This is a genomic window from Pseudomonas fluorescens group sp. PF-1, assembly GCF_054481335.1.
In genome coordinates, this window is the sequence record NZ_JBTMNG010000001.1 from 1,101,593 (window position 1) to 1,562,965 (window position 461,373).

The window sequence follows — 461,373 nt, forward strand, 5'->3', positions numbered from 1 at the left end:
CGTTGAGGGCCAGCAGGTTGGTTTGCTGGGAGATGCTGGTGATCACTTCGAGAATCTGCCCGATGTTCACGGTTTTGCTGTTGAGCGACTCGATATTGCTGCTGGAGGCGCTGAGCATGCTCGATAGCTGATTCATCGCGGCAATGCTGCGATCGACCACGTGCTGGCCGTCTTCGGCCAGGCTGCGGGCATCGCTGGCCTGGGTCGATGCTTGCGCGGCGTTGCGGGCGATCTCCTGGGCGGCGGCGCCGAGCTGATTGATGGCTGCCGCCACACTGTTGGTGCGTGAAGCCTGCTGGTCGGAGTTGTACATCGAGGAGTTCGAGGCCGCGACGACCCGCAACGCGACTTCGTTGACCTGCCCGCTGGCCGAACACACTTCGCGGATCGAACCGTGAATGCGCTCTACAAAGCGGTTGAAAGCGGTGCCAAGGATGCCGAACTCATCGTGGTTCACAATGGTCAGGCGTTTGGTCAGGTCACCTTCGCCGTCGGCAATATCGGCCATGGCGCGAGTCATGACGTGCAACGGCTGGATCAGGATGCGGATCAGCATGCCCAGCAGGGCGATGATGATCGCCACGGCAATGACGGTGGCAACGACTGCCGAGGCGCGGAACTCGCTGAGCGTGGAAAAGGCTTTGTCCTTGTCCACGGATAAACCGATGTACCAGTTCACCGACGATAATCCTTTGATCGGGGTGAAGGTCATGATGCGGGTTTTGCCATCGACCTGGATTTCGCTCAGGTCGCTGCTGATGGCAGGCGTCTCCTGCGGGTAAACATCCTTGAGCGATTTCATCACCATCGATTTGTCGGGGTGGACCAGGATCTTGCCGTCCGAGCTGACCAGAAAGGCGTAGCCCATGCCGCCGAAGTCCAGCGCGTTAAGCGTGTCGGCGATCACTTGCAAACTCAAGTCGCCGCCGACGACACCGATGTTTTGTCCGTCCTTGATCACACTGTCGACGATGGAAATCACCAGTTGGCCAGAGGCCAGATCAATATACGGTTCAGTCAATGCAGGGCCATTCGCGCTTTGCGCACTTTTGTACCAGGGGCGAGCGCGCGGGTCATAGCCATCGGGCATCTTGCTGTCCGGACGGATCATGAAAGAACCATCCTTGTTGCCCAGATAGGCGCCCATGAACGTCGACGTCACCGCTTTCTGCACAAGCAGATTGGAAACGTTGCCGGTATCAGGGTTCAGAGCGACGGTTTGCGACAGGTTTTCGATCAACAAGCTGCGACCGGCCAGCCAGGTCTGGATGTTGTTGGCAGTGACCCTGCCCATCTCCTGCAGATTATTGCCCAGGTCCCTTCGAATGGCGTTGCGCTGTAAGTAGTCGTTGTACAGCGTGAATGAGGCGAAGGCAGTAATGACGACGAGCGCGGCGGCAAGCAGGATTTTATGGCTGAAACGCAGATTTTTGTTCATGACTTAGGGGTCCGCTAAGGTCTTAATGTACAGCGCGTGCTTTTATAAAGAGACGCAAAATGTGCAAGGTTCAAAGCAAGTGATATTTCCGCCGCTCCTTAGAGAAATTTCTTACAGATTGTGTCTGTGTGCTTTGTAGTTATTTCTATCGGCCGTGTAGGACCAAAGATTAACCATGGGTGACCAAATGTCTGAGTCATTGCAAATCGTTATCGGCGCCGATCCCGCGGGGCAGCCGATCACCCAGGCCATGCGCCTGGCCAATCGCCACGGTTTGATCGCGGGCGCCACCGGGACAGGCAAGACCGTTACCTTGCAACGCATGGCCGAAGCCTTCAGTGACGCCGGTGTAGCGGTATTCGCCGCCGATATCAAAGGCGACCTGTGTGGCTTGGGCGCCGCCGGCAATCCCCAGGGCAAAATCGCCGAGCGGATCGCCGGCATGCCCTGGCTGAACCACAAGCCTCAGGCTTATCCGGTAACGCTGTGGGATGTTCACGGTCAGTCCGGTCATCCATTGCGCACGACCTTGAGCGAAATGGGGCCGCTGTTGTTGGGCAGTTTGCTCGAATTGACGGATAGCCAGCAGTCGGCGCTGTACGCCGCCTTCAAGGTCGCGGACCGCGAAGGCCTGTTGCTGCTGGACCTGAAAGACTTGAAGGCGCTGCTCAATCACCTCAAGGACAATCCGGCGTTGCTCGGCGACGACGCGGCGTTGATGACCACCGGGTCCAGTCAGGCGCTGTTGCGGCGCCTGGCGATCCTGGAACAGCAGGGCGCCGAAGCGCTGTTCGGCGAACCGGCGCTGAAACTCGAAGATATTCTGCAACCGGGTGCCGATGGGCGCGGACGTATTCATTTGCTCGATGCCAGTCGTCTGGTTCATGAAGCGCCGAAGGTTTATGCGACTTTCCTGTTGTGGCTGTTGGCTGAATTGTTCGAGCAATTGCCGGAGCGCGGCGATGCGGATAAACCGCTGCTCGCGCTGTTCTTCGACGAGGCACACTTGTTGTTCGCCGGTACGCCCAAGGCATTGCAGGATCGTCTGGAACAAGTGGTGCGGCTGATTCGCTCGAAAGGTGTCGGCGTGTATTTCGTCACCCAATCGCCGGGTGACCTGCCGGATGACGTACTGGCGCAGTTGGGTTTGCGCATCCAGCACGGCTTGCGCGCATTCACCGCCAAGGAGCAGAAATCCTTGCGGGCGGTGGCCGAGGGCTTCCGGCCGAACCCGGCGTTCGATGCCCTGTCGGTGCTGACCGAGCTCGGGATCGGCGAGGCGCTGGTCGGCACCTTGCAGGACAAGGGCACGCCGGAGATGGTCCAGCGGGTGATGGTGGCACCACCGCAATCGCGGATCGGGCCGCTGAGTGAAGCCGAGCGCGCGGCATTGATTGCCAGCTCGCCATTGCAGGGGCGATATGACAAACCGATCGATCGCGAATCGGCTTATGAAGTGCTAATGGGGCGCAAAGGCCTGGCGCCTGAAGCTGTACCCGGCAAGCCGGCTCCGCAAGAGCCAAGCTTCACCGAACAGGCCGGCGAATTCCTCGGCACGGCGGCAGGGCAGGCGCTGAAGTCGGCGATGCGCCAGGCGGCGAACCAGTTGGGACGGCAACTGGTGCGCGGGTTGATGGGATCATTATTAGGCGGCAGCAAACGCCGCTGATTTGAGTCAGCGCGTAAAAACGGTGGGAGCGGGCTCGCTCCCACATTGGTTTTTTATCAACCCTTGGGCCTGGCGTGCGCCGCCAATCGTTCCAGCGCGGCCCGCAGGTTCGGGTCGCTGATGCCGTCGGCTGTCGCCTGAATGGTGGCGGCGGCATCGTTGGACAAATCCATGGTATGCCCGGCGGCACCTTGCTGAACCGTAGGTGGTTGCACCTTGAACAGGATTCGCGTGAGGTTGGTGAACTCGTCGAACATCTGCAATTGCCGCTGCAGGCGCTTTTGTTGATAACGCAGTCGAGTGGCCCAATGACCGTCGGTGACAATCAGCAACAAACTGCCTTCGCGCCACGACGCTACATGACAATGCTCGCGGGCGGCCGGTTGCAGTTGGCTTTCCAGCAGCCGCTGCAGATGTCCAAGGCGTTGAGCGTGGCCGAGGATGGCCTTGAGCGGTTTGGCTTCGCGAAGCAGGACGGCGGGTGCTCTGGCCGTAAGAGGGCGAAATGCCATGATCAGACACCTGAAGTAACAGAGCCGCCATGGTAGCAGAAAGCACCGGATGCACCTGCCCCATTGCTTTTATGCAGGGTTTGCCCATTAAATCAACAAGTAACTTCTGTCGCCTATGGCTTGAAGTTCAGCCATTTGCCCCTATTTTAAGTGAGCCCCGTCACAGCGCTGTGCCAGCATCGTGGAATAACGCCACTTTCCTCACCATCGTTTCCGGGTAGAATGCTCGTTCGCATGCGGCCATGAGGGCTGCACGGGCGACTCACGGGGCCGCCCTCCATCCCTTTAGTGTGGAAGATCCTGCCGATATGTTTGCGCCTTTGTTAAAGAAACTTTTTGGAAGCAAGAACGAGCGTGAAGTCAAACGCATGCTCAAGACGGTGCAACTCGTCAATGCCTTCGAAGAGCAAATGGTGGCCCTTTCGGACGATCAATTGCGTGCCAAGACAGATGAGTTCAAGGCCCGCATCGCCAAAGGGGAAACCCTCGACAAGCTGCTGCCAGAAGCCTTTGCGGTCGCCCGCGAAGCCGGTAAGCGCGTCATGGGTATGCGCCACTTCGACGTCCAGCTGATCGGCGGCATGACCTTGCATGAAGGCAAGATCGCCGAGATGCGCACCGGTGAAGGCAAGACCCTGGTGGCGACACTGGGCGTTTACCTCAACGCATTGTCAGGCAAGGGCGTGCACGTTGTGACGGTGAACGACTACCTGGCTCGCCGCGACGCCAACTGGATGCGCCCGCTTTATGAATTCCTCGGCCTGACGGTCGGCGTGGTCACGCCGTTCCAGCCGCCGGAAGAGAAGCGCGCCGCCTACGCCGCCGACATTACCTACGGCACCAACAACGAATTCGGTTTCGATTACCTGCGCGACAACATGGCGTTCAGCATGGAAGAAAAATTCCAGCGTGAACTCAATTTTGCCGTGATCGACGAAGTCGACTCCATCCTCATCGACGAAGCCCGTACGCCGCTGATCATTTCCGGTCAGGCCGAGGACAGCTCCAGGCTGTACATCGAGATCAACAAGTTGATCCCGCAGCTGGAGTTGCATGTCGAGGAAGTCGAAGGCGAAGTCACCAAGGCCGGTCACTACACCGTTGACGAGAAGACCCGCCAGGTAGAGCTCAACGAAGCCGGTCACCAGTACGTCGAAGAAACCCTCACCCGCATCGGCCTTCTGGCTGAAGGCGAGAGCCTGTACTCGGCGCACAACCTGAGCCTGTTGACTCACGTGTATGCCGGTCTGCGTGCGCACAAACTGTTCCATCGCAACATCGAATACATCGTGCAGGATGGCCAGGTTGTCCTGGTCGACGAACACACCGGTCGTACCATGCCGGGCCGTCGTTTGTCCGAGGGTCTGCACCAGGCCATCGAAGCCAAGGAAAACCTCAACATTCAGGCCGAAAGCCAGACCCTGGCGTCGACCACGTTCCAGAACTACTTCCGTCTGTACAGCAAACTGTCCGGCATGACCGGTACGGCCGACACCGAAGCGTTCGAATTCCACCAGATCTATGGCCTCCAGGTCATGGTCATTCCACCGAACAAGCCGTTGGCCCGTAAGGATTACAACGACCTGGTGTTCCTGACCGCCGACGAGAAATACGCGGCAATCGTCGCCGACATCAAGGAAAGCATGGCTGCCGGTCGTCCGGTGCTGGTGGGTACTGCGACCATCGAAACGTCCGAGCACATGTCCAGCCTGCTCGTGAAGGAAGGCATCGAACACAAGGTCCTGAACGCCAAGTTCCACGAAAAAGAAGCCGAGATCATCGCCCAGGCCGGTCGCCCAGGCGCACTGACCATCGCCACCAACATGGCCGGTCGTGGTACCGACATCCTGTTGGGCGGCAACTGGGAAGTGGAAGTGGCTTCGCTGGAAGACCCGACCCCTGAGCAGATTGCCCAGATCAAGGCCGACTGGCAGAAGCGTCACCAGCAAGTGCTCGAGTCGGGCGGTTTGCAGGTGATCGCGTCCGAGCGTCACGAATCGCGCCGTATCGACAACCAGTTGCGTGGTCGTGCCGGTCGTCAGGGGGATGCCGGTTCCAGCCGTTTCTACCTGTCTCTGGAAGACAGCCTGATGCGCATCTTCGCCTCTGACCGGGTGAAAAACTTCATGAAAGCCCTGGGCATGCAGCCTGGCGAAGCGATCGAGCACCGCATGGTGACCAACGCCATCGAAAAGGCGCAGCGCAAGGTTGAAGGTCGCAACTTCGATATTCGCAAGCAACTGCTCGAGTTCGACGACGTCAACAACGAACAGCGTAAAGTGATCTATCACATGCGTAACACGTTGCTGGCCGCCGACAACATCGGTGAAACCATCGCCGACTTCCGTCAGGACGTGCTCAACGCCACCGTCAGCGCGCACATTCCACCGCAATCGCTGCCGGAGCAGTGGGACGTGGCCGGTCTGGAAGCCGCCTTGCAGAGCGACTTCGGCGTGGCGCTGCCGATCCAGCAATGGCTCGACGAAGACGATCACCTGTACGAAGAAACCCTGCGCGAGAAGCTGATGCAGGAACTCGTGGCGGCGTACAACGAGAAAGAAGACCAGGCGGGCGCCGAGGCGCTGCGTACTTTCGAGAAGCAAATCGTTCTGCGCGTGCTGGACGACCTGTGGAAAGACCACCTGTCGACCATGGATCACCTGCGTCACGGTATCCACCTGCGTGGCTATGCCCAGAAGAACCCGAAACAGGAGTACAAGCGCGAGTCGTTCACGCTGTTCTCCGAACTGCTCGATTCGATCAAGCGCGATTCGATCCGTGTGCTGTCCCACGTTCAGGTTCGTCGCGAAGATCCGGCCGAAGAAGAAGCCCGTTTGCGTCAAGAGGCTGAAGCACTGGCGGCGCGCATGCAGTTCCTGCATGAAGAAGCACCAGGTCTGGAGCAGCCGGAAGCGTTGGGTGAGGAGGTCGATGTGGCCCTGGCCACCGCACCGGTGCGCAGTGAGCAGAAGCTGGGCCGTAACGAGCTGTGCTACTGCGGTTCGGGCAAGAAATTCAAGCATTGCCACGGGCAGATTCAGTAACCCCGTTTCAAACGCTGAAATACCCGCGCCGCGACCGGCTCCTGCCGTCGCGGCGTTTTGCCATTTACACCACCGCTCTTCCTGAAGCGGTGCACACATCATCTATAAGGAGCGCATTCATGGCTGTTGGTCTTGGTCCTTTGCCAACGTTGCACCCGGTTGCCGGTTTTGAACTCGGTATTGCCTCGGCCGGTATCAAGCGCCCGGGGCGCAAGGATGTTGTGGTCATGCGCTGTGCCGAAGGTTCGACCGTCGCCGGCGTGTTCACCCTCAACGCCTTTTGCGCGGCACCGGTGATCCTGGCCAAGCAGCGCGTGCAAGGCCCGGTACGCTACCTGTTGACCAACACCGGCAATGCCAACGCCGGTACCGGCGAACCCGGCCTTGCCGCCGCCGCGCGCACGTGTGCCAAACTGGCCGAGCTGGCAGGTGTGGATGCCAGCCTGGTGCTGCCGTACTCCACCGGTGTGATCGGCGAGCCACTGCCGGTCGAGAAAATCGAAGGCGCGCTGCAAGCCGCCCTCGACGACCTGTCGGTCAATAACTGGGAAGCCGCTGCCACCGGCATCATGACCACCGATACCCTGCCCAAGGGTGCCAGCCGTCAGTTCCAGCATGACGGCGTGACCATCACCGTCACCGGCATCAGCAAAGGCGCGGGCATGATCCGCCCGAACATGGCGACCATGCTGGGCTACATCGCCACCGACGCCAAAGTCTCCCGCGATGTGTTGCAAAACCTGTTGCTGGACGGCGCCAACAAGTCGTTCAACCGTATCACCATCGATGGCGACACTTCGACCAACGACTGCTGCATGCTGATCGCCACTGGTCAGGCCGCGCTGCCGGAAATCACACGCGCTGAAGGCGAGTTGTTCGCCAAGTTGAAACAAGCCGTGTTCGAAGTGTGCATGGAAGTGGCCCAGGCGATCGTGCGCGACGGTGAAGGCGCGACCAAGTTCGTCACCGTTGAAGTCAACGGCGGCGCTAATCACCAGGAGTGCCTGGACGTTGGTTACACCGTGGCCCACTCGCCGCTGATCAAGACTGCATTGTTTGCTTCCGATCCGAACTGGGGTCGTATCCTCGCCGCCGTTGGCCGCGCGGGTGTACCGAATCTGGACGTGAGCAAGATCGACGTGTTCCTCGGCGACGTGTGCATCGCCAGCCGTGGCGCGCGCGCCGCGACTTACACCGAAGCCCAGGGCGCGGCGGTGATGCAGCAGGAAGAGATCACCATCCGTATCGAACTGGGACGTGGCGATTGCAGCGAAACCATCTGGACCACCGACCTGTCGCATGAGTACGTGAAGATCAACGCCGAGTACCGTACTTAAGATCGCGTCGACCCCATCGCGAGCAGGCTAGCGTCCACATCGGATTTGTGTAAACCCGAACAACTGTGGGAGCTAGCCTGCTAGCGATGGCGGCCTGCCAGTCACTGGCTAGACTGGCCTGTCCCCTTCATCAAAAGGTCCCGAACATGAGCCTTCACCTGATCATTGGCGACAAACTGCTTTCCTCCTGGTCCCTGCGCGGCGCCCTGGCTCTCGACCTGACCGGTGCCCCCTATACCGAGGAGCTGATCAAGCTCAACCAGCCGGACACCCGCGATCGGCTGCTCAAGCATTCGCCGACCGGCAAAGTACCCCTGCTCAAAACCGAACACGGCACCATTGCCGATTCGCTGGCGATTGCCGAGTACCTGGCAGAACAGTTCCCGGATGCCGATCTTTGGCCCAAGGACGTCGCCGCCCGTGCTCAGGCGCGTTCGGCGTGCGCACAGATGCATGCCGGGTTCTTCGCCATGCGCGGCAACATGCCATTCGACCTGAGCCGTGATGCGCCGCTGTCGCCGGTTCCGGCCGACGTGCAGGCGGACATTGAACGCATGTCCGCGTTGTGGGCCGAGTGCCGCGCAGCCGCGACGGAAAGCGGGCCGTACCTGTTTGGTCGGGCCACCCTGGCCGACGCGTTTTTTGCGCCCATCGCCGTGCGCCTGTGCACCTATCAGGTGAAGCTGTCCGCAGCTGACGAAGCCTATGTTCAAACCATCTACCAATGGCCAGCCTTCAAGGCCTGGCAGAAGGCCGGACTGGAGGAAATCAAGCGGTGAAACGAGTACACGTAGCCGCCGCCGTTATCCGTGATAGCAGCGGCAAGATTCTCATCGCTCGCCGTGCCGACACCCAGCATCAGGGGGGGCTGTGGGAATTCCCTGGTGGCAAGGTCGAAGCTGGCGAGTCCGTTGAAACGGCTCTTGGTCGCGAGCTTCACGAAGAACTGGGCATTGTCGTCGACGTCGCGCGACCGCTGATCAAGGTTCAACACGACTATCCGGACAAGCAAGTATTGCTGGATGTCTGGGAAGTCTCGGCGTTCACCGGCGAACCTCATGGTGCCGAAGGTCAGCCTTTGGCCTGGGTGACCGCCCGTGAGCTCTCGAATTACGAGTTTCCTGAGGCCAATCGACCTATCGTCGCCGCTGCCCGTTTGCCCGAGCAATACCTGATCACCCCGGAGGATCTGGAAACCCCGGCCTTGTTGAGGGGGATCCAGAAAGCCATCGCGGGCGGCATCAAGCTGATCCAGCTGCGCGCACCGAACGGTTACGACCCCAAGTATCGTGATCTGGCTGTGGACGCGGTGGGACTGTGCGCCGGCAAGGCGCAATTGATGATCAAGGGCCCATTCGAATGGCTGGGAGATTTCCCTTCCGCCGGTTGGCACATTACCTCGGCGCAGCTGCGCAAATACGCAGCGGCCGGTCGTCCGTTGCCGGCGTCGCGCTGGTTGGCGGCGTCCTGCCATAACGCCGAAGAACTGGCGCTGGCCGAAGAGATGGGCGTGGACTTCGTGACCCTGTCGCCGGTGCAGCCGACCCTCACTCATCCGGGCGCCCAACCGCTGGGTTGGGAACAGGCCTCGACCTTGATCGACGGTTTCAGCAAACCGGTGTTCCTGCTCGGTGGCGTTGGGCCTGCGGAGGTTCAGAAGGCTTGGGCGGCGGGTGCGCAAGGTGTGGCCGGGATTCGGGCGTTTTGGCCTGAGGCTTGATTATGCAGTGATGCTGCCGACCTCTTCGCGGGCTTGCCCGCGAAGAGGGCCTAATAGGCGACGACTAAACTTCAGGTTTCGCCGCGGGCTGCCAAAGAATCTCCGCAACCCCCTGACGCCGAGCAATCACCCGCGCCATCACAAACAGCAAATCCGACAATCGATTGATGTATGCGAGCCCCACTCCGGCCAGCGGTTCAAGCGCGTTCAAGTGCTGGCAGCGGCGCTCGGCACTGCGAGCCAGGCTGCGGCAGACGTGAGCCTGGGCAATCAGCATCGAACCGCCCGGCAGAATGAAATTCTCCAGCGGCCCCAGCTCCTCGTTCCACACATCGATCGCCGCTTCCAGGCGTTCAATTTCTGCGGCATTCAACGCTTGATACTCCGGCATTGCCAGTTCGCCGCCAAGGTCAAACAGTCGGTGCTGACAGGGCGCCAATACCTCGACCACTTCTTTCAACCCCGGATGCTCGGCGCTTTGCGCGGCCAGTCCGGCCAGTAACACACCCACCTGACTGTTGAGCGTATCGACCTCGCCTATGGCCTCTATTCGTGGATGGTCCTTGGGCACGCGGCGGCCGTCGCCCAGACCGGTTTCGCCTTTGTCGCCGGTGCGGGTGTAAATCTTCGACAAGCGAAAGCCCATGGTTACCTCGATAGCTGATTGAGTTCTTGAGAGACGAGCGGGGTGCCCGCCAATGGCAGGCGCAGGGTGAAGCAGGTACCTTGGCCCAGGGTCGATTGCACTTCCATCTGACCCTTATGGTTGTTGGTGATGATGAAGTACGAGACGGACAAGCCGAGACCGGTGCCCTGACCAATTTCCTTGGTGGTGAAGAAGGGTTCGAACGTACGTTTGCGCACGCTTTCGCTCATGCCGACGCCGTTGTCTTCGACCTGGATTTCGGCCCAGGGCGGATTCAGCCTGGTACGCAGAATGATCCGTCCCGGTTCGCTGTCGTCTTCGCGCTGGTGAATGGCTTGGGCGGCGTTTTTCAGCAGGTTGAGCAGCACCTGCTCCAGCTCGTTGGCAGTGCCGGGCACCGGGCCCAGCGCCGGGTCGAACTGGCGAATGATTGCCTGGCCCTTGAAATCGAAACCGATCGCCAGGTCGAAGTCGTTACCGGCGATTTCCACGGCTTGATCGATCAGCGCCGGTAGATCGCAAGGGGCCATTTGTCGGGTACTGCGGCGACTGAAACTGAGCATGTGGGTCACGATTTTTGCCGCTCGGGCGCCGGCTTGCTGAATGCCGTCGAGCAACTGCGGCACTTCGCGGGCTTGCAGGTAGTCATTGACCGTCGACAGTTCGACGCCGACCTGTTCGGCCTGCTCAAGGTTCTTCGGCAAATCGGGGGACAGGCGTCGACGAATGTTCTGCACGTTATGCAGGATCGCGCCCAAAGGGTTGTTGATCTCGTGGGCCATACCGGCGGCAAGGCCACCGACAGACAGCATTTTCTCCGACTGCACCATCATTTCTTCCAGGGACAGGCGCTGGGTGATGTCGTCGATCCGGATCACCACCCCACGCCCGGCGCCGCCCATCAGTGGGTAGAAGGTCAGGGCGTAGTGCTTGGGTTCATCGTCCTTGACCCAGGTCACGCGTTCGATCTTGGCCACGGTGTGTTGTTCGACGGTTTGCTTGAGTTGTGGGAGAAACGGCTTGAGCGGTTCGAAAGCGAGAAAAATTGGCTGGTTCAAGGCTTCATCGAGGCGCGTGCCGGAGAGGGCGCTGGCTTCCTGGTTCCACTGCGTGACGTAGAGCTGCTCGTCGAGGGCGATCAGGGCCGACGGCATGGAGTCGATGATGCTGTTGAGATAATTCTGAAAGCCGGTGAGTTTCTTCTCGATCTTGCTGCGCACCTGGACTTCGAGCTCCAGTTTGCGGTTGGTGTGCCGGGTTTCTTCAGCCAGCCCCTGAGCCTGGTCATAAGCGGCCTGAGAATCATCCCGCGCCCGCTTGAGTTGCTGCTCCCGGGCCTCGATGCGCGAAAGCATGGTGTTGAACGCTTCAGCGAGACTGCCGATTTCATCGTGATTTCCACGCGAGGCGCGCAAGGCGTAGTTCTCTTCCCGCGTCACTTGCCGGGAGAGTTCTTCGAGTTCGTGGATCGGCCGGGTAATCAGGCGTTTGATTTGCCGGGCGATCACCATCCACAGCAGCACGCTGAAGATCAGAATCCCGAGACTGGCGGTCAGGGTGCCGGTATAGAACGCCATCGGCAGTTCGCTGCTGGCCACCAGCAGCAAGTGGCCGGGGTCAGTCCCGGGACGGGGCAGGGTGATCACTTGATTGCTGCGAAACTCGGTGGCTTGCCAGGCTTCGATGTGCCGGTAACGCTCGGGCAGGTTCAGGTGGTCGCCATGCTGTAGCTGTGCCAGACGTACACCCTTGCCGTCATAGAGCGCGGCTGCCCGCAGCGGGGAATAGCTGTTGAGTTCATTGAGCAGGCGCTCGGCGTTTTGTGGCGATTGCAAGGCATCGGCCACCAGGCTCGGGTTGGACACCAGTCGACCAATGGTCTGCAGGGCCTGCGGGGCCATGCTTTCCTGGGAAATGTAATACGCGGCGCTGATAAAGGTCAGGTTGGCGACCAGCAGGACGGTGGTTAACAGCACCAACAGGGCGGCCAGTAGTTTCTGGCCGACAGGAAGGTTTTCAAGGCGCTGGCGCAATGGCATCAGGTTTATCGCTGCAAAGGAACAAGTGGCCAGCGTAGCCGCTGCTCAGTCGCTGGGCAATCCAAGGCTTTTCAGATGGGTGACCAGGCGCTGTTGCAGTTGATTGAGGTGCGGCAGGTTGAGCTTGTGCCTGTCCGACGCCTTGCAGGCGTAACCCAGCAAGTAACCGATTTCGGTGCGACGTCGATTGTTCACGTCCTGATGCATCGAAGAGTAGTTGGCAGCGGTGGCGTGGATCACCCGTTCCACCTCTTGCTGCAGGTTCTCGGCCGCCGCCGGCTGGCCACAGCGCTCAAGCAATTCGGTCAGTTCGCCGCAAAGGGTAGCGACTTCACAGTGATGCTCCAGCAGACCGCCATTTCGGCAATCGTGCAGCACCGTCAGCGGATTGATCGCGCAGTTGAGCGCCAGTTTGCGCCACAGTCTGGTCAGAATATCGGTGCTCCACTCATGGGGAATACCGGCGGCGCTCAAGTCCTCGAGCCAGATCGGCGCGACTGGATGGCCAACATCGCCAAGCCAGGTGAATCCATGACCGGCGAACACCACACGCCAGTCGCCGTCGCGGAAGGCGCCTTCGGTGCTTGATGCATAAATGCAGCGTGCCTGTGGTACCTGCGCTGCGACGGCGTCCTGACTGCCCAGGCCGTTCTGCAGGAGAATCAGCTCTGCACCGGGAGCCAGGCGTGATGCGACTTGCGCCACGGCTTTTTCAGCGTCGTAGGCTTTGCAGGCGATCAACAGGCGATTGATCGGCTCGATACTGTCAGGAGTTTCGGCGGGCACCGGGTAGTGCCGCGCCTCTCCGTGTTCGACCAGTGTCAGCCCGCCTGCCGTTTCGTAAGCCTGCAAGCGCGCGGTATCCCGCAAGATCAGCCGCACCGGCACTGCGGCCCGAGCCAGGCGCGTCGCCCACAACGTGCCAAGGCTTCCGGCCCCCAGGACATGCCAGGTTGTGGACATCAGCTTTTTGCTCTGTTTAAGGCGCGCATGGAAGGCTCACAGTGAATGATGGGAAAGACCCGTTATAATCAGCGCGGATTTTTACCGCAAGCCAGGTGTGCTTCATCGGCGCGCCCATTTATTGGAGAAATTACATGCCGTCGTTCGACGTGGTATCCGAACTGGACAAACACGAAGTCACCAACGCGGTCGAAAACGCCGTCAAGGAACTCGATCGTCGTTATGACCTGAAAGGCAAAGGCAGCTTCGAGTTCAAGGAAAAGGACCTGACCGTCAACCTGACCGCCGAAGCGGATTTCCAGCTGGAAGCGATGATTGAGATCCTCAAGCTGTCGCTGGTCAAGCGCAAGATCGACGTGCAATGCCTTGAAGTCAAGGATGCCTTTGCATCGGGCAAGTTGATGAAGCAGGAAGCCGTCCTCAAGGAAGGTATCGACAAAGAGCTGGCGAAGAAAATCGTCGCTCACGTCAAAGACGCCAAACTCAAGGTCCAGGCCGCCATTCAGGGCGAGCAAGTGCGCATCACCGGCAAGAAGCGTGATGACCTGCAGGAGGCCATTGCAGTGCTGCGGGCCAAGGAATTCGGCATGCCGCTGCAGTTCAACAACTTCCGCGACTGACGTAGCAAGCGGGAACCTCTCGGCGTTTTCGGCGTCCGAGGCCCAAGCAACGGTAGAAACGATTGCCCCTGAGGGGACGGTCATTTCTACCGTTTATTTTTCGTGTGCCGGATGGCCGGAAATCAGGAGAAAATAGATGGATTTGAATGCTGAAGTAGACAACCTGGTCAAGGTATCCCAGGCCTGGATCCCGATGATCATGGAATACGGCAGTCGTGTGCTGCTGGCAGTGATCACCCTGGCCATTGGCTGGTGGCTGATCAACAAGGTCACGCAAAAGCTCGGCGGTCTTTTGGCCCTGCGCAATGCGGATCTGGCCCTGCAAGGGTTCATCAGTAGCCTGGCGAATATCATTCTCAAGATACTGCTGATCGTCAGCGTGGCGTCGATGATCGGTGTGGAAACCACTTCGTTCGTGGCTGCGATCGGTGCGGCGGGTCTGGCCATTGGTCTGGCGCTGCAGGGCAGTCTGGCGAACTTTGCCGGTGGTGTGCTGATTTTGCTGTTCCGGCCTTTCCGAATCGGTGACTGGATTGAAGCTCAAGGTGTCGCCGGTACTGTCGACAGCATCCAGATCTTCCACACCGTGTTACGAACAGGTGACAACAAGACGATTATCGTGCCAAACGGCAATCTGTCGAACGGCATCATCACCAACACCAATCGCCAGCCGACCCGCAAAGTAGTGTTCGACGTTGGCGTGGATTACGAAGCAGACTTGCAAAAGGCCCGTCAAGTCTTACTGGACCTGGCCAAGGATCCGCGTGTTTTGACGGACCCCGCGCCTCAGGCGGTCATTTCGACCTTGGGTGACAGTTCGATCACTGTTTCCCTGCGAGTGTGGGTCAAAACGGCAGATTATTGGGACGTAATGTTCATGTTTAATGAACAGTCCCGTGATCGATTGAAAAAGGCTGGCATCGATATTCCATTTCCACAACGGGTTGTTCGTGTGGTTCAGGAAGCGGCAGTGCAGTAAGCCATACCAACTTAGTTGGTTATTTGTTCCGTTAGTGGCACTGGGCCCAAGAGGATAATTGCCTCTTGGGCTTTTTTGTGAGTTTTGATCAGTTCATTGAAAAAAAGACTGATGTTATGAAATGAAGTTGTTTGCTGGTTTTTCATGAATATGGCAGGCATAAAAAAACCGCCCACCTGAAGAGGTGGGCGGTTTTTTACAGTACTTGCTGTGTTACACCCGGATTAGAGGATGCTCAGCGGGTACTCAACAATCAGACGTACGTCGTTGTTGTCAGCAGTGTAGTCAGCGTTGTAGGCACCGTTTGCACGGTAAATCGCGCTACGCAGACGGAACGACAGGTCCTTGGCTGGACCTTCTTGCAGGACGTACTTGGTTTCGAAGTTGAACTCGTGTTCCTTACCTTCGGTGCCTGCAGTCGTTTCGATGTTGTCGCCGTATACGTAGCGAGTCATGAAGCTCAGACCAGGTACGCCATAGGTGGCCATGTTCAGGTCGTAACGAGCCTGCCAGGATTTCTCTTCGCGACCGATGAAGTCGGAGATCTGGATGGAGTTCGATACGAAAATGGTGCTGTTACCGTCAACGCCATACAGGTAGTTGGTGTCACCGGACGATTGCTGGTAAGCGAGGGTGAATTTATGTGCACCCAGGCTGTAGGCAGCTGCAAGGCTCCACAGTTTGTTGTCGAGCTTGCCGTACAGCGCCTGGCCCTGATCCTTGGTGCGATAGGCGTTGAGGTCGAAGTTCAGCGACTGAGAGTCATTGATCGGAAGGGTGTAGTTGGCGTTGAGGTATTGTTTCTTGAAGTAGTCATCAACGTCGGATGCAGCGAGCCCGGCTACGAAGTTATCGGTGAACTGGTAGGTTGCGCCAGCGATGTTGGCACTGGTCAGGCCCGGGGTGTGCTTCCCGTTGATACTGTCCTTGCCCATGCCAGTTTGCGAGCTCAGAGCAGTGAAACGACCGGCGCTGAGTTCAAGACCTTTGATTTCCTTGCTGGTAATCAGAGTGCCTTCAGCGACTTCTGGCAGCAGACGGCTGTCATCGGTAGCAAATACAGGGCTGGCAACGAATTGACGACCGTATTTGAGGGTGGTGTCGGAGAGGCGGAACTTAACGGCTGCGCCGCTTTTGCCCTGGCTCTTTTCCGGGTTACCGTCGCTGTCAGTGGCGAACAGGCCGTTACCGGCACGACCGGCTCCGCCGTCGAGTTTGGCGGTACCCATTACCATGGCATCGAGGCCGACGCCGACAGTGCCTTGGGTGTAGCCCGATTCGTAGTTCAGCAGTTGGCTGATACCGGTGTCTTGGCGGTAGCCCGAAGCACCGCCAGAAGTGCTGTTGCTCGCGCCATTTCTGAAATCGCGGTTCATGTATTCAAGACGGGTTTTCAGTTTCAGGCTCGAATCTTCGACGAAACCCTTGGCGTCGTCCTGGGAAGACGCTACTGCGAACTGCGAGGTACCAGCTGCAACAGCCAGTGCGATCATGCTCCACTTCATCACGCGCATCGTGATTTGCTCCTTTGGTTTTTAGAAGAGTACTGCCGTCCCACCTGTTTTATTATCTGGGCGGCTCTTTCTTTTTGTGTCGGCGCAAACTTATATCACGCCGACAATGTTGGCGATACTTGCGCATCTAACCTTTCAGCTTCTTTACGACCCTGTCGCAAACGGCTTGCTAGATGTCGCAAATTTACAGCCCCGATGCAACAGGACGGACAACTTTAATGCTGTTTCTGGGCTTGAGCATCGGTAAAAAGAGTCCCTGGTGAAACGTTTGAATCTCCATCGGGCTACCTGCCACTGTTTTTTTTTGGTCTCAAGGTTCCCGCTTCCAGCGGTGTCCTCATAGACGATGTGGGTGCTAATGCAACAAATGTGCACAAACCAGCTTTTTGCTGATCTTTTTTTCTGAATGCCTGCCTGGTGCGCCAAAACCTCATAAAACCGGGGGGTTCATGCTTCCGTTATTCGTGCTTGACGCCATGGTTTGCATCGTGTTGATCGCGATGTACGGCGGCGTGACAACCAAAAACGTTACCGGTTCACCCCGTCAGTGGGTAAATGGCGGATGTCGAAGCATTCAGCGTAGACGCATTGTGCGGTTTTGGTGCAAATAATTTTATGCGCTGTACTGAATTCGTACAGTTACGCGTTTGTCACGCCCTGAACGGATAGGTATTTGCTGGTCATTTCGCTATTCGTTTTGCTGGCATCGGGTCAGTAATGGTGCGTTTCACCATGAAATGTCTCATCTCGGGGCGCGCGTCGGCCCTTTGCAGGCTCTCGGGCGGGCTTCGGCAATGGTTGCTCGTGAAGCCGGCGACATTCGCAGGTATGCTGCCGACCAGTCGCTTGGTGCGCGATCTTTCGGGGTGGGCGCTAAGCTGAAAATTGATGACCAGGCGGGAGTGCACTCAGTGTTCGCTTTAGATCCACGACTTCAACAAGACACGTTGCCGATTGGCGATTTCCCGCTATGTCGGTTGCTGTTGTCCAATGATTCGAATTATCCCTGGTTCATCCTGGTCCCTCGTCGCGACGATATCAGTGAGATATTTCAGTTGGATGTCGCCGATCAGTTGCGGCTCTGGCAAGAAACCACTGCGCTGGCCGAGGTGCTCAAGGACTCGTTCGGCGCCGACAAGTTGAATGTCGCGGCCTTGGGCAACGTTGTCAGCCAGTTACACATGCATGTGATCGTGCGCAAGCGTGAGGACGCCGCCTGGCCGGCTCCGGTCTGGGGCAAGCACCCGGCCATACCCTACAGTGCCGAGCAGGTCGAGGCGATTCGAGATCGGCTGCGTCTGGTGCTGACCAGTAATTTTTCGTTCGTGGAGGGCTGAATCATGAGCCTGGAAGATCGCATTACCGATCTGGAGAGCCAGTTGGCGTTTCAGGATGACACCATTCAGGCATTGAATGATGTGGTGGCGGCACAGCAGCGTGCGGTTGAGCGCCTGCAACTGCAAATGGCCGCATTGCTCAAGCGCCAGGAAGAAATGGCCGGCCAGTTCGAGTCGTTCGAGGAAGAGGCGCCACCGCCACATTATTAAGGCCCAGGCGCCGGCAATAAAAAACCGCGAACAACCTGGCTGTTCGCGGTTTTTTTATGCCTTGAATCAGCGTCGCGGCAGAGCGGCGATCACATCTTCGGCTTGTAGGCCCTTGTCACGGTTCATGACGGAGAACTCCACGCGCTGGCCTTCGACCAGGACGCGGTGGCCTTCACCGCGAATGGCCCGGAAGTGCACGAAAATATCGTCACCGGAGTCGCGGGAAATAAAGCCGAAGCCTTTCGACGTGTTGAACCACTTGACGGTGCCGGTATCGCGGTTGCTCATGTCATAGCCAGGCGAAGTGGTGGCCGGTGACGATTTGTAAAAACTGACCGCCAGGTGCAAAACAACGGCAATCAGGGCAGCGACCAGGCTGAACAGAACGGCAGGTTGACCGGCGATCACCGGCATCGGTGCGATCAGCGTCAGTGTTTGCAGGACAACAGCCAGAACCAGCAGGGCGCTGACCAGGTTCTGCAATTGATGGCGCGGGCCTTTGTTCCAGTAAGGGATAACAGGAGCGAGAGTAAGGTTTAGCAGGCCGAAAAAGGCCAGGTACAGTGCGTCGGGTTGTTGCAGGTAAGGTACGGCTTCGGATCGCAGGCTAGGGATGAAGGACAGCAGCAGAGCCGCTGCGCCCATTAGCAGGTGGACGATTTTCAACATTTTGATTAACTCACGTTAAGACGGATCACAAGGAAGAGCTGATCGAGCACGGTTCGCTTCAGAACAATAAGAGGCGTTGGGCACGTACCCGTTGTCAGCCTATGCGCGGCGCCCGGAAAATATAGGCGTCAGCGACACACCGCCTATTTAACAGCAAAGCCAGTAGCTACTCAAATCAGGGAGTCCAGCGGTGCATGGGCGGCGATTTTTAGTGGGGTGAAAAGGGGAGGCAGGGCTGCAGCGGGGGGAGGGCTTGCTAGAGTGATTCTGCACCTGTCGGATGAATTTCGTCACCTCTAGGGGAAAAACATGGCAATCGATATCGGAATCAGTGAAGAGGACCGCAAGTCCATCTTCGATGGATTGTCGAGGCTGCTGTCGGACACTTACGTACTTTATTTGAAAACCCATAACTTCCATTGGAACGTCACCGGTCCCATGTTTCGGACCCTGCATTTGATGTTCGAGGAGCAATACAACGAGCTGGCACTGGCGGTCGACTTGATTGCCGAGCGAATTCGCGCACTCGGATTTCCGGCGCCTGGTGCCTATTCAGTCTATGCGCGCCTGTCTTCCATTAAGGAAGAAGAAGGTGTTCCTGCCGCCGAGGACATGATCAGGCAATTGGTCGAAGGCCAGGAAGCAGTCACACGTACGGCTCGAGGCATCTTTCCATTGCTGGAAAAAGTCAGTGACGAGCCCACGGCTGACCTGCTGACCCAGCGTATGCAGGTTCATGAGAAGACCGCGTGGATGCTGCGCTCACTGCTGGCTGAGTAACTCATTCTGTGCGCGGACGACACCCGGCGGGTGTCGTCCGCGCGCTGTCTTGTCTTTTTTCGGCAATACGCCCTGATGCTGGAATGACCCTTGTACTTGGGGGCGTAGGAAAAAGCACGGAGTAGGACGCTCTCCATGATCTGCCTTCAGTTGTTGGCTTATCCTACGTGGATGGTCATAAAGTCATCTGGATATAACTTTGCCCTCGCGGTTTTATAAGCACACAAATTGCGCTTATGAAAGCCCGGAATGGCAAAGGAGTGTCAACGGTATGGATTATGAGGACAGGCGAAACGAGCAGAGGAGCGGTCCGCTCACAGGCAAAAGGATTGATCCGTTTGTCAGCGAATTCGATATGGGGCTGGCCCGGCCCTTGTCCCGGTCGGTGCGGCTCAATGGCTTCGCCACCTGTTTGCGGCTTGAGCAGGTTTACTGGGATATCCTGGGCGATATGGCCAGGATGAACTGTTGTTCGGTCAGTGCATTGTTGTCCCACGTGGATCGCGAAGTGCATTTGCGTCATGGAGGGGTGAAGAATTTCAGCGGTCTGGTGCGTGTTGTCTGTGTCGTGCACAGTCGCAAGGAAGGGCGTTGCATGGTGATGGCCTGACTGTCTCAGTGGAACAGCGGTGTGTCGATCTGTGCAGTCTTACGGCTGCACAGGCTGCATTTAATGGATATAATCCCGCGCTTTGCCGTAAAACCGAGTGTAGACGGTAGCAATCTGATCACCGAGACAACCCTCATGCCGATGTACGATTATCAATGTGCTTCCTGTGGTCATCAGTTGGAAGCCATTCAAAAGATCAGCGACGCACCGCTGGTCGACTGCCCTGCATGCCAGGCGCCAGAGCTTAAGAAGATGCTGTCCATGCCGGGTTTCCGCCTGAGCGGTACTGGCTGGTACGAAACCGATTTCAAGACCGGTTCCAAGAAGAATCTGGCCGGCGGCGACAAAGCTGACTAGGGTCTGGACCTGAGTTGAACGACACGTGCGAGCCCTTGCATCATATGCCGACTGGTATATACGCAGGGCCTCCAACCGAATTTCGAATTACGAGAAGTGAAACCACGACCATGATGCGCAGCCATTATTGCGGCCAACTGAACGAAAGCCTGGACGGCCAGGAAATTACCCTTTGCGGATGGGTCCACCGTCGCCGTGACCACGGTGGGGTGATTTTCCTCGATATCCGTGATCGTGATGGTCTGGCCCAGGTCGTATTCGATCCGGACCGCGCTGAAACCTTCGCCGCCGCCGACCGCGTGCGCAGCGAGTATGTCGTGAAGATCACCGGTAAGGTTCGCCTGCGTCCGGCCGGTGCTACCAACGCCAACATGGCGTCGGGCATGATCGAAGTCCTCGGCTACGAACTGGAAGTGCTGAACGAGTCGGAAACCCCGCCGTTCCCGCTCAACGAGTTCTCCGACGTTGGCGAGGAAACCCGCCTGCGCTATCGCTTCCTTGACCTGCGTCGCCCGGAAATGGCCGAGAAGCTGCGTCTGCGTTCGCGCATGACCACCAGCATTCGTCGCTACCTGGACGAAAACGGTTTCCTCGACGTCGAGACGCCGATCTTGACTCGCGCCACCCCTGAAGGCGCGCGCGACTACCTGGTGCCGAGCCGTACCCACGCCGGTTCGTTCTTCGCCCTGCCTCAATCGCCGCAGCTGTTCAAGCAACTGCTGATGGTCGCCGGCTTCGATCGTTACTACCAGATCGCCAAGTGCTTCCGCGACGAAGACCTGCGTGCCGACCGTCAGCCGGAATTCACCCAGATCGACATCGAGACCAGTTTCCTCGATGAAAAAGACATCATGGGCCTGACCGAAGGCATGATCCGCAACCTGTTCAAGGAAGTGCTGGATCTGGAGTTCGGTGAGTTCCCGCACATGACCTTCGAAGAGGCCATGCGTCGTTACGGTTCCGACAAGCCGGACCTGCGTAACCCGCTGGAACTGGTTGACGTTGCCGATCAGCTCAAGGAAGTCGATTTCAAGGTGTTCAGCGGCCCGGCCAACGACCCGAAATGCCGCATCGCCGCCTTGCGCGTTCCTGGCGGTGCCAGCATGCCACGCAAGCAAATCGACGATTACACCAAGTTTGTCGGCATCTACGGCGCCAAGGGCCTGGCGTACATCAAGGTCAACGAGCGCGCCAAGGGTGTCGAAGGCCTGCAGTCGCCAATCGTGAAGAACATCCCTGAAGCCAACCTCAACGTGATTCTCGATCGCGTCGGTGCGGTCGACGGCGACATCGTGTTCTTCGGCGCCGACAAGTCGAAGATCGTCAGCGAAGCCCTGGGTGCTCTGCGGATCAAGCTCGGCCACGACCTGGACCTGCTGACCTGCAAGTGGGCGCCAATGTGGGTCGTCGACTTCCCGATGTTCGAAGAAAACGACGACGGCAGCTTTAGCGCCTTGCACCACCCGTTCACCGCGCCGAAGTGCACCCCGCAAGAGCTGGAGGCCAACCCGGCAGCCGCTCTGTCCCGCGCCTACGACATGGTTCTGAACGGTACCGAGCTCGGTGGTGGTTCGATTCGTATTCACCGCAAAGAGATGCAACAGTCGGTGTTCCGTCTGCTGGGGATCAACGAAGCCGAACAGGAAGAGAAATTCGGCTTCCTGCTCGACGCCCTGAAGTACGGCGCGCCGCCGCACGGTGGCCTGGCTTTCGGTCTGGACCGCCTGGTGATGCTGATGACCGGCGCCCAGTCGATCCGTGAAGTGATTGCTTTCCCGAAAACCCAGAGCGCGGCGGATGTCATGACTCAGGCGCCGGGGCAGGTGGATGCCAAGGCATTGCGCGAACTGCATATTCGTCTGCGCGAAACGCCTAAGGCTGAGTAAGACTGGCCTGAAGGGCGCATCTTCGGATGCGCCTTTTCTTTATAAGGGTCGAAATTTTTTTTGCCGGCCGACGCGACGCCGCGTGGCGGGTAATGTGTCAAAGAGAATTCGGAGCGAGTTATGGCAGGTCATTCCAAGTGGGCGAACATCAAGCACCGCAAAGAACGTCAGGATGCCAAGAGAGGCAAGATTTTCACCAAGTGGATTCGTGAGCTGACCGTCGCGGCCCGTCAGGGTGGCGGTGATCCGGGCTCCAACCCGCGTTTGCGCCTGGCCCTGGACAAGGCCCTGGGTGCGAACATGAGTCGCGATATCATTGATCGGGCCATTGCCCGAGGCACCGGTGCGGCAGACACTGACGATGTGGTCGAGTTGACCTATGAAGGTTACGGCCCGGGTGGTGTAGCGGTGATGGTCGAGTGCATGACCGACAACCGCAACCGCACGGCGGCGGCGGTACGCCATGCGTTCAGCAAGTGCGGCGGCAACCTGGGTACCGACGGTTCGGTCGCCTACCTGTTCGAGCGCAAGGGTCAGATCTCCTTTGTGCCTGGCGTTGATGAAGACGCACTGATCGAAGCGGCCATGGAGGCTGATGCCGATGACGTGGTGACCAATGAAGATGGTTCCATCGACGTGTTCACCTCGTTTGCCGGTTTCTATTCCGTGCGTAACGCGCTGGAAGCGGCCGGGTTCAAGGGTGATGACGCGGAAATCGTCATGCTGCCGACCACCAGCGCCGAGCTGGATCTGGAAGGCGCCGAGAAAGTCCTCAAACTGATCGACATGCTCGAAGACCTGGATGACGTACAGAACGTTTACTCCAACGCGGATATTCCAGAGTCGGTGGCCGCACAGCTCGGTTGATTTTGCCTTTGTAGGAGCGAGCCTGCTCGCGATGAGCCCGAGAGCGGCGCGCTAATTCAGTTAGCCCGCGTCATCGTTCGCGTCCATCGCGAGCAAGCTCGCTCCTACAGGTTCGACACTTGGTTTTTTTCAATACCCGCAGGCGTTATGACTTTAATTCTAGGTATCGACCCCGGTTCGCGTATCACCGGTTATGGCGTGGTGCGCGATACCGGCCGAGGCTGCGTTTACGTGGCGTCGGGCTGCATTCGCACGGGGTCGGGCGAGTTGCATGAGCGCCTGCAAATCGTTTATCGCGGCGTTCGCGAGGTCATCCAGACCTACGGTCCGGTGACCATGGGCATCGAGAAGGTGTTCATGGCACGTAACGCCGACTCGGCTTTGAAACTCGGACAGGCTCGCGGCGCGGCCATTGTCGCTGGTGCCGAAGAAAACCTGGAAATTGCCGAATACACCGCAACCCAGGTCAAGCAAGCGGTAACCGGGACGGGCGGGGCGAACAAAGAGCAGGTGCAAATGATGGTCATGCATATGCTGAAGCTGACCAGCAAGCCGCAAATCGATGCCTCGGATGCCCTGGCCATTGCCATTTGCCATGCTCACACCCGTTCCAGCCTGTTGCCCCATGGTCTGGGCACGGCACGCAGTCGTGGCGGGCGCTTGCGTCTCTGATAGCATCAACAGTCAATTTTATGGAATGAAGGTTTTTCGCCTGTGTCGTCGGCGCAAAATCCTTGTTCTGTCAGTCGCTGGCCTCGCGCTGGCCAACGCTCAAGGATCTGTAACGTGATTGGACGCTTGCGCGGCACACTGGCTGAAAAACAGCCGCCGCATCTGATTCTCGATGTAAACGGCCTGGGGTATGAGCTGGAAGTGCCCATGACTACGCTGTATCGGCTGCCGTCGGTCGGTGAACCGCTGACGCTGCATACCCATTTGGTCGTACGCGAAGACGCGCAGTTACTCTATGGCTTCGTCGGCAAGCGCGAGCGAGACTTTTTTCGCGAGTTGATCCGTCTCAATGGGGTTGGACCGAAATTGGCGCTGGCCTTGATGTCGAGTCTGGAGGTCGACGAGTTGGTCCGTTGCGTGCAATCCCAGGACACCTCGGCGTTGACCAAGGTGCCGGGCGTGGGCAAGAAAACCGCGGAGCGCCTGCTGGTCGAACTCAAGGATCGCTTCAAAGCCTGGGAAACGGTGCCGGCGATGTTTGCCCTGGTGCCGAACCAGCCAGATGGCCCGGCCCCGGTGAATACTGCTGAAAGCGATGCAGTCAGTGCGCTGATTTCCCTGGGTTACAAGCCTCAGGAAGCCAGCAAGGCGATTTCCGCGATCAAGGAGAAAGGCTTGAGCAGTGAAGACCTGATTCGTCGTGCCCTGAAGGGAATGATCTAAGTGATTGAAGCTGATCGTCTGATCGCCGCAACGGGTGGTCCCCGTGATCGCGAGGAAGTCCAGGACCGTGCGATACGTCCTGTCAGCCTGGCCGAGTACATTGGTCAGCCGACCGTTCGCGAGCAGATGGAGTTGTTCATCCAGGCGGCCCGCGGGCGCAGCGAGTCCCTGGACCACACGCTGATTTTTGGTCCGCCGGGCCTGGGTAAAACCACCCTGGCCAATATCATCGCCCAGGAAATGGGGGTTTCGATCAAGAGCACTTCTGGGCCTGTGCTGGAGCGCCCGGGTGACCTCGCCGCGCTGTTGACCAATCTTGAACCCCATGACGTGCTGTTCATTGACGAAATCCATCGACTGTCGCCGATTGTCGAAGAAGTGCTATATCCGGCCATGGAAGATTTCCAACTCGACATCATGATCGGTGAAGGGCCGGCCGCACGCTCGATCAAGCTGGATCTGCCGCCCTTCACCCTGGTCGGTGCGACCACGCGGGCGGGGATGCTGACCAACCCGTTGCGTGACCGTTTCGGGATCGTGCAGCGTCTGGAGTTCTACAGCACGGCCGATCTGGCCACGATTGTCAGTCGTTCAGCGAACATCCTCGGTTTGCCGCTGGATCCGGAAGGCGCCTTTGAAATCGCCCGCCGTGCCCGGGGTACCCCGCGAATTGCCAATCGCTTGCTGCGTCGTGTGCGGGATTTCGCCGAAGTTCGCGCCAAGGGGCACATCACCAAGCCGATTGCCGACCTGGCATTGAACCTGCTGGATGTCGATGAGCGTGGTTTCGATCACCAGGATCGACGTCTGTTGCTGACCATGATCGAGAAGTTCGATGGTGGGCCGGTCGGGGTCGACAGTCTCGCCGCAGCCATCAGCGAGGAGCGTCACACCATTGAAGACGTACTTGAACCCTATCTGATTCAGCAGGGCTACATCATGCGCACGCCGCGGGGAAGGGTGGTGACGCGGCATGCATATCTGCATTTCGGCTTGAACATTCCGTCACGATTGGGCGAGATGCCCGTGATAGACGAGTTCCTTGATGCCGTGGACGATTAATAACCTTTGCGCGCTGATTTATTCGGGCATTGTGCTGTCCTAGGACCGTACTTTTGCAAGAAAGCCGCAGAACAATGAAAAACAGTTGTCTCGCCGGATTGGCAACCTGAGGAGTAAGCACTAGAGTATGCGCGCGCAAAACGGGCTTGAGCCTTTCGCACATCGTTGTCGCGTTTATTACGAGGACACCGATGCGGGCGGCATCGTGTATTACGTTAATTACCTCAAGTTTATGGAACGGGCTCGAACCGAGCGGCTACGAGAACTGGGTTTTGCCCAATCGCAGCTGGCAGGGGAGGACCTGTTGTTCGTCGTGCATTCCAGCGAAGCGCGTTACCACGCGCCGGCGCGACTGGACGACGAACTGTTGGTAAGCGCTGAAGTAATCGAATTGAACCGTGCCAGCCTGCGCTTTAAACAGCAGGTCAGGCGGGCTACGGATAATGTGCTGCTCTGCGAGGGGCAGTTTTTGGTGGCCTGTGTGCGCACTAACAGTTTGAAACCCCGGGCCATTCCCGAAGCTCTACGAGCGGCCTTTGCCGACGTGAGCGGCGCGGGTACACACTCAAAGCAGGAGATAAAGCGTGGAAGCTAACGTCGTCGACCATTCCTCCATGTGGAGCCTGGTCAGCAATGCCAGTGTCGTGGTGCAACTGGTAATGCTGATCCTGGTAGCCGCATCGGTGACCTCGTGGATCATGATCTTTCAGCGCAGCAATCTGATACGCGCTGGCCGACGTGCCCTGGAGAGCTTTGAAGAGCGCTTCTGGTCGGGTATCGACCTGTCCAAGCTCTACCGTCAGGCCGGCAGCAACCCGGACCCGGATTCGGGTGTCGAGCAGATCTTCCGCGCCGGTTTCAAAGAGTTCTCCCGTCTGCGTCAGCAACCAGGCGTCGATCCTGAAGCCGTCATGGAAGGCGTGGCTCGTGCCATGCGTGTCGCCATTTCCCGCGAAGAAGAAAAGCTCGAGCAGAGTCTGCCATTCCTGGCCACCGTCGGCTCCGTCAGCCCGTACATCGGTCTGTTCGGTACCGTGTGGGGCATCATGAACTCCTTCCGTGGCCTGGCGACTGCTCAGCAAGCAACGCTGGCGACTGTGGCGCCCGGTATCGCCGAAGCCCTGGTCGCCACCGCGATTGGTCTGTTCGCCGCCATCCCGGCCGTTATCGCTTACAACCGCTTCTCTGCTCGCAGCGAAACCCTGCTGAGCCGTTACTACACCTTCGCCGATGAATTCCAGGCGATCCTGCACCGCAAAGTGCACACCAGCGAAGAATAAGCAGGTAATTTCCAATGGCTTTAATCGCTCGAGCTCGACACAAGCGCAAGCCGGTCGCCGAGATGAACGTGGTGCCCTACATCGACGTGATGTTGGTACTGCTGGTCATCTTCATGGTGACCGCGCCGATGCTCAATCAGGGCGTGAAAGTTGATCTGCCCAAGGTTTCCAGTGAGGCCTTGCCGCAGGACAACAACACCCAGGTCCTGACCATTTCGATCAAGGCTGACAAGACCTATTACTGGAATCTTGGCAGCGAAGTCGATACAGAGAAGCAGCAGGACAGGGCCATGACCTTGCCTCAAATGACCGATGCGGTGACCAAGATCATTCGCGCCGGCAACGAGGGCGGCAAGCACACCCAGGTCTTCATTCGCGGCGACAAGTCCGTCGATTACGGCTCTGTCATGGGCGCCATGGGCGGATTGCAGAAAGCCGGGGTCGGTAATGTTGGCTTGATTACCGAGGCGCCCTGATGCAACAACAGCGAGAGCCGTCCGCCTCGGAAAGCTACTTCTGGCCTAGTGTCTGGGCGATTGGCTTGCACGTGCTGGTGTTCGGCATGCTGTTCGTCAGTTTCGCCATGACACCGGAACTGCCGCCGGCCAAGCCGATTGTCCAGGCGACCTTGTACCAGCTGAAATCGAAAAGTCGGGCGACCACCCAGACCAATCAGAAGATTGCCGGTGAAGCGCAGAAATCTGCGGCGCGTCAGACCGAAGTCGAACAGATGGAACAGAAGAAGGTCGAGCAGGAAGCGGTGAAGGCTGCGGAACAAAAGAAAGAAGAAGCGGCTCAAAAGGCCGAGGAAGCCAAGAAGGCCGCCGAGTCTAAGAAAGCGGAAGAGGCGAAAAAGGCTGATGAAGCCAAGAAAGCCGATGAAGCAAAGAAGACCGCCGAAGCCAAGAAGGCAGAAGAGAAACAATTGGCTGATATAGCCAAGAAGAAAGCGGAAGAAGAAGCCAAGAAGGCTGCTGAAGAAGAGGCCAAGAAAGCGGCCGCTGAAGAAGCCAAGAAGAAGATTGTCGAAGACGCGAAGAAGAAAGCCGCGGAAGACGCCAAGAAGAAAGCTGAAGCTGAAGAGGCGAAGAAGAAAGTCGCCGAAGAAGCGAAGAAGAAAGCTGCTGCCGATGCTGCGAAGAAGAAAGCGCAGGACGCGGCACGTAAATCCGCCGAGGATAAAAAGGCTCAGGCCCTGGCAGATTTGCTTTCCGACACGCCGCAGCGTCAGCAGGCCTTGGCCGATGAGCAGGGCGACGAAGTCGCCGGCAGTTTCGATGACCTGATTCGGGCTCGTGCAGCGGAAGGCTGGGCTCGTCCACCTTCGGCCCGCAAAGGCATGACGGTCGTGTTGCAAATTGGCATGTTGCCGGACGGTACGGTGACTTCGGTCAGCGTGGCCAAGTCCAGCGGTGACGGTCCATTTGACGCATCGGCTGTAGCGGCGGTGAAGAATATTGGACGTTTGACAGAAATGCAGGGAATGAAGCCGAGCGATTTCGCTCCGTATCGTTCATTCAAGATGACATTCACACCTGAGGATCTAGCCTTGTGAGAAACCTTCTTCGAGGAATGCTGGTCGTTATCTGCTGCATGGCAGGGATGGCGATGGCAGATGAGAAAAACATTCTGGTCACCAGCGGCAGCGATCGGGCTACTCCGATCGCCGTTGTCCCGTTCGGCAACCAGGGCGGCAGCGTGCTGCCGGACGACATGGCCGAAATCATCGGTAACGACCTGCGTAACTCGGGTTACTACTCGCCGATTCCCAAGCAGAACATGATCAGCCAGCCAAGCCAGGCCAGCGAAATCATCTACCGTGACTTCAAGGCGCTGGGCGCCCAGTACGTCATGGTCGGTAGCATCGTTCCTGCCGGCGGTCGCCTGCAGGTTCAATACGCACTGTTCAACGTCGCCACCGAGCAGCAAGTGCTGACCGGTAGCGTGTCGGGTGGCGTCGATCAACTGCGCGACATGGCGCACTACATCTCCGACCAGTCGTTCGAAAAACTCACCGGTATCAAAGGTGCGTTCTCGACTCGTCTGCTGTACGTGACCGCCGAGCGTTTCTCCGAGAAGAACACTCGCTACACGCTGCAGCGTTCGGACTATGACGGTGCTCGCGCCGTGACGCTGCTGCAATCGCGTGAACCGATCCTGTCGCCGCGTTTCGCACCGGATGGCAAGCGCATCGCCTACGTTTCGTTTGAGCAGAAGCGTCCACGCATCTTCATGCAGAACATCGACACCGGTCGCCGTGAGCAGATCACCAACTTCGAAGGCCTCAACGGTGCGCCAGCCTGGTCGCCAGATGGCAATCGCCTGGCATTCGTATTGTCGAAGGACGGTAACCCTGACATCTACGTGATGAACCTGGGTTCGCGTCAGATCACCCGTGTCACCAACGGTCCAGGCATCAACACCGAACCGTTCTGGGGCAAGGATGGTTCGACCATCTACTTCACTTCCGACCGTGGCGGCAAGCCGCAGATCTACAAAACCAGCGTGGGCGGTGGTGGTGCCGAACGTGTGACCTTCATCGGTAACTACAACGCCAACCCTAAATTGTCGGCTGACGAAAAGACCCTGGTGATGATTCACCGCCAGGACGGTTTCACCAATTTCAAGGTGGCGGCCCAGGATTTGCAGCGCGGTAGTGTAAAAATCCTCACTGATAGCACTCTGGACGAGTCGCCCACTGTCGCGCCCAACGGCACCATGGTAATCTACGCCACCCGCCAGCAGGGCCGGGGAGTCTTGATGCTCGTGTCCATCAATGGACGCGTAAGGCTCCCGCTTCCTACCGCTCAAGGCGAAGTCAGAGAACCTTCCTGGTCCCCTTACCTGAACTGACGCGGCGCTATACGTTTTACTTAACACACTGGGGTTCATTAGGAGTTTCACGATGGAAATGCTGAAGTTTGGTAAATTTGCTGCGCTGGCTCTGGCCATGGCTGTAGCTGTAGGTTGCTCGTCCAAAGGCGGCGACAATGCCGGTGAAGGCGCTGTAGATCCAAACGCTGGTTACGGCGCAAACACTGGTGCAGTTGACGGCTCCCTGAGCGAAGAAGCTGCTCTGCGCGCAATCACCACTTTCTACTTCGAATACGACAGCTCGGACCTGAAGCCAGAAGCCATGCGCGCTCTGGACGTTCACGCCAAAGACCTGAAAGCAAACGGCGCTCGCGTTGTTCTGGAAGGCAACACCGACGAACGTGGTACTCGTGAGTACAACATGGCACTGGGCGAGCGTCGTGCGAAAGCCGTTCAGCGCTACCTGGTACTGCAAGGTGTTTCCCCAGCTCAGCTGGAACTGGTTTCCTACGGCGAAGAGCGTCCAGTTGCTACCGGCAACGACGAGCAGTCCTGGGCTCAAAACCGTCGCGTCGAACTGCGTAAGTAATTCGTCATGCGAACGTGCCGTCGTGCTGTAACTGTCCTGGCTCTCAGTCTCGCACCGCTTTCGGTGTGGGCTGCGGTTCCTGTGGTCGATAACAACTCCGGTTATAACAATAGCGGGAGCAGTTATCCGCCTGCAGGTTACGGTACGAACGGCGCCTATGCCGGGGGAGGGGTTTCGGCCCCTGTCTCGGCACAGGGCGAGCTGTTCAACCAACTGCAATCGATGCAGCAACAAATCGAGCGTCAGCAAGGCGCGATCGAGGTTCTGCAGAATGATGTAGCGCGCATGAAGCAGGAAAACCTGGAGCGATACCAGGACCTGGATCGGCGCATAGGAACCGGCGCTGCACCGGCCGCGACTCCTGAGAATTCTTCTACCGGTGGCAATTTGAACGCCCCCGTTGCAGCAGCTGGCGCAGGTGCGGGAGCGGCTGCCGCTCAAGCACCCGCCGCGGGTAGCGAACCGGCGGACCCGGCGAAGGAAAAGCTCTATTACGACGCAGCCTTCGACCTGATCAAGGCCAAGGATTTCGACAAGGCCAGTCAGGCTTTCGCCGCGTTCTTGCGCAAATACCCGAACAGCCAATACGCGGGTAATGCCCAGTACTGGTTGGGCGAAGTCAACCTGGCCAAAGGTGATCTGCAAGGCGCAGGTCAGGCGTTTGCCAAGGTTTCGCAGCTGTACCCGAAGCACGCCAAGGTGCCTGATTCGCTGTACAAGCTCGCTGACGTAGAGCGCCGTCTCGGTCACACCGACCGCGTCAAAGGCATTCTGCAGCAGGTGGTTTCCCAGTATCCGGGCACTTCCGCCGCTCAGCTGGCTCAACGCGATCTGCAGCGCATGTAAGCCTGCTTGACCCGTTTCGAAGAAACCCGCGCTTGTCGCGGGTTTTTTCGTTAGAATTCACCCCCTTTTTCTGAAACACGCTTTTTGGGATCTGCGCATTGCCGGGGTTCCTTGAAGTGCCTGACGGAGGCGGACAGCCTGTTTAGCTGTTACGCCCGTGGCGACTATGCAAGACACATTGAGAATTACCGAAGTTTTCTACTCGTTGCAGGGTGAAACTCGGACCGCCGGCCTGCCCACTGTTTTTGTGCGTCTGACCGGTTGCCCGTTGCGTTGCCAATACTGTGACAGTGCCTACGCCTTCACCGGCGGAACCATCCGCACGCTCGACGATATTCTTGAGCAAGTGGCTGGTTTCCGTCCGCGTTATGTTTGTGTCACTGGCGGCGAGCCTCTGGCACAACCCAACGCCATTCCATTGCTCAAGCGGTTGTGCGATGCCGGTTACGAAGTGTCACTGGAAACCAGTGGTTCTCTCGATATATCGGCGGTAGATTCCCGCGTCAGTCGCGTCGTCGACCTGAAAACGCCAGGTTCGAACGAGGCGCATCGCAACCGTTACGAGAACATTGAGCTGCTCACGCCCAACGATCAGGTGAAGTTCGTCATCTGCTCGCGGGAAGACTATGACTGGTCCGTGTCCAAATTGATCCAGTACGGTCTTGATCGGCGCGCCGGCGAAGTCCTGTTCTCGCCTAGTCACCATGACCTTAATGCTCGGGACCTGGCTGACTGGGTAGTGGCGGACAACCTGCCAGTGCGTCTGCAATTGCAGCTGCATAAATATCTTTGGAACGACGAACCGGGGCGCTGATATGACAGAACAACTGAACACTGCTGAAAAACGTGCAGTCATCCTGCTTTCCGGAGGTTTGGACTCGGCGACTGTCGTGGCCATGGCCCGCGCCGATGGCTACAGCTGCTACACCATGAGCTTCGACTATGGTCAGCGGCACCGTGCCGAATTGCACGCTGCCGAACGTGTTGCTCGTGATTTGGGTGTGGTCGAGCACAAGGTGATCGGACTGAACCTGAATGGCATTGGCGGGTCGGCGCTGACCGACAGCAGCATCGACGTGCCGGAAGCGCCGAGCGAAGGCATTCCGGTGACTTACGTCCCGGCACGCAACACGGTGTTTCTCTCGCTGGCGCTGGGTTGGGCGGAAGTGCTGGGCGCGCGTGACATCTTTATCGGCGTGAACGCAGTCGACTACTCCGGTTACCCTGATTGCCGTCCCGAGTTCGTCGAAGCGTTCGAGCGCATGGCCAATCTGGCTACCAAGGCCGGCGTAGAAGGGCAGGGCTTCCGCATCCAGGCGCCATTGCAAAACCTGAGCAAGGCGCAGATCGTCCAGGCAGGCGTGAAGCTCGGTGTGGACTACAGCCTGACCGTTTCCTGTTATCAGGCCGACGATAATGGTCGTGCCTGCGGTAAGTGCGACAGCTGCCGGCTGCGTGCGGAAGGCTTTGCGGCGGCCGGAATCAGCGACCCGACACCTTATTTTTAAATTATTTTAAAAAAGGTGTTGAATAGTCCTTAAAAATCAGTATTATACGCGCCACCACACAGCGGGTCGTTAGCTCAGTTGGTAGAGCAGTTGGCTTTTAACCAATTGGTCGTAGGTTCGAATCCCACACGACCCACCATTTTCAAGCTGTTTTAAAAGTCTGGAAGGCCCACGAAAGTGAGGATTTCCGGATTTTTTTTTGCCTGCGATTTAGGTCCGTCCCGTTCTTGGGCTGCACTGCGTGACGCAGGTCAGAATCATCTTTTGCATCCCCGGGATATTCTGTAGCCTTGCCCAGCTTCAACACTGTCCGTGCCTGATGAATACCCACTTTCCCGGCGGTACCCCTGAAGGGTCCGGAGCCGGGTGTATACTCGACTTTCGCGCGAATGCGCCTGCAGGTCTTGCGAACATGACGCAGATTTCCGAACGCCTTCTGGTTCAAGCCCACCTCGACGCCAAGCAGCCCAAGCCGCTGACCGCCGATGAGGAAGCCTATTACCGTGCCGCTATCGCTGCCGAGCTCAAGGCTCAGGATGCAGTGCTGGTGGCTCACTTCTATTGTGATCCGATCATTCAGGCCCTGGCTGAAGAAACCGGGGGCTGTGTCTCCGATTCGCTGGAGATGGCCCGGTTCGGCAATGCCCATCCGGCCAAGACCGTCGTGGTCGCCGGTGTGAAGTTCATGGGCGAAACCGCCAAAATCCTCAACCCGGAAAAGCGCATCCTGATGCCGACCCTGGAAGCGACTTGTTCGCTGGACCTGGGTTGCCCCGTCGACGAGTTTTCCGCGTTCTGCGATCAGCACCCCGAGCGTACGGTGGTGGTTTATGCCAACACGTCAGCAGCGGTCAAAGCCCGGGCGGATTGGGTGGTGACGTCCAGCTGCGCGCTGGAGATCGTCGAGAGCCTCATGGATAACGGCGAAACGATCATCTGGGGCCCGGACAAGCACCTGGGCACCTACATTCAGCGCCAGACCGGCGCCGACATGCTGCTTTGGGATGGTGCCTGCATCGTTCACGAGGAATTCAAATCCAAGCAGCTCGAAGACATGAAGGCGCTGTATCCCGATGCGGCGATTCTGGTGCACCCGGAATCGCCGACGTCGGTGATCGAGCTGGCGGATGCCGTTGGCTCCACCAGTCAGCTGATCGCGGCGGCGCAGAGCCTGCCGAACAAGACTCTGATTGTCGCCACTGACCGTGGCATCTTCTACAAGATGCAGCAGCTGTGTCCGGACAAGGTCTTTATCGAGGCGCCAACGGCCGGTAACGGCGCGGCATGCCGCAGTTGTGCGCATTGCCCGTGGATGGCGATGAATACCCTTGAGCGCACGCTCAAGAGCTTGAAGGAGGGGGCGAATGAGATCTTTGTTGATCCTGCGCTGATTCCACAGGCGATCCGACCGCTGAAGCGCATGCTCGATTTCACCCATGCGGCGCGGATGAAACTGGCGGGTAACGCCTGAGTTCAATCAGCGAGTAGAAAAACTGTGGGAGCGAGCCTGCTCGCGATGGCGGACTGTCAGTCACATGCATGTTGACTGATACGCCATCGCGAGCAGGCTCGCTCCCACAATGATTTGTGCGGTGCGAATTTATTTGGACTTCTTTGGAATCCGCACCAGCCGGGTATTGGAATACATGTCATGCCAACTGCGTTTCTGCTTGTCGAACAGCGACCAGAAAAAACCCAGGCCGACACATAGCAGTGATGCGATGGCCACCACGAAGCGCAGCAAAGCCTGCCACAGGCTGATGGCTGAGCCATCGGCATTCTGCACGCGGATGCACCAGACCTGCATTCCCAGCGTCTGCCCAGACCAGGTCCAGAACTTGGCGAAAAAGCCGAACAGTACGAACAGGAGCACTGTCGACAGCAATGGATCGCCATCCAGTGCGCCGGATTCGGTGAGGGCGCGCATTTTGTCTTCGCCGATGATCGCCATTTGAATCATCTTGTAGATGCCGCTGGTGACGATCAGCAGCGCGGTACACAGCAGGAAGTCGTAGAACATCGCGGCCAGGCGACGACCCAGACCAGCGACAGGAAAATCGCCCTGAGGAGTAAGCAGGTGTTTCGACATGGCAGGCTCTCGGCGAAAAAAGAAGCCATTTTACGGATTTGCGCGCACAAAAAAGCCCCTGATGTCAGCATCAGGGGCTTTTTCGTTACAGAAAATTAGGCTTCTGCGATGACTTCGTCAGCCTGCATGCCTTTCTGGCCTTGCACGGCGATGAAAGTGACTTTTTGGCCTTCTTTCAGGCTCTTGAAGCCGTTGCCCTGAATGGCGCGGAAATGTACGAACAGATCCGGACCGCTCTCTGGAGTGATAAAACCAAAACCTTTCTCGTCGTTAAACCACTTGACGGTACCGCTCTGACGTTGGGACATTTCTTATTTCCTTTGACGCTAAAATTGATGACAGCCTCCTTCTCATGAAAGAGTACTGGGGCTGGTTGCAGGAGAGTAAGAAGACGTCGAACGGGATGTAGCTAACTTGTAGGCTACTGCCCAGGTCACGATTCCAAGCGACCCATGCAAACACAGTGAACAAACTCTACGCCAACTACGGGAGAAAAAACAAGCCCCCGCAAAGCCCCCGGTTTTGCTCAGTTTGAGCAATTTTCCGGGCCGTTAGTGGCTGCGTTATTCGTTATGCTTGTTCAATTGTTTTCGATCGTTATAAGCAAAGTTCATAATCGAAGCTTAGATTCAAACAGTGCACTATTTTATGGCGGTTGCGTTACACATTAGTGCACTGTTAACGCAACCGCGTTACTTATAGGAACAGTCAATCAGCCGCGATAGTAGCGTTGTGGAACAAATGGCATTTTGCTTACAAGCAAAGGAACCTTTTTCCCACGAACAATCGCCCAGACCGGCGTATCGAGTGCGATATAAGCGCTGTCGAGGTAACCCATCGCCAAAGGACCGCCGAGGGTCGGCCCGAAACCGCCGCTGCAGACGCTGCCGATGATCTCGCCGGCTTCGTTGACGATCTCTGCGCCTTCGCGCACCGGGGTGCGTTCCTGTGGCAGCAGGCCGACACGTTTGCGGCCGACACCGGTCTGTTGTTGGGCGAATACCGTCTCGGCGCCGGGGAAGCCACCGGCCCGTGCGCCATCGGCACGGCGTGGCTTGGAGATGGCCCACAACAGGCTGGCTTCGATCGGAGTGGTGTCGGTGTTCATGTCGTGGCCATACAGGCACAGACCGGCTTCCAGGCGCAGCGAGTCGCGCGCGCCAAGGCCGATGGCTTCGACTTCAAGTTCGGCCAGCAGGGCGCGGGCCAGGGCTTCGGCGTGTTGTGCCGGCACGGAGATTTCGAAGCCGTCTTCACCGGTGTAGCCCGAGCGGCTGACAAAACACTCCACGCCCAAAAGCTTCACTCGAGTGAACTGCATGAATGTCATCTTCGCCACTTCCGGCGCCAGGCGTGCCAGGACAGTGACGGCCGCCGGGCCTTGCAGTGCGAGCAGCGCGCGTTCTTCGAACAGTGGCTCGATGGTGCACTGATCGCCGATGTGCTTGCGCAGGTGCGCCAGGTCCTGATCTTTACAGGCGGCGTTGACCACCAGGAACAACTCGTCGTCACCCAGGTTGGCGACCATCAGGTCGTCGAGGATGCCACCGCTCTCATTGGTGAACATCGCGTAGCGCTGCATGCCCACTGGCAGGTCGATGATGTCCACAGGCACGAGGGTTTCCAGAGCCTTGGCGGCATTGGCGCCGGTCAGGCGGATCTGGCCCATGTGCGACACATCAAACAGGCCGGCCTGGTCGCGGGTGTGCTGGTGTTCTTTCATCACGCCCAGCGGGTATTGCACAGGCATGTCATAGCCCGCGAACGGAACCATGCGTGCGCCGAGCTCGATGTGCAGGGCGTGCAACGGGGTTTTCAACAGTTGTTCGGTGGACATATTCAGCTCCTGAAGAAGTGTGCAGGTGAGCGCACATCAGCACTCGATAATGTTGACCGCTAGACCGCCACGGGCGGTCTCCTTGTATTTGCTTTTCATGTCGGCGCCGGTCTGGCGCATGGTGCGAATGACCTTGTCGAGGGAGACGAAATGTTGGCCGTCACCACGCATGGCCATGCGCACGGCATTGATGGCCTTGACCGAACCCATGGCATTGCGCTCGATGCAAGGCACCTGCACCAGTCCGCCAATCGGGTCGCAAGTCAAGCCGAGGTTGTGTTCCATGCCGATTTCCGCGGCGTTTTCCACTTGCTGAACGCTGCCGCCGAGGACTTCGCAAAGCGCGCCGGCCGCCATGGAGCACGCCACGCCCACTTCACCCTGGCAACCGACTTCGGCGCCCGAGATCGAGGCGTTTTCCTTGTACAGGATGCCGATGGCCGCGGCGGTCAGCAGGAAACGCACGACCCCGTCATTGTTCGCACCGGGAATAAAGCGCATGTAGTAATGCAGCACGGCCGGAATGATCCCGGCCGCACCGTTGGTGGGGGCCGTGACCACGCGTCCGCCGTTAGCGTTTTCTTCGTTGACGGCCAGGGCGTAGAGGTTGACCCAGTCCAGCACGGAGAGTGGATCGCGCAAGGCGGACTCGGGGTTGCTGCACAATTGCCGATGCAGCGCTGCCGCACGACGTTTGACCTTCAAGCCGCCAGGCAGGATGCCTTCGTTGCGGCAACCGGCGGCGACACAGTCCTGCATCACTTGCCAGATTTTCAGCAGACCGGCGCGGGTTTCCGCTTCCGGACGCCAGGCGCTTTCGTTGGTCAGCATCACCTCGCTGATCGACAAGCCATAGGTGGTGCAGTGACTGAGCAGGTCCTTGGCACTTTTGAAGGGAAAGGTCAGGGGCGTGGCATCTTCAACGATGCGGTCGGCGCCTGCAGCGTCTTCATCGACGACAAACCCGCCTCCAACCGAGTAGTACTCGCGGCTGCGAATTTGCAGGCCTGCCGCATCGAACGCGCGGAAGATCATGCCGTTAGGGTGATAGGCCAACGGCTTGCGAATCATGGCCAGGTGTTCTTTCTCGTTGAACGCAATGCTGTGTTCGCCGAGCAGGTTCAAGCGTCCGTTGCCGCGAATCTCTTGCAGGCGGGCGGTGACGGTTTCGGTGTTTACGGTGTCCGGGTGTTCGCCCTCCAGGCCGAGCAACACAGCCTTGTCACTGCCGTGGCCCTTGCCGGTGGCACCCAGCGAACCGTAGAGCTCGACCTTGACACAGGTCGTTGTTGTCAGCAGTCCATCACGGCGCAAGCCTTCGGCGAAACGCGCGGCGGCACGCATCGGGCCAACGGTATGGGAGCTGGAAGGGCCGATGCCAATCTTGAACAGGTCGAACACGCTTAACGACATGGTTGTTCTCCGGTTTCTTGTTATAGGCGCGCGCCAGCGCGCGAGCGCTAAGCGGCAAGCAACAAGCTGCAAGTTAAAACCGATCGGCTCTTTCTTGCAGCTTGAGGCTTGCCGCTAGAGGCTGCTTTTCTTAAGCGTAGCTTTCGATCGACGGGCAGGCGCAAACCAGGTTGCGGTCGCCGAACACGTTGTCGACCCGACCGACCGGTGGCCAGTATTTGCCTTCGATCAGCGACGCTACCGGATAAACCGCCTGCTCCCGGCTATACGGATGCGACCACTCGCCCACCAACTCCGCCGCCGTGTGCGGGGCGTTTTTCAGCGGGTTGTCGTCCTTGTCCAGGGTGCCGTTTTCCACCGCGCGGATTTCTTCGCGGATGCGGATCATGGCGTCGCAGAAGCGGTCCAGTTCTTCCTTGGATTCGCTTTCGGTCGGCTCGATCATCAGCGTGCCGGCCACCGGGAAGGACATGGTCGGGGCGTGGAAGCCGAAGTCGATCAGGCGCTTGGCCACGTCGTCGACGCTGATGCCGCTGCTGTCTTTCAGTGGACGCAGGTCGAGGATGCACTCGTGGGCCACCAGGCCGTTGCTGCCGGTGTAGAGCACCGGGTAGTGCTCTTCGAGGCGACGGGAGATGTAGTTGGCATTGAGGATCGCCAGCTGCGAGGCGCGCTTGAGGCCGGCGCCGCCCATCATGCGGATGTACATCCAGGTGATCGGCAGGATGCTCGCGCTGCCGAACGGCGCGGCGCACACCGCGCCTTGCTTGCGCGCCATCTGCGCGTGGCCTGGCAGGAACGGCGCCAGGTGCGACTTCACACCGATCGGGCCGACGCCCGGGCCGCCACCGCCGTGGGGAATGCAGAAGGTCTTGTGCAGGTTCAGGTGCGAGACGTCGCCGCCGAACTTGCCCGGTGCGCAGAGGCCGACCATGGCGTTCATGTTGGCGCCGTCGATGTACACCTGGCCGCCGTTGTCATGAATGATGCCGCAGATTTCGCGGATGCCTTCCTCGAACACGCCGTGGGTCGACGGGTAGGTGATCATCAGCGCGGCGAGGTGTTCGCGGTGCTCGATGGCCTTGGCGCGCAGGTCTTCGATGTCGACGTTGCCACGGGCATCGCAGGCGGTCACGACCACGCGCATGCCGGCCATGTTGGCGGTGGCCGGGTTGGTGCCGTGGGCCGAGGACGGGATCAGGCAGATGTCGCGACGGTCTTCGCCACGGCTCTGATGGTAGGCACGAATGGCCAGCAGGCCAGCGTACTCACCCTGGGAACCGGCGTTCGGCTGCAGGGAAATCGCGTCGTAACCGGTGGCGGCGCAGAGCATCGCTTCCAGTTCGTCGGTCAGTTGCTGGTAGCCGGCGCTTTGCTCGGCCGGAGCGAACGGGTGCAGGGCACCGAACTCGGCCCAGGTCACCGGGATCATTTCGCTGGCGGCGTTGAGTTTCATGGTGCACGAGCCCAGCGGGATCATGGTGCGATCGAGCGCCAGGTCCTTGTCCGCCAGTTTGCGCAGGTAACGCATCAGCTCGGTTTCCGAGTGATAGCGGTTGAATACCGGATGGCTGAGGATCGGCGACTGACGCACCAGCGCGGCCGGGAGGGTCGCTTGAGTCGAAGCGGCGAGGGCGGCGAAGTCCGGCAGGGTTTTGCCACTGGACAGCAAGGCCCACAGGGTTTCGACGTCGGCCTGGGTGCTGGTTTCGTCGAGGGACAGGCCCAGACGCTCGGCATCGACCACGCGCAGGTTGATCTGCCGGGCGTGCGCCTGTTCGTGCAGTTGGGCGGTGTTGGCGCCAGTGCTCAGGGTCAGCGTGTCGAAGAAGTGTTCCTGCTCAACGTTCAGGCCCAAAGCGCTCAAGCCCTTGGCCAGAATCGCGGTCAGCTGATGCACACGGTTGGCGATCTGCGTCAGGCCTTTCGGGCCGTGATAGACGGCGTACATGCTGGCGATGTTGGCCAGCAGCACCTGCGCGGTGCAGATGTTGGACGTGGCCTTCTCGCGACGGATGTGCTGCTCGCGGGTCTGCATCGCCAGGCGCAGGGCCGGCTTGCCGAAACGGTCCACCGAGACGCCGACCAGACGGCCCGGCATGTCGCGCTTGAACGCATCCTTGGTGGAGAAGTACGCCGCGTGCGGGCCACCGAAGCCCAGCGGCACGCCGAAACGTTGGGCGCTGCCGATGGCCACGTCGGCGCCGAATTCGCCCGGCGGGGCCAGCAGGGTCAGGGCCAGCAGGTCGGCGGCCACGGCCACCAGGGCGTTGGCGGCGTGGAAACGCTCGGTCAATGCGCGGTAGTCGAACACATCACCGTTGCTCGCCGGGTATTGCAGCAGGGCGCCGAAGAACGGCGTCACGTCGCTCAGTTCGCGCTCGTCGCCGACCACCACCTCGATGCCCAGCGGTTCGGCACGGGTGCGCAGCACGTCGAGGGTCTGCGGGTGGCAATGCACGGAGGCGAAGAACTGGTGGCTGCCCTTGTTCTTGCTCAGGCGCTTGCAGAAAGTCATGGCTTCGGCGGCGGCGGTGGCTTCGTCGAGCAGCGAGGCGTTGGCGATCGGCAGGCCGGTGAGGTCGCTGATCAGGGTCTGGAAGTTCAGCAGCGCTTCGAGACGACCCTGGGAAATTTCCGGCTGGTACGGGGTGTAGGCGGTGTACCAGGCTGGGTTCTCCAGCAGGTTGCGCAGGATCGGCGACGGCGTGTGCGTGCCGTAGTAACCCTGGCCGATGTAGGTCTTGAACAACTGGTTCTTGGCCGCGATGGATTTGATCATCGCCAGGGCGTCGGCTTCGCTCAGGCCGTCTTCCAGGCCGAGCACGCTGGTGCCCTTGATGCTGTCGGGAATCACGCTGGCGCTCAGGGCTTCGAGGGAATCGAAGCCGAGGCTGTTGAGCATCGCTTGCTCGTCGCCGGCGCGCGGGCCGATGTGGCGGGCGATGAATTCGTTGGCGGTTGTCAGGCTTACTTGAGTCATGTCAGCGCTCCTCAGGCTTAGGCGTTGGCTTTGATCAGACGGTCATAGGCGTCCTGATCCAGCAGTTGGGCAACAGCCGAGGCGTCATTTGGCTTGAAGCGGAAGAACCAGCCTTCGCCCAGCGGATCTTCGTTGACCAGCTCAGGGCTGCTGTCGAGCGCAGGGTTCACTTCCAGTACTTCACCGTCCAGTGGCATGTACACGCCGCTGGCGGCTTTGACCGACTCCACGGTGGCGGCTTCAGCGCCTTTGTCGTAGGACTGCAGCTCAGGTAGTTGTACGAAAACCACGTCGCCCAATGCGTCCTGCGCGAAAACGGTGATGCCGACAGTAACCGTGCCGTCAGCTTCGGTGCGCAGCCATTCGTGATCTTCAGTAAAACGCAACTCGCTCATGGAAACTCCTAAGGGGGCCAGACTCGTCTGGTGGACGCTATTGAATGCTTGGGCAATGCCCTGGTTTATGAAGGGTTACTAAGCAAAAACGCGGCCAATGTTAATTTCTTGTTATTAATCAATTGTTTATGGGTATTTCGAGAGGCGCGGGCAATGTGGTCTGTAGCGAAATCGCTACGGCGGGGCACAAAGAAAAAAGCCTAAGGGGATCAAAGCCTTGCAGGGCGCTGGCTGGGGACGAGTGTAGCGATATCGTTACGCTGTAGCGCTTTCAGTACAGATGAAGGTCGCTTTTAGAGTGATTTCTTGCTGGACACGAAACCCGTGGGAGCAACTCCGCTCCAACAGGGATCTGCGGTGATTCAGGCGTTGGCGGCGTCAGGGCTTGTTGGGAATGCCGTACTTGCGCAAACGGTGGGCGATCGCGGTGTGGGAGGTTTGCAGGCGACTGGCCAATTGCCGGGTCGAGGGGTAACTGACGTAGAGTTTTTCCAGCAGGTCTTTTTCGAACGCCTCCATCGCCTGTTCCAGGCTGTCGACTTCATGGTCGCTTTGGCGCGCCACCGACGTGCCGGCGATGTCGAGGTCGCCGATGTCCACCAGACTGCTTTCGCATATGGCGGCGGCGCGGAAGATCACGTTTTGCAGTTGCCTGACGTTGCCAGGCCAGCGATTACCCAGCAGTGCCGGGTAAGTGCCCGGTGCCAGGCGACAGACCGGGCGCTGGATCTGTGCGCATGCCTGCTGCATGAAATAGCGGGCCAGCAGCAGAATGTCCTGACCGCGCTCGCGCAGGGGCGGGACTTCGACATTGAGCACATTGAGTCGATAGAACAGGTCTTCACGGAACAGGCCTTCGCTGACCATTTTTTCCAGGTCGCGGTGGGTCGCGCTGAGGATCCGCACGTTGACCTTCACCTCCCGATCACCGCCGACCCGCCGGAAGCTGCCATCGTTGAGGAAGCGCAGCAACTTGGCTTGCAGGTACGGCGACATCTCACCGATTTCGTCAAGAAACACCGTGCCCTGGTTCGCCAGCTCCATCAGACCCGGTTTGCCGCCCCGTTGCGCACCGGTAAACGCGCCGGGGGCATAGCCGAACAGTTCGCTTTCGGCGAGGTTCTCCGGCAATGCAGCACAGTTCAATGCCAGAAACGGAGCGTTGTGTCGCGCACTGATGGCGTGGCAAGCCCGGGCCACCAATTCCTTGCCGGTGCCGGTTTCGCCCTGGATCAGCAGAGGCGCATCGAGGACCGCCACCCGTTGTGCGCGAACCTTGAGCGTACGAATCGCCGGCGATTCGCCCAGCAGCGCATCGAAGCCCTCGGCATGATCGTGATGCAGTGCCGACAGGCGTTCGCCGATGCGGTTCGGTTGATACAGGGTCAGCAGCGCGCCAGCGTCAGTGATGGGCGTGGCGTCCAGCAGTAATGTCTGCCCGTTGACGGTAATTTCCCGCAGTGGCAACCGGAAACCGTATTCGAGCAATGTATCGAGCAGGGCCGGGTCGCCAAACAGGTCGGCGACGCTTTCACCGGCCGGTTCACGACCGTACAGGGCAATCAGGGCCGGGTTGGCCAGCAACACCTTGCCGGCACTGTCCAGCGCCAGCACCGGATCGGTCATGGCCGCCAGCAGTGCGTCGAGCTGCAAGTGCCGACGCTGGCCGGGCAGGATGTCGACCACCGTCACCGCTTGCACCCCACGCACGCTGAACAGCGCATCACGCAGCTCTTCGAGGACTTGCGCGCTCAGGGTCGGGGCGTCGATATAAACGTTGGGCGGCACCATTTCCACCGCATCCAGATTGAGATTGCGCCCACCGAGCAAGGCCAGGACTTCCTGGGTGATACCGACGCGGTCGATGAAGCTGACGTGGATACGCATGGGACGCTAATGAATTCTGGACGGCGAGGGGGGGCAAGTATGCCTTGGCGCGGGCCAATGGTGAAATCCCGCGCACAATTTATGGGTAATGACAAACCGGGTGCGAGCCTGCTCCTGAAGGCTATCTGACCGTCACCACCACTGCGCGCGGTGGGAACCCAATTCAGAGGCCGCGATCGTCCACTGCAGGGGGGTACCGGTGATCTTCAAAGGAACCTGCAGCCGATGCGCCAGGCCCCAGGTGGTCTGCTCGAGCACAAGCCCCTGATCGCCTTCATCCTCTGCGCGCAATAACGCGTCGGTCCCGGGTCCATTGTCGATCAGCAACTTCGCCGTGCGCGCCAGCGACAACCGCGCCGTTCCACCATGGCCATTGCTCAAGCGTTCAGCCAACAGCTTGATCACACCGGCCGCCATCAGGTAGCCGGTGGCGTGATCCAGCGCTTGCAGCGGTAAAGGTGTCGGCTTGTCCGCGCACTGCCAGCGCATGCCGGCCTCGGCAATGCCGCTGCTCATTTGCACCAGGCTGTCGAAGCCTCGACGGTTTTGCCACGGACCGCTCCAACCATAGGCATTCAGGCAGACATCGATCAGGCCCGGGGCGAGTTTTTGCCGTTCGGCGATGCCGTATCCCAACCCTTCGAGCGCATCGGCGCGATAGCCGTGGAGCAGGATATCGGCATTCTTGAGCAGGTTTTCGAACACGCTGCGATCAGCCCTGTCGTGCAGATCGAGGCGCGCGCAACGTTTGCCCAAGGTCATTTCCGGCACCACGCCGGGTTCGTTCCAGGTCGGCGGATCGATACGCAAGACGTCGGCGCCGAGGCCGGCCAGAAAACGGCTGGCAACAGGGCCGGCGAGCACACGGGTCAAGTCCAGCACTTTGATCCCGGCCAAGGGCTGTGCCACTGAACCTTGCCACGGTTTGCCCTCGTGGTTGCCGTGACGGTCGAACTGGATGAGCGGTTCTGCATTGACTGCCATGCCTTGCGGGTGAGACTGCCACTGCGCCCACGTACGCATTTCAGCGGCGCAACCTCCGGCATCGACCACCGCTTGCTCCAGGTCGCCCTTGGCCCATTGCGCCACTTTGCTCGCCATCGCGGAGCGATCGGTACAGGCGCCAAGCACGGTTTCGGCGGCGGCGCGGTGATGGGGCGCATTGGTGTGCAGGCGAATCCAGCCGTCCCGGGTGGCATAGTCACCAGCGATGGGGTCCCACAACGGCGGCACACTCCAGCCCACCGGGCGGATCGAGGAGGAGAACCAGAACGAGGCTAGTCGGCGATCGACTTCAACTTCGGGCAAGCGGCCGGTTTGTTGATGCAGCAGCTCACTGATGGCCTGGCCGGCGGCGGCGATGCTGGCGCACGCCAGGTCCGTGACGGCAAAGGCCGAGGGCAGGGCGCCACTGGCGGTGAATGAGACCTGGGTGCGGGGCAAGCCGAGTGCGGCTTGAATGGACGTGAGTAGATCAGTCATCGAAGGCCCTCCGGAGCGAGAGCCCGAGCATAGAACAAACAGGGGGCAGGCCGGATGAAATCCTGTGGGAGCGAGCAAGATCGCTCCCACAGGGGGGCTCTATACGCGGAACTGATCCATCAGTTTCATCTGGTGGGTGGTCAGGTTGTTCAGCTGGCTGCTGATCTGCGCCGATTCATTGGCCTGCCCGGTCAAGGTTTCGGTGACGGTACGGATCGCCGAAACGTTGCGATTGACCTCTTCTGCCACGGCGCTTTGCTGTTCGGCAGCGCTGGCGATCTGCAGGTTCATGTCGCTGATCACGGTGACCGCGTCGCTGATCTTGCTCAGGGCCTGCACGGCTTGCTGGATCTGCCCGGCATTGCTGTGGGCCTGGGTCTGGCTCGAATGCATGGTGGCGACCACACCGCGGGTGCCGCTCTGGATACGCTCGATCACCAGGCGAATTTCCTCCACCGAGTCCTGGGTGCGTTTGGCCAGGTTGCGCACTTCGTCGGCGACCACGGCAAAACCGCGACCGCTTTCGCCGGCCCGGGCGGCTTCAATCGCGGCGTTGAGCGCCAGCAGGTTGGTTTGTTCGGCGATGCTGCGGATCACTTCCAGCACCGATCCGATTTGGTCGCTGTTCACCGCCAGGGCTTCCACTTCAGTCACGGCCTTGCTGACTTCGTCGGCCAGTTGATTGATGTCGCGGGTGCTGCGTTCGATGATCTGCATGCCTTCGCGGGCCGATTGGTCGGCGCCCTTGGCCGCATTCGCCGCGTTCGATGCGCTGTTGGCAACGTCGTGGGCCGTGGCGCTCATTTCGTTGGAGGCAGTGGCGACCTGATCGACTTCGCGGAACTGTACCAGCATGCCTTCACTGGTCTGGCGGGCGATTTCCGCAGACTGGTCTGCAGTGCCGCGAGCATCGGTAATGCTCTGCTTGATCTGCGCGATGGTCGGTTGCAGCTTGTCGAGGAAGCGGTTGAACCAGCTGACCAGTTCGCCCAGTTCATCCTTCTTGCTGTAGTGCAGGCGTTGGGTCAGGTCGCCGTCGCCGCTGGCAATCGCCTTGAGCATCTGGGCCACGCTATTGATCGGCCGGGTGACACCCGAAGCCGTCAGCCAGATCAACAGCAAGCCGATCAGGCCGGCAATGATCGCCACGCCAACGGCTTTGATCGTGCCGCTTTGCTGGGCGTCATCGAGCACCGCTTGCAGCTTCACCGAGTCGGCCAGCAACACTTGTTTGGGCAAATCGATCACCACGCCCCAGGCCTTGGCGTCAGGGATCGGGCTGACCGGGTAAACCGCACGGATCAGGTCGCCTTGCTGGAGAATTTTCGGAGCGCCACCGCTGAGCAATTGCAGAATGTCCTTGCCGTCGGCGCCCAGGGTGTCGTCGATGCTTTTGCCGACTTTGGCGGCATCGGTGCTGTAGGCAGCCATCACGCCAGTACCGGAAACGATCAGCATGTGACCGGCGCTATTGAACAGGTCACGCTGGGAGTCGACAGCCGCTGCTTGCAAGGCGTTGAGGGCGATGTCCACACCCACCACGCCGATGGACTTGCCATCCACCAGCAGCGGCGTGGAAATGGTGGTCATCAACACTTCCTTGCCACCGACGGTATCGGCGTACGGGTCGAGCAGGCAGGTACGTTTGCTGTCCCGAGGGCAGGTGTACCAGACGTTGTACGGGGTGCCACTCAGGTTCAGGGTGGTCTTGGTCATGTCCTCTTCGACCATGATCGTGTTGAGCGCTTCTCCCCCGGCACGGCTCCAGTAGGTGGCAAAACGTCCGGCTTCGTTGGACTGGCGAGCGGCGTCATTGGCGAACTCGCTGTCCTTGCCATCCAGGCCGTTGGGTTCGAACGCCAGCCAGATCCCCAGCACTTTGCTGTTGCGCTCGAACGCGGTTTTCAGGCTCTGGTTCAGTTCTTCGCGCAGGGCACCGGGCTCCAGGGAGCGTTTGGCGGCCAGGTTGCGCATGTCCTTGATCTGATCGGCCAGGGCGGTCACTACCGTCTGGGTTTCGCCGAACGTCTTCTGCACCCGCACCGCTTGCTCGGCAGCCTTGGCCTGCAGCAAATCCTGCACGCTGGTGGTGAGCATCTGGCTGCTGGAGGAGCTGACCAGCGCATTGTTCTGATTGGTCTGGTAGACGTTCATGCCCTCGATCAGCGCGACCACGCCAAGCAGGCATAGACCAGAGAGCAGGACAATTTTCAGGCGGATGGACAGTGAGTCGAACATAGGGCGAACTCGCGAATGGGTGAGGTGTTGGCAATGAGTCCGGGCCGACTCGATTCGCCAAATCCATTCAGCGCATTCAATCCACATCGGCGAGGGGTGGTCATTGCATGAGGGCGATGCCGACGAACGGTAGCTGCTAAACGTTTGCGCGGGAAAATGTACCGAAAATCGTATAAAAAACAGGAAAAACAGCGGTTTGATTCAGGGGGATTTCGGCAGTGTTTCGGGGCGCGACCAGATCCACACATTGCCCAGGCCCATGCCCGCCATCGCCAGGTAGATCGGCCAGCCATGCTCGAGCATCACCAGCATCAGCGTGGCACACAGCAGCATGCTGACGGTGGCGCTGACCTTGGCCCGGCGCGCGATGATTTTGCCGTTGCGCCAGTGAATGAGAATGGGGCCGAACAGCCGATGGTTTTCCAGCCAGGCGCTCAAGCGTGGCGAGCTTCTGGTCGCCGCCCAGGCGGCCAGCAGGATGAATTCGGTGGTTGGCAGGCCGGGTACGACAATGGCGATCAGGCCGATACCGAGGCTGACGTAGGCCAGCAGGCCGAAGAGCAGACGGGTGAGTTTTGATGAGGACGGCATATTCTCAGAGGGTGCGCGTTCGAGGCCGATCGGGATCTTACAGACTTACTCAGTGCCCTGTGGGGGCTTGACCGCGATAGTGGTGCATCAGTCGACGTAACTATTGTCCGTGATGCCGTTATCGCGGGCGAGCCCGCTCCCACAAGGGATATGTGTCGGGTCAGATAGTTGCGGTGGCGTAAGCCTGTTCCAGTAACAGGGTAAAGCGGTTGAACGCGTCGATGGCGCCTTTATCCAGTTCGGCTTCCTCCTGGGCACTGAGCTGCAGTCCATCGAGGGTTTTGACGAAGCTTTTCCAGCCTTCAGCGCGGCCACCGGCCGGTTCGCCCAGGTGGCGGGCGCCGAACGTTTCGTTCAGGCCCAGGCCGACGGCGCGCTTGATCAGGAAGGCCGCGCCGAGCTTCGATCCTTCGGACACGAAGAGCCAGCCCAGAGCCTGGGCTTTACTCGGAAGGTGCAGGGCGCCAGCGACCGGTCCCGGCACTTCGGTGTCCAGGTCCGCCAGGTCGGCCATGGCTGCTTCGGCCCGACAACGAGCAGGCAGGTCCGGGACGATGGCGGTCAAATCGGCATCGTTGTACAGCGGCACCAGTTCGGACTGGAACAGGTACTGCGCCACCACGAACCGGGCGAAGTTGGCCTGGGTTTCGAACGGTGCATGGGCTTTGACCAATGCATCGAGTCGGGTGTGAGGTTCGTGGGTGATCTGATTCAGGCGTTGCGAGCGCAATACCGGACGTTGAGCCGTTTCCTGAGTGGTCATGAGACATCCTTGAGAATAAGAAGAGCCTGGTAACGAGACGTATGAGCAGGCCCACGACAGTAAAAAAATCCTCACGAAGCCGCTTTAAATGAAGCGGCGTCGTGAGAAGGGCGGGATCAGATATCCCAGATCAGATTGACCGCGAAGTTGCGACCCGGTTGAGTGAGGCGATCAAGGTTGGCCGGTTGCGTCACCGAGGCTTCGCCGACGCTGTCGTAACCGCGCACGTCATTCCACAACCAGTACTTCTTGTCGGTCAGGTTGTAGATGCCGGCGTTGACGGTCACATCGTCGGTGACTTTGTAGAAGCCACTCAGGTCCAGCACGCCGAAGCCCGGGGTCTTGAACTGACTGCTGACGCCGTCCGGCGACTTGAAGTTGCTGTCGTCGACCCGATTTTTCTTTTTCACCAGCGTCCAGCTCAACATCCCGCCGTAGTTGTCCTGGTCGTAGCCGAGCCCGAATACACCGGTCAGCGGATTGACACTGTTGAGCGGCTCGCCGGTGTCGTCGTTGCGACCGTAGGCATACGCCACGGAACCCTGGGTGTAGAGACCTTGCGGCGCACCGAAGGCATCGAGGTTCAGGCGACCTTTGACTTCCGCGCCTTTGATGGTGGCGTGCTTGATGTTGGCGCTCTGGAAGGTCGGCTTGTCATAACCCGGCGTGATGGCATCTTCGTTGATGAAATCGCGGTACTTGTTATAGAACACCGCCACATCGAAGGAGCCTTGCTCAAAATTGCCGCGCAGGCCGGTCTCGTAGCTTTTGCTTTTTTCCGGTTCCAGGTCCGGATTTGGCTCTACGCGGTAGCCGGTAACGGTGTTATCGAAGCGCCCGTAGAGCGCCTTCGCGGTCGGGGTGCGGAATCCCTCGGCGTATTGGCCGTACCAGGTGTACTCGTCGGTCAGGGCATAGGTCAGGCCGAACTTGGGCGACACCTTGTGCCAGGTCTTGTTCTCGTCGCTGACGGTGCCGCGACCGTCGGCCGCCACGGTGTTGAGGAATTCCCGGGTAATGTGCGGCTTGAGTTCGGTGTAGTCGTAGCGCAGGCCAGGCAGGAAGGTCCACTGGTTCCAGCTGATCTGGTCCTGGGCGAACAGGCTGTAGGTGTTGATGGTCGGGTCCGGGAAGTCGCTGGATTTTTTCAGCACGTCCGCGGCACTGGTGGCGCCGACAACCCGACAGCTGCCGAAGACGGCGAGGCACGTGCCATTGCCGCTGCGTGATCCGGTGACTTTCTGTTGCTTGAGGGTGGTGCCGTAGGTCAACAGGTGTTCGGTGTCGGCAAGGCTGAATGTTTTATCCAGTTGTGCATCGAAGACCCACTGCTTTTCTTCGTAGACCGTGTCTCGGGTCCGCAGCACTTTGCGTGACATCGGGTAGTAGAACTCCTCGGTGCTCTGATCGGTCTTGGCGATCTGGTGATTCAGGCTCCACTTGACGTTGTCCACCAGCAGGCTGTCGAGTGCGAAGCTGTGTTCCAGGCCGAAGCGTTCGCGGGTGATGGTGTCGTTACCGGTGCGCCACTGGTACATGCCGCCCGGCAAGATGTTGGCCGCAATGGTCGGTTTCCCATCGAGGAACGGGCCGCCATAAGCGCTTTTCTGGTCGGTGTCGCGGTCGTCCTTGTACTTTTCGTAGACCAGGCCCAGGCGCGCGTCCTCTTTATAGTTCCAGCCTGCTTTCGCCAGCACGTTGGTGGCACGCACGTCTTCCGGGTTGGCGGCGGTACGTGCCAGCCCGGTGCCGTTGTTGCTGCCGTAGGATTCGGTTTCGTGGCCATCGCGCTGGCTGTAATGCAACAGGCCATCGAACTGATCGGCACGGCCCGCGACGGTGGCGGATTTGAGCCAGCTGTCGTCGGCGGAGCTGTAACCGGTCTTCAGCCGAGCACCGACGTCCTGGCCAGGCTTGATGATGTCGTCGGGGTCCAGGGTGAAGTAGCTGACCGCGCCACCGATGGCGTTGCTGCCGTAGAGCACCGAAGCCGGACCGCGGAGGATTTCGACACGCTTGACGATTTCCGGGTCGACGTAGTTGCGCTGGGTCTTGGCGTAAGGGCCGTTGAAGAAGCCGTCCGGTACTTCGACGCCATCGACCTGGGTCAGGATCCGGTCACCGTCGATGCCACGGATGTTATAGCCGCTGATTGCGCCGCGGGTGCCGGTACCGCCCACGGCAACGCCCGGTTCGTAACGCACCAGTTCCTTGATGGTATTGACGTTGTTGCGATCCAGCTCTTCACGCGTGTGAACGGTGACGGTGCTGGGCACGCTGTTCACGTCTTGCGCCTGGCGGGTGGCGCTGATGGTCACCTGTTGCAGGTTGAGGGTGCCGCTGTTGCCGCGCTTTTCCAGCACGATGTTGTTATTGCCCAGTTTGCGATAGCTCAGGTCGGTCCCCACCAACAGGCGATCGAGGGCTTTCTCTGGCGGCAGTGAGCCACGTACACCTGGCGACGCCACACCTTCGGCCAGCGCTGAGGGCAAGCCAACCTGCCAGCCTGTCACAGCGGTAAACGCATTGAGCGCCGGCACCAGCGACTGTGGCGCAATGGCGAACGAATAGTCGCCCATGTTGCGGCTCGGCTGTTCGGCCGTGGCGGCCATGAGCGGTGCACTGCCGGCCATCAGAATGGCGGCGGTCAGCAACGACAGTACGCGGGAAGGTGAAGAGGACTGGCGGGTAAGGCGAGAGGACATCGATAGCGCTCCGTGTCGCACGAATCTTTATAGGTGCTGATCGGCATCGAAGATGCGAATCAATTGCATTGGCTATAACGAGACGTACGAGGCTTGGCTATCGAGTAAAAATAATTCTCATTTAGTTCAGGATCACCAGCGCCGGGAACTCCTGGAGTTTGGCGGAGGTGATGTGGGCAAGGGAGCGGACGGCGTCCAGCGGCTGATCGAGGCGGTAATTCCCCGTCACCGCGACATTGGCCAACCGCTCGTTGTTGTTGATGATCCAGCCTGGATAGTAGCGACGCAGTTCCGCCAGGACCTGGCTCAGGGGGCAGTTTTCGAACACCAGTCGGCCCTGGACCCAGGCCAGTTCGGTGGCGGCATCCAGTTTGGCCGGGCGGTCGAACCCGTTGGGGCCGATACGGATGCTTTCCCCGGCGCTCAAGCGAACGCGTTCGTCGTCGCGAGTCGCCCGCAGATCGACGTCTCCGCGCTGCACTCGAACCTGTGTCACGCCATCCAGATAACGCACGGCAAATGCCGTATCCCGGACGCTCGCCGTGACCAGGCCAGCGTCGATTTCCAGCGGTTGTCCCGGATGAGGCGGCACCTCGAAATAGGCTTCGCCCTGATACAACCGCGCCACGCGTTGTTGGTCGTTGATGGTGCTGGAAAAGGCCGAGTTGGTGTTGAGCAGGACTTTCGAGCCGTCCTCCAGTTGCAGGCGCTGGCGTTCACCGACCACGGTCAGGTGATCGGCCTGCAGGCGCATCGGCAAATTGCTGAAGCTGAACAGGCCGAGGATCAGCACGGCGGCGGTGGCCAGGGGTTTACAGTGGGGGCGCAGGCGCGAGAGTACGGTGATCTTCGCCGGGCGCGCGGCCAGGCTTTGTGCGCACTGTGTGATTTGCGGACCATTCCAGATCGCCTGGGCCCTGGCGAACGCATCGGCATGCGCCGGATCGGCCGCGAGCCATTGCTGGAACTGGCGGGTCTGTTCTTCGTTCGGGCTGTCCAGCACGATCAGCCAGTCGAGGGCCTGGTCCATCGCATCTGCAGTGTCCTGCGCCGGGGAGGGCGAATGGAAGCGCTGGGTGTCCGTCACGGTATTTTCTCGGCAGGGGAGGAAATGCAGTTTCAAGCTTAAAGCTTCGAGCTGCGTCCTGCGACGCCCATACAGATTGTCATGATCAGTTTCAGCTCCTTTTGCACCGTGCTCAGCGATACACCGAGCTTTTCGGCGATCTCCAGATAGCTGTGACCGTGCAGGCGACTGAGGATGAAAATCTGCTGCTGGCGAGGGCTGAGTTGACTGAGGCGCACGTTCAAGCGCTCAAGCAATCGTTCTGCATGGACGGCATCCTCGGCATTGCCGGCCGGGGCGGCGACGCTTTGCACCACCTCCAGCGGGACGTCATCGACCATGGTTCGCGAGTGGATTCGCCGCGCACGCAGATGGTCCAGCGCCAGGTTGCGGGCAGTCTGGAATACGAAGGGTTCGAGGTGATCGATGGCCCGCTCGCTGAGCGCACGGGTCACGCGCAGGTAGGTTTCCTGCAGCAGGTCTTCGGCTGTGCTGTGGTTGTTGACCATCCGCTCCAGCGTGCGCAGCAGAGTGATTCGCTGGGTGATGAAGACGTCGTTGAAGCGCGATTGACTCACGGGAGAACCTGATCCATTTCAAGCGGATGATAATGCTTATCATCCGCTTTGGTGGTCAAGCACTGATTTGTTCCGGTTTATGCGCGATTCTGCAGATAGGTCGCGTAATCCGGAATCCGGTGCTCATGCGCCTGATCCATCAGCGGGCTGCTGAGCAGATAGTCGGCGCTGCATTCGTTGCACGCCACTGGAATGTTCCAGACCGCCGCGACGCGCAACAATGCCTTGATGTCCGGGTCGTGCGGCTGTGGCTCGAACGGGTCCCAGAAGAACACCAGCATGTCGACCCGTTGTTCGGCGATTCGTGCGCCGAGCTGCTGGTCACCGCCCAGTGGGCCGCTGATCATGCTCTCCACCGGCAGGTCGAGGCGTTGTTGCAGCAACAAACCCGTGGTACCGGTGGCGACCAGTTCGTGTCGGGCGAGTTTATCTTTCTGCCGCTCGGCCCAATCCAGCAAGAACACCTTGCAATGGTCATGGGCGACCAAGGCGATACGCTTGCGCGCCGCCAGGGTCTTTTGCGTAAAGCTGATGCCAATCATCGGTTGTTGCTCCAGAAATGACACGCACCTTGCTCGCGATGAGCTAGAGAACACTGCGGGGCATCAGGTTCCCCGCGTTATCGTTCACGACCATCGCGAGCAGGCTCGCTCCTGCAGGCTGGGGGCGTGCTGCTTATTCAGCGTTGCACAGCGCCAGGCAGTTATCGAGCATGCGGTTGGAGAAACCCCATTCGTTGTCGTACCAGGCCAGCACCTTGAGCAGCTTGCCGCTGACTTTGGTGTGGTTGGCGTCGAAGATCGACGACAGCGGGTTGTGGTTGAAGTCGCTCGAGACCAGCGGCAGGGTGTTGTAGCCGAGGATTTTCGAGTGCTGACTGGCTTCTTTTAGCAGCGCGTTGACTTCATCGGCCGACGCTTCGCGCTTGAGCTGCACGGTCAGGTCGACCAGGGAGACGTTGATCACCGGTACACGCACGGCCATGCCGGTCAGTTTGCCCGCCAGTTCCGGCAACACCAGGCCCACCGCTTCAGCGGCGCCAGTCTTGCTCGGGATCATGTTCTGGGTGGCGGAACGGGCGCGGTACGGATCGGTGTGGTAGACGTCGGTCAGGTTCTGGTCGTTGGTGTAGGCGTGAATCGTGGTCATCAGACCGCTTTCGATCCCCAGTTCGCGGTGCAGCACCTGGGCCACCGGGGCCAGGCAGTTGGTGGTGCACGAAGCGTTGGAAATAATCTGGTGCGACTGGCGCAGAATGTCGTGGTTGACCCCGTACACCACCGTGGCATCGGCCCCTTTGGCCGGTGCCGAGATAATCACTTTGCGCGCGCCGGCCGTAATATGCGCCGCAGCCTTGGCTCGGTCGGTGAACAGGCCGGTGCATTCAAACACCACATCAATCCTTTCCGCGGCCCATGGCAGGTCGGCCGGGTTGCGGATGGCGCTGACCGAAATGCGGTCACCGTTGACGGTCAGGCTTTCCTGGTCGTGTTGGACATCGGCATCGAACGTGCCGTGAACAGTGTCGTACTTGAGTAAGTGTGCGTTGATCGCGCTGTCGCCCAAGTCGTTGATCGCGACGATTTGCAAATCCTGACGATAGCCTTGGGTATAGAGTGCGCGCAGGACATTACGGCCGATACGGCCAAAACCATTGATCGCGATTCGAAGAGTCATTTGTCAGCGCCGCCGTCGTTTTGTTGTTGGAATTACAAGATTATTCGCAAAAAAATAGAAAACAAGCCTTTTTAGTGGCAATATTTTGTTCAATCTACAACGAGTGACCTGAATCAACTGGTCCGATTGATCAAGAAAGCCGTCTGTCATCCCGTCAACAACGGCTCTTGTTCAGCATAGACAATCAGGTCGCCACATCCGTTAGCCTGGAGTTCTACACATGCATCCCCGCGTCCTTGAGGTCACCGAACGGCTTATTGCCCGCAGCCGCGCCACGCGTGAGGCTTACCTTGCACTGATTCGCGGTGCGGCCAGCGACGGTCCGATGCGCGGCAAGCTGCAATGCGCCAACTTCGCCCACGGCGTGGCCGGTTGCGGCAGCGACGACAAGAACAGTTTGCGGATGATGAACTCCGCCAACATTGCGATTGTTTCGTCATATAACGACATGCTCTCGGCGCATCAGCCGTACGAGGTCTTCCCGGAGCTGATCAAAAAAGCCCTGCGTGAAATCGGCTCCGTCGGTCAGTTCGCCGGCGGCACTCCGGCCATGTGCGATGGCGTGACCCAGGGCGAGCCCGGCATGGAGCTGAGCCTGCCGAGTCGCGAAGTGATCGCGCTGTCTACAGCCGTGGCGTTATCCCACAACATGTTCGATGGCGCGCTGATGCTCGGCATCTGCGACAAGATCGTGCCGGGCCTGATGATGGGCGCGTTGCGTTTCGGGCATCTGCCGATGATCTTCGTCCCGGGCGGGCCGATGGTGTCGGGCATTTCCAACAAGCAGAAAGCCGATGTGCGCCAGCGCTACGCCGAAGGCAAGGCCAGCCGCGAAGAGTTGCTGGAATCGGAAATGAACTCCTACCACAGCCCCGGCACCTGCACCTTCTACGGCACCGCCAACACCAACCAGTTGCTGATGGAAGTCATGGGCCTGCACTTGCCGGGTGCTTCCTTCGTGAACCCGAACACGCCGTTGCGCGATGCCCTGACCCGCGAAGCGGCGCATCAGGTGACGCGCATCACTAAACAGAACGGCAACTACCTGCCAATCGGCGAAATCGTCGACGAGCGCTCACTGGTCAATTCCATCGTCGCCCTGCACGCCACCGGCGGCTCGACCAACCACACCTTGCACATGCCGGCCATCGCCATGGCGGCGGGTATTCAGTTGACCTGGCAGGACATGGCCGACCTCTCCGAGGTGGTGCCGACCCTGAGCCACGTCTACCCGAACGGTAAAGCCGACATCAACCACTTCCAGGCGGCGGGCGGCATGTCGTTCCTGATCCGTGAACTGCTGGAAGCCGGGTTGCTCCATGAAAACGTCAACACCGTACTGGGCCACGGCCTGAGCCGTTACACCCAGGAGCCGTTCCTCGACAACGGCGAGCTGGTCTGGCGCGAAGGCATTACCGAAAGCCTCGACGAAAGCATCCTGCGGCCGGTGGCTCGTGCGTTCTCGCCAGAAGGCGGCCTGCGGGTGATGGAAGGCAACCTTGGTCGTGGCGTGATGAAAGTCTCGGCGGTCGCGCTGGAAAACCAGGTCGTCGAAGCGCCGGCCATGGTGTTTCAGGATCAGCAAGACCTGGCCGATGCGTTCAAGGCCGGTTTGCTGGAGAAGGATTTCGTTGCGGTGATGCGCTTCCAGGGCCCGCGCTCCAACGGCATGCCGGAACTGCACAAGATGACGCCGTTCCTTGGCGTGCTGCAGGATCGCGGTTTCAAAGTCGCACTGGTGACCGACGGGCGCATGTCCGGCGCGTCGGGGAAAATTCCGGCGGCCATTCACGTCAGCCCCGAAGCGTACGTGGGCGGCGCTTTGGCGCGGGTGCAAGAGGGCGATATCATCCGCGTCGATGGCGTCAAAGGCACCCTGGAGCTTAAGGTGGACGCCGAAGAATTCGCAGCGCGCACCCCGGCCAAGGGCCTGCTGGGCAACAACATCGGCACCGGTCGCGAACTGTTTGGTTTCATGCGCATGGCCTTCAGCTCGGCGGAGCAGGGCGCCAGCGCCTTTACTTCTGCCCTGGAGACGCTTAATTGAAACTGGCTTTGGTCGGTGACATCGGTGGGACCAACGCACGTTTCGCGTTGTGGAAAAACCAGCAACTGGAATCGGTCCAGGTGCTGGCGACGGCAGACCACGCCAGCCCCGAAGAGGCGATCAGCCTCTACCTGAGCGGGCTCGGTCTGGCGCCGGGGGCCATCGGTTCGGTGTGCCTGTCGGTGGCGGGCCCCGTGAGTGGCGACGAATTCAAGTTCACCAACAATCACTGGCGACTGAGCCGCAAGGGGTTCTGTCAGACCTTGCAGGTGGATCAGCTGTTGCTGGTTAATGACTTCTCGGCCATGGCCCTGGGCATGACCCGTTTGCAGCCAGGCGAATTCCGCGTGGTCTGTGAAGGGACGCCGGAGCCCTTGCGGCCTGCGGTGGTTATCGGGCCGGGCACCGGTCTGGGCGTCGGTACATTGCTGGATCTCGGTGAAGGCCGTTTCGCGGCCTTGCCGGGAGAGGGCGGTCACGTCGATTTGCCCCTGAGCAGCCCGCGAGAAACCCAACTGTGGCAACACCTCTATAACGAGATTGGCCATGTCAGCGCCGAAACGGCGTTGAGCGGCGGTGGCTTGCCACGGGTGTATCGCGCGATTTGCGCGGTGGACGGTCATGAACCGGTACTCGACACCCCGGAGGCGATCACCGCTGCCGGGTTGGCGGGCGATCCGATTGCCCTGGAAGTGCTTGAGCAGTTCTGCTGCTGGCTCGGTCGCGTGGCTGGCAACAACGTGCTGACCACGGGCGCGCGTGGTGGCGTGTACATCGTTGGCGGGGTAATTCCGCGCTTCGCCGATTTCTTCCTCGAAAGCGGTTTCGCCCGATGCTTTGCCGACAAGGGCTGCATGAGCGATTACTTCAAGGGGATTCCGGTGTGGCTGGTGACGGCACCGTATTCCGGGTTGGTGGGGGCGGGAGTGGCGCTCGACCAGGCTTGAGACCGCGTCGCCTTCATCGCTGGCAAGCCAGCTCCCACAGGATTACTGGCACTTTCAGAATGTGTACATAACCCTGTGGGAGCGGGCTTGCCCGCGATAGGGCCAGAACAGGCAACAAATATTCGAAGGTCATCAGGCATAATCCGCCCCATTCAAACAACAAGGACGCCGCCCCGTGAGCTCAGTCAACAAGTCGATTTTGTTGGTCGATGACGATCAAGAGATACGCGAGTTGCTGGACACCTACCTGACCCGCGCCGGTTTCCAGGTCCGTACCACGCCGGACGGCGCCGGTTTTCGCCAGGCCTTGAACGATGAGCCCAGCGATCTGGTGATCCTCGACGTGATGCTGCCCGACGAGGACGGTTTCAGTCTGTGCCGCTGGATCCGCCAGCACCCGCGGCGGGCCCAGGTGCCGATCATCATGCTCACCGCCAGTTCCGACGAAGCCGACCGTGTCATTGGCCTGGAACTGGGGGCGGACGACTACCTTGGCAAACCCTTCAGCCCCCGTGAACTACAAGCGCGGATCAAGGCCTTGTTGCGTCGCGCGCAGTTCGGTCAGGAGCGTTCCGGCAGTGAAGTGCTGGCCTTCGATGACTGGCGCCTGGACATGGTCAGCCATCGGTTGTTTCACATCGATGGCGAAGAAGTGATTCTCTCGGGCGCCGATTTCGCCCTGCTGAAACTGTTCCTCGATCACCCGCAGGAAATCCTCGACCGCGACACCATTGGCAATGCCACCCGTGGCCGTGAGTTGATGCCGCTCGATCGGATCGTCGACATGGCGGTCAGCCGTCTGCGCCAACGCCTGCGCGACACCGAAAAACCGCCACGCCTGATCCGTACCGTGCGTGGCAGTGGCTACCAACTGGCAGCCACTGTGGTTGCCAGCAATGGTCACTGATTTTTTTCGCTCGCTGGTGGCGAAAGTGCCGGTGCCGCGCTCGCTGCTCGGGCGCATGTTGTTGCTGACCTTGCTCGCGGTGCTGTTCGCGCAGACGCTGTCCAGCGTGATCTGGGTCTCGCAACTGCGCGCCACCCAGCTGGAAGGTCTGGTCACCAGCGCCCGCAGCCTTGCCCATTCCATGACCGCCAGTGTCAGTTATTTCCGCTCCTTGCCGGTGGCGTTCCGGCCGCTGGTGCTCGACCAGCTGCGCAGCATGGGCGGCACCCGGTTCGTGGTGACGCTCAACGATAGACCGTTGGGTATGGAGGTGTTGCCGGTCACCCCGCGCAAGGCGGCAGTGATCAAAGCCGTGGACGAAGTGCTGCGTCAGTCCTTGGGCCAGGACACGGACATTTCGGTGACTTTCGTCAGCCCTGAAGACCTGCGGATTTTCAATGCCGGCCTGAAGCTCGATGAACTGCCACGCTCCTGGGCCCATTACGCGCTGACCCTGGAACCGGTGAATCCGCCCGTGCTGGTCACCCAGATCCAGATGGCGCCAGGCGAATGGCTGTATATCGCCTCGCTTCTGCCCGAGCCCTACACCAGCCTTGAAGAGCAGGGCCTGCCAGCGCAACAGATGTGGTTCATCGCCCTCACCAGCGGCTTTCTGTTGCTGTTCATCGGCCTGTTGGTGCATTGGCAGAGCCGGCCGCTCAAGCGTCTGGCGCGGGCGGCACGGGACCTGTCACTGGGCGCTGACGTCGAGCCTGTGGCCGAGGGCGGCGGCAGCGAAGTGGTGGAGGTCGGTCGCGCCTTCAACACCATGCGCGAGCGCATCAGCCGCTACCTGACTGAACGCAGTCAGTTGTTCAGCGCGATATCCCATGACTTGCGTACGCCGATCACCCGCCTGCGCCTGCGGGTCGAATTGCTTGAAGACGAAAAACTGCAAGCCAAGTTCGGCCGCGATCTGGATGAGCTGGAATTGCTGGTCAAGGGCGCGCTGCAATGCGTGAAGGACACCGACATCCACGAAAATATCGAGCAGGTCGACCTCAATCATGTGCTCGATTGTCTGGTGGAGCCCTACCTGGCGCCGAACGGCAATGGCCGCGTGACTCAGCAGGGGCGGGCACTGGCGGCGTATCCAGGTAAACCGCTGGCGCTCAAGCGCTGCATCGGCAACCTGATCGACAACGCTTTGAAGTACGGACAGAAGGCCCATCTGCACATCGATGATGACGACAGTGCGTTCGTGCTGCATGTCGACGACGAAGGGCCGGGGGTTCCGGAGCAACGACTGGAACAGGTGTTCGAGCCGCACTTCCGCCTGGCGGGGCAGCAGCAAGGGTATGGGTTGGGGCTGGGAATCGCGCGCAACATTGCCCACAGCCATGGCGGTGAAGTCAGCCTCCAGAATCTGCGTGAAGGCGGGTTGCGGGTGACGTTGCAGTTACCTCGTAGCGTTGATTAGTCAGACCGCGTCGCCTTCATCGCGGGCAAGCCACGCTCCCACAGGATTGCCTTCATTTTGAAATGTGCGCATAACCTGTGGGAGCGGGCTTGCCCGCGATGGCGTCAGCCCAATCAACGCATTCCTCAAATCAAATGTCACAGCCTGGTGACATAACTCGCCCCCTTCGTTACAAGCCCGCCGCCGCCCGTTGTTTAGACTGCCCGCAGTCAAAACAACAAAAAAGGCACCCCATGGACACCTTCCAACCGGCGTTCAGCAGTTGGCTCAACGCACCTGCCCATCAGCAATGGCTCGCTGCCGAAGGCTCGCGCCTGCTCGCATTTGCCAAGGCTTCGAAGCTTCCCGAAGGCTTCGGTAACCTCGATGAAAAAGGTCACCTGGCGGCCAACGCGCAAGCCGAAACCATGAATACCGCCCGCATGACCCACAGCTTCGCCATGGCCCATATCCAGGGCTTGCCGGGGTTCGCCGAGTTGGTGGATCACGGCATCAACGCCCTGCGCGGGCCGTTGCGTGATGCCGTTCATGGAGGGTGGTTCGCCGTCGCGGAACACCGTGACGGCAACACCGGCAAAAACGCCTACCTGCATGCCTTCGTCGCACTGGCAGCCAGCTCTGCGGTAGTGGCCCGACGTCCCGGCGCACAAGCCTTGCTCGATGAGGCCATCGACATCATCGACACGTATTTCTGGAGCGAGGACGAGGGCGCGATGCGCGAATCCTTCAACCGTGACTGGCGTGAGGAGGAGGCGTATCGCGGCGCCAACAGCAACATGCACGCCACCGAAGCCTTCCTCGCCCTGGCCGATGTCACCGACGACAACCGCTGGCTGTGCCGTGCCCAGCGCATCGTCGAGCGGGTCATCCATGGTCATGCGGCTGCCAACGATTACCTGGTGGTCGAGCATTTCGACCGCGACTGGCAGCCGTTGTGCGACTACAACCACGACAACCCGGCCGACGGATTCCGTCCCTTTGGCACTACGCCGGGCCACGGTTTCGAATGGGCGCGGTTGCTGTTGCACCTTGAAGCGGCGCGAGTACGGGCCGGGATGCTCACGCCGGGATGGCTGGCCACCGACGCGGAAAAACTCTTCGAGCACAACTGCCGCCACGGCTGGGACGTCGATGGCGCGCCCGGCATCGTCTACACCCTCGACTGGGATAATCGTGCGGTGGTGCGCCATCGCCTGCATTGGACCCATTGCGAGGCCAGCGCCGCTGCCAGTGCGCTGCTCAAGCGTACGGGCGATGAGCAATACGAGCACTGGTACCGACTCTTCTGGGAATTCTGTGACGATCATTTCATCGACCGTTGCGATGGCAGTTGGCACCACGAGCTTGACCCGTTGAACCGCCCGAGTGCCGATATCTGGGCCGGCAAACCCGACCTTTACCACGCCTGGCAAGCCGTGCTGATTCCACGCCTGCCTCTGGCCCCGAGCATGGCCAGTGCGTTGGCAAAGCTGTCCCAGAGCGGTTCTATGTAACCATGCGGTGACATTCGCGCGTCCCTTCGTTACCTGCGAAGGGGCATCCCCTGTTTAAAATCCTATGCAGCGCAAGCACCAGACTTGCATGCATAACAACAAGAAAGGTACTCCTAGATGAATGCGATTTCTCGCCTCGCTACTGTCATTTCTCTCGCCTCAATACTCCCTGTTGCTGCATTCCCCATCAGTGCCCTTGCCGCCGATTCCAAAGGGACTGTGGAAGTTGTTCACTGGTGGACGTCGGGTGGTGAAAAAGCAGCGGTCGATGTCCTCAAGGCACAAGTCGAAAAAGACGGCTTCACCTGGAAGGACGGCGCAGTCGCCGGTGGTGGCGGTGCCACGGCCATGACCGTACTGAAAAGTCGCGCAGTGGCCGGTAACCCGCCAGGCGTCGCTCAGATCAAAGGGCCGGACATCCAAGAGTGGGCGTCGACCGGCCTGCTGGACACCGACGTCCTCAAAGACGTTGCCAAAGAAGAGAAGTGGGACAGCCTGCTCGACAAGAAAGTCTCCGATACCGTGAAGTTCGACGGTGATTACGTGGCCGTGCCGGTGAACATCCACCGCGTGAACTGGCTGTGGATCAACCCGGAAGTCTTCAAGAAAGCCGGCATCACCAAGAATCCAACCACCCTCGAAGAATTCTACGCCGCCGGCGACAAGCTCAAGGCTGCCGGTTTCATTCCGCTGGCCCATGGCGGTCAGCCTTGGCAGGACAGCACCGTGTTCGAAGCCGTCGTGCTTTCGGTCATGGGTGTCGATGGCTACAAGAAAGCCCTGGTTGATCTCGACAACGCCGCGCTGACCGGTCCGGAAATGGTCAAGGCGCTGACCGAGCTGAAGAAAGTCGCGACCTACATGGACGCCGACGGCAAAGGCCAGGACTGGAACCTGGAAGCCGCCAAGGTCATCAACGGCAAGGCCGGCATGCAGATCATGGGTGACTGGGCCAAGTCCGAGTGGACCGCCGCCAAAAAAGTCGCCGGCAAGGACTACGAGTGCGTAGCGTTCCCGGGCACCGACAAGGCGTTCACCTACAACATCGACTCCCTGGCGGTGTTCAAGCAGAAAGACAAGGGCACTGCTGCCGGTCAGCAGGACATCGCCAAAGTCGTGCTGGGTGAGAACTTCCAGAAAGTCTTCAGCATCAACAAGGGCTCGATCCCGGTGCGCAACGACATGCTGGCCGATATGGGCAAGTTCGGTTTCGACTCGTGCGCCCAGACTGCGGCCAAGGACTTCCTGGCGGACGCCAAGTCCGGCGGCCTGCAGCCGAGCATGGCGCACAACATGGCGACCACGCTGGCGGTACAGGGCGCGTTCTTCGACGTAGTGACCAACTACATCAACGACCCGAAAGCCGACCCGGCCGACACGGCCAAGAAACTGGGCGCAGCGATCAAGTCGGCCAAGTAATGCTTGGCCCCTGTAGGCGCGAGCTTGCTCGCGATGGCGGACTGTCAGCCACCTGGTGTGAGAACTGACACAACGCAATCGCCAGCAGGCTGGCTCCCACAGGGAACGCACTTGTAATCCTAATTCTCTATTCTGGATTTCCCCATGAGTTCTGTTGCTGTGTTCAGCAAGGCCTCGCCGTTCGATGCATTGCAACGCTGGCTCCCTAAGCTGGTGCTGGCGCCGAGCATGTTCATCGTCCTGGTGGGCTTCTATGGCTACATCCTGTGGACGTTCGTCCTGTCGTTCACCACGTCGACCTTTCTGCCCAACTACAAGTGGGCGGGCCTGGCGCAATACGCACGGTTGTTCGACAACGACCGCTGGTGGGTGGCGAGCAAGAACCTGGCGCTGTTCGGCGGCATGTTCATCGGCATCACGCTGGTGATTGGCGTGCTGCTGGCGGTGTTTCTCGACCAGCGCATCCGTCGCGAAGGCTTCATTCGCACCATTTACCTTTACCCGATGGCGCTCTCGATGATCGTCACCGGTACCGCATGGAAATGGCTGCTCAACCCGGGCATGGGCCTGGACAAACTGTTGCGTGACTGGGGCTGGGAAGGCTTCCGCCTGGACTGGCTGATTGACCCGGATCGCGTGGTCTATTGCCTGGTGATCGCCGCTGTATGGCAGGCCTCGGGCTTCATCATGGCGATGTTCCTGGCCGGCCTGCGTGGCGTTGATCAATCGATCATCCGTGCCGCGCAGATCGATGGCGCGAGCATGCCGCGCATCTACTGGAAAGTGGTGCTGCCCAGCCTGCGTCCGGTGTTCTTCAGTGCAGTGATGATTCTGGCGCACATTGCGATCAAGAGTTTCGACCTGGTGGCGGCGATGACGGCCGGCGGCCCGGGTTACTCCTCGGACCTGCCTGCGATGTTCATGTATTCCTTCACCTTCAGTCGCGGCCAGATGGGCATGGGCTCGGCCAGTGCGATTCTGATGCTCGGTGCGATTCTCGCGATCATCGTGCCTTACCTGTACTCCGAGCTGAGGACCAAGCGTCATGACTAGTCTCGCTGCCAAACCCGCCATCAGCCTGAGTCGCATCGCGATCTATGCGGTGCTGATCTTCGCCGTGATGCTCTACCTGATTCCGCTGGTGGTCATGCTGTTGACCAGCTTCAAGACCCCCGAAGACATCAGCACCGGCAACCTGCTGAGCTGGCCGACCGTGGTCAGCGGTATCGGTTGGGTCAAGGCCTGGGCCACGGTTGACGGTTACTTCTGGAACTCGATCAAGATCACCGTTCCAGCGGTACTTATCTCCACGGCCATCGGTGCCTTGAACGGCTACGTGTTGTCGATGTGGCGTTTCCGCGGTTCGCAGTTGTTCTTCGGTCTGCTGCTGTTCGGCTGCTTCCTGCCGTTCCAGACCGTCCTGCTGCCGGCCTCGTTCACCCTCGGCAAGATGGGCCTGGCGAGCACCACCACGGGCCTGGTGTTCGTGCACGTGGTCTACGGCCTGGCGTTCACCACGCTGTTCTTCCGTAACTACTACATCAGCATTCCCGATGCGCTGGTCAAAGCTGCGCGTCTGGACGGTGCGGGTTTCTTCACCATCTTCCGCCGGATCATCCTGCCGATGTCGACGCCGATCATCATGGTCTGCCTGATCTGGCAGTTCACTCAGATCTGGAACGACTTCCTGTTCGGGGTGGTGTTCTCCAGCGGTGATTCGCAACCGATCACGGTGGCGCTGAACAACTTGGTCAACACCAGTACCGGGGCCAAGGAATACAACGTTGATATGGCGGCGGCGATGATCGCCGGTTTGCCGACCCTGCTGGTCTATGTGGTCGCAGGCAAGTATTTCGTGCGCGGGCTGACGGCCGGCGCAGTCAAGGGGTAATCATGGCTACGCTCGAACTTCGCAACGTAAACAAGACCTACGGTGCCGGCCTGCCGGACACCCTGAAGAACATCGAACTGTCGATCAAGGACGGTGAGTTCCTGATCCTTGTCGGCCCGTCGGGCTGCGGCAAGTCGACCCTGATGAACTGCATCGCCGGCCTTGAGACCATCACCGGCGGCGCGATCATGATCGGCGATCAGGACGTCAGCGGCATGAGCCCCAAGGATCGTGACATCGCCATGGTGTTCCAGTCCTATGCGCTGTACCCGACCATGAGCGTGCGCGAGAACATCGAGTTCGGACTGAAAATCCGCAAGATGAGCCAGTCGGCCATCGATGAGGAAGTCGCTCGGGTCGCCAAGCTGTTGCAGATCGAACACCTGCTCAACCGCAAGCCAGGCCAGCTCTCCGGTGGCCAGCAACAGCGCGTGGCGATGGGCCGGGCCCTGGCACGCCGGCCGAAGATCTATCTGTTCGACGAACCGCTGTCCAACCTCGACGCCAAGCTGCGGGTCGAGATGCGCACCGAAATGAAACTGATGCACCAGCGCCTGAAAACCACCACTGTCTACGTGACCCACGACCAGATCGAAGCGATGACCCTGGGCGACAAAGTGGCGGTGATGAAGGACGGGATCATCCAGCAGTTCGGTACGCCGAAAGACATCTACAACAACCCGGCCAACCTGTTCGTGGCGAGCTTCATCGGTTCGCCGCCGATGAACTTCATCCCCCTGCGTCTGCAACGCAAGGACGGTCATCTGCTGGCGCTGCTCGACAGCGGCCAGGCTCGCTGCGAATTGCCGCTGGGCATGCAGGACGCCGGTCTCGAAGACCGTGAAGTGATTCTCGGCCTGCGCCCGGAGCAGATCGTTCTGGCGAACGGCGAAACCACTGGTTTGCCGACCATTCGCGCCGAAGTCCAGGTCACTGAACCGACCGGTCCCGACACCCTGGTCTTCGTCAACCTCAACGACACCAAGGTTTGCTGCCGCCTGGCACCGGACGTTGCACCTGCCGTTGGCGAGAGCCTGACCTTGCAGTTCGATCCGGCGAAAGTGCTGCTGTTCGATGCCAAGACCGGGGAACGTTTGGGGGTGGCCGGTGTGCCGAAAGCCGAAGCGCACGCTGCCAACGTTGCGCAATTCAAAGGCCGCTGAACAACAACGGTAGGAGCGAGCCTGCTCGCGATGGACGTCAGCGATGACACTGGAAACCTGACACCCCACGGTGTTCTCAGGTGTCTCGCGAGCAGGCTCGCTCCTGCATGGGGGAATCCGTGATGCGCGGCCTGTCGTGCATCACAACCGCTGTAACCGCGTTAGAAAAAGAAAAGTTAATAACAATAAAACGAGGATGTAGGGATGAAGACGAGAAACACGGCCCGGTTGATCTGCCAGGTCTCAGCAGCGGCGGCACTGGTTCTGGCCGGTAATGCGATGGCCGATGAGGCGTTCAGCTCCGACTCCAAGTGGATGACGGGCGATTGGGGTGGCGAGCGTACCAAGCTGATCGAGCAAGGCATCGACATCAAGATGGACTATGTCGGTGAAGTGGGCGGGAACCTCCATGGCGGGTTCAACGATGACAAGACCGCGCGCTACAGTGACCAGTTCGGCCTGGGGGCGGCGCTGGATCTGCAAAAACTGCTGGGCTGGGACAACACCCAGGCCAAGATCCAGCTCACCAACCGTAACGGCGAGAACATCTCCAACGATCGTATCGGCGACCCGCGTGCCGGCACCTTGAGTTCTTCCCAGGAAGTCTACGGTCGTGGCCATATGGTCCGCCTGACCCAGTTGTGGATTCAGCATCAATTCTTCGACAACAAGCTGGACGTCAAGGCCGGTTATTTCGGTGAGGGCGAAGACTTCAACACCTTCCCGTGCGAATTCCAGAACCTGGCGTTCTGCGGCTCCCAGGTGGGTAACTGGGCGACCAACATCTGGTACAACTGGCCGGTCAGCCAGGCGGCGATCCGCGTGAAGTACAACATCAATGACGAGCTCTACGCTCAGATTGGCGCGTACAACCAGAACCCGTCGCAGCTGGAGCACGGTAACGGCTTCAAGCTCAGCGGCAGCGGTACGGCGGGCACCGTGTTGCCGGTCGAACTGGTCTGGTCGCCGAAGGTCAACAGCCTGCCTGGCGAATACCGCGTCGGTTACTACAAAAGTACCGCCCCGGCCGATGACGTGCTCGAGGACGCCAATGGCCAGAACGCCGCGACCACCGGCCAGCCTTATCGCGTCCACGATAGCAAGCACGGCTACTGGTTCGTCGCGCAACAGCAACTCACCAGCCACAATGGCGATGCTTCTCGCGGTCTGAACATCGCCGCCAACGCCACTTTCCACGACAAGGACACCAACTTCATCGACAACTACCAGTCGCTGATGTTTGTGTACAAGGGCCCGTTCGACGCGCGTCCTAAGGATGACGTGGGCATCGGTTTCGCCCGTATCCATGTCAACGATGACGTGAAGAAAAACGCTGAGTTGGTCAATGCTTCCAATGGCGTTTCGGACTACGACAATCCGGTGTTCTCGCCGATTCGTGAGACCGAATACAACTATGAGATCAACTACGGTTTCCACGTGACCAACTGGCTGACCGTGCGTCCCAACCTGCAATACATCACTCACCCTGGCGGTGTGGATGAAGTCGACAACGCATTGGTCGCCGGCCTGAAAATTCAGTCGGTGTTCTAACGCGGTTGCGATAAGCTCCTCTCTATGTGCGCATTTTTGCGGACAGCCATGGCTGTCCGCTTTTTTTTGTGCGGCCCTGTGGCGAGGGGCTTGTTGTGGCGAGGGGGCGAGCTCCCTCTCCACAAAAAAAGCGCAAACAAGCTATTTGAATAGATGAGTACACCCATGTTTTTCAGGACCGTGGCCCATGCTTGAGCATCCGCTACAACGCTTCTTCAAATCCTTGCGCGAACGACCGGTGTTTGCATGGGAGCGCTATCAGAAGCGCGACGTGTTGGTGATCGATCACCCGTTGTGTCAAGCGGTGTTCAGTCGCCAGGGCGCGCAATTGCTGCACTTTCAGCCCAAGGGTCAGAAGCCGTGGCTTTGGTGTGCGGCGAAGTGGCCGCAAGTCGGTGCCATCCGTGGTGGCGTGCCAGTGTGCTGGCCGTGGTATGGCCGTCATCCCAGTGAAAATGCCTGGCCGTCCCATGGCTGGGCGCGGCTGATCGACTGGAAGTTGATCGACAGCAGCAGTGATGATGACGGCGTGCGTTTGCACTGGCAGCTGGAGCTGTGCGACTGGCAAGTGGATCTGCATGCGCACTTGGGTGAATGCATGGATCTGCGCCTGAGTACCGAGCATCAGGACGACATGCCGTGCCAGTTGAGTCAGGCTTTGCACGCTTACTGGCGTATTGGTGATGTCGGTGAGGTAGCGCTGTCTGGGCTCGAAGGCGCGCAAGGTTACGACCAGTTGAACCGTCAGGTTTGCCAGCAGGAAGGCGAGTTGCGCGTCGATGGCGGTTGTCAGCGGGTATTCCAGCATGACGGCGAACTGCAGCTTAACGATCATGCCTGGCAACGAGCGTTGTGCATCGATACCGGCGACACGGCCGACACGGTTGTCTGGCATCCGGGCTCACGGCCGTTGCTGGGGGTGAGCTGGAACGAGATATCCGAATTCGTTTGTGTAGAGGCCGCAAGCGGCGGGACTGACAGCCTGTGCCTGAAACCGGGGGAGCGGGCGCATTTGAGTCTGCAGGCGCGGGTGGGGGCTTAGATTTGTACTGTTGCTGCCGGCCCCATCGCTGGCTAGCCAGCTCCCACAGGTTTCATTGGCGTTCGCGAATTTTAGGTTCGGCGCGGACACTGTGGGAGCTGGCTTGCCAGCGATGGGGCCGGATCTCAGTGCAAATGTTGGATCAATTGAACTCGTCACCCACCGGATACCGGCTGGCATTCAGGCTCTCTTTGATCTTGCGCAGATGCGGCTGGAAATCCACGCCACGGCGCAAGGTCATGCCGGTGGCGAGCACGTCCAGCACGGTGAGCTGAATGATCCGCGAAGTCATCGGCATGTAGATGTCGGTGTCTTCGGGCAGCGGAATATTCAGGCTCAAGGTACTGGCCTTGGCCAGCGGCGAGTTCTCGGCGGTCAAGCCCAGCACCGAGGCACCGTTTTCCCGGGCGATGCGCGCCACTTCCACCAGTTCGCGGGTGCGCCCGGTGTAGGAAATGATCACGAACAACTCGCCGGTGTGCGCCACCGAAGCAATCATGCGCTGCATCAGCACGTCGGCATGGGCAGTCACCGCCAGGTTGAAACGGAAGAACTTGTGCTGCGCATCCAGGGCCACGGGGGCCGAGGCGCCGAGGCCGAAGAAGTGGATCTGTCGGGCCTGGATCAGCAGGTCGACGGCGCGGCTGATCAGGTTCGGATCGAGGGCCTGGCAAGCGCTGTCGAGGGAGGCGATGGCGCTGCCGAAAATTTTCTGGGTGTAGGCTTCCGGATTGTCGTCGGCTTCCACCGCTCGGCTGACGTACGCCGCGCCGCTGGCCAGGCTTTGGGCCAGTTGCAGCTTGAGCTCGGGGTAGCCGCTGACGCCGAATGAACGGCAGAAACGGTTGACCGTCGGTTCGCTGACCGAAGCGGCCTGGGCGAGGGCGGCGATGCTGAAGCGAGTGGCCTGCTGTGGGTTGAGCAGGATCACCTCGGCGACTTTGCGTTCGGCCTTGTTGAGCTCTTCAAGGCGATTCTGGATCTGTTCCAGTAAATTTCGCACGCGGTCCATATGAGTTTCCTTGATTCACCGACGCCGATAAGCGCGCGGCTAATGCAAAAAGGGCCTTTGGTGTGGCCCATAACGGTGGCCTATCCTACTGATGGCTCTGACCGACCACCACTCGGAATCTGTATTTTGCGAAAATGTTGTGGTTATTACTACATTTTCCCTTGAGTGATGCCTTGAAAAAAGGTATTTGTAGCTTAACTTGATAAAAGAACAAACATCATGCCTTCGATTACGGTTGAACCGTGCACCTTCGCCTTGTTCGGCGCCCTTGGCGATCTGGCCTTGCGCAAGCTGTTTCCTGCCCTTTATCAACTCGACGGTGCGGGCCTCCTGCACGAGGACACGCGGATCATCGCGCTGGCCCGTGAGCCGGGCGATGAACAGCAGCATCTGGCGTTCATCAGCGCCGAACTGCGCCGCTACGTCGGTGCCAAAGAGCTGGACGAAGCCGTGGTCGAACGCTTCCTGGCGCGCCTGAGCTACCTGCACGTCGATTTCCTCAACGCCGACGACTATGTGGCCCTGGCTGAAATGGCTGGCAGCGCGCAGCGGGTCATTGCCTATTTCGCCACGCCGGCAGCGGTGTATGGCGCGATCTGCGAAAACCTGGCGAAGGTCGGCCTGGCGGAAAACACCCGCGTGGTGCTGGAAAAACCTATCGGTTCGGACCTGGAATCCTCGCGCAAGGTCAACGATGCCGTGGCGCAGTTCTTCCCGGAAAACCGCACCTATCGCATCGACCACTACCTGGGCAAGGAAACCGTCCAGAACCTGATCGCCCTGCGTTTCGCCAACAGCCTGTTCGAAACCCAGTGGAACCAGAACTACATCTCCCACGTGGAAATCACCGTGGCCGAGAAGGTCGGGATCGAAGGCCGCTGGGGTTACTTCGACAAGGCCGGTCAGCTGCGGGACATGATCCAGAATCACCTGCTGCAACTGCTCTGCCTGATCGCCATGGACCCGCCGGCCGACCTGTCCGCCGACAGCATCCGCGACGAGAAAGTCAAAGTCCTCAAGGCGCTGGCGCCGATCAGTCCGGAAGGCCTGACCACTCAAGTGGTGCGCGGCCAATACATCGCCGGCTACAGCGAAGGCAAACCGGTACCGGGTTACCTGGAAGAGCCAAATTCCAACACCCAGAGCGACACCGAAACCTTCGTCGCCTTGCGTGCCGATATCCGCAACTGGCGCTGGGCCGGCGTGCCGTTCTATCTGCGTACCGGCAAGCGCATGCCGCAGAAGCTCTCGCAGATTGTCATCCACTTCAAGGAACCGTCGCATTACATCTTCGCTCCCGAGCAGCGCCTGCAAATCAGCAACAAGCTGATTATCCGCCTGCAACCGGACGAAGGCATTTCCTTGCGTGTGATGACCAAAGAACAAGGCCTGGACAAGGGCATGCAGTTGCGCAGCGGTCCGTTGCAGCTGAATTTTTCCGACACCTGGCGCAGTGCACGGATTCCCGATGCCTACGAGCGGTTGTTGTTGGAAGTGATGCGCGGCAATCAGAACCTGTTTGTCCGTAAAGATGAAATCGAAGCCGCGTGGAAGTGGTGTGACCAGTTGATCGCCGGATGGAAAAAATCCGGTGATGCGCCCAAGCCGTACGCGGCCGGGTCCTGGGGGCCGATGAGCTCCATTGCTCTGATCACGCGGGACGGGAGGTCGTGGTATGGCGATATCTGATTTGAAACTGCCTCAGGGCGTCAGCGCCCGTGAGTTCAAGAACCCGGTGCAATTGGCCGAAGGCCTGGCGCTGGGCGTGGCCAAGCAATTGCGCGAGGCGATCGACACCCAGGGCACCGCAACGCTGGTGGTGTCCGGTGGTCGCAGCCCGGTGGCCTTTTTTCAGCACCTGGCCAAGCAGCCACTGGACTGGTCGAACGTGGTGGTCAGCCTGGCTGATGAGCGTTGGGTCCCGGTCGAGCACGCCGACAGCAATGCCGGCCTGCTGAAGAAGTATCTGCTGCAAGGCCCGGCGGCCAAGGCGCAGTTCCTGAGTCTGTACAGCGCCACCGCCAACCTGGAACAAGCCGCCGAGAATGCTGACCGTTTGCTCTCCGAGCTACCCGTGATTGACGTGCTGGTGCTGGGCATGGGCGACGACGGTCACACCGCATCCCTGTTCCCCAATAGCCCGAACCTTGCCGACGCCTTGAAAGCCGATGGCACGCGTCGTTGCTACCCGATGCTGGCGCCGACCGTGCCGCATCAGCGCCTGACCATGAGTCGCGCGCTGCTGGCTTCGGCCAAACATAAAGTGCTGTCGATTTCCGGTCAGTCCAAGCTGACCACCCTGAACACCGCATTGGCCGGCGATGATGTCGCCGAATTGCCGATTCGCGCATTTTTGCAACCCACGTTAGAGATTTACTGGTGCCCATGAGCCAAGGAACAGCCGCTATGAAAAACCCATCCCCGACCGTTTCCATGGCGGACAAAGTTGCCCTGATCGACGACCTCTGCGCCAGGGCGCGGATTCTGCCGGTCATCACCATCGCTCGTGAGCAGGACGTTCTGCCGCTGGCCGATGCGCTCGCCGCTGGCGGCCTGACCGCGCTGGAAGTGACCCTGCGTTCGCAGTTCGGCCTCAAGGCCATTCAGATCCTGCGTGAGCAGCGTCCGGAACTGGTGACCGGTGCCGGCACCGTGCTCGACCGCCACATGCTGGCGGCCGCGGAAGCTGCCGGTTCGCAGTTCATCGTGACGCCGGGCATTACCCGTGACCTGCTGGAAGCCAGCGTCGCCAGCCCGATCCCGCTGTTGCCGGGTATCAGCAATGCGTCGGGCATCATGGAGGGCTACGGTCTGGGCTATCGCCGCTTCAAGCTGTTTCCGGCGGAAGTCAGCGGCGGCGTCGCGGCCATCAAGGCCTTGGGCGGCCCGTTCGGCGAAGTGAAATTCTGCCCGACCGGCGGTGTCGGCCCGGCCAACATCAAAAGCTACATGGCGCTGAAAAACGTCATGTGCGTGGGCGGTAGCTGGATGCTTGATCCTGAATGGATCAAGAACGGCGACTGGGCCCGCATTCAGGAGTGCACCGCCGAAGCTCTGGCGCTGCTGGACTGATCCGCTTCACCTGACACCTCGTTGTGTGTTCTACGGCTTTTCGGTGCGCTTGGTCGGTGCACCGTTTTTTTTGCCCGCAAAAAAGCAGGTGGGAACGAGCCCGTTCGCTCCCACAGGGACATCATGCGATACATAGTTACCGCGTGACGTGTTTTGGCCAGTGCTAGCCTGCGTTCTTCTTATGGAAGAGAGAACGTCATGGACGACAACACCTCAGCAACACCTGTTTACCTGCTTTCACCGGAACAGATAGCCGGTCCCTATTTCCGCAACCCGAAACTGATCAGGCGCAATATCAGCGAAGGCGCCGACGGCATCCCGTTGGTGTTGCGGCTGGCCATAGTCGACGCCATGACCGGCCAGCCCGTTCCCGATGCGCTGGTGGATATCTGGCACTGCAATGCGCGCGGGGCATACTCCGGTTGGAGCAAGGTCAATCCGGATGTGGAAGTCGATGCCGGAGACATCGGCTCGGTCCCGCGAACCGACGACGATACTTACCTGCGCGGCGGGCAATTCACCGACAAGAAAGGCATCGCCCGGTTCACCACGATCTGTCCGGGGTTTTATGCCGGGCGTGCCTTGCATATCCACGTCGCCGTTCGCATCACCAGCGGTAACAACTATCTGCAGGAGCGGCACGTCGCCTGGGTCGGTCAGTTGTACTTCCCCGAGGTCGCCGCGCGCTCGGTGCTCAATGCCCGGGAGTACAGCGGTCGCGCCATCCCTGCATTGAGTAACGATCAAGACCTTTACTACCAGAGCATGGGCGGCGAAGCCTCGACCCTGACCGTTCACACCCTCGGTCGAGACTCGAATGAAGACGGCTTTTTCGGGCAGGTGACCATCGGCATCGACACCTTTGCAGTGTCATCCCAGATCAAGCCCGAGGACTTCGACAAGTACACGGTGTGAGTCAACTCAGTTCGGTCAGCGCCGTGATCAGTTGTGCCATGTCGGCAGCGGTGGTGGTCAGTCCCGGCGTAATGCGAATGCAGGGACCGCAGGCCGCACCGCTGCGCACCACGGTGAACAGGTTGTAGTCGTTGAGCAGCCGCTCGACCATCGACTGCTGATCGTTGTGTGCGGTGAAACGCATCGAGGTGATGCCGCAATACAGCCTTGGGTCATCCGGTGTCAGCACTTCAATGCCCGGCAGCTCACGCGCCGCTCGAACCCACAGGTTGCGCAGGTAATTGAGCCGTGTACCCTTGGCGGCGGCGCCGCCCATGGCCCAATGCTCCTCCAGCACCAGCGGCAAGGTCAGCAACGCCGGGATGTTCGGGGTGCTGTAGGGCGTACGGGCGCGAATGTCGGTTATCGGGAAATGCATCTCGCCCATGTCCGGGTCGATGTCGCCCAGGCGTTCAGGGGCAATGTAGAGGAAGCCCAGGGTCAGTGGCGCACCGATCCATTTGTGCAGGTTATAGGCCGCGAAGGCGATGCCCAGCTCCTTGAGATCGAACGCCAACTGGCCCAATGCATGGGCGCCGTCGAGGATTACGTCGACCCCGTGTTCCCTGGCTGCGGCGGCAATCGCCTTGACCGGCATCACCAGACCGGTGCGATGGGTGACATGGGTCAGGGCCATCAGCTTGAGCCGTGGATAACGCACGAAAGCTTCGCGATAGGTGGTCAGCAAACTGTCGAAACTGGCGGGATGCCGGTGTTCGATCTCGATCACTTCGACGCCACGGTGACGGGCCAGCCAGCGCATGGCGCCCTTGACCGTGTCGTATTCCAGATCACATACCAGCACCTGGTCGCCCGGCTGCAAGCGGTTGTAGTTGCGGATCAGTGACTGCAAGCCGTCCGAGGCGTTTCGTGTAAGCGCCACCGCGTCGGCGGGCACATCAATCAGTCCGGCCACCCGCGCACGGATCTTCAGGCCGTCACTCGCCTCGAAGCGCTGGCGTACATAGACCGAGTTACTGCGGTTGATCAGTTCGATGTTGCGCTGATACTCCTCGACCACCGTGCGCGACATGCGTCCGAAGTAACCATTTTCCAGGTTGATCGGGCCGGGCTGGACATCGTAGCGGTCGGCAAACGTCCGCCAGAAGGATTCATCACGGGCGCGGCGGGTGTTATCGGGCATGGGCAACTCGATGAGTGGACATTTCAGTGACGTGGCGCGGGTTTGCCGTGTTTGGCACGCAAGGGTTCGAGCAATTCAGACAAACCGTTGTGATCGATTTCCTGCATCAGGGCCAACAGACCGCCCAGTTCGCCGTGGGGAAATCCTTCCCGGGCAAACCAGTTCAGGTAGGGGCCGGGCAGGTCGGCAATGATTCGACCCTTGTATTTGCCGAAGGGCATCTGGCGAGTTATCAGCAGTTCGAGCTTTTCAGGGTTCATCAATCAATCGTCTGGATTCAATCAGTCTGGAAAATACAGGCATTCTGCATGCAGGCCAAATGACAGATCATGCAAAAGAAACGGATACAGATTTAACCGATATTCATAACCACTTGAAATAAAAGGAGTAATTGGTCGGTAGAAAGCTGGCATGCGAGGTGCAACACCTCTTGCAACTTTCATCCACCCGCAAGGAATTGAAAAATGACTGACATGAATAAAGAAGCGATTTCTGTACTCAACGACCTGATTGAAACCAGCAAGGACGGTCAGGAAGGGTTCAAGACTTGCGCTGAAGACATCAAACACCCTGAACTTAAAACCCTGTTCGTGCAACGTTCTGCAGAGTGCGCCACGGCGGCTTCTGAACTGCAAAGTGCGGTTCGTTCCATGGGCGGCGATCCGGAAACCTCCACCAGTGTCAGTGGTGACTTGCACCGTCGCTGGGTTGACGTGAAGTCGATGTTCACCGGCAAGGACGAAGAAGCGGTGCTCAATGAAGCCGAGCGTGGCGAAGACCATGCGCTGAAGGCCTACCGAGACGCCATGGAAAAAATCAACAAGCATAATCTGGTGGGCATTCGCGACCTCGTTGAGCGTCAGTACCACGGTGTGCAGCGCAATCACGATCAAGTGAAAGTCCTGCGTAACCAGGCACGCGCACGTTCATAAGCGTACGTTTGCTGTCAAAAACGCCAGCCAGTCTGGCGTTTTTTTGTGCCTGTGAATTAGCGCTGGACGGGACATCGATAGCTAACTAATAATTTGTTTCTCAAGTTTTCACCGAAGCCGTCTATCGTTAAATCGTCCTTCCAAGAGTCCCTTTCGTGCCCATCACTTTCCAGGCTTTATTGGCGCCTGACCGCCGCGCTGTGCAGTTCGCGATCAAGACCCTGATCGGCGGAGGCCTGGCGCTGTGGCTGGCCTTGCGCTGGGGACTGGAGCAACCGGCCTGGGCGCTGATGACGGCGTTCATCGTGGCGCAGCCATTGTCCGGCATGGTGCTGCAAAAGGGCCTGGCGCGGCTGTTGGGCACATTGATCGGGACGATCATGTCGGTGGTGTTCATGGGCGCTTTCGCCCAGACGCCGTGGTTGTTCCTGTTGGCCCTGGCGCTGTGGCTCGGACTGTGTACGGCGAGTTCGACCCTGCTGCGCAGCGCCTGGTCTTATTCATTTGTGCTGGCCGGGTACACGGTGGCGATCATTGCTTTGCCGGCCATTGCCCATCCGCTGACAGTGTTCGATCAGGCGGTGGCGCGATGCACGGAAATTTGCCTGGGGATTGTCTGTGCCACGGCCAGCAGTGCCTTGCTCTGGCCGATGCGGGTCGAGCTGCAACTGGCCGATCAGGCCCGTGCGGCCTGGCGCAGCGGTATGAACGCCGCGCGGGCGACCCTGGCCGGCGATGGCCAGGCGCGCAAGGACTTGCTGGAAATCCTCGGCAGAATCGTCGCGGTAGACGCCCAGCGCGAACACGCCTGGTTCGAAGGCCATCGTGGCCGGCAACGTGCGCGGGCCATCAGCGGTCTGAGCCAGAAGTTGTTGATGTTGCTGCGCATCGCCCGTTCGGTTCGTCGTCAGTGGAAGCAGTTGGAGCCCCAGGAGTCGGCGCAATTATCGCCCTGGATGCACGAAGTCCAGGAAGCGCTCGGCAGCGGCGATCCCGCGCTATTGCAAGCCTTGCGCCCACGCTTGCTGGAGGCGTCCCATGCGCGGCACATCAGCTCCGCGCAAAGTTACTGCCTGGTGCGGTTGACCTTGTTGATGGACACCGCGCTGGCGGCCGGTACCGCGTTGCAAGCGGTGGAGCAGGGGGGGGAGTCCCTCGACCCGCCAAGATCCCTGACCCCACACCGTGACCTGTCCCTGGCGCTGGTGTTCGGTGCCCGCAGCGCGCTGGCCTTTCTGGTGGTTTCGTGTTTCTGGCTCGCGACGGCATGGCCCGCCGCGGCCGGGGCGCTATTGCTGACGTGTGTGGTGTGCAGCCTGTTCGCCAGCCGCGAGAACGGCGCGCAGATCGGCATGAGTTTCATGCGCGGGATTTTTCTGGCCCTTCCGGCGGCGTTTATCGTCGGACAGATTCTGCTGCCGCAATGGAGCAGTTTCGCGATGCTCTGTCTGGGCTTGGGCGTGCCATTGTTTTTCGGAGCGCTGGGCATGGCCAAACCGCAGATTGGCGCCACGGCGACTTCGTTCTGTCTGCACTTCATTGTGCTGGTGGCGCCGTTGAATCAGATGAAGTTCGACGTCGCCGTGTTTTTCAACAGTGCACAAGCCATGGTGATAGGCGTCGGTGCGGCGGTGCTGGCGTTTCATTTACTGATCCTGCGCAACCCGACCTGGCATGCCCGACGCCTGTTGGCCGCGACCCTTGGCGACCTGGTACGCCTGACCCGGCGCAATCTTGCCGGCGCCGAGAGCTGGTTCGGCGGACGCATGGCCGACCGTTTGCTGCAATTGGCGCGGCATTATCCGGAGCTGCCTGAGCCAGCACGCAGTCGCTGGGACGATGGCTTGCTCGGCCTGGATATCGGCGATGAATTGTTGCACCTGCGCTTGAGCCTGGCAGTGGCGCAGGTGCCGGTGACCGCACCGCAACGGCACTACCTGGAGCACCTGGAAAAAGTCCTGCAACAAGGTCCGGCTGGCAGTCGCGCCGAAGCGTTGGCCGAGCCGAGCCAAGCGTTGCTGCAGTCCTTGTACGCCTTGCCCCCCGATGACGCGGTGAAGCTGGCTCAGGGCGCGGTGCTGCAATTGCAAAACAGCTGGCGTACGTGGTGCCGCCAGCAGGAGGACGTCGATGGGCTTGCGTGAGTGGTCGGTGGGCGGGGTACTGCTCAGCCCGTTTCTGATTTATGTGGTACTGGCGTTGCTGGTCACCGGCGCCTTGCGCCTGTTGTTGCGGCTGACCCCGGTGAGCCGCTGGATCTGGCATGAAGCATTGTTTGATTGCGCCTTGTACGTCTGTGTATTGACCGTGATCACCTTCGTCCTCGGTCCCTTATAAGGAGTTGAATATGCGTACCTCCGTACGTGTCGCGGTAACCCTGTGTCTGGTGGCGGTGGCGATTTTTGCCGGGTTCCATTTATGGCAGTACTACATGCTCACGCCCTGGACTCGCGACGCGCGAATTCGTGCCGATGTGGTGGTGATTTCCCCGGACGTGTCGGGTTGGGTGCGTGAACTCAAGGCGTATGACAACCAGCAGGTGAAGGCCGGCGACCTGTTGTTGAGTATCGACCGTGACCGTTTCGAAGCCGCGCTGGAAAAGGCCCAGGCGGTGGTGCAGACCCGTCAGCAGCAACTCAATCTGCGCGAGCGCGAAGCCAGCCGTCGCGCCAGCCTCGGGCCGCAAGCGATCAGCGCCGAACTGCGTGAAAACGCGCAAATCAACGCGGGCATTGCCCGTGGCGAACTGCGTGAAGCCCAGGCCGAAGCCAAGATGGCACAAATCAATCTGGACCGCAGCCAGGTCCACGCGCCGCGCAATGGCCATATCACCAACCTGCGCCTGGCCGAAGGCAATTATGTGAATGCCGGGCAATCGGTCATGGCGTTGATCGACGATTCGACCTTCTATGTGCAGGCGTATTTCGAAGAAACCAAACTGCCGCGGATTCGCGTCGGCGATCCGGTGAAGGTCTGGTTGATGAGCGCCGGGGAGGCGTTGCAGGGACATGTGGAGAGCATCAGCCGCGGGATTACCGATCGCAATACAACGCCTGATGGTCAATTGCTGGCGGAAGTGGAGCCGACCTTCAACTGGGTCAGGCTGGCGCAACGGATTCCGGTGCGGATCAAACTGGACCATGTGCCCGAAGGGCTGAATCTGAGTGCGGGCATGACGGCGAGCGTGCAGGTGCAGGAGGGTGCGCGCTAAATTGTGCCCGTGGCGAGGGAGCAAGCGCCATCGCCACGGGGCAGGGGGGATCAACCGATGCTGATGGCCGGCAACTCGGTCAGGGTTACGCTCTGCTGTTTGCGCGGCGCCAGAATTTCCGCTTCGCCATCCACCACCAGTTCATCACGCTGGTTGAACACGCGGGTGGCAATGCGCACCCGAAACTTCGGCAGCTTTTCGAGAATCTCCAGACGCACGGTCAGGGTGTCGCCAATTTTCACCGGCTTCTGAAAGCTCATCTGTTGACCGATATAAATCGTGCCCGGCCCGGGCAACTCGCAAGCCACTGCCGCACTGATCAGCGCGCCGCTGAACATGCCGTGGGCGATACGTTCCTTGAACATGGTGCTGGCGGCGTATTCGGCGTCCAGGTGTACCGGATTGTGGTCGCCCGACATCGCGGCGAACAACTGGATGTCGCGCTCTTCGACGGTCTTGCTGAAGCTGGCGGTCTGGCCGACTTCAAGGGCTTCGTAAGGGGTGTTGGTAACCTGGGTCATCTGTCTCAATTCCTGTGACGAATAAAAAAATTCACAAAAAACTATTCGGCTCGGTGTGGACGACGATGGCTCAAGACCTGGGCGATCCAGGCCAGCACATCGGCGGTCACTTCATCGCGGTTGCTTTCATTGAACAGTTCATGCCGAGCCTGCGGGTAAATAGTCAGTTGCAGGCTCTGGCTGCCGGCCTTGCGCAAGGCATTGGCCAGATCTGTCAGACGTTTGCCTTCGCTCACCGGATCACATTCGCCGCCAATCACCAGCAACGGCAGGCCCGGATCGATCTGAGCGAGATTGGACGCTTTGCTGATTTGCTGCAACCCGCCGAGCAAATCGATCCACAGCTGATTGGTGCAACGGAAGCCGCAGAGCGGATCGTTGGCGTACAAGTCGACCTCCTTCGGATCGCGGCTGAGCCAGTCGAACCGGGTACGCGCCGGTTTGAACTTCTTGTTGAACGAGCCGAATGACAACCATTCGATCAGGGCGCTGCGGCCCTTGGGGCCTTGGCGCAGGCGTTCGAACCGGGCGATTTGCCGCGCCGCGCGATAAAGCGCAACGGGCTGGAAATTCGATCCACTGAGAATTGCCCCATGCAGGCTGGCACTGTGATGCAGCAAATAAGCCTGGGCAATGTAGCTGCCCATGCTGTGACCGAGCAGCACAATCGGCATGTCGGGATGCTGCTGGCCGATGTGCTGGTTGAGGCACGCCAGATCACCCACCACTTTGCTCCAGCCATCGCTATCGGCGAAATGACCGAGGGTCCCGTGTTCGGCAGTTTTGCCATGTCCGCGCAAATCCGGCGCATACACGCCATAACCCTGTTCGCAGAGTTTTTCCGCCAGACGCGCATACCGCCCACTGTGTTCCGCCATGCCATGAGCCAGCAAAATCAATGCCTTGGGAGTGCCTGCCGGTAGCCACTGGTTGACGAAGAGACGGCTGTGATCGCTGGTGGTCAGCCAGAAAGTGTCGTGGATCATGGCGTTTCCTTTGCTGGGGCATGGTACGTGCGGCTTGCAACCCAAGTGTATAGCGCATCCTGCGTCGGGCGTCTGATCTGCTCACGCCATGGGACGAAGATTCACACGATCTATGACGATCGTGCGCGTATTTGCCTGATTCGACATAGCTGCTAGTGTCCGTGAAGCTCCGCTTTTCGCTTTCTGCTTTTAAGAAATGACAGAGACAGAAAAGTGGCCCGGATAGGTTCAGGTAAAGAGGACAAGAACAATGCAACCTGATTTCTGGAATGACAAACGCCCGGCCGGCGTGCCCCTGGACATTGATGCGGGCGCCTATAAGTCGGTGATCGAGGTGTTCGAACGTTCCTGCAAGAAGTTTGCTGATCGCCCGGCGTTCAGCAACATGGGTGTCACCCTGACCTACGCTGAGCTGGAACGCTATAGCGCCGCCTTCGCCGGTTACCTGCAAGCCCACACCGACCTGGTGCCGGGGGATCGCATCGCGGTGCAGATGCCCAACGTCCTGCATTACCCGATCGCCGTGTTCGGCGCCTTGCGCGCCGGGTTGATCGTGGTCAACACCAACCCGCTGTACACCGCGCGGGAAATGCGTCATCAGTTCAAGGACTCCGGTGCCCGGGCGCTGGTGTACCTGAACATGTTCGGTGCCAAAGTCCAGGAAGTAGTGCCTGACACCGACCTGCAGTACCTGATCGAAGCGAAGATGGGCGACCTGATGCCCGCCGCCAAGGGCTGGCTGGTCAATACCATGGTGAGCAAGGTCAAGAAAATGGTCCCGGCCTATCACTTGCCCCAGGCGATTTCCTTCAAGAGTGCACTGCGCATGGGCCGGGGCCTGGGGATCAAGCCGTTGAACGCCGGCCTCGATGACATCGCGGTGCTGCAATACACCGGTGGCACCACCGGCCTGGCCAAGGGCGCGATGCTGACCCACGGCAACCTGGTGGCCAATATGCAGCAGGCGCGGGCCTGCCTCAGTCAGACCGCTGTCGATGGCCACCCGCTGCTGCGCGAAGGTCAGGAAGTGATGATCGCGCCGCTGCCGCTTTACCACATCTATGCCTTCACGGCGAACTGCATGTGCATGATGGTGACCGGCAACCACAACGTGCTGATCACCAATCCACGGGACATCGGCGGCTTTATCAAGGAGCTGAAAAACTGGCGGTTCTCGGCATTGCTGGGGCTCAACACGCTGTTTGTCGCGCTGATGGATCACCCGGATTTCAAGACCCTGGATTTCTCCAGCCTCAAGCTCACCAACTCCGGCGGCACCGCACTGGTCAAGGCCACCGCCGAGCGCTGGGAGCAAATGACCGGGTGCCGGATCACCGAAGGCTACGGCCTGACGGAAACCTCGCCGGTGGCCTGCACCAACCCCTATGGCGACCAGTCGCGCATCGGCACGGTTGGCTTGCCGGTGCCGGGCACCACGCTGAAGGTCATCAACGATGAAGGCGTCGAGCAGCCGTTGGGCGAGCGCGGCGAGCTGTGCATCAAAGGCCCGCAGATCATGAAAGGCTACTGGCAGAAGCCCGAAGCCACCGCCGAAGTGCTGGATGCCGAGGGCTGGTTCAAGTCCGGCGACATTGCCGTGATCGACCCGGACGGGTTTGTGCGTATCGTCGATCGCAAGAAGGACATGATCATCGTTTCGGGTTTCAACGTGTACCCGAACGAGATTGAAGACGTGGTCATGGCCCACCCGAAAGTCGCCAACTGCGCGGTCATCGGGGTGCCGGACGAGCGCTCGGGCGAAGCGGTGAAGTTGTTTGTGGTGGCCCGTGAAACGGGGGTCAGCCTTGAAGAGCTGAAGGCGTACTGCAAGGAAAACTTCACGGCGTACAAAGTGCCCAAGCACATCGTGTTGCGTGAGTCGTTGCCCATGACGCCGGTGGGCAAGATCTTGCGGCGGGAGTTGCGTGATATCGCTTGATCGATGAATGACCACGCTTTGCGTGGATCCTGTAGGAGCGAGCCCGCTCGCGATGGTCTTGAACGATGACGCGTAAACTCAGATGCCCCGCAACGGCCTCCAGTTTTTCGCCAGCAGGCTCGCTCCTGCATTGATTTAAGCCCCGTTTTTCGGGGCTTTCAGCACTGTATAGAATTTTTGCTCTAAAATGACTGCTTGTCATTCTTGAGTCACAAAAGTGACCGTAGAGGCCGCTTTTGGCTCTAGTCGACCCTTGGCAAAGCTGCTACTCTCGGCGCGCTTTGTGACTTCTCGGCCTTGTAAAAAGCCAGACTCACCAATAAACACACCAATAATAATCGCATCAAATGCGGTGCTGAATTCGCGTTGCTGAGGAGTGGGCTTCCATGAACGAAGACTTTTGGAAGGATAAGTACCCAGCTGGAATTGCTGCCGACATCAATCCAGACGAGTACCCGAATATTCAGGCAGTGTTGAAGCAATCCTGCCAACGCTTCGCCAACAAGCAGGCGTTCAGCAACCTGGGCAAGACAATCACCTACGGTGAACTGTACGAATTGTCCGGTGCCTTTGCGGCTTACCTGCAACAGCATACCGATTTGCAGCCGGGCGATCGAATCGCCGTGCAACTGCCCAACGTGCTGCAATACCCGGTTGCCGTCTTTGGTGCCATCCGCGCGGGCTTGATCGTGGTCAATACCAACCCGCTGTACACCGCGCGGGAAATGGAACACCAGTTCAACGATTCCGGTGCCAAGGCCCTGGTGTGCCTGGCCAACATGGCGCACCTGGCCGAGACCGTCGTGCCGAAAACCGGCGTCAAGCACGTGATCGTCACCGAAGTGGCCGACCTGCTGCCACCGCTCAAGCGCCTGCTGATCAATAGCGTCATCAAATATGTGAAGAAGATGGTCCCGGCGTACCACCTGCCAAAAGCCGTCAAGTTCAATGATGTGTTGAGCAAGGGGCATGGCCAGCCAGTGGCGGAAGCCAGCCCGGCCAGCAGCGACGTGGCGGTGCTGCAATACACCGGCGGTACCACCGGCGTGGCCAAGGGCGCCATGCTGACCCACCGCAACCTGGTGGCGAACATGCTGCAGTGCAAGGCGCTCATGGGCTCCAACCTCAATGAAGGTTGCGAGATCCTGATCACGCCGCTGCCGCTGTACCACATCTATGCCTTCACCTTTCACTGCATGGCGATGATGCTGATCGGCAACCACAACATCCTGATCAGCAACCCGCGCGACTTGCCGGCGATGGTCAAGGAACTGTCGAAGTGGAAGTTCAGCGGTTTCGTCGGCCTCAACACCCTGTTCGTGGCCCTGTGCAATAACGAAGGCTTCCGCAAGCTGGACTTCTCGGCGCTGAAAGTGACCTTGTCCGGCGGTATGGCCCTGCAACTGGCGGCGGCCGAGCGCTGGAAAGCCGTCACCGGTTGCGCCATCTGCGAAGGCTACGGCATGACCGAAACCAGCCCGGTGGCGACAGTCAACCCGATCCAGAACATTCAGATCGGCACCATCGGCATTCCGGTGCCCTCGACCCTGTGCAAAGTCATCGACGATGCCGGTGTTGAACAGCCAATGGGCGAAATCGGCGAACTGTGCGTGAAAGGTCCGCAGGTCATGAAGGGCTACTGGCAGCGTCAGGACGCGACCGATGAAATCCTCGACAGCGAAGGCTGGTTGAAGACCGGGGACATTGCGCTGATCCAGCCGGATGGCTACATGCGCATTGTCGATCGCAAGAAAGACATGATCCTGGTGTCCGGTTTCAACGTTTACCCGAATGAACTCGAAGATGTACTGGCAACCTTGCCGGGCGTGTTGCAATGCGCGGCCATCGGCATTCCAGACGAGAAATCGGGGGAGGCGATCAAGATCTTCATCGTCGCCAAGCCAGGCGTGACGCTGACCAAGGAGCAGGTGATGGAGCACATGCGCGCCAACGTCACCGGCTACAAGGTGCCGCGCTCCGTGGAGTTCCGCGATGCATTGCCGACCACCAACGTTGGCAAGATCCTGCGTCGCGAGTTGCGTGATGAAGAGTTGAAGAAGATCAAGGCGAAGAACGCCGCTTAATCAAGAAGCCCCGCAGACGCGGGGCTTTTTGTTAGTGCTCTTGTGGTGAGGGTTATTGGCGGAACGGCGCGAAATTGACGTTGGTGCCCGCCGGGCGCATGTCCTGCAGGTACGAGTCCTTGTCGGCGCTCAGTTCCAGGCTCAATGCGGCCTTGCGCTTGCCCTGGTTGCGCACCACCAGCCCTTCGAGTTTCTCGCGAAGGAACACCGTCGGCACTTTCAGGTGCAACAGTTCGTCGGTTTCCGGGGTGTGCATCAGCAGGTGAATCCACTCGTACTGACCAATGGCCAGACGCGCGACCGGAATATCGAACCACCAGATGTTGCGGTTGCGGTTCAATTCGGTGAAGTGGCAGTTGTTGACGCCAAGCACAGCACCGCCAAGTTCCTGGTTTCTGCGGGCAATGGCCTGCTTTTTATCGAGTTTCATAACATTCCTACGGGATTGGATCTTCAGCGCCATGGCCTGAATACGTCGCGTATTCTCGGGGGTTGCCGGGCAAACATAAAGCCCAACCTGCACTGAACGATGAAGTGTCGGGCTGAAAATAAATGAAACTCCGTGCAAACGCCTCCGGTCAACCTTGTGTAACGACCTTTTTCATCGAGATGTTCACAGGAGAAACACCATGAGCAGCACTGGCGATAAAGTAAAAGGCATGGCCAACGAAGCGGCCGGTAACGTCAAGCAGGGCGTGGGCAAAGTCACCGGTAACGACAAAATGCGCGCCGAAGGCGTGATGCAGGAAAAGAAAGGCGAAGCCCAGCAAGCCGTTGGCAAAGCCAAGGATGCGTTGAAGAAAGGCATCGACAAGGCATAACCCAGCCTTTAATAAAGGTAAGAAACGGCCATCCGCGGATGGCCGTTTTTGTGTCAGCCTGAACTTGAGGGCTGAAATTGTTTCAAAGTCGCCAGCTAGAGTATTTTGAAGTAGTAAACGGCCCTTGAGTCGCCACGACTTAACCCACCATTTTGTTTGCGGCGAAAGGAGACGCTAATGATTTTCCCGGACATGAAAGGTCTGCCCTTGCACCGTGTGATGGTGCGCACGGTCACCGAGTTCATCGACGACGAGATGTCGACCTATGCCTCGGCGCTGGCCTATCAAATGCTGTTTTCGCTGTTTCCGTTCATTCTGTTCCTGATCGCCCTGATCGGCTTCCTGCACCTGCCGGACTTCTTCTCCTGGCTGCGCCTGCAATCTGAACTGGTACTGCCGCCCCAGGCCCTGGAGCAGGTGAACCCGGTGATCGACCAGCTCCAGCAGTCCAAGGGTGGGCTGCTTTCAGTGGGTATCGTGATCGCCCTGTGGACGGCCTCTGCCGGCGTGCGGCTGATGATGAGTGCGATGAACGCCGCCTACGATGTGGTCGAAGGCCGACCGGCGTGGAAGCGTTTTCCGCTGTCGATCATCTACACCGTCGGCGTCGCCGGCATGCTGTTGATCGCCGCCGCATTGATGGTCCTCGGGCCGCAAGTGATGAGCTGGATCGCGGCGCAAGTCGGCCTCGAATATTTCATTGTCACGCTCTGGACCATCGCCCGCTGGCCGGTGATCGTGATTCTGTTGATGGTTGCCGTGGCGCTGATCTACTACGTGATGCCCGACGTCAAACAGGAGTTCCGCTTCATCACCCCCGGCTCGGTACTGGCCGTGGTGGTGTGGATCATCGCGTCCCTGGGCTTCGGTTTCTACGTCAAGGAGTTCGCCAACTACAACGCCATGTATGGCAGTATCGGCGCGATCATCGTGCTGTTGCTGTATTTCTATATTTCTTCTGCGGTGCTGTTGCTCGGTGCCGAGATGAATGCGGTGATCGAGCACATGTCCAAGGAAGGCAAGGACCCGGGCGAAAAAGTCCCCGGCGAACACAGCCCGGGCATCGAACCCAAACACCATGTGTCGGGACTGGGCCGGGACCACTCGCTCAAACCGACCACTGACGAAGCCTGACCATGATCCGTGAAATTCTGAAAATGGGCGATGAACGCCTGCTGCGCATTGCCCCGCCGGTGCCGGCCGAGATGTTCGACAGCCCGCAACTGTGGCAATTGATCGACGACATGTTCCAGACCATGGAAAGCGTGGGCGGTGTTGGCCTCGCCGCGCCGCAAATCGGCGTCGACCTGCAACTGGTGATCTTCGGCTTCGAGCACAGCGAGCGTTATCCGGAAGCCGAAGCCGTGCCGCAGACGATCCTGATCAATCCCTTGATCACGCCGCTGAGTCCGACGCTGGAAGAAGGTTTCGAAGGCTGCCTGTCGGTGCCCGGTTTGCGCGGCGCCGTGGATCGTTATCAACACATCCGCTATGAAGGCTTCGATCCCAAGGGCGAGCCCGTCGTGCGCATCGCCTCGGGTTTTCATGCGCGTGTGGTGCAGCATGAGTGTGATCACCTGATCGGCCGGTTATACCCGTCGCGCATCAGCGATTTCAGCAAGTTCGGTTTTACCGAGGTGATGTTTCCGGACCTTGATCCGAACGCCGACGATTGAATCCTCAACAAGACCACTGTGGGCGCGAACATGCTCCCACAGGTGATCTCGACGCTATCGTCACTCACGCCGACTCACCGGTTACCCTGTGGCCCTGAGCAGCGGTTCCAGGCCCATGGCGATCATCGGTTTGCTGCGCGCGTAACGGCTCAGGCGCTCTGTCATGGCATAGGGCATCGGTGGATCGAAGGCAAAGCCGCGCCGCTCGTAAAACCCGCGCAAGTCCGGGTGGCAGAACAACCAGACCGGGCTTTCGGCGTCCTTCACCGCGGCAGCGATCAACGCAGCAGCGATGCCTTGCTCGCGACAGGCCGGATCGACAAACAACCCCGTCAGCCAATGCCCGCCGGACACCGGCCGCAAGCACAATGCCCCGACGATTTCGTCACGCCGGGCGACCCACAATTGCGCGTCGCGGACTGCCTTCATCGACGATTGGTGGGCGCGATAAAACTTGTTCATCAATGGCCATAAAGGCTCATCGAGCCGGGTGTACTGAGTGCTGGGCATGGGACCGGACTGTCGGTGTGCAAAGCGGGCGATTATAAAACAACGCGACCCCAAGGATAGGTGTATACCTGATCTCACATCCCGTGTGAGTGGAGTACGCATCATGTCCAAAGGTATGGATTCAAAGAAAGCAGCGAAGAAAAAACCGGCAAAAACCGCCATCGAGAAGCGTGCGGACAAGAAGGCCAAGAAAGTCGATATTTTCGGTCATTGATCCCGTGATCAGGGAGCCCGGTCCAAGGGCTCCCGCTGTTCGTCCAGTGAAGAAAAAATCTGCAAGAAACCCCGGCGTCGTTGCACAGAAGGGAAATGATCCCGATCCGGGCAACGCCATGCCTCATGACTCCGATGCTGCCCACCGATCCCTGTTTGGGATGCCTTCTCAGTCACACCAAGGCTGAACCGATTTTGTCCTCAGTGCTGGCCGACTAGTGGCCTTGCTTAGCCATGACGGCTGTCTATGCTCATCTGTAACTAACCATGTCGGTGGCTTCCGGGTGACCGGCGTTCAACCGTGAGAGTGCGCATTCCAAGGCACCCAGGCTTGGCAAAATGGAGTAATCGGGTAAAGGGAGTTTGCTTTTGAGTAGGTTAGGGCTGGCCCGAATCCGGGCGATCAAGAGAAGGATGTCTTGATAAGAGTGTCACTAAAGGGACCCTCCGATTAAACATCATTTATCACCTGACAAGTCCTTCCCGTGGAGGGGCGCGTGTACCTGTTCTGTGGAACGTAGTGGTGGATTTGAAAGATCAGCAGCTTTCATTAATCAAAAGACCGCGCTCAAGGTGGTACGAACATGTTCAACCTACATCACAAGGCTGACCTGCAGGAAATCGAACGTTTCAGCTGTGCGCTGAGCGAGGTCAATGCCAAGTTGGCCGCCATCAGCCGTTCGATGGCGATGATTGAATTTACCCCGGACGGCATTGTGCTCGATGCCAACGACAACTTTTGCAGCGCCATGGGTTACAGCGTCGAAGAAGTACGCGGCAAGCACCACCGGATATTTTGCGAAGAGGCGTTTTACCGCAGCGAAGAGTACGCCAAGTTGTGGCGCGACCTGGCCCGTGGCGAGCCCGTCAGTGGCACCTTTTCACGCTTGAACAAGAGCGGCAAGGAGATCTGGCTCGAAGCCAGCTACATGCCGGTCTACGGTCCTGATCGGCAAGTGAGCAGTGTGATCAAAATCGCCAGCGACATTTCGGCGAGGGTTTACAAAGAGCACGAAGACGAGAGCATGCTCGCCGCGATCGGGCGCTCCATGGCGGTGATCGAATTCACCCCCGAAGGCAAGGTGATCACGGCCAACGACAACTTCTTGAAGACCATGCACTACTCGCTCAATGAAATCGTCGGCCAGCATCACAGTTTGTTTTGCCACCGCAGCGAAAGTGAATCGCCCAACTACAGAGCGTTCTGGGCCTCACTCAATCGCGGCGAATATCACTCGCACCGATTCGAACGCAAGGACAAGTTCGGCCACATGGTTTATCTGGAAGCGTCCTACAACCCGCTGTTCGACACCAAGGGCCGGCTGTACAAAGTGGTGAAGTTCGCCAGCAACATCACCGAGCAGGTCACTACCCTGCAAACGGCCGCGGAATCGGCCCACAGCACCTCGGTACAAAACGATGCCTGCGCGCGCAAAGGGTCCGAAGTGGTGCAGCAAACAGTGCAGATCATCCAGGACATTTCCCGCGACTTGAACGAAGCAGCGGTGAGCATCGAGGCCGTCAGCAAACAGTCCGACATCATCGGCACCATTGTTCAGACCATTCGCGGCATTGCCGATCAGACCAACCTGCTGGCTCTCAATGCCGCCATCGAAGCCGCCCGCGCCGGCGAGCATGGACGTGGCTTCGCGGTGGTGGCCGATGAAGTGCGCAGCCTGGCCGCACGCACCAGCCAGGCAACGGTGGAAATTGTCGAAGTGGTGCGCAAGAACCACGATTTGTCAGTCAGTGCTGTGTCGAGCATGCAGTCGAGCTTGAGTCGAACCGGGCTTGGGGTAGAGCTGGCGAATGAGGCGGGGGAGGTGATTCTGGAGATTCAACAGGGCTCGCGGCACGTGGTGGACGCCATCAGCCAGTTCAATTCGACCTTGCAGTTGAATTGATTGCGGCCAAATGCAAAGGGGCCCGGTAAGAGGGCCCCTTTTTATTCCGGCGCCATTAAAGCGAAGCAAGGAACTTGTCGACCACCTGACTGCTGCCTTTACCGCTGCTGCCGTTGTCTTTCTCGGCCTGCGCCAGTTTCACTTTGTCCTGCATGCGCTCGGCGATTTCTTTGCCAATCGCCAACTGTTGCTCAGGAGGCATGGCTTTTACCTGGTCTTCCGTCAGGCCCATCTCTTTCAGAATGCTGTCGCGCAAACGCTGTTCAGGCGTTTTGCTCATATAGTCCTTGAATTCGTCGGTGGCCGAGCCGCTGCCGACCTTGCTCTGGGTGTCCGCCGGTACGCTTGCCGTCGTCGCCTGCAGATTCACGCGGGTCTTGGCGAACGCTTCATCAACGTTGTCACTGATTTTACTGGCCTGGCTGACCTGTTGCGTGGCGAGTTGTGTGGCGGATGCCTGTACCTGCTCGCTGGCTTGCGCGGTTTGCGTCTGCACATTGTTTTGCAGCGCTTGCATCATGGCGCCTTGAAGGCCGCTCTGAAGCCCGGCAGCGGCGTCGGCGTTTGGATTTTCACCGGGCCGTTTGGGCAGTGGCGTCACCTGGTTTAATTTTGCACTGACCAGCATGATAAATAGACCTTGTAGGTATTGGCGGTGCAGTGTGTTGAGCAATTAATATGCCTATAAGATAAATATCTTAAATATCAAATGCTTAATTTGTTTTGTCCGGCGAATATCGGACGTTTGCGGTCAAGCCTTGCCGTCAGGCGGCAGGGTTCGACCGCCGTGCCGACACCGATGCACACTGGCACACGGAGTGCTCAAGGCAAGCCGTTGCAGCAATGCTTGAGAAAACCGGGGTGCTGCGCCAAACGCCTGAAATACTCATCGATGGCCGGGTAATCGGGGCGCTCGATCGGTGTCATCAACCAGCGATTGACCGACAGCCCGATGACGATATCGGCCAAGGTGAATGTGGGCCCGGCCACATAAGCCTGGGTGGTTGCCAGCTGATGTTCGAGGATGCCCATCTTCTGGTTCCAGTCGCGCACACTGACGTCCAGTCGATGCGGGTCCTGGAATTCCGGGTCCTTGCGCACCAACGCCATGAATGCATGGCTCCAGGACGGATTGAGCTCAATCGCCTGCCAATCCATCCACTGTTCCACCCGGGCCCGCGCGGCCGGTTCGGTGGGCAGCAGCTCGGCATGGTGATGGTGGTGTTTGCCGGCCAGGTAGCGGCAGATGGTGTTGGATTCCCACAGCGCCCCGTTCTCATCGATGATCACCGGCACCTTTGCATTGGGATTGAGCCGCAGAAACTCAGGGCTGTGGGTCGAGGCAAAACCGCTGCCCCAATCCTCACGCTCGTAGGACAGACCCAGTTCCTCGCACGTCCACAAGACCTTGCGGACGTTGATCGACGAGGCTTTACCGAGGATCTTCAGTGCATGTTCCATGTTGCTGCTCCGTTAGCGAATCATGGCTTCGGGAAACTAATAGTGTGCCTGTCCACGAGTGACATCAAGTCGGCTCAAGACTGGGCCGGCAGGGCGGGTATAAGTCGCTTCGACATTCAGATGAACTGCACCGGAATGCCGGGTGGAAACGCTCTTGTGAAGAGGAGGTCGGCAGACCTTCGCAAGCGATGGTTTCTTGCAGTTTGTCTACGGCTAAACCGGAATCCGCTGACTTATGCCATCAGAATTTTGTCGTGTTGTTTCGCTGCCGATTCAGGGACTGGTTTTCGCCGCCTGGATACTTCAGACGCGTTACTGATATGGGGCAGGTAGTTGCAGCTCGGAATAGCATGGTTTGTATCGGAAGATCTATTTACGAAGTTTCGATTCTTGCCGAAGTAATCAGATCGTCGACGACTGCAGACCGATTTGCTTTTCGCGTGGCCAGTCCAAGTACAGCCTTGGGCCAATCAAGCCGAAGCGCTCTGTAGTGCAGGCCATCGCGATCAATTCGCTGCATTGATTCGGGTACTACCGCAATACCCATTCCCGCAGATACCAGGTTTACAGCGGACGATAGTTGGGGGGCCTGCTGGCGGATGGTCGGATTGAATCCAAATTGACGGCAGGCGGCCACGATATCTGCACTTAGCCCATAACCGGATTTGCGCGAATAGAGGATGAAATTCTCCTGCCGTAAATCAGCAAGCGACAGCTCCTTGCGTGACATTAATGAGTGTCCATCAGGCAGGACAACAATAAGTGGTTCTTCGGATAAGGTGATGAAGTCAATGTCGCCGCCCATAGCAAAGGGCGGCCTGACAAAGGCTGCGTCAATGTCGCCATGACCGAGCCTGGAAATGAGCGATTCGCTATCGTTTTCTTCCAGGTTTACCTCCACCTTGGGGTGCTGTTGCTGGTAACGCCTGATCAAGCCTGTAACGGTATCGTTAAATGAGGCGGATTCGGTGAAGCCCAGCTTCAATGAGCCAACCTCACCTCGCGCAACACGGCGCGCATTTTTTTGAGCGTCCTCGGCACGCGCAAGAATATCGTGTGCCGATATCAGAAATGCCTTACCTGCGTCACTGAGTATGACGCCGCGTCCTACACGGTGAAAAAGCGGCGTACCTATTTCATCTTCCAAATCACGTATCTGCTGCCCAAGCGGGGGTTGGGCAATTCCAAGTTGTTCGGCTGCTCGCGTGAAATTCTCGGCTTGGGCTGTGACGACGAAGTATCGTAGATGTCTGAGTTCCAATTAGGACTCCAAAAATACTAATTTGATATTTTTTAAATATTAGACATATCGTTCGTGTGGCGCCATGCTTCTTTTGAATTAAAGATGCCGTCAGTGATTCGGTCGGGATAAAGTCAGGCGGCAGGGTCTTAGTAGGTCAAGAAGTAAACCAAGTCTGCGAAATAAAGGAAGGCAACATGGATATGCAACTGATTGCAGTGGCCGGTTTGGTGGCTGTGACAATCACACTATGGGCAACACGCGGGCTTCCAGAATACCTGACTGCACTTTTGTTCTTTGCGTTCGCGATGATTCTCCATGTGGCTCCCGCCTCGTTGGTCTTCTCCGGGTTTACCTCCGCCGCGTTCTGGCTCGTTATCAGTGGCTATGTCATTGGAATTGCCATTCGCAAGACGGGTTTGGCCTCTCGATGTGCGGGGGGGCTCGCGGCTTATCTTTCCAGATCGTATGCGCAAATGGTCTTTGGTATTGTTGGCCTCACGTACATGCTTGCCTTTGTTATGCCTTCCAACATGGGGCGTATTGCACTTCTGATGCCGATTGTCCTGGCGCTTGCGGACCGAGTGGGGTTCGGGGATAAGAGTCCAGGACGTATAGGTCTCTCACTCGCTGTCGGCTTTGGAACCTTTCAGCTTTCGGCGTCCATTCTGCCTGCGAATGTTCCAAATCTTGTCATGGCGGGGGCGATCGATACCACGTACGGCCTGCAACTATCTTATTTGCCTTATCTGATATTGCACGCGCCGGTACTTGGCTTTATGAAGGGGCTTGCACTCTGTGCATGTGTCGTCTGGTTGTTTCCAGATAAAGTGAAAAAAAGCATAGCGTTGGAACCTTCTCGCCCTTGGAGTCCTGAGGAAAAGAGGTTGGGACTTCTTCTTTTGACAACGCTCGGACTCTGGCTTACCGACTCTTTGCACGGTATTTCTCCGGCATGGGTTGGTCTCGTAGCCGCTTGCCTATGCCTCCTGCCACGGGTGGGATTCGTATCCAGTGAGGAATTTGGTCAGGAGGTCAATTATCGGACCGCTATCTATGTCGCGGCAATCCTCGGACTCGCCGCACTTGTTGGGCATACCGGACTCGGTGCATTAATAGGCAAGGAAGTACTCGCCCTTGCACCTTTGGACCCGACCTCACCATTCCACAGCTATGCCTCAATCGTAGGTTTATCCACACTGCTCAATTTTGTGGTGACAGCGAATGGGGTGCCAGCGTTGTTTACGCCCTTGGCACAGTCGATGGCTACCGCGTCTGGTTTGCCATTACTGAGTGTTCTAATGATGCAAGTGATCGGCTTTTCTACGCCGCTCTTGCCTTACCAGGCTTCGCCGATTGTTCTCGCTATCGAAATGGGAAGAATTCCTTTCGTGGCAGCGTTGCGATTGAGTCTGGCGCTTGCATTCATCACGTTCGTCTTTTTAGCTCCGATTAATTATGGGTGGTTCGTCTTTCTGGGTTGGCTGCCATGATTCTCTGGTTTTTTGAAGGGAGTCATACATTAACCGGATAACCAAAATCCATACTGCAGCCGGAGTGTCGCCTTGCATACCCCAATGTTCTGCATCTTGTTCTTCGAACAGTATGAGTATCGGGGACGGCGCAATGGTCAATCTGGATAGTGGGTGATTCTTACTCCTGCCAGTTCGAACCGGGACTGATTCTGAAATGGCGGACACGGCGAATTTTTGATCCGTGTCCCCGTAGGGAATATTAAGTACTCTCGCGCACCTTCAACTCAAATCCCATGTCCTGCACCGGTTTGGCCACGGTGTTGCCGGCCATCAACGTCAGCATCTGCTCTGCCGCACGACGACCGATTGCCTCGCGCGGGGTGTTGATGCTGCTCAGGCGCGGGACCATGTGTTCCGACATGGGCAGGTCGTTGAAGCCGAGAATCGCCACCTGCTCGGGAATCTTGATCCCGCAGCGCATGGCTTCGAGCAATGCACCCTGGGCCAGGTCGTCGTTGCCGAAGAAAATCGCATCGACATCGGGGTGACTGGCGAGCAGTTGCAGGAACAGTTCGCCGCCCAGGCCGACCGAGGAGGCGCGTGGCGTCAGCACTTCCAGGGCCGGGTCATACAAACCGGCCTTTTGCAGGGCCTTGCGGAAACCTTCGCCGCGCAGCAGCGTGCGCTGGTCGAGTTGCGCACCGATGTAGGCCAGGCGCTTGCGCCCGCGGGACAGCAGGTGTTCGGCCGCCGTTTCGCCGGCAGCCAGTTGTGAAAAGCCTACGCAATTGACTCCGGCGGCGCTGTCGAGCTCCATCATGTAGACGCAGGGAATGTTGCTCGCTTCGATCATCCGCCGCGAACTTTCAGTGCGGTCGAAACCGGTCAGCAGCAAGCCGCGCGGCTGGTAGGCCATGTAGTTGCGCAGCAGGTTTTCTTCTTCGTCGCGGGAATAGTGGAAGTTGCCGATCAGCACTTCGAAGCCCTTGGGGCGCAACACCCGATGAATGGCTTCCAGGGTGTCGATGAACAGCAGGTTGGACAACGACGGCACCAACACCACCACCGAATGGCTCTGGGCCGAGGCCAGGGCGCGGGCAGCGGGGTTGACCACATAATTCAGTTCAAGCGCCGCTTGCTGGACTTTTTCCACCAGTTCGGCGGCCACGGTGCTGACGCCGCGCAGGGCGCGCGAAGCGGTAATCGGACTGACGCCCGCCAGGCGAGCAACTTCGTTGAGGGTAGGGCGGCCAGTGGTTCGTGTGTTTTTATCGTTTTTGGTTGAGGTCATCGATGGCTTGCCAAACAAAATTCAAGGCACTAAGGTAGCGCTGTCTCGATGCAGCTGCAAATGCGTGAGCGAGGGTTTGCCTGATCCTCGCTTTTTGGTGTTGGGAACGAACATGCTGCAACCCACAAAAATGACAAGAAGGCGTCGGCAACTTCTACTTTTGGTCTAGTGTCATAACTGGCAAAGGTAGCGCTGTCTGCGCGCTGAGGTGTTACATGAATCATCCCATCACCGCCCTGGTCATCATGGGCGTTGCCGGTTGCGGCAAGACCTGCGTCAGCGAAGCCCTGTGCCAGCTCAGCGGCGCCACTGCCATTGAAGGCGACTCTTTTCACCCTGCCGCCAATATCGAAAAGATGAGCGCGGGCATCCCCCTGAATGATGAAGACCGTGCCGGCTGGCTCGACAGTCTGTGCGATGAGTTGCGTCGCGTCGACGCCCTGGGCCAGCGCCCGGTGCTGACATGCTCGGCGCTCAAGCACATTTACCGCGAACGCCTGCGCAATGCCTTGCCGGGCCTGGGTTTTGTATTCCTTGAACTGACCCCGGAAGTCGCTGCCGACCGTGTCTCCCACCGGCCGGGCCACTTCATGCCGTCGACCTTGATCGACAGCCAGTTCGCCACCCTCGAGTCCCCCGTCGGCGAGCCCTTGACCCTGGCCCTCGATGCGTCGACCCACAGTGTCGATGAGTTGGCCGTGCAGGCGCACCGCTGGTGGCTCGGGCACGGCCTGAAGCGTGCCGGCTAATTTTGCTTTTAGAGATAGCGCTGTCCTTATGGCTTTCGAATTACCCGCTTCAATAACAACAACAACCAGGAGACACCCCTAATGTTTGGCATGTCCCACGAGACGTTCCTGCTGCTCGATGCAGTGGTCACGGTGATCGGGCTTATCGTTCTGATCACCCAGTTCAAGCTGCATCCCTTTCTTGCCCTGATCATCGCCGCAGCCTTCCTCGGGCTGACCTCCGGCATGCCGATCGGCACCATCATCAAGGCGTTCCAGGACGGCTTCGGTGGCGTGCTCGGTTTCGTCGGGATCATCCTCGCGCTGGGCACCATGCTCGGCAAAATGATGGCCGAGTCGGGCGGGGCGGACCAGATCGCCCAGACCCTGATCCGCGCCTTCGGCAAGGACAAAGTGCAGTGGGCAATGATGTTCGCCGCGTTCCTCGTGGGCATCCCGCTGTTCTTCGAAATCGGCTTCGTGTTGCTGATTCCGCTGGTGTTCATCGTGGCCCGGCGTACCGGCGTGTCGATCATCAAGATCGGCATCCCGCTGCTGGCCGGTCTGTCCGCCGTCCACGGGCTGGTGCCACCGCACCCGGGTCCGCTGCTGGCGATTGGCGTGTTCGGCGCCGACATCGGTAAAACCATTCTGTATGGCCTGATCGTGGCGCTGCCTACCGCGATCATTGCCGGCCCGATCTACGGTACGTTCATTGCCAAGCACATCCCTGGCCATCCGAACCAGGAGCTGGTGGATCAACTGGCACGCGAAACCGATTCGGCTGAACTGCCGAGCTTCGGCATCACATTGGTAACCGTGCTGCTGCCGGTGTACCTGATGCTGCTCAAGACCTTTGCCGACGTGGTGCTGCCCGATGGCAACTTCTTCCGCACCTTCATGGACCTGATCGGTCACCCGATCTCGGCCTTGCTGCTGGCCTTGCTGCTGTCGCTTTACACCTTCGGCTACAAGCAGGGCATCGGTTCCAGCCAAATGATGAAATGGCTGGACGCGAGCCTCGCGCCGACCGCCGCGATCATTCTGATCATCGGTGCCGGCGGTGGCTTCAAGCAGATGCTGGTGACCAGCGGTGTGGGTGACGTGATCGGCCACATGGCGGTGAACGCACAGATCTCGCCGATCCTGCTGGCGTGGCTGGTGGCAGCGGTGATCCGCATCGCGACTGGTTCGGCGACCGTGGCGACCATCACTGGCGCGGGCATCGTGGTGCCGGTGGTGGGGATGATTCCGGGCGTGAACCGTGAGCTGTTGGTGTTGGCCACCGGTGCCGGTTCGTTGATCCTGTCCCACGTCAACGACGCCGGTTTCTGGCTGGTGAAGCAGTACTTCAACATGACCGTGGCAGAAACCTTCAAGACCTGGACCGCAATGGAAACCATCCTGTCGGTGGTGGGCCTGGGCTTCATTCTGCTGTTGTCGTTGTTCGTTTAACCTAAACGCCAGACACAAAAAAACCGCAGCGATGCGGTTTTTTTTTGGGTGATTTATTTGTGGGAGCGAGCTCTCGAAGGTGTGTCAGCTGCATACACGTTAACTGACCCGCCATCGCGAGCAGGCTCGCTCCTACAGGGCTTTCTGTCAGGTGCTGGATTTGGCGATCAACCCATCGGCCCGGAACATCCCGCGAATCCCGCGCACGGCCTGACGGATCCGGTCCTGGTTTTCGATCAGCGCGAAGCGCACGTGATCATCCCCGTACTCACCAAAACCCACGCCTGGCGAGACACAGACCTTGGCTTCGGCCAGCAGTTTCTTGGCGAACTCCAGTGAACCCAGGTGGGCATAAGCCTCGGGAATCTTGGCCCAGACGTACATCGACGCCTTTGGATTCTCGACCATCCAGCCCAGCTCATGCAGGCCTTTGACCAACACGTTACGGCGCTGGCGGTATTGCTCGGCGATGTCGAGCACGCATTGCTGGTCGCCTTCGAGCGCCGCAATCGCTGCGACTTGCAGTGGGGTGAAGGTGCCGTAGTCGTGATAACTCTTGATCCGCGCCAGGGCGTTGACCAGTTCCGGGTTGCCGACCATGAAACCGATGCGCCAGCCCGCCATGTTGTAGCTCTTGGACAGGGTGAAAAACTCCACCGCAATGTCCTTGGCGCCCGGCACCTGCATGATCGAGGGGGCTTTCCAGCCGTCGTAGACGATGTCGGCGTAGGCCAGGTCATGCACCACCAGCACGTCGTACTGCTTGGCGAGTGCGATCACCCGTTCGAAGAAATCCAGTTCCACACATTGTGCGGTGGGGTTGGACGGGAAGCCGAGGATCATCATTTTCGGCTTCGGAATCGAACCCCGGATAGCCCGTTCCAGTTCGGCGAAGAAATCCACGCCCGGCACCAGCGGCACTGAGCGCACCTGGGCGCCGGCAATCACGGCACCGTAGATGTGAATCGGGTAGCTGGGGTTCGGCACCAGCACGGTGTCGCCCTGGTCGAGGGTCGCCAGCATCAAATGCGCCAGGCCTTCTTTGGAGCCGATGGTGACAATGGCTTCGGTTTCCGGGTCGATGTCGACCTCGTAGCGATCCTTGTACCAGTTGGAAATCGCCCGGCGCAGGCGAGGAATACCCTTGGACGTCGAGTAGCCATGGGTGTCTTCGCGCTGGGCGACGGTCACCAGTTTCTCGACGATGTGCGGCGGCGTGGCGCCGTCGGGGTTGCCCATGCTCAAGTCGATGATGTCTTCGCCACGGCGACGGGCGGCCATCTTCAGCTCGGCGGTGATGTTGAACACGTAAGGAGGGAGTCGATCTATGCGCGCAAAGCGGCGCGGCGAACCTTGTTCGGCCATTGTTGCCTCGGATAACGTAAGCGCCCGGAACCGTCCGAGCGACGCTGGTCACTGCGGTGACCTGGTGCGGAATTTACGGTCTGCTGTGGCAGAATGTCCAGCCTCCATGTAAACAAATTTTTCCGAAGGAACTGGAACGATGGAATTCACCAGTGGCTTTTTGCTGAGCCTTTCGCTGTGCCTGGACATTGGCGTGGCCAATATCGCCATGATCACCCTGGCGATGCAGCGCGGCTATTTTCAAGGCTTTGCACTGGGCCTGGGGACCTGCGTCGGCGACCTGATCTACGCGGTGCTGGCGCTGGCGGGCATGACGGTGTTGCTGCAGTACGAAACCGTGCGTTGGGTGCTGTGGATCGGTGGTTCGGCGTTGCTGGTGTATTTCGCGGCGAAGATGATTTATTCGGCGATCCACCATGAAGCGTTGATGGCCGAAACGGTCGAGGTGGGGCAGAACTCCCATCGCAAAGAGTTTTTTCGCGGGATCTTCCTCGCCATGTCCTCGCCCAGCGCGATTCTCTGGTTCGCTGCAGTGGGCGGTACGCTGATCGCCCGTTCCGGTGGCGGTGGGCCGCTCAGTTCGGCGCTGTTCCTCGGCGGTTTTCTCTGTGCCGGTTTGCTCTGGTCCGCCGGCCTGTGTTTTGCCGCGAGCCATGGTGGCAAGTTGCTCGGCGACAAGCTGCTACGGTACTCCTACATGGCATCTGCGGCGATCTTCTGCTATTTCGCGGTGTACGTGATCCTTTCCGGCTATAACGAGTTTGTCGGTGCGGCCGCCGTCGAGCAGTTGCACGCGTTGTAAGTGGGCGAAACGGGTTTGGCTTCTATACTCCCAGCCGAACCCCTTTTTCCTTCCAGGAGTCGAGTCATGGATGAGCAAAAAAGCGTCGAATTGTTGGAACCCCGCTTCGAACACGGACACTTCCTGCTGATTGCAGGGCTTGGCGCTCCCTTCACCCAGCAAACCATCGCAGGTATTCCCGCGCTCTGGGAAAAATTCAGTCCCCACATCGGCAATGTACCGGGTCAAAAGGGTGAAGTGACCTACGGCGTCTGCTGCAATTTCGATGGCAAGGGTGGCTTTGACTACATCGCCGGTGTCGAGATCAGCAAGCTCGACGATTTGCCCGAGCAATACCGCTGGGTTGAAATTCAGCCGCAGTATTACGCGGTGTTCGAACATAAAGGGCCGCTGGAATCCCTGTCGCAGACCTTTCGCTACATCTGCGATACCTGGCTGCCGCAGTCCGGGCATCAGGCGGCGGACGCCCCGGAATTCGAACGCTACAGCGAAGACTTCAACCCCAGGCTTAAAACCGGAACACTGGAAATCTGGCTGCCGATCAAGGTTTGATCAGCCGCATCGAGAGACGTATCGACGATTCGTCTCTCGATGTCATGGGGAGGCTGATTTATGATCCCCGGCTTTCCCATTGCTGATTCCGAGTTGCCATGAACACCGTCATCCGTCACGTCCTGCCCGCCGACCTGGACCGTTGCTACGCCATCGAAACCCTAGCCTACGAGGGCGACGAAGCCGCGACCCGCGAAAAAATCGCCACCCGCATCGCCACCTGGCCCGAAGGTTTCATCGTTGCCGAAGTGGACGGCGTGGTCGCCGGTTTCATCAATTCCGGTGCGGCATTTGAAGTGGAAATGTCGGACGAAGCGTTCAAGGAGCTGATCGGCCACGACCCGGCCGGGTCCCATGTGGTGATCATGTCGGTGGTGGTGCATCCGGATTATCAGGGGCAGGGACTGGCCAAGCGTTTGATGGGCGAGTTCATCGAGCGCATGCGCGCAATGGGCAAGGCCAGCATCAACCTGATGTGCAAGGAGCGGCATATCCCGCTGTACGCCGGGTTCGGCTTTGCCTACGTCAAGCCATCTGCGTCGGACCATGGCGGCATGGCGTGGCATGAGATGGTGCTCAGTCTCTAAACCCGACGCAGATCCCCTGTAGGAGCGAGCTTGCTCCTACAGGTGCGTGACGGACCTAGAAAACCAGTCCCATCCGCCGTTCATAGCCGATCCGCCCCTTGTACGCCTCGCCGCTGTCGACAAAACCATATTTGGCATACAGGGCAATGGCCGCGGCGTTGTCTGCATCCACCGACAACTCCAGCCCGCGAATTTCCGGCCAGGCCTGGCGGGCCGCTTCGGGCAGGTCTTGCAGGCACGCCTTGCCATACCCCTTGCCCTGGGCGCGCTGATCGACTTGCAAGGCATGCAGGGTGGCGCTGTGTTCGTCGGCCCAGGCGGGCAAGGCCGGCGGCCGTTTGAGCAGCAGGAAGGCCACGGGTATTGCTCCGTCCACCAGCGCAAATCCTTTGACGCCGGGGCCGGGTTTGGATAGCAGGGTGTGCAATGCACCATGGATGTCACCGGAAAACCTGATTTGTTCCGGGTGTACTTCGATGGCCTCGACCTGCTGGCGTTGCAACGCATTCAGGCTTTCGTAAGGCACGAGTCGGGCTGTCACTGGAGTGTCCTTTTTCCATTGGAAATGAGCCTCGGATTCTAGCGAGTTTGCGTTCTTGGATTATTTTTATTTCGGCTGTCGATTGGATGGATCGCCAGACGACTAGGGGTGTCTTCAAAACAAAAACCACGGAGAACCACCATGAACGCCACACACGAAATCCAGACCCTGATCGACACCTACCGTCAGGCGGTCATCGCCAAGGATGTCGAGAAAATCATGGCCCTGTATGCCGAGGACATCGTCTCCTATGACGCGGTCAAGGCGCTGCAGTTTCGCGGCAAGGCCGCCTACCGCGCGCATTGGCTGGAATGCATGGAAATGTGCCAGGGCCCGCATACCTTTGACTTCGACCAGATGAACATCGTGGCTGATGAACACATCGCCTTTGCCCATTGGTTGGCCCACTGCGGGGGCACCAATGACAAGGGTGAAACCCAGGCGTGCTGGATGCGCGTGACGGCCTGCTACCGGCGCGAGGCCGGACAATGGCGCATTGTCCACGAGCACTGGTCGGCCCCGTTCGACATGATGAGCGGCGCGGCCCTGTTCAACCTGCAGCCCTGAACGTCGGGCTGTTGATCGGGAGGCCGCGCGAAACGGCCAATCTACGGCCATAGTTGATCCTCGATCCTGGAGAAGCTCATGAAATATTTATGCCTGGTCTACAGCGACGAGCACCTGCTGCATTCGTTGCCGGAAAGCCCGAAGGACGCCGAGTGCATGGCGTACGCCGAGTCGATCCAGGGCAGTGGCCGAATGGTCGCCGCCGAGGCGCTGGAGTCGGTGCAGACCGCCACGACCGTGCGCATGCGCAACGGCAAGCTGTCGATCACCGACGGCCCGTTCGCCGAAACCAAGGAGCAATTGGCCGGCTTCTACCTGATCGACGCCAAGGACCTCAATGAAGCCATTCAGGTTGCCGGCGACATTCCGGCGGCCCGGGTCGGTTGTGTCGAAGTGCGCCCCGTTCGTCAGTTGAACCCTTGAAATGACGGTGTCGGTCAAGGAGCGCGTCGAGCAGGTCTATCGTGAAGAGTCGCGACGGATTCTGGCGACACTGATCCGCTTGCTCGGCGATTTCGACCTCGCCGAAGAGGCCCTGCATGAGGCGTTTTTCATTGCGGTCGAGCGCTGGCAGCGGGACGGTGTGCCGGACAATCCGCGGGCCTGGCTGGTGTCCACCGGACGCTTCAAAGCCATTGATGTGTTGCGCCGGCGCGCCCGCTTCGCCGCGTCTCGTCCGCTGTTGATTGCTCAACTGGAAGCACTGGAGCAGGCCGACTGGAGTGACGAGGACGTGGAAGACGACCGCCTGCGGCTGATTTTTACCTGCTGTCACCCGGCACTGGCGGCGGACGCCCAGGTGCCGCTGACCCTGCGGGAAGTCTGCGACCTGACCACGGAAGAAATCGCCCGGGCCTTCCTCTCGGCACCGGCCACCATCGCCCAGCGCATCGTGCGCGCCAAGGCGAAAATCCGTGACGCGAAAATCCCTTATCAGGTGCCAACCCTGGCGGAACTGCCCGAACGCCTCGACAGCGTGTTACGGGTGATTTACCTGGTGTTCAACGAAGGTTATTCGGCGTCCATCGGCGCGCAGGTGACCCGCGAAGACTTGACCCGTGAAGCCATTCGACTCGGTCGTTTGCTCATGGAGCTGTTGCCGGAGCCCGAGGTGATGGGGTTGCTGGCGCTGATGCTGTTGCACGAATCGCGGCGTCCGGCGCGCACGTCTTCGAGTGGCGAACTGATCCTGCTGGATGATCAGGATCGAACGTTGTGGGACCGCCAGATGATCGCCGAAGGCTGTGCGCTGGTGGAGCGGGCGCTGGGCACTCGGCGATTCGGCCCCTATTGCCTGCAAGCGGCGATTGCGGCGGTGCATGCCGAAGCACCGTCGGTGGAGCAAACCGATTGGGCGCAGATTGTCGGGCTGTATGACGTGTTGCTGCGCGCCGTACCTTCGCCGGTGATCGAGTTGAACCGCGCCGCGGCCCTGTCGAAGCGGGATGGGCCGCTGGCGGGACTGGCGCTGGTCGAGGCGATTCTGGATCGCGGTGAGCTGCAGGATTACCACTTGGCCCATTCGGCGCGGGCGGAGTTTTGTCGGCAGTTGGGGCGGGTGGAGCAGGCGCGGCAGGCGTATGAACGGGCGCTGGCGTTGACCCGGCAGGAGCCGGAGCGGCGGTTTATCGAGGGGCGGCTCAGGTGGTTGAGGTGATATGGGGTGTATCGGCGGCCTTTGGGCCGACCGGGCTCCTGGTTGATTGTGTACATATCCGTTGCTGCGGTAACGGCCGCCGATGGTTTCGCCCTTACGGCGACTTACTTTTTTTTCAGACGCCAAAAAAAAGATAAGCAAAAAAAGGCTCGCCCCGAGCGTCCGGCCCCTCGCTAGGGCTCGGGGATCCTTCGCTGCGGTGTCCATCCGGGGACACTGCCCTCCGGTTGGCTTCGCTTCAACCTACATGCAGCGTGTTCGACTGCGTCGAACGGCGCTGCGCGCCACTCCCCGGATGCACACCTCCACTCAGCCTCCCGAAGGGGCGGGTAGATCAAAAGCTGCAGGCGAGCTAACGCTCGGCCTGATGAGTGGTGAGGAGCAGGTGGGTGTGCGCCGCTTTGCTTTTCTGTGGGAGCTGGCTTGTCGGGGCGCCGCATCGCAGCGATGGCGGCCTGACAGCCGACCAATCACCCACAGATGTACGCCATCTCTGCACAATCAAACCCGCACGACCGTCAACTTTGCTGCCGTGTCGCCGCCATCACGATCTCGCGAATGCACACGTTCTGCGGTTGCTGGTACGCAAACGCGATGGCTGATGCGACATCTTCGGCGCTCAATACGGTACCGCCCATGTCCTGTTTCCAGGCTTGGTAACCGGTCTTGATCGCTTCATCGGTGGTGTGGCCGAGCAGTTCGGTTTCTACCGCGCCCGGTGCGATGGTGATGACTCGCACGTTATGCGGTGACAGTTCTTCCCGCAGGTTTTCCGACAGGCCATGTACCGCGAATTTGGTCCCGACGTAGGCCACGTGGTTGGGGAATGTCTTGCGCCCGGCCACCGAGCTGACGTTGATGATCGTGCCGTGTTTGCGCTCGATCATCCCGGCCACCACCGCGTGCACGCCATTTAGCAGGCCTTTCACATTGACGTCGAGCATCTGGTCCCACTGTGCCGGGTCCTGTTTGCTCATCTCGCCCAGCAGCATCACCCCGGCGTTGTTGATCAGCGCATCGGCCGGGCCGAACTGTGCTTCGGCTTCGGCCACGGCGGCGAGCAGGGTCGGGCGGTCGGTGATGTCGACGCGACGGCTGAGGGTGTTCGGCAAATCGAGCGCTTGCAGGCGTTCGACCCGCCGGGCCAGCAGTAAGAGCGGATGGCCGGCTGCGCTCAGCAAGCGAGCGGCGGCTTCGCCAATGCCTGAACTGGCCCCGGTGATGATGATCAATGGCTTACCCATGGCTGGACTCCTGAAATCAGAAAAACAAATAACTCAGCGTGACGCGCAGTATATTTATCGCTGCTGTGGCTGAAAAATGCCTTATTTCTCTGTCTGTCATCGGAACTGCCTATGGATATCCGCCACCTCACAGCCTTTCTCGCGGTGTTCGAGGAGCGCAACATCACCCTCGCGGCCCAGCGGTTGTTCGTCAGCCAGCCGACCCTGTCGGTAACCATCAAACAGCTCGAAGAGGAGTTGGGCGCCCGGCTGTTCGTGCGTCAGCCCCGTGGCGTTGATGTCAGTGATGAGGCGCGGGTCCTGTATCCGCAGGCCCTGCGGATGGTGGCGGATGCGCAAGCCTTGAGCCGGTTGTTCCTCGGCCAGGAAAACCGCACGCCGCTGACCTTGGGCATCGAAGGCGATATTGCCGAAAGTCACATCGAAGCGTTCGTGCGCATGGCCCGACAGGCACTGCCCAACCTGTTGCTGACGCTCGAAGAAGGCTGCCGCGGCGACGGGCGCCTGGCGGTGGAGGAGATGTGCTGCGAGGACGAGTTGTTCCTGCCACTGTGGGAGGAATCCTATGTGATGGCGCTGCCGGTGGGACACCCGATGGCCATCGCGCAAAGCGGACAAGCCTGGACGCCGATCAGTGACTGGATCACCTGCCCACAGCACCCGTCCCATCAACGCTTGATGGCGCTGTACGGACGTTCGCCAGACGCGGTGGCGGGGCATGCCGGCTCGTTGAAACAGGCGTTGCACATGGTGGCTGCGGGCATTGGCGTGGCGCTGTTGCCGCAGTCATTGGTGAGCGGGCAGGCACGGGTGACGACTCGTGCGATGCACTTGCCGACCCCGACGCGTCGGGTGGGTTTGTGCTACGCCGCCCAGGCGCTGGAGTTACCTGCGATGCGCGGGTTGCATGAGTTTTTTCAAATGAATCAGCCGATGCGGGTCGAGGTGGCGTGATCAGGTTCAGGTGATGGAGTGTCTGAATTGACGTCATCGCGGGCAAGTCACGCTCCTACAGCTTCCGCGCAGCGCCGAAGGACTCTCACTCCAGCATCTTGCCCAGCAGCCAACTACCCGCCGGCCCCGGTGGGTGCAGCCGCGACCACAGGGCATCGACCGACACCGTCTTCGGCCAGCCACGCACCGGCAGCTCCTGCAAGGTGCCCGGACCGAAGCGCTCCACCAGCCAGCGCGGCAACGGCGCCCAGCCGAATCCGCCCTGGGCCATCTCCAGCAGCATCAAATAACTTGGCGCCGACCAGACGCGCCCTTTGGCCCGGCTTTCATAGGGATTGACGATGGTTGCCAGGCGCAATTCACGGTGCTGCTGTAGCACGTCCTGATCAATGTATGGCAGCGCTGCCAGCGGATGTTCAGGGGACGCGAACAGCGCGATGTCCGTGCGTTCATCCACCGTCGAGCTGACCAGGTCCGGTGGGTAGCTGTCCTGCATTTCGGCGAAGGCGACCTGCGCCCGACCGCTCTGTACCAGGGCCACCAGGTCATCGCATTCGGCGATCAGGCATTCGAGTTCCAGGTCGGGATAACGCTGCTCGAAGGCGCTGAGTGCCGCTTCGAAACGGTCGGACTGGTACGTGTCGGACAGCGCCACGGTCAATTTCGCCTCGACCCCTTGGGACAGTTGGCTGGCCGCCATTTCCAGGCGACTGGTGGCGGCCAGAATGTCCTCGGCGCGCTGCAACATCACGTACCCGGCCGGGGTGAGCGTGGGTTTGCGGGTGGAGCGGTCGAACAGCGTCAGGTTGAGGTCGATTTCCAGACTGGCCACCGCCGCGCTGACGGTCGACTGGCTGCGCCCCAATTTTCGCGCCGCAGCGGAAAACGAGCCCTGAGTCGCGGCCTGGACGAAGGCCTGCAACACTTCTTGGGAGGCCATGAACTATCGCCTTGATCGATGGTTATTGGTTATGAAGTATCGGTGTGAGAAAGGATCATGGCAACCACCATCACTCAAGGAGTCTGGCCATGAGCGCCAACAAATCCATCACTGAGCGTATTTTCCAGGCCATCGGTTTCGAATTGCTGGCGATCCTGATCTGCACCCCATTGCTGGCGTGGATCATGGACAAGCCGATGCTCGACATGGGCGTCGTGACCCTGGTCATGGCCGCACTGGCCCTGGCGTGGAACGTGGTCTTCAACGGTTTCTTCGATCGGATGCTCAAGCGCCTGGCCATTGCACACAACGCCTGGGTCCGGGTGGTGCATGCGCTGTTGTTCGAAGGCGGCCTGGTGGCCCTCGGCGTACCGCTGATTGCCTGGTGGCTGAACATCAGCCTGTGGCAGGCATTTTTGCTGGATATCGGGGTGCTGCTGTTTTTCCTGCCGTACACCTACCTGTACCACTGGGTGTATGACGTGGTGCGTGAGCGGCTGGTGATGCGTGAACACATCGTCAGCATTTGACCCGAACAAGCACGAGCGGCAGGCGTTGACGTGTCAGCGATGGACGGACAAAAAAAATCCCGGCTCAGGATCGGGCCGGGACAGTTGAAACAGCGATCGAATCAGAACAGTTGGGTGAACAACCAGTACAGGCTGCCCGACAGCACAATGGCCGCCGGCAAGGTCAGTACCCAGGCCATCAGCAGATTGCGGATGGTCCTCATCTGCAGGCCGCCACCATTGGCGACCATGGTCCCGGCCACACCGGAAGACAGCACATGCGTGGTCGACACCGGCAAACCGAACATGTCGGCGGCGCCGATGGTCAGCATGGCCACGGTTTCCGCCGAGGCGCCCTGGGCGTAGGTCAGGTGGGTCTTGCCGATCTTCTCGCCAACCGTCACCACGATCCGTTTCCAGCCGACCATGGTGCCCAGGCCGAGGGCGATGGCCACCGCGATCTTCACCCATAGCGGGATGAAGCGCGTCGAGTTATCGATCTGCTGCTTGAACAGTTGCAGCTTGCCGCTGGTGTCGGCGTCGAAGTTGCCGAGCTTGTTCTTGTCCATCAGGCGAATGGTTTCGCTGGTCAGGTACATGTCGTTGCGCACGTTGCCCACGGCTTCGGCGGGGACTTTCGACAGCGAACCATACCCCTTGACCTCGGCGCCAATGCTACCGGTCAGCGCGGCGAGCGCCGGCACCAGCTGCGGTGTGGCGTCCTTGCTGCGCACGTAGTCGGACAGCACCGCCCGCGGGTCGGCCGGCGCGGGTTGCGGGGCACTTTTCACCAGGGCTTGCTGGGTGACTTCGGCCACCGCGGCAAATTGCAAGGCCTGGTCGGCGGGCATGGTGCGGTTCAGGGCGTAGGCCATCGGCAGCGTACCGACCAGAATCAACATGATCAGGCCCATGCCCTTCTGGCCGTCGTTGGAGCCGTGGGCGAAGGACACGCCAGTGCAGGTCACGATCAGCAGGCCGCGAATCCACCAAGGTGGCGGCGTGTCGCCTTTCGGTTCTTTGTACAGCGCACGGTTTTTCACAAAGGCGCGCAGGGCCAGCAGCAGCAATGCGGCGCAGCCGAAGCCGACCAGCGGCGACAGCAGCAGTGCGTAACCGATCTTGGTCGCTTGCGCCCAGTCCACGCCGCTGGTGCCATCACGGCCATGCATCAGTGCGTTGGCCACGCCAACGCCGATGATCGAGCCGATCAGGGTGTGCGATGAAGACGCCGGCAGGCCCAGCCACCAGGTGCCGAGGTTCCACAGGATCGCCGCGATCAGCAGGGCGAAGATCATCGCAAAACCAGCGGACGACCCGACCTGCAGAATCAGCTCGACCGGCAGCAGGGCGATGATGCCGAAAGCCACGGCGCCGCTGGACAGCAACACACCGAGGAAGTTGAAGAAACCGGACCAGACCACCGCGACGTTCGGCGGCAATGAGTTGGTGTAAATCACGGTGGCCACCGCGTTGGCGGTGTCGTGGAAGCCGTTGACGAATTCAAAGCCCAGAGCGATCAGCAGCGCGACGCCCAGCAGCAGAAACGGCGTCCAGGTGGTTACCACCGTGCCGAGTTCGTGCATGTCGTGCATCAGGCTGTAGGCGGTGAACAGCAAGCCGATGGCCAGTACGGCAAAAAACACCACGATGGTGAACAGTCCAGGTTTTTTATCCAATTGCGGTTTTGCGCTACTGACGGGCGCCTGGGCGGCGGAGAAGGTGGGTGTAGCCATCGCTGACATTCCTGAGGAGGGAGGTGTATCAGTGATAATCGTTGCTAATTGTTACAGGAAGACTGCTTTGGATCAGGGTTTAGGTGATTCGTGGGCCGTTTATCGGGAACCCGGATAATCCTGAGGGCTGTACAAAAAACCTGTGTCGGTGATGAGGGCGTGTCAATAATCCCGCTGCTTGCGAAACGCCCAACGCCCGGCAATCACTGTGAAGGTCGCGACCAGCGCCACCAGGATCCAGAACCCTTCCGGATCACCGGCCAGCGGAATGCCACCAACGTTCATGCCGAAGAAGCCGGCAATGATATTGATGGGCAGTGCCAGCACCGTCACCACCGTCAGGGTGAACAGCGTGCGGTTGGTCTGTTCGTTGATGTTGGCGGCGATCTCTTCCTGCAGCAGCTTGATCCGTTCGCCCAGCGCCGTGAGGTCGTTGATGATCAACGCGAACTCCTCGGTGGATTTGCGCAGCTCCTTCACGTCTTCCTTTTGCAGCCACGTCGGCGGGCGATTGAGCAGGCGCAGCAACGACCCCGGTTCCAGCGCCAGCAACCGCTGCAAGCGCACCAGCACCCGACGGTTGGCGCCCAGCTCGGCGCGGTTGGTCGACAGGCGCGAGGAGAGTAATTCGTCTTCGACCTGATCGACACTCTGGCTGGTCTTGCGCACGATCTGGGTCAGCACTTCACCCTGATCGCGCAGCAGGTGCACCAGCAGTTCCAGCGGCGAGCGAAAGCGTTCGCCGGCCTTCACCGAAGAGCGCAGCTTGTCCACCGAGTGCAGCGGTTGCAGGCGTGCGCTGATGATCAGTCGACTGCGCACGCAGACCCACAGCGTCGAAACATCCGACGAGACCATGCTGCTGAGGTTGAACACCACGTCGTTGACCACCGCCAGCAATGCCGAGTCGACATGCTCGATACGCGTCGAACGCGAGCCTTCGTGCAAGGCCTCAAAAAACTCGTCGGGCAATTCCAGATGACTTTTCATCCAGCGCTCGCACGCGGCATGGGCAAGATTCAAATGCAGCCAGAGGAATTCACCGCTGTCGTCCGGTTGCTGAAGGCACTGCAGCGCCCTGGCCGAATCGATCTCGCGACCGCGCTCGCCAGGACGAAAACTGAAGCCGTAGAGCAAGCCGAACAGGTCCGGATCGCGATGGCTTTGATCGATGCTGTGGTTCATGAGTGCTCGCAAGGTGAGGCGCCTGCTGCGGGTTTTACAGGTTCACTTGAGCCGCATCATCGCAAGCATTGATGACGTTTTTGTGACGACAAAGTGAACGCAAACGATTGCTCGGCCGATGGTCGGATTTCCCTAAAGAACCGCTCTGGCACGCCGATCTTGCTTGGGGTAAGTTGCGCGCCTTCGGCCAAAAGCCGACGCCGCAGACAAGGATGTCCGGAGACCTTTCACGCCTGAACCGGGCGTGCTTCATACCTGTCATGAGTACCGTCCGATGTTTTTGCAAAAGTCCCTGAGAGCGCAAATTCTCGCCCTGCTGAGCGGCAGTCTGATTGCGATGTTGCTGATCGCGCTGGCCTGCTTTCACTTTTTGTCCAGCGGTGTCCAGAGCTACGCCAACCTGATCGAGGGGCCGTTGCACACGTCGCAACTGATCGATGAAGCCAACCTGCAATTCAAGGTGCAGGTACAGGAGTGGAAAAACGTCCTGCTGCGCGGCAAGCAACCGGCTGACCTGGACAAATACTGGAAGCAGTTCCAGGAGCGTCAGCGCGATGTGCAGGACATCCTCGGCGAACTGGCCGGGCAGCAGGGCATCGAGCCGCAACTGAAATCGCGCATCGAACGGCTGCGCGACGAGCATCGCCAACTGGGCGCCGCGTATCAGAAGGGCCGCGATGCCTATCTTGCGGCGGGTGCCGATCCCACGGCCGGTGACACTGCAGTCAAGGGGGTGGACCGCGCGACCAGCGATCAGATGAGCGCCTTGGTCAGCGAGTTGCGCCAGCAGGGTGTGGACCAATCGAAACAGCTCAGCGCCAGTGCCCGTCGCACGGTGTTGCTGGGGATCATCGTGATGCTGGTGTCAGGGGCGCTGATCGGTCTGTTGAGCCTGTGGCTGATCAACCGCAACCTGGTCGAGCCGATTCGCCAACTGATCGAATACGTGGCGCAACTCAGCCACGGCAAATTCGCCGAGCGCGTGGCCAGCGGCCGTCAGGATGAACTGGGCAAACTGGCGATGGCGGCCAATACCTTGCGCGACTTCCTCGCTGAAACCTTCAGCCGCTTGCAACGCAGTGCCTCGGATCTGGAAAGCGCCAGCGGCGAGCTGAATTCGATCGCGACCGTGATGGCCGGCGGCACCCATGAGCAGTTCAATCGCACCGATCAGGTGGCCACGGCGATGAACGAAATGTCCGCCACCGCACAGGAAGTCGCCCGCCATGCCGCCGATGCCGCACGCGCCGCCGACGATGCGGACCATTCCGCGCAGCAGGGCGAGAAAGTCATGCAGGGCACCATTGACACCATCACCCGGATGCGCGGCGAAATCGACAACACCGCCACGGTCATTCGTCAGCTGGAAACCGACAGCGGGCGCATCGGCAAGGTACTGGAAGTGATTCGCGGCATCGCCGAACAGACCAACCTGCTGGCGCTTAACGCCGCGATTGAAGCCGCTCGCGCTGGAGAGGCCGGGCGCGGTTTTGCCGTGGTGGCTGATGAAGTGCGCAGCCTGGCCCAGCGCACGGCGGCGTCGATCATCGAAATCAAACAGATCATCCACACCGTGCAGAGCGGTGCGGTGGATGCGGCCCAGGCGATTGAAAGCGGTCAGTCGCGCAGTGAGGAAAGCGTCCGGCAAGTCACCGAGGCCGGTGCCATGCTCGAGCGCATCACTCTGGCCGTGGAAGCGATTCGCGACATGAACCGCCAGATCGCTACCGCCGCCGAAGAGCAGACGTCCGTCGCCGAAGACATCTCGCGCAATCTGACGGAGATCACCAGCATCGCCAGTGCCAACCTGGACAACGTGCAACGCACCGAAGCGGCGAGCAACAACCTGCACGGGTTGTCGGGGGAGTTGAACGAGGTGACGGCGCGTCTGAGCGCGTAATGAAAAACGGCTGTGTATCGGTTTGCTTACTGAATCGCTACACAGTCGATCTCAAGTGCTGGCTCGGTGTGTCGATCAGGGAGGGGACTTCGAACTACTTTGGATAACGCCCATGGTCAGCATCACCTCCGTTTCAATCGCCCAGCCACTGCCGAGCACGGCGACCGCTTCGACCAGCGCCACGAGCACTGAAGACACGTCCACCACCGCAGCGACCTCGACATCAGCTTCAAGCAATGACACCAAGGCTTCCGCTGGCGGTGCATCGGCATCGGGTAGCAGCAGCTCCAGCAGCAGCGAAGAATCCGACTCGGTCAAAGCACTGCGCAAGCAGATCGCCCAGTTGCAAAAGCAATTGCAGGAACAACAGCAGCAACTGCAAGCGGCCCAGGCCAGGCAGGAAAGCGCCGATGCCAAGGCGGCTGATGTGGCGGCGGCTCAGGCGCAGATAGCGACGACCTCTGCCTCATTGCAAACCGCCACCGCCTCGCTGCTGCAAGCGTTGCAGGAAGAGGGCGGCAGCACATCCGGTTCGCTGGTCAGCACATCGGCGTGAACTGAAAACGCACAAAAGCCGCACGATGGTTAGGTCGTGCGGCTTTTGTGCGTGTCGCGGTTACTTGTCTTGCTTGTTCTTCAGGACCTTGCCGGTGGCGGCATCGATGTCCACATCCCACTCGACGTTCTGCTTGTCGCGCAGTTCGATCTCATACTCGAAACCGTTGAAATGGTTATCCAGCTCGGTTTTGGTGATCGTTGCACCCGGGTGCAGGTCCAGAGCGATTTTGTTCAGCTCTTCCAACGGCTTGATCTTGCCGTCCTTGACCAGTTGCGGGATCTCGTCCACTCGAACATCGGCCTGCGCGAAACCGGCGGTCAGGGTCAAGGCAGCGGCGGTGAACAGGGCGGTCAGGGTTTTCATGGGCTTCTTTCCTTGGGTGAGCGGTTTGAGTGGGATCAGGTTAATTGTGGCAACTTAATTCAGCCTTAATTCCCGAGCATCGCTGGTTTGCCAGCGATGCGGACGCGTCGATCCCGGCTCAGAAACCGTTGTTGCGCAACACCTGTTCCACACTCGCCGCCGCCGGGCGCTTGTAGAATTTGAGCAACTCGCTCGCACGGTTGGTGAAGATGCCGTCGACGCCGGCGTCCATGACTTTCTGGAAATCCACCGCATCGTCGAGGGTGTAGACATGCACCAATAGCCCTTGGTCGTGGGTGTATTGGTTCATCCAGGGCTTCACCAAATCTGCGTAACTCTGTTCACCACCCTGGGTCAGTGCGGCAGAAGGGCCGGTGCCGATCGCGCCCTGGGCCTTGGCGTAGTCGATCCAGCGCTGGAATTCGGCTTTGTCCTTGGGTTGCTGTCGGGCGTAGTAAGCCGCTTTGTCTTTCTCGCCGGATGCGGCAAACGGCACGTTGGAGGCCGGCTCGATGTTGCCTTCGCCGACCCATAGCAGAAGGATTTTCGGCACCTGCGGCATTTCCTTTTGCAGCAACTCGAGGCTGTTCTTCTCGAAGGTTTGCAGGATCACCTTGCCAGTGCCCTGGCCGACGGCCACTTCGTTTTTTGTCGGTGTCGACCCCGGCGGGATCAGCCAGCCACGGGCCTGGAGTTTTTCTTTCAGCTCGCGTTCGATGCCGGGAAACTGCCTGGGCTCCTTGGTTTCGATGTACAGGCCGGGTTTGTGCAGCGGATTGCCTTCGGCGATGTCGATGATTTCATCGAGGGTGAGGATTTTCAGCCCGGCAAAGGCAGGCCGCGCGCGATCCGGGTAGGCGCTGTTGAACCAGCTGCCGGCATCCAGGGTTTTCAGTTCGGCGAGGGTGAATGCCGTGGCCGGGCTGTCCTTGCGCTCGGGGAACCGGGTGGCGACGTCGGTGGTGCGTTGCAGATGGTTGTCGTGCAGGGCGAACAGCACGCCATCCTTACTGCGTTGCAGGTCCAGTTCCAGGTAATCGGCGCCGAGATCGCGGGCGGTCTTGTAGGCGGCGGCAGTGGATTCCGGGGCATCAAAGGACGCGCCGCGATGGGCAATCACCGCCGGGTGCGGGATGCCCAAATGCGTCGCCAGAGCGGCGGGACCGGGTTCGCTGGCGGCATGCGCCTGGCCGAGGCCGAGCAGCAGACTCAGCAGCAAGGTGCTTTTGCTGAAGGTGACGGGCATGGTCGAAATCCTTTCGCAATGGTTGTCGAAGCCCTCTCTTGTAGCAACTGAGCGTGACAAGCGCCATCGCCGGACCGACATCCATCTGTTCAAAACGGTTTTTTGCAGTACCCTAGCCCCGGCCATTTCCCCGGCAGAGGGAAATCCACTTGCCATCCTTGCGTGTCAACCATCCATCACCTTTTGTGAGGTTTTCATGCGCATCACTTCCCAGCTCATCTGCCAGGCCGCCGACCAACTCAAAGGTTTCGTCGGGCTCAATCGCAAGACCGGCCGTTACATCGTGCGCTTCAGTGAAGACGCTTTCGGCATGGACGTGGCCGATGACGGGATCATTCCCGCCAGCGAGTTCGTCTGGGCGCCCGGCCACGAGCAGACCATGACCCTCAAGCGCGAGCTGATTCAATTGCTGCTGGATCAGAACATCGATGACCGGATCAACGTCACCGAGCCGTTGCGGGTGTACATGCAGCGCCAGGAAGTGCCGGAGATTCTGGCGGTGAGGCAATCGGTGCAAGGTTGAGTTTGTGCGGTGATTCGACTGGCCCCATCGCGAGCAGGCTCGCTCCCACCGATCCAGTGTTGGAGCGAGCTAACGCCGCATCAATTACCGTTCGAACTCATAGGCCCGCTCAACCCGGCACACCCGCGTATGGCAATGTGCATACCAGGTCGTGCGCCCCCGTTCCCGAATCGCGCTGTGCTCAGGATGCTGTTTCCACGCCAGGATCGCCGCCTCACTGGTCCAGTACGACACGGTAATCCCCAACCCGTCATCGCCCCGTGCCGACTCCACCCCGAGGAACCCTGGCTGTTGGCGGGCCAGCTCGACCATTCGCTCGGCCGCTTCGGCGTAACCCTGGTCTCCCTCGGTGCGCAGCGAGGTGAAGATCACGGCGAAGTAAGGGGCTGGCAGGGTGTTGGCGATCATGAGGGCTGCCCCGTGGAGGCCTGGATGAATGCCCGTACCAGGGGCGGCAAGGTGCCCTTGAGCGCGGCGCGTTCGGGCTGGAACAGGGTGGCGACAAAGAACGGATGACTTCGCAGTTCCAGCGCTCGCAAGCCGTGGGCCGAGTCCTGCCCGACGCTGTGAAGGTCATGCCTGAGCAGTGCTCGTTCGAACTCAGGATTCACACCGTAGTTACAGCGGTAGCCTTCACGTATTTCAGCGGTTTCGTACGCCTTGGCGATCAACGAGCCCTCATGCAAATGAATGCTGTCGATGGCTTCCACTAGCGAGCAGGCCAGCGGCGTGAGCAGCACCCGCGCAGCATTGGGTGATGTCTCGCCATGTTCGGCATCCGTCCAGCCCAGCACGTTGCGCGCATATTCCAGCACGGCGTGTTGAAAGCCGCCGCAGGTGCCGAGGAAAGGCCGCTGTTGTTCGCGGGCAAAACGAATCGCCCGCAATGCGCCGTCCATGTTGCGGTAGGGGCTCGCGGGCACGCACCAGAAACCGTCGTAGTCATCGAGCGGGGTGTCGGCGTGGATACTGTCAGTCGCCAGCCAATGCCCATGCACGTTGTGGCCACCGTGTTCGGCTGCCATCTCCAGGGCCACGGGAATGGCCTGGTGAGCGGTGACGTGCGGGTCATAGTCGCCGATCAGGGCGATGCGGATAACGCGGTTTTCCATGAGCAACCTCGGCGCTTGTTGATTCCTGGCGCTCACTATAGATTGGCGCTCACGCACTCAATATGGGCGTTTTCCCAAGTGATCAATGCAGCGGCGCACTATCGACTGGACTACCCGGACCTGGCCCTGATTCTGGCGTTGATGCGTGGCGGCTCTCTGGCCCGGGCCTCGCAGCTGTTGCGGGTGGATGTCTCGACGGTGTTTCGTGCGGTGCGTCGACTGGAAGCCGCTTTGGGTCAGCAATTGTTCGAAAAGAGCCGCGCCGGCTACTTGCCGACCAGCCTGGCGCAGGCCTTGGCCGAGCAGGCCGAGCGCGCCGAACAGGCACTTGAGGCCGCGCGCATTGGCGTGGAGCAGGGCGGTGAAGTGATCAGCGGCACGGTGCGCCTGACCTGCACCGACTCGGTTCTGCAAGGCTTATTGCTGCCGGCGCTGGCGCGGTTCATGCCCAATTACCCGGCACTGACCATCGAGCTCAGTACTTCCAACGACTTCGCCAACCTCAGCCGTCGCGATGCCGACATCGCCCTGCGCCTGACCCGCACCCCGCCCGAGCATTTGGTCGGGCGGCGACTGGCGGCTGTCTCTTACCGGGTGTGCGCCAGCGCGAGTTATCTGCAATCGGTCGATCCCCATGACCTCGCTGCATTGACCTGGATTGCCCCGGACGAATTCCTGCCCGATCACCCGACCATTGCCTGGCGTCGCCAGGCGTTACCCGGCGTGACGCCCGCTTATCGCTGCAACAGCATGCTGTCGGTGACCGAACTGGTCCGGGCAGGGTTGGGGGTGGCGGCATTGCCGGACTTCCTGATCGGCGACGGATTGCAGGCGCTGGGTGAGCCACTGCAAGGTTACGACACCGCGCTGTGGCTGCTGACCCGCCCGGATTGCCGCGCCCTGCGCTCGGTGGTCACGTTGTTTGATGAGCTGGGGCGGGCATTGAAGCTGCCTTAGAAAGCTCAGCTTTTTGATGGCGTCGAATTCAACACGTGCTGATGCATTTCCGAGGTCAGGTTTTCGATGCGTTCGCTGAGCTCCTTGGTCAGTTGAGTCAGGCGGGTGTTTTGTTCGAGCAGTTCCAACAGTTGCGCGGTGTTCTTCGCCGACTCTGCCTGTCGCTCACTGTTGGCGGTCGCCAGCGCTTCACGATGCTGGGCATCGGCATCGGACTGCGCCTTATCCCGCGCCGCCTGACGGGTCTGTGCCAGCAGAATCAGAGGTGCGGCATACGCCGCCTGCAGGCTGAACGCCAGGTTGAGCAGGATGAAGGGATAGACATCGAAGTGGGTCACACCGGAGATGTTGAGGGCGATCCACACCGCGACGATCAGTGTCTGTGCACCGAGAAAAGTCGGCGTGCCAAAGAACCGCGCAAAGGCCTCGGCACGCAGAGCGAACTTGTCATTGCCAAAGGTCGGCGCCAAGTGGGCGTGAGGGCGATGGAAGCGCAGGTGATCGACGGGGGAGGCAGTCTTGGTTTTGCTGTTCATGTTGATCTCTGGTGGAGGCTGGGACTTGGGCTCACTATAAACTCAGTATCAGTTTCATTCTGAAACACATTGCGCCGGTTTATCCGCAGCTGCCCAACGTAAGGCGGCGCCGGCACATTGTCATTTATGGCAACTGGTAGCAGGCCAGGAACATATCCAGTGCCGACTCCACGACAGAGCCCTGCATGTCTGCCGACAAGCCCGGCAACCCCATGGAAACCTGTGGCCAGAACGCGAAGGATTTGAGCAGGCCCTGAACCTGTTGCGCAGCAAACGCAGGATCGACTGCTTTCAACCGACCATCGGCCTGGGCCGCGCGAATCCACACCGTCAGGCTTTCTTCGCGCTCACCCAGGCGAGCCACCATATCCTGTGCGCGCTCAGGGGAATGGATGGTCGCCGCGATAGCCACTCGCGCCAGGTCGAGGAAATTGTCATCGCCCAGCATCTGCATTTTCGCCATCAGTTGCAGGCGCAGTTGCGCTCGGAGCGGTTGATCAGCGCGATAGGGCGTTTCTTGCTCTGCCGTTACCCGTGTCCACAATTGATTGAGGATTTCGGCGAACAACTCTTCCTTGCTGGGGAAATGGTTGTACACCGTGCGCTTCGACACGCCGGCAGTGGCGGCGATCTTGTCCATGCTGGTGATGTCGAAACCGTTGGCACGGAATTCGGCAATCGCCGCTTGGATGATGGCTTCGCGTTTTCGGTCGGTGAGGCGCTGTGGAGCTGTCATAAGTACGCTTCGGCAGAGGTGGGTGAAAAATTACACTTGGCAGTTTACTTGTGATCGGCTTTGATGCAACCTAGAAACTACACCGTGCAGTGTAATGTTTTGTTAATCCTGCCCGGTGAACAATTGAACCATCCGGCTGATGCGTGCATGCCTTGGCCATTTATCGTCCAACCTTGAGAAACCGGTTACTTGCGGTTTTTCCGGAGTCATTCAGTCATGGCCAAAACCACTTCCCCCGCGGACATCGTTGCCGCATCTGAAGCGTCCCGTCAGACCGAAGGGCAATACCTCAATCATTCACCGTTCAAACGTGAAGGCTTTCGCAAGACCCTGCGCATCCTGTGGAACATGGTCTTTCACAAGCAGCGAGACACCCGTCCGAGCGCGCCGGTCCCGGTGCAAACCCTGACCCGGGCGGCGTTGATTGCCGCGCCGAACCACAGCGTCTATCGACTTGGCCATTCCACGGTGCTGCTCAAGTTGCGGGATAAATTCTGGATCACCGACCCGGTCTTCGCCGAACGGGCTTCGCCTGTGCAATGGGCCGGTCCCAAGCGCTTTCACCAGCCGCCGATCAGCCTCGACCAGTTGCCACCGATTGAAGCGGTGATCCTGTCCCACGACCACTACGATCACCTGGACTATCAGGCAGTGCTGCAACTCGCCGACAAGGCCAGGTACTTCCTCACGCCGCTGGGTGTGGGCGACACCCTGATCAAATGGGGCATCGACGCCAGCAAGATCCGCCAGCTGGACTGGTGGCAGGACACCGAAGTCGATGGCATCCGCTTCGTCGCCACCCCGTCACAACACTTCTCCGGTCGCGGCCTGTTCGATGGCAACAGCACCCTCTGGGCTTCGTGGGTGATGATCGAAGGCAGCACACGGATCTTCTTCAGTGGCGACAGCGGCTACTTCGACGGCTTCAAACACATCGGCGAACAATTTGGCCCGTTCGACCTGACCCTCATGGAAACCGGCGCCTACAACGTCGAGTGGCCCCACGTGCACATGCAACCGGAACAAACCCTGCAAGCCCACATCGACCTCAAGGGTCGCTGGCTCTTGCCGATTCACAACGGCACCTTCGACCTGTCGATGCACGCCTGGTACGAACCCTTCGACCGCATCCTGGCCCTGGCCTGGGAGCGCAGCGTTTCGATTACCACACCGCAGATGGGCGAGGCGTTCAACCTCATGTACCCGCAGCGCGGTGACGCCTGGTGGCTGGCGCTGGAAGGGGAGAGGGATCAGGTGACTGTGCAGAACGCGTAGTGTTTTGGAATCGGGCCGCTAGCCCTGAAAGCGGCCCGTCCAAGGATCTTTACTCCACCATCGCAAAATCCGCCCGCTCCATTGGATTTGGGGTACAACCTCTCAGGTTCATTCCGCGCCCCGGTGCAAACCCCGGGAAGAACACCAGTCCCTCGGCTTCAAACCGATACGCCAGCGTCAGCCGGGTGACATCCAGCACATCCTGCTCTGATTCGAAGCGCTGAATGGCCTCCACCGAAACCCCGGATTCGCGAGACAGTTCCTCCACACTCCAACCCAGCATCGCTCGGGCCTGGGCGCAGTGGGCCGGGGTGAATTGGAAGAGGGCGATACGTTCCAGGGTGATTTTCATCGCTTGAGAGGCCATGGGGTTCTCCGGGTTCGAGAGTGTTGATCAAAAATATACTGTGTTTTTGTACAGCTGTTTTCGGCCCGGATCAATTTGATTTTTCGATTTCTGCTATTTCGCCCCCTCCAACCAGATGGATGGCGCCTGGCCCAACAGGCGTCGGAACATGGTCGAGAATGCCGCCGGGCTGTCGTAACCGAAATCCAGGGCAATGCGCGTCACCGGTTCACCGGCGACCAGCCGCGCAAGTGCCAGCACCACACAGGCGCGTTGCCGCCATTGGCTGAAACTCAAGCCGGTCTGTTGCCGAAACAGGCGATTGAACGTGCGCAAACTGACATGCAATTGATCGGCCCATTGTTGCGGCGACTGATGGGCGTCGGGCCGCTGCACAAAGGCCTGGCACAGCGCGAGCAGGCGCGCATCGAGCGGCAGCGGGATATGCAGCGGCAGGTGAGTGCTGAGCGCCAGTTCGTGCAGCAGCAAAGCGATCAGAGCGGCGTCGCGACTGTTTTCGGCGTACTCCAGCGGAATCTCCACCGCTTCCATCAACAGGTGCCGCATCAACGGCGACACGCTGATGACCTGACAGCGCTGGCCCAAATCCACCGCGCTCGGCTCGATGTACACACTGCGAGTACTCACCCCCAGCATCAAGACTTCATGCGCCACCCCCGCCGGAATCCACACCGCCCGTTGCGGCGGCACCACCCAATTGCCGTCGTGCGTGGTCACCTGCATCACCCCCGTGGCGCCGTACAACAATTGCGCGCGACGGTGTGTATGACGGGGCAACCATTGGCCGTAGGCATAATCCGTACCGATGGCAACCACTGGACGTGGCGTGGCGTCCAGCCGATCAATCGAAATATTGCGCATCTAGGCAGTCCCACAGTTGGCGTAAACGCAAACATTATTGGCCGACTTGCTGAAGCAGGCCAAGGCGCAGCGCTTTATCGTCGACTGCTCTCATCCAACGGACGACGTGCAATGTTCTATCTATGGCTGACTCTCTTCGGCTGCATGAGCGGCGTTACCGCCGTGTTGTTTGGTTTTGGCGGTGGCTTTGTGGTGGTGCCGTTGCTGTACCACATGCTCATGGCCAGGTACGGCGTGGACGATCCCATCGGCCAGGCGGCGATGCACATTGCCGTCGCCACCTCGACCTGCGTGATGATCGTCAATGCCCTGATCGCCACCGGAAAACACCACCGCGCCGGTCATCTGATTCGCCATTACCTGTGGCCGTTGGGCGGCTTCATTGGTGTGGGGGCGGCACTCGGCGCCGTGGCCGCGATGCAGGCCAGTGGCCAACTCATTCGTTTGGCCTTCATTGCCTACCTGGGGCTGACCATTTTGGATTGCCTCTTCAGAGACGGCTTTCTCACACATTCCCAGCTGCGAAATCCACGGCGATTGAGTCGGTCAGAACAATCTGGCGGCGGTGTGGGAATCGGCGTCATTGCCACCTTTCTCGGCGTGGGCGGCAGCGTCATGACCGTGCCGTTATTGCGCCGATGCGGACTGAGCATGTCCCAGGCGACGTCCATGGCCAATCCGCTGAGCTTGCCCGTGGCGCTGGCCGGAACCCTGACCTACATGGCCATGGCCGGCTTCAGTGCGTTTGATCTGGGACCGTGGTTTGTCGGTTATGTGGATCTGCTGGCGTTTGCGGTGTTGACGGTTGGATCGGTGGTGGGGATTCGCCTGGCCACGCCCTGGATCGGGCGCATACCGGATCAGATTCACGCGCGGGTGTATGTCGGGTTGCTGGTGCTGGTGATGATCAGCATGGGCCTGGGTTGAGCGCGGTCATTTTCCCTCCAGCCCCGGCGCCTCCCGCACAATAAAGTGATCCAGATTCTCAATGTTGGCACTGAACACCCCGAACGTCTGCTCGGGTTTTTTCTTGCTGGGCACCTGCTTCAGCTCCGGCGTCACGCCATAAAAGAAGCAATACAACTCGCGCCCGCTCTCGATGGCGTGCTTGATCTCTTCCAGGAACGCCTTGCGCTTGCGGTAGGTGTCGATCAGCTTCTTGCTCAGGTAAACATTGACCGAGTACGGCTTCTTCTCGAACCAGACCTTCTTCTCGAAATCGATGCGAAAACTCTGGGTGTAATCCTTGATCTGTTTGACCTTGCCCCAGTAAATCAGCCCCTTGTTGTCCTGCAGGTACTCGATCTTCTTGAAAAACGCCGCGTATGTTGCCGTGTGCTCGCCGATCTTCAACGGCATGCGCTTGAGCAAGTCCTTTTCGTCGAAGTTCGACACGAAACACTCCACCGGGTGGGCGAAGACGCTGGTCTTGTCCGGCGTCGAATCGTGGCTCGGTGGCTCGACGCCATGGGCGCCCGAAGGTGTGGCGGGCTCATCCCGTTGAGTGTCGGGCGCCACCGTCGGGCTGGACGGCTGACGCACATACGCACGCCGAGTCAGTAACAATTCCGACGGGAAATGCTCCTCGCGACTGTCATCCGTTTCCGCCTCATCCGCCTCCAGACCCGATGCGGGCGTCTTCAGGCTGACATAAGGACAACCCTCGACATGCCGCGTACTCGGCAAATTCTTGAAGTGCGGCGTACGCACGTAATTCACATTCTTGGCGTTGAACGTCCCCAACGCGTTCGCCACATCGAACGCCAAACGACAGGTATCGTTGGGGCACTGGAAGTGCTCCTTGGCGGAATCGAAGGCCATGGTCTCGTCGAAATTCAAATCGCGCACGTCATAGATCGACAGCTTGGCGTCGAGACTGAGGCAGTAGGCGAGGTTGAATTTCATGGGGGGCTCGGGTCCGTGAGGGGGCAGGGGTATTAATAGCGGGCGGCGGGGCGGGTTGCACTTACTGTTTTCAACATGCTGCAAAACCTTTGGGAGTGAGCCTGCTTGTGAATATCGGCATCCACTCATTCTCCGATCCCACATCGCCCCCGCAGCAACACATCCCTCGCCACAGATATCTATTACTCGGGAATTAGCCGGGCAACCTTCTTATAAAGCGAAGCTGTGAACTGTTCACTGTCGCTCGAATGATGACAGCGACGATGACAGTTCGGGCAAAGAGCAACCGCATTGGTGATTTGATCCGAGCCTTTGTCGGCAAGAGGTTTAACGTGGTGAACTTCCAGATAAGGCAAACCAAGCTTCTGAAACGGAGCGGGTTCGCCACAGCCATCGCAATGACCTTTGGCTTCGTTGCGCACCCAGGCCCTAACCTCGGGATCACGCACATAGACCGTGCCAGAGTTTGCTGCTCGCTTCGGTCTCTTAATGCCTTTTGGCGGTTCCTTTATCTGTTGTTTCTGAAGCAAAGCAGCGCGACGTTCTAGCGTTTCCTCATCAGCAGTCGGAGCAGTGGGATCGTCAGGTTGGATGCCTCGCTCAGTGAGCGCTTCTCGAATTAATTGCTCAACGTTCGAACCGACGTTTTTGGCCGGCTTGTACCCCTTGATGAACTCCCGATCCATCTTCATCAGAACAGTAGAAATGTTCTGCATACGGAATTCGACAGAGCCTTTAGTACGGGTGGGTAAAGCCGTTTCGCGCAGAGAAAGATTCACTTCAGTCTTAACGAACTTCTGGCCGCTCAGCTCTAACGCGAGCATCTTCAGATAGGCATCGACCGCAGCCCTAATCTCAGAAACGCTCCAGTCGCTGTCCTTTTTCTTTTCGCTCATAAGATCGCCGAGAGTTGAAACCCTCCGACGATACTGAGTGGCCACTACGGCTGTCTACGAAAATTCCTACAGAAAATAGCGACAGATCTCGCGATCTCTCCTACAAATACGCCCCTAACCCATCAAACGGCCGATATCGCGGGAGCAGAACCATGGTGGGTTTTCAAGGAGAAGGGCGTGGAGGTGGAGGTTGTGGCGGGTGAAGATCGTCGGTTTATAAGAATTGCGCATGACCGATCGGTGTGGAGTTTCTCTAGGCGAATCCTTTACCTCTACGTATGAAGTTGGACTTTTCCCTGTTTGGGATTTCACCAATGCTGAACTGGACTTTCTGGAAATCTGAATTTTTCGATTCGGCTTCATTTTCAGCGGCAACACACTAACGCAGCCGAGTAGCTCGTGACTCAGCTGACATGGGAAAAACCAGCAATCGATCATGGATTATTTTTCCAAACGGCAGGGGAGGCCTACATTAGCGCTGGCAAAAAGGAATCAATTATTTTAATGGAATGTCTTTCCATTATTGCTATGATGGGTTCGTAACGTCGACCCTGGCACTGCGTCAAGCGCCGACTCTGTGCGCAACACGTGATGCTCATACGCCAATTAGCCGGGCCCGCATCGCTTTCATCCCGGGCGGGTAGTACGCCGGACAAAGCCATGGAATACCCTAGGAGAACGTGATGTCTGAGTTGTTGATACCCAGTCCTACAGGCAATACCCGAATTTTTGCGGTTGTAGGTGATCCGGTAAAACAGGTGAAGGCTCCACAGTTACTGAACAAGGTGTTCACCGAGGAAGGCGTGGATGCGGTGATGATTGCGGTTCATGCGCGCCCTGAACAGCTCGCTACCGTGATACGCGGCCTACAAGCGATGGAAAATTTTTCGGGAATGCTGATCACCATCCCGTACAAGTTTGCCGCTCGTGAATTCGCGGATAAGGTGAGCCTCGCCGTTCAGGTCTCCGGCAGCACCAACGCATTGCGGCGCAACGAACAAGGAGTGTGGGAGGCTGATAACTTCGATGGTACAGGCTTTGTCCTGGGCATGCGGCGCAAGGGGTACGAACTGGCGGGGAAGCGTGTCGTAATAGCCGGAGGTGGTGGTGCGGGAAGTTCGATAGCTGCAGCATTACTGCAAGCAGGAATAGACCGGTTGTATCTGCAAGAACCGGATACGGTCAAAGCCCAAGAACTGCTCGCCAGGCTGGATCAACATTGGCCGGGGCGATGCGAGGTTGCTCAGCCGCAACACCTTAGGTTGGTTGACGTTGTCATCAACGCTACGCCGTTAGGGCTCTCGGATGAAGATCCACTTCCTATTGATCTCGCCGACCTGTCTCCCGGAACACTGGTGGCAGATATCATCATGCAACCCGTCGAGACTCGCCTGCTACGTGTAGCGCAAGCTGCGGGCCACCCTGTGCATCCAGGAAGCTACATGCTCAGTGAGCAATTAGGTTGCTACAAGACGTTTTTCGGGATCTGAGTCCTTCACTGCCGGGACACCAGGATTAGCGTGATTATCCTTTTTTGCGCGGCCAGGTGAGCTGACACCAACACAGCCAGGCCTTCTCTTTGGCAATGAGTCATGAGCACCCGCGACGAATGGTGGGCTGTAAAACTGAACGGTCCCTTCGTTTGCAGCCTCACAAAGATTGGAATAGTATTCCAATACATTTTTCGTCGGGAGCTCATCTCTCACAAGCTAAGGAACAACTATGAGTAATGCGTTGGAACGCGGCCTGCATGCTATTGAGCTGTTGGCCGGAAAAAGCACTGGGCTAGCCCTTCAGCAAGTAGCTGAAGCCTTGGACATTCCGCCGAGCGCTACTCACCGCATGCTTAATTGCCTGGTCGAACAGGGTTTTGTGCGCCAAGACCATCAGCACGGCAATTATGTTCTCGCCCTCAAGGTGGTCTCGCTTGCACTAAAGCACCTGTCCCAGAGCGACATGGTCGACCTCGCCAAACCGGTACTTGATCGCCTCGCCCGCCTGTCCGGCGAACTCGTGCGCTTGAGCATTGTAGATGGCGATAATTTGGTATGGATCTCCAAGGCACAAGGCACGCGCTCCGGGCTGCGCTACGATCCTGATGCTGGTGCCGAAGCCAAACTCTGTTGCACGGCGTCGGGACTTGCCTGGCTGAGCTGCCTGAGTAATGAACGCGCACTGGAGTTGGTTTACCGCCAAGGCCTGTCCAAACCCGGTGAATATGGCCCCAACGCGGCGACCACGATTGAACAGCTGCTTAATCATCTGCAGCTCGCACGTGATCAAAGCTATGCCTCAGTCGACGAAAGTTTTGAAATTGGCGCGGCGGCGATGGCTGCTGCAATCCGCGATTCGCAGCAACAAGTTATCGGCGTTATCAGTATTGCCGGTCCAAGCGTTCGCCTAACCCCTGAGCGTATGCAGTCCCTCAAAGCGGCGTTGCTGGAGGCTGCTGAAGAAATCACCGCAATCAGTCTGGACAGTCTTCCCAAGCTGTCGATGATGACCTCCCGAGTCAGCGAGCAGACCGACTGATCGGGTCCCCCGACCAAACGCGGCCTGTCGTCCTGACCTGGCCGCTTCCTCAGATGAAACCTTGATATCGAGCGCTTTTGAATAGCGCAGGATCCCTGCCGAACAAAAATCGTATGGAATGCATTTTATTTTTGGAATGATATTCCAACAATGTTATTGTCATCACCGCAGTCCTCGAATTGCTTTGGCACCCTCAGAAAAAATGCCATGGCAAGGGAAGGCGCTTTGATAAAAACAAAAAGCAGGAGTCATCTATGTCGAACTCTTTAAACCTTGATGTCAGCACCTTCATGGACTCTAGAAAGATGAGCGCCAGGCAATGGGTGGTGCTGTTCTTGGGCTTCATGGTGCTGGTCTTTGATGGCTTCGATACGACGGCGATCGGTTTCATCGCCCCCGCGCTGATCGATGACTGGGGGGTGCTGCGACATGACCTTGGACCCGTGATGATGAGCGGCCTGCTCGGACTAGCTTTTGGTTCATTGACTGCGGGTCCATTGGCTGATCGTTTTGGCCGCAGGCCAGTGATCATCGGATCAGTGCTGCTCTTCGGTTTCTGGAGCCTGGCTTCAGCCTGGTCTACCGGGATTCTCAGCCTGACAGTCCTGCGGTTTCTGACCGGGGTCGGTCTGGGTGCATCAATGCCTAATACCGCGACCCTGGTCTCCGAATTTGCACCCAAGCGTTACCGCTCTCATATGGTCTCGTTCATCTACTGCGGTTTCGCCTTTGGCGCGGCCATGGGTGGCCTGGGGAGTGAGTGGCTGATTGAACAGTTTGGCTGGCGATCGGTGTTGGTGGTCGGCGGTGTGCTACCCATTGCCTTTGCCCTCCTGCTGCTGCTCAGCCTTCCGGAGTCCATCCGCTTTCTGGCCCAGAACAGCGCTTTGAAGGAGCGTCTGATCAAGGCAATCAACAAAGTTGTCCCTGGTCTGGCCGACTCCCAGACCCGATTCCATAGCAGCGAAGCGTCGATCAAGGAGACAGGCAAGGTCAGCGCACTGTTCGCGTCCGGCTATAGCCTTGGCACCTGCATGATCTGGATCACCCTGTTCATGGGTCTGCTGACCATGTACCTGCTATCAAGCTGGCTACCTCTGCTCAGCCGCGATGCCGGGCTGAGCATGGGAGAGGCGGCACTGCTGGGCTCATTGCTGCAGATCGGCGGGATGCTGGGCAACTTCACTGTTGGCATGAAGATGGACCGCTGGGACCACCATAAGGTGGTCGGGCTGACGGTCTTTTGCGGTGGCGCCTGCGCTGTGCTCATCGCACTGCAGCAGCCGACGATGCAGGTCCTCTGCCCGTTGATCCTGCTACTGGGCTACTTCCTCAATGGCGTCAACGTCGGTGGCTACGCGCTGGCCGCCGCATTCTATCCAACCCAGATCCGTGCCACCGGGGTGTGCTGGGCAACCGGCATCGGTCGCCTGGGCGCTATCAGCGGGGCCGGCATCGGCGCGCTCATGCTCGCCGCCCAGTGGAATTTCAGCCAGGTCTTCCTGTTCCTCGCCATCCCCTCCTTGATTGGCGTCATGGCGCTGTGGATCAAAGGCCGTAAGCGCAGAACGTCGGCGATTCCCACTGCAGTCAACTAAACCCCAGTGCGCTTTTAACCCCTCTATGGAGACATGCCATGCACGCCAGCTATTCCATTGCCCAACTGACCGCTCTCGATTTCAGCCCTCCCGAAATGATCGAGCTGGCTGCCCGCACCGGCTATGACCAGGCTGGCGTGCGCCTGTTGCCGGTGGCTCCAGGGGCTGTGGCCTATTCATTGATGGATAACAAACCCATGCTGCGTGAAACGCTCGCGCGGATGAACGACACCGGGGTGAAGGTATTTGACCTGGAGTTGATTCGCCTCGATGCGCAATTCGATGTGCAACGTTACCTGCCATTTTTCGAGGTCGGTGCGCAGCTCGGGGCCAAGGCCGTACTGGTGGCCGGCGACGATCCGGAACGAGGCCGGCTGATCGAGCACTACGCTCAGCTATGCGACGCCATGCAGCCCTTCGGCCTTTCAGCAGACCTGGAATTCATGCCCTGGACGGCCGTCAACGACCTGGCCAGTGCACTCCATATTGTTGAACAGGCCGACCGAGCCAACGCAGGCATTCTGGTCGATGCCTTGCACTTTGATCGTTCCGACAGCCGCTTCGAGGATCTGCAACGAATCCCCGCGCAGTGGCTGCACTACGCCCAAATATGCGATGGCCCGGCGCTGCGGCCGGACACCCGTGAGGGGCTGATTCATGCGGCTCGCTGCGAGCGCTTGTTGCCTGGCGAAGGTGACATCGATCTGGCGAGGATCTGGCGCAGCCTCCCGGCTGAGGTTCCGGTCAGTGTCGAAATCCCGCATGACAGCAGGGTTGCGCAAGTGGGGGTGGAGGCGTGGGCCCGACAGGCATTGGCCGCCGCCAAGGCAATCATCGAGCCGCTGTAAATCATCGACGTATGTTTAAACACGCCACACTAGGAGACTGCTGAATGCATGCCGACACTTCCCTGTACGCCACGGTGGACTGCGATGTCCTGGTCATTGGCTCCGGCGCGGCCGGGCTCAGCGCAGCCGTGACCGCCGCCTGGCATGGCCTGCGGGTGATCGTGGTCGAGAAGGACGAGGTGTTCGGCGGTGCCACCGCCTGGTCCGGTGGCTGGATGTGGGTGCCCTGCAATCCGCTGGCGCAGCGTGCCGGGATCATTGAAGACCGCCGGCTACCGCGCACCTACCTCGAACATGAATTGGGCGAACACTTCGATCCGGCGATGATCGATGCCTTTCTCGAAGCTGCGCCCAACATGGTCTCATTTTTCGAGCGCCATACCGCTTTGCAATTCGCCGACGGCAACGCCATTGCCGACATTCACGGTGACACACCTGGCGCCGGCACCGGCGGCCGATCGGTGATCGCCGCGCCCTACAATGCCTACGAGGCAGGCAAACTGCTCAAGCGGCTGCGCAAGACCATGCGCGAAACTTCATTCATGGGCATGCCGATCATGGCCGGCCGTGACCTGACGGCTTTCCTCACCCTTACGCGCTCCTGGCGCTCGCTGATGCACGTGACCAAACGCTTCGGCAAACACTTGATCGACCTGGCGCTCAAGGGGCGCGCCATGTATCTGGTCAACGGCGTCGCTCTGATCGCCCGCCTGGCCAAGTCGGCCGAAGACCTTGGCGTCCAGCTATGGGAGTCGGCGCCGGCCACCGGGCTGATCCATGAGCACGACCGCGTTGCCGGGGCCGTGGTCGAAACCGCAAAGGGCCGTATCGCCATTCGTGCACGCAAGGGCGTGGTGCTGGCTGCGGGTGGCTTTGCCAATGACATCGAGCGACGAAAGGCACTATTCCCGCGCACGCCAACCGGCCATGAGCATCTGGCGTTGCCGCCGCTGAGCGTCAGTGGTGATGGTTTGCGCCTGGGCGAGAGCGTCGGCGGTCAGGTCGCCGATGACCTGGCCTGTCCTGCCGCCTGGGCTCCCGTGTCTCGAGTGCCCTACAAGGACGGTAGCTTCGGCCACTTCCCGCACATCATCGAACGCGGCAAGCCAGGAATCATCGGCGTCCTCGCCAACGGCCAGCGTTTCGTCAATGAGGCCAATGGTTACTACGACTATGTTGCAGCGATGGTCGCGGCCGCGCCCGGCACCGAGGTCGCCTCCTGGTTGATCTGCACGCACGCGTTTCAGCGGCGTTACGGGCTGGGTGTTTCCAGGCCATTCCCATTGCCAGTTGAGCCGTTCATTCGCACCGGCTACCTGAAGACCGGCCACTCCATCGAGGCGTTGGCGACGGCGTGCGGTATTGACCCCATAGGCCTCAGCCAGACCTTGGCCGAGTACAACCGCCACGCCCGCAACGGTGCAGACCCGCAGTTCGGTCGCGGTACTACTCCTTACAATCGCAAACAGGGTGATGCACAGCACAAGCCCAACCCTTGCGTCGCGCCGATCGAGCAGGGCCCATTCTATGCGGTGAAGGTCGAAGTGGGCTGCTTCGGCACCTTCGCGGGCCTCAAGACCAATGCCCATGCGCAAGTCCTCAACCGTGAAGGACAGCCGATCGCGGGTCTTTATTCAGCTGGATCCGACATGGCCAGCATCATGGGCGGCCACTACCCAGCCGGCGGTATCAACCTGGGGCCAGCCACCACGTTCGGCTATATCGCCGGCCGACACCTGGCTGGCGCCACAGCCTACGAATAACCACACGCCCAGACTACTGGCCTTAACCTTCGAGCGATTCACCATGCCGTTTGCTGCCAAGACCTTCGCCCTGACCATTGAGGAGAAATCATGATGAACACCATTAACCACATCCCCCCGCACTGGGACCAGGAAGTCGACCTGTTGGTGTTCGGCGCAGGCACCGCAGGCATGACTACCGCATTGATGGCTAACCACCACGGGCTGGACGTGTTGCTGTGTGAAAAGACAGCGGTCGTGGGCGGCATCAGTGCGACCTCGGGCGGTACCACATGGGTGCCCGGCACCACCCAAAGCCGGCGCGCCGGGGTGCCGGACACCGTGGCGGATGCCGCCACCTTCCTCAAGGCGGTGGTCGCTGAGCGCGGTGGTGAAGCCTTGCGCGAAGCCTTTCTGGCCAGCGGGCCGCAGGCAATTGATGAGTTGGAGCGTATCAGCGAAGTGAAATTCGTGGCCGCCGCCGCCCACCCCGACTACGTCAGCGGCCCAGGCGCAGCGTTCGGGGGCCGGGCCCTGGCACCGCTCGCGTTCGACGGCAGGTTACTGGGCAAAGACTTCGCCCGCGTGCGGCCACCACGCCCGGAGTTCATGGGGCTGGGCGGCATGATGGTGCCGCGCGCCGACCTGGATGCGCTGCTGTCGCCATTTGCCTCGTTGAAAAACCTGACCCGCACCCTGAGCGTGGTCGGCCGCTATTGCATCGACCGCCTGAGCCACCCCCGAGGCACAAACTTGGTCATGGGCAACGCCCTGGTCGCCCGGTTGTTTCATAGCCTGCGCCAGCGCAACGTGGCAATTCGTTTTGAAACCCCCTTGCACGAATTGATCCTGGAAAACGGCCAAGTGGTGGGCGCCGTGGTGCTGAACAACGGCCAGCCCCAGCGCATCCGCGCCCGCCGTGGCGTGGTATTGGCCACCGGCGGAGTGACCCGCCACCCGACCTTGCGTAAGCAATTGTTCCCGGCCGCGGCCCAATCCCTTTCACTGGCGCCCATGACCCATACCGGCGACGGCATCAACCGCGCGCTGAAGGTCAACGCCCAGCTCGACAACGGCCACGACAGCCCCGGTCTGTGGATGCCCTGCTCGATCCGCACAGCCAAGGATGGCTACCAGGCCGTCTGGCCACACATCCTGCTAGATCGCGCCAAACCAGGGCTGATCGCTGTGAATGGCCGGGGCCTGCGCTTCGTCAATGAGTCCGACTCCTACCACGACTTCGTCATGGGCATGCTCGCCGATGGCAGCCCCACTGCCCACCTGATCTGCGACGAAGTCTTCTTGCGCCGCTACGGCCTGGGCCTGGTGATGCCGCTACGCAGCGCCATCAATATCGCCAGCTTCGTCAAGGCCGGCTACCTGGTTAAGGGCCGCACCCTTGCCGAGCTTGCCAGCAAGCTCAAGGTCGATGCCGAGGGACTTGCGAACACGGTCGGCACCTACAACGTCGCCGCCGCACGCGGCGACGATCCGGTGTTCAAGCGTGGCAGCAGCCCCATGAACCGCCACAACGGCGACCCGCAGCAAACGCCCAACCCCTGCGTGCGCCCGCTGGGCGAAGGCCCCTACTACGCAGTCACTGTGCAACCGGCCGACCTTGCCTGCAGCGCCGGCTTGAACGGCAACGCCGACGGCCAGGTGCTCGACATCCGGGGTCAGGTGATAGAAGGGCTTTATGCCTGCGGGAATGACTTGACCTCGATTTTCCGCGGCACTTACCCAGGCCCAGGCACGACCCTGGGGCCGGCGATTGTGTTTGGCTGGCGAGTGGCCCGGCATGCGGCGGGGGTGGATGATGCCAAGGTGGACGTGGCAGAAACTGTCAAGATGGCGGCACGTTGACTACAGATTGTGGTCCACGTCTCCTCGTTGGTTTGATAGGCACATCCGAATGACGGCTTCTGGCCGATTCTGTTGAAAAAGTAGCTCACCTGTCTGGCCTGCGGCAAAACCTCTGCATGGGCCAGCAGGGAAGCACGCAGCATGATGGGACAGTTATCGAGTGGGCAGGAGCGGCTGTTTTACCACTCAATGTAACTCGAGCCGAAGCGCGCAGCGGCAGCTGACTGAAAATAACCTGATCGGCTCGACGCCCGGCAGAGTGCAGCAGCTTTTCAGTCTGCGCAGTATTTGGGCCACGCGGTAATAGTATTTAGCAGTCACTGGATTGCTGAAAAGTGGTTAGGGCGACCATGTAAACATTTGGCTGCTCAACTCCCGCTGGAATGGATCGGCAACTGGTGGGGTTCCAGGTTTTTAATGATTATCTGCAGTGTATCGAGTTCGGGTTTTATCGCTGTTAGTCTGTTTCGAGCATTCTCCGATTCTGGAGTTTCCTTTTGCTCACCTTGCTTAAGCTTTTATCAATGCAGAAAAAAGCCACCTCAGCTTGCGGCTGCGGTGGCTTTGTATTCAACGCGATGGTTTCAGCTGATCTTGAAAAAAGTTCAGTTGGTCATGAAAACCTACGCTGAGGGGGTTAATCCCAGCTCAGCGCACCACCGGTTTGGTATTCAATAACCCGCGTCTCAAAGAAATTCTTCTCTTTCTTCAAGTCCATGATCTCGCTCATCCAAGGGAACGGGTTAGTCGTCCCTGGGTACTCTTCCTTCAGACCAATCTGCGACAGGCGACGGTTGGCGATGAATTTGAGGTAGTCCTCCATCATCGCCGCGTTCATGCCCAGTACGCCGCGAGGCATGGTGTCGCGGGCGTATTCGATTTCCAGTTGAGTGCCTTGCAGGATCATCTGGGTTGCTTCTTCCTTCATTTCGGCATCCCACAGGTGTGGGTTTTCGATTTTGATCTGGTTGATCACGTCGATGCCGAAGTTCAGGTGCATGGATTCGTCGCGCAGGATGTATTGGAACTGCTCGGCGACGCCGGTCATTTTGTTGCGACGGCCCATGGACAGGATCTGGGTGAAGCCGCAGTAGAAGAAGATGCCTTCCAGAACGCAGTAGTAGGCGATCAGGTTGCGCAGCAGCTCTTTGTCGGTTTCGACGGTGCCGGTTTCGAACTTCGGATCGGAGATCGAGCGGGTGTATTTCAGGCCCCAGGTGGCTTTTTTCGCGACCGACGGGATCTCGTGGTACATGTTGAAGATTTCGCCTTCATCCATGGCCAGCGATTCGATGCAGTACTGGTAGGCGTGGGTGTGGATCGCCTCTTCGAACGCCTGGCGCAGGATGTACTGGCGGCATTCCGGGTTGGTGATCAGGCGGTACACGGCCAGGACCAGGTTGTTGGCAACCAGGGAGTCGGCGGTGGAGAAGAAGCCGAGGTTGCGCATCACGATGCGGCGCTCGTCGTCGGTCAGGCCTTCCGGGTCTTTCCAGAGGGCGATGTCGGCGGTCATGTTGACTTCTTGCGGCATCCAGTGGTTTGCGCAGCCGTCCAGGTACTTCTGCCAGGCCCAGTCGTACTTGAAGGGCACGAGTTGGTTGAGGTCGGCGCGGCAGTTGATCATGCGTTTTTCGTCAACGGCGACACGGGCGGAGGCGCCTTCGAGTTCGGCCAGACCTTCGGCGACGTCGAGAGCGTCCAGGGCAGCCTTGGCGCGCGCGACGGCGGCGGAGTCAGTGGCGGTGACGGCACGGGCTTCCAGGGCGGCGGCACCGCCTGCACTGTCGAGACGGTCCATATTGGCTTCGGTGGCGTGGCCAGCGTTGGCGCTCTTGACCGCCACTTCCGTGTCTTCTTTGTCGAATTCGTCCCAGCTCAGCATGACGTGTCGTCTCCTGCGTGAGGGCCAGATTGCCCGTGTGAAATTGATAGGTTGGTCTTTCACACGGCCGTACTGGCCGCGATGGATCTTAAGGAATCGTTTTTTGCAGCAGCTAAGGCAGGCAATAAAACAGAATTTTGTACGGGGTTCCGAGAGCCACTGACGGGCGCAGGAAGCATCGAACGCTTCTGCGGGGCTTCAGACTGGCTTTTCATCCCTGTAAGGGAATATTGCAGGCCCGTTTAAGGCCGCATTATAGGGAAGTTTTCGGTGCCGTGGGGCGGCGAAATAGCTCGCGGATCGGTCGACAGGGACCGTTTTTCGGTCGGAGCGAGGGTTTACAGGGCTTTGGCCGGTGCAGATTTTTTTTAGTAAATTTTTGCCCTGGGTTATTTTTGCTCAAGAAATAACCAGAAAAGGCTTTTTTCACTACATCTTGTGTTTCGAAGGGGGTTTCTCAGGCTCCAGACACAACTAAGCCCGACTGAAGTCGGGCTGTGAGCGACCTTCAGTGATCACCTGAAAGTAGCCGACTCGGTGCGCTCATAACCGTCTGCTGCGACAGTCGCCGAACCGGTGCGATCGTAGCCGTCAGCAGCAACGGCGGCAGAACCGGTGCGATCGTAACCGTCAGCGGCAACGGTGGCCGAACCGGTGCGATCGTAGCCGTCAGCGGCAAAGGTGGCCGAACCGGTGCGGTCATAGCCGTCGGCGGCGAAGGTGTTAGCAGCCAGTACCGAGAGGGTCAGGGCGAGGATCAGTTTGCTTTTCATGGGGGTGACTCCAAATGGGGTGGCGTTATGTGCCTTGGGTATGGGACACATGCTGCATCTGATAAATTGATTAAAATTCGCTATAAATTGCTTAAATAAATCGTATTTATAGATGTATCAGGTTCGACGCTTTATCTGCCTGCAACGTCGGGCGGCTGGGTCGAACCTTGGGGAGACGAGGGGGCGGATGAATCAGCCGCTGGAGCAGCCGTTACCCATCACGCTGTAGCGCAGGATATGACGTTGACCCTTGGAGTCGTCATATTCCATTTTCACCGGGACAACTTCGCAAACATTGGGAACTTCGCTCATGGATATAACTTTGGCGATGTCCAGGTGCATTGAGTAAGTGTAATCCTCTACTGCGGGTTGTTGCTGCGCGACATCAGCCGGGACCTCGTCTGCCATGGCGGTAGCGCACAGACTGCTGAGGGCCAGAACCAATAAAGCTTTCATTTAAATTTTACCTTTCATAGGTCGAGTGGGGTCACGCAACCTTTTTGGGGTTGCGTGTGGAGCCGAACAACTTGGTTTTTGGGTTAACTGCCTTCGTGGGGGCTGTAACGTGGTTAACTCAGTTTGCCGGGTTGGCGATGCAGATTTTAGAGGGGAGGGGTTTATTCATATAGCCATGCTTTTGATAAACACCTTTGACAGATTTCGTAACAATCCCATGTATGGGCGAACTTGCTCGCGGTGAATCGTGGGGCGCTGCGGGGTGTCAGGTTTGGCGCGTTATTGTTCAGGAGCATCGCGAGCAAGCTCGCTCCTACAAGGGGCGGCGTGATACTGGAACATTCGTTCCAGCCTTGTTTTGCGCTTACCGGGGCATTTTGTATGGGCTTGTTACTACCATCGTCGAATGGTTCTATAGGGCCGGCCCGGCTACAACGGGGTCATACAAAAACAACTATATTCCCCGAGGTAAGAAAGATGAGTGCGGCTTCCCTGTATCCCGTTCGTCCCGAGGTTCTGGCCAACACGCTGACCGACGAGGCGACCTACAAGGCCATGTACCAGCAGTCAGTCGTCAACCCGGACGGCTTCTGGCGCGAGCAAGCCAAGCGTCTCGACTGGATCAAGCCTTTCACCACGGTCAAACAGACGTCCTTCGACGATCACCATGTCGACATCAAGTGGTTCGCCGACGGCACCCTGAACGTCTCCTACAACTGCCTCGACCGTCATCTGGCCGAGCGCGGCGATCAAGTCGCAATCATTTGGGAGGGCGATGACCCTTCCGAAAGCCGCAACATCACCTACCGCGAACTGCACGAGCAAGTCTGCAAGTTCGCCAACGCCCTGCGCGGCCAGGATGTGCACCGCGGCGACGTGGTGACGATCTATATGCCGATGATCCCCAAAGCCGTGGTCGCCATGCTGGCCTGTGCCCGGATCGGCGCGATTCACTCGGTGGTGTTCGGTGGTTTCTCGCCGGAAGCCCTGGCGGGCCGCATCATCGACTGCAAGTCGAAGGTGGTGATCACTGCCGACGAAGGCATTCGTGCCGGCAAGAAGATCCCGCTCAAGGCCAACGTCGACGACGCGTTGACCAACCCGGAAACCAGCAGCATCCAGAAAGTCATCGTGTGCCAGCGCACCGGCGGTGACATCAAGTGGAACCAGCATCGCGACATCTGGTACGAAGATTTGATGAAAGTGGCGGGCACCGTGTGCGCGCCGAAAGAAATGGGCGCCGAAGAAGCGCTGTTCATCCTCTACACCTCCGGCTCCACCGGCAAGCCGAAGGGCGTGCAGCACACCACCGGCGGCTACCTGTTGTACGCGGCCATGACCCACGAGCGCGTATTCGACTACCGCCCGGGTGAGGTCTACTGGTGCACCGCCGACGTCGGTTGGGTCACTGGTCACTCCTATATTGTCTACGGCCCGCTGGCCAACGGCGCGACCACGCTGCTGTTCGAAGGCGTGCCGAACTACCCGGACATCACCCGGGTGGCGAAGATCGTCGACAAGCACAAGGTCAACATCCTCTACACCGCCCCAACCGCCATTCGCGCCATGATGGCTTCGGGCACCGCAGCCGTCGAAGGTGCTGACGGCAGCAGCCTGCGCCTGCTCGGTTCGGTGGGCGAGCCGATCAACCCGGAAGCCTGGGAGTGGTACTACAAGAATGTCGGCAAGTCCCGTTGCCCGATCGTCGACACCTGGTGGCAGACCGAAACCGGCGGCAACATGATGAGCCCGCTGCCGGGCGCGCATGCCCTCAAGCCGGGTTCGGCGGCACGTCCGTTCTTCGGCGTGGTACCAGCGCTGGTGGACAACCTGGGCAACATCATCGAAGGCGAGGCCGAGGGCAACCTGGTGATTCTCGATTCGTGGCCAGGCCAGGCACGCACGCTGTACGGCGACCACGACCGTTTCGTCGACACCTACTTCAAGACCTTCCGTGGCATGTACTTCACCGGTGACGGCGCCCGCCGTGACGCTGACGGTTACTACTGGATCACCGGTCGCGTCGACGACGTGCTCAACGTGTCCGGCCACCGCATGGGCACCGCCGAGATCGAAAGCGCGATGGTCGCTCACCCGAAAGTCGCCGAAGCGGCGGTGGTCGGTGTGCCGCATGACATCAAGGGGCAGGGCATTTATGTCTACGTCACCCTGAAAAACGGCGAAGAGCCGAACGAGCAACTGCGCCTGGAACTGAAAAACTGGGTGCGCAAGGAGATCGGCCCGATCGCTTCGCCGGATGTCATCCAGTGGGCGCCAGGCCTGCCGAAAACCCGTTCGGGCAAGATCATGCGCCGGATTCTGCGCAAGATCGCGACCGGCGAATACGATGGCTTGGGGGATATCTCCACACTGGCCGATCCGAGCGTGGTGCAGCATTTGATTGATACGCACAAGACCATGAATGTTGCGTAAGTAGCGTTCGGCGTCATCCAAAGCCCCGCCAGGTGTTGAGCCTGGCGGGGTTTTTTAATGTCGGGTGATTGTGTGGTGGCTGTGCGGGTCTCTTCGCGGGCAAGCCCGCTCCAACAGGTTTCGGTCGTGTGGCGTAAATCGCAGTCACTCCATTGATCCTTGTGGTAGCGGGCCTGCTCGCGAAGGCGGCCTGTCGGTCGCCGTCTATGCAACAGCCAATAATTATCGGTTTCCCCTGTAGGCTGTTTCCCGCTGTTACCCCTGATCCTTCAAGTTACTAAATGTGTAACCGCCCGCGCCGATACGGGGCATAGGGAAACGCCAGCCCCCGGATGAGGGCACTCAGAACGCCCCTCAAAAATAAGAACCCACGCTGCGCTTGCCGGATTTGAAGGGTTTGCTAATAATAGGCCCGCAATTTGCAATGTATATCGGTTCACTGTCTTTTGCTCTTGCATGATTTTGCAGAGCTGTCAACGTGCCAAACCGGCATTCTCAGTGCTTCTGTAACTAGTTGTCGCATTGAAGAAATATCGGCTTCGGGCCTGTCGTTAGAATGCCGATCACTCGCTCGTCGTTGCTCGTGTTGAAATTTCGCACGTGCACTGTAGGACGCAGCAAAACTATCCGGTTCCACTCATTCGCATATTGGGCTGTCGCTCACTCTGCCGTTTTAGCCCTTTACCGATGGAGTCCCAAGATGAAGAAACTCGTGCTGCTTGGCGCCCTGGCACTGTCCGTGCTGTCCCTGCCAACCTTCGCCGATGAAAAGCCTCTGAAAATTGGTATCGAAGCGGCTTACCCTCCGTTCGCTTCCAAGGCCCCGGACGGCAGCATCGTTGGTTTCGACTACGACATCGGCAACGCCCTGTGCGAAGAGATGAAGGTCAAGTGCGTGTGGGTCGAGCAAGAGTTCGACGGTCTGATCCCGGCACTCAAAGTGCGCAAGATCGACGCGATTCTGTCGTCCATGTCGATCACTGAAGATCGCAAGAAGTCCGTGGACTTCACCAACAAGTACTACAACACCCCGGCCCGCCTGGTCATGAAGGAAGGCACTCAGGTCAGCGAAGGCCTGACCGAGCTCAAGGGCAAGAACATCGGCGTGCAACGTGGTTCGATCCACGAGCGTTTCGCCCGCGAAGTCCTGGCCCCGCTGGGTGCCGAGATCAAGCCTTACGGTTCGCAGAACGAAATTTACCTCGACGTGGCCGCCGGCCGCCTCGACGGCACCGTGGCAGACGCTACCCTGTTGAATGACGGTTTCCTTAAGACCGACGCCGGTAAAGGTTTCGCGTTCGTCGGCCCTGCGTTCACTGACGTCAAATACTTCGGCGACGGCGTTGGCATCGCGGTTCGCAAGGGCGACAAGGCTGAGCTGGACAAGCTCAACGCCGCTATCGCCGCCATTCGTGAGAACGGCAAGTACAAGCAAATCCAGGACAAGTACTTCGATTTCGACATTTACGGCAAGTAAGTACGTCGCAACGAAAAGTCCGAAATGGCGCAAGCAACAGGATCTCTGAGGTTTGCGCCATTTTTTCATCCCAACTTTCGAGGACCTGAATCATGTTGAAAGGCTACGGGGCTGTCATCCTCGATGGCGCTTGGCTGACGCTTCAGCTCGCCTTGTCGTCCATGGCGCTGGCCATCGTTCTGGGCCTGATCGGCGTGGCTTTGCGCCTTTCGCCGGTGCGCTGGCTGGCCTGGCTGGGCGACCTGTATTCCACCGTGATCCGCGGCATTCCTGATCTGGTGTTGATCCTGCTGATTTTCTACGGGGGGCAGGACCTGCTGAACCGCGTCGCACCGCTGCTCGGCTTTGACGAGTACATCGACCTGAACCCGTTGGCCGCCGGTATCGGCACCCTGGGCTTCATCTTCGGTGCATACCTGTCGGAGACCTTCCGTGGCGCGTTCATGGCGATTCCCAAAGGTCAGGCCGAAGCCGGCATGGCGTATGGCATGAGCAGTTTCCAGGTGTTCTTCCGCGTGCTGGTGCCGCAGATGATTCGCCTGGCGATTCCGGGTTTCACCAACAACTGGCTGGTACTGACCAAGGCGACCGCACTGATTTCGGTGGTGGGCCTGCAAGACATGATGTTCAAGGCCAAGCAGGCGGCAGACGCCACCCGTGAGCCTTTCACCTTCTTCCTCGCAGTGGCGGCGATGTACCTGGTGATCACCAGTGTCTCGTTGCTGGCACTGCGTCACCTTGAGAAGCGCTACTCGGTAGGCGTAAGGGCGGCTGATCTATGATCTTCGACTACAACGTCATTTGGGAGGCCTTGCCGCTGTACTTCGGCGGCCTGGTGACCACCCTCAAACTGCTCGCGCTGTCACTGTTCTTCGGCCTGCTGTGTGCATTGCCGCTGGGCTTGATGCGCGTCTCGAAAAACGCTGTCGTCAACATGACGGCCTGGCTCTACACCTACGTGATCCGCGGCACACCGATGCTGGTGCAGCTGTTCCTGATCTACTACGGTCTGGCGCAGTTTGAAACCGTACGGGAAAGCTTCCTCTGGCCTTGGCTGTCGAGCGCGACCTTCTGTGCGTGCCTGGCGTTCGCCATCAACACCAGTGCGTACACCGCCGAAATCATCGCCGGCAGCCTGCGCGCCACGCCGAACGGTGAGATCGAGGCGGCCAAGGCCATGGGCATGTCGCGCTTCAAGATGTACAAGCGCATCCTGTTGCCATCGGCCCTGCGCCGGGCCCTGCCGCAGTACAGTAACGAAGTGATCATGATGCTGCAGACCACCAGTCTGGCATCCATCGTGACCCTGATCGACATCACCGGTGCGGCGCGCACGGTCAACGCCCAGTTCTACTTGCCGTTCGAGGCATACATCACCGCTGGCGTGTTCTACCTGTGCCTGACCTTCATTCTGGTGAAGCTGTTCAAACTGGCCGAGCGCCGTTGGCTGGGCTATCTGGCCCCGCGGAAGCACTGATATGGAACGCATTGATCATTCATTGCCGTGGAGCCATCTGGGCAGCGAACGCCGGATTTCGGTGTTCCGCTTCGGCACCGGCGAGCGCAAGGCTTACATTCAGGCCAGCCTGCACGCCGATGAGCTGCCGGGTATGCGCACGGCCTGGGCACTGAAAAAGCGCCTGGCCGAACTGGAAGCCCAAGGTTTGTTGAACGGCGTGATCGAACTGGTGCCGGTGGCCAATCCTTTGGGCCTCGGTCAACTGCTGCAAGGCAATCACCAAGGACGTTTCGAGGCGGGCAGCGGCAAGAACTTCAACCGCGACTTCGTCGAGCTCAGCGCGCGGGTGGCCGCGGGACTCGCCGGGCACCTGGGCGATGACCCGCACGCCAATATCCGTTTGATTCGCCAGGCCATGAGCGATGCGCTCGCCGCATTGCCTCCGGCCAGCAGCCAGTTGCAGGGCATGCAGCGCATTTTGCTCAGCCATGCCTGCACCGCCGATGTGGTACTGGATCTGCATTGCGACGCCGAAGCAGCGCTACACATGTATGCCTTGCCGCAGCATTGGCCGCAGTGGCGTTCACTGGCCGCGCACCTGAATGTGAAAGTCGGTCTGCTGGCGGAAGATTCCGGCGGCAGTTCCTTTGACGAGGCCTGTTCGCTGCCGTGGTTGCGCTTGTCGCGCCTGTTCCCGGATGCGCAGATTCCGTTGGCCTGCCTGGCGACTACCGTTGAACTGGGTGGTCAGGCCGATACCGGTCGCGCCGAGTCCGAGGCTCATGCCGAAGGCATTCTGGCGTTCCTCGCCGAGCAGGGATTGATCGGCGGTGAGTGGCCGAAACCTGCGCAGGACGCGTGCGAAGGCATGCCCTTCGAAGGCACTGAATTGCTGTTTGCGCCGCACCCCGGTGTGGTGAGTTTCCTGCGCAAGCCCGGTGAATGGGTGGACGCTGGAGACGAGATTTTTGAAGTGATCGATCCGCTGGCGGATCGGGTCAGCACGGTGTGTGCTGGTACGTCCGGGGTGCTGTTTGCCATTGAGCGGCTGCGTTACGCCCAACCCGGTTTCTGGCTGGCCAAGGTGGCGGGGCGCGAAGCGCTGCGTCACGGGCGCTTGCTCAACGACTGACTGACTGTTTTTGTGAGAACCGACCGCATGTACAAACTTGAAGTCCAAGACCTGCATAAACGCTATGGCAGTCACGAAGTGCTCAAGGGCGTGTCCCTGAAAGCGGCAGCGGGTGATGTGATCAGCATCATCGGCTCCAGTGGCTCCGGCAAAAGTACTTTCCTGCGTTGCATCAACCTGCTGGAGCAGCCGCACGCGGGCAAGATCTTGCTCAACAACGAAGAACTGAAACTGGTGGCGAACAAGGACGGCGCGCTCAAGGCTGCCGATCCGAAACAGCTGCAACGCATGCGTTCGCGCCTGTCGATGGTGTTCCAGCATTTCAACCTGTGGTCGCACATGACTGCGCTGGAAAACATCATGGAAGCGCCGGTGCATGTACTGGGCGTGTCCAAGGCCGAAGCGCGGGAAAAAGCCGAGCACTATTTGAACAAAGTGGGTGTGGCTCACCGTAAGGATGCTTACCCGGGTCATATGTCCGGCGGCGAACAGCAGCGCGTGGCGATTGCCCGTGCGTTGGCGATGGAACCGGAAGTGATGCTGTTCGACGAACCGACCTCGGCCCTCGACCCGGAGTTGGTCGGCGACGTGCTGAAGGTGATGCAGGCCCTGGCCCAGGAAGGCCGGACCATGGTGGTGGTGACTCATGAAATGGGCTTTGCCCGTGAAGTGTCGAACCAGTTGGTGTTCCTGCACAAAGGTGTCGTCGAAGAAAGCGGCAACCCGCGCGAAGTGCTGGTGAATCCGCAGTCCGAACGTCTGCAGCAATTCTTGTCCGGTAGCCTGAAGTAATCAGGGCTGCCGTTGTGCACCGGGATAGTGCATGCTTCGCAACCTAGAGATCGATCCCCGATCCCTGTGGGAGCTGGCTTGCCAGCGATAGCGGTGGGCCAGTTTGCATCTCTGGCACAGACACACCGCCATCGCTGGCAAGCCAGCTCCCACAGGGGACGATGCTGGTTTCGAGATTTGCGTTCATTTACGGGCTAGCATTGGCCCATGCCTTCATCATTGTTCTTCGTTCCGGATTGCCCGCCATGACTGCCCATCGAATTGGTTTCCTTGTTTGGCCCAGCACTAAAGCACTGACGCTTGCGCTGGCTGAGGAGGCCTTGCGTGTTGCCCAGCGTGTGCATCCGGAGGTGGTTTACGAATTGTCGTTCCTGCAGGCCGAGCCACCGGCCGAAGGTGCCTGGCAATTGCCCGGCGAAGCGTGGACCGGCAAGCTCGAGAACTTTCAGAAACTGTTCCTGCTGGCAGATGAGCCACCCACCAGCCTTGCCCCGGCGCTCAGCAGTGCGCTGAAGCAACTGGTGCGTGCCGGTTGCGTGATCGGCGGTCTGTCGGCCGGTGTCTACCCGTTGGCGCAACTCGGTTTGCTCGATGGCTATCGCGCGGCCGTGCATTGGCGCTGGCAGGACGATTTCGCTGAACGCTTCCCGAAAGTCATCGCGACCAGCCATCTGTTCGACTGGGATCGTGATCGCCTGACGGCGTGCGGTGGCCTGTCGGTACTCGACTTGCTGCTGGCGGTGCTGGCCCGAGATCACGGCGCCGAGCTGGCCGGTGCGGTCTCTGAAGAACTGGTGGTCGAACGTATCCGTGAGGGGGGGGAGCGCCAGCGCATTCCTTTGCAGAACCGTCTCGGCTCCAGCCATCCAAAGCTCACCCAGGCGGTGTTGCTGATGGAAGCCAACATCGAAGAGCCGCTGACCACCGACGAAATCGCCCAGCACGTGTGCGTGTCCCGTCGGCAGTTGGAGCGGATTTTCAAGCAATACCTCAACCGTGTGCCGAGCCAGTATTACCTGGAATTGCGCCTGAACAAGGCCCGGCAGATGTTGATGCAAACCAGCAAGTCGATCATTCAGATCGGTCTGTCCTGCGGCTTTTCCTCGGGGCCGCATTTCTCCAGCGCGTACCGCAACTTCTTCGGCGCCACGCCGCGGGAAGATCGCAACCAGCGGCGCAGCAGCAGCCCATTCGAGTTGTCCTCGGTGCCGTCGGAGCGCGGTTGATCCGCGCCTGACGGGGCTACTCGTCCGGGTCTGATTCTCCAGAAGACGACACCTCCAGCTCAGCTCGCTGGATCACTTCCTCGACCCCGAAGTCGACGTTGGTCAACTTGAAATACTCAATCAGGATTTTCAAACTGGCTTCGTTGAACGGATTGTCGCGCAGGTTGATGGGTTCGGCATCCTCCATTGGCAGCTCGAGAATATCGGTGGGTATCCGAGTGATCTGGTTACCGCTCAGATCGGCTGCGTCCAGACGCTTGAGTTGCAGCAGACCGGCAGGCAGTTCGGTGAGCTGGCAGTTGTCCAGTTGCAGGGTGGCCAGCTCGGTCAGCTGAGTGACATCCGGTGCGAGCTCCAACGGGTTGTTACTCAAATCCAGAAAGTCCAGTTGGGTCATCTCGGAAAGGTTCAGGACGCTCTGTGCCGTCAGGGTGATGTGGCAGTCCGGGAGGTTCAACGACGTCAGTTCGCCCATGCGGAAAATCGCCTCCGGGATATCGCCCAGGTGAAAGTCGCGGATGCTGAGGGTCTTGAGTTTCGGGAAGCCTTCCAGGAACCGGCTGACGTCCATGGGCAGGCCGCTTTCACTATTGAGATAAACCATCGTGACATGGCTGAAGTCTGCACTCAGTGCCGGCAAGTCACCGGTGATGTGAGTGTCCAGGCTCAAGTCGTAGCTGGGTTGCAGCAAATCGCTCATGTCTTCGGCCACGGTCTCCCGACGCCAGCATCGCAGCACGAACTGTTTGAATTCGTCTCGGGCCCAATGCTCGTTCAGCAGTTGCTGAGCGTTGAAAGGTTGTTGGGTGACGGGATGGAGAGCGGGAATGTCGGCGGTCCAGGCAGCCAGCTCGGTTTCCAGGGTGGCAAGTTCGGCTTCCAGGCGACTCAGTTCGGCTCGCCCCTCGTCCAGTGTTCCAGGCAGCGAATTCACGAACTTGCTCGCTTCTTCCTGGTCCATCATCGGATAAAGCGCTTGCGCACGTCGCAGGTCCGACGCCTCGGCATAGATACCGAAGTCCTGGCGTGTGGCCAGGTAGTGTTGCTTGAGGCGTTCGCGGGTGGCGGACGACAGTGGGTTGTTGCCCAGGTCGAATCCTTCCTGACTGTCGGGTGGCATTGAGAAAAGGGCTGTTGGCAATTCTTCGATCCGGTTGTCGTTGAGCAGTGCGGTGCTCAGGCGCGGGCGGGTCAGTAAGTCCTTGGGCAGCTCGGAAATGCCGGTGTGTGAGAGGTCGATGTAATTCAGTTTGGGCATGCCGCCGACGTCCGGTACCAGGCCCAGCGGATTGTTATACATGTCCAGTATGGTCATTTGATCCTGTGCGGCGAGCGTGGCGTGGGCCTCGGGGCTGAGGCTGATCGCGCAATCGCTGAGAATCAGTTCATCAAGTTGTAGCTGCGCGACAACATCCGGAAGGTGACCCAGGTTGAAATAACGCAGTTTCAGGGTGCGCAATCCGGTAAAACTGCGCAGAAACGCCTGCGTACCCCGCGCGGCGCTACAACCATCCATTGTCAGCGTTTGGACACGGCTGAAGTCGGCGCTCAGGGCTGGCAGCTCGCCAATTATCGGCTGGAAGAAGTTGAAATCGGTCGTGGCGAAGCCAGTCTGCGTGGGTACCCATTGACGCCGCCAGCACTCCATCAGATCGATCATGAATTGCCGTCGAGCCTGCATCTGGGTGGTCAGCTGTTCAGGCGTGAGCCTGGTCTGGGTATCAGGCAGGTACTGCGGGATGTCGTTGCACCAGGGAGACAGGGTGTCGTAGAGCCCCGAATGTTCAACCATGAGTCGATTCAGTTCTGCCCGTGGCCCTGCCGGGTGTTGTTGCAGGCGCTCGACAAACGCATCGAGTTCCTCGGCCGACAGTTGCGGGAACAACGACTGGACGCGGGCTTGCAGGGTGGGCGTACGGGTGGGAAGGAGCCGATAACCATCGCCGCCGCCCAACAGTCGCATGACCTTCGGGTCGTAGGCAGGCTTGAGATTAACCTGCCGGCCCAGCAGTGTGCGCAAGGCCTCGCGGCTCAGTGGGTGTTGGCGAATCAACTGTTTGAGCCGGGCCTCGTCGCCAATCTGGACGTTCAGCGCCATGCGCTCGCTGTCGGGCAACGCCTGCAGCAGGCTGTTAAAAAACGTGGTCGAACCGCTGAGTTCTTCTCCATCCTGATCAAACGGCTGATAGGCGCCGTCCTCGCCGAGCACCAGTATTTTGCGCAGGCTGGCGTCAGCGCTGCCGAGGCTGTCGATCAGGCGCCCGTCGGGGCTGTAGTGGCGCATTTCCAGGCGCAGTTGTCCGCTCCAGCCTGGCAGGTTTTCCAGTGAATGCAGAGCCAGGCAATCGGTGTCGATGTTGTCCTCGGTCGACGGCAACTCAAGGCCTTCGTAGGCGCGAGTCACCCGTACCTGCAACCTGGCCTCCTGGCTCAGTTCCGCCAGCCTGGGGGAAATCTTGCCGCTCTTGAGTTGTGCCAGCTCCAGGTCGTTGGCCGTTGCTGCAATCGCGTCTGCGATGGTGGTCGGTAATCCGGGTTCGGCATCGATGAGGATTTGAGTCGTGGACTGAGCGCCCTGTTCGAGTGTGCGGTAACGCTGTTCGAACAGGCTCTGTCGCTTGCGTTGGGCGAGTTGGGCCAATTTCTGGCGCAGGCTGCGCGTACGACTTTCGAGGCGAGGGGAGGGCAGGCCGAATTCTTCGCCCATCAAGGTTCTCGCTTCTTCGTCCGACAGGGCTAGCAGGAAAGTTTTGAGCAGATCGCCGTCCTTGAGTTGCGTGGCATCGATTGGCACACGCGGCACATCCGGTGCGGGACTTTGCCAAAGTATGTTCGCCTCGCCATCCGTCAGTTGCAGCCCTTTGGTTTTCGGCCAGTAACCGTTGGCGTTGAGCAATTCGAGCTGGGTGACGGGGTCTGCCCTCAGGTACAGCTCCGGCCGGTCGCTGCCGATTTGCTCGATGAAGGTTTGTATGTCCTGGTCGATCGTGAAGCGCTTGAGCGTGTCGGCCAGAACCGGCGGCAGCGGTCCTGCATGGGTGTGCATCTTGCGCAGGACGTTTTCGTGGGTGCCGCTGATGGTTAGCATGCCTTCGCGTTCGCGCTCGGAAAAGCGCTGCATGTCCGGCCCGATACGTCGAAGCAAGGTGGTCTGGTCCCAGCTCAGAGGTTGGTCGACCTCGGTTTGCCAGGTGCCGGCCCTGTTGTGTTTGAGCCTGGGTTTGTAGGCCTCGGGTCGGGTCGGATGGTCGATGCGATGTTCACCCGTCAGCGGATTTTCGCTGACGGCGTAGCGTTTGTTCTCCAGGGGTAACAGGGTTTTGTCCTGGTGACGGTGCAGCCCGAGCGTGTCCGGTTTTGATTCGTCGGGAAGCACCGCGGGATGCTCGTAGGCGGTGAGGTCGGGTTGCCAGTAGCGGGTTTCACCGTTTGGACGTTTCACTGAGTTGAAACGGTCGAAGAACTGCACGATTTCCTTGGGCAGAGCCGCGCGAAATTCTCCCGCCGCGATCACGCCACCGGCGGCAAAAGTGCCCAGCTGGACAGCGGACTCAACGACGCCCATCAAATGCCCAAAAGCCTCGCGACCTTGGCCCTCGGCCCAGTCGACGACGCTTTCGAAGGTTTCGTCGAGCAACTGGTAAGCCATATAAGCGAGCATCAGTTCGCCAAGAAACGGTACGAACGGCAAGGCAATGAAGGCGGCGACATTCAACAGTGCTGAAGCGATTTCGGTGAAGGAGTCCCATAGTGCCCAGCGAGCTCTCTGGTCGACCGTTGCCGTGGATACCGCGATGACCCGGGCATCGTTGAGAATCTTGTTGAGCTTCGACTGGTACTGGTGAGTCCACAGGTCGCCCTTGATCGGCGTTGAGGCAATGCGCAAATCGACTCGCTGGTTGGGTTGCTCGCGCCAGGTCGGGCGCGGATCACCCGGCTGAACCGGTTGCCAGATAATGGGGGCCAGTTGGCTGTTCAATTGGGCGAAGAAGTGGCCGCGATCCTCGTGGTCGATGAAGCGGCTGAAGAATTGTTGATAGGCGGGCGCGCGCAGGCGTTTGCTCAGTTCTTCGGCAAAGGCGGCGGACGATGAGTATTCCTTGATCGGATGTTCGGGGTCATCAGGGATATAGGCCACGACCCTGGCCACTTCGCGTGCGCTTTCAAGGTCCGGGGCAAATAACAGAACACCGGTCAGGCGCGCGTTCATGATGGTCAACTCATGACAGCCCCATGGCTGGCCGCGCAAACGCAGATAAGGCAGGTCGTCCAGCAGGCCAAGAATCAGTTGGTGGACATCACTGCCCAGCCGTTTTTGCATCTGCGCCATATGCAGTGCGGCGATCAGCGCGGTTTTCTGGCTGTCATGGATTTTCGGTTGCAGCAGTGCCGCCGCCACCGGGTTGCTGATGCCCAGGTTGTCCTCCAGATACTCTTTATAGCGCTGGCCGATATCCAGCTCCCGGCACAGGCGGGTAAACGCCTTGATGGGCATTTTTTCCGCCATCTGCGGCAAGGTCTCGAATCGCCCATCGGCCGAGGGCGTCGTGATGTAAGTCGAGGTGGGTTCGAAGGCGTCAGTTTCGGTTTCGGCACTTTCGAAGTTGTGCAGCGCCGCGTCCAGCAGCGACACCGTCCAGATGCGTGCAGCCCCGGATTTCAATCGTAGCCAGGGTAGGTGGGTGGGGATGTAAAGGCGCAGGAAGGTTTTGCGGACGTTCGGTTCCAGACCGAACTGGCTCTTGAGCGCCGTTTCCAGCAGTGGTCGGGCGAAGTCGGCGGGGCTTTGCAGATTGGCCATCATCTGATCGACCCGATTCTGGCTGGTCACATGACGGGCGATGAGTTTGCCCAGTTCTGCGTGCCGATGTGGCGGGGCGTCCTTGAGACTGGCCGGCAATCCCGGGGTGATATTGCTCAGTGCTTCACGCCGTTGGGGCGTTGCCTGGCGCAGCCAGGACGGGATGACGTTAGTCAGGTGCTGAAAGTGAGCGTCCGGCTTTAAGGCATCGGTCGCCAGGAGGGTAACTTGGGTAGTCATGGGGTCTAGAGCGCCATCGAAGTTTGATAAGGCCCTTAGGAAACCGCGCGAAGGCGGACGACGTGCGGTACATATTTACCTCACTCACCCAATCGCTATCGGTTACAACGGAGCAAGCCTGCCGCAAACGCTCGCCGCCAGTTAAACTGCGCCTTTGCGACCCTATATGTCGCATTGCCGTAAACCCGGGAAAATCCGGGGTTTGCGCTATAAGAAGTTGTCGCTTGGCGGCAAGGCCGGGCTGAAAACTGTCCTTACAATCCCCCCCATCGCTCGCCAGTTTCAGGCGAGTGTTCGTCTTCAGGAGACTCCGATGTCCGTTGAGCACGCTGCGGTACAACGCGCCGATTTCGACCAGGTAATGGTTCCCAACTACGCGCCTGCCGCTTTCATTCCAGTGCGTGGCGCCGGTTCCCGCGTATGGGACCAGTCCGGCCGCGAGTTGATCGACTTCGCCGGCGGGATTGCGGTAAACGTATTGGGCCATGCGCATCCGGCGCTGGTCGGTGCGTTGACCGAGCAAGCCAACAAGCTGTGGCATGTGTCCAACGTGTTCACCAATGAGCCGGCCTTGCGCCTGGCCCATAAGCTGATCGATGCCACTTTTGCTGAGCGCGTGTTCTTCTGCAACTCCGGTGCTGAAGCCAACGAGGCTGCCTTCAAGCTGGCCCGTCGCGTCGCGTTCGATCGCTTTGGCAGCGAAAAATACGAAATCATTGCCGCGCTGAACAGCTTCCACGGTCGTACCCTGTTCACCGTGAACGTGGGTGGCCAGTCGAAATACTCCGACGGCTTCGGTCCAAAAATCACCGGTATCACTCACGTCCCTTACAACGATCTGGCTGCTTTGAAAGCCGCCGTTTCCGACAAGACCTGTGCCGTGGTGCTGGAGCCGATCCAGGGTGAAGGCGGCGTACTGCCGGCCGAACTGGCCTACCTGCAAGGCGCCCGCGAGCTGTGCACCGAGCACAACGCGCTGCTGGTGTTCGACGAAGTGCAAACCGGCATGGGCCGCAGCGGCAAGCTGTTCGCCTACCAACATTACGGCGTGACCCCGGACATCCTGACCAGCGCCAAGAGCCTGGGCGGCGGTTTCCCGATCGCGGCGATGTTGACCACCGAAGACCTGGCCAAACACCTGGTCGTCGGCACCCACGGCACCACCTACGGCGGCAACCCGCTGGCGTGCGCAGTCGCGGAAGCCGTGATCGACGTGATCAACACCCCTGAAGTGCTGAACGGCGTCAACGCCAAGCACGACAAGTTCAAGGCCCGCCTGGAGCAAATCGGCGAGAAGTACGGCCTGTTTACCCAGGTGCGTGGCCTGGGGCTGTTGATCGGTTGTGTACTGAGCGATGCCTGGAAAGGCAAGGCCAAGGACATCTTCAACGCTGCTGAAAAAGAAGGCCTGATGATTCTGCAAGCCGGTCCGGACGTGATTCGCTTCGCCCCGAGCCTGGTGGTTGAAGACGCTGATATCGATGCCGGCCTGGACCGCTTCGAACGCGCCGCAGCCAAGCTGACACAAGCCTGATAGACCTTTCGACGCCTGACATTTCAGGCGTCGATCCAAATTTTTGTTTCGGGCTGGATCAAAAGTGTGGGAGCTAGCCTGCTAGCGATGAGGGCCTGATAGCCAGCATCATTGTTGCCTGACAGGACGATATCGCTAGCAGGCTAGCTCCCACAGTTGACTCTGAGTTGTTTCAGGGATGGCCCGGGATTTTTTCTTTTGTAAGTTCTGAGATTAAGGAGTGACACCATGCTGGTGATGCGCCCCGCGCAAATGGCTGATCTGGGCGAGGTACAGCGTCTGGCTGCGGACAGCCCGATTGGTGTCACTTCCCTGCCGGATGACGTTGAACGCCTGAGCGACAAGATCGCGGCAAGCGAAGCCTCATTCGCTGCCGAAGTCAGCTTCAACGGTGAAGAAAGCTATTTCTTCGTCCTCGAAGACACCGCGACCGGCAAACTGGTCGGTTGCTCGGCGATCGTCGCGTCGGCCGGCTATTCAGAGCCGTTCTACAGTTTCCGTAATGAAACCTTCGTGCACGCTTCCCGCGAGCTGAAGATTCATAACAAGATTCACGTGCTTTCTCAGTGCCACGACCTGACCGGCAACAGCTTGCTGACCAGTTTCTACGTACAGCGCGAGCTGGTGGGTTCGCCTTGGGCCGAACTCAATTCCCGTGGTCGCCTGCTGTTCGTGGCCAGCCATCCGGAGCGCTTTGCCGATTCGGTGGTGACCGAGATCGTCGGTTACAGCGATGAAAATGGCGATTCGCCGTTCTGGGACGCCATCGGTCGCAACTTCTTCGACCTCAACTACGCCGAAGCAGAGCGTCTGTGTGGCCTCAAGAGCCGGACGTTCCTCGCCGAGCTGATGCCGCATTACCCGATCTATGTGCCGTTGCTGCCGGATTCGGCGCAAGAAGCGATGGGGCAGGTGCACCCGCGGGCGCAGATCACGTTCGACATCCTGATGCGCGAAGGCTTCGAGACCGATCACTACATCGACATTTTCGACGGCGGCCCGACCTTGCATGCCCGTGTCTCGGGGATCCGTTCGATTGCCCAGAGCCGTGTGGTGCCGGTGAAAATCGGTGAGCCGGTCAAAGGCGCCGGTCGTCAGTACCTGGTGGCCAACGCCCAGTTGCAGGATTACCGCGCGGTATTGCTCGAGCTTGATTACGCGCCGGGCAAACCCGTCACCCTGGATCTGGAAGCAGCCGAAGCCCTGGGCGTCGGTGAAGGTGCCAGCGTGCGCCTGGTGGCGGTTTAACGCCTGCTTCAATGAATGCTTAGAAAGCAGCGAGTTTCGCGGGTGGCGCAAGCGACCCGATTGAGGAGATAGCATGATCGTTCGTCCCGTACGCAGCAGCGATTTACCCGCTCTGATCGACCTGGCCCGCAGCACCGGCACCGGCCTGACTACCTTGCCAGCCAACGAAGAGCGCCTGGCCCATCGGGTCGGCTGGGCCGAGAAGACTTTCCGTGGCGAAGCCGGGCGGGGCGATGCGGACTACCTGTTCGTACTCGAAGACGACGACGGTCGCGTGGTGGGCATTTCCGCCATCGCCGGTGCCGTAGGCCTGCGTGAGCCTTGGTACAACTTCCGCGTGGGGCTGACGGTCAGTGCCTCGCAGGAGCTGAAAATCTATCGCGAAATCCCGACGCTGTTCCTGGCCAACGACCTGACCGGTAACTCGGAACTGTGCTCGTTGTTCCTGCACGCCGACTACCGCAGTGGCCTCAATGGCCGCATGCTGTCCAAGGCGCGGATGCTGTTCATCGCCGAATTCCCGCACCTGTTTGGCAACAAGATCATCGCCGAGATGCGCGGCGTGTCCGACGAAGCCGGGCGTTCGCCATTCTGGGAAAGCCTGGGCCGGCACTTCTTCAAAATGGAATTCAGCCAGGCCGACTACCTGACCGGCGTTGGTAACAAGGCGTTCATCGCCGAGCTGATGCCAAAATTCCCGTTGTACACCTGCTTCCTCTCTCCAGAGGCGCGCAACGTGATCGGTCAGGTTCATCCGGACACCGAGCCGGCGCTGTCGATGCTCAAGAGCGAAGGTTTCAGCTATCAAGGCTACGTCGACATCTTCGACGCCGGCCCGGCCATCGAGTGCGAAACCGGCAAGATCCGTGCGGTGCGCGACAGCCAGGCCCTGGTGCTGGCCATCGGCACGCCGGGTGACGACGCCACGCCATTCATTATTCACAACCGCAAGCGCGAAGACTGCCGGATCACTGCCGCACCCGCACGCTTCGCCGCCGGTACGCTGGTGGTCGATCCGCTGACTGCCAAACGTCTTCAACTCAACGCCGGCGATCAAGTGCGCGCCGTTCCGTTGTCCGCTGCTCGGGAGTCGAAATAATGAAGTCGCTTTACATCGCAGGTGAATGGCTGGCCGGTCAGGGCGAAGCCTTTGAGTCGCTGAACCCGGTGACCCAACAGGTGGTTTGGTCCGGCGAAGGCGCCACCGCTGCTCAAGTTGAATCGGCCGTACAAGCGGCGCGCCAGGCGTTCCCGGGCTGGGCCCGTCGCACGCTGGAAGAACGTATCTCGGTGCTGGAGGCTTTTGCCGCCGCATTGAAGAACAACGCTGACGAACTGGCCCGCACCATCGGTGAAGAAACCGGCAAACCCCTGTGGGAAGCGGCGACCGAAGTCACCAGCATGGTCAACAAGATTGCGATCTCGGTGCAGAGTTACCGTGAACGTACCGGCGAGAAGAGCGGCCCGCTGGGCGACGCCACCGCCGTTCTGCGACACAAGCCACATGGCGTGGTGGCCGTGTTCGGTCCCTACAACTTCCCTGGCCACTTGCCAAACGGTCACATCGTGCCGGCGCTGCTGGCCGGTAACACGGTGCTGTTCAAGCCGAGCGAGCTGACGCCGAAAGTGGCCGAGTTGACGGTCAAGTGCTGGATCGAAGCCGGTTTGCCAGCCGGCGTGTTGAACCTGCTGCAAGGCGCGCGCGAAACCGGTATTGCCCTGGCGGCGAACCCAGGCATCGACGGTCTGTTCTTCACCGGTTCCAGCCGTACCGGCAACCATCTGCACCAGCAGTTCGCCGGTCGTCCGGACAAGATCCTGGCGCTGGAAATGGGTGGCAACAACCCGCTGGTGGTCGATCAGGTCGCCGACCTCGATGCCGCCGTTTACACCATCATCCAGTCGGCTTTCATATCTGCCGGTCAGCGTTGCACCTGCGCGCGCCGCCTGCTGGTGCCGCAAGGCGCCTGGGGCGACACCCTGCTGGCGCGGCTGGTGGCGGTCAGCTCGACGCTTTCAGTCGGCGCGTTCGATCAGCAGCCGGCGCCGTTCATGGGCTCGGTGATTTCCCTGGGCGCCGCTAAAGCGCTGATGGACGCACAGGCGCATTTGCTGGCCAACGGCGCCGTGTCGTTGCTGGCGATGACTCAGCCTCAGGCGCAATCCGCATTGCTGACCCCTGGCATTCTGGATGTGACCGCCGTGGCGGATCGTCCGGACGAAGAGTTGTTCGGCCCGCTGCTGCAAGTGATCCGCTACGCTGATTTTGAATCGGCGATTGCTGAGGCCAACGACACGGCCTACGGCCTGGCTGCGGGTCTGTTGTCGGATTCCGAAGCGCGTTACCAGCAATTCTGGCTGGAGAGCCGTGCCGGTATCGTCAACTGGAACAAGCAGTTGACCGGTGCTGCCAGCAGCGCGCCATTCGGCGGCGTCGGCGCCTCGGGCAACCACCGCGCCAGCGCCTACTACGCGGCGGATTACTGCGCGTATCCGGTGGCCTCGCTGGAAACCCCGAGCCTGGCCTTGCCGTCGGCCCTGACCCCCGGCGTGAAAATGGCCTGACGCCCATTCGCGAACAAGCTCGCTCCCACAGGGAAATGCACTCCAATGTGTGAGCGAGCTTGCTCGCGAAGGCCGCGCCCCGGTCTTACTGAATTGTTATCTGATGCCTATAAAAACAGATTCGTGGAGCCTCGCTGATGAAATCCTATGAAGTCAATTTTGACGGTCTAGTGGGGCCTACCCATAACTACGGTGGCCTGTCCTACGGCAACGTGGCGTCCCAGAGCAACAGTCAGCAGTCTTCGAACCCGAAGGAAGCCGCGCTGCAAGGCCTGGCAAAAATGAAAGCGCTGATGGAAATGGGCTTTCAGCAAGGCGTGCTGGCGCCACAAGAGCGTCCGGACGTGGCGGCACTGCGTCGCCTGGGCTTCAGTGGCACCGACGCTCAAGTCATCGAGCGCGCCGCCAAAGACGCCATGCCCCTGCTGGTCGCCAGTTGCTCGGCTTCGAGCATGTGGGTGGCCAACGCCGCTACCGTCAGCCCAAGTGCCGACACTGCGGATGGCCGCGTGCATTTCACCGCCGCCAACCTGAATTGCAAATATCACCGCAGCATCGAACACCCGACCACCAGCCGCGTGCTGGGGGCGATGTTCGCCGACCAGAAGCACTTCGCGCACCACGCGGCCCTGCCGGCCGTGGCGCAGTTCGGTGACGAAGGCGCTGCCAACCACACCCGTTTCTGCCGTGAGTACGGTGAGGCAGGCGTTGAATTCTTCGTCTTCGGTCGCAGCGCGTTCGATACCCGCTACCCGGCACCGCAGAAGTACCCGGCGCGCCAGACCCTCGAAGCGTCACAGGCCGTTGCCCGGTTGCACGGCCTGAGCGATGACGGCGTGGTCTACGGCCAGCAGAACCCGTCGGTGATCGATCAGGGTGTATTCCACAATGACGTGATCGCCGTGGGTAATGGCGAAGTGCTGTTCTATCACGAGGACGCATTCCTCGAGACCGAGCAAATGCTGGCCGAGTTGCAGAGCAAGCTCGCCAAGGTCGGTGGCAAATTCCAGTCGATCTGCGTTCCGCGTTCCGCCGTAACCGTTGAAGACGCGGTTCGTTCCTACCTGTTCAACAGCCAGCTGCTGTCCCGTCCCGACGGTTCCATGCTGTTGATCGTGCCCGAAGAGTGCCGTGGCAATGAGCGTGTCTGGCAATACCTGCAGGGTTTGACCAGCTCCGGCGGCCTGATCCGCGAAGTCAAAGTCTTCGATCTCAAGCAGAGCATGCAGAACGGCGGTGGCCCGGCTTGCCTGCGTTTGCGCGTCGCTCTCAACGAAACCGAGCTGGCGGCGGTCAATCCAGGGGTTATCATGACGGCACCGTTGTATGGCACGTTGACCGAATGGGTCGACAAGCACTACCGCGACCGCATGACCGAAAACGATCTGGCGGACCCGCAATTGTTGCTTGAGTGCCGGACGGCACTGGATGAACTGACACAAATCCTTAAACTGGGCTCGGTTTATCCATTCCAGATCAATTGATCGACGGCGCGCGCTCGGGCACGACCGCGCGCCGCTTCATCTCCAATGAGAGCGTAATTACATGAGCGACAAACTGCAGCTGATCCTTGAAGACACTGACGGCACGCAACTGGAAACCTCCTGCACCCGCGTCGCGGTCATGTGGCAAGGCAAGGAGCTGTGGATCCAGCACGATGGCCGTGGTCAGTTGCTGATTGGCGTGGACGTCGAAGAAGGTGACGCCGAATACGCCAACCTGCTGCTGCGCCCATTGGCGACTAATCTGGTAAGTCTGCAACTGGAAATGGAACCGGCTGAAGTCGGCGACGAAGACCACGTTCACGGCCCGGATTGCAATCACGATCACTAAGGAAACCGCTCTATGCTCGCCCTCGGCAAACTGCTTGAACTGACCCTCGCCGGCCGTGAACCGGCGGAGAAGACTCAACTGACTGTCGAAGGCGTGCGCATGCGCTGGTTGAGCGAAGGTGCGCTGGAAGTCCGGCCACCTGAAGCTCGCGACAATGGCCTGGACCTGCTGCTGTCGGCGGGTATCCACGGTAACGAAACAGCGCCGATCGAACTGCTCGATCGCCTGTTGCATGACATCGCCCGCGGTGATCTGAAACCGCGTGCACGTATTCTGTTCCTGTTCGGCAACCCCGAGGCGATTCGCAAAGGCGAGCGTTTCGTCGAGCAGGACGTCAATCGGCTGTTCAACGGCCGTCACGAACAAAGCAGCGGCTCCGAAGCGTTGCGCGCTTGTGAGCTGGAGCGTCTGGCGGCGAGTTTCTTCAGCCTGCCGGACCGCGATCGCCTGCACTATGACCTGCACACCGCCATTCGCGGCTCGAAAATCGAGCAGTTCGCGTTGTATCCGTGGAAGGAAGGTCGTCAGCATTCACGCCAGGAGCTGGCCCGCCTGCGCGCCGCCGGCATGGAGGCGGTGCTGCTGCAGAACAAGCCGTCCATCGTTTTCAGCTCCTACACCTACGACAAGCTCGGTGCTGAGTCCTTCACGCTGGAGTTGGGCAAGGCGCGGCCATTCGGGCAGAACGACGGGGTGAACGTGTCCAGGCTGGAAACACGCCTCAAACAGATTATCGAAGGCTCCGAGCCGGCGCTGAATGAAGTGGCGCTGGATGGCTTGAAGCTGTTCAGCGTTGCGCGGGAAATCATCAAGCACAGCGACAACTTCCGCCTGAACTTGCCAGCGGATATCGAAAACTTTTCGGAGCTGGAAGTGGGTTATCTGCTGGCCGAAGACATCGCCCAGACCCGTTGGATCATCGAGGAGGAGGGCGCCCGGATTATCTTCCCGAACCCCAAGGTGAAGAATGGCCTGCGTGCCGGCATCCTGATCGTGCCGACCACCGACGAAAATCTGGCCTGACCGGATAACCCCTGTGCGAGCTTGCTCACGATGGACTTGAGAACGCAGCGGGGTATCAGATACGCAGCGTTTTCGTTGAAGACCATCGCGAGCAGGCTCGCTCCTACAGGTCCTGTGTTAAACAGCGACTGCGCGCGGTTCAGTGCGACGTAGCGCACGGATCTTGTGCAGCGTATCCGCGCACGTCTTCGCCGCTTCCTGGCCTTTATGCACGAAATGCTCGAAGAAGAACTTCTGGTGTTCTTCGCCGGCATGGAAGTGGTGCGGGGTCAGGGACACCGAGAACACCGGCACTTCGGTTTCCAGCTGAACCTGCATCAGACCACTGACCACTGACTGGGCGACGAACTCGTGACGGTAGATGCCGCCGTCCACCACGAGGGCGGCCGCTACGATGCCGGCATACCGGCCGGTCTTGGCCAGCAGCTTGGCGTGCAGGGGCATTTCAAAGGCGCCGCCGACTTCGAAGAAGTCGATGTCGGATTCCTGATAACCCTGGGCAATCATTTCGCTGACGAAGCCTTTACGGCTCTGGTCAACAATATCCTTGTGCCAGCAGGCCTGGATGAACGCAACGCGTTCGCCGTGATGGTTTTTGCTTTTGCTGTCGATTGCGGTGGGTTGCATGTTCTGACTCCTGTTTGTGTGAAAAACAGGGCGTTATGAATCGAATGGGATTTAAGGGTACGCAGGCACAAGTGCCTGCGGACGGCGCTTTGGTATTGAGCCTAGGCGGCGCCAATCCCGTTCTCTCTTCATCCGGACTATGACCGTCGGCCCCGGGATCACACCGGGTCTGCTGACCTTGCCGCCAGTCACCGCCGAAGCCGTACTGTCGCCAAGCGCTCGCGGGCTATGCGCGTTGCGCGCAATTACCGCCGGTGGGGAGTTGCACCCCGCCCTGAGAACGTTTTGCCGCCAGATTTTCTGGCGGCGCAGCGTTTTTAACACATATTTCCTACGTACGCATCGATGCTTTCAGATCAATTCCATCGATTTTTTCACTGGATTACCCCGACTTTTCCTTCATCAAGGGTTGAATATTCATCGGCATGACCGTAGTAATTCTTTTCTGAAAGGGATTTCCCCTGTTTACCGAGGCCAGATTCATGAGTGTTATCGATCTTCGCAGCGACACCGTCACCCAACCCACGGCCGGCATGCTCGATGCGATGACCAGCGCCGCCACCGGCGACGACGTTTTTGGAGAGGATCCGACGGTCAATCGACTGGAAGCCGAATTGGCCCGGCGCCTGGGTTTTGCGGCGGCGCTGTTTGTACCGACCGGCACGATGAGTAATTTGCTGGGGCTGATGGCTCACTGCGAACGCGGTGACGAGTACATCGTCGGTCAGCAAGCGCACACCTATAAATACGAAGGTGGCGGCGCGGCAGTGCTCGGTTCAATCCAGCCGCAGCCACTGGAAGTGCAAGCAGATGGTTCGTTGGACCTGGCGCAGGTCGCCGCCGCGATCAAGCCGGATGACTTCCACTTCGCCCGGACCCGATTGCTGGCGCTGGAAAACACCATGCAGGGCAAGGTCTTGCCGCTGGAGTATCTGGCAAAGGCGCGCCGTTTTACCCGTGAGCATGGTCTGCAACTGCACCTGGACGGCGCGCGGCTGTTCAACGCAGCGGTCAAGCTCGGGGTCGACGCCCGGGAAATCACCCAGCATTTCGACTCTGTCTCGGTTTGTCTGTCCAAAGGCCTGGGCGCGCCGGTGGGTTCGGTGTTGTGCGGCTCGGTCGAGTTGATCGGCAAGGCTCGGCGCCTGCGCAAGATGGTCGGCGGCGGCATGCGGCAGGCCGGGATTCTGGCGGCGGCAGGCCTGTATGCGCTGGACAACAACGTTCAGCGGCTGGCTGATGACCACGCCAACGCACAATTGCTGGCCGAGGGCCTGCGCGCGGCAGGTTTTGAGGTCGAGCCGGTGCAGACCAATATGGTCTACGTGCAGATGGGCGACCAGGCCGACGCGCTCAAGGCGTTCGCCGACGCGCGCGGGATCAAGTTGAGCGCGGCCGCACGCCTGCGAATGGTCACGCACATGGACGTCAGTGCGGCGCAAATCGAGCAGGTCGTCGCGACATTCGTCGACTTTTCGCGCAAGTGATAGCGTTAGCGCTCCAATTGACTGTTTCTATCGTATAAACACGCTGTACCCCGCGCGTAGGGCCGATATAATGCGGCCCTTTGCCGTCGCTTCGTCTGTTGACGTTTCGAACAGGCCTTTGGCCGCAGCCTCCGTGGAAGAACCTAATGAAAAGCGCAGAAATCCGTGAAGCCTTCCTTCGCTTCTTCGAAGAGCAAGGCCACACCCGTGTAGCCTCCAGCTCTTTGATTCCGGGCAACGATCCAACCCTGCTGTTCACCAACGCGGGGATGAACCAGTTCAAGGACTGTTTCCTGGGCCAGGAAAAGCGCGCGTACACACGTGCCGTCAGCAGCCAGAAATGCGTGCGCGCTGGTGGCAAGCACAACGACCTGGAAAACGTCGGTTACACCGCCCGTCACCATACTTTCTTCGAAATGCTGGGTAACTTCAGCTTCGGTGACTATTTCAAGCGTGATGCCATCACCTACGCCTGGACCTTCCTGACTTCCGACAAATGGCTGAACCTGCCGAAGGAAAAGCTCTGGGTCACGGTCTATGCCAGTGATGACGAGGCGTACGACATCTGGACCAAGGAAATCGGCGTTCCCGCCGAACGCATGGTTCGTATCGGCGACAACAAAGGCGCTCCTTACGCTTCCGACAACTTCTGGACCATGGGCGATACCGGCCCGTGCGGTCCTTGCACCGAGATTTTCTACGATCACGGCGCCGACATCTGGGGTGGCCCACCGGGCTCGCCGGAAGAAGACGGCGACCGCTACATCGAAATCTGGAACAACGTGTTCATGCAGTTCAACCGCACCGCCGATGGCGTGTTGCACCCGCTGCCAGCGCCGTCGGTAGACACCGGCATGGGCCTGGAGCGGATCAGTGCCGTGCTGCAGCACGTGCATTCGAACTATGAAATCGACCTGTTCCAGAGCCTGCTGAGCGCATCGGCCAAGGCCATCGGTTGCACCAACGACGCACAGGCGTCCCTGAAAGTCGTGGCTGACCACATCCGTTCTTGCGGTTTCCTGATCGCTGACGGCGTGCTGCCATCCAACGAAGGCCGTGGCTATGTGCTGCGCCGGATCATTCGTCGCGCCTGCCGTCACGGCAACAAGCTCGGGGCCAAGGGCAGCTTCTTCTACCAGATCGTTGCGGCACTGGTTGCCGAGATGGGCGAAGCCTTCCCTGAACTGAAATCCCAACAGGCGCACATCGAACGCGTTCTGAAGGCCGAAGAAGAGCAATTTGCCAAGACCCTGGAGCAGGGCCTGAAAATCCTCGAGCAGGATCTCGCCGAACTCAAGGGCGACGTGGTGCCCGGCGATGTCGTGTTCAAGCTCTACGACACCTACGGTTTCCCGATGGACCTGACCGGCGACATCGCTCGCGAACGCAACCTGACCATCGACGAAGAAGGTTTCGAACGTGAAATGGAAGCCCAGCGCGTCCGTGCCCGTTCGGCCAGCTCTTTCGGCATGGACTACAACAGCCTGGTCAAGGTGGATGTCGATACCGAGTTCACCGGTTACCACGCCACCAGCGGTTCGGCGAAAGTCGTTGCCCTCTATAAGGACGGGCAATCGGTCGATGTATTGAGCGAAGGCGAAGAAGGCGTGGTCGTTCTGAACCAGACCCCGTTCTACGCGGAGTCCGGTGGCCAGATCGGCGATTGCGGCTACCTGCAGGCCGGTGCTTCGCGCTTCGATGTGCGCGACACCACCAAGACCGGTGGCGCGTTCCTGCATCACGGTGTGCTGGCGTCGGGTAGCCTGTTGATCGGTGCGCCGGTGGAAACCCATGTCGAGGCTGACGTGCGTCACGCCACCTCGCTGAACCACTCGGCCACTCACTTGTTGCACGCCGCCTTGCGCCAGGTGCTGGGCGATCACGTTCAGCAGAAAGGCTCGTTGGTCGACAGTCAGCGCCTGCGTTTCGACTTCAGTCACTTCGAAGCGATCAAGCCGGAACAGCTCAAAGCGCTGGAAGAGATCGTCAACGCCGAAATTCGCAAGAACTCCGCGGTTGAAACCGAAGAGACCGATATCGAAACCGCCAAGAAGAAAGGCGCCATGGCGCTGTTCGGCGAGAAGTATGGCGACAATGTTCGCGTGCTGAGCATGGGCGGTGATTTCTCCGTTGAGCTGTGCGGCGGTATTCACGCCAACCGTACCGGCGACATCGGCCTGCTGAAAATCATCAGTGAGGGTGGTGTGGCGTCTGGTGTGCGTCGTATCGAAGCGGTCACCGGTGCTGCGGCCCTGGCCTACTTGAATGCGGCCGAAGAACAACTCAAGGAAGCGGCCAGCCTGGTCAAGGGCAGCCGCGACAACCTGATCGACAAGTTGTCGGCTGTGCTGGAGCGCAACCGTCTGCTGGAGAAACAACTCGAGCAATTGCAAGCCAAGGCTGCCAGCGCCGCGGGCGACGATCTGTCGGCTTCGGCATTGGACGTCAAGGGTGTGAAAGTGCTGGCTGTTCGTCTGGACGGTCAGGATGGCAAGGCGCTGCTGGCGCTGGTCGATCAGCTGAAAAACAAACTCGGCCGCGCAGTGATCCTGCTCGGCAGTGTCCATGAGGAAAAGGTCGTACTGGTTGCAGGCGTAACCAAAGACCTGACTGGCCAACTCAAAGCCGGTGATTTGATGAAGCAAGCCGCTGCGGCAGTGGGCGGGAAGGGCGGTGGTCGTCCAGACATGGCGCAAGGCGGCGGTACCGACGCTGGCGCACTGGATGCAGCACTGGCGCTGACCGTTCCATTTGTAGAGCAGGGTTTATAAGGCAGTGCTCTCGGCCCGCAGTCTAGTGGCGGGCCGGAACGCTGTTTGAGTGATTATTTGGGCGCCCTTCATGGGCAGAGGCGGCTTTGAAATGGCTTTGATCGTACAGAAATTTGGAGGCACCTCGGTCGGCACTGTCGAGAGAATCGAGCAAGTCGCCGACAAGGTTAAGAAATTCCGCGATGCCGGCGATGACCTGGTGGTTGTGCTGTCTGCAATGAGCGGCGAAACCAACCGTCTGATCGATCTGGCCAAGCAAATCAGTGGCGACGGGCAACCGGTTCCGCGTGAACTGGACGTGATCGTTTCCACCGGCGAGCAGGTGACGATTGCCCTGTTGGCCATGGCGCTGATCAAGCGCGGTGTGCCGGCGGTTTCGTATACCGGTAATCAGGTCCGGATTCTGACGGATAGCGCGCACAATAAAGCGCGTATCTTGCAGATTGATGACCAGAAGATTCGCGGCGACCTGAAGGCTGGTCGTGTGGTCGTTGTCGCTGGTTTCCAGGGTGTCGACGAGCACGGCAATATCACGACCCTCGGTCGTGGCGGTTCTGACACCACGGGTGTGGCCCTGGCAGCAGCCTTGAAGGCTGATGAATGCCAGATCTACACCGATGTCGATGGCGTCTACACCACGGACCCGCGCGTCGTGTCCGTGGCCCAGCGCCTGGACAAGATCACCTTCGAAGAGATGCTGGAAATGGCCAGCCTCGGTTCCAAGGTGTTGCAGATCCGTGCGGTCGAGTTCGCCGGCAAGTACAACGTTCCGCTGCGCGTACTGCACAGCTTCAAGGAGGGTCCGGGCACCCTCATTACTATTGATGAAGAGGAAACCATGGAACAGCCGATCATTTCCGGCATCGCTTTCAACCGCGATGAAGCCAAGCTGACCATCCGTGGCGTGCCAGACACCCCGGGCGTGGCGTTCAAGATTCTCGGTCCTATCAGTGCCGCGAACATCGAAGTCGACATGATCGTGCAGAACGTTGCGCACGATAACACCACCGACTTCACCTTTACCGTGCACCGCAACGACTATCAGGCGGCACAATCTGTGCTGGAAAACACCGCTCGCGAGATCGGTGCCCGTGAAGTCGTGGGTGACACCAAGATCGCCAAGGTTTCGATCGTCGGCGTTGGCATGCGCTCCCACGCAGGCGTAGCCAGCCGCATGTTCGAATCCCTGGCCAAGGAAAGCATCAACATCCAGATGATCTCGACATCGGAAATCAAAGTCTCCGTAGTGATCGAAGAGAAGTACCTGGAACTGGCTGTGCGCGCCCTGCACACGGCTTTCGAACTGGACGCACCGGCCCGCCAGGGCGAGTGATGCGTTTGCCAAGGAGCGCGGTCTGACCGCGCTCTTTGTTTTTCGAACGGCGCGACCCGAAGCTGTTCTTTTGCTCGTGCTGGTCAATACTCAGGCATGCAGGCCGCGACCGTTTTGGTTGTAGGTCGAGTGCCTCTTTTTTTGCAGACTGTTGTCCCTGAAATGTAATGCGTGAGGAGAAAGGTATGCTGATTCTGACTCGTCGGTGCGCAGAAAGCCTGATTATTGGTGATGGCGAAATCACCGTGACCGTGCTCGGCGTCAAAGGAAATCAAGTGCGTATTGGTGTGAACGCCCCTAAAGAGGTGGCTGTCCATCGTGAGGAAATCTACCTGCGTATCAAGAAAGAGAAGGACGAAGAACCAAGCCATTAATTTTTATCGTTTTTATGTTTGCAAACGGGGAAGAAGCTGGTTAATATACGCCCCGTGTTGCGGAGAGCTGGCCGAGTGGCCGAAGGCGCTCCCCTGCTAAGGGAGTACACCTCAAAAGGGTGTCGGGGGTTCGAATCCCCCGTTCTCCGCCATTATTTTCGTAGTTCGTTGTAATCTGGCTTATTCGGTAAGTTGTTGAAATTACTAGAAAAAAGCGCTTTACAAACAGATTGAACGGCCTATAATGCGCGGCAACAAATGCACTCGTAGCTCAGCTGGATAGAGTACTCGGCTACGAACCGAGCGGTCACAGGTTCGAATCCTGTCGAGTGCACCATTTAAGAGTTGTTTGCAGTGATGTGGATGACTCGGCTTCAACCAGTTGTGATCTGGTATAAAAACACAAAATGCACTCGTAGCTCAGCTGGATAGAGTACTCGGCTACGAACCGAGCGGTCACAGGTTCGAATCCTGTCGAGTGCACCATACAACAGAAAGCCCGCATTTAATGCGGGCTTTTTGCCGTCTGGGATTTGGCTTTTCCTTTCGTACAGCCTCTCGCATCGAACTCTACGTTTGCGCTTCGACCTCGCTTGGTGTCGTAGCGATAACTCGTGGTCGAATTCCGAATGTTGATCTTGTCTGGTTTACCCAAGGCGCTTTCGACGTCTTGTTGGCTCATGCCGGCAACAATTCGCTGATTGATGATTGCTTCTCGGCGCTCCCTGGCGCTGATCAGGTTTCCACATTTGTCCTCTGGCTGGCCGACGACAGTCATATCGCGGTTTGTGAATGTCCTTCCCGGTGTTGCTCGAGGGTTGGCGTCCGGCATGAGCGCGACAGCCGTGCCGGGCGAGTCGGCTTGTACTTCGTGGGCCGAAAGGTGCTCGCCGGCTGCGCAGCCCATTGTCGTGAAGGTGATGCGTCCGTCAGGCGCTTCGCAGCGATGGACGGTTGTGGCGCGTACGATGAGTGGCAGGCAAAGAAGGGGGATCAGTAGAAGGCAGGATGATTTTGGTGGCATTCGACGTCCTCCGTGACGGTGCTTGTTCAAAGGTAGCTGCTACATTTTCATTTGTTGGTGTGTTTTCTTTTCGGGATGAGTCGTCGCAGTTTGAGGGATCAGGATGGCGCTCAAGATTGTTTCGCAAGCGCTTGTTTCAGCCACGATTTTTTAACGTTTAAAACCGTCGGGCGGTGTTATCATTGCGCCCGTCAGCCCCGCCGGGGCTTGTGGAATACCTCCATGGACTTACCCAGTAGTTACTTAATTTCCCGTTTTTCCAATCATGAATTGACTGATTGATACTTCCGGCGTGCCCCGCTGCTGGGAGTGGAGTTCGCCTATGTCTGAAGTTGAAGTAAAGAAAACGCAAGAAAGCTTGCAGGACCGCCTCGCTCAAGTTGTTGAGCTGTTGCAGCGCCAGCGAGTAGTTGAAGACCTGACTCATCGCCAGGAAGGCCCGCATCACGATCGGGTTGAGAACCTGGTCCACCGGCAGAATCTCGTCGAGTTGCAGCGCAAGCTCGATGATCTGCACTCCGCCGACGTCGCCTATATCCTTGAAGCCTTGCCACTGGACGATCGTCTAGCGCTTTGGCAATTGGTCAAGGCTGATCGCGACGGCGACATCCTTCTCGAAGTATCCGACTCGGTTCGTGAAACCCTGATCGCCGACATGGACGATCATGAGCTCCTGGCTGCAGCCAAGGACATGGATGCCGACGAACTTGCTGACCTGGCCTCAGAGCTGCCGCGAGATGTCGTCCATGAGCTGATGGAGACTCTCGATGGTCAGCAGCGTGAGCGTGTTCGCTCCGCATTGTCCTATGACGAGGATCAGGTCGGTGCATTGATGGACTTCGAGATGGTGACCATCCGTGAGGATGTCAGTCTCGAAGTGGTTTTGCGCTACCTGCGGCGCCTCAAGGAGCTGCCCGGCCATACCGACAAATTGTTTGTGGTTGATTACGACGGCGTCCTCAAGGGGGTGTTGCCGATCAAGCGTTTGCTGGTTAACGATCCGGACAAGCAGGTTTCTGAAGTGATGGCCAGCGATCCGGTGAGCTTTCATCCGGATGAAGAGGCCTACGACGCAGCTCAGGCGTTTGAGCGATACGATCTTATTTCGGCACCTGTCGTAGACAAAAACGGCAAGTTGATCGGTCGACTGACCATTGATGAAATGGTCGACCTGATTCGTGAAGAGAGCGAGAACGAAGTTCTCAATATGGCGGGTCTGCGCGAAGAAGAAGATATTTTCGCGTCCGTCTGGAAGTCCCTGCGTAACCGTTGGGCCTGGCTGGCGGTGAATCTGATCACTGCATTCGTTGCATCGCGGGTGATTGGTCTTTTCGAGGGCTCAATCGAGAAGCTGGTAGCGCTTGCGGCGCTTATGCCGATCGTGGCGGGTATCGGGGGCAACTCCGGTAATCAGACCATCACTATGATTGTTCGGGCGATGGCGTTGGATCAAGTGAGCACTGGCAATACTTCGCGACTGATGCGCAAAGAGTTGGCAGTTGCACTGATCAATGGCGTGATCTGGGGTGGTGTGATCGGCGTTGTTGCCTATCTTCTATACGGCAGTTGGTCGTTGGGTGTGGTGATGACCGCTGCCATGACACTCAATTTGTTGCTTGCAGCACTGATGGGAGTGCTGATTCCGATGACGCTGGCTCGGCTTGGGCGCGATCCTGCCATGGGGGCCAGTGTCATGATTACGGCCATGACTGATAGCGGAGGGTTCTTTATCTTCCTTGGTCTGGCAACGATCTTCCTGCTCTGAGATGTTTGTCCTAAAGCCCCGCCTTCCGGCGTAATGCTGTTCACTTAAGTGGAGCAGCCTTACGGTCTACTGGAAATCGGGTTTTTGAGATCTTCACCGTCCTTGGCCTCGAAGGCCTTGGACGGTGATCCAGAAACAATCCTCCAATACCTGCCCTTAACTCTGCCAAGCGTCTCCCTGTGGCTGAAATCGGGTTGGCCGCTGCCATCACAATCAATTGCACCGCGATGTACTGACAAGCCGGTTTGAAACGGATGTCCGAGGGCGCTCGGCCAAACGCCACCGCTGCCTGACTGGCTTCCCGACGAATTACGTTGTAAGCCAGCAAAAGTCCCCACACCTCCTGATAAATCAGCTCGACTTTTTTGCTGCGCAAGGTCATGGCGTTCTGTTGCATCGAACTCTTGATGTCTCTGAAGCCCAGCTCGATCTCCCAGCGTTCCTGATAAAGCTTGGCCACGGCTTTGGCGTTGTAGGTGTCAACCGGCAAGGACGTCATGACGGTCTTCACCTTGCCTTGAATTTCATAGCTGACTTCACGTACCTCCCAGTGCGATGGAAGGGCCGGATTTCGCTTTCTGGCCTGCGGCGAGACTTTCATGCGCACCAAACGATCATGCTGGCTGTAGCGGGTCACTTCTTCGCAGACCAGTCCTTTTTTTGCCGGGATCAACCAGTGACGGTTGCTACCCGCGCTGCTCAGACTCGACAGCAGCTCGGCGCCCCAGAACCCTTTGTCGAACAGCGTCACCGAGTGGTCGGGAATCTGCTGCAAAAACTCGTCGGCCAAGCGCATTTCACTGCGTCGGTAAGGGCTCAATTGCGCATCCAGGATCACATGCGAACGCACATTCATCAGCGCCACCAGACGCAGCATGGGAAACGGTGTCTGGCGCTCACTCGGAGTATTTCCCGACCCGAAGTGGTCCCGAAGCTCGGGCGTATCCGGGGTGCGTAAAAGTGCACCGTCCACCGCGAATACCTGCAGGTCGTGCCAGGCATCATCGTCGTAGCGCTCTGCCCCCCATTGAGTACCGGTCTTGCGAAACAGCCACTCAACAGGATCGGCACCGAGCCGCTTTCGCGCCTCGGTCACACCGCTGCGGGCCAACAAGTGGTCAGAAGCCAGACCTTGGGCGCAGATATTCAGGCGTCTGGCCACTTCGTGAACGGGCTCATCTCGAAATAGCGCCATCCCCAAGACCAACCAAAGCACTTGATCAGCGGGCAGACGACGCCGGCGAATGGTCGCCTGACTCGACAAATCCAGTGCAGACGCTACCCATTCAAGGGGAATGTTTTGAGTAAAAGTGCTCAGGTCGCAGAAGTTGAAAAGGTCGCCGAGGTCGAGCAGGTCCTGTTGAACAGACATAAAAAATCCGATGCCAGAGGTCTGGCATCGGATTTTCGATGAAGCCCGGTTTGGACTCAAATGCTTAAGTGAACAGCATTACGCCTTCCGGCGGGCTTTTTTATGCGTAGCATCAGTCATGATGTGTTACGCGCTGGTGTAACCAGCTCGGGGCGGCTTGGCGGGTGTCTGGGAGGCGCTGACCGGTCCTCAAGGCTCGTTTGCTGGCCAGTGAGTAACGTCCGCAAGGTGTGCGCGCCAAAAAGAACCAAAGGCGGAGCGTAGCGACTGGACATACCTAGTGGTCAGCAGTCGAGGCTGAGAGTGGCAACGATGAATGGGGCGCTTGCGCGGGGTCACAAAGGCCCATGGTCGAGCTCTCGAGCGCCAGTTTTGAATCAGGCGTTGCCGAAAAACAGGCGAAAAAAAGCCAGCGATTAGGCTGGCTTGAGATTTTCTGTGTGAATCAGGAGGCGTCCGCAGCCATTTCCGCATCATGGGCAATCAACGAAACGAGAGCGTTTTGCTGGCGGTGGGATAGCTGTCGGAAGCGCTGCAGCAATTCACGTTCGTGCAATGAGAGCTCTGGACTGTCCAGGCGCATGCTTAGTTCTTCGCCCAGTGCGCCTTCCTGAATAAGGCTCTGTTCAAGGCGCGCGATGATTTCGGAGTTCATGCTGCGATGATGATTGCGAGCCACTTCGGCAATGCGTTCACGCATTCCGTCTGGCAGACGTACGACGAACTTGTCAGCCGTACGGCTGGAATAAATTGCCTGTTTCAATGGGCGCATATATTTAACCGGTTAGTTCAGGGGAGCGGTTTTCGGGATTGACCGCAGGATGTCTGATAGGACAAGCGCTCTGGTCAAATGTTCAACCTGAATTGATAGAGGCTCGCATCATGCCTCACTGAGCCAGATCATTGGCGTCAATTCTGTGACAAATATTGAACTGGATAAAGGCATTATGCCAGCACCAATTATCAGAAATACGGACTGGTCTGGAAAGTGGTCTGGTTCCGTATTGCTGGCCGCGTCCTTTGCCCGACTGAGAGTGTCGATAATATCTGAAGGGCCTTTCGTGCGAATTCAATCGCTGTTCCTTGCTCCTACAGGATAGTGGCAAATGGCCGATTTACTAGGGCCAAGTGCATACTCAGAGCGATTTAGGATGGATGGCGACCAGATTTGTCTGATGTAGCATCCTGGAGCTGTCTGGGTGAAAGGAGCGTCAAGGGATCTTTTTTGGCTTCCTCAGCAAATTTCGCGATCCTGCGTGGCGTATGCCTACACTTAAAATGCCTAAGGACGACATGACAAAGCCATGCTTGCCCGTTAACATGCACGCCGTCCATTGCTCCGCAAATTCTTGCGGGCAGTTTGTGTCTCAGTAGCTCAATTGGATAGAGCATCCCCCTCCTAAGGGGAAGGTTGGCAGTTCGAACCTGCCCTGGGACACCATATATCCAGCCACCCTCTCATTTTTCAGCTATTGCAGTTGACCGCTCTCGGTGTCTGCTTCGGTCACTACGCCCATCGCAATGCTTATCCCTCCTTATAGCTACCAGTCCTGGATTGACGGGTATTTGCATTAATGCGCGTCGACCAGCGCCCCGGTGGTGTGCCTGGACGCCTGAATCGATGCCGGATTACCCCATATCAGGACCTGTTGCGGGCGCCGAGGCTGGTTCCGCCAAATCGGCGCCGGTAAAGCGTGACGTTCAGCGCAGGTCGTTCAACGTTGCATCCAGTCGTTCGAGCAGCAGGTCCGCATGCTCGCGGGCAAATACCAACGGTGGGCGAATCTTGAGGATGTTGGCCATGGGGCCGGTCGAGCTGATCAGCACCTGACGGCGGCGCATGCCGTTGACGACCGTCGCCGCGGCAACTGTTGCCGGGGCTTGCGTCTCGCGGTCTGCAACCAGTTCGACACCAATGAACAGCCCCTCGCCGCGTACATCGCCAATGACTTCATGGCGCTCGGCCAATTTGCGCAACCCCTCCTTGAGATAGCTGCCGACATTGCGGGCATTGGCTTGCAGGTTTTCTTCGCGCAGTACCCGCAGTACCGCGTGCGCAGCCTTGCAGGACACCGGGTTACCCCCGTACGTATTGAAATAACGTTGTTGGTGACCAAATTGGTCGAACAGCGCCGAGCGCCCGACCACCGCGGCAACTGGATGGCCGTTACCCATGGGTTTGCCCAGCGTAACCAGATCCGGAACCACTGATTCACGGGCAAACCCCCAGCGCTGCCCACCGGTGCGGCCGAACCCTGGCTGCACCTCATCGGCGATATACAGTCCGCCGGCGTCTCGCATGCATTGCGCGGCAGCGGCCAGTTCGCCGTTCGCGGGGCTGAACACACCATCGCTGGAGAAAATGCTGTCGACCAGCAGCGCCGCGGGTTTGATGCCTTGCGCCTGCATGTCTTGCACGGCCGCTTTGACGTTGGCGACGAAATCGGCGGTTCGGCGGTAGGAATCCGGGGCCTCCACCAGGCGCACATGGCTGGCGGTGGGGAGGCCCGTGGCCAGCGATGGCGATACCTCGGCCAATGCGCTGGTCACGCCGTGGTAGGCCCAGCGGGTGACAATGATGCCCGTTCCGCCGCTGTGGCATCGTGCGATGCGCAACGCCAGATCGTTGGCCTCGCTGCCGGTGCAGGTCATGGTCATGTTATCGAGCTGCGGGGGAAACTCGCTGAGCAGGTCTTCTGCGTATTCCACGATCGATGGGTGTAGATAGCGCGTGTGGGTATTGAGCAGGGCGCTTTGCTCGGCAATGGCTGCGACCACGGCGGGGTGGCAATGACCGATGGACGCTACGTTGTTATAGGCATCCAGGTAGGCGGCATTGTGTTTGTCGTACAGCCACACGCCTTCACCCCGCACCGGCGCGAAGGGTTCCTCGTAAAACAATCGATAGCTGGCGCCCAGTGCGCGTTGGCGACGGGCGAGCAATTCAGCGGCGGTGGATGAACTCATGAAGCCTCCGGTGTGCAGGCGTTGATCAGGCTTTGGGTCAGCAACCCCTCGGGCAAGGCGGTGAGGCATTGCAGATTGCGCCAGGTGGTGCGCAGGTTACGCAGGACGTAGGTGCGGTTTTCCGGATACAGGCTGGCGCGCCACTGGGCGATGGTGATGGCCATGGCCATGCGCATGGCGATCAGGTCGCCGAGTACAGCCAGCTCCTCGCGCTGCAACGGGATCTTTGCGTGGTAGGCGGCGACAAAGGCCTTGATCTGCCAGAGTGGGTCGGTGGCGTCGGCGTCGAACTGATATGAGAGAGCCGTTCCCAATTCGTTGATTAGCGGGGCGTGGAGGGCATCGCCGAAGTCGATGATGGCCGCAACGCGGCTGGCGGTTTCGCAGTCGAGCATGACGTTGTGCGGGTTTAGATCGTTATGAATCACCTGCGCACGCAGTTTGGCCAGGCGCGGTTTTACCGACGTTTCGTAGCTGTCCAGCAGGGCGCAAACCAATGGCAGTTGATCGACGTCCAGGTTATCCAGATACGGCCTGATTCGTTCCGCGTGGCCGACATCCCAGAGCAGATCGCGATGAGCGGCAGGGTGCTGGAAGTCATTGAGGGCCAGGTTGATTTCGGCCAGGGAGGTACCGAGTTCGCGCATCAGCGCAACGCTGGGCTTGCCCAGATTCTGCGAAATACCGTCCAGGTAGCTGACGGTGCGCAGTGTCAGTGTTTGCTCGCTCACCAGCACTTTCGGTTCAACCTCCCCACTGAGCGCAGGCAGCACACGCGGAACCGGCAGGTGCGCACCGTGCCGCCCGATGTGCAGCAACGCCTGGGTCTGGAAGCTGATGACGCCGGGATCTTCGGCTGGGTTGATGAATTTCAGGACGAAGGCGCCGCAGCTGGACCGGATGAGAAAGTTGGCATCGCGTTCGCCATTGAGCAGCTTCAACGTGCCTTTGAGGCCGTATACCCGATCAGCGAGTTCCAGTGCTTCGGCAGGTGACACGATTGGCGCCTGGGTGGTCATCAATTCGGTGTAGCACCCCTTGACCATGATGGCATCAGACATGCTGTCCACCATTAACGTGAATTTCCGCTCCGTTCACGTAAGAAGCGCCGCTGGTGCAGAGGAAGTAAATCAGCGAGGCGACTTCCTCCGGTTTGCCCAAGCGATTCATGGGTACCAGTCGTTCGACGATGTCGGTGGTGCCCGGAGACAGGATGGCGGTGTCGATTTCGCCGGGGGCAATGGCGTTGACCCGCACCCCGTGCGGGCCGAAATCATAGGCCATTTCCCGAGTCAGAGCCGAGAGCGCCGCCTTGGAAGTGGCGTAGGCAACGCCAGCAAAAGGGTGCACCTTGGAACCCGCAATGGACGTGACATTGATGATGCTGCCCTGGGCGGCTTTCAGTTCATCGAACAGGCCGCGAGCGAGGAGGGCGGTAGAGAACAGGTTGACGTTGAACACCTTCAACCACGTGGCGTAATCGGTTTCCAGCACGCCAAGTCGACCACCTTCCGGACTTTTTGGTGACACGCCAGCGTTGTCTACCAGCGCATCAAGCCGTCCCCCGAGTTTTTCCTTAATGGTCGCGAGGCTGGCGCTGACACTGTCGATGTCCTCAAGATCCAGATGGATATGGTTGAGCAAGCCTTCCGCCCAAGGGCATTCAGCGACCCAGCTTTGCCGGGAGGCGGTGAATACTTCCCAGCCAGCCGCATTGAAATGCTTGACCGTCGCATGGCCAATGCCGCGGCTGGCGCCGGTTAACAGTAGCTTTTTTTTCTCGCTCATGAGCACGGCTCTTCGTAATTGAAGTTTGATGCATCATGTTTTTAGGCGTGCAAGTAGTCAATAGGGGCATCAGGGATCGTTTCGTCAGCAAGCCGCTTCCTGACTGACGGCTATGAACTCCAGCATTTTTTGATTGCCGTCGAGAATGTCCGCCTGGATTGCGTGTTTGGCGGCTGCCGCATCCTGCTGACGCAGGGCATTGAGTACTTCGATATGGTGTTCAATGGCCATGGTCAGGGAGAAATGCGCATACGCCTGTGCGATCAGCGGTCCTGCGCGCATCCACAGACTGTCCAGATAGCTGCGCAGCAAAGGCATGCGTGCAGCTTCCGCGATCAAAAAGTGAAACTCGCTATTCAGGCGTAACGCTTCAGGAAGGTCGCTATTGTTGATGGCTTCGAGGTTGAGCTGAATGTTGGCGTCGATGCGTTTAAGGTCGTTTGAGGTTGCAAGCCGCGCGGCGGTTTCGGCACCAAGGCCTTCAAGATTCAACCTTAGCGTGCGGATTTCCAGATAGGCCGCACTGTCGAGCACTGGTACTCGAATGTCCTTGGGGGTCTTGAGCACCAGCGCTTTCTCTTTCGCCAGTTGCAAAATGGCGTCTCGCACGGGGGTGACGCTTGTTCCCAGCTGGCTGGCCAGCTCCCGGATGCGCAGTCGATCATCAGGCTTGAGGCTGCCCGTGATCAAGGCGTTGCGCAGTTGGGAGTAAACGTTGCTGCCCAGATAGGTGTGAGTGATCGCGTCGAAGGGGTAAGGCATGAATCACCGGATGCATGGGGCTGTTTGGCCAAAGACTATACAACATGATGCATTAAGTCTTTTGCGGAAACCGGCGTAGCAATATGGATAAAAGGCTGGGCCGGGGGGGAGGGCGGTGCTTGGTGGCGGGGACAGCGATTGATTCAGGCCAGCAGAGCTCACTGAACCGTCCGAAAAGAGACTGAGGGCTATTTCTTTTGGCGCGCCACGTCTCGGTAGTTCTTGGGTAGCTCGCCGGTCCATTGCCGAAACGCTCGGGTGAACGCGGACGGCTCGGAAAAACCCAGCATTTGGGAAATGAGGCTGATCGACATCGACGTCTGGCTCAGGTAGTGGATCGCCATGTCGCGACGCACTCCGTCCTTGAGGCGTTGAAATTGGCTGCCTTCGGCCGCGAGTTTTCGCCTGAGCGTTCTCTCGGTGAGGTGCAATTCAAGGGCGGCACTTTGAATGGTTGTTTCAGCCAGGTCCTCGGAACGCTCCAGATGATCCAGTACCCGCCGTGTATAAACCGGGTAATAGGCAGGGCGAGTGAACCAGTCGAATGGTGCCCGCTTCAAGTGATGGCCGAGGGTCTCGGGCGTTTGCACCAACGGTGCCGTGAGTATCGCGGCATCGAACACCAGGCAGGTCACGGCCTGGTCGAACTTCGCCGGGCAAGGAAACATCAAGCGGTATTCGGTCAGGTGTTTGGGTGCAGGATGGTCAAACGCGACATGTTTCAGGGAGATCCGCTGGCCAATCAACCAGCTGGGAAATCGATGCCACAGCAGCAACAGGAAACCTCTCAACAAGTAATCCTGGTCTTTGGCCGGGTCCTTGAGCGCCATCGAAAAAAACGCCTCATCGCCAACGATGTCGAGTGACAGATGCAGGGAGTCATTGATCACGTTGTAGAAGTGGCTGAGCTTGTAATACACCGAATGCAGGTTGTGCGAATGAATGACCTGCTTGGCCATGATGGCAAAGACACCCTGTGGACAGCGTTGCGAGCCCATGCCAAGAAACTCGTCGTCAGCCAGGCGCCAGACGGCCCGCATCAGGCGGCTGAATTGGTCAGGCGTGATCCGCAGATGGGCATTATCCAGCATGCGCTGGTTAAGGCCTGCTTCCTTGAGCAGCTCCGCTTCGTCGAGCTGAAGACGGTGGCCGGCATTCATCAGCATTCGGGCGAAATGGATAGAGATTGAATAGCGTTCGATGCCCATCGGAGGCAGTCCTGCAGTGTGTACGTTCAGTTTATCGCCTAAGCGCTGTCCGATTATGTCTATTTTTAGACTGGTTTCGTTATTGTCGCCGAGGGGCCTCCCGATAGAAGCTAGCCGCCACCTGTAGACGCCTGTCTGACCCGGTCAGAGCGCTGTTATTGCCTCCAAGGAAGCCCGTCCGTGCACGTGCAAGTAGTCGATGCGGTTACCGTCCGCCAGAACGTGACGGCATCCGAAACAGAGGCATCCCGCCTGAAAAACCGCACGCTAGACAAGTCGGTGCGCCACCGTTGCAGTGTGTACGTACGCCGCTGCGACGCACAGCCTTCCCGATACGCGCCAATTGCCGCGCCGGTTCCCGGGGCGGGCACGGCACCAATGAACGCCTTTGCATCTGCGACGCCGTGGTCATTACCGGCGCCACCTGGTGCGTAACGTTTGAAGCAAGAGTTCCGTGAACATGGCCAATTTAGTCGATTACCGAGTGCTATCAGCCAAGGCCTGATGTGACTCAGGTCGACACTGAAGCACGCCCGTTATTACCCAGTCGTTTGCCCCGCTGTGGCTGACACAGGCGGTCTGCCTAACGCATCGTTTTAGTGAGGAAACAAAAATGAGTGATTACACCCACCCCTACCGCGACACCACGTTCGTGCTCAAAGAACTGGTCGAGTTTGAAGCCTTGTGCGCGTCGGCCCATCTGGACGACGTCAACGATGAGCTGGTTTCCGCGATTCTGGCCGAAGCCGGTCGACTGGGCTCCGGGGTATTGGCACCACTCAATCGGATTGGCGACACCCAAGGCTCGCGCCTGAATGAGCAAGGCGTGCAGGAAGCTCCCGGGTTCGCCGACGCCTACCACCAATTCCAGGCTGGCGGCTGGCCTTCATTGACCGCCGCTGAAGCCTGGGGCGGCCAAAACCTCCCCAACGTGATTGGCACCGCTGTCAGTGAGATCTGGCACTCGGCAAATATGGCCTTCGCCCTCTGTCCGATGCTGACCCAAGGCTCGATTGAAGCGATCGCGCACCATGGCTCGCCCGCCCTGCGCGAGGCTTACCTGTCCAAATTGGTCAGCGGCGAATGGACTGGCACCATGAACCTCACCGAACCCGATGCCGGTTCGGATTTGGCCGCCATCAAGAGCCGAGCCATTCCTCAGGGTGACCACTACCTCATCAGCGGGCAAAAAATCTTTATCACCTGGGGCGACCACCAGATGACGGACAACGTTGTCCATCTGGTACTGGCCCGGCTGCCGGATGCACCGGCCGGCGTCAAAGGGATTTCCCTGTTCCTGGTGCCTAAATTCTTGCTGGATGCCAAAGGCGAGCCTGGCGCACGTAACGATGCCTGCTGCATCTCCCTGGAACATAAACTGGGCATCCACGGCAGCCCGACCTGCGTCATGAGCTTTGGCGACAACGGCGGAGCCATCGGTTATCTGGTGGGCGAACCGCACCAAGGGTTGGCTTGCATGTTCACCATGATGAACCACGCCCGGCAAAGCGTAGGCCTGCAAGGGCTGGCCATCTCGGAGCGGGCTTATCAGCAGGCGCGTCAGTACGCAAAAGATCGTCTGCAAGGCACTCGCAAGGATGGCAGCCGTTTCTCTATCATCCATTTCCCCGATGTCCGTCGCATGCTGCTTCAGATGAAGTCGTCCATCGAAGCGATGCGGGCCCTGGCGTTGGTGGCCGCTGCCGAAGTGGACCGCACTGCTCACGCGCCTGACGCCGACACGGCGAAGGTCCATCAAGGTCGCGTCGACCTGCTCACACCAATCGTTAAAGGGTGGCTGACAGAAATGGCGCAAGAGGTGACCTCGCTCGGTGTGCAGATTCACGGCGGCATGGGGTTTATCGAAGAAACCGGCGCAGCCCAGCACTACCGTGATGCCCGTATCCTGACCATTTATGAAGGCACCACCGGCATCCAGGCACTGGACTTGGTCGGGCGCAAGACCCTGCTCAACCAAGGCGAACTGCTCACCCGTTTGCTGGACGAAATCGGTGAAACCGTCGCCCTGCTACAAGGTTCGGCCACACTGGCCCATCAGGCCAAGGCACTGGACGATGCCTTGTGCGCAGGTCGCGCCGCTCTGCGCGTGCTCCTCGACAATGCCCAAAACGATGCCCACCTGGCGGGCAGCATCAGCGTCAATTTCATGATGCTGTTCGGCTACCTGAGTGGCGGCTGGTTGATGGCCCGCTCGGCACTCAGTGCTCAAGCCCTGCTGGACTCGGGCAATGGTGATCCGCAATTCCTGGGTGCCAAGCTGATTACTGCCAATTTCTATGCCGAGCAACTGCTGCCTCGCGTACACGCGCTGCTGGCGGCGATTGGCGGTGGCAGTAAAAGCATCATGGCGCTGGACGATGAGCAGTTCTGACCCTGCGCGGACCTGAGCGATCCAGGTGATGGCCCTCGCCACACGCCTTGGCGACGCCTGCCTTAATCGTCTCGGCCTTCGCTTGTGCCCAGACTAACGAACAATCCGACGAGCAGTGCCTTTCAGAGGCACTGCCCGGAATGGGCGTGATTACCGGTCGAGTGGCAGATGTCCGGTGACCCGCCTGCTATTCCCTACCTTCGAGGTTTTTTCCATGCACGCTGCGCGTATCCGGCTGGCTTCCCTGCACGACAAAATCATGAGTGCACCACAGGCCGCCCTGCTCATTAAAGACGGCATGACCATCGGCATCAGTGGTTTTGGCGGTGCCGGAGACGCCACGGCAGTCTCCCTGGCCTTGATCGAACAGGCCAAGCGCGACCCGCTGAAAATCAACCTGATCACCGGCGCCAGCCTTGGCCATGGTCTGGACGGGATGATGGCCGAAGCGGGACTGTTGGCCCGGCGCATGCCTTTTCAGGGCGACCCTGTGTTGCGCAAGGCAATCAACGAAGGGAAGGTGATGTTTATCGACCAGCACCTCTCGGAAGTGGTCGAGCAGTTGCGCGGTGGCTACCTGCCGACTCCGGATATCGCGGTTATCGAGGCAGTGTGCATCACTGAGTTGGGGCATATCGTGCCCACCTCGTCGGTGGGCAACTCGGCCAGCCTGGCACTGGCCGCCAAGCAGGTCATCGTTGAACTCAACCTGGCGAGCAGCCCTCATTTTGAAGGGCTGCATGACATCTACCAACCCCAGAACCGTCCACACCGTGGCGCGATTCCTGTTCTCCAGTCAAACAGCCGCATTGGCAGCCATGCCATCGAGATCGACCCGTCACGCATCGCCGCCATCGTTATCAGCAACACAGCTGAGGCGGCCGTTCCCATGTTGCCGCCTGACAACGACACTCAGGCCATTGCCAATCATTTGGTTCGTTTTTTCGAGAATGAGGTGGAAATGGGGCGCCTGCCGAGAAACCTGGCGCCGCTGCAAGTGGGGGTGGGCTCCATCGCCAACGCAGTGATGTGCGGCTTGATCGACGCCCCGTTTAACGACCTGGTTCAGTATTCCGAGGTATTGCAGGATTCCACCTTTGACCTGCTGGATGCCGGCAAGCTGAAATTTGCCTCGGGCTGCTCCATTACCCTTTCCAGTGCCTGTGGCGAGCGGGTCTTCAAGAACCTGGGGCAATACGCCGAGCGCCTGGTCTTGCGCCCACAGGAAATCTCCAACCACCCGGAGGTCATCCGGCGTCTAGGGATTATTGCCATCAACACCGCGCTGGAGTTTGACCTGTACGGCAACGTCAACTCCACCCATGTCGGCGGTACACACATGATGAACGGCATTGGCGGCTCGGGGGATTTTGCCCGCAACGCCCACTTGTCGATATTCGTGACTAAATCAATTGCCAAGGACGGGAAAATCTCTCGCGTAGTGCCTATGGTCAGCCACGTCGACCACACAGAGCATGACATCGATATTCTGGTAACCGAACAAGGACTGGCTGACTTGCGGGGGCTTGCGCCTCGGGAGCGAGCCCGAATCATCATTGATCACTGTGTGCACCCGGACTACCAGGAGGCACTCAACGATTACTTCACCGCCGCTTGCCGCTTGGGCGGGCATACTCCTCACGATCTCAACCAGGCGTTGAGCTGGCATATCCGCTTGAACGAAACCGGCAGCATGCAAGCGGTCCGATAGTGAGCCCGAGCCTGCGCCTCGAACCACCACCTGCTCTAGGTTCTCGTGGGCCCTGAGCGAGTGGTTTTCGAGCGTGGTCTGAATCATTTGGCCGGCTCCCAAGTGCGCATCGCCAGGGTGCGCACTTCGTCGGTCGCTACGGAAAATCCATGCCGCTGCTCGCCGCGGGTGTCATCGGGTGGACAGGCACTGGCGCCTTCCACGCAACACGAACCTACCGTGGCCACAGACTTCTTCAGGCACTGGTGATCTCTTCTATATAGAAGAGAAGGTGATCTTGCCCTGTCTTTTGCAAGTAATTGATAGAAAACCCAAATCAGTGGTTGACGGCAGATTCTGGAAGCCTATAATTCGCCCCACTTCCGGCGCAGTCGAAACGGAAAACTCCTTGGTAAACAATGAGTTATGCAGTTTTCGACAGCAGGTTGCTTCAGGTCATCGAAGTCGAAAGGAAGTTGAAAAAGAGGTGTTGACAGCAGCGAGTAACGCTGTAGAATTCGCCTCCCGCTGACGAGAGATCGAAAGCGCAAGTGGTTGAAGTTGTTAAGGAATCCTTGAAAACTTCTAAAAATAATCACTTGACAGCAAATGAGGCTGCTGTAGAATGCGCGCCTCGGTTGAGACGAAAGATCTTAACCAACCGCTCTTTAACAACTGAATCAAGCAATTCGTGTGGGTGCTTGTGGAGTCAGACTGCTAGTCAACAGATTATCAGCATCACAAGTTACTCCGCGAGAAATCAAAGATGTAACCAACGATTGCTGAGCCAAGTTTAGGGTTTTCTCAAAACCCAAAGATGTTTGAACTGAAGAGTTTGATCATGGCTCAGATTGAACGCTGGCGGCAGGCCTAACACATGCAAGTCGAGCGGATGAAGAGAGCTTGCTCTCTGATTCAGCGGCGGACGGGTGAGTAATGCCTAGGAATCTGCCTGGTAGTGGGGGACAACGTCTCGAAAGGGACGCTAATACCGCATACGTCCTACGGGAGAAAGCAGGGGACCTTCGGGCCTTGCGCTATCAGATGAGCCTAGGTCGGATTAGCTAGTTGGTGAGGTAATGGCTCACCAAGGCGACGATCCGTAACTGGTCTGAGAGGATGATCAGTCACACTGGAACTGAGACACGGTCCAGACTCCTACGGGAGGCAGCAGTGGGGAATATTGGACAATGGGCGAAAGCCTGATCCAGCCATGCCGCGTGTGTGAAGAAGGTCTTCGGATTGTAAAGCACTTTAAGTTGGGAGGAAGGGTTGTAGATTAATACTCTGCAATTTTGACGTTACCGACAGAATAAGCACCGGCTAACTCTGTGCCAGCAGCCGCGGTAATACAGAGGGTGCAAGCGTTAATCGGAATTACTGGGCGTAAAGCGCGCGTAGGTGGTTTGTTAAGTTGGATGTGAAAGCCCCGGGCTCAACCTGGGAACTGCATTCAAAACTGACAAGCTAGAGTATGGTAGAGGGTGGTGGAATTTCCTGTGTAGCGGTGAAATGCGTAGATATAGGAAGGAACACCAGTGGCGAAGGCGACCACCTGGACTGATACTGACACTGAGGTGCGAAAGCGTGGGGAGCAAACAGGATTAGATACCCTGGTAGTCCACGCCGTAAACGATGTCAACTAGCCGTTGGGAGCCTTGAGCTCTTAGTGGCGCAGCTAACGCATTAAGTTGACCGCCTGGGGAGTACGGCCGCAAGGTTAAAACTCAAATGAATTGACGGGGGCCCGCACAAGCGGTGGAGCATGTGGTTTAATTCGAAGCAACGCGAAGAACCTTACCAGGCCTTGACATCCAATGAACTTTCCAGAGATGGATTGGTGCCTTCGGGAACATTGAGACAGGTGCTGCATGGCTGTCGTCAGCTCGTGTCGTGAGATGTTGGGTTAAGTCCCGTAACGAGCGCAACCCTTGTCCTTAGTTACCAGCACGTAATGGTGGGCACTCTAAGGAGACTGCCGGTGACAAACCGGAGGAAGGTGGGGATGACGTCAAGTCATCATGGCCCTTACGGCCTGGGCTACACACGTGCTACAATGGTCGGTACAGAGGGTTGCCAAGCCGCGAGGTGGAGCTAATCCCACAAAACCGATCGTAGTCCGGATCGCAGTCTGCAACTCGACTGCGTGAAGTCGGAATCGCTAGTAATCGCGAATCAGAATGTCGCGGTGAATACGTTCCCGGGCCTTGTACACACCGCCCGTCACACCATGGGAGTGGGTTGCACCAGAAGTAGCTAGTCTAACCTTCGGGAGGACGGTTACCACGGTGTGATTCATGACTGGGGTGAAGTCGTAACAAGGTAGCCGTAGGGGAACCTGCGGCTGGATCACCTCCTTAATCGACGACTCAGCTACTCCATAAGTTCCCACACGAATTGCTTGATTCATTGAAGAAGACGATAGAAGCAGCCCGAAATTGGGTCTGTAGCTCAGTTGGTTAGAGCGCACCCCTGATAAGGGTGAGGTCGGCAGTTCGAATCTGCCCAGACCCACCAATTTTGTGTGGGAAACCTGTAGAGATACGGGGCCATAGCTCAGCTGGGAGAGCGCCTGCCTTGCACGCAGGAGGTCAACGGTTCGATCCCGTTTGGCTCCACCACTACTGCTTCTGAAGTTTGAAAGCTTAGAAATGAGCATTCCATCGAAGGATGGTGAATGTTGATTTCTAGTCTTTGGCTAGATCGTTCTTTAAAAATTTGGGTATGTGATAGAAAGATAGACTGAACGTTACTTTCACTGGTAACGGATCAGGCTAAGGTAAAATTTGTGAGTTGCTCTTAATTGAGTAGCGCGAATTTTCGGCGAATGTCGTCTTCACAGTATAACCAGATTGCTTGGGGTTATATGGTCAAGTGAAGAAGCGCATACGGTGGATGCCTTGGCAGTCAGAGGCGATGAAAGACGTGGTAGCCTGCGAAAAGCTTCGGGGAGTCGGCAAACAGACTTTGATCCGGAGATGTCTGAATGGGGGAACCCAGCCATCATAAGATGGTTATCTTAAGCTGAATACATAGGCTTAAGAGGCGAACCAGGGGAACTGAAACATCTAAGTACCCTGAGGAAAAGAAATCAACCGAGATTCCCTTAGTAGTGGCGAGCGAACGGGGACTAGCCCTTAAGTGGCTTTGAGATTAGCGGAACGCTCTGGAAAGTGCGGCCATAGTGGGTGATAGCCCTGTACGCGAAAATCTCTTGGTCATGAAATCGAGTAGGACGGAGCACGAGAAACTTTGTCTGAATATGGGGGGACCATCCTCCAAGGCTAAATACTACTGACTGACCGATAGTGAACTAGTACCGTGAGGGAAAGGCGAAAAGAACCCCGGAGAGGGGAGTGAAATAGATCCTGAAACCGTATGCGTACAAGCAGTGGGAGCAGACTTTGTTCTGTGACTGCGTACCTTTTGTATAATGGGTCAGCGACTTATTTTCAGTGGCGAGCTTAACCGAATAGGGGAGGCGTAGCGAAAGCGAGTCTTAATAGGGCGTCTAGTCGCTGGGAATAGACCCGAAACCGGGCGATCTATCCATGGGCAGGTTGAAGGTTAGGTAACACTGACTGGAGGACCGAACCGACTACCGTTGAAAAGTTAGCGGATGACCTGTGGATCGGAGTGAAAGGCTAATCAAGCTCGGAGATAGCTGGTTCTCCTCGAAAGCTATTTAGGTAGCGCCTCATGTATCACTGTAGGGGGTAGAGCACTGTTTCGGCTAGGGGGTCATCCCGACTTACCAAACCGATGCAAACTCCGAATACCTACAAGTGCCGAGCATGGGAGACACACGGCGGGTGCTAACGTCCGTCGTGAAAAGGGAAACAACCCAGACCGTCAGCTAAGGTCCCAAAGTTATGGTTAAGTGGGAAACGATGTGGGAAGGCTTAGACAGCTAGGAGGTTGGCTTAGAAGCAGCCACCCTTTAAAGAAAGCGTAATAGCTCACTAGTCGAGTCGGCCTGCGCGGAAGATGTAACGGGGCTCAAACCATACACCGAAGCTACGGGTATCACTTAGGTGATGCGGTAGAGGAGCGTTCTGTAAGCCTGTGAAGGTGAGTTGAGAAGCTTGCTGGAGGTATCAGAAGTGCGAATGCTGACATGAGTAACGACAATGGGTGTGAAAAACACCCACGCCGAAAGACCAAGGTTTCCTGCGCAACGTTAATCGACGCAGGGTTAGTCGGTCCCTAAGGCGAGGCTGAAAAGCGTAGTCGATGGAAAACAGGTTAATATTCCTGTACTTCTGGTTATTGCGATGGAGGGACGGAGAAGGCTAGGCCAGCTTGGCGTTGGTTGTCCAAGTTTAAGGTGGTAGGCTGGAATCTTAGGTAAATCCGGGATTCTAAGGCCGAGAGCTGATGACGAGTGTTCTTTTAGAACACGAAGTGGTTGATGCCATGCTTCCAAGAAAAGCTTCTAAGCTTCAGGTAACCAGGAACCGTACCCCAAACCGACACAGGTGGTTGGGTAGAGAATACCAAGGCGCTTGAGAGAACTCGGGTGAAGGAACTAGGCAAAATGGCACCGTAACTTCGGGAGAAGGTGCGCCGGTGAGGGTGAAGTACTTGCTACGTAAGCCCACGCCGGTCGAAGATACCAGGCCGCTGCGACTGTTTATTAAAAACACAGCACTCTGCAAACACGAAAGTGGACGTATAGGGTGTGACGCCTGCCCGGTGCCGGAAGGTTAATTGATGGGGTTAGCTAACGCGAAGCTCTTGATCGAAGCCCCGGTAAACGGCGGCCGTAACTATAACGGTCCTAAGGTAGCGAAATTCCTTGTCGGGTAAGTTCCGACCTGCACGAATGGCGTAACGATGGCGGCGCTGTCTCCACCCGAGACTCAGTGAAATTGAAATCGCTGTGAAGATGCAGTGTATCCGCGGCTAGACGGAAAGACCCCGTGAACCTTTACTATAGCTTTGCACTGGACTTTGAATTTGCTTGTGTAGGATAGGTGGGAGGCTTTGAAGCGTGGACGCCAGTTCGCGTGGAGCCATCCTTGAAATACCACCCTGGCAACTTTGAGGTTCTAACTCAGGTCCGTTATCCGGATCGAGGACAGTGTATGGTGGGTAGTTTGACTGGGGCGGTCTCCTCCTAAAGAGTAACGGAGGAGTACGAAGGTGCGCTCAGACCGGTCGGAAATCGGTCGTAGAGTATAAAGGCAAAAGCGCGCTTGACTGCGAGACAGACACGTCGAGCAGGTACGAAAGTAGGTCTTAGTGATCCGGTGGTTCTGTATGGAAGGGCCATCGCTCAACGGATAAAAGGTACTCCGGGGATAACAGGCTGATACCGCCCAAGAGTTCATATCGACGGCGGTGTTTGGCACCTCGATGTCGGCTCATCACATCCTGGGGCTGAAGCCGGTCCCAAGGGTATGGCTGTTCGCCATTTAAAGTGGTACGCGAGCTGGGTTTAGAACGTCGTGAGACAGTTCGGTCCCTATCTGCCGTGGACGTTTGAGATTTGAGAGGGGCTGCTCCTAGTACGAGAGGACCGGAGTGGACGAACCTCTGGTGTTCCGGTTGTCACGCCAGTGGCATTGCCGGGTAGCTATGTTCGGAATAGATAACCGCTGAAAGCATCTAAGCGGGAAACTAGCCTCAAGATGAGATCTCACTGGGACCTTGAGTCCCCTGAAGGGCCGTCGAAGACTACGACGTTGATAGGTTGGGTGTGTAAGCGCTGTGAGGCGTTGAGCTAACCAATACTAATTGCCCGTGAGGCTTGACCATATAACACCCAAGCAATTTGAGCTTAAGAGCCAGATTGCGGTGTGTGAAGACGCAATGAACCGAAAGTTCGCAACCATTCACAAAAGCCGCACAAACTATCGCATACCCAATTTGCTGAAGCGTCGAAAGACGGTTCAGTACCCGAATTTCTTGACGACCATAGAGCATTGGAACCACCTGATCCCATCCCGAACTCAGCAGTGAAACGATGCATCGCCGATGGTAGTGTGGGGTTTCCCCATGTGAGAGTAGGTCATCGTCAAGATTAAATTCCGAAACCCCTATCTGCGTATGCAGGTAGGGGTTTTGTTTTTGTCCGCAGGAAAGTACTGCGCCGGAAATGGCCGCGGCAGCGATGGTTTCTGGCTCCTGGGGGGGGAATACCTATGAGGCCTTTTTCTCAACGAAAAGGCGCGATAGACCTTTTGCCGCTTCAAGAGAACGCCACCTCTGGCCGATAACCGTATGGCAACAGTGAACTTTATTTCTCGTATCTTCCGAACCGTCGTTTGGTTTGAGAGAAATCACTTGCTAGCTAATGGCTACTAGCTATCATCTGCGCGCCAAAAGAGGCAATGAAGCTGATCTTTTTCGCGTATTGGCCTTTTGATTCTTCTTCTTAAATTGCCTGGAAATCTTCGATGCTGTCGTATCACCAAAAGAGTTTTCTGATCGTCGATGATTTTTCGGATTTCCGCAGTTCGGTCAGGTCCATGCTGCGGGAACTGGGTGTGAAGGATGTAGATACTGCCGATTCCGGTGAGCAAGCACTGCGTATGTGCGCGCAGAAGTCCTATCATTTCATCCTGCAGGATTTTCATCTCGGCGATGGCAAGAAGAACGGTCAACAAGTCCTCGAAGACCTGATGATCGAAAAGCTGATCAGCCATGAAAGTGTATTCGTCATGGTCACCGCCGAAACCAGCCAGGCCATGGTACTCAGCGCCCTGGAACACGAGCCCGACGCGTACCTGACCAAACCCTTCAACCGCTCCGGCCTGGCCCAGCGCCTGGAGCGCCTGGAACAGCGCAAAACCTTGCTTAAGCCGATCCTGCAAGCTCTCGATCGGGACAAGCCTCTTGAAGTGCTAAACGCCTGCATCGCCCTGTGCAAGCAAGATATCCGCTACTCGCCATTGTGCCTGCGCTATCGTGCCGACGCCCTGCGTGACCTCAACCAGAATGAGGCGCTTGAGCGTCTTTACGACAGCATCATTGCAGATCGTCCTTTGCCCTGGGCCTTTGCCGGGCTTGGGCAATTACTGTTCAAGCGGGGTCAGGTTGCACAAGCTAAAGGTGTCTACGAAAAAGCACTGAAAGTGTTCCCGATGATGCCGGCGCTGTACGACGGTATGGCGGATGTGCTGGTCGCCGAAGGTGACACCAAGGCGGCGCAGGCGGTATTGGAAGAAGCAATTCGCTTATCGCCATTGGCTGTGCGCCGACAAGCGCAGTTAGGCAAATTGGCGATGACCAATGAAGATTTTGACACAGCCTCCAGAGCCTACCGTCAGGCTGTTAGCCAAGGCGCCCAGTCACGTTTCAAGGATGCGGAAAGTAACCTCGGGCTGGCCCATGCCTTGATCAGCAAAGGGAGTGAAAAGGGCCTGGATACCCGAACGCGGCTGGAGATCAATACGACGCTGAGCGCTGTGGCCAAAGAGAATCCGTCCGACCCCGGTCTGCAAATTCGTGCCCGGTTGATGAAGGCGACCAGTCTTTTGCTCAACGACAGTGAAACCGCCGAAAAGCTTACCGAGCAAGCGATGATGCGCCTCGATGGCATGGAGCAATTCATGAGCGCGGAAGCGGCACTCTTGGTGGCCAAGCAACTACAAATGCTCGGACAACCCAGTGCGGGCGCGTCGATGTTGAAAAACTGTGCGGAAATCTACGGTGATGACCCCGCTGTCATGAAGGGCATCGCCAAGTTGACCGATGATCCGACCATCCTCAACTCCGGCAACGCCGCCGCTGACCTCAACCGGCAAGGCGTACGCGTGTACAAGACCGGTAATCTGGTAGAGGCCCGGGACGTTTTCCGCAAGGCCCTGGCGCTACAGCCGAAAAACATCAGTATCGCGTTGAACATGGCGCAGGCATTGCTGCATGGCACTGATACCAATGTGCCGTCGGCCGAGCTCGAAGAATGTCGAACCTGTCTGAAAATGGTTGGTTTGATGCCTGACACCGATGCTCGTTATCCGCGTTATCAGAAGCTTAAAAGCAAGGCGTTTGGCGAATGAACGACAACCAGCAAGCATTGGATTTCTCTACGGTGATTGCTTCAACCGTACACGACATGAAGAACTCATTGGCGATGCTGATGCGGGCCCACAGCCAATGGTTGGCAAACCTGCCCGGCCCGTCCCGTCAATCTGCGGAGCAGGGCGTGATCGAGTTCGAGTTCGCTCACCTCAACGGCATGCTCGTGCAGTTGCTGGGGCTGTACAAGTTGGGCGTCAATCAAATGCCCCTGCAGCCGGCCTACCATGAGCTGGATGACTTCATTGAAGCGCAATTGGCGTGTCACCAGGACGTGTTCGCCAGCCGTGGTATTGCCGCTTCTTTCGAGGTGGATCCGCTGAGCCCTTTGGGTTTCTTCGATCGGGAGCTGATTGCTTCGGTATTGGCCAACAGCATCAACAACGCCATTCGTTATGCCCGGCATGCGCTATTGATCACCGTCAGCGATGAGGCTGGGCAACTGGTGCTGACCATCAACGATGATGGTGAAGGGTATCCGTGCGAGATGATCGAGCGACAGGCTGATTATGTGCAGGGTATCAATCAAAGTAGCGGTAGTACCGGGCTGGGTTTGTACTTTGCAGGGCGGATCGCGGCCTTGCATCAGCGAAACGGCGTCGGGGGGCACACCAGAATCAGCAACGGCGGCCCATTGGGTGGAGGCGTATTCAGTCTTTACCTGCCTTGAGCCTTTCTCTGGCCGCAGACCTTTTTGATTAACACTGCTTGATATTCTGAACACGCGGAGTCTATTTTGTACGCGTCGCCGTTCACGGCTCGCACAACAACAAGGATTGCGTCATGAAAGCGGATGACCTCAGTTCACTCGCGCAGCGATTGACGGGTATTGATGAGATTGAATGCGTCACACCGGACTTGAATGGCGTGCCACGGGGCAAAGTGATGACCGCCGAGGGCTTTCTCGACGGACGCCGTTTGCAGATGGCGCGCGGTGTGCTGCTGCAATGCATCATGGGTGGGTATCCGCCAGCACGCTTTTATGGAAGCGATGATGGAGACCTCGCGCTGGTGGCAGATCCCGCGCAGATCCATCGCTTGCCCTGGACCCAGCAGCCACGGGCATTCGCCATTTGCGACGCGGATGAGCTGACCGGCGCCAGCTCCAATCTTTCGACTCGTGGTCAACTCAAGGCGGTTATCGCACGTTACGCGGCGCTTGGCCTCGCGCCGGTGGTGGCAACCGAGCTGGAGTTCTTTGTCTTTGCACCTAATACCGATCCTTCTCAACCCTTCCAGCCTCCAACAGGACTGGACGGACGTCGCGAGGATGGTCATTCGGCGTTCAGTGTCAGCTCCAACAACGGTCTGCGCCCGTTCTTCAGTGAGGTCTACGCCTGCATGGCGGCGTTGGGTTTGCCGCGCGATACGTTCATGCACGAAATGGGCGTCAGTCAGTTTGAGATCAACCTGCTGCACGGCGATCCGCTGCTATTGGCCGACCAGACATTCCTGTTCAAACATTTGCTCAAAGAGGTGGCGCTCAAGCATGGCCTGATCGTTGTCTGCATGGCCAAGCCATTGGCGCATACGCCGGGCAGTTCGATGCATATCCACCAGAGCATCGTCGATATCGATAATGGGCATAACGTATTCAGTGCTGGAGACGGCCAACCGACGGCGACCTTCCATCATTTCATTGCCGGACAGCAGGCCTGCATGGCCGACTTCACCGCGCTGTTTGCGCCGAACGTGAACTCGTATCAGCGCTTGTGCCATCCCTTCGCATCACCGAATAATGCTTGTTGGTCCCATGACAACCGGGCAGCAGGCTTGAGAATTCCGGCCAGTTCGCCGGTCGCTCGTCGGGTCGAGAATCGCTTGCCGGGGGCTGATGCCAACCCTTATCTGGCAATTGCCGCTAGCCTGGCGGCGGGACTCTATGGCATTGAACGACGACTGGAACCGAGCGATCCGATCCAGGGCGAATTTGAGGTGCCGGACAATCTTTCGCTACCCTGTACCTTGCATGCTGCTCTCGAGCGTCTGAAACGTAGCCAACTGGCAAAGGAACTGTTCAGTAAAGAGTTCATCGAAGGCTACATCGCTTCGAAGACCATGGAGTTGACCAGTTTTTATGATGAAATTACTCCCTGGGAGCGGCGTGTTCTAGCAGCCCAGGCCTGACGAAATGTCGACACCGGGCTATCGTTTGGATAGTCCGTTTCTCACTGCAAGGAGCCGCTCGGAACGCCGATGCGCCAAATCTGGAAATCCTTTCGAGCGCTTTATTTCGCCTCGCTGATGATGTTGATCGGCTCAGGCCTTTTGAGTACTTACCTGGCATTGCGTCTGGCTGCCGACCATGTCGACAGTCTGTGGGTCGGTGCGTTGATGGCTGCCAACTATTTTGGCCTGGTACTGGGTGGCAAGATCGGCCACCGGTTGATTGCCCGGGTCGGCCACATTCGAGCTTATTCGGCCTGTGCCGGGATCGTCGGCGCGGCGGTGCTAGGCCATGGTCTGGTGAACTGGTTGCCTGCCTGGCTATTCCTGCGGGTAATCGTCGGTCTCGGCATGATGTGTCAATACATGGTCATCGAGAGTTGGCTCAACGAACAGGCTGACACCAAGCAACGCGGGGTGGTGTTTAGCGGCTACATGATTGCGTCGTATCTGGGGTTGGTGCTGGGTCAGTTGATTCTGGTCATGCACCCGGGGCTGGGGCTCGAGTTACTGATGTTGGTCGCCCTGTGCTTTGCTTTGTGCCTGGTGCCGGTGGCCCTGACCCGACGCATTCACCCGGCGCCGTTGCATCCGGCACCGATGGAGCCGAGGTTCTTTATCAAGCGTGTGCCGCAGTCGTTGAGTACGGTGTTGGGGGCTGGGCTGATCGTCGGTTCGTTTTATGGCTTGGCACCGCTGTATGCCTCTCAGCAAGGGTTGTCCACCGAGCAGGTCGGTTTGTTCATGGGCAGCTGCATTTTTGCCGGGCTGCTGGTGCAGTGGCCTCTGGGGTGGTTGTCCGATCGCTATGACCGGGCGCTGTTGATCCGCAGCTTTGCTTTCAGCCTGGCTCTGGCCGCTTTGCCGTTGGCGATCATGGAGCGGGTTCCGCTAGAGGTATTGTTCATCGCCGGTTTTCTCTGCTCATTGGTCCAGTTCTGTCTGTATCCGCTGGCAGTGGCATTTTCCAACGATCACATCGAGGGGGATCGTCGTGTATCGCTGACCGCCATGTTGTTGGTGACCTACGGGGTCGGCGCCAGTATCGGACCGCTGGTGGCCGGGGTGCTGATGAAGTTGTTCGGCAGCCAGATGCTTTATGCATTCTTCAGTTTTTTCGCGTTGATCCTGGTGTGGCGAATCCGTCCGAAAGCGGTAACCAACCTGCATCAGGTGGACGATGCGCCTCTGCAGCACGTCGCCATGCCGGATAGTATGTCGAGCTCGCCACTGGTGGCGGCACTCGATCCGCGGGTCAATGAGCAGGTGGTGCAGGACCAGATGCAGAACCCGATACCTTCCGAACCAGGGGCCGAATCGGAGCCTGAAGACGATACACCTCGTGAGCAGCCGGACGCGGGGAGTGAAAAAAGTTTTACCGAAGCCAGGCCATAACACTGAGGCAAAAAAACGGGCAGTCACCGCAAGGGGCTGCCCGTTTTTATTGAAGGACTGTCTCAGAAGTCGTCTTTGTCGAAGCGACGCGCTTCGCGTTGCAACTGATAGACGAACCGCTCGACCTGCCGTTGCACCAGTCCGCTCATGTTATGGAAGCGCACACCGGCGAAGGTGGTGGAGATCTTTTCTTCAAAGTGCAGGTAACGCAACTCGACCGGGGCTGTCATCTTGCCAAAGGGCAGGGCGGCCACGAAGCGGTCATAGACTTGACCCAATTGCAGTCGGTCAGTGATGTCGCCAGAAAAGCGTAACTTGCAACCGGTAGCCGAGATGTCCAGCAGCTTGCCGCTGATCGGTGCCTTGATTTTCTCGCCATCAAGGTCGACGTCGACCAGTTGTGCCAGCTTCAACGCCGCGCGAAACGCATTGCGGCGCTGGTGGTAGACCACTTCATCGGGCAGCGTGCCGCGATAGCAACGACTATCGCCGGATTCGTCGATAGTCAGCGGACCGTTGCTTTCCCAGGCAATGCGCACGCCTTCGTGGAAGCCTTCGACTTTGAAGGGTTCGCCGGCCAACAGGAAACGCTCGCCGTCGCGGGGAATCATTTCGTCCAGGGCAATCATGTTGGTTTCACGATCAATGTCCACCAGATAGCTCTGGAAACGCTGGCTGCGCTCGTGGAACGTAATGATCAGTGGGTCATGACTTTCTTGCAGCTGGCGCAGGTTGCTGGAGATTTCCAGAGGCGTGCTAAGCACCTTGGGTGGCTGCGGAGCATCATCCGCATTTAAGGCATTGGACACGGTTAATCAATCTCCAGACAAATTTTGACTACGGCTAGCGGGCATTTTGCCAGCATGTTTCGCGTCTTGATAGAGCGTGCTCATCGACAAGCTTAAGCCTGACTGAGCGGGCGCGGTTTCACAAGCTTGGAGAATGATCCGCTGGCATCGTAGAGCGCGGGAGGTTCGCCGCCGGTAAGAATTTTCAGCTGGGTAGCCGTAGCGGCCTGCTGTATCAGGATCGACTGTCCGTTGCTGGCATTGGTCGTGTGGCACTGGGCCAGGAGGTTGGTCAGCACATCGCTTTGCGCCAGCAATGCTTCGCCAACGCTTGACTGGCTGGCCAATTGTTCCAGGCCGCTGCGGTTGGCAGGCAGGTTGAGGCTGGCGAGGATCTCGCTGCGCTTGCGGCCATGCTGTTCGAGCAAGATGATCAATGCCTGTTTCTGCGCCAGAACGTTTTCGAGCAGAGGCATGTCGCGACCATGCAAGGCGAGGGACTCGGTCTGCAGTAACTCCAGCAATTGTTGCGCTGGAGCAAAATCGTCGATGATCAGTTGCAGTAAATTAGTGTCTTGCATGGCTGGCCTTGGGTTTTAAGCGTCCAAAAGCCTGGCGCAGGCCTTGGGCCTAGCGCTGGGCTTCGAAGTTGAGCAGTTTGCTGGCTATACGGTTGCTGTCGACTTTGTAGCTGCCATCGGCAATCGCTGCTTTCAACGCAGCCACGCGGGCGTTGTCGACGACAGGTTGATCGCGCAGCGTATCAGTGACCTTTTGCAACTGTTGAGCCTCATTGCTGAGATGTACCGATTCCCCGCTTTTGACGGTACTGGCCTGTTCGGCCGGGGTATTCAGCGACGCGGATTTATCGGCCTCGGCCGCTGCCTTGCTTGCGCTGGTACGTGTACTGCCCGTAAGTGACGAGGAACTGTTCAAACGGCTGAAATCGATGACCATGATAAAAAACCTCTGGGAATTTGGACGCTTGCCATGGTTTCGGCCATTCCCTGAAAAACTTTAGGCCCGTTTATCAATGAGCTTGCGCGCGTCAGTGCCCGCCCTGAATGGGGAACAGTTTAGGGAACAGCCTTGGTTAGCGCCATCCTCTTGAGCCGCGAGCGCCAGGAATAGAGAACCCTACATGGACACTTCCACCTGACCTGGCGCGGTGACCTGCGCCTTGATGACTCGCTGGGAGTTGAGGTTCTTGACCCGGATCTGTTCGTTCAGGCCACCGCTGGCCAGTGCCTCGCCAGGCATTCTCACACTGAGCGTACCGCTGCGCGCGGTAATCACCACCTGATCGCCCTTGCGAATGACTTCGGCCTGCTCGATGTGCACCAGGGTAATGACCTGGTCAGTGACCGTTGGTCGGGTCAGTCTTTGTCCGATCGCCTGATCCACCGATGTCAGATAGCCCTGGCTGATCAGGCTGATGTCACGCTCTCGCAAGGTGACGTCGCCAGGCTCGACAATGCCGGCACGGCGCAGCGGTCGAGTGGTGGTCACGACGTCGCGAAACAGGCGTACTTGAGCGGGTACGAACACCGTCCAGGGCGAAGCGCCTTCGCAGCGAACCTTGACCGTTACCCGCCCCAACGGCTTGGCCGGACTCTCCAGCGAGGCTGTCAATTCCTTGTCGCACATTGGCATGCGCAATCGGGGATCAAGCTGATTGACCTGGATTTCGTAGCGACCTTCCGTTTGACTGGTGGCCAGATAGTCTTCTACGGTGAACTCAAGAAAGCCCTGAGTGACGCCGATAAGCATGTCAGGCAAGGTAACCGCGTCAGCAAGGGCAGGGCTGCCAGCGTTGAACAGGCATACGGCCGCCAACACGCCGAGCAATTTGCGGTAGGGTGTGGTCAGGCGTCGAAAAAATGTCGGTTCTGTGTTCATAGAGAGATAAAAAGCAAGCGCCGTGCCGTTTAGAGATGAATGTGCGTCGCAACAACACTTAGCGTTGGTGTAGGAGTCTGGGCATGGCTGGTGTAATGGATTCGGTAAACCAGCGCACGCAACTGGTGGGGCAGAATCGCCTTGAGCTGTTGTTGTTCCGTCTTGACGGCCAGCAGCTGTATGGGATCAACGTATTCAAGGTTCGGGAGGTGCTGCAATGCCCCCAATTGACGCTGATGCCCAAGTCCAGTCCTGTCGTGTGCGGCGTGGCGAATATTCGGGGGGCGACCATTCCGATCCTTGATCTGGCGATGGCGACCGGCTCGGGTGGTTTGAAAGACAAGAACAATCCCTTCGTGATCATCACGGAGTACAACACCAAGACTCAGGGGTTCCTGGTGCGCTCGGTGGAGCGGATCGTGAACATGAACTGGGAGGAGATTCATCCGCCACCCAAGGGCACTGGCCGCGATCACTACCTGACGGCGGTGACTCGGGTCGACAATCAGCTCGTCGAAATCATCGATGTCGAAAAGGTGCTGGCGGAAGTGGCGCCGACACCGGAAGCGATCTCCGCAGGCGTGGTGGACGTCGAAACCCAGCACAAGGCGCTCTCTTTGCGTGTGCTGACGGTCGATGACTCGTCGGTGGCGCGCAAGCAGGTTACGCGTTGCCTGCAAACGGTGGGTGTCGAAGTGGTGGCGCTCAACGACGGTCGGCAAGCGCTGGATTACCTGCGCAAACTGGTCGACGAGGGCAAGAAGCCGGAAGAAGAGTTCCTGATGATGATCTCCGACATCGAGATGCCGGAGATGGACGGGTACACCCTCACGGCGGAGATCCGCAGCGACCCTCGCATGCAAAAGCTTCATATCATCCTGCATACTTCGTTGTCGGGTGTGTTCAATCAGGCGATGGTCAAGAAAGTCGGTGCCGATGACTTCCTCGCCAAATTCCGTCCTGATGACCTGGCATCCCGGGTAGTCGACCGGATCAAAGCAGCAGACATTAGCTAGGGGCGTTCGGCCCCCGGCAGTCAACACGATTTAAGAGGCGGCAGCATTGTCAACGGGTAATTTGGATTTCGAACAGTTCCGGGTATTCCTGGAAAAAGCCTGTGGCATTTTGCTCGGTGAAAACAAGCAGTATCTGGTCTCGAGCCGTCTCAACAAACTGATGGAGCAGCAGGGTATCAAGTCGTTGGGTGAGCTTGTCCAGCGCATGCAGACCCAACCGCGCAGCGGTTTGCGCGAGCAGGTGGTGGACGCCATGACCACCAACGAAACCCTGTGGTTTCGTGATACCTACCCCTTTGAAGTCTTAAAGAACAAGGTACTGCCCGAAGCGATCAAGGCCAGTCCCGGCCAGCGTCTGCGCATCTGGTCGGCGGCATGCTCGTCGGGTCAGGAACCGTATTCGCTGTCGATGTCCATTGACGAGTTCGAGCGGGTCAACATGGGCCAGTTGAGGATGGGCGTGCAGATCGTTGCCACCGATCTTTCCAGCACCATGCTCACCAACTGCAAGACCGGCGAGTACGACAGCCTGGCCATTGGTCGCGGCCTGTCACCTGAGCGACTGCAGCGATATTTTGACCCGAAAGGGCCGGGGCGCTGGGTCATCAAGGCTCCGATCAAGAGTCGGGTGGAGTTCCGCTCGTTCAATCTGCTGGACAGTTACGCCAGCCTGGGCAAGTTCGACATCGTGTTCTGTCGCAACGTCCTGATTTACTTCTCTGCCGAAGTGAAGAAGGACATCCTGTTGCGGATTCACAGTACATTGAAGCCCGGTGGTTATCTGTTCCTTGGTGCTTCGGAAGCGCTCAATGGATTGCCGGATCATTACCAGATGGTCCAGTGCAGTCCGGGGATCATTTACCAGGCGAAGTGATTCGTTGCTGGACTGAAAACGGGAGACCTCAGAGGGCTCCCGTTTTTTTATGCCCGGCGTATTCCTGCCGACACCTCGAGCCCGCTCCCAAGAACGCGTGTGTTTGCCAATGGGCAAGCGGCAGAAAAGCGGCAGGCGGCGGAAAACGGTTGCCGCTTTTCTGGCATTGCCGCGTTGCCACTGCTCGCAAAGCCCCGGTTTACGGGGCTTCATGAGTTGGCATGACGCTTGCTAAGTTCATCGTACGAAAAATCAGGTCACCCGAAGGTTTCCCGACATGAGCATCAGCTTCGATAAAGCGCTCGGTATTCACGAAAAGGCTCTGGGCTTTCGCGCTCAGCGCGCCGAAGTTCTGGCCAACAACATTGCCAACGCCGACACCCCGAACTACAAGGCTCGGGATCTGGAGTTCTCGAAAGTGCTTGAGGCGCAGAGCGATAAAGCCAAGAACGGCACGTTCGCCTTGAACATGACCAACAGTCGTCATATCGAAGCCGAAGGCCTGGGTAATGGTGACGAGTCGCTGATGTATCGCACGCCGATGCAACCGTCGATCGACCAGAACACCGTTGACGCTCAACTGGAACAGTCGAACTACGCGGAAAACGCAGTCGGCTTCCAGGCCAGCTTCACGCTGCTCAACAGCAAATTCAAAGGGCTGGTGTCAGCCTTGCGCGGAGAGTAAGTCATGTCCCTGTCCAGTGTTTTCAACATTGCCGGTAGCGGCATGAGTGCGCAAACCACTCGTTTGAACACCGTTGCTTCGAACATCGCCAACGCCGAAACCGTCTCGTCGAGCATCGACCAGACCTATCGCGCGCGTCATCCGGTATTCGCCACCATGTTCCAGGGCGGCCAGAGCGGCGGCAGCGATTCGCTGTTCCAGAACCAGGACGCCGCCGGTCAAGGCGTGCAGGTCATGGGCGTGGTCGAAGATCAGAGCAACCTCGAGGCGCGTTACGAGCCGAACCATCCGGCTGCCGATGCCAAGGGCTACGTCTACTACCCGAACGTCAACGTAGTGGAAGAAATGGCTGACATGATTTCCGCGAGTCGTTCGTTCCAGACCAACGCTGAAATGATGAACACCGCCAAAACCATGATGCAGAAAGTCCTGACCCTCGGTCAGTGATAAGGGGCGACTCAGATGAGTGTTAGCGATTCCACCAGCGGTTTGAGCCTCAAGGATGTCTTGGCCAATTCTTCGGTCAAGACCAGCACCACGAAGGGCAGTCTGGGATCGGCGGTCAGCGGCTCCACAGGCAACCAGTCCCTGGGCAAGGACGCGTTCCTGCAGTTGCTGGTGACGCAACTGAAAAACCAGAACCCGCTGGACCCGCAGGACAACAGCGCGTTCGTGGCTCAATTGGCACAGTTCAGTAGCCTGGAAGGAATTACCACGCTCAACGATACGGTCAGCGGCATTGCCGGCAACTACAACTCGTCTCAAGCGTTGCAGGCTTCTTCGCTGGTAGGTCGTTCTGTTGTTGCCCAGACCGACACCGCAGTGGTCGACACCTCCAAGAGTTTCAACGGTACGGCGGTCGTACCTGCCTCGACGAATCCGGTGACGATCAAGATCACTGATACCGATGGCAAAGTTGTTCGCACCATCGACCTGGGCAGCCAGCAAGCCGGTAACGCCAGTTTCATCTGGGACGGCAAAAACGATGCGGGCGAGGTGGCCAAGGCCGGCACGTACAAGTTTTCGGCTACCGCGACTTACGACAGCCAGGCGACCTCGCTGGTGACTTACCTGCCGGCCACCGTCAACAGCGTGACCATCAGCCAGACCGGCGGTGAGTTGATGCTGAACCTGGCAGGCCTGGGCAGTGTTGCCCTGTCCAAAGTACAGACCATTGGTATATAGAGCCGACTAACACGGCACAAAGGAGTGGAATATGTCTTTCAATATCGGCCTTAGCGGTCTCTATGCAGCCAACAAACAGCTGGACGTAACCGGCAACAACATCGCCAACGTCGCGACCGCCGGTTTCAAATCGTCCCGTGCAGAATTCGAAGATGTGTACTCGGCCACGCGCCTGGGTACCGGTAGCAAGACTGTCGGCAACGGCGTGCGTCTGGCCAACGTTTCCCAGCAGTTTGGCCAGGGCGACGTGAACAACACCGGCAACGTGTTGGACATGGGTATCCAGGGCAACGGTTTCTTCATCCTCAGCGACAACGGCTCCTTGAGCTACACCCGTGCCGGCGCGTTCAAGACAGACGCCCAGAACTACGTGGTCGACAACAACGGCAACCGTCTGCAGGGTTATGGCGTCGACTCCAATGGCAAGATCATCAACGGTGTGTTGACTGACTTGAAGATTGATACGTCGAGCCTGAAGCCGAATCCGACTACCAAGGTTGATCAGACGATGAACCTGAACTCGGCGGAAACAAATCCTACCGTGGCCACGTTCAGCCCGACAGATACTAATAGCTATAACAAGACTATCTCCACCAAGGTCTACGACAGCCAGGGTAACGAGCACACCATGGACCAGTACTACGTGAAAACGGGTACCAATGCCTGGCGTGTCTATACCTACATGGACGGCCGTACCCCTTCGGATCCGGCCAACAATACCCTGACTCCTTTGACCGCTGACATCACTTTCAACTCCGATGGCAGCATTAACACGCTGACGGCGGGTGCCGGCTGGACCAAGACCGGTAACACGTTGACCATGACTGGTTGGGTGCCTGGTGCCATTACAAACGCCGCAACGATTCCTGTGACCTGGGGCCCGAACGGTTCCGTCGCTGCCACTGGCGGTATTGCGTTCAACATGGCGCTGACCACTTCTTACAACTCGCCAACCGCCCGTACCGCCCAATACCAGGACGGCTACGCCACCGGCCAGATCTCCAGCCTGACCATCGACGAAAGCGGTGTCATGACCGCCAACTTCAGCAACCAGCAAACCAAGGCCATCGGACAGGTAGCGGTTGCCAGCTTCGCCAACGAGCAAGGCTTGCAGCCAATCGGCGGTACCCGCTGGAAAGAAACCTACGCCTCGGGCGTGGCCGGCGTTGATGCACCGAAAACCGGTACCCTCGGCGCGGTGGTTTCCAACTCCCTGGAAGAGTCCAACGTTAACCTGACCAACGAACTGGTCGACCTGATCAAGGCGCAGAGCAACTACCAGGCGAACGCCAAGACCATCTCCACCCAGAGCACCATCATGCAGACCATTATTCAGATGACCTGATGCCGGTTGGCTGAAAGCGCTGCACAAAAAGCCCCTCGCAGAGGGGCTTTTTAGTTTGGGTCGGTCCGGTAGGAGCGAGCTTGCTCGCGACGGGCGTTAACGATCACGTGTTCTGGCTGAATAACCGTGTGGTTTTCACCTGCATCGCGAGCACGCTTTCGCCTGCAAGAGCCAAAAGAAAACCCCCGATCAGCCAGTGGCTCATCGGGGGTTTCAGGAAAGCGTCTTGCGACGCTGACCAGCTCAGCTTATTGGCAAGCTTCGCAATCCGGCTCGTCGATGGCGCAGGCCTTCGGCACTGGCGCCGGACCTGCTGGCGCAGCCAGGACCGAGTCGTCGCCATGGTTGCCGCCGCTGGAAACAGCGTTCAGCTTGCCGGTGTTGATGGTCGACTTCTCGGTGCTGGTCGCGGCCAGGGCACGGAGGTAGTAAGTGGTTTTCAGACCACGGTACCAGGCCATGCGGTAGGTCACGTCCAGCTTCTTGCCCGAAGCGCCGGCGATGTACAGGTTCAGGGACTGGGCCTGGTCGATCCACTTCTGACGACGGCTTGCCGCGTCAACGATCCACTTGGTGTCCACTTCGAAGGCGGTCGCGTAGAGCTCTTTGAGCTCTTGCGGGATGCGCTCGATTTGCTGCACGGAACCGTCGTAGTACTTCAGATCGTTGATCATGACCGAATCCCACAGACCGCGAGCTTTCAGATCGCGAACCAGGTACGGGTTGATCACGGTGAATTCGCCCGACAGGTTCGATTTCACATAGAGGTTTCTGGTAGGTCGGTTCGATCGACTGCGAAACGCCAGTGATGTTGGCGATGGTCGCGGTCGGTGCGATGGCCATGATGTTGGAGTTACGAATGCCTTTCTGTACACGGGCGCGCACAGGGGCCCAGTCCAGGGTTTCGTTCAGGTCAACGTCGATGTACTTCTGGCCACGTTGTTCGATCAGGATCTGTTGCGAATCCAGCGGCAGGATGCCCTTGGACCACAGAGAGCCCTGGAACGTCTCGTAGGCACCGCGCTCGTCAGCCAGGTCGCAGGAGGCCTGGATCGCGTAGTAGCTGACCGCTTCCATCGACTTGTCGGCAAACTCGACTGCTGCGTCGGAACCGTAAGGGATGTGTTGCAGGTACAACGCGTCCTGGAAGCCCATGATGCCCAGGCCGACCGGACGGTGCTTGAAGTTGGAGTTCTTCGCTTGCGGCACCGAGTAGTAGTTGATGTCGATCACGTTATCGAGCATGCGTACTGCCGTGTTCACGGTGCGTTGCAGCTTGGTGGTGTCCAGCTTGCCGTTGACGATGTGGTTTGGCAGGTTGATCGAGCCCAGGTTGCAAACGGCGATTTCGTCCTTGTTGGTGTTCAAGGTGATCTCGGTGCACAGGTTCGAGCTGTGGACCACGCCGACGTGCTGCTGCGGGCTGCGCAGGTTGCACGGGTCTTTGAAGGTCAGCCATGGGTGGCCGGTTTCAAACAGCATGGACAGCATTTTGCGCCACAGGTCTTTGGCCTGGATGGTCTTGAACAGCTTGACCTTGCCTGGGTACTCGGTCAGGGCTTCGTAGTACTCGTAGCGCTCTTCGAAGGCCTTGCCAGTCAGGTCGTGCAGGTCTGGAACTTCGGACGGCGAGAACAGGGTCCACTTGCCATCATCGAAGACACGCTTCATGAACAGGTCAGGAATCCAGTTGGCGGTGTTCATGTCGTGGGTACGACGACGGTCATCACCGGTGTTCTTGCGCAGTTCGATGAACTCCTCGATGTCCATGTGCCAGGTTTCCAGGTAGGCACAGACAGCGCCCTTGCGCTTGCCACCCTGGTTAACGGCGACGGCAGTGTCGTTCACCACTTTCAGGAACGGTACGACGCCCTGGGATTTGCCGTTGGTGCCCTTGATGTACGAACCCAGTGCACGAACAGGCGTCCAGTCGTTGCCCAGGCCGCCGGCGAATTTCGACAGCATGGCGTTGTCGTGGATCGCGTGGTAGATGCCCGACAGGTCATCCGGCACGGTGGTCAGGTAGCAGCTCGACAGCTGCGGACGCAGGGTGCCGGCGTTGAACAGCGTCGGGGTCGAGGACATGTAGTCGAAGGACGACAACAGGTTGTAGAACTCGATCGCACGGTCTTCCTTTTGCTTCTCTTCGATCGCCAGGCCCATGGCTACGCGCATGAAGAAAATCTGCGGCAGTTCGAACCGCACGCCATCCTTGTGGATGAAGTAACGGTCGTACAGGGTTTGCAGGCCCAGGTAGGTGAACTGCTGGTCGCGCTCGTGGTTGATCGCCTTGCCCAGTTTTTCCAGGTCGAAGTCGGCCAGAACCGGGTTCAGCAATTCGAATTCGATACCCTTGGCGATGTAGGCAGGCAGGGCCTTGGCGTACAGGTCGACCATTTCGTGGTGGGTGGCGCTTTCGGCGACGCCGAGGAAGCCCAGGCCTTCGGCACGCAGGGTGTCCATCAGCAGGCGCGCGGTGACGAACGAGTAGTTTGGCTCACGCTCGACCAGCGTACGGGCAGTCATCACCAGGGCGGTGTTGACGTCGGTCAGGGCCACGCCGTCGTACAGGTTTTTCAGGGTTTCGCGCTGGATCAGGTCGCCGTCGACTTCCTCCAGGCCTTCGCAGGCTTCGGTGACGATGGTGTTCAGGCGGCCCATGTCCAGCGGCGCCAGGCTGCCGTCGGCACGGGTAATGCGGATCGAAGGATGAGCGTTGACCGCATCTTCGGCCGGGGCGCGTACGGCGCGTTCCTTGGAACGGGCATCACGATAGATCACGTAGTCGCGAGCAACTTTCTGCTCGCCGGCGCGCATCAGGGCCAGTTCGACCTGGTCCTGGATTTCTTCGATGTGGATGGTGCCGCCCGATGGCATGCGACGCTTGAAGGTCGCGGTGACCTGTTCGGTCAGGCGTGCAACGGTGTCGTGGATTCGCGACGAAGCGGCAGCGGTGCCGCCCTCAACTGCGAGAAACGCTTTGGTGATGGCGACGGTGATTTTGTCATCGGTGTAAGGAACGACAGTGCCGTTACGCTTGATCACGCGAAGCTGGCCCGGCGCGGTGGCGGACAGATCCGAATTCGAATCAGCGGCCTGAGGCAAGGTGCCCTGCGGGTTCTCGCGAGTTGTGTCGGTTTGCATGGGTGTCTCCACGTTCTCTATGTTTGTTTGGGCACCATCACGGTGCCCACCGTTCTGTCCTGAAGCACTACAACCGGCGAATGCCGGGAATAACAACTTCGGGACAGTAGGAAGGGGGCTATTGGGGCGCCGCTTCCATGCCGAAGTCTTTGGTCTCACGCCTTGGGCGGGAGGCCGGGGTCCTTTGAGGTGACAGTTGGGGACTGCAACACCCGTACCGTTTTCACCCTTATGGGCCGAAATACAGTAACCATCCGCACGCGCGGTTTTGGCTGTCGAAAATACGTTTGGTTCAACCGGAGGGTGGCAAGAAAAGCGCTTGAAATTGGTGTCCGGTTTGTGTTTGGTCTTTTGCGCAAAACCCTACATCTAGGGTTTTTTTGGCGCCGAGGTACAAGATAATGCGTTTTGGGGGGGGATTGCAACGTACTACCTGTGGATAAGCCTGTGCGTAAATTGTGTGTGAAAGAGCGAATCGGCGTGTAGGCCGCAATGCTGCTGGACCGGACCTTTTTTCATCAATTTTCAATGATCGAAAACGGCCGGGTGGATTTTTAAGGGCGCGAACCCTATCACAAAAAACCGTCTTGTCCGAACGCATTTAGCGGCTTGTGTTCTGCGCGAGCGACGTTTATACAATCGGCCAGCCTGTAGGCAATTTATCCTCCCCAATCGTTACAAAAAGACGGGCGGATCCTTCCTTATTAGAGTTACTGGCAAGAAGAGGTCACCCGTGGAGCAAGAAGCCTGGCAGGTATTGATTGTCGAGGACGACCAGCGTCTGGCCGAGCTGACCCGCGATTACCTGGAAGCCAACGGCCTGCGAGTGTCGATCGAAGGCAATGGTGCCCTCGCCGCTGGCCGCATCATCAAGGAAAAACCGGACCTGGTAATCCTCGACCTGATGCTGCCCGGCGAGGACGGCTTGAGCATTTGCCGCAAAGTCCGCGACCGCTATGACGGGCCGATCCTGATGCTCACCGCGCGGACCGACGATACCGACCAGATCCTCGGCCTCGACCTGGGCGCCGACGACTACGTATGCAAACCCGTGCGTCCGCGTTTGTTGCTGGCGCGCATTCAGGCGCTGTTGCGGCGCAGTGAAACACCAGAAGCCGCGCCGGAGAAACAACGGCGGCTGCAGTTCGGTCCGTTGGTCGTGGACAACGCTTTGCGCGAAGCCTGGCTTAACGACCATGGCATCGAACTGACCAGCGCCGAATTCGATCTGCTCTGGCTGTTGGTAGCCAATGCCGGACGCATTCTGTCCCGGGAAGAAATCTTCACGGCGCTGCGTGGCATCGGCTATGACGGCCAGGATCGCTCCATCGACGTGCGCATTTCACGCATCCGTCCGAAAATCGGCGATGACCCGGATCACCCTCGTCTGATCAAGACCGTGCGCAGCAAAGGCTACCTGTTCGTTCCTGAGGCCTGCGTAGACTCGCCGCTGTGAACTCGATCTTCCTGCGTATCTACGGCGGCATGTGCGCCGCGCTGGTTCTGGTGGCGGTGCTCGGTGTGCTGGCGTTACACATGCTCAACCAGGTACGCAGCGAGCAGTACCGCGAGCGCCTGGCCCATGGCACGTTCTCGTTGATGGCCGACAACCTGCAACCGATGAACGAGACCGAGCGCCATCGTGCCTTGTTAGTGTGGGAACGCCTGCTGGGGATTCCGCTGGCGCTGAAAACCTTCAACCAGACGGACCTTGACCTGACCCAGCGCACCCGTGTGCTGCACGGGCAAGCGCTGGTGGAGCAGACCGGTCCGCATGCGGCGAAGGTTTACCGGCTGGTCAGCGAAAAGGAACAACTGGTACTCACGGGGGAAGTCCAGCAGATCAGTGAGCAACTGGCGCGGGCGACGATTTACCTGTTGACCGATGAACTGGTGCGCGTGCCGGTGGCCGAGCAACCCCAGCGCTTGGCGCAACTGAAGCAGGACAAGGGTTTTGGCTTCGACTTGCGTCTGGTCACGGTCGATGAGGCGGACATGGACGAGGACCAGAGTCGTCGAGTGTCCGAAGGTGACACGGTGATGGCGCTGGGCAAGGAGGGCGATTCGATCCGCGTGTTCGCTGGCATGGTCGGGACGCCATGGGTCCTGGAAATCGGCCCTTTGTATCAGATGAATCCTTATCCGCCGGAATGGCTCGTGCTGATTGCCGCACTGGGCCTCACGCTGATCGGGTTGATCGTTTACTTGCTGGTTCGCCAACTGGAGCGCCGCTTGCGCGGTCTTGAGGCAGCGGCCACGCGCATCGCCAGGGGTAGCCTGGAAACCCGTGTGCCGGCGCGCGGTGCGGACTCGGTGGGGCGTTTGGCGTCGGCGTTCAACGGCATGGCCGAACACTTGCAACAATTGCTGGCAATCCAGCGCGAACTGGTGCGCGCCGTTTCCCACGAGCTGCGTACGCCGGTGGCGCGCCTGCGTTTCGGTCTGGAGATGATTGGTTCGGCCACCACGCCGCAAGCCCTGGAAAAGTACTGTGAAGGCATGGACCACGACATTGAGGATCTCGACCGACTGGTCGACGAAATGCTCACTTACGCAAGGCTCGAGCAGGGCTCGCCGGCGCTGAACTTCCAGCGCATCGACCTGGATGCGCTGGTCAATCAGGTGATCGAGGAGCTGGCGCCTTTGCGTGCCGACGTCACGGTGCAGCGCGGGTTGTGCCTGTCGGCGGCCGATTGCGACGACGCCTGGGTCGAGGCTGAGCCGCGCTACCTGCATCGGGCGCTGCAGAACCTGGTGAGTAATGCCATGCGTCACGCGCAATCACGGGTGACCATCAGCTATCAGGTTGGGCAGCAACGCTGTCGGGTCGATGTCGAGGATGACGGGCCGGGTGTGCCGGAAATCGCCTGGGAGAAAATCTTTACCCCGTTCCTGCGGCTGGATGACAGCCGCACCCGTGCGTCGGGTGGACATGGCTTGGGGCTGTCCATCGTGCGGCGCATTATCCATTGGCACGACGGCCGGGCGTTGATCGGCAAGAGCAAGAGCCTTGGGGGGGCCTGTTTCAGTTTGAGCTGGCCGCGCAATCAGGAGAAGCGCTGAGAGCTTGGTTGTCTGGGCAATCGCCTCTGCGAGCACTACACATACAGGCACTGGAGTTTTCAGGCCTGGAGACTGACGAGGCTCAACAACTGCCCGTCCTTGACCCCGAACTGCGCATCCAGCTCGGTGCCATTGCGCCACTCGGCGGACAGGTCTGTCAGTAATCGCAGCCGCACCTCTCCACTCTCAGTCCACTCCAGCACTTCGGCGTGTTCAAAATAGAAACGCTGCCGGACGATCGGATAGAGCGCCTTGAACAGGCTCTCTTTCACGGAAAATATCAGGGTTACCCATAGCGCCAGTTGATCGTGATGGCCGGCGGCCATGCGCTGCAGTTCCGGCGGGGTGAGGATCTCTGCGGCCAGGCGCTCGGCCCGTTCGGCGTTGAGCAGGTTTTCCAGGTCCATTCCCAGTCCGCGCCAATGGCTTTTTTTTGCGACGATAGCGGCGGCACGGCCCGTGCTGTGGGTGATCGAGCCGGTAATGTGTGCCGGCCAGACGGGGGCCCGGTCTTCGCCGATGGCCGGGCTGACGTTCAGACCTTCCAATTGTTGCAGCGCGGCACGGGCGCAGACACGGCCGGCGAGAAACTCTGCCTGACGCTTGGCGACCGAGCGCTGGATGGTCGCTGGCGCTTCAATGGCGCTGCGCTGAAAATCATCACTGACCAGTTGCGAGGTATTGAAGTGCGTGCTCAACAGTATGGTATCGGGCAGCACATGGGGCAGCGGCCAATGGGCATCAAGTGGGGTGCAAAAAGCGGGCAGGACGGGGAGTGGTTTCATGTCTGGCATTTTGCCGGGTTGGATTGGCGCTGGGTAGTAGTCGAGGGTTTTGTGGCGAGGGAGCAAGCTCCCTTGCCACAGGGATGCTCGGCTCCCGATGTTGGGCGTGTCAGCTGAAAATCTTTTTGAAAAACGCCTGCATGTCCGCCCACGACTTTTCATCCGCCGGCTTGTTGTAACCGATGTCCGGCCCACCATGATCGCCGTGGCTCAAGCGATCGGCATCAGGGTTGCTGAAGCCATGCTTGGCACCGTCGAGGCTGACGAATGTGTAGTCGGCGCCGGCCTTGTCCATTTCGGCTTTGAACGCAGCGACATTTTCGGGAGTGATCATGCTGTCACGGGCGCCGTGTTCGACGAGGATTTTCGCTTTCACGCTGCCTGGCGTAGCGGGGGTATTGGTTGCCAGTGCGCCGTGGAAACTGACGACACCTGCCAAGGGCACACCCTGACGTGCCGCATTGAGCACCACGCCACCACCGAAGCAGTAGCCGATGGCGGCCATTTTATTGGGGTCGGTTTGCGGCTGTTTCTTCAGCAGATCGAGCCCGGCCTGGAACCGTGCGCTGGCCACCGCGCTGTCTTTCAAAACGGCTTGCATGAAAGCCATGGCGTCCTTCGGATGTTCGGTGTTCTTGCCGTCACCATACATATCGATGGCCAGTGCGCTGTAGCCCAGACCGGCCAGATCCCGGGCACGTCGTTTGGCGTAGTCGTTGAGCCCCCAGAACTCATGCACGACCACAACACCGGGTCGCGGTCCCTTGATCGCGTCGTCGTAGGCGTAATAGCCGATCATTTTCGTGCCGTCGGCAGTTTGGTAGGGGATTTCCTGGGTCTTTATGGCGGCCTGGCTGAGCCCGCTCAAGGCCAGCAAGAGGACAGCGAGGAACATGCGCATGGTCGAATCTCCTGTTGAAACTCTTGGAAACACTCGGGAGGAGTTGGTTCAGCTTAGGTTAAGGGCGCGTTCAGGGGGAGTTCAGGGCGACGTAAGTAGTCTTGCCCCGTAGCCAATAAACAAGCAACTCACTAGGAGTTTCACTATGACTGGATTCAAAAAACTGCTTCTGGCATTCACCGTTTTGGGCGCAAGTACGACAGCGTTCGCGTCCGACGACACTTTCGGTAGCCTGACTTTAGGGCAGACCAGCGACAAGATCAAAAAGTCCCACGCCCTGAACGACAACCTTAATCGTCCGAACGCTGACGGCGTGATTGGCAAGGACACAACCTGGGGTGTGCGTCTGGGCCAGCAAAACAGCCAAGGGCGCTACTACGCCACTTACGACAACGTGTCGGGCTCGCACAATGGCATTAAACTGCGTCAGGAGAACCTCTTGGGCAGCTACGATCTGTTCTACCCGGTAGGCGGCACTACCAAACTCTTCGGCGGCGCCTCGGCGGGATTGACCAAAATGACTCAGGAATCGCCAGGTTTCAGTCGCGACAGCAATATCGGTTACGCGCTGGGTGGTCAGGCGGGAGTTCTACAGCAGATTTCGCGAAATACGTCAGTTGAACTGGGGTACCGTTACCTGCGAAGCAATGCCAGCACCGAGATGAGCGAGCACGGTGGCAGCAAACAGGGTTCGCTGAGACTGACCAGCAGCGCCCAGACTTACGTTTCCGCCAACTACGCTTTCTGAAATAAAACGTTCGCGACGGGCCGGCACCGGATCAGCCATGAGGTTGAACCGGTGCCGGCCTGTACACTATCGAGGTGCGCTGTTCGTACCTCTGGAGACATTGATTTGCCTGGGAGCGTGTTATGAAACTGCTGGTCGTCGAAGATGAGGCGCTACTGCGCCATCACCTGCAAACCCGCCTGACGGATAGCGGACACGTAGTCGAGTCCGTGGCCAATGCCGAAGAGGCTTTGTACCAGACCGAACAGTTCAATCATGACCTGGCGGTGATCGACCTCGGTCTGCCGGGTATGGGCGGGCTCGACCTGATTCGTCAACTGCGCTCGCGGGGCAAGACCTTTCCGATCCTCATCCTCACGGCGCGTGGCAACTGGCAGGACAAGGTCGAAGGCCTCGCTGCCGGTGCTGATGACTATGTGGTCAAGCCGTTCCAGTTCGAAGAGCTCGACGCCCGGCTCAATGCCTTGCTGCGTCGGTCCAGCGGTTTCACCCAGTCGACCATTGTCGCCGGGCCGTTGCTGCTTGATCTGAATCGCAAGCAGGCATCGCTCGACGAGCAGCCACTGGCACTGACGGCATACGAGTACCGCATCCTTGAATACCTGATGCTCCATCACCAGCAAGTGGTGGCCAAGGATCGCCTGATGGAACAGTTGTACCCGGATGACGACGAGCGTGATCCGAACGTGATCGAAGTGCTTGTCGGCCGCCTGCGGCGCAAGCTGGAAGGGCCGGTCGGGTTCAAACCGATCGATACCGTAAGGGGCCTCGGCTACCTGTTCAATGAGCGCTGCAGTTGATTCGTTCTCTACGCGTTCGCTTGATGCTCGCCGCCACCATCCTGGCGGTGTTGTTCATGCTCGCGTTGCTGCCGGCCATGCAGGGGGCGTTCAGCCTGGCTCTGCAGGACTCCATCGAACAGCGTCTGGCATCGGATGTGACGACGCTGATCTCCGCCGCCCGGGTGGAGAACAATCATCTGCAGATGCCGGCGCAATTGCCCGACGAGCGCTTCAACCTCACCGACAGCCGTTTGCTCGGTTATATCTATGACCGTGAAGGTCATCTGGTCTGGCGGTCGAAGGGCACTCAGGAGGAAAACATCAATTACAAGCCGCGCTACGATGGGCGCGGTAACGAGTTCGCAAGAATCAACGAAGCCAATGGCCAGGAGTTCTTCGTCTATGACGTCGAGGTCAAGCTGCTGGGTGGTAAAAGCGCGGCTTTCAGCATTGTCGCGCTGCAGCCGGTGCGCGAATACGAACACACCCTTGAAGGCCTGCGGGAAAACCTCTACCTGGGCTTCGGTGCGGCATTGCTGGTATTGCTGGCCTTGCTGTGGATCGGTCTGACCTGGGGCTTGCAGGCGTTGCGCCGGCTCAGTCAGGAGCTGGATGAGATCGAAGGCGGTACCCGCGAAAGTCTCAGCGAGCAACACCCGCGCGAACTGCTGCGCTTGACTGGTTCCCTGAACCGCTTGCTACACAGCGAGCGTGAGCAGCGCAGCCGTTATCGCGACTCCCTTGATGACCTGGCGCACAGCCTTAAAACCCCTTTGACGGTGTTGCAAGGCGTCAGCGAAGACATGGCGCAACGCCCGGAAAATCGTGAGCAAGCCCGGGTCCTGCAAACCCAGATCGAGCGCATGAGTCAGCAGATCAGCTATCAATTGCAACGCGCCAGCCTGCGCAAAAGCGGTCTTGTGCGCCATCAGGTGCAACTGCAGCCCGTGTTGCAAAGTCTGTGTGACACTTTGGATAAGGTTTATCGCGACAAGCGCGTGCGAGTCGCCATGGACTTGCCGCCGCAGTGTTATGTGCCCATCGAGCAGGGCGCCTTGCTGGAGATGATGGGGAACCTGCTGGAGAACGCTTATCGCTTGTGCCTTGGTGAAGTACGAATCAGTGTTCGCCAGACTTTGAGCGGTATCGAGTTGTGTGTCGAAGACGACGGCCCCGGAGTCCCCACCGACCAGCGCGCGCGAATCCTGCAGCGCGGTGAGCGTCTTGACCGCCAGCACCCGGGGCAGGGCATCGGCCTGGCAGTGGTCAAGGACATCATCGAAAGCTACAGCGCCAAACTGACCCTGGGCGACTCACCCTTGGGCGGAGCGGCGTTCCGGATTCATTTCCCGGCGGTTTGATCCTGGTTTCCTACAGGTTATTCCTTCAATTCTCCTGCGCGCGGTACGCCCCCGGCGTCAGCCCCGTCCACTTCTTGAACGCCCGATGAAACGCCGAGGGCTCGGAAAATCCCAGCTGCTCGGCAATCTGTTGCAACGACAGGTTGGCGCGGCTCAAATGATAAATCGCAATGTCACGTCGCAACTGGTCCTTCAACTCCTGAAAACTGCTGCCTTCTTCGCGCAAATGGCGGCGCAAGGTTTGCGGGCTGATGTGCAGGTGCGCGGCCACGGCTTCCAGATCCGGCCAGCGCGTACTGTCGCGACTGAGCAGCCGCCGCAGCTGACTGCTTAAACTGTCGCCATCGTCAGGGCGCGATAGCAGATCGGCAGGAGAGCGCTCAAGAAAAAGCTTGAGCGTCCGCTCGTCCTGCAACAGCGGCATGTTCAAGTAGCGGCTGTGAAACAGCAGGCTGCTGTGCAGGGTGGAAAACTCAAGCGGACAGGAAAATAGCAAATCGTATTCGGCCCCATGCTCCGGTCGCGGATAGCTGAACGTGGCTTGTTCCAATCGAATGCGCTGGCCGATCAGCCAGCTACCGAAGCGGTGCCAGATCACCAGCAGGCTTTCGGTGAGGAAATGGTCCGGATCCCACAGATGCGCATCGTCCAGGCTCAGGCGGATCATTTCATCTTCACGCGTCAGGGTCAGGCGCGGGGCATCGGGGAATAGGCTATAAAACAATAAGCCACGGTTGAGTGCCTTATCCAGATTTCGGCAGTGGATCACGGCATGACACATCATTGCGAAGCTGCCCGGCTTGCTCTGGCCTTTTCCGAAACCCAGGTACTCGTCGTCCAGTGCCAGCCAAAGTGCCTGGATCAGTCGAGCGAACTGTTCCGGAGCGATACGCGCCCGCGGCTCGTCGAGCAATTCGGGGCTGATCCCCAATTGCTGCAACAGAGCCGAATAGTCATAACCACGCCGTTGCGCGCCACCGAGGGCGGCACGGGCGAAATGACTGGCGATGGTGCGTTCGCGCATGACAGGCAAATCCATTTATTGAGCGACGGATGGTAGCGGCGGCACTTCCCAATGAACAGGGCGGATATCCGCCAAATTGCAGGATGAGATCCGGTCGATGGGCGGAAATCCGCCACTGCAATCTATCCGCCGGATAAACAGAAAATGCTTGCAACCCTTGCTGTCAAAAGGCTTGCAGGGTTTTCGCGGAAGGTGGCATGGGCCTTGCGATACAACGAGCAGATGCCTGCCGTCGCGGGGCTCGAAAAAACAAATCCCTCCAGTGCAGGAGGGTTCGCAATTCAGGTGCCGTGGATAACAGATGGATGTTGTCACCGTGCACTCTTGAGGAACTTTGCAATGACGACTCGTCAGCCACTGTACAAATCCCTGTATTTCCAGGTGATCGTTGCAATTGTCATCGGTATTTTGCTCGGTCACTACTACCCACAGCTCGGTGTGGCCGTTAAGCCGCTGGGTGACGGGTTCATCAAGCTGATCAAAATGATCATCGCCCCTATCATTTTCTGCACCGTCGTCAGCGGTATCGCCGGCATGCAGGACATGAAGTCGGTCGGCAAGACCGGTGGTTACGCACTGCTCTACTTCGAAATCGTTTCGACCATCGCCCTGCTGGTGGGTCTGGTTGTGGTCAACATCGTGCAGCCAGGCGCTGGCATGCACATCGACGTCAGCACGCTGGACGCCTCCAAAGTCGCCACCTATGTTGCGGCCGGTGCCGATCAAAGTGTCGTCGGCTTCCTGCTCAACGTGATCCCGACCACCATCGTCGGCGCGTTCGCCACAGGCGACATCCTGCAAGTGTTGATGTTCTCGGTGATCTTCGGTTTCGCCCTGCATCGCCTGGGTGCCTACGGCAAGCCGATCCTCGACTTCATCGATCGCTTCGCCCACGTGATGTTCAACATCATCAACATGATCATGAAGCTCGCGCCAATTGGGGCCTTTGGTGCCATGGCGTTCACCATCGGTGCCTACGGTGTCGGGTCGCTGGTGCAACTGGGTCAGTTGATGGCCTGCTTCTACATCACTTGCCTGCTGTTCATTCTGATCGTGCTGGGCGCTATCGCTCGCGCTCACGGTTTCAGCGTGCTGAAAGTGATCCGCTACATCCGTGAAGAACTGCTGATCGTGCTGGGTACTTCGTCCTCGGAATCGGTACTGCCGCGCATGCTGATCAAGATGGAGCGTCTGGGGGCGCAGAAATCCGTGGTGGGTCTGGTAATCCCGACCGGTTACTCGTTCAACCTCGACGGCACTGCGATCTACCTGACCATGGCGGCCGTGTTCATTGCCCAGGCCACCGATACTCACATGGATATCACGCACCAGATCACCTTGCTGGTGGTACTGCTGCTGTCCTCCAAGGGCGCTGCGGGCGTGACCGGCAGTGGTTTCATCGTACTGGCCGCCACCCTGTCCGCCGTGGGTCACCTGCCGGTTGCCGGTCTGGCGCTGATCCTCGGTATCGACCGTTTCATGTCCGAAGCCCGTGCGCTGACCAACCTGGTGGGCAACGCCGTTGCCACATTGGTGGTGGCCAAGTGGGTCAAGGAACTGGACACCGACGTGATGCACGCCGAGCTGGCCTCGGGCGGTCGCGGCATTGCCGATGAACCTAAGGACGATGTTCTGGGCCACGTCGAAGGGGCAACCCCGACTAACGCCAAGTAAACCTTGTCATGATGAAAAAACCCGCTTCGGCGGGTTTTTTTTGCCCGCGACCTGAGCACAAGGGTCACCGTCACTGGCACATTAGGTGATTGCCCCTGAGCGTCTGGCTGCCTAGTCTGGGGCATCGTCTAGGGAGAACATTCATGGTTGGTCCACTGGCATCACTCAAGGTTCTGGATTTTTCGACACTACTGCCCGGGCCGTTCGCCTCGTTGCTGCTGGCGGACATGGGCGCCGAGGTCCTGCGCATCGAGTCGCCGACTCGCATGGACCTGCTGCGCGTGTTGCCGCCCCATGACCGGGGCGTTTCCGCCAGTCATGCCTACCTCAATCGCAACAAGCGCAGCCTGGCGATGGACCTCAAGCAACCCGAGGCGCTGGACGTGATCAAACAGCTGTTGCAGGACTACGACATCGTCCTGGAGCAATTTCGCCCAGGCGTCATGGAACGATTGGGCCTGGGCTATGAAGCCTTGAAAGCGATCAATCCGAAGCTGATTTACGTGTCGATCACCGGTTACGGGCAGACCGGCCCCTACAAGGATCGCGCCGGACATGACATCAACTACCTGGCCCTGGCTGGGCTATCAAGCTACACCGGCCGCGCCGACAGTGGGCCGCTGCCCTTGGGCGCCCAGGTGGCGGATGTCGCCGGTGGCTCGCTGCACGGGGTGATCGGCCTGCTGGCGGCGGTGATCGCTCGGCAGCAAACCGGTCTGGGGCAATACCTGGATGTGAGCATGACCGATTGTGCGTTCAGCCTGAACGCCATGGCCGGAGCCGGGTATCTGGCCTGTGGCGTTGAGCCGGGTCGGGAAGACCAGATGCTCAATGGCGGCAGTTTCTACGACTATTACCGCTCGCGGGATGGGCGCTGGTTGTCGGTGGGCAGCCTGGAACCGGACTTCATGAAACGGCTGTGCACGGCCTTGGGGCTGGAGGCACTGGCCAACCTCGGCTTATCGCCGCAACCGGCCCAGCAAAAGCGCCTCAAGGACGCGCTGAAGGTCGAGTTCGAAAAGCATGATTTTGCCGAGTTGTGCGCAATGTTTGCCGGGCTGGATGCCTGTGTCGAACCGGTGTTGAGTCTGAGCGAGGCGGTGCAGCATCCACAAATGCAGGCGCGGGAACTGGTGACCGAGGTGCCACGGGGGGATGGTACGAGCCAGCTGCAGATGGCGTGTCCATTGAAGTTTTCGCAAGGTTTGCCGCAGCCCGGACATGTTGGCGCGACACTGGGGCAGCATACGGATCAGGTGTTGGATGAGTTGGGGTATAGCGTTGAGCGGATTGCTGAATTGCGGCGTGCCAAAGTGGTTCTCTAGCGTCCACTACTCGACCCGCATTTCCCCGCTGAACACCAACGTGCTTCGACACCGCCGACACAAATACCGTCGGCCCTGTCGTACCAGGCTATGGCGCTGCGCCGAAAACGGAAAGTCACTCTCTGCGCACGGGCATTTATAGATGTAACGGGTCACGCTGCGGCGTTTGACGTCATAGGTGTGGCAGCGGTTGGGCGGCAGTTCGTATACGCCACGCATGATCAATTGCCATTCTTCGCCATGGGGCTGGATGCGGTCGCCGAACAGTTGATGGGCAATCAGGTGCGCGACTTCGTGGGCTACCGTCTGCTTGAGGAAATCTTCGGTGTTTTCCCGATACAGTTGCGGGTTGAAGCGCAGCAGATTCTCGTGCAAATGCGCGACACCGGCTTTTTGCCCGCGCAGCTTGAGGCTTACCACGGGGCGTTTGAAAGTTCGTTTGAAAAAGAATTCGGCTTGTTGGAAACAGTCTTCGACGCGGATATTGAGTTGCTCGGGCATGCTTGATGGATCTCCAGAGGTGTCGAGTATGCCGCAACCCTCGAGCCTTGCGAATCGCCGAAGCGCCGAATGGTTGTTGCCGTTGTCTGTACTGGAGGCATTAAAAGGCCGCCTTGCGGCGGCCGGTGTGTCGGCAGATCTAGTTTTTGGAGGGGGTGTTGCTAATTGGTATAGATCGGCCCCACGCCGAGTCCCCAGACGATCACGGTGAACGCCATGATGGCCACCAGCACCACCAGGCCTACGGCAAGTACTGAACTGGAAAACAGAAAGCCTTCGTCGGATGGAATGTTCATGAACGTCGGCAAGCCGACATACAACAGGTAAACGGTGTAGCAGATCGCCGCAGTGCCGACGATCATTCCCAGCCACATGTGCGGGTACAGCGCCGCAAGGCCGCCAATGAACAGCGGGGTTGCGGTGTAGGTGGCAAATGCAACGCAACGTGCCAGGCTTGGATTGGCATCATAGGTGCGGGCCATCCAGTGGATGAACGCGCCCATGACTGCCACGCCGCCCAGCATGGCCAGGTACGACATGATGGTCATCCATAGCGCGCTCTCTTGGGTCAGCATCACCGGCGCTCGATTGCCGATGACCCAGCCGACCTGTGTGGTGCCGATAAACGCCGACACCGCGGGAATCGCCGCCAGAATCAGTGTGTGGGTCAGGTACATGTGGCTGATGCTTTCCTCCTGGTCGCCACGGATTTCTTTCCATTCCTGATCAGGGTGGGTGAAAAGCCCCACTACGTGATGGATCATGCCAGTCACTCCTCTTGTTTTTACCGTCGCCCCCCAGTGGAGCGCTTACGGGCCAAATTGGCCAAGTAAGTTACAGGTCTGGATATGAATGCGACCTTATGTCGCAGTATAGGAAGGAGTTTCCCTTGAGGGAGTAAGGGTATTAGAGCAAATCGCGCTGTAAACGCGCGTCTTAATCGCCGTAGAGTCTGTGCAGGACCGATTTTACGGGGAGGGAGCTGGCTCCCTGGCCACATGAGCCCCGAGGGCCTTCGCCAGCGGAGTGTTTTTGCGTAAAATGCCGGCCTTTCGTCACACCTCACGGATTTCGCGTCATGGGCACTCTTACGGTCAACCAGAACAAACTGCAAAAGCGCCTTCGCCGTCAGGCCGGTGAGGCTGTTGCCGACTTCAACATGATTGAAGACGGTGACAAAGTCATGGTCTGCCTGTCCGGTGGCAAGGACAGCTACACCATGCTCGATGTGCTGATGCACTTGCAGAAGGTGGCGCCGATCAAGTTCGAGATCGTGGCGGTGAACATGGATCAGAAGCAACCGGGCTTCCCTGAGCACGTGCTGCCGGCCTACCTCAAAGAGCTGGGCATCGAGTACCACATTGTCGAGAAAGACACTTACTCGGTGGTCAAGGAGCTGATTCCGGAGGGCAAGACCACCTGCTCGCTGTGCTCGCGCCTGCGTCGCGGCACGCTCTATACCTTCGCCGACGAAATCGGCGCGACCAAAATGGCGCTCGGCCACCATCGTGACGACATTGTCGAGACGTTTTTCCTGAACATGTTCTTCAACGGGTCGCTCAAGGCCATGCCGCCAAAACTGCGCGCCGACGATGGCCGCAACGTGGTGATCCGCCCGCTGGCCTACTGCAACGAAAAAGACATCCAGGCCTATTCGGACCTCAAGCAATTTCCGATCATCCCGTGCAACCTCTGTGGCTCCCAGGAAAACCTGCAGCGTCAGGTGGTCAAGGAAATGCTGCAGGACTGGGAGCGCAAGACCCCGGGTCGTACCGAGAGCATTTTCCGCAGTCTGCAGAACGTGATCCCGTCGCAATTGGCGGACCGCAACCTGTTCGACTTCACTAGCCTGCGTATCGACGAAAGCGCTGCATCCCGCTTCGTCAATGTGGTCAACCTGTAACCACAATTACGGTGGGAGCGAGCTTGCTCGCGATTGCGTCCAGTCAGTCGACAGCATTGCCGGCTGACACATCGCCATCGCGAGCAAGCTCGCTCCCACTTTTGGTTTTTGTTTCATTCCTCAGGAGAGGGCATGCGCGACTACAAGTGGCTGAACGAATACTGCTTGAACCGTTTCGGTTCGGCGGCTGAACTGGAAGCCCATCTGCCCGTTCCCAAGACCCCGGCGCAATTGCGCAAAATCAGCGACGATCGCTACCTCTCGACCATGGCATTGCGTGTATTCCGCGCCGGGCTCAAGCACAGCCTGGTCGACGCCAAGTGGCCGGCCTTCGAAGAGGTCTTCTTCAAGTTCGACCCGGAAAAAGTCGTGCTGATGAGCGCCGAACACCTTGAGCGCTTGATGCAGGACGCGCGGATCATCCGCCACCTGGGCAAGCTCAAGAGCGTGCCGCGCAATGCGCAGTTCGTGCTGGATGTGGCTCATGAAAAGGGCAGTTTCGGCGCGATGATCGCCGATTGGCCGGTGACCGATATCGTCGGGCTCTGGACCTTCCTGAAAAAGCGTGGCCATCAGTTGGGCGGTCTGTCGGCGCCGCGTTTTCTTCGCATGGTTGGCAAAGACACTTTTGTGCCGAGCTATGACGTGGTGGCGGCATTGAATGCGCAGAACATCATTGACAAGGTGCCCAGCAGCCAGCGGGATCTGGCGTTGGTGCAGGGTGTGTTCAACCAGTGGCATGAGGAAAGTGGCGGACGGCCGATGAGTCAGATTTCGATGATGCTGGCCTACACCGTGAATCATTGAGACCGAGTCGACCTATCGCGGGCAAGCCCGCGATGGCTTCATATCAGGCGGCAGAGATTTCGCCTTCGCCCGCCAGCTTGCGGTTCAACTGATACCGCCAGCGCACATACAACAGTGCCGAGCAGAACACGGCCAGGCTCGCGCCCATCTCCAGCAAGCCGAAAATCTGCCGGTTCGGGTCATAGGCAGCCAACGCGCCCTTGATGAAATACAGGTTCACCACAAAGCACATCCATGAATGTCCACGGGCGCTGCCGACGATCATTCCCGGCGCCAGCAACAGCAGCGGCACCAGTTCGATCAGCAGGATCACCCAAGGCCGCGCACCGTGCAGATCGGCGACCGCCAGGTAGTAGACGCAAAGCAGCCCCACCAGCCCGAAAAAGCACAGCAGGCTGATGACGCGCATGGCCCGGACCCGGGGGGCGAGCCACTCGATGGAAGGCAGGATCTTCGGTTTCTTGGCCACTTCAGCGCTCCAGCTTCTGGGCAGTCTTGGCCAGGCGTGAGCCCAACGCGCGGCACAGCGCCACTTCATGGGCATCCAGAGCGCTTTTGCCGTCGGCACCCGCATGGTGGCTCGCGCCATACGGCGTGCCGCCACCCTGGGTTTCCAGCAGCGCCGATTCGCTATACGGCAGGCCGGTAATCAGCATGCCGTGGTGCAGTAGCGGCAGCATCATTGAGAGCAGGGTGGTTTCCTGGCCGCCGTGCAGGCTCGCTGTGGAAGTGAAGACACCAGCCGGTTTGCCGACGAGGGCGCCGGTCAACCACAGGTTGCTGGTGCCGTCGAGAAAGTACTTGAGCGGCGCCGCCATGTTGCCGAAGCGGGTGGGGCTGCCCAGCGCCAGGCCAGCGCAGTTCTTCAAGTCATCGAGGCTGGCGTAGAGCGCGCCTTCGTCCGGAATCTCTGGCGATACGGCTTCGCATTCGGTGGAGATCGCCGGCACGGTGCGCAACCGCGCCTCAAGGCCGGCCTGCTCGACGCCCCGGGCAATCTGCCGGGCCATTTCGTTGGTCGAGCCACTGCGGCTGTAGTACAGCACCAGAATGTAGGGCGCAGTCACGGCAGCAGCTCCAGAATCTGCTCCGGCGGACGGCCGATGACGGCTTTGTCGCCGACTTCGAGAATCGGTCGCTCCATCAGTTTAGGGTGAGCGGCGATGGCGGCGATCAATTGCGCCTCGCTCAGGCTGCTGTCGGCCAGGTTGAGGCTCTTGTACTCGTCCTCGCCAGTGCGCAACAGTTGTCGGGCGCTGATCCCGAGTTTGCCCAGCAGGCTCTGGATTTGTGCGGCGTCCAGTGGCGTTTCGAGGTAGCGCACCACCGACGGCGTCAGGCCACGGGATTCAAGCAGTTCGAGCGCACCGCGGGATTTCGAGCAGCGCGGGTTGTGATAAAGCGTCAGATCGGTCATGAGCGGGTCGCATCTTGCGTAAGGTGGCGGCTATTCTAACTGTGCAGCGCGCATTCCTGAACCGCGAGAGGCGATGGGTCGCAGGCGCATTCAATTTTTGACAAGGAACACGACATGACAAGGCGACTGGCAGCGGCATTGACGATCATCGGGGCGTTGATGCTGGGGGGTTGCGGTAATGACTACGGCATTGACCAGAACGGACAGAAAGTCGCCGCCGATCGTCTGGACGGTAAATGGCTGGTACTCAACTATTGGGCGGAATGGTGCGGCCCGTGCCGCACCGAGATTCCGGAATTGAACCACTTGGCCGACCAACTCAAGGACAAGAAGATCGGTGTGTTCGGGGTCAATTTCGACAATGTACAGGGCGAAGATCTGAAAGGTGCCAGCGAGAAACTCGGGATCAAGTTCACCGTGTTGGCGCAGGATCCAGCCGATTTGTTCGAACTACCACGCAGCGAGGCGTTGCCGGTGACTTACATCATCGATAACAAGGGCAAGGTGCGCGAACAATTGATGGGCGAGCAAACGGCGGCGGGGGTGATGGCGAAGCTGGAGGCGTTGCAGGCTAAAAACTGACTTCAACGATGTGAACGCTTGTGGCGAGGGGCTGTCGGATCGCCGCACCCTCGCCACAGTCATTCACATGAGCGGGACAGGGTGTTGATCAACCTTCTTCAAGCCACCAGCGCAGCGGCTTGCCTTCAGCCGGCCAGAAGCGCATCTGGTCAATCGGCGAAACGTCCCAACGCTGTACATTCTCCAGCGCCTGGAGGAAACGTTTTTCTTGCTCCATCAACGCCGGCGCGCAGAGTTTGCGGGTGCTGCCGACTTTGCCAAAACTGAGCTTGTCGCCTTCGAGCGTGTACGGCGCGAACCAGTGGTTGCAGCCGCCGCTACCGTAGGCCCGACCGTCGTCAGCGAGGGTGATGGTCAGGTGGCTGTAATCCATCAGGGGACGTTCGCCGATCCACTCCAGGATGTAGCTACGATTTTGTTGCAATTGCACCGGCTCGGCGGCGCAGCCAAACAGGCTGGCACCGACCATCGCGGTCAGAGCGAGGCGTTTCATCAAGCGGGCTCCTGGCATTTCGGGCACAGGTGTTTCTCGCCAACGGACTTCCAGCCCAGCTCGGCAATCCGCGCAGTGGCCGCAGGTTTTTCCGCTTTATTGCCCAGTTTGGCGTCGACCGCGAACTCGAAACTCAATTCTTTGGCGCAGCTGTCACAGTTCACTTGCCAGGTGTGGATCGCCAATTCACCGAACACCGGACCACTGGCCACCGCGACCCATTGGCCGGGCGGGTTGATCAGGTGGCGAACCGTTTCGACGGTCAGGCGCATGGACAAGTCCTTGGCGCCTTTGAGGGTCACGATCAGCACGTCGTTGTTACGAATCGAGCCGCCGTTGCCGGTGACTTGATAACGCCCCGGCACCAGGGCGCGGCATTCGGTGAGGGTGTGTTGCGGGTTCATCAGGTTGTAGCGGAAATCGTGTTCGACCATGGGTCCTCCAAATATGCGCGATATGCTAGCACGGGCATACACGCAGCATGGCGCGGGCATATGACCTTCGATCAGGTTCAGTCGCCCTCGACCCGATTTTCGGGGTTGCCTGCCATCCATGCCGCGATGTTCTGCAGGGTGGTCGCGGCAATCGCGCCCAGGGCTTCGCGGGTCAGGAACGCCTGGTGCGCGGTCACGATCACGTTGGGGAACGTCAGCAGTCGCGCCAGCACATCGTCCTGCAATGGCAAGTCGGAACGGTCTTCGAAGAACAGCTGCGCTTCCTCCTCATAGACATCCAGCCCCAGATAACCCAATTGACCATCCTTCAAGGCATCGATCAACGCAGGTGTATCCACCAGGCCACCGCGTCCGGTGTTGATCAGCATCGCGCCCGGCTGCATGTGCGCCAGTGATTCGCGGTTGATCAAATGTTTGCTCTCTTTGTTGAGCGGGCAATGCAAGCTGATGATCTGCGACTCGGCCAGCAGTTGCGGCAAGCTCAGATAACGAGCGCCCAGTGCTTCGACTTCGGGGTTGGGAAAAGGGTCGTAGGCCAACAGCTTGCAACCGAAGCCGTTCATGATTCTGGCGAAGGTCGCGCCGATTTGCCCGGTGCCGACCACGCCGACAGTCTTGCCCACGAGGTCGAAGCCGGTCAGCCCGTGCAGGCTGAAATCGCCTTCGCGGGTGCGGTTGTAGGCGCGGTGCAAGCGGCGGTTGAGCGCCAATATCAGTGCCACCGCATGTTCGGCCACCGCGTGCGGCGAATAGGCCGGGACGCGCACAATCGCCAGCCCCAGGCGTTTCGCCGCCGCCAGGTCGACATGGTTGTAACCGGCCGAGCGCAGGGCGATCAGCCGGGTGCCGCCCGCAGCAAGGCGTTCGAGCACCGGGGCGCCGAGGTCATCATTGATGAAGGCGCAGACCACCTCGTGCTGCTCGGCCAATGCCACCGTATCGAGGCTCAGGCGTGCCGATTGAAAGTGCAGCTCGATATCGGCGGGCAGGTCTGCGGCGAGAAAACTGTCGCGGTCGTAGGTCTGGCTGCTGAAAAGAATCGTGCGCATGTTGTCCTCCTGGAAAGTGCATCAGGCGTTGATACGCGCCTGGACGGCCAGGCGATTGATTGCCCGGTCGAGTTCTTCGAGAGCGCCAAAGGCCCTCGGGTCCTGTTGCTTGAGCAGGGTTTCGCTGCGCTGGCAGGCGGCGCGCAGTTGTGGAACGCCGCAATAGCGGGTGGCGCCATGCAGACGATGGACCCGTTCGATCAGGGCATTGTGGTCGTGGCTTTCCTGAGCCTGACGGATCGCTTCACGGTCAGCTTCCAGCGAGGCCAACAGCATCGCCAGCATGTCCGCCGCCAGGTCGGCCTTGCCCGCCGCCAGGCGCAAACCCTCATCGTGATCGAGCACCTGCAACTCAAAGGCACTGCCGTGGCTGTCGCCCAAGCGCTCCGGATGCTGGTTGCGCAGCGCCAGGCCACTCCATTTCAGCACCACTTGCGCCAGTTGCCGCTCGCTGATCGGTTTGGTCAGGTAGTCGTCCATGCCGCTTTGCAGCAACGCCCGTTTTTCGTTGGCCATGGCATGGGCGGTGAGGGCGATGATGGGCAATGGCGTGCAATGACGATCGCTCTCCCACTGACGGATCGCTTCGGTGCTCTGGCGCCCATCCATGCCGGGCATCTGCACGTCCATCAGCACCAGATCGAACGTCTCGCTCTGCACCGCCTTGATCGCGGCATAACCACTTTCCACCGCGAGCACCTTGGCGCCCATGTCTTCGAGCAGGGTTTGCACCAGCAGCAGATTGGCCGGGTTGTCGTCGACGCACAGCACCTTTGGCGCGCGGCTGGAAACCGGTTCTTCGGGTTCGCTGCGCAGTTGGCGCGGGTTGATCAGATCGGATAGCGCACGACGCAGTTTACGGGTGCAGGCCGGTTTGGCCTGCAGTTGACTGTGAGGGTTGGGTACCGAGAGATGGAACAGCGTCTGCTCAGTGGTCGGGCACAGCACCAGCACTTTGCAGCCCAGGTGCTCGAGGTCCCAGATGTACTGGTTCAGGCGTTCCGGCGGCATGTCATTGCTGGTGACACCCAATACCGCCAGATCGATCGCCTGTTCGGTCTGGTGGGCGCCGGTCACGCCGTTGGTCAGGCTTTCCAGGGTGTTGAACGGTGTGACGTCGAGTCCACAGTCTTCCAATTGGTGCTGCAACGCCTGGCGGGCCAGTTCGTGGTTTTCCAGTACCGCCACGCGTCGTCCCATCAGTGGTGGGCCGGGCAGGTCTTCGGCATCGTCGCGGGTCTTGGGCAAGCTGAGGCTGATCCAGAATTCCGACCCCTCTCCCGGCGTGCTGTCGACGCCGATCTCTCCGCCCATCTGTTCGATCAGGCGCTTGGAAATCACCAGCCCCAGACCGGTGCCACCCGGTTGCCGCGCCAGCGAATTGTCGGCCTGACTGAAGGCCTGGAACAGCGCGCGCACGTCCTGGTTAGACAGACCGATGCCGGTGTCCTGAATACTGATGCGCAGTTGCACACTGTCTTCGTGTTCGTCTTCGAGCATGGCCCGGGCGACGATGGTGCCTTCGCGGGTGAACTTGATCGCGTTGCTCACGAGGTTGGTGAGGATCTGCTTGAGCCGCAGCGGATCGCCCACCAGCGACAGCGGTGTGTCGCGGTAGACCAGGCTCACCAGTTCCAACTGCTTGGCGTGGGCGGCGGGGGCGAGGATGGTCAGGGTGTCCTGCAGCAGGTCGCGCAGGTTGAACGGAATATGGTCGAGCACCAGTTTGCCGGCCTCGATTTTCGAGAAGTCGAGAATCTCGTTGATGATCCCCAGCAGGTTGTCGGCTGATTTTTCGATGGTACCCAGGTAGTCGAGCTGGCGCGGGGTCAGTTCGCTTTTTTGCAGCAGATGAGTGAAACCGAGAATGCCGTTGAGCGGCGTACGAATTTCATGGCTCATGTTGGCCAGGAACTCGGATTTGATCCGGCTCGCCTCTAGCGCTTCCTTGCGCGCCAGATCGAGTTCGATGTTCTGGATTTCGATGGTTTCGAGGTTCTGACGCACGTCTTCAGTGGCCTGATCGATGCTGTGCTGCAATTCTTCCTGGGCATTTTGCAGGGTGCCAGCCATGCGGTTGATCCCTGACGCCAGCTCGTCCAGCTCCTGGCTGCCGAGGGGGGGCAGACGGGTTTCCAGATGCCCATCCTTGAGCTGAGCCACGGCTTGCTTGATCTGAGTCAGCGGTCGATTGATGGTGCGGCCCATGCGCAATGCCAGCAGCGCCGCGCCACTCAGGCCGGCCGCAATCATCAACAGGCTGGCAAACAAGCTGCGATAACCGCGCAGCAACATACCGTTGTGGGACAGTTCGAGTTCGACCCAGCCCAGCAGGCGGTCGGCTTCATCGGGAATCAGGTCGCCGGCCAGGTTACGGTGCTTGCCGAATACCGGAAGCAGGTAACGCGTTGCGTCGCTGCCACTGCGGCGCAGCATTTGCGAGCCATCACCCAGCGGTGCCGGGTTGAGCATGGTCGGGCCCGCGTGGGCCAATGGCGTGCGGTCCGGCGCGAGGAAGGTCACCGCACGCACATCCGGTTGTTCCAGGGACTGCGTGGCGATGCGCTCAAGCAACTCACTGTTCTTGTGCCCCATGGCCGGAGCCACCAGCGGTGCCAGTTGCTCGGCGATCATTTCGCCGCGCTGCATGAGTTGGGTTTGCAGGTCGGATTGCTGCATCCAGGTAAAATAACCGCCCAGAACCAAGGCCATCAGGCTGGTCGGCAACAGGGTCAGCAACAGCACGCGGCCTTTAATTCCCAGTTTCTTGAGCACGCATCTCTCCTGCATCCCGCTATTTATAGAGCTGCACGTGCATCCGGCACGTACCACTTGCGCAGTGTAGCGATTTGCAGGCGGGCAATCTTTGTAAAATTGATGTCGTCATTCGTCGGTCAGCCCGACACTTTTGCGTTGAGGACATGGCCTCGGGTTGCCGTCGTCGGCGCAATCTTGAATAATTGCCAACTGAGAATTATTTGCAGATACTCATGACGCCCATTGCAGCTGGCTCCCCCCGCATCCTTTCCATTGAAGACGACCTCGTCCTTGGTGCTTATGTTCATGAGCATCTGGGCCGTAGCGGCTTTCAGGTGACCTGGTGCCAGAACGGCCAGGAAGGCCTGAACGCGGCCCGCGAGCAAGCGTTCGATGTGGTGCTGATGGATATTTTGCTGCCGGGGCTGGATGGATTGTCGGTGCTGACGCAACTGCGCCGGAGCCATTCCACTCCAGTGTTGTTGATGTCCGCGCTCGGCGCCGAGGCGGATCGGATCAGCGGCTTTCGTTTGGGTGCCGATGATTACTTGCCCAAACCCTTCAGCATGGTCGAGTTGCGGGTGCGAATCGAGGCGATCCTGCGCCGGGTCGCACTCGACCGGCGGCCGATGCCGGAAGCGATTGCTCCTGCGGTGGACAGTCTGCGTTTCGATGATGAGCGCTTCGACGTCATTTATGGCGGGCAGGCTGCCGGCCTGACCCGTAGCGAATATCGGCTGCTGGAAACCCTGAATCGCAATGGCGACGAAGTGTTGAGCAAGGCCTTCCTTTATCAGCATGTGCTGCAACGCGGCTACGCAGCCCATGATCGTAGTCTGGACATGCACATCAGCCAGATTCGCCGCAAGCTCAAGGCCATCGATTACAGCGAGCGGGAAGTGCGCACGGTCTGGGGCAAGGGTTACACCTTGAGTCTCAGTGATGACCTATAACTTGCCGGGCCGGCATTCGCTGTTCTGGAAACTGGCTTGCCTGTTAGTGGCGTTCTGTTTGCTGATGATCTGGTTGAGTTGGTCCTGGGGGCGCTATATGGAAGAGCAAAACCAGTATCTGTCAGATGAGGCACGCAGCACCTTGAACCGCTATGCCTCCGAAGCCGAGCAGGCGTGGCAGCAGGGGCGGCAGGCGGGCGTCGATGGCTGGTTGAAAAATATGCAACTGCAGGAGTCGGGCTGGGTTGGCGTCATCGATGGAGATTTGCAGTCGCTGAGCAGCCAGCCTCTGACCGACGAGGAAGTCCAGCACCTGACCTTTCTGCGTCGTGTCGATTGGCCCATTCACCGCAAGGGCCTGCCGTGGCTGCGTCTGCCGTTTCCCGGCGATCCGTACGCCGGCAGCCTGGTCATCGAGTTGCCCCAGCGGTTCATGCCGGGGCGCTACAAAGTCTTCTGGCGTGTGATCACCAATGGGGTGATTCCGGGGCTGTTCACATTACTGCTGTGTGTCGGCCTTTACCGCCTGCTGGTGGTGCCGCTCAATCACCTGCGTGAACAGGCCAATGCCTGGCGTGCGGACCAATTAAATGTGCGGCTGTCGAGCAGCACCACCAATCGTGCGGATGAATTGGGCGAGCTGGGCAGGGCGTTCGATCACATGTCCGAGCGCCTGCAAAGCACGGTGGCCTTGCAACAGCAATTGCTGCGCGATCTGTCCCATGAATTGCGCACGCCGCTGAGCCGCCTGCGCGTGGCCAGTGAAAGCGAACACAGTCTGACGCAACTGCGCGAACGCATAGGACGCGAAGTCGACGGTATGCAGCGCCTGGTCGAAGACACATTGCAATTGGCCTGGTTCGACACCGAACGCACCCGACTGCCCGATGAAGCGATCCAGGTTCAGGCGCTGTGGGAAATGCTCGCGGAAAACGCCTGCTATGAAAGTGGCTGGCCGGCGCATCAACTGCAGTGCACGGTGGATGCGTCCTGTTGGGTTCGCGGACATCTCAATACTTTGGCTCAAGCGCTGGAAAATACGCTGCGTAATTCGATTCGCCATTCACCTTCCAGTGGCATTGTCCGGCTTGCCGGGCAGCGTGACGGTGATTATTGGCATCTGTGGCTGGAGGATCAGGGTAGCGGCGTGGCGGAAGCCGATCTGGAGCGGATCTTCCTGCCATTTACCCGCCTCGACGGCTCGCGGCCAGGGGATGGAGGTTTTGGGTTGGGATTGAGTATTGCGAGGAATGCGGTGCAACGTCAGGGAGGGAAACTTTGGGCGCAGAACACCAAGCACGGGTTGCGAATTAATATGCGGTTATTGGCTGATAAAACGCCAGTTTAATATGGCAAAAGCCGGATTTGGGTTGTGCTCATACAACTGACTCGGAGATATCCTACATCGAGAGAAGTACTTGGTGTATGAAAGTTCTGAAATGAGAAAAGCAACCTCAAGGCTTTAATGTGATGGGCGATACCTACCTTGCAGATCAATATCAAGGAGGACCGCTAATGGATGTCATAATAAGAACACCCGCCCTATCAATGCAGGCTGATGCCTATGTCATCAAGAATCCTTACGAAACAAAAAATGCTCATGCAATAACCAAAGCCGCTGATGCTGCTGATGTATTGAATTTGACAAGCGAGTCTGAAATAGAGGCGTTGAAAGAATTGATAAAGGGATGCGATTTTACGTCGATAAGTACCAACCAGCTCGCAAGGATTGGATCAAGGCTCAGTGAGCTTGATTTGATAGATGAACACGTGGTTTGCGCTTTTATATCGGGGAATAGGGCATTTGATAAAAATGGTCATCAAACTGAGAAGGACGTCAAGTATAATGCGATTGCCATGTTTAATCAGATGCTGGGTGATAACAAGGCGTACGCCCGCGAATGGCCTATGTATGCTCATCAGGAGTCATTCAAGATCGTGACGAGAAAGCTGCTGGGTGCCAATCAGGTGATCAACGCGCTCTCCTATTTTGCGAACTCATCTGGAAATGATCTGTTCATCAGCGTTCAGGCTTGAGTAAATCGGTACCCGGCAGTATTGACGGGTACCGGCAAGCTATTGCTCATCGAGCATAACGTGTGGTTCCAGAATATTGTCTATCCACGTTAAGTTTGTTTGAGTGACGAATTCTGTAGGTTCCCAGCGGACCCAGTACCGAAGCGGTATTGCCACTACCGCCGGCGACTTCGGTCCAGGTTGTTCCCGTTAGTCTGTCAATGTATAGCTTAGGGGGAGAACCGGCGCCTACAGCAGTAATTGTGGAGGAAATGTTTGCTTGTTGACATCCATTTGTAGCGTTAATAGTAAAGGGACCCTGAGCAATAACATCTGTGTTGGCGGGTACGGAACCGTTGTAGGTATTAAGAATGCTAATACATGCTGCTGAGGCTTGAGTGCTCGCCAGAATCAGGCTGGCGAGGGAAAGCGAAAAAAGTGTTTTCATCTAAGTGCTCATTTGAAGTAGTTGCCAATGTGATGGGTGTCGCGAAACCGTATGAAGTGCATATTTCGCGTTACAAAAGACTATCCATGAAAAGCATTGCCAACTAGTTCATGCATGTCGTCATGAGTTGCAGGAAATTTCTGATGGAGTGAGTTTTTCGGTGATAGGGGTCGAGGGCGAATAATGGCTATTTAATGACATCCGCCCTGTGCCTGTTCCCGTCAAAACGCGGGAGTCAAAACCATCCTTATACCCATAAGCCATAAGCACCACACTTTGCGTGATATGGCCTGACCCGGTTTGCCGGTATGATAGGCGCCCCCGCAGTCTGGATTGCGAATACGCCATGACCTTGCAGTACCCAACCATCGCCGATTGCGTCGGCAACACTCCGCTGGTCCGTTTGCAGCGCTTGCCCGGCACTACCAGCAACACCCTTTTGCTCAAGCTCGAAGGGAACAACCCGGCGGGTTCGGTCAAGGACCGTCCGGCGCTGTCGATGATCACTCGCGCCGAGCTGCGCGGGCAGATCCACGCCGGCGATACGCTGATCGAGGCGACCTCGGGTAATACCGGAATCGCGCTGGCCATGGCCGCCGCGATCAAGGGTTACAAGATGATCCTGATCATGCCGGACAACTCCAGCGCCGAACGCAAGGCGGCCATGACCGCCTACGGTGCCGAACTGATTCTGGTCAGTCAGGAAGAAGGCATGGAAGGCGCCCGCGACCTTGCTCAGCGCATGGAGGCCGAAGGCCGTGGCAAGGTGCTGGATCAGTTCGCCAACGGCGACAACCCCGAGGCGCACTACACCACCACTGGCCCGGAAATCTGGCGTCAGACCCAGGGCACCATCACCCATTTCGTCAGCTCCATGGGCACCACTGGTACGATCATGGGCGTCTCGCGCTATTTGAAAGAGCAGAGCGAGAGCGTGCAGATCATCGGCTTGCAGCCAATGGAAGGCTCGGCGATCCCGGGCATCCGTCGCTGGCCCCAGGAGTATCTGCCGAAGATCTACCAGGCCGATCGTGTGGACCGTATCGTCGACATGGCCCAAAGCGAAGCCGAAGACGTGACCCGTCGCCTGGCCCGCGAAGAAGGCATTTTCTGCGGCGTATCCTCGGGCGGTGCCGTGGCGGCAATGCTGCGTCTGTCCAAAGAAGTTGAAAACGCGGTGATCGTCGCGATCATCTGCGACCGTGGCGACCGTTACCTGTCGACCGGCATATTCGACGCGCCCAACTGATGGCCAAGCACGAGAGAGGCCTGCGCTTCCAGCCCACCGGCGGCAGCAAGGCCCCGCAAGTCCCGACCGGCAAAAAGCAGCGCCTGACCATCGAGCGCCTGGCCAATGACGGTCGCGGTATCGCGTTTTTCGAAGGCCGCACCTGGTTCGTCATCGGCGCGTTGGCCGGTGAAGAAATCGAGGCGCGCGTGCTCGGTGCCCACGGCAAAGTGGTCGAGGCACGCACCGAACGGGTGTTCAAGGCCAGCGAGCTGCGCCGCCCGATGCCGTGCGCCCATGCAGGGCGTTGCGGTGGCTGCAGCGTGCAGCATTTGCCACACAACGAACAACTTGCCCTGAAACAGCGCATGCTCGCCGAGCAATTGTCTAAGGTCGCTGGCGTCGAACCCGAAGAATGGGCGCCTCCTTTGAGCGGTCCGGAATTCGCTTATCGTCGCCGTGCCCGAGTGGCTGTGCGCTGGGACATGAAGGCGAAAAAACTCGAAGTGGGTTTCCGCGCCGCCGGCAGCCAGGACATCGTCGCCATCGATCAATGCCCGGTGCTGGTACAACCCTTGCAGCCCATCATGACCGGCTTGCCGGAAATGCTGCGGCGTTTGAGCAAACCCCAGGCGCTTGGCCATGTGGAGTTGTTCAGCGGTTCATCGCTGGCCGTATTGCTGCGGCACATGGCGCCGTTGTCCGAAAGTGACATGACCATCCTCAAGGATTTCTGCGCGCTGCATGAAGCCCAGTTGTGGCTGCACGGTGACGGCGAGCCGCAACCGGTCGAGGCCGGCCAGTCGTTGGGCTATCGCCTGGAATCGTGGAATCTGGAGCTGGCCTATAGGCCCGGGGATTTCATTCAGGTCAACGCCGGAGTCAACGAAGCGATGGTTGCCCAGGCGCTGGAATGGTTGAAGCCGACAGCGGATGAACGGGTTCTCGACCTGTTCTGTGGCCTGGGCAACTTTGCCTTGCCGCTGGCGCAGTCCGTACGTGAAGTGGTGGCAGTGGAAGGTGTGCAGGTGATGGTCGAGCGGGCAGCCGCGAACGCCGTTAGCAACAATCTGCATAACGCGAAGTTTTTTCAGGCCGATTTATCCCAGCCTTTGACCGACGCCGAATGGGCCGCCGAAGGCTTTTGTGCGGTACTCTTGGACCCACCGCGTGACGGTGCTTTCGAGGTTGTGCGCAAGATCAAATCTCTGGGCGCCGAACGGTTGGTGTATGTGTCTTGCAACCCGGCAACTCTGGCGCGCGACACGGTCGAATTGATCAAGCAGGGCTACCGGTTAAAACGTGCCGGGATTCTCGATATGTTTCCTCAGACGGCGCATGTCGAGGCCATGGCGTTATTTGAAGCGAGCTAGGATGCTCGTCTGGTCCGACTGGCCCGCCTGTGCAGCCGCGCACCAGCCCCGCGTGGGCTCACGGGCAACGAAGGTCAGCGATTTTGACGCATTGAATCTGCGTCGTAGGGAAGGTAAGCAAGATGGTACAGGTGAGAGCACACCAGCCGATCAACACCGACGGCAGTATCAATCTCGAGGCTTGGCTCGATCATGCGGTCAGTGTCGATCTGGCACTGGATCGCGAAGCCTTGAAAGAAGCCTGCGAGTACGCTCGCGAGGCCGAACAACAAGCCAATGCGGCGAAGAACCTGTGGTCGGAAGGAAACTCGAGTTTCCGCACCGGCCTTGAGATCGCCGAGATTCTCGCCGACCTCAAACTCGATCAGGATTCGCTGGTCGCCGCGGTCTTGTACCGTGGCGTACGCGAAGGCCAGATCCAATTGCCAGCGGTCAGCCAGCGCTTCGGTCCGGTGGTGGCCAAACTTATTGACGGCGTGCAACGCATGGCGGCGATCAGCGACAGCCTGAGCCCACGTAAATCCATGGTGATGGGCGCTCAGGGCCAGGTGGAAAACCTGCGCAAAATGCTCGTGGCCATGGTCGATGACGTTCGCGTCGCGCTGATCAAACTGGCGGAACGTACCTGTGCGATTCGTGCGGTAAAAACCGCCGATGACGAGAAGCGCAACCGCGTGGCACGTGAAGTCTTCGACATCTACGCGCCGCTCGCCCACCGTCTGGGTATCGGTCATATCAAATGGGAACTGGAGGACTTGTCCTTCCGTTACCTCGAGCCCGATCAGTACAAGCAGATCGCCAAGCTGCTCCATGAGCGGCGCCTGGATCGCGAGCGCTTCATCAGCGATGTGATGAGCCAGTTGAAAAACGAATTGCAGGCCACCGGTGTCGAGGCCGACATCAGCGGTCGGGCCAAACACATCTATTCGATCTGGCGCAAAATGCAGCGCAAGGGTCTGGAATTCAGCCAGATCTACGATGTGCGCGCCGTTCGTGTGTTGGTCCCGGAAATGCGCGACTGTTACACCGCGCTGGGTATCGTCCACACCCTGTGGCGGCACATTCCGAAAGAGTTCGACGACTACATCGCCAACCCCAAGGAGAACGGGTACCGCTCGCTGCACACGGCGGTGATCGGCCCGGAAGGCAAGGTGCTGGAAGTACAGATCCGCACCCACGCCATGCACGAAGAAGCCGAACTGGGTGTTTGCGCGCACTGGCGTTACAAAGGCACCGACGTCAAATCCGGTTCCAACCACTACGAAGAGAAGATTTCCTGGCTGCGTCAGGTGCTCGAGTGGCATGAAGAACTGGGCGACATCGGCGGCCTGGCGGAGCAGTTGCGGGTCGATATCGAACCCGATCGGGTCTACATCTTCACCCCTGACGGTCACGCCATCGACTTGCCGAAGGGCGCGACGCCGCTGGACTTCGCCTACCGCGTGCACACCGAGATCGGTCACAACTGCCGTGGCGCCAAGATCAACGGGCGCATCGTGCCGCTCAACTACAGCCTGCAAACCGGTGAGCAGGTCGAGATCATCACGAGCAAGCACGGAACTCCGAGCCGGGACTGGCTGAACCCGAACCTGGGTTACGTCACCACGTCACGGGCGCGGGCGAAGATCGTTCACTGGTTCAAACTGCAGGCGCGCGACCAGAACGTCGCCGCCGGCAAGACCCTGCTGGAGCGTGAACTCAATCGCCTCGGCCTGCCGCAGGTGGACTTCGACAAGCTGGCCGACAAGGCCAACATGAAGACGGCCGAGGACATGTTCGCCGCGCTTGGCGCCGGCGATCTGCGCCTGGCGCAACTGGTCAACCTGGCGCAGCAACTGGTCGAGCCGGAGCGTGGCAACGAGCAGCTGGAACTGATTCCGCGCAAGGCCACCGGTTACAAGCCGGGCAAGCGCGGCGATATCCAGATCCAGGGCGTCGGCAACCTGATGACCCAGATGGCGGGTTGCTGCCAGCCGTTGCCGGGCGATGCGATTGTCGGTTACATCACCCAGGGCCGTGGCGTGAGCATTCACCGCCAGGACTGCGCCTCAGTGCTGCAACTGGCCGGGCGCGAGCCAGAGCGAATCATCCAGGTCAGCTGGGGGCCGGTGCCGGTGCTCACTTACCCGGTGGACATCGTCATTCGCGCTTACGACCGCTCCGGTCTGCTGCGTGACGTTTCGCAGGTGCTGCTCAACGAGCGCATCAACGTGCTGGCGGTCAACACACGCTCGAACAAAGAGGACAACACTGCACTGATGTCCCTGACCATCGAGATTCCGGGCCTGGATGCGCTGGGGCGGTTGCTGGGGCGGATTTCCCAGTTGCCGAACATTATTGAGACCCGGCGTAACCGTACGCCATAAAACGGGAGCGCTTTACTGTAGGAGCGAGCCTGCTCGCGATGGACATTAACGATGACGCGTGCTGTCTGGATGAACGCACCGTCCTCTGATCCATCGCGAGCAGGCTCGCTCCAACAGGGAGCGGACAGAGATTGAACGATGTATTCACTCGAAGACCTGCTGCACCTCATGAACCGCCTGCGCGACCCGCAGTACGGTTGCCCGTGGGACATCAAGCAAACCTACGCCACCATCGTTCCACATACCCTTGAGGAAGCCTACGAAGTCGCCGACGCCATCGAACGTGGTGACTTCGATCACTTGCAGGGTGAGTTGGGCGATCTGCTGTTCCAGGTGGTTTATTACAGCCAGCTGGCCCGGGAAGAAGGGCGCTTCGAATTCGCCGGTGTGGTCGACAGCATTACCCGCAAGCTGATTCGCCGGCATCCACACGTGTTCCCCACCGGTGATCTGTATGCGCCCCTGGATGTCCCGCGCCTGAATGAAGAGCAGGTCAAACAGCGCTGGGAGGCCATCAAGGCTGAAGAGCGTGCGGAAAAATCTTTGGCGCCCGAACAACTGTCCTTGCTCGACGATGTCCCGGCTGCACTGCCGGCATTGTCCCGCTCCGCCAAATTGCAGAAGCGAGCAGGGCAGGTCGGTTTCGACTGGCCGGATGCCTTGCCGGTGCTGGACAAAGTCCGTGAAGAGCTCGATGAAATCCTGGAGGCGATGGCTGACAATGACCCCGCAGCGATTGCCGATGAAGTCGGCGATCTGTTGTTTTCAGTGGTGAATCTGGCGCGCCATCTCAAGGTCGATCCGGAAACCGCACTGCGGAGCGCCAACGGCAAGTTCGAAAGACGTTTCCGTTTTATCGAACAGGCATTGCGCGACACCCATCGTCCCATGGAAGATTGCACCCTCGAAGAGTTGGACGCCCTGTGGGGTGAAGCCAAACGCCAGGAAAAGAATTTGCCCAACTGCGGTTGAGCCGTTGCCTAAGTGAGTAATAAGCACCATGAGCATTTCCCTTCGCGACCAGTTGCTCAAAGCAGGGCTGGTCAACCAGAAGCAAGCCAAGCAGGTCAGCAAGGACAAGCAGAAGCAGCAGCGCCTTGCCCACAAGGGCCAGATTGAGCTCGACGACTCCCAGCAACGCGCGGCACAGGAAGCCATGGCCGAGAAAGTCAAGCGCGACCAGGAGCTCAACCGTCAGCAGCAGGAAAAGGCTGAGGCCAAGGCCCGTGCCGCACAGGTCAAGCAATTGATCGAAGTCTCGCGCCTGCCGAAACTGACGACCGAGGATTACTACAACTTCGTCGACGACAAGAAGGTCAAGCGCATCTCCGTCAACACCCTGATGCGTAACAAACTCAGCAGCGGTTCGTTGGCCATCGTTCATCATGCCGGTGGATATGAAGTGATTCCGCGCGAAGCAGCGCTGAAGATCCAGGAGCGCGACCCACAACGCATCGTGCAGTTGAACGTGCAAACCGAAGAGGTCAGCGTTGAAGATGATCCGTACGCAGCGTACAAGATTCCTGATGATTTGATGTGGTAATCGATTCGTAGTTCTATTGGCTTTAAATGTTTGCTGGTAATTTGCGTCATTAATACATTGAGCCCGAAAGATTGTATCGATACGATCTTTCGGGTTTTCTTTTGCCCAAAAGTAACCTTCGTTAAATGGCGTTCGTCGACGGCTCTCGCTTTGAGAACGCGACGGCAGTTATAGGTGTGGGCGTGCTGTGTGGAAGGGAACAAATGGAATGAACTAAAATAAACAAGGATTTATCAATGCAAGTCAGTATTGCTTCATTACGCCAGCCAACTTTTAAGTCGCAGTTCTCCAAGGCGCGAAAGCCTGGGCAGGTCATAGACGATTATCTGACCAGTGAACTGGATGCCCGGATTGAATATCTACGACGCAAGATACGGATCGCCGCCAAGGCAGCCCGTGCAGATCATGCCGGCACCGACTGGCTTTTCTTTACGTTACCGGAGTTTTTCTGGAACGTGCCATGGCGCGAGGTTCGCAGCGAAGCAGAACTCCATCAGTTGAACTCGGCCTATCTGGACAAGATCCCTGAGTATGTCGTGTCTTTAATGAAAGATCTGCCGGCTGAGCAATACGGCAAGATGGTTTTTCTGGGGGGGAGTTGTGCGACCCTCATCAAGGTCGGTGAGGGGGAGTCTGGTTACTACGAGGTCATTAATTATTTGCTGGCGATGAGTAATAAAGAATATGAAGTTGACGTTCCTTTAATTTCGATGTGGCCAAAGCGTTATGTGTCAGGTATCGATTTCGGCAAAAATGTCGGATCCAGGGACGGTTACTGGCTCTTTAAACTCTTCGATGAAGTCGTCGTCAGGGTAAAAAATGTCAGTAGCGTGCGAGCCGAGCATAGTTATTTCGGCGGGTATGAAGGCAAGTTCATTAACAGTCTGGTACCGGGGTGCCCGTTCGGTATTAACCTGTGCCTGGATTACGCCGCGTTGAAAGGCGGGGAGCGCGAGAAAGAGATTGAACTGACAGGGGTGAAAATCGACTTTTTGATTGCCTGTGGCATGGATTTCGACTTCAACAAGCGTCACCCGTCCTCGGTCCAGTACTCGATCCGCAATGACGGCATGGGGGGCGGAGAGTGCGAAGTGGTGAAGCTTGAGGGTGGTCGGATCGTCAGTATTGTCCCTTCGGTAGTCATTGACGACTCCCTTCATCTGTCGGTGCTTCACATTGAATGAGTCGTGTCAGCTGGTTACAGCCTGCCCGGAAAGGGCAGGCTGCACGACGTTGGCGTCTGACTTCAACCGATTGCGAGCTCGCGTTTGCGCTCCAGCGATTCCAGTTCGGCTCTGTAGTTTTGTGCGTCGGTCTCGGAGTGGAACATCCCGACCAGCATGTCTTGTTGGTGTACATCCCACATCCGGATTCCGGCGGCTACGCCTTCGTGGGATTTATGTGAATCGTCGCGTTCAGTTACTTTGACAGTCATCTGCTAGCTCCAATCTCGGTTATCTGCAGCAAGGCGTGTGCAGGGCTTTGTTATATGTTTTGTTAGCTTGCTAAGTAAATGACAAAATTCGGTAACAGTCTTTTGCAAAATCAGACAAAGTCTCGCAGGCCTTGCAGTCTGCGACATTCAGCCGCAGCCCCTTGAGTTTCATGACAAAAGCTTCATGTTCGCCTTGAAGAAAAGCGCTGTTTAACGCTGACCAAAATCCTCTGGGGGACCGAGCTCGCGGGTGTTGAGGGCGTGTCAGTCGACATCATTGTTGCGTGGCTAAACCGCATCGCCAGCAAGCTCGCTCCTGCAGGTGTTTACGTTTTCCAGGCAAAAAAAACGCCCCGAACCAGTCGGGGCGTTTTCGTGTGCGTCGAAGCGACGGGGTATTACTTACCCTGCCAGCGCTTCAGTACCAGCGTGGCGTTGGTGCCACCGAAACCGAAGCTGTTGCTCATGACGGTGTTGACCGCGACATCTTCGCGAGTTTTGGTCAGGACTGGCAGGTCAGCCACTTCTGGGTCCAGCTCGTCGATGTTGGCGGAACCCGCCATGAAGTTGCCTTCCATCATCAGCATGCAGTAGATCGCTTCGTGAACGCCGGCGGCGCCCAGGGAGTGACCTGACAGGCTCTTGGTAGAGCTGATGGCCGGCGCCTTGTCACCAAAGACTGCGCGCACACCTTTCATTTCCGCGACGTCGCCGACCGGAGTCGAGGTGCCGTGGGTGTTCAGGTAGTCGATCGGAGCATCAACGGTGGACATCGCCATCTGCATGCAGCGGATGGCGCCTTCGCCGCTTGGGGCGACCATGTCGTAGCCGTCGGAGGTCGCGCCGTAGCCAACGATTTCCGCGTAGATCTTCGCGCCACGGGCCAGAGCGTGTTCCAGTTCCTCCACCACGACCATGCCGCCACCACCGGCGATCACGAAACCGTCACGGTCGGCGTCGTAGGCACGGGAGGCTTTTTCCGGGGTGTCGTTGCGCTTGCTGGACAGTGCGCCCATGGCGTCGAACAGGAACGACTGGCTCCAGTGTTCTTCTTCACCGCCGCCGGCGAACACGATGTCCTGCTTGCCCATCTGGATCTGTTCCATGGCGGTACCGATGCAGTGAGCACTGGTGGCGCAGGCGGAAGCGATGGAGTAGTTCAGGCCCTTGATCTTGAATGGCGTGGCCAGGCAAGCGGAAACGGTGCTGCTCATGGTCCGCGTTACGCGGTACGGGCCGACACGCTTGACGCCTTTCTCGCGCAGGATGTCCAGCGCTTCCATCTGGTTCAGCGTGGAGGCGCCACCGGAACCGGCGATCAGGCCGGTACGCGGGTTGGACACTTGCTCTTCGGTCAGGCCGGAGTCAGCGATGGCATCTTTCATGGCCAGGTAGGCGTAAGCCGCCGCGTGGCCGACGAAGCGATAGATCTTGCGATCGATCAGCTCTTCGAGGGGAAGGTCGATGGAGCCGGAAACCTGGCTACGCAGACCCATTTCAGCATATTCCGGGTTGAACCGGATGCCAGGGCGGCTTGCACGCAGGTTAGCGGAGACGGTCTCTTTGTCATTGCCCAGGCACGAAACAATGCCCAGACCAGTGATAACGACGCGGCGCATGCGGATAACCCTTAGAAGTTGTCAGTGGAGGTGAAAACGCCGACCCGGAGGCCTTCGGCGGTGTAGATCTCGCGACCGTCGACAGTGACCGAACCATCAGCGATGGCCAGGTTCAGCTTGCCCTTGAGCACGCGTTTGATATGGATGTTGTAGGTCACTTTCTTGGCGGTCGGCAGGACCTGACCGAAGAATTTCACTTCGCCCGAACCCAGGGCGCGACCGCGGCCCGGCAGGCCTTGCCAGCCGAGGAAAAAGCCGACCAGTTGCCACATGGCGTCAAGGCCCAGGCAGCCTGGCATCACCGGATCACCTTCGAAGTGGCAGGCGAAAAACCACAGGTCCGGAGTGATATCCAGCTCGGCGACCAATTCACCTTTGCCGTACTTGCCACCCTCTTCGCTGATCAGGGTGATGCGATCAACCATCAGCATGTTGGGGGCGGGCAGTTGCGCGTTACCTGGGCCGAACAGCTCACCGCGACTGCAGCGCAGCAGGTCTTCCCGGGTAAAGGCTTTTTGTTTGGTCATGCGAGCTCCTCAATAGTCCCATGCGGCAGGTGGGGCAAATCTTCCCGGCCGATCGAAGCGTTCATGCCTCGAGCCGGCAGCCTACTCATAGACTATTGCGTTGTGGTGAAAGTCACAGCACCAAGGACATGAATGTACACTTGTGCACTGAAATTTTTATTCAAGCCCCTTTTCGGGCTTGTTCGGGTGCCTAAGACTGCCGCACTTTCGCGTTTCACGCCAGTCGCAGATGCTTCAAAGGCCTGTACTACTGCACCCAGCGCTGCAGAATTTGCTGAAGATCAACACGTTTGAAGGGCTTGGCCAGGTAATCGTTCATCCCTGCCGATAAACAGGCTTCCCGGTCGCCCTGCAAGGCATTGGCGGTCAGGGCGATGATCGGCAGGTCGGAACAGCCGGGCAGTTGGCGGATCTGTCGGGTGGCTTCGTAGCCGTCGATGATCGGCAGTCGGCAGTCCATCAGGATCGCTTCGAAGATCAGGCTCTCGGCACTGCGAACAGCTTGCGCGCCATCGACGGCGACGCTGACGGTAAAGCCCAGGCTGCGCAACATGGCTTCGATGACGGTCTGATTGACCGGGTTGTCCTCGACCAGCAACACATTGCGTCCTTCACCATCGCCATTGCCACTCGGCGCGCGCGAAGACAGTACGGGCAGCGGCTGTTGATAGAGCGCCAGCGGGATTTCCAGGGTGAACACCGAGCCTCTACCTTCTTCGCTCTGGGCACGCAAGGTGCCGCCCATGCGTTCGGCGAGGGTGCGGGCTATTGGCAAGCCCAGGCCGGTGCCGCCGTAACGCCTTGATATAGAACTGTCTGCCTGCTGGAACGCATTGAACATCAATTCCAGGCTTTCGGGCGAAATGCCGATCCCGCTGTCGCGAACGGTGCAGGTGAACCACAACAATTGGTGATCCAGTGATTGCCACTGGGATTCGATGGTCACCCGGCCCTGCTCGGTGAACTTCAACGCGTTGCCGACCAGGTTGACCAGAATCTGCCGGATGCGCGTCGGGTCGCCCTGTACCTGCAACCCCCGCATGTCTTCGGGGATCTGCAGCTGCAGATCGAGCCCGCGCTGCGCGGCGCTGTGCTGGAACGACTGGGCGCACGCAGCGATCAGGTCCGCGAGGTTGAACGGAATATGTTCCAGCTCCAGTTCCGAGCGTTCTATACGTGAGAAATCCAGAATGTCGTTGATGACTTTCAACAGGTGTTCGGTGGATTCCGAGGCCAGTGCCGCGTATTCGACCTGCTCTTCAGTCATGTCAGTGGTTTCCAGCAACTGCAGCATGCCCAGCACGCCATTCATGGGCGTGCGCAGTTCGTGGCTCATCATCGCGAGGAAATCCGACTTGGCATTGTTGGCCTTTTCCGCTTCTTCGCGGGTCTGGATCAGTTGCGCCATTGCCTGTTGCTGTTTGCGGCTGGCCTGTTCGAGGCCGCTGGCGAGGTTGTTGATGTGTTGTGACAGGGCGCCCAGCTCGGTGTCATCGACGATGGGCAGGGGTGTTTTGAAGTCGCCGTTCTGAATCGCCTTGACCGCATCGCCGATGTCGCGGATCGGTTGCGACAGGCTCCCTGCCAGACGCCGGGCGATCAGGAAGGTAAACAACAGTGCGAACAGCGCCAGGATGCCGGCCTTGAGCAAGATTTCCTGCTGGCGTTGACTGAATGCATCACTGGACAGACCGACGATGACCCGGCCCAGATAGTCTTCGGAGGGAGCCGTAGCCGTGCTCTTGCCACTCTGGAAAAAATCATTGTGCAGCGGCACCTGTTGCAGCCGCACCGGTGCCTGGAACACATCGACCTGATGCGGGCGATTGTGGCTTTCCGACGGTTGTTCGACGTACGCCAGAATCCGGTTGGCGCTGTCCTGAATTTCCAGGAAGCGCACATGGGGCGTGGCCAGCGAGGCCTTGAGCAGGCTTTCGAGCACCTCGTTGTTGCCGGAAATCACTCCGTATTCGGTCGCCGGGGCCAGTTGGTTGGCGATCAACTGGCCGGTGTGGTTGAGCTCCTGGCGCAGGTCCTGGATCCGCACGAACGTGAAGAAGGTGATTAACAGCAATGTCAGCAGCAGGGCAGGGCCGAGGCTGATGAGCTGGGTTCGGGTATTGATGTCCCAGCGACGGCGGAAGCTCATGGGTGGCGTTCTCCTTCAGCCAACAGGGCTGCGACAGACGCTTCATTGATCTGTTCAATACCTAGCGAGCGAGCCACCTGTGCGTTGCTTGAAACTTTGAAGCGCGACGGGTAGTGCGAGCGTGGCCAACTGGCGGGTGGCTGGTCGAGCAGGTTGTCGAGGGTCGCCAGCCAATCGCTCTGATCACTGTAGGTGCTGGCCAGGCTCCCGGCCTTGACGAACCCGGCATTGGGGCCGATCAGCGCCAGTTGCCGGGCATAGCTGCTGAGTAACAGGTTTTTCGCGGTTTTCGGGTTGTACAGGTCGGGATCGTCGAGGCCCAGCAACACATCGCTGTTTTTCAGCAACGCTTGCAGCGGATGGCTGTCGTGGGTGTTGTCCCAGCGCTCGGTGACTACCTCGAGGCCCAGTGGCAGAGCCGCCTGGCGCAACTCTTTAAGCAGGAATTCACTGTGGTTGTCGTACAGCACGCCAATCCGTTTGACCTGAGGCAGGAGGATTCGGGCCAGGCGCAATTGGCGACCCGGCGGGGGGTCGCTCCAGAGCAGGCTGAGGCGGGGCGCCGGGGTGTCACCCAGTCGTTGCTGTGCTTGCAGTCGGCTGATGCGCAGCACCAGCGTCGGTGGGCCTTGGGTATCTTGCAGGCGCCAGTCGAGGCTCGGCAGGTCGAGCAGAATCAAGCGGATATCGCCGTGAAGCTCGCCCGGTGGCGGAAGCTCGGCCACTGGTTGAAAGCGTACGTTGTCGCCCGGTCGCACTTCGCGCAGGGCCTGGGTGAAGGATTGCACGCCGGGGCTGCCTTCAATACCGGTCAGCAGAATGTCTGCGGCCTGGACCATCGGGCTGTTCAGCCAGCCACTGACCACCAGGCACAGCAGGGCCAGCAGGTGGCCGAAGGTGGGCGGCTTGCGGGTCCGGGCAGGCAGCATTTAAAACGCCAGCTCCGCACTGAAGTACATCGCTCGACGCTCGTCGTCGTAGAACAGCTTCATATCCATGGCCAGGCTCCATTCGGCGAAAAAACCGTTATAGCCCAGTTCGCGGGAGCGCATGTGTTCTTGATCGAGGTTGCCGGCGCCGCGCGTCTGGACGAAATAGCGGGCGCTGGACCGGCCATAGGCTGCAGGTGGGTGACCCGGTAGCGCCGGTTGACGTGGTTTTTGAACAGGTCCGGCGAGCTGAAGGCCAGCGCCAATACCCGCGGTGAGCGAGGTGAAGGGGAACCCAGGGGCACAACACTTCCTTGTTAGCGAGTGATGGCGCGCATGTTAACCGAGCCGTACGACTTTTCTACTCACGATGTCAGCGTCTTCCACGGTTTTATCGGACTTTTTTGTACGTGCGCCGCTAAATGACGCGGGGGCTGGCCGCCACCGGGCCGCTCCGTATAATGCCGACATCGCCACTGGTATGGATTAACGGATTGCATATGACTGAACAGCGCCCGATTGCGGTCCTGGGAGGCGGAAGTTTTGGTACCGCCGTGGCTAATCTGCTGGCCGAAAACGGTCATCAGGTCTTGCAGTGGATGCGTGACCCCGAGCAGGCCGAGGCCATCCGGGTCAATCGTGAGAACCCGCGTTACCTCAAAGGCATCAAGATTCTGCCCGGCGTGACACCGGTCACCGATCTGCAAGCCACCCTGGACGCCTGCGACCTGTGTTTCGTCGCGCTGCCGTCCAGCGCGTTGCGCTCGGTGCTGGCCCCGCATGCCGAGCGTTTGTGCGGCAAGTTTCTGGTCAGCCTGACCAAAGGTATCGAAGCCCACACCTTCAAACTGATGAGTGAGATCCTCGAGGAAATCGCTCCGCAAGCACGCATCGGCGTGTTGTCCGGGCCGAACCTGGCCCGCGAAGTCGCCGAGCACGCACTGACCGCCACCGTGGTCGCCAGTGAAGACGAAGAGCTCTGCCAGCGGGTTCAGGCGGCGTTGCACGGGCGCACCTTTCGCGTATATGCCAGTGCCGATCGTTTCGGTGTGGAGCTGGGCGGAGCGTTGAAAAACGTCTACGCGATCATCGCCGGCATGGCGGTGGCGCTGGGCATGGGCGAAAACACCAAGAGCATGCTGATCACCCGGGCATTGGCGGAAATGACCCGCTTCGCGGTGAATCAGGGTGCCAACCCAATGACGTTCCTGGGCCTGGCGGGGGTCGGCGATTTGATCGTCACCTGTTCATCGCCGAAAAGCCGCAACTATCAGGTCGGTTTCGCCCTCGGCCAGGGTTTGAGCCTGGACGAGGCGGTCAATCGCCTGGGCGAGGTCGCTGAAGGCGTCAACACCCTGAAAGTGCTCAAGGCCAAGGCTCAGGAGGTTGGCGTGTATATGCCGCTGGTCGCCGGGCTGCATGCGATCCTGTTCGAAGGGCGCACGCTGGAGCAGGTGATTGAGCTGCTGATGCGCGCCGAGCCGAAGACGGACGTCGATTTCATTTCCACCAGTGGCTTCAACTAAGCCCTCTATGTAACAGGAACGGAGCGAGACATGAGCGATCAAAAAGTACAAGCCAAATACGAGTCCATCCTGTTGCGGGTGCTGTGGATGGTCGTCTTCGTACTGGTCTGGCAAGTGGCGCAGTTCATCCTTGGCGCGGTGGTGCTGGTGCAGTTGATCTATCGTTTGATTTACGGCGCCCCGAACGCAACCTTGATGAATTTCGGCGACAGTCTGAGCCAGTTCCTGGCGCAGATCGGTCGTTTCGGCAGTTTTCACAGCGATCAGAAACCCTGGCCGTTCGCCGACTGGCCAACACCGCGTACGCCGGAAGGTGAAGCGCCGCACGCCGTGCCGCCAGCCCCGCATCCGGCTCGAGATGAGGAACCCAAGCTATGAAACTCTGGGTATTGCGTCATGGTGAGGCTGAACCTCACGGTTCCAAATCCCATGATTCGGAGCGGGCACTGACCGCTCACGGCCGTGAAGAAGTCCTGCGCAGCGCTGCGTTGTTGATCGGCCAGCCGCTTACCGCTATCTATGCCAGCCCTTATCTGCGAGCGCAGGAAACCGCGCAGCTTGTACGCGACGCACTGGGTTTCGAGCCGGAGATCCGTACCGTCGAGTGGCTGACGCCGGAAACCGATCCGGACAAGGTCGCCGAACAACTGGTGTCGGTGAGCAATGTCCTGCTGGTCAGCCACAACCCGCTGGTGGGTCACTTGCTGAGCTACCTGCAACATGGCGCCGGGTATCCGCCGGAGAAGGTCGGCACTGCCGGACTGGCGGAAATCAGCGGCGATGAGCTGCTGATCGGGTCGATGAAGCTCGCGGGCATTAAGCATCCGTAATGGCGTTGCTTTGCTTTATAGGCGCAGGGCTTCGAAGCAGCATGAAAAATTTTGTATGAAATAGCTAACCAAGCACTTGCTTGGTTAGCTACGCTTGCTCCAGAACAAAAATAAGGAGCGAGTCTCATGTCTGCTGCTTTTCGTTTGCCGCTGGATGTCTTCTACGAACGTGAGGCCCGTCATCCCCGACAGCGCTTTTTGGTTCAACCCATCGGCGGCGGACAGGTCGAGACACTGACATGGGCCGACGTCGGCCATCAAGCCCGCTGCGCCGCCCATTGGTTGCGTGCGCGGGAATTGCCCCAGGGCAGTCACATCGCGCTTATTTCGAAAAACTGCGCCCACTGGATCATTGCCGACCTGGCCATCTGGATGGCCGGCCATGTTTCCGTGCCGCTGTACCCCAACCTCACCGCCGAGTCTGTGGCCCAGGTGCTCGATCATTCGGAAGCGGCACTGGCCTTTATCGGCAAGCTTGACGACTGGCCGGGCATGTCCCGTGGGGTCCGCGAAGATTTGCCGACGATCAGTCTGCCGTTGCATCCACCGGGCACCTTCGATTTCAGCTGGGCCGATCTGCAGCGCAGTTCGCCGATCCAGGACGACCCCAAACCTGCCGCCGATCAACTCGCGACCATCATTTACACCTCCGGCACCACCGGCATGCCCAAAGGCGTGATGCACAGTTTCGCCAACCTGGGATTTGCCACTACCCGAGGCACCCAATTATTCGGCCTCAATGAGTCGGACCGCTTGTTGTCCTACCTGCCGTTGTGCCATGTCGCTGAACGGATGTTCGTCGAACTGGCATCGATTTACACCGGCCAGACAGTGTTCTTTGCTGAAAGCCTCGACACCTTTCTCGACGACCTGCGTCGCGCACGGCCGACCGCGTTGTTCGGTGTGCCGCGAATCTGGACCAAATTCCAGATGGGCGTCTACAGCAAGATTCCGGCAAGACGCCTGGATTTTCTGCTCGGCCTGCCGATCGTCGGCAAACGAGTCGGGCACAAAGTCCTCGCCGGCCTGGGGCTGGATGCCTTGCGCGTGGCGCTCTCCGGCGCGGCGCCAGTGCCGCAGGCCTTGCTGTCGTGGTACCGCAAGCTCGGGCTGGATGTGCTCGAGGTCTATGGCATGACCGAGAGCTGCGGTTATTCGCACATTGGCCTGCCGGGTCAGGACAAGCCGGGCTGGATCGGCAAGCCCTGTCCGGAGGTCGAAGTGCGCATCGAAGATTCGGGCGAGGTCCTGGTCCGCAGCGGCGCGACCATGCTCGGCTATTTCAAGGAGCCGCAGAAAACCGCCGACACCATCACCGAGGATGGCTTCCTGCGCACCGGCGACAAGGGCGAGCAAGACGCCGAAGGCAACCTGCGCCTGACCGGGCGCCTGAAGGAAATCTTCAAGACCAGCAAAGGCAAATACGTGGCCCCGGCTCCCATCGAAAATCGTCTGGCGGTGCATTCGCGCATTGAGCAGGTGTGTGTAGTCGGCGATGGCCTGATTGCGCCACTGGGGTTGTGCGTACTGTCGGCGGTCGGGCAGCAGGATGCGGGCGGCGCGGCGCGCGCCGGCCTGCACTCAAGCCTGGAAAAACTTCTGGATGAGGTCAATGGCGCCCTCGACAAGCACGAACGCTTGCGGCGCCTGGTGGTGGTCAAGGATAGCTGGGCGGTGGAAAACGGCTTCCTTACGCCAACCTTGAAAATCAAGCGCAACGTGATCGAAGCAGCTTATGGCGCCCGTTTCGAGGAATGGAGCGAGCGTAGCGAGGCAGTGCTGTGGCAGGATTGAGTCACGAACAAAACCAACAAAGGAAGTCAGCGATGAGTTTGTGGCGCACCACTCCCAACATCGAGCAATTGAATGCCATCCAGAAAAACACCATTGGCGAAGTGCTGGATATCCGCTTTGAAGCCTTTGATGACGAGTCCCTGACGGCGAGCATGGTCATCGATCATCGCACCCATCAGCCTTACGGTCTTTTGCACGGCGGCGCTTCTGTGGTGCTGGCCGAGACGGTCGGCTCCATGGCCAGTTACCTGTGTATCGATACCAGCAAGTTTTACTGCGTGGGCCTGGAAATCAATGCCAACCATCTGCGTGGCCTGCGCAGCGGGCGGGTGACAGCGGTGGCCAAGGCGATTCACATCGGCCGCACGACCCATGTCTGGGACATTCGGCTGACCAGCGATGAGGGCAAGGCCAGTTGCGTGTCGCGGTTGACCATGGCAGTGGTGCCGCTGGGGCAAAATCCGCCGGCGCGTTGATCCAGGCATTGTGGCGAGGGAGCTTGCTCCCGTTGGGTCGCGAAGCGGCCCCAGTCACCTTCACTCGTGACATCTGCCCATGACGGCTGTTATGCAGCCGAACGCGAGCAAGCCAGGGCTTCATGGGTTTGACCGGACTGTCATCATTCCTGTCAGTTACGGTCATTGCTGCATGGCGCGGACTTACGGACAATCGAGCTCTGTTTTCGTTGATGGATCGTCGGTATGTCGCAGCAGATATTTTTCGCCCACGCCAACGGCTTTCCTTCGGGAACGTATGGCAAGTTGTTCGCGGCGCTGGCGCCCGAGTATCAGGTGACGCATCTGGAGCAGCACGCCCATGACCCGCGGTTCCCGGCGGATGACAATTGGTACAACCTGGTGGACGAATTGATCCATCATCTGGAGCAGCAGCCCGAACCGGTGTGGGGCGTCGGCCACTCCTTTGGCGGCGTACTGCATCAGCACGCGGCGTTGCGCTGCCCTCATCTCTATCGTGGCGTGGTGATGCTCGATTCGCCGGTGCTGACCCGTACCGACCAGTGGGTTATCCGGGCCGCCAAGCGCTTCGGTTTCATCGATCGCCTGACCCCGGCCGGTCGCACCCTGGGACGGCGTGAAGAGTTTGCCGATCTGGAAAGCGCCCGGCGCTATTTCGCCGGCAAGACCCTTTTTCGCGGCTTCGATCCGGACTGCTTCGACGCCTATCTGCAACATGGTTTGCACAAGGTGGGCGACAAGCTGCGCCTGCGCTTCGACCCGGCCACGGAAATCAGTATCTACCGTGGCGTTCCCCACACCAGCCCTGGCCGAACACGGCAATTGAAAGTGCCGCTGGCGGTGGTTCGCGGGCGCAGCAGTCGGGTTGTGATGCGTCATCACGCCAGCTCGGTCGGGCGCATGCCATTGGGCGAATCCTTGACCGTGCCCGGTGGCCACATGTTTCCTCTGGAACGTCCGCAAGACACCGCGATGCTGCTGAAAAACCTGTTCAGCCGCTGGGACCGGCGCCGCCAACAGGATTGCGCATGAACCATGTCGTCGAAGAAGTACGCCTGACCCTGCCGCACATCGAACTGGCGGCGCACCTGTTCGGCCCCGAGGACGGCTTGCCGGTCATCGCCCTGCACGGTTGGCTGGACAACGCCAACAGCTTCGCGCGCCTGGCGCCCAGGCTCAAAGGTTTGCGCATCATCGCGCTGGACATGGCCGGGCACGGTCATTCCGGGCATCGACCGGCGGGGGCCGGTTATGCAATGTGGGACTACGCCCACGATGTGCTGCAAGTCGCCGAACAGCTTGGACTTAACCGGTTTGCGCTGTTGGGGCATTCCATGGGCGCGATCGCTTCCTTGATCATCGCCGGAGCGCTGCCGGAGCGCGTGACTCATCTGGCGTTGATCGACGGTGTCATTCCCCCTACAGACAAAGGCGAAAATGCCGCCGAGCGCATGGGCATGGCCCTGCAAGCGCAACTGGATCTGCGAGACAAACGCAAACCGGTTTACGCCACCCTCGATCGGGCCATCGAGGCGCGAATGAAGGGATTGGTAGCGGTCAGTCGCGAAGCCGCCGAACTGCTGGCGCAACGAGGGCTCATGCCCGTGCCGGGAGGTTACACCTGGCGCACGGACAACCGCCTCACGCTGCCATCGCCGCTTCGTCTCACTACCGAGCAGGCCATGGCGTTCGTTCAGCGGGTCAGTTGTCCCGCCAAGCTGGTGGTTGCCGCCGATGGCATGCTCGCCAAACATCCTGAGCTGCTGGAGCGTCTACCCTTTAGCCGTGAACAGCTGCCAGGCGGCCACCATTTGCACCTGAATGACGCGTCCGGTGCCGATCTTGTCGCAGACTGTTTCAATCGGTTCTTCGCCGTTCCTTGACTTGCACCGGGCAACTGTCGAGGCTGGGCGGGTTGAAATGGGAGACAACCATGATAGATCTCTACACCGCTGCGACCCCGAATGGCCACAAGGTCTCTATCGTGCTCGAGAAACCCGACCTGCCCCGCACAGTGCAAGCGTCGAGTTTCAGCAAGGACAAGAAGGAACATAAGTCTGCACACTTTCTCAAGATCAACCCCGATGACGCCAGTGTCGTCAAGGGCGCCCAGGCCATGCTGATCCGATGAGCCTATCGATGCGTTCCCTCAACCTGCTGGCGCTTTGCTGTTTCAGTCCCCTGTTGTTTGCCGCCGATGTTCCAGGCAGTCAGGACCTGCCGATTCTGTCGCGCATGACCGATGCGCAGATCGTCGACTATCGCCCCGCAGCCGAACTCGAGCGGGTCTATCCGCTGGGTTCGATACGCAAGATCAGCGGTCAGTTGCGTTTTGACGGTCAGGTCAGCGCCCGTGGTAACGCCACGTCGGTGACCTACGAGTTGCCACCGGAACACTCGGCGACACAAGCCTTTACCGACGCCCGCGAAGCTTTGCAGAAGCAGGGCGCCCAGTTGCTGTTCTGGTGCCAGGCCCGTGATTGCGGCGAGAGCAGTCTGTGGGCCAACGAAGTGTTCGGCAACGCCAAACTCTATGGCTCCGATAACGAACAGGCGTATTTGCTGCTGCGACTGGCGGCTCCGAAGGACAATACCCTGGTGGCGCTTTACAGCATCACGCGGGGCAATCGCAAAGCCTATCTGCATGTCGAACAGTTTGACGCCACGGGTCCGCTGGGCGATTTGCTGCCGACATCCGCAACCTTGCTGCGCGAACTCAAAAGCACCGGCGAACTTGATTTCCCCAAACTGACAGACGTGCCTGACGAGGCCTGGCTGCGCTTGATCTCTCGTGGCCTGAATCTGGACACGACCCAGCGGATCAGTCTTTCCGGGCCAAAAGCCGAAGCCTGGCGTCAGGCATTGATCGAGCAGGGTGTACGGGCGGCGCGGATGGAAACCGGCAGCATCGAAGGCTCTGGCCTGCATATTGAGCTGCTGCGTTAAGCTTGATCGGGTGAACGCGTTCTGCGCGTTCGCCTACTCTTTTGCGAACTGACTTTTCTTGAGATTTCGATGATCAATAACGACCGGCTGTTGGTGCAGATCCTGCTCCTGGTGCTGTTTGGCGCAAGTTTCTGGGTAATGGCGCCGTTTTGGTCGGCGTTGTTCTGGGGCGCGGTGCTGGCATTTGCCAGTTGGCCACTGATGCGTTTGCTGACGCGCTGGCTTAACGGTCGCGAGTCCCTGGCGGCAGCCATGTTGACCGTCGGCTGGATGTTGCTGGTGGCGGTGCCGTTGGTGTGGCTGGGGTTCAACCTGGCGGACCACGTGCGTGATGCCGTGTCATTCTTCAAGGACGTGCAGGTCGATGGCTTGCCTGAAGCCCCCGCCTGGCTCGGCAGTGTGCCCTTGGTGGGCACGCGACTGGTCGGAATCTGGAACAGTATCGATCAACAGGGCGCGGCGATGATGGTGTCGCTCAAACCTTATTTCGGGCAGGTCGGAAACTGGCTGTTGGCGCGTAGCGCGCAGATCGGCAGCGGCATCCTCGAGCTGACCTTGAGCATTGTCTTCGTGTTCTTTTTCTATCGGGACGGGCCACGATTGGCGGCGTTTGTTCATGGCTTGCTGGAGCGCCTGATCGGCAAGCGGGCGGGGTATTACATCGAACTGGTGGCGGGCACGGTGCAACGGGTGGTGAACGGGGTGATCGGGACGGCTGCGGCCCAGGCGGTTCTGGCGCTGATCGGGTTCCTGATTGCCGGCGTACCCGGGGCCCTGGTACTCGGTATCGTGACCTTCCTGCTCAGCCTGATTCCCATGGGCCCGCCGCTGGTGTGGATTCCGGCCACGGCCTGGCTGGCCTGGAAAGGCGAGTACGGGATGGCGGTGTTCCTGGGCATCTGGGGTACATTCATCATCAGCGGCGTGGACAACGTGCTCAAGCCGTACCTGATCAGCCGAGGCGGCAATCTGCCGTTGGTGATTGTATTGCTGGGGGTGTTTGGCGGGTTGATTGCCTTCGGCTTCATCGGCCTGTTCATTGGCCCTACGCTGCTCGCGGTGGCGTACAGCTTGCTGACCGACTGGAGCAAAAGCCACTCCCGGGTCGAGGATCGTCGCTGATTCGAAAGGGATGGCGGGGGAGGAGAACACAGACTCGCGTTGGTCCATCGCACGGATGATGGGGGACAGACAAACCAACGCCAGGCTGTAAAGGCGGCTCGGGCTTCCTTGCCCGAGTCGTATGGCGGGGAATCAGAACTTGGCTTCGGCATCCAGTTGCAGAGTGTTGATGTCCGAATCTTTCTTGTTGATGCTGGCGTTGGTGTAGTCGGAGTTCGCCATGTAGTAAGTAGCGCCGACGTTGAAGTTCTTGTCCAACTCGTAGCTCACTTTCAACTTGCTGCCACGCGAACCGGTGAAACCGTTGGCGAAGTCGGAGTCGGTGAAGGCACCGACCACGGCGTTTTGCTGTACATCGCGGTAGTTGTAGTCGATAGCGAAGCCGTAGACCTTGGTCTTGACGCCGGCCAACCAGCCAGTGTCCTGGCTGTTGCTGGCTTCGGTGTTGTTCACGTATTGACCGTAAAACGACAGCGGCACTGGCAGACCGCTGACATCCAACTGACCAAAGCCTTCGTACAGTTTGAATTCTTCACGCGGGCTGTTGCCGTTGACGGCCAACGCGCACGGCGCAGTGACGGTGCCAGTGCCAGGGCAGGCGCTGCTGTCAGCGTTGTCATAGGCGTAGATACTGCCGCCCAAGGTCATTTTCAGGTTATCGGTCAAAGCGAAGCGACCGCCCAACTGACCGGCGTACAGACGCAGGTCGTGTTTGAACTGCACGCCCTCGCCGTCGACGTTGTCCTTGAGGGTGTAGTGACCGGCGCTACCGAACAACTCGGTGCTGCCGCTCAGCGGGTATTTGTAAGACACCGACAGACCTTCGGGACTGATATCGCTATCCCAGATGATGTCGCCCATGCTTACCCATTGCTGTGGCATCTTGCCGCCCACCAGGTGCAGGTTCTTGATCGCATCCGGGTGGTAGTCGACGTAGCCCTGATCCAGCCAGATCTGCTTCTTGTCGAAGTAGTTGTTCAGGTCCTGGTTGGTGGAACGCGCGTCATCGTTGCTGCCGGTGGCAACGCGAATACCGGTGTCAACTTGCGGGTTGATTTCGCTGTAGGCACCCAGGCGGGCACGAATGCGCTGACGGTTCTGGTCCTTGTTGTTCGATACGCCGTCGTTTTGAACGGTTTCCTGACGGAAGCGCACGTCACCCTTGAACTGGGTCTTGGCAGCCCAGGCCAGTTTCTGATCGAAAGTGCTCAGTTCGTTGGTTTTCTTGGCGGTCACCGCGATTTGTTCGTTGGTTTCCTGTTGAGCCTGGCGGGCGATTTGTTGTTCCTTCTGATCCCTGGCCAACTCTGCTTGCAGTTCGCTGTACTGCGTGTTGGTAATCGAACCGTTAGCCTTGAGCATGTCGAGCAGTTTGGCGTCGACTGCGGCACTGGCCGGAACACTCATGGCCAGCAGCAAACCACCACACAGGGCCGCCGCAGTTTTCGTGGAAGCAACACGCATATCAATCTCCGAAGATGAGAGTGGATGGCTGAGCCATCCAGGGCACAACCGACCATTGATGGACGGAAAACAGGGCCGGGCTATTCCCCGGCGTTCTAAAAACAGGCGCCAGTATCGCGATGGTTTATGACAGTGAGGTGGCAATGCGGTGGCAAGTCGATGACGATACAAAATCGTCCTGAACTATTGAGATAGAGCGCTGTCGGCGATTTGATCGTGTGCAAAGGATGGCGATCGGCGATACTCGACAGGCTTTTTAAGCCATGAACGAGTGAGGATGGTGATGCCGTTGCAACGCCTGCAAAGTCTGTCCGAAATCGCCGCGCAAACGTGGGACGCCCTGGTGCCCGAGACGCAGCCGTTTTTGCGCCATGCATTTTTGAGCGCACTGGAAGACAGTGGCAGCGTCGGCCCCCATTCCGGCTGGCAACCCGAACATTTGCTGCACGTCGAAGGTGATCGTTTGATCGCCGCCTTGCCGAGCTACCGCAAATGGCATTCCTATGGTGAGTATGTGTTCGATCACGCCTGGGCCGATGCCTGTGAACGCGCCGGTATCGATTACTACCCCAAGCTGTTGACCGCTGTGCCGTTCAGTCCAGTCAGTGGTCCGCGCTTGCTGGCGGCCAGGGTGGAGGACGGCTTCGAATTGCTCAAAAGCCTGCCGGGTTATCTGGAGATCGAACAGCTTTCCAGCGCTCATATCAATTTCACCGATCCGTTCACCGACGCGGCACTGGCCGAACAGCCAGGCTGGTTGCAACGCATCGGCTGTCAGTACCACTGGCAGAACCGCGGTTATCGGGATTTCCAGGACTTCCTCGAAGCCCTCAGCTCACGTAAACGCAAACAGATGCGCAAGGAGCGCGAGCAAGTGGCGGGGCAGGGCTTTGATTTCGAATGGCTGGAAGGTTGGCAACTGACAGAAGCACAGTGGGATTTTGTTTACGCGTGCTACGCCAATACTTACGCGGTGCGTAGACAAAGGCCGTATCTGACGCGGGAGTTTTTCAGTCTGCTGGCTGAGCGCATGCCGCAATCGATTCGCGTGGTGTTTGCCAGGCAAGGCTCCCGGCCGGTCGCCATGGCGTTCAGCCTGGTGGGGGGCGACAGTTTCTATGGTCGTTACTGGGGGTGCCTGGCCGAATTCGATCGACTGCATTTCGAGACCTGCTTTTATCAGGGCATGGATTATGCGATTGCCAACGGTTTTCAACGCTTCGACGCGGGTGCCCAGGGCGAGCACAAGTTGATTCGTGGGTTCGAACCGGTGATCACCCACTCCTGGCATTATCTGCGCCATCCGGGCTTGAAAGCAGCAGTCAAAGACTTCCTGCAGCAGGAGAGGCAGGGTGTGCTGGCGTATGCCGAGGAGGCGCGGACGGCTTTGCCTTATCGGCAGGCCTGATGTTCACCACAAAACGGTGGGCACAAGCTCCCACCGTTTTGTGGTGCCGCCGAGAGTCAATCGATTCCGACGAACCCACCGGTCTGATGCTGCCACAGCCGCGCATACAAACCGCCCTGGGCCAGCAGTTCAGCATGGCTACCGGTTTCGGCAATCTTGCCATTCTCCAGTACCACCAACCGGTCCATGCGGGCGATGGTCGAGAGCCGGTGCGCGATGGCGATCACGGTTTTGCCCTGCATCAGGGTTTCCAGGCTTTCCTGGATCGCGGCTTCGACCTCCGAATCCAGGGCTGAAGTGGCCTCGTCCATGATCAGGATCGGCGCGTCCTTGAGCAGCACACGAGCGATGGCGATACGCTGGCGCTGACCGCCCGAGAGTTTGACCCCGCGTTCACCGACATGGGCATCGAAACCGGTGCGGCCTTCGGCGTCCGAGAGCGTGGGAATGAAACCGTCGGCGCGCGCCTTGTGCACCGCCTCCCATAGCTCGGCGTCGGTCGCGTCGGGTTTGCCGTAAAGCAGATTGTCGCGGATCGAGCGATGCAGCAAGGACGTGTCCTGGGTGATCATGCCGATGCGCTCGCGCAGGCTTTCCTGGCTGACCTCGGCGATGTTCTGCCCATCGATCAGAATCCTTCCGCCTTCCACGTCGTAGAGGCGCAGCAGCAAGTTGACCAAGGTCGACTTTCCCGCACCGGATGGCCCGATCAGGCCGATTTTTTCGCCGGGCTTGATGTTCAGGTTGAGACCGCCAATGATCCCGCTCCGTTTGCCGTAGTGAAAGTCCACGTTCTCGAAACGCACTTCGCCACGGGCCACGGTCAAGGGTTTGGCCTGGTCGCGGTCGGTCACCGAGACGGGTTGCGAAATACTCTGCAAACCGTCCTGAACCATGCCGATGTTTTCGAAGATCCCGGTGACCACCCACATGATCCAGCCGGACATGTTGACGATGCGGATCACCAGGCCCGTGGCCAGGGCAATGGCGCCCACAGTGATCAGCGATTGCGTCCACAGCCACAGCGCCAGGCCGGTGGTGCTGACGATCAGCAAGCCGTTCATGCTGGTGATGACCACGTCCATGCTGGTCACCACGCGGCCGGCCAGTTGGGCTTTTTCAGTCTGTTCCTTGATTGCCTCGCGGGCGTATTGCTGCTCGAAGTGGGTGTGGGCGAACAGCTTCAGGGTGGTGATGTTGGTGTAGCCGTCGACGATGCGCCCCATGAGTTTGGAGCGCGCATCGGAGGACACGACCGAACGTTCCTTGACCCGTGGCACGAAGTAGTAGAGCGCGCTGATGAAGGCGACGATCCAGGTCAGCAGCGGGATCATCAGGCGCCAGTCGGCCTCGGCGAACAGCACCAGGGAACTGATGGCGTAGATCAGCACGTGCCACAACGCATCCACCGCCTGCACGGCTGAATCGCGCAGGGAGTTGCCGGTCTGCATGATGCGTTGGGCGATGCGTCCGGCGAAGTCGTTCTGGAAGAAGTTAAGGCTCTGTTTGAGCACATAACTGTGGTTTTGCCAGCGGATCAGGCTGGTCATGCTGGGGCTCAGGGTCTGGTGCACCAGCAAGTCATGCAGGCCGACGAATACAGGGCGCAGGACCAGCGCCACCACGACCATCCAGGTCAGCTCAAGGCTGTGTTCCTTGAAGAAATTGACGTTCGGCGTGCCTTGGGCCAGGTCGATGATGCGGCTCAGGTAGCTGAACAACGCGACTTCGATCAGCGCGCCAACCAGGCCGACGATCAACAGGGCCGCGAAGCTCGGCCAGACCTGCTTGAGGTAATAGGTATAAAACGGCAGTACCCGATCCGGCGGAGCGGGCGTCGGGGCGTCGCGGAAGACGTCGATCAGTTTTTCAAAACGGCGATAAAGCATGGGGTTTTCACCCGCGAACGGGCTCTCCTTTAAACGGTTTGAGCGTTGCCGGCATGACCGGCAACGGCTCGGACATCCTTGTCCAGCTTAGTCTCAGTCGATGCGCTTGGCCGACTTGATGAACACCGGATCGGCCGGCACGTCTTTCATGCCACTTTTGGTTGTTGTTTGCGAGTTGACGATGATGTCGACCACGTCCATGCCTTTGACCACTTTGCCGAACACGGCGTAGCCGTCACCGCTGTCGAGGAAATCGTTGTCCTTGACGTTGATGAAAAACTGGCTGGTGGCCGAATCCGGCACCGAGGTGCGGGCCATGGACAGGGTGCCACGAACATTATGCAGGCCGTTCTTCGACTCGTTCTTGATCGGCGCCTTGGTTTCTTTCTGCTGCATTTGCGAAGTGAAACCGCCGCCCTGGACCATGAAGCCCGGAATCACGCGGTGGAAAATCGTGTTGTTGTAGAAGCCGCTGTCGACGTAATCGAGGAAGTTCTTGGTACTGATCGGGGCCTTGATCGGGTCCAGTTCGATCTCGATCTGGCCGTTGGTGGTGTCCAGCAGTACATGGGGCGCCTTGGCAGGCGTTGCCGCCATCAGGTTGGCGGCAAACAGAACGGAGCCAGCGACGAGGGCGATTTTTTTCAGCATGGGTCAGTGATCCTGAGGGTGGTGGTATCGACGGCGGCAAGAAACTCGAGCAGCGTCTGGTTGAAGTGTTCGGGCTGGTCCAGCGGGGTGGCGTGACGCGAATCGGCAATCACCACCAGCCGCGCATCGGGCAGCAGTTTTACGTAGTTTTCCTTCAGCGAGACCGGCGTGTAGTCATGGTCGGCGCTGACGATGAGGGTTGGACAGGATACCTTCGACAGTCGTTCCTGAACGCCCCATCCCACAATGGCATCGAAGCTGGCGAGATAAGCATGTTTGTCGTTTTTTGCCCAGCGTTCGGCCATTTTTTGTCGCAGGTCCGCCTGCTCGGGCTTGGGGAACAATTTGCCGCCCAGGGCTTTGCCGATGGTGCCAAGACTGAGGACGCGCATCAGGCTCCAGCGCTTGAACCATTGCCAGTAATCGTCGCGGCTGCGCAGTTTGACTTCGGGCGCACTGTTGACGATGCACAGGCTTTTGAGCAATTTGGGCTGATCCACAGCCAGTTGAAAGCCGATCATGCCACCCATCGAAAGCCCCACATAGTGAGTCGGGCCTAGATTCAGATGCTCGATCAACGCGATCAGGTCGGCGCTGAACCCGGCGATGCTGTAGCGTTCGCGGGGTTTGTCCGAGCGACCATGGCCGCGCACGTCCGGGACGATCACCCGGTAACGGGCAGCCAGCGCGGGGATCTGTTTCTCCCAGTCCAGGGTGCTCGAACCCAGGCCGTGGACCAGCAGCAACGGCGTACCGTGGCCATATTCCTCATAGTGAAGGTTGCAACCATCGTGTTCGAAATAGGCCATGCGTGCACTCCGTGTCAGGCTTGTTCAGGGGCGGCGAAGGGTGCGTCCAGTGGTGCGGTATCGAAGGTGCGCAGCAGTTCGATGAGAATCTGCGTGGCGGGTCCGAGTGGTTTGTCTTTGTTCGAATACAGGTAAAAATTCGGATTACGGCTGCCACCCTGATCCAAAGGTAGCAGCTTGAGCGTGCCTTCCTTGAGTTCCCGTTCGATCGTGTGCCTTGGCAACCAGGCGAAACCCAGGCCACTGCTGACAAACGTAGCGGCGGTGGCCAGGCTACCGACAGTCCAGCGCTGTTCGGCGCCGAGCCAGCCGACGTCCCGGGGCTGTTGCCGGCCGGAGTCGCGAATCACCACTTGCATCTGGCTTTCCAGATCCTGGAAATTCAGCTCGCGATTCAGGCGATGCAACGGGTGTTCGGGGTGGGCGACCGCGACGAATTCGACGTCGCTCAATTCCGTCCCCAAATAACCGGGAATGCTGAACCCGGTAATGGCCAGGTCGGCCACGCCTTCGAGCAACACCTCTTCGACCCCTGACAACACTTCCTCGCGCAAGCGCACCCGGCAGCCACGGCTTTGCGGCATGAACGCGGTCAAGGCGCGGACCAGGCGGGCGCTTGGGTACGCCGCGTCGACCACCAGCCGCACCTCGGCTTCCCAGCCTTGCTCCATGTGGTGGGCCAGGTCTTCCAGCTGGCTGGCTTGTTTCACCAGTTGCCGGGAGCGACGCAGCAGCACGCCGCCGGCCTCGGTCAACACCGCTTTGCGGCCGTCGATGCGCAGCAGTGGCACGCCGAGCTGGTCCTGCATGCGCGCCACGGTATAGCTGACCGACGACTGCGAGCGGTGCAGCGCCTCGGCGGCCTGGGCGAAACCACCGTGATCGACCACGGCCTGCAACGTTCGCCATTGATCAAGGGTCACGCGGGGCGCTTTCATGATGAGCTCCTCTTGTCCTAAGCTGGCAGCCCTTATTGGAGACTGCTGAATGAAAAAATTCTGTTGTGTGGTGCTGGCGATGCTGCCGCTGACCGCGTTTGCTTATCAGATTGATGTCGAAAAGCAGCTGAACGGCTTGAGCATTGACTACAACGCGTATGACACCGATAGCGATATCGCCACCCTTCAGGTGAACAATTACGGCAGCACCGATGCGATCTGTAAGGTGGTGTTCAACAACGGCCCGGAAGCGCCGCGCACTCGCAATATCGAAGTGGCTGCTGGCAAACACAAAAATGCGACGGCCAAATTCAACCGTTCCATCATCAAAATGCGTATCCAGCTCACCTGCACCCCGAAATGACTGTAGGAGCCAGCTTGCTCGCGACAGTGTCGGGGCAGTCGACAGCCTTTTTCACCCGTCGCTGTCGCGAGCAAGCTGGCGCCTGCAACGCATGATTCGCTTATAAACGAATTTATCGATAGTTTATAGCAGTTATTTGCGCTTTTTCATCGATATGGCAATGTTTAACCTTCACTCCATCGACTTACAGCATTCTCAGATGGAGGTTACATCCCATGTCCCGCGTTCTGATCATCGAAAGCAGCGCACGTCAGCAAGACTCGGTTTCCCGTCAACTGACCCAGACCTTCATCAAACAGTGGCAAGCGGCTCACCCGAAGGACGAAATCACCGTTCGTGACCTGGCCGTCAACCCGGTGCCGCATCTGGACATCAACCTGCTGGGTGGCTGGATGAAGCCTGCCGATCAGCGCAGCGACATCGAACAGGTTTCCCTGGAACGTTCCAACCAATTGACCGACGAACTGCTGGCCGCCGATGTGCTGGTGATGGCCGCACCGATGTACAACTTCGCCATCCCGAGTACCCTCAAGGCCTGGCTTGACCATGTGCTGCGTGCCGGCGTGACGTTCAAGTACACCGAAACCGGTCCCCAAGGTTTGCTCACCGGAAAGCGCGCTTACGTATTGACCGCTCGTGGCGGGATCTACGCTGGCAGCGCCGCGGATCACCAGGAACCCTACCTGCGTCAGGTCATGGGCTTCATCGGCATCCACGACGTCACGTTCATCCACGCCGAAGGCATGAACCTGGGGGGGGACTTCCAGGAAAAAGGCTTGAACCAGGCGAACGCCAGGCTTGCTCAAGTGGCCTGACCCTTTAATCGCCAGATAATCGCTGGATGGTCTAGTGACCTGGCGCTACCCCTTCAAGCCTGTACGCGCATCGACCTCCCTTTGCACTTGTTGCTCCTGAGTGCTGCCGCCCGATTGAACGCTTTAGCGAGATCGGGCTTTTTTTTGCCCGGAATTTTGTATCGTTTGAGTGTTCGCGATCACCGGCAAAAACCGCTATCTTCGCCGCCATTCGAAACGAGGCGAGCATGGGCTATCTACTTTTTGTCACGCTGATCCAGGCGTTTTCCTTCAGTTTGATCGGCGAATACCTGGCCGGTCATGTCGACAGTTACTTCGCGGTACTGGTGCGTGTGCTCCTGGCGGGGCTGGTGTTCATTCCGCTGACGCGCTGGCGCTCGGTAGAGCCTGCGTTCATGCGCGGCATGTTACTGATTGGTGCGCTGCAGTTTGGCGTGACCTACGTTTGCCTGTATCTGAGCTTCCGTGTGCTGACGGTGCCTGAAGTGCTGCTGTTCACGGTCCTCACGCCACTGCACGTGACCCTGATCGAAGATGCGCTGAACCGACGGTTCAATCCATGGGCATTGGTGGCGGCATTGGTGGCGGTGGCCGGGGCTGCGGTGATTCGCTATGACCGGATCAGCCCGGACTTCTTCATGGGGTTCCTGCTGCTGCAACTGGCCAACTTCACCTTTGCCGCCGGGCAGGTGCTTTACAGGCGCCTGGTGGCACGCCATCCGAGCGATCTGCCGCATTACCGGCGCTTCGGTTATTTCTACCTGGGTGCACTGGCAGTGGTGTTGCCGGCGTTTCTGCTGTTCGGCAAACAGAACTTCTGGCCGCAAGCGCCGCTGCAATGGGGCGTCTTGGTGTTCCTCGGCCTGGTTTCGACCGCGCTGGGTCTGTACTGGTGGAACAAGGGCGCCTGCCTGGTGAATGGCGGGACGCTGGCGGTGATGAATAACCTGCATGTGCCCGTGGGGCTGCTGCTCAATCTGCTGATCTGGAATCAGCATGAGGATCTGGGGCGGTTGCTGCTGGGTGGGGCGGTGATTCTGATGGCGGTGTGGATCAGTCGGTTGGGTATTCAAAAACCGGTGGCCGTGCGCTAAGCCTCTGGAAATGGCTGCCCCATTGCCCCCGGTGATTGCCCCCTGGGCTTTCACCGGGGGCTTGACTGATCGGCATAAGCCCGGGCGGTCGGAAGGGAGCTTATTGCTCCCATTGTTCAAGCAGAATTGAAACAAATTTTTCCGCTGCTGGAGATAACGATGCTCCCCGTCGATAAACGAGTCCCAATGATCGGTTCACAATGGGTTCTATCAAAGGGATGCTGACCAGGGTTGGATGATCCACGGCAGGCATTGCCAGGCTTGGCATTGCTGACACCCCCAATCCAGCTTCGACCAGGCCCAGCGAAGTCGAAAGATGTTGCACCTCATAGAACCACTGTGGACGCCAGCTCAAGCCCGACAAGGCATGGTCAAGCAACATCCTGTTGCCACTCAGGCGACCGACCCCGATAAGACGGTAATTGCTGAGTTCGGACCAGGTGACCGAATTGCGCTCCGCTAACTCATGATCGCGACGGCAAGCCAATACAAAAGGCTCGTTGACCAAGGGGACGAACTCTATGTCGGGGTGCTGGCCGCTCATCATGTTGATGCCGAAGTCGGCTTCTCCCCGCAGCACGGCCTCCAGCCCTTCGTTCGCACTGAGATCCAGCAGGCGGATGCGGATTTGCGGATAGCGCTCGTTGTAGAGACGGATTACCGACGGGAGGAAGTAGAAGGCGGCGGTCGGGATGCAGGCAAGGGTTACACGTCCGCTCTGTCGTTCCGCCAACTCTCGGATGTTAAGTATCGAGTCGTCGAAGTCATCCAGCAAGCGTCGTGCCTTGGGTAGAAAGTCCCGCCCTACGCTAGTGAGACTCACTCTTCTTGTCGTGCGATCAAGGAGTGCTGTTCCCAATCCCTCTTCCAGCTTTTTCATCCTCCGGCTTAACGCTGGCTGGGACAGGTGCAATGCATCGGCAGCCTCGTGGAAGCTACCAAGTTCGGCGATTTTCACGAAAGATCGTATGTCATTGAGCTCATAATGCATGTGTATGTCTCAGCAGAAGAGGGCGATTAAGCGTAAATCATCCTAGGTAAATCATTCGTCAAACGCAATAATCAGGCTGATATTTGCATTGGAAACATTTTTTAAAGCCTGCGACTCTTGCTCCCAAGACATCAATTACCCCGATTGATCAACAAGAGTCAGTTTTCATGCAACGAATTCCCTGTGTGCTTATGCGCGGTGGTACTTCCAAGGGCCCAGTATTTCTCGCTTGGGATCTACCCGTTGCGATCGAAGAGCGTGACGAGCTGCTCCTCAATCTAATGGGCTCTGGCCATGAGCTAGAAATTGACGGTATCGGTGGCGGTAGCCCACAAACCAGCAAGGTCGCCATTGTGAGCCCGTCGTTGCACCCCGATGCGGATGTCGACTATTTGTTTGTCCAGGTCATGGTTTCCCAGCGTCGCGTCGATACAGCGCCCAATTGCGGCAACATGCTGTGCGCCGTCGGCCCGTTTGCCATCGAGCAAGGGTTGGTTAAAGCCTCCAAAGATTTGACTTGTGTGCGTATTCGCAACCTCAACACCGGGACGTTTGTGAACGCAGAGGTACACACTCCCCGCGGGACAGTCAGCTATGAAGGCGACACCTCCATCGATGGTGTGCCGGGCACTGCCGCTCCCGTGCAACTGACCTTCCTTGATGCCGCAGGCAGCAAGACCGGCAAACTTTTCCCCACTGGACAGACCCAGGACTTGATAGACGGTATCCCGGTGACTTGCATCGACATGGCGATGCCGATGATGATCGTCGAGGCCGGTCATATGGGTAAACGCGGTGATGAAAGTCCTGCTGAATTGGACGCCGACAAAGAGTTCCTGCGCCGTCTTGAGTCCCTGCGACTGCAAGCCGGCCTGGCAATGGGCCTGGGTGATGTCAGTGACAAAGTGATCCCTAAGCCAGTACTGGTGTCACCGGCCAAAGCTGGCGGCACCATTCAGGTGCGCTATTTCATGCCACACAACTGCCATCGTGCATTGGCTATTACGGGCTCGATTGGCTTGGCCACCGCATGCGTCACCGAAGGCAGTGTGGTTGCTCAATTGCTTGGTGGGGTGAGTGAGCCTCGCCTGAAGCAAGTACGGATTGAACATCCGAGTGGCGCAATAGACGTCGTATTGTCCTACACCGGTGCCCAGGGTGAGACAATTCGTGCCTCGGTAGTGCGTACATCGCGCAGGTTGTTTTCCGGTTATGTCTACGCCGCAGCTTCCCAACGACTCGCCGGGTAATTTCCCCTGGTCATTGCCGTTTCTGCATCAGCACAATTCTAAAAATGGGTGATGCCATGAAGTTTGTAAAATCGCTCTACTTCCAGATTCTCTTCGCCGTATTGTTGGGTGTGCTGGTCGGTCATTTTTGGTCACAACAGGCCATTGCCTTGAAGCCGCTGGGTGATGCCTTCATCAAACTGATCAAGATGATGATCGCTCCGGTGGTGTTCTGCACGATCGTCACCGGTATCGCCGGCATGAGCGACAAACGCTCACTCGGGCGTCTGTTGAGCAAGACCATGCTGCTGTTCCTGGCGCTGACGGTGATCAGTCTGATTATCGGACTGGTGTCGGTCTATCTCTTCAAGCCTGGGGTGGGGATGAACATTGATCCCTCCCAGTTGAGCACCAAGGGGCTGTCGCAATACACCGATTCTGCCGCGAAGCTGGGAGTGGTCGAGTTTTTCATGCACATCATCCCGGACACCTTCATCGGTGCTTTCAATAAAGGTGAAGTGCTACCGGTGTTGTTCATTGCCGTACTGTGCGGTTTTGCCCTCTCGGCTATCGGCGAGCGCGGCAAGCCGGTACTGGATGTACTGGAAGCCGCCTCGCACATGGTGTTCAAGATCTTCTCCTACCTGATGCGCTTCGCTCCGATCGGTGCGTTTGGCGCCCTGGCGTTCACTGTAGGACAGTACGGCATTACCTCGCTGGGCTCGTTGGCCAAACTGATCATGACGTTGTACATCGCCTGCGCTTTCTTCGTCTTTGTGGTGCTGGGGAGCATTTGCCGAGCGCATGGTTTCAGTCTTTGGAAGTTGCTGCGCTACTTTCGCGAAGAGTTCCTTGTGGTGCTGGGGACTTCTTCGACCGAGCCGGTGATGCCGCGGATGCTGGAAAAGCTACAGGCCCTGGGCTGCAAAAAAGGTGTCGTGGGGCTGGTGCTGCCAACGGGTTACTCGTTCAACCTCGATGGTACGGCGATCTACCTGTCGCTGGCTGCGGTGTTCATTGCACAGGCCTGCAACATCGATCTGAGCCTGACCCAGACCGTGACCATGCTGGCAATCATGCTGTTGTCCTCCAAGGGGGCAGCAGGGGTCACCGGCTCAGGTTTTGTCGCGCTGGCCTCGACGCTGACTGTGATCCATGACATTCCCTTGGCCGGTCTTGCCCTGCTGATCGGTATCGATCGCTTCATGTCGGAAGCCCGGGCTTTGACCAGTCTGGCAAGCAACGCCGTGGCCACCGTGGTGATCTCCATCTCGGAGAACGCCTGCGATCGCGAAACGCTGGTGCAGACTCTGAACGGTAATCCTTCGCCCGCTGCGACCCCAACCCAAGTCCAGAACCCGGACTGGGAAGGCTCGAAGGTCACCGAACACGTCTAACGGGTCGCGGCTGGATCGAGACTCCCTAAACACTTCAATGACACCCCCCGCCAGGCACCTTTGATCGTGCCAACTGGCGGGGACGGGGTCGTGCGCCTGTGCGTCGGCCACGCTAACTATAAGAACAAGAGAACTAACCTATGCTCGCATTGCTTGGCTTGGCCATGGTGGTGGTCTTCACCTTCCTGATAATGACCAAACGGTTGTCGCCGATTGTCGCCCTGACGGTGGTACCGATTGTCTTTGCCGTCATTGGTGGTTTCGGCGGCACTACCGGCAAGATGATGCTCGATGGCCTGAAAATGGTCGCGCCTTCGGCTGCGCTACTGCTGTTCGCGATCTTGTTTTTCGGCTTGATGATCGATGCCGGCCTGTTCGACCCGCTGATTCGCAAGATCCTCAAGCGCGTCAACGGCGACCCGATGAAAATCGCTGTCGGCACAGCGTTGCTGTCGCTGGTGGTGGCCTTGGATGGTGATGGCACCACCACCTACATGATTACCTGTGCAGCAATGCTTCCCCTTTACAAGCGTATCGGCATGAATCCGATGATTCTGGCAACCATTGCCATGCTTTCTCTGAGCATCATGAGTGGCATGACCCCTTGGGGAGGGCCTGCGACTCGTGCGATCGCAGCGCTGGGCCTGGATGCCGGCGCCTACTTCGTCCCGTTGTTGCCGACCATGATTGGCGGTGCGATGTGGGTGGTGTTCACCGCGTTTCTGCTGGGCCGTGCCGAGCGCAAGCGTATCGGTAACGTTCAGTTGGAGAGCGGCGGCGGTAACTGCTACATCAACGCAATACTCGAGGACACTCCACACAAGCGGCCGAAACTGGCCTACGTCAACCTGCTGTTGGTAATCGCGGTGATGGTCGCGCTGGTGATGGGGATCATGCATTCGGCCATCCTCTTCCTGATCGGCTTCGTGCTGGCGCTGATGATCAACTATCCACAACTGGACATTCAGAAAGAACGCATCCTGGCCCATTCGGGCAACGCCATGACCGTGGTGCTTTTGGTGTTTGCCGCAGGCATCTTTGCCGGGATTTTCTCCGGAACGAAAATGGTCGATTCTCTGGCGCAAACCCTGGTTGACTGGATTCCGCCTTCTTGGGGACATCTGTTTCCTCTGGTTGTAGCGATTACCAGCATGCCGCTGACGTTCGTCCTGTCCAATGATGCTTACTACTTCGGTGTGGTGCCCATCCTGGCTAACGCCGCTGCGGCCTATGGCATCGATCCGGTGGAGATCGCTCGCGCCTCGATTCTGGGGCAACCGGTACACCTGATGAGTCCGTTGGTTGCCTCAACCCTGTTGTTGGTCGGTATGGTCGATCGCGATATCGGCGATTTCCAGAAAGCCACCGTCAAATGGGCCGTCCTCACCTCATTGGTCATTACTGCGATAGCCCTGTTGACCGGGGCGATCAGTCTCTTCACCTGATTCAACCCAGGCACCTGTTTTTTCCAGACGCGCCTCATGGGCGAGGTGCGCGATGTCCTGCACTCCAAATAACAACAAAGAGTCGTTTGCTATGAACACTTCGTACACCCAATGGGCGCTGTTTTCAGTTCTTGGTTTGTTGCCGCTGGCCAGTGCCAGTGCGGAAGGATTTCTCGATGACAGTCAGCTCAAGCTGCAATTACGCAACGTCTATTTCAATGAAAACTTCCGCGACGAGCATGGCTTGAGTGCGAAAGCGGCCAGGACGGCCAAAAGCGAACGAACCGAGTGGGCCCAGGGGTTCCTGCTGGATTATCAGTCGGGGTTTACCCCCGGCACGATCGGGTTTGGTGTTGATGCCCTTGGCCTGGTCGGAGTCAAGCTTGACTCTGGCCGGGGGCGCAGCGGTACTGGCTTGTTGCCCGTCCATGGTGACGGTCGTGCGGCTGACGAATTCGCAAGCCTGGGGATGACTGCCAAAGCGCGACTGGCCAAGACCACGGTCAAATACGGCACCTTGCTCCCCAAGACTCCGGTGCTGATCTACAACGATGCGCGCCTATTGCCGCAAACCTACCAAGGCACACAGATCAGTAGCGTCGATATCCAGAACCTCACCCTCACCGGGGGCTATCTGGATCGATTCAAACTGCGTGATTCCAGCGACAGCATGCCGATTGTCCCTGACGGCTACAGCGGTGATAAATCCGGAGATTTCAGCTATGCCGGCGCCGAATACAAGCTCGGGAAAAACATCCGTTTGAGTTACTTCTACGGTGAGTTGGAAAACTTTTACCGTCAGAATTTTGCAGGTATCCAGCACGATCTACCCTTGGGCGGTGGTGTGCTGACCAGTGATTTACGCTACTTCAACAGTGTCGACACCGGCTCCGCCTATGGCGGCAAGATCGATAACAACATGCTGAGCGGGCAACTGTCCTACGCCATCTCCGGCCACACCTTTGGTGGCGGATACCAGGCCCTCAGCGGCGATGCGGGTTTGCCCTTCATCAGTGGCGCGACTGTCTACTCGTTCAGCAACGCCGGGATAGGTAAATTCATCGAGGAAGACGAGAAGACCTGGATGCTTAACTACGGTTACAACTTCGCCGCCGCAGGTGTGCCCGGTCTGACATTTTCCACCCGCTACTTGAGCGGTAACGACGGTAAATCCAACACCACGGTCAAGGAGTGGGAGCGTGACGCCGAACTCGCTTACGTAGTGCAACAGGGGACCTTCAAAGGCCTGGGGGTGCGGTTGCGTAACTACGTTTACCGCTCTGATTATTCCCGTGGCCGGGATAGTAACCGGATCTACTTCACCTACGACATCGCACTCTGGTGATCCTCTGATCGCGGTCACGCGATGTTCGCGGGCCGCCTTTTCAGCGGCGGCTTTAAGGGAATGGGTCAAGGAATTCAATGATGTCGTTCAAAACCAAAATACTGCTGCTGACCTTATTGCCGGTGATGCTGTTTGCTCTGGTTTTAGGCTTGAGCACCCGCGGCACTTTGCAGTCTCAGGCCGAGCAGGAAATCGCTCAGACCCGCGAGCGATTGCTTGAGGAGAGCCGCACCCGGCTCAAGGATTACGCGAGCATCGCTCGCACTTCCATCGCTGAACTTTATGATCGAGCGGCCCCTGGAGAGACCTCCGGCCGAGTCTTGGCGATCAGCCGTTTATCCAAAGTGAAGTATGGTGATGACGGTTATTTCATCGGTTATGACAGCCAGGTTGTACGCCTGTTTCGCGGTGACAGCAGCGAAGGCGTCGGCACCAATATGAGTGACCGCAAAGACGTCAACGGGAAGTACTTGAACCGCGAAATGGTCGAAGCGGCAAAAAATGAAACTCACTTCGTCACCTATTCAGGCGGCGTGGTCAACACCGATAAGGTGGTGCCGAAGCTGGCTTACAGTTTCTATTTGCCCAAGTGGGACATGGTGGTGGTCACCGCGATCAATCTGGACAGCATTGAACTTCAAGTCGCCAAGGTGCGGGCAGATGTTGATCGTCGGGTTCGCAACTTGATGTACAGCATTGCCCTCATCGCTACCGCGCTGATTGGCATTATCGGGGCACTGGCGCTTGTGCTGGTCAAACGCAGTTTACGTCCCTTGACCTTAATTCGAGCTCATCTTGACGAAATTGCTGCGGGCGAGGGTGATCTGACGCGGCGGCTGCCGCTGGTGAGTCGAGACGAACTGGGACAACTGGCCGGTTCGTTCAATGCGTTTATCGAAAAGATTCACAGCCTTGTCAGCCAGATTGTTGCCATGAGCGAGCAGTTGAACGGATCCGTTAGTCGTGTGGCCGATCAGAGTCGACAAATTGATCGTGCCATGGACAAGCAGCGTCAGGAAACAGACCAGGTGGCGGCGGCGATCAACCAGATGTCGGCGGCGGCGCAAGAAGTGTCGGTCAGTGCACAAAATGCTGCAGAGGCAGCCGTCGAGACCGACAAACAGTCCCGAAAAGCCAGGCAAATTGTCGATGGCAGCATCTCTCGAATTCAGGCATTGACCGTTGAGCTTGATGAGAGCGGTATCTCCATGAATCATCTTCAAAGCGATGTAACGTCTATTGTCGCCGTGCTGGATGTCATTCGCTCCATTGCTGAACAGACCAATCTTCTGGCTCTCAATGCGGCAATTGAAGCCGCCCGTGCCGGCGCTGCCGGGCGCGGGTTTGCGGTGGTTGCTGATGAAGTGCGAGCGTTGGCCAGTCGTACCCAGCGGAGCACCCAGGAAATCCAAGCGATGGTTGAGCGCCTCAAGAGCGCTACCGGGGGGGTGGTCAATGCAATGCACCAATCCACCGAAGCCGCTCAAGGCGCTAACGCTCAGGCCGACCAGGCGGGTGAGTTCCTGGGCAACACTGTCGAGCTGATCGCGACGATCAATGCGATGAACGCACAGATCGCCAGTGCTGCCGAGGAACAGACCTCGGTGGCGGAAGAGATCAATCGCGGGGTGCATCAGATTGCGCGCGCAATTGACGCCGTTGCCAACCAGACTCAGCTCGGGGTCAAGACTGTCGACGAGATGTATATGATCGGCAATCGCCTGCAAAGCTTGCTGGGGCAATTCAAAATTTGATGCCGTCTTGCCCGGCGCTTATCAGGACGCTGGGGGCAGGGTGTTGGACAGGACGGGGGCGTGGCAGGCCTGCATTGATACGAAAGACGTGTCAATGCAGGCAAGGGCGGGCGATTTATTCAGCGAAAAAACCTGAACGCCAACGAAACCTCTCGTTGATCAGGCGTTGACTGTCACTGCTTTTTGCCGGCGATACAAGATCGTCGTCGCTGTGAATCCACAAAAAGCGGCAAACATCAGCCAGTAGGCAGGCGACGCCTTGTCACCGGTTGCCTGCACCAGGATGGTGGAGATGGCGGGTGTGAAGCCGCCAAAAACAGCGGTCGCCAAACTGAATGCCAGGGAAAATCCCACGACTCGTACGTTCTGAGGCATCACTTCAGTCAAGGCCGCAACCATCGCGCCGTTGTAAATGCCAAAGAAGAAAGAGAAGTACAACAGCACGGCGAGCAGGCGTTCAAAACTTGCCGCTGCGGCCAGCCAGTGCATGGCGGGATAAGCGGTGAACAGGCACAGCAAGGAAATCGCCAGCAACAAGGGGCGACGGCCGATGCGGTCGGAGAGTGTGCCGCCGATGGGCAGCCAAATGAAGTTGCTCAGGCCGACGAAGAGCGTGACCACCAGACTGTCGGTGGTGCTCAGGTTCAGTACAGTCCTTCCGAAGGTGGGGGTGTAGACGGTAATCAGATAGAACGTGGTGGTGGTCATTGAGGCCAGCAAGCCACCCGCCAGCACTGTGCGCCAGTTGTCTCGCATCGAACGGAACACTTCATTGGCACTTGGGTGGTGCGTGCGTGCTTTGAACGCATCGGTTTCCTGTAGCGAACGGCGAATGATGAAGATGAACGGAATAATCACGCAACCTATAAAGAAGGGGATCCGCCAGCCCCAGGCGGCCACTTCGGCAGCTTCCATGGACGCGTTGATCGTGTAGCCCAAGGCGGCTGCAAGAACGATCGCCACCTGCTGGCTGGCCGACTGCCAGCTGGTGTAGAAACCGCGGCGGCCCGGCGTGGCGATTTCAGCCAGATACACTGAAACGCCACCCATCTCCGCGCCTGCGGAGAAACCCTGCAACAGTCGTCCGATCAATACCAGTACGGGTGCCGCGATGCCAATGCTGGCATAGCCTGGCACGAGGGCAATCAAGACCGTTCCCGCGGCCATGATCGACAGCGTCACAATCAACCCCTTGCGCCGTCCCACCTTGTCGATGTAAGCCCCCAGCACGATAGCGCCCAGTGGGCGCATCAGGAATCCCGAGCCGAATACGGCGAAGGTCATCATCAGCGAGGCGAACTCGCTGGTGGCAGGAAAGAACGTCTGGGAGATGTAGGTCGCGTAAAAACCGAACAGAAAGAAGTCAAACTGTTCGAGAAAGTTGCCGCTGGTGACCCGTAGAATGGCGCCCAGCTTCGACCCCTTGGATCGGCTGTCTTGAGTGGTTGTTTTCATTATGGTTACCCGGTTGATCAATATTGTTATTGGAATGAGTGGTTCTACGATCAGTCGCTTCCGGCGTTAATCGGATTGGGTTGGCGTTTTTCGATGGAGTACTTGAGCAGCGCGGCGCTGCGGAAGATGCCATGGGCGAATTTGCTGTAGGGCATGGTCAGGAAAAACGCCATGACCAGGCCGAGATGGATCGCCAGCAACAGGCCCAGGGCTGCGGTTTCACGGAACGCCAGGAGTGCCAGGCCGCTGGCGCTGACCAGCAACAGCAGCGCGATAAAGCCGCGATCCATGGGTTTCTGTTTTTCGTCGCCGTGTTCGGGGTTGCGACGCAGGTTCAACCACAACAGGCCCGCGGGGCCGACCAGCAAGCCGAGCCCACCGCTGATGCCCAGCATCACCGGCAAACTCAAGACGGGGTAGGGCGCCGACCAGTCCAGCAGGAAATGGTAGAGCGTGGCGACCCCAGTGGCTGCGAAGCACAGCATGAAGCCGTAGAAGGTGAAGTGGTGGAAGCGCCGCCGCCACAAGGTGAATCGATCATCAGCGTTATTGCAGCCTTCGCCATGACCACCGTCCAGGAATTTGAGCCGGGCGACGTTGGCCGTGGCTTCCAGTGCGGCCGCTGTTTTTACCTGCGCGGGCGCGTCGGCCGGTGAAACATTGCGCCAGAAGCGCCGCACGCCAAGGGTCAACGCGAGTACCGCGAATCCGAAAACCGCACCAAACATTACGGCCAGGGTGTTGTGCGGGAAGATCCCGTAGAAATTTCCCCCGGGCATCGCGGTGAACAAGTTGCCCATCACCATCAACGTAAGACACAGGAACAGTGCCAGCCCGGTACCGGCCGACAGCGCCAGAGTCAGTCCGTTGCGCCGGTACAGCGTGCCCATCACCTGTGGCCAGGCGTACTCGGCGTAAGTGTCGAGGCGGACTTTGGCCATGGCCTTGGGCACATTGATTTCGAATTCGTGAGGTGCGGCGTACTGGCAGGCATGCAGGCATGCGCCGCAGTTATGGCAAAGGTTCGCCAGGTAATGGATATCGGCCTGGGAAAACTCCAGGCGTCGTGTCATGGCCGGAAATACAGCGCAGAAGCCCTCGCAATAACGGCAGGCATTGCAAACGGTCATTTGTCGCTGAACTTCGCTTTCATCAAGGTTGAGCACCGGAATCAAATCGCTCGGTGCCTTGGGATCAAACAGCTGCATGTCTAAATTCCGTTTGTGAAAGAGAAACAAAGCCTGCCGAAGCGGCTGCCTGTACACCGGCAATCCGACCGAAGGCAGTACCAATGGCCATGCCGATGCCGGCGGTGTAGCCCTTGCCCAATACATTGCCCGCCATCATTTCTCCTGCGACAAACAGGTTGGGGCTAGGCTTGCCGTTGAAGTGAACGGCGGCGGTGTCGTCGGTAGCGAGGCCTAAATAGGTGAAGGTCACGCCGGGCTTAAGCGGGTAGGCGCAGAAGGGGGGCTTTACCAGTGGGCGGGCCCAATGGGTTTTGGCGGGCGTCAAACCCTCGGTGTGGCAATCGTCCAGCGCGGTGTGGTCGAACGTGCCGACGCGGCAGGCCGCGTTGTATTGCTCGATGGTGTTGACGAATTGCGTAACGGGAAGCTTCAACTGGCGGGCCAGATCTTCCAGCGAGTTGGCTTTAGTGCCCGGAAATACCGGCGGCATGAACCGGCCGAGGGCTTGTTGGTCGATGATCGAGTAGGCCTGTTGACCGGGTTGTCCCGCGACCAGGCGACCCCAGATCGCATAGCGCTTGGGCCAGAAGTCTTCACCCTCGTCATAGAAGCGTTCGCCGTCGCGATTAACCACCACGCCCAGCGATACGCAATCGATACGGGTACAGATACCTCCGTCATACAGGGGGGCGCGGGCGTCGATGGCCACCATGTGTGCTTGCGTCGGGTCACCAATGAAATCGGCGCCCAGGTTCTGCATGCGCCGAAGCAGTACGCCGGTATTGAAACGCGTCCCGCGAATCAAAAAATTGTCTGAAGGCCATTCTCCGCGCTCGTTTTGACCCCAGGCCTCACGGAGCCATTCGCGGTTGGATTCGAATCCGCCGGCAGCCAAGACACAGGCCTTGGCCTGAATACGCTCGGCGGGAAAACGTTGTCCATCGACATCGCGCTCACTGATGTGGGCGGCGATGAATTTTCCATCCTTCAATTCGATATCAGTCACTTGAGCGTCATAGCGAATTTCGACGCCCAGCTTCTCGGCGCTGCGGAAGTAAGCGTTAACCAGTGCTTTGCCGCCACCCATGAAAAATGCATTGGTGCGCGCAACATGGAGGGCACCGGACAGCGACGGCTGGAAATGCACGCCATGGGAGCGCATCCAGTCACGGCAGTTCGATGAGGCGCGGATGACAAGACGTGCAAGCTTCTCGTCGGTAATCCCACCGGTGACCTTCAGCAGATCCTGCCAATATTCTTCTTCGGGATACGCATCGACCAGGACATCTTGCGGCGCGTCGTGCATGCAGCGCAGGTTTCGGGTGTGTTGCGAGTTGCCGCCGCGCCAGGCTTTTGGTGCACCCTCCAGCAACATGACGCTAGCGCCGGCCTCCCGAGCCATCAAGGCTGCACACAAGGCCGCATTGCCGCCGCCAATTACTAATACGTCGATCATCATCACTCCTCAATCGCAAGGAGGCATGAACGAAAAACTCCTCGCGAGTAGGGAGACCTTAGGGCAGACAGTTTTGTGTCGAAAGGCGCATTACCGCTTGGGGTGTTTAGTTTTTATAAAGGCTTTGCCGATTGGCGCTCATCGTAACGCCGGGGTAGGGGGGCATCGAGATCATGGCGCGACGTCGTCGATCCACGAGGCACCTGGCCACTGATGACCAATCACCAACTGTCGCGCGACATCGGTGATGACCAGTCGCGCCGCCAGGGCTGCGGGAGCCAGTTCATCATCAGGCAGCGTCGCCAACAGGTTTCGTCTGCCTGCGTGAGTGTCGGAAATTTCCACCACTGAAAGTCCCGACTCGCCTTTGAGCGCCGCCGCTGCACCGGGCTGGATGGTGGCGGCATGACCTGCGCGTACGGCATTCATCAATACGGCAAGACCATCCACTTCCATGATGATGTTGGGAGCCAATCCCACGCGTTCAAATGCAGTCATCAGCGTTGAACGCAACCCGTGTTGCGCACTCGGCATCACCAGCGGAAGTTGACCGAGATCCGCCAGCTGCACGCAGGTACCTCGTGGAGCGTGGGGCAGGAGAGGTGAGCTGATGACAAATAGTTTCTCGTCGAGCAGCGGTGTAACGCTCCAGCGCTTTCCACCTTCAAGTTGAAACAAAATAGCCAAGTCTATCTGGCGTGCATTGAGTTGCGTGGCCAAGTGCCCGGACAGCATCTCAACCAGATGCAATTGAATATCCGGATAGCGCTCTCGCATCGCGTTGATCAATGGCAGGGCAAGCACAGTGGCAGTCGTAGGCGGCAAGCCGACGGTGACATACCCACTCATACGCCCACGGTGAGCCGCCATGATCGCATTCTCGGATTGCCGCAAGCACAGCTGGGCATGGTGCAGGAACGCCATCCCGGCGCTGGTCGGTGTGACGCCGGTAGTGGTGCGATTCAGAAGTCGGGTTGCCAGTTCGTTTTCAAGTTTCGCGATCTGTTGGCTGAGAGCCGACACGCCGACGTCCAGCTCAAGCGCTGCGCGTCCCAGGCTCCCTTGCTCGACGATTTTTACGAAATAGCGCAGTTGTCTTAATTCCAAACGTTACTGCTCCACTTCAATTGACACTGGAAGGCCTGATGGACGGGACGGAAAAATGTTGGCCGCCACGCGTTGCACGGGCGGCACAACAGTTATCCAGCCTGAGAGGTTATGCCTCGGCAGTCAACTTTCCACTCAGGGTGCGGGGACACTTGTATCGTTACACCCAACCAGAAAGGCACTGGAAGGGCCGTCAAGCCCTAACCCCATCTTCCGGATCGACTACAGGGTGTACGAAATACCGACTTGAACGGTTCTCGGTTCACCCGGGTAAGCGTAGACATTGCCGAAGGCGCCTTCTTCATAGTCGCGGTCGAACACGTTCTTCACATCGAGATTAAGCCTGACCTTGTCGTTGATCTTATAAAAGCCGAGCAAATCGACGACGGTGTAACTGCCCATCGAAAACGCTGTGTTAGCAGTCTGGCCTGCACGTTCGTCGACGTACTTGCTACCCACACCCAAGCCCAGCCCTTTGAGGTTGCCATCCTGGAATTCATACACGTTGAGCAGGCTGAAGCTGTTCTTCGGGATGTTCAACAGCCGAGTGCCCGACTGGATCACATTGTCCTGGGTGACTTCGGCGTCGACATAGGCATAGCCGCCAATCACTCTCCATTCCGGGGTTACATTGCCTGCCACGTTCAAATCAAAGCCCCGGCTGCGGACTTCGCCAGCCGCCACGCTGAACGTCGAGTCCACGGGGTCGGTGGTGAGGACGTTTCGTTTTTCAATCTGGTAGATCGCCGCGTCAACATTCAACTGACGATCCAGCGCCTCCCATTTGATCCCCATCTCATAGGACTGACCCTTTTCCGGCTCAAAGCCACCCCCCTGTCGACTCGCGCCCGTGTTGGGTTTGAACGAGCGCGCGGTATCGGCATACACCGCGACAGTATCGGTAAGGTCATAAAGGACTCCGAGACGCGGGGTCACCGCGTTGTCGCTCGCCTCCCAGCTCCTGGCCCCCGGCACAAAGGTTTCATAGTCATGCTCGAAACGCTCAAAACGGGCGCCAGCCAAAACTTTCAAGCGCTCGGTCAATGCCACCTGGTCCTGGACGAAGGCGGCGTATGTCTTGAGATTTTCCTTATCGTGGGTCGGCGTGCGGGTCAGGGCCGGACGAGGCTGGCCGTACACCGGGTTGAAGAGATCAATCGGGTAGGCACTCACTGCACCACTGGAACGCTGGATGATGGACTTGTAGTCGTAATCTTCGTATTCGACACCGGTCAACAAGGTGTGATCGAAGCCGCCGGTGGAGAAATGCCCGGTAAGGTTCAGCTGAGTGTCCTTGTCTGTCCACTCCAGCTTGCGATAGTTGAAGTTGCGCCCCAGCGTGCGCCCGTCGGCCGCGACGCCGTTGGCTTCAATGGCATTGCCCTGCAAGGTGCCATCGAGCCATTGGAAACCGCCACCCAATGTCCAGTTGTCACTCAGGAAGTGCTCGAAACGCAATTGGGCCATGTTGTTGTCGTTGTGCAACTTGCCGACGTCTTTTTCACCGAAGAACGTATCACGCGACGCGGTGCCGATCTGGTTGGGATAGCGGGTCACACCGCGATCCAGCGGGTGATTGTTGCGCATGAAGTCACCCTCGAAAATCACCTTGGTGTCATCGGTGGCCTGCCAGGAAAGCACCGGCGTCACGCCGTAACGTTCGCTCTCGACATGATCGCGGAACGTATCGCCGCCCTCACCTACCACGTTCAAGCGATAGGCCAGGCGGCCTTCTTCATCCAGCGGGCCGGAGGCGTCCAGTGTGCCGCGCTTCATCCCCTGGTCATCGAGTTGGCTGCCCAGCGTGACGGTTGGCACGGCCAGAGGCTGTTTGGAGACCACGTTGAACGTGCCCCCCGGGTCGCCTCGACCGTAGAGCATGGTCGCCGGCCCTCGTAGCACTTCGAGCCGCTCGATGGTATTGGCATCGGGCATGTTCGGATAACCGCGGTTGATCGGAAAGCCGTTTCGATAGAACTCGCCAGTGGTAAATCCACGCACGGTGAAAGTGGTCAGCCCTTGGCCGCCGAAGTTGTTGGCGCGTCCCACCCCGCCGGCATAGTCGAGTGCTTCTTGAAGGCGTGTAGCCCCAATGTCCTCTACCACCTCTTTGGTCACCACGCTGATGGATTGCGGAGTTTCATGAATCGGCGTGTCGGTTCGCGTCGCGCTGGCGGATCGCGTTGCGCGGTAACCCTGCACTGGCCCTTGAGCCGTTTCGTACTCGGCCGTACCGACGATTTCGGTCGCTTGCAACTCTAGACTGGGGGTATCGGTTGTGGGTTGCGCCCAAGAGGGAGCGGAAAACACATTAAGGACACAGATAGAGACCAGCGTACGACGCATCGGGAAAGCCTTGAGAAAATAGCCAAAGGGGACGGCATACGTGCCAATAGTTCGCGGCGCATGGTATATCAAATTATTTGCCGTTGATACGTATTCGCATTTGTAGGTCGTGAACGCCACTTCCGCTTGTACTCATTTGCTGACCAAATGATTTCAGATCACACCGCTTGAGGTCGGGCGGCCAACGAATCCCGGACACCCATTTAGGTGAGAATGCCAGCCAGTTAGAGGCTTTGAATTAGACTCGGGGACAAATCAGGCAACAAAAAAGCCACTGTTTGCTGTCGTTTGCATAAAGAAACTCGGCCTGAGCGCTCGAAACCGTTACCCTATGCAGCTGTTTTTTTGCATTTCTTCGAGGTAGCACCCGTGTTTTCCCAATTCGCCCTGCACGAACGCCTGCTCAAAGCCGTGGCCGAGCTGAAATTTGTCGAGCCAACGCCTGTGCAAGCAGCGGCCATTCCGCTGGCGCTCCAAGGGCGTGACCTGCGGGTGACAGCGCAAACCGGTAGCGGCAAGACCGCTGCATTCGTCTTGCCGATCCTCAACCGCCTGATCGGTCCGGCCAAGATCCGCGTCAGCATCAAGACCCTGATCCTGCTGCCGACCCGCGAGCTGGCCCAGCAGACCCTGAAAGAAGTCGAACGCTTCTCGCAGTTCACCTTCATCAAGTCGGGCCTGATCACTGGTGGTGAAGACTTCAAAGTCCAGGCCGCCATGCTGCGCAAGGTGCCGGACATCCTGATCGGTACGCCGGGCCGGATGATCGAGCAACTGAACGCTGGCAACCTCGACCTGAAAGAAGTCGAAGTGCTGGTGCTCGACGAAGCTGACCGCATGCTCGACATGGGCTTTGCCGACGACGTCCAGCGCCTGGTGGACGAATGTACCAACCGTCAGCAAACCATGCTGTTCTCCGCCACTACCGGCGGTTCTGGCCTGCGCGAGATGGTCGCCAAGGTGCTGAACAACCCTGAGCACTTGCAGCTCAATGCGGTCAGCCAGCTGAACGAGACCACCCGTCAGCAAATCATCACCGCCGACCACAACCAGCACAAAGAGCAAATCGTCAACTGGCTGCTGGCCAACGAGACCTACCAGAAGGCCATCGTGTTCACCAACACCCGGGCCATGGCTGACCGTATCTACGGCCGCCTGGTGGCGCAGGAATACAAGGCGTTCGTGTTGCACGGCGAGAAAGACCAGAAGGATCGCAAACTGGCGATCGACCGCCTGAAGCAGGGCGGGGTGAAAATCCTCGTGGCGACCGACGTCGCCGCTCGCGGCCTGGACGTGGACGGTCTGGACCTGGTGATCAACTTCGACATGCCACGCAGCGGTGACGAATACGTGCACCGTATTGGTCGTACCGGTCGCGCGGGCAACGATGGCCTGGCCATCTCGCTGATCTGCCACGGCGACTGGAACCTGATGTCGAGCATCGAGCGCTACCTCAAGCAGAGCTTCGAGCGCCGCACCATCAAGGAAGTCAAAGGCACCTATGGCGGACCGAAAAAGGTCAAGGCTTCGGGCAAGGCTGTTGGCGTGAAGAAGAAAAAGACCGACGCCAAGGGCGACAAGAAAAAAGCCGCCGCCAAGACCCCGACCAAGCGCAAGAGCGCCAACCGGCCGAAGAGCGATTCCCTGGTCAGCAAGGATGGCATGGCCCCGCTCAAGCGTCGCAAGCCGGAAGCGCCGGCTGCTGAATAAAGCAGCCGTAGCGATCCCCATGAAAAAACCGGACCCAGGTCCGGTTTTTTTATGTCCGCCAATAGTCGCCACCACACAGCTCCCACAGGCGTTGGCTTGTCGCAAGGCCGCGCCCCGGCCCTTGTGTTTCATCCCCCATGGCAGCAGCTCGCTGGGGCTTTTTCCTCATACCGATCGTGATGCCGCACCCATTCCATGATTTCCTCTTCATTCCTGCCCTTGGGCGTCAGATCAAGGTAGTTGTAGGCGCCGACCAGCATGTCCAGGCCTCGGGCATAGGTGGAGTAAGTGTGGAAAATTTCTCCGGCTTCATTTCGATAAAAAACACTGAGTCCGGGGAGTTCTTCCTCGGAACCGTCGGTTTTTTCGTAGTTGTACGTAGCCGTTCCGGCGGCGACCTCTTCGGCTCGAGCGCTGACGCCAAAGTCATAATTGAAATCGCTGCCGGCTGACGATACCCAGTCGAATTTCCAGCCCATGCGGCGTTTGAATGCCTGGAACTCGGCGAAGGGTGCATGGGAGACTGCCACCAGCGCGATGTCATGGTGGGCCAGGTGCTGGTTGGCGCCGTCGATGTGATCGCTGAGAAATGAGCAACCGGGGCACCCTTCATCCCAGCCTTCGGCGAACATGAAGTGGTAAATGACCAGCTGACTGCGCCCGCCGAACAGATCAGCCAGTTTCAGTTCGCCGCCTGGCCCCTGGAAGCGGTAGTCCTTGTCGATTTTCACCCAAGGCAGAGCGCGGCGTTCGGCGCTGAGTTTATCCCGTTCCCTGGTGAAGGCTTTTTCGTGGGCCAGATGGTGTTGGCGGGCGACCAGCCATTCTTCCCGCGACACGACGGGATGATTCTGAATGTTCATGGGTTTTTCTCCTGCGCGATGCTTGGAGGTGACTGACACAGCTTAGTCGTTTGGTCCCTGCCCAATTCGACATACCGCCGGTCGGTGCTGTCGGAAACCCCGGCTGAACGGCTGCCGGCCGTGCCGGTCACAACCTATGAAGGCCCCTCACTCACGGGCACCGGAGGTTGAATCAGGATGACGACTTATAACTGGGATTTAATTGAGCGTTTGCTGCACGAGGTGCAAAACGGAGCGAGCAGTTTCACGCCTCGACCCTATGCCGAGCAGTACGCGGCGCAGAAGGCTGCGGAAGGTGAGCAGACCGAAAACCTGGATCACCTGAAAGCGGTGGCCGGCGAATACGAAAAGTTGCTGCTGGCGCGGGGTTACATCGAGCCTCGGCCCGATGAGCAAGGCGGTAGCGGTTCCAATTATATTTTGACACCTCGTGGCTCAAGCCTGTTGAGCCTGATCGACAGCAGCATTCCGGGCAACGAGCATCCACGTCAGGTCTTGGATGAACAGGAGGATGCGCTGGCTGAGGAGACGTTTGATGCGCTGGCGGCGAAGGCGCAGATTGCCTGAAACAAAAGATCGCAGCCGTTTGTCGGCTCTGCCCAAGGCTGCGATCCGTCTACCCCTGTTTTGCCGCCTTCAAGCATTTCAAATCGCTGAAATCCTTGCGCACACCCTCAATTTTCTTCAGCAAACGCTGACGTTGTTCCCGTGTGCTCTCTGCCATCAAATCCACAAATAGCGAGCGCGCCTGGGCTTCGGTGTTGGCGAAGGCCAGGCGGTATTGCGGTGTCCACAAACGTTCTCGATCGACCAGTAGCGTCTCGATTTGTTGTGGGAACTGTGGGCTCTGACGTTGCGCCACAGCCTCACTGAACTGTTTCTGCCAGTGCGCGCGGTTGGCGATCCATTGGGTGTTTTGGTCGCCCAGCGCGGTCGACCAGGCCATCACTCGTTGTTCCTGGCTGACGCTCAACGGGCCGAGCCAATCGGTCAGGCGCTTGTCCATGCGCGCACCGCGTTCGGCAATTTGCTGAGCCAGCGGCGGTTTGACGTATTCCTTTTCACGTTTGCGCAGATCCTTGGCGAAGGCGTCGTTCATCTCGGCGACTTGCTTGTCATCCAGTCCCTGTAGCAACTCGATGGCCGAAGGCGTGATCTGGCGAGCGGTATCAGCGATAGCCTTTTTGGCTTCCGAGGTTCGCGCTTGTAGCGCCGCGTCGGTCACCTGATTGGTTTCGACCATGCTCTGCAAGCGATCCAGCCATTCGAGGTAACCCGGCAATTGTGTGGTGCAGTGCCAGTTCAGGTGTTTCTTGAGGCGCTCGTTGAGCCAGTCCTTTTGCTCGCCGTTCATGTCCAGGTAGTCGCTGAGCGTCCACGGAATGATTACGTCGAGGTTGCGATAGGCCAGGCCAACGCGGCTGCAGGCGCCGAGGGCGAGGGTGAAGACCAGCAGGGTGGCGATGTGCTTGAACCAGCGAGACATGGGCGAATCCTTGCGAGGCCGGGCGTCTGATTCTCATGTGAACGCAGGATGAGCCGGGCAGTTCAGCCAATCAATAGAATGCGCGCTCGGCCTTGAGCGTCACCAGGCCATCACACTGGCTGTTGTGCCCGGAATACGCCGAGCACTCGCTGCCGCTGAGGTTGGAGTTGCTGTAGATCAAGTCAAGGTCGATGCCCATGAGCGGGCGTGAAAACTTCACCGACCAATCGGTGAAACTGCTGACGTAACCACCGCCCACCGAAACCGGCGAGTTCAACTGATGGGTGGTGTATTTCATGCTGATCCCGATGCCGAACGGTTGATTGCCGCCAAGGTCGGCGAATAGCGTGTTGTTCTGTTTGTCCGGATCGTTGCTGAAAGCCACGCCGAAGCGGCTACTGAGCAGGGTCAGGCCGCCGAACAGTTCCTGGCTGTCGAGGGTGTCCACCTTGGGATAGCTGTAGTGGATCATCCCGACTTCGTAGCCGAGAGTTTGGTCGAAGGGTTGTTTAAAACCGATGTAGGAATCGATTTCTAGGTTCTTGCCCGACGAGATGCCCATGCTCGGTGCGTATTGGCCGAAATACAGGCCACTGTCGTGGCTGAGGTCGAGGCCACCGTGAAAGGAGCCGACCGCCGAGGGCTTGACCAGCCCCTGGGCCATGCTGCGGCTGGGGGTGGTTCCGAGTTTGAGGTCGAAGTCGCCGAGCTCGCGCTGGAAAATTTGCGCGTGCGCCGATGAGCCGGCCAGCAGGCCTGCAAGCAATAAGCAGGTGGATTTGAGCATGCGTCACTCCATGAACAGCGAGCGCAGGGCTTCGGGCCCGCTGAAACGCTTGATCTAGACGCGTGCAAGGATACCGGCGATTCATCGGGGTCGATGGCCGTTCGTCGATTTTTGCGGATTAATTAAACAGAAGAGGTGTGGCGCGGGTGCCAGTCCAGGCGCTTCGAAGCTCAAAGCGCCTCAGGACGGGTGTATTACCGGTATTACTTCTTGCCCAGGGTGATCTGCTTGGACGGGCCGAACGTCTGGCCGCTGACGCCTTTGGCAATTTGCTGGATTTCACCACCGGATTTGAGGAACGCAGCAATCTGGTTGTTGATCGATTCGCTGGTTTCGACGGCTGGAGCTGGCTTTGCTTTGCTGTTGGATGCTTTTACGCGCATGGCGGCCATTAACCTGTAGAAAATTAACTTGGCCAGGCATCGTACAGGAAAGGCCGGCTATTTGCTTGGTAAATATCCCTTGAAGGGCAGCGTGCGAGGGCGAGGTCAAGCGCAAGTTATTATCTTGATTAATCTCCTAACCTGCTGTTTTAACTAAGAACAAGGGCGAAAAAATGACTGCTTTGCCTGGCGCAGACAACGGTTGAAATCGCGGGAATGGACTGACGAGCGGCCTCGCCATGCCTTGGGACCCATGGAAATCTGGGCTTTCAGCGAGATTTTCCCGTGCCAGCGGGCGGGGCACCGAACGCGCCCGGTAAAACCGGGTAGAATGCGCCCACGCAATGAGGGTATTGAACATGGCTTTAGTCGGGCGTTACAACAGTTTGCAAGTGGTTAAACACACTAACTTCGGTTTATATCTGGACGGTGGTGCGGATGGCGAAATCCTTCTGCCGAATCGTTATATTCCAAAAGATATTCCCAGCGAAGATGAAGACTGGCTCAATGTTTTTGTTTATCTGGACAGCGATGACAAACTCATCGCAACTACAGAAAAGCCGAAAGTTCAGGTGGGTGAATTCGCCAGTTTGAAAGTTGTTGAAGTCAACAGTATTGGCGTATTCCTCGATTGGGGGCTGCCGAAGGATCTGTTGCTGCCGTATTCCGAAGAAAAGCGGCAGATGACTGCGGGCGAATACGTCGTGGTGCATGTCTACCTGGATAAGCACACCCGCCGCATCACCGCGACGGCGCGCCTGGACCGTTACCTGGACAAGACGCCGGCCAACTACACCGCAGGCCAGGAAGTGGACTTGCTGGTTGCCGAAGCCACCGACATGGGCTTCAAGGCGATCATCAACAACAAGCACTGGGGCCTGATCCACAAGAACGAAATCTTCAAGTTCATGCGCGCCGGTAAAGAAGAGAAGGGGTTCATCAAGGAAGTTCGCGCCGACGGCAAGATCAGCCTGAGCCTGCAACCGGTTGGCCAGGAAGCAGCCAGCAGTCTGAACTCGAAGATCCTCGCCAAGTTGCGCGAGAACAATGGCACCCTGGCGGTCAGTGACAAGAGCGATCCCACGCTGATCACCAGCCTGTTCGGTGTCAGCAAAGGCAACTTCAAGAAAGCCATTGGTGCCTTGTACAAGAATGGCCAGATCGTCATTCATGCCGATCGCATTGAACTAAGCTAAGCGCTTGCCAGCCCCATGCAGGAGCGGCCCGAACCGGCGGCGGCTCCTGTAAGGGCGGGATGATGAAAAAAACACTCATAGCCTATGTCGCCACCCTGGCGGCGTTTCTCGTACTCGATGGCCTCTGGCTGGGCGTCCTTATGGCGTCGACTTATCGGGAGCTGCTCGGTTCGTTGATGCTCGAGCAACCGCGGTGGGCCCCGGCCGCTGTGTTTTACCTCCTCTATGTCATCGGTTGTGTGGTGTTTGTGGTGTTGCCGGCGCGGAGCTGGACACACGCAGCACGTCTGGGGGCATTGTTGGGCGCGGTGGCGTACGGCACCTATGACTTGTCCAACTGGGCAACCCTGCAAGGGTGGTCGGCGCGGTTGGCATTGATGGACATGGCGTGGGGCGCGGTGGCAAGTGCCGTTGCCTGCATTGTGGGGTTTCGTGTGGCGAATGCGCTGGCTGCAAGCAAGTCATGAACGGTGTTGGCCGGGCGAATGTCATCGCGAGCAGGCTCGCTCACCCCTTTGGGCCTGCGCAACGGTTCAAGAATCAGATTTGGCCCAATAACGATTGACTGAGCAGCAGTCCGCTATTTCTCTCTGTATACATGACATGTGCACCGTTTGCAGGCGACAGTGCCCTTTTCATGGGCATCTCTGAGCAAAAATCGCCGTTTATCTGCCTGCATAAAACGCCCGTAGAACCGCGATTTGTCACACATTTATCGTCTATGGCACGCATTCTGCGTAGCAACTCGTATACAAACAATGACAGCTCCCGTACGCAGTGTGATGTTGGCATCACGTCGGGAGTGTTTTCGAGGAGCTACGCAATGACCGAGCAAATGCCCGACGGCTACAGCCCGCGCCTGTACAACCAGGACTTGGGACCGCTGCCGCAGAAATGGAATTGGTACAACATTTTCGCCTTCTGGATGAGTGATGTGCACAGCGTCGGCGGTTATGTATTCGCCGCCAGCCTGTTCGCGCTGGGGCTGGCCAGTTGGCAGGTGTTGATTGCCTTGCTGGGCGGGATTTGCATTGTGCAGTTGATCGCCAACCTGGTGGCCAGGCCGAGTCAGCAAGCGGCCGTGCCGTATCCGGTGATCTGCCGGTTGGCGTTCGGGGTGTTCGGGGCGAACATTCCGGCGGTCATTCGCGGGTTGATCGCGGTGGCTTGGTACGGGATTCAGACGTACCTCGCGTCCAGCGCGTTGATCATTGTGGTGTTGCGCTTCTTTCCTTCGATGGCGACCTACGCAGAACCACATTTTGCCGGTTTGTCCTACCTCGGCTGGTTCGGTTTCCTCAGCCTGTGGTTCGTTCAGGCGTTGGTGTTCTGGGCAGGCATGGAGTCGATCCGCCGTTTTATCGATTGGGCTGGCCCGGTGGTGTACGGCGTGATGTTCATGCTCGCCGGGTGGATTGTCTGGCAGGCCGGTTGGAGCAATATCAGTTTCACCCTCGCGGAAAAGTCCCTGTCGGGTTGGGAAGCATTCGGACAAGTGATCGTGGCCATGGCCCTGGTGGTGTCGTACTTTTCCGGGCCGACCTTGAATTTCGGCGATTTCAGTCGCTACTGCCGGAGTATGAAGGACGTGCGTCGCGGAAATTTCTGGGGACTGCCAGTGAATTTTCTGGCGTTTTCCCTGGTGACCGTGGTGATTGTCTCCGGCACCTTGCCTGTCTTCGGTGAAATGCTTCACGACCCGATTGCCACCGTGGCGCGGATCGACAACAGCGTGGCCGTGCTGCTCGGCGCGTTTGCCTTCGTCACCGCCACCGTCGGGATTAACATCGTCGCCAACTTCGTGTCCCCGGCATTCGATTTCGCCAACGTCTCCCCGAGTAAAATCAGTTGGCGTGCCGGAGGCATGATCGCGGCCGTGGCGTCGATCTTCATCACCCCGTGGAACCTGTTCAACAACCCCGAAGTGATTCACTACACCCTTGATGTGCTGGCGGCGTTCATTGGCCCGTTGTTCGGGATTCTGCTGGTGGATTTCTACCTGATCAAAAAACAGCAGATCGACGTTGATGCGCTGTTCAACGATGGCCCGACCGGGCGCTATTACTACAGCGGTGGAGTCAACTGGACGGCGGTCAAGGCACTGATTCCGGCGACGTTGATGGGCGTGGCGATTACGTTCACCCCGGTCCTGCAACCGATGGCCAACTTTGCCTGGTTCACCGGTTGTTTCCTCGGGGGCGCACTGTTCTTCGTGCTGGCCAAGCGTGAGCAGGTGCAGCGATCTCTCCCGCTGGTCACGGCGGGATGACGCAAGCGGGAATTTAAAGGTCTCTATCAGGCGGAAATTTCTGGCCGTCTGGTTAATAATCGACAGCATAATTTTTCGCCCCGACGCCGCTTGTTCGACAAGCCGCTCGGGGCTTTGCTTTTACTGTCGAGTCACTGCCATGTTGTGTGTTGTTTTTGAGGTCGTGCGGTGAGCGTCGCCCGGCGTAGCGCCGATGGATTTGCCCTGCAAGTGATGCTGGGGTTGTGCCTGATCTGGGGCATTCAGCAGGTGATGATCAAGTGGGCGGCACCTGACATCGCACCGGTCATGCAGGCTGCGGGGCGTTCGGGCATGTCCGCGTTGCTCGTCGGGTTGTTGATCTGCTGGAAGGGCGGCTGGGATCAAGTCGGCACCACCTGGCGCGGCGGCTTGTTGGCCGGGGCTCTGTTTGGCCTGGAGTTTTTCTTCATCTCCGAAGGCCTGCAACTGACCACGGCGGCCCATATGTCGGTGTTCCTCTACACCGCGCCGATTTTTACCGCGTTAGGTGTGCATTGGCTGTTGCCGAGCGAGCGCTTGAGGCCGGTGCAATGGTTGGGAATCTTCCTCGCCTTCGTCGGCATTGCCGTTGCGTTTGCCGGTGGCGTGTCCTGGGCCAACCTTGATCACCGTATGCTGATGGGCGATGCGCTGGGGGTATTGGCGGGTGCCGCCTGGGGGGCCACCACGGTGGTGGTGCGTGCTTCGCGATTGTCGGAAGCGCCGGTGACCCTGACCTTGTTTTATCAGTTGATCGTCGGCTTCGTCGGGCTGCTGTTGATCGCGCTCCTCAGCGGTCAGATCACCCACGTCAGCCTGACCACCGTGGCGGTGGCCAGCGTGTTGTTTCAAGGCCTGGTGGTGTCGTTCTTCAGCTATCTGACCTGGTTCTGGCTGTTGCGCCGGTATCTGGCGGCGAACCTGGCGGTTTTTTCGTTCATGACGCCGTTGTTCGGCGTCACGTTCGGCGTGGTGCTGCTGGGCGAAAAGCTCAGCCTCAACTTTGTCATCGGGGCAGTGCTGGTGCTGCTGGGCATCACGTTTGTCAGCGCTGAGCAGTGGGTGCGTCGCCGTTTGCGCAAAGCGCTTGGCCAGCCCTGACCGGGCTCAGGAGCAACCCGCCGGCCAGCAGCAAACCGCTGCCGGCGATCACCAGCGCAGGTTGCAAGCCACCGCTGAAATGGCTGCTCAATGCTGCCAGCAACGGCCCGCTGAGCTGGCCCACGGCAAAGCAGGCGGTCAGCAGCCCGGCGTTGCGTTGGCTGGCGTGGGGCGCCAGCTCCCGTGAACGTTGCATCACCAACTGCATGCAGGCCAGGAATGGTGTGCCACACAAGATCACTCCCAGCACGAGCCCCGGACCATTGCCCAGCAGGCAAGCGAAGACCCCGGCGGCTTGCATCCATAAGGTCAGCGTCAGCCATTGACGCGTGGTATTGGCCGCTTGTCGACGCAGACTCACCAACACCACGCCAATCGCCGCTGCCAGGCCGAAGCACGGCCAGAACAGATCGGCCTGCCAATGCCCGTGGAACTGCGCGTTGGCCATTTGCGACAGAAAAGTGGCCGGGATGATGTAGCCCAAACCGTACAACCCATAGACCACGCCTAAACGGCCGATGCCTCGATGGGATGAGCTTGCGACGCTGGCAGCGGCAGGTGCGGTCGAGGTGGGCCGGGGCAGAAATCGCAGAACCCCCAACAACATCAACAGGGCGACGGCGGCATACACCAGCCACAACGTGGCGGACGTCTGGCCCAAGAGGTTCGCGACCAAGGCCAGCACCCCGGTCAGAAAAATTCCCAGACCCGGTCCGGCAAATACCACGGCGCCGAGCCGCGGGCGCCCGGTGGCAGCCGCCAGTGGCTGACTCAGCGCAGTAATCATCACCAATACCCAGGCGCTGGCTACGCCGGTGCCAAAGCGCAGCAACAGATGCGACCAGAACCCGTTGGCCCAGAACGACGCCAGGGTCAGCAGCACACACAGCCACAGACCGCCCAGCAGGCGGCGGCGCACTTGCTCGGGACGACGAGAGAACATCGCGTCCACGGCACCGACGAAATAGCCCAGATAATTGGCAGCGGCAATCAGTCCGGCGTCGGTCAGGTCGATCTGGCCTTCGCTGAGCAGATGCGGCAGTTGCGGCGTCAGGGCAAAACGGCCGATGCCCATGGCCATCATTAATGCGACAAAACAGGCAAGCAAGCGGATCAAGGGAGACATGGTCGGAGTTCCACCAGAAGATCAATGACCGTCAGGCTAGGACCGATTGACTTTCTTTAAAAATGAATAATAGTGAGTAACTTGTTCTTGTTTGGAGAATGCCGTGGAATTCAGTCAATTGCGAATTTTCCAGGCTGTGGCGGAGGAAGAGTCCATCACCCGTGCTGCTGAACGCCTGCACCGAGTGCCGTCCAATTTGTCGACCCGGCTTAAACAGCTGGAAGAGCAACTGGGTGTCGAACTGTTCCTGCGCGAGCGTCAGCGTTTGCAGCTATCGCCTGCGGGAAAAGTCCTGCTGGACTACACCACCAAGTTGTTTGCCTTGCACGATGAAGCTCACGCTGCCGTACAGGGGGGGCAACCGGCCGGCGACTTCGTGCTCGGCACCATGTACAGCACGGCTGCGATTCACCTTCCGGCGCTCTTGGCGCGTTATCACCGAACCTACCCGGCGGTGAACCTTCAGGTGCAATCCGGGCCCAGTGGCGAATTGCTTGAGGGCTTGCTGACCGGCCGGCTCGATGCGGCGCTGGTGGACGGGCCACCGGAGCTGGCGGGATTGGACGGTGTGCTGTTGTGCGAAGAGAAACTGGTACTGGTCAGCGAAGCCGACCACCCACCGGTGCTCAGCGCGCGGGATGTGGAAGGGCGTTCGGTGTTCACCTTTCGTCAGGGCTGCTCTTACCGGATGCGCCTGGAGTCGTGGTTTTCCCATGATCACGCAGCGATGGGGCGGGCCATGGAGATCGAGTCCTATCCGGGGATGCTTGCGTGCGTGATTGCCGGTTCCGGGGTGGCGCTGATGTCGGAGTCGATGCTCGCCAGTCTGCCGGGCCGTGAAAGCGTGGCGGTACACCCGCTGGCCGAACCTTTTGCCACGGCGACCACGTGGCTGATGTGGCGCAAGGGCATGGTCGGGGCCAACCTGAATGCGTGGATCGAGCAGCAACAGGCGGTCTATCCGTCGGCGCAGATTCAGGCGCGTGCGATTGCCTGAGTTGACATTGGTCAATTGTGATCGATTCAGTAACAGATCATTGCCAATTTGATTGAGCATTGCACAGCACTTCAGACTATTATCAGTGCGAAGGGGCTACAGAATTCCGGCCGCTCGGCACTACCCTGAAGGGGGCATCATGAAAGAGAAAATTCAGAACTGGCTGCATGACCTGGGTGTCGCACTCGGTTTGATCGAACCGCCTCTACAACCTGTGCCAATTCGCACGGACGACGAACAACGCCGACGCCAACCGCGTCGCCGGTAATCCTGTAGGAGCGAGCCCGCTCGCGATGGACGTTAACGATCACGCTGATTGTCTTGAAGTACGCGTCGCCTGGAAGTTTTTGCGAGCAACCTTGCTCCTGCAGGGGCGCGTACGGATTGTTTCAACCGGCAATCATGATTGTTAATGCCTGCCAATTTCCAGCAAAAACCGACTCAAGTCTCTGGCCGTCCTGGCCGTCTTGAGCAGTTGGTCCTCCTCGGCGGTAAACGCCGTCAAGCCGAACTCGTCTTCCAGATGGAAGATCAACTCTTCGATATCCGTTTTATCCAATCCCAACTGCGCCAGGCTGGCGTTGTCGTCGAAGTCGTCCTGACTCTCCAGCAGTCGGCTGATGAAGTGATGCACGGCGGCACGAACGGCAGCTTTTTTCATGATGGTTCTTCGAGGGCGATCTTGTTGTTGTCCCTGCGTTGAATGTCCTGAGGATGAGTACAGCAGGCTTCAGCCGTGGCAGCGTTGCCACTCGTCAATCATGTGGCGCAAATGCTCTCCGGAAAAACTGCCGAAATGACCGCCATGTACCGTGCGGATCGGCAGGCGGCGCAAGCGTTGCAGGCTGCGCGCGTAGTCGTCGAGGTTGGAATGGTAGGCGTCTTCGATCAACGGTCCGTCGTAAATGATGTCGCCGCTGAACAGGGTCTCGGTCGCCGCTTCGTACAGGCAGATGCCGCCCGGTGAGTGTCCTGGCGTGTGCACGACCTGCAATACTCGATTGCCCAGATCCAGCACATCTCCGTCTTCGACAAAACCCGTGGCTGGCGCGGCCTTGACGCTGTACTCGGCGTAACAAAGCGGGCAGTCCGGATGCGCCTCGAACATATCGTCACCGACAAAAGCCCTGCTCAAGTCGTTTTCGCCGTCCGGTGCGGCGAGGATGTCCGCCTCGGCGGGATGCACCAGGCGCTCGGGAAATTCGTGATGCCCGGCAATGTGATCGAAATGGCAATGACTGGCCACCGCCACCAGCGGCCGCTCGGTGATCCACGGCAACTGTTCGCGCAGGCTGACCAGCCCTGAGCCGCTGTCCAGCAGCAGGTCCTTGTCACGGCCCTGGATGTGCCAGAGGTTGCAGCGGTAGAAGGGCCGGATGTACGGCTCGTGAATCAGGCGAATGCCATCACTGAGCTGTTTGACTTCGAACCACTGATCGCGGCTGACGATTTTCATAAGCAGTTTCCTTCAGACGAAAAAAACGGGTGTGGCAACCGACGCCACACCCGCCGAAGAAAGCATCAAGTCGTTATATTCAGCTTAGGCGGCGCTTGCCAGTGTCACCGGGCGACGGGACATCAGGCTGACAATCACGAAGCTCACCAGGCCTACGCCCAGGCTGTAGTAGATCGGGGTGTTGGCGTCCAGACCATCCTTGATCATGAACAGCAGGGCAGTGGCGAAGCCCAGGCCCATGCTGGCGATGGCGCCGGCGGTGGTTGCGCGTTTCCAGAAAATCGCGCCGATCAACGGGATGAGCATGCCGCCTACCAGCAGGTTGTATGCCAGGGTCAGCGCACTGATCACGTCGTTGACCACCAGGGCGATACCCAGCACCACGATGCCGGTCAACAGGGTGACCAAGCGGTTCAGGTCCAGGCTCGACTGCTTGCCGCCGCGCAGTTTTGGCAGCAGGTCTTCGGTCAGGGTGGTGGCAGCGGCGAGCAGGCCGGCGCTGGCGGTGGACATCATGGCGGCCAGTGCAGCAGCGATCACCAGGCCACGGATACCGTCCGGCAGGGACAGTTTGACGATGGCGGCGAAGGCGTTGTTGACGTTGTCCAGATCCGGGATCAGTACGTGAGCCGCCATGCCGATCAGGGCGCAGGCCAGGCCGTAGATGATGCAGTAGATGCCGGCAGCCGTACCGGCGACCTGAGCGACTTTCGCGGTCTTGACGGTGAACACCCGTTGCCAGATGTCCTGACCGATCAGGATGCCGAAGAAGTAGATCATGAAGTAGGTGATGATGGTGTCCCAGCCGATGGTGGTGAAGCTGAAGCTTGCCGCCGGCAGTTTCAACACCAACTCATCCCAGCCGCCCACGCGGTACAGGCAGATTGGCAACAGGATGAACATCAGGCCGATGGTCTTGATCACGAACTGGACAATGTCGGTCAGGGTCAGGGACCACATGCCGCCAATGGCCGAGTAGATCACGACCACGCCACCGCCCAGAAGTACCGACACCCAGAACGGCAGGCCGAACAACACTTGCAATACGGTGCCGATGGCCAGGATCGACGTCACGCCGATCATCAGCGCGTACGCCAGCATGATCGCCGCGCTCGCGGAGCGGGCCATCGGGTTGTAGCGCTTCTCCAGCACCTGGGTAACGGTGTAGATCTTCAGTTTCAGCAGCGGTTTGGCCAGGAACAGGTTCAGTGCGACGATCCCGCAACCCAGTGCGGCGCACAGCCAGAAGCCGGAAATGCCATGTACGTAACCCAGACGCACGGTGCCCACGGTGGACGCGCCGCCGAGAACGGTAGCCGCCATGGTGCCCATGTACAGGCTCGGGCCGAGGTTACGACCGGCGACCAAAAAGTCTTCGTTGGTCTTGGCTTTGCGCATGCCGTAGTAGCCAAGAAGCAGCATCGCGGCGGCGTAGATGAGTACGACGAATAAATCCAATGCCATGATGGCGTGTCTCCGATTGTCTTTTTTATGGTGAAGCGAAAATCAATTCCTGCGGGAACATCAATCCTTGTGGGAGCGTGGCTTGCCCGCTCCCACAGGTCGTGCGTTGGCCGAAGGTAATGCGTTTGATCAGGCGACTTGTCGAGCCGCCGATTTACCGAGTGAATTCGAACCCTTGCTGCGTGCATCCTGCGGGCCGAACACTTCCCGTGATTCCGGGAACAGGCTGAGCAACGTCAGGTACACCACCGACGCCAGGCCGAGGGTGACCGGCAGGCTGATGTCGATTCCGCCGGCCATTTCGCCCAGCGGCCCGACAAATTGCCCCGGCAGGTTCACGAAGCACAGGCCGACGGCCGCACTCGGGATCCAGGCACCCAGGCCACGCCAGTTCCAGCCGTGGGTGAACCAGTAGCGGCCACCTTTTTCGCCGCGGGTAAACACTTGCAGGTCATCCGGGCAGTAGAAACCGCGGCGTACCAGCAGGCCGATGATCATGATCACCATCCACGGGGTGGTGCAGGTGATGATCAGCACGGCGAAGGTCGACACGCTCTGTACCAGGTTCGCCGCGAAGCGCCCGATGAAGATGAAGGCAATCGACATCACACCGATCAGCAGCGTGGCCTTGACCCGTGACAGCACTCGCGGGAACACGCTGGACATGTCCAGCCCGGTGCCGTAGAGCGACGTGGTGCCGGTGGACATGCCGCCGATCACTGCGATCAGGCACACCGGCAGGAAGAACCAGTTCGGCGAGACTGCCAGCAGACCGCCGACGTAGTTGTTGGCCGCGATGTAGTCCGGGGCCTTGATCGCTACGATGGTGGCGGTGGCCAGGCCGAACAGGAACGGGATGAAGGTTGCGATCTGCGAGATCACCACTGCGGCCATGATCCGGCGCTTGGAGGTTTCACGCGGGATGTAGCGCGACCAGTCGCCGAGGAATGCGCCGAAGGAAATCGGGTTGCTCATGGCCACCAGTGCCGCACCGATGAACGCGGCCCAGAAACCTGGCTGGCCCATGTTGACGGTGCCGGCGTAGTTCACATCGAAAGGGCCGGCGAAGGCGAAGAGGCCCAACAGGAACAACAGGCTGGCACTCCATACCGCGATCTTGTTGACCCACAGCAGGAAGCGGAAGCCATAGATGCATACCGTGAGCACCAGGATCGCGAACAGACCGTAGGCCAGGCCCAGGGTCAGGTCGGTTTCCGGAAGGCCGATCAGGCGTTTGGCGCCACCGATCAGCGCATCGCCCGAACTCCACACCGAAAGCGAGAAGAAGGCGATGGCGGTCAACAGCGACAGGAACGAACCGACGATCCGCCCGTGCACGCCGAAGTGCGCACCGGAAGACACGGCGTTGTTGGTGCCGTTGATCGGGCCGAACAGGCCCATGGGCGCGAGGATCAGCGAACCCAGCAACACGCCCAGCACAATCGCCCAGACGCCTGCCTGGAAAGACAGGCCGAACAGCACCGGGAAGCTGCCGAGTACGGCGGTAGCAAAGGTATTCGAACCACCGAAGATCATCCGGAACAGGTCCGTCGGGCCTGCGGTGCGTTCGTTATCCGGGATCTGTTCGACCCCGTGGGTTTCTATTTGCGTAAGGCTTTGGTCGTTGTTTTTGTTATTCATGATCTGCTCCGATCATAAAGGCGCGCTCATCGTGCGTGAGGCGTCGCCTGTTTGGCTAAGGGGGTGGCAGCCCTTCCGGCATGGCGGACAAATGTTCGTGGCAGGCCAGCCATAGGCCTTGTTGTTCTTGGCCAGACGCTTGTTTTTTGAAAACAATCGTCTCGCGCTCCTGGCTGAAATGTTGCTCCCCTTGCATGCGCAGCTCGGTGGCTACGTCATGGATGAAAATCGCCACATCACCTTGCAGGCTGACGAAGGCGTTGCTCGAGGTGCACGACAGCACCTCGAAACCATCCTCGGCACGCCAGCTGTCCCACAATGCCTGATAGGCATCGCGCGACAGCAGGGGCTGTTCGAGGGTGTAGAAGACGAAGCTGGCGTCAGAGCTAAAGGCACCGAAGTAGGCTTCGCGATCGTTACGAGCGAAGGCAGACACCAGATCGGCGGCGGCTTGCAATACCTGATCACGTTCGTTCATCACCAATCCTCAGCGATGGACCACGCCAGGCAGTACGCAGAGCATCTCGTACAGCAGGTTGGCGGCCAGCAGCGAGGTGTTGCCGGTGGTGTCGTAAGCGGGCGAGACTTCTACCAGATCGCAACCGACCAGGTCGAGGCCTTGGCAGCCACGCACGATCTCGATGGCCTGAATGGTCGTCAGACCGCCGATTTCCGGGGTGCCGGTCCCTGGTGCCCAGGCCGGGTCGATGCCGTCGATGTCGAAACTCAGGTACACCGGGCCACCGCCGACTTTCTCGCGAACTTCGGCCATCAGCGGTGCCAGGGATTTGTGCCAGCACTCTTCGGCTTGAACCACGCGGAAGCCCTGGTTGCGGCTCCAGTTGAAGTCGTCAGCGGTGTAGCCCTGGGCGCGCAGACCGATCTGCACAACACGGTCCGGATCCAGCAGGCCTTCTTCAACGGCGCGACGGAAGGTGGTGCCGTGGGCGATTTTCTCGCCGAACATGTGATCGTTCACATCGGCGTGGGCGTCGATGTGCACCAGGCCGACCTTGCCGTGCTTTTTATGGATGGCGCGCAGGATCGGCAGGGTGATGGTGTGGTCACCGCCCAGGGTCAGCGGGATCACGTCGTGTTCAAGGATGTTGTCGTAGGATTCTTCGATGATCCGTACGGCATCCAGCAGGTTGAAGGTGTTGATCGCGATGTCGCCGATGTCGGCAACCGACAGCGAATCGAACGGTGCCGCGCCAGTGGCCATGTTGTACGGGCGAATCATGACCGATTCAGCGCGGATTTCGCGAGGCCCGAAACGGGTGCCTGGGCGCAGGGAGGTGCCAATGTCCAATGGCACGCCTACGAAGGCAGCATCCAGACCGGCAGCGGTATTCAAGTGGGGGAGTCGCATCATGGTGGCGATGCCGCCGAAGCGCGGCATTTCGTTGCCGCCCAGTGGTTGGTGAAGAATCTTGTCCACGGGTAAGGCCTCATCGTCGTTGTTTTATTTATGTCGGATACACCGTTCTCATCAGGCACGGGCACCGCTGGGAGCCGATTCTGCGAAATGTCGTGACGGGGAAGAATCGCTCCGCGCAAATACTTAGTTCAGATTTTTCTAAACTAATGGCGGTGGCAGCGATAGACTTCACGCCAACGCAAACGATGCCAGGTTCTCTATTGATTCGAGCATTGCGCGCCCCCGGTTTTCGGAGTCTTCCATGGCCAACGCTTTACCCGACTTGAAACTATTGCGCATTTTCGTCAGCGTGGTGCGTCATCAGGGCTTCGCCAACGCCCAGCAAGAGCTCAATCTCTCGACGTCGGCCATCAGCACTTACATGAGCCAGCTCGAAGCGGCGCTGGGCCTGGTGCTGTGCCATCGCGGCCGTGGCGGTTTCAGCCTCACCAGCAAGGGGGAGCTGTTTCATCAGGAAACCTTGCGGTTACTGGGCGAGCTGGAGGGCTTCGAACAATACGCCGCCGCGCTCAAGGGCGAGTTGCGCGGCACGCTGAACCTGGGGGTGATCGACTCCACCGTCAGCGACAAGGCCTTGCCGTTCGCCGAAGCCATTGGCGCCTACAGTCAGGAACACCCGGCGGTGCATTTGCACTTGTCGGTCATGAGCCCCTACGAATTGCAACTGGGTGTGCAGGACAATCGACTCGATCTGGCCATCGGTGCGTTCTCCACGCGCATGAGCGGCCTGGTCTACATGCCGCTCTACCGCGAACAACATTGGTTGTATTGCAGTGCCCGGCATCCGCTGTTCAATGAGCGGCGTATTCCCGAGCAGGTCATCACCCAGCAACGCATGGTCGGTCGCGGTTACTGGAGCCAGGCCGAACTGGCGCGGCACGGCTTCAAGCACAGCGCCGCCACCGTGGAGAGCATGGAGGCGCAGCTGATCCTGGTGCTGTCCGGCGCCTACATCGGTTACTTGCCCGAGCATTACGCCCAGGCCTGGGCGGACAAGGGCGACTTGCGGGTGTTGCTGCCGGCGACCTTCGGTTATCAGGCACCGTTCTCGATGATCGTGCGCCGTGGACGCAGTCGCGAGCCGCTGATCCAGACCTTCCGCGATCTGCTCAAAGCGCAGCTCAACCAGGCCGCTTAAGGAAACGTTGCGATGTCCCGAATTCAATGTCCCCGCTGCCTGCGTCCGCAAAGCCATTGCTTGTGTCCGTTGGTCCCGAGCCTCGACAGCCGCACCCGTGTGTTGTTGCTGCAACATCCGAGTGAAGTGAATCATGCGCTGAACACCGCGCGCCTGGCTGCGTTGGGCTTGAACAATGCCGAACTGATGGTCGGCGAGGTGTTTGAGGATTTACCGGTGCTGTTGAATCAACCGGGGTATCAGGCGCGGTTGCTGTTTCCCGGCGAAGACGCGCAGCCGATTCAAACCTGTGCCGTCACCGATGAGCCGTTATTGCTGGTGGTCCCGGATGGCACTTGGCGCAAGGCTCGCAAGCTATTGCACCTCAACCCGCTGCTGGCGGCGTTGCCGAGGGTGACCCTGGCCGAGGGGGGCGTGTCCCGCTACCGGCTGCGCAAGGCTCCCGGGCCGGGGGCGTTGTCGACGATCGAGGCCATTGTCCAGGCACTGGAAACCCTTGAGGCACCAACGTCGTTCGAGCCGTTGCTCAGGCCGTTCGAAGCGCTGATCGAGGGGCAGATTGCGGCGATGGGGGAGGAGACGTACCAGAACAATCACGGGCCGAAATAAGCGTCGTTCGTGCCGGCCTCTTCGCGGGCAAGCCCGCTCCCACAGGGAACCGTGTCGAACACAAGGAGTGTGAACGCTACACAACATTGTGGGAGCGGGCTTGCCCGCGAAGACGGCGGATCAATCACCGCAGCTCTCAAGACATGACTACCTTTCGCGCATCGCCTCGGTCCGCGCTTTCAGCACCGGTTTGAGCAGGTAATCCAGCACACTTTTCTCCCCGGTGATGATATCCACCGTCGCCACCATCCCCGGAATGATCAACAGCGGTTTCGCATCCCCGCCCAGGTGGTTTTTATCGGTACGCACCTGGATCAGATAGAAGCTGTTGCCCTTGTCGTCGGTGATGGTGTCGGCGCTGATCAATTCCAGCTTCGCGCTCAGGCCGCCGTAGATGGTGTAGTCGTAGGCGCTGAACTTGACCATGGCTTTCTGGCCTGGATGCAGGAACGCCACGTCTTGCGGCCGCACTCTGGCCTCGATCAGCAGGTTGTCTTCCAGCGGCACGATTTCCACCATGTCGCTGCCCGGCTGGACCACGCCGCCGATGGTGTTGACCTTCAGCGTTTTGATAATCCCGTGAACCGGCGAGACGACCGTGGTGCGCGTCACGCGGTCGTCGATGGCGATGCTCGATGCGGTGATTTTAGACAGGTCGGTGCGTTTCTCATTCAACTCTTTGGCGGCCTCCGAACGGAAGGTTTGTTCGGACTCGTCAATCTTGCTCTTGATCTCGTTGATCGCCGATTCGGCGCGGGGAATGGCCAGGGTGGTGGCGTTCAGCGAGCCGCGAATTTCCACCGCGCTGCGTTTGAGGCGCAGGATCTCCACCGGTGACACCGCCCCCGTGCCCACCAGTGGCGTGGACATGTTCATCTCCTGCTGCAGCAGTGCCAGGCTTGAGCTGTATTGCCCCTGTTTTGAGCGAAACTCCGCCAGTTCCTGAGTTTTTTGCCGAAGTTGTTCGCTCAGGGTGCGTTGTTCGCTGGCCAGTCGCCGTTGCCGTTGTTCATACAACGAACGTTCGTCTTCGGCCACCTGGGGCGCTTTGGCGATCACTTCGTCCGACAGCTTGAACGGCCGGCCTTCGGCCTCCGCCGACAGGCGTTCGACCTGTGCGGTCAGTGCATAGCGATCAGCCTCGCTTTCACCCTTGTTCGACAGATAGCGCGTGTCATCCAGGCGCAGCAAGGTATCGCCCTTGTTCACCATTTGCCCTTCACGCACGAAGATTTCGGTGACGATGCCGCCTTCAAGGTTCTGGATCACCTGAACCTTGCTCGACGGAATCGCCTTGCCTTCGCCCATGGTGACTTCTTGCAGCACCGCGAATTTGGCCCAGACCAGCGCGCTGATCAACAAGCCTGCCGCCAGCCATACGGTGATCCGCGACCAGCGCGGTGAGTCCTGCAGTGAAGCGCCGGCGGTTTCCGGCATGAATTCGCTTTCGGCGCTTTTGGCGAAGCTGCCGAAGTAACCCCGCCCCTTCGAATGGGCAGGCGACTTGTCGGATGATGAACGAGCCATGAGTCGCTCCTAGACGGCCGAAGAGCCGACACGGCCCTTGCGCAGTGCATCGATGACCGCTTCTTTGGGCCCGTCGGCGACGATCCGCCCGTTGTCCAGTACCACCAGCCGATCCACCAGGCTGAGCATCGAGGTTCGGTGGGTGACCAGCAGCACGGTTTTGCCCTTGACACAGTCATGGAGTTTTTGCCGCAAAACGTCTTCGCTGCTGTTGTCCATGGCGCTGGTGGGTTCGTCGAGCAGCAGGATCGGCGGGTCGAGCAACAACGCCCTCGCCAGCAACACGGCCTGACGCTGGCCACCGGACAGCAATTGACCCCGCTCGCCCACGGGGCGGTCGAAGCCTTGCGGGTGTTGCCGGGCCAGTTCGGTGACACCGGTGAGTTCGGCCACTTCGAGCATGCGTGAGTCGCTGATGTAGCGCGCGCCGAGGGTAAGGTTATCGCGCAGGCTACCGGCCAATAGTGGCAGGTCGTGGGCGACGTAACCGATTTGATGACGCAGGTCGGCGACGTCCAGTTGTCGCAAGTCCAGGCCATCGAGCAACAGCTGGCCTTCTTCCGGTTCGTAAAAACCCATCACCAGTCGCGCCAGGGTGCTTTTGCCCGAGCCGCTGCGGCCGATGACGCCGATCCGCTCGCCGGGCTTGACGCTAAAGCTGACATTGGCCAGCGCTGCATTGTTCTGGCCGTTGTAGTGGAAGGTCACGCCGACGATATCCAGCGCGCCCTGCAGTTGCGTGCGCTCCAGCGGCCGTTGTTTGGCATCGCGTTCCTGTGGCAGCGACATCAGCGCGTCGGTGCTTTTCATGGTCAGTTGCGCTTGCTGGTAGCGGGTGATCAAACCGGCGATCTGGCCCAGTGGTGCCAACACGCGGCTGCCGAGCATGTAGCTGGCCACCAGTGCGCCGACGCTGAGGTTGCCGGCGATGATGCTATAGACACCGGCAACGATGGTCGCCATGCCGGAAAATTGCTGGATGAACAGCGTACCGTTGGTGGCCAGCGCCGAGAGGTTACGCGCATGGCTGTCGAGGCGGGTGAGGGCGCCATGGGTACTTTCCCACTTGTGCTGGCGCTCGCTTTCGGCGCTGCAGGCCTTGAGGGTTTCCAGGCCGCCGAGGGTTTCGATCAGCAGGGCCTGGCGTTCGGCACCGAGGCTGAGGCTCTTCTGCACGGTGTCGCGCAGCCGCACCTGTATCACCATGGCGAAAATGATCGTGATCGGAAACGCCAGCACCGGAATCACCACCAGCCAGCCACCGAGCAGGCCGATCACCACCAGCATGAGCACTACGAAGGGCAGGTCGATGAGGCTGGTGAGGGTGACGGCGGTGAGGAATTCCCGCAGGCCCTGGAAGTCATGAATGCTCTGGGCAAAACCACCGATGGTCGCCGGCCGCGCTTTCATCGACATGCCGGTGATGCGTTCGAACAGGGTCGCCGACAGGATCACATCGGTTTTCTTCCCGGCGGTGTCCAGCAGATGGGCGCGCACCACCCGCAACACCAGTTCGAAACCGGTGCCGATCAGCAAGCCGATGGACAGCACCCACAGGGTCGAGGTGGCTTGGTTGGGCACCACGCGGTCGTAGGTCTGCATCACGAACAACGGCACCATCAGGCCCAGCAGGTTGATCAGGAAGCTCGCCAGGATGGCATCGCTGTACAGCCATTTCGACAGCTTCAGGGTGTCGCGGAACCAGGCCTGCACACGAGGCACGAGGGGGGAGCGCAAGTCTTCCAGTTCATGCCGTGGTCGGGCGAACAAGGCCTGGCCGGAATAATGCGCTTCAAGTTCCTCCGGGCTGATCCATTGTTCACCGCCGTCGGCTTCGCTGGGCAGAATCAGCACCCGACCGTCATCGCCAATACGTCGCAAAACCGCGGTACGACCGCTATCGAGCAACAGCAGGACGGGCAAGTTGAGCGCGGAGATGTCTTTAAGCTCGCGACGCAGCAAGCGCGCCTGCAAACCGGCCCGGGCCGCTGCACGAGGCAGCAGGTCCAGGCTCAGGCGTTGGTGTGCCATTGGCAGCCCGGCACTCAGGCTGGCGCGACTGACCGTCGCGCCATGAAGTTTGCAGAGGATCAATAGACCGTCCAGAAGCGGGTCATCAAAGCTCAGACGCGGATCGACACCGATGTTGCCGGGTTCCATGCTGGTCAAATTGGTCGCTCCAGGTACTACTTCAGTTCAGGCAGACGAGCTTGGTTTTTCACCTCGTTCCGGGCGACTGCATCGGCGGGCAGCACTACCCGCTGTTTGCTCAGTAACTGGCCCATGTTCGCCAGTACACGGTACATCGAAAACTCCTCGGTGTAGCGTACTTCGGTGTAGCGGCGGTTGGCGTTGTAAAGCTCGTTTTCACTGTCGAGCAGGTCGAGCAAGGTGCGTTGGCCAAGGCCGAACTGATCCTGATAGGCCACGCGCACGCGTTTACTGGTCTCGGCATACTCACGGGCGGTCGGGGTCTGTTTCTTGGCGTTGACCATGGCGTTCCAGGCCAGGTGGATGTTTTCGTTGAGCTGGCGCAGGGCATTGTTCCGAATGTCCATCGCCTGATTGATCTTGTGCGCATCGGAGGCCATGCGAGCCTTGTCGCTGCCGCCGCGGAACAGGTTGTAGTTCATCACTACGCCCACGCGCCATTCGTTGTCATGGCCTTCTTCGCCGGCAATGTTGTTGTTCGCTCCGACGGCGGCTTCAGCGTCGAAGCGCGGGTAGAACGGCGACTTGGCCACTTCGTATTGGCTTTCGGCGGATTGCACGTCAGCCTGGGCGGATTTCAGGTAAGGGTTGTTCTCCACCATGCTCTGCTGCGCTTCCTGCAGCGATGCAGGCACTTCGCCTCGGGTCGACGGCGGTGTTTCAAGCTCATCGGGCATGCGCCCCACGACGCTGTAGAAGTTCGACTCGGCGTCGGCCAGATCGACTTCGGCGGTGTCGAGGTTGTTCTCTGCCAATGCCCGGCGAGCATTGGACTGGTCGGCGTCGGCGTTGCTGCCGACACCGCGCTGGGTGCGCAGGCCGATCTGGTCGTTGACCCGCAAGTGCGCCTGCAGGTTGTTCTTGGCCAGTGTCACCAGTTCGCGGCGCTTGAGCACATCGAGGTAGACCTCGATGGTGCGCAGGGCCAGATCCTGGGCGGTGCCCTGAGCGTAATAGGCCCGGGAGTTGACCACGCCCTTGGTGCGTTCGACTTCGTTGGCGGTGTTGAACCCGTCGAAGAGCATCTGCCGCAGGCGCAGTTCCGATTGGGTGTAGTTCAGGATTGCCGTGTGGTGGTTGCCGAGGGCCCGGGTGTTGGTGTTATCGCTGTACCCGCGCCCGTACGCGGCATTCAGGTCGACCGATGGATAAAAGCCCCCCTTGGCGACGTTGACGTCTTCATCAGCCGACAGACGGCTGTCTACCCGCGACGCCAACTCAGGATGGGTCGCGATGGTGCTCTGGATCGCCTCGGTCAATGACATGGCCTGCACTTGAGAAGTGCAGGTCATGGCCAGCAGAACCGCGCTGCAGAGGGGGGTTAAGAGGCGCATGGGTACATCTCCCTGATTCCTGATGGTGCTTTATCAGTCGCCAATTATTTGACGACTTTTTATAGTAAACCGTTTCATTGTTTTAACATCAGAGCTAAGAACATTCTGGGAAATAGCTAAGAACTATTTCTCATAATGGTTATTCCAAAAAAAACTTATGCACTCCGCAAAATCCAGCACATTGTTCAATGCGAAAGCCCTTGATTTATGAGCTTTAGGGCGATCTTCGGGCTTTGAGGAAAGTTCCAATCCACTTATCGACAATGGACGGAGAAGTGCTGGAGGGGAGGGACGCGTAGCAGACTGGTGTGACGGTTTTTTGTCACTTGTGTGGTTCAGGATCGTTACGCTGTGCTCGCTGGACAGGTTGGGCTGGATTTGGATCCCGATGCCATTGATTGCAAACGGGTTTGTCCAGATACGCGAACAATGTCCGTGAGTTTCACGCTGGGCGAGAATGTCGCCAGAGGACGGTGGTCTACTCAGGTAAATCCGCTGACCCGCAGGCAATCCGCCAGGCAACCCGCCTGAGCCATCGAGCATGTTCTCCGTGATAAATCAGGGTGCCGACAGCGGTTGGCAGCGGAGGAAATGCACATGGCTACGCTCATCGGTATCGTCAGTAAAGTCATCGGTCAGGTATTCGCGGTGGCGGGCGACGGCACACGTCGTGTCCTGGTCGAGGGGGACCGGTTGTTCGCCGGCGATCAACTGAATACCGGGGCCGAAGGCGCAGTAGCGGTGCATTTGCAAAATGGCCATGAGCTGACCCTTGGGCGCGGCAGCAGCCTGCAAATGACCCCTCAATTGCTGGCTGATCAGTCGCCCCATGTGGTGGACACGACTGAGTCGGTGACCCCGAGCCAGGCGCAGCTTACCGACGTCGAGCAACTGCAAAAGGCCATCGCTGCCGGTGACGACCCGACGCAAACCGCTGAAGCGACCGCGGCCGGCCCGGGGTCGACCGGACCTGCCGGTGGCGCGCTGGGCGGCGGTCACAGTTTTGTCATGCTCGAAGAAGTGGCGGGACGGGTCGATCCAACCATTGGCTTCCCCACCGCCGGCTTCAATGGCATTCCCGAGTTTCCCGAGGTGCGGCACAACGCCGATACCAATAATGGGTTAGACGGCGCGGGTACTTCGGCGCCAGTCGTCACGCCACCGGACATCACACCCCCAATCAATAACCCGGTCACCCTCAACGGCCTGTCTATCGAGGGCGGTGAACTGACCGTCAACGAAGCCAGCCTCGTCGATGGCTCGGCCAGCAATCCTGGTGCGCTGACCCAGAGCGGCACGTTTACCGTCACGGCGCTCGACGGGCTCACCAGTCTGAGCGTCGGCGGAATCAATGTGGTCAGCGGCGGTGTGGCTGCAGGTTTTCCCCAGTCGATCACCACACCGCTGGGCAGCACCCTGACCATCACCGGATATAACCCGGCCACCGGTGTGGTGAGTTACAGCTACACCCTCAATGGCAGCGAAAACCACGCGTCTGGGGACGGCACCCAACTCAGCGAACACTTCACAGTGGTCGCCGGCGACAGCAACGGCGACAGCGCCACGGGTTCGCTGGACGTCAACATCAGCGATGACGTCCCTAAAGCCGTCGATGACAGTAACGCGGCCACGGCGTCAGAAACCCATCTGACCCTGAATGGCAGCGTACTGACCAACGATGTGCAAGGCGCCGACCGCATCCCCACCGGACCGGAAAGCGGCCCCGTGGTGGGTGGCACTTTCATCGGGACTTACGGCACGTTGGTGCTCAATGCCAACGGCACGTACACCTACACCCTTGATACCAGTGATGCGGATTTCAAGGCCCTGCAGGGCGGTGGCAACGGGACCGAAACGTTTACCTACACGCTTAAGGATGCTGACGGCGATACCAGCACGGCGAATCTGGTTCTGCAGATCCACAACAACGACGACCCGGTGACAATTGGCGGACTGAACGTCGAAGGTGGCGAGCTGACGGTTTACGAAAAAAACCTCACTTACGGCAGCAATCCGAATGCGGCGGAGCTGACCCAAAGCGGCACCTTCACGGTCAATGCGCCGGACGGTTTGCAAAGCCTGACCGTGAGTGGCGTCTCGATAATCAGCGGTGGCGTTCCGGTGGGCTTCCCGCAATCGGGTAGCACTGACACGGGCGCGACCTTCACCATCACCGGTTATAACCCGACGACCGGGGTAGTGAGTTACAGCTACACCCTGAACTACACCGACACTCATCCGAATGCCAGTGGCGCCAACAGCATCACCGAGCATTTCGAAGTCGTCGCCACCGATACCGATGGCAGCACGGCGCACGCGCAAATCGACGTCAACATCGTCGATGACGTGCCCAAGGCCAATGCCGATACCGCCTCGGTCGCCGAGGGCGGTGTGGTCACCGGCAACGTGCTGGCGAACGACGTCGGCGGTGCCGACGGCCCGGCGGCTGGTGGTGGCGTGGTCGGCGTGCGTGCTGGCTCGGACACTTCGACCCCGGTCGTGGGCGGGTTGAACAGCCAGATCAACGGCACCTACGGTTACCTGACCCTGGACGCCCACGGCAATGCCGAATACCACAGCTACCCCAACAGCGTGAACGGCCCGGGTGCGACCGACACCTTCACCTACACCCTGCGTGACGGCGACGGCGATCAAAGCACCACGACCATTACCATCGACGTGAACAACAGCTGCATCAAAGCGGTCAGCGACAACGACGTGACCGTCTACGAAAAAGCCCTCGACGACACCAAGGACGGCCAGGACCTGGCGGCCGGCTACGCCACCGGCAGCGATCCCCATAACGCGGGCGAGACCGCCAGCGGCACATTGGTCGGCGCGGTCACCGGCGCCACCGGTGCGATCAGCTACAGCCTGGTCGGCAGCGCCCAGGGCCATTTCGGGCTGATCCAGCTCAACTCCGATGGCACCTACACCTATACCCTGACGACACCGGCGAACACCACGCCGCATGCGAACGACGGCGCCAACACCGTCACCGAAACCTTCACCTACCAGGCCACCGATTCCCTGGGCAACGTGGTCACCAGCACCATCGTGGTCAACATCGTCGATGACGTGCCCAAGGCCAATGCCGATACCGCCTCGGTCGCCGAGGGCGGCGTGGTCACCGGCAACGTGCTGGCGAACGATGTCGGCGGTGCCGACGGCCCGGCGGTTGGTGGTGGCGTGGTCGGCGTGCGCGCCGGCTCGGACACCTCGACCCCGGTCGTGGGTGGCCTCAACAGCCAGATCAACGGCACCTACGGCTACCTGACCCTGGACGCCCACGGCAACGCCGAATACCACAGCTACCCCAACAGCGTGAACGGCCCGGGCGCGACCGACACCTTCACCTACACCCTGCGTGACGGCGACGGCGATCAAAGCACCACGACCATCACCATCGACGTGAACAACAGCTGCATCAAGGCGGTCAGCGACAACGACGTGACCGTCTACGAAAAAGCCCTCGACGACACCAAGGACGGCCAGGACCTGGCGGCCGGCTACGCCACCGGCAGCGATCCCCATAACGCGGGCGAGACCGCCAGCGGCACATTGGTCGGCGCGGTCACCGGCGCCACTGGTGCGATCAGCTACAGCCTGGTCGGCAGCGCCCAGGGCCATTTCGGGCTGATCCAGCTCAACTCCGATGGCACCTACACCTATACCCTGACGACACCGGCGAACACCACGCCGCATGCGAACGACGGCGCCAACACCGTCACCGAAACCTTCACCTACCAGGCCACCGATTCCCTGGGCAACGTGGTCACCAGCACCATCGTGGTCAACATCGTCGATGACGTGCCCAAGGCCAATGCCGATACCGCCTCGGTCGCCGAGGGCGGTGTGGTCACCGGCAACGTGCTGGCGAACGACGTCGGCGGTGCCGACGGCCCGGCGGCTGGTGGTGGCGTGGTCGGCGTGCGTGCTGGCTCGGACACTTCGACCCCGGTCGTGGGCGGGTTGAACAGCCAGATCAACGGCACCTACGGTTACCTGACCCTGGACGCCCACGGCAACGCCGAATACCACAGCTACCCCAACAGCGTGAACGGCCCGGGCGCGACCGACACCTTCACCTACACCCTGCGTGACGGCGACGGCGATCAAAGCACCACGACCATTACCATCGACGTGAACAACAGCTGCATCAAAGCGGTCAGCGACAACGACGTGACCGTCTACGAAAAAGCCCTCGACGACACCAAGGACGGCCAGGACCTGGCGGCCGGCTACGCCACCGGCAGCGATCCCCATAACGCGGGCGAGACGGCCAGCGGCACGTTGGTCGGCGCGGTCACCGGCGCCACCGGTGCGATCAGCTACAGCCTGGTCGGCAGCGCCCAGGGCCATTTCGGGCTGATCCAGCTCAACTCCGATGGCACCTACACCTATACCCTGACGACACCGGCGAACACCACGCCGCATGCGAACGACGGCGCCAACACCGTCACCGAAACCTTCACCTACCAGGCCACCGATTCCCTGGGCAACGTGGTCACCAGCACCATCGTGGTCAACATCGTCGATGACGTGCCCAAGGCCAATGCCGATACCGCCTCGGTCGCCGAGGGCGGTGTGGTCACCGGCAACGTGCTGGCGAACGACGTCGGCGGTGCCGACGGCCCGGCGGCTGGTGGTGGCGTGGTCGGCGTGCGTGCTGGCTCGGACACTTCGACCCCGGTCGTGGGCGGGTTGAACAGCCAGATCAACGGCACCTACGGTTACCTGACCCTGGACGCCCACGGCAATGCCGAATACCACAGCTACCCCAACAGCGTGAACGGCCCGGGTGCGACCGACACCTTCACCTACACCCTGCGTGACGGCGACGGCGATCAAAGCACCACGACCATTACCATCGACGTGAACAACAGCTGCATCAAAGCGGTCAGTGACAACGACGTGACCGTCTACGAAAAAGCCCTCGACGACACCAAGGACGGCCAGGACCTGGCGGCCGGCTACGCCACCGGCAGCGATCCCCATAACGCGGGCGAGACCGCCAGCGGCACGTTGGTCGGCGCGGTCACCGGCGCCACCGGTGCGATCAGCTACAGCCTGGTCGGCAGCGCCCAGGGCCATTTCGGGCTGATCCAGCTCAACTCCGATGGCACCTACACCTACACCCTGACCTCGGCACCGAAAACCACCCCAGGTGCCAACGATGGCACCAATACCCTGAGTGAAAGCTTTACCTACAAAGCCACCGACGCGGCGGGCAACACCACCACCAGCACTATCGTGGTCAACATCGTCGACGACGTGCCCAAGGCCGTGGGTTCGGAGCGCTCAGTGACAGCTGTTGAGATCGACTCCAACCTGCTGCTGGTGGTCGACGTGTCTGGCAGTATGGCCGACCCCTCTGGCGTACAAGGTCTGTCGCGGCTGGATCTGGCCAAGCAGGCGATCAGCGCCTTGCTCGATAAGTACGACGACCTCGGCGACGTCAAAGTGCAGATCGTCACCTTCAGCGGCGGTGCTACCGACAAGACCCCGATCTGGGTGGATGTCGCAACGGCCAAATCGATCATCTCCGGCCTGGCGGCGGGCGGTAACACCAACTACGACGCCGCCGTGGCTGCGGCGAAAACGGCATTCGACACCAGTGGCAAACTGACAGGGGCGCAAAACGTCGGCTATTTCTTCTCTGATGGCAAACCCAACGAAGGTGCTATCGGGTCGCAGGACGAGGCCGCCTGGAAGGCATTCCTTGAATCCAGGGACATCAAGAACTATGCGATTGGCCTGGGTGACGGTGTGGGCAATGCCAACCTCGATCCGCTGGCGTATGACGGCACCACCACGCCTGGCAACAACACCAACGCGGTAGTGGTCAGCGACCTCAATCAACTGAGTTCGGTACTGTCGGGCACGGTGATTGGCGCACCGGTTACCGGTTCGCTGTTGGGCGAAGGCGGAACGTTCGGTGCCGACGGTGGCTTCATCAAATCGATTACCGTTGATGGCACCACCTACACCTATGACCCGAAAGGCAACCTCAACCAGGGTTCCCTGAGCTTCAGTGGTGGCGCCAACCACGGCACTTTCAACACGGTCGACAACACCCTGAGCATCGCCACCGACAACAAGGGCACCCTGGTGGTGAACCTCGACACCGGTGAATACAACTACGTGTCGCAGAAGGCCACGTCGGTGGTGATCACGGAAAACATCGGCTTCACCGTCAGCGACAACGACGGCGATCTCGCCAGTTCGAACCTGGTGGTCAAAGTCGTTCCGAACGCGCCACCCGTGGCGGTCGATGATCACATCATCACCAACGTACTGTCGGGCAGTGTGACGGTGCCGGGTGAATTGCTGCTGGCTAACGATACTGACGCCAATGGTGATCCGCTCACGGTGTCGCCGACGACCTACAACACCGGCTGGATCTCCAAGGCAGTGGACTTCACCGGTACCGGCGCGATCAACTTCAAGGGAACCAACGCCAACAACAGCGCTAACCAGAACCTGGCCGATGTGCGCAGTTCGTTCTCGGCCAATGCCGCCACCATGACAGCGGTGCTGGTGGTCAGCGGTTACCTCGGTGCGGTGAGCAATGCCCACGCCAATGATGAGGATCGCATTACCGTCAATCTGAAACAGGGCGAAACCCTCAACCTGGATCACAATCTGGCAGCCGGCCATGTGGCCATGGAATATTCGGTCGACGGCGGAGCCTGGATTGCCCTTGCGGACGGGCAAACCCTGACGGCAACGTCGGATGCGACCTACCAGATCCACATTATCAACATCACCAACACCAGTGGCAGCAACTCCAACGGGGCGGAAAACTACCAACTGACCATGACCGTCAACTACGCCGGTGCCCATGACATTGCCCCGGACTACCACGGCACCTATACCGTCAACGACAACCATGGCGGCAGTGACAGCGCCAACGTAACCATCAGCTATCAGGACAGTCATATCCTCACCGGTACCACGGGCAACGACACACTGGTGGCGGGCAATGGCGACAACATCCTCAATGGCGGTGACGGCAATGACATCCTCACCGCAGGCCCCGGCAATAACGAGCTGCACGGCGGCGCCGGCAACGACTTGCTCTACAGCGGTCCGGGCAATGATCTGCTCGACGGTGGCATCGGCAACGACACCGCCAGCTACGCCCATGCCACGGCCGGCGTCACGGTCGACCTGAGCCTGCTCGGCGCTCAGAACACCATTGGCGCCGGCACCGATACCCTGACCGGCATCGAAAACCTGACGGGCTCCAACTACAACGACACCCTCACCGGCGACAACAACAGCAACATCATCAATGGCGGATTGGGTAACGATGTGCTCAATGGCGGGGGCGGCGATGATTTCCTGATTGGCGGCCTGGGCAACAACACCCTCACCGGCGGAGCCGGGGCCGACACTTTCGAGTGGCTCAAGGGCAACAGCGGTCACGACGTAGTGACCGACTTCGCACCAGGCACCGACAAACTGGACCTGTCGCAACTGCTGCAAGGTGAAACCAACACGGCGGCATCGCTGGATGACTACCTGCACTTCACCGTCAGTGGCAGCGGTGCGTCAGTGGTGACCAGCATCGACGTCAGTGCATTGGCCGGCGCAGCGCCGAACCAGACCATCGATCTGGCCGGCGTCAACCTGGCCAGCCATTACGGGGTGACACCGGGGGCGGGCGGGGTGATTGCCGGGGCAGATACGGCGACCATTATCAACGGGATGCTCAATGATCATTCGTTGAAGGTGGATACCGTTTGATCTGAAAAAGGTCGCAGCCTCCGGTAGCTCCTGCCTGGGATCGTCTGGATCCTGTAGGAGCCGCCGAAGGCTGCGATCTGTTGATCTGCTGGCTTCACTTCGGTTCAGGCGCGCCGATCAATCTTCCCATTACCCCAAACACCCCCAGTTCCTTGATCGTTTCCAGCTCACCCTGAGTCTCGACCATTTCTGCAATCAACGGCAGGTCAATGCTGTTGGTGGCCCTGAAGATCGCCTCGATGAACAGCCGTTTATCTCGTTGCTCATCGATGTGCCTGATGTAGGCTCCATCGATTTTCAAGTAAGCCAGACCCAGTTGCGTCAGATTGCCGATCTGGCTGAAGCTGCCGCCAAAATGCTGCAAGCCGATGCGATAACCGGTGTTGAGCACACTGTGACTCAGCCGTTGCAACTCGTCCGCGGGCGGCAGTTGGCATTCGTCGATTTCCAGGGTCAGCAGCGGTGCCAGATCCGGCAGCGATTCAAGCATGTCGAGGATCAGTCGCAGCTGCGCCCGGTCGCGCAGGGTGCTGCCGGACAAGCTCAGCGCCAGTGGCCAGCGGTTGGCGGCGAGGTATTCGAGGGTGGCGTCGAGCATCGCCAGATCGAAGCGTGCCGACCAGCCCAGACGCTCGATCCACGGCAGGAAATGTCCGGCGACAATCGCTTCGCCCTGGGGGGCGATCAGGCGCGCGAGGACTTTGTGGTGCAGCACCTGACGGGTGTCAGCGCATTGCACCACCGGCTGAAAATACAGCTGCAATTTGCCTTGGGTCAGGGCGTCGTCGAGCCAGGCACGCCAGTCATGTTGAGGCTGATTCGGTAGGGTCTCGTGGTGCCCCAGCAGCATCCAGGGGCGGTCGGAGCGTTGCCGGGCTTGAGTCAGTGCATGGTCCAGGCGCAGTAGCACGTCGCTGGCCGGCTCACCGGGGTGATAGGCGACAATGCCCAAATGGGCGACGGGCGTGCAATCGCTGGCGCCGGTCAGACGCAGGTTTTCCAAGGGGGCGCTAATCTCGGCGGCCAGTCGCTCGGCGCCCTCGGTGTTCAGTCCCGGCATCAGCAGACTGAATTCGCCGCCACGGTTGCGTGCCGCCAGCCAGGCCCGCCGTTCGGGCAGTTGAGTCAAGCGCTTGAGCAATTCGCCCGTCGCGCTGATCAACGCATCGGTGCGTTGCCCGCCAAAACGTTGATTGAGTCCCACCAGATCGTTGATCTGCAGCATCAGCAAATGGCCGTCGCTGTTTTGTTCATCGACCAGTAAGTAATCGGCCAGTTGCTCATCCAGCAAGCGACGGTTGGCCAACCCGGTCAGGCTGTCCTGATAAGACTCGCTGCGTAGTTTTTCACTGCGTTCGGCTTCTTCGGCGAATAACGCTTTGAGTTTCTCGACCATCTGGTTCATTGCCAGCACGACCCGTTTCAATTCCGGTGTGCGTGGCACTTTCGGCAGGGTCAGGAACTCATGCTTGCTGATGGCTTCGGCCTGTTTGACCAAGGCGTCCAGCGGGCGAAATTGCCGACGCAGCAACCAGCCACCGAAGACGGCACTGAGCAATCCGCATATCAGCAGCCAGATCAGGCTGCCAAGGGTGCTGTCCCAGAGTTTGGCCAGGGCGAATTGCGGGTTGCTCAGCACTTCCACGCGCGCCGCTTGCTCCCAGCCGCGCATGATCAGCGCGTCGCCCCCCTCTATACGCAGGTTCACCAGGCTGACGAACCACCCCGGTACGCCCTCGATACGCCCGGCAACGTTACGCTCTACCAGTACCTGCTGATTCTCGACATCGATAATGCGAATGCTGTTGAAGTAGCCACTGTCGAAAATTGAACTGACCATCAGCTCCATCATGGCCGGATCATCGATCTGTGCCGTCAGCGACAAGCCCAATGCAGTGGCGGCGTCCTGGGCATGGGAGCGCAGTTGACCGAGCATCTGTTCGCGGGAGCTTTCCAGGCTGACAAAGAAACTGCCACTGAACGCCACCAGCAGGAACAGGCAGATAGCGAGAAACAATTGGTTGCGCAGTTTCATCGAACGCTCCTTGCTGTGGCCGTTAACCGTTGCCCACGGAGAACCCCTCGGCCTGCATCTTTTTCAGGACGTCTTGCCAGCGCGACAGTTTTTTCGAGTCGCTGCTGCGATTGCCGCCCTTGGCACCGGGTAGGTAGAGGCCTTCGGCATTGAAGGCATACACCGGCAACAAGTCTTTGCGTTGGGAGGCGGGGCGGATGTCACCGATCAGGTTATCCAGCACCAGCGGGTCGGCGGCAGGGCTGCTGTAGAAGGTCAGCACCATATGCGCCTGGTTCCGGGTCAGCGCCTTGACGTAAGTGATGCGCAGTTTTTCGCTGGGAATGCCGAGTTGGCGCAGGCTGAAATATTTCGCCAGTGCGTAGTCTTCGCAGTCCGCGGCACCCTTGATCAGGGATTCGGCGGGCGTGGCCCAGTAGTCGGCCTGATGCCAGACGCGGCTATCGTCCTGAAAATTCAGTTGTTGATTGAAGAAGCGATTGACCGCATTGAGTTGTTCGCCCTCAGGCGCGTTGCGTTCGCCCTGGAGCATTTGACTCCAGGCCACGATACGTCTCTCTTCAAGGCCGAGGGGGCCGTAACGCTGTCCGACGCTTTCAAGAATCTGTGCAAAATCCCAATAGGCCGAGGCGCTGGTCAGGCCGATCAGCAGAAAAGCGGCCAATAGCAGTCGCCCGCCGATCCGAAGTCGGAACGTTGGCCATCCTGGACTTCGCTGGCTGCGGGACATGTCCGGCTGCTCGTGTGTTGAGTGTTGAAGTCTAGGTGGTGTTTGCCGCGAAGAGGGGCAGGTCGTCGGATGAAGGTGCTACGCAGAACGGCCTGCGTGGCGAAGGCGCCACAGACGTTCAGGATTTGTGCAGGGTTTTCTGGCGAAGGATATAGATCGTCACCAGCACCGCGCTGGTCAGCATGAAGCCGCGAGCCCAAGGCAGGGGCACGAGATAGCAGGAGAACAGGATGCTCGCCCACATCAGGCCGATGGCGTAGACCTTGCCCTTGAGCGGAATGCCGTTGCCGTCGAGGTAGTCGCGAATCCAGGGCCCAAGGTGCCGATGCTCCACCAGCCATCGATAAAAGCGCGGCGAACTGCGGGCGAAACAGGCGGCCGCCAGCAGCAGGAAGGGCGTGGTGGGCAATACCGGCAGGAAAATCCCGATCACCCCCAGCGCTACGCTGAGCCAGCCGATGGCCAGCAACACGTAACGCAACATCAGGGGGCGGTTGCCTATGGGGGCGTCCATAGGCAGGACCTTAATGGTGACGTGGCTTGAGGATCGCCGGTTTTTCGTCTGGCGCGTTGCACAGCAGGTACAGCGCGGTCAGGGCTTCCGGGATCTGTACGATCATGTCGTCCATCAGGTTGGCGTCGGCGGCGATGTCGGAGAACTCCGGTTGCTCGTCGAACAGGCCCGAACCGACCATGATCGGCAGCAACATTTCGCTGACTTCATCTTCGGCGGTTTCGAACCAGGCTTCTTCGCGCAGGAACACGCCTTCCATGAAACCGATGCACCAGCCGCGCAGTTCTGAATCGTCCGGGTCATCGCCCAGGTCCAGGTCGCAGGGCAACTCGAACTCTTCATCAGAGGCCAGTTGACGGGCGATGTGCGCCTTGAGGGCCAGCAACGTGGATTCGATCGCTTCGCGCTCGGTGTCGTCGGCGTAATGCGGCTCTTCGGCGAAGAGCGCGTCGATCCACTCACGATCCGGTACGACTTCGGAACAGATCGACAGCGCGGTGAGGTAGCCGTGGGCGGCCACGTAGTCCAGCGCCTCGTCATGCAGTTCATCGGCGTCGAGGAAGACTTGCAGGCGGGTTAGTTGCTCAGCGAAGGACATTAAAGGACTACCTTGGGGAATTAACAGATGCGGGAATTCTAGGCCTTCTTGAGCGCTCAGGCCAGCCGCGCGGCATATTTGCACCGCATTCCCTGTGGGAGCGAGCCTGCTCGCGATGAGGTCGTCGCATCCAGCATCGTCGCTGCCTGATCCGCCGCCATCGCGAGTAAGCTCACTCCCACAGGATTTGTACGGTGTTGTTGGAGTGTCTTATCAGCGGCGCCCTGTGCCGGACAGTGCTCGGGTATACTCGCGCGTTTTGTGATGCCCTGCTGGCGTCCCGGCTGAAATGTGAAGCGACATGCAACGCGCACTTACGATTTGTCGGTGTGGTGCTGGCGCTTCTGAACCAGCCTTGCAGGGATGTTTCGGTGATTTTTGGAGTTTTTATGCTCGAACAGGCTCAACGCGTCCTCAAGGACATCTTCGGCTACGACAGTTTCCGTGGCCGTCAGGGTGCAATCATTGAGCGCGTGGCCAGCGGCGGCGATGCCCTGGTTCTGATGCCTACCGGTGGCGGCAAATCCTTGTGCTTCCAGGTACCGGCGCTGTTGCGCGATGGCCTGGCCGTCGTGGTGTCGCCGCTGATTGCCTTGATGGACGATCAGGTCGCGACGCTCGAAGAGCTGGGCGTGGCCGCCGCCGCATTGAACTCTACCCTCAGTGCCGAGCAACAGCGCGACCTGGCGGCCCGCATCAAGCGCGGCGAAGTGAAAATGCTCTATCTCGCGCCGGAACGGCTGGTCCAGCCACGCATGCTGGCGTTCCTGCAAGGGTTGAACATCGCTCTGTTCGCCATAGACGAAGCACACTGCGTGTCGCAATGGGGCCATGATTTCCGTCCGGAGTACCTGCAACTGGGCCAGTTGGCGGAAATGTTCCCCGATGTGCCACGCATCGCCCTGACCGCCACCGCCGACAAACGCACCCGGGAAGAGATTGTCACTCGCCTGCACTTGCAGAACGCCGAGCGCTTCCTGTCGAGCTTCGATCGACCGAACATCTTTTATCGCATCGTGCCCAAGGAGCAGCCGCGCAAGCAGTTGCTGGCGTTTCTCGCCGAACGGCGCAGCGATGCCGGCATTGTGTATTGCCTGTCGCGCAAAAAGGTCGAGGAGGTGGCGGCATTCCTCAGCGAGCAAGGCTTCCCGGCGCTGCCCTACCACGCCGGGCTGCCCAACGATTTGCGCGCCTACCACCAGAAGCGCTTCCTCAACGAGGAAGGCTTGATCATGGTCGCCACCGTGGCGTTCGGCATGGGCATCGACAAACCCAACGTACGTTTTGTCGCACACCTCGATCTGCCGAAATCCCTTGAGGCCTACTATCAGGAAACCGGTCGCGGCGGGCGTGACGGCCTGCCGGCAGACGCCTGGATGGCCTACGGCCTGCAAGACGTGGTGATGCTCAAGCAGATGCTGCAGAACTCTGAAGGCGACGAACGCCACAAGCGCCTGGAGCAGCACAAGCTCGACGCCATGCTCTCGTTGTGCGAAGAAACCCGCTGCCGCCGCCAGACCCTGCTGGCCTATTTCGACGAGGACATGCCCGAGCCCTGTGGTCACTGCGACAACTGTGTCGACGGCGTGCAGACCTGGGACGCCACCGAGCCCGCCCGTCAGGCGCTTTCGGCGATCTACCGCACCGGCCAGCGCTACGGTGTCGGGCATTTGGTGGATGTATTGCTGGGCAAGGACAACGAAAAAGTCCGCAGTTTCGGTCATCAGCATCTGTCGGTTTACGGTGTCGGCAAAGCGATGGCCGAAGGCGAATGGCGCTCGTTGTTCCGACAACTGGTTGCCCGGGGGCTGGCGGATATCGACCTGGAAGGTTACGGCGGCTTGCGCCTGAGTGACAGCTGTCGGCCGCTGCTCAAGGGTGAAGTGACCCTGGAGCTGCGCCGCGACCTCAAGGCGCAAACCACGACCAAAAGCAGCAAGAGCCAGGCGAGCCAACTGGTGCGCGGCGAAGAACGCGAACAGTGGGAAGCCTTGCGTGCCCTGCGACGCAAACTCGCCGAAGAACACGGTGTGCCGCCTTACGTCATCTTCCCGGATTCCACCTTGCTGGAAATGCTCCGCAGCCAGCCCACTTCCCTGGCGGAAATGGCCACGGTCAGTGGCGTCGGCGCGCGCAAGCTGGAACGTTATGGCGAGGCCTTCCTCGAAGTTCTCGGCGGCCAGGTCGAAGCACCGAAGGTGGTGGCCGATGTGCGCCACGAATTGATCACCCTGGCGCGCGCCGGCATGACGCCGCTGCAGATTGCCGGTCAGCTGCAATGCTCGGAAAAGAACGTCTACACCATGCTGGCCGAGGCCATTGGCAAGCAGCAGCTGTCGCTGGAACAGGCACTGGATTTGCCCGAGGACTTGATGGGCGAAGTTCAGGATGCGTTCCTCGACGGCGAAGGCGAGTTACCGCCAGTGTCGGAGATTTCCGCGCTGTTTGCAGGCCGGGTGCCGGAAGGTGTTTTGTACTGTGTACGGGCTGCATTGCAGTCCGAATTCGAGATTTGAGTGATCTGTCGTGCAGATGTAACGATTCAGTACAGATCAAGCCTTGCCTCAGGGCAAGGCTCATGCTTAGCTGACTAATTATTAGGTTTTCTCTATTTCAGTCTAATCATGAGTGTTTTATGCCGTTAACCGATCAACACCGCTTTGGCATGCAATTGGCCCAGATGTCACGCGGCTGGCGTGCCGAACTCGACCGCCGACTGGCCGGGCTCGGACTGTCCCAGGCGCGTTGGCTGGTGCTGCTGCACCTGGCGCGTTTCGACGATGCCCCGACACAACGTGAACTGGCGCAAAGCGTCGGCGTGGAAGGACCCACCCTGGCCCGCCTGCTCGATAGCCTGGAAAGCCAGGGCCTGGTGCAGCGTCAAGCGGTGCTGGAAGACCGTCGAGCAAAGAAGATCGTCCTCTGCGCCCCGGCGCTCCCCCTCATTGAACAAATTGAAACCATTGCCACGCAACTGCGCCACGAGCTGTTCGAAGGCGTGGATGAGGCGGATTTGGCGGTGTGCATGCGGGTTCATGGGCACATACTTGGCAACCTTGAAAAATCTTGAGGCATAACCCCGCGCCAGACTGGTGAGAGGCCGCATTGAGCAGACTATAAGAACTACTGCGCGATATCGTGTTCGTACCGGATGTGCGAACACGTGCAGGTTGGTTCTGGTTACTAAGGGATGCTCATGCTTGAGAGTCGGCTTTTCGTTGTACGCTGTTGCACCCGATTGTTGCTGGTCGGTGCCGTTGTCACTTACTCGGCATTGGCGTCAGCGCTGGGGCTCGGTGAAATGACCGTTCACTCGGCATTGAATCAGCCGCTGCGAGCCGACATTGCGCTGATGGATGCCGCAGGCCTGGAGGAGGGCGAACTGTCGGCCAGCCTCGCGACAGCGAACGAATTCAGCCGGGCCGGTGTCGAGCGGGTGCTCTTCCTTGATAACCTGAAGTTCACCGCTGTCCTGCGGGGCAACCGTCGCCTGATCCAGGTGACATCTAACAAACCGGTCAATGAACCCTTCCTGAATTTCCTCGTACAGCTCAATCAGCCCAACGGCCGGTTGCTGCGTGAGTACACGGTGCTGATCGACCCTCCAGGATCACCCAATATTGTGCCGGCAACGGATGAACCGCTGATCGGCCGACCCTCTTCCGAATTTCCGAGTGTCCAGCCTGCCACCGCGCCACTTCCTGCGCGCAAGGAGCCGCCCAAGCCTGCCGCCGCTCCAGTGATTGATCCGTTTGATGAACAATTGGCCGCCAGCGTGCTGCAAAACCAGCAGTTGCAGGCAAGCGTTGACGGGCTCAAGGCGAAGCTCCTGGCACAGGGCGAACAGATCGCCGCTGGGAAAAAGCAGGTAGCCGAGTTGCAAACCCGGTTGGCAGAAGTTCAGCTGTCGGCAGCAGAGCCGGATGAGCCTGCGGTGGTGACGCCGACGCCTGTCGTTGCGGCAGAGCCCGGGAGGGATTTATCGCTGATGTTCGGGCTGCCGGCGCTGGTGGTGTTGGGGCTGCTGGGATGGTTCGTTCGGCGTCGCCGCCAGCCATTACAGACCGCCCCCGAACCTGCGGCCAAGCAAGAGCCGGTACTGAACCGATCGCTGGAACCATGGCAGGACGCTCTGGGCAAGCAAGGTGAAATCGCGGCCCATGACGCGCAACAGGCCAGCCTGCGCAGTTCCGGGTTTGCCCCACAGGAATTTCTGGAAATCCGTGCACGTCATCCCGGGTTGAGCCCTGTCGCATCAGCCGCAGTGCCCGTGGCGGCAGCGTCTGGCAACGAGTTCCAGTTGAACCTGGATGACCTGTCGATGGGGGCGAGTGGGGGCTTGATCGACGCCACCGCATCGCCATCGAGTGCCTCTACGTTGCCGCAGCCCGACATTGAATGGGAACTCGAACCCGTTTCCCGATCAATGGACGGCAGCTTTCTCGTCGAGTTCGCAGAGCCGGTTCCATCGCCGGACCTTGAACCACCGAAACAGGCGGCCCGCAGTTAATTTGCCGTCACCCGATAACCTTGGGTGTAGGGAACTATTGTGGCGAGGGAGCAAGCTCCCTCGCCACAGATGTGATGTGTTGTAAGCTGGAGCGCATTCAAGCGTCAGTCTTTATGCCTCAGGGAACCTGTCTTTCATGGCCGCGAGCAAACCGGAAATCGTCATCACTTATTGCACCCAATGCCAGTGGTTGTTGCGCGCTGCGTGGCTGGCCCAGGAGCTGCTCAGCACGTTCGGAGACGATCTGGGTAAAGTGTCCCTGGTACCCGGCACGGGTGGCGTCTTTCACATTTCCTGCGACGAGGTGCAAATCTGGGAGCGCAAGGTTGACGGTGGGTTTCCCGAGGCCAAGATTCTGAAACAGCGGGTCCGCGATCAAATCGATCCGGACCGGGATCTCGGACACAACGATCGCACTCAGTGAGAGGCGGCCTCGGCGGCGACGGCTTTCTTGCTCGAACCGTTCGCAAGCCTGCTGGACACCACAATCGCGACGATGATCAACGCACCGCCCAGCAACATGCGCAGGGTCGGGTTTTCATCGAATAACAGCCAGGCCACGGTGATGCCGTAGACCGGCTCCAGGGCGAAGACCACGGCGGCGGTCCGGGCCTTGATCACGGCGAGGCTGGCGACGAACAGGCTATGGGCAACGCCGGTGCAGAACACCCCGAGCAGGCTGATCCACAGCCAGTCGATAGCACGCACCTCGCTCAATTGCGGCGCCGCCATCGGCAACAGGCACAGGGCGACCACAACGTTCTGATACAGCGCTGCCTGCACCGGCGGAATGCGGCCGGAACTGACGCGGTTGGTCAGCGACAGCAGGGCGAACAACAAACCGGATGCCACGGCCCAGAGCAGGCCCGTGGTAGCGCCGCTGGCCAGATCGAACGCTGGCGTCACCAGCACCAACCCGACGCTGACCAGTACGACCAACAGGATCTCATTGGCGCGAATGCGTTCGCGGAAAATCAGGCCTTCGAGGATGACGGTAAAGGCCGGGAAACTGGCAAAGCCGAGCGTTGCGATCGCCACGCCAGCCACTTTCACCGCAATGAAGAAACTTACCCAGTGCCCGGCCAGCAACAGGCCGCTGAGCAACAGTCGACGCCAGTCCACGGCTTCAAGTGTTTGCCAGCGGCTCTGGCGGGCGAATCGTGCAAAAAATGCCAGCGCCAGCACTGCGAATGCCGCGCGGCCGAAAACGATGATGGCCGGTGAGGCTGCGGCGAGTTTTCCGAATACGCCGGTCAGGCCGAACATCAGTGCGCCGATATGCAGGGCGCCAAGGGCGGTACGGGGAGTCATTGCAGTCCTTGATAAACATCGTGAGCCGGACCATTTAACCGCACCCGCTACCGTCGTGTCTGTCGTCAGACTCTCACTGTTTGTCGCCAGCCTCGCGTCGCAGTTTGCCCGGTGATGTGCCGAACTCGCGCAGCACCGCGGCGGCGAATGCACTCTGGGAGCTGTAACCGACGCGACAGGCAATCTCGCCTATGGGCAGCATCGATTCGCGCAACAAGGTAACGGCCTTATGCAGGCGGCGACTGCGGATGTAATCCATCGGCGTCTGCCCGCATTCGGCAACGAACCGGGCATGCAGACGAGCACTGGAGAGGCCGGCCACGCGTGCCAGATCGGCGACTTGCAGCGGGTAGGCGGCGTATTGGTCAATGTGCGCATTCAATGCAGCGTAGGGCAGGCGCCGAGTACCGACGCTGTCAGGTCTTGCGTTGTTCAGACTGGCCAGCAACAGCACCGCACCCTGTTGCGCAATCAGCGGATCCTCGACCGGGCTGTTGGCCAGCCAGGCGACCAGTTGGCTTTGCCCGGCATCCAGCGACAGCCGTCCAGCGTTGTCGAGCAAGCGTCGGCTGGATTCGGCATGATCGCCCAGGGACTGAGAGACCCATTGATCACCGGGCACGTCCAGTACCAGGCAATGGCTGCCATTGGCGCTGCCGCACGCATGGTGCGCGCCGGATGGCACCACGGCGAAACTCTGCTGAACCACCTGGCTGCCACGCCCGTCGATCTCGAAATCCAGCGCGCCCGACAGCCCGAACACCAATTGTGCGTGCTCATGGCTGTGGATGATCAGGTCGTGGCTGTACTGACGAAGGGTGAGAATCGGTCTCATCGCAGGGCTCCGGGGACTGGGCGGCAGTTTACACCGAGGCGGCTCGTTCGCGTTGTCACAAGACTGACTTGCCGCTGTCATGGGCTATTAATCCACCCGGCGCAAGCTGGCGAAAACCAGTCCTGAGGGTTGTCCATGACCAGCGCCGAGCTCGCCAAACCCAGCCGTAAGCAACGTGTGCGGACCCTATGGATTTCCGACGTGCATTTGGGCACGCGCGATTGCCAGGCCGAGCATCTGTCGCAGTTTCTCAAGGGTTACCACGCAGACAAGATCTATCTGGTGGGCGACATCATCGACGGCTGGAAACTGCGCGGCGGCATGTACTGGCCGCAGGCGCACACCAACGTGATCCGGCGCTTGCTGACCATGGCCAAGCGCGGTACCGAGGTGATCTACGTCACCGGCAACCATGACGAATTCCTGCGCCGCTATTCGAAGCTGATTCTGGGCAATATCCAATTGGTGGATGAAGCGGTGCACGTGACCGCTGACGGCAGGCATTTGTTGGTGATCCACGGTGACCAGTTTGACGTGATCACTCGCTATCACCGCTGGCTGGCCTTTCTCGGCGACTCGGCCTACGAATTCACCCTGACCCTCAATCGTTGGCTCAACCATTGGCGCGCCCGTTATGGCTATGGCTACTGGTCGCTGTCGGCGTACCTCAAGCACAAGGTGAAAACCGCCGTCAGCTTCATCAGCGATTTTGAAGAAGCCATCGCCCACGAGTGTGTCAAACGCGAGCTGCATGGCGTGGTGTGCGGGCACATTCACCATGCCGAGATTCGAAAGGTCGGCGAGGTGGATTACCTCAATTGCGGGGACTGGGTGGAGTCTTGCACGGCGCTGATCGAGCATTGGGATGGCACGATCGAGTTGTATCGCCTGGCTGATGCCCAGGCGCGGGAGGCGCAGTTGAAGGCTTTGAAAGTCGCCGAGCCGGCTTGAACATTGCGCTGATTGCAGTGGCCTCATCGCGAGCAGGCTCGCTCCCACCATTTGATCGTTTTTCCTGAAAGAACGCGGTCCCCTGTGGCCTGTCAGGCGGGTGAGTATTCTTCCATCGCCGCCTTGTAGATCGAGTGCTTCGGCTGCGCAAACAGCCGCGCCATCATCGGTTCAAAGAAGCTCAGCGGCAGGGTGTCATATGCCGGATCAAACGCCGCCGCGTCGTACCTGGCGCAGAATTCGATGGTTGCCAGGTACTGCGGGTGATCGCTGAATTGCTCGCGCAGGTGTCGGTCCATGCCCAGGTGATGGAAAAAGTAGTAGCCCTGGAAAATCCCGTGTTTTTCCACCATCCACAAATGCTCGGCGCTGACGAACGGCTTGAGGATGGCGGCCGCGATGTCCGGGTGGTTGTAGGAGCCAAGGGTGTCGCCGATGTCGTGGAGCAGGGCGCAGACCACATACTCTTCATCGCGGCCGTCGCGCCAGGCGCGGGTGGCGGTTTGCAGGGAGTGGGTCAGGCGGTCCACTGGAAAGCCACCAAAATCACCCTCCAACAACTTCAGGTGCGCCGCGATTCGTACCGGCAGTTGACGGGCGTAGGCACTGAAGTCCGCAGCAATGATCGCCCAGTCTTCCTGGGTGCCGTCCTTCATGTGGGTGAAACGGGCGTTTGCATTCATCGGCAATCCTCCTGTGTTCTAGAACGGCACGCGGCCCAGAATCATGTCGCGATACATGACGAAATCGCCGAGCAGGCTATAGAAGGGATGTTGGAAAGTTGCAGGGCGATTCCTTTCGAAGAAGAAATGTCCGACCCAGGCGAAGCTGTAACCGGCCACCGGCAAAGCCCACAACAGCATCCAGGTGCCCCGACCAATGGTCAGCGCCAGAATGAAAATGACCAGCGTCGTGCCGATGAAGTGCATTCGTCGGCAAGTGCTGTCGCTGTGCTCGCTGAGGTAATACGGGTAAAACTCAGCGAAGCTGTTGAATCGTTTGACGTTTTCCACGACCGCGATCTCTGTGGTTATTGTTCTGACTGCAAGTTGTTCTGCGGGTAGCTTATTTGAGTCTAGAGTGATCAATGGCATCGGCCAGTGACAATAGGCGCCACTTTAGTATCCTTCGGAAATTGGCCGTGACATTGCGGCTCATCATGTAAGAACCCGACATGAGCGAACGAACGACTTCTGCAAGCTGGGCGATGGGGATTGTCAAAGCACTGGAAATGGACGGCCTGGATTGCCGGGTTCTGTTCAAACAGCTGGGGCTCGACTATGCGGCACTGGATGATCCGGATGCGCGCTTCCCGCAAGACTCCATGACACGGCTCTGGCAACGCGCGGTTGAGCTGTCCGGCAACCCGGCGATTGGCCTGAACATGGGCAAGGTGGTACGACCCGCGCAGTTCCATGTGACCGGCTACGCCTTGATGTCCAGTCAGACCCTGGCCGAAGGCTTCAAGCGACTGGTGCGTTACCAGCGGATCATTGCTGAAAGCGCGGACCTGAGTTTCCGCCTGCTGGATGAGGGGTATGCGCTGATTCTGACGGTTCACGGCGATCATTTGCCGCCCACTCGTCAAAGCGCCGAAGCCTCACTGGCCTGCGCCCTGGCGCTGTGCGGCTGGCTGACCGGTCGCACGCTGCACCCGCGCAAGGTGCTGGTCCAGGGCGATCAACCGGCCAATCTCGAACCTTATAAACAGGCTTTCCATGCGCCGCTGGTGTTCAACGCACCTTACGATGCGCTGATTTTCGAGCGTTCGGACATGGAAGCGCCATTGCCGACGGCCAACGAGGCCATGGCGTTGCTGCATGACCGCTTTGCCGGTGAATACCTGGCACGGTTTTCCGAGGGGCGCGTGACCCACAAGGCGCGGCAGGTGCTATGCCGTTTGCTGCCACAGGGCGAACCCAAGCGCGACACCGTGGCGCAAACGCTGCACCTGTCGCAACGTACGTTGCAGCGACGCTTGCAGGAAGAGGGCACGAGTTTTCAAACATTGCTCGACGACACCCGGCGCGAATTGGCCGAGCAGTATCTGGCGCAACCGACCATGACCCTGCTGGAAATTGCCTACCTGCTGGGGTTCGCCGATCCGAGCAACTTCTTCCGCGCCTTCCGGCGCTGGTTCGATGCCACGCCCGGCGAATACCGGGCGCGATTGATGGAAGCGCCACCGACGGTCAGTGACGCCAGAACGCTGGAATGCACAGAACAAATACCGTAATGATCTCCAGTCGGCCCAAGAGCATGCCGAACGAGAGAATCCACTTGGCGGCGTCGGGCAGCGAGGCGAAGTTGCCGGCCGGGCCGATGGTTTCACCCAGGCCGGGGCCGACACCGGACACGGTGCTGGCGGCGCCGGTGAGCGCGGTCATCCAGTCCACCCCGAGCAGCGAAAGCAACAGCGCGATCACGCAGATGGTGATGGCGAAGAAAAACGAAAAGGTCAGAATCGAACGCACGATCTCTTCATCGAGCCGGTGACCGTTGTACTTCTGCTTGATCACCGCGCGCGGATGAATCAATTGATTAAGGTTGGCCTTGAGCAGAATGTAGGCCACCTGGAAGCGGAAAATCTTGATCCCGCCAGCCGTCGAGCCGGAACAGCCGCCGACAAAGCCCAGATAGAAGAACAGCATCAGCGAGAAATTGCCCCAGAGGCTGTAGTCCCCCAGTGCGAAACCGGTGGTCGTCACCACCGACGTCACGTTCAGCGCCACATGCCGCAGCGCTTCCAGCCAATGCAGTTTGGTGGTCCACCAGTACCAGGTGCCAAGCACCAGCCAGGTCACCAGCAACATGCCGAGCAAACCTTGGACCTGTTGATCCTTGATCAGCGCCCGGCGGTTGCCGCGCAGGGTCGCCACGTACAGGGTGAACGGCAGGCTGCCGAGAATCATGATGACGATCGCCACCCAGTGCACCGCCGGTTGTGTCCATTTGGCCAGGGACTGGTCGGAGGTGGAGAAACCACCGGTGGAAATCGCCGACATCGCATGGTTGATCGCATCGAACAGGCTCATCCCGGCCCACCAGAACGCCAGGCTGCCGACAATGGTAATGCCGACGTAGGCCGCTACGATCAACCGCGCCACCATGTGCGAGCGGGGCATGACTTTTTCGGAACGGTCCGACGACTCGGTCTGAAACAGCCGCATGCCACCGATGCGCAGCAGTGGCAGAATCGCCACCGCCATGCCGATAAAGCCGATGCCGCCGATCCAGTGCAACAGCGAGCGCCACATCAGAATGCCGGGGGACATGGTGTCCAGGCCACTGAGTACCGTTGAGCCAGTGGCGGTGATGCCGGACATGCTTTCAAAAAACGAGTCGGTGTAGCTGATGCGCTGGGTCAACAGAAACGGCAGTGCGGCAAAGATGCACACCACCAGCCAGCTGCTGACGGTCAGCAGGTACATGTCCCGTGGGCGCAGGTGAATGTGCTCGGGTCGTCCCGGAATGACCAGCGCCAGGCCGGCGACAAAGGTGATCATGCTGGCCCAGAGGAACGACGGCAGGTCATGGGTGCGGTCGAAGATCACCAGCGTGGCCATGGGCACGACCATGGCGATGGCCAGGGTTATCAGGAAGATGCCGATGATGAAACCAATGATCCGTAAGGTCGGCAACGCCATGAGGTCCGCTCGGCTGAATGTGGGAAGGGCGCCATTCTACCTGCGGTGCAGGGCATGTAAACCGGCACTCCGGCGGTAGATACCGCTAGAATAGCCGCACCAATTTTTCAGGAGGTGGCCGATGCAGGCTCTCGACGTATTGCTCAACCGTGTTTCCGTCCCACGCCTGGTCGAGCCGGCTCCCACGCCAGAGCAGCGCGAGGCGCTGTTTGCCGCCGCCATGCGTGCACCCGATCACGGTCACTTGCAGCCGTGGCGTTTCTTGACTGTCGAAGGTGCTGCGCGCGAGCAAATGGGCGAGTTGCTGGCCGAAGCCGCGAAGCTGCAGGATGGCGAAGCCAGCGAGGCGGCCATCGACAAGGCGCGCAACGGTCCGCTGCGGGCACCGCTGGTGGTGGTGGTGATTGCGCGCTTGCAGGATCACGTCAAATATCCCAAGTCCGAGCAACGGCTCGCGGCTGGCTGCGCGGCCCACGGGATTTTGCTGGCGGCCTATGCGCAGGGCATTGGCGCGGTGTGGCGTACGGGTGATCTGGCCTATTCGCCGCAGGTGGCCAAGGGGTTGGGATTGGCCGAAGGCGAGGAGGTGATTGCGTTTCTGTACCTTGGCACGCCGCAGAAAGAACCGCGCGTTGCGGAGAAAGTTGATCTGGCCGAGTTCGTCAGCGCCTGGCCCGGTAAAGCCTGACGACCTCGATCAAAAGTGGGTTCAGGGTTGGACCACTGCGCCTGGGACGAGTGGCAGTTCCAGACTGGCAACAAACCCGCCTTCCGGGTGATTGGCCAGCACCAGGCTGCCGCCATGTCTCTCCGCTGCCCGCCGTGCAATGGCCAATCCCAAACCGTGGCCTGCCGCAGTCTGCCCCGGCGCGCGGTAGAAGGGTTCACCGAGTTGATTCAAGTGTTCGGCGTCAACGCCCGGCCCATGATCGCGCACGCTCACCACGATCCGATCTCCCTGACGCAATGCCAGCATTTCGATCGGTTGCCCGCTCACCGGATTGAAGCGCTGGGCATTGCGCAGCAGGTTGTCCACGGCGCGTTCGATCATGGTCGGCCAGCCTTTGAGGTTCAATTGCGCCTCAGCCTCCAGCCTTACGCTTTGTTCCGGTGAAGCCATTTGCGCATCTCGTTGCAGCGTTGCGAGCAACGCGTTGAGATCCACCTCCTCAGCGCTGGCGTTATCGGCATCGACCCGCGCCAGCACCAGAATTTCGCTGATCAGCGCTTCGAGTCGGTCGCATTCGCGCGTCAGGCGCGGCCAGAGCTTTTGCCGTTCTTCCGGTGACGCCCGTTCGGCCAAGGCCAGGGCAATGCGCAGCCGGGCGAGGGGAGAGCGCAGTTCGTGGGACACATCGCGCAGCAACTGCCGCTGGCTGCCGATCAGGCTTTGCAGGCGTGCACCCATGCGGTTGAAATCAGTGGCCAGTACGCCAAACTCATCGCGGCGGTTGGCCAGTTTGACCAGGCTGTTTTGTTGGTAAGTGGTTTGCCCCAGATCATGCACCGCGCCGCGCAAACGGCTGAGCGGACGGGTAATGGAAAGGGTCACGAACAAGCTGAACAGGGTCAGCACCACCAGGGCGATCCCCAGTGCACTCAGCGGCCAGAGCAGGCTTTCGCGGTGCCAGGCATCCAGTTCCGGGTGTGGAATGCGATAGATCAGCAGGTAGGTGTCGCCGGTTTTTTCGCTGGTGTATTCCGCGGTCAGACGACGCCATGGCAGGCGCCGGTCATCATTGTTCTGGCGTGCTTCGAAGGCCGCCGCGCGACGTGGGAAGGTGCCGCGCACCACCGGGTCGCCGCTTTCGTTGAGCACCTGAACATCGATGTGATATTGGCGTTTGCGTTGTTCGAGAATGTCCTGAGCGGCGTCCTCGCCCTGGGTCTCATAGGTTTGAGTCCACTCCTCGGCCAGGGTGTTGAGGCCGGGATGACGACTGAGAATCCACGCGTCCTGATTGAGCATGTGCCCCAGCAGAATGGAGAGCCCGGCAACCAAAGCGATCGCCAGCCAGAAGCTGGCCAGAATACGCCAGAACAATGAGCGCACAGAAAATCCTCAAACAATCACGGAATCACCTGTAGGTGCGAGCCTGCTCGCGAAGAACGAATAGACAACACGTGCTACCTGTTGCCGCGCGTTATCGTTGACGTCCATCGCGAGCAGGCTCGCTCCTACAGTAAAAGCAGCAGACCCAATGGGGTGAGCCATTGGGTCCGGGGTTAACGCATTATTGCGCTTTTTGCGGTTGTTGCGCTTTCCAGGCCTTGAATTCGGCCCATTCGGCGCGGCGCTCAGCCTGTTGCTTCTGGATCTCGTCGAATTTCTTCTGTTGATCCGGTTTCAGCAGCGCGCGGACGTCGGCTTCGGCTTTCTTGTGGTTGGCGGCCATTTCGTCCTTCATGGCTTTCTGGTCGGCTGGCGAGAGTTTTTCCAGGTACTTGTCTACCAGTTGCTGACGCTCGTGCATTTGCTCGCCCATGATCTTGCGGATCTGATCGCGCTGTTCGCGGCTCAGGTCCAGTTGGCTGTACGGGCCTTTGCCGTGCATGCCGTGCATCTGACCGCCGTGGCGCGAACCGTCCATTGGCCCACCCATCGGGCCTGTGCCTTCAGGCATGGCCATGGCAACGGTCGGCAGGGCGGCGGCGAACATCAGAGCGATAAGAGTCTTGCGCATGGTGAATCTCCTTGTCTCATTCCCGGTACGTTCCGGATGAGTACAGATTACGGAGATCAAGGTCAGCGGCGGTCAGTGGAGCGTAAAGCTTGGGTAAAGATGGTTTTGCGCCGAGCTGACATAACGTCATTTGGGGCGCCGGGCTGCGAAGCGGCCCCAACAGCGGGACTGCTGCGCAGTCAACGGGCGCAAGCTCCCTCGCCACAGGTTGCAGTCGGCCAGCTCTTTCTCGGTTTACAGGCTGTAGTAGTAACCACGACTGCGCAGCGCGACGATGCGCGGACGGCCATCGGGGTGCGGGCCGATCTTCTTGCGAAGGTTGCTGACGTGCATGTCCAGGCTGCGGTCGTACAGCGTCAGTTTGCGACCGAGGGCGATTTGCGCCAGTTCCTGTTTGTCCAGTGGCTCGCCGGGCTGCTTGAGCAAGGCTTCCAGCAAGCGGCTTTCGGAGACGGTGAGGGTGAATTCCTGTTCGTCGATGCTGACTACGCCGCGCACCGGGCTGAAGCAAAGATCACCCAGTTCCAGCTGGCTGGAAACGGCCGCCGGGTGGCTGCGGCGTAGCACCGCTCGCAGGCGGGCGGTCAGTTCCCGCGGGTCGCAGGGTTTGGCCAGGTAATCGTCGGCACCCAGTTCCAGGCCGAGGATGCGGTCCAAAGGTTCACCGCGGGCCGAAAGCATCAGTACCGGCAAGTCCGGGTGATCGCTGCGCAGTTGCTTGAGCAGTTCCAGGCCGCTGCCATCCGGCAACATCACATCCAGCACGACGGCTGCCGGAGACGTTTCGGCCAGTGCACGACGGGCGCTCTGGCCATCGTGACAGGCACGGACTTGAAAGCCTTCCTGGCTCAGCCAACTGCTCAGGAGCTCGCACAACTCCTGGTCATCATCAATAAGTAACAGCTCGCTCATGACTCACTCAATTTAGCCATTGTCGACGTTTTCGACTTGCACCACTGGCGAAGATACCGCAGAGCAGGGCCAATAGCGCAACTCCGGCGCCGATGACGAACCATTGTTGCTGATCGGTCAGCAAACGCGGCAGCGGGCTACTGGCCTGGGCCTCCTTGAGCTGCAGCTTCAAGCGCTGGTTCTCCTGGCGCAATCGGGCCAGCACGGGGCTTTCGCGCTCGCCATCGGCATTTTGCAGTTGTTTGCTCAGTTCTTCCCGTTGCCGCTCGCTTTCCTTAAGACGCTGTTGCAACTCGGTGATCTGGCTGCCAGCGCTCAGTGACAGCGGCGTCGAACTACCGCCACTGGCGCTTTCTTCACCGTGGGCGGGGGCCACGATCGACAACGTGACCAACATCAGACACAACGGACCCTTGCGCATCACGACTCCTGATTCCAATACGAGTATTGGGAAGTTGTCGGCAGGCAAACGAGAATAATGAGCGATTGAGAGCGCGATGAACCGAGAAGGTTCATCGCGAGGGGGACGAATTACGGCAGGACTTGCTTGAACGGCTTGACCGAAACGTTGGCGTAGACGCCTGCGGCGATATACGGATCGGCGTCGGCCCAGGCCTGGGCAGCGCTCAGGGAGTCGAATTCGGCGACGATCAGACTGCCGGTGAAACCCGCCGCGCCCGGATCATTGCTGTCGACCGCCGGATGCGGGCCGGCCAATACGATGCGACCTTCGCCCTTGAGCGCTTGCAGACGCTCAAGGTGCGCTGGCCGGGCGGCCAGGCGAGCTTCCAGGGAGTTGGCGACGTCTGTGGCAATGATTGCGTAAAGCATGTCAGTCCTCGGTTTTTGGCGTGGTGGTATCGGCATCGTGCAAGTGGCGGGACAGGTAGATACCTTGACCGACCAGGAACAGTAAAGTCATGCCCAGGCTGCCGAAGACCTTGAAGTCGACCCAGTAGCTCTGGAAGGTGAACGCGACAAAGAGATTGGCGGCACCGCAAAACAGGAAGAACACGATCCAGGCGATGTTCAGGCGGGTCCAGATGGCGTCAGGCAGGGTCAGCGCGTGGCCCATGATGCGTTTGATCAGCAACTGCTCACCGACGAAATGGCTGCCAATGAACGCGAGGGCGAACAGCCAGTTGACCACCGGGGCCTTCCATTTCAGGAAGGTCTCGCTGTGGAACGCCAGGGTCAGGCTGCCGAAGACCAGGCAGGCGATCAGGGTCAGCCACTGGCTCTTCTCCAGCTTGCGCTGTTTGATGAACAGCGTGCCGTAGACCACCAGGGAGCTGATGATGAGCATCGCGGTGGCGCTGTAGATGCCGCCTACAGTGACCTCGTGGCCGGCAATGTCGACGACCCTTGGATCAATCTTGAAGACGATGAAAAACAGCAGGAGGGGGATGAAATCGATGAATTGTTTCACAGTGGCAGCCAGAAGCAGGATGTGGCGGCATAATAACAAACATATGGGCGCGCGATAGCGCCAGCTGATTTGAGGTTACAAAGCCCCGTGAATGTTGATTTGCACTGCCATAGCACGGCCTCCGATGGCGCCCTGGCGCCTGCGGTTCTGGTTGCGCGTGCGTTCGAGAAAGGCGTGCGAGTCCTGGCCTTGACCGATCACGATACCCTCGAGGGCCTCGACGAGGCCCGCAACGCAGCGAACGCGCTGGGGATGCAACTGGTCAACGGTGTCGAATTGTCCTGTACCTGGGGCGGTGCGACCATTCATGTCTTGGGCTACGGTTTCGACGTCAATGCCGCGCCGTTGGTCGAGGCAATCGCCAAATTGCATGACGGTCGCTGGTTGCGATCCGAAGAAATCAGCCGAAAACTGGCGCTCAAAGGCATGCCGGGCGCGCTGGAAGGCGCACGGGAGATCCAGCAGGAATTGGGTGACAGCGGCAACGCGCCGGCCCGCCCGCACTTTGCCGATTGGATGGTGCGCGAAGGTTTCGTCAAGGATCGCGCCGAAGCGTTCCGCAAATGGCTGGGTGCCGGCAAGCTGGGCGACGTCAAGCTACATTGGCCGACCCTGGAAGATACCGTTGAAACGCTGCGCGCAGCCAACGCCTGGGTCAGTCTGGCGCACCCCTGGCATTACGATTTCACTCGCAGTAAACGTCGCCGCCTGATTGCCGACTATATTCAAGCAGGGGGCCACGCAATTGAAGTGGTCAATGGCCATCAGCCCGCCGAGCAAGTGGGCAGCCTGGCCATTCTCGCCCGGGAGTTTGGTCTGCTGGTCAGCGCCGGCAGTGATTTTCATGGCCCTGGAGGCTGGTCCGAGATCGGTGAGTACCGCCCGGTCCCGGAGGATCTGCCACCACTGTGGTGTCGATTCAAACATGACCCAATTATTGCCGCCGTCTGAACAGGTAGAGAATGTGAGTCAATTTTTCCAGATTCATCCGGAAAACCCGCAAGCGCGCCTGATCAAGCAGGCGGTCGAAATCATCCGCAACGGCGGGGTGGTGATTTATCCCACAGACTCGTCCTACGCCATTGGTTGCCAGATCGGCGACAAGAATGCCGTGGAGCGCGTGCGCCGGTTGCGCGGGCTGGATGACAAGCACAATTTCGCGCTGATTTGCAGCGACCTTTCGCAATTGGGACTGTTTGCCAAGATCGACACGGGCCTTTTTCGCTTGCTCAAGGCCCATCTACCGGGCCCGTACACCTTCATTCTCAACGCCACCCGTGAAGTGCCGCGCCTGCTGTTGCACCCGAAAAAACGCACCATCGGCCTGCGGGTGCCGAGCCATCCGATTGCCTTGGCGCTGCTTGAAGAACTCGGCGAGCCGCTGATGAGCGTGACTCTGATCCTGCCCGGCGAAACCGACCCGATGACCGATCCCTATGAAATGCGCCAGGTGCTTGAGCATCAGGTTGACCTGATCATCGACGGCGGTTTCGGCGGGGTCAAGGCGTCCACCGTGATCAACCTCGCCGACGGCGAGCCGGAAGTGATCCGCGTCGGTTGCGGCGATCCCACGCCGTTCATGGCCGAGGCCTAGATGTCTGCAGTAGAACCCGTCGACAGTCAGGCCGGAGCCCAGCAAGAGCTGCCCTTCGCCATGGTCTATGGCCAGGCGGTCATGGAAATGCCGCTGGACCTTTACATTCCGCCGGATGCGCTCGAAGTCTTTCTCGAAGCCTTCGAAGGCCCCCTCGATCTGCTGCTGTACCTGATCCGTAAACAGAACATCAATATCCTCGACATCCCGGTGGCGGAAATCACCCGTCAGTACATGGGGTATGTCGAGTTGATGCAGTCGGTGCGCCTGGAGCTGGCCGCCGAGTACCTGGTGATGGCCGCGATGCTGGCCGAGATCAAGTCGCGGATGCTGCTGCCACGGGCCGAAACCGTCGAAGACGAGGAAGAAGACCCGCGCGCCGAGCTGATCCGCCGCTTGCAAGAGTACGAGCGCTTCAAGGCCGCTGCCGAAGGCATCGATGGTCTGAGTCGCGTCGGTCGCGATGTGCTGGTGCCCAAGCTCGACGCCCCGGAAGCCCGGGCGCGCAAGCTGCTGCCGGACGTGCGGCTGTCGGAACTGCTGCTGTCCATGGCCGAAGTGCTGCGTCGCGGCGACATGTTCGAAAGCCACCAGGTCAGCCGCGAGGCGCTGTCCACCCGCGAACGCATGAGCGATGTGCTGGAACGGCTCAAGGGCGGCGGGTTTGTGCCGTTCGTCGAGCTGTTCACCGCCGAAGAAGGACGTCTGGGGGTGGTGGTGACCTTTATGGCGATCCTCGAGCTGGTCAAGGAATCCTTGGTCGAGTTGGTGCAGAATGAGCCGTTCGCAGCGATCCACGTGCGAGCCCGAGCCGAATAACGAGTTGAATCATGAACTTGAGTGAACCCCGCGAGCTTGCACCCTTGCTCGAAGCCTTCCTGTTGGCCTCGGGAAAACCGCAATCCCTGGAGCGCCTGTTCGAACTCTTCGAAGAGGGCGAGCGGCCGGAGCCACCGGTTTTCAAGAAAGCGTTGACGATACTTGCCAAGTCCTGCGATGGCCGCGCCTTTGAACTGAAGGAGGTCGCGTCCGGGTATCGCCTGCAAATCCGCGAAAAGTTTTCGCCGTGGGTCGGCCGCTTGTGGGAGGAGCGCCCGCAGCGCTATTCCCGCGCCATGCTCGAGACCATCGCCCTGATCGCCTACCGCCAGCCGATCACCCGTGGCGAGATCGAGGACGTGCGGGGTGTGGCGGTCAACAGTCAGATCGTCAAAACGCTGATGGAGCGCGAGTGGATTCGCATCGTCGGATACCGCGACGTGCCGGGCAAGCCGGCGATGTTTGCCACCACCAAGGCGTTTCTCGATCACTTCAACCTGAAAAACCTCGACGACCTGCCGCCGCTGGCCGAATTGCGCGAACTGGAGCCCGATCCGGTGCTCGATTTCGACGATGCGCCCGTACCGCCGGGCCTGCAGGAACTGGCGGATGCCAGTGCCGAGCCGGAAGAGCCCAAGGAAGAAACCAGTTTCCATACGCTGTTGCTGGAATTGGACAGCATGGAGGAGGGGATCAAGACCGATTTCGATGATTTGTTGCGTGATAGCGAGGTATCCGTGACTGATCCGGAGTTCGCTGACGTTCAGCCGGACACCGAAGCCGTGCAGATCGAGCCGGCGCCTGACCTTGAAGCGGAGCCCGAACCAGGCATCGAGTCGGAACAGGAAGACGACATTCTCGGTGTCGCCGAAGCCCGGGAAAAACTGCTGGCGGCGGTTGCTGCCCTGGAACAGCCAAAACCCGAGCTGAGTGATGAAGAGGCCGAAGCCTTGGCTTTAGCCGAAGCCATCGAAGCCGAACGCCGCGAATTCGAAGACTGATCTTGACCCTGTAACTGGCCAATACCCCTGTGGGAGCGGGCTCTGGTCAATCATCACAAAATCACCGGCTGGCGGAAAAGCCAATAAGCTTGGGCGGATCAACTAGTCTCTGATGCGCAAACGCCCTGATGAGCGTATGATTCGCGACCCTTCGGCGATCCCTTCGCCCAAGTACACAGATTTGCAACGTTCCAGGCCACGCCTGGACAGATCACACCGGGAGGTGCCCAGATGAGTATCAACGACCAGCAAGACGACCAGCCAATCGGCCCAGCAGGCGAAAAACTGCAGAAAGTCCTCGCCCGTATCGGCGTCGGCTCGCGCCGTGACGTGGAAGCCTGGATCAGCCACGGCCGCATCAAGGTCAACGGCAAAGACGCCACCCTTGGCCAGCGCGTCGACATGCACGACGCCATCACCATCGATGGCAAGGTGATCAAGCGCGAAGAAGCCGCCGAGTCGGTACGCCGCGTGATCATGTACAACAAACCCGACGGCGAAATCTGCACCCGTGTCGATCCGGAAGGGCGTCCGACCGTGTTCGACAAGCTGCCGCGTCCGAAAGAAGGGCGCTGGATCAACATCGGTCGCCTGGACATCAACACCACGGGGTTGCTGATGTTCACCACCGACGGTGAGCTGGCCAACCGCCTGATGCACCCGTCCTACGAGATGGACCGCGAATACGCCGTGCGTGTACGTGGCGAAGTCGATGACGAGATGATCGAGCGCCTGAAAGCGGGTGTCGTGCTCGAAGACGGCCCGGCGCGTTTCACCGATATCCAGCAGGCTCCAGGTGGAGAAGGTTTCAACCACTGGTACCACTGCGTGGTGATGGAAGGTCGCAATCGCGAAGTCCGTCGTCTGTGGGAATCCCAAGGGCTGGTGGTCAGCCGTCTGAAGCGCGTGCGTTTTGGTCCGGTGTTCCTCAACTCCGACCTGCCGATGGGCCGCTGGCGCGAAATGAGCCAGTACGAAGTCGACATTCTTAGTGCCGAAGTTGGTTTGACCCCGGTGGCCATGCCGCAACTGAACGCCAAAAGCAAAGACAAGCTTGAGCGTATGCAGCGCAAGTCGTCGCGTCCGATGGCCAAGACCGAGCGCGTACGTACCCTGCGTCCGGCTGCTGGCGCGCCTGCCGCACCGCGTGAAAGCCGCGAGCCGCAGATCGAAGGTGAGCGTCCGGGGCGCAAGCCTGTTGCACGCCAGGATGGCGAGCGCGGTCCACGCACTCCGCGTCCGGCCAATGGCCGCACCGAGCGTGGTGAAGGTCGCGGTGCTCCAGCCGGTCGCGGTACGCCGGTCGCCGATCGCCCAGTCGACACCAAGCGTCCGGCCAAGCCGGCACCAAAGCGTCCGGGGATCAAGCTGGTCGAGGGTGACAAGCCTTCCGGCAAGCGTCGTGGCGCGCCGGCCGGTTCAGGTCAGCGTCCGGGCTTTGGTCGTCGTAAGCCGGAGTGATCGGTAAGCGCTTCATAAAAAGCGCCAACCCTCGGGTTGGCGTTTTTTTTTGCGCCTGGTTTCAGTGTTGTGCTGATTTTGGGTGCCTCTTCGCTGGCAAGCCAGCTCCCACAGGGTTATCGAGTGTACATAAAATGGGCGGCGCCAAGATCAAGGTGGGAGCGCGCTTGCCCGCGAAGGCGTCAGGCGCAACACCGTCATGCCGGAAATGGAAATCCGACGTTACGCCCTGTAACGATTTTTTGACGAATTCCGCCGATTACCCCCGTGCAATCCTCACTTCCCTGATGCTGTAAGAAAATTCTTCCACTTCGCGACCCTTTCAGTCTCGGCCGAGGGCTCTAACCCGCTTGTCTCAACGCCTCATGCAGGGTGTCATGCGCGCCATGCCTGTCGTGCAGGTGCATAACAAAAAGGAGGCGCAATGAACGCCGCAATCCGTTTTCACCTCTCTGCGTGGGGCAATTTTTCTGCTGCCCCCGTCAATGACCCGCAAAGGTCTGAGCTCTTTTTTACAGCCGCCCGAGCCATTCGGAGTGGACACAGGCAATCCCGGCAACCGACACGCTGACTCAGCGGTGTCTGGCGGCAGGGGGTTAGCGGTGTACAATGCGCCGCGTTTTACCTGTGACCTCCTGCGCATCTGCGCAAACCTCGAGGCTATCCGCCTTGTTCACTCCGCCGCGTCACGAGCGTGTCGGGTTCGATTTCGTCACAGATAAAAACAAACAGGTGACGCATGACCGTTGTAAATACGCTGAACTCCTGGTGCCTGCGCTGGGGTTTGATCGGTGCCGCTTAACGCCTTTGCTGAGCAGCAACGTCTACTGAACATCATCAAACCTTGCGTGAGACCCTTTTCATGAGTGGACAAAACTCGCATTCAGGCGAGCTGAAACGCGGCCTGAAAAATCGCCACATTCAACTGATTGCCCTCGGTGGCGCGATTGGTACCGGTTTGTTCCTCGGCTCGGCCGGGGTACTGAAATCCGCCGGCCCGTCGATGATCCTCGGCTATGCCATTTGCGGCTTCATTGCCTTCATGATCATGCGCCAACTGGGCGAAATGATCGTTGAAGAGCCGGTGGCCGGTTCCTTCAGTCACTTCGCACACAAGTACTGGGGCGGTTTCGCCGGCTTCCTGTCGGGCTGGAACTGCTGGATCCTGTACATTCTGGTGGGCATGTCGGAGCTGACCGCCGTCGGCAAATACATTCACTACTGGGCGCCGCACATCCCGAGCTGGGTCACGGCTGCTGGCTTCTTCGTGCTGATCAACCTGATCAACCTGGCCAACGTCAAAGTCTTTGGCGAGGCCGAGTTCTGGTTCGCGATCATCAAGGTCGTGGCGATCGTCGGCATGATTGGCCTGGGCAGCTACCTGCTGGTCAGCGGTCACGGCGGCCCGCAAGCCTCGGTGAGCAACCTGTGGTCCCACGGCGGCTTCTTCCCGAACGGCGTCAGCGGTCTGGTGATGGCCATGGCGATCATCATGTTCTCCTTCGGTGGCCTGGAAATGCTCGGCTTCACCGCAGCCGAAGCCGACAAGCCGAAAACCGTGATCCCCAAAGCCATCAACCAGGTGATCTACCGCATCCTGATTTTCTACATCGGTGCGCTGGTTATCCTGCTGTCGCTGACCCCGTGGGACAGCCTGCTGCAGACCCTGAACGCATCCGGCGACTCCTACAGCGGCAGTCCTTTCGTCCAGGTGTTCTCGATGCTGGGTAGCAACACCGCCGCGCACATCCTCAACTTCGTGGTTCTGACGGCGGCGTTGTCGGTGTACAACAGCGGCACCTACTGCAACAGCCGCATGTTGCTGGGCATGGCTGAGCAGGGCGACGCGCCGAAAGCGCTGGCGAAGATCGACAAGCGCGGTGTGCCGGTGCGTTCGATCCTGGCCTCGGCTGCCGTGACGCTGATCGCGGTGCTGCTGAACTACCTGATCCCGCAAAACGCGCTGGAACTGCTGATGTCACTGGTGGTGGCTACCCTGGTGATCAACTGGGCGATGATCAGCTTCTCGCACTTCAAGTTCCGCCAGCACATGAACAAGACCCGCCAGACGCCGCTGTTCAAGGCCCTGTGGTACCCGTACGGGAACTACATCTGCCTGGCGTTCGTGGTGTTCATTCTCGGCGTGATGCTGTTGATTCCGGGGATCCAGATCTCGGTGTATGCGATTCCGGTCTGGATCGTGTTCATGTGGGTCTGCTACGGCATCAAGAACAAGCGCAGTGCGCGACAGGCGCTGCAGGCTGCCAGCGCGAAGTAAGCGTGGAACGCAGAAACAACAAACCCGGCCATGTGCCGGGTTTTTGTTCTTGATGTTCTGATTTCACGATTGCGATGAAGTCTGGTTCCTACAAAGTCGAGTATCGTTTACTACAGTCATTTCGGAACTTTTAATAAAACGGATTAATTCGGAACGGGCCTACAGCCTGCCTGCTCCTGTTTGCCCTAGACTCGGGCGCTCCAATTAAACAAGGAGTGCTGATTGTGGCGAGTCAAAGTTACATGAGTATCACCGGTAAACGACAAGGCTTGATTTCAGCGGGTTGTTCAGGCCAAAGCTCTATCGGCAACAAATGCCAACTCGGCCATCAGGATGAAATCACGGTGTTGGCTTACTCGCACGATATGCTCACGGGTAATGATGGCAGTGTCACAAGCGGTCGCGGCAAGCACATGCCGATCATGATTACCAAAGCCATCGACAAGTCATCGCCTCTGCTGGCGAGCGCGCTGCATACTGGTGAAGAACTGGACTGCATCATCAATTTATACCGAACCTCCTCGACCGGAGGTCAAGAGCGATATTATTCGATACACCTCACCGATGCGCGTATTGCGCATATCAGCCAGCAGGTTCCCCATGCCATTCGCATGAATGATGCCGAGCCGCAAGAGTTGGTGTCTATCCGATACAGGAATATTGCCTGGGCGCATGTTCCAGCGGCGACCAGTGCTTATAGCACCTGGATGAAAGAGGATGAATGAATCTTCCTGCGATATTCATGATGTAACCAGATCTGCTTCTGATCTGGTTGCAGCGGGGTGCGCCATTGGCATGGCGCATATTCCTGACGGTTTTGCACGGCTTCGATTTGGTTCGATGGTCGCCGCCTATGTTGATGAAGTGATTCAGGCGGTAGATGAGGGGGTTATTAGTGCGTGGCAGGGCGTGCAGGAAATAAGGGCCGAATATGAAGACTTGGCGTCAAAGGCGCGCTTTTATCTTCAAAATGGTGTTGGAGTTGTTGCGGGGGTGATGCAGGTTCGAACGGGGTTTACGATTATCGGAACTCCGGGAGGTCTCGGTGTGATTCCGGGCACCCTCATGGTTGGGCATGGAGCAAATAATATCTATGAAAGCTTCGGAAATATTTATCGTGGGCCGGGTGCTCCGAGCACGGTTGGGCCTGTTAGATCCGCCTATAGAGCTATGTCCAATGATGGCGATGGAGATATGGTGTATTACTCTGTGGATTTGTGGCTCTCGGCGTATGGTCTGTTTAGATATGTACAGAAACCAGGTACGGTGGAATTATTTAGGCGTGATCCGATTAACTATGAAGTGGCTTTTCGACAGGCCGGGAAATTGGCGTTGTCTCTTGAGGTGTTGGTTGATTTGTTAACGATAGATGCAATGTTTTCAAGAGATGTTGTCGAACATTAAATGGGGTGGGTGGTTTTTATATTATTCCGCGCATTCTAGGGATGTGGAATCGTAAACCCCAGAAAACGATAATTGTGTATGTTGCAATAGAAGCGATGTGTCGATGTTTTTCATTAAGGTCAAAGAGTTTTGTTATTCCTAATGCGATGAGGCCGGCAGGCAGAACGGAACAGGCAAAAACTAATAAAATTACTGATGTGTAATATCGAATATCTTCTAGATTCATTTCTGTGTTTTCTGTGTTTTCTGTGTTTTCTGTGTTTTCTGTGTTTTTGAGTTGGGGGTGTTAAGGGGTGCTGATTGTTTGGTGTGGGGTTATGTATGTCCTCGCATTCTAGGTATGTAAAAGCGCAGTCCAATTAAAACAAGTGCTGTATATGTTATAAAGTATGCGATTTTAAGATGTTCTTCATTGATGTGAATTGCTTTATTTATGCAGAATACAATGGCGAGTGTGGGTAATCCCGATGACCCTAAAACCAACAGAGTAACTGCAATATGGTATCGAATATTCTCAAGATTCATTATCTAAGTATTCAGCTTGGTGTGAAGCCTTAGATTAGTGTGGTCACTGGAAACAATGCAACGTCCCTTTTGTAAATCCGACAACGCTGTAGGAAAAGTCTGGCAGGGCTTTTTCGATCTCACTTGGACCTGTGATTGTCCCCTATTCAAAACGCTATCGCGGTATCCTGAACGCTCCCGACCCCGGACCCCTTTTCCATGCTGGTGATTTCCAACAACGTGCATATACCGGATGCCGAGATCGAGTTGACCGCCATCCGCGCCCAGGGCGCCGGTGGGCAGAACGTCAACAAGGTCTCCAGCGCGGTGCACCTGCGCTTCGACATTGCGGCCTCGTCCTTGCCCGAGTTCTACAAGGAGCGGCTGCTGGCGTTGCGCGACAGTCGTATCACCGGTGAAGGTGTGTTGATCATCAAGGCCCAGCAATACCGGACCCAGGAACAGAACCGGGCCGATGCGCTGGCGCGTTTGACCGAGCTGATCCTCAGCGCCACCAAGGTCGAAAAGAAACGCCGCCCGACCAAGCCGACCCTCGGTTCGAAGACTCGTCGGCTCGAATCCAAGAGCAAGCGCGGCAACATCAAGGCCGGGCGCGGCAAGGTTGACTTTTAGCTGGATTCTCGCGCTTCGCGCTGTTTCGGCGCCTGCCGGTACAAGTAGATGCTGAGCATCAAACCGGTTAAAGCGGCCAGGGCGGCGAACAGGAAGATAGAGGCAAAACCGAAGCCGGCCGCAATCGCGCCGGCCAGTGGTCCGGTGATCCCCAGCGACAAGTCGATGAACAGCGAATAAGCCCCGACCGCCGCGCCACGGCTGGACGCGGGCACGAGGTTGACCGCTTCGACCCCCAGCGCCGGAAACACCAGTGAGAAGCCAAAGCCACTGAGCGCCGCGCCCGCGAGCGCCCAGTGCGCGTCAGGTGCCAGCCACAGCAGCAACAGCCCCAGGACCTCCACCGACAGGCAGGCAATCGCCACGCGGAAGCCGCCGAGGCGGTTGATCAGGTTGCCGAACAACAGTCGTGCACCAATGAAGCTGGCACCAAACAGGCTCAGGCACAGCACCGCGTTGTCCCAGTGCCGGGTGGCGTAATACAGGGTGATAAACGTGGCGATGGTACCGAAACCGATGGAGCCCAAGGCCAGTCCGCAACCGTGGGGCAGCACCCGACCGAGTACATGCATGAACGGCAAGCGCTCACCGGTCACGATCGGCGCAGCGGTTTTCGGCCATGCCAGCAACAGGCCCAGGGCGGCCAGCAACACGATACTCACGCCCATGCTCCACAAGCCCATTTGATTGACAAGCAGCACCCCCAGCGGCGCGCCGACCGCCAGTGCGCCATAACTGGCGATGCCGTTCCAGGAGATGACCTTGGCGGTGTTCGCCGCGCCAACCCGGCCGATGCCCCAGCCAATCGAACCGGAGCCCACCAGGCTTTCCGCACTGCCGAGCACCAGGCGACCGACCAACAGGCTGATCAGACTCAATATCGGCAGGCTTTGGGTCCAGGCTGAAAGCAGCATGAATACGCCACTGAGCCCGCAACCGGCCAAGCCGTACATCACGGCCAATTTGCTGCCCTTGTTATCGATGATTTTCCCGGCGTACGGACGGCTGAGCAGGGTGGCAAGGTATTGCACGCTGATCACCAAACCGGCGATCACCGCGCCGAAGCCGAGGTCGCTGTGGACGTAGCCGGGCAATACGGCCAGGGGAATACCAATGTTCAGGTAGCCGATAAAGGTAAACAGGACGATGGAGACAACTTGCAGCGTGACCGCCAGGGGGCGCTGGTTTTCAGACATGGGTCAAAGGTCCACGGGATAGCAGATAGATAGGCTGCTTATGATAACGGCGTAGGCGGTCGTGGGTTGAGAAAAAGTAAAACTAATTGCCGAACGGGATTAATCAGGGCTTGGCGGGCGCCAACAGTTGCGTGGTGACCAGGGCGGCCAGCGCATTTTCTTCGCTGCCGAAGCGGGCCAGCAATGCGGCTTGTTTTTCAGAAGACAGACGAGTCCAGATCTCGATCATTTTCTCGGCGGTGCCGATCAGAACGCTGGCCTGCAGTGCTTCATCAAAAGGAGGAGTGACGTTGTCGGTCATGGTGCGGGACTCACGGTTCAGGCGGTGTGGAAAGCGCATGTTAGCGCTTTCCACACGGTCTGTACGGCGGGTGTTTCAGTCTTCGCTGTCAACCTTGCGGCTGCCAGTGGCTTCTTTCGGCTCGGGCTGTTGGGCGCCGGCTTGTTGCGTGGTCGTCTGCTCAGGTTCGTGCAGGCTTGGGAAGGGGAGATTAGGAATCTCGTGCATAGTCGCGCTCCTCGCTAAGTCTGTTGATAGATCTGGTAGATCCGCGCTTTTAAAAAAGCCTGGGCAGGATACAGCAGGGGAAATGACAAACAGACTTTTATATCCATTTGTTTCGACGAATGGGATTGTCTAGACAGGTCTGTTGTATTGACGCAGGCCCTTTGTAGGAGCGAGCCTGCTCGCTCCTACGGGGGGGACAGTGTTTGGGGGTTACTTGCAGACGTCAGCAATCGCCTGTGCCAGCAGATCCAGACGCGTCGCATCAATCCCCGCCACGTTGGCCCGACCGGAACTGACCATGTACACGCTGTGATGGTCGCGCAGGTTTTTCACCTGTTCAGGGGTCAAGCCGGTGTAGGAAAACATTCCGCGCTGCACACCAATGTGCGCAAAACGCTCGCGTAAACCGTGGGGTTCAAGGGCTTCCACCAGTCCGCTTCGCAGTTGGGCAATACGCAAGCGCATGGTTTCCACTTCGTCGGCCCACAAGCGCTTCAACTCTGGATCGCCGAGGATGGTTGCCACCACCGCAGCACCGTGATCCGGTGGCGTCGACCACAGGTTGCGGGCGATGTTGGCCAGTTGGCTGCGGATATCCACCAGCTTGTCGGCGGTTTTCGCGCAGACAATCAAAGCGCCGGTGCGGTCGCGATACAGGCCGAAGTTCTTCGAGCAGGAGCTGGTGATCAGCACTTCCGGCAACTCGGCGGCGAACAAACGGGTCGACCATGCGTCCTGTTCCAGCCCATCGCCGAAGCCCTGGTAGGCGAAATCGATCAGCGGCAGCAGTTCACGCCGACGCACCACTTCCAACACACGGCGCCAGTCGTCATGGGACAGATCGAAACCGGTCGGGTTGTGGCAGCAGGCGTGCAGCAGCACCACGTCACCCTTTGGCGCGTCATTGAGCACGGCGAGCATGGCATCGACGTCGAGACGATTGTCGCTGCCCACGTAGGGGTAATGACTGACCTTGACCTTGGCCGCCGCGAAAATGGTTTCGTGGATCGGCCAGGTCGGATTGCTCAACCAGATGCCACGGCCCGGCAGGCACTGGGCGATGAAGTCCGCACTCAGGCGCAACGCTCCGGTACCGCCCGGTGTCTGGGTGGCGCCGGCGCGATGTTCGCTGATCAGTTTTGAATCGGCGCCGAGCACCAGCTCACTGATGAGTTTGCCGAAGGCCGGTTCGCCATGACCGCCGATGTAGGTCTTGGTGGTCTGGCGATCGACCAGGCGCGCCTCGGCGAGTTTCACGGCCTGGGGAATCGAGGTCAGGCCCTGGGCGTCTTTGTAGACACCCACGCCGAGGTCGAATTTGCGCGGGTTGGGATCCTGCGCATAGGCCTCCATCAGGCCGAGGATCGGATCGCCGGGCACCCGGCCGATGGCGTCGAAATGCATTATTTTCGGCCCTCGGCGTCCTTGGCCACTTCGTCCGTGCGCGCGGCCATGATGAAGTCGTTACGGTGCAGGCCTTTGATCGAGTGGCTCCACCAGGTGACGGTGACTTTGCCCCACTCGGTCAGCAGGCCTGGGTGGTGACCTTCGGCCTCGGAGATTTCACCGACGGCGTTGGTGAACGCCAGGGCGTGCTTGAAGTTTTTGAACAGGAAGACTTTTTCCAGCTGCATGATGCTGTCGCGTACTTCGATGTTCCAGTCCGGGATCTGCTTGATCAGTACCGGCAGTTCTTCGTCGCTGACTTGCGGAGCATCGGCGCGGCAGGCTTCGCAGTGGGCTTGGTTCAATGTGGACATGGTGTGTTCCTGAAATCGAATGTTTGGAATTCGGCCGTCATGTCACCACGCTAAAGCAAAGCGTCGGTTCCGGACAGGCTCACTTGGTTCTAAAAGCTGCGGATCACGCGGCTTTTGGTTTTGGCGGAAATTTCGGTGCATGCAGGCCCATCTGCATCGCTTGCTTGACCATGCCCATGATGTCTTCGTGGGCGAGGTCGAACAGGCGCTTGAGATCTGGCAAGACGAAATACAGTGGCTGCAGGATGTCGATGCGGTAAGGCGTGCGCATGCACTCCAGCGGATCGAACGCCTGATGTTCAGGTTCGCCCGACAGGCAGTACACGGTCTCTTTCGGCGAAGACAGGATGCCGCCGCCGTAGATGCGCCGGCCTTGCGGAGTTTCCAGCAGGCCGAACTCGATGGTCATCCAGTACAGGCGCGCCAGGTACACGCGTTCTTCCTTGGAGGCCTGCAGGCCGAGTTTGCCGTAGATATGGGTAAATTCCGCGAACCAAGGGTTGGTCAGCAACGGACAGTGGCCGAAGATCTCGTGGAAAATGTCCGGCTCTTGCAGGTAATCCAGTTCTTCGCGGGTGCGAATAAAAGTGGCAACCGGAAACTGCTTGTTGGCGAGCAATTCAAAAAAGGTCTGGAAGGGGATCAGCGCCGGAACCCGGGCGACCTGCCAACCGGTGGTATCACCGAGCACCTTGTTGATTTCGCCCAGTTGCGGAATGCGGTCGTGGGGCAGACCGAGCTTTTCGATACCGTCCAGGTATTCCTGGCACGCACGCCCTTCGATCACTTTCAACTGGCGAGTGATCAGCGTGTTCCACACCGCGTGTTCTTCAGCCGTGTAGTCGATAAAACCTTGCGCATCGGGCTCGCGAGCCACGTATTGCGTCTGCTTCATGCTGCTCTCCTGCGAGGGGACTTCGTTCTTGTTATGTCCAGCTATGGACCTAGAAATAACCCATGAATTGCAGTGGTGCAGCAGGCGTTCAGCGGCGAATGTAGGAAAAATCCGCAATTATCGTAAAGTTTTCGTTACGTATTGGCCGGCGTCGCGCAGTTATTGAGATTTGCCGGTTTGAAAAGCGCTCTGGGTGTCACATAATCTTGACGACTATCTAGGCGCCTAATCAGAAAAATCGGGCGCTATCCCTGTGGGAGCCAGCCTGCTGGCGATAGCGGTGCGTCATTTGACATCAAAATCGCCTGTTGCGACGCCATCGCCAGCAGGCTGGCTCCCACAGGTCAATCATCGTTTATCAGGCCTTTTATATGCGTATCAAAGTCCACTGCCAGAACCGCATTGGCATCCTGCGCGACATTCTCAACTTGCTGGTGGGGTACGGGATTAACGTCGCTCGTGGGGAAGTGGGCGGTGAGCATGGCAACGCCATCTACCTGCATTGCCCGAACCTGATCAACATTCAGTTCCAGGCGTTGCGTCCGAAATTCGAGGCCATCGCCGGGGTTTTTGGCGTCAAGCGCGTAGGGCTGATGCCCAGCGAGCGTCGGCACATGGAGCTCAATGCCTTGCTCGGCGCCCTGGAGTTTCCGGTGCTCTCGATCGACATGGGCGGCTCCATCGTGGCGGCCAACCGCGCAGCTGCGCAATTGCTCGGGGTGCGCGTCGATGAGGTGCCGGGGATACCGCTGTCGCGTTACGCCGAAGATTTCGACTTGCCAGAGCTGGTGCGCGCCAACAAATCGCGGATCAATGGGCTGCGGGTCAAGGTCAAGGGCGACGTGTTTCTGGCTGACATCGCGCCGCTGCAATCGGAGCATGACGACAGCGAAGCCATGGCCGGTGCGGTATTGACGCTGCATCGCGCCGACCGGGTGGGTGAGCGTATTTATAACGTGCGCAAGCAGGAGCTGCGCGGCTTCGACAGCATCTTTCAAAGCTCGAAAGTGATGGCGGCGGTGGTGCGTGAGGCGCGGCGCATGGCGCCACTGGACGCACCGCTATTGATAGAGGGCGAAACCGGTACCGGTAAAGAATTGCTGGCACGCGCCTGCCATCTGGCCAGTCCTCGTGGTCAGTCACCGTTGATGGCACTCAACTGCGCCGGTCTGCCGGAGTCCATGGCCGAGACTGAATTGTTCGGCTACGGCCCCGGCGCTTTCGAAGGTGCGCGGGCTGAAGGCAAGCTCGGCCTGCTGGAGCTGACGGCGGGCGGTACGCTGTTTCTCGATGGCGTTGGGGAAATGAGCCCGCGTTTGCAGGTGAAACTTCTGCGCTTCCTGCAGGACGGTTGCTTCCGTCGTGTAGGCAGTGATGAAGAGGTTTATCTCGATGTGCGAGTGATTTGTGCGACCCAGGTCGATTTGTCCGAGTTGTGCGCCCGCGGAGAGTTTCGTCAGGACCTGTATCACCGCTTGAACGTGTTGTCGCTGCACATCCCGCCGCTGCGCGAATGCCTCGACGGTTTGGCGCCGCTGGTGGAACACTTCCTCGATCAAGCCAGTCGACAGATCGGTTGCCCGTTGCCAAAACTCGCGCCGGCGGCCATGGAACGACTCAGTCATTACCATTGGCCGGGCAACGTTCGGCAGTTGGAAAACGTGCTGTTTCAGGCGGTGTCGCTGTGTGAAGGCGGCACGGTCAAGGTCGAGCATATTCGCTTGCCTGATTACGGTGTGCGTCAGCCCCTTGGCGATTTTTCCCTCGAAGGTGGGCTGGATGAGATTGTCGGGCGTTTCGAAAAGGCAGTGCTGGAGCGGCTGTATTCCGAGCATCCGAGCAGTCGGCAATTGGGCAAGCGGTTGGGGGTTTCCCACACCACCATTGCCAATAAGTTGCGTGATTATCAGGTTGGCAAAGACAACGCCTGATCCTGTGGCGAGGGAGCTGGTGGTGGTCCTTGCAGGCCGGCCATTGCCACCCACCGGCATAACACCGCCGGTTTTTCGTCTCTGATACAAACCCTCCGCGCCTGCTCAATCCCCCAAGCCCTTTGTTTGCCGGGTCTTGCCGTGCCAGGGACAAGTTGGTCTGCAAATTGCTTGTGGCTCATCAGTACAGCAGTGGGCGGCAAACGTCCGGCAGGCAGAGGAAAGATTGTGGACAAGTACCTTTATGTGGCAATGACCGGCGCCAGCCAGAATGCCCTGGCGCAAAAGGCTCATGCCAACAACCTGGCGAACATCTCCACCAACGGCTTCCAGAAAGACCTGGAGCAGGCGCGTTCGATGCCGGTGTTCGGTGACAGCTTTCCGGCGCGTGCGTTTGCGATGTCCGAACGCCCGGCCACGGACTTTTCACCGGGTGCCCTGGTGGAAACCGGTCGCGACCTCGATGTCGCCGTGCAAGGCAACGGCTGGCTGGCCGTGCAGAACCCTGATGGCGGTGAAAGCTATGTGCGCACCGGCAGTCTGGTGGTTGACGCCCTGGGCGTATTGCGGGCCGGCAACGGCATGCCGGTGATCGGCAATGGCGGGCCGATTGCCGTGCCGCCAGAGCAGCAGATCGAAGTGGGCGAAGACGGCACCATCAGCATTCGCGCGATGGGTGAAGGCCCTCGCGTGATGGCCGAAGTCGACCGCATCAAGCTGGTCAATCCGGACATCAAGAACATGACCAAAGGCCTGGACGGTTCGATCCACACCAAGGACGGTCAGCCGGCGCAAGCCGATGCCAACGTCAAGCTGGTGTCCGGGTTCCTCGAGTCGAGCAACGTCAACGCCGTGGAAGAGATGACCTCGGTGCTGGCCTTGTCCAAGCAATTCGAGCTGCACATCAAGATGATGAATACCGCCAAAGACGACGACCAGGCCATGGCTCGGGTCTTGCAGATCAGCTAACTATCAGAACGTCGCGCCGTAAAACAGGCGCACGAGGAGAATCGAATGCTTCCGGCTCTATGGGTTGCCAAAACCGGTCTGTCCGCCCAGGACACCAACCTGACCACCATCTCCAACAACCTGGCCAACGTGTCGACCACGGGTTTCAAACGTGACCGCGCCGAGTTCCAGGATCTGCTCTATCAGATCAAGCGTCAGCCAGGCGCCCAGTCGACCCAGGACAGCGAACTGCCGTCGGGCCTGCAACTGGGTACCGGTGTGCGCATTGTCGGCACCCAGAAGAACTTCACCGCCGGCAGCCTGCAAACCACCGAGCAGCCGCTGGACATGGCCATCGATGGTCGCGGTTTCTTCCAGATTCTGCAGCCTGACGGCACAACGTCCTACACCCGTGACGGTACCTTCCACCTGGACTCCAATGGCCAGATCGTCAACGCCAGCGGGTTTGCCCTGGAGCCGGCCATCGTCATTCCGAACGATGCCCAGACCTTCACGGTCGGTCGCGATGGCACCGTGTCCATCACCGTTGCCGGCAACCCGGCTGCCCAGGTGATCGGCAACCTGCAAACCGCCGACTTCATCAACCCGGCCGGCCTGCAGGCCGTGGGTAACAACCTGTTCCTGGAAACCGCCGCCAGTGGTGCGCCGCAAGTCGGTACGCCAGGCCTGGCCGGTTTCGGCACCACGCTGCAGAACACGCTGGAAACGTCTAACGTCAGCACCGTTGAAGAGATGGTCAACATGATCACCACTCAGCGCGCCTACGAGATGAACTCCAAGGTGATCTCCACCGCCGACCAGATGCTCTCGTTCGTAACGCAGAATCTGTAATCAAGTCTATGAGGCGGCCATGAGGCCGCCTGCAACACCGTGAGGTAGGGTCATGAATCGCTTCGTTTCCGTTCTGGCATTGACTGGAGTCACCGTGCTCGCGGGCTGTGTGCCGTCGACACCCAAGCCCAATGATCCCTACTACGCCCCGGTGTTGCCGCGTACGCCGCTGCCGGCTGCCGCGAACAACGGCTCGATCTACCAGGCCGGTTTCGAACAGAACCTCTACAGCGACCGTAAGGCGTTTCGGGTTGGTGACATCATCACCATCACCCTGAACGAGAAGACCCAGGCCAGCAAGAACGCCAACTCGCAGGTGGCCAAGAACAGCAAGACCGGCATCGGCCTGACGTCGCTGTTCGGTTCTACGCCCAACACCAACAACCCGTTTGGTAGCGGCGACCTGAGCCTGAGCGCCAGTTACGAAGGCGACCGCGCGACCAAGGGCGACAGCAAGGCAGCCCAGGGCAATACCCTGACCGGCTCGATCACCGTGACCGTCGCCGACGTGTTGCCCAATGGCATCATTGCCGTGCGAGGCGAGAAGTGGATGACCCTCAACACCGGGGATGAGCTGGTGCGGATCGCAGGGCTCGTGCGTGCCGATGACATCGCGACCGACAACACTGTTTCGTCGACTCGCGTCGCCGATGCGCGCATCACCTATTCGGGCACCGGTTCGTTTGCCGATGCGAGTCAGCCAGGCTGGTTCGACCGTTTCTTCCTCAGCCCGCTGTTCCCTTTCTAGGTGGCTTTTTTGGTGAGCAAGTTGAACTTCAAGCACCTGATCGCAGCTGCGCTGTTGATGTCCTTGTCGCTGGGTGCTCAAGCCGAGCGGCTGAAGGATATCGCCAGTATTTCCGGCGTGCGTTCCAACCAATTGATCGGTTACGGCCTGGTGGTCGGGCTTAACGGCACCGGTGACCAGACGACGCAAACCCCGTTCACCCTGCAGACCTTCAACAACATGCTCTCGCAGTTCGGTATCAAGGTACCGCCGGGATCGGGCAACGTGCAGTTGAAGAACGTCGCGGCCGTGTCGATCAGTGCTGATTTGCCAGCGTTCGCCAAGCCGGGACAGCAGGTCGACATCACCGTTTCGTCCATCGGTAACTCCAAGAGCCTGCGTGGCGGTACCTTGCTGCTGACGCCGCTCAAGGGTATCGACGGTAACGTCTACGCCATTGCCCAGGGCAACCTGGTGGTGGGCGGTTTCGATGCTGAAGGCCGCGACGGTTCGAAAATCACCGTCAACGTTCCGTCGGCCGGTCGCATCCCCGGCGGAGCCTCGGTCGAGCGAGCGGTGCCGAGCGGTTTCAACCAGGGCAACAGCCTGACGCTGAACCTCAACCGTTCCGACTTCACCACCGCCAAGCGCATCGTCGACAAGATCAACGACATGCTCGGCCCTGGCGTGGCCCAGGCCATCGACGGCGGTTCGATTCGCGTCAGTGCGCCGCTGGATCCGAGTCAGCGGGTCGACTACCTGTCGATCATCGAAAACCTCGAAATCGATCCGGGCCAGGCGGTGGCGAAAGTCATCATCAACTCCCGTACCGGCACCATCGTGATCGGTCAGAACGTCAAGGTTTCACCGGCCGCCGTGACCCACGGCAGCCTGACCGTGACCATCACCGAAGACCCGATCGTCAGCCAGCCGGGGCCTCTGTCCAATGGTCAGACAGCGGTCGTGCAACGTTCCAAAGTCAATGCCCAGCAGGAAGCCAAGCCGATGTTCAAATTCGGCCCCGGCACCACCCTCGACGAAATCGTGCGGGCGGTGAATCAGGTCGGCGCGGCCCCGGGTGACTTGATGGCGATCCTCGAAGCCCTGAAGCAGGCCGGCGCGTTGCAAGCCGATCTGATCGTGATCTGAGGACGGCATCGTGGATATGCGCAAGAGCGGTCTGGTCAGCAGCAGCGATTCGGGTTCCTACTCGGACCTCAATCGTCTGAACCAGCTCAAGGTCGGCGACAAGAACAGCGACGGCAATATGCGCAAGGTTGCGCAGGAATTCGAGTCGTTGTTCCTCGGTGAAATGCTCAAGTCCATGCGCTCGGCCACCGAGGCGCTCGGTCAGGACAATCCGCTCAACACGCCAGCGGCCAAGCAATACCAGGAAATGTACGACCAGCAGTTGGCCGTCTCCATGTCCCGCGAGGGCGGTGGTATCGGTTTGGCCGACGTGCTGATGCGGCAGATGTCGAAGAACAAGCCGATGGCTCCCGGTGAGGCGGCCGCCGCGTCGGCGGCCAAGCAGGAAGCGGCAAAGGCCGCAGCGCAGACACCGGTGGCCGCCGGTACGGTCGCAACCGGTGGGCCGCTTTCGCGGGTCAACGGCCAGCGTCCATTGTGGGCTTCGCGGTCGGTCCATGCGCCGACGGGCGAAGGCGAGCATCGCAACGACATGGCGATGATCAATCAGCGGCGCCTGGCCTTGCCGCCGAAACTGGCTGACCGCTTGCTGGCGGGTCTGGTGCCTTCGGCCACGACGACCGCTGCGACCGCCACCACGGTGCAGAACAAAATCCAGTTGCCGCAGAGCACTCGCAGCGGTGCCGGCCCTTTGTACAACGGCGACTGGCTCGCTTCGCAAACGGACACGGCTTCCGGTGGAGGTATGCAGATTTACGGTCGTGCCATGGCGCAGATTCCGCTCGCGCCGGCGAAAAAAGCCTTCAGCTCCGCCGACGAATTCGTCAACACCATGCTGCCGATGGCCAAGGAAGCCGCCGCGCGCATCGGCGTCGACCCGCGTTACCTGGTGGCCCAGGCCGCCCTGGAAACCGGTTGGGGCAAATCGGTCATGCGCGCCCAGGATGGCAGCAGTAGTCACAACCTGTTCGGCATCAAGGCCGGCAGCAGTTGGAAGGGGGATTCGGCGCGGGCGATCACCAGCGAATTCAGGAATGGCGAGATGGTCAGGGAGACGGCCCAGTTCCGTTCCTACGATTCCTACAAGGACAGCTTCCACGACCTTGTGACTTTGCTGCAGACCAACAATCGCTATCAAGATGTCGTGAAGTCGGCCGATAACCCAGAACAGTTTGTACGCGAGTTGCAAAAGGCCGGTTACGCAACCGACCCAGACTACGCAAGCAAGATTTCGCAGATAGCCAGGCAGATGTCGAGTTACCAGAACTACGCTGCGGCGGGCGTTTCAACGAATTTATAAGGTCTGAACCATGAGTTTGCTCAATATCGGGATGTCGGGTTTGTCCGCTAGCCAGTCTGCATTGATGACTACCGGCAATAACATTTCCAATGTCGACACCGCCGGTTATTCGCGCCAGCAAACCGTGCAGGGCTCCAAGGCGTCGATTCAGTACGGCAACGTCTACATCGGCACCGGCACGACACTGGCCGATGTGCGCCGGGTGTACAACAGCTACCTCGACGCACAGTTGCAGACCACGACGTCGCTCAACAGTGATTCGGCTGCCTACCTGGGCCAGGTCACGCCGCTCGACAAGTTGCTTTCCGACAGCGGCACCGGCCTCAACGGCGCACTGACCAAGTTCTTTGCTTCGGTGCAGAACGTCAATGCCAAGCCCGGCGACGACGCTTCCCGTCAGTTGCTGCTCAGCGATGCTCAGGCCCTGAGCAACCGCTTCAACTCGATCTCCAGCCAGTTGAACTCGCAAAACGCCGACATCAACGGCAACCTGACCAGCATGGCTGATCAGGTCAACAAGCTGGCTACTACCATGGCGCAGTTGAACAAGAAAATCAGCGAAGTCTCCGCTTCCGGCGGTGCGCCAAATGACCTGCTGGATGCTCGCAACGAAACCATGCGTCAGCTTTCAACCTTTACCGGTGCACAGTTTGTTGAGCGTGAAGGAAACGTAGACATCTATTTGGGCAGCGGTCAGCCGTTGGTGATTGGCAATACCGTCAACAAACTGGAGGCGGTGCCAAGCAAGGATGACCCGGGACGTATCTCGCTGCAGGTCAATCGTGGCTCGAGCACCATCGACATCACATCGATCATGACCGGTGGTGAAATCGGCGGGCTGCTGCGTTATCGCAGCGAAGTACTCGATCCGGCCATGAACGAGTTGGGTCGTGTGGCGCTCACCGTCGCCGATCAGATGAACACCATCCAGGCCCAAGGCATCGACAAGAACGGAAATTTCGGCGGCAATCTGTTCAACTCCATCAACACTGCCACGAACATGGCTCAGCGCAGCATTGCGACGATCGGCAACAGCGCCGGCTCGGGCAACTTCGATGTCAGCATTCAAGACAGCGGCAAGCTGACCACCAACGATTACAAGGTGACGTTCACCAGCGCCACAGACTACACCGTGCAACGTCTGCCGGATGGCTCCGCCGTGGGCGCCTACAGCACCACCACCAACCCGCCACCGGTGATCGAGGGCTTTGCGCTGACGCTCAACGGCGGGGCAGCCGCGGGCGACAGCTTCAAGATCACCCCGACCCGTAATGCCGCGGCGAACATCCAGACCGAGATGACCGACTCCAAGCGTCTGGCCATCGCGGCACCGCTGGGCGCGGCCATCGCCCCGGGTGGTAGCGGGACGCTGACCATTCCTGCCAGCGGTCAGCCGACCCTGACCACGAAATTCGATATCTACGATTCGGCTACTGCCACTGCCATGCAGAACGGCCTGAAAAACTCGACGCCGACCAAGGTCGTATTTGGCGATGTTTCCGCCGACGGCACCAGTCAGACCTACCAGTTCCTGGATGCCAAAGGTGGTGTCATCAGCAGCGGCACCATCAAGCCCGGTGAAAACAACACCCTGAGCCTGACGGTGCCACTCAAGGATGCCACGGGTGCGCCGATCCCTCCTGCACCCGCTACTCAGTACACCGCAAGTTTTGATATGACCGTAGCCGGCTCTCCGGGTAAAGGCACCGGGATCAACGTAACGCTCAGCCAGCCAGGTACGCTGGACAATCGTAACGGCACGGCGCTGGCGGGCTTGCAGACCCAGCAAACCGTGGACACCGGTTCGGCAAGCAAAGGCATTTCCCTGACTGATGCTTACGGAAAATTGGTCGAGGGTGTCGGCGCCAAGGCGGCTCAAGGCAAGCTCGACAGTGCCGCGACCTCGGCCATTCTGGCGAACGCCAAGAGCGCACGTGACTCGCTTTCGGGGGTCGACCTCGATGAGGAGGCCGGCAATCTGGTCAAGTATCAGCAGTACTACACGGCCTCTTCGCAGATCATCAAGGCTGCGCAAGAAATCTTCAGCACACTGATTAACAGTCTTTAAGGAGTCGTAGCCCATGCGCATTTCCACCGGCCAGTTTTACGAGTCCTCAGCGGCAAACTACCAGCGTAACTTCGCCAACGTGGTCAAGAGCAGCGAAGAGGCCAGTAGCCTCGTTCGCGTCAACACTGCGGCAGATGATCCGGTCGGCGCCTCGCGCTTGCTGCAACTGGGTCAGCAGGCTTCGATGCTCGATCAGTACGATGCCAACAGCAACACCATCAAAGGTACCCTTGGCACTGCCGAGGCGGTCATGACCAGCATCAACAACGTCCTACAGCGTGCCAAAGAGCTGTCGGTGAGTGCCGGGAACGCCGGTTACACGGACGCTGACCGTCAGGCCACGGCTTCCGAGCTGGGCCAGATCGAAGAGCAACTGCTGAGCTTGATGAACAGCAAGGACGAGAACGGCAAATACATCTTCTCCGGTTCCAAGGGCGACACCGCGCCATTCAGCCGCAATAACGACGGAACCTACAGCTACAACGGCGATCAGGTGACGCTTGATCTGGCTGTTGGCGACACCATGAAAATGGCCACCAACACCACTGGCTGGGAAGCCTTTCAGCAAGCGACCAACACCAGTCGAAGCCAGGTCACCATGACAGCGCCAGCGGTCGATGACGGTCGCATCAATCTGTCCAACGGCCAGGTGTCGTCGAGCGTCAGCTACAACAGCAAATTCCGCAGCGGCGAACCCTACACTGTGGATTTCGTGAGCGGCACTCAACTGAAGATTACCGACGCGGCGGGTAATGATGTGACGGCTGAAGCCAGCCAGGGTGGCGCGTTCGATCCGACCAGCAAAACGGCGCAGACGGTCAGTTTCCGTGGCGTGGATCTGAACCTGAACATCAACCTGCAATCGGGCGATGTCCCGGGCACCGTATTGCCGGGCCATAGTTTCACCCTGGCGGCCAAGCCAGACACGTTCACCAGCTCTCGTAGCCCGGGTAACCCGTCTTCGGCCCAGATCACCGGCAGCAACATCACCAACTCGACAGACTACAAAGCCAGTTTCCCCTCCGGATCGGCTGTCATAAAATTCACCAGCGCCACCGATTTCGATCTGTACGCCGCGCCGCTGACCGCTGACAGCAAGCCGGTTTCTAGCGGCACCATGGTCGGCAATGTGGCCACCGCGTCGGGTGTGAGCTTCACCATGACCGGCACGCCGGGCGCCAACGATCAGTTCAGCGTCGCCGTCAACACCCACGAAACCCAGAACATTCTGGACACCGTGAACCAGCTTAAGAACGTGCTGAATACACCCACCAACGGCGATCCGGTAGCGATTCAGAAATTGCAGGCTGGCCTGGCATCCGGTCAGGGCAACCTGTCCAGCGGTATCGATCAGTTGTCCAGCGCGATCAGCTCGGTCGGTGGTCGCGGTGCTGCGCTGGATACTCAGAACGACACCAACCAGGCGCTGAAATTGGCCAACACCCAAACGCAATCATCGATCCGCGATTCCGATTCGGCCGAAGTGATGACACGTCTGACCCTGCAGCAAACCATGTTGCAAGCTTCGCAACTGGCCTTCAGCAAGATCGCTCAGCTGGGCTTGTTCAACAAGATCTAAGCTGTGCCTGTCGAGCTGCCAACCGTCTTTTCCTAAGCGGTTACAGGGGCTCTGCCTGAAAAGGGCAGAGACCCACCGCTCGAGAGTTTCCCGCCGTGAATCAACACCCCCTCGTCAGTATCGTCATCCCTGCGTTCAATCCGCGTTTTTTCGACCAAGCATTGATGAGTGCGCTCGCGCAGACTTACGAAAACGTCGAAATCGTCATTTGCGATGACTCGGCCGATGAGCAGATTCGTGAAGTCGTCGAGTCGTTCGCCCAGCCTGCACACCCCATTCGTTATCTGCGTAATCCGCAGCGCCTGGGTTTGCAGAAAAACGTCTTGCGGTGTGTCGAAGAGGCCCGGGGCGAATTCATCAAAGTGTTGTGCGATGACGATCGTCTGTTTGCCCCGAGCATCGCACTGCAGGCGCGGGTGCTGATCGAGCATGCCGATGTCAATCTGGTGGTGGCTTTGCGCATGCTCAGCGATGCCGGTAATTTCCTGTTGCCGCCGCGTGTCGGCAACTGCCGTTTTTGCCCCGCTGATGCGTTGCTCAAGGGTGACGACATGCTGGCGATCTTCGAGTCTACGCCGATGAACTTTATCGGTAACTTCAGCGCTGCCCTGATGCGTCGCGCGGATGTGCTGGAGTTGCTGCCAGCGCTGATCCAGGAGGGTACGGGCTTCATTGCCATGCTCGACTTTGCCTTGTTCGTCTGTCTGATGCGCCGGGGCAATCTGGGTGCGCTCAGTACGGTGCTCAGTACCGAGCGGCTTCACCCGGAGCGTCTTGGCAAAACGCCGGAGATGCTCAGAGCCGCAAAGGTCGAATGGGACTGGCTCGCGCAAATGCTGGCGGCACGCAGTGGTGAAGCCGCACCGGCAGCGGGTTGGGTTCGCTACATCAACCTGGACAAGGTCAATGGGTTGCCGCACGCCTGGCAGGAGCTGTGCGTCACACGCATCCTGGGCAATCGCAACACCGTGGTCAGCGGTCGGGTCGGTGCCGACAGCGACAGTTATGCCGATTTCTACCGCGAGTGGTTGGCGATCCGCTGCTTTTCCGAGGTCGAGCAGCGACTCATGCCGCAGCGGATCGCCAGTTGGCCGATGCGTCCGCAAATCGTTCCTGTCGTGATCGACAGTGCCGCTGATCGTGCTGCGCTGGACGTTACGTTGCAGAGCCTTGAGGCCCAGCTCTATGCGCCGCAGGCCGTTTTTGTGTTGTCGGATGCACAATGCGCGGTCCAGGAGCGAGTGTTGCAGTTGCCGTTTCAGGCTGATTGGGTAGATCAACTCAATGCGCTGATTCCGCAACTGGAGGGCGCCCACTGGTTTTACCTGCTGCGAGCCGGCGACACCCTGCGCGAGTCGGCGCTGTTGATTCTGGCGGAGCGCATCGCCGGAACGCCGGGCCTGCTGTGTGCCTACAGTGACGAAGGCGCGCTGATCGAGGGCGAGTCTTGCGAGCCGGTGTTCAAACCGGATTTCAATCTCGATCTGATGCGCGCCTACCCTTATACCGGGCGAGCGTTGGCTTTCGATCGTCAACGTTTCATCGAACTGGGTGGTTTTGATCCTGAGCATGGCGAACTTGCTCCGCACGATCTGCTATGGCGTCTGGTGGAGCAGAATGGCCCGCAGACCATCGGGCACATTGCCGAGATTCAGCTTGAATCAAGCCTGACCTACGCGCAGTGGCTGTCGTTGCCCGAGGTTATCGAAAGCAACCCGGGCACGGTCAGGGCGCACTTGGGGCGAATCGGCGTGGATTGCACCATCCGCCATGAAGAAATGCCGCTGATCAACCGTGTTGACTATCGACATGCCGGCCGGCCGCTGGTGTCGATCATCATTCAGGCCGGTGATTCATTGCGCGCCTTGCAACGCTGTACCGAAAGCCTGATCGAGTGCACCGCTTATACCAGGTACGAAATCCTGATCGTCGACAGCGGCGTCAGTGACCCGGTGATGCGCGACTGGCTGGCCGCCATGGAGCAGATGGGGGCCGAGATGCTGCGGGTATTGCGTTTCGCGGGTGACAACAATATCGGCGCGATCCGTAATTTCGCCGCCGGGCAGGCTCGAGGGGACTATCTCCTGCTGCTCGATGCGCAGGCGGTCATTGGCGAAAGCGACTGGCTCGACGAACTGCTCAATCATGCCCTGCGCCCTGAAGTCGCGATGGTGGGCGCGCGATTGCTCGATCCAGCCGGGGTGATCGTCAGTGCCGGTTTGATCCTGGGGCTGGCCGGACCGGTCGGCTCGCCATTTGCCGGTGAGCCCGCCAGCAGCCGTGGTTACATGCAACGTCTGCATGTGACCCAGAACTGGAGCGCGGTCAGCAGTCAGTGCCTGATGGTGCGCAAGCAGGTCTTTGAAGAGCTCGGGCAGTTCGATGCGGTGACGTTCACTCAAGGCCTGAGTGATGTCGATCTGTGTTTGCGGGTCGGCCAGGAAGGCTATCTGGTGGTCTGGACACCTTATGCCAGTGTGGTGATTGCGCCCGTGGCCGGGGTCGATCCCGTCGTCGTCCCCGAGCCGGAGCAAGAGGTGTTCCATCGCAAGTGGATGTCGAAGATCATCAAAGATCCGGCCTACAGCCCGTCGCTCAGTCTTGGCGTGTCGAGCTTCAGTCTGGAGCCGTCTCTGCGCAATAACTGGAACCCGTTCTGTACCCGTGCCTTGCCACTGATTCTCGGCTTGCCCGTCAACAGTTCGGCGGTCGGTCATTATCGTGTGACCGGTCCATTGGCAGAGCTTGAAGCGGGTGGCCGGGCCATTGGCCGTTGGGCTTACGAATCGCCTTCGACCGTGGAAATCGAGCGTCTGGCCCCGGACACCATCATCCTGCAATGTCGGTACAGCGAAGGTGCGGTCAGCGACATTTTGCGGATAAAGACGTATTCAAGTGCCCTGCGGGTCTTCGAGCTCGATGACTATGTGATCAGCGCGCCGAAGAAAAATACCCACGCACGCAACAAGCCAGCCAATACCGAGCAAATGCTGCGAGAGGGCATCGCGCTGTGTGATCGCCTGGTGGTGACCACTCAGCCGCTGGCGGACGCGTTGTCGAGCATGCACAGTGAAATCCGCGTTGTGCCTAACATGCTGACACCGGACCCCTGGGCGACACTCACCAGTCACCGTCGTACTTCCAGCAAGCCACGGGTGGGCTGGGGGGGCGGTACCAGTCATACCGGTGATCTGGAGATTATTGCCGATGTGGTGCGTGAGCTGGCGAACGAAGTGGAGTGGGTGTTTTTTGGCATGTGCCCGGACGAATTACGCCCTTACGTCCACGAGTTCCACTCGACGACCAGCTTGCAACAGTACCCGTTCAAGCTCGCGAGCCTGAATCTGGATCTGGCGTTGGCACCGCTGGAATTCCATATCTTCAATGACTGCAAGAGCAACTTGCGCCTGCTGGAGTACGGCGCCTGTGGGTATCCGGTCATCTGCACGGACACCGAGGCCTATCGTGGTCATCTGCCGTGCACCAAGGTCTACAGCAACAGTACCGCAGAATGGTTGCAAGCCATTCGCATGCACTTGGCTGATCCAGATGCCAGCTACCGCATGGGCGATGAGTTGAGAGAGGCGGTGCACCGAGATTTCATGCTGCGTGGTGACAACCTCAACCACTGGTTGTGGGGTTGGTTGCCGGACTGAACCGTTTTGGTGATGGCGATGAAAAACGCAGGCAACTTCAGGGTTGCCTGCGTTTTTTTTGGGGTTCTTCACGCCGCTGTCGACGTAGCGTTCATGGAGCTGGCGCGTTTCCTGCAAGTCCCCCTCAAATCGCCATAAAACGAGCGCTCGCGATCATCGCAGCGGCGCCCGAAGCGGCAAAGATTCAGCCGGAAGGCACGCGAAGCTCAAGAAAGCCATGCGCAGCCCGGTGACGAACGAAAGGGGAGACGATGAAGGCAGTTATTTTGGCGGGTGGCCTGGGCACGCGCATCAGTGAAGAGTCGCACCTCAAGCCCAAGCCGATGATTGAGATCGGTGGCAAGCCAATACTCTGGCACATCATGAAGCAGTATTCCGCCCACGGGATTCACGACTTCGTGATTTGCCTCGGCTACAAGGGGTATGCGATCAAGGATTTCTTCGCCAACTACTTCCTGCACACCTCCGACGTGACCTTCAACATGCGGGAAAACCGCATGGACGTGCACCAGAACTACAGCGAGCCGTGGAGCGTCACCCTCGTCGAAACCGGTGAAGAAACCATGACGGGTGGTCGTCTCTTGCGTACCGCCCCTTATCTGAAAGACGAAAAAGCTTTTTGCTTCACCTACGGCGACGGCGTCTCCGATGTCGATATCAGCAACCTGATCAGGTTTCATGAAGCTCACGGCAAAATGGCGACGGTCACCGCCGTGCAGCCGCCGGGACGCTATGGCGCACTGCAGCTGATGGGTGATCAGGTGCTGGGATTCACCGAAAAACCCCGTGGCGATGGCGGCTGGATCAATGGCGGCTTCTTTGTGCTTTCGCCAAAGGTATTGCCTTTCATTGCCGGTGACGCGACCAGTTGGGAGGCGGAGCCGCTGATGCGCCTGGCCGAGCTTGAGCAATTGCATGCTTACGAGCATTCCGGTTTTTGGCAGCCAATGGACACCCTGCGCGACAAGAACCACCTCGAAGCGCTGTGGCAGAGCGGGGAGGCCCCATGGAAGCAGTGGGCCTGAGTGCGGATTTCTGGCGCGGCAAGCGGGTTCTGGTCACCGGGCATACCGGTTTCAAGGGCAGTTGGTTGACGCTGTGGTTGCAGAGCCTTGGCGCCGAGGTCAGCGGCTTTGCCCTTGATCCGGCCACCGAACCGAACCTGTATGACCTGGCGCGAGTGCATGAAGGCATCAACGATGTGCGCGGAGACTTGCGTGATCTGGGGGGCTTGCTTGAAATCATCGCCGAGACCGAGCCTGAGATCGTTCTGCACCTGGCCGCTCAGCCGCTGGTGCGAGAAGGCTATCGCGATCCGCTCGGCACCTATTCCAGCAACGTCATGGGCACCCTCAACCTGCTCGAAGCGATTCGTCAGGTCGGCTGCGTGCGCGCCTGCGTCCTGGTGACCACCGACAAGGTCTACGCCAACAAGGAATGGCTGTGGCCCTACCGCGAAGACGAAGCCCTCGGCGGCCACGATCCCTACAGCAGCAGCAAGGCATGTTGTGAGCTATTGGCGCAGTCTTACGCGGCTTCGTTCTTCCCGGCCGACAAGTACGACGAGCACGGCCTGGCCCTGGCCACCGCGCGCGCCGGCAACGTGTTGGGCGGCGGTGATTTCGCCCCCGAGCGACTGATTCCCGACGTGCTCAAAGCCTGGTCAGCGGATGAGCCGGTGACCCTGCGCTACCCGCAAGCCGTGCGCCCGTGGCAACACGCGCTGGAGCCGCTGGCCGGTTACCTCCAACTGGCCGCCGGTCTCTATGAACAAGGCCCGGAGTATGCCGGTGCCTGGAACTTCGGCCCGGGTGAGGCGGACATGCGCAGCGTCGGCGAAGTGGTCGAACTGCTCGCCCATCGCTGGCCACAGGCTCGCGGTCTGCGCGTCGAAAAAAGCGAACTGCACGAGGCCGGTCTGCTGCGCCTGGACAGCAGTCGCGCCCGCCAGGTGCTGGGCTGGCAGCCGCGCTGGTCGTTGCAGCAGTGCCTGACCCAGACCCTCGACTGGCATCTGGCGTGGCAGAACGGCGATGACATGCGCGCCGTCACCCTCGGCCAACTGAGCCTGTACCGAGGCGGGCTGTGAGGGAGTTTTCATTGAAGGCGTTGCCGCTGGCCGGACTGTTCAGCGTCCAGCACAAGCGTTTTGAAGATCAGCGCGGGCACTTCGCCCGGTTGTTTTGCGAAGGCAGTCTGACGGCGTTTGGCGCCGAGTTTCATATCCGCCAGATCAACCATTCCTGCACCCGCGAGAAGGGCAGTGTGCGAGGTCTGCATTACCAGAACGCCAACGCGCCGGAAGCCAAGCTGATTACTTGCCTGCGTGGTGAGGTGTGGGACGTGGCGGTGGATCTGCGCCCCGATTCCGAGACCTTTCTGCACTGGCACGCCGAGCACCTGAAGGCTGGCGACGGTCGCAGTTTGTTGATTCCAGCCGGTTTCGCCCACGGTTTTCAAACCCTGACCGACGACGCCGAACTGCTTTACCTGCACAGCGCCGATTATGCGCCGGAGCACGAGGGCGGTCTGTCGGTCAGCGATCCACGGCTGGCGATTGCCTGGCCGTTGCCTGTCAATAATTTGTCAGCGCGTGATTCCAGCCATCCTGCGCTCGATCAACACTTTGCCGGAGTGCGTGTATGAACTGCCGTGGGTGCGCAGCACCTTTGAGCCTGCCGCTGATCGACCTCGGCACTTCGCCGCCGTCCAATGCCTATGTGCACGCCGACCGCCTGGAACAGGCCGAGCAATGGGTGCCGCTGAAGGTCGCCGTGTGCCAGCAATGCTGGCTGGTGCAGACCGAGGATTACACCAGCGCCGACAGCCTGTTCGACGCCGAGTACGCTTATTTCAGTTCGTTCTCCAGCACCTGGCTGGCCCACGCCGAACGTTACGTGGCCGAGATGGTCGAGCGCTTCGACCTGACGGCTGACAGTCGTGTGGTGGAAGTGGCCGCCAACGATGGCTACCTGCTGCAATACGTCGCCGGTCGCGGTATCGCATGCCTGGGCGTCGAACCCACTCGCAGTACCGCGCAGGCAGCCCGGGAAAAAGGCCTGGAGATTCGGGAACTGTTCTTCGGTCGTGATACCGCCGCGCAGTTGAAAAACGAAGGCTGGGGCGCCGACCTGATGGCCGCCAACAACGTGCTCGCGCACGTGCCGGACATCAATGATTTCCTCGGTGGTTTCGCCACCTTGCTCAAGCCAACCGGCGTGGCCACGTTCGAGTTTCCGCAACTGTTGACGCTGATGGCGGGTGCGCAGTTCGACACGCTCTATCACGAACACTATTCCTACCTGTCGCTGACCGCCGTACAGACCCTGTGCGAGCGCAACGGACTTGAGGTGTTCGACGTCAGCCAGTTGAGCACGCATGGCGGATCGTTGCGGGTGTTCGTTCAACGCAAGGACGGCGAACGCCGTGCGGTGCAAGCGGCGGTGCAACAGCAGTTGCAGGCCGAACTCGACGCCGGGGTGAAAACTGCCGAGTACTACGCGACCCTCGCGCCTGCTGCCGAACGCATCAAACATGACCTGCTGCGTTTCCTGTTGCAGGCCAAGGCCGATGGCAAGCGTGTGGTCGGTTACGGCGCGGCGGCCAAGGGCAACACCTTGCTCAACTACGCCGGAGTGAAACCGGACTTGCTCGCGTGGGTGGCCGATGCCAACCCGCACAAGCAGGGCAAGTTTTTGCCGGGCAGCCGCATTCCGATTGTGGCGCCAGCACAGATCGATATCGAGAAACCGGATTACGTGCTGGTGTTGCCGTGGAACCTGCTGCACGAAGTCAGCCAGCAACTGGCACAAGTGCGTCAGTGGGACGGTCGCTTCGTGATCGCCGTGCCTGAGTTGAGCGTGCTGTGAAGGTTCTGGTGACCGGAGCCACGGGCTTCGTCGGTCGGCATCTGGTCGCGGCGCTGTTGGCGCGCGGTGGCGAGGTGCGTGCGGTGGCGCGCAACGCAAACACTGCGCAGGGCATGCCGTGGATCAAGGACGTCGAGTTTATCGCGGCGGATATTCACGCCGCCGATGTCGATGTCGTCGCATTGACCGAGGGCGTCGATGTGCTGGCGCATCTGGCATGGCCGGGGCTGCCGAACTATCAGGGGCTGTTCCATTTCGAGCACAACCTGATGGCCGACTACCGCTTTATCAAAAGCGTGGTCGAGGCGGGTGTGAAACACGTATTGGTGACCGGCACCTGTTTCGAATATGGCCTGCAGAGCGGGCCGCTCAGCGAGCAGGTCGAGCCGCAACCATCCAATCCGTATGGGCTGGCCAAGCACACACTGCGCCTGTTTTTGCAGAACCTTGCGCAGGAACATCCGTTCACTTTGCAGTGGGCGCGGTTGTTCTATCTGCACGGCGAAGGGCAGAACCCCAACAGCCTGCTGGCGGCGCTGGACCGGGCGATCGATGCCGGCGATGCGCAGTTCAATATGTCGATGGGTGACCAGCTACGCGACTATCTGGAGATCACCGAGGCCGCGGCGCAGTTGGCAACGCTCATTGCCCGACCCGATGTCGGCGGTGTGATCAACTGTTGCAGTGGCCGACCTGTATCCGTGCGGGCGCTGGTCGAGGCGCGCGTGAGGCAGCGCCAATCCTCCATAACGCTGAACCTGGGGCATTACGGTTACTCCGCCCATGAGCCCATGGCTTTTTGGGGTATTGCCCAGCGAATTTCCCAATTGAGGGGTGAAGAACATGCAGCATGAACTCTATCGAGCGAGCGGGCTCCCGGTGCTGCAAAACCGTACGTTCGCCACTGCCGAACAGGCGAAGGCGTCGGGCAGTGCCGACATCGTGCTGGTGCAGGACAGCCAGAGCGGGCTGATCTTCAATCAGGCTTTCGACGCCAGCCAACTCAGTTATGACGTCGACTACCAAAATGAACAGGCCCACTCGGTGCAGTTCCAGCATCACTTGAATGACGTAGAGGCGATTCTGGCCCGGCATTTCAAAGGCCGCGAGCTGATCGAGGTTGGCTGCGGCAAGGGCTATTTCCTCGAAATGCTGCGTGAGCGTGGCTATGCCATCACCGGTATCGACCCCTCCTATGAGGGCGACAACGTCGATGTGATCAAGGCGCCGTTCACCCGTGAACTGGGTCTTGCCGCCGATGCGATCGTGCTGCGCCATGTGCTGGAGCACATTCAGGACCCGGTCAGCTTTCTGGCTGACATTGCCTCGGCCAACCGTGGCGGACAAATCTACATCGAGGTGCCGTGCTTCGACTGGATCGTCGAGCACAACGCCTGGTTCGACGTGTTCTACGAACATGTGAACTACTTCCGTCTTGCCGATCTGCGAGGCCTGTTCGATACGGTGCATGAAGCCGGGCACCTCTTTGGCGGGCAGTACCTGTACATCGTCGCCGACCTTTCCACATTGCGCCGCGTGCCATCTGCCGCACCGCAATTGCTGGCGCTATCGGACAATTTTACCGCCAGCCTTGAACGTACCGTGCAAATCATTCAAGCCGCGCCGCAACAAGGGTCGGCCATTTGGGGCGCATCGTCCAAGGGCGTGATCTATTCGTTGTTCCTGCAGCGCGCGGGCGTGGCGGTGGATCATGTGGTGGACATCAACCCCGCCAAACAGGGGCGTCATCTGCCTCTGAGCGGTGTTCAGGTGTCGTCGCCGCAAGAGGCTATGGATGCGTTGCCCGAAGGCGCCAACCTGTTTGTGATGAACTCCAATTACCTCGAAGAGATCAAGCGGATGACCGGTGGACGCTACGTCTATCACGCCGTCGACAGTGCTTCGTTCCAGTGAACCCAGAGAAATTTCAGATGACCGACAACAACATCCACGCAGCTTTCGAGGCCGAGTGCCAGGCAGAGATCGCCCGTCAGGGTGACGACCAGAAAGTCGTGGGCCTGGCCCGTGACTTCTTCAACGAATCAGCCCGCCACAAGTACAGCTACCACTTTTCGTGGATGGGCCGTCCGATCATCCAGCTGCCACAAGACATGATGGCAATGCAGGAGATCATCTGGCAGGTCAAGCCGGACCTGGTCATCGAGTGCGGCATCGCCCACGGCGGTTCGATCATCTACTACGCCTCGCTGCTGGAGCTGCAAGGCCACGGCGAAGTGTTGGGCATTGACCTCGATATTCGCCCGCACAACCGTGAAGCCATCGAAAGCCATCCGATGGCCAAGCGCATCAAGATGATCGAAGGTTCGAGCATCGACCCGGCCATTGCCGCTCAGGTACAGGCCGCGGCCAAAGGCAAGAAAGTCATTCTGGTTCTCGACTCCAACCACACCCACGATCATGTGCTGGAAGAGCTGCGTCTCTATGCACCACTGGTGTCGGTAGGCAGCTACTGCGTGGTCATGGACACCGTGGTCGAAGACATGCCGGCCGACTTTTTCCCGGATCGTCCATGGGGACCGGGCGATAACCCGAAAACCGCTGTATGGAAATATCTGGAAGAGAACAAGGATTTCGAAATCGACCGGCAGTTGCAAAACAAGCTGTTGATCACCGTGGCGCCTGACGGTTATCTGCGTCGCGTTCGTTAATCAAAGAACAGTTTCAGGCATCAGGTAACTGGCCGGTTGTGGGGATAGGAAAATGCAGGTTCAAAGCAACAATCAGATCAACGGGAGACCGCTGAACGAAATGTTCACTGTAGTGGTCATCACCCACAACCGTACCGCATTTCTGCGTCGTACCTTGCAGTACTACAGCAATTACGACGCCAAGGTCCTGGTGCTGGATTCGTCCGCGCAGGGCGATGAAGGCGTTGCGATTGACTATCCATCGGTCGACTACCGGCATTTGCCGCAGTACACCTACAAGGGGTTGCAGGAAAAACTGACCTGGGGCGTCAGTCAGGTAACCACGCCCTATATGGTGTTTGCCGCGGACGATGACTTTCTGATCCACGACGCGCTGACGGCCTCGGTTGAGTTTCTTCAGGCCAATCCTGACTATGGACTGTGCCATGGCTACGGGATGATGTACCTCGCCCGCGCCACAGAAGTGACCTACTACCGCCGCGATAAGCGTGTGCAGGAAGACTACAACTCGCCGCAGGCTGAAACTCGGATCATGGACTTCATGGGGCGGTTTCTGCCGCCGTTCTACGCCGTGACTCGCACCGATCTGCTGCAACAGTGGTATCGCCAGTTACCGCCGGGTACCAGTTTCGAATGGCAGGAAATCGGTCACACGTTCTATCTGCTGGCTTGCGCCAAGGCGCGCATCCTGCCGATTCCGTTTGCCGTGCGTGAGGTGAATTATGGTGGTTCGGACCACAACACCAACGTGTTGACCGTCCTTGCGTATCAAGACCCGAAAACCATTGCCGAGCGTGAACGGTTTGCCGAGTTCCTGGCCTCGATTCCGACACAACTCAGTGATCAGGAACCGGCGGCCATCAAACAGATTGCGCTGAACAGCTTTGCCCACATGGCCAATTGTTTGCTCAAAGGTGTTTCGCTGGCAGGTGCGCCGATCTTCCGCTCTGCCTGGATCGAATGTGACAAGGACCCGGTTCGATCGTTTTCGCCCGAGCAATTCGTGGAGATGCCGTTCTATAACAAGCCGATGTTCGACTTGTTGACCGAGTTCGAATTCCTGCTGCATGCAATGCCCGCCGGTCGTGTGCAGTTGCAGGAACTGGAAGGTGTCCTGCTGCGTCAGCATGAATTGTTGCGAGTTCACCCCAACGACAATGAGCGCACAATTCGTGCGCGGTTGTGGGAGGCACTGACGCTGAACATGTTCAACCGCGAAGTCGTCAGGCGCCTGGTCGAGTCATTGCTGGGCACTGAAGAACACGACGAGGGGCTGAAACTGCAAGCCTGGCTCGAGCGTTTGAATTCGGTACCGGGGCAGACGGATCGCAAGCTGTTCGAAAACATGCCAACGGGACGTCTGCTTGCCTGGCTGGAGGCGCGTAGCCCTTCTGCCGCGCAACTCCCAGCGATCACCAAACATCTGGCGAACCACGACGCAGCACCGCAGTTCGGCGTCCTTTTGCTGGATCTGGACGCCGATATGGCCAAGCTCCAGGCTACGTTTGACAGTTTGGTCGGTGGCCACTGCAAGGCATTCAAACTCGTGGTGTTCACCACGGGTGACTTGCCTGCCACCACCACAGTGCGCGATACCGTGCATTTCGTGAAGGTCACCACGGCCAACTATGTGGAACGAATCAATCAGCTCATGCCGCAAATGAGTGTCGACTGGTTGGTGATGGCCGAGGCCGGTGACGAGTTCACCGCCAGTGGTCTGTTGCGCGCCAGCCTTGAGCTGATGGGCGTCGAAGGCGTGCGTGCGGTCGCGATGGATGAGATCCAGCGTCAACCCAGTGGTGCGCTGACGGATGTGTTCCGTCCCGGCGTCAGTCTGGATCTGCTGCAAACGGTGCCGGGTTTGATGGCGCGGCATTGGCTGATCCAGCGCGAAGTACTGGTTCAGGCCGGGGGCTATGCGAGTGACTGTAGCGAGGCTCTGGAATTCGATCTGCTGTTGCGTCTTATCGAAAACGGCGGTCTGGCGGGTCTGGCGCATCTGGCCGAACCGCTGCTGATCTGCAACGCAGCGAAATCTGAAGAGAACGCCCATGAGCGTCAGGTGCTGACCCGTCATCTGGTCCGTCGAGGCTATCGCGCTCAGGTCAATTCGACGTTGCCGCAAACCTGGCAGATTGACTACCAGCATGCGGAACGGCCGCTGGTATCGATCATCCTGCTCAGTCAGGACAACCTGGAACGACTGCAAGCGACACTGGTCAGCCTGCTGCAACGTACACGCTATCAGCGTCACGAAATTCTGCTTGTCGACAATCACAGCCAATCGCCGGAACTGGCTCAGTGGCTGGCCAGCCTGGAGGGCAAGGGCGAGCGGGTCCGCGTGCTGCGCAGCGCCCAGCACTTAAGTGAGTCGGCGCTGTATAACCTTGCGAGTGCCGAAGCCAAGGGCGAGTACCTGGTGCTCTTTTCTGCCGAGGCCGAAGTGGTCAATGCCAACTGGCTCGACGCCTTGCTTAACCAGGCGCAACGTCCGGAAGTCGGAATCGTTGGGGCAAAACTGGTGGACGCCCGTGGCGTTACCACTCAGGGCGGTTTGATTCTGGGGCTCAATGGCTCGATTGGCGCGGCGTTCTCGGGTGAAAGCAAAGAGGCCTGGGGCTACTTGTTCGGCAATCAGGTCGAGCAAAACTATTCAGCCGTGTCTGGTGCCTGCCTGATGATCCGCAAGGCGTTGTTCCAGGCGCTTGGCGGTCTGGACGAAGAGCATTTCGATGCGGCATTCGCCGACGTTGATCTGTGTCTGAAAGCCGCTGATGCCGGGTATCTGACGGTCTGGTGCCCGCAGGCACAGATTCAGCATCCGGGCCTGCTGCCGGACGCAGCACAAACGGTCGCCGCCCTGCGCGACAAGTGGCAGGCGCGCTTCGCCTATGACGTCGCCTACAACCAGAACCTTTCCCTGACCGGCAAGGGCTTTACCCTCGGCGAAGCCTCCAGTGTCGACTGGGCACAGTTGCTCGCCTGAGCCGACGTACGGGAAACAGGACTCAAGACATGTTCAACGGTAAATCGATTTTCATCTCGGGCGGCACCGGCTCCTTTGGTCGCAACTTCATCCGTCGTCTATTGGAGCAATACCAGCCCAAGCGCGTGGTGGTGTTCTCCCGGGATGAGCTCAAACAATACGAAATGCAGCAAACGTTCAATGCGCCCTGCATGCGTTACTTCCTCGGTGACGTACGCGACGCCGATCGTTTGCGTCAGGCGATGCGCGGCATCGACTACGTGGTGCACGCGGCGGCGCTCAAGCAGGTGCCGGCGGCGGAGTACAACCCGACCGAATGCATTCGCACCAACGTCAATGGCGCGGAGAACATCATCGCCGCGGCCATCGACAACGGCGTGAAGAAAGTCGTGGCGCTGTCGACCGACAAGGCGGCGAGCCCGATCAACCTGTACGGCGCAACCAAGTTGCTGTCGGACAAACTGTTTGTCGCCGCCAACAACATCGCCGGTGAGCAACAGACGCGTTTTTCCGTGGTTCGCTACGGTAATGTGGCCGGCTCGCGTGGGTCGGTGGTGCCGTTCTTCAGCAAGCTGATCAACGAGGGCGCCAAAGAGCTGCCAATCACTGACGAGCGCATGACCCGGTTCTGGATCACGCTTGATCACGGCGTGCAGTTCGTCCTCGACAGCTTTGCGCGGATGCATGGCGGCGAAGTGTTCGTGCCGAAGATCCCGTCGATCCGCATCGTCGATCTGGCCTTGGGCATGGCTGAGCACCTGCCGCACAAAAACGTCGGGATTCGTCCGGGGGAAAAACTCCATGAGTTGATGGTGCCGCTGGACGATGCGCGGATGACGCTGGAGTTCAAGGACCACTACACCATCCAGCCATCGATTCGCTTCACCAGCGTCGATGTCGACTTCGCCGTCGACAAAATCGGCGAGCGCGGCTACCCGGTGAGCGAAGACTTCGAATACCGTTCCGACACCAACCCGCATTACCTGTCGGTCGGGCAGATCGCCGACCTGCACGCGAAGCTGTCGGCATGATTCCGTATGGTCGGCAAAGCCTTGATCAGGCGGACATCGACGCGGTGGTCGAGGTGTTGCAGTCCGACTGGCTGACCCAGGGCCCGACCATCGAGCGTTTCGAGCGGGCGATGGCCGAACGTTGCCAGGCCGATTTCGCGGTGGCGGTGTGCAACGCCACGGCGGCGTTGCACATTGCCTGTCTGGCGGCCGGGCTCGGGCCGGGGGATCGCTTGTGGACGACGCCCAACACCTTTCTGGCCTCGGCCAACTGCGGCCGTTACTGCGGCGCCGACGTCGACTTCGTGGACATCGATCCGCTGACCTGGAACCTCGATGCCTTCGCCCTCGAAGCGAAACTCGATCAGGCCGAGCACGACGGTACGCTGCCCAAAGTGCTGGTGGCCGTGGCGTTCTCCGGGCAGAGCTGCGACATGCGCCGCATCGCCGAACTGGCCGAGCGTTATGGCTTTACGGTCATCGAAGATGCATCCCACGCGGTCGGAGCGTCCTATGCCGGTCGTCCGGTAGGTTGCGGTGAGTTTGCGGCGATGACGGTGTTCAGTTTCCATCCGGTGAAGATCATCACCAGCGCCGAAGGCGGGATGGTGCTGACCAACCGCCCGGACCTCGCCGAGCGCCTGCAACGCTTGCGTAGCCACGGTATGACCCGGGATCCTGCGCAGATGACCGAGCCCAGCCACGGCCCCTGGTACTACCAACAGGTCGAGCTGGGTTTCAACTATCGCATCACCGATCTGCAAGCTGCCCTGGGGTTGTCGCAGTTGGGCAAGCTTAATGCGTTCGTCGCGCGTCGGCGTGAGCTGGCGGTGCGTTATGACCGGTTGCTGGCGGACCTGCCGCTGACATTGCCCGGTGCACAGGCAGACGCTGAATCGGCGTGGCATCTGTACGTGGTGCGTCTGCAACTCGACCGAATCAAGCTCAGCCATCGACAGGTGTTCGAAGGGTTGCGGGCCGCCGGGGTGGGGGTGAATCTGCATTACATCCCGGTGCATTTGCAGCCGTACTATCGGGACCTGGGTTTCCTTGAAGGTGACTTCCCGCAGGCCGAACGTTACTACGCAGAAGCGATCAGCCTGCCGTTGTTTCCGTTGCTGACTGATGAACAACAGGACGCTGTGGTCGCGCAACTGCGACAGCTGACCGAGTAACTGCCGCACAGCGGCTAATGGAAATGTGTAATGCGTGAACTGAGCGAACAGGAAAAATTCTGGCAAGGCGACTTTGGCAATCAGTACGTCGGGCGTAACGTTGGGCAACCGCTCGTCGCGGCCAACCTGGCGTTGTTTGCCAAGGCGTTGATGCGGGCAGGTCGTATTGAAAGTCTGTTGGAACTTGGGACCAATGCCGGGAACAATTTACAGGCATTGCACCAGTTGTTGCCGCAATGTGAATTGTTCGGTGTCGAGATCAACGCCAGCGCCTGCGCTGAGGCCCAGGCGCTGGGCATAGGGCAGATCTGGCACGGCTCGCTGTTCGATTTTCCCCGCGAGCGCAGCTTCGACCTGACCCTGAGCAAGGGCGTGCTGATTCACCTGGCTCCGCATCTGTTGCCGGTGGCTTATGAGCAGCTCTATGAATTGAGCCAGCGCTACATACTGATCGCCGAGTATTACAATCCCTCGGCGGTTGAAGTCTTGTATCGAGGCAACAGCGGCAAGTTGTTCAAGCGTGATTTTGCTGGCGAAATGCTCGACCGTTATGACGACCTGCAACTGCTCGATTACGGTTTCGGCTACCACCGCGATCGACAATTTCCGTTGGACGATATCACCTGGTTTCTTCTGGAAAAACGCTCTTGAACAGCGTCGCGATCATCCCGGCTCGCGGTGGCAGCAAACGCATACCGCGCAAGAACCTCAAGCCGTTCGACGGCGTGCCTATGATTGCCCGCTCAATTCAGACTGCCATTGATTCGGGATTGTTCTGCGAGGTGGTGGTCAGTACCGACGACGAAGAAATCGCCGAACTGGCGCGCACGCAGGGTGCTCGGGTGCCGTTCATCCGCCCGGCCGCCCTGGCCGACGATTTCACCGGCACCGCTGCGGTGATTGCCCATGCGCTGCGAACCCTAAGTGAGCAAGGCGACCTGTTTGATTATGCCTGCTGCATTTATGCCACGGCGCCACTGTTGCAGGCGCGCTTTCTCCAGCAAGGTCTGCAGTTGCTGGAGGAGCATCCGGACAAATCCTTCGCGTTTTCCGTGTGCGACTTCGGCTTTCCCGTGCAGCGAGCCCTTACGGTTGACGAGCAGGGCGCCCTGGCCGCGCTTTATCCGGAGTTTCGGGACACCCGCTCACAGGATTTGCCCGTGGCGTATCAAGACGCCGGGCAGTTCTATTGGGGACACAGCAAGGCCTGGTTGAACGGTGAGGTGCTTTATTCACCGGCAAGCCTGCCAGTCATCCTGCCGCGTTATCTGGTTCAGGACATCGACACGCCTGAGGACTGGAAGCGCGCCGAATACCTCTACGCCGCGCTCAAGGCTGGCGGAGAACTGCAGTGAGAGTGCTGATCCGTGCCGATGCCTCGCCGACCATTGGCAGTGGCCATGTCGCCCGTTGTCTGACGCTGGCGCGAGTGTTGCGCGCGCAGGGCAGTCACGTTGCGTTTGCCTGTCGGCGTCTACCGGGGCACCGCCTCGACGCGCTGAATGCCGAAGGTTTCGAGACCTTTGCGCTGCCAGATCACTACCCCGCTGAAGACCCGCAGCAAGCCATCGAATCGATGCTGCCGTGGCAGGCAGATATCGATGCACTGGCATTGCGGCTGGAGGGGCACGCCGGCTTCGACTGGATCATCGCCGACCATTATGGCCTTGACCATCACTGGCAGACCGCCGCCCGACGCTGGGCGCCACGTATCGCGGCGGTGGATGACCTCGCCACGCGGTGCTACAGCGTCGATTTGTTACTCAATCAGAACCTGTCCGGCCTTACCGCAGACTATGCGCCGCTGCTACCCGAAGGTTGCCGCCTGCTGCTCGGGCCGCGCTACGCCATGCTGCGTGAAGAGTTCAATTGCCCGGCCATTGAGATCAAGCCCAGAGCGCGACGGGTGCTGGTGAACTTCGGTGGTTTCGATGCAGCCATGCAAACCCATCATGCGATGCTGGCGCTGGCTGATTTCACGGAACTGGAGGTGGATTTCGTCGCCGGTGCCGAAAACCCGGCGTGGGCGCAAATGCAGGCATTGGCCGAAACACGACCGAATTGGCGCTTGCACAGTTTTGTCAGTGATTTTCACCGCCGCATGACCGAGGCCGATCTGTTTATCGGCGCTGGCGGTGGCACCAGTTGGGAGCGTGCGGCCCTGGGCCTGCCGACCCTTTGCATCGCAGTCTCGAACAACCAGCAGGCCAACGGTGAAGTGATGGCAGCGGCAGGGGCGCATGTGTTTATGGGGGCCTGTGAGCAGGTTGGTGTCGAGCAGTTGCGCAATGCCATCGGCTTTGTCGTCGACAATTTTTATCTGCGTCAAAGCCTGGCCGAGCGTTCGCGGCAGCTGGTTGATGGGCGCGGTGCGTTGCGGGTAGCGGCGGCGCTGGCCGGTGCGGTGCTCAAACTGCGGATGGCGACTCAGGACGATGCGCAGTTGTTGTTCGATGGACGCAATGCCGAGGCGGTACGCTGCTGGTCGTTGGACCGCGGCGTGATCGAATGGCCGCAGCATCTGAACTGGCTGAAGGCAAGTCTGCGCAATCCGCAGCGACTGTTGTTGATCGCCGAGGCTGACGATGGCCCGGTGGGGGTCTTGCGCTATGACGTGCGCGGCTTTGAGGCCGAAGTGTCGATTTATCTGCTTGAAGGGCGTTTCGGTCTCGGCTGGGGCAGGGCGCTGCTGGCGGGTGGTGACGCGTTCGTCAGCGCACACTGGCCGCAATTACGCGCAATCACGGCTCAGGTCCTGCCGAACAATCGTCCCTCTTTGAATGTGTTTCGTGACGCCGGATTCACCCAGAGTGACTGTGTGTTCACCAAAATTTTGAAGGATCATCGCGATGAGTAGTTTCAAGATTGGCGACCGCCTGATTGGTGCCGAGGCGCCGCCCTTCATCATTGCCGAGATGAGCGGCAACCATAATCAGTCGCTGGACACCGCCCTGCAAATCGTCGAAGCCGCCGCCCGGGCCGGTGCCCATGCATTGAAACTGCAAACCTACACCGCCGAGACCATGACTCTGGACCTGGCCGAGGGCGAGTTTTTCATCAAGGACCCGAACAGTCTGTGGGCCGGCACTTCGCTGTACGATTTGTACGAGAAGGCCCACACCCCGTGGGAATGGCATGCGCCGATTTTCGCCCGGGCCAGGGAGCTGGGGATGCTCGCGTTCTCGACGCCGTTCGATGACACGGCCGTGGACTTTCTCGAAAGCCTCGACGTACCGGCCTACAAGATCGCCAGTTTCGAAAACACCGACCTGCCGTTGATCCGCCGCGTGGCCGCGACTGGAAAACCGCTGATCATTTCCACCGGCATGGCCAGCATCGCCGAGCTCGATCAAACCGTACGCGCAGCCCGCGAAGCCGGCTGCAAGGATCTGGTGTTGCTCAAGTGCACCAGCACCTATCCGGCGACGCCGCTCAACAGCAATGTGCGGACGATCCCGCATCTGCGTGAGCTGTTTGGTTGTGAAGTAGGGTTGTCCGACCACTCGATGGGTGTCGGCGTATCCGTAGCCGCTGTGGCGCTCGGGGCAACAGTGGTGGAAAAACACTTCACTCTGGACCGCGGCGCGGGTGGGGTGGACGCCAGTTTTTCCCTGGAACCGTTGGAGCTGGCCAGTCTGGTGGTGGAAACCGAGCGCGCCTGGCAGGCCATGGGGCAGGTGCATTACGGCGTCACCGAGGCCGAGCGCAAGTCGCTGGTTTACCGCCGTTCGCTGTACGTCACTGCCGACATGGCCGCTGGCGAGCCCTTCACCCCGGCCAATCTGCGCGCCATTCGCCCCGGTCTCGGTTTGCCGCCCAAGCACACCGATTCCATTCTCGGTCGCCATGCTGGTCGGGCGATCAAGCGCGGTACACCGCTGGACTGGTCGTTGGTCGAATAACCCGATCTGCAACCGATTCGGCAAAATAGCGTGACCTGCGAGTCATAACGCGCATCTTCACTGTATTGTATTGACCGGGGAGATGGCGCCTGGCCCGTTATCGGTTCCAGTGATAGCTCTTTGCGATCCCCGTGGCTGCCTGTCGGGGCGGCCATTTTTGGTATGTCGGCGCCCCTCGAATCCTTGCGAGCGGTGGTATTGGGCTGTTTTTTATTGGGAAGCCGTAATGATTGGCATAAAAAGCATTGCGAGCTACGTTCCTGTAGCCGGCGTGGACAATTACGCACAAGGTGCAAAATTCGGGAAGGATGAAGAATTCATCCTCGGAAAGATCGGGTCGGCGTTCCTGCCGCGCAAAGATGCTGATCAGGAAACCTCCGATCTGTGTGTGGAAGCGGCCAACGCGCTGTTTGCCAGCAACCCTGAACTGAAACGCGAGTCCATCGACGTGCTGATCGTCGTTACCCAGAACGGTGACGAAGAAGGCCTGCCGCATACCGCAGCGATCGTCCAGGACAAACTCGGCCTGTCGACCAATGTTGCGGCGTTCGACATCTCCCTGGGTTGTTCCGGTTACGTCTACGGCATTTACGCGATCAAGGGCTTCATGGAAGCTGCGGGCCTGAAGAATGGCCTGCTGATCACTGCTGACCCGTATTCGAAAATCGTCGACCCGGAAGATCGCAATACCACCATGCTCTTTGGCGATGCCGCGACGGCCACCTGGATGGGTGAAGACCCGGTCTGGGCACTGGGCAAGGCCAAGTTCGGCACCGACGGTTCCGGCGCGCCGCACCTGAAGGTCACTGATGGCGTGTTCTTCATGAACGGTCGTCAGGTGTTCAACTTTGCGCTGCTCAAAGTTCCGGCACATTTGCATGAGCTGCTCGACGACTCCGGTCTCAAGGCCGATGACATCGATGCGTTCTGCATTCACCAGGGCAGTGCGGCGATCGTCGATGCCGTGGCGCGGCGCTTCGAAGGCGAGCCAGAGAAGTTCATCAAGGACATGGTCGAGACCGGCAACACCGTTTCGTCGAGCATTCCCTTGCTGCTGGAGAAACACGCCCTCAGCGCTGAATGGCAGCGCGTGGCGATCAGCGGTTTTGGTGTTGGCCTGTCGTGGGGGTCGGCGATTATCTATCGTCCTTGACCCCGCGCTTTATCGGTAAATCGCGGCACAAAATAGCGCCCAGGGTGTAACCTTGAGCGCTATTTTTTTGCCCGAATCACAGCGAGACGCCATGAGCGAGCTTTTTCAATTGAATGTCGAAGTCATCCAGCGTCGCTGGCCGGCGGTGGCTGCACGTTTGTTGGCGGAAGATCCTTCTTCGTTGCAGGCCGATCTGGTGGAAGGACTGGGCTCGACGTTGAGCATCAACGGCATTCAGTTGACCAGCCGTCATGACCGGACTCGCGAGGCTCAAGTCCAGGCCGCGAGTCTGGCTGATGACAGTCCTGTATTGCATGTCTATGGCACGGGGCTGGGTGATTTGCAGTTGGAGTTGTTGAATCGTCCGCAGCTCCAGCAGTTGCATGTGCATCTGCTCAACGGCGCAGTGTTTGCGTGGGTGCTGCAATTGCTCGATCAGCAACCGTGGCTCTGTGATTCGCGAGTCCAGTTGCATTACAGCGGAGACTTCGCGGAAATCTGCCTGCCGTTTTTCGCCTTGCCATCGGAATTAGTATTGGCTGATGACTACAACGCCAAGATTCGCGACCGCTTGATCAGCGAAACGCACTTGACGTTCAACAACCGTGAATTCGATCCGCAATCGCCGGAGATCGTCGAGCGTCTGCTGGCCAGTCAGGCGCTGGTAAAGGGCGACGCCGATGTGGCCGAACTCTTCGGTTCAAGTGTGGGGCGCGAGGCGTTTGTGATCGCCACCGGCCCAAGCCTGGAGCAGCATTTCGAGCGCCTGCGGGCGATTCGTGAGCAGCCTGAACGACCGCTGTTCATTTGTGTCGACACGGCGTTCCGGCCATTGCTGGGGCACGGTATCCGGCCTGACATTGTTGTCACCATTGACCAGCGTATTTCGTCGAGGCACTTGCCGCCTGCCGATACGGAGGCGATCAAACTGGTGTATATGCCGATGGTCGATCCGTCCGTGCTCGAAGCCTGGCAGGGGGCGCGTCATGTCGCGTACTCGGCAAGTCCCATCTACCAATCCATGCGCCAGAAATTTCCCAAGGCTCAGCTTTACAGTGGAGGCAGTGTGATTCATCCCGCAGTGGATCTGGCAGTGAAGGCAGGGGCGGTGCAAATTACTCTGTTCGGCGCCGATTTCGCATTTCCCGGCGACAAGACTCATGCAGGCTGGGGAGACGGAGATCTGGGGCCGCAACTCGGCGCGGCGAAGCACTGGGTGCTTGATGGGCATGGCCGGAGAATCAAGACTCAACTCAATTTCCGTAGCTATCTGTGCGAACTGGAGCGTTACATCGCCGGGCATTCGCATCTGCGTTTCTACAACAGCAGTCGGGCGGGCGCGATGATCGCTGGAACGGCTTTTCATCCGGAGTTGACGGTATGACGGAGTTGTTTGTCGCTCGGGCGCAACAATGTGCTACGAAATTTCGGCTGGGCCATGATGTGGAAGCGGGGCTGATCATGATTGATCTGGCCGGGGAGTTGCAGCCTTGCTTTGATCGGGCATCGTTGGAAGCCAGGCAACAGTGGCTGCATGTTCTCGGTTTGATGCTTCAGTGTCAGGAAGTGCAAAACTGGTTGGCGCTCGCGGACTATCTCGAGTACGAACTGGTTCAGTTGATCTCCGACAGTCTGTCGTTTTAAGCCATTCTCCCTTGCGCCGGTCGCGACGAGTTCTCGTTGTTAAGTTGCTGGCGTATTCCTGACGTCATTTTTTTCGCTGTTCTGGTGCTGCCAAGTCCTTGGTTTACGGGGGGGTGGCAACCTGATGGCAAAATTTTTCGAAAATCCCCTAAAGCAAGTTGCAATCCCGACGATAACTATTACGAAGGTTCTCTAGGCCATACCCGGCGGTTGCCAGGGCCGGAAGCCGCAGTACCCAACCAACGAGGAATTCGTCATGGCTTTAACAGTAAACACTAACGTTACATCGTTGAACGTTCAGAAAAACCTGAACCGCGCTTCCGACGCTCTGTCGACTTCGATGACTCGCCTGTCTTCCGGCCTGAAAATCAACAGCGCTAAAGACGACGCCGCCGGCCTGCAAATCGCTACCCGTATGACTTCGCAGATCCGTGGTCAGACCATGGCGATCAAAAACGCCAACGACGGTATCTCGATCGCTCAGACCGCTGAAGGCGCGATGCAAGAATCGACCAACATTCTGCAGCGTATGCGTGAACTGGCTGTTCAAGCACGAAACGACTCCAACGGTACTGATGACCGTGCCGCTCTGAACAAAGAATTCGCGACCATGTCGGACGAGCTGACTCGTATCGCCAAGTCGACCAACCTGAACGGTAAAAACCTGATCGACGGTACCGCTGGCACCATGACCTTCCAGGTCGGTTCCAACACCGGTTCTACCAACCAGATCACCATCACCCTGGCAAGCGGCTTCGACGCTGCTACCTTGAGCGTAGGTTCCGCAACTATCGCTGTTACTGGTACTGACAGCACTACCGCTGAAGCCAGCACCAAAGCCGCCATCGACGCAATCGACAAGGCTCTGAAAACCATCAACTCCAGCCGTGCGGACCTCGGTGCTGCCCAGAACCGTCTGACCAGCACCATCTCCAACCTGCAGAACATCAACGAAAACGCCAGTGCTGCACTGGGTCGCGTACAAGATACCGACTTCGCTGCTGAGACTGCACAGCTGACCAAGCAACAAACTCTGCAACAAGCTTCCACCGCAGTTCTGGCTCAGGCCAACCAACTGCCATCCGCTGTACTGAAGCTGCTTCAGTAATCGCCGATGATTTTTGGCGGGGGGGTGCGCTTGTCGCGCTCTCTCGCTTTTTACTTTTTTAAGAGGTGACGGACATGGATATGAGCGCCAAGCTGAACTTGTCTTATCCTGCGGCCAGGCAGGCGACGACGGTTGCCGAAAAGCCTGCGGAAACGCCTCGCCCGGTGGTTGCCCAGGTAACCGCTGACAAGGAAGAAAGTAAAAGCGTTCCGACCGATCAGGAAAAACTGAAGATGGCCGTACAGGAAATCGAAAAGTTTGTGCAGTCGGTCAAGCGCAATCTGGAGTTCTCGATCGATGAGCCTTCAGGCAAGGTAGTTGTCAAAGTCATTGCCAGTGATTCGGGTGAGGTGATCCGTCAGATCCCCAACGAAGAAGTCTTGAAGCTGGCAAACAGTTTGAATGATGCAAGCAGCCTGTTGTTCAGCACGAAGGTCTGACAGCTGGCACGAATTTTGTTGCTATGTTCTTTTGGGCGTTGTAGTGGTCAAAAGGCCGGCGACACACTGAAGGGAGTTCCACATGGCAAGTCCAATTCTACCGGGAACGGGTCTGGGTTCCGGTCTTAATATCGGTTCGATCGTCACAGCCTTGGTAGACGCTGACAAAGCGGCCAAGCAAGGTCAAATTGACCGTGGGACTAAGACCAACACCGCGAGCATTTCCGGTATTGGTACCCTGAAGTCCTTGATGGCGGCTTTCACTAAAACCCTGACTGATCTGGGCAGCACAACGAACCCTCAGTTTCCAGGGTACGCAGCGACCACGTCTGACGCGAAAATTCTAGGCGCTACCGCCAGCAACAGTGCGGTAAGCGGTAACTACGTTGTCAACGTGAAGAACCTTGCGACCGCCTCCAAGGTCACCAGCGCTGCGTTCTCCGGTGGCAGCACCAGCGCGATCACAGCGGGCACGTTGAGCATTAAGCAGGGCACCGGCAGCACTTATAATGTCGACATCAAGCCCGGCGCGACTTTGCAGTCGGTGCGCGACTCGATCAACGCCGATACCTCGCTGAAATTGGCTGGCATCAGCGCCAACATCGTCACCGACTCCTTCGGTTCTCGTCTGGTGTTGGGCTCCACCACCACTGGCGCAGGTTCGGATATTTCTGTCACTGGCATTCCCGAGCTGGCGATTAATGGCGGCACAGTCGTGGGGACTGACAGTTCTCCGATGACGGCTGCTTCGGCAGGTTCCATCGGCGCACTGGCGATCGACGCCAGCTTCACGATCGATGGCATGGCGCTGACCAGCAACAGCAATACAGTCGACAAGGCTGTTTCCGGACTCACTTTGAGCCTGGTGGCCACTGGCACTTCGACGGTCACTGTCGCCAGTAACAACGATGGATTGAAGACCTCGATCCAGAAGTTCGTTGATGCCTACAACGCGCTCGCCAACGGCATCACATCGCTGACCAAGCCTTCGCTCGATGCTGACGGCAAGTTGACGGTTTCGGCGGCACTGACAGGCGATGCATTGCCGCGTTCGATTCTGTCGGCAATTCGTAACCCTCTGTCGGAAACAGGTGCCGGCGACAAGCTGACCGTTCTGGCGCAATTGGGTATCACCACTGATCAGAAAACCGGTGCACTCAACTTTGACAGCACCAAGTTCAGCGCCGCGATGAACGACAAAAAACTGGGCGGTGAAGTCCAGAAGATGTTTGTCGGCGATTCAGGCAGCGACAATGGCCTCCTCAAGCGCATGCAGAAAGCGCTTTCACCTTTTTCTGATACCGGTGGTGTCCTTGATCAGCGCACCACCAGCCTGAATAAGACCAAGACCAAGCTGACCAACGATCAAGCCGCCCTTGATCGTCGCGTCGAGACCTTGACCGCTGTACTGACCAAAAAGTACAACGACATGGATACTTTGGTCGGCAAGCTGAAGGCCACCGCCAGCAATATCACTTCGATGTTCGACGCGTTGACTGCTCAGCAGAAGGGCTAAGGCCTAAAAGCGCCAAAAGCCCGGCAGCGTTTTTCCACGCTCCGGGCTTTTGGCATTTTAATCTAAAGTTTTTTGACGCGTCGTCGATACACTCGATATGCGAATCACAGAAATCTGATGAGGTAGAACATGAATCCGATGTTAGCCCTTCGCCAATACCAGAAGATCGGCGCCCAGGCCCAGACTTCCGAAGCCAGTCCGCACCGCCTGGTGCAGATGCTGATGGAGGGCGGGCTGGATCGTATCGCCCAGGCCAAAGGCGCGATGGAGCGCAAGGACATCCCGAACAAGGGCATCCTGATCGGCAAGGCCATTGGCATTATTGGCGGTTTGCTCGAAGGACTCGATCTGGACAATCAGTCCGATACCGTGGGGGAACTGGCCAATCTGTACGAATACATGATGAAGCGCCTGACCGAAGCTAACGCCAAGACCGATCCGAAGATCCTCGACGAAGTCGCGGACCTGCTGCGTACGGTCAAAGAAGGTTGGGATGCCATCGGCACGCCGGCTCCACAGTTCTGAAGGAGATCGCCATGAGTCTTGTACTGCAGCGAATTGAAGAAACCCGCGACGCTCTGGTCGATGCTCTGGCCGAGCGCAACTGGGAGGCTATAGGCGAGTTGGATCTGGCTTGCCGTTCCTGCATGGAAGACGTCATGAGTGAGGCCGCGGTGGACGAGGTCGCGTTGCGCGACAACCTTGAGGAACTGCTCGGGGTTTACAAGCAATTGCTCGATGCGGCCACCGGGGAACGTCAGGCGATAGTCGATGAGATGTCGCAGATCACCCAAGCGCAAAACGCGGCAAAGGTTTACCATCTGTTTGGATAATTAATCCCCGGTTAATCCAGACATGTGCGCCATAAATTTGACTGTGCACGGTTTTTTGACTTAACTAGTGGCTGTTTTCAGATTTCAGGCGTCTACAGGCACATGGTGTCCTGCAAGCGTCTCGCTTGCCCCTTATTTCGGGCATTGAGTTGACTAGGGAAGTTGCTATTGCATGTGGCGTGAAACCAAAATTCTGCTGATTGATGACGATAGCGTCCGCCGCCGCGACTTGGCGGTGATTCTAAATTTTCTCGGTGAAGAAAATTTACCCTGCGGTAGCCATGACTGGCAGCAGGCTGTCGGTTCGTTGGCATCCAGTCGTGAAGTAATCTGCGTCCTCATCGGGACGGTCAATGCTCCAGGCGCGCTTCTGAGTCTGTTAAAGACACTCTCCACCTGGGATGAGTTCCTTCCGGTTTTGTTGATGGGCGATAATTCTTCCGTTGACCTGCCGGAAGACCAGCGTCGCCGAGTGCTTTCGACCCTGGAAATGCCTCCCAGCTACAGCAAGTTGCTCGATTCCCTGCACCGTGCCCAGGTCTATCGTGAGATGTACGACCAGGCCCGTGAGCGCGGTCGTCACCGCGAGCCCAATCTTTTCCGTAGCCTCGTCGGCACCAGCCGGGCGATTCAACATGTCCGTCAGATGATGCAGCAAGTCGCCGATACCGATGCCAGCGTGCTGATCCTCGGTGAGTCGGGGACTGGCAAGGAAGTGGTTGCGCGTAACCTGCATTACCACTCCAAACGCCGTGATGCGCCGTTCGTACCGGTCAACTGCGGGGCAATCCCCGCGGAGCTGCTGGAAAGCGAATTGTTCGGCCATGAGAAGGGCGCCTTTACCGGTGCGATCACCAGCCGTGCCGGGCGTTTCGAACTGGCCAATGGCGGCACCCTGTTCCTCGACGAAATCGGCGACATGCCGTTGCCGATGCAGGTCAAATTGTTGCGTGTGTTGCAGGAGCGCACTTTCGAGCGCGTGGGCAGCAACAAGACCCAGAGCGTCGATGTGCGCATCATCGCGGCCACTCACAAGAATCTCGAAAGCATGATCGAGATCGGCACCTTCCGCGAAGACCTGTACTACCGCCTGAATGTGTTCCCGATCGAGATGGCGCCGTTGCGCGAGCGCGTCGAGGACATTCCGCTGCTGATGAACGAGTTGATCTCGCGCATGGAGCACGAAAAGCGGGGTTCGATCCGTTTCAACTCGGCGGCAATCATGTCGCTGTGCCGTCACGGCTGGCCGGGTAACGTCCGCGAGCTGGCGAACCTGGTGGAGCGCATGGCGATCATGCATCCGTACGGCGTGATCGGCGTGGTCGAATTGCCGAAAAAATTCCGCTACGTTGACGACGAAGACGAGCAGTTGGTCGACAGCCTGCGCACTGACCTGGAAGAGCGCGTGGCCATCAACGGCCATACGCCCGACTTCAGTGCCAATGCCATGCTGCCGCCGGAAGGCCTGGACCTGAAGGATTACCTCGGTGGTCTGGAGCAAGGCTTGATTCAGCAGGCCCTGGACGATGCCAACGGCATTGTCGCGCGAGCTGCCGAACGCCTGAGAATCCGTCGGACCACCCTGGTGGAGAAGATGCGCAAGTACGGTATGAGTCGTCGTGACGGTGATGAACAGGCGGATGATTGACGCCTGTTTTTCAACTCCTTCATTTATAGGCGGTTTTTTTTCGGCACGGGTATTGCTACATCCCTCGCAACGTTCCGTTTCACTGACGGTCAGCCAAGCGAGAGAGCACGATGCCCCAAGCCGCCCAGATGTCTCCTGTCTCAGATGCTTTTGGGAATACCCTGGGGCAACCGTCGTCGGTAGAGCAGGCAAGCCGGCAGGGTCTTGAGCAGGCTTTTGCCCTGTTCAACCAAATGTCGAGCCAGTTGACCGACTCCTACAGCATGCTCGAGGCCCGGGTCACTGAACTCAAGGGTGAGCTGGCAGTGGTCAGTGCCCAGCGCATGCAGGAGTTGGCGGAAAAAGAACGCCTGGCCAACCGTCTGCAAAACCTCCTCGATCTGTTACCCGGCGGTGTCATTGTCATTGATGGCCTGGGCATCGTGCGCGAGGCCAATCCGGCGGCTTGCGAATTGCTTGGGCTGCCTCTTGAGGGTGAGCTGTGGCGGCATGTCATTGCCCGTTGCTTTGCCCCCCGTGAAGACGACGGCCATGAAGTGTCCCTCAAGGACGGTCGGCGTTTGTCGATTGCCACGCGCTCGCTGGATGCAGAACCCGGTCAGTTGGTGTTGCTCAACGACCTGACTGAAACCCGTCATTTGCAAGATCAACTGGCCCGCCACGAACGCCTGTCGTCCCTGGGGCGAATGGTCGCGTCGCTGGCTCATCAGATTCGTACGCCATTGTCTGCCGCGTTGCTGTATGCAAGCCATTTGACCGAGCAGGCGTTGCCGGTCGAGACCCAGCAGCGTTTCGCCGGGCGACTCAAGGAGCGCCTGCATGAGCTGGAGCACCAGGTGCGCGATATGCTGGTGTTTGCCCGCGGCGAGCTGCCCTTGACCGATCGTGTAACCCCCAGGCAACTGATGCAGTCGCTGCAAGCGGCCGCGTTGACCCATGTGCAAGACCTGCCGATCCGCTGGCAGTGTGACAGCCATGTCGGCGAGTTGCTGTGCAGTCGCGACACCCTGGTCGGGGCCATTCTCAATCTCATCGAAAACGCCATTCAGGCCAGCGGCGGTCATGTCCGTCTGAAGGTTCATCTGTACACCCGCGAAAACACTCTGCGCCTGTGTGTCAGCGATAGCGGCAGCGGTATCGACGACGCCGTGCTGGCGCGTTTGGGTGAGCCGTTTTTTACCACGAAATCCACCGGGACCGGCCTGGGCCTGACGGTGGTCAAGGCGGTTGCGCGTGCCCATCAGGGCGAGTTGCAGTTGCGCTCGCGGCTGGGGCGCGGCACTTGCGCGCAGGTGAGCCTGCCGCTGTTTTTCGGTGAAAAAACCAGCGCTCAGAGAGCCGAGTAAAGGTCATGGGTATCAAGGTTCTACTGGTCGAGGATGACCGCGCACTACGCGAAGCACTGGCTGACACGCTGTTGCTCGCCGGACACGATTACAAAGCCGTCGGTTCGGCGGAAGAAGCATTGGCCGCCGTGGGGGGCGAGGCGTTCAGCCTGGTGATCAGCGACGTCAATATGCCGGGCATGGATGGCCATCAATTGCTCGGCTTGCTGCGCGTGCGTCAGCCGCAATTGCCGGTGTTGCTGATGACCGCGCACGGTGCCGTGGAGCGGGCAGTCGATGCGATGCGCCAGGGTGCTGCGGATTATCTGGTCAAGCCGTTCGAGCCCAAGGCCTTGCTCGATCTGGTGGCCCGGCATGCCTTGGGCAGTCTGGGCGCGCCGGAGAACGAAGGGCCTGTCGCGTTCGAACCGGCCAGTGCGCAGTTGCTCGAACTGGCTGCGCGGGTCGCGCGCAGCGACTCCACGGTGCTGATTTCCGGTGAATCGGGGACGGGGAAAGAAGTGCTGGCACGCTATATTCATCAGCATTCTCATCGCGCCAGCCAGCCGTTCATTGCGATCAACTGTGCGGCGATCCCCGACAACATGCTGGAGGCCACGCTGTTCGGTCACGAAAAAGGTTCGTTTACCGGTGCCATAGCGGCGCAAGCCGGCAAGTTCGAGCAGGCCGATGGCGGGACTATCCTGCTCGACGAAATTTCCGAGATGCCCCTGGGGCTTCAGGCGAAATTGCTGCGTGTGCTGCAAGAGCGCGAGGTTGAGCGAGTCGGCGCACGCAAGCCGATCACCCTGGACATTCGTGTCGTCGCCACCACTAACCGTGATCTGGCCGGGGAAGTGGCGGCGGGGCGTTTCCGTGAAGACCTTTATTATCGCCTGTCGGTGTTTCCGCTGGCCTGGCGTCCGTTGCGTGAGCGCCCCGCCGACATCCTGCCGCTGGCCGAGCGTCTTCTGGCCAAGCACGTCAATAAAATGAAGCATGCCGTGGCGCGACTGTCCCCCGAGGCGCAGGCTTGCCTGGTCGGTTATCCGTGGCCGGGTAATGTGCGTGAGCTGGATAACGCGATCCAGCGTGCTCTGATCCTGCAGCAAGGTGGCTTGATTCAGCCTCAGGATTTCTGTCTGAGCGGCCCGGTCGCCTGCGCGCCCCTGCCGGCCTTGGCGTCGGTGCCCGTGAGGGCAGTGGAGGTCGAAGCCGAAACGGGCGGAGCGCTGGGGGATGACCTGCGCCGCCGTGAGTTCCAGATGATTATCGACACGCTGCGTACCGAGCGTGGCAGGCGCAAGGAGGCGGCTGAGCGGCTGGGCATCAGTCCGCGTACCTTGCGCTACAAATTGGCGCAAATGCGCGATGCGGGAATGGACGTGGAAGCCTGTTTGTTCGCCACCTGACGCAGTTCCTGTAGGAGCGAGCCTGCTCGCGATGGTCGTTAACGATTACTCGGGGTTTCAGGATAAACGCGGTGCTCTTGAGATCATCGCGAGCAGGCTCGCTCCTACAGGACGAAGTTCGGATTAGGGTCGGGGATGGCTTTTGTTGGGCGCAGCCACGGAGCTGGCACCCTTGTTGCTAACACCTCATTACCCGCCGAGTGAGTGTCAAAAAAATTGCGGGACGCCAACGACGTAGTTCGTCAAAGAGAGAAGTCATGAGCCAAGGTATTGAATTCAACCGATTGATGCTGGATATGCGCGCCATGCAAATGGATGCCATGTCTGCGCCGAAGTCGTCTGCCGCAGTCCCTGAACTGAGTGGCACCAGCTTTTCCGACATGCTCGGTCAGGCTGTCAATAAAGTGAACGACACCCAGCAGGCTTCCACTCAATTGGCCAACGCCTTCGAGATTGGCAAGAGCGGCGTCGACCTTACCGACGTGATGATTTCCTCGCAAAAGGCCAGCGTGTCTTTTCAAGCGTTGACCCAAGTGCGTAACAAGCTGGTTCAGGCTTACCAAGACATCATGCAGATGCCGGTTTAAGGACGAGATTGAGTCATGGCAGAAGCAGTCGCCGATAATGTTCCGGCCAAGGCCACACCGATAGACGGCAAGCCGCCGCTGTTCGGCCTGTCCTTCCTGGAAAATCTTTCCGAGATGACCATGCTGCGTCAGGTAGGCCTGTTGGTCGGCCTGGCCGCGAGCGTGGCGATTGGTTTTGCCGTGGTGTTGTGGTCCCAGCAACCGGACTATCGGCCGCTGTACGGCAGCCTTGCCGGTATGGACGCCAAGCAGGTCATGGATACCCTGGCCTCCGCCGATATTCCCTACACCGTTGAACCCAATTCCGGTGCCTTGCTGGTCAAGGCCGATGACCTGTCCCGCGCGCGGCTCAAACTCGCGGCTGCTGGTGTCACTCCCAGCGACGGCAACATCGGGTTTGAAATTCTCGACAAAGAGCAGGGGCTGGGCACCAGCCAGTTCATGGAGGCGACCCGCTACCGTCGCGGTCTTGAAGGTGAACTGGCGCGCACCATCTCCAGCCTGAACAACGTCAAGGGTGCCCGTGTGCACCTGGCGATTCCGAAGAGCTCCGTGTTCGTGCGCGACGAGCGCAAGCCAAGCGCTTCGGTCCTGGTTGAACTCTATTCCGGCCGCTCTTTGGAGCCTGGCCAGGTCGTGGCCATCATCAACCTGGTGGCGACCAGCGTTCCCGAGCTGAGCAAGTCGCAGATCACCGTCGTCGACCAAAAGGGCAACCTGCTCTCCGATCAGGCGGAAAACTCCGAACTGACCATGGCCGGCAAGCAGTTCGATTACAGCCGTCGCATGGAAAGCATGCTCACCCAGCGCGTGCATAACATCCTGCAGCCGGTGTTGGGCAATGACCGCTACAAAGCCGAAGTCTCGGCCGATGTGGATTTCAGTGCCGTCGAATCGACTTCCGAGCAGTTCAATCCCGACCAGCCGGCGTTGCGCAGTGAGCAGTCGGTCAACGAACAGCGTACCGCCAGCAATGGCCCGCAAGGCGTACCGGGTGCCCTGAGCAACCAGCCGCCGTCGCCGGCCTCGGCACCGCAAACCACCGGTGGCGCCACGGCGTCGGCCGGCATGGTGCAGCCAGGCCAGCCATTGCTCGATGCCAACGGCCAGCAAATCATGGACCCGGCCACCGGTCAGCCGATGCTGGCTCCGTACCCGGCGGACAAGCGTCAACAATCCACCAAGAACTTCGAACTCGACCGTTCCATCAGCCACACCAAGCAGCAGCAGGGTCGTTTGAATCGCCTGTCGGTGTCGGTGGTGGTGGATGATCAGGTCAAGATCAACCCGGCCAACGGTGAGACCACCCGTGCGCCATGGAGCGCCGATGAATTGGCGCGCTTCACTCGTCTGGTGCAGGACGCTGTCGGTTTCGATGCCAGCCGTGGCGACAGCGTCAGCGTGATCAACATGCCGTTCTCTGCCGAGCGCGGTGAAGTGATTGCCGATATTCCGTTCTACTCCCAGCCGTGGTTCTGGGACATCGTCAAACAAGTGCTGGGTGTCTTGTTCATCCTGGTGCTGGTGTTCGGTGTACTGCGTCCGGTGCTCAACAACATCACCGGTGGCGGCAAAGGCAAACAGCTGGCCGGCATCGGCAGCGACGTCGAGTTGGGCGGCATGGGCGGCCTGGACGGCGAACTGGCCAACGACCGCGTCAGCCTCGGTGGCCCGACCAGCATCCTGTTGCCGAGCCCGAGCGAAGGCTATGACGCACAGTTGAACGCAATCAAGAGTCTGGTGGCAGAAGATCCGGGTCGTGTGGCCCAGGTCGTGAAAGAGTGGATTAACGCAGATGAGTGATAACCGAGCCGTTGCCGCCAAACTGTCCAAAGTCGACAAAGCCGCGATCCTGCTGCTGTCCCTGGGCTCGACCGATGCCGCTCAGGTACTGCGCCACATGGGGCCCAAGGAGGTCCAGCGTGTCGGTGTGGCCATGGCGCAGATGGGTAACGTGCACCGCGAGCAGGTCGAGCAGGTGATGAGCGAGTTCGTCGACATCGTCGGCGACCAGACCAGCCTGGGTGTTGGCTCCGACGATTACGTGCGCAAAATGCTCACCCAGGCCCTGGGCGAGGACAAGGCCAACGGCCTGATCGACCGGATTCTGCTGGGCGGCAACACCAGTGGCCTCGACAGCCTGAAGTGGATGGAGCCGCGCGCCGTCGCCGACGTGATCCGCTACGAGCACCCGCAGATCCAGGCGATCGTGGTGGCCTATCTCGATCCGGACCAGGCCGGTGAAGTGCTCGGTAACTTCGACCACAAGGTGCGACTGGACATCATTCTGCGGGTTTCCTCGCTCAACACCGTGCAGCCGGCAGCCCTGAAAGAACTCAACCAGATTCTCGAGAAGCAGTTCTCCGGCAACTCGAATGCTTCGCGTACCACCCTGGGCGGTGTCAAGCGCGCCGCCGACATCATGAACTTCCTCGACAGTTCGATCGAAGGTCAGCTCATGGACTCGATCCGCGAAGTCGACGAAGACCTGTCCGGTCAGATCGAAGACCTCATGTTCGTGTTCAACAACCTGGCCGATGTCGACGACCGTGGTATCCAGGCGTTGCTGCGCGAAGTGTCCTCCGACGTGCTGGTGCTGGCCCTCAAGGGCTCGGACGAAGGGGTCAAGGAAAAGATCTTCAAGAACATGTCCAAGCGTGCGGCCGAACTGTTGCGCGACGACCTCGAGGCCAAGGGCCCGGTGCGCGTCAGCGACGTGGAAACCGCGCAGAAAGAAATCCTCACCATCGCCCGCCGTATGGCCGAAGCCGGGGAAATCGTTCTCGGCGGCAAGGGCGGCGAGGAAATGATCTAACACCATGGCCAAGCATGATGAGTCGCCCACTGACCTGATCCGGGCCAGGGATGTCGGTGGTTTTGATACCTGGGCGCTGCCCAGCTTCGATCCGCCTGCACCCGAGCCTGAGCCTGAGCCGGAGCCCGAACCACCGGAAATGGAAGAAGTGCCGCTGGAAGAAGTCCAGCCACTGACCCTCGAAGAGCTCGAAAGCATTCGCCAGGAAGCCTACAACGAAGGCTTCGCCACCGGTGAGCGAGAGGGATTCCACAGCACCACGCTGCGGGTTCGTCAGGAAGCCGAAGTGGCGCTGGCGGCGAAGATTGCCGGTCTGGAACAACTGATGGCGCATCTGTTCGAGCCTATTGCCGAGCAGGACACACAGATCGAAAAGTCTTTGGTCGACCTTGTCCAGCACATCACCAAACAAGTGATTCAGCGCGAACTGGCCATCGATTCCACGCAGATCGAACACGTGATGCGCGAGGCCCTCAAACTCCTGCCGCTGGGTGTCGGCAATGTGCGGTTGTACATCAATCCGCAGGATTTCGAGCAGGTCAAAGCCCTGCGTGAGCGTCATGAGGAAACCTGGCGCATCGTTGAAGACGAAGCGTTGCTGCCGGGCGGTTGCCGGGTCGAGACGGAGCACAGCCGCATCGATGCCACGATCGAAACCCGCGTTACACGGGTGATGGACAAGCTGTTCGATCAACTGCACGAACAGGCCCTGCACCCGGCCGCCCCCGACCTGAGCCTGGAACTGCCGGTCGAAGCCAAGCCGGCCATTGCGCCAGCGCCGGACGTTCCCGATGCGCCTTGAACGCACCAGTTTCGCCAAGCGCCTGGGCAGTTATGCCGAGGCCACGGAACTGGCCGGCGCGCCGATCCTCGAAGGGCGCTTGCTGCGCATGGTCGGGTTGACCCTTGAAGCCGAAGGCTTGCGCGCCGCCATGGGCAGCCGTTGCATGGTCATCAACGACGACAGCTATCACCCGGTACAGGTCGAAGCCGAAGTCATGGGCTTCTCCGGCAGCAAAGTCTTTCTGATGCCGGTCGGCAGCGTCGCCGGCATTGCGCCCGGCGCCCGGGTCGTTCCCCTGGCGGATGCCGGTCGCCTGCCGATGGGCATGAGCATGCTCGGGCGAGTACTCGATGGTGCCGGGCGTGCGCTGGACGGCAAGGGCGGGATGAAAGCCGAAGACTGGGTGCCGATGGACGGCCCGACCATCAACCCGCTCAAGCGCGAACCGATCAGCGAGCCGCTGGATGTCGGCATTCGCTGCATCAACGGTATGTTGACGGTCGGTCGCGGTCAGCGGCTCGGGCTGTTCGCCGGTACCGGCGTCGGTAAATCCGTTTTGCTGGGCATGATGACCCGCTTCACCGAGGCCGACATTATCGTCGTCGGGCTGATCGGTGAGCGGGGTCGTGAAGTCAAGGAGTTCATCGAGCACATCCTCGGTGAGGAAGGGCTCAAGCGTTCGGTGGTGGTGGCGTCGCCAGCGGACGATGCGCCACTGATGCGTCTGCGCGCAGCCATGTATTGCACGCGAATTGCCGAATATTTCCGTGACAAGGGCAAGAACGTCCTGTTGCTGATGGATTCGCTGACCCGTTTCGCCCAGGCCCAGCGGGAAATTGCCCTGGCCATCGGCGAACCGCCGGCGACCAAGGGTTATCCGCCCTCGGTGTTCGCCAAGTTGCCGAAACTGGTGGAACGGGCCGGTAACGCCGAGAAGGGCGGTGGTTCGATCACCGCGTTCTACACCGTACTGTCCGAAGGCGACGATCAGCAGGACCCGATTGCCGACTCGGCGCGCGGCGTGCTCGATGGCCACATTGTGCTTTCCCGGCGCTTGGCCGAAGAGGGGCATTACCCGGCGATCGACATCGAGGCGTCCATCAGCCGGGTCATGCCGGCGGTGGTGTCGCCGGAGCACATGGCCCGTGCGCAGTATTTCAAACAGTTGTGGTCGCGCTATCAACAGAGTCGCGATTTGATCAGCGTCGGTGCCTATGTTGCCGGTGGTGATCGCGAGACCGATCTGGCGATTTCCCTGCAGCCACGGTTGGTCACATACCTGCGCCAGGGCCTCAACGACAACGTCAGCCTGGGCGAAAGCGAGGCCTATCTAGCCTCGATCTTCGCGCCTGCGGCGGGCGGTTAACCGGTCATGGCCCAGACCCGTGCAGGGCGCCTGGCCCCCGTGGTGGGCATGGCCGAAAAGGCCGAGAAAACCGCAGCCCAGCGTCTGGGGCACTTTCAGGGGCAGGTGCGTCTGGCGGAAAGCAAACTCGCCGACCTCGAAGCCTTTCGTCTCGATTATCAAGAACAATGGATCGTGCGCGGCAGTGGCGGCGTGTCGGGCCAATGGCTGCTGGGCTATCAAGGCTTTCTGGCGCAACTGGGCACGGCCATCGATCAGCAGCGCCAAAGCCTGGCCTGGCACCAGAACAACCTGAACAAGGCCCGGGAAACCTGGCAGCAGGCATTTGCCCGGGTCGAAGGTTTGCGCAAACTGGTGCAACGCTACGCGGATGAAGCGCGGGTGCTCGAAGACAAGCGCGAACAAAAGCTGCTGGATGAGTTGTCCCAGCGCTTGCCGCGCCAGGATGCGTATTGAAAAGATGAGCCGCGATGGCGATCTGATGGACGGCAACTTTTTCCGGCCTTGCCCCAACCCTTACCAAATGCTAAACCTTGTACAAGCAGGTTCCCCAATGACAAGGAAGCCATGACATGTCAGTTGTTACAGAAATCTCTGCGGATGGACAAAAGCTGACGATATCGGTCAAGGGACGATTCGATTTCGCCAAGCATCAGGAATTTCGTGAATCCTATGACCTCGCCGATCGCGCCATGCCGAGTTCCGTTGTCGTCGACCTCAAAGAAGCGACTTATCTCGACAGTTCGGCACTGGGGATGTTGTTGCTGCTTAGGGATCATGCCGGTGGCGAAAACTCCGATATTCGCGTCGTCAACAGCAGTTCCGATGTGAAGAAAATCCTCGCGATTTCCAATTTCGACAAACTGTTCGACATCAGTTGAACGCCGTGCAGCCTGCACTCGAATCGCTGACGATTCTGATTGCCGAAGACAGCGCGGCAGATCGCATGCTGTTGTCGAGCATCGTTCGTCGCCAGGGGCATCAGGTGCTGACCGCGGCCAACGGTGCCGAAGCGGTCGAAGTCTTTCGCCTGCAATGTCCGCAACTGGTGTTGATGGACGCGATGATGCCTGTGATGGATGGCTTCGAAGCCGCCCGGCAGATCAAGGCGCTGGCCGGTGAAACCCTGGTGCCCATCATCTTCCTGACGTCATTGTCCGAAAGCGAAGCCCTGGCCCGTTGCCTGGAAGTGGGCGGCGACGACTTTCTGGCAAAGCCTTACAACCAGGTGATTCTCTCGGCCAAGATCAAGGCGATGGACCGATTGCGACGATTGCAGGCCACCGTGCTGCAACAGCGCGATCAGATCGCCCGGCACCACGAGTATTTGCTCAACGAGCAGCGGGTGGCGAAGGCCGTGTTCGACAAGGTGGCCCATTCTGGCTGCCTCAACGCCCCTAATATCCGTTACCTGCAATCGCCCTATGCGCTGTTCAACGGCGATCTGTTATTGGCCGCGTTCACCCCGGCGGGTGACATGCATGTGCTGCTCGGCGATTTCACCGGCCATGGTTTGCCGGCTGCCGTCGGTGCGATGCCCCTGGCTGAAGTCTTTTACGGCATGACCGCCAAGGGCTATGGCCTGGCGGAAACCTTGCGCGAGATGAATGCCAAGCTCAAACGCATCCTGCCGGTGGACATGTTCTGCTGCGCAACGCTGCTGTGCCTGAGTGTTCAGCGACGTTCGGTGGAGGTCTGGAATGGCGGCATGCCGGACGGCTACCTGCACAGCATGGCCACTGGCGAACGAACGCCCCTGACTGCCCGCCATTTGCCCCTCGGCGTGCTGAGTCCGCAAGCGTTTGATGATCGCACTGAAGTGTTTCCGATGGCGCTCGGGGATCGGGTATTCCTGCTCTCCGACGGTGTGATCGACACCTGCGATGCCAACGAACAGCTGTTTGGCGTGCAGCGACTGCAAGAGGTGTTTGCGCTCAATCGTCAGCCGGATGCACTGTTCGAAGAGATCGAGCGGGCGCTGCGGGACTTTGGCGGCGAAGCGCGCGACGACGTGAGCATGGTCGAAATCAGCATGTTGGAGCCCGCACGGCTGAATCCGCCCGCCGTGGTCTACTCCGACAGCGGTCAATCCTGCCCGCTGGACTGGTCGGTGAGTTTCGAATTTCGTGCCGCCACCCTCAAGCGCTTCAACCCGTTGCCCTATTTGCTGCAATTGCTGCTGGAGGTTCACGGTCTGCGGGCACAAAGCGGGGCGCTCTACAGCGTGCTGGCCGAGTTGTATTCCAATGCGCTGGAGCATGGTGTGCTTGGCCTGGATTCTGGCCTCAAGCGCGATGCTTCGGGTTTTACCCGCTACTACCAACAGCGCAATGTGCGCCTGGATGAGTTGAAGGACGGTTTTGTCCGGGTGCATTTGCAGGTCACGCCAGAGGGCGAGGGCGGTTGCCTGGCGATTTGCGTCGAAGACAGCGGCAAGGGATTCGATGTCGAGCGGGTGCTGGAACGTCCCCTGGATCCTGTCCGTCTGTCGGGACGCGGAATCAGTCTGATCCGCCAGCTGGGGCGCAATGCCAGCTGGTCCGACGATGGTCGTAGTGCCCGCGTGGAGTTTTACTGGGAGGCTCTGGCATAATCCGCGCATTCTTGATCAAGGAGTGAGCAAGTGGCAGATAAACATCTCGACCCGGACGTGCTTAGCGCGTTGCAAGAGGTCATGGAGGGCGAGTATCCGATCCTGGTGGATACCTTTCTCGCAGATTCCGAACAGCGCTTGCAGCTGCTGAAACAGGCCGCCAACGCTACGCAGTTCCTTGAGACGGCCCACAGCTTCAAGGGCAGCAGCAGCAACATGGGCGCGATTCGCCTGGCTGACCTGTGTCATGAGCTGGAGCTGAAGGCTCAAGGGAAAAATCTTTCAGGCGCTGAGGCGCTTGTCGCGGAAATCGATCGCGAATTCGCGTTCGTTCGACCGCTCTATGAGGAGGAGCGACGGCGTTCGCTCTCCGCCAGTTTGATCATTCGGCGCCAGTAACGGCGCCGTTTGAACAAAACTGGCGCGACCCTTGCAGTAATCTCCCCCAACTGTACCTACGATCCCAGTGCAGCGGAGACCGTTTCATGCCCGTTACCCCCAATTCACTTCTTCAGGCCGCCGCGCAGGCCAAGACTCAAGCTGCCGCCAATTCCACGGCGCCAACCGCTGAGCCCGGGGACAAGGCCTCCAGCTTCGCGCAGCTCTACGCCAGGCAAGCCGAGAACAAACCCGTTGCAGCGGCAGACGGACCGGCCAAGCCGGCACGCGAAACAACGCCCGACAAAGCCGGAAAAAAAGACATCGCCGGCGATAAATCTGCCGCCCCGGAACCGACGGTTGCCGATAGCGGCAAAACCTTGCCCGCCGATAAACCGGCGCAGGGCGGTGACAAGGCCGCCAGCGATAATGCTTCGGATGCCGCGCAGACCCTGGCTGCCGATACAGCGCCAGTTGACCCGGCGCTCGATCCGGCCATGATGCAGGCCGTGCAGCCGGTGGTGACCGCCCCTGTGTTGACAACGCCGCCAGTGGCTGAAACTGTACAGCCATCGGTTGAAGCGCCAGTCGCCGCAGCGGTCACAGCGCCAGCGACAACGACAACTGCGGCCGCCGCGACCACGCCCCCCGATTTCGATCCCGAAGCCGATCCCCTTGACGCGTTACCGGCTGTTCGCATGGCGATGGAGCAGAGCGGCCACGTTTCCGCATCCAGTCAGGCGCAGCCGAAAGCGGCATCGACCTCCGCTCAGGCGCAGGCTGATGGAGAGCCGACCTCGGCACAGAGTTTTGCCGCCGGCATGGCGAGCATGCTTGAAGTGCAAGCCGACAAGGACAGCACCAGCCAGGGTGGGGACAAGGCGTTCAGTGGCCTGATCGATGACGGTCTGAAGGATCTCAAATCCGCCAGCAGCGACACTCGGGTTGATGATTTCGCCAACCGTTTGGCGGCGTTGACTCAGGCCGCCACGCCGAAAACCGCCAACGCATTGCCCGTGAACCAGCCGATCGCGATGCATCAGAGTGGCTGGACCGACGAAGTGGTCAATCGTGTCATGTACCTGTCGAGTGCCAATCTGAAGGCGGCTGACATTCAGTTGCAGCCGGCGGAACTGGGGCGCCTCGACATTCGGGTCAACATGGTGCCGGATCAACAGACCCAGGTGACGTTCATGAGCGCTCATCCGGCTGTTCGCGAAGCGCTCGACGGGCAGATGCATCGGTTACGCGACATGTTCGCGCAGCAGGGCATGGGGCAGGTCGATGTCAACGTGTCCGATCAGTCCCGTGGATCGCAGCAAGGACAGGATCAGGCCCATCAAGGGCAGAGTGGGCGTACCAGTGTCAGTGGTGGCCGCCTCGACTCCGTGGATGACGATATCGCCTCGAGCGTGGCTGAAGTGGCTGCGACAACGACCAGCGTGATCGGCTCCAGTGCCGTTGACTACTACGCCTGATTAACCGCAAAACCCTTGCAGGAGCGAGCTCGCTCCGGGTGGCGTTCCGACGATGGGCGTCAACGATAACGCGCCAGACCCCGCGTCCGGCGACGTTCCCGGTTTTTTCGCGAGCAGGCTCGCTCCTACATGGCATAACACTTGCTCTTGCCTTGCCGTGCGACTGTGAAAACCCGAATAGTGACGGATTATTGGCATGGCGAAGAGCGACGCAGCAGTAAAAGACCCCGCAACCAAAGGCAAACTCAAGCTGATTATCTTGATCGTGGTGGCCCTGCTGCTGGCGATCGGCTTGTCCGTGGGGGCGACCTGGTACTTCATGCACAGTAACCAGAGCAAGCCTGTTGCCGTGGCTGAAACCGCCCCGGTCGGCAAGCAGCCCGCGATTTTCGAATCCATGGCGCCGGCGTTCGTGGCCAACTTCAACCAGAACGGCCGTCAACGCTACATGCAGGTGAGCATCACCATGCTGGCCCGCAACCAGGCTGATCTGGATGCGCTCAAGGTTCACATGCCAGTGATCCGCAATAACCTGGTCATGCTGTTCTCCGGGCAAGACTTCGCCACGCTCGCGTCGCCGGTCGGCCAGGAAATGTTGCGCCAGAAGGCCACGGCCAGCGTCCAGGAAGTGGCGCAGAAAGAACTTGGCAAAGTGGTCGTCGAACAGTTGCTTTTCACTAATTTCGTACTGCAGTAGGAACACGACATGGCCGTGCAAGACCTGCTGTCCCAGGATGAGATCGACGCGCTGTTGCATGGCGTCGACGATGGTCTGGTACAGACCGATACCGTTGCCGAACCCGGCAGCGTCAAAAGCTATGACCTGACCAGCCAGGATCGCATCGTCCGTGGACGCATGCCGACCCTGGAAATGATCAACGAGCGTTTCGCCCGCTACACACGCATCAGCATGTTCAACATGCTGCGCCGCTCGGCAGACGTGGCGGTCGGTGGTGTGCAGGTGATGAAATTCGGCGAATACGTGCACTCGCTGTACGTGCCGACCAGTCTCAACCTGGTCAAGATCAAGCCGCTGCGCGGTACCGCGCTGTTCATCCTCGACGCCAAACTGGTGTTCAAGCTGGTGGACAACTTCTTTGGTGGGGACGGCCGTCACGCGAAGATCGAAGGTCGTGAATTCACCCCGACCGAGCTGCGTGTCGTGCGCATGGTGCTGGAACAGGCCTTCGTCGATCTGAAGGAGGCCTGGCAGGCGATCATGGAAGTGAACTTCGAGTACATCAACTCGGAAGTGAACCCGGCCATGGCCAACATCGTCGGTCCGAGCGAAGCCATTGTGGTCTCGACCTTCCATATCGAACTCGATGGCGGTGGCGGTGACCTGCACGTGACCATGCCGTACTCGATGATCGAGCCGGTGCGCGAAATGCTCGACGCCGGTTTCCAGTCGGACCTCGACGATCAGGACGAGCGTTGGGTCAATGCATTGCGCCAGGACGTCATGGATGTCGACGTGCCAATCGGCGCCACGGTCGCCCGTCGCCAGCTGCGCCTGCGCGACATCCTGCACATGCAGCCGGGGGACGTGATCCCGGTGGAAATGCCGGAAGAGATGATCATGCGCGCCAACGGTGTGCCGGCCTTCAAGGTCAAGATGGGTTCGCACAAAGGCAACCTCGCGTTGCAGGTGATCGAGCCGATCGAACGCCGCTGACAGGCGCCCTAAACATTCGCTTTTAACTGACGGCTTCCAATCGAATGGTTGCCTGCCGAGGAACACGAGATGGCAAACGACATGAATACCCAGGACGACCAGGCGCTGGCGGACGAATGGGCTGCGGCCCTGGAAGAAACCGGTGATGCCGGGCAGGACGACATCGATGCCTTGCTGGCCGCCGATGCGGCCAGTTCGTCATCCAATCGCTTGCCCATGGAAGAGTTCGGCAGCTCGCCGAAAAGCAACGAGCCGGTCAGCCTCGAGGGTCCGAACCTGGACGTGATTCTCGACATTCCGGTGTCGATCTCCATGGAAGTCGGCAGCACCGACATCAACATCCGCAACCTGCTGCAGCTCAACCAGGGTTCGGTGATCGAGCTCGATCGTCTGGCTGGTGAGCCTCTGGACGTGTTGGTCAACGGCACGCTGATTGCCCACGGCGAAGTGGTGGTGGTCAACGAGAAGTTCGGCATCCGCCTGACCGACGTGATCAGCCCAAGCGAACGCATCAAGAAGCTGCGCTGAGTGAAAAGGCTTCTGGGGTTTGTGCTGGCGTTGCCGCTCAGCGTGCTGGCGGCCGAACCGGTGGCGACGGTTGCGAACGCCGCTGCCGTACCAGCGGTCGGCAGCGGTGTGGCCGGGCAATTGACGCAACTGGTATTCGGCTTGCTGCTGGTGCTGGGGCTGATTTTTTTCCTCGCCTGGCTGTTGCGTCGGGTCCAGCAGGCTGGGCCGGCCGGCAAGGGGCAGGTGATCGAACTGATCGGTTCCCGTGCCCTGGGCCCGCGTGACCGTTTGATGCTGGTGCAAGTCGGCAACGAGCAGATTCTTCTGGGTCTGAGCCCTGGCACCATCACGGCGTTGCATGTGCTCAAGGAGCCGGTGCAGGTGCCCAATACCGAGTCGACGACCCCCGAGTTTGCCCAGCGCCTGATGGAGCTGTTGGGCAAGGATCAGAAGGATAAGAAGTAATGGGTGCGTTACGCATCGTCTTGACGCTGGCGCTGATGCTGGCCGCGCCGCTGGCGTTCGCCGCCGATCCGCTATCGATCCCGGCGATTACCCTGGGCACCAATGCCCAGGGCGCGCAGGAGTACTCGGTCAGCCTGCAGATCCTGCTGATCATGACCGCGCTGAGTTTCATCCCGGCGTTCGTCATGCTGATGACCAGTTTCACCCGGATCATCATCGTCTTTTCGATCCTGCGTCAGGCCCTGGGCCTGCAGCAGACACCGTCGAACCAGATTCTCACGGGCATGGCGCTGTTCCTGACCCTGTTCATCATGGCGCCGGTGTTCGATCGCGTTAACCAGGATGCCTTGCAGCCGTACCTGGCAGAGAAACTCACCGCCCAGGATGCCGTGGCCAAGGCCCAGGTGCCGATCAAGGACTTCATGCTCGCCCAGACCCGTACCAGCGATCTGGAGCTGTTCATGCGCCTGTCCAAGCGCACCGACATTGCCACGCCTGATCAGGCGCCACTGACCATCCTGGTGCCGGCATTCGTGACGTCGGAGCTCAAGACCGCGTTTCAGATCGGCTTCATGATCTTCATTCCGTTCCTGATCATCGACCTGGTCGTGGCCAGTGTGCTGATGGCCATGGGTATGATGATGCTGTCGCCGCTGATCATTTCCCTGCCGTTCAAAATCATGCTGTTTGTACTGGTGGATGGCTGGGCGTTGATCATCGGCACCCTGGCCAGCAGTTTTGGCGGTGTGTCGCCATGACGCCTGAAGTCGCCGTCGATATCTTCCGCGAAGCGCTGTGGTTGACCACCATGATGGTGGCCGTGCTGGTCATCCCCAGTTTGCTGGTGGGTCTGTTGGTGGCGATGTTCCAGGCCGCCACCCAGATCAACGAACAGACCCTGAGCTTTTTGCCGCGTCTGTTGGTAATGCTGGTGACGCTGATCGTTGCTGGTCCGTGGTTGGTGCAGACCTTCATGGAGTACATCCAGCAGTTGTACGGCAGCATTCCGCAGGTCATCGGTTAAACCATGTCGCTGCTCGCATTGACCGACACCCAGATCAGTACCTGGGTGGCGGCATTCATGTTGCCGCTGTTTCGCGTGGGGTCGCTGCTGATGGTCATGCCGGTTTTCGGCACGACCCTGGTGCCCCGGCGGGTACGCCTGTATTTCGCCGTGGCGATCACCGTGGTCATCGCGCCGGGCTTGCCCCCCATGCCGCCGGTGCATGCGCTGGACCTGAGCGGGTTGCTGCTGATCGCCGAGCAGATCCTCATCGGTGCGGTAATGGGCTTCTCGTTGCAGTTGTTCTTTCAGGCCTTCGTCGTGGCGGGGCAAATCGTCGCCATTCAGATGGGCATGGGTTTCGCGTCCATGGTCGACCCCACCAACGGTGTGTCGGTGGCGGTGATCGGGCAATTCTTCACCATGCTGGTGACGCTGTTGTTCCTCTCGATGAACGGCCATCTGGTGGTGTTCGAGGTGCTCACTGAAAGCTTCACCACGCTGCCTGTCGGTAGTGGCTTGACGGTCAATCATTACTGGGAGTTGGCCGGCAAGCTCGGCTGGGTGCTCGGCGCGGCATTGCTGCTGGTGTTGCCGGCGATCACGGCGTTGCTGGTGATCAACATTGCCTTTGGCGTGATGACCCGGGCGGCGCCGCAATTGAACATTTTCTCCATTGGTTTTCCACTGACGCTGGTGCTCGGGCTGTTTATCGTCTGGGTCGGGCTGGCGGACATTCTCAACCAGTATCAACCGATGGCCTCCGAGGCCTTGCAGTTTTTACGCGAACTGGCACAGGCGCGCTGAGTCATGGCAGAGAGCGAAAGCGGTCAGGACAAAACAGAAGACCCCACGGAGAAAAAGAAAAGGGACGCCAGGGAGAAGGGCGAGATTGCCCGCTCCAAGGAGCTCAACACCCTGGCCATCATGCTTGTCGGTGCCAGTGCGCTGCTGATTTTCGGCGGGGTCATGGCGCAAGACATGATGGAGCTGATGCGCCTGAATTTCTCGCTGCCGCGGGAGGTGATTCTGGATCAGCGATCCATGGCCACCTACCTCATGCATTCAGGGAAAATCGCGCTATGGTCGATTCAACCCTTCATGATTGCGATGGTGCTGGCGGCGATTATCGGACCGATTTCACTCGGTGGCTGGTTGTTCGCCGCGGGGTCCATGGCGCCCAAATTCAGTCGCATGAACCCCGGTCCGGGTCTCAAGCGCATGTTTTCCGCCAAGGCGCTGGTGGAGCTGCTCAAGGCCCTGGCCAAGTTCATCATCGTCCTGTTCGTGGCCCTGGCGGTGTTGACCTCCGACATCGACGACTTGTTGCGCATCGCGCATGAACCGCTGGAAATGGCGATCATCCACAGTCTGCAAGTGGTGGGCTGGAGCACCTTGTGGATGGCTTGCGGGCTGATCATCATCGCCGCCGTGGATGTCCCGGTACAGCTTTGGGAAAGCCACAAGAAGCTGCTGATGACCAAGCAGGAAATCCGCGACGAACACAAGGATCAGGAAGGGCGCCCAGAGGTCAAACAGCGGATTCGCCAGCTGCAGCGCGATATGTCCCAGCGGCGGATGATGGCGGCAATTCCCCAGGCGGACGTGGTCATCACCAACCCGACCCACTACGCCGTGGCGCTCAAATACGATCCGGACAAGGGCGGGGCGCCGATGCTGATCGCCAAGGGCAGCGACTTCCTGGCTCTGAAAATCCGGGAAATCGCGGCGGCCAACGAGATCCTTTTGCTGGAATCGCCGGCATTGGCGCGGTCGATTTATTACTCCACCGAGCTTGAGCAGGAAATTCCAGGTGGGCTCTATCTGGCCGTCGCGCAGGTGCTGGCGTATGTCTATCAGATTCGCCAGTACCGGGCCGGCAAAGGCAAGCGGCCGGAGCCGCTCAAGGATGATCTGCCGATTCCGCCGGATTTGCGGCGCGACGCCTGATTTTCAACGTTGCGTTTTGGTTTTTGGCAGCATTGCAGCGAGGATGTTGTCCTTGTCGATAAATTGGTGCTTCAACGCAATCAAGATATGCCCGCCGACCAGTGCGCCACAGAACCACGAGGTCCAGGTATGAGTGTATTTGGCCAGGTCGTAGAGATCGGGATCGGGATTCACCAGTGAAGGCAGAGTAAACAGGCCCGCCACCAGGATGGGTTTGCCTGCAACCGAGCTCCAGTACCAGCCTGAAAGGGGCAAGGCAATCAGGGCTATTGCGTAGAGCAACGCATGGCCGATCATTGCGCCGCGTTTCATCAGTGCAGACATGCTGTGCGGCAAGGCAGGCGGTTGGTGCATCAGTCGCCACGCAACGCGCATGACAATCGCAAAGAGCAATGTACTGGCCAGCGCCTTGTGCAAAAAGGTGAGCCCGTGTTGAGGGTTCAGCTCATCACGCCAGTGCGTGGCCAAAATACCTATCGCCCAACTGATCATCCAGACCAGCGCCATGCCCCAGTGCAACCCCTTGGCGGTGCGGGTGTATTCAGTTTTCTTGATGTCCTGCATTGCCGTTTCCTTCCTGTTTCAAGGCCTTATCGATATTCGTTGCCTGGCCGCAGTTTGCAGGGGCTGCATTAACCGGGGGTTAGTCGTCGCACCGATGGTTGCGCAAGAAGTGTTGCCAAAGCGCAAACCCGTGAGCACGTCCGTCCAGGCCATCCATATCCCCCTGAAAAAAAACATCTGTTTCTCCCTTCGCAAAAGTTGGAAGGCTTCTTGCAGTAGCCGCTCTGCGCCCGCTTCAGGCGTCAAAAGTTTGCTTTAAAGGAACGGGGAAAACCGGTGGATCGCTCTCAGTTAATCAACAGTGCCCGCAGCAATATCGCTGACCTCAGTCGAGGCAATCTGGGTGTGCCGCTGTTGCTGCTGGTCATGCTGGCGATGATGATGTTGCCGGTGCCGCCGTTCCTGCTCGACGTGTTCTTCACTTTCAACATTGCCCTGTCGATCGTCGTGCTGCTGGTGTGCGTGTACGCCTTGCGGCCGCTGGATTTCGCGGTGTTCCCGACCATTCTGCTGGTGGCGACGTTGTTGCGGCTGGCGTTGAACGTGGCCTCCACGCGGGTGGTGATGCTCCATGGTCAGGACGGCCACGCCGCTGCCGGTAAGGTGATCCAGGCTTTCGGTGAGGTGGTGATCGGCGGTAACTACGTGGTCGGTATCGTGGTGTTTGCGATTCTGATGATCATCAACTTCGTCGTGGTGACCAAGGGTGCCGGACGCATCTCCGAGGTCAGCGCGCGTTTCACCCTGGACGCGATGCCCGGTAAACAGATGGCCATCGACGCCGATCTCAACGCCGGCCTGATCGATCAGAATCAAGCCAAGCTGCGCCGGATGGAAGTGGCCCAGGAAGCCGAGTTCTACGGTTCCATGGACGGTGCCAGCAAGTTTGTTCGCGGTGACGCCATTGCCGGCCTGCTGATTCTGTTCATCAACCTGATCGGCGGCATGGCGGTCGGGATCTTCCAGCACAACATGAACTTTGCCGATGCCGGCAAGGTGTACGCGCTGTTGACCATCGGTGACGGTTTGGTGGCGCAATTGCCATCACTGTTGTTGTCGACCGCTGCCGCGATCATGGTGACCCGTGCTTCCGGTTCGGAAGACATGGGCAAGCAGATCAATCGCCAGATGTTCGCCTCGCCCAAGGCGCTGGCGGTGGCCGCTGGCTTGATGGCGGTCATGGGCCTGGTGCCCGGCATGCCGCATTTCTCGTTCCTGAGCATGGCGGCCCTGGCGGCAGGCGGCGCCTACCTGTTCTGGAAGAAGCAGAACGTGGCCAAGGTCCAGGCGCTGCAAGAGGCCAAGCGTCAGCAAGAACTGTTGCCTTCGCCGGCTCGCGCCCAGGAAACCAAGGAGCTGGGTTGGGACGATGTGACGCCTATCGACATGATCGGCCTGGAAGTGGGTTATCGCCTGATTCCGCTGGTGGACCGAAACCAGGGTGGTCAGTTGCTCGCGCGAATCAAGGGCGTGCGCAAGAAGCTCTCTCAGGACCTCGGGTTCCTGATGCCCACCGTGCATATACGTGACAACCTCGACCTGGCACCCAGTGCCTATCGCTTGACCCTCATGGGGGTGATCCTGGCCGAGGCGGAGATTTACCCGGAGCGCGAGTTGGCGATTAACCCGGGGCAGGTCTACGGGACGCTCAATGGCATCACCGCCAAAGATCCGGCTTTTGGCCTGGAGGCGGTCTGGATCGAAATCAGCCAGCGTGCACAGGCGCAATCGCTCGGCTATACCGTGGTCGATGCCAGTACAGTAGTGGCAACCCACTTGAACCAGATTTTGTACAAGCATTCGAGTGAGCTGATCGGCCACGAAGAAGTGCAGCAACTCATGCAGTTGCTGGCCAAAAGCTCGCCAAAACTGGCAGAAGAGCTGGTGCCGGGCGTGGTTTCGCTGTCGCAGTTGCTCAAGGTGCTGCAGGCGCTGTTGGCCGAGCAGGTGCCGGTGCGGGACATTCGCAGCATCGCCGAAGCCATCGCGAACAATGCCGCCAAGAGTCAAGATACTGCCGCCTTGGTGGCCGCCGTGCGCGTCGGCGTATCCCGCGCCATCGTCCAAAGCATTGTAGGCACTGAGTCGGAGCTACCGGTTATCACTCTGGAGCCAAGGTTGGAACAAATATTGCTCAATAGTCTGCAGAAGGCAGGACAAGGCTCTGAAGAGGGCGTTCTGCTGGAGCCAAGCATGGCTGAGAAGCTGCAGCGCTCGTTGATCGATGCGGCACAGCGTCAAGAGATGCAAGGTCAACCGGTGATTCTGCTGGTCGCTGGTCCGGTTCGCGCGATGCTTTCGCGATTTGGCCGGCTGGCAGTCCCGGGTTTGCACGTGTTGGCTTACCAGGAAATTCCTGACAACAAGCAAGTGACCATCGTTGCGACAGTAGGGCCCAACGGCTGAGGTAGTGGTTTATGCAAGTTAAGCGTTTTTTCGCCGCCGATATGCGTCAGGCCATGAAGCTGGTTCGTGATGAGCTGGGCGCCGACGCCGCCATCATTGGCAACCGCCGTATCGCCGGTGGTGTCGAACTCACGGCTGCCCTGGATTACAAGCTGTCGGCGCTGGCCCCGCGTGTGCCGAACATGGAGCTTGAGGACGAGCTGCGCAAGACGCAATCGCGGATCGTCACCGCCCAGGCTGAATTGAGCCTGCGAGGCGATGGCGAGAGCGACATTGGCACCAATCGTCAATTGTTCGCCGGCTTGCCGTTGACCGCTGCCGAGCCGTTGATCGAACCGACGTATGCCGAACCCCGTCGTCCTGCACCCGCTGCTGCGCCAGCGTCCAGTGGTGTGGACCCGCGGGCGTTGGACTCCATGCGTTTCGAACTCAACAGCTTGCGTGAGCTGATGGAAGTACAGCTCGGCTCCCTGGCCTGGAACCAGCTGCAAGGCAGCCGTCCGGATCAGGCGAACCTGTGGCGCCGTTTGCAGCGCATCGGCCTGTCCGGCCCGTTGTCACGGGATCTGCTGGCGCTGATCACCGATATCGACGAACCCCGTCAGGCCTGGCGCATGCTGCTGGCGCACCTGGCGCGGATGATCGCTACGCCGGAAATGGAGCCGCTGGAAGAGGGCGGCGTGATTGCCATGGTCGGCCCCGCCGGCATGGGCAAGACCACCACCCTGGCCAAGCTGGCCGCCCGTTACGTGCTCAAGTACGGCCCGCAGAACATCGCGCTGGTGAGCATGGACAGCTTCCGCATCGGTGCCCAGGAGCAGCTCAAGACCCTTGGTCGGATTCTCAATGTGTCGGTGACCCATGTCGATCCGGGGCAATCGCTGGTGCAGGCGCTGGATCCATTGCTGCGCAAGCGCGTGGTGCTGATCGATACCGCCGGCCTGCAGGCCAGTGATCCGGCCCTGCGCATGCAGCTCGAAAGCCTGGCCGGTCGGGGCATCAAATCGAAAAATTATCTGGTTCTGGCAACCACCAGCCAGAAACAGGTTCTAACCGCCGCTTATCACAGTTACAAGCGCTGCGGGCTCGCCGGCTGCATCCTGACTAAACTGGATGAAACGGCCAGTCTGGGCGAGGTGTTGAGCCTGGCCATCAGTCATGAACTGCCGGTGGCCTACCTGACCGATGGCCCGCGGATTCCGGATGATTTGCATCTGCCGCGTCGTCATCAGTTGGTCAGTCGCGCCGTTAGCGTGCAAATGCAGGAAGAACCCAGCGAAGAAGCCATGGCTGACATGTTCGCTGACATCTACCACAGTCCGACCAAACAGGTTGGCTGAGGTAAAAATGAATAGTTTTTGTACCTACATCGATGGTCTGCCATGCATTGTTCCGGTTGAGAACGCGCAGCCAGTAATGTGGCCTCCGTCTATGCAAGACAAGGTAAAGAAATAACATGGGCAGCATGCATCCCGTACAGGTGATCGCGGTGACCGGCGGCAAAGGTGGCGTCGGGAAGACTAACGTGTCAGTGAACTTGTCCCTGGCTTTAGCTGAGCTTGGCCGTCGCGTCATGCTGCTGGACGCCGACCTGGGGCTGGCGAACGTCGACGCTCTCCTGGGCCTGACACCCAAACGTACCCTGGCCGACGTAATCGAAGGCCGCTGCGAGCTGCGTGACGTCTTGTTGCAGGGGCCGGGCGGCATCCGCATCGTGCCGGCCGCGTCCGGCACCCAGAGCATGGTTCATCTGAGTCCGGCACAACACGCCGGCCTGATCCAGGCCTTCAGCGACATCGGCGACAACCTCGACGTACTGGTGATCGACACCGCTGCGGGCATTGGTGACTCGGTAGTCAGTTTTGTCCGCGCGGCGCAGGAAGTCTTGCTGGTGGTCTGCGATGAGCCGACTTCGATCACCGACGCCTATGCCTTGATCAAATTGCTCAACCGCGATTACGGCATGAACCGTTTCCGGGTCCTGGCCAACATGGCGCAGAGCCCGCAGGAAGGCCGCAATCTGTTCGCCAAACTGACCAAGGTCACGGATCGCTTTCTTGACGTCGCCCTGCAATATGTCGGTGCCGTGCCTTACGACGAAAGCGTACGCAAGGCGGTACAGAAGCAACGTGCCGTCTACGAAGCGTTCCCGCGCTCCAAGTGCTCGCTGGCGTTCAAGGCTATCGCCCAGAAAGTCGACACCTGGCCGCTGCCTGCCAACCCGCGTGGACACCTGGAGTTTTTCGTTGAGCGCCTCGTGCAACAAACGGCAGGACCCGTGCTATGACCGCCAGCGGTTACAACCTTTACAAGAAGTCGGCACGTGACGCGCAGTACGAGTTGATCGAGCGTTACGCGCCACTGGTTAAACGCATTGCCTACCATTTGCTGGCGCGTCTGCCGGCCAGTGTCCAGGTCGAAGACCTGATCCAGGCCGGGATGATCGGCCTGCTGGAAGTGTCGGCCAAATACGACGCCAGCAAAGGCGCGAGTTTCGAAACGTACGCGGGCATACGAATCCGCGGCGCCATGCTCGATGAAGTGCGCAAGGGGGACTGGGCGCCTCGTTCGGTTCACCGCAACACGCGCATGGTCAGCGACGCAATTCGCTCGATTGAAGCTAAAACCGGCCGTGACGCTAAAGATCACGAAGTTGCGGCCGAACTCCAATTGAGTCTCGATGATTATTACGGGATTTTGAACGACACCCTGGGCAGCCGGTTGTTCAGCTTCGACGATCTGTTGCAGGACGGCGAACACGAAGGGCTGCACGAGGATGGCGCGAGTGCTCATCTCGAGCCGTCACGCGATCTGGAAGATGAACGCTTCCAGGCGGCGCTGGCGGATGCGATTGCCAATTTGCCGGAGCGCGAGCGACTGGTGTTGGCGCTGTACTACGACGAAGAGTTGAATCTCAAGGAAATCGGTGAGGTCCTGGGGGTTAGCGAATCTCGGGTCAGCCAGTTACACAGCCAGTGCGCGGCCCGCTTGCGGGGGCGTTTGGGAGAGTGGCGAGCGCGCTGAAGGCAGTGTGGGGGCACTGCGACGTGACTGGTGGGGTATTAACCGCGCCGGTCTCGATCCGTTGTACTCCAGACTGTCATTGAGTGCTTTGCCAGATTGATTGAAATGGCGCGTCCAGGTGCTGGGCGCGTTTTAGTCTGCTTGGAGGTCGAATTGGACAAGAACATGAAAATCCTCATCGTTGATGACTTCTCAACGATGCGGCGGATCATAAAAAACCTGTTGCGTGACCTTGGGTTCACCAACACGGTCGAGGCCGACGATGGCACTACTGCCATTCCGGTTCTCAACAGCGGGAGCATCGACTTTCTGGTGACGGACTGGAACATGCCTGGCATGACCGGTATTGATCTGCTGCGCCACGTGCGTGCCGATGAAAAACTCAAGCATCTGCCCGTGTTGATGGTGACCGCTGAAGCCAAGCGCGAGCAGATCATCGAAGCGGCCCAGGCGGGCGTTAACGGCTATGTGGTCAAACCCTTCACGGCCCAGGCGTTGAAAGAAAAAATCGAGAAGATTTTCGAACGCATTGGTTGAACTGCGCCACGGGGGAGCTATGGGACATAACGAATCATCGCAGGGCGATTTCGAATCGACCCTGAAAAAACACGCCGTCGAACTGGTCGCGAGCCTTGAAAAAGGCAGGTTTGGCGATGCTGTGCAATTGATCCATGAGCTCAACCAGACCCGTGACCGCGGCCTGTACCAGGAAGTGGGCAAGCTCACCCGCGAGCTGCATAGTGCGATCGTCAATTTCCAGATTGACCCGCACATGCCGCAAGCCGAGGAGGTGTCACAGATCACCGACGCCACCGAGCGTCTGGGGTATGTGGTCAAGCTGACCGAGGCCGCAGCCAACCGCACCATGGACCTGGTGGAAACCGCCACACCGCTGGTCAACAGCCTGGCTGATGAAGCCCAGGCCTTGAGCACGGACTGGGGGCGGTTCATGCGTCGCGAAGTCGGGGCTGAAGAGTTCCGCGAGCTGGCCCGGCGAGTCGACGGGTTCCTGTCGCGCAGCAGCGCAGACAACCGCGCGGTGTCGAGCAACCTGAACGACATCCTGCTTGCCCAGGATTACCAGGACCTCACAGGTCAGGTGATCAAGCGTGTGACCCTTCTGGTCACCGAAGTCGAAAGCAACCTGCTCAAGCTCGTGCTCATGGCCAGTCAGGTGGACCGCTTCGCGGGCATCGAACATGACCGTGAAGCGATGCTTGCAGAAAAAGATCCACAAAAACATCTCTCTCAGGGTGAAGGTCCGCAGATTCATGCCGATAAAAGAGAAGACGTTGTGTCCGGTCAGGACGATGTGGACGATTTGTTATCCAGCCTGGGATTTTAGCGTTTTAGAATTTTAGGTTTTTTGGGTTTTTAGACCTGTAGGAGCACCCCCTTAATGAGCTTCGGCGCCGATGAAGAGATCCTTCAGGATTTCCTGGTTGAGGCCGGCGAGATTCTAGAGCAACTGTCCGAGCAACTGGTCGAGCTGGAAAGCCGGCCGGATGATGCGGACTTGCTCAATGCAATTTTTCGCGGTTTTCACACTGTAAAAGGGGGCGCCGGCTTCCTTCAGCTCAATGAGCTGGTGGAGTGCTGTCACATCGCCGAGAACGTGTTCGACATCCTGCGCAAGGGCGAGCGTCGCGTTGACTCGGAATTGATGGACGTGGTTCTCGAAGCACTGGACGCGGTGAACGGCATGTTCGGCGAAGTCCGTGAGCGCAGTCCGATCACGGCGGCCACACCCGAATTGCTGGCGGCGCTGGCCCGTCTGGCCGAGCCGCAATCGGCTGACGAGGCGGCTCCCGCGCCTGTCGCCGAAGTGATGGAAGAGCCCGTTGCCGAAAGCGACTCGGGCGACATCACCGACAACGAATTCGAACAACTGCTGGACTCGCTGAATGCCGTCAAGGCCCAGGCTGAAGCGCCAGCTGCTGCTCCAGTACCGGACGACGCTGCCGCCGCCAGTGACGAAATCACCGATGCCGAGTTCGAGTCGTTGCTCGATCAACTGCACGGTAAAGGTCAGTTCGCCGTCGATGCGGTGGCGACGCCTGCTGCGTCCACGGAACCGCAAGCCCCGAAAGAGGCGGGCGACAGCTCCGATATCACCGACGACGAATTCGAAGCCTTGCTCGATCAGTTGCACGGCAAGGGCAACTTTGCTGTCGATGCGCTGGAGTCGGCCATCGCTTCGGTACCGACGCCAGCAGCGCCAAACGCCGCGGCGGCGGGCAGTGATCTGATCAGCGATCACGAGTTCGAATCGCTGCTCGACGAATTGCACGGCAAAGGCAAGTTCACTGAAGTCGGTACTGCTACCGGCGCCAGTGCTTCGGTGGCGACGCCCGTGGCCAAGGCCGCGGCCCCGAAACCGGTGGCGAAGGCTAGCGAGCCCAAAGCCGAAGCACCGGCGCCAGCCGCAGCACCCGCGCCAGCCGCTGCCCCGGCTCCGGCCCGTGCCCCGGCCTCGGCCCCGGCGCACGAAAAGCCGGCCAGTGAAGCAGAGACAACCGTGCGGGTCGACACCGCACGTCTCGACGAAATCATGAACATGGTCGGCGAATTGGTGTTGGTGCGTAACCGCCTGGTTCGCCTGGGTGCCAACAGCGCCGATGAGGCCATGTCCAAGGCTGTGTCGAACCTCGATGTGGTCACCGCCGATCTACAGACCGCGGTCATGAAGACCCGGATGCAACCGATCAAGAAAGTCTTCGGGCGCTTCCCGCGTCTGGTTCGCGACCTGGCTCGCCAGCTCAAGAAAGAAATCAACCTGGAGCTGGTCGGCGAAGAAACCGACCTCGACAAGAACCTCGTCGAGGCCCTGGCCGACCCGTTGGTCCACTTGGTACGCAACGCAGTCGACCACGGTATCGAGTCGCCGGAAGAACGCGAAGCCTCGGGCAAGGCCCGCGGTGGCAAGGTGATCCTGGCCGCGGAACAGGAAGGCGACCACATCCTGCTGTCGATCTCCGATGACGGCAAGGGCATGGACCCGAACGTCTTGCGTTCCATCGCGGTAAAACGCGGTGTGATGGACAAGGACGCGGCCGATCGCCTGAGCGACACCGAGTGCTACAACCTGATCTTCGCCCCGGGCTTCTCGACCAAGACCGAGATCTCCGACGTGTCGGGTCGTGGCGTGGGCATGGACGTGGTGAAAACCAAGATTTCCCAGCTCAACGGCTCGATCAACATCTACTCGGCCAAGGGCCAGGGTTCGAAGATCGTCATCAAGGTGCCATTGACCCTGGCGATCATGCCGACGCTGATGGTCATGCTCGGCAACCAGGCGTTCGCGTTCCCGCTGGTGAACGTCAACGAAATTTTCCACCTCGACCTGTCGACCACCAACGTCGTGGACGGCCAGGAAGTGGTGATCGTGCGGGACAAGGCGCTGCCGTTGTTCTACCTCAAACGCTGGCTGGTCAGCTCCGCCGCTCACGAAGAGCAGCGCGAGGGCCATGTGGTGATCCTTTCGGTGGGCACTCAGCGGATCGGCTTCGTCGTCGATCAACTGGTGGGCCAGGAAGAAGTGGTCATCAAGCCATTGGGCAAAATGCTCCAGGGAACCCCAGGCATGTCGGGCGCCACCATTACCGGTGACGGTCGCATCGCGCTGATTCTCGATGTTCCGAGCATGCTCAAGCGTTACGCCACGCGGCGTATTTGATTCTGATGGAGCGGGGCAACTGAGCCTCGCTCTGTCTAATGGAGTGTTTATGGCAGTCAAAGTCCTGGTGGTGGATGATTCGGGGTTTTTCCGCCGCCGCGTCTCGGAAATTCTTTCAGCGGATTCGAATATCCAGGTCGTCGGTACGGCGACCAACGGAAAAGAGGCGATCGATCAAGCGCTGGCCCTAAAGCCGGACGTGATCACCATGGACTACGAGATGCCGATGATGGACGGCATCACGGCCGTGCGGCACATCATGCAGCGCTGCCCGACCCCGGTCTTGATGTTTTCCTCGCTGACCCACGAAGGCGCCCGGGTCACCCTGGATGCCCTGGACGCCGGTGCGGTGGATTTCCTGCCGAAGAATTTCGAAGACATTTCGCGCAATCCCGAGAAGGTCAAGCAACTGCTGTGCGAGAAGATTCTTAGCATCTCGCGCAGCAATCGTCGTGTCAGCACCTACAGTGCTCCGGCGCCCGTCGCTGCCCCGGCCCCGACACCCGCGCCATCAAGCGCCAGCAGCTACGGCAGCAACGTGCCTGCGCGTCCGGCACCGGCTCCGATTCCGGCTCGTGCTGCGCACGCGCCTTCGTCGCCGGCGCCAAAACGCAAGGCCTACAAACTGGTCGCCATCGGCACCTCCACCGGCGGTCCGGTTGCGCTGCAACGGGTATTGACCCAGTTGCCGGCCAATTTCCCTGCACCGATCGTGCTGATCCAGCACATGCCCGCAGCCTTCACCAAGGCATTCGCCGAGCGTCTGGACAAGCTCTGCCGCATCAGCGTCAAGGAAGCCGAGGACGGCGATATCTTGCGTCCGGGCCTGGCGCTGCTGGCGCCGGGTGGCAAGCAAATGATGATCGATGGTCGTGGCGCGGTGAAAATCCTGCCGGGCGACGAGCGACTGAACTACAAGCCTTGCGTGGATATCACCTTCGGTTCCGCCGCCAAGTCCTACGGTGACAAAGTTCTGGCGGTCGTATTGACCGGCATGGGCGCCGACGGTCGTGAAGGCGCGCGCCTGCTCAAGCAGGGCGGCAGTTCGATCTGGGCCCAGGATGAAGCCAGTTGCGTGATCTATGGCATGCCGATGGCCATCGTCAAAGCCGAACTCGCCGACGCGGTGTATAGCCTCGACGACATTGGCCGGCACTTGGTCGAGGCGTGTGTCTGATGGACGTTCTCAGCCTGATCGGGATCATTCTGGCGTTCGTTGCCATCATTGGTGGCAACTTCCTCGAAGGCGGTCACCTCGGTGCATTGGCCAACGGCCCGGCGGCGTTGATCGTACTCGGCGGGACCTTCGGCGCGGCGTTGCTGCAATCCCCGATGAGCGCCTTCAAGCGCGCCATACAGATTCTGGCGTGGATTCTATTTCCGCCGCGCATCGATCTGGCCGGTGGCGTCGACCGTGTCGTCAACTGGAGCCTGACCGCGCGCAAGGAAGGCTTGCTCGGGCTGGAAGGCATGGCCGACACCGAACCCGACAACTACTCGCGCAAAGGCCTGCAACTGCTGGTCGATGGTGCCGAACCCGAGGCGATCCGCAGCATTCTGGAAGTCGATTTCTATACCCAGGAAAGCCGTGACATCGAAGCCGCCAAGGTCTTCGAAAGCATGGGCGGTTACGCCCCCACCATCGGCATCATCGGTGCGGTGATGGGCCTGATTCATGTCATGGGCAATCTGGGTGATCCGTCGCAACTGGGCAGCGGAATCGCCGTGGCCTTCGTCGCCACCATCTATGGCGTGGCCAGTGCCAACCTGGTGCTGTTGCCGATTGCCGCGAAACTCAAATCCATCGCGCTGCGCCAATCGCGTTATCGCGAAATGCTGCTGGAAGGCATCCTGTCGATCGCCGAAGGTGAAAACCCTCGCTCCATTGAGTTGAAGCTTCAGGGCTTCATGGATTGATGGGGGTAATGAACTATGGCACGTCGTCGCCAGCATGAAGAGCATGTAAACCATGAACGTTGGCTGGTTTCCTACGCCGACTTCATCACCTTGCTCTTTGCTTTCTTCGTGGTGATGTACTCGATCTCTTCGATCAACGAAGGCAAGTACAAGGTTATTTCCCAAGCGCTGATCGGTGTCTTCACCGACGCCGATCGCTCCTTGAAACCCATTCCGATCGGCGAGGAACGGCCCAAGACCGTGACCCCGGCCAAGCCACTGGTCCAGGACAGCGATCAGGTCGATGCCGGTGTCGCTGGCACCAGCGATCCACTCAAAAGCATCGCCGACGACATCAGTGCGGCGTTCGGCGACTTGATCAGCTCCAATCAAATGACTGTGCGCGGCAACGAGTTGTGGGTCGAGATCGAACTCAATTCCAGCCTGTTGTTTGGCAGCGGCGACGCCATGCCCAGTGACATCGCGTTCAACATCATCGACAAGGTCGCGGCGATTCTGAAGCCGTTCGACAACCCGATTCATGTCGAGGGTTTCACCGACGATCAACCGATTCGCACATCGCAGTACCCGACCAACTGGGAACTGTCTTCGGCCCGTTCGGCCAGTATCGTGCGCATGCTCGCGATGCAGGGGGTCAACCCGAGTCGTCTGGCGTCGGTGGGGTATGGCGAATTTCAGCCAGTGGCTAATAACGCCACGGCGGAAGGCCGGGCGCGCAATCGTCGGGTGGTGCTGGTGGTGTCGCGCAATCTCGATGTGCGACGCAGCCTGACCGGCACGGGGACCGCTCATGCACAACCGGATGCGGCGTTGAAGCGTGCTGGCACACAAACTGCACCGACCCCGGTCAAGTCGCCGGGACGAGAGGGTGCCGTCAATTCTCCGTCACCCGCATTAACACGTTGAGCTATTTCTCGGTCGATCCAATCGACCGGGAGGAACAATCCGAATGAGAGTCTGGGCAGTCGCCAATCAAAAGGGTGGTGTCGGTAAAACCACTTCCTCTATCGCTTTAGCCGGATTGCTGGCTGAGGCGGGCAAGCGCGTGGTCGTGGTCGATCTCGACCCACACGGCTCCATGACCAGCTATTTCGGTTACGACCCCGACACCCTGGAACACAGCAACTACGACCTGTTCCTGCACAAGGGCAGCGTGCCTGAGGGCTTGCCCGGCCAGTTGTTGCTGTCCACCAGCGACGAACGCATTTCCCTGCTGCCATCGAGTACGGCGCTGGCGACCCTTGAGCGTCAGTCACCGGGCCAGAGTGGCCTGGGCCTGGTGATTGCCAAGAGCCTGGCGCAATTGTGGCAAGACTTCGACTACGCGGTGATCGACAGCCCGCCGTTGCTGGGCGTGCTGATGGTCAATGCCTTGGCGGCGAGCCAGCAGCTGGTGATCCCGGTGCAGACCGAACACCTGGCGGTCAAAGGCCTGGAGCGTATGGTCAACACCCTGGCGATGATCAACCGGTCACGCAAACAGGCATTGCCGTTCACCATCGTGCCGACTTTGTTCGATCGTCGAACGCAAGCGTCTATGGGCACGCTGCGTGTCCTGCGTGACAAATTCCCTGATGACATCTGGCAAGGCTACATTCCGGTGGACACGCGATTGCGCGATGCCAGCCGGGCAGGGCTGACGCCTTCGCAATTCGACGGGAAAAGCCGGGGCGTTCTTGCCTACCGTGCGTTGCTCAAGCATTTGCTGGCGGCGCAACTTGTTCCGCAGGTGGCGTGAGATGAATCCAGTCCCTGTAGGAGCGAGCTTGCTCGCGATGGATGACAACGATAACGCGGGCTTCCTGGAGATGCGCGGCGCTCATACCTTCATCGCCAGCAAGCTCGCTCCGGAAAGGGGGCAGCCATGAACCGGCCGGTGAAGACCACCTCGCGTCCGCAACTGGCGCTCCAGTCTTATCTGGACAGCTTGCTGATGGAGGCGACCGAAGAACTGCCGGTTGAAGTTCAAGCGCTTGCTGAAATCGTCGAAGTTGTCGAAGCGATTGAAGTCGAAGCTGCATTGGATGAGTTCCAGGCCGCTGTGCTCGAAGAACAGGCCCGTGATGCACAGAAAGCCGCCGTCGCTGCCGCCCCGGAACTAACACCTTCAGTACCGAAGCCGGCAGTCGCCGTGCTCGAAGCACCGGCCCCCGTTCTGGCGCCGGTATCGACCATCGCGCCGTTGCTGCAGGCACTGGTTCCGCCGCCCGTTGAAATGCACCAAGCCTTGGTGCCGCCGGTCGTCGAAGTGCATCTGCCGCCGGTCACACCGCCACCGGAGGAAACCGATGGCCGTCCGTCCTGGGCCGCCGAACCGTTCGAATGCCTGCTATTCGATGTCGCTGGGTTGACCCTGGCGGTGCCGCTGGTGTGCCTGGGGTCGATCTACCCGCTGGCGGGGCACGAACTGACGCCGTTGTTCGGCCAGCCGGAGTGGTTCCTTGGCATCCTGCCGAGCCAGGCGGGCAATCTGAAGGTGTTGGACACTGCGCGTTGGGTCATGCCCGACCGTTATCGCGATGACTTCCGCCAGGGCCTGCAATACGTCATTTCGGTCCAGGGCTACGAGTGGGGGTTGGCGGTGCATCAAGTCAGTCACTCGTTGCGCCTGGACCCGAACGAAATCAAATGGCGCAGCCATCGTGGCCAACGGCCATGGCTGGCGGGCACCGTGATTGAACACATGTGTGCATTGCTCGACGTTTCCGCGCTGGCCGAGTTGATCGCCAGCGGTGGGGCCAAGCACATGGGCGGCAGCAAGCCGGCTCACAAACCTACATAACAGAACAATACCGCTAGGGCGGTTTCTTGAGGGGTCAGGGTATGAATGATAAGGCGACGGCGGCAAAGGGTTCCGAAGATCCGATCCTGCAATGGGTAACCTTCAAACTGGACAACGAAACCTACGGCATCAACGTGATGCGCGTTCAGGAAGTCCTGCGCTACACCGAAATCGCTCCGGTTCCGGGTGCACCGAGCTACGTGCTGGGCATCATCAACCTGCGCGGTAACGTGGTCACCGTGATCGACACCCGTCAGCGCTTCGGCCTGATGAACGCCGAAATCAGCGACAACACCCGTATCGTGATCATCGAAGCCGACAAGCAAGTGGTCGGGATCATGGTCGACAGCGTGGCCGAAGTGGTTTACCTGCGTCAGTCGGAAATCGAAACCGCGCCGAACGTGGGTAACGAAGAATCCGCCAAGTTCATTCAAGGCGTGTGCAACAAGAACAACGAACTGCTGATCCTGGTCGAACTCGACAAGATGATGAGCGAAGAAGAATGGTCGGAACTGGAGAGTATCTGATTGATTCTTGAGGTGGCGGTCATTGTCCTGTTCCTGTTTTGGGCAGGCACGCTGGCAATGTTTCTGGCGTACATTCGCGGTCAGCGGTTGATTGCTGCGCAACAGGCCCAGAGTGATGCGCTGCGTGATCAGCGCATCAAGGAGCTGGCCAAGCGCGTCGACAATTACCAGAACGGTAGCGTGCGCATGGGTGAAGACCTGCACGAACTGCGCGCGATCGTCGCGCCTTTGCCGGACAAACTGGCCCAGCTGGAACAGCGCGACCCTTCCAGCCTGTCGTTCGCCCAGGCGGCGCGACTGGTCGGCATGGGCGCAAGCGTCGACGAACTGACCCAGTCCTGCGGCTTGACCCAGGCCGAGGCAGAGTTGATGAGCAAGTTGCACAAGAGCAGTTAAAAGCCAGTAGGAGCGAGCCTGCTCGCGATGGGCGTTAACGATGACGGGTGCTTTCTGAGTCAGCGCGTCGCGCTTGAGTCCATCGCCGTTATTCAACGACGCTTGGTTGAGTGAATTTCAATGCCAGGGAGGCATATGTACGACATTTTGCGTGGTACACCGCTGTGGGTTTATGCGGTCTTTTTTATCCTGACTTACTGCGGTGTGCGCGGCTGTTTCAAGAGTCATGAATCGAAAAGGTCGCTGCAGTTCACTCCGGCGGTATTTGTCGCCATTTCCCTGGTTTCGTTGAATTTCACCCAAGGCGCTGCAATCCCGCTCTTGGTATATGCGTTGGGAATGCTGGCAGGCTGGGTTCTGGCACTGCGCTTTTATTCGTATCAAGGCGTAGTACGCGATGGAGAACGTCTAGTGCTGAATGGCACCGCCAAGGTGCTACTTGTGTATTGGGGGTTCTTTGCCTGGCGTTATTACTGCGGATATCAAGAGGCCATGTACCCGGAACTCGCTGATGGCGTGTCGGCGGTCGCAACGTCCGCACTGGCGTCAGGCATCATCAACGGTCTGATCGTTGGTCGCAGCCTCAGGCTTTTGCGTTTTTTCAAGGCCGATACCGGTGCGAGGGTGCCGTTGTAGGAGCGAGCCTGCTCGCGATGGGCGTTAACGATGACGCGGGCTCTCTGAATCAACGCGGCGAGCTTGAGTCCATCGCGAGCAGGCTCGCTCCTACAGTGGTTTAGGTCGTGCCCGCTGCCTCTGTGGTCGTGACTTGCTCGCGATGGCGTCAGTAATCATCCCCGCGTTCAGTGACATCCTTCTCGACCATGGGCGCGTCCGGAATGTGTCCGGCCGGGAACTTGCCCTTCAGATTCCACGCAAACGCAATGATCTCGGCAATCGTCAGATAGAGCTCCTGCGGAATGCTGTCCCCCAATTCCATGCGCGCCAACAATTTCACCAGCTCGGCGTTTTCGTAGATTGGCACTTCATGATCGCGAGCGATCCGTAGGATTTCTTCCGCGAGTTCTTCATCGCCCTTGGCCGTGAGGGAAGGGGCGTGGGTGCCGTCGTATTTGAGGGCGATGGCCTGGCGTGGGGCGTTGGGGTTTTTCATGCGTTTTCGTCGACCCAGCGTTGTTCGAGGCGGGTTTGGGGGCCTTGGGGCGGTGTGCCGAGGTGGCAATCGAGATCACCGACGTTCAGTCCGGATGCCAGCAAACGTTCGCGCAATGCCGACAGGTTGCTTTCGATCAGGCTGGCGGTGTAGGGCCGCTCGGCCCACAGTTGGCTCGACAGGCTGCCTTTGATCAGCTGTGCCTGAACCAGCAGCGGCCCCAAGGGTTCCATGTCGAATGCAAGGTCGACGCGCCACAGTTGCTGTTTGGGCTCGCGTTCCTCGCGGCGTTCCTGTTGCGATTCTTTTTCGGGGGCTTCTTCTCGTTGGAACTTGACCTGCAACGGCACGATGTCCTGCAGGTTGCGCATCGGGATTTCCAGTTGCCAGGTGCTCACCAGGCGCCCGTCGGCGGTCACGCCGGTCTGTTCCAGACTCGACAATTGATGGCTCTGCAGGCGTGAAACCGCAGCGGCGGCCAGGCGCAGCAGATGTTCGAGGTCATCTTCCCCCTCGGCATTTTGCAGCAGGCGTTCGGGTAACGGGAAACTGGTCGGCGGCGGTTTGGCGCTGACCTGGCCGAGCATGCCCAGGGCGTTGCGCACGAAATTCGGCATGGCCTGGACCAGCGTATTCGCCGCGATGATCGCGCTGAGGTTGGTGTTGGCTTGAGGCCCTGGCGTCAATTGCGCGATCAGCTTCAGCAGGTCGGCCTTCAGGTCAGGCGCCAGTGTCGGGTTCTGCCCGGCCAGCAGCTTGGTCTCGAGAAACGTACCGCTGTTGAGTAACGCCTGGGCCAGGCCTTTGGCCGTACTCAGTTGCTGAACATCGGGCAGGCCGGCAAGCAGCCGGGAAGCGGCGGAGCGCAACTCGACGGAGGTCTGGTCGGAATCCGGCAGGTCTTGCAGGAGTTTGAGCAAACCGTCCAGCGAGCCTTGGCGACTTTGCTGGTCGAGCAGTTGATGAGTCACCGCCAGTTGTTCCTGACGAGTGCTCAAGGGCACGAATTTCAGTGTCTGAGTGTCTTGCACCTGTGCGCTCAGCAGGGTGCCGATGCCCAATGGCTGCGGGCTTTCGATGCTCAGGGTAGTGCCACTCAGGACGGTATTGAGCAGGCTCACCATCGAGCGAAACACCGCTGGTTGGCCAGGCACCTGCGGCAACGCCTGGGAGGTCAGCACTTTGCCTTGCAGCAGCGTGCCGACCGGCAGTTGCGCCGTGTCGATACGGGTGAGGGTGGCGACGCTGGAGGCAATGGCTTGTTGCACGGTGACCGCCAGGTTGCTCGCCGACGGCTGAGTAACCACCATGCGGGTGCCTTGGGCCACCGGTTGGTTGCTGGTGGCCTGGACGGTGGTCTGACGGCCGCTGTCGAGGGTGACCTTGAGCAGCAATTGAAAAGTCTGATCCGCCTGCTTGAGCGACAGCACTTCGGCCGTGGCGGTCTGACCGGCGGTGATCAGGCCCTCCATCGGCGTCAGCAGCTTGATCAGCTCGCCGCTGACCGTCAGCGGACGTGCGGTCGCCGGTAGGGTCTGCGGTAGAGGTGGAGTGTTCATTTCGACTGTCATACGCGGTCACAACCTTGGGAAAATGCGCTCTTTAGAGTAGGAAATGGCATGTATAATGCGGCCCCGTTGTCTACAGGGCGGCCGAAACAATGAAATATTTGACCCAGCTCTCTGGTTCGGGCTGCCAATACCTTTATTCTGCCTCTCTTTAACGGCCGTGCCAGAGCCGACTTGAACCGTATAAGGCCCTTGAACCCTTGATCAGTCCTGTCCTGCAAACCGTTGCCCTTGCCTGTGAGCGAGACCTTCGGCTGCTCTTCGAAAATCTCGATTTGAGACTGGCCAGTGGCGAAATGGTACAGATCAGTGGCCCTAATGGCAGTGGTAAGACCAGCCTGCTACGCCTGCTTTCAGGCCTGATGCAGCCGACCGACGGTCAAGTTCTGCTCAATGGTCAGCCGCTCAACGAACAGCGCACGGAGCTGGCGCGTAACCTGCTGTGGATCGGCCATGCCGCCGGGATCAAGGACCTGCTGACCCCGGAAGAGAATTTGAGCTGGCTCTGCGCTCTGCATCAGCCGGCCTCCCACGACGCCATCTGGCAGGCCCTGGCAACCGTCGGATTGCGCGGTTTCGAAGATGTTCCCTGTCACACCCTGTCCGCTGGCCAGCAACGCCGTGTGGCGCTGGCCCGGTTGCACCTGGACTGTCCACCGCTGTGGATCCTCGATGAGCCGTTCACCGCCCTCGACAAGCAGGGCGTGGCCCAACTCGAAGAGCACCTGGCTGCGCATTGCGAGCGCGGCGGCGTGGTCGTATTGACCACACACCACACCCTGAGCCGGATGCCGGCCGGTTATCGCGACATTGATCTGGGGAAATGGGCCGTATGAGTGTTTTCGGCCTGTTGGTCGCCCGTGAGGCCCGTCTGCTGTTCCGCCGTCCGGCGGAGTTGGCCAATCCGCTGGTATTCTTCGCCATCGTCGTTTCGTTGTTCCCCTTGGCGGTGGGTCCCGAGTCTCAATTGTTGCAAACCTTGTCTCCGGGACTGGTCTGGGTCGCAGCCCTTTTATCGGTTTTGCTCTCGCTGGACGGGCTTTTCCGCAGTGATTTCGAAGATGGCTCACTGGAGCAGTGGGTCCTTTCGCCGCACCCCCTGGCTCTTCTGGTTTTGGCCAAGGTGCTGGCACACTGGGCGTTTTCCGGCCTGGCACTGGTTTTGCTCGCACCCTTGCTGGCGTTGATGCTCGGTTTGCCTGCCGCCTGTCTGCCGGTGTTGCTGCTTTCTTTATTGCTGGGTACACCGGTGCTGAGCCTGCTCGGTGCGGTGGGCGCGGCCCTGACGGTGGGTTTGAAGCGCGGCGGCCTGTTGCTGGCGTTGCTGATACTGCCGTTGTACATCCCGGTGTTGATTCTTGGCAGTGGCGCCTTGCAGGCGGCCTTGCAAGGCATGCCGGCGACCGGTTATCTCCTGTGGCTTGGTAGCCTGACCGCCCTGGCGATAACCCTGACACCTTTTGCAATAGCTGCTGGCCTGAAGATCAGCGTCGGCGAATAATGAGGTCTGGTTAAAAAATAACCAGTAAAGACCCTTTGGCTGACTCGTGATAACGAGCGGCAACCGTGATGGAAACAGTATGAACTGGACGTGGTTTCACAAGCTCGGCTCGCCCAAGTGGTTCTACGGCATCAGCGGCAAAATGCTGCCATGGCTGAGTGTCGCGGCGTTGCTGCTGATCGGTGTTGGCGTGGTCTGGGGCCTGGCCTTCGCACCGCCCGACTACCAGCAGGGCAACAGTTTTCGCATCATCTATATCCACGTTCCAGCCGCCATGCTGGCGCAGTCCATCTATGTGATGCTGGCCGTGTGCGGCATCGTCGGGCTGGTCTGGAAGATGAAACTGGCCGACGTCGCCCTGCAATGCGCGGCGCCCGTCGGCGCCTGGATGACCGCCGTGGCACTGGTCACCGGCGCGATCTGGGGCAAACCGACCTGGGGCTCGTGGTGGGTCTGGGATGCCCGACTAACGTCCATGCTGATTCTGCTTTTCCTGTACTTCGGTCTCATTGCGCTGGGCAACGCCATCAGCAATCGTGACAGCGCGGCCAAGGCGTGCGCGGTGCTGGCCATTGTCGGCGTGATCAACATCCCGATCATCAAGTACTCGGTGGAGTGGTGGAACACCCTGCACCAGGGCGCGACCTTCACCCTCACCGAAAAACCGGCCATGCCCGCCGAAATGTGGCTGCCATTGTTGCTGACGGCGCTGGGTTTCTATTGTTTCTTCGGTGCGGTGTTGCTGTTGCGCATGCGCCTCGAAGTGCTCAAGCGCGAGGCGCGGGCCACTTGGGTGAAGGCCGAAGTGGAAAACAGCCTGGAGGTCGTTCGATGAGTTTTGCTTCATTCGGCGACTTCATCGCCATGGGCCATCATGGCCTGTATGTCTGGTCAGCCTATGGCATCTGCCTGGCGGTTCTGGCCCTCAACGTGGCGGCGCCGATCCTGGCCCGCAAGCGCTATCTGCAACAAGAGGCGCGTCGTCTGCGCCGGGAGAACGGCAAGTGAATCCCCTGCGTAAAAAGCGTCTCATCATCATTCTCGGGATCCTGGTCGGTGTCGGCGCTGCCGTCGGCCTGGCCCTGAGCGCCCTGCAGCAGAACATCAATCTGTTTTACACCCCGACCCAGATCGCCAACGGCGAAGCCCCCCATGACACGCGCATCCGCGCCGGCGGCATGGTCGAGAAGGGGTCGCTGCAACGTTCCAGCGACTCCCTGGACGTGAAGTTCATCGTCACCGATTTCAACAAGTCCGTCACCATCACCTATCGCGGCATCCTCCCGGACCTGTTCCGCGAAGGGCAGGGCATCGTCGCCCTGGGCAAACTCAACGCCGACGGCGTGGTGGTGGCCGATGAAGTGCTGGCCAAGCACGATGAGAAATACATGCCACCGGAAGTGACCAAGGCCCTCAAGGACAGTGGTCAAACCGCTCCAACACCTGCGAAGGAGGGTTGACCCATGACGTCCGCAATCTTCATCCCGGAACTGGGCCACCTGGCCATGATCCTGGCACTGTGCCTGGCGCTGGTTCAGGCCGTGGTGCCGCTGCTCGGCGCCTGGCGCGGCGACCGCTTGTGGATGAGCCTGGCCCAGCCTGCCGCCTGGGGGCAGTTCGCCTTTCTGGTATTTGCCTTCGGTTGCCTGACCTACGCCTTCATGACGGACGACTTCTCCGTCGCCTACGTGGCCAGCAACTCCAACAGCGCGTTGCCCTGGTACTACAAATTCAGCGCCGTGTGGGGCGCGCACGAAGGTTCGTTGCTGCTCTGGGCGCTGATCCTCGGCGGCTGGACCTTCGCGGTGTCGGTGTTCTCCCGGCAGTTGCCGCAAGTGATGCTGGCGCGGGTGCTGGCGGTCATGGGCATGATCAGCACCGGTTTCCTGCTGTTCCTGATCCTCACGTCCAACCCGTTCTCGCGGATCCTGCCGCAGATTCCGGCGGACGGTCGTGACCTCAATCCATTGTTGCAAGACATCGGCCTGATCGTGCACCCGCCGATGCTGTACATGGGCTATGTCGGCTTTTCCGTGGCCTTCGCCTTCGCCATTGCCGCATTGCTGGGCGGTCGTCTCGATGCTGCGTGGGCTCGTTGGTCGCGCCCCTGGACCATCGTGGCCTGGGCGTTCCTGGGTATCGGCATCACCCTGGGCTCGTGGTGGGCCTACTACGAACTGGGTTGGGGTGGCTGGTGGTTCTGGGACCCGGTGGAAAACGCTTCCTTCATGCCGTGGCTGGTGGGCACTGCGCTGATTCACTCCTTGGCGGTCACGGAAAAGCGTGGCGTGTTCAAGAGCTGGACCGTGTTGCTGGCCATCGCCGCTTTCTCGCTGAGCCTGCTGGGGACCTTCCTGGTGCGTTCCGGAGTGCTGACCTCGGTGCACGCCTTTGCGTCCGATCCCGAGCGCGGCGTGTTCATCCTGATTTTCCTGTTGTTTGTGGTCGGTGGCTCGCTGACGCTGTTCGCCCTGCGCGCACCGGTGGTCAAGAGCCAGGTTGGCTTCAACCTCTGGTTGCGGGAAACCCTGCTGTTGGGCAACAACCTGGTGCTGGTGGTCGCGGCTTCGATGATCCTGTTGGGCACCTTGTATCCCTTGGTTCTGGATGCGATGACCGGCGCCAAGCTGTCGGTCGGCCCACCGTATTTCAACGCACTGTTCATTCCGTTGATGGCGTTGCTGATGCTGGTGATGGCGGTCGGCGTGATCGTGCGCTGGAAAGACACCCCGGTGAAATGGCTGGCAGGCATGCTGACCCCGGTGTTGCTCGGCAGCACCGCGCTGGCTGTGGTGGCCGGTGTCGCGTATGGCGATTTCAACTGGGCGGTGCTGGCGACCTTCCTGCTCGCCGCCTGGGTATTGCTGGCCGGTGTGCGTGACATCTTCGACAAGACTCGCCACAAAGGCCTGATCAAAGGCCTGCCGACCCTGACCCGCAGTTACTGGGGCATGCAGGTGGCGCACCTGGGCATCGCGGTCTGCGCCCTCGGCGTGGTGCTGTCGAGTCAGAACAGTGCCGAGCGCGACCTGCGCCTGGCACCCGGCGAGTCGATGGACCTGGCCGGTTATCACTTCATCTTCGAAGGCGCCAAGCACTTCGAAGGCCCGAACTTCACGTCTGACAAGGGCACCATCCGGGTCATCCGCGACGGTCGCGAAGTCAGCGTGCTGCACCCGGAAAAACGCCTTTACACCGTGCAGAACTCGGTCATGACCGAAGCCGGGATCGACGCCGGCTTCACCCGCGACCTCTATGTCGCACTGGGTGAGCCGCTGGGCGATGGCGCCTGGGCCGTGCGCGTGCACGTCAAACCGTTCGTGCGCTGGATCTGGTTCGGCGGCTTGCTCACCGGCCTGGGTGGTGTGCTGGCGGCGCTGGATCGACGGTATCGGGTCAAGGTGAAAAGCCGAGTGCGTGAAGCACTGGGCCTGTCGGGAGCCACTGCATGAGACGCTGGTTGATGCTGTTGCCACTGGTGATTTTTCTGGTGGTCGCTGTTTTCCTGTATCGCGGTCTGTACCTGGACCCGGCCGAGTTGCCCTCGGCCATGATCGACAAACCATTCCCGGAGTTTTCCCTGCCCGCGGTGCAGGGCGACAAGACCCTGACCCGCGCCGACATTCTGGGTAAACCGGCGCTGGTCAACGTGTGGGGCACCTGGTGCATTTCCTGCCGGGTCGAGCACCCGGTGCTCAACAAACTCGCCGAGAAGGGCGTGGTGATCTACGGCATCAACTACAAGGACGTCAATGCCGACGCCCTGAAGTGGCTGAGCGAGTACCACAACCCTTACCAGCTCGACATCCGCGATGACGAAGGCACCCTGGGCTTGAACCTCGGCGTCTACGGCGCGCCGGAAACCTTCTTCATCGACGCCAAGGGCATCATCCGCGACAAGTTCGTCGGCGTGATCGACGAGCAGGTCTGGCGCGAAAAACTGGCGGCCAAATATCAGGCGCTGGTCGACGAGGCCAAGCCATGAAGCGCTGGATCGCTGCCGTCATTTTGGGTTTGAGCCTGGTCGGTGTGGCGCAGGCGGCCATCGACACCTATGAGTTCGCCAAGGAAGGCGATCGCGAGCGTTTTCGCGAGCTGACCAAGGAGTTGCGTTGCCCCAAATGTCAGAATCAGGACATCGCCGACTCTAACGCCCCCATCGCCGCCGACCTGCGCAAAGAGATTTTCCGCATGCTCGGCGAGGGCAAGGACAACCAGCAGATCATCGATTTCATGGTTGATCGCTACGGTGACTTCGTCCGCTACAAACCCGCTCTCAACGCCAAGACTGCACTGCTCTGGTTCGGCCCGGCCGGCCTGCTGCTGGGCGGTGTCGTGATCATCGCGGTGATCGTCCGCCGTCGTCGCGTGCAACGCGCCGCCACCCCGGGCTCGCTTTCTGCCGAGGAGCGCGAGCGCCTCGACCACCTGTTGGATAAAAACCAAGAATGATTGATTTCTGGCTCGCTGCAGGTCTGCTGCTTCTGGTGGCCCTGAGTTTTCTGCTGATCCCCGTTCTGCGCAGTCGTCGCGCCCAGCTCGAAGAGGATCGTACCGCCCTGAACGTGGCGCTGTATCAAGAGCGCGTGGCTGAGTTGCAGACTCAGCAGGAAGAGGGCGTGCTCGATGCGGCGCAAATGGACGCCGGTCGCGCCGAAGCGGCCCGTGAATTGCTCGCCGACACCGAAGGCGTCGCCGCGCCACGGGTGTCGCGCCTGGGCAAGCCGGCACCGTTGCTGGCAGCCGTGCTGGTGCCGGTGCTGGGTCTGGGTTTGTACCTGCATTTCGGTGCCAGCGACAAAGTCGAGCTGACCCGGGAATTCTCCCAGCCACCGCAGTCGATGGAAGAGATGACCCGGCGTCTGGAGCGTGCGGTCGCGGCGCAGCCCGATTCCGCTGAAGCCTTGTATTTCCTCGGTCGTACTTACATGACCCAGGATCGTCCAGCCGATGCCGCGAAGATTTTCGAGCGCACGGTGAACCTGGCCGGTCGTCAGCCGGAACTGCTCGGGCAATGGGCTCAAGCCCAGTATTTCGCCGATGGCAAGCAGTGGTCGGAGAAAATTCAGGCACTGACTGACGAAGCGCTCAAAGCTGATCCGAAAGAAGTCACCAGCCTCGGGCTGCTGGGTATCGCGGCTTTCGAAGGTCAGCGTTATCAGCAAGCCATCGATTACTGGAATCGCCTGTTGGAGCAATTGCCGCCGGACGACCAATCCCGCGTGGCGCTGCAGGGCGGCATTACCCGCGCCACCGAGAAACTGGTGGCCAGCGGCGGCAAGGTGGCCGAGGCGCCCGTAGCCAAACCGGCTGCGCGGCTCAAGGTTCATGTGGACCTGGCGGCCGAGCTGAAGGGCAAGGTCCAGCCGGGCGACAGCGTCTTCATCTTTGCTCGCGCCACTTCAGGCCCACCTGCGCCGTTGGCGGCCAAGCGCCTGACCGTGGCCGACTTGCCGGTAACCGTCGAACTCAGCGATGCCGATGCAATGATGCCGCAGTTGAAACTGTCGAACTTCCCTGAAGTCCAACTGGTTGCGCGCATCTCCCGTGCCGGTCAACCGACGGCAGGTGAGTGGGTCGGTCGCAGCCAGCCTTTGGCCAGCAGCACCACCGCGCCGCAGACACTGACCATCGACAGCCCGGACAAATAACAGGAAACGCCACCATGACCGTCACCGCTCGTATCACCTTGCTCAGCGTTATTTTGGGGCTGAGCGCTTGTGCGGTCCAACGGCCACCCGAACATCAGGCCCCGCCACCGATCCCGTCGTCGCAGCCGGGCACCAAGCCGGCGCCTTCGACCGCGCCGGGTAAATCGACCACCCCGGCCAAACCCGCGAAACCGCTGCCACGTACCTCGGCCAGCTTCGCGCCACCGCCGGGTGGCAACAGTCATTGGGACCCGAAACTGGGTGTCTATGTGCTCGATGATCAACCGAACACGTTCTATCGCCAGCGCACCTACTACCGCTGGGATAACGGCTGGAGCCGCTCGATCAGCCCGAAAGGGCCGTGGGAAGAGACGGATATCCACGGTGTGCCGGGCGGTTTGGGGCGGCAATTCGGGCAGTGACGCAAAGGCGACCTCAGGGGTCGCCTTTTTTGTGCGCCCTGCTGGCGACGACAGAGCGTCAGACGACTTCAACGCCGGATGGACGGAGCCCCGAACCCCGTGCGCGGCGGATTGCACTGGAGTAATGTGGCGGCCTTCGACGTGGCGGCCGGGGTTGAACCGCCGTGGCGAGCATGCACGGGTTTCGCGTGCAGCCCTTTGTCCGGACGGGCTGCCGTGGGTACAACGAATCAGGCGACATGCAAGAAGGTATTTTGATGGCGGGCAGGTTGATCTATCTCATCGGACCTTCCGGCTCAGGCAAGGACAGCCTGCTGGAGGCCGCACGAGCACGGCTTGCCGAACGTGGCTGCCGAATCGTGCAGCGGGTCATCACTCGCTCGGCGGAATCGGTGGGGGAATCGGCGCTGGGTGTCAGCATGCAACAGTTCGCCGAAATGGAGGCCAAGGGCGCCTTTGCCCTGAGCTGGCGCGCTAATGGTCTGGCCTATGGCATTGCGCGCGACATCGACGACTGGCTGGCGGCAGGGGAGGACGTACTGGTCAATGGCTCTCGCGGGCACCTGCAGAACACTCGCGAGCGTTACCCCGACCTGATCGTGCTCTTGCTGACCGTGGATCTGGCCGTGTTGCGCCAGCGCCTGCTGGCGCGCGGGCGTGAATCGGTGGTCGAGATCGATCGCCGACTGGCCCGCAATGCCCGTTTCAATGAGCGCTTGCTGGCCGATAGCGAGCCCGCCGTGCATCTGCTCGACAACTCCGGCCCGCTGGATTACACGGTTGAACGCCTGCTGGTCTGCATCGACAAATCAGGCGCGTGAGCCCGTTGACCTTGGCGCAGGTCGGGTCAATTCAGAGCGCCTTTGTCAGCAAGCCCTGACGGTGCCATTGGCCAACTCCGTGGCCATTCAGGCCATGGCCAGGGAGGGTTGATTTGGCACCGTCAAAAACCGCAGCAACGCCAGCAGCGGAAACGCACTGCCCACCACCACGATCCACAACCAGCCACCTTGTTCGTACACCAGGCTCGCCACCGACGAACCGAACGCACCGCCGATGAAGATGCTGGTCATGTACAGCGCATTGAGTCGGCTGCGGCTTTTGGCGTCGAGAGCGTAGACCGCGCGTTGGCCGAGGACCATGTTCATCTGCACGCAAAAATCGAGTACTACACCGGTCACCGCCAGACCGATCACGCTGTAGGCCGGATGGATGAAGGCCGGCAGGAAGCTCAGGCTGGCAAACAACAGGGCCAGCAAGGACGCGACGCGGGTGTGGCCGGCATCGGCCAGGCGACCGGCGATGGGCGCGGCGATGGCGCCGATGGCACCGACCAGCGCAAAGATCGCAATCTGGCTTTGCGACAGGCCATGGTTACGCGCCAGCTCCAGTGGCACCGCGGTCCAGAACAGGCTGAACGTGGCGAACATGCATCCCTGGTAAAACGCGCGCTGACGCAACACCGGTTGTTTACGTAACAGCGTCCACAGCGAGCCCAGCAACTGGCCGTAAGAAGCATTGTGGTCAGGCTGACGCTTGGGGATGGTCAATGCGAGCACAACGCTGATGGCGACCATCAACAGCGCCGCGATGACAAACATCGCCCGCCAGCCGAAATGGTCCGCCACCACGCTGGACACCGGCCGCGCCAGCAGAATCCCCAGCAGCAAACCGCCCATGATCCCGCCGACCACACGACCGCGAGACTCTTCCGGCGCCAAATGCGCGGCCAGTGGAATCAGGATCTGCACCGACACCGAACTGAAGCCCACCAGCAGCGAAATCAGCAAAAACACGTTCGGCTGATCGGTGAACGCCGCGCTCAGCAGGCTGGCAATCGCCACCACCGTAGTGATGATCATCAGCCGACGGTTCTCCAGCAAATCACCCAGTGGTACCAAAAAGAACAGGCCCAGCGCATAACCGATCTGGGTCAACGAAACGATCAGGCTGGCCATGGTGTTGGTCAGGCCGATGTCCGGGGCGATCAGGCCGATGATGGGTTGCGCGTAGTAAATGTTGGCCACGATGGCGCCACAACAGAAAGCGAACAGCAGCACCATGCCTCGGGTCATTGTCGCGGTGCCGTGGGGCACTTGAGTTGCCTGGTTCATAACGTGTCTCGCTGAACAAAAGGGGATGCGCGCAGGCTAATGGCCTGATGGGTACGGCGGAAGAGTGATTGGAGTGATAGCACTCATTTCATTGCGGAATGAGTGACGGGATCCTGTGCCGTCGGCCCGTGAACCCTGCGTCGAAATCTTGAGGGCTGATGATACATTCACTTACATCTTGTTCGATAGCATGCTTATGTTCGCCGCTTAACTTCCTGACTTTAGCGAAAGTCAGATCCATGATTTTCTGCGGCAATTTGAGCTGAAATGGCAAGCCCAACAGGAGCGAGTTTTTTCGCGAAAATCCGGATGACCAGTGGCGCACTTGGGTTTTTCGCGAGCAGGCTCGCTCCTACAGGGGGTTGGCGGTGTATAACGAAAAAGGCGACCTGCTGAGGTCGCCTTTTTCATTACTGCCAGGGTTTACTGCGCGTAAATCTGATCGAAGACCCCGCCATCATTGAAGTGGGTTTTCTGCACGGTGCGCCAGTCGCCGAAGGTCTTCTCCACCGACAGGAAGTCGACTTTCGGGAAGCGGTCGGTGTACTTGGCCAGCACGGCCGGGTCACGCGGGCGCAGGTAGTTGGCGGCGGCGATTTCCTGTCCTTCCGGCGACCACAGGTACTTCAGGTACTCCTCGGCGGCGGCGCGGGTGCCTTTCTTGTCGACGGTTTTGTCGACCACCGACACCGGCGGCTCGGCTTCGGCGGAGACGCTCGGGTAGATGACTTCAAACTGGTCGCGGCCGAACTCGCGGGCGATCATTTCCGCTTCGTTTTCGAAGGTCACCAGCACATCGCCGATCTGGTTGGTCATGAAGGTGGTGGTCGCGGCACGACCACCGGTATCGAGCACGGGTGCCTGTTTGAACAGTTTGCCGACGAAGGCTTTGGCCTTGTTCTCGTCGCCGCCGTTCTTCAGCACGTAGCCCCACGCCGACAGGTAGGTGTAGCGACCGTTACCCGAGGTTTTCGGATTAGGGACGATGACTTGCACGCCATCCTTGAGCAGGTCCGGCCAATCCTTGAGGGCTTTCGGGTTGCCCTTGCGGACGATGAACACGGTGGCCGAGGTAAACGGCGCGCTGTTATTCGGCAGGCGCGTCACCCAGTTGTCCGGGACCAGTTTGCCGTTGTCCGCCAGGGCGTTGATGTCGGTGGCCATGTTCATGGTGATGACGTCAGCCGGCAGGCCGTCGATGACCGAGCGCGCCTGCTTGCTGGAGCCGCCGAAGGACATCTGCAGGGTGATGTTTTCGTTGTGCTCGGCTTGCCAGTGTTTCTGGAACGCAGTGTTGTAGTCCTTGTAGAAATCGCGCATCACGTCGTAGGAAACGTTGAGCAGGGTCGGTGCGGCCTGAGCCACACTGGTCAGTGCCAGGCCAGCGGCCAGAAGTGAGGCGCCAAAGAGTTTTTTCACTGCGCAATCCTTGTTCTGAAAGTTTGTTTTTAAAAAGTGAGGCCATTTGCCAGCGACTATAGCCGGGCGCGCATAGACCTTTAAAGATTAAAAAGTGCTTTGCTTATTCCAGTTTTTTGAACAATGCATTGCCGCAACGAGAGCAGAACGCGGCGTCGGGTTCGTGGCTGTTTTTCCGACACACCGGGCAAGGGTGCTGCAGGGTGTCGCCACGCATGGCATTGGCCAGTTCGGCAGTAAAAATACCGGTCGGCACGGCGATGATCGAGTAACCGGTGATCATCACCAGCGAGGAAACCACCTGTCCCAGCGGCGTCTTCGGCACGATATCGCCGAAGCCAACGGTGGTCAGGGTCACGATAGCCCAATAGATGCCTTTGGGAATGCTGGTGAAGCCATGTTCCGGGCCTTCGATCACGTACATCAAGGTACCGAAGACCGTCACCAGCGTGCAGACGCTGACCAGGAACACCACGATTTTCTGCTTGCTGCCGCGCAGGGCGGACATCAGGTAGTTGGCTTGTTTCAGGTAAGGGCTGAGCTTGAGTACGCGGAAAATCCGCAGCATCCGGATGATCCGGATAATCAGCAGGTACTGCGCATCGCTGTAATACAGCGCGAGGATGCCGGGTACGATGGCCAGCAAATCCACCAGCCCATAAAAGCTGAAGGCGTAGCGCAGCGGCTTGGGTGAGCAGTACAGGCGCAGGCCATATTCGATGGCGAAGATGACCGTGAAACCCCATTCGATATACGCCAGTAGATCGGCGTAGTTCTGGTGCACCGCATCGATGCTGTCGAGCATCACGACCACCAGGCTGGCGAGGATGATCAACAGCAAAATGCCGTCGAAACGCCGACCGGCCTTGGTGTCGGTCTGGAAAACCATGACGTAGAGTTGTTCACGCCAATTTTTAGTGCTGCTGTCCATGGATAACGCCTGACTCGAGAATCAGCGCAGCCTAGGTCGATTCTCCCCGGGAACGCAAGGCACCGAGGCATCCATGGTGTTGCCGAACACTTGAGCCACCGAACGGACCAGCCAGCCGGCGAGGATGAACGGCGCGGTCAGCGTGGGCAGACCGATCGCGGCGAACACCGGCGTCAGCAGCAGTGCCAATACAATGCCGGCCAGTGGCAGCCACGGCTGCTGGCGCTGGGCACTGAAGGCGAGGGCGACGAGCACGGCGTTATAGCCACCGAGGCCGAGCAGTGCGGTATAGAAGTCATGGTGCAGCAGGCTCCAGCCCATGCCCGCGACAGATGCCAACAACGCCCAGCAGAAGGCGCGACGGTCAGCCATCAGCAAGCCGGCGGCGATGATCGCACCGGCCAGCGGCTGACCGAGGAACATCACCTGACCGAAGCCTTTGAGTGGTGCAGCGAGCATGTTCAGCGTGTTTATTTCGATCAAATGCGCCTGGGTCGAGGGCGTAGCAAAGCACAGCAACACCCAGCTCAAGACCACGAAGGGTGCGGTGTAGGCGGGCAGGCATTGGCTGAACCGGGCACGCTTGAGCCACTGTTGAGTGAGCATCGCGCTCAGCCCGCCGCAGGCGATGATCACCAGCGGCAGCATGGCCGACCAGGGGAAATAGAGGCTCAGCATCAACCCGAGCAAAACGCCGTTGTAACTGAACAGCCCGGCCTGGCGATCGGCCTTGGCGTAGCCACGACGTTGCGCGGTGAGTAACCCGGCGACGCCGCCGAGCAGCGCGCCGCCGAGCAGGGCGGGTGCGGTAAACAGAATGGCGAGCAGGCACAGCAGACCGAACAGCGGATGACGCTGAAGGAATATCTGACTGAGGCCGTTGAGCAAGGCTGTCGCCCAATCGGGGCAATGGGTGTTGAAGTGGTTGGCAGGCATGGCAGTTCTGAAAGTCAAAGGGAGCGAGTCGGTCGAGCGCGACCCCGGCCGATCGCCAGCAGGCTGGCTCCCACACTGAATCTCTGTTCAGTATTGATTTCGTGATCGACACAAAACCCATGTGTGAGCCAGCCTGCTGGCGATGAGGCCGGTCTGGGCGCTCTAGATCAACGTCTCGATGCGCAAAGAGTTAGTCGATCCCGGCTGCCCAAACGGCACACCCGCCGTGATCAACAACGTGTCGCCACGCTGGGCCATGCCCTGGGCCTGGGCGATCTCCAACGCCGTCGAGCAGACTTCATCGACCTGGCGCAGCCGATCGTTGACCACCGAGTGCACGCCCCATGCCACGCTCAGGCGACGGGCGGTTTGCAGGTTCGGCGTCAGGTTGAGGATCGGCACCGTCGGCCGCTCCCGTGCCGCTCGCAGGGTCGACGCGCCGGACTCGCTGTAATTGACCAGCACCGCCACCGGCAGCACATTGCTGATTCGACGGATCGCGCAGCTGATCGCATCGGAAACGGTCGCTTCGGCTTTCGGTCGGCTGACGTCCAGCTGGGTCTGGTAGTCCGGCCCGTTTTCCACCTGGCGGATGATCTTGCTCATCATCTGCACGGCTTCCAGCGGGTATTCGCCAGAGGCGGTTTCCGCCGACAGCATCACCGCGTCCGCACCTTCGGCCACGGCGTTGGCCACGTCTGTGACTTCGGCGCGGGTCGGGGCCGGCGAGAAACGCATCGACTCGAGCATCTGCGTTGCTACCACCACCGGTTTACCGAGCTGGCGACACGTGCTGATGATGTTTTTCTGGATCTGCGGCACGCTTTCGGCCGGCACCTCCACGCCGAGGTCGCCGCGGGCAACCATGATCGCGTCGCTTAACTCGGCGATTTCCCGCAGTTGGGTGACCGCCGACGGTTTCTCGATCTTGGCCATCAAGAACGCTCTGTCGCCGATCAGCGCGCGGGCTTCACGGATGTCTTCCGGCCGTTGCACGAACGACAGTGCCACCCAGTCCACACCGAGTTCGAGACCGAAGCTCAAGTCGCGGCGATCCTTGGCGGTCAACGGGCTGAGATCGAGTACCGCTTGCGGCACGTTCACCCCTTTGCGATCCGACAGTTCGCCGCCATTGAGCACGGTGGTGTCGATGGCGTCGGCGTATTTGGTGACCACGCGCAGGCGCAGCTTGCCGTCGTCCAGCAGCAGGTCCATGCCCGGCTCCAGCGCGGCGATGATCTCCGGATGCGGCAGGTTGACCCGGCGCTCATCGCCCGGCGTGGTGTCGAGGTCCAGGCGCAGGGCCTGACCGCGTACCAGTTGCACCTTGCCCTGGGCGAACTTGCCGACCCGCAGTTTCGGGCCTTGCAGGTCCATCAGGATGCCCAGCGGATAATTCAGCTGGCGCTCGACTTCACGGATCCACTGATAGCGCTGGGCGTGGTCGGCGTGATCGCCGTGGCTGAAGTTCAGGCGGAAGATATTGACCCCGGCCTGCACCAGCTCGCGGATGTCGTCGATTCCGTCGGTGGCAGGGCCGAGGGTGGCGAGGATTTTGACCTTTTTGTCAGGCGTCATGGTTTTGGGCTCTCGAGAATCAGAATGGCGCGGAAGTCGTTGACGTTGGTGCGGGTCGGCTCGGTGACGATCAGTGCGTCCAGCGCCTCGAAGTAGCCGTAACCATTGTTGTTGTCCAACTCGTCGCTGGCGCTCAAGCCCAGGGCAGCGGCACGCTCGTAACTGTCCGGGGTCATGATCGCGCCGGCGTTGTCTTCGGAACCGTCGATGCCATCGGTGTCACCGGCCAGGGCGTAGACACCGGGCAGGCCCTTGAGGCTGTCGGTCAGGCTGAGCAGGAATTCGGCGTTGCGTCCGCCCCGGCCATTGCCGCGCACGGTCACGGTGGTTTCGCCACCCGAGAGAATCACGCACGGCGCCGGCAATGGCTGCCCGTGCAGGACCACTTGGCGGGCGATGCCGGCGTGGACTTTGGCCACTTCGCGGGATTCGCCTTCCAGGTCGCCCAGAATCAACGGGCTGAAGCCGGCCTGTCGGCATTTCACGGCCGCTGCCTCCAGCGATTGTTGTGGGCGGGCGATCAACTGGAAATGACTGCGGGCCAGGCTGGGATCGCCGGGCTTGACCGTCTCCGATTCCGGGCTTTGCAGCCAGGTGCGCACGGACGCCGGCACTTCAATGGCGTAGCGCTTGAGAATCGCCAGGGCCTCGGCCGAAGTACTCGGGTCGGCCACGGTGGGGCCGGAAGCGATGACCGTGGCGAGGTCGCCCGGTACATCGGAAATCGCGTAGGTATAGACCGTGGCGGGCCAACAGGCCTTGCCCAGGCGACCGCCCTTGATCGCCGAAAGGTGCTTGCGCACGCAGTTCATCTCGCCGATGGTCGCGCCGGATTTGAGCAGGGCTTTGTTGATCGACTGCTTGTCGGCCAGGGTGATGCCGGCGGCGGGCAGCGCGAGCAACGCCGACCCCCCGCCCGAGAGCAGGAAAATCACGCGGTCGGCTTCGGTCAGGTTGCTGACCAGTTCGAATACCCGTTTGGCTACGGCCTGACCGGCTGCATCCGGTACCGGGTGCGCGGCTTCGACCACTTCGATTTTTTCACAGGGCGCGCCATGGCCGTAACGCGTCACGACCAGGCCGGACACTTCACCCTGCCAGCAGCGTTCGACCACCTGGGCCATGGCCGCCGCGGCTTTGCCAGCGCCGATGACGATCACCCGACCGCTGCGATCTTTGGGCAAATGGGCTTCGAGGACTTGCTGCGGATGGGCGGCGTCGATGGCTGTGGCGAACAGCTCGCGCAGGAATTGTTGCGGATCGACCGACATGGCGGGCTCCCGGAATTCTTGTTATTGGAGTAGGGCGAAAGCAGGTGTTTCGACTCGGTCCCTGTGGGAGCTGGCTTGCCAGCGATGCAGGCGCCGCGGTCTTACAGGCAGACCGAGGCGATGTCATCGCGGGCGAGCCCGCTCCCACAGGTATTGCGGCGAATGTTACTTATCTCGAATCGAGAAGTTCGCCATGTGCTCCAGGCCTTTGATCAGTGCCGAGTGATCCCAGTTGCTGCCACCGATGGCTGCGCAGGTGCTGAACACTTGCTGGGTGTTGGCGGTGTTCGGCAGGTTGATGTTCAGCTCCTTGGCGCCTTGCAGGGCCAGGTTCAGGTCCTTCTGGTGCAGGCTGATGCGAAAGCCCGGATCGAAGGTACCCTTGATCATGCGCTCGCCGTGCACTTCGAGGATTTTCGACGAGGCAAAACCGCCCATCAGCGCTTCACGCACCTTGGCTGGATCGGCACCGTTTTTCGAGGCGAACAGCAGGGCTTCGGCCACGGCCTGGATGTTCAGCGCCACGATGATCTGGTTGGCCACTTTCGCGGTTTGACCGTCACCATTGCCACCGACCAGGGTGATGTTCTTGCCCATGGCCTGGAACAGCGGCAAGGCGCGTTCGAAGGCATCGGCGTCGCCACCGACCATGATGCTCAGGGTCGCCGCCTTGGCGCCGACTTCACCGCCGGACACCGGCGCGTCGAGGTACTGGGCGCCTTTCTCGTTGACCTTGGCAGCGAAAGCCTTGGTGGCGGTCGGCGAGATCGAGCTCATGTCGATCACGATTTTGCCTTTGCCAACGCCGGCGGCAACGCCATCGGCGCGGAACAGTACGTCATCGACCTGTGGGGTATCCGGCACCATGACGATGATGAATTCGGCTTCCTGGGCCACTTCTTTCGGGTTCGCCAGGGCAACGGCGCCAGCGGCGACCAGGTCGGCAGGCGCGGCGTCGTGGTGCGCCGACAGGAACAGGCTGTGACCGGCTTTCTGCAGGTTCGCCGCCATTGGGTGGCCCATGATGCCGGTGCCGATAAATCCGATTTTAGCCATGAGAAAATCCTCTTGTTTTTGTCTTGCTCAAGCAAATAGGGAACTGCTTTTTGTGGGAGTGAGCCTGCTCGCGACAGCGGTGTGCCAGGCAACATAGATGTTGAATGTGCCGGCCTCTTCGCGAGCAGGCTCGCTCCTACAGGTAATAGGTCAAATTGCGTTATGGGTTTTCAACCAGCCCAGGCCCGCTTCAGTGGTGGTCAGCGGTTTGTATTCGCAGCCAACCCAGCCCTGATAGCCGATACGGTCCAGGTGTTCGAACAGGAAGCGGTAGTTGATTTCACCGGTGCCTGGTTCGTTGCGCCCCGGGTTGTCCGCGAGCTGCACGTGGTTGATCTCGGCCAGGTGCGATTGCAGGGTGCGGGCCAGATCGCCTTCCATGATTTGCATGTGATAGATGTCGTATTGCAGGAAGAGGTTGGCGCTGCCGACCTGCTCGCGAATCGACAGGGCTTGCGCCGTGTTGTTCAGGTAGAAGCCCGGGATGTCGCGGGTGTTGATCGCTTCCATCACCAGTTTGATGCCCGCCGCCTGCAGTTTGTCGGCCGCGTACTTGAGGTTGGCGACGAAGGTTTTTTCCACGGTGGCATCGTCGATGCCTTGTGGGCGAATCCCGGCCAGGCAGTTGACCTGGGTGTTGCCCAGTACTTGTGCGTACGCGATCGCCAGGTCGACGCCGGCGCGGAACTCTTCGACCCGGTCCGGCAGGCAGGCAATGCCGCGTTCACCCTTGGCCCAGTCACCGGCCGGCAGGTTGAACAGCACTTGGGTCAGCCCGTTTGCGTCGAGCTTGGCCTTGATTTCGGCGGAGCTGAAGTCGTACGGAAACAGGTATTCCACGCCAGTGAAACCGGCCTTGGCGGCGGCTTCGAAGCGGGCGAGGAAATCCTGTTCAGTGAACAGCATGGACAGGTTGGCTGCGAAACGCGGCATGGTGGTCTCCGTAAATCTGTGAGTGCCCCCTGTAGGAGCCGGCTTGCTGGCTCCTACAATGGAACGATCAATAGTCAATCAAGCAACGAAATCGCCGTCGGTGCGTCGTTGCCGACCAGCGCCAGGTCTTCGAATTCGTTGACGGCGTTGATCTCTGTACCCATGGAAATGTTGGTCACGCGCTCCAGGATAATCTCAACGATCACCGGCACCTTGAACTCTTCGATCAGCTCCTGGGCCTTGCGCAGGGCAGGCTGGATCTGAGCCGGTTCGAATACGCGCAGCGCCTTGCAGCCAAGGCCTTCGGCAACCGCGACGTGATCGACACCGTAGCCGTTGAGTTCCGGCGCGTTCAGGTTATCGAAGGACAGCTGCACGCAGTAGTCCATGTCGAAACCGCGCTGCGCCTGACGGATCAGCCCCAGGTACGAGTTGTTAACCACGACGTGGATGTAGGGCAGCTTGAACTGCGCGCCCACCGCCAGTTCTTCGATCATGAACTGGAAATCATAGTCGCCCGACAGTGCGACAACCTTGCGGTCCGGGTCGGCCTTGACCACGCCCAGCGCCGCCGGAATGGTCCAGCCCAACGGGCCGGCCTGACCGCAGTTGATCCAGTGACGCGGCTTGTAGACGTGCAGGAACTGCGCGCCGGCAATCTGCGACAGACCGATGGTGCTGACATAGCAAGTGTCCTTGCCGAACACCTGGTTCATCTCTTCATACACGCGCTGCGGTTTGACCGGCACGTTGTCGAAGTGAGTCTTGCGCTGCAGGCTGGCCTTGCGCTGCTGGCAATCCTGCAACCAGGCGCTGCGGTTTTTCAGCTTGCCGGCGGCTTGCCATTCGCGAGCGACTTCGATGAATACGGTCAGCGCGGCAGCGGCGTCGGAAACGATGCCCAGGTCCGGGGTGAACACGCGGCCGATCTGCGTGCCTTCGATATCGACGTGAATGAACTTGCGGCCTTCGGTGTAGACATCCACCGAACCGGTGTGACGGTTGGCCCAGCGGTTACCGATACCCAGCACCACGTCGGATTTCAACATCGTGGCGTTGCCGTAGCGGTGCGAAGTCTGCAAGCCAACCATGCCGACCATCAGCGGGTGATCGTCCGGGATGGTGCCCCAGCCCATCAGGGTCGGGATGACCGGGATGCCGGTCAGTTCAGCGAACTCAACCAACAGATCGCTGGCATCGGCGTTGATGATGCCGCCACCGGCCACCAGCAATGGACGCTCGGCCTGATCGAGCAGGGCCAACGCTTTCTCGACCTGAACACGGGTCGCCGTCGGCTTGGCCAGCGGCAGTGGCTGGTAGGCGTCGATATCGAATTCGATTTCGGCCATCTGTACGTCGAACGGCAGGTCGATCAGCACCGGGCCAGGACGGCCGGAACGCATTTCATAGAACGCTTTCTGGAACGCGTAAGGCACTTGGCCCGGCTCCAGGACCGTGGTTGCCCACTTGGTGACTGGCTTGACGATGCTGGTGATGTCGACAGCCTGGAAGTCTTCCTTGTGCATACGGGCGCGGGGTGCTTGCCCTGTGATGCACAGAATTGGAATCGAGTCGGCCGAGGCGCTGTAGAGCCCGGTGACCATGTCGGTGCCGGCAGGGCCGGAAGTGCCGATGCACACGCCGATGTTGCCGGCCTTGGTGCGGGTGTAGCCCTCGGCCATGTGCGACGCGCCTTCAACGTGGCGGGCGAGGACGTGATCGATGCCGCCGACCTTTTGCAGGGCGGAGTACAGCGGGTTGATGGCGGCACCGGGGATGCCAAAAGCGGTATCAACCCCTTCGCGGCGCATCACCAGAACGGCGGCTTCGATTGCTCTCATTTTGCTCATGGTTTTGTGCCTCTTTACGTTTTGTAATTGTATACAAGTGGCTTTGCGCAGAGTGTATTCACGGCGGACGGCGCAGGTCAATCCATTTTCTCAAGCGGTTGTTTCATTCGTCGGAAGCCCTGTTTAGTGTGGCTTTTCGTCGCATGTGGCGCTTTTCTATAATTATTGTATACAAAAATATAATTCATTGTGTTCTATTTGTTGCATCGGGCTGCAGTACATCGAAGCAGTCCAACGGCTTTCCGAAAAACAAAATGAGGACGGCACCATGAGCGCTTTAACCTTGAAAGTCGCAGTCAACCTGGTCAACGAGGCCATCACCGCGGGGCGTGCAATCAGCGCGGCACCGTTGACCATTGCGGTACTGGATGCCGGTGGGCATCTGATCACCCTGCAACGCGAAGACGGCGCCAGCCTGCTGCGCCCACACGTTGCCATCGGTAAAGCCTGGGGCGCCATTGCGCTGGGCAAAGGCTCGCGCCTGCTGGCGCTGGACGCGCAACAACGCCCGGCGTTTATCGCTGCGTTGAACAGCCTGGGGCAAGGCAGCGTCGTGCCGGCACCGGGGGGTGTGCTGGTTCGGGATCAGGAAGGGAAAGTGCTGGGGGCGGTAGGGATCAGCGGCGATCTGTCGGATGTCGATGAGCAGTGTGCGATCACTGCGATTGAGGCGTCGGGGTTGAGAGCGGATGCGGGGGTAGTGGCTTGATCTTCAGCGTTTGATCGAAAGTCATCGCTGGCAAGCCAGCTCCCACAGTTTTTATGTAAATTTTGTGAATGACATAAACCCTTGTGGGAGCTGGCTTGCCAGCGATGGCGGCCTGCCTGACACAGCAAGAAAAAAGACTAGCCCAGCCAAATAGATCACTGAGGTCTAGCCTTCTGATGAACTCATCATCAAGGGGCAATGGATTGTCTGGTCTTCCCGCTTCAAGTCGTCTGCGAACTGGCCGTTATGCGGAGCCAAATCGAATCTATCTACTGACAACCAACACACTTCGTCGTGAACCGATCTTTTCCGACTTTGCTCTGGGCAGATTGGTGGTTCATCAATTTCGCCGAGCACAAAATATTGGGTTGGCGAACTCTCTGGCATGGGTCGTCATGCCCGACCATTTCCATTGGCTGGTCGCATTGGAAAACTGCTCCCTGCGCAGACTGATGCGTGAGACGAAGTCTCTGATTACTAGAGAGTTGAACTTATACAGTGGCAGGAGCGGGGCGCTTTGGCAGCAAGGGTTTCATGACCGAGCGCTGCGGCGGGATGAAGATTTGGTGAAAATGGCACGGTATGTGGTGGCTAACCCGTTGCGAGCAGGATTGGTCGAGAAGCTTGGCGACTATCCACTATGGGATGCCATTTGGGTTTGAGGCAGCACCGAGTCGCCTTCATCGCTGGCAAGCCAGCTCCCACAAGTATTTGTGTCGTTTACAGAGTTTGAATTCAACACAGAATCCCGTCGGAGCAGGCTTGCCTGCGGTGGCAGCACCACCATCCCTCAGTCCGGCTCACACCCTTTGAGCACCAAGCGGATGATCGTCTGCGCCGCCGCTTCATAATCTTCTTCATCCAGCTTGGCCTTGCCGGTGATGGCGGTGATTTGCCAGTCGAAGTCGGCGTAGGTCTGGGTCGCGGCCCAGATGCTGAACATCAGGTGGTTGGGGTCGATCGGGGCGATCTGGCCGCGGTCGATCCAGGTCTGGATGCAGTCGATGTTGTGTTTGGCCTGGCTGTTGAGTTGTTCGACCAAATCAGCGCTCAGGTGCGGGGCGCCGTGCATGATTTCGCTGGCGAACACTTTGGAAGCAAACGGCAGGTCGCGGGAGATGCGGATTTTCGAGCGGATGTAGTTGCTCAGCACTTCGCTGGGCACGCCTTCGGGGTTGAAGGGGGTCGAAGCCTGCAGGATTGGCTCGATGATGCTTTCCAGCACTTCGCGGTAGAGGTTTTCCTTGGATTTGAAATAGTAGTAGACGTTGGGCTTGGGCAATCCCGCCTTGGCTGCGATGTCGCTGGTTTTGGTCGCAGCGAAGCCTTTGTCGGCAAACTCTTCACTGGCGGCACGCAGGATCAGTTGTTTGTTGCGCTCGCGGATAGTGCTCATAAACCAGGTGGTTCCTTGCCTGTTCTGGCGGTTGCGCATGGTAGCACCGGCCTTTGGCGACGCTCAAGAATGCGCCGTGTGGCACTGGGCCGCGCTATGCTGCACGCCATTCATTCAAGAAGGAAATCCGATTCATGGCAGGAAGCAGTTTGCTGGTGCTGATCGACGACATCGCCGCCGTACTCGATGACGTGGCGTTGATGACCAAGATGGCCGCCAAGAAGACCGCCGGCGTGCTCGGGGACGATCTGGCGCTCAATGCCCAGCAGGTCAGCGGTGTGCGTGCCGAGCGGGAAATTCCGGTGGTATGGGCGGTTGCCAAGGGCTCGTTCATCAACAAGCTGATCCTGGTGCCATCGGCGTTGGCCATCAGCGCGTTCATTCCCTGGCTGGTCACGCCATTGTTGATGGTGGGCGGTGCTTACCTGTGTTTCGAAGGTTTCGAGAAACTCGCCCATAAGTTCCTCCACAGCACTTCTGAAGACCAGGCCGAGCACGCCGAACTGGTTGAGGCGGTGGCAGACCCTGCGGTCGACCTGGTGGCGTTCGAAAAGGACAAGATCAAGGGCGCCGTTCGTACCGACTTCATTCTGTCGGCGGAAATCATTGCCATCACCCTCGGCACCGTGGCCGGTGCGCCGCTGACCCAGCAAGTGATCGTGCTCTCGGGTATTGCCATCGTCATGACCATTGGCGTCTACGGGCTCGTGGCGGGCATCGTCAAGCTCGATGATCTGGGCCTGTGGCTGACGCAAAAGCCCGGGCAGATGGCCAGACGCATCGGTGGCGGTATTCTGCGCGCGGCGCCGTACATGATGAAAAGTCTGTCGGTGATCGGCACGGCGGCGATGTTTCTCGTCGGTGGCGGCATCCTGACCCATGGTGTGCCGGTGGTGCATCACTGGATCGAGGAGGTCGGCGCGGGGGCGGGCGGTGCCGGTTTTATCGTGCCAGCGTTGCTCAATGCGGCGGCAGGGATTGTGGCAGGGGCGGTGGTGTTGGCGGGTGTGATGGCTGTCAGCAAAATCTGGAAATGGCTGAAGGGCTGAAGCCAGGATTCCTTTCACCAGAAACATCTACGACTGAGGGAGCGAGCTCGCTCCCTCAGTCGTTTGTAGCGCCTGGATTACTCGGCAATCTGCAACTTGCGCGACTCGGTGTACACGTAGCGTACCTTCTCGTATTCGAACGGCGAGTTCAGTTGGCCATAGCGGAAACTGGTCTGATAGCGCTTGTCGATGGCGCGCAGCACCCAGATTTCCGGATGGTTGGAGCTGACTTCTGAGACGTTCAGGTAGTTGATCGCCGACTCCGCACTGAAGTCCACCACCAGTCCGCCGGTATCACGCAGGTTCGACGGGCCAAGGATCGGCAATACGAAATACGCACCGCCTGGCACGCCATAGAAGCCCAGGGTCTGACCAAAGTCTTCGTTCTTGCGAGGTAGCCCCATGGCGGTGGCTGGATCCCACAGGCCGGCGATGCCGATGGTAGTGTTGAGCAGCAGTCGCCCGGTGATTTCCATCGAACGTTGGCCCTTGAACTGCAACAGGCTGTTCAGCAGGTTCGGTACATCACCGAGGTTGTTGAAAAAGTTGCTGACACCCGTGCGCAAGAAACCTGGTGTGACGTAGCGATAGCCGTTGACCACTGGCAGGAACACCCACTGATCGAACCGATAGTTGAAGTGGTAGACGCGGCGGTTCCACTCTTCCAGCGGGTCATACACGCTCAATGCGCTGAGCGTGGATCGTTCGAACTCGCGCTGATCCAGGCCTGGGTTGATCTTGAGTTTGCTCAGGGGCTCTTTGAAGCCGTCACTGTCGACCACCACCGGGGCGTTGGCTTTGCTGTTGTCGGCGTTGGCCACGCCTGCACAGAGTAACGCAGCGATAAGCAGGAGGTATTTAGCCACGGAAGAACTCCAGCATGGCGTCGCTGTTGACGCGGTAGTTAAGGTTGCCGCAGTGGCCGCCCAGCGGATAGAGCGTCAGGCGATCGCCAAAGGTCTTGCGCAGGAAGCCGAGGTCGCCAGGGCCGAGGATCACGTCGTCGGCGTTATGCATGACGGCGATTTTCGGGCTGTTGTGCAGGTAGTCCTTCAGCGCGTACAGACTGACCTGATCGATCAGTTGCAGCAGGCTGCCGCCATCGGTGCGGGCGCGCCACATCGGAATCACCTGCTCGGTGATGTAGCAGTCGAAGTCGCACTGCAGTGCGCGCTTAAGGAACGGCGTAAGGCTGGTGCCCTCGGTGATCGGGTACTTGGGTGGGGTAATCAGGCCGCGGCGGTTGATCAGGTCAGAGGTAAAGGCGATGTCGGCCGCCGAGAAGCGGAACGAAGTGCCGATCAACATGGCCATCTGTTCGTTGCTCAGGTGCTGCTTGGACTGCTGGAAGTCGTAGAGCAGTGCATCGTTGAGATCGATGTAGCCTTTCTGCTGGAAGTAGCGGGTCAGTTTGTTCAGCACCAGCTCGTAGAACGTGGTGGTGTTGTTGATGCCCTTGACCTCGGTCTGCACCAGCTTGTCGAGGTTGGTGATCGAGGTGTAGAGATTCACCGGCGGATTGAGCAGAAGGACTTTCTTGAAGTTGAAGCTTCGGCGGGTCTCGTCCAGGTGCGCGACGAAGGCCGCATCCAGGGCGCCCAGGCTGTAGCCGCTCAGGTAGTAATCGGTGACGGGGACGCCGGGGTTTTGTGCACGAACGGCTTGCATCACCCGGTACATATCTTCGGCATCTTCCTTGGTGATGCCCGGCGTCGCGAAGCGTGAGGCGGCACTGATGAAGTCGAAGCTGGTGGGCGACGACAGTTGCACCACGTGATAGCCGGCCTTGTAGTAGAGCTTTTTCAGGTACTCGTTAATGCTGCTGTCATAGCGTGCGCCGGTGCCGGCGATCAGGAAGATCAGCGGTGCGGCTTTATCCTGGGTGGCAATGCGGTAAGTGAGTTTCTTTACCGCCCAGAAGTTGTCCGGCAAATTGAATGCCCGCTCCGGGCGCAAGGTCATGCTGCGATCCGACTGATGGATGTCGTCGTCCAGCGGCAGCTCGGGACGCAAGTCCGGAGGCGTCGTGGCGATGGTCGCCTCGAACGGGTTGGTCAAGGGGTAGCCATAACTGGCGGCGTCGATATCGACCGCCATTGCGGACGCACTTAATATCAGGCCGCCAAACAGGGCAGCGAAGCGCAAGGAACGGAGCATGACTGGATCCCTTAAAAAAGGTGTCGAATGAAGTTCGCAGGCTATGACCATTGAATTTGCGCCAAAGTGCCACGCATCGGCACCAAACAGGCCTGATTTCGAAGTAATAGTAGTCGGACGATACACTTTGCAGCGATTGAATGGCCAGTTAACTGTTGTTAGCGCTTGCGTAAGGCTGTCGGGCGATTAAGCTGGCCGCCGTTTTTCGCTTATTGGAGTGCTTCATGTCCCGTCGTCTGCCCGTGATTTTGCTGCTTGTTTTGCTGCCTGTATGGCTGGCCGCCAGTTATGGCGCGCGTTACGGCTTCATGGAGGATGCGCAATGGGTAGGCATCTGCGTGGATGAGGCGAGTCGTTGGGAATGCCAGGTCCGTTCGAATCTGGGTCTGATGATTCACTTCAACGTATTGGGCTGGAGTGCGCTGGCGGCTGCGGTGATCGGCTTCTTGCTGCCGGGCCGGGCAGGGTGGTGGTTGGCGGTGCTGGCGCTGGTGTTCGGGTTTCCGGCGCTGGCGCTGTACAACACGACCCTGGCGGTTTTTGCGGTAGTGATTGCCGGGTTGCGGTTGGTGCGTGCATCGCGCACTGCCTGATAAATCGTCAGCGCGGGCAAGCCCGCTTCCACAGTGGGTTTCAGTGAATACAGAGTCTACGTAAGACAAAGATTCCTGTGGGAGCGTGGCTTGCCCGCGATGAGGCCAATAAAGGCGCTAAAGATCAGCGTTTGCGTACGCGCAAGCAGCGCCACAACGCGGCTACCATCAACACGCTCACCAGCGCCCAGCCCCAGGCCTGCTGGTTCTGCAAACCCTCGCGATACAGTTGTGGCGCAATACCGGCACCGATGATGAAGGTCAGCAGGGCGATTTCGCGGCGCGGCACATTGACTGGACGGCACAGATAAACCAATGCTGGCACGATGAATGCGACGCTCGGGAAGCTGCGATAGCGTGGGTCGAACACCATTTCCAGCATCATTACTGCAGCAGCAAACCCTGTGGTCGCCACCCACCAACCCGCTCGTCGTTCCAGCGCATTGAACGCCCATCCACGCCAACCGGTGCGCGGGCTCAGCGTCAGCGCCGCATGGGCCAGCGCCAACAGATTCAACGCTGTCAGCAAGGCAACCCAAAGCCATTCACTGCCAAAACGCGTGGTAACCCGCGCCAGGTCGCCCCAGGCACCTATCGCGCAAGCGGCCAGGGCCCCCAGCAGCGGCAATACCAGCGCAGCGCGAGTGCTGCGCACGCGACCGCCAAGGATCAGCGTACCGAGGAAGATCAAGCCACCCACCACCAGCCACTGCGACCAGTACGGTACGTTCGTCACCGGCCCGGCCAGCACGCCCTTGTCCTGGCGATCGGCATCGAACAGTCCCCAGTAGCCGCCGACCGCTCCTTCGCTGGCGCGCTTCCACGGTTGGTCGAAGGCTTCGATCAGGTTGTAGTGCCAGCCCTGTTGTTCGGCCATGGCGACGAAACCGCGAATGAACTTGGCTTCATTGACCCGGCTCGGTAAGGCGGTTTCACGCTGGCGGCCTTCGCTTGGCCAGCCCGTCTCGCCAATCATCACGTCCTTGGGCGCGAATTTGTTGCCGAACACCTGGCGCACTTCGGCCACATGTTGCAGGGCGGCGTCGATGTTCGAAGGATCGTCCTCCCAATAGGGCAGCAAATGGATGGTGAGGAAATCCACGGCTGGCGCGATTTCCGGGTGCTTGAGCCAGAACTCCCAAACGTCGGCATAAGTGACAGGCTGTTTGACCTGGCTTTTGACTTTATTAATAAGCTTCGCCAGCTGCGCGCCGGTGACTTCCTTGCGCAGCAGGGTTTCGTTGCCGACGATCACCGCCGTGACCACGTCCGCGTTGGCGTTGGCCGAGGCGATCAACAGGTCGACTTCTTTTTCGGTGTCCACCGGATTGCTGTTGACCCAGGCGCCGATCATCAGCTTCAACCCGTGCTTGCGCGCCAGGTCCGGCAGCGCCTCAAGACCGGTCATCGAGTAGGTGCGAATGCACTCGAAACGGGTCGCCAGCAGGGCGAGGTCGGCGTCCATGCGCTCGGGGCGCAGTTTGAACGGCTGATCGAACGGCGACTGGTCCTTGTCGAAGGGGGTGTAGGAAGCGCATTGCAGCTTGTGCGTCGCGCTGGCGACGTCCGGCAGAATCACCGGTTTGCCGAGGCCGTACCAGAAACCACAGAGGGCAAAGATGCCCAGCAGGCAGGCGAATAGATAAGCGAAAAAAGGGAAGCGGGATGTCGCAGGCATGATCAGGCCGTCTGGGAGCAAAGCGGCGCATGTTACCTGCATTTGCCGTGTGCTTGGTGGCCCGCATGATTTTGACATGCAAAGTTCGGGCGGATTGATCGGCGAGTGTGCGGTGCCACGGATTAATGGCTTTCTGATGTCGTTTCTCGATGTCTTGAGGTCGCTGGCAGAGCAGGTCGCCCTTGTCGTCAGGTTGATTATCGGAGGCGTCAGTACCCTCGTTGATAAACGCGCTGATGATCGAACGGGTTTGCGGTGGGCGTGATGGGGGCGCTGTGCACCATAACAATACGTTGACGCGACTCGGCACCCGTCGAGCGCAGCACTTTCGGGGAAGTAACGATGAAGATGCGACGACTTTTAGGTGCAAGTGCCGCTCTGGTACTTGCGATTGGCTCCACATTCGCCAATGCCGAGAGCAAGACCCTGAGCATCGGTTACGTTGACGGTTGGTCCGACAGCGTCGCGACCACTCACGTAGCGGCAGAAGTGATCAAGCAGAAACTCGGTTATGACGTGAAGCTGCAAGCCGTTGCGACCGGGATCATGTGGCAGGGCGTGGCAACTGGCAAACTCGACGCCATGCTGTCGGCCTGGCTGCCGGTGACCCATGGCGATTACTGGGCCAAGAACAAAGATCAAGTGGTCGACTACGGTCCGAACTTCAAGGACGCGAAAATCGGTCTGATCGTGCCGGAGTACGTCAAGGCCAAGTCGCTGGCTGATTTGAAAACCGATGAAAGCTTCAAGAATCGCATCGTCGGCATCGATGCAGGATCGGGTGTCATGCTCAAGACCGAGCAGGCGATCAAGGACTACGACCTGACGGGCTATCAACTCAAGGCCAGTTCCGGCGCCGGCATGATTGCCGAACTGACCCGTGCCGAGAAGAAAAACGAATCCATCGCCGTCACCGGTTGGGTGCCGCACTGGATGTTCGCCAAATGGAAACTGCGCTTCCTGGAAGACCCGAAGGGTGTTTATGGCGCGGCTGAAACCGTGAACAGCATCGGCAGCAAGGAACTGGCAACTAAAGCACCTGAAGTGGCCAAGTTCCTGAAGAACTTCCAATGGGCCTCGAAAGACGAAATCGGTGAAGTGATGTTGGCGATCCAGGATGGTGCCAAGCCAGAAGTCGCCGCAAAAGAATGGGTGGCGAAACACCCGGAGCGTGTTGCCGACTGGACCAAGTAATAGCCAAGCAAGCGTCTAATCCGCGCATTGCAGGGTCGCCCGATATCCATGTCGGGCGGCCCTTTTTATTTCTGAGGGACTAACGTTGTGTGACGGCTGTTTTTTATCGGCCGGAAATTGGCGAAAACGTCATGTCGTTCTAAGACTAAGGTCGTCTGGAACCTGGCTCGCAGCCGCTTACAGTGGATATCGTTCCAACTAAATCTGTGCTGCGAGGATAAAAACAATGAACGACAGCATTTACCTCTCGATTCAAAACAGCCCGCGATTCAAGGAGCTGGTTAGCAAGAGAGAACGATTCGCCTGGATTCTTTCGGCGATCATGCTAGGGCTTTACTCCGGATTCATCCTTTTGATTGCCTATGGGCCGCATATTCTGGGTGCGAAAATGAGCCCGGAATCTTCGATTACCTGGGGCATACCGATTGGCGTCGGGCTGATTGTTTCGGCCTTTGTCCTGACCGGCATTTACGTACGACGCGCCAATGGCGAATTCGACGACCTGAACAATGCGATTCTCAAGGAGGCTCAGCAATGATCCGGCGTCTAATGGCTCTATTGAGCATCGCAGCGTTTGCACCTGGCGCCTGGGCAGCCGAAGCCCTGACCGGCGAAGTGCATAAACAACCGCTGAACGTTCCCGCGATTCTGATGTTCGTGGTGTTCGTTGGCGCGACCCTGTGCATCACCTACTGGGCTTCCAAGCGCAACAAGTCGGCGGCTGACTACTATGCGGCGGGTGGCAATATCACCGGTTTGCAGAATGGTCTGGCGATTGCCGGTGACTACATGTCCGCAGCGTCCTTCCTGGGTATTTCCGCCCTGGTGTTCGCCTCCGGCTACGATGGCCTGATCTACTCGATCGGCTTTCTGGTGGGCTGGCCGATCATTCTGTTCCTGATCGCCGAGCGCCTGCGTAACCTGGGTAAGTACACCTTTGCCGACGTGGCGTCCTACCGCCTCGGGCAAACCCAGATCCGCACGCTGTCTGCTTGTGGTTCGCTGGTGGTGGTGGCGTTTTACTTAATCGCGCAAATGGTCGGTGCCGGCAAGCTGATTCAGTTGCTGTTCGGTCTCGACTACTACGTTGCAGTGATCCTGGTGGGCATCCTGATGTGCATGTACGTGCTGTTTGGCGGCATGCTGGCGACCACCTGGGTACAAATCATCAAGGCAGTGTTGCTGCTGTCCGGCGCCTCATTCATGGCACTGATGGTGATGAAGCACGTCAACTTCGACTTCAACATTCTGTTCTCCGAGGCGATCAAGGTTCACCCTAAAGGTGAAGCGATCATGAGCCCGGGCGGACTGGTGAAGGATCCGATCTCGGCGTTCTCCCTCGGCCTGGCACTGATGTTCGGTACCGCTGGCCTGCCGCACATCCTGATGCGCTTCTTCACCGTGAGTGACGCGAAAGAAGCTCGCAAGAGCGTGCTGTACGCAACGGGCTTCATTGGCTACTTCTACATCCTGACCTTCATCATTGGCTTCGGCGCGATCCTGTTGGTCAGCACCAATCCTGCGTTTAAAGATGCGGCTGGTGCGCTGTTGGGCGGCAACAACATGGCGGCGGTGCACCTGGCCAACGCGGTCGGTGGCAGTATTTTCCTGGGCTTCATCTCGGCGGTAGCCTTCGCGACCATTTTGGCAGTGGTGGCCGGTTTGACACTGGCCGGTGCTTCGGCGGTGTCTCATGACCTGTACGCCAGTGTGATCAAGAAGGGCAAGGCCAACGACAAGGACGAAATCCGGGTCTCGAAAATCACCACCGTCATTTTGGGCGTGCTGGCGATCGGTCTGGGTATTCTGTTCGAAAGCCAGAACATCGCATTCATGGTCGGCCTGGCGTTCTCCATTGCGGCGAGCTGTAACTTCCCTGTACTGCTGCTTTCGATGTACTGGAAGAAGTTGACCACTCGGGGTGCGATGGTCGGTGGCTGGTTGGGGCTGATCAGTGCAGTTGGTTTGATGGTGCTCGGTCCAACCATCTGGGTGCAGATCCTGCACCACGAGAAGGCCATCTTCCCTTACGAGTACCCGGCGTTGTTCTCGATGATCATTGCCTTCATCGGCATCTGGTTCTTCTCGATTACCGACAAGTCGGCAGCGGCGGACAACGAACGGGCGCTGTTCTTCCCGCAATTCGTTCGCTCGCAGACCGGTCTGGGTGCGAGTGGGGCGGTTTCGCACTAAGGCTTGATGCTTTTATATAAGTAACGCAGTTGTAAAAGATGCCCCGGTCGAAAGATCGGGGCATTTTTATTGGGCGGTGATCGCACGATTCCGTGAATATTCTCCCAATAGGAATGTAGGTGCGAGCTTGCTCGCGAAAACGTACGGATAGTTCGGGCAGCCAGACAGGGCGAGTTATCGTTGGTGTCCATCGCGAGCAGGTTCGCTCTTGCAGGGGGCGGTTAATTTCCCGGGCTGTCCCACCATTGCTGGCGAGTCAGCTCCCACGGAGGTGACGTTACGGCAAGGGCGGGAGCAAGAGTGCCTGGTGACTGGGGCGCCTGTTGTAAGGGGGGAACCCGGGGTGGCCGTCGCCGAAGAAATGGATATGTACACAACAAGCGCACAAACAAAAACGGCCTCTATTTTCATAGAGGCCGTTTGCGGGACGGTCAAGACGCTACAGCAAGACAGGTCTTACTTGCGGTCTTCCAGCTTGGTGATGTCACGCGACTCGTAGCCGGTGTACAGCTGGCGCGGGCGGCCGATCTTGTACGGGCTGGAGAGCATTTCTTTCCAGTGGGAGATCCAGCCGACAGTCCGCGCCAGGGCGAAGATCACGGTGAACATGCTGGTTGGAATGCCGATTGCCTTGAGGATGATCCCCGAGTAGAAGTCGACGTTCGGGTACAGCGAGCGCTCGATGAAGTACGGGTCGGTCAGGGCGATCTCTTCCAGGCGCATGGCCAGTTCGAGTTGCGGATCGTTCTGGATACCCAGTTCCTTCAACACTTCGTCGCAGGTTTTCTTCATGACGGTAGCGCGTGGGTCGCGGTTTTTGTAAACGCGGTGACCGAAGCCCATCAACTTGAACGGATCGTTCTTGTCCTTGGCCTTGGCAATGAACTTGTCGATGTTGGAAACATCGCCAATTTCATCGAGCATGGTCAGAACGGCCTCGTTGGCGCCGCCGTGGGCAGGGCCCCACAGTGCAGCGATACCGGCGGCGATACAGGCGAACGGGTTGGCACCCGAAGAACCGGCAAGACGTACGGTAGAGGTCGATGCGTTCTGCTCGTGGTCGGCGTGGAGGATGAAGATCCGGTCCATGGCCTTGGCGAGTACCGGGCTGATCGGTTTGATCTCGCACGGAGTGTTGAACATCATGTGCAGGAAGTTTTCCGCGTACGTCAGGTCGTTGCGCGGGTACATCATGGGTTGACCCATGGAGTACTTGTAAACCATCGCTGCCAGGGTTGGCATCTTGGCAACCAGGCGGATCGCGGAAATTTCGCGATGCTGCGGGTTATTGATGTCCAGGGAGTCGTGGTAGAAGGCCGAGAGGGCGCCGACTACACCGCACATGACGGCCATCGGGTGAGCGTCGCGACGGAAACCGTTGAAGAAGGTCTTCAGCTGTTCGTGAACCATGGTGTGGTTCTTGACGGTGCTGACGAACTGGGCCTTTTGTTCTGCGGTCGGCAATTCGCCGTTGAGCAGCAGATAGCAGGTTTCCAGATAGTCCGACTTTTCAGCCAACTGCTCGATCGGATAGCCGCGGTGCAGCAGAATGCCGTTGTCGCCGTCGATATAGGTGATCTTCGACTCGCAGGAGGCGGTCGACATGAAACCAGGGTCAAAGGTGAAACGGCCCGTGGCCGTCAGGCCCCGAACATCGATAACATCGGGACCAACGGTGCCGGTTAAAATGGGCAGCTCGACGGGGGCTGCGCCCTCGATGATCAACTGCGCTTTTTTGTCAGCCATGTGGCCTCCTATTTATGCTTGAAATCATCAGACAGACCCCCCACGCAGGGCCCGCACCACTATAGTGAGATAAATTCGAATGTCAATTTGCCTAAAGTCTTGCTCCAGAAGGCTTTAACCGGACTTTTTTCTCGAAATTGCCTGCCATTTACGCCTTTTATGTCAGATGCGCAATCCGCTGTTTGGGTGAGGCGATTGCGTTGTCATTAGTAGCCTAACTGTCTATACTCGGCCACCGACCGCCAAGGGCTTTTGGGCTTGCTTTATTGGGGGTCGCCTCCCTGGGTGGTGGTTACCTGACCAGTGCACTCCCCAACAACTTTGCCCTGATTGTTAGGGGCTCTTCAGTGTGAAAAAAAAGCCGTGAAAAGCCAACGACCTGTAAACCTAGACCTAAGGACCATCAAACTCCCAGTCACTGCTTACACGTCCATTCTTCACCGTATATCCGGCGTCATCCTCTTCGTGTGCCTTGCCATCATGCTTTACGCATTGGACAAGTCGCTGAGCTCCGAGGAAGGCTTCGGTCAGGTGAAAGCGTGTCTGACCAGTCCGCTAGCGAAGCTAGTGATTTGGGGCATTCTGTCCGCTCTGCTGTATCACTTGGTTGCCGGTGTGCGCCACTTGATCATGGACATGGGCATCGGTGAGACGCTGGAAGGCGGCAAGCTGGGCTCGAAAATCGTTATCGCCATTTCCGTGGTGGTAATCGTTCTGGCAGGAGTTTGGATATGGTAACTAACGTCACGAACCTGTCGCGTTCGGGCCTCTATGACTGGATGGCGCAACGTGTGTCTGCGGTCGTTCTCGCGGCTTACTTCATCTTTCTGATCGGATACGTCGTTGCCCACCCGGGCCTCGGCTATGCCCAGTGGCATGAACTGTTCGCCAACAACTGGATGCGTATCTTCAGTCTCCTGGCCCTCGTTGCCCTTGGCGCTCACGCCTGGGTCGGCATGTGGACCATCGCGACCGACTACCTGACGCCAATGGCGTTCGGCAAGTCCGCGACTGCTATACGTTTCCTTTTCCAGGCAGTATGCGGCGTTGCGATGTTCGCTTACTTCGTCTGGGGTGTGCAGATTCTCTGGGGTATCTGAGTCATGGCTAACATTCCAACGATTTCTTTCGACGCCATCATCATTGGTGGTGGCGGTGCTGGCATGCGCGCTGCGCTGCAACTGGCACAAGGCGGTCACAAGACTGCCGTAATCACCAAGGTTTTCCCGACGCGTTCGCACACCGTATCGGCACAGGGTGGCATCACCTGCGCCATCGCGTCTGCGGATCCGAACGATGACTGGCGCTGGCACATGTACGATACCGTCAAGGGTTCCGACTATATCGGTGACCAGGACGCTATCGAATACATGTGTCAGGAAGGCCCGGCTGCGGTTTTCGAACTGGACCACATGGGTCTGCCGTTCTCCCGTACCGAAACCGGCCGCATCTACCAGCGTCCGTTCGGCGGTCAGTCCAAGGACTACGGTAAGGGCGGCCAGGCTGCACGTACCTGCGCGGCATCCGACCGTACCGGTCACGCCCTGCTGCACACCCTTTATCAGGGTAACCTGAAAGCCGGTACCACGTTCCTGAACGAGTACTACGCTGTCGATCTGGTCAGAAACCAGAAAGGCGAGTTCGTCGGCGTTATCGCCATCTGCATCGAAACCGGTGAAACCACCTACATCCGTGCCAAGGCTACCGTTCTTGCCACTGGCGGTGCAGGTCGTATCTACGCGTCCACCACCAACGCCCTGATCAACACCGGTGACGGCGTTGGCATGGCTCTGCGTGCTGGCGTTCCGGTGCAAGACATCGAAATGTGGCAGTTCCACCCGACCGGCATTGCCGGCGCCGGTGTACTGGTGACCGAAGGTTGCCGTGGTGAAGGTGGTTACCTGATCAACAAGCACGGCGAGCGTTTCATGGAGCGTTATGCTCCGAACGCCAAAGACCTGGCGGGTCGTGACGTTGTTGCCCGTTCGATGGTTAAAGAGATCATTGCCGGCAACGGCTGTGGCCCGAACGGCGACCACGTGATGCTCAAACTCGACCACCTGGGCGAGGAAGTGCTGCACAGCCGTCTGCCAGGCATCTGCGAACTGTCGAAAACGTTTGCTCACGTTGACCCGGTGGTTGCTCCGGTTCCGGTTGTTCCGACCTGCCACTACATGATGGGCGGCGTTGCCACCAACATTCACGGTCAGGCGATGACTCAGGACGCCAACGGCGTAGATACCATCATCCCTGGTCTGTTCGCTGTAGGCGAAGTGGCTTGCGTATCGGTTCACGGTGCCAACCGCCTGGGCGGTAACTCGTTGCTCGACCTGGTGGTTTTCGGCCGTGCGGCCGGTCTGCACCTGGAAAAAGCGCTGACCGACGGTATCGACTACGACGACGCCACCGACGCCGACATCAATGCGGCCTTGGCTCGTCTGTCCGCTCTGAACGCGCGTACCGATGGCGAAGACGTGGCAACCCTGCGTCGCGAGCTGCAAAGCTGCATGCAGAACTACTTCGGTGTATTCCGTACTGGCGAATACATGCAGAAGGGTATTGCCCAGCTGGCTGATCTGCGCAAGCGCATCGCCAACGTCAAGATCAACGACAAGTCGCAGGCGTTCAACACTGCGCGTATCGAAGCTCTGGAACTGCAAAACCTTCTGGAAGTGGCTGAAGCTACCGCCATCGCTGCCGAAGTGCGTAAAGAGTCCCGCGGTGCTCACGCCCGTGAAGACTTCGAAGACCGTGACGACGAAAACTGGCTGTGCCACACCCTGTACTTCCCGGGTGAGAAACGCGTCGCCAAGCGTGCCGTAAACTTCTCGCCGAAAACTGTTCCGACTTTTGAACCTAAGATTCGGACTTATTAAGGGTGGCCGCCATGTTGCAAGTCAGTGTTTATCGTTACAACCCTGATCAGGACGCTGCGCCGTTCATGCAGGATTTCCAGGTTGATACCGGTGGTAAAGACCTGATGGTGCTGGACGTACTGGCCCTGATCAAAGAGCAGGACGAAGGTTTCTCCTATCGTCGCTCTTGCCGTGAAGGTGTTTGCGGTTCCGACGGCATGAACATCAACGGCAAAAACGGTCTGGCGTGCATCACGCCGCTGTCTGCCGTTGTAAAAGGTAACAAGTTGATCATTCGTCCTCTGCCAGGTTTGCCGGTTATCCGTGACCTGGTCGTCGATATGAGCATCTTCTACAAGCAATACGAGAAGGTTAAGCCTTACCTGCAGAACGACACGCCGGCTCCGGCCATCGAACGTCTGCAGTCCCCTGAAGAGCGTGAAAAGCTCGACGGTCTGTACGAGTGCATCCTGTGCGCTTGCTGCTCGACCTCTTGCCCGTCCTTCTGGTGGAACCCGGACAAGTTCCTGGGTCCAGCTGCACTGCTGCAAGCGTATCGCTTCCTGGCAGACAGCCGTGACACCAAGACGTCCGAGCGTCTGGCTTCGCTGGATGACCCGTTCAGCGTATTCCGCTGCCGCGGGATCATGAACTGCGTCAACGTTTGTCCGAAGGGCCTGAACCCGACTAAGGCCATCGGTCACATTCGTAACATGCTGCTTTCCAGCGGCGTGTGATTCAGCTGCTGTACCCGTAGGACCGCTGTACCCGTGGATGCTACGGTGCAGGCTTCAACCGGCACCGTAGTTTTAACCTGAGCAGCAGCTCATAAAGCTGCCGCTCTTATTTTGAAGAAATGAGACAAGCAGGGGCATCCGGGCTGGTACCCGGACTATCAGTGTGATCCTAGTGGCTTGTTTTGGTCGCTGCATTCGGACTTCTGCAAGTTTGCTCGGCGTCGACACCGATGGTGTTCCCCTAACCGAGGGTGACCAAGCATGCAAGAAAGCGTGATGCAGCGCATGTGGAACAGTGCCTACCTATCCGGTAGTAACGCTGCCTATGTGGAAGAGCTCTACGAGCTTTACCTGCACGACCCTAACGCTGTGCCAGAAGAGTGGCGCACCTACTTCCAGAAGTTGCCTGCTGACGGCAACTCTTCCACCGATGTTTCGCACTCCACAATTCGCGATCATTTCGTCTTGCTGGCAAAGAACCAGCGCCGCGCTCAACCGGTTTCCGCCGGCAGCGTGAGCAGTGAGCACGAGAAGAAGCAAGTTGAAGTGCTGCGATTGATCCAGGCCTACCGTATGCGTGGCCACCAGGCAGCCCAGCTTGACCCGCTGGGGCTGTGGCAGCGTCCTGCACCTGCAGACCTGTCGATCAATCATTACGGCTTGACCAATGCCGATCTTGATACGACCTTCCGTGCCGGCGACCTGTTCATCGGCAAAGAGGAGGCGAGCCTACGCGAAATTCACGAAGCGTTGCAGCAGACATATTGCCGCACCATCGGCGCTGAATTTACGCATATCACCGATTCCGAGCAGCGCCAGTGGTTCCAGCAGCGTCTGGAAAGCGTACGCGGCCGTCCAACGTACTCCGCTGACATCAAGAGCCACTTGCTTGAGCGCGTGACTGCCGGTGAAGGCCTGGAAAAATACCTGGGCACCAAATACCCGGGCACCAAGCGTTTCGGTCTGGAAGGCGGCGAGAGCCTGATTCCGATGCTTGACGAGCTGATCCAGCGTTCCGGTTCCTACGGCACCAAGGAAATCGTCATCGGCATGGCCCACCGTGGCCGTCTGAACGTGCTGGTCAATACCTTCGGCAAGAACCCGCGCGAGCTGTTCGACGAGTTCGAAGGCAAGAAGAAGGTCGAGCTGGGTTCCGGTGACGTTAAATACCACCAGGGCTTCTCGTCCAACGTGATGACCACCGGTGGTGAAGTTCACCTGGCCATGGCCTTCAACCCGTCCCACCTGGAAATTGTTTCTCCAGTGGTCGAAGGTTCGGTCCGTGCCCGTCAGGATCGTCGCAACGACCCTACCGGCGAGAAGGTTCTGCCGATCTCCATCCACGGTGACGCTGCAATTGCAGGTCAGGGCGTGGTCATGGAAACCTTCCAGATGTCGCAGACCCGCGGTTTCAAGACCGGCGGTACCGTGCACATCGTGATCAACAACCAGGTTGGTTTCACCATCAGCAACCCGCTGGACTCGCGCTCCACCGAGTACGCCACCGACGTTGCGAAAATGATTCAGGCGCCGATCCTCCATGTGAATGGTGATGATCCGGAAGCCGTATTGTTCGTGACCCAGCTGGCCATCGATTACCGCATGCAGTTCAAGCGCGACGTGGTGATCGACATGTTCTGCTACCGTCGTCGCGGCCACAACGAGGCGGACGAGCCAAGCGGCACCCAGCCGATGATGTATCAGCAGATCACCAAGCAGCGCACCACCCGTGAGCTGTACGCTGATCGTCTGACCCAGAGCGGTGTGCTGGACGCAGAGCGTGTTCAGGCGAAGGTCGACGAATACCGCAACGCGCTGGACAACGGTCTGCACGTAGTGAAGAGCCTGGTCAAAGAGCCGAACAAAGAGTTGTTCGTGGACTGGCGCCCGTACCTGGGTCACGCCTGGACTGCGCGTCACGACACTCGCTTCGACCTGAAAACCCTGCAGGAACTGTCCGCCAAGCTGCTGGAAATTCCGGAAGGCTTCGTGGTTCAGCGCCAGGTTGCGAAGATCTACGAAGACCGTCAGAAGATGCAAGCCGGCGGCCTGCCGATCAACTGGGGTTACGCTGAAACCATGGCGTACGCGACCCTGGCGTTCGAAGGTCACCCGATTCGCATGACCGGTCAGGACATCGGCCGCGGTACGTTCTCGCACCGTCACGCTGTTCTGCACAACCAGAAAGACGCCGGCACCTACATTCCGCTGAAAAACCTGTACGAAGGTCAGCCACGCTTCGACCTGTACGACTCGTTCCTGTCGGAAGAAGCGGTACTGGCATTCGAATACGGCTACTCGACCACCACGCCGAACGCGCTGGTGATCTGGGAAGCCCAGTTCGGTGACTTCGCCAACGGTGCGCAGGTTGTTATCGACCAGTTCATCACCAGCGGCGAGCACAAGTGGGGCCGTCTCTGTGGTCTGACCATGCTGTTGCCACACGGCTATGAAGGTCAGGGGCCGGAGCACTCCTCTGCGCGTCTTGAGCGTTACCTGCAGCTGTGCGCCGAGCACAACATTCAGGTGTGCATGCCGACCACCCCGGCTCAGATCTACCACTTGCTGCGCCGTCAGGTGATTCGCCCGCTGCGCAAGCCACTGGTCGTCCTGACGCCGAAGTCGCTGCTGCGTCACAAGCTGGCCATCTCGACTCTGGAAGATCTGGCCGAAGGTTCGTTCCAGACCGTGATCCCGGAAATCGATGCCCTGGACCCGAAAAAGGTCGAGCGCATTGTTCTGTGTAGCGGCAAGGTCTACTACGACCTGCTGGAAAAACGTCGTGCCGAAGGCCGTGACGATATCGCCATCGTGCGTATCGAGCAGCTGTACCCATTCCCTGAGGACGACTTGAAAGAAGTCCTGGCTCCTTACACCAACGCCAAGCATGCCGTCTGGTGTCAGGAAGAGCCGATGAACCAGGGCGCCTGGTACTGCAGCCAGCACCACTTGCGTCGCAGCATCAGCAACCTCAACAAGTCTCTCGTACTCGAGTACGCGGGCCGCGAGGCTTCTGCTGCCCCAGCATGTGGTTACGCTTCGATGCACGCCGAGCAGCAGGAAAAACTGCTGCAAGACGCGTTTACCGTTTAACGCCTTCGCGCACCTGAAACCGAATTTAAGGAACCACAGATAATGGCTATCGAGATCAAAGCCCCCACTTTCCCGGAATCGGTTGCCGATGGCACCGTTGCCACCTGGCACAAAAAACCGGGCGACGCCGTCAAACGTGACGAACTGATCGTCGACATCGAAACCGACAAAGTCGTACTGGAAGTGCTGGCCACTGCCGACGGCGTGCTGGGCGCTATCGTCAAGAACGAAGGCGACACCGTTCTGTCCGACGAAGTCCTGGGCTCCATCGTTGAAGGCGGCGCTGCTGCCGCTGCTCCAGCCGCTGCCGCTCCGGCCGCTGCCCAGGCTGCTGCTCCAGCTGCCGAAGGCGAAGACGATCCGGTCGCTGCTCCAGCCGCTCGCAAGCTGGCTGAAGAGAACGGCATCAACATCGCGTCCGTTGCCGGTACTGGCAAAGGCGGTCGTGTGACCAAGGAAGACGTGGTTGCAGCCGTTGCTGCCAAGAAAGCCGCTCCAGCCGCCGCGCCTGCCAAGGCTGCCGCACCTGCCGCTGCTGCTCCGGTGTTCGCTGCCGGTGACCGCGTTGAAAAACGCGTTCCGATGACCCGTCTGCGTGCCAAGGTTGCCGAGCGTCTGGTTGAAGCTCAATCGAACATGGCGATGCTGACCACTTTCAACGAAGTCGACATGACCGAAGTCATGGCGCTGCGTTCGAAGTACAAGGATCTGTTCGAGAAGTCCCACAACGGCGTGCGCCTGGGCTTCATGTCGTTCTTCGTGAAAGCGGCCACCGAAGCGCTGAAGCGCTTCCCGGCAGTCAACGCGTCGATCGACGGCTCCGACATCGTTTATCACGGCTATGCTGACGTCGGTGTGGCTGTTTCGAGCGACCGCGGTCTGGTTGTGCCGGTTCTGCGTAACGCCGAACTGATGAGCCTGGCTGAAATCGAAGGCGGCATCGCCACTTTCGGCAAGAAAGCCCGTGACGGCAAACTGTCGATGGAAGAGATGACCGGTGGTACGTTCACCATCACCAACGGTGGTACCTTCGGTTCGATGATGTCGACTCCGATCGTCAACCCGCCGCAAGCAGCTATTCTGGGCATGCACAACATTCTGCAGCGTCCAATGGCGATCAACGGTCAGGTCGTTATCCGTCCGATGATGTACCTGGCTCTGTCCTACGATCACCGTCTGATCGATGGCAAAGAAGCTGTGACCTTCCTGGTGACCATCAAGAACCTGCTGGAAGACCCGGCTCGTTTGCTGCTGGATATCTGATAGAAGCAGTCGCGAGCTGCAAGTTTCAAGCTGCTGGTAAAGGCAGTTTGGCTTGCAGCTTGCGGCTTCAAGCTTTTCGCTAAAGAGGATTTTTTGAATGTCGCAGAAATTTGACGTAGTAGTGATCGGTGCGGGCCCTGGCGGCTACGTGGCTGCCATCAAGGCCGCTCAACTGGGCCTCAGCACTGCCTGCATCGAGAAGTACACCGACAAGGAAGGCAAACTGGCCCTCGGCGGTACTTGCCTGAACGTCGGCTGCATTCCATCCAAGGCGCTGCTGGACAGCTCCTGGAAGTTCCACGAAGCGCAAGATGGTTTCGCGATCCACGGCATCAATCACGCCGGCGTGACCATGGACGTGCCAGCGATGGTCGGCCGCAAGGCCAACATCGTCAAAGGCCTGACCTCCGGCGTTGCGACCCTGTTCAAAGCCAACGGTGTGACCTCTATCCAGGGTCACGGCAAGCTGCTGGCCGGCAAGAAAGTCGAAGTCACCAAGCCTGACGGTTCGGTTGAAGTCATCGAAGCCGAAAACGTGATCCTGGCTCCTGGCTCGCGTCCGATCGACATTCCGCCGGCTCCGGTCGACCAGAATGTAATCGTCGATTCCACCGGTGCCCTGGAATTCCAATCCGTACCCAAGCGTCTGGGCGTGATCGGCGCTGGCGTGATCGGTCTGGAACTGGGTTCGGTCTGGTCGCGTCTGGGCGCGCAAGTGACTGTCCTTGAAGCACTGGACACATTCCTGATGGCAGCGGACACCGCTGTTTCCAAGGAAGCGCTGAAAACCCTGACCAAACAAGGTCTGGACATCAAGCTGGGCGCGCGCGTTACCGGTTCCAAAGTGAACGGCGACGAAGTCGTTGTGAACTACACCGATGCCAACGGCGAACAGAACATCACGTTCGACAAGCTGATCGTAGCCGTTGGTCGCCGTCCAGTGACCACTGATCTGCTGGCCGCCGATTGCGGCGTGACCCTCGACGAGCGCGGTTTCGTGCACGTTGATGATCACTGCGCTACCACCGTACCGGGCGTCTACGCCATCGGCGACGTGGTTCGTGGCATGATGCTGGCTCACAAGGCCTCGGAAGAGGGCATCATGGTTGTCGAGCGCATCAAGGGCCACAAAGCCCAGATGAACTATGACCTGATCCCTTCGGTTATTTATACTCACCCGGAAATTGCATGGGTGGGTAAAACCGAGCAGGCCTTGAAAGCTGAAGGCGTTGAAGTTAACGTCGGCACCTTCCCGTTCGCAGCCTCTGGCCGTGCCATGGCTGCCAACGATACCGGTGGTTTCGTCAAGGTCGTCGCAGATGCCAAGACTGACCGCGTGTTGGGCGTCCACGTGATTGGCCCGAGTGCTGCAGAACTGGTTCAACAGGGCGCAATCGGTATGGAATTCGGCACCAGCGCTGAAGACCTGGGCATGATGGTTTTCTCCCATCCGACCCTGTCTGAAGCCTTGCACGAAGCAGCTCTGGCAGTGAATGGCGGCGCCATCCACATCGCCAACCGCAAGAAGCGTTGAAGGCAATTTGAAAACGTAGCGAGCGAAGGAAAGACAAGGCAAAAACAGGTGAGGAAGCGGAGTTGACGTCAGTCAATGAGCATTCCGAGCCTGTTTTTAACGCAGTATTTCCTAGCGCAGCAGTTTTCAAATGCCTGAAAAGACAATAAGAAACCACGGCGGTTGCGGCCCGTCGTGAGCCTTGCATGCAAGACTCACCGCGGAATGTCCGCCGGACGCAGTCTTGCGTAGCTCAGCTACGCAAGCAGCAGTCACAGGTGGTGCGGCACTTCAACAAGTGCAGCACCGAATGCGCAGTACCTAACGAAGACGGTAAAAAGCATGAATCTTCACGAGTATCAGGGTAAGCAGCTGTTCGCTGAGTACGGCCTGCCGGTATCCACCGGTTACGCGGTAGACACCCCGGAAGCAGCAGCAGAAGCTTGCGATAAAATCGGCGGCAGCGAGTGGGTTGTAAAAGCCCAGGTTCACGCCGGTGGTCGCGGTAAAGCGGGCGGCGTCAAGCTGGTTCGCAACAAAGAAGACGCCAAAGCCTTCGCACAGCAGTGGCTGGGCAAGCGTCTGGTGACCTACCAGACTGACGCCAATGGTCAGCCAGTCACCAAGATCCTGGTTGAATCGTGCACTGATATCGCTAAAGAGCTGTACCTGGGCGCTGTCGTTGACCGTTCGAGCCGTCGCATCGTGTTCATGGCTTCCACCGAAGGTGGCGTGGACATCGAGAAAATCGCTCACGACACTCCAGAAAAAATTCTGAAAGCCACTATCGATCCACTGGTTGGCGCTCAGCCATTCCAGGGTCGCGAGCTGGCATTCCAGTTGGGTCTGGAAGGCAAGCAAGTTGCCCAGTTCGCCAAGATCTTCGTAGGTCTGGCCAAACTGTTCCAGGATCACGATCTGGCCCTGCTGGAAGTGAACCCGCTGGTGATCAAGGCTGACGGCGATCTGCACTGCCTGGACGCCAAGATCAACATCGACGCCAACGCGATGTACCGTCAGCCTAAGCTGAAGACTTTCCACGATCCGTCGCAAGACGATCCGCGCGAAGCGCACGCTGCCAAGTTCGAACTGAACTACGTAGCACTGGAAGGCAACATCGGTTGCATGGTCAACGGTGCCGGCCTGGCCATGGGTACCATGGACATCGTCAACCTGCACGGCGGCAAGCCAGCCAACTTCCTCGACGTAGGTGGTGGTGCTACCAAAGAGCGCGTGACCGAAGCATTCAAGATCATCCTGTCCGACACCAACGTCGCTGCAGTACTGGTCAACATCTTCGGCGGCATCGTTCGTTGCGACATGATTGCCGAAGGCATCATCGGCGCCGTGAAAGAAGTCGGCGTGAAAATCCCGGTTGTTGTTCGCCTTGAAGGCAACAACGCTGAGCTGGGCGCTAAAGTACTGGCAGAAAGCGGTTTGAACATCATCGCTGCTACCAGCCTGACCGACGCTGCTCAACAAGTTGTCAAAGCTGCGGAGGGCAAATAATGAGCGTCCTGATCAATAAAGACACCAAAGTTATCTGCCAGGGTATTACCGGTTCGCAAGGTAGTTTCCACACCCAGCAAGCCATCGAGTACGGCACCAAGATGGTTGGTGGTGTAACGCCTGGTAAAGGCGGCACCGAGCACCTGGGTCTGCCAGTGTTCAACACCGTGAAAGACGCTGTAGCTGCCACTGGCGCCACCGCCAGCGTGATCTACGTTCCGGCTCCTTTCTGCAAGGACTCGATCCTGGAAGCTGCTTTCGGCGGTATCAAGCTGATCGTGTGCATCACCGAAGGCATTCCTACCCTGGACATGCTGGACGCTAAAGTTAAGTGCGACGAGCTGGGTGTTACCCTGATCGGCCCTAACTGCCCAGGCGTGATCACTCCAGGCGAATGCAAGATCGGCATCATGCCTGGTCACATTCACTTGCCAGGCAAGGTCGGTATCGTTTCCCGTTCCGGCACCCTGACCTACGAAGCTGTGAAGCAAACGACTGACGCCGGTTTCGGCCAGTCGACTTGCGTCGGCATCGGTGGTGACCCGATCCCGGGTTCGAACTTCATCGACATCCTGAAGCTGTTCCAGGAAGACCCGAAGACCGAAGCGATCGTGATGATCGGTGAGATCGGCGGTTCGGCTGAAGAAGAAGCGGCTGCCTACATCAAGGCACACGTGACCAAGCCGGTTGTTTCCTACATCGCTGGTGTGACTGCTCCTCCGGGCAAGCGCATGGGCCATGCTGGCGCAATCATCTCTGGCGGCAAAGGCACTGCAGACGAGAAATTCGCTGCGCTGCAAGACGCAGGCGTTAAAACCGTGCGTTCGCTGGCAGACATCGGCAAGGCCCTGGCCGAGCTGACTGGTTGGGCAGTCAAGTAAGCTTCGCGCTTAGCTGACGTTTTACCAAACAAAGGCCACCTTCGGGTGGCCTTTGTCGTTTCTGGTTCTTTGGAAACGCTTGAGGCTTTTTTGTGGCGAGGGGGCTCATGAAATTTAGATACGTGAACACGACACGGGAGTGTCGTGTATCGGATAGTTCGCCCCTTAACAGTGCGCTTGACGCTCAAATTCGTTAGGATACGCGCCATTTTTGCGTCTGCGGCCCACAAGGCAGCGACGCGCTAAACGGGTCAGTCTCATACGGACCGACAGCATTTCCCTCACCCATAGGGAAATCCCTCTCTAAATTCCGATTCAGTAGTGTGGTATTTCCTTAATGAAAGTGTTGAAAGGCCAGGACATCCTGGCACTTGGTTTTATGACGTTCGCCCTGTTTGTCGGGGCTGGCAACATCATCTTCCCGCCTATCGTCGGTTTGCAGTCCGGGCCTAATGTCTGGATGGCGGCGCTGGGTTTCCTGATCACCGCCGTTGGTCTGCCGGTGATCACCGTTGTCGCACTGGCCAAGGTTGGTGGCGCGATGGATACATTGAGCAGTCCGATCGGTAAAGTCGCCGGTGGACTGTTGGCGGCTGCGTGCTATCTGGCCGTTGGTCCGCTGTTCGCGACGCCACGTACCGCGACCGTATCGTTCGAAGTGGGCCTGGCGCCCTTGACCGGCGAAAGCCCGCTGGCGCTTTTCCTGTATAGCTCGGTCTACTTCCTGCTGGTGTTCTTCATTTCCCTGTACCCGGGCCGCTTGCTGGACACGGTTGGACGCTTCCTCGCACCGTTGAAGATCATTGCCCTGGCTGTGCTGGGCATCGCGGCATTCACCTTGCCGGCCGGTGATATCGGGCATGCAACACCTGAATACGTTGCGGCGCCGTTTTCCCAAGGCTTCATCAATGGTTACCTGACCATGGATACCCTGGGCGCCCTGGTGTTCGGCATCGTTATCGTCAACGCTATCCGCTCCCGCGGTGTCGAATCGCCGGTCCTGATCACCCGTTACGCAATCATCGCCGGATTGATTGCCGGTGTGGGTCTGGCGCTGGTTTATGTCAGCTTGTTCCGCCTGGGTTCGGGCAGCCATGAAGTGGCGGCTGGTGCGACTAACGGTGCGGCGGTACTGCATGCCTACGTACAACACACCTTTGGCTCGCTCGGCAGCGGTTTCCTCGCGGTACTGATTTCTCTGGCGTGCCTGGTGACCGCGGTTGGCCTGACCTGCGCCTGCGCCGAGTATTTCAGTCGTGTATTGCCACTGTCCTACAAAACGCTGGTCATCATCCTGGCTGCGTTTTCCCTGTTGGTGTCCAACCTGGGCCTCACCAAGCTGATCGCGTTTTCGATCCCAGTGCTGACAGCGATCTACCCGCCGTGCATCGCCCTGGTGGCACTGAGCTTCTGCAAGGACTTCTGGCACGAGCAAGGTCGCATCGTCGGCCCGGTGATGCTGGTGTCGTTCATCTTCGGCCTGATCGACGCCCTTAAGGGCGCGGGTCTTGCGGACTGGATGCCCTCCCAATTGGCCCACTTGCCGCTGAGCGAGCAAGGGCTGGCCTGGCTGGTGCCATCGGTGATGACCCTGGTGGTCGCCGTGGTCTGTGACCGTATGTTGGGCAAGCGCGAGGAAGCCTTGGCCTAAGCTTATCCGGCCTGTCACGAGCAGGCCGATCGAGCATGAAACCGAAATGCCCCGTATCAATCGATACGGGGCATTTTTATGGGTTTGAGGCAGTGTCTTTTTCCCCGACACAACGTCGAAGCATTGCAGAACCCCACAGGGTTTCGGTATTCCTCCTGCACATCACAAGGACCTGCATGTCGTTCATCCACGCCAACCTGATCCACATTCTCGCCGCCCTCTGGTTCGTTATCTGCTGGGGTGGCTACACCCGTTACGCAACATGGAAGGGCCGCGACACCGCGTGCCTGGCCAGCGTGTTGCACCTGTACCGTGAAGACTGGATGCGCCGCATGTTGCTGCGTGACAACCGCATTGCCGATGCCAGCGTGATTGGAAATCTGGAGCGCAATGCATCGTTCTTCGCCTCCAGCACGCTGATTATCCTGGCCGGTATCCTCACGGTACTTGGCGCGTCGGAAAGAGCGGTGTCGCTGCTGGCGGATATCCCGATGGTGCAACAGGCTTCCCAGGGGATGTCGGAAATCAAGTTGCTGTGCCTGGCGCTGGTGTTCGTCTACGCGTTCTTCACGTTCAGCTGGTGCATGCGCCAATACAACTTCGCGGCCGTTCTGGTGGGTTCCGCACCCATGGTCGGTGAACGCCATGTGTCCGAGCAGGAGCGCAAAGCCTTCGCGTCCCGGGCTGCCCGGGTTATCTCCATGGCGGCCAACCAGTTCAACTTTGGTCTGCGTTCCTATTACTTCGGCATGACCATGCTGGCGTGGTTCGTCAGTCCCTGGTTGTTCATGTTGATGAGTGCCGGTGTCGTGTTTGTGTTGTATCGCCGGGAATTTCACTCCGACGTTCTCGACGTGATGGTCTATACCCCTACAGAGGCACCATTGCCTGACGTGAACAAAGAGGCGGCTTGATGAGTATTCCGTTCTGGTGTGTGTTTATCAGTGCGTTGCTGATTTACGTGGCGCGTATGCCCGTGACCAAGGCCATGAAAGAGCAGGGCGGTTACAACAATCACCTGCCGCGCCAACAGCAGGCGCAACTTACGGGCCTGGGGGCCCGCGCAGTGGCCGCGCACCAGAACAGTTTCGAAGCGTTCATATTGTTTGCCGTGGGTGTGTTGATGGCGCATACCACGCAGACAGCGGGCTGGCTCATTGACTTGTTGGCGATCATCTTTGTGATCGCGCGAATTATCTATTTGCTGTGCTACTGGAAAGACCTGACATGGCAGCGCAGTCTGGTTTGGCTGGTGGGTTTAATCTGTTCATTGTTGTTGATGATTAGTCCGACTTTTCGAACGATTTTGCTCTAACGAGGTTACGGCTAATCAAATTGCAGGCAAAAGAAAACCCGCATTTGGCGGGTTTTCCTTTTCACACTAAAAACCGTTTCAGTTTTTAGGCGCGGCTTCTTTTGCCGCTGCTTCGTTCGATTCAGCCTGAGCTTTGGCAGCTTCAGCGTTTTCTTTCGCAGCGTCGTTCACTTTATCCTGAGCTTTGTTCATGTCTTGCTGAGCTTGCTCAGCATGTTTGTTGGCATCTTGAGCTTTGTCCTCGGATTTTTTATCGCAGGCAGCGAGACCGAGGGAAGCGGTCAACATCAAGGCAATAGCTAAAGTCTTACGCATGGGGTGTTTCTCCTTATGGAAAATATCTACTGGCCTTTCGAGCACAGCCATCAGGGTTAAGTTCCTCAAATCGTTCAGATATATAAGTTTGTTCTAACGCGGAACTTTTGCCGGGGCCGTTACTTCACGGCACGAATTTTTAAATATGAGTTTCTATCAAATGGCCGAAAACCCCGTTTTTGAGCGCGCTATACGATTTCTGTCGGCACTGCGCCATTGCCAGGTCCTTGGGCTGCGTGTTCACAGCGCCAGCAGCGAAGGGCTCACGGTGGTGC

The 461,373-nt window shown here is 59.2% G+C and carries 416 protein-coding genes, 7 tRNA genes, 3 rRNA genes, 9 pseudogenes and 1 riboswitch (2 of these 436 only partly in view); of the genes and pseudogenes, 281 read left to right on the forward strand and 154 right to left on the reverse strand.

Features of this window, described 5'->3' with window-relative positions; translation table 11 throughout:
* Both ACX3YD_RS05265 and ACX3YD_RS05270 read right to left on the reverse strand, forming a co-directional pair.
* Positions 1-313 carry the start of a methyl-accepting chemotaxis protein gene (locus tag ACX3YD_RS05265; RefSeq protein ID WP_371919898.1) on the reverse strand. The gene continues 452 nt to the left of window position 1, outside the view, so only the first 313 of its 765 coding nucleotides appear in the window; the start codon lies at positions 311-313; its stop codon lies beyond the left edge, outside the window.
* 93 nt (positions 314-406) lie between these two features.
* Positions 407-1,438: pseudogene (locus ACX3YD_RS05270) on the reverse strand (HAMP domain-containing protein); the annotation flags it as partial.
* A gap of 187 nt (positions 1,439-1,625) precedes the next feature.
* Here ACX3YD_RS05270 and ACX3YD_RS05275 point away from each other — a divergent pair.
* Positions 1,626-3,107 carry a helicase HerA-like domain-containing protein gene (locus ACX3YD_RS05275; protein ID WP_458959412.1) on the forward strand — a complete coding sequence of 494 codons (1,482 nt, stop codon included), beginning with the start codon at positions 1,626-1,628 and terminating at the stop codon, positions 3,105-3,107.
* Positions 3,108-3,163: 56 nt separating this feature from the next.
* On the opposite strand, the gene ACX3YD_RS05280 is transcribed toward ACX3YD_RS05275, so the two are convergent.
* Positions 3,164-3,619, reverse strand: coding sequence for a DUF721 domain-containing protein (locus tag ACX3YD_RS05280; RefSeq protein ID WP_047532534.1), 456 nt, complete (start codon positions 3,617-3,619; stop codon positions 3,164-3,166).
* Positions 3,620-3,927: 308 nt separating this feature from the next.
* Here ACX3YD_RS05280 and secA point away from each other — a divergent pair, with 308 nt between their 5' ends.
* The 4 genes from secA to ACX3YD_RS05300 all read left to right on the forward strand — a co-directional run bounded on the left by secA (position 3,928) and on the right by ACX3YD_RS05300 (position 9,720).
* Positions 3,928-6,663: a preprotein translocase subunit SecA gene (secA, locus tag ACX3YD_RS05285; protein WP_047532533.1), complete on the forward strand. Its 2,736-nt coding sequence runs from the start codon at positions 3,928-3,930 to the stop codon at positions 6,661-6,663.
* Between the two features lie 119 nt (positions 6,664-6,782).
* Positions 6,783-8,000, forward strand: coding sequence for a bifunctional glutamate N-acetyltransferase/amino-acid acetyltransferase ArgJ (argJ, locus tag ACX3YD_RS05290; protein WP_103403964.1), 1,218 nt, complete (start codon positions 6,783-6,785; stop codon positions 7,998-8,000).
* Between the two features lie 146 nt (positions 8,001-8,146).
* Entirely contained in the window at positions 8,147-8,779 is a 633-nt protein-coding gene (locus ACX3YD_RS05295) for a glutathione S-transferase family protein (protein ID WP_458959413.1), read from the forward strand.
* Positions 8,776-9,720, forward strand: a complete 945-nt coding sequence (locus ACX3YD_RS05300; protein WP_458959414.1) for a Nudix family hydrolase — start codon at positions 8,776-8,778, stop codon at positions 9,718-9,720. Before ACX3YD_RS05295 ends, ACX3YD_RS05300 begins: the two co-directional genes overlap by 4 nt.
* Before the next feature lie 64 nt (positions 9,721-9,784).
* On the opposite strand, the gene ACX3YD_RS05305 is transcribed toward ACX3YD_RS05300, so the two are convergent.
* The 3 genes from ACX3YD_RS05305 to ACX3YD_RS05315 are packed head-to-tail and all read right to left on the reverse strand — an operon-like array spanning position 9,785 to position 13,368.
* Positions 9,785-10,366, reverse strand: a complete 582-nt coding sequence (locus ACX3YD_RS05305; protein WP_103403967.1) for a cob(I)yrinic acid a,c-diamide adenosyltransferase — start codon at positions 10,364-10,366, stop codon at positions 9,785-9,787.
* Positions 10,367-10,368: 2 nt separating this feature from the next.
* Complete coding sequence (locus ACX3YD_RS05310) at positions 10,369-12,405, reverse strand: sensor histidine kinase (RefSeq protein ID WP_047532523.1); 2,037 nt, start codon at positions 12,403-12,405, stop codon at positions 10,369-10,371.
* A gap of 45 nt (positions 12,406-12,450) precedes the next feature.
* Positions 12,451-13,368, reverse strand: a complete 918-nt coding sequence (locus ACX3YD_RS05315; RefSeq protein WP_103403968.1) for a putative 2-dehydropantoate 2-reductase — start codon at positions 13,366-13,368, stop codon at positions 12,451-12,453.
* Positions 13,369-13,502: 134 nt separating this feature from the next.
* Here ACX3YD_RS05315 and ACX3YD_RS05320 point away from each other — a divergent pair, with 134 nt between their 5' ends.
* Together ACX3YD_RS05320 and ACX3YD_RS05325 are read left to right on the forward strand one after the other, a co-directional pair.
* Complete coding sequence (locus ACX3YD_RS05320; protein WP_047532521.1) at positions 13,503-13,988, forward strand: YajQ family cyclic di-GMP-binding protein; 486 nt, start codon at positions 13,503-13,505, stop codon at positions 13,986-13,988.
* A 136-nt stretch (positions 13,989-14,124) separates the two neighbouring features.
* Positions 14,125-14,967 (forward strand): mechanosensitive ion channel family protein, encoded by an 843-nt coding sequence (locus tag ACX3YD_RS05325; RefSeq protein ID WP_047532520.1) that lies wholly within the window; start codon positions 14,125-14,127, stop codon positions 14,965-14,967.
* A 224-nt stretch (positions 14,968-15,191) separates the two neighbouring features.
* Here the strand turns inward: ACX3YD_RS05325 and ACX3YD_RS05330 are convergent, their stop codons facing one another.
* The gene (locus ACX3YD_RS05330; protein ID WP_458959415.1) at positions 15,192-16,481 is read right to left on the reverse strand and encodes an OprD family porin; all 1,290 of its coding nucleotides are present in this window, start codon (positions 16,479-16,481) and stop codon (positions 15,192-15,194) included.
* Positions 16,482-17,392: 911 nt separating this feature from the next.
* Between ACX3YD_RS05330 and ACX3YD_RS05335 the strand changes: the two genes are divergently transcribed.
* Positions 17,393-17,818 (forward strand): HIT domain-containing protein, encoded by a 426-nt coding sequence (locus ACX3YD_RS05335; RefSeq protein ID WP_458960385.1) that lies wholly within the window; start codon positions 17,393-17,395, stop codon positions 17,816-17,818.
* A gap of 3 nt (positions 17,819-17,821) precedes the next feature.
* Positions 17,822-18,028: a SlyX family protein gene (locus ACX3YD_RS05340; RefSeq protein ID WP_047532516.1), complete on the forward strand. Its 207-nt coding sequence runs from the start codon at positions 17,822-17,824 to the stop codon at positions 18,026-18,028.
* A gap of 66 nt (positions 18,029-18,094) precedes the next feature.
* Here ACX3YD_RS05340 and ACX3YD_RS05345 read toward each other — a convergent pair whose 3' ends face one another.
* On the reverse strand, positions 18,095-18,697 hold the full coding sequence (locus ACX3YD_RS05345; RefSeq protein WP_047532515.1) for a cold-shock protein: 603 nt from the start codon (positions 18,695-18,697) through the stop codon (positions 18,095-18,097).
* 309 nt (positions 18,698-19,006) lie between these two features.
* On the opposite strand from ACX3YD_RS05345, the gene ACX3YD_RS05350 reads away from it, so the two are divergent.
* From ACX3YD_RS05350 to nadA, 19 genes are all read left to right on the forward strand, one after another.
* On the forward strand, positions 19,007-19,477 hold the full coding sequence (locus tag ACX3YD_RS05350) for a Dps family protein (RefSeq protein WP_458959416.1): 471 nt from the start codon (positions 19,007-19,009) through the stop codon (positions 19,475-19,477).
* A 271-nt stretch (positions 19,478-19,748) separates the two neighbouring features.
* Complete coding sequence (locus tag ACX3YD_RS05355; protein ID WP_458959417.1) at positions 19,749-20,087, forward strand: ribbon-helix-helix domain-containing protein; 339 nt, start codon at positions 19,749-19,751, stop codon at positions 20,085-20,087.
* Positions 20,088-20,222: 135 nt separating this feature from the next.
* Complete coding sequence (locus ACX3YD_RS05360) at positions 20,223-20,444, forward strand: FmdB family zinc ribbon protein (protein WP_007977333.1); 222 nt, start codon at positions 20,223-20,225, stop codon at positions 20,442-20,444.
* A gap of 110 nt (positions 20,445-20,554) precedes the next feature.
* Positions 20,555-22,330 (forward strand): aspartate--tRNA ligase, encoded by a 1,776-nt coding sequence (gene aspS / locus ACX3YD_RS05365; protein ID WP_458959418.1) that lies wholly within the window; start codon positions 20,555-20,557, stop codon positions 22,328-22,330.
* Positions 22,331-22,450: 120 nt separating this feature from the next.
* On the forward strand, positions 22,451-23,197 hold the full coding sequence (locus tag ACX3YD_RS05370; RefSeq protein ID WP_047532511.1) for a YebC/PmpR family DNA-binding transcriptional regulator: 747 nt from the start codon (positions 22,451-22,453) through the stop codon (positions 23,195-23,197).
* Between the two features lie 147 nt (positions 23,198-23,344).
* The gene (gene ruvC, locus ACX3YD_RS05375) at positions 23,345-23,869 is read left to right on the forward strand and encodes a crossover junction endodeoxyribonuclease RuvC (protein ID WP_034149140.1); all 525 of its coding nucleotides are present in this window, start codon (positions 23,345-23,347) and stop codon (positions 23,867-23,869) included.
* Between the two features lie 114 nt (positions 23,870-23,983).
* Positions 23,984-24,592 (forward strand): Holliday junction branch migration protein RuvA, encoded by a 609-nt coding sequence (gene ruvA / locus ACX3YD_RS05380; protein ID WP_047532510.1) that lies wholly within the window; start codon positions 23,984-23,986, stop codon positions 24,590-24,592.
* Positions 24,593-25,654: a Holliday junction branch migration DNA helicase RuvB gene (gene ruvB / locus ACX3YD_RS05385; RefSeq protein ID WP_047532509.1), complete on the forward strand. Its 1,062-nt coding sequence runs from the start codon at positions 24,593-24,595 to the stop codon at positions 25,652-25,654. It abuts the gene before it with no gap.
* A gap of 127 nt (positions 25,655-25,781) precedes the next feature.
* Positions 25,782-26,249 (forward strand): tol-pal system-associated acyl-CoA thioesterase, encoded by a 468-nt coding sequence (gene ybgC, locus ACX3YD_RS05390; RefSeq protein ID WP_047532508.1) that lies wholly within the window; start codon positions 25,782-25,784, stop codon positions 26,247-26,249.
* Positions 26,239-26,934 carry a protein TolQ gene (tolQ, locus tag ACX3YD_RS05395; RefSeq protein ID WP_047532507.1) on the forward strand — a complete coding sequence of 232 codons (696 nt, stop codon included), beginning with the start codon at positions 26,239-26,241 and terminating at the stop codon, positions 26,932-26,934. Before ybgC ends, tolQ begins: the two co-directional genes overlap by 11 nt.
* A 23-nt stretch (positions 26,935-26,957) precedes the next feature.
* Complete coding sequence (gene tolR / locus ACX3YD_RS05400; protein WP_161793955.1) at positions 26,958-27,410, forward strand: protein TolR; 453 nt, start codon at positions 26,958-26,960, stop codon at positions 27,408-27,410.
* On the forward strand, positions 27,410-28,489 hold the full coding sequence (gene tolA / locus ACX3YD_RS05405; protein ID WP_047532505.1) for a cell envelope integrity protein TolA: 1,080 nt from the start codon (positions 27,410-27,412) through the stop codon (positions 28,487-28,489). Before tolR ends, tolA begins: the two co-directional genes overlap by 1 nt.
* A 17-nt stretch (positions 28,490-28,506) precedes the next feature.
* The gene (gene tolB / locus ACX3YD_RS05410) at positions 28,507-29,787 is read left to right on the forward strand and encodes a Tol-Pal system beta propeller repeat protein TolB (protein ID WP_162842395.1); all 1,281 of its coding nucleotides are present in this window, start codon (positions 28,507-28,509) and stop codon (positions 29,785-29,787) included.
* Positions 29,788-29,839: 52 nt separating this feature from the next.
* Positions 29,840-30,337, forward strand: a complete 498-nt coding sequence (pal, locus tag ACX3YD_RS05415; protein WP_003178634.1) for a peptidoglycan-associated lipoprotein Pal — start codon at positions 29,840-29,842, stop codon at positions 30,335-30,337.
* Positions 30,338-30,343: 6 nt separating this feature from the next.
* Positions 30,344-31,183, forward strand: a complete 840-nt coding sequence (gene ybgF, locus ACX3YD_RS05420; RefSeq protein WP_090464623.1) for a tol-pal system protein YbgF — start codon at positions 30,344-30,346, stop codon at positions 31,181-31,183.
* A gap of 166 nt (positions 31,184-31,349) precedes the next feature.
* A complete protein-coding gene (gene queE / locus ACX3YD_RS05425) occupies positions 31,350-31,997 on the forward strand; it encodes a 7-carboxy-7-deazaguanine synthase QueE (protein ID WP_047532495.1) in 648 nt (215 codons plus the stop codon).
* A gap of 1 nt (position 31,998) precedes the next feature.
* On the forward strand, positions 31,999-32,691 hold the full coding sequence (gene queC, locus ACX3YD_RS05430) for a 7-cyano-7-deazaguanine synthase QueC (protein WP_103406786.1): 693 nt from the start codon (positions 31,999-32,001) through the stop codon (positions 32,689-32,691).
* A 63-nt stretch (positions 32,692-32,754) separates the two neighbouring features.
* A tRNA-Lys gene (locus ACX3YD_RS05435) sits at positions 32,755-32,830 on the forward strand.
* A 273-nt stretch (positions 32,831-33,103) separates the two neighbouring features.
* Positions 33,104-34,162, forward strand: coding sequence for a quinolinate synthase NadA (gene nadA / locus ACX3YD_RS05440; protein ID WP_047532491.1), 1,059 nt, complete (start codon positions 33,104-33,106; stop codon positions 34,160-34,162).
* A 129-nt stretch (positions 34,163-34,291) separates the two neighbouring features.
* On the opposite strand, the gene ACX3YD_RS05445 is transcribed toward nadA, so the two are convergent.
* The 17 genes and pseudogenes from ACX3YD_RS05445 to gap form a co-directional block, all read right to left on the reverse strand.
* Positions 34,292-34,780: an RDD family protein gene (locus ACX3YD_RS05445; protein ID WP_103406785.1), complete on the reverse strand. Its 489-nt coding sequence runs from the start codon at positions 34,778-34,780 to the stop codon at positions 34,292-34,294.
* A gap of 95 nt (positions 34,781-34,875) precedes the next feature.
* A complete protein-coding gene (locus ACX3YD_RS05450) occupies positions 34,876-35,088 on the reverse strand; it encodes a cold-shock protein (RefSeq protein ID WP_010220199.1) in 213 nt (70 codons plus the stop codon).
* A gap of 404 nt (positions 35,089-35,492) precedes the next feature.
* Complete coding sequence (gene gcvT / locus ACX3YD_RS05455) at positions 35,493-36,617, reverse strand: glycine cleavage system aminomethyltransferase GcvT (RefSeq protein ID WP_458959419.1); 1,125 nt, start codon at positions 36,615-36,617, stop codon at positions 35,493-35,495.
* Positions 36,618-36,653: 36 nt separating this feature from the next.
* Positions 36,654-38,030, reverse strand: coding sequence for an L-serine ammonia-lyase (locus tag ACX3YD_RS05460; protein ID WP_458959420.1), 1,377 nt, complete (start codon positions 38,028-38,030; stop codon positions 36,654-36,656).
* 130 nt (positions 38,031-38,160) lie between these two features.
* Positions 38,161-41,013 (reverse strand): aminomethyl-transferring glycine dehydrogenase, encoded by a 2,853-nt coding sequence (gene gcvP / locus ACX3YD_RS05465; RefSeq protein ID WP_458959421.1) that lies wholly within the window; start codon positions 41,011-41,013, stop codon positions 38,161-38,163.
* Between the two features lie 17 nt (positions 41,014-41,030).
* Positions 41,031-41,408 (reverse strand): glycine cleavage system protein GcvH, encoded by a 378-nt coding sequence (gene gcvH, locus ACX3YD_RS05470; RefSeq protein WP_103406735.1) that lies wholly within the window; start codon positions 41,406-41,408, stop codon positions 41,031-41,033.
* A gap of 378 nt (positions 41,409-41,786) precedes the next feature.
* On the reverse strand, positions 41,787-43,295 hold the full coding sequence (locus ACX3YD_RS05475) for a sigma-54-dependent transcriptional regulator (protein WP_047532479.1): 1,509 nt from the start codon (positions 43,293-43,295) through the stop codon (positions 41,787-41,789).
* Positions 43,296-43,427: 132 nt separating this feature from the next.
* Positions 43,428-44,777: a CoA transferase gene (locus tag ACX3YD_RS05480; RefSeq protein WP_458959422.1), complete on the reverse strand. Its 1,350-nt coding sequence runs from the start codon at positions 44,775-44,777 to the stop codon at positions 43,428-43,430.
* A gap of 99 nt (positions 44,778-44,876) precedes the next feature.
* Positions 44,877-45,632: a methyl-accepting chemotaxis protein gene (locus ACX3YD_RS05485; RefSeq protein ID WP_371919943.1), complete on the reverse strand. Its 756-nt coding sequence runs from the start codon at positions 45,630-45,632 to the stop codon at positions 44,877-44,879.
* A gap of 102 nt (positions 45,633-45,734) precedes the next feature.
* A pseudogene (locus ACX3YD_RS05490) lies at positions 45,735-47,102 on the reverse strand (methyl-accepting chemotaxis protein); the annotation flags it as partial.
* A 114-nt stretch (positions 47,103-47,216) separates the two neighbouring features.
* The gene (locus ACX3YD_RS05495) at positions 47,217-47,606 is read right to left on the reverse strand and encodes a YbaN family protein (protein WP_458959423.1); all 390 of its coding nucleotides are present in this window, start codon (positions 47,604-47,606) and stop codon (positions 47,217-47,219) included.
* Positions 47,607-47,766: 160 nt separating this feature from the next.
* Positions 47,767-48,369, reverse strand: a complete 603-nt coding sequence (locus tag ACX3YD_RS05500) for a biliverdin-producing heme oxygenase (protein ID WP_458959424.1) — start codon at positions 48,367-48,369, stop codon at positions 47,767-47,769.
* A gap of 116 nt (positions 48,370-48,485) precedes the next feature.
* Positions 48,486-51,074 (reverse strand): TonB-dependent receptor, encoded by a 2,589-nt coding sequence (locus ACX3YD_RS05505; RefSeq protein ID WP_458959425.1) that lies wholly within the window; start codon positions 51,072-51,074, stop codon positions 48,486-48,488.
* Between the two features lie 121 nt (positions 51,075-51,195).
* Entirely contained in the window at positions 51,196-52,161 is a 966-nt protein-coding gene (locus ACX3YD_RS05510) for a FecR family protein (protein ID WP_103406749.1), read from the reverse strand.
* Between the two features lie 38 nt (positions 52,162-52,199).
* On the reverse strand, positions 52,200-52,718 hold the full coding sequence (locus ACX3YD_RS05515) for an RNA polymerase sigma factor (protein WP_047532469.1): 519 nt from the start codon (positions 52,716-52,718) through the stop codon (positions 52,200-52,202).
* 77 nt (positions 52,719-52,795) lie between these two features.
* Complete coding sequence (locus ACX3YD_RS05520; RefSeq protein ID WP_047532468.1) at positions 52,796-53,260, reverse strand: methylglyoxal synthase; 465 nt, start codon at positions 53,258-53,260, stop codon at positions 52,796-52,798.
* A gap of 133 nt (positions 53,261-53,393) precedes the next feature.
* Complete coding sequence (gene gap / locus ACX3YD_RS05525; protein WP_047532466.1) at positions 53,394-54,395, reverse strand: type I glyceraldehyde-3-phosphate dehydrogenase; 1,002 nt, start codon at positions 54,393-54,395, stop codon at positions 53,394-53,396.
* A 220-nt stretch (positions 54,396-54,615) separates the two neighbouring features.
* Between gap and edd the strand changes: the two genes are divergently transcribed.
* The 11 genes from edd to ACX3YD_RS05580 all read left to right on the forward strand — a co-directional run bounded on the left by edd (position 54,616) and on the right by ACX3YD_RS05580 (position 68,314).
* Positions 54,616-56,442: a phosphogluconate dehydratase gene (edd, locus tag ACX3YD_RS05530; protein WP_458959426.1), complete on the forward strand. Its 1,827-nt coding sequence runs from the start codon at positions 54,616-54,618 to the stop codon at positions 56,440-56,442.
* Entirely contained in the window at positions 56,439-57,389 is a 951-nt protein-coding gene (locus ACX3YD_RS05535) for a glucokinase (RefSeq protein ID WP_090464591.1), read from the forward strand. Before edd ends, ACX3YD_RS05535 begins: the two co-directional genes overlap by 4 nt.
* A gap of 175 nt (positions 57,390-57,564) precedes the next feature.
* The gene (locus tag ACX3YD_RS05540; protein ID WP_047532461.1) at positions 57,565-58,296 is read left to right on the forward strand and encodes a response regulator; all 732 of its coding nucleotides are present in this window, start codon (positions 57,565-57,567) and stop codon (positions 58,294-58,296) included.
* Positions 58,286-59,755 carry an ATP-binding protein gene (locus tag ACX3YD_RS05545; RefSeq protein WP_047532460.1) on the forward strand — a complete coding sequence of 490 codons (1,470 nt, stop codon included), beginning with the start codon at positions 58,286-58,288 and terminating at the stop codon, positions 59,753-59,755. The genes ACX3YD_RS05540 and ACX3YD_RS05545 overlap by 11 nt, the downstream gene beginning before the upstream one ends.
* A 233-nt stretch (positions 59,756-59,988) precedes the next feature.
* Entirely contained in the window at positions 59,989-61,248 is a 1,260-nt protein-coding gene (locus ACX3YD_RS05550; protein WP_458959427.1) for a D-mannose isomerase, read from the forward strand.
* Between the two features lie 117 nt (positions 61,249-61,365).
* Positions 61,366-62,667, forward strand: coding sequence for an ABC transporter substrate-binding protein (locus ACX3YD_RS05555; protein ID WP_090464585.1), 1,302 nt, complete (start codon positions 61,366-61,368; stop codon positions 62,665-62,667).
* Between the two features lie 144 nt (positions 62,668-62,811).
* A complete protein-coding gene (locus tag ACX3YD_RS05560) occupies positions 62,812-63,720 on the forward strand; it encodes a carbohydrate ABC transporter permease (protein ID WP_034149180.1) in 909 nt (302 codons plus the stop codon).
* Positions 63,713-64,558, forward strand: coding sequence for a carbohydrate ABC transporter permease (locus ACX3YD_RS05565; protein ID WP_458959428.1), 846 nt, complete (start codon positions 63,713-63,715; stop codon positions 64,556-64,558). Before ACX3YD_RS05560 ends, ACX3YD_RS05565 begins: the two co-directional genes overlap by 8 nt.
* Before the next feature lie 2 nt (positions 64,559-64,560).
* Positions 64,561-65,721, forward strand: a complete 1,161-nt coding sequence (locus ACX3YD_RS05570; RefSeq protein WP_458959429.1) for an ABC transporter ATP-binding protein — start codon at positions 64,561-64,563, stop codon at positions 65,719-65,721.
* Positions 65,722-65,925: 204 nt separating this feature from the next.
* Positions 65,926-67,272 carry a carbohydrate porin gene (locus ACX3YD_RS05575; protein ID WP_103406748.1) on the forward strand — a complete coding sequence of 449 codons (1,347 nt, stop codon included), beginning with the start codon at positions 65,926-65,928 and terminating at the stop codon, positions 67,270-67,272.
* 187 nt (positions 67,273-67,459) lie between these two features.
* Positions 67,460-68,314 carry a D-hexose-6-phosphate mutarotase gene (locus tag ACX3YD_RS05580; protein WP_458959430.1) on the forward strand — a complete coding sequence of 285 codons (855 nt, stop codon included), beginning with the start codon at positions 67,460-67,462 and terminating at the stop codon, positions 68,312-68,314.
* A 142-nt stretch (positions 68,315-68,456) separates the two neighbouring features.
* Here the strand turns inward: ACX3YD_RS05580 and ACX3YD_RS05585 are convergent, their stop codons facing one another.
* On the reverse strand, positions 68,457-69,317 hold the full coding sequence (locus ACX3YD_RS05585; RefSeq protein ID WP_170948639.1) for a MurR/RpiR family transcriptional regulator: 861 nt from the start codon (positions 69,315-69,317) through the stop codon (positions 68,457-68,459).
* A 228-nt stretch (positions 69,318-69,545) separates the two neighbouring features.
* Here ACX3YD_RS05585 and zwf point away from each other — a divergent pair, with 228 nt between their 5' ends.
* The 4 genes from zwf to ACX3YD_RS05605 all read left to right on the forward strand — a co-directional run bounded on the left by zwf (position 69,546) and on the right by ACX3YD_RS05605 (position 73,313).
* Positions 69,546-71,015, forward strand: a complete 1,470-nt coding sequence (gene zwf, locus ACX3YD_RS05590) for a glucose-6-phosphate dehydrogenase (protein WP_090464576.1) — start codon at positions 69,546-69,548, stop codon at positions 71,013-71,015.
* Entirely contained in the window at positions 71,002-71,715 is a 714-nt protein-coding gene (gene pgl, locus ACX3YD_RS05595; RefSeq protein WP_458959431.1) for a 6-phosphogluconolactonase, read from the forward strand. The genes zwf and pgl overlap by 14 nt, the downstream gene beginning before the upstream one ends.
* A 17-nt stretch (positions 71,716-71,732) precedes the next feature.
* The gene (locus ACX3YD_RS05600; protein ID WP_090464570.1) at positions 71,733-72,398 is read left to right on the forward strand and encodes a bifunctional 4-hydroxy-2-oxoglutarate aldolase/2-dehydro-3-deoxy-phosphogluconate aldolase; all 666 of its coding nucleotides are present in this window, start codon (positions 71,733-71,735) and stop codon (positions 72,396-72,398) included.
* A gap of 198 nt (positions 72,399-72,596) precedes the next feature.
* A complete protein-coding gene (locus tag ACX3YD_RS05605) occupies positions 72,597-73,313 on the forward strand; it encodes an intradiol ring-cleavage dioxygenase (RefSeq protein WP_458959432.1) in 717 nt (238 codons plus the stop codon).
* 1 nt (position 73,314) lies between these two features.
* Here the strand turns inward: ACX3YD_RS05605 and ACX3YD_RS05610 are convergent, their stop codons facing one another.
* Positions 73,315-74,496 carry an aminotransferase class V-fold PLP-dependent enzyme gene (locus ACX3YD_RS05610; RefSeq protein ID WP_458959433.1) on the reverse strand — a complete coding sequence of 394 codons (1,182 nt, stop codon included), beginning with the start codon at positions 74,494-74,496 and terminating at the stop codon, positions 73,315-73,317.
* 23 nt (positions 74,497-74,519) lie between these two features.
* Positions 74,520-74,756 (reverse strand): DUF3820 family protein, encoded by a 237-nt coding sequence (locus ACX3YD_RS05615; protein ID WP_008056784.1) that lies wholly within the window; start codon positions 74,754-74,756, stop codon positions 74,520-74,522.
* A gap of 204 nt (positions 74,757-74,960) precedes the next feature.
* On the opposite strand from ACX3YD_RS05615, the gene ACX3YD_RS05620 reads away from it, so the two are divergent.
* From ACX3YD_RS05620 to ACX3YD_RS05635, 4 genes are all read left to right on the forward strand, one after another.
* Positions 74,961-75,428: a ferritin-like domain-containing protein gene (locus ACX3YD_RS05620; protein WP_090464560.1), complete on the forward strand. Its 468-nt coding sequence runs from the start codon at positions 74,961-74,963 to the stop codon at positions 75,426-75,428.
* A 155-nt stretch (positions 75,429-75,583) separates the two neighbouring features.
* Complete coding sequence (locus ACX3YD_RS05625; RefSeq protein ID WP_458959434.1) at positions 75,584-77,572, forward strand: FUSC family protein; 1,989 nt, start codon at positions 75,584-75,586, stop codon at positions 77,570-77,572.
* Positions 77,559-77,765 carry a DUF1656 domain-containing protein gene (locus ACX3YD_RS05630; protein WP_047532442.1) on the forward strand — a complete coding sequence of 69 codons (207 nt, stop codon included), beginning with the start codon at positions 77,559-77,561 and terminating at the stop codon, positions 77,763-77,765. Before ACX3YD_RS05625 ends, ACX3YD_RS05630 begins: the two co-directional genes overlap by 14 nt.
* A 10-nt stretch (positions 77,766-77,775) precedes the next feature.
* The gene (locus ACX3YD_RS05635) at positions 77,776-78,639 is read left to right on the forward strand and encodes an efflux RND transporter periplasmic adaptor subunit (protein ID WP_103406528.1); all 864 of its coding nucleotides are present in this window, start codon (positions 77,776-77,778) and stop codon (positions 78,637-78,639) included.
* A 50-nt stretch (positions 78,640-78,689) separates the two neighbouring features.
* On the opposite strand, the gene ACX3YD_RS05640 is transcribed toward ACX3YD_RS05635, so the two are convergent.
* A complete protein-coding gene (locus ACX3YD_RS05640; RefSeq protein ID WP_007974451.1) occupies positions 78,690-79,160 on the reverse strand; it encodes a MaoC family dehydratase in 471 nt (156 codons plus the stop codon).
* A 41-nt stretch (positions 79,161-79,201) separates the two neighbouring features.
* Positions 79,202-80,146: an alpha/beta hydrolase gene (locus ACX3YD_RS05645; RefSeq protein WP_458959435.1), complete on the reverse strand. Its 945-nt coding sequence runs from the start codon at positions 80,144-80,146 to the stop codon at positions 79,202-79,204.
* 250 nt (positions 80,147-80,396) lie between these two features.
* On the opposite strand from ACX3YD_RS05645, the gene fadD2 reads away from it, so the two are divergent.
* Both fadD2 and fadD1 read left to right on the forward strand, forming a co-directional pair.
* Positions 80,397-82,085 carry a long-chain-fatty-acid--CoA ligase FadD2 gene (gene fadD2, locus ACX3YD_RS05650; protein WP_458959436.1) on the forward strand — a complete coding sequence of 563 codons (1,689 nt, stop codon included), beginning with the start codon at positions 80,397-80,399 and terminating at the stop codon, positions 82,083-82,085.
* A gap of 386 nt (positions 82,086-82,471) precedes the next feature.
* Positions 82,472-84,169 (forward strand): long-chain-fatty-acid--CoA ligase FadD1, encoded by a 1,698-nt coding sequence (gene fadD1, locus ACX3YD_RS05655; protein ID WP_458959437.1) that lies wholly within the window; start codon positions 82,472-82,474, stop codon positions 84,167-84,169.
* A 52-nt stretch (positions 84,170-84,221) separates the two neighbouring features.
* Here fadD1 and ACX3YD_RS05660 read toward each other — a convergent pair whose 3' ends face one another.
* The gene (locus ACX3YD_RS05660) at positions 84,222-84,599 is read right to left on the reverse strand and encodes a hypothetical protein (RefSeq protein ID WP_090324700.1); all 378 of its coding nucleotides are present in this window, start codon (positions 84,597-84,599) and stop codon (positions 84,222-84,224) included.
* Positions 84,600-84,798: 199 nt separating this feature from the next.
* On the opposite strand from ACX3YD_RS05660, the gene ACX3YD_RS05665 reads away from it, so the two are divergent.
* The 3 genes from ACX3YD_RS05665 to def all read left to right on the forward strand — a co-directional run bounded on the left by ACX3YD_RS05665 (position 84,799) and on the right by def (position 86,666).
* A complete protein-coding gene (locus ACX3YD_RS05665) occupies positions 84,799-84,990 on the forward strand; it encodes a CsbD family protein (protein ID WP_090324694.1) in 192 nt (63 codons plus the stop codon).
* 177 nt (positions 84,991-85,167) lie between these two features.
* The gene (locus ACX3YD_RS05670) at positions 85,168-86,124 is read left to right on the forward strand and encodes a YihY/virulence factor BrkB family protein (protein ID WP_458959438.1); all 957 of its coding nucleotides are present in this window, start codon (positions 85,168-85,170) and stop codon (positions 86,122-86,124) included.
* A 2-nt stretch (positions 86,125-86,126) separates the two neighbouring features.
* Positions 86,127-86,666, forward strand: coding sequence for a peptide deformylase (def, locus tag ACX3YD_RS05675; RefSeq protein ID WP_103406533.1), 540 nt, complete (start codon positions 86,127-86,129; stop codon positions 86,664-86,666).
* Positions 86,667-86,747: 81 nt separating this feature from the next.
* Here def and ACX3YD_RS05680 read toward each other — a convergent pair whose 3' ends face one another.
* Positions 86,748-87,176: a GNAT family N-acetyltransferase gene (locus ACX3YD_RS05680; RefSeq protein ID WP_458959439.1), complete on the reverse strand. Its 429-nt coding sequence runs from the start codon at positions 87,174-87,176 to the stop codon at positions 86,748-86,750.
* A 797-nt stretch (positions 87,177-87,973) separates the two neighbouring features.
* Here ACX3YD_RS05680 and ACX3YD_RS05685 point away from each other — a divergent pair.
* A pseudogene (locus ACX3YD_RS05685) lies at positions 87,974-88,750 on the forward strand (PAS domain-containing protein); the annotation flags it as partial.
* A gap of 129 nt (positions 88,751-88,879) precedes the next feature.
* A pseudogene (locus ACX3YD_RS05690) lies at positions 88,880-89,293 on the forward strand (methyl-accepting chemotaxis protein); the annotation flags it as partial.
* A gap of 55 nt (positions 89,294-89,348) precedes the next feature.
* Here the strand turns inward: ACX3YD_RS05690 and ACX3YD_RS05695 are convergent.
* The 3 genes from ACX3YD_RS05695 to ACX3YD_RS05705 form a co-directional block, all read right to left on the reverse strand.
* On the reverse strand, positions 89,349-89,921 hold the full coding sequence (locus tag ACX3YD_RS05695; protein ID WP_458959440.1) for a hypothetical protein: 573 nt from the start codon (positions 89,919-89,921) through the stop codon (positions 89,349-89,351).
* 194 nt (positions 89,922-90,115) lie between these two features.
* Complete coding sequence (locus ACX3YD_RS05700) at positions 90,116-90,754, reverse strand: glutathione S-transferase family protein (protein WP_458959441.1); 639 nt, start codon at positions 90,752-90,754, stop codon at positions 90,116-90,118.
* A 373-nt stretch (positions 90,755-91,127) separates the two neighbouring features.
* Positions 91,128-92,015 (reverse strand): LysR family transcriptional regulator, encoded by an 888-nt coding sequence (locus tag ACX3YD_RS05705; RefSeq protein ID WP_103406538.1) that lies wholly within the window; start codon positions 92,013-92,015, stop codon positions 91,128-91,130.
* 176 nt (positions 92,016-92,191) lie between these two features.
* On the opposite strand from ACX3YD_RS05705, the gene ACX3YD_RS05710 reads away from it, so the two are divergent.
* Entirely contained in the window at positions 92,192-93,487 is a 1,296-nt protein-coding gene (locus ACX3YD_RS05710; RefSeq protein ID WP_458959442.1) for an SLC13 family permease, read from the forward strand.
* Between the two features lie 241 nt (positions 93,488-93,728).
* Here the strand turns inward: ACX3YD_RS05710 and gntR are convergent, their stop codons facing one another.
* Positions 93,729-94,760 carry an HTH-type transcriptional regulator GntR gene (gntR, locus tag ACX3YD_RS05715; RefSeq protein WP_458959443.1) on the reverse strand — a complete coding sequence of 344 codons (1,032 nt, stop codon included), beginning with the start codon at positions 94,758-94,760 and terminating at the stop codon, positions 93,729-93,731.
* Positions 94,761-94,975: 215 nt separating this feature from the next.
* Here gntR and ACX3YD_RS05720 point away from each other — a divergent pair, with 215 nt between their 5' ends.
* Together ACX3YD_RS05720 and ACX3YD_RS05725 are read left to right on the forward strand one after the other, a co-directional pair.
* On the forward strand, positions 94,976-95,509 hold the full coding sequence (locus ACX3YD_RS05720; protein ID WP_458959444.1) for a gluconokinase: 534 nt from the start codon (positions 94,976-94,978) through the stop codon (positions 95,507-95,509).
* Positions 95,510-95,590: 81 nt separating this feature from the next.
* Positions 95,591-96,943 carry a GntP family permease gene (locus tag ACX3YD_RS05725; RefSeq protein ID WP_458959445.1) on the forward strand — a complete coding sequence of 451 codons (1,353 nt, stop codon included), beginning with the start codon at positions 95,591-95,593 and terminating at the stop codon, positions 96,941-96,943.
* 147 nt (positions 96,944-97,090) lie between these two features.
* Here ACX3YD_RS05725 and alaC read toward each other — a convergent pair whose 3' ends face one another.
* Complete coding sequence (alaC, locus tag ACX3YD_RS05730) at positions 97,091-98,308, reverse strand: alanine transaminase (protein ID WP_103406541.1); 1,218 nt, start codon at positions 98,306-98,308, stop codon at positions 97,091-97,093.
* A 139-nt stretch (positions 98,309-98,447) separates the two neighbouring features.
* Here alaC and ACX3YD_RS05735 point away from each other — a divergent pair, with 139 nt between their 5' ends.
* The 3 genes from ACX3YD_RS05735 (at position 98,448) to ACX3YD_RS05745 (ending at position 100,249) form a co-directional block, all read left to right on the forward strand.
* Positions 98,448-99,110 (forward strand): LysE family translocator, encoded by a 663-nt coding sequence (locus ACX3YD_RS05735; RefSeq protein ID WP_090464530.1) that lies wholly within the window; start codon positions 98,448-98,450, stop codon positions 99,108-99,110.
* Positions 99,111-99,176: 66 nt separating this feature from the next.
* Positions 99,177-99,662 carry a GyrI-like domain-containing protein gene (locus ACX3YD_RS05740; RefSeq protein WP_458959446.1) on the forward strand — a complete coding sequence of 162 codons (486 nt, stop codon included), beginning with the start codon at positions 99,177-99,179 and terminating at the stop codon, positions 99,660-99,662.
* A 98-nt stretch (positions 99,663-99,760) separates the two neighbouring features.
* Positions 99,761-100,249 carry a GNAT family N-acetyltransferase gene (locus tag ACX3YD_RS05745; protein WP_458959447.1) on the forward strand — a complete coding sequence of 163 codons (489 nt, stop codon included), beginning with the start codon at positions 99,761-99,763 and terminating at the stop codon, positions 100,247-100,249.
* Between the two features lie 55 nt (positions 100,250-100,304).
* Here the strand turns inward: ACX3YD_RS05745 and ACX3YD_RS05750 are convergent, their stop codons facing one another.
* Positions 100,305-100,790, reverse strand: a complete 486-nt coding sequence (locus ACX3YD_RS05750) for a GNAT family N-acetyltransferase (protein WP_458959448.1) — start codon at positions 100,788-100,790, stop codon at positions 100,305-100,307.
* A gap of 141 nt (positions 100,791-100,931) precedes the next feature.
* Between ACX3YD_RS05750 and ACX3YD_RS05755 the strand changes: the two genes are divergently transcribed.
* The 3 genes from ACX3YD_RS05755 to ACX3YD_RS05765 all read left to right on the forward strand — a co-directional run bounded on the left by ACX3YD_RS05755 (position 100,932) and on the right by ACX3YD_RS05765 (position 103,014).
* Positions 100,932-101,357, forward strand: a complete 426-nt coding sequence (locus tag ACX3YD_RS05755; RefSeq protein ID WP_103406545.1) for a YybH family protein — start codon at positions 100,932-100,934, stop codon at positions 101,355-101,357.
* Positions 101,358-101,435: 78 nt separating this feature from the next.
* Positions 101,436-101,780, forward strand: a complete 345-nt coding sequence (locus ACX3YD_RS05760; RefSeq protein WP_047532413.1) for a YciI family protein — start codon at positions 101,436-101,438, stop codon at positions 101,778-101,780.
* Between the two features lies 1 nt (position 101,781).
* Positions 101,782-103,014, forward strand: coding sequence for an RNA polymerase sigma factor (locus ACX3YD_RS05765; protein WP_458959449.1), 1,233 nt, complete (start codon positions 101,782-101,784; stop codon positions 103,012-103,014).
* Positions 103,015-103,532: 518 nt separating this feature from the next.
* Here ACX3YD_RS05765 and ACX3YD_RS05770 read toward each other — a convergent pair.
* Positions 103,533-104,258 carry an SDR family oxidoreductase gene (locus ACX3YD_RS05770; protein ID WP_103406750.1) on the reverse strand — a complete coding sequence of 242 codons (726 nt, stop codon included), beginning with the start codon at positions 104,256-104,258 and terminating at the stop codon, positions 103,533-103,535.
* Between the two features lie 111 nt (positions 104,259-104,369).
* Here ACX3YD_RS05770 and ACX3YD_RS05775 point away from each other — a divergent pair, with 111 nt between their 5' ends.
* On the forward strand, positions 104,370-105,212 hold the full coding sequence (locus tag ACX3YD_RS05775) for a LysR family transcriptional regulator (protein WP_458959450.1): 843 nt from the start codon (positions 104,370-104,372) through the stop codon (positions 105,210-105,212).
* An 85-nt stretch (positions 105,213-105,297) separates the two neighbouring features.
* Here ACX3YD_RS05775 and ACX3YD_RS05780 read toward each other — a convergent pair whose 3' ends face one another.
* On the reverse strand, positions 105,298-106,152 hold the full coding sequence (locus ACX3YD_RS05780; RefSeq protein ID WP_458959451.1) for a LysR family transcriptional regulator: 855 nt from the start codon (positions 106,150-106,152) through the stop codon (positions 105,298-105,300).
* 89 nt (positions 106,153-106,241) lie between these two features.
* On the opposite strand from ACX3YD_RS05780, the gene ACX3YD_RS05785 reads away from it, so the two are divergent.
* On the forward strand, positions 106,242-106,682 hold the full coding sequence (locus tag ACX3YD_RS05785) for a multidrug/biocide efflux PACE transporter (protein WP_458959452.1): 441 nt from the start codon (positions 106,242-106,244) through the stop codon (positions 106,680-106,682).
* A gap of 101 nt (positions 106,683-106,783) precedes the next feature.
* On the opposite strand, the gene ACX3YD_RS05790 is transcribed toward ACX3YD_RS05785, so the two are convergent.
* Both ACX3YD_RS05790 and ACX3YD_RS05795 read right to left on the reverse strand, forming a co-directional pair.
* Complete coding sequence (locus ACX3YD_RS05790; RefSeq protein WP_047532406.1) at positions 106,784-108,397, reverse strand: inorganic phosphate transporter; 1,614 nt, start codon at positions 108,395-108,397, stop codon at positions 106,784-106,786.
* A 162-nt stretch (positions 108,398-108,559) separates the two neighbouring features.
* Positions 108,560-109,582, reverse strand: a complete 1,023-nt coding sequence (locus ACX3YD_RS05795; RefSeq protein ID WP_047532405.1) for a transporter — start codon at positions 109,580-109,582, stop codon at positions 108,560-108,562.
* Between the two features lie 274 nt (positions 109,583-109,856).
* On the opposite strand from ACX3YD_RS05795, the gene ACX3YD_RS05800 reads away from it, so the two are divergent.
* Both ACX3YD_RS05800 and ACX3YD_RS05805 read left to right on the forward strand, forming a co-directional pair.
* Complete coding sequence (locus ACX3YD_RS05800; protein ID WP_458959453.1) at positions 109,857-111,482, forward strand: methyl-accepting chemotaxis protein; 1,626 nt, start codon at positions 109,857-109,859, stop codon at positions 111,480-111,482.
* A gap of 112 nt (positions 111,483-111,594) precedes the next feature.
* Positions 111,595-112,038, forward strand: a complete 444-nt coding sequence (locus ACX3YD_RS05805) for a hypothetical protein (protein WP_103406756.1) — start codon at positions 111,595-111,597, stop codon at positions 112,036-112,038.
* Between the two features lie 60 nt (positions 112,039-112,098).
* Here the strand turns inward: ACX3YD_RS05805 and ACX3YD_RS05810 are convergent, their stop codons facing one another.
* The gene (locus tag ACX3YD_RS05810) at positions 112,099-112,404 is read right to left on the reverse strand and encodes a PepSY domain-containing protein (protein ID WP_103406757.1); all 306 of its coding nucleotides are present in this window, start codon (positions 112,402-112,404) and stop codon (positions 112,099-112,101) included.
* A 118-nt stretch (positions 112,405-112,522) separates the two neighbouring features.
* A complete protein-coding gene (locus ACX3YD_RS05815) occupies positions 112,523-113,650 on the reverse strand; it encodes a glycerophosphodiester phosphodiesterase (protein WP_458959454.1) in 1,128 nt (375 codons plus the stop codon).
* 196 nt (positions 113,651-113,846) lie between these two features.
* Here ACX3YD_RS05815 and ACX3YD_RS05820 point away from each other — a divergent pair, with 196 nt between their 5' ends.
* A complete protein-coding gene (locus ACX3YD_RS05820) occupies positions 113,847-114,173 on the forward strand; it encodes a DUF2025 family protein (protein ID WP_103406759.1) in 327 nt (108 codons plus the stop codon).
* 84 nt (positions 114,174-114,257) lie between these two features.
* Here ACX3YD_RS05820 and ACX3YD_RS05825 read toward each other — a convergent pair whose 3' ends face one another.
* Positions 114,258-114,581: an antibiotic biosynthesis monooxygenase family protein gene (locus tag ACX3YD_RS05825; protein ID WP_458959455.1), complete on the reverse strand. Its 324-nt coding sequence runs from the start codon at positions 114,579-114,581 to the stop codon at positions 114,258-114,260.
* Positions 114,578-115,285 carry a CTP synthase C-terminal region-related (seleno)protein gene (locus tag ACX3YD_RS05830; protein WP_458959456.1) on the reverse strand — a complete coding sequence of 236 codons (708 nt, stop codon included), beginning with the start codon at positions 115,283-115,285 and terminating at the stop codon, positions 114,578-114,580. The genes ACX3YD_RS05825 and ACX3YD_RS05830 overlap by 4 nt, the downstream gene beginning before the upstream one ends.
* A 15-nt stretch (positions 115,286-115,300) precedes the next feature.
* On the opposite strand from ACX3YD_RS05830, the gene ACX3YD_RS05835 reads away from it, so the two are divergent.
* Positions 115,301-116,242: a LysR family transcriptional regulator gene (locus ACX3YD_RS05835; protein ID WP_458960386.1), complete on the forward strand. Its 942-nt coding sequence runs from the start codon at positions 115,301-115,303 to the stop codon at positions 116,240-116,242.
* A 5-nt stretch (positions 116,243-116,247) separates the two neighbouring features.
* On the opposite strand, the gene ACX3YD_RS05840 is transcribed toward ACX3YD_RS05835, so the two are convergent.
* Entirely contained in the window at positions 116,248-116,778 is a 531-nt protein-coding gene (locus tag ACX3YD_RS05840; protein WP_103406763.1) for a DUF1003 domain-containing protein, read from the reverse strand.
* A gap of 124 nt (positions 116,779-116,902) precedes the next feature.
* The gene (locus ACX3YD_RS05845; protein ID WP_103406764.1) at positions 116,903-117,514 is read right to left on the reverse strand and encodes a TetR/AcrR family transcriptional regulator; all 612 of its coding nucleotides are present in this window, start codon (positions 117,512-117,514) and stop codon (positions 116,903-116,905) included.
* A 216-nt stretch (positions 117,515-117,730) separates the two neighbouring features.
* Here ACX3YD_RS05845 and ACX3YD_RS05850 point away from each other — a divergent pair, with 216 nt between their 5' ends.
* A complete protein-coding gene (locus ACX3YD_RS05850; protein WP_458959457.1) occupies positions 117,731-118,789 on the forward strand; it encodes an MBL fold metallo-hydrolase in 1,059 nt (352 codons plus the stop codon).
* 49 nt (positions 118,790-118,838) lie between these two features.
* On the opposite strand, the gene ACX3YD_RS05855 is transcribed toward ACX3YD_RS05850, so the two are convergent.
* Both ACX3YD_RS05855 and ACX3YD_RS05860 read right to left on the reverse strand, forming a co-directional pair.
* Entirely contained in the window at positions 118,839-119,156 is a 318-nt protein-coding gene (locus tag ACX3YD_RS05855) for a helix-turn-helix domain-containing protein (RefSeq protein WP_103406766.1), read from the reverse strand.
* Between the two features lie 93 nt (positions 119,157-119,249).
* On the reverse strand, positions 119,250-120,017 hold the full coding sequence (locus ACX3YD_RS05860; RefSeq protein ID WP_458959458.1) for an AraC family transcriptional regulator: 768 nt from the start codon (positions 120,015-120,017) through the stop codon (positions 119,250-119,252).
* A gap of 111 nt (positions 120,018-120,128) precedes the next feature.
* On the opposite strand from ACX3YD_RS05860, the gene ACX3YD_RS05865 reads away from it, so the two are divergent.
* Positions 120,129-120,944, forward strand: a complete 816-nt coding sequence (locus tag ACX3YD_RS05865) for a sulfite exporter TauE/SafE family protein (RefSeq protein WP_458959459.1) — start codon at positions 120,129-120,131, stop codon at positions 120,942-120,944.
* 6 nt (positions 120,945-120,950) lie between these two features.
* Here the strand turns inward: ACX3YD_RS05865 and ACX3YD_RS05870 are convergent, their stop codons facing one another.
* The 3 genes and pseudogenes from ACX3YD_RS05870 to ACX3YD_RS05880 form a co-directional block, all read right to left on the reverse strand.
* On the reverse strand, positions 120,951-121,922 hold the full coding sequence (locus tag ACX3YD_RS05870; protein WP_458959460.1) for a hypothetical protein: 972 nt from the start codon (positions 121,920-121,922) through the stop codon (positions 120,951-120,953).
* 182 nt (positions 121,923-122,104) lie between these two features.
* Positions 122,105-122,818 (reverse strand): HNH endonuclease, encoded by a 714-nt coding sequence (locus ACX3YD_RS05875; RefSeq protein ID WP_458959461.1) that lies wholly within the window; start codon positions 122,816-122,818, stop codon positions 122,105-122,107.
* A 117-nt stretch (positions 122,819-122,935) separates the two neighbouring features.
* A pseudogene (locus tag ACX3YD_RS05880) lies at positions 122,936-123,049 on the reverse strand (BRO-N domain-containing protein); the annotation flags it as partial.
* Between the two features lie 452 nt (positions 123,050-123,501).
* On the opposite strand from ACX3YD_RS05880, the gene ACX3YD_RS05885 reads away from it, so the two are divergent.
* The 7 genes from ACX3YD_RS05885 to ACX3YD_RS05915 all read left to right on the forward strand — a co-directional run bounded on the left by ACX3YD_RS05885 (position 123,502) and on the right by ACX3YD_RS05915 (position 132,033).
* Positions 123,502-124,308, forward strand: a complete 807-nt coding sequence (locus ACX3YD_RS05885) for a shikimate dehydrogenase family protein (RefSeq protein WP_458959462.1) — start codon at positions 123,502-123,504, stop codon at positions 124,306-124,308.
* 232 nt (positions 124,309-124,540) lie between these two features.
* A complete protein-coding gene (locus tag ACX3YD_RS05890) occupies positions 124,541-125,350 on the forward strand; it encodes an IclR family transcriptional regulator (protein ID WP_090464437.1) in 810 nt (269 codons plus the stop codon).
* Positions 125,351-125,604: 254 nt separating this feature from the next.
* Positions 125,605-126,948, forward strand: coding sequence for an MFS transporter (locus ACX3YD_RS05895; protein ID WP_458959463.1), 1,344 nt, complete (start codon positions 125,605-125,607; stop codon positions 126,946-126,948).
* A 38-nt stretch (positions 126,949-126,986) separates the two neighbouring features.
* Complete coding sequence (locus tag ACX3YD_RS05900; protein ID WP_458959464.1) at positions 126,987-127,796, forward strand: sugar phosphate isomerase/epimerase family protein; 810 nt, start codon at positions 126,987-126,989, stop codon at positions 127,794-127,796.
* Between the two features lie 44 nt (positions 127,797-127,840).
* Positions 127,841-129,559 (forward strand): FAD-dependent oxidoreductase, encoded by a 1,719-nt coding sequence (locus ACX3YD_RS05905; RefSeq protein ID WP_458959465.1) that lies wholly within the window; start codon positions 127,841-127,843, stop codon positions 129,557-129,559.
* 90 nt (positions 129,560-129,649) lie between these two features.
* Entirely contained in the window at positions 129,650-131,401 is a 1,752-nt protein-coding gene (locus ACX3YD_RS05910; RefSeq protein ID WP_458959466.1) for an FAD-dependent oxidoreductase, read from the forward strand.
* Positions 131,402-131,898: 497 nt separating this feature from the next.
* Positions 131,899-132,033: a hypothetical protein gene (locus ACX3YD_RS05915; protein ID WP_279627442.1), complete on the forward strand. Its 135-nt coding sequence runs from the start codon at positions 131,899-131,901 to the stop codon at positions 132,031-132,033.
* A gap of 5 nt (positions 132,034-132,038) precedes the next feature.
* On the opposite strand, the gene ACX3YD_RS05920 is transcribed toward ACX3YD_RS05915, so the two are convergent.
* The 3 genes from ACX3YD_RS05920 to ACX3YD_RS05930 form a co-directional block, all read right to left on the reverse strand.
* Positions 132,039-133,286 (reverse strand): ribonucleotide-diphosphate reductase subunit beta, encoded by a 1,248-nt coding sequence (locus tag ACX3YD_RS05920; RefSeq protein ID WP_047532384.1) that lies wholly within the window; start codon positions 133,284-133,286, stop codon positions 132,039-132,041.
* A 515-nt stretch (positions 133,287-133,801) separates the two neighbouring features.
* Entirely contained in the window at positions 133,802-134,059 is a 258-nt protein-coding gene (locus ACX3YD_RS05925; RefSeq protein ID WP_103405941.1) for a hypothetical protein, read from the reverse strand.
* 192 nt (positions 134,060-134,251) lie between these two features.
* Complete coding sequence (locus ACX3YD_RS05930) at positions 134,252-134,515, reverse strand: DUF2790 domain-containing protein (protein ID WP_047532382.1); 264 nt, start codon at positions 134,513-134,515, stop codon at positions 134,252-134,254.
* 477 nt (positions 134,516-134,992) lie between these two features.
* Here ACX3YD_RS05930 and acs point away from each other — a divergent pair, with 477 nt between their 5' ends.
* From acs to argR, 7 genes are all read left to right on the forward strand, one after another.
* Positions 134,993-136,948, forward strand: a complete 1,956-nt coding sequence (acs, locus tag ACX3YD_RS05935; protein WP_458959467.1) for an acetate--CoA ligase — start codon at positions 134,993-134,995, stop codon at positions 136,946-136,948.
* A gap of 700 nt (positions 136,949-137,648) precedes the next feature.
* Positions 137,649-138,425 (forward strand): ABC transporter substrate-binding protein, encoded by a 777-nt coding sequence (locus ACX3YD_RS05940; protein ID WP_047532380.1) that lies wholly within the window; start codon positions 137,649-137,651, stop codon positions 138,423-138,425.
* Positions 138,426-138,517: 92 nt separating this feature from the next.
* Positions 138,518-139,207, forward strand: coding sequence for an ABC transporter permease (locus tag ACX3YD_RS05945; RefSeq protein WP_047532379.1), 690 nt, complete (start codon positions 138,518-138,520; stop codon positions 139,205-139,207).
* On the forward strand, positions 139,204-139,902 hold the full coding sequence (locus ACX3YD_RS05950; RefSeq protein WP_103405943.1) for an ABC transporter permease: 699 nt from the start codon (positions 139,204-139,206) through the stop codon (positions 139,900-139,902). Before ACX3YD_RS05945 ends, ACX3YD_RS05950 begins: the two co-directional genes overlap by 4 nt.
* A 1-nt stretch (position 139,903) precedes the next feature.
* Entirely contained in the window at positions 139,904-141,016 is a 1,113-nt protein-coding gene (locus tag ACX3YD_RS05955) for a M14 family metallopeptidase (protein WP_458959468.1), read from the forward strand.
* 27 nt (positions 141,017-141,043) lie between these two features.
* Positions 141,044-141,808, forward strand: coding sequence for an ABC transporter ATP-binding protein (locus ACX3YD_RS05960; RefSeq protein WP_007971015.1), 765 nt, complete (start codon positions 141,044-141,046; stop codon positions 141,806-141,808).
* Positions 141,809-142,053: 245 nt separating this feature from the next.
* Positions 142,054-143,034, forward strand: a complete 981-nt coding sequence (gene argR, locus ACX3YD_RS05965) for a transcriptional regulator ArgR (RefSeq protein WP_047532376.1) — start codon at positions 142,054-142,056, stop codon at positions 143,032-143,034.
* A gap of 16 nt (positions 143,035-143,050) precedes the next feature.
* Here argR and ACX3YD_RS05970 read toward each other — a convergent pair whose 3' ends face one another.
* Complete coding sequence (locus tag ACX3YD_RS05970; protein WP_458959469.1) at positions 143,051-148,075, reverse strand: dermonecrotic toxin domain-containing protein; 5,025 nt, start codon at positions 148,073-148,075, stop codon at positions 143,051-143,053.
* Positions 148,076-148,388: 313 nt separating this feature from the next.
* On the opposite strand from ACX3YD_RS05970, the gene ACX3YD_RS05975 reads away from it, so the two are divergent.
* From ACX3YD_RS05975 to astE, 7 genes are all read left to right on the forward strand, one after another.
* Entirely contained in the window at positions 148,389-149,609 is a 1,221-nt protein-coding gene (locus tag ACX3YD_RS05975) for an aspartate aminotransferase family protein (protein WP_047532374.1), read from the forward strand.
* A gap of 228 nt (positions 149,610-149,837) precedes the next feature.
* The gene (gene aruF / locus ACX3YD_RS05980) at positions 149,838-150,857 is read left to right on the forward strand and encodes an arginine/ornithine succinyltransferase subunit alpha (protein ID WP_025112905.1); all 1,020 of its coding nucleotides are present in this window, start codon (positions 149,838-149,840) and stop codon (positions 150,855-150,857) included.
* A gap of 73 nt (positions 150,858-150,930) precedes the next feature.
* A complete protein-coding gene (gene astA, locus ACX3YD_RS05985) occupies positions 150,931-151,956 on the forward strand; it encodes an arginine N-succinyltransferase (RefSeq protein WP_047532373.1) in 1,026 nt (341 codons plus the stop codon).
* Positions 151,953-153,422, forward strand: coding sequence for a succinylglutamate-semialdehyde dehydrogenase (gene astD, locus ACX3YD_RS05990; protein WP_458960387.1), 1,470 nt, complete (start codon positions 151,953-151,955; stop codon positions 153,420-153,422). The genes astA and astD overlap by 4 nt, the downstream gene beginning before the upstream one ends.
* A 137-nt stretch (positions 153,423-153,559) precedes the next feature.
* The gene (astB, locus tag ACX3YD_RS05995) at positions 153,560-154,906 is read left to right on the forward strand and encodes an N-succinylarginine dihydrolase (protein ID WP_458959470.1); all 1,347 of its coding nucleotides are present in this window, start codon (positions 153,560-153,562) and stop codon (positions 154,904-154,906) included.
* A gap of 61 nt (positions 154,907-154,967) precedes the next feature.
* The gene (locus ACX3YD_RS06000) at positions 154,968-155,255 is read left to right on the forward strand and encodes a hypothetical protein (protein ID WP_047532370.1); all 288 of its coding nucleotides are present in this window, start codon (positions 154,968-154,970) and stop codon (positions 155,253-155,255) included.
* A gap of 12 nt (positions 155,256-155,267) precedes the next feature.
* On the forward strand, positions 155,268-156,278 hold the full coding sequence (gene astE, locus ACX3YD_RS06005) for a succinylglutamate desuccinylase (protein ID WP_047532369.1): 1,011 nt from the start codon (positions 155,268-155,270) through the stop codon (positions 156,276-156,278).
* A gap of 117 nt (positions 156,279-156,395) precedes the next feature.
* On the opposite strand, the gene ACX3YD_RS06010 is transcribed toward astE, so the two are convergent.
* Positions 156,396-156,905: a 6,7-dimethyl-8-ribityllumazine synthase gene (locus tag ACX3YD_RS06010; protein ID WP_047532368.1), complete on the reverse strand. Its 510-nt coding sequence runs from the start codon at positions 156,903-156,905 to the stop codon at positions 156,396-156,398.
* Positions 156,906-157,020: 115 nt separating this feature from the next.
* A riboswitch (FMN riboswitch) is annotated at positions 157,021-157,191 on the reverse strand.
* Between the two features lie 196 nt (positions 157,192-157,387).
* On the opposite strand from ACX3YD_RS06010, the gene ltaE reads away from it, so the two are divergent.
* The 7 genes from ltaE (at position 157,388) to ACX3YD_RS06045 (ending at position 163,356) form a co-directional block, all read left to right on the forward strand.
* Complete coding sequence (gene ltaE / locus ACX3YD_RS06015) at positions 157,388-158,392, forward strand: low-specificity L-threonine aldolase (protein WP_458959471.1); 1,005 nt, start codon at positions 157,388-157,390, stop codon at positions 158,390-158,392.
* A 146-nt stretch (positions 158,393-158,538) separates the two neighbouring features.
* A complete protein-coding gene (gene alaS, locus ACX3YD_RS06020; RefSeq protein ID WP_458959472.1) occupies positions 158,539-161,163 on the forward strand; it encodes an alanine--tRNA ligase in 2,625 nt (874 codons plus the stop codon).
* 91 nt (positions 161,164-161,254) lie between these two features.
* Positions 161,255-162,496, forward strand: a complete 1,242-nt coding sequence (locus tag ACX3YD_RS06025; protein ID WP_007934911.1) for an aspartate kinase — start codon at positions 161,255-161,257, stop codon at positions 162,494-162,496.
* Positions 162,497-162,681: 185 nt separating this feature from the next.
* Positions 162,682-162,870: a carbon storage regulator CsrA gene (csrA, locus tag ACX3YD_RS06030; RefSeq protein ID WP_002554426.1), complete on the forward strand. Its 189-nt coding sequence runs from the start codon at positions 162,682-162,684 to the stop codon at positions 162,868-162,870.
* 61 nt (positions 162,871-162,931) lie between these two features.
* Positions 162,932-163,022: transfer RNA gene (locus ACX3YD_RS06035), tRNA-Ser, on the forward strand.
* A gap of 108 nt (positions 163,023-163,130) precedes the next feature.
* A tRNA-Arg gene (locus tag ACX3YD_RS06040) sits at positions 163,131-163,207 on the forward strand.
* A 72-nt stretch (positions 163,208-163,279) separates the two neighbouring features.
* Positions 163,280-163,356, forward strand: a tRNA-Arg gene (locus ACX3YD_RS06045).
* Positions 163,357-163,375: 19 nt separating this feature from the next.
* Here ACX3YD_RS06045 and ACX3YD_RS06050 read toward each other — a convergent pair.
* Positions 163,376-163,894, reverse strand: a complete 519-nt coding sequence (locus ACX3YD_RS06050) for a cell envelope protein SmpA (protein ID WP_458959473.1) — start codon at positions 163,892-163,894, stop codon at positions 163,376-163,378.
* A 322-nt stretch (positions 163,895-164,216) separates the two neighbouring features.
* Here ACX3YD_RS06050 and mgtE point away from each other — a divergent pair, with 322 nt between their 5' ends.
* On the forward strand, positions 164,217-165,659 hold the full coding sequence (gene mgtE, locus ACX3YD_RS06055; protein ID WP_047532344.1) for a magnesium transporter: 1,443 nt from the start codon (positions 164,217-164,219) through the stop codon (positions 165,657-165,659).
* Between the two features lie 40 nt (positions 165,660-165,699).
* On the opposite strand, the gene ACX3YD_RS06060 is transcribed toward mgtE, so the two are convergent.
* Positions 165,700-167,031 carry an IS4 family transposase gene (locus ACX3YD_RS06060; protein WP_458959474.1) on the reverse strand — a complete coding sequence of 444 codons (1,332 nt, stop codon included), beginning with the start codon at positions 167,029-167,031 and terminating at the stop codon, positions 165,700-165,702.
* A 445-nt stretch (positions 167,032-167,476) separates the two neighbouring features.
* Positions 167,477-167,803 (reverse strand): Arc family DNA-binding protein, encoded by a 327-nt coding sequence (locus tag ACX3YD_RS06065; protein ID WP_003178899.1) that lies wholly within the window; start codon positions 167,801-167,803, stop codon positions 167,477-167,479.
* A 592-nt stretch (positions 167,804-168,395) separates the two neighbouring features.
* Between ACX3YD_RS06065 and ACX3YD_RS06070 the strand changes: the two genes are divergently transcribed.
* Positions 168,396-168,472: transfer RNA gene (locus ACX3YD_RS06070), tRNA-Arg, on the forward strand.
* A 260-nt stretch (positions 168,473-168,732) separates the two neighbouring features.
* Here ACX3YD_RS06070 and ACX3YD_RS06075 read toward each other — a convergent pair.
* The 5 genes from ACX3YD_RS06075 to ACX3YD_RS06095 form a co-directional block, all read right to left on the reverse strand.
* On the reverse strand, positions 168,733-169,998 hold the full coding sequence (locus ACX3YD_RS06075; RefSeq protein ID WP_458959475.1) for an aminotransferase class III-fold pyridoxal phosphate-dependent enzyme: 1,266 nt from the start codon (positions 169,996-169,998) through the stop codon (positions 168,733-168,735).
* Complete coding sequence (locus ACX3YD_RS06080; protein ID WP_458959476.1) at positions 169,995-171,059, reverse strand: phosphotransferase; 1,065 nt, start codon at positions 171,057-171,059, stop codon at positions 169,995-169,997. Before ACX3YD_RS06080 ends, ACX3YD_RS06075 begins: the two co-directional genes overlap by 4 nt.
* On the reverse strand, positions 171,052-171,786 hold the full coding sequence (locus tag ACX3YD_RS06085) for an SDR family NAD(P)-dependent oxidoreductase (protein ID WP_047532313.1): 735 nt from the start codon (positions 171,784-171,786) through the stop codon (positions 171,052-171,054). The genes ACX3YD_RS06080 and ACX3YD_RS06085 overlap by 8 nt, the downstream gene beginning before the upstream one ends.
* A gap of 84 nt (positions 171,787-171,870) precedes the next feature.
* Positions 171,871-172,548, reverse strand: a complete 678-nt coding sequence (locus ACX3YD_RS06090; protein WP_103405954.1) for a GntR family transcriptional regulator — start codon at positions 172,546-172,548, stop codon at positions 171,871-171,873.
* A 188-nt stretch (positions 172,549-172,736) separates the two neighbouring features.
* Positions 172,737-173,756: an AraC family transcriptional regulator gene (locus tag ACX3YD_RS06095; RefSeq protein ID WP_103405955.1), complete on the reverse strand. Its 1,020-nt coding sequence runs from the start codon at positions 173,754-173,756 to the stop codon at positions 172,737-172,739.
* Positions 173,757-174,369: 613 nt separating this feature from the next.
* On the opposite strand from ACX3YD_RS06095, the gene ACX3YD_RS06100 reads away from it, so the two are divergent.
* From ACX3YD_RS06100 to ACX3YD_RS06150, 11 genes are all read left to right on the forward strand, one after another.
* Positions 174,370-176,148: an acyl-CoA dehydrogenase gene (locus ACX3YD_RS06100; RefSeq protein ID WP_458959477.1), complete on the forward strand. Its 1,779-nt coding sequence runs from the start codon at positions 174,370-174,372 to the stop codon at positions 176,146-176,148.
* A 214-nt stretch (positions 176,149-176,362) separates the two neighbouring features.
* Entirely contained in the window at positions 176,363-177,859 is a 1,497-nt protein-coding gene (locus tag ACX3YD_RS06105) for a succinate CoA transferase (protein WP_458959478.1), read from the forward strand.
* 802 nt (positions 177,860-178,661) lie between these two features.
* Positions 178,662-180,198, forward strand: a 16S ribosomal RNA gene (locus ACX3YD_RS06110).
* An 80-nt stretch (positions 180,199-180,278) separates the two neighbouring features.
* A tRNA-Ile gene (locus ACX3YD_RS06115) sits at positions 180,279-180,355 on the forward strand.
* 28 nt (positions 180,356-180,383) lie between these two features.
* Positions 180,384-180,459 (forward strand) — tRNA-Ala (locus ACX3YD_RS06120).
* Between the two features lie 247 nt (positions 180,460-180,706).
* A 23S ribosomal RNA gene (locus tag ACX3YD_RS06125) occupies positions 180,707-183,598 on the forward strand.
* Between the two features lie 149 nt (positions 183,599-183,747).
* Positions 183,748-183,863 (forward strand): 5S ribosomal RNA (gene rrf, locus ACX3YD_RS06130).
* The 16S, 23S and 5S rRNA genes sit together here with 2 tRNA genes alongside, the layout of an rRNA operon.
* A gap of 376 nt (positions 183,864-184,239) precedes the next feature.
* Entirely contained in the window at positions 184,240-185,844 is a 1,605-nt protein-coding gene (locus ACX3YD_RS06135; RefSeq protein ID WP_103406859.1) for a response regulator, read from the forward strand.
* Positions 185,841-186,533 carry a sensor histidine kinase gene (locus ACX3YD_RS06140; RefSeq protein WP_103406858.1) on the forward strand — a complete coding sequence of 231 codons (693 nt, stop codon included), beginning with the start codon at positions 185,841-185,843 and terminating at the stop codon, positions 186,531-186,533. The genes ACX3YD_RS06135 and ACX3YD_RS06140 overlap by 4 nt, the downstream gene beginning before the upstream one ends.
* A 215-nt stretch (positions 186,534-186,748) precedes the next feature.
* Positions 186,749-187,990, forward strand: a complete 1,242-nt coding sequence (locus ACX3YD_RS06145) for a glutamine synthetase family protein (RefSeq protein ID WP_458960388.1) — start codon at positions 186,749-186,751, stop codon at positions 187,988-187,990.
* A 69-nt stretch (positions 187,991-188,059) separates the two neighbouring features.
* Positions 188,060-189,424, forward strand: a complete 1,365-nt coding sequence (locus ACX3YD_RS06150) for an MFS transporter (protein ID WP_047532298.1) — start codon at positions 188,060-188,062, stop codon at positions 189,422-189,424.
* Between the two features lie 62 nt (positions 189,425-189,486).
* Here the strand turns inward: ACX3YD_RS06150 and ACX3YD_RS06155 are convergent, their stop codons facing one another.
* From ACX3YD_RS06155 to flgA, 4 genes are all read right to left on the reverse strand, one after another.
* On the reverse strand, positions 189,487-190,233 hold the full coding sequence (locus ACX3YD_RS06155; RefSeq protein ID WP_103406856.1) for a flagellar brake protein: 747 nt from the start codon (positions 190,231-190,233) through the stop codon (positions 189,487-189,489).
* 92 nt (positions 190,234-190,325) lie between these two features.
* Complete coding sequence (locus ACX3YD_RS06160) at positions 190,326-190,793, reverse strand: flagella synthesis protein FlgN (protein WP_103406855.1); 468 nt, start codon at positions 190,791-190,793, stop codon at positions 190,326-190,328.
* A 49-nt stretch (positions 190,794-190,842) separates the two neighbouring features.
* Positions 190,843-191,169: a flagellar biosynthesis anti-sigma factor FlgM gene (gene flgM, locus ACX3YD_RS06165; protein ID WP_047532293.1), complete on the reverse strand. Its 327-nt coding sequence runs from the start codon at positions 191,167-191,169 to the stop codon at positions 190,843-190,845.
* Between the two features lie 180 nt (positions 191,170-191,349).
* Complete coding sequence (gene flgA, locus ACX3YD_RS06170) at positions 191,350-192,111, reverse strand: flagellar basal body P-ring formation chaperone FlgA (RefSeq protein WP_047532291.1); 762 nt, start codon at positions 192,109-192,111, stop codon at positions 191,350-191,352.
* 83 nt (positions 192,112-192,194) lie between these two features.
* Here flgA and ACX3YD_RS06175 point away from each other — a divergent pair, with 83 nt between their 5' ends.
* The 6 genes from ACX3YD_RS06175 (at position 192,195) to flgE (ending at position 197,216) form a co-directional block, all read left to right on the forward strand.
* Positions 192,195-193,127, forward strand: a complete 933-nt coding sequence (locus tag ACX3YD_RS06175; RefSeq protein WP_090464367.1) for a chemotaxis protein CheV — start codon at positions 192,195-192,197, stop codon at positions 193,125-193,127.
* Positions 193,128-193,173: 46 nt separating this feature from the next.
* Positions 193,174-194,001 carry a protein-glutamate O-methyltransferase CheR gene (gene cheR, locus ACX3YD_RS06180; RefSeq protein ID WP_047532288.1) on the forward strand — a complete coding sequence of 276 codons (828 nt, stop codon included), beginning with the start codon at positions 193,174-193,176 and terminating at the stop codon, positions 193,999-194,001.
* 277 nt (positions 194,002-194,278) lie between these two features.
* Positions 194,279-194,686 carry a flagellar basal body rod protein FlgB gene (gene flgB / locus ACX3YD_RS06185; protein WP_047532287.1) on the forward strand — a complete coding sequence of 136 codons (408 nt, stop codon included), beginning with the start codon at positions 194,279-194,281 and terminating at the stop codon, positions 194,684-194,686.
* Positions 194,687-194,689: 3 nt separating this feature from the next.
* Complete coding sequence (gene flgC / locus ACX3YD_RS06190; protein WP_034146132.1) at positions 194,690-195,133, forward strand: flagellar basal body rod protein FlgC; 444 nt, start codon at positions 194,690-194,692, stop codon at positions 195,131-195,133.
* A 15-nt stretch (positions 195,134-195,148) separates the two neighbouring features.
* Complete coding sequence (gene flgD / locus ACX3YD_RS06195) at positions 195,149-195,871, forward strand: flagellar hook assembly protein FlgD (RefSeq protein ID WP_458959479.1); 723 nt, start codon at positions 195,149-195,151, stop codon at positions 195,869-195,871.
* A 31-nt stretch (positions 195,872-195,902) separates the two neighbouring features.
* Positions 195,903-197,216 (forward strand): flagellar hook protein FlgE, encoded by a 1,314-nt coding sequence (flgE, locus tag ACX3YD_RS06200; protein ID WP_458959480.1) that lies wholly within the window; start codon positions 195,903-195,905, stop codon positions 197,214-197,216.
* A gap of 248 nt (positions 197,217-197,464) precedes the next feature.
* Here flgE and ACX3YD_RS06205 read toward each other — a convergent pair.
* Positions 197,465-200,360: pseudogene (locus ACX3YD_RS06205) on the reverse strand (ribonucleoside-diphosphate reductase subunit alpha).
* Positions 200,361-201,093: 733 nt separating this feature from the next.
* Here ACX3YD_RS06205 and ACX3YD_RS06210 point away from each other — a divergent pair.
* A complete protein-coding gene (locus tag ACX3YD_RS06210; protein WP_458959481.1) occupies positions 201,094-201,816 on the forward strand; it encodes a winged helix-turn-helix domain-containing protein in 723 nt (240 codons plus the stop codon).
* The gene (locus tag ACX3YD_RS06215; protein WP_103404897.1) at positions 201,813-203,423 is read left to right on the forward strand and encodes an ATP-binding protein; all 1,611 of its coding nucleotides are present in this window, start codon (positions 201,813-201,815) and stop codon (positions 203,421-203,423) included. The genes ACX3YD_RS06210 and ACX3YD_RS06215 overlap by 4 nt, the downstream gene beginning before the upstream one ends.
* A 59-nt stretch (positions 203,424-203,482) precedes the next feature.
* Here ACX3YD_RS06215 and ACX3YD_RS06220 read toward each other — a convergent pair whose 3' ends face one another.
* Both ACX3YD_RS06220 and ACX3YD_RS06225 read right to left on the reverse strand, forming a co-directional pair.
* Positions 203,483-204,208: a 4'-phosphopantetheinyl transferase family protein gene (locus ACX3YD_RS06220; RefSeq protein ID WP_458959482.1), complete on the reverse strand. Its 726-nt coding sequence runs from the start codon at positions 204,206-204,208 to the stop codon at positions 203,483-203,485.
* Positions 204,209-204,317: 109 nt separating this feature from the next.
* The gene (locus tag ACX3YD_RS06225) at positions 204,318-205,109 is read right to left on the reverse strand and encodes a dienelactone hydrolase family protein (protein WP_090464358.1); all 792 of its coding nucleotides are present in this window, start codon (positions 205,107-205,109) and stop codon (positions 204,318-204,320) included.
* Positions 205,110-205,254: 145 nt separating this feature from the next.
* On the opposite strand from ACX3YD_RS06225, the gene ACX3YD_RS06230 reads away from it, so the two are divergent.
* The 3 genes from ACX3YD_RS06230 (at position 205,255) to ACX3YD_RS06240 (ending at position 208,000) form a co-directional block, all read left to right on the forward strand.
* On the forward strand, positions 205,255-205,857 hold the full coding sequence (locus ACX3YD_RS06230) for a hypothetical protein (protein ID WP_103404898.1): 603 nt from the start codon (positions 205,255-205,257) through the stop codon (positions 205,855-205,857).
* 122 nt (positions 205,858-205,979) lie between these two features.
* Positions 205,980-206,657 carry a response regulator gene (locus ACX3YD_RS06235; RefSeq protein ID WP_047532275.1) on the forward strand — a complete coding sequence of 226 codons (678 nt, stop codon included), beginning with the start codon at positions 205,980-205,982 and terminating at the stop codon, positions 206,655-206,657.
* Positions 206,654-208,000 carry an ATP-binding protein gene (locus ACX3YD_RS06240; protein ID WP_458959483.1) on the forward strand — a complete coding sequence of 449 codons (1,347 nt, stop codon included), beginning with the start codon at positions 206,654-206,656 and terminating at the stop codon, positions 207,998-208,000. Before ACX3YD_RS06235 ends, ACX3YD_RS06240 begins: the two co-directional genes overlap by 4 nt.
* A 25-nt stretch (positions 208,001-208,025) precedes the next feature.
* On the opposite strand, the gene ACX3YD_RS06245 is transcribed toward ACX3YD_RS06240, so the two are convergent.
* Positions 208,026-209,024: an AraC family transcriptional regulator gene (locus ACX3YD_RS06245; protein WP_458959484.1), complete on the reverse strand. Its 999-nt coding sequence runs from the start codon at positions 209,022-209,024 to the stop codon at positions 208,026-208,028.
* 339 nt (positions 209,025-209,363) lie between these two features.
* On the opposite strand from ACX3YD_RS06245, the gene ACX3YD_RS06250 reads away from it, so the two are divergent.
* Together ACX3YD_RS06250 and ACX3YD_RS06255 are read left to right on the forward strand one after the other, a co-directional pair.
* Entirely contained in the window at positions 209,364-210,698 is a 1,335-nt protein-coding gene (locus ACX3YD_RS06250; RefSeq protein ID WP_047532270.1) for a dicarboxylate/amino acid:cation symporter, read from the forward strand.
* Between the two features lie 143 nt (positions 210,699-210,841).
* Positions 210,842-212,023 carry a CaiB/BaiF CoA transferase family protein gene (locus ACX3YD_RS06255; RefSeq protein ID WP_458959485.1) on the forward strand — a complete coding sequence of 394 codons (1,182 nt, stop codon included), beginning with the start codon at positions 210,842-210,844 and terminating at the stop codon, positions 212,021-212,023.
* A 6-nt stretch (positions 212,024-212,029) separates the two neighbouring features.
* On the opposite strand, the gene ACX3YD_RS06260 is transcribed toward ACX3YD_RS06255, so the two are convergent.
* Together ACX3YD_RS06260 and ACX3YD_RS06265 are read right to left on the reverse strand one after the other, a co-directional pair.
* Positions 212,030-212,524, reverse strand: a complete 495-nt coding sequence (locus ACX3YD_RS06260; protein ID WP_458959486.1) for a SprT family zinc-dependent metalloprotease — start codon at positions 212,522-212,524, stop codon at positions 212,030-212,032.
* A gap of 161 nt (positions 212,525-212,685) precedes the next feature.
* Complete coding sequence (locus ACX3YD_RS06265) at positions 212,686-213,288, reverse strand: Yip1 family protein (protein ID WP_047532264.1); 603 nt, start codon at positions 213,286-213,288, stop codon at positions 212,686-212,688.
* A gap of 314 nt (positions 213,289-213,602) precedes the next feature.
* Between ACX3YD_RS06265 and ttcA the strand changes: the two genes are divergently transcribed.
* On the forward strand, positions 213,603-214,427 hold the full coding sequence (gene ttcA / locus ACX3YD_RS06270) for a tRNA 2-thiocytidine(32) synthetase TtcA (protein ID WP_103404903.1): 825 nt from the start codon (positions 213,603-213,605) through the stop codon (positions 214,425-214,427).
* Positions 214,428-214,559: 132 nt separating this feature from the next.
* Positions 214,560-215,234: a DNA-3-methyladenine glycosylase I gene (locus ACX3YD_RS06275; protein ID WP_047532259.1), complete on the forward strand. Its 675-nt coding sequence runs from the start codon at positions 214,560-214,562 to the stop codon at positions 215,232-215,234.
* 43 nt (positions 215,235-215,277) lie between these two features.
* On the opposite strand, the gene ACX3YD_RS06280 is transcribed toward ACX3YD_RS06275, so the two are convergent.
* From ACX3YD_RS06280 to arsC, 3 genes are read right to left on the reverse strand one after another with little or no spacing between them, the layout of a single operon-like run.
* The gene (locus ACX3YD_RS06280; RefSeq protein ID WP_458959487.1) at positions 215,278-215,703 is read right to left on the reverse strand and encodes a DUF2069 domain-containing protein; all 426 of its coding nucleotides are present in this window, start codon (positions 215,701-215,703) and stop codon (positions 215,278-215,280) included.
* A gap of 1 nt (position 215,704) precedes the next feature.
* Positions 215,705-216,301 carry an NAD(P)H:quinone oxidoreductase gene (wrbA, locus tag ACX3YD_RS06285; protein WP_103404905.1) on the reverse strand — a complete coding sequence of 199 codons (597 nt, stop codon included), beginning with the start codon at positions 216,299-216,301 and terminating at the stop codon, positions 215,705-215,707.
* Entirely contained in the window at positions 216,298-216,651 is a 354-nt protein-coding gene (gene arsC, locus ACX3YD_RS06290; protein WP_103404906.1) for an arsenate reductase (glutaredoxin), read from the reverse strand. Before arsC ends, wrbA begins: the two co-directional genes overlap by 4 nt.
* 114 nt (positions 216,652-216,765) lie before the next feature.
* On the opposite strand from arsC, the gene ACX3YD_RS06295 reads away from it, so the two are divergent.
* Entirely contained in the window at positions 216,766-217,233 is a 468-nt protein-coding gene (locus tag ACX3YD_RS06295) for a TlpA disulfide reductase family protein (protein WP_047532251.1), read from the forward strand.
* Positions 217,234-217,321: 88 nt separating this feature from the next.
* Here the strand turns inward: ACX3YD_RS06295 and ACX3YD_RS06300 are convergent, their stop codons facing one another.
* The 4 genes from ACX3YD_RS06300 to ACX3YD_RS06315 all read right to left on the reverse strand — a co-directional run bounded on the left by ACX3YD_RS06300 (position 217,322) and on the right by ACX3YD_RS06315 (position 222,005).
* Positions 217,322-217,726, reverse strand: a complete 405-nt coding sequence (locus ACX3YD_RS06300) for an META domain-containing protein (protein ID WP_047532250.1) — start codon at positions 217,724-217,726, stop codon at positions 217,322-217,324.
* On the reverse strand, positions 217,726-218,160 hold the full coding sequence (locus tag ACX3YD_RS06305; RefSeq protein WP_090464336.1) for a hypothetical protein: 435 nt from the start codon (positions 218,158-218,160) through the stop codon (positions 217,726-217,728). The genes ACX3YD_RS06300 and ACX3YD_RS06305 overlap by 1 nt, the downstream gene beginning before the upstream one ends.
* Positions 218,161-218,237: 77 nt before the next feature.
* Positions 218,238-219,230, reverse strand: coding sequence for a 2-hydroxyacid dehydrogenase (locus ACX3YD_RS06310; protein WP_047532247.1), 993 nt, complete (start codon positions 219,228-219,230; stop codon positions 218,238-218,240).
* Between the two features lie 21 nt (positions 219,231-219,251).
* Positions 219,252-222,005: a response regulator gene (locus tag ACX3YD_RS06315; RefSeq protein ID WP_103404908.1), complete on the reverse strand. Its 2,754-nt coding sequence runs from the start codon at positions 222,003-222,005 to the stop codon at positions 219,252-219,254.
* Between the two features lie 215 nt (positions 222,006-222,220).
* Here ACX3YD_RS06315 and ACX3YD_RS06320 point away from each other — a divergent pair, with 215 nt between their 5' ends.
* The 3 genes from ACX3YD_RS06320 (at position 222,221) to ACX3YD_RS06330 (ending at position 224,977) form a co-directional block, all read left to right on the forward strand.
* Positions 222,221-222,940 carry a response regulator transcription factor gene (locus ACX3YD_RS06320; protein ID WP_103404909.1) on the forward strand — a complete coding sequence of 240 codons (720 nt, stop codon included), beginning with the start codon at positions 222,221-222,223 and terminating at the stop codon, positions 222,938-222,940.
* Complete coding sequence (locus tag ACX3YD_RS06325) at positions 222,930-224,288, forward strand: histidine kinase sensor domain-containing protein (protein WP_458959488.1); 1,359 nt, start codon at positions 222,930-222,932, stop codon at positions 224,286-224,288. Before ACX3YD_RS06320 ends, ACX3YD_RS06325 begins: the two co-directional genes overlap by 11 nt.
* 122 nt (positions 224,289-224,410) lie before the next feature.
* Positions 224,411-224,977, forward strand: coding sequence for a hypothetical protein (locus tag ACX3YD_RS06330; RefSeq protein ID WP_458959489.1), 567 nt, complete (start codon positions 224,411-224,413; stop codon positions 224,975-224,977).
* A 46-nt stretch (positions 224,978-225,023) separates the two neighbouring features.
* On the opposite strand, the gene ACX3YD_RS06335 is transcribed toward ACX3YD_RS06330, so the two are convergent.
* Positions 225,024-225,404 carry a hypothetical protein gene (locus ACX3YD_RS06335; protein ID WP_458959490.1) on the reverse strand — a complete coding sequence of 127 codons (381 nt, stop codon included), beginning with the start codon at positions 225,402-225,404 and terminating at the stop codon, positions 225,024-225,026.
* 346 nt (positions 225,405-225,750) lie between these two features.
* On the opposite strand from ACX3YD_RS06335, the gene cysM reads away from it, so the two are divergent.
* From cysM to ACX3YD_RS06365, 6 genes are all read left to right on the forward strand, one after another.
* Positions 225,751-226,653, forward strand: coding sequence for a cysteine synthase CysM (gene cysM / locus ACX3YD_RS06340; protein WP_047532238.1), 903 nt, complete (start codon positions 225,751-225,753; stop codon positions 226,651-226,653).
* Positions 226,653-228,005, forward strand: coding sequence for a 23S rRNA (uracil(1939)-C(5))-methyltransferase RlmD (gene rlmD, locus ACX3YD_RS06345; protein ID WP_458959491.1), 1,353 nt, complete (start codon positions 226,653-226,655; stop codon positions 228,003-228,005). Before cysM ends, rlmD begins: the two co-directional genes overlap by 1 nt.
* Positions 228,006-228,127: 122 nt before the next feature.
* Complete coding sequence (gene relA / locus ACX3YD_RS06350) at positions 228,128-230,371, forward strand: GTP diphosphokinase (RefSeq protein ID WP_103404913.1); 2,244 nt, start codon at positions 228,128-228,130, stop codon at positions 230,369-230,371.
* Between the two features lie 138 nt (positions 230,372-230,509).
* Positions 230,510-231,343 carry a nucleoside triphosphate pyrophosphohydrolase gene (gene mazG, locus ACX3YD_RS06355; RefSeq protein WP_047532232.1) on the forward strand — a complete coding sequence of 278 codons (834 nt, stop codon included), beginning with the start codon at positions 230,510-230,512 and terminating at the stop codon, positions 231,341-231,343.
* A 28-nt stretch (positions 231,344-231,371) separates the two neighbouring features.
* Positions 231,372-231,914 carry a DUF2058 domain-containing protein gene (locus ACX3YD_RS06360; protein WP_007988773.1) on the forward strand — a complete coding sequence of 181 codons (543 nt, stop codon included), beginning with the start codon at positions 231,372-231,374 and terminating at the stop codon, positions 231,912-231,914.
* 236 nt (positions 231,915-232,150) lie between these two features.
* The gene (locus ACX3YD_RS06365) at positions 232,151-233,098 is read left to right on the forward strand and encodes a hypothetical protein (RefSeq protein WP_458959492.1); all 948 of its coding nucleotides are present in this window, start codon (positions 232,151-232,153) and stop codon (positions 233,096-233,098) included.
* A 62-nt stretch (positions 233,099-233,160) separates the two neighbouring features.
* On the opposite strand, the gene ACX3YD_RS06370 is transcribed toward ACX3YD_RS06365, so the two are convergent.
* The 6 genes and pseudogenes from ACX3YD_RS06370 to ACX3YD_RS06395 form a co-directional block, all read right to left on the reverse strand.
* Positions 233,161-233,349 (reverse strand): hypothetical protein, encoded by a 189-nt coding sequence (locus ACX3YD_RS06370; protein WP_047532226.1) that lies wholly within the window; start codon positions 233,347-233,349, stop codon positions 233,161-233,163.
* Positions 233,350-233,747: 398 nt separating this feature from the next.
* Entirely contained in the window at positions 233,748-234,968 is a 1,221-nt protein-coding gene (gene fabB, locus ACX3YD_RS06375; RefSeq protein WP_047532224.1) for a beta-ketoacyl-ACP synthase I, read from the reverse strand.
* Between the two features lie 11 nt (positions 234,969-234,979).
* Positions 234,980-235,495 (reverse strand): 3-hydroxyacyl-[acyl-carrier-protein] dehydratase FabA, encoded by a 516-nt coding sequence (gene fabA, locus ACX3YD_RS06380; protein ID WP_047532222.1) that lies wholly within the window; start codon positions 235,493-235,495, stop codon positions 234,980-234,982.
* Positions 235,496-235,742: 247 nt separating this feature from the next.
* Positions 235,743-237,644, reverse strand: a complete 1,902-nt coding sequence (locus ACX3YD_RS06385; RefSeq protein ID WP_103404916.1) for an ATP-binding protein — start codon at positions 237,642-237,644, stop codon at positions 235,743-235,745.
* The gene (locus tag ACX3YD_RS06390) at positions 237,641-238,573 is read right to left on the reverse strand and encodes an ABC transporter substrate-binding protein (protein ID WP_458959493.1); all 933 of its coding nucleotides are present in this window, start codon (positions 238,571-238,573) and stop codon (positions 237,641-237,643) included. Before ACX3YD_RS06390 ends, ACX3YD_RS06385 begins: the two co-directional genes overlap by 4 nt.
* Before the next feature lie 42 nt (positions 238,574-238,615).
* A pseudogene (locus tag ACX3YD_RS06395) lies at positions 238,616-238,830 on the reverse strand (TonB-dependent receptor); the annotation flags it as partial.
* A gap of 243 nt (positions 238,831-239,073) precedes the next feature.
* On the opposite strand from ACX3YD_RS06395, the gene ACX3YD_RS06400 reads away from it, so the two are divergent.
* The 10 genes and pseudogenes from ACX3YD_RS06400 to ACX3YD_RS06445 all read left to right on the forward strand — a co-directional run bounded on the left by ACX3YD_RS06400 (position 239,074) and on the right by ACX3YD_RS06445 (position 247,267).
* Positions 239,074-240,099, forward strand: coding sequence for an NAD(P)H-dependent glycerol-3-phosphate dehydrogenase (locus ACX3YD_RS06400; protein ID WP_458959494.1), 1,026 nt, complete (start codon positions 239,074-239,076; stop codon positions 240,097-240,099).
* 30 nt (positions 240,100-240,129) lie between these two features.
* Entirely contained in the window at positions 240,130-240,477 is a 348-nt protein-coding gene (locus ACX3YD_RS06405) for a DUF4389 domain-containing protein (RefSeq protein ID WP_047532212.1), read from the forward strand.
* Complete coding sequence (gene sixA, locus ACX3YD_RS06410) at positions 240,474-240,929, forward strand: phosphohistidine phosphatase SixA (protein ID WP_047532211.1); 456 nt, start codon at positions 240,474-240,476, stop codon at positions 240,927-240,929. The genes ACX3YD_RS06405 and sixA overlap by 4 nt, the downstream gene beginning before the upstream one ends.
* A gap of 126 nt (positions 240,930-241,055) precedes the next feature.
* Positions 241,056-242,723, forward strand: coding sequence for an AMP-binding protein (locus tag ACX3YD_RS06415; RefSeq protein WP_458959495.1), 1,668 nt, complete (start codon positions 241,056-241,058; stop codon positions 242,721-242,723).
* A gap of 32 nt (positions 242,724-242,755) precedes the next feature.
* Positions 242,756-243,199 carry a hotdog fold thioesterase gene (locus ACX3YD_RS06420; RefSeq protein WP_103404920.1) on the forward strand — a complete coding sequence of 148 codons (444 nt, stop codon included), beginning with the start codon at positions 242,756-242,758 and terminating at the stop codon, positions 243,197-243,199.
* Positions 243,200-243,424: 225 nt separating this feature from the next.
* Positions 243,425-244,231 (forward strand): alpha/beta fold hydrolase, encoded by an 807-nt coding sequence (locus ACX3YD_RS06425; RefSeq protein WP_047532205.1) that lies wholly within the window; start codon positions 243,425-243,427, stop codon positions 244,229-244,231.
* The gene (locus ACX3YD_RS06430; RefSeq protein WP_103404921.1) at positions 244,228-245,082 is read left to right on the forward strand and encodes an alpha/beta hydrolase; all 855 of its coding nucleotides are present in this window, start codon (positions 244,228-244,230) and stop codon (positions 245,080-245,082) included. Before ACX3YD_RS06425 ends, ACX3YD_RS06430 begins: the two co-directional genes overlap by 4 nt.
* Positions 245,083-245,132: 50 nt before the next feature.
* Positions 245,133-245,285: pseudogene (locus tag ACX3YD_RS06435) on the forward strand (thioredoxin domain-containing protein); the annotation flags it as partial.
* Between the two features lie 53 nt (positions 245,286-245,338).
* Positions 245,339-246,145: a DUF4892 domain-containing protein gene (locus tag ACX3YD_RS06440; RefSeq protein WP_458959496.1), complete on the forward strand. Its 807-nt coding sequence runs from the start codon at positions 245,339-245,341 to the stop codon at positions 246,143-246,145.
* A gap of 69 nt (positions 246,146-246,214) precedes the next feature.
* Complete coding sequence (locus ACX3YD_RS06445; RefSeq protein WP_103404923.1) at positions 246,215-247,267, forward strand: AI-2E family transporter; 1,053 nt, start codon at positions 246,215-246,217, stop codon at positions 247,265-247,267.
* 132 nt (positions 247,268-247,399) lie between these two features.
* On the opposite strand, the gene ACX3YD_RS06450 is transcribed toward ACX3YD_RS06445, so the two are convergent.
* Entirely contained in the window at positions 247,400-248,731 is a 1,332-nt protein-coding gene (locus ACX3YD_RS06450) for a putative porin (protein WP_458959497.1), read from the reverse strand.
* A 283-nt stretch (positions 248,732-249,014) separates the two neighbouring features.
* Between ACX3YD_RS06450 and ACX3YD_RS06455 the strand changes: the two genes are divergently transcribed.
* Positions 249,015-250,139 carry a GNAT family N-acetyltransferase gene (locus ACX3YD_RS06455; RefSeq protein WP_103404960.1) on the forward strand — a complete coding sequence of 375 codons (1,125 nt, stop codon included), beginning with the start codon at positions 249,015-249,017 and terminating at the stop codon, positions 250,137-250,139.
* Positions 250,140-250,195: 56 nt separating this feature from the next.
* Here ACX3YD_RS06455 and ACX3YD_RS06460 read toward each other — a convergent pair whose 3' ends face one another.
* The 4 genes and pseudogenes from ACX3YD_RS06460 to ACX3YD_RS06475 all read right to left on the reverse strand — a co-directional run bounded on the left by ACX3YD_RS06460 (position 250,196) and on the right by ACX3YD_RS06475 (position 254,426).
* Entirely contained in the window at positions 250,196-252,028 is a 1,833-nt protein-coding gene (locus ACX3YD_RS06460) for an ABC transporter ATP-binding protein (RefSeq protein WP_103404925.1), read from the reverse strand.
* 93 nt (positions 252,029-252,121) lie between these two features.
* Positions 252,122-252,679, reverse strand: a complete 558-nt coding sequence (locus tag ACX3YD_RS06465) for a peptidylprolyl isomerase (RefSeq protein WP_458959498.1) — start codon at positions 252,677-252,679, stop codon at positions 252,122-252,124.
* 3 nt (positions 252,680-252,682) lie between these two features.
* Positions 252,683-253,488 (reverse strand): annotated as a pseudogene (locus ACX3YD_RS06470) (alpha/beta fold hydrolase).
* Between the two features lie 14 nt (positions 253,489-253,502).
* On the reverse strand, positions 253,503-254,426 hold the full coding sequence (locus ACX3YD_RS06475) for a LysR family transcriptional regulator (RefSeq protein WP_103404928.1): 924 nt from the start codon (positions 254,424-254,426) through the stop codon (positions 253,503-253,505).
* A 49-nt stretch (positions 254,427-254,475) separates the two neighbouring features.
* Between ACX3YD_RS06475 and ACX3YD_RS06480 the strand changes: the two genes are divergently transcribed.
* The 3 genes from ACX3YD_RS06480 (at position 254,476) to ACX3YD_RS06490 (ending at position 256,699) form a co-directional block, all read left to right on the forward strand.
* Positions 254,476-254,790, forward strand: a complete 315-nt coding sequence (locus ACX3YD_RS06480) for a hypothetical protein (protein WP_047532185.1) — start codon at positions 254,476-254,478, stop codon at positions 254,788-254,790.
* A 215-nt stretch (positions 254,791-255,005) separates the two neighbouring features.
* On the forward strand, positions 255,006-255,605 hold the full coding sequence (locus ACX3YD_RS06485) for an FMN-dependent NADH-azoreductase (protein WP_047532183.1): 600 nt from the start codon (positions 255,006-255,008) through the stop codon (positions 255,603-255,605).
* Between the two features lie 227 nt (positions 255,606-255,832).
* Positions 255,833-256,699, forward strand: coding sequence for a carboxylate/amino acid/amine transporter (locus tag ACX3YD_RS06490; RefSeq protein WP_458959499.1), 867 nt, complete (start codon positions 255,833-255,835; stop codon positions 256,697-256,699).
* A 100-nt stretch (positions 256,700-256,799) separates the two neighbouring features.
* On the opposite strand, the gene ACX3YD_RS06495 is transcribed toward ACX3YD_RS06490, so the two are convergent.
* The gene (locus ACX3YD_RS06495; protein ID WP_103404931.1) at positions 256,800-257,690 is read right to left on the reverse strand and encodes a LysR family transcriptional regulator; all 891 of its coding nucleotides are present in this window, start codon (positions 257,688-257,690) and stop codon (positions 256,800-256,802) included.
* 167 nt (positions 257,691-257,857) lie between these two features.
* On the opposite strand from ACX3YD_RS06495, the gene ACX3YD_RS06500 reads away from it, so the two are divergent.
* The 5 genes from ACX3YD_RS06500 to ACX3YD_RS06520 all read left to right on the forward strand — a co-directional run bounded on the left by ACX3YD_RS06500 (position 257,858) and on the right by ACX3YD_RS06520 (position 264,860).
* Positions 257,858-258,940, forward strand: coding sequence for a 4-oxalomesaconate tautomerase (locus ACX3YD_RS06500; RefSeq protein ID WP_103404932.1), 1,083 nt, complete (start codon positions 257,858-257,860; stop codon positions 258,938-258,940).
* A 44-nt stretch (positions 258,941-258,984) separates the two neighbouring features.
* A complete protein-coding gene (locus ACX3YD_RS06505) occupies positions 258,985-260,316 on the forward strand; it encodes a dicarboxylate/amino acid:cation symporter (RefSeq protein WP_103404933.1) in 1,332 nt (443 codons plus the stop codon).
* Positions 260,317-260,456: 140 nt separating this feature from the next.
* A complete protein-coding gene (locus ACX3YD_RS06510; protein WP_458959500.1) occupies positions 260,457-261,761 on the forward strand; it encodes a CitMHS family transporter in 1,305 nt (434 codons plus the stop codon).
* Positions 261,762-261,852: 91 nt separating this feature from the next.
* Positions 261,853-263,106, forward strand: coding sequence for an OprD family porin (locus tag ACX3YD_RS06515; RefSeq protein ID WP_103404935.1), 1,254 nt, complete (start codon positions 261,853-261,855; stop codon positions 263,104-263,106).
* 80 nt (positions 263,107-263,186) lie between these two features.
* A complete protein-coding gene (locus tag ACX3YD_RS06520; protein ID WP_103404936.1) occupies positions 263,187-264,860 on the forward strand; it encodes a methyl-accepting chemotaxis protein in 1,674 nt (557 codons plus the stop codon).
* A 159-nt stretch (positions 264,861-265,019) separates the two neighbouring features.
* Here the strand turns inward: ACX3YD_RS06520 and tcuC are convergent, their stop codons facing one another.
* The 5 genes from tcuC to ACX3YD_RS06545 all read right to left on the reverse strand — a co-directional run bounded on the left by tcuC (position 265,020) and on the right by ACX3YD_RS06545 (position 272,414).
* Entirely contained in the window at positions 265,020-266,315 is a 1,296-nt protein-coding gene (gene tcuC / locus ACX3YD_RS06525) for an MFS transporter (protein WP_103404937.1), read from the reverse strand.
* A gap of 50 nt (positions 266,316-266,365) precedes the next feature.
* A complete protein-coding gene (gene tcuB, locus ACX3YD_RS06530; protein ID WP_458959501.1) occupies positions 266,366-267,523 on the reverse strand; it encodes a tricarballylate utilization 4Fe-4S protein TcuB in 1,158 nt (385 codons plus the stop codon).
* Positions 267,510-268,961: an FAD-dependent tricarballylate dehydrogenase TcuA gene (gene tcuA, locus ACX3YD_RS06535; protein WP_047538994.1), complete on the reverse strand. Its 1,452-nt coding sequence runs from the start codon at positions 268,959-268,961 to the stop codon at positions 267,510-267,512. Before tcuA ends, tcuB begins: the two co-directional genes overlap by 14 nt.
* 171 nt (positions 268,962-269,132) lie before the next feature.
* Positions 269,133-270,068, reverse strand: a complete 936-nt coding sequence (locus ACX3YD_RS06540) for a LysR family transcriptional regulator (protein WP_458959502.1) — start codon at positions 270,066-270,068, stop codon at positions 269,133-269,135.
* Positions 270,069-270,290: 222 nt separating this feature from the next.
* Complete coding sequence (locus ACX3YD_RS06545) at positions 270,291-272,414, reverse strand: TonB-dependent siderophore receptor (RefSeq protein ID WP_458959503.1); 2,124 nt, start codon at positions 272,412-272,414, stop codon at positions 270,291-270,293.
* 369 nt (positions 272,415-272,783) lie between these two features.
* On the opposite strand from ACX3YD_RS06545, the gene ACX3YD_RS06550 reads away from it, so the two are divergent.
* Positions 272,784-274,124: a DEAD/DEAH box helicase gene (locus ACX3YD_RS06550; protein ID WP_103404941.1), complete on the forward strand. Its 1,341-nt coding sequence runs from the start codon at positions 272,784-272,786 to the stop codon at positions 274,122-274,124.
* A gap of 128 nt (positions 274,125-274,252) precedes the next feature.
* On the opposite strand, the gene ACX3YD_RS06555 is transcribed toward ACX3YD_RS06550, so the two are convergent.
* Positions 274,253-274,987: a DUF899 domain-containing protein gene (locus ACX3YD_RS06555; RefSeq protein WP_458959504.1), complete on the reverse strand. Its 735-nt coding sequence runs from the start codon at positions 274,985-274,987 to the stop codon at positions 274,253-274,255.
* A gap of 177 nt (positions 274,988-275,164) precedes the next feature.
* Here ACX3YD_RS06555 and ACX3YD_RS06560 point away from each other — a divergent pair, with 177 nt between their 5' ends.
* Entirely contained in the window at positions 275,165-275,554 is a 390-nt protein-coding gene (locus ACX3YD_RS06560; protein WP_047532160.1) for a hypothetical protein, read from the forward strand.
* A 49-nt stretch (positions 275,555-275,603) separates the two neighbouring features.
* Here ACX3YD_RS06560 and ACX3YD_RS06565 read toward each other — a convergent pair whose 3' ends face one another.
* From ACX3YD_RS06565 to ACX3YD_RS06575, 3 genes are all read right to left on the reverse strand, one after another.
* Positions 275,604-276,473, reverse strand: a complete 870-nt coding sequence (locus tag ACX3YD_RS06565; protein WP_458959505.1) for a DUF6279 family lipoprotein — start codon at positions 276,471-276,473, stop codon at positions 275,604-275,606.
* Between the two features lie 70 nt (positions 276,474-276,543).
* Positions 276,544-277,260 (reverse strand): TorF family putative porin, encoded by a 717-nt coding sequence (locus ACX3YD_RS06570; protein WP_103404945.1) that lies wholly within the window; start codon positions 277,258-277,260, stop codon positions 276,544-276,546.
* 203 nt (positions 277,261-277,463) lie between these two features.
* Entirely contained in the window at positions 277,464-277,652 is a 189-nt protein-coding gene (locus ACX3YD_RS06575) for a hypothetical protein (protein WP_017337097.1), read from the reverse strand.
* 350 nt (positions 277,653-278,002) lie between these two features.
* Between ACX3YD_RS06575 and ACX3YD_RS06580 the strand changes: the two genes are divergently transcribed.
* The 4 genes from ACX3YD_RS06580 (at position 278,003) to ACX3YD_RS06595 (ending at position 282,209) form a co-directional block, all read left to right on the forward strand.
* Entirely contained in the window at positions 278,003-278,839 is an 837-nt protein-coding gene (locus ACX3YD_RS06580; protein ID WP_103404946.1) for a CvfB family protein, read from the forward strand.
* Between the two features lie 62 nt (positions 278,840-278,901).
* Positions 278,902-279,306, forward strand: a complete 405-nt coding sequence (locus ACX3YD_RS06585; protein WP_458959506.1) for a DUF2177 family protein — start codon at positions 278,902-278,904, stop codon at positions 279,304-279,306.
* 356 nt (positions 279,307-279,662) lie between these two features.
* Entirely contained in the window at positions 279,663-281,108 is a 1,446-nt protein-coding gene (locus tag ACX3YD_RS06590; protein ID WP_458959507.1) for an NCS1 family nucleobase:cation symporter-1, read from the forward strand.
* 168 nt (positions 281,109-281,276) lie between these two features.
* Positions 281,277-282,209 (forward strand): DMT family transporter, encoded by a 933-nt coding sequence (locus ACX3YD_RS06595; protein WP_103404949.1) that lies wholly within the window; start codon positions 281,277-281,279, stop codon positions 282,207-282,209.
* Here ACX3YD_RS06595 and ACX3YD_RS06600 read toward each other — a convergent pair.
* Positions 282,154-283,335 (reverse strand): MFS transporter, encoded by a 1,182-nt coding sequence (locus ACX3YD_RS06600; protein ID WP_458959508.1) that lies wholly within the window; start codon positions 283,333-283,335, stop codon positions 282,154-282,156. The genes ACX3YD_RS06595 and ACX3YD_RS06600 overlap by 56 nt on opposite strands.
* A gap of 103 nt (positions 283,336-283,438) precedes the next feature.
* Here ACX3YD_RS06600 and ptrR point away from each other — a divergent pair, with 103 nt between their 5' ends.
* Positions 283,439-284,332, forward strand: a complete 894-nt coding sequence (gene ptrR / locus ACX3YD_RS06605; protein ID WP_047532146.1) for a putrescine utilization regulator PtrR — start codon at positions 283,439-283,441, stop codon at positions 284,330-284,332.
* A 139-nt stretch (positions 284,333-284,471) separates the two neighbouring features.
* Positions 284,472-284,600: a PA1414 family protein gene (locus tag ACX3YD_RS06610; RefSeq protein WP_003184145.1), complete on the forward strand. Its 129-nt coding sequence runs from the start codon at positions 284,472-284,474 to the stop codon at positions 284,598-284,600.
* Between the two features lie 141 nt (positions 284,601-284,741).
* Here ACX3YD_RS06610 and ACX3YD_RS06615 read toward each other — a convergent pair whose 3' ends face one another.
* From ACX3YD_RS06615 to speB, 6 genes are all read right to left on the reverse strand, one after another.
* Positions 284,742-284,993, reverse strand: a complete 252-nt coding sequence (locus ACX3YD_RS06615) for a phosphopantetheine-containing protein (protein ID WP_047532144.1) — start codon at positions 284,991-284,993, stop codon at positions 284,742-284,744.
* Between the two features lie 69 nt (positions 284,994-285,062).
* Entirely contained in the window at positions 285,063-285,788 is a 726-nt protein-coding gene (locus ACX3YD_RS06620; RefSeq protein WP_458959509.1) for an MBL fold metallo-hydrolase, read from the reverse strand.
* Positions 285,789-285,872: 84 nt separating this feature from the next.
* Positions 285,873-287,252 carry a sodium:solute symporter family protein gene (locus ACX3YD_RS06625; RefSeq protein WP_458959510.1) on the reverse strand — a complete coding sequence of 460 codons (1,380 nt, stop codon included), beginning with the start codon at positions 287,250-287,252 and terminating at the stop codon, positions 285,873-285,875.
* Between the two features lie 129 nt (positions 287,253-287,381).
* A complete protein-coding gene (locus ACX3YD_RS06630) occupies positions 287,382-288,893 on the reverse strand; it encodes a purine-cytosine permease family protein (RefSeq protein WP_103404954.1) in 1,512 nt (503 codons plus the stop codon).
* Positions 288,894-288,948: 55 nt separating this feature from the next.
* Positions 288,949-289,371 carry a YybH family protein gene (locus ACX3YD_RS06635; protein WP_047532135.1) on the reverse strand — a complete coding sequence of 141 codons (423 nt, stop codon included), beginning with the start codon at positions 289,369-289,371 and terminating at the stop codon, positions 288,949-288,951.
* 9 nt (positions 289,372-289,380) lie between these two features.
* Positions 289,381-290,331, reverse strand: coding sequence for an agmatinase (gene speB / locus ACX3YD_RS06640; RefSeq protein WP_047532133.1), 951 nt, complete (start codon positions 290,329-290,331; stop codon positions 289,381-289,383).
* 241 nt (positions 290,332-290,572) lie between these two features.
* Between speB and ACX3YD_RS06645 the strand changes: the two genes are divergently transcribed.
* On the forward strand, positions 290,573-291,469 hold the full coding sequence (locus ACX3YD_RS06645) for a LysR family transcriptional regulator (protein ID WP_047532131.1): 897 nt from the start codon (positions 290,573-290,575) through the stop codon (positions 291,467-291,469).
* 12 nt (positions 291,470-291,481) lie between these two features.
* Positions 291,482-292,078: a tRNA-uridine aminocarboxypropyltransferase gene (locus tag ACX3YD_RS06650; protein WP_458959511.1), complete on the forward strand. Its 597-nt coding sequence runs from the start codon at positions 291,482-291,484 to the stop codon at positions 292,076-292,078.
* Positions 292,079-292,225: 147 nt separating this feature from the next.
* Here ACX3YD_RS06650 and ACX3YD_RS06655 read toward each other — a convergent pair whose 3' ends face one another.
* From ACX3YD_RS06655 to ACX3YD_RS06665, 3 genes are read right to left on the reverse strand one after another with little or no spacing between them, the layout of a single operon-like run.
* Positions 292,226-293,605, reverse strand: a complete 1,380-nt coding sequence (locus ACX3YD_RS06655) for an HlyD family type I secretion periplasmic adaptor subunit (protein WP_103404957.1) — start codon at positions 293,603-293,605, stop codon at positions 292,226-292,228.
* 9 nt (positions 293,606-293,614) lie between these two features.
* Complete coding sequence (locus ACX3YD_RS06660) at positions 293,615-295,774, reverse strand: type I secretion system permease/ATPase (RefSeq protein ID WP_458959512.1); 2,160 nt, start codon at positions 295,772-295,774, stop codon at positions 293,615-293,617.
* Positions 295,775-295,791: 17 nt separating this feature from the next.
* Positions 295,792-297,150 (reverse strand): TolC family outer membrane protein, encoded by a 1,359-nt coding sequence (locus tag ACX3YD_RS06665; protein WP_458959513.1) that lies wholly within the window; start codon positions 297,148-297,150, stop codon positions 295,792-295,794.
* 597 nt (positions 297,151-297,747) lie between these two features.
* Here ACX3YD_RS06665 and ACX3YD_RS06670 point away from each other — a divergent pair.
* The gene (locus ACX3YD_RS06670) at positions 297,748-304,902 is read left to right on the forward strand and encodes a retention module-containing protein (protein ID WP_458959514.1); all 7,155 of its coding nucleotides are present in this window, start codon (positions 297,748-297,750) and stop codon (positions 304,900-304,902) included.
* Between the two features lie 94 nt (positions 304,903-304,996).
* Here ACX3YD_RS06670 and lapD read toward each other — a convergent pair whose 3' ends face one another.
* The 4 genes from lapD to ACX3YD_RS06690 all read right to left on the reverse strand — a co-directional run bounded on the left by lapD (position 304,997) and on the right by ACX3YD_RS06690 (position 308,779).
* A complete protein-coding gene (gene lapD, locus ACX3YD_RS06675) occupies positions 304,997-306,937 on the reverse strand; it encodes a cyclic di-GMP receptor LapD (protein ID WP_458959515.1) in 1,941 nt (646 codons plus the stop codon).
* A 22-nt stretch (positions 306,938-306,959) separates the two neighbouring features.
* The gene (gene lapG, locus ACX3YD_RS06680; protein WP_103406369.1) at positions 306,960-307,667 is read right to left on the reverse strand and encodes a cysteine protease LapG; all 708 of its coding nucleotides are present in this window, start codon (positions 307,665-307,667) and stop codon (positions 306,960-306,962) included.
* A gap of 118 nt (positions 307,668-307,785) precedes the next feature.
* Complete coding sequence (locus ACX3YD_RS06685; RefSeq protein WP_103406370.1) at positions 307,786-308,181, reverse strand: YbaN family protein; 396 nt, start codon at positions 308,179-308,181, stop codon at positions 307,786-307,788.
* A gap of 10 nt (positions 308,182-308,191) precedes the next feature.
* Positions 308,192-308,779, reverse strand: a complete 588-nt coding sequence (locus ACX3YD_RS06690) for a UPF0149 family protein (protein WP_103406371.1) — start codon at positions 308,777-308,779, stop codon at positions 308,192-308,194.
* Between the two features lie 389 nt (positions 308,780-309,168).
* On the opposite strand from ACX3YD_RS06690, the gene recQ reads away from it, so the two are divergent.
* From recQ to ACX3YD_RS06710, 4 genes are all read left to right on the forward strand, one after another.
* Positions 309,169-311,295: a DNA helicase RecQ gene (gene recQ / locus ACX3YD_RS06695; protein WP_047532109.1), complete on the forward strand. Its 2,127-nt coding sequence runs from the start codon at positions 309,169-309,171 to the stop codon at positions 311,293-311,295.
* Positions 311,296-311,414: 119 nt separating this feature from the next.
* Entirely contained in the window at positions 311,415-311,849 is a 435-nt protein-coding gene (locus tag ACX3YD_RS06700) for a MarR family transcriptional regulator (protein WP_103406372.1), read from the forward strand.
* 126 nt (positions 311,850-311,975) lie between these two features.
* Entirely contained in the window at positions 311,976-313,289 is a 1,314-nt protein-coding gene (locus tag ACX3YD_RS06705) for a type IV pilus assembly protein FimV (protein ID WP_458959516.1), read from the forward strand.
* Positions 313,290-313,425: 136 nt separating this feature from the next.
* Positions 313,426-313,713: an Rdx family protein gene (locus ACX3YD_RS06710; RefSeq protein ID WP_047532104.1), complete on the forward strand. Its 288-nt coding sequence runs from the start codon at positions 313,426-313,428 to the stop codon at positions 313,711-313,713.
* Here ACX3YD_RS06710 and ACX3YD_RS06715 read toward each other — a convergent pair.
* On the reverse strand, positions 313,707-314,600 hold the full coding sequence (locus ACX3YD_RS06715) for a DMT family transporter (protein WP_047532102.1): 894 nt from the start codon (positions 314,598-314,600) through the stop codon (positions 313,707-313,709). The two genes, ACX3YD_RS06710 and ACX3YD_RS06715, sit on opposite strands and share 7 nt — an antisense overlap.
* A 73-nt stretch (positions 314,601-314,673) precedes the next feature.
* On the reverse strand, positions 314,674-315,435 hold the full coding sequence (locus ACX3YD_RS06720; RefSeq protein ID WP_458959517.1) for a helix-turn-helix transcriptional regulator: 762 nt from the start codon (positions 315,433-315,435) through the stop codon (positions 314,674-314,676).
* 135 nt (positions 315,436-315,570) lie between these two features.
* On the opposite strand from ACX3YD_RS06720, the gene ACX3YD_RS06725 reads away from it, so the two are divergent.
* Entirely contained in the window at positions 315,571-316,386 is an 816-nt protein-coding gene (locus tag ACX3YD_RS06725; protein WP_047532099.1) for a UDP-2,3-diacylglucosamine diphosphatase, read from the forward strand.
* A 92-nt stretch (positions 316,387-316,478) separates the two neighbouring features.
* Here the strand turns inward: ACX3YD_RS06725 and ACX3YD_RS06730 are convergent, their stop codons facing one another.
* Entirely contained in the window at positions 316,479-317,069 is a 591-nt protein-coding gene (locus ACX3YD_RS06730; RefSeq protein WP_458959518.1) for an HD domain-containing protein, read from the reverse strand.
* Positions 317,070-317,087: 18 nt separating this feature from the next.
* Positions 317,088-317,399, reverse strand: a complete 312-nt coding sequence (locus ACX3YD_RS06735) for a DUF962 domain-containing protein (protein WP_047532095.1) — start codon at positions 317,397-317,399, stop codon at positions 317,088-317,090.
* A 161-nt stretch (positions 317,400-317,560) separates the two neighbouring features.
* Between ACX3YD_RS06735 and ACX3YD_RS06740 the strand changes: the two genes are divergently transcribed.
* Complete coding sequence (locus ACX3YD_RS06740) at positions 317,561-318,622, forward strand: AraC family transcriptional regulator (protein ID WP_090464243.1); 1,062 nt, start codon at positions 317,561-317,563, stop codon at positions 318,620-318,622.
* Here ACX3YD_RS06740 and ACX3YD_RS06745 read toward each other — a convergent pair.
* A complete protein-coding gene (locus ACX3YD_RS06745) occupies positions 318,579-320,033 on the reverse strand; it encodes a TrkH family potassium uptake protein (RefSeq protein ID WP_103406376.1) in 1,455 nt (484 codons plus the stop codon). The two genes, ACX3YD_RS06740 and ACX3YD_RS06745, sit on opposite strands and share 44 nt — an antisense overlap.
* Before the next feature lie 121 nt (positions 320,034-320,154).
* Here ACX3YD_RS06745 and ACX3YD_RS06750 point away from each other — a divergent pair, with 121 nt between their 5' ends.
* Positions 320,155-320,721, forward strand: coding sequence for an NAD(P)H nitroreductase (locus ACX3YD_RS06750; protein WP_458959519.1), 567 nt, complete (start codon positions 320,155-320,157; stop codon positions 320,719-320,721).
* A gap of 21 nt (positions 320,722-320,742) precedes the next feature.
* Here the strand turns inward: ACX3YD_RS06750 and ACX3YD_RS06755 are convergent, their stop codons facing one another.
* The 6 genes from ACX3YD_RS06755 to ACX3YD_RS06780 form a co-directional block, all read right to left on the reverse strand.
* Positions 320,743-322,086 (reverse strand): sensor histidine kinase, encoded by a 1,344-nt coding sequence (locus ACX3YD_RS06755; RefSeq protein WP_458959520.1) that lies wholly within the window; start codon positions 322,084-322,086, stop codon positions 320,743-320,745.
* Between the two features lie 181 nt (positions 322,087-322,267).
* A complete protein-coding gene (locus tag ACX3YD_RS06760) occupies positions 322,268-322,717 on the reverse strand; it encodes a Spy/CpxP family protein refolding chaperone (RefSeq protein ID WP_130203823.1) in 450 nt (149 codons plus the stop codon).
* Positions 322,718-322,951: 234 nt separating this feature from the next.
* On the reverse strand, positions 322,952-323,629 hold the full coding sequence (locus tag ACX3YD_RS06765) for a response regulator transcription factor (RefSeq protein ID WP_027922300.1): 678 nt from the start codon (positions 323,627-323,629) through the stop codon (positions 322,952-322,954).
* A gap of 7 nt (positions 323,630-323,636) precedes the next feature.
* A complete protein-coding gene (locus ACX3YD_RS06770; RefSeq protein WP_090464234.1) occupies positions 323,637-324,050 on the reverse strand; it encodes a translation initiation factor 2 in 414 nt (137 codons plus the stop codon).
* A 110-nt stretch (positions 324,051-324,160) separates the two neighbouring features.
* A complete protein-coding gene (locus ACX3YD_RS06775) occupies positions 324,161-324,460 on the reverse strand; it encodes a YciI family protein (RefSeq protein WP_047532085.1) in 300 nt (99 codons plus the stop codon).
* Position 324,461: 1 nt separating this feature from the next.
* Positions 324,462-325,058, reverse strand: coding sequence for a septation protein A (locus ACX3YD_RS06780; RefSeq protein WP_103406380.1), 597 nt, complete (start codon positions 325,056-325,058; stop codon positions 324,462-324,464).
* Positions 325,059-325,145: 87 nt separating this feature from the next.
* Here ACX3YD_RS06780 and ACX3YD_RS06785 point away from each other — a divergent pair, with 87 nt between their 5' ends.
* The 9 genes from ACX3YD_RS06785 (at position 325,146) to arfB (ending at position 334,752) form a co-directional block, all read left to right on the forward strand.
* Complete coding sequence (locus tag ACX3YD_RS06785) at positions 325,146-326,009, forward strand: PHP domain-containing protein (RefSeq protein ID WP_103406381.1); 864 nt, start codon at positions 325,146-325,148, stop codon at positions 326,007-326,009.
* 13 nt (positions 326,010-326,022) lie between these two features.
* Positions 326,023-326,652: an L-threonylcarbamoyladenylate synthase gene (locus ACX3YD_RS06790; protein ID WP_103406401.1), complete on the forward strand. Its 630-nt coding sequence runs from the start codon at positions 326,023-326,025 to the stop codon at positions 326,650-326,652.
* A gap of 60 nt (positions 326,653-326,712) precedes the next feature.
* The gene (locus ACX3YD_RS06795) at positions 326,713-327,471 is read left to right on the forward strand and encodes a segregation and condensation protein A (protein ID WP_174552501.1); all 759 of its coding nucleotides are present in this window, start codon (positions 326,713-326,715) and stop codon (positions 327,469-327,471) included.
* A gap of 11 nt (positions 327,472-327,482) precedes the next feature.
* Positions 327,483-328,472 carry an SMC-Scp complex subunit ScpB gene (gene scpB / locus ACX3YD_RS06800; protein WP_458959521.1) on the forward strand — a complete coding sequence of 330 codons (990 nt, stop codon included), beginning with the start codon at positions 327,483-327,485 and terminating at the stop codon, positions 328,470-328,472.
* Positions 328,473-328,703: 231 nt separating this feature from the next.
* Positions 328,704-329,933, forward strand: a complete 1,230-nt coding sequence (rluB, locus tag ACX3YD_RS06805; protein WP_047532076.1) for a 23S rRNA pseudouridine(2605) synthase RluB — start codon at positions 328,704-328,706, stop codon at positions 329,931-329,933.
* An 862-nt stretch (positions 329,934-330,795) separates the two neighbouring features.
* On the forward strand, positions 330,796-332,211 hold the full coding sequence (locus tag ACX3YD_RS06810; protein ID WP_103406383.1) for an amino acid permease: 1,416 nt from the start codon (positions 330,796-330,798) through the stop codon (positions 332,209-332,211).
* Positions 332,212-332,435: 224 nt separating this feature from the next.
* Entirely contained in the window at positions 332,436-332,936 is a 501-nt protein-coding gene (locus tag ACX3YD_RS06815; RefSeq protein WP_103406384.1) for an Hcp family type VI secretion system effector, read from the forward strand.
* The gene (locus tag ACX3YD_RS06820; protein WP_458959522.1) at positions 332,929-333,615 is read left to right on the forward strand and encodes a DUF4225 domain-containing protein; all 687 of its coding nucleotides are present in this window, start codon (positions 332,929-332,931) and stop codon (positions 333,613-333,615) included. Before ACX3YD_RS06815 ends, ACX3YD_RS06820 begins: the two co-directional genes overlap by 8 nt.
* Before the next feature lie 723 nt (positions 333,616-334,338).
* Positions 334,339-334,752 carry an alternative ribosome rescue aminoacyl-tRNA hydrolase ArfB gene (arfB, locus tag ACX3YD_RS06825; RefSeq protein WP_103406386.1) on the forward strand — a complete coding sequence of 138 codons (414 nt, stop codon included), beginning with the start codon at positions 334,339-334,341 and terminating at the stop codon, positions 334,750-334,752.
* Here arfB and ACX3YD_RS06830 read toward each other — a convergent pair.
* The 6 genes from ACX3YD_RS06830 to phhA all read right to left on the reverse strand — a co-directional run bounded on the left by ACX3YD_RS06830 (position 334,749) and on the right by phhA (position 339,111).
* Entirely contained in the window at positions 334,749-335,948 is a 1,200-nt protein-coding gene (locus ACX3YD_RS06830; RefSeq protein ID WP_458959523.1) for an MFS transporter, read from the reverse strand. The genes arfB and ACX3YD_RS06830 overlap by 4 nt on opposite strands.
* A gap of 103 nt (positions 335,949-336,051) precedes the next feature.
* Positions 336,052-336,288: a hypothetical protein gene (locus tag ACX3YD_RS06835; protein ID WP_178083164.1), complete on the reverse strand. Its 237-nt coding sequence runs from the start codon at positions 336,286-336,288 to the stop codon at positions 336,052-336,054.
* A gap of 36 nt (positions 336,289-336,324) precedes the next feature.
* On the reverse strand, positions 336,325-336,456 hold the full coding sequence (locus tag ACX3YD_RS06840; protein WP_458959524.1) for a hypothetical protein: 132 nt from the start codon (positions 336,454-336,456) through the stop codon (positions 336,325-336,327).
* 210 nt (positions 336,457-336,666) lie between these two features.
* Positions 336,667-337,860, reverse strand: a complete 1,194-nt coding sequence (locus tag ACX3YD_RS06845; protein ID WP_458959525.1) for an amino acid aminotransferase — start codon at positions 337,858-337,860, stop codon at positions 336,667-336,669.
* Positions 337,860-338,216, reverse strand: coding sequence for a 4a-hydroxytetrahydrobiopterin dehydratase (locus ACX3YD_RS06850; RefSeq protein WP_017337151.1), 357 nt, complete (start codon positions 338,214-338,216; stop codon positions 337,860-337,862). The genes ACX3YD_RS06845 and ACX3YD_RS06850 overlap by 1 nt, the downstream gene beginning before the upstream one ends.
* A gap of 103 nt (positions 338,217-338,319) precedes the next feature.
* Complete coding sequence (gene phhA, locus ACX3YD_RS06855) at positions 338,320-339,111, reverse strand: phenylalanine 4-monooxygenase (RefSeq protein ID WP_458959526.1); 792 nt, start codon at positions 339,109-339,111, stop codon at positions 338,320-338,322.
* A gap of 371 nt (positions 339,112-339,482) precedes the next feature.
* On the opposite strand from phhA, the gene ACX3YD_RS06860 reads away from it, so the two are divergent.
* The 52 genes from ACX3YD_RS06860 (at position 339,483) to flhB (ending at position 395,615) form a co-directional block, all read left to right on the forward strand.
* Positions 339,483-341,042, forward strand: coding sequence for a sigma-54-dependent transcriptional regulator (locus tag ACX3YD_RS06860; protein ID WP_103406390.1), 1,560 nt, complete (start codon positions 339,483-339,485; stop codon positions 341,040-341,042).
* 228 nt (positions 341,043-341,270) lie between these two features.
* Positions 341,271-342,011 carry a flagellar basal body rod protein FlgF gene (locus ACX3YD_RS06865; RefSeq protein WP_047532062.1) on the forward strand — a complete coding sequence of 247 codons (741 nt, stop codon included), beginning with the start codon at positions 341,271-341,273 and terminating at the stop codon, positions 342,009-342,011.
* A 45-nt stretch (positions 342,012-342,056) separates the two neighbouring features.
* Positions 342,057-342,842: a flagellar basal-body rod protein FlgG gene (flgG, locus tag ACX3YD_RS06870; RefSeq protein ID WP_047532060.1), complete on the forward strand. Its 786-nt coding sequence runs from the start codon at positions 342,057-342,059 to the stop codon at positions 342,840-342,842.
* A 52-nt stretch (positions 342,843-342,894) separates the two neighbouring features.
* A complete protein-coding gene (flgH, locus tag ACX3YD_RS06875; RefSeq protein WP_449106071.1) occupies positions 342,895-343,590 on the forward strand; it encodes a flagellar basal body L-ring protein FlgH in 696 nt (231 codons plus the stop codon).
* 57 nt (positions 343,591-343,647) lie between these two features.
* Complete coding sequence (locus tag ACX3YD_RS06880) at positions 343,648-344,718, forward strand: flagellar basal body P-ring protein FlgI (RefSeq protein ID WP_458960389.1); 1,071 nt, start codon at positions 343,648-343,650, stop codon at positions 344,716-344,718.
* A gap of 10 nt (positions 344,719-344,728) precedes the next feature.
* Complete coding sequence (gene flgJ / locus ACX3YD_RS06885) at positions 344,729-346,018, forward strand: flagellar assembly peptidoglycan hydrolase FlgJ (RefSeq protein ID WP_458959527.1); 1,290 nt, start codon at positions 344,729-344,731, stop codon at positions 346,016-346,018.
* Positions 346,019-346,028: 10 nt separating this feature from the next.
* Positions 346,029-348,086: a flagellar hook-associated protein FlgK gene (flgK, locus tag ACX3YD_RS06890; protein WP_458959528.1), complete on the forward strand. Its 2,058-nt coding sequence runs from the start codon at positions 346,029-346,031 to the stop codon at positions 348,084-348,086.
* A 13-nt stretch (positions 348,087-348,099) separates the two neighbouring features.
* Positions 348,100-349,665 carry a flagellar hook-associated protein 3 gene (locus ACX3YD_RS06895; protein ID WP_458959529.1) on the forward strand — a complete coding sequence of 522 codons (1,566 nt, stop codon included), beginning with the start codon at positions 348,100-348,102 and terminating at the stop codon, positions 349,663-349,665.
* A gap of 95 nt (positions 349,666-349,760) precedes the next feature.
* Complete coding sequence (locus tag ACX3YD_RS06900; RefSeq protein ID WP_458959530.1) at positions 349,761-353,321, forward strand: glycosyltransferase; 3,561 nt, start codon at positions 349,761-349,763, stop codon at positions 353,319-353,321.
* A 251-nt stretch (positions 353,322-353,572) separates the two neighbouring features.
* A complete protein-coding gene (gene rfbF / locus ACX3YD_RS06905; RefSeq protein WP_458959531.1) occupies positions 353,573-354,346 on the forward strand; it encodes a glucose-1-phosphate cytidylyltransferase in 774 nt (257 codons plus the stop codon).
* On the forward strand, positions 354,328-355,410 hold the full coding sequence (gene rfbG / locus ACX3YD_RS06910; RefSeq protein WP_458959532.1) for a CDP-glucose 4,6-dehydratase: 1,083 nt from the start codon (positions 354,328-354,330) through the stop codon (positions 355,408-355,410). Before rfbF ends, rfbG begins: the two co-directional genes overlap by 19 nt.
* A complete protein-coding gene (locus tag ACX3YD_RS06915; protein ID WP_458959533.1) occupies positions 355,407-355,967 on the forward strand; it encodes a dTDP-4-dehydrorhamnose 3,5-epimerase family protein in 561 nt (186 codons plus the stop codon). The genes rfbG and ACX3YD_RS06915 overlap by 4 nt, the downstream gene beginning before the upstream one ends.
* On the forward strand, positions 355,964-357,190 hold the full coding sequence (locus tag ACX3YD_RS06920; protein WP_458959534.1) for a methyltransferase domain-containing protein: 1,227 nt from the start codon (positions 355,964-355,966) through the stop codon (positions 357,188-357,190). The genes ACX3YD_RS06915 and ACX3YD_RS06920 overlap by 4 nt, the downstream gene beginning before the upstream one ends.
* Positions 357,187-358,044, forward strand: a complete 858-nt coding sequence (locus ACX3YD_RS06925; RefSeq protein ID WP_458959535.1) for an NAD-dependent epimerase/dehydratase family protein — start codon at positions 357,187-357,189, stop codon at positions 358,042-358,044. Before ACX3YD_RS06920 ends, ACX3YD_RS06925 begins: the two co-directional genes overlap by 4 nt.
* On the forward strand, positions 358,034-359,104 hold the full coding sequence (locus tag ACX3YD_RS06930) for a class I SAM-dependent methyltransferase (protein ID WP_458959536.1): 1,071 nt from the start codon (positions 358,034-358,036) through the stop codon (positions 359,102-359,104). The genes ACX3YD_RS06925 and ACX3YD_RS06930 overlap by 11 nt, the downstream gene beginning before the upstream one ends.
* A gap of 17 nt (positions 359,105-359,121) precedes the next feature.
* Complete coding sequence (locus ACX3YD_RS06935; RefSeq protein ID WP_458959537.1) at positions 359,122-359,859, forward strand: cephalosporin hydroxylase family protein; 738 nt, start codon at positions 359,122-359,124, stop codon at positions 359,857-359,859.
* A 52-nt stretch (positions 359,860-359,911) separates the two neighbouring features.
* The gene (locus tag ACX3YD_RS06940; protein WP_458959538.1) at positions 359,912-362,845 is read left to right on the forward strand and encodes a TIGR00180 family glycosyltransferase; all 2,934 of its coding nucleotides are present in this window, start codon (positions 359,912-359,914) and stop codon (positions 362,843-362,845) included.
* Between the two features lie 29 nt (positions 362,846-362,874).
* Positions 362,875-363,876, forward strand: a complete 1,002-nt coding sequence (pseB, locus tag ACX3YD_RS06945; RefSeq protein ID WP_458959539.1) for a UDP-N-acetylglucosamine 4,6-dehydratase (inverting) — start codon at positions 362,875-362,877, stop codon at positions 363,874-363,876.
* Positions 363,873-365,030 carry a UDP-4-amino-4,6-dideoxy-N-acetyl-beta-L-altrosamine transaminase gene (gene pseC / locus ACX3YD_RS06950; protein ID WP_458959540.1) on the forward strand — a complete coding sequence of 386 codons (1,158 nt, stop codon included), beginning with the start codon at positions 363,873-363,875 and terminating at the stop codon, positions 365,028-365,030. The genes pseB and pseC overlap by 4 nt, the downstream gene beginning before the upstream one ends.
* Positions 365,031-365,060: 30 nt before the next feature.
* Entirely contained in the window at positions 365,061-365,681 is a 621-nt protein-coding gene (locus tag ACX3YD_RS06955; RefSeq protein WP_458959541.1) for a pseudaminic acid biosynthesis-associated methylase, read from the forward strand.
* Complete coding sequence (pseF, locus tag ACX3YD_RS06960) at positions 365,678-366,385, forward strand: pseudaminic acid cytidylyltransferase (RefSeq protein ID WP_458959542.1); 708 nt, start codon at positions 365,678-365,680, stop codon at positions 366,383-366,385. The genes ACX3YD_RS06955 and pseF overlap by 4 nt, the downstream gene beginning before the upstream one ends.
* Positions 366,382-367,887 (forward strand): UDP-2,4-diacetamido-2,4,6-trideoxy-beta-L-altropyranose hydrolase, encoded by a 1,506-nt coding sequence (gene pseG / locus ACX3YD_RS06965; protein WP_458959543.1) that lies wholly within the window; start codon positions 366,382-366,384, stop codon positions 367,885-367,887. Before pseF ends, pseG begins: the two co-directional genes overlap by 4 nt.
* Positions 367,880-368,932 carry a pseudaminic acid synthase gene (pseI, locus tag ACX3YD_RS06970; protein ID WP_458959544.1) on the forward strand — a complete coding sequence of 351 codons (1,053 nt, stop codon included), beginning with the start codon at positions 367,880-367,882 and terminating at the stop codon, positions 368,930-368,932. Before pseG ends, pseI begins: the two co-directional genes overlap by 8 nt.
* 226 nt (positions 368,933-369,158) lie before the next feature.
* A complete protein-coding gene (locus tag ACX3YD_RS06975; RefSeq protein ID WP_047532022.1) occupies positions 369,159-370,085 on the forward strand; it encodes a ketoacyl-ACP synthase III in 927 nt (308 codons plus the stop codon).
* Positions 370,086-370,176: 91 nt separating this feature from the next.
* Entirely contained in the window at positions 370,177-371,469 is a 1,293-nt protein-coding gene (locus ACX3YD_RS06980) for a motility associated factor glycosyltransferase family protein (protein ID WP_458959545.1), read from the forward strand.
* Complete coding sequence (locus ACX3YD_RS06985) at positions 371,466-371,729, forward strand: hypothetical protein (protein WP_458959546.1); 264 nt, start codon at positions 371,466-371,468, stop codon at positions 371,727-371,729. The genes ACX3YD_RS06980 and ACX3YD_RS06985 overlap by 4 nt, the downstream gene beginning before the upstream one ends.
* 256 nt (positions 371,730-371,985) lie before the next feature.
* Entirely contained in the window at positions 371,986-372,837 is an 852-nt protein-coding gene (locus ACX3YD_RS06990) for a flagellin domain-containing protein (protein WP_458959547.1), read from the forward strand.
* Between the two features lie 74 nt (positions 372,838-372,911).
* Positions 372,912-373,277 carry a flagellar protein FlaG gene (locus ACX3YD_RS06995; protein ID WP_458959548.1) on the forward strand — a complete coding sequence of 122 codons (366 nt, stop codon included), beginning with the start codon at positions 372,912-372,914 and terminating at the stop codon, positions 373,275-373,277.
* An 82-nt stretch (positions 373,278-373,359) separates the two neighbouring features.
* On the forward strand, positions 373,360-374,793 hold the full coding sequence (fliD, locus tag ACX3YD_RS07000) for a flagellar filament capping protein FliD (protein ID WP_458959549.1): 1,434 nt from the start codon (positions 373,360-373,362) through the stop codon (positions 374,791-374,793).
* 129 nt (positions 374,794-374,922) lie between these two features.
* Entirely contained in the window at positions 374,923-375,318 is a 396-nt protein-coding gene (fliS, locus tag ACX3YD_RS07005; protein WP_047532010.1) for a flagellar export chaperone FliS, read from the forward strand.
* Between the two features lie 11 nt (positions 375,319-375,329).
* Positions 375,330-375,626, forward strand: a complete 297-nt coding sequence (locus ACX3YD_RS07010) for a flagellar protein FliT (protein ID WP_090464142.1) — start codon at positions 375,330-375,332, stop codon at positions 375,624-375,626.
* 172 nt (positions 375,627-375,798) lie between these two features.
* Positions 375,799-377,274 (forward strand): sigma-54 dependent transcriptional regulator, encoded by a 1,476-nt coding sequence (locus ACX3YD_RS07015; protein ID WP_047532006.1) that lies wholly within the window; start codon positions 375,799-375,801, stop codon positions 377,272-377,274.
* Positions 377,275-377,402: 128 nt separating this feature from the next.
* Positions 377,403-378,620 carry a sensor histidine kinase gene (locus ACX3YD_RS07020; RefSeq protein ID WP_458960390.1) on the forward strand — a complete coding sequence of 406 codons (1,218 nt, stop codon included), beginning with the start codon at positions 377,403-377,405 and terminating at the stop codon, positions 378,618-378,620.
* A 5-nt stretch (positions 378,621-378,625) separates the two neighbouring features.
* Positions 378,626-380,011, forward strand: a complete 1,386-nt coding sequence (fleR, locus tag ACX3YD_RS07025; RefSeq protein WP_458959550.1) for a sigma-54-dependent response regulator transcription factor FleR — start codon at positions 378,626-378,628, stop codon at positions 380,009-380,011.
* Between the two features lie 257 nt (positions 380,012-380,268).
* Complete coding sequence (fliE, locus tag ACX3YD_RS07030) at positions 380,269-380,598, forward strand: flagellar hook-basal body complex protein FliE (RefSeq protein ID WP_130203792.1); 330 nt, start codon at positions 380,269-380,271, stop codon at positions 380,596-380,598.
* A 15-nt stretch (positions 380,599-380,613) separates the two neighbouring features.
* Complete coding sequence (gene fliF, locus ACX3YD_RS07035; RefSeq protein ID WP_047532002.1) at positions 380,614-382,401, forward strand: flagellar basal-body MS-ring/collar protein FliF; 1,788 nt, start codon at positions 380,614-380,616, stop codon at positions 382,399-382,401.
* Positions 382,394-383,413 (forward strand): flagellar motor switch protein FliG, encoded by a 1,020-nt coding sequence (gene fliG / locus ACX3YD_RS07040; protein ID WP_458959551.1) that lies wholly within the window; start codon positions 382,394-382,396, stop codon positions 383,411-383,413. The genes fliF and fliG overlap by 8 nt, the downstream gene beginning before the upstream one ends.
* A gap of 4 nt (positions 383,414-383,417) precedes the next feature.
* Positions 383,418-384,215 (forward strand): flagellar assembly protein FliH, encoded by a 798-nt coding sequence (gene fliH, locus ACX3YD_RS07045; protein ID WP_090464139.1) that lies wholly within the window; start codon positions 383,418-383,420, stop codon positions 384,213-384,215.
* Entirely contained in the window at positions 384,205-385,563 is a 1,359-nt protein-coding gene (fliI, locus tag ACX3YD_RS07050) for a flagellar protein export ATPase FliI (RefSeq protein ID WP_448647314.1), read from the forward strand. The genes fliH and fliI overlap by 11 nt, the downstream gene beginning before the upstream one ends.
* 6 nt (positions 385,564-385,569) lie before the next feature.
* The gene (fliJ, locus tag ACX3YD_RS07055; protein ID WP_103402478.1) at positions 385,570-386,019 is read left to right on the forward strand and encodes a flagellar export protein FliJ; all 450 of its coding nucleotides are present in this window, start codon (positions 385,570-385,572) and stop codon (positions 386,017-386,019) included.
* Between the two features lie 116 nt (positions 386,020-386,135).
* The gene (locus ACX3YD_RS07060) at positions 386,136-386,444 is read left to right on the forward strand and encodes an STAS domain-containing protein (RefSeq protein ID WP_103402479.1); all 309 of its coding nucleotides are present in this window, start codon (positions 386,136-386,138) and stop codon (positions 386,442-386,444) included.
* 5 nt (positions 386,445-386,449) lie between these two features.
* Positions 386,450-388,156, forward strand: coding sequence for an ATP-binding SpoIIE family protein phosphatase (locus ACX3YD_RS07065; protein WP_458959552.1), 1,707 nt, complete (start codon positions 386,450-386,452; stop codon positions 388,154-388,156).
* A gap of 30 nt (positions 388,157-388,186) precedes the next feature.
* Entirely contained in the window at positions 388,187-388,555 is a 369-nt protein-coding gene (locus tag ACX3YD_RS07070) for an Hpt domain-containing protein (RefSeq protein WP_458959553.1), read from the forward strand.
* Between the two features lie 86 nt (positions 388,556-388,641).
* Positions 388,642-390,012 carry a flagellar hook-length control protein FliK gene (locus ACX3YD_RS07075; RefSeq protein ID WP_458959554.1) on the forward strand — a complete coding sequence of 457 codons (1,371 nt, stop codon included), beginning with the start codon at positions 388,642-388,644 and terminating at the stop codon, positions 390,010-390,012.
* A gap of 196 nt (positions 390,013-390,208) precedes the next feature.
* Positions 390,209-390,709 (forward strand): flagellar basal body-associated protein FliL, encoded by a 501-nt coding sequence (gene fliL / locus ACX3YD_RS07080; RefSeq protein WP_103402482.1) that lies wholly within the window; start codon positions 390,209-390,211, stop codon positions 390,707-390,709.
* 9 nt (positions 390,710-390,718) lie between these two features.
* Positions 390,719-391,687, forward strand: coding sequence for a flagellar motor switch protein FliM (fliM, locus tag ACX3YD_RS07085; RefSeq protein WP_047531984.1), 969 nt, complete (start codon positions 390,719-390,721; stop codon positions 391,685-391,687).
* A gap of 69 nt (positions 391,688-391,756) precedes the next feature.
* Positions 391,757-392,215: a flagellar motor switch protein FliN gene (gene fliN / locus ACX3YD_RS07090; RefSeq protein WP_103402483.1), complete on the forward strand. Its 459-nt coding sequence runs from the start codon at positions 391,757-391,759 to the stop codon at positions 392,213-392,215.
* Entirely contained in the window at positions 392,216-392,662 is a 447-nt protein-coding gene (gene fliO / locus ACX3YD_RS07095) for a flagellar biosynthetic protein FliO (protein WP_103402484.1), read from the forward strand. It abuts the gene before it with no gap.
* Entirely contained in the window at positions 392,662-393,420 is a 759-nt protein-coding gene (gene fliP / locus ACX3YD_RS07100) for a flagellar type III secretion system pore protein FliP (RefSeq protein ID WP_090324267.1), read from the forward strand. Before fliO ends, fliP begins: the two co-directional genes overlap by 1 nt.
* Positions 393,417-393,686 (forward strand): flagellar biosynthesis protein FliQ, encoded by a 270-nt coding sequence (gene fliQ / locus ACX3YD_RS07105; RefSeq protein WP_103402486.1) that lies wholly within the window; start codon positions 393,417-393,419, stop codon positions 393,684-393,686. The genes fliP and fliQ overlap by 4 nt, the downstream gene beginning before the upstream one ends.
* A 3-nt stretch (positions 393,687-393,689) precedes the next feature.
* Positions 393,690-394,472, forward strand: coding sequence for a flagellar biosynthetic protein FliR (gene fliR, locus ACX3YD_RS07110; protein ID WP_103402487.1), 783 nt, complete (start codon positions 393,690-393,692; stop codon positions 394,470-394,472).
* Between the two features lie 3 nt (positions 394,473-394,475).
* Positions 394,476-395,615, forward strand: a complete 1,140-nt coding sequence (gene flhB / locus ACX3YD_RS07115) for a flagellar biosynthesis protein FlhB (RefSeq protein WP_458959555.1) — start codon at positions 394,476-394,478, stop codon at positions 395,613-395,615.
* Positions 395,616-395,618: 3 nt separating this feature from the next.
* Here flhB and ACX3YD_RS07120 read toward each other — a convergent pair whose 3' ends face one another.
* The gene (locus ACX3YD_RS07120) at positions 395,619-396,179 is read right to left on the reverse strand and encodes a cytochrome b (protein ID WP_458959556.1); all 561 of its coding nucleotides are present in this window, start codon (positions 396,177-396,179) and stop codon (positions 395,619-395,621) included.
* A gap of 276 nt (positions 396,180-396,455) precedes the next feature.
* Between ACX3YD_RS07120 and flhA the strand changes: the two genes are divergently transcribed.
* The 15 genes from flhA to ACX3YD_RS07195 all read left to right on the forward strand — a co-directional run bounded on the left by flhA (position 396,456) and on the right by ACX3YD_RS07195 (position 411,543).
* On the forward strand, positions 396,456-398,585 hold the full coding sequence (flhA, locus tag ACX3YD_RS07125) for a flagellar biosynthesis protein FlhA (RefSeq protein ID WP_458959557.1): 2,130 nt from the start codon (positions 396,456-396,458) through the stop codon (positions 398,583-398,585).
* Between the two features lie 11 nt (positions 398,586-398,596).
* Entirely contained in the window at positions 398,597-399,925 is a 1,329-nt protein-coding gene (flhF, locus tag ACX3YD_RS07130) for a flagellar biosynthesis protein FlhF (protein ID WP_047531967.1), read from the forward strand.
* A gap of 116 nt (positions 399,926-400,041) precedes the next feature.
* Positions 400,042-400,872: a flagellar synthesis regulator FleN gene (fleN, locus tag ACX3YD_RS07135; RefSeq protein ID WP_458959558.1), complete on the forward strand. Its 831-nt coding sequence runs from the start codon at positions 400,042-400,044 to the stop codon at positions 400,870-400,872.
* The gene (fliA, locus tag ACX3YD_RS07140) at positions 400,869-401,609 is read left to right on the forward strand and encodes an RNA polymerase sigma factor FliA (RefSeq protein WP_047531963.1); all 741 of its coding nucleotides are present in this window, start codon (positions 400,869-400,871) and stop codon (positions 401,607-401,609) included. The genes fleN and fliA overlap by 4 nt, the downstream gene beginning before the upstream one ends.
* A 165-nt stretch (positions 401,610-401,774) precedes the next feature.
* Positions 401,775-402,146 (forward strand): chemotaxis response regulator CheY, encoded by a 372-nt coding sequence (locus tag ACX3YD_RS07145; RefSeq protein WP_003183998.1) that lies wholly within the window; start codon positions 401,775-401,777, stop codon positions 402,144-402,146.
* Positions 402,147-402,165: 19 nt separating this feature from the next.
* The gene (locus tag ACX3YD_RS07150) at positions 402,166-402,954 is read left to right on the forward strand and encodes a protein phosphatase CheZ (RefSeq protein WP_047531959.1); all 789 of its coding nucleotides are present in this window, start codon (positions 402,166-402,168) and stop codon (positions 402,952-402,954) included.
* A gap of 54 nt (positions 402,955-403,008) precedes the next feature.
* Entirely contained in the window at positions 403,009-405,285 is a 2,277-nt protein-coding gene (locus tag ACX3YD_RS07155) for a chemotaxis protein CheA (RefSeq protein ID WP_458959559.1), read from the forward strand.
* Between the two features lie 49 nt (positions 405,286-405,334).
* Entirely contained in the window at positions 405,335-406,462 is a 1,128-nt protein-coding gene (locus ACX3YD_RS07160) for a protein-glutamate methylesterase/protein-glutamine glutaminase (protein ID WP_090464119.1), read from the forward strand.
* A complete protein-coding gene (locus ACX3YD_RS07165; RefSeq protein WP_090464116.1) occupies positions 406,462-407,202 on the forward strand; it encodes a flagellar motor protein in 741 nt (246 codons plus the stop codon). Before ACX3YD_RS07160 ends, ACX3YD_RS07165 begins: the two co-directional genes overlap by 1 nt.
* Positions 407,203-407,217: 15 nt before the next feature.
* Positions 407,218-408,108, forward strand: a complete 891-nt coding sequence (gene motD / locus ACX3YD_RS07170) for a flagellar motor protein MotD (RefSeq protein ID WP_103402494.1) — start codon at positions 407,218-407,220, stop codon at positions 408,106-408,108.
* A 43-nt stretch (positions 408,109-408,151) separates the two neighbouring features.
* A complete protein-coding gene (locus ACX3YD_RS07175; protein WP_288098737.1) occupies positions 408,152-408,940 on the forward strand; it encodes a ParA family protein in 789 nt (262 codons plus the stop codon).
* A gap of 126 nt (positions 408,941-409,066) precedes the next feature.
* Positions 409,067-409,984: a CheW domain-containing protein gene (locus tag ACX3YD_RS07180; protein ID WP_458959560.1), complete on the forward strand. Its 918-nt coding sequence runs from the start codon at positions 409,067-409,069 to the stop codon at positions 409,982-409,984.
* A 41-nt stretch (positions 409,985-410,025) separates the two neighbouring features.
* On the forward strand, positions 410,026-410,511 hold the full coding sequence (locus tag ACX3YD_RS07185; RefSeq protein WP_007980742.1) for a chemotaxis protein CheW: 486 nt from the start codon (positions 410,026-410,028) through the stop codon (positions 410,509-410,511).
* Entirely contained in the window at positions 410,512-410,907 is a 396-nt protein-coding gene (locus ACX3YD_RS07190; RefSeq protein ID WP_103402497.1) for a DUF2802 domain-containing protein, read from the forward strand. It begins immediately after the preceding gene.
* Positions 410,908-411,042: 135 nt separating this feature from the next.
* Entirely contained in the window at positions 411,043-411,543 is a 501-nt protein-coding gene (locus ACX3YD_RS07195; RefSeq protein ID WP_458959561.1) for a hypothetical protein, read from the forward strand.
* 148 nt (positions 411,544-411,691) lie between these two features.
* On the opposite strand, the gene ACX3YD_RS07200 is transcribed toward ACX3YD_RS07195, so the two are convergent.
* Together ACX3YD_RS07200 and fliK are read right to left on the reverse strand one after the other, a co-directional pair.
* Entirely contained in the window at positions 411,692-412,021 is a 330-nt protein-coding gene (locus ACX3YD_RS07200; RefSeq protein ID WP_130203770.1) for an EscU/YscU/HrcU family type III secretion system export apparatus switch protein, read from the reverse strand.
* Entirely contained in the window at positions 412,018-413,592 is a 1,575-nt protein-coding gene (fliK, locus tag ACX3YD_RS07205; protein ID WP_458959562.1) for a flagellar hook-length control protein FliK, read from the reverse strand. Before fliK ends, ACX3YD_RS07200 begins: the two co-directional genes overlap by 4 nt.
* 197 nt (positions 413,593-413,789) lie before the next feature.
* Here fliK and ccmA point away from each other — a divergent pair, with 197 nt between their 5' ends.
* The 11 genes from ccmA (at position 413,790) to phnN (ending at position 421,984) form a co-directional block, all read left to right on the forward strand.
* Positions 413,790-414,425, forward strand: a complete 636-nt coding sequence (gene ccmA / locus ACX3YD_RS07210; protein WP_103402501.1) for a cytochrome c biogenesis heme-transporting ATPase CcmA — start codon at positions 413,790-413,792, stop codon at positions 414,423-414,425.
* Positions 414,422-415,090 (forward strand): heme exporter protein CcmB, encoded by a 669-nt coding sequence (gene ccmB / locus ACX3YD_RS07215; RefSeq protein WP_007980754.1) that lies wholly within the window; start codon positions 414,422-414,424, stop codon positions 415,088-415,090. The genes ccmA and ccmB overlap by 4 nt, the downstream gene beginning before the upstream one ends.
* Positions 415,091-415,169: 79 nt before the next feature.
* The gene (locus ACX3YD_RS07220) at positions 415,170-415,925 is read left to right on the forward strand and encodes a heme ABC transporter permease (RefSeq protein ID WP_103402502.1); all 756 of its coding nucleotides are present in this window, start codon (positions 415,170-415,172) and stop codon (positions 415,923-415,925) included.
* Positions 415,922-416,098, forward strand: coding sequence for a heme exporter protein CcmD (ccmD, locus tag ACX3YD_RS07225; RefSeq protein ID WP_007980758.1), 177 nt, complete (start codon positions 415,922-415,924; stop codon positions 416,096-416,098). Before ACX3YD_RS07220 ends, ccmD begins: the two co-directional genes overlap by 4 nt.
* Complete coding sequence (ccmE, locus tag ACX3YD_RS07230) at positions 416,095-416,550, forward strand: cytochrome c maturation protein CcmE (protein WP_047531942.1); 456 nt, start codon at positions 416,095-416,097, stop codon at positions 416,548-416,550. Before ccmD ends, ccmE begins: the two co-directional genes overlap by 4 nt.
* Before the next feature lie 3 nt (positions 416,551-416,553).
* A complete protein-coding gene (locus ACX3YD_RS07235) occupies positions 416,554-418,542 on the forward strand; it encodes a heme lyase CcmF/NrfE family subunit (protein WP_458959563.1) in 1,989 nt (662 codons plus the stop codon).
* Complete coding sequence (locus tag ACX3YD_RS07240) at positions 418,539-419,075, forward strand: DsbE family thiol:disulfide interchange protein (RefSeq protein WP_047531938.1); 537 nt, start codon at positions 418,539-418,541, stop codon at positions 419,073-419,075. Before ACX3YD_RS07235 ends, ACX3YD_RS07240 begins: the two co-directional genes overlap by 4 nt.
* Positions 419,072-419,542 (forward strand): cytochrome c-type biogenesis protein, encoded by a 471-nt coding sequence (locus ACX3YD_RS07245; protein ID WP_458959564.1) that lies wholly within the window; start codon positions 419,072-419,074, stop codon positions 419,540-419,542. The genes ACX3YD_RS07240 and ACX3YD_RS07245 overlap by 4 nt, the downstream gene beginning before the upstream one ends.
* A complete protein-coding gene (gene ccmI / locus ACX3YD_RS07250; RefSeq protein ID WP_458959565.1) occupies positions 419,539-420,741 on the forward strand; it encodes a c-type cytochrome biogenesis protein CcmI in 1,203 nt (400 codons plus the stop codon). Before ACX3YD_RS07245 ends, ccmI begins: the two co-directional genes overlap by 4 nt.
* 14 nt (positions 420,742-420,755) lie before the next feature.
* Positions 420,756-421,163 carry a hypothetical protein gene (locus ACX3YD_RS07255; protein ID WP_103402505.1) on the forward strand — a complete coding sequence of 136 codons (408 nt, stop codon included), beginning with the start codon at positions 420,756-420,758 and terminating at the stop codon, positions 421,161-421,163.
* A 257-nt stretch (positions 421,164-421,420) separates the two neighbouring features.
* Entirely contained in the window at positions 421,421-421,984 is a 564-nt protein-coding gene (phnN, locus tag ACX3YD_RS07260) for a phosphonate metabolism protein/1,5-bisphosphokinase (PRPP-forming) PhnN (protein ID WP_458960391.1), read from the forward strand.
* 87 nt (positions 421,985-422,071) lie between these two features.
* On the opposite strand, the gene ACX3YD_RS07265 is transcribed toward phnN, so the two are convergent.
* The 9 genes from ACX3YD_RS07265 to gcl all read right to left on the reverse strand — a co-directional run bounded on the left by ACX3YD_RS07265 (position 422,072) and on the right by gcl (position 433,251).
* The gene (locus tag ACX3YD_RS07265) at positions 422,072-423,277 is read right to left on the reverse strand and encodes an MFS transporter (protein ID WP_458959566.1); all 1,206 of its coding nucleotides are present in this window, start codon (positions 423,275-423,277) and stop codon (positions 422,072-422,074) included.
* Between the two features lie 423 nt (positions 423,278-423,700).
* A complete protein-coding gene (locus ACX3YD_RS07270; protein WP_130203762.1) occupies positions 423,701-424,696 on the reverse strand; it encodes a sulfate ABC transporter substrate-binding protein in 996 nt (331 codons plus the stop codon).
* Between the two features lie 103 nt (positions 424,697-424,799).
* A complete protein-coding gene (locus tag ACX3YD_RS07275; protein WP_103402510.1) occupies positions 424,800-425,627 on the reverse strand; it encodes an ion transporter in 828 nt (275 codons plus the stop codon).
* A 21-nt stretch (positions 425,628-425,648) separates the two neighbouring features.
* Positions 425,649-426,563 carry an urea transporter gene (locus ACX3YD_RS07280; RefSeq protein ID WP_458959567.1) on the reverse strand — a complete coding sequence of 305 codons (915 nt, stop codon included), beginning with the start codon at positions 426,561-426,563 and terminating at the stop codon, positions 425,649-425,651.
* A gap of 162 nt (positions 426,564-426,725) precedes the next feature.
* The gene (pyk, locus tag ACX3YD_RS07285) at positions 426,726-428,141 is read right to left on the reverse strand and encodes a pyruvate kinase (RefSeq protein ID WP_458959568.1); all 1,416 of its coding nucleotides are present in this window, start codon (positions 428,139-428,141) and stop codon (positions 426,726-426,728) included.
* A complete protein-coding gene (locus ACX3YD_RS07290) occupies positions 428,138-429,412 on the reverse strand; it encodes a glycerate kinase type-2 family protein (protein ID WP_103402513.1) in 1,275 nt (424 codons plus the stop codon). The genes pyk and ACX3YD_RS07290 overlap by 4 nt, the downstream gene beginning before the upstream one ends.
* Positions 429,413-429,577: 165 nt before the next feature.
* Positions 429,578-430,468: a 2-hydroxy-3-oxopropionate reductase gene (locus ACX3YD_RS07295; RefSeq protein ID WP_103402514.1), complete on the reverse strand. Its 891-nt coding sequence runs from the start codon at positions 430,466-430,468 to the stop codon at positions 429,578-429,580.
* A gap of 150 nt (positions 430,469-430,618) precedes the next feature.
* Positions 430,619-431,401 (reverse strand): hydroxypyruvate isomerase, encoded by a 783-nt coding sequence (gene hyi, locus ACX3YD_RS07300; protein WP_103402515.1) that lies wholly within the window; start codon positions 431,399-431,401, stop codon positions 430,619-430,621.
* A gap of 74 nt (positions 431,402-431,475) precedes the next feature.
* Positions 431,476-433,251 carry a glyoxylate carboligase gene (gcl, locus tag ACX3YD_RS07305; RefSeq protein ID WP_047531913.1) on the reverse strand — a complete coding sequence of 592 codons (1,776 nt, stop codon included), beginning with the start codon at positions 433,249-433,251 and terminating at the stop codon, positions 431,476-431,478.
* A gap of 268 nt (positions 433,252-433,519) precedes the next feature.
* On the opposite strand from gcl, the gene ACX3YD_RS07310 reads away from it, so the two are divergent.
* Together ACX3YD_RS07310 and ACX3YD_RS07315 are read left to right on the forward strand one after the other, a co-directional pair.
* Positions 433,520-433,960, forward strand: coding sequence for a GlcG/HbpS family heme-binding protein (locus ACX3YD_RS07310; protein WP_090464081.1), 441 nt, complete (start codon positions 433,520-433,522; stop codon positions 433,958-433,960).
* A gap of 203 nt (positions 433,961-434,163) precedes the next feature.
* Positions 434,164-434,622, forward strand: a complete 459-nt coding sequence (locus tag ACX3YD_RS07315; protein WP_458959569.1) for an REP-associated tyrosine transposase — start codon at positions 434,164-434,166, stop codon at positions 434,620-434,622.
* A 128-nt stretch (positions 434,623-434,750) separates the two neighbouring features.
* Here the strand turns inward: ACX3YD_RS07315 and ACX3YD_RS07320 are convergent, their stop codons facing one another.
* On the reverse strand, positions 434,751-435,356 hold the full coding sequence (locus ACX3YD_RS07320; RefSeq protein WP_090464078.1) for a TetR/AcrR family transcriptional regulator: 606 nt from the start codon (positions 435,354-435,356) through the stop codon (positions 434,751-434,753).
* A 134-nt stretch (positions 435,357-435,490) separates the two neighbouring features.
* On the opposite strand from ACX3YD_RS07320, the gene ACX3YD_RS07325 reads away from it, so the two are divergent.
* Complete coding sequence (locus ACX3YD_RS07325) at positions 435,491-436,405, forward strand: DUF808 domain-containing protein (protein ID WP_458959570.1); 915 nt, start codon at positions 435,491-435,493, stop codon at positions 436,403-436,405.
* A 77-nt stretch (positions 436,406-436,482) separates the two neighbouring features.
* Here the strand turns inward: ACX3YD_RS07325 and ACX3YD_RS07330 are convergent, their stop codons facing one another.
* Complete coding sequence (locus ACX3YD_RS07330) at positions 436,483-437,271, reverse strand: MlaA family lipoprotein (protein ID WP_103402518.1); 789 nt, start codon at positions 437,269-437,271, stop codon at positions 436,483-436,485.
* Complete coding sequence (locus ACX3YD_RS07335) at positions 437,264-438,562, reverse strand: serine/threonine protein kinase (RefSeq protein WP_458959571.1); 1,299 nt, start codon at positions 438,560-438,562, stop codon at positions 437,264-437,266. The genes ACX3YD_RS07330 and ACX3YD_RS07335 overlap by 8 nt, the downstream gene beginning before the upstream one ends.
* A 224-nt stretch (positions 438,563-438,786) precedes the next feature.
* Between ACX3YD_RS07335 and ACX3YD_RS07340 the strand changes: the two genes are divergently transcribed.
* Positions 438,787-439,155, forward strand: coding sequence for a hypothetical protein (locus ACX3YD_RS07340; RefSeq protein WP_047531899.1), 369 nt, complete (start codon positions 438,787-438,789; stop codon positions 439,153-439,155).
* 124 nt (positions 439,156-439,279) lie between these two features.
* Here ACX3YD_RS07340 and ACX3YD_RS07345 read toward each other — a convergent pair whose 3' ends face one another.
* Positions 439,280-440,875 (reverse strand): glycoside hydrolase family 17 protein, encoded by a 1,596-nt coding sequence (locus tag ACX3YD_RS07345; RefSeq protein WP_458959572.1) that lies wholly within the window; start codon positions 440,873-440,875, stop codon positions 439,280-439,282.
* Positions 440,876-441,175: 300 nt separating this feature from the next.
* Between ACX3YD_RS07345 and ACX3YD_RS07350 the strand changes: the two genes are divergently transcribed.
* From ACX3YD_RS07350 to ACX3YD_RS07360, 3 genes are all read left to right on the forward strand, one after another.
* Complete coding sequence (locus ACX3YD_RS07350; protein ID WP_090464064.1) at positions 441,176-442,027, forward strand: glycine betaine ABC transporter substrate-binding protein; 852 nt, start codon at positions 441,176-441,178, stop codon at positions 442,025-442,027.
* Between the two features lie 226 nt (positions 442,028-442,253).
* On the forward strand, positions 442,254-442,565 hold the full coding sequence (locus ACX3YD_RS07355; RefSeq protein WP_458959573.1) for a DUF485 domain-containing protein: 312 nt from the start codon (positions 442,254-442,256) through the stop codon (positions 442,563-442,565).
* Positions 442,562-444,220 carry a cation acetate symporter gene (locus tag ACX3YD_RS07360; protein ID WP_458959574.1) on the forward strand — a complete coding sequence of 553 codons (1,659 nt, stop codon included), beginning with the start codon at positions 442,562-442,564 and terminating at the stop codon, positions 444,218-444,220. The genes ACX3YD_RS07355 and ACX3YD_RS07360 overlap by 4 nt, the downstream gene beginning before the upstream one ends.
* A 456-nt stretch (positions 444,221-444,676) precedes the next feature.
* On the opposite strand, the gene gltA is transcribed toward ACX3YD_RS07360, so the two are convergent.
* Positions 444,677-445,966, reverse strand: coding sequence for a citrate synthase (gene gltA / locus ACX3YD_RS07365; protein WP_008032658.1), 1,290 nt, complete (start codon positions 445,964-445,966; stop codon positions 444,677-444,679).
* Between the two features lie 363 nt (positions 445,967-446,329).
* Here gltA and sdhC point away from each other — a divergent pair, with 363 nt between their 5' ends.
* The 12 genes from sdhC (at position 446,330) to ACX3YD_RS07425 (ending at position 460,783) form a co-directional block, all read left to right on the forward strand.
* Positions 446,330-446,704: a succinate dehydrogenase, cytochrome b556 subunit gene (gene sdhC, locus ACX3YD_RS07370; RefSeq protein WP_103402524.1), complete on the forward strand. Its 375-nt coding sequence runs from the start codon at positions 446,330-446,332 to the stop codon at positions 446,702-446,704.
* A complete protein-coding gene (gene sdhD, locus ACX3YD_RS07375; RefSeq protein WP_047531886.1) occupies positions 446,698-447,066 on the forward strand; it encodes a succinate dehydrogenase, hydrophobic membrane anchor protein in 369 nt (122 codons plus the stop codon). The genes sdhC and sdhD overlap by 7 nt, the downstream gene beginning before the upstream one ends.
* A 3-nt stretch (positions 447,067-447,069) precedes the next feature.
* The gene (sdhA, locus tag ACX3YD_RS07380) at positions 447,070-448,842 is read left to right on the forward strand and encodes a succinate dehydrogenase flavoprotein subunit (protein ID WP_103402525.1); all 1,773 of its coding nucleotides are present in this window, start codon (positions 447,070-447,072) and stop codon (positions 448,840-448,842) included.
* A gap of 11 nt (positions 448,843-448,853) precedes the next feature.
* On the forward strand, positions 448,854-449,558 hold the full coding sequence (locus ACX3YD_RS07385) for a succinate dehydrogenase iron-sulfur subunit (RefSeq protein ID WP_047538970.1): 705 nt from the start codon (positions 448,854-448,856) through the stop codon (positions 449,556-449,558).
* A 261-nt stretch (positions 449,559-449,819) separates the two neighbouring features.
* Positions 449,820-452,651, forward strand: a complete 2,832-nt coding sequence (locus tag ACX3YD_RS07390; protein ID WP_103402526.1) for a 2-oxoglutarate dehydrogenase E1 component — start codon at positions 449,820-449,822, stop codon at positions 452,649-452,651.
* A 42-nt stretch (positions 452,652-452,693) separates the two neighbouring features.
* Positions 452,694-453,914, forward strand: coding sequence for a 2-oxoglutarate dehydrogenase complex dihydrolipoyllysine-residue succinyltransferase (gene odhB / locus ACX3YD_RS07395; protein ID WP_103402527.1), 1,221 nt, complete (start codon positions 452,694-452,696; stop codon positions 453,912-453,914).
* 97 nt (positions 453,915-454,011) lie between these two features.
* Positions 454,012-455,448, forward strand: coding sequence for a dihydrolipoyl dehydrogenase (gene lpdA / locus ACX3YD_RS07400; protein ID WP_458959575.1), 1,437 nt, complete (start codon positions 454,012-454,014; stop codon positions 455,446-455,448).
* 321 nt (positions 455,449-455,769) lie between these two features.
* Positions 455,770-456,936 carry an ADP-forming succinate--CoA ligase subunit beta gene (sucC, locus tag ACX3YD_RS07405; protein WP_003223015.1) on the forward strand — a complete coding sequence of 389 codons (1,167 nt, stop codon included), beginning with the start codon at positions 455,770-455,772 and terminating at the stop codon, positions 456,934-456,936.
* Positions 456,936-457,817: a succinate--CoA ligase subunit alpha gene (gene sucD, locus ACX3YD_RS07410; RefSeq protein ID WP_003223019.1), complete on the forward strand. Its 882-nt coding sequence runs from the start codon at positions 456,936-456,938 to the stop codon at positions 457,815-457,817. The genes sucC and sucD overlap by 1 nt, the downstream gene beginning before the upstream one ends.
* A gap of 337 nt (positions 457,818-458,154) precedes the next feature.
* On the forward strand, positions 458,155-459,468 hold the full coding sequence (brnQ, locus tag ACX3YD_RS07415) for a branched-chain amino acid transport system II carrier protein (protein WP_458959576.1): 1,314 nt from the start codon (positions 458,155-458,157) through the stop codon (positions 459,466-459,468).
* Between the two features lie 176 nt (positions 459,469-459,644).
* Positions 459,645-460,382 carry a DUF599 domain-containing protein gene (locus ACX3YD_RS07420; protein WP_103402529.1) on the forward strand — a complete coding sequence of 246 codons (738 nt, stop codon included), beginning with the start codon at positions 459,645-459,647 and terminating at the stop codon, positions 460,380-460,382.
* Positions 460,382-460,783 (forward strand): MAPEG family protein, encoded by a 402-nt coding sequence (locus ACX3YD_RS07425; protein ID WP_103402530.1) that lies wholly within the window; start codon positions 460,382-460,384, stop codon positions 460,781-460,783. Before ACX3YD_RS07420 ends, ACX3YD_RS07425 begins: the two co-directional genes overlap by 1 nt.
* Positions 460,784-460,861: 78 nt before the next feature.
* Here ACX3YD_RS07425 and ACX3YD_RS07430 read toward each other — a convergent pair whose 3' ends face one another.
* Complete coding sequence (locus ACX3YD_RS07430; RefSeq protein ID WP_047531867.1) at positions 460,862-461,098, reverse strand: hypothetical protein; 237 nt, start codon at positions 461,096-461,098, stop codon at positions 460,862-460,864.
* 160 nt (positions 461,099-461,258) lie between these two features.
* On the opposite strand from ACX3YD_RS07430, the gene ACX3YD_RS07435 reads away from it, so the two are divergent.
* Positions 461,259-461,373, forward strand: partial view of a PaaI family thioesterase gene (locus ACX3YD_RS07435; RefSeq protein WP_458960392.1) — the start only. 362 nt of this gene lie beyond the right edge of the window; the window shows 115 of its 477 coding nt (coding positions 1-115); its start codon is at positions 461,259-461,261; its stop codon lies off the right edge, out of view.

Coding starts and splice junctions, on each gene's coding strand:
- ACX3YD_RS05275 (WP_458959412.1), top strand. CDS start 1,626: ATGTCTGAGTCATTGCAAATCGTTATCGGCGCCGATCCCGCGGGGCAG.
- ACX3YD_RS05280 (WP_047532534.1), bottom strand. CDS start 3,619: ATGGCATTTCGCCCTCTTACGGCCAGAGCACCCGCCGTCCTGCTTCGC.
- secA (WP_047532533.1), top strand. CDS start 3,928: ATGTTTGCGCCTTTGTTAAAGAAACTTTTTGGAAGCAAGAACGAGCGT.
- argJ (WP_103403964.1), top strand. CDS start 6,783: ATGGCTGTTGGTCTTGGTCCTTTGCCAACGTTGCACCCGGTTGCCGGT.
- ACX3YD_RS05295 (WP_458959413.1), top strand. CDS start 8,147: ATGAGCCTTCACCTGATCATTGGCGACAAACTGCTTTCCTCCTGGTCC.
- ACX3YD_RS05305 (WP_103403967.1), bottom strand. CDS start 10,366: ATGGGCTTTCGCTTGTCGAAGATTTACACCCGCACCGGCGACAAAGGC.
- ACX3YD_RS05310 (WP_047532523.1), bottom strand. CDS start 12,405: ATGCCATTGCGCCAGCGCCTTGAAAACCTTCCTGTCGGCCAGAAACTA.
- ACX3YD_RS05315 (WP_103403968.1), bottom strand. CDS start 13,368: ATGTCCACAACCTGGCATGTCCTGGGGGCCGGAAGCCTTGGCACGTTG.
- ACX3YD_RS05320 (WP_047532521.1), top strand. CDS start 13,503: ATGCCGTCGTTCGACGTGGTATCCGAACTGGACAAACACGAAGTCACC.
- ACX3YD_RS05325 (WP_047532520.1), top strand. CDS start 14,125: ATGGATTTGAATGCTGAAGTAGACAACCTGGTCAAGGTATCCCAGGCC.
- ACX3YD_RS05330 (WP_458959415.1), bottom strand. CDS start 16,481: ATGCGCGTGATGAAGTGGAGCATGATCGCACTGGCTGTTGCAGCTGGT.
- ACX3YD_RS05340 (WP_047532516.1), top strand. CDS start 17,822: ATGAGCCTGGAAGATCGCATTACCGATCTGGAGAGCCAGTTGGCGTTT.
- ACX3YD_RS05345 (WP_047532515.1), bottom strand. CDS start 18,697: ATGTTGAAAATCGTCCACCTGCTAATGGGCGCAGCGGCTCTGCTGCTG.
- ACX3YD_RS05350 (WP_458959416.1), top strand. CDS start 19,007: ATGGCAATCGATATCGGAATCAGTGAAGAGGACCGCAAGTCCATCTTC.
- ACX3YD_RS05355 (WP_458959417.1), top strand. CDS start 19,749: ATGGATTATGAGGACAGGCGAAACGAGCAGAGGAGCGGTCCGCTCACA.
- ACX3YD_RS05360 (WP_007977333.1), top strand. CDS start 20,223: ATGCCGATGTACGATTATCAATGTGCTTCCTGTGGTCATCAGTTGGAA.
- aspS (WP_458959418.1), top strand. CDS start 20,555: ATGATGCGCAGCCATTATTGCGGCCAACTGAACGAAAGCCTGGACGGC.
- ACX3YD_RS05370 (WP_047532511.1), top strand. CDS start 22,451: ATGGCAGGTCATTCCAAGTGGGCGAACATCAAGCACCGCAAAGAACGT.
- ruvC (WP_034149140.1), top strand. CDS start 23,345: ATGACTTTAATTCTAGGTATCGACCCCGGTTCGCGTATCACCGGTTAT.
- ybgC (WP_047532508.1), top strand. CDS start 25,782: ATGCGCGCGCAAAACGGGCTTGAGCCTTTCGCACATCGTTGTCGCGTT.
- tolA (WP_047532505.1), top strand. CDS start 27,410: ATGCAACAACAGCGAGAGCCGTCCGCCTCGGAAAGCTACTTCTGGCCT.
- tolB (WP_162842395.1), top strand. CDS start 28,507: ATGCTGGTCGTTATCTGCTGCATGGCAGGGATGGCGATGGCAGATGAG.
- pal (WP_003178634.1), top strand. CDS start 29,840: ATGGAAATGCTGAAGTTTGGTAAATTTGCTGCGCTGGCTCTGGCCATG.
- ybgF (WP_090464623.1), top strand. CDS start 30,344: ATGCGAACGTGCCGTCGTGCTGTAACTGTCCTGGCTCTCAGTCTCGCA.
- queE (WP_047532495.1), top strand. CDS start 31,350: ATGCAAGACACATTGAGAATTACCGAAGTTTTCTACTCGTTGCAGGGT.
- queC (WP_103406786.1), top strand. CDS start 31,999: ATGACAGAACAACTGAACACTGCTGAAAAACGTGCAGTCATCCTGCTT.
- nadA (WP_047532491.1), top strand. CDS start 33,104: ATGACGCAGATTTCCGAACGCCTTCTGGTTCAAGCCCACCTCGACGCC.
- ACX3YD_RS05445 (WP_103406785.1), bottom strand. CDS start 34,780: ATGTCGAAACACCTGCTTACTCCTCAGGGCGATTTTCCTGTCGCTGGT.
- ACX3YD_RS05450 (WP_010220199.1), bottom strand. CDS start 35,088: ATGTCCCAACGTCAGAGCGGTACCGTCAAGTGGTTTAACGACGAGAAA.
- gcvT (WP_458959419.1), bottom strand. CDS start 36,617: ATGTCCACCGAACAACTGTTGAAAACCCCGTTGCACGCCCTGCACATC.
- ACX3YD_RS05460 (WP_458959420.1), bottom strand. CDS start 38,030: ATGTCGTTAAGCGTGTTCGACCTGTTCAAGATTGGCATCGGCCCTTCC.
- gcvP (WP_458959421.1), bottom strand. CDS start 41,013: ATGACTCAAGTAAGCCTGACAACCGCCAACGAATTCATCGCCCGCCAC.
- gcvH (WP_103406735.1), bottom strand. CDS start 41,408: ATGAGCGAGTTGCGTTTTACTGAAGATCACGAATGGCTGCGCACCGAA.
- ACX3YD_RS05475 (WP_047532479.1), bottom strand. CDS start 43,295: ATGCGTATCCACGTCAGCTTCATCGACCGCGTCGGTATCACCCAGGAA.
- ACX3YD_RS05480 (WP_458959422.1), bottom strand. CDS start 44,777: ATGACTGATCTACTCACGTCCATTCAAGCCGCACTCGGCTTGCCCCGC.
- ACX3YD_RS05485 (WP_371919943.1), bottom strand. CDS start 45,632: ATGCTGGTACAGTTCCGCGAAGTCGATCAGGTCGCCACTGCCTCCAAC.
- ACX3YD_RS05495 (WP_458959423.1), bottom strand. CDS start 47,606: ATGCCGTCCTCATCAAAACTCACCCGTCTGCTCTTCGGCCTGCTGGCC.
- ACX3YD_RS05500 (WP_458959424.1), bottom strand. CDS start 48,369: ATGACCACTCAGGAAACGGCTCAACGTCCGGTATTGCGCTCGCAACGC.
- ACX3YD_RS05505 (WP_458959425.1), bottom strand. CDS start 51,074: ATGTCCTCTCGCCTTACCCGCCAGTCCTCTTCACCTTCCCGCGTACTG.
- ACX3YD_RS05520 (WP_047532468.1), bottom strand. CDS start 53,260: ATGATTGGCATCAGCTTTACGCAAAAGACCCTGGCGGCGCGCAAGCGT.
- gap (WP_047532466.1), bottom strand. CDS start 54,395: ATGACTCTTCGAATCGCGATCAATGGTTTTGGCCGTATCGGCCGTAAT.
- edd (WP_458959426.1), top strand. CDS start 54,616: ATGCATCCCCGCGTCCTTGAGGTCACCGAACGGCTTATTGCCCGCAGC.
- ACX3YD_RS05545 (WP_047532460.1), top strand. CDS start 58,286: ATGGTCACTGATTTTTTTCGCTCGCTGGTGGCGAAAGTGCCGGTGCCG.
- ACX3YD_RS05550 (WP_458959427.1), top strand. CDS start 59,989: ATGGACACCTTCCAACCGGCGTTCAGCAGTTGGCTCAACGCACCTGCC.
- ACX3YD_RS05555 (WP_090464585.1), top strand. CDS start 61,366: ATGAATGCGATTTCTCGCCTCGCTACTGTCATTTCTCTCGCCTCAATA.
- ACX3YD_RS05560 (WP_034149180.1), top strand. CDS start 62,812: ATGAGTTCTGTTGCTGTGTTCAGCAAGGCCTCGCCGTTCGATGCATTG.
- ACX3YD_RS05565 (WP_458959428.1), top strand. CDS start 63,713: ATGACTAGTCTCGCTGCCAAACCCGCCATCAGCCTGAGTCGCATCGCG.
- ACX3YD_RS05570 (WP_458959429.1), top strand. CDS start 64,561: ATGGCTACGCTCGAACTTCGCAACGTAAACAAGACCTACGGTGCCGGC.
- ACX3YD_RS05575 (WP_103406748.1), top strand. CDS start 65,926: ATGAAGACGAGAAACACGGCCCGGTTGATCTGCCAGGTCTCAGCAGCG.
- ACX3YD_RS05580 (WP_458959430.1), top strand. CDS start 67,460: ATGCTTGAGCATCCGCTACAACGCTTCTTCAAATCCTTGCGCGAACGA.
- zwf (WP_090464576.1), top strand. CDS start 69,546: ATGCCTTCGATTACGGTTGAACCGTGCACCTTCGCCTTGTTCGGCGCC.
- pgl (WP_458959431.1), top strand. CDS start 71,002: ATGGCGATATCTGATTTGAAACTGCCTCAGGGCGTCAGCGCCCGTGAG.
- ACX3YD_RS05600 (WP_090464570.1), top strand. CDS start 71,733: ATGAAAAACCCATCCCCGACCGTTTCCATGGCGGACAAAGTTGCCCTG.
- ACX3YD_RS05605 (WP_458959432.1), top strand. CDS start 72,597: ATGGACGACAACACCTCAGCAACACCTGTTTACCTGCTTTCACCGGAA.
- ACX3YD_RS05610 (WP_458959433.1), bottom strand. CDS start 74,496: ATGCCCGATAACACCCGCCGCGCCCGTGATGAATCCTTCTGGCGGACG.
- ACX3YD_RS05615 (WP_008056784.1), bottom strand. CDS start 74,756: ATGAACCCTGAAAAGCTCGAACTGCTGATAACTCGCCAGATGCCCTTC.
- ACX3YD_RS05620 (WP_090464560.1), top strand. CDS start 74,961: ATGACTGACATGAATAAAGAAGCGATTTCTGTACTCAACGACCTGATT.
- ACX3YD_RS05630 (WP_047532442.1), top strand. CDS start 77,559: ATGGGCTTGCGTGAGTGGTCGGTGGGCGGGGTACTGCTCAGCCCGTTT.
- ACX3YD_RS05635 (WP_103406528.1), top strand. CDS start 77,776: ATGCGTACCTCCGTACGTGTCGCGGTAACCCTGTGTCTGGTGGCGGTG.
- ACX3YD_RS05640 (WP_007974451.1), bottom strand. CDS start 79,160: ATGACCCAGGTTACCAACACCCCTTACGAAGCCCTTGAAGTCGGCCAG.
- ACX3YD_RS05645 (WP_458959435.1), bottom strand. CDS start 80,146: ATGATCCACGACACTTTCTGGCTGACCACCAGCGATCACAGCCGTCTC.
- fadD2 (WP_458959436.1), top strand. CDS start 80,397: ATGCAACCTGATTTCTGGAATGACAAACGCCCGGCCGGCGTGCCCCTG.
- fadD1 (WP_458959437.1), top strand. CDS start 82,472: ATGAACGAAGACTTTTGGAAGGATAAGTACCCAGCTGGAATTGCTGCC.
- ACX3YD_RS05660 (WP_090324700.1), bottom strand. CDS start 84,599: ATGAAACTCGATAAAAAGCAGGCCATTGCCCGCAGAAACCAGGAACTT.
- ACX3YD_RS05665 (WP_090324694.1), top strand. CDS start 84,799: ATGAGCAGCACTGGCGATAAAGTAAAAGGCATGGCCAACGAAGCGGCC.
- ACX3YD_RS05670 (WP_458959438.1), top strand. CDS start 85,168: ATGATTTTCCCGGACATGAAAGGTCTGCCCTTGCACCGTGTGATGGTG.
- def (WP_103406533.1), top strand. CDS start 86,127: ATGATCCGTGAAATTCTGAAAATGGGCGATGAACGCCTGCTGCGCATT.
- ACX3YD_RS05680 (WP_458959439.1), bottom strand. CDS start 87,176: ATGCCCAGCACTCAGTACACCCGGCTCGATGAGCCTTTATGGCCATTG.
- ACX3YD_RS05695 (WP_458959440.1), bottom strand. CDS start 89,921: ATGCTGGTCAGTGCAAAATTAAACCAGGTGACGCCACTGCCCAAACGG.
- ACX3YD_RS05700 (WP_458959441.1), bottom strand. CDS start 90,754: ATGGAACATGCACTGAAGATCCTCGGTAAAGCCTCGTCGATCAACGTC.
- ACX3YD_RS05710 (WP_458959442.1), top strand. CDS start 92,192: ATGGATATGCAACTGATTGCAGTGGCCGGTTTGGTGGCTGTGACAATC.
- gntR (WP_458959443.1), bottom strand. CDS start 94,760: ATGACCTCAACCAAAAACGATAAAAACACACGAACCACTGGCCGCCCT.
- ACX3YD_RS05720 (WP_458959444.1), top strand. CDS start 94,976: ATGAATCATCCCATCACCGCCCTGGTCATCATGGGCGTTGCCGGTTGC.
- ACX3YD_RS05725 (WP_458959445.1), top strand. CDS start 95,591: ATGTTTGGCATGTCCCACGAGACGTTCCTGCTGCTCGATGCAGTGGTC.
- alaC (WP_103406541.1), bottom strand. CDS start 98,308: ATGGCCGAACAAGGTTCGCCGCGCCGCTTTGCGCGCATAGATCGACTC.
- ACX3YD_RS05735 (WP_090464530.1), top strand. CDS start 98,448: ATGGAATTCACCAGTGGCTTTTTGCTGAGCCTTTCGCTGTGCCTGGAC.
- ACX3YD_RS05740 (WP_458959446.1), top strand. CDS start 99,177: ATGGATGAGCAAAAAAGCGTCGAATTGTTGGAACCCCGCTTCGAACAC.
- ACX3YD_RS05745 (WP_458959447.1), top strand. CDS start 99,761: ATGAACACCGTCATCCGTCACGTCCTGCCCGCCGACCTGGACCGTTGC.
- ACX3YD_RS05755 (WP_103406545.1), top strand. CDS start 100,932: ATGAACGCCACACACGAAATCCAGACCCTGATCGACACCTACCGTCAG.
- ACX3YD_RS05760 (WP_047532413.1), top strand. CDS start 101,436: ATGAAATATTTATGCCTGGTCTACAGCGACGAGCACCTGCTGCATTCG.
- ACX3YD_RS05765 (WP_458959449.1), top strand. CDS start 101,782: ATGACGGTGTCGGTCAAGGAGCGCGTCGAGCAGGTCTATCGTGAAGAG.
- ACX3YD_RS05770 (WP_103406750.1), bottom strand. CDS start 104,258: ATGGGTAAGCCATTGATCATCATCACCGGGGCCAGTTCAGGCATTGGC.
- ACX3YD_RS05775 (WP_458959450.1), top strand. CDS start 104,370: ATGGATATCCGCCACCTCACAGCCTTTCTCGCGGTGTTCGAGGAGCGC.
- ACX3YD_RS05780 (WP_458959451.1), bottom strand. CDS start 106,152: ATGGCCTCCCAAGAAGTGTTGCAGGCCTTCGTCCAGGCCGCGACTCAG.
- ACX3YD_RS05785 (WP_458959452.1), top strand. CDS start 106,242: ATGAGCGCCAACAAATCCATCACTGAGCGTATTTTCCAGGCCATCGGT.
- ACX3YD_RS05790 (WP_047532406.1), bottom strand. CDS start 108,397: ATGGCTACACCCACCTTCTCCGCCGCCCAGGCGCCCGTCAGTAGCGCA.
- ACX3YD_RS05795 (WP_047532405.1), bottom strand. CDS start 109,582: ATGAACCACAGCATCGATCAAAGCCATCGCGATCCGGACCTGTTCGGC.
- ACX3YD_RS05800 (WP_458959453.1), top strand. CDS start 109,857: ATGTTTTTGCAAAAGTCCCTGAGAGCGCAAATTCTCGCCCTGCTGAGC.
- ACX3YD_RS05805 (WP_103406756.1), top strand. CDS start 111,595: ATGGTCAGCATCACCTCCGTTTCAATCGCCCAGCCACTGCCGAGCACG.
- ACX3YD_RS05810 (WP_103406757.1), bottom strand. CDS start 112,404: ATGAAAACCCTGACCGCCCTGTTCACCGCCGCTGCCTTGACCCTGACC.
- ACX3YD_RS05815 (WP_458959454.1), bottom strand. CDS start 113,650: ATGCCCGTCACCTTCAGCAAAAGCACCTTGCTGCTGAGTCTGCTGCTC.
- ACX3YD_RS05820 (WP_103406759.1), top strand. CDS start 113,847: ATGCGCATCACTTCCCAGCTCATCTGCCAGGCCGCCGACCAACTCAAA.
- ACX3YD_RS05825 (WP_458959455.1), bottom strand. CDS start 114,581: ATGATCGCCAACACCCTGCCAGCCCCTTACTTCGCCGTGATCTTCACC.
- ACX3YD_RS05830 (WP_458959456.1), bottom strand. CDS start 115,285: ATGGAAAACCGCGTTATCCGCATCGCCCTGATCGGCGACTATGACCCG.
- ACX3YD_RS05840 (WP_103406763.1), bottom strand. CDS start 116,778: ATGAACAGCAAAACCAAGACTGCCTCCCCCGTCGATCACCTGCGCTTC.
- ACX3YD_RS05845 (WP_103406764.1), bottom strand. CDS start 117,514: ATGACAGCTCCACAGCGCCTCACCGACCGAAAACGCGAAGCCATCATC.
- ACX3YD_RS05850 (WP_458959457.1), top strand. CDS start 117,731: ATGGCCAAAACCACTTCCCCCGCGGACATCGTTGCCGCATCTGAAGCG.
- ACX3YD_RS05855 (WP_103406766.1), bottom strand. CDS start 119,156: ATGGCCTCTCAAGCGATGAAAATCACCCTGGAACGTATCGCCCTCTTC.
- ACX3YD_RS05860 (WP_458959458.1), bottom strand. CDS start 120,017: ATGCGCAATATTTCGATTGATCGGCTGGACGCCACGCCACGTCCAGTG.
- ACX3YD_RS05865 (WP_458959459.1), top strand. CDS start 120,129: ATGTTCTATCTATGGCTGACTCTCTTCGGCTGCATGAGCGGCGTTACC.
- ACX3YD_RS05870 (WP_458959460.1), bottom strand. CDS start 121,922: ATGAAATTCAACCTCGCCTACTGCCTCAGTCTCGACGCCAAGCTGTCG.
- ACX3YD_RS05875 (WP_458959461.1), bottom strand. CDS start 122,818: ATGAGCGAAAAGAAAAAGGACAGCGACTGGAGCGTTTCTGAGATTAGG.
- ACX3YD_RS05885 (WP_458959462.1), top strand. CDS start 123,502: ATGTCTGAGTTGTTGATACCCAGTCCTACAGGCAATACCCGAATTTTT.
- ACX3YD_RS05890 (WP_090464437.1), top strand. CDS start 124,541: ATGAGTAATGCGTTGGAACGCGGCCTGCATGCTATTGAGCTGTTGGCC.
- ACX3YD_RS05895 (WP_458959463.1), top strand. CDS start 125,605: ATGTCGAACTCTTTAAACCTTGATGTCAGCACCTTCATGGACTCTAGA.
- ACX3YD_RS05900 (WP_458959464.1), top strand. CDS start 126,987: ATGCACGCCAGCTATTCCATTGCCCAACTGACCGCTCTCGATTTCAGC.
- ACX3YD_RS05905 (WP_458959465.1), top strand. CDS start 127,841: ATGCATGCCGACACTTCCCTGTACGCCACGGTGGACTGCGATGTCCTG.
- ACX3YD_RS05910 (WP_458959466.1), top strand. CDS start 129,650: ATGATGAACACCATTAACCACATCCCCCCGCACTGGGACCAGGAAGTC.
- ACX3YD_RS05920 (WP_047532384.1), bottom strand. CDS start 133,286: ATGCTGAGCTGGGACGAATTCGACAAAGAAGACACGGAAGTGGCGGTC.
- ACX3YD_RS05925 (WP_103405941.1), bottom strand. CDS start 134,059: ATGAAAAGCAAACTGATCCTCGCCCTGACCCTCTCGGTACTGGCTGCT.
- ACX3YD_RS05930 (WP_047532382.1), bottom strand. CDS start 134,515: ATGAAAGCTTTATTGGTTCTGGCCCTCAGCAGTCTGTGCGCTACCGCC.
- acs (WP_458959467.1), top strand. CDS start 134,993: ATGAGTGCGGCTTCCCTGTATCCCGTTCGTCCCGAGGTTCTGGCCAAC.
- ACX3YD_RS05940 (WP_047532380.1), top strand. CDS start 137,649: ATGAAGAAACTCGTGCTGCTTGGCGCCCTGGCACTGTCCGTGCTGTCC.
- ACX3YD_RS05945 (WP_047532379.1), top strand. CDS start 138,518: ATGTTGAAAGGCTACGGGGCTGTCATCCTCGATGGCGCTTGGCTGACG.
- ACX3YD_RS05950 (WP_103405943.1), top strand. CDS start 139,204: ATGATCTTCGACTACAACGTCATTTGGGAGGCCTTGCCGCTGTACTTC.
- ACX3YD_RS05955 (WP_458959468.1), top strand. CDS start 139,904: ATGGAACGCATTGATCATTCATTGCCGTGGAGCCATCTGGGCAGCGAA.
- ACX3YD_RS05960 (WP_007971015.1), top strand. CDS start 141,044: ATGTACAAACTTGAAGTCCAAGACCTGCATAAACGCTATGGCAGTCAC.
- argR (WP_047532376.1), top strand. CDS start 142,054: ATGACTGCCCATCGAATTGGTTTCCTTGTTTGGCCCAGCACTAAAGCA.
- ACX3YD_RS05970 (WP_458959469.1), bottom strand. CDS start 148,075: ATGACTACCCAAGTTACCCTCCTGGCGACCGATGCCTTAAAGCCGGAC.
- ACX3YD_RS05975 (WP_047532374.1), top strand. CDS start 148,389: ATGTCCGTTGAGCACGCTGCGGTACAACGCGCCGATTTCGACCAGGTA.
- aruF (WP_025112905.1), top strand. CDS start 149,838: ATGCTGGTGATGCGCCCCGCGCAAATGGCTGATCTGGGCGAGGTACAG.
- astA (WP_047532373.1), top strand. CDS start 150,931: ATGATCGTTCGTCCCGTACGCAGCAGCGATTTACCCGCTCTGATCGAC.
- astB (WP_458959470.1), top strand. CDS start 153,560: ATGAAATCCTATGAAGTCAATTTTGACGGTCTAGTGGGGCCTACCCAT.
- ACX3YD_RS06000 (WP_047532370.1), top strand. CDS start 154,968: ATGAGCGACAAACTGCAGCTGATCCTTGAAGACACTGACGGCACGCAA.
- astE (WP_047532369.1), top strand. CDS start 155,268: ATGCTCGCCCTCGGCAAACTGCTTGAACTGACCCTCGCCGGCCGTGAA.
- ACX3YD_RS06010 (WP_047532368.1), bottom strand. CDS start 156,905: ATGCAACCCACCGCAATCGACAGCAAAAGCAAAAACCATCACGGCGAA.
- ltaE (WP_458959471.1), top strand. CDS start 157,388: ATGAGTGTTATCGATCTTCGCAGCGACACCGTCACCCAACCCACGGCC.
- alaS (WP_458959472.1), top strand. CDS start 158,539: ATGAAAAGCGCAGAAATCCGTGAAGCCTTCCTTCGCTTCTTCGAAGAG.
- ACX3YD_RS06025 (WP_007934911.1), top strand. CDS start 161,255: ATGGCTTTGATCGTACAGAAATTTGGAGGCACCTCGGTCGGCACTGTC.
- csrA (WP_002554426.1), top strand. CDS start 162,682: ATGCTGATTCTGACTCGTCGGTGCGCAGAAAGCCTGATTATTGGTGAT.
- ACX3YD_RS06050 (WP_458959473.1), bottom strand. CDS start 163,894: ATGCCACCAAAATCATCCTGCCTTCTACTGATCCCCCTTCTTTGCCTG.
- mgtE (WP_047532344.1), top strand. CDS start 164,217: ATGTCTGAAGTTGAAGTAAAGAAAACGCAAGAAAGCTTGCAGGACCGC.
- ACX3YD_RS06060 (WP_458959474.1), bottom strand. CDS start 167,031: ATGTCTGTTCAACAGGACCTGCTCGACCTCGGCGACCTTTTCAACTTC.
- ACX3YD_RS06065 (WP_003178899.1), bottom strand. CDS start 167,803: ATGCGCCCATTGAAACAGGCAATTTATTCCAGCCGTACGGCTGACAAG.
- ACX3YD_RS06075 (WP_458959475.1), bottom strand. CDS start 169,998: ATGAGTTCATCCACCGCCGCTGAATTGCTCGCCCGTCGCCAACGCGCA.
- ACX3YD_RS06080 (WP_458959476.1), bottom strand. CDS start 171,059: ATGTCTGATGCCATCATGGTCAAGGGGTGCTACACCGAATTGATGACC.
- ACX3YD_RS06085 (WP_047532313.1), bottom strand. CDS start 171,786: ATGAGCGAGAAAAAAAAGCTACTGTTAACCGGCGCCAGCCGCGGCATT.
- ACX3YD_RS06090 (WP_103405954.1), bottom strand. CDS start 172,548: ATGCCTTACCCCTTCGACGCGATCACTCACACCTATCTGGGCAGCAAC.
- ACX3YD_RS06095 (WP_103405955.1), bottom strand. CDS start 173,756: ATGGGCATCGAACGCTATTCAATCTCTATCCATTTCGCCCGAATGCTG.
- ACX3YD_RS06100 (WP_458959477.1), top strand. CDS start 174,370: ATGAGTGATTACACCCACCCCTACCGCGACACCACGTTCGTGCTCAAA.
- ACX3YD_RS06105 (WP_458959478.1), top strand. CDS start 176,363: ATGCACGCTGCGCGTATCCGGCTGGCTTCCCTGCACGACAAAATCATG.
- ACX3YD_RS06135 (WP_103406859.1), top strand. CDS start 184,240: ATGCTGTCGTATCACCAAAAGAGTTTTCTGATCGTCGATGATTTTTCG.
- ACX3YD_RS06140 (WP_103406858.1), top strand. CDS start 185,841: ATGAACGACAACCAGCAAGCATTGGATTTCTCTACGGTGATTGCTTCA.
- ACX3YD_RS06145 (WP_458960388.1), top strand. CDS start 186,749: ATGACCGCCGAGGGCTTTCTCGACGGACGCCGTTTGCAGATGGCGCGC.
- ACX3YD_RS06150 (WP_047532298.1), top strand. CDS start 188,060: ATGCGCCAAATCTGGAAATCCTTTCGAGCGCTTTATTTCGCCTCGCTG.
- ACX3YD_RS06160 (WP_103406855.1), bottom strand. CDS start 190,793: ATGCAAGACACTAATTTACTGCAACTGATCATCGACGATTTTGCTCCA.
- flgM (WP_047532293.1), bottom strand. CDS start 191,169: ATGGTCATCGATTTCAGCCGTTTGAACAGTTCCTCGTCACTTACGGGC.
- flgA (WP_047532291.1), bottom strand. CDS start 192,111: ATGAACACAGAACCGACATTTTTTCGACGCCTGACCACACCCTACCGC.
- ACX3YD_RS06175 (WP_090464367.1), top strand. CDS start 192,195: ATGGCTGGTGTAATGGATTCGGTAAACCAGCGCACGCAACTGGTGGGG.
- flgB (WP_047532287.1), top strand. CDS start 194,279: ATGAGCATCAGCTTCGATAAAGCGCTCGGTATTCACGAAAAGGCTCTG.
- flgC (WP_034146132.1), top strand. CDS start 194,690: ATGTCCCTGTCCAGTGTTTTCAACATTGCCGGTAGCGGCATGAGTGCG.
- flgD (WP_458959479.1), top strand. CDS start 195,149: ATGAGTGTTAGCGATTCCACCAGCGGTTTGAGCCTCAAGGATGTCTTG.
- flgE (WP_458959480.1), top strand. CDS start 195,903: ATGTCTTTCAATATCGGCCTTAGCGGTCTCTATGCAGCCAACAAACAG.
- ACX3YD_RS06220 (WP_458959482.1), bottom strand. CDS start 204,208: ATGAAACCACTCCCCGTCCTGCCCGCTTTTTGCACCCCACTTGATGCC.
- ACX3YD_RS06225 (WP_090464358.1), bottom strand. CDS start 205,109: ATGCGCATGTTCCTCGCTGTCCTCTTGCTGGCCTTGAGCGGGCTCAGC.
- ACX3YD_RS06230 (WP_103404898.1), top strand. CDS start 205,255: ATGACTGGATTCAAAAAACTGCTTCTGGCATTCACCGTTTTGGGCGCA.
- ACX3YD_RS06235 (WP_047532275.1), top strand. CDS start 205,980: ATGAAACTGCTGGTCGTCGAAGATGAGGCGCTACTGCGCCATCACCTG.
- ACX3YD_RS06245 (WP_458959484.1), bottom strand. CDS start 209,024: ATGCGCGAACGCACCATCGCCAGTCATTTCGCCCGTGCCGCCCTCGGT.
- ACX3YD_RS06250 (WP_047532270.1), top strand. CDS start 209,364: ATGACGACTCGTCAGCCACTGTACAAATCCCTGTATTTCCAGGTGATC.
- ACX3YD_RS06255 (WP_458959485.1), top strand. CDS start 210,842: ATGGTTGGTCCACTGGCATCACTCAAGGTTCTGGATTTTTCGACACTA.
- ACX3YD_RS06260 (WP_458959486.1), bottom strand. CDS start 212,524: ATGCCCGAGCAACTCAATATCCGCGTCGAAGACTGTTTCCAACAAGCC.
- ACX3YD_RS06265 (WP_047532264.1), bottom strand. CDS start 213,288: ATGATCCATCACGTAGTGGGGCTTTTCACCCACCCTGATCAGGAATGG.
- ttcA (WP_103404903.1), top strand. CDS start 213,603: ATGGGCACTCTTACGGTCAACCAGAACAAACTGCAAAAGCGCCTTCGC.
- ACX3YD_RS06275 (WP_047532259.1), top strand. CDS start 214,560: ATGCGCGACTACAAGTGGCTGAACGAATACTGCTTGAACCGTTTCGGT.
- arsC (WP_103404906.1), bottom strand. CDS start 216,651: ATGACCGATCTGACGCTTTATCACAACCCGCGCTGCTCGAAATCCCGC.
- ACX3YD_RS06295 (WP_047532251.1), top strand. CDS start 216,766: ATGACAAGGCGACTGGCAGCGGCATTGACGATCATCGGGGCGTTGATG.
- ACX3YD_RS06300 (WP_047532250.1), bottom strand. CDS start 217,726: ATGAAACGCCTCGCTCTGACCGCGATGGTCGGTGCCAGCCTGTTTGGC.
- ACX3YD_RS06305 (WP_090464336.1), bottom strand. CDS start 218,160: ATGGTCGAACACGATTTCCGCTACAACCTGATGAACCCGCAACACACC.
- ACX3YD_RS06310 (WP_047532247.1), bottom strand. CDS start 219,230: ATGCGCACGATTCTTTTCAGCAGCCAGACCTACGACCGCGACAGTTTT.
- ACX3YD_RS06320 (WP_103404909.1), top strand. CDS start 222,221: ATGACGCCCATTGCAGCTGGCTCCCCCCGCATCCTTTCCATTGAAGAC.
- ACX3YD_RS06325 (WP_458959488.1), top strand. CDS start 222,930: ATGACCTATAACTTGCCGGGCCGGCATTCGCTGTTCTGGAAACTGGCT.
- ACX3YD_RS06330 (WP_458959489.1), top strand. CDS start 224,411: ATGGGCGATACCTACCTTGCAGATCAATATCAAGGAGGACCGCTAATG.
- ACX3YD_RS06335 (WP_458959490.1), bottom strand. CDS start 225,404: ATGAAAACACTTTTTTCGCTTTCCCTCGCCAGCCTGATTCTGGCGAGC.
- cysM (WP_047532238.1), top strand. CDS start 225,751: ATGACCTTGCAGTACCCAACCATCGCCGATTGCGTCGGCAACACTCCG.
- rlmD (WP_458959491.1), top strand. CDS start 226,653: ATGGCCAAGCACGAGAGAGGCCTGCGCTTCCAGCCCACCGGCGGCAGC.
- relA (WP_103404913.1), top strand. CDS start 228,128: ATGGTACAGGTGAGAGCACACCAGCCGATCAACACCGACGGCAGTATC.
- mazG (WP_047532232.1), top strand. CDS start 230,510: ATGTATTCACTCGAAGACCTGCTGCACCTCATGAACCGCCTGCGCGAC.
- ACX3YD_RS06360 (WP_007988773.1), top strand. CDS start 231,372: ATGAGCATTTCCCTTCGCGACCAGTTGCTCAAAGCAGGGCTGGTCAAC.
- ACX3YD_RS06365 (WP_458959492.1), top strand. CDS start 232,151: ATGCAAGTCAGTATTGCTTCATTACGCCAGCCAACTTTTAAGTCGCAG.
- ACX3YD_RS06370 (WP_047532226.1), bottom strand. CDS start 233,349: ATGACTGTCAAAGTAACTGAACGCGACGATTCACATAAATCCCACGAA.
- fabB (WP_047532224.1), bottom strand. CDS start 234,968: ATGCGCCGCGTCGTTATCACTGGTCTGGGCATTGTTTCGTGCCTGGGC.
- fabA (WP_047532222.1), bottom strand. CDS start 235,495: ATGACCAAACAAAAAGCCTTTACCCGGGAAGACCTGCTGCGCTGCAGT.
- ACX3YD_RS06385 (WP_103404916.1), bottom strand. CDS start 237,644: ATGAGCTTCCGCCGTCGCTGGGACATCAATACCCGAACCCAGCTCATC.
- ACX3YD_RS06390 (WP_458959493.1), bottom strand. CDS start 238,573: ATGCTGCCTGCCCGGACCCGCAAGCCGCCCACCTTCGGCCACCTGCTG.
- ACX3YD_RS06400 (WP_458959494.1), top strand. CDS start 239,074: ATGACTGAACAGCGCCCGATTGCGGTCCTGGGAGGCGGAAGTTTTGGT.
- ACX3YD_RS06405 (WP_047532212.1), top strand. CDS start 240,130: ATGAGCGATCAAAAAGTACAAGCCAAATACGAGTCCATCCTGTTGCGG.
- sixA (WP_047532211.1), top strand. CDS start 240,474: ATGAAACTCTGGGTATTGCGTCATGGTGAGGCTGAACCTCACGGTTCC.
- ACX3YD_RS06415 (WP_458959495.1), top strand. CDS start 241,056: ATGTCTGCTGCTTTTCGTTTGCCGCTGGATGTCTTCTACGAACGTGAG.
- ACX3YD_RS06420 (WP_103404920.1), top strand. CDS start 242,756: ATGAGTTTGTGGCGCACCACTCCCAACATCGAGCAATTGAATGCCATC.
- ACX3YD_RS06425 (WP_047532205.1), top strand. CDS start 243,425: ATGTCGCAGCAGATATTTTTCGCCCACGCCAACGGCTTTCCTTCGGGA.
- ACX3YD_RS06430 (WP_103404921.1), top strand. CDS start 244,228: ATGAACCATGTCGTCGAAGAAGTACGCCTGACCCTGCCGCACATCGAA.
- ACX3YD_RS06440 (WP_458959496.1), top strand. CDS start 245,339: ATGCGTTCCCTCAACCTGCTGGCGCTTTGCTGTTTCAGTCCCCTGTTG.
- ACX3YD_RS06445 (WP_103404923.1), top strand. CDS start 246,215: ATGATCAATAACGACCGGCTGTTGGTGCAGATCCTGCTCCTGGTGCTG.
- ACX3YD_RS06450 (WP_458959497.1), bottom strand. CDS start 248,731: ATGCGTGTTGCTTCCACGAAAACTGCGGCGGCCCTGTGTGGTGGTTTG.
- ACX3YD_RS06455 (WP_103404960.1), top strand. CDS start 249,015: ATGCCGTTGCAACGCCTGCAAAGTCTGTCCGAAATCGCCGCGCAAACG.
- ACX3YD_RS06460 (WP_103404925.1), bottom strand. CDS start 252,028: ATGCTTTATCGCCGTTTTGAAAAACTGATCGACGTCTTCCGCGACGCC.
- ACX3YD_RS06465 (WP_458959498.1), bottom strand. CDS start 252,679: ATGCTGAAAAAAATCGCCCTCGTCGCTGGCTCCGTTCTGTTTGCCGCC.
- ACX3YD_RS06475 (WP_103404928.1), bottom strand. CDS start 254,426: ATGAAAGCGCCCCGCGTGACCCTTGATCAATGGCGAACGTTGCAGGCC.
- ACX3YD_RS06480 (WP_047532185.1), top strand. CDS start 254,476: ATGAAAAAATTCTGTTGTGTGGTGCTGGCGATGCTGCCGCTGACCGCG.
- ACX3YD_RS06485 (WP_047532183.1), top strand. CDS start 255,006: ATGTCCCGCGTTCTGATCATCGAAAGCAGCGCACGTCAGCAAGACTCG.
- ACX3YD_RS06490 (WP_458959499.1), top strand. CDS start 255,833: ATGGGCTATCTACTTTTTGTCACGCTGATCCAGGCGTTTTCCTTCAGT.
- ACX3YD_RS06495 (WP_103404931.1), bottom strand. CDS start 257,690: ATGCATTATGAGCTCAATGACATACGATCTTTCGTGAAAATCGCCGAA.
- ACX3YD_RS06500 (WP_103404932.1), top strand. CDS start 257,858: ATGCAACGAATTCCCTGTGTGCTTATGCGCGGTGGTACTTCCAAGGGC.
- ACX3YD_RS06505 (WP_103404933.1), top strand. CDS start 258,985: ATGGGTGATGCCATGAAGTTTGTAAAATCGCTCTACTTCCAGATTCTC.
- ACX3YD_RS06510 (WP_458959500.1), top strand. CDS start 260,457: ATGCTCGCATTGCTTGGCTTGGCCATGGTGGTGGTCTTCACCTTCCTG.
- ACX3YD_RS06515 (WP_103404935.1), top strand. CDS start 261,853: ATGAACACTTCGTACACCCAATGGGCGCTGTTTTCAGTTCTTGGTTTG.
- ACX3YD_RS06520 (WP_103404936.1), top strand. CDS start 263,187: ATGTCGTTCAAAACCAAAATACTGCTGCTGACCTTATTGCCGGTGATG.
- tcuC (WP_103404937.1), bottom strand. CDS start 266,315: ATGAAAACAACCACTCAAGACAGCCGATCCAAGGGGTCGAAGCTGGGC.
- tcuB (WP_458959501.1), bottom strand. CDS start 267,523: ATGCAGCTGTTTGATCCCAAGGCACCGAGCGATTTGATTCCGGTGCTC.
- tcuA (WP_047538994.1), bottom strand. CDS start 268,961: ATGATCGACGTATTAGTAATTGGCGGCGGCAATGCGGCCTTGTGTGCA.
- ACX3YD_RS06545 (WP_458959503.1), bottom strand. CDS start 272,414: ATGCGTCGTACGCTGGTCTCTATCTGTGTCCTTAATGTGTTTTCCGCT.
- ACX3YD_RS06555 (WP_458959504.1), bottom strand. CDS start 274,987: ATGAACATTCAGAATCATCCCGTCGTGTCGCGGGAAGAATGGCTGGTC.
- ACX3YD_RS06560 (WP_047532160.1), top strand. CDS start 275,165: ATGACGACTTATAACTGGGATTTAATTGAGCGTTTGCTGCACGAGGTG.
- ACX3YD_RS06565 (WP_458959505.1), bottom strand. CDS start 276,473: ATGTCTCGCTGGTTCAAGCACATCGCCACCCTGCTGGTCTTCACCCTC.
- ACX3YD_RS06570 (WP_103404945.1), bottom strand. CDS start 277,260: ATGCTCAAATCCACCTGCTTATTGCTTGCAGGCCTGCTGGCCGGCTCA.
- ACX3YD_RS06575 (WP_017337097.1), bottom strand. CDS start 277,652: ATGGCCGCCATGCGCGTAAAAGCATCCAACAGCAAAGCAAAGCCAGCT.
- ACX3YD_RS06580 (WP_103404946.1), top strand. CDS start 278,003: ATGGCTTTAGTCGGGCGTTACAACAGTTTGCAAGTGGTTAAACACACT.
- ACX3YD_RS06585 (WP_458959506.1), top strand. CDS start 278,902: ATGAAAAAAACACTCATAGCCTATGTCGCCACCCTGGCGGCGTTTCTC.
- ACX3YD_RS06590 (WP_458959507.1), top strand. CDS start 279,663: ATGACCGAGCAAATGCCCGACGGCTACAGCCCGCGCCTGTACAACCAG.
- ACX3YD_RS06600 (WP_458959508.1), bottom strand. CDS start 283,335: ATGTCTCCCTTGATCCGCTTGCTTGCCTGTTTTGTCGCATTAATGATG.
- ACX3YD_RS06610 (WP_003184145.1), top strand. CDS start 284,472: ATGAAAGAGAAAATTCAGAACTGGCTGCATGACCTGGGTGTCGCACTC.
- ACX3YD_RS06615 (WP_047532144.1), bottom strand. CDS start 284,993: ATGAAAAAAGCTGCCGTTCGTGCCGCCGTGCATCACTTCATCAGCCGA.
- ACX3YD_RS06620 (WP_458959509.1), bottom strand. CDS start 285,788: ATGAAAATCGTCAGCCGCGATCAGTGGTTCGAAGTCAAACAGCTCAGT.
- ACX3YD_RS06625 (WP_458959510.1), bottom strand. CDS start 287,252: ATGGCATTGGATTTATTCGTCGTACTCATCTACGCCGCCGCGATGCTG.
- ACX3YD_RS06630 (WP_103404954.1), bottom strand. CDS start 288,893: ATGAATAACAAAAACAACGACCAAAGCCTTACGCAAATAGAAACCCAC.
- ACX3YD_RS06635 (WP_047532135.1), bottom strand. CDS start 289,371: ATGAACGAACGTGATCAGGTATTGCAAGCCGCCGCCGATCTGGTGTCT.
- ACX3YD_RS06645 (WP_047532131.1), top strand. CDS start 290,573: ATGGCCAACGCTTTACCCGACTTGAAACTATTGCGCATTTTCGTCAGC.
- ACX3YD_RS06650 (WP_458959511.1), top strand. CDS start 291,482: ATGTCCCGAATTCAATGTCCCCGCTGCCTGCGTCCGCAAAGCCATTGC.
- ACX3YD_RS06655 (WP_103404957.1), bottom strand. CDS start 293,605: ATGGCTCGTTCATCATCCGACAAGTCGCCTGCCCATTCGAAGGGGCGG.
- ACX3YD_RS06665 (WP_458959513.1), bottom strand. CDS start 297,150: ATGCGCCTCTTAACCCCCCTCTGCAGCGCGGTTCTGCTGGCCATGACC.
- ACX3YD_RS06670 (WP_458959514.1), top strand. CDS start 297,748: ATGGCTACGCTCATCGGTATCGTCAGTAAAGTCATCGGTCAGGTATTC.
- lapD (WP_458959515.1), bottom strand. CDS start 306,937: ATGAAACTGCGCAACCAATTGTTTCTCGCTATCTGCCTGTTCCTGCTG.
- lapG (WP_103406369.1), bottom strand. CDS start 307,667: ATGTCCCGCAGCCAGCGAAGTCCAGGATGGCCAACGTTCCGACTTCGG.
- ACX3YD_RS06685 (WP_103406370.1), bottom strand. CDS start 308,181: ATGGACGCCCCCATAGGCAACCGCCCCCTGATGTTGCGTTACGTGTTG.
- ACX3YD_RS06690 (WP_103406371.1), bottom strand. CDS start 308,779: ATGTCCTTCGCTGAGCAACTAACCCGCCTGCAAGTCTTCCTCGACGCC.
- recQ (WP_047532109.1), top strand. CDS start 309,169: ATGCTCGAACAGGCTCAACGCGTCCTCAAGGACATCTTCGGCTACGAC.
- ACX3YD_RS06700 (WP_103406372.1), top strand. CDS start 311,415: ATGCCGTTAACCGATCAACACCGCTTTGGCATGCAATTGGCCCAGATG.
- ACX3YD_RS06705 (WP_458959516.1), top strand. CDS start 311,976: ATGCTTGAGAGTCGGCTTTTCGTTGTACGCTGTTGCACCCGATTGTTG.
- ACX3YD_RS06710 (WP_047532104.1), top strand. CDS start 313,426: ATGGCCGCGAGCAAACCGGAAATCGTCATCACTTATTGCACCCAATGC.
- ACX3YD_RS06715 (WP_047532102.1), bottom strand. CDS start 314,600: ATGACTCCCCGTACCGCCCTTGGCGCCCTGCATATCGGCGCACTGATG.
- ACX3YD_RS06720 (WP_458959517.1), bottom strand. CDS start 315,435: ATGAGACCGATTCTCACCCTTCGTCAGTACAGCCACGACCTGATCATC.
- ACX3YD_RS06725 (WP_047532099.1), top strand. CDS start 315,571: ATGACCAGCGCCGAGCTCGCCAAACCCAGCCGTAAGCAACGTGTGCGG.
- ACX3YD_RS06730 (WP_458959518.1), bottom strand. CDS start 317,069: ATGAATGCAAACGCCCGTTTCACCCACATGAAGGACGGCACCCAGGAA.
- ACX3YD_RS06740 (WP_090464243.1), top strand. CDS start 317,561: ATGAGCGAACGAACGACTTCTGCAAGCTGGGCGATGGGGATTGTCAAA.
- ACX3YD_RS06745 (WP_103406376.1), bottom strand. CDS start 320,033: ATGGCGTTGCCGACCTTACGGATCATTGGTTTCATCATCGGCATCTTC.
- ACX3YD_RS06750 (WP_458959519.1), top strand. CDS start 320,155: ATGCAGGCTCTCGACGTATTGCTCAACCGTGTTTCCGTCCCACGCCTG.
- ACX3YD_RS06760 (WP_130203823.1), bottom strand. CDS start 322,717: ATGCGCAAGACTCTTATCGCTCTGATGTTCGCCGCCGCCCTGCCGACC.
- ACX3YD_RS06765 (WP_027922300.1), bottom strand. CDS start 323,629: ATGAGCGAGCTGTTACTTATTGATGATGACCAGGAGTTGTGCGAGCTC.
- ACX3YD_RS06770 (WP_090464234.1), bottom strand. CDS start 324,050: ATGCGCAAGGGTCCGTTGTGTCTGATGTTGGTCACGTTGTCGATCGTG.
- ACX3YD_RS06775 (WP_047532085.1), bottom strand. CDS start 324,460: ATGCTTTACGCAATCATTGCCACAGACGTCGCCAACTCCCTGGAAGCT.
- ACX3YD_RS06795 (WP_174552501.1), top strand. CDS start 326,713: ATGGTCTATGGCCAGGCGGTCATGGAAATGCCGCTGGACCTTTACATT.
- scpB (WP_458959521.1), top strand. CDS start 327,483: ATGAACTTGAGTGAACCCCGCGAGCTTGCACCCTTGCTCGAAGCCTTC.
- rluB (WP_047532076.1), top strand. CDS start 328,704: ATGAGTATCAACGACCAGCAAGACGACCAGCCAATCGGCCCAGCAGGC.
- ACX3YD_RS06810 (WP_103406383.1), top strand. CDS start 330,796: ATGAGTGGACAAAACTCGCATTCAGGCGAGCTGAAACGCGGCCTGAAA.
- ACX3YD_RS06820 (WP_458959522.1), top strand. CDS start 332,929: ATGAATGAATCTTCCTGCGATATTCATGATGTAACCAGATCTGCTTCT.
- arfB (WP_103406386.1), top strand. CDS start 334,339: ATGCTGGTGATTTCCAACAACGTGCATATACCGGATGCCGAGATCGAG.
- ACX3YD_RS06830 (WP_458959523.1), bottom strand. CDS start 335,948: ATGTCTGAAAACCAGCGCCCCCTGGCGGTCACGCTGCAAGTTGTCTCC.
- ACX3YD_RS06835 (WP_178083164.1), bottom strand. CDS start 336,288: ATGCGCTTTCCACACCGCCTGAACCGTGAGTCCCGCACCATGACCGAC.
- ACX3YD_RS06840 (WP_458959524.1), bottom strand. CDS start 336,456: ATGCACGAGATTCCTAATCTCCCCTTCCCAAGCCTGCACGAACCTGAG.
- ACX3YD_RS06845 (WP_458959525.1), bottom strand. CDS start 337,860: ATGCATTTCGACGCCATCGGCCGGGTGCCCGGCGATCCGATCCTCGGC.
- ACX3YD_RS06850 (WP_017337151.1), bottom strand. CDS start 338,216: ATGTCCACATTGAACCAAGCCCACTGCGAAGCCTGCCGCGCCGATGCT.
- phhA (WP_458959526.1), bottom strand. CDS start 339,111: ATGAAGCAGACGCAATACGTGGCTCGCGAGCCCGATGCGCAAGGTTTT.
- ACX3YD_RS06860 (WP_103406390.1), top strand. CDS start 339,483: ATGCGTATCAAAGTCCACTGCCAGAACCGCATTGGCATCCTGCGCGAC.
- flgG (WP_047532060.1), top strand. CDS start 342,057: ATGCTTCCGGCTCTATGGGTTGCCAAAACCGGTCTGTCCGCCCAGGAC.
- flgH (WP_449106071.1), top strand. CDS start 342,895: ATGAATCGCTTCGTTTCCGTTCTGGCATTGACTGGAGTCACCGTGCTC.
- ACX3YD_RS06880 (WP_458960389.1), top strand. CDS start 343,648: ATGTCCTTGTCGCTGGGTGCTCAAGCCGAGCGGCTGAAGGATATCGCC.
- flgK (WP_458959528.1), top strand. CDS start 346,029: ATGAGTTTGCTCAATATCGGGATGTCGGGTTTGTCCGCTAGCCAGTCT.
- ACX3YD_RS06895 (WP_458959529.1), top strand. CDS start 348,100: ATGCGCATTTCCACCGGCCAGTTTTACGAGTCCTCAGCGGCAAACTAC.
- rfbF (WP_458959531.1), top strand. CDS start 353,573: ATGAAGGCAGTTATTTTGGCGGGTGGCCTGGGCACGCGCATCAGTGAA.
- rfbG (WP_458959532.1), top strand. CDS start 354,328: ATGGAAGCAGTGGGCCTGAGTGCGGATTTCTGGCGCGGCAAGCGGGTT.
- ACX3YD_RS06920 (WP_458959534.1), top strand. CDS start 355,964: ATGAACTGCCGTGGGTGCGCAGCACCTTTGAGCCTGCCGCTGATCGAC.
- ACX3YD_RS06930 (WP_458959536.1), top strand. CDS start 358,034: ATGCAGCATGAACTCTATCGAGCGAGCGGGCTCCCGGTGCTGCAAAAC.
- ACX3YD_RS06935 (WP_458959537.1), top strand. CDS start 359,122: ATGACCGACAACAACATCCACGCAGCTTTCGAGGCCGAGTGCCAGGCA.
- ACX3YD_RS06940 (WP_458959538.1), top strand. CDS start 359,912: ATGCAGGTTCAAAGCAACAATCAGATCAACGGGAGACCGCTGAACGAA.
- pseB (WP_458959539.1), top strand. CDS start 362,875: ATGTTCAACGGTAAATCGATTTTCATCTCGGGCGGCACCGGCTCCTTT.
- pseC (WP_458959540.1), top strand. CDS start 363,873: ATGATTCCGTATGGTCGGCAAAGCCTTGATCAGGCGGACATCGACGCG.
- ACX3YD_RS06955 (WP_458959541.1), top strand. CDS start 365,061: ATGCGTGAACTGAGCGAACAGGAAAAATTCTGGCAAGGCGACTTTGGC.
- pseI (WP_458959544.1), top strand. CDS start 367,880: ATGAGTAGTTTCAAGATTGGCGACCGCCTGATTGGTGCCGAGGCGCCG.
- ACX3YD_RS06975 (WP_047532022.1), top strand. CDS start 369,159: ATGATTGGCATAAAAAGCATTGCGAGCTACGTTCCTGTAGCCGGCGTG.
- ACX3YD_RS06980 (WP_458959545.1), top strand. CDS start 370,177: ATGAGCGAGCTTTTTCAATTGAATGTCGAAGTCATCCAGCGTCGCTGG.
- ACX3YD_RS06985 (WP_458959546.1), top strand. CDS start 371,466: ATGACGGAGTTGTTTGTCGCTCGGGCGCAACAATGTGCTACGAAATTT.
- ACX3YD_RS06990 (WP_458959547.1), top strand. CDS start 371,986: ATGGCTTTAACAGTAAACACTAACGTTACATCGTTGAACGTTCAGAAA.
- ACX3YD_RS06995 (WP_458959548.1), top strand. CDS start 372,912: ATGGATATGAGCGCCAAGCTGAACTTGTCTTATCCTGCGGCCAGGCAG.
- fliD (WP_458959549.1), top strand. CDS start 373,360: ATGGCAAGTCCAATTCTACCGGGAACGGGTCTGGGTTCCGGTCTTAAT.
- fliS (WP_047532010.1), top strand. CDS start 374,923: ATGAATCCGATGTTAGCCCTTCGCCAATACCAGAAGATCGGCGCCCAG.
- ACX3YD_RS07010 (WP_090464142.1), top strand. CDS start 375,330: ATGAGTCTTGTACTGCAGCGAATTGAAGAAACCCGCGACGCTCTGGTC.
- ACX3YD_RS07015 (WP_047532006.1), top strand. CDS start 375,799: ATGTGGCGTGAAACCAAAATTCTGCTGATTGATGACGATAGCGTCCGC.
- ACX3YD_RS07020 (WP_458960390.1), top strand. CDS start 377,403: ATGTCTCCTGTCTCAGATGCTTTTGGGAATACCCTGGGGCAACCGTCG.
- fleR (WP_458959550.1), top strand. CDS start 378,626: ATGGGTATCAAGGTTCTACTGGTCGAGGATGACCGCGCACTACGCGAA.
- fliE (WP_130203792.1), top strand. CDS start 380,269: ATGAGCCAAGGTATTGAATTCAACCGATTGATGCTGGATATGCGCGCC.
- fliF (WP_047532002.1), top strand. CDS start 380,614: ATGGCAGAAGCAGTCGCCGATAATGTTCCGGCCAAGGCCACACCGATA.
- fliG (WP_458959551.1), top strand. CDS start 382,394: ATGAGTGATAACCGAGCCGTTGCCGCCAAACTGTCCAAAGTCGACAAA.
- fliH (WP_090464139.1), top strand. CDS start 383,418: ATGGCCAAGCATGATGAGTCGCCCACTGACCTGATCCGGGCCAGGGAT.
- fliI (WP_448647314.1), top strand. CDS start 384,205: ATGCGCCTTGAACGCACCAGTTTCGCCAAGCGCCTGGGCAGTTATGCC.
- fliJ (WP_103402478.1), top strand. CDS start 385,570: ATGGCCCAGACCCGTGCAGGGCGCCTGGCCCCCGTGGTGGGCATGGCC.
- ACX3YD_RS07060 (WP_103402479.1), top strand. CDS start 386,136: ATGTCAGTTGTTACAGAAATCTCTGCGGATGGACAAAAGCTGACGATA.
- ACX3YD_RS07075 (WP_458959554.1), top strand. CDS start 388,642: ATGCCCGTTACCCCCAATTCACTTCTTCAGGCCGCCGCGCAGGCCAAG.
- fliL (WP_103402482.1), top strand. CDS start 390,209: ATGGCGAAGAGCGACGCAGCAGTAAAAGACCCCGCAACCAAAGGCAAA.
- fliM (WP_047531984.1), top strand. CDS start 390,719: ATGGCCGTGCAAGACCTGCTGTCCCAGGATGAGATCGACGCGCTGTTG.
- fliN (WP_103402483.1), top strand. CDS start 391,757: ATGGCAAACGACATGAATACCCAGGACGACCAGGCGCTGGCGGACGAA.
- fliP (WP_090324267.1), top strand. CDS start 392,662: ATGGGTGCGTTACGCATCGTCTTGACGCTGGCGCTGATGCTGGCCGCG.
- fliQ (WP_103402486.1), top strand. CDS start 393,417: ATGACGCCTGAAGTCGCCGTCGATATCTTCCGCGAAGCGCTGTGGTTG.
- fliR (WP_103402487.1), top strand. CDS start 393,690: ATGTCGCTGCTCGCATTGACCGACACCCAGATCAGTACCTGGGTGGCG.
- flhB (WP_458959555.1), top strand. CDS start 394,476: ATGGCAGAGAGCGAAAGCGGTCAGGACAAAACAGAAGACCCCACGGAG.
- ACX3YD_RS07120 (WP_458959556.1), bottom strand. CDS start 396,179: ATGCAGGACATCAAGAAAACTGAATACACCCGCACCGCCAAGGGGTTG.
- flhF (WP_047531967.1), top strand. CDS start 398,597: ATGCAAGTTAAGCGTTTTTTCGCCGCCGATATGCGTCAGGCCATGAAG.
- fleN (WP_458959558.1), top strand. CDS start 400,042: ATGGGCAGCATGCATCCCGTACAGGTGATCGCGGTGACCGGCGGCAAA.
- fliA (WP_047531963.1), top strand. CDS start 400,869: ATGACCGCCAGCGGTTACAACCTTTACAAGAAGTCGGCACGTGACGCG.
- ACX3YD_RS07145 (WP_003183998.1), top strand. CDS start 401,775: ATGAAAATCCTCATCGTTGATGACTTCTCAACGATGCGGCGGATCATA.
- ACX3YD_RS07150 (WP_047531959.1), top strand. CDS start 402,166: ATGGGACATAACGAATCATCGCAGGGCGATTTCGAATCGACCCTGAAA.
- ACX3YD_RS07155 (WP_458959559.1), top strand. CDS start 403,009: ATGAGCTTCGGCGCCGATGAAGAGATCCTTCAGGATTTCCTGGTTGAG.
- ACX3YD_RS07160 (WP_090464119.1), top strand. CDS start 405,335: ATGGCAGTCAAAGTCCTGGTGGTGGATGATTCGGGGTTTTTCCGCCGC.
- ACX3YD_RS07165 (WP_090464116.1), top strand. CDS start 406,462: ATGGACGTTCTCAGCCTGATCGGGATCATTCTGGCGTTCGTTGCCATC.
- motD (WP_103402494.1), top strand. CDS start 407,218: ATGGCACGTCGTCGCCAGCATGAAGAGCATGTAAACCATGAACGTTGG.
- ACX3YD_RS07175 (WP_288098737.1), top strand. CDS start 408,152: ATGAGAGTCTGGGCAGTCGCCAATCAAAAGGGTGGTGTCGGTAAAACC.
- ACX3YD_RS07180 (WP_458959560.1), top strand. CDS start 409,067: ATGAACCGGCCGGTGAAGACCACCTCGCGTCCGCAACTGGCGCTCCAG.
- ACX3YD_RS07185 (WP_007980742.1), top strand. CDS start 410,026: ATGAATGATAAGGCGACGGCGGCAAAGGGTTCCGAAGATCCGATCCTG.
- ACX3YD_RS07195 (WP_458959561.1), top strand. CDS start 411,043: ATGTACGACATTTTGCGTGGTACACCGCTGTGGGTTTATGCGGTCTTT.
- ACX3YD_RS07200 (WP_130203770.1), bottom strand. CDS start 412,021: ATGAAAAACCCCAACGCCCCACGCCAGGCCATCGCCCTCAAATACGAC.
- fliK (WP_458959562.1), bottom strand. CDS start 413,592: ATGACAGTCGAAATGAACACTCCACCTCTACCGCAGACCCTACCGGCG.
- ccmB (WP_007980754.1), top strand. CDS start 414,422: ATGAGTGTTTTCGGCCTGTTGGTCGCCCGTGAGGCCCGTCTGCTGTTC.
- ACX3YD_RS07220 (WP_103402502.1), top strand. CDS start 415,170: ATGAACTGGACGTGGTTTCACAAGCTCGGCTCGCCCAAGTGGTTCTAC.
- ccmD (WP_007980758.1), top strand. CDS start 415,922: ATGAGTTTTGCTTCATTCGGCGACTTCATCGCCATGGGCCATCATGGC.
- ACX3YD_RS07235 (WP_458959563.1), top strand. CDS start 416,554: ATGACGTCCGCAATCTTCATCCCGGAACTGGGCCACCTGGCCATGATC.
- ACX3YD_RS07240 (WP_047531938.1), top strand. CDS start 418,539: ATGAGACGCTGGTTGATGCTGTTGCCACTGGTGATTTTTCTGGTGGTC.
- ACX3YD_RS07245 (WP_458959564.1), top strand. CDS start 419,072: ATGAAGCGCTGGATCGCTGCCGTCATTTTGGGTTTGAGCCTGGTCGGT.
- ccmI (WP_458959565.1), top strand. CDS start 419,539: ATGATTGATTTCTGGCTCGCTGCAGGTCTGCTGCTTCTGGTGGCCCTG.
- ACX3YD_RS07255 (WP_103402505.1), top strand. CDS start 420,756: ATGACCGTCACCGCTCGTATCACCTTGCTCAGCGTTATTTTGGGGCTG.
- phnN (WP_458960391.1), top strand. CDS start 421,421: ATGGCGGGCAGGTTGATCTATCTCATCGGACCTTCCGGCTCAGGCAAG.
- ACX3YD_RS07265 (WP_458959566.1), bottom strand. CDS start 423,277: ATGAACCAGGCAACTCAAGTGCCCCACGGCACCGCGACAATGACCCGA.
- ACX3YD_RS07275 (WP_103402510.1), bottom strand. CDS start 425,627: ATGGACAGCAGCACTAAAAATTGGCGTGAACAACTCTACGTCATGGTT.
- ACX3YD_RS07280 (WP_458959567.1), bottom strand. CDS start 426,563: ATGCCTGCCAACCACTTCAACACCCATTGCCCCGATTGGGCGACAGCC.
- pyk (WP_458959568.1), bottom strand. CDS start 428,141: ATGACGCCTGACAAAAAGGTCAAAATCCTCGCCACCCTCGGCCCTGCC.
- ACX3YD_RS07290 (WP_103402513.1), bottom strand. CDS start 429,412: ATGTCGGTCGATCCGCAACAATTCCTGCGCGAGCTGTTCGCCACAGCC.
- ACX3YD_RS07295 (WP_103402514.1), bottom strand. CDS start 430,468: ATGGCTAAAATCGGATTTATCGGCACCGGCATCATGGGCCACCCAATG.
- hyi (WP_103402515.1), bottom strand. CDS start 431,401: ATGCCGCGTTTCGCAGCCAACCTGTCCATGCTGTTCACTGAACAGGAT.
- gcl (WP_047531913.1), bottom strand. CDS start 433,251: ATGAGCAAAATGAGAGCAATCGAAGCCGCCGTTCTGGTGATGCGCCGC.
- ACX3YD_RS07310 (WP_090464081.1), top strand. CDS start 433,520: ATGAGCGCTTTAACCTTGAAAGTCGCAGTCAACCTGGTCAACGAGGCC.
- ACX3YD_RS07320 (WP_090464078.1), bottom strand. CDS start 435,356: ATGAGCACTATCCGCGAGCGCAACAAACAACTGATCCTGCGTGCCGCC.
- ACX3YD_RS07325 (WP_458959570.1), top strand. CDS start 435,491: ATGGCAGGAAGCAGTTTGCTGGTGCTGATCGACGACATCGCCGCCGTA.
- ACX3YD_RS07335 (WP_458959571.1), bottom strand. CDS start 438,562: ATGCTCCGTTCCTTGCGCTTCGCTGCCCTGTTTGGCGGCCTGATATTA.
- ACX3YD_RS07340 (WP_047531899.1), top strand. CDS start 438,787: ATGTCCCGTCGTCTGCCCGTGATTTTGCTGCTTGTTTTGCTGCCTGTA.
- ACX3YD_RS07345 (WP_458959572.1), bottom strand. CDS start 440,875: ATGCAGGTAACATGCGCCGCTTTGCTCCCAGACGGCCTGATCATGCCT.
- ACX3YD_RS07350 (WP_090464064.1), top strand. CDS start 441,176: ATGAAGATGCGACGACTTTTAGGTGCAAGTGCCGCTCTGGTACTTGCG.
- ACX3YD_RS07355 (WP_458959573.1), top strand. CDS start 442,254: ATGAACGACAGCATTTACCTCTCGATTCAAAACAGCCCGCGATTCAAG.
- ACX3YD_RS07360 (WP_458959574.1), top strand. CDS start 442,562: ATGATCCGGCGTCTAATGGCTCTATTGAGCATCGCAGCGTTTGCACCT.
- gltA (WP_008032658.1), bottom strand. CDS start 445,966: ATGGCTGACAAAAAAGCGCAGTTGATCATCGAGGGCGCAGCCCCCGTC.
- sdhD (WP_047531886.1), top strand. CDS start 446,698: ATGGTAACTAACGTCACGAACCTGTCGCGTTCGGGCCTCTATGACTGG.
- sdhA (WP_103402525.1), top strand. CDS start 447,070: ATGGCTAACATTCCAACGATTTCTTTCGACGCCATCATCATTGGTGGT.
- ACX3YD_RS07385 (WP_047538970.1), top strand. CDS start 448,854: ATGTTGCAAGTCAGTGTTTATCGTTACAACCCTGATCAGGACGCTGCG.
- ACX3YD_RS07390 (WP_103402526.1), top strand. CDS start 449,820: ATGCAAGAAAGCGTGATGCAGCGCATGTGGAACAGTGCCTACCTATCC.
- odhB (WP_103402527.1), top strand. CDS start 452,694: ATGGCTATCGAGATCAAAGCCCCCACTTTCCCGGAATCGGTTGCCGAT.
- lpdA (WP_458959575.1), top strand. CDS start 454,012: ATGTCGCAGAAATTTGACGTAGTAGTGATCGGTGCGGGCCCTGGCGGC.
- sucC (WP_003223015.1), top strand. CDS start 455,770: ATGAATCTTCACGAGTATCAGGGTAAGCAGCTGTTCGCTGAGTACGGC.
- sucD (WP_003223019.1), top strand. CDS start 456,936: ATGAGCGTCCTGATCAATAAAGACACCAAAGTTATCTGCCAGGGTATT.
- brnQ (WP_458959576.1), top strand. CDS start 458,155: ATGAAAGTGTTGAAAGGCCAGGACATCCTGGCACTTGGTTTTATGACG.
- ACX3YD_RS07420 (WP_103402529.1), top strand. CDS start 459,645: ATGTCGTTCATCCACGCCAACCTGATCCACATTCTCGCCGCCCTCTGG.
- ACX3YD_RS07425 (WP_103402530.1), top strand. CDS start 460,382: ATGAGTATTCCGTTCTGGTGTGTGTTTATCAGTGCGTTGCTGATTTAC.
- ACX3YD_RS07430 (WP_047531867.1), bottom strand. CDS start 461,098: ATGCGTAAGACTTTAGCTATTGCCTTGATGTTGACCGCTTCCCTCGGT.